The sequence below is a fragment of the Cupriavidus neocaledonicus genome (assembly GCF_000372525.1).
Lineage (GTDB): Bacteria > Pseudomonadota > Gammaproteobacteria > Burkholderiales > Burkholderiaceae > Cupriavidus > Cupriavidus neocaledonicus.
The window spans coordinates 1-450,552 of record NZ_AQUR01000107.1; the positions used below are offsets into that span (position 1 = coordinate 1).

General features: G+C 68.5%; 421 protein-coding genes, 2 tRNA genes, 1 other RNA gene and 4 pseudogenes (1 of these 428 only partly in view). 213 read left to right on the top strand and 215 right to left on the bottom strand.

Annotation, left to right across the window (positions count from 1 at the left end; genetic code table 11):
* The 6 genes from A3AG_RS33640 to A3AG_RS0128190 form a co-directional block, all read right to left on the bottom strand.
* The coding region (locus A3AG_RS33640) for a helix-turn-helix domain-containing protein (protein WP_167332283.1) at window positions 1-189 on the bottom strand (189 nt) is incomplete at its 3' end.
* A 255-nt stretch (window positions 190-444) separates the two neighbouring features.
* Window positions 445-888, bottom strand: a complete 444-nt coding sequence (locus A3AG_RS0128170) for a YbaN family protein (RefSeq protein WP_018008634.1) — start codon at window positions 886-888, stop codon at window positions 445-447.
* Between the two features lie 42 nt (window positions 889-930).
* On the bottom strand, window positions 931-1,908 hold the full coding sequence (locus A3AG_RS0128175) for an NAD(P)H-dependent flavin oxidoreductase (RefSeq protein ID WP_018008635.1): 978 nt from the start codon (window positions 1,906-1,908) through the stop codon (window positions 931-933).
* Between the two features lie 452 nt (window positions 1,909-2,360).
* The gene (locus A3AG_RS0128180) at window positions 2,361-3,686 is read right to left on the bottom strand and encodes a sigma-54-dependent transcriptional regulator (protein ID WP_026164531.1); all 1,326 of its coding nucleotides are present in this window, start codon (window positions 3,684-3,686) and stop codon (window positions 2,361-2,363) included.
* Between the two features lie 8 nt (window positions 3,687-3,694).
* The gene (locus tag A3AG_RS0128185) at window positions 3,695-5,701 is read right to left on the bottom strand and encodes a sensor histidine kinase (RefSeq protein WP_018008637.1); all 2,007 of its coding nucleotides are present in this window, start codon (window positions 5,699-5,701) and stop codon (window positions 3,695-3,697) included.
* Between the two features lie 112 nt (window positions 5,702-5,813).
* Window positions 5,814-7,118: a dicarboxylate/amino acid:cation symporter gene (locus tag A3AG_RS0128190; protein ID WP_051073576.1), complete on the bottom strand. Its 1,305-nt coding sequence runs from the start codon at window positions 7,116-7,118 to the stop codon at window positions 5,814-5,816.
* A gap of 387 nt (window positions 7,119-7,505) precedes the next feature.
* On the opposite strand from A3AG_RS0128190, the gene A3AG_RS0128195 reads away from it, so the two are divergent.
* The 5 genes from A3AG_RS0128195 (at window position 7,506) to A3AG_RS0128215 (ending at window position 11,683) form a co-directional block, all read left to right on the top strand.
* Window positions 7,506-7,826, top strand: a complete 321-nt coding sequence (locus A3AG_RS0128195; RefSeq protein ID WP_012351580.1) for a (2Fe-2S) ferredoxin domain-containing protein — start codon at window positions 7,506-7,508, stop codon at window positions 7,824-7,826.
* Between the two features lie 168 nt (window positions 7,827-7,994).
* Entirely contained in the window at window positions 7,995-8,636 is a 642-nt protein-coding gene (locus tag A3AG_RS0128200) for an alpha/beta hydrolase (protein ID WP_018008639.1), read from the top strand.
* A 63-nt stretch (window positions 8,637-8,699) separates the two neighbouring features.
* Complete coding sequence (locus A3AG_RS0128205; RefSeq protein WP_018008640.1) at window positions 8,700-9,899, top strand: D-alanyl-D-alanine carboxypeptidase family protein; 1,200 nt, start codon at window positions 8,700-8,702, stop codon at window positions 9,897-9,899.
* Between the two features lie 61 nt (window positions 9,900-9,960).
* Window positions 9,961-10,269 (top strand): HP0495 family protein, encoded by a 309-nt coding sequence (locus A3AG_RS0128210; protein ID WP_018008641.1) that lies wholly within the window; start codon window positions 9,961-9,963, stop codon window positions 10,267-10,269.
* 217 nt (window positions 10,270-10,486) lie between these two features.
* Window positions 10,487-11,683: a class I SAM-dependent rRNA methyltransferase gene (locus tag A3AG_RS0128215; RefSeq protein WP_018008642.1), complete on the top strand. Its 1,197-nt coding sequence runs from the start codon at window positions 10,487-10,489 to the stop codon at window positions 11,681-11,683.
* 213 nt (window positions 11,684-11,896) lie between these two features.
* Here the strand turns inward: A3AG_RS0128215 and A3AG_RS0128220 are convergent, their stop codons facing one another.
* The 3 genes from A3AG_RS0128220 to A3AG_RS0128230 all read right to left on the bottom strand — a co-directional run bounded on the left by A3AG_RS0128220 (window position 11,897) and on the right by A3AG_RS0128230 (window position 15,344).
* Complete coding sequence (locus A3AG_RS0128220; RefSeq protein ID WP_026164532.1) at window positions 11,897-14,005, bottom strand: ATP-dependent helicase; 2,109 nt, start codon at window positions 14,003-14,005, stop codon at window positions 11,897-11,899.
* A 164-nt stretch (window positions 14,006-14,169) separates the two neighbouring features.
* Complete coding sequence (locus A3AG_RS0128225) at window positions 14,170-14,706, bottom strand: TlpA disulfide reductase family protein (RefSeq protein WP_018008643.1); 537 nt, start codon at window positions 14,704-14,706, stop codon at window positions 14,170-14,172.
* Window positions 14,707-14,840: 134 nt separating this feature from the next.
* Window positions 14,841-15,344, bottom strand: a complete 504-nt coding sequence (locus tag A3AG_RS0128230) for a thioredoxin fold domain-containing protein (RefSeq protein ID WP_018008644.1) — start codon at window positions 15,342-15,344, stop codon at window positions 14,841-14,843.
* 131 nt (window positions 15,345-15,475) lie between these two features.
* Between A3AG_RS0128230 and A3AG_RS0128235 the strand changes: the two genes are divergently transcribed.
* The 3 genes from A3AG_RS0128235 to A3AG_RS0128245 all read left to right on the top strand — a co-directional run bounded on the left by A3AG_RS0128235 (window position 15,476) and on the right by A3AG_RS0128245 (window position 17,068).
* Window positions 15,476-16,078, top strand: coding sequence for a hypothetical protein (locus A3AG_RS0128235; RefSeq protein WP_018008645.1), 603 nt, complete (start codon window positions 15,476-15,478; stop codon window positions 16,076-16,078).
* A gap of 82 nt (window positions 16,079-16,160) precedes the next feature.
* Window positions 16,161-16,802, top strand: coding sequence for a LysE family transporter (locus A3AG_RS0128240; RefSeq protein ID WP_018008646.1), 642 nt, complete (start codon window positions 16,161-16,163; stop codon window positions 16,800-16,802).
* Window positions 16,803-16,879: 77 nt separating this feature from the next.
* Complete coding sequence (locus A3AG_RS0128245) at window positions 16,880-17,068, top strand: hypothetical protein (RefSeq protein ID WP_018008647.1); 189 nt, start codon at window positions 16,880-16,882, stop codon at window positions 17,066-17,068.
* Here A3AG_RS0128245 and A3AG_RS0128250 read toward each other — a convergent pair.
* On the bottom strand, window positions 17,050-17,772 hold the full coding sequence (locus A3AG_RS0128250; protein WP_018008648.1) for a GntR family transcriptional regulator: 723 nt from the start codon (window positions 17,770-17,772) through the stop codon (window positions 17,050-17,052). The two genes, A3AG_RS0128245 and A3AG_RS0128250, sit on opposite strands and share 19 nt — an antisense overlap.
* Window positions 17,773-18,242: 470 nt before the next feature.
* On the opposite strand from A3AG_RS0128250, the gene nagA reads away from it, so the two are divergent.
* Together nagA and zwf are read left to right on the top strand one after the other, a co-directional pair.
* Window positions 18,243-19,346, top strand: a complete 1,104-nt coding sequence (gene nagA, locus A3AG_RS0128255) for an N-acetylglucosamine-6-phosphate deacetylase (protein WP_018008649.1) — start codon at window positions 18,243-18,245, stop codon at window positions 19,344-19,346.
* 209 nt (window positions 19,347-19,555) lie between these two features.
* Entirely contained in the window at window positions 19,556-21,043 is a 1,488-nt protein-coding gene (gene zwf / locus A3AG_RS0128260) for a glucose-6-phosphate dehydrogenase (RefSeq protein WP_018008650.1), read from the top strand.
* 13 nt (window positions 21,044-21,056) lie between these two features.
* Here zwf and A3AG_RS0128265 read toward each other — a convergent pair whose 3' ends face one another.
* Window positions 21,057-22,598, bottom strand: coding sequence for a YifB family Mg chelatase-like AAA ATPase (locus A3AG_RS0128265; protein WP_026164534.1), 1,542 nt, complete (start codon window positions 22,596-22,598; stop codon window positions 21,057-21,059).
* A gap of 88 nt (window positions 22,599-22,686) precedes the next feature.
* Window positions 22,687-22,965 (bottom strand): accessory factor UbiK family protein, encoded by a 279-nt coding sequence (locus tag A3AG_RS0128270; RefSeq protein ID WP_012351595.1) that lies wholly within the window; start codon window positions 22,963-22,965, stop codon window positions 22,687-22,689.
* 388 nt (window positions 22,966-23,353) lie between these two features.
* On the opposite strand from A3AG_RS0128270, the gene A3AG_RS0128275 reads away from it, so the two are divergent.
* The 12 genes from A3AG_RS0128275 (at window position 23,354) to mnmH (ending at window position 34,985) form a co-directional block, all read left to right on the top strand.
* On the top strand, window positions 23,354-24,136 hold the full coding sequence (locus A3AG_RS0128275) for a TorF family putative porin (protein ID WP_018008652.1): 783 nt from the start codon (window positions 23,354-23,356) through the stop codon (window positions 24,134-24,136).
* Between the two features lie 52 nt (window positions 24,137-24,188).
* A complete protein-coding gene (locus A3AG_RS0128280) occupies window positions 24,189-24,527 on the top strand; it encodes a P-II family nitrogen regulator (RefSeq protein ID WP_010814843.1) in 339 nt (112 codons plus the stop codon).
* 32 nt (window positions 24,528-24,559) lie between these two features.
* On the top strand, window positions 24,560-26,107 hold the full coding sequence (locus A3AG_RS0128285; RefSeq protein WP_020384486.1) for an ammonium transporter: 1,548 nt from the start codon (window positions 24,560-24,562) through the stop codon (window positions 26,105-26,107).
* 558 nt (window positions 26,108-26,665) lie between these two features.
* Entirely contained in the window at window positions 26,666-27,961 is a 1,296-nt protein-coding gene (gshA, locus tag A3AG_RS0128290) for a glutamate--cysteine ligase (RefSeq protein ID WP_018008653.1), read from the top strand.
* Window positions 27,962-27,969: 8 nt separating this feature from the next.
* Window positions 27,970-28,935, top strand: coding sequence for a glutathione synthase (gene gshB / locus A3AG_RS0128295; protein WP_018008654.1), 966 nt, complete (start codon window positions 27,970-27,972; stop codon window positions 28,933-28,935).
* A gap of 78 nt (window positions 28,936-29,013) precedes the next feature.
* On the top strand, window positions 29,014-29,469 hold the full coding sequence (locus A3AG_RS0128300) for a PTS sugar transporter subunit IIA (protein WP_018008655.1): 456 nt from the start codon (window positions 29,014-29,016) through the stop codon (window positions 29,467-29,469).
* Window positions 29,438-29,707: an HPr family phosphocarrier protein gene (locus tag A3AG_RS0128305; protein ID WP_018008656.1), complete on the top strand. Its 270-nt coding sequence runs from the start codon at window positions 29,438-29,440 to the stop codon at window positions 29,705-29,707. Before A3AG_RS0128300 ends, A3AG_RS0128305 begins: the two co-directional genes overlap by 32 nt.
* A gap of 49 nt (window positions 29,708-29,756) precedes the next feature.
* Complete coding sequence (gene ptsP, locus A3AG_RS0128310; protein WP_018008657.1) at window positions 29,757-31,529, top strand: phosphoenolpyruvate--protein phosphotransferase; 1,773 nt, start codon at window positions 29,757-29,759, stop codon at window positions 31,527-31,529.
* 214 nt (window positions 31,530-31,743) lie between these two features.
* Window positions 31,744-32,049: a (2Fe-2S)-binding protein gene (locus A3AG_RS0128315; RefSeq protein WP_026164535.1), complete on the top strand. Its 306-nt coding sequence runs from the start codon at window positions 31,744-31,746 to the stop codon at window positions 32,047-32,049.
* Between the two features lie 122 nt (window positions 32,050-32,171).
* The gene (gene bfr, locus A3AG_RS0128320) at window positions 32,172-32,651 is read left to right on the top strand and encodes a bacterioferritin (protein ID WP_012351604.1); all 480 of its coding nucleotides are present in this window, start codon (window positions 32,172-32,174) and stop codon (window positions 32,649-32,651) included.
* Between the two features lie 184 nt (window positions 32,652-32,835).
* Entirely contained in the window at window positions 32,836-33,879 is a 1,044-nt protein-coding gene (gene selD, locus A3AG_RS0128325) for a selenide, water dikinase SelD (RefSeq protein WP_018008659.1), read from the top strand.
* The gene (gene mnmH, locus A3AG_RS0128330) at window positions 33,879-34,985 is read left to right on the top strand and encodes a tRNA 2-selenouridine(34) synthase MnmH (protein ID WP_018008660.1); all 1,107 of its coding nucleotides are present in this window, start codon (window positions 33,879-33,881) and stop codon (window positions 34,983-34,985) included. Before selD ends, mnmH begins: the two co-directional genes overlap by 1 nt.
* Before the next feature lie 7 nt (window positions 34,986-34,992).
* On the opposite strand, the gene A3AG_RS33645 is transcribed toward mnmH, so the two are convergent.
* The 6 genes and pseudogenes from A3AG_RS33645 to gpmA all read right to left on the bottom strand — a co-directional run bounded on the left by A3AG_RS33645 (window position 34,993) and on the right by gpmA (window position 44,614).
* Window positions 34,993-35,910 (bottom strand): T6SS immunity protein Tli4 family protein, encoded by a 918-nt coding sequence (locus tag A3AG_RS33645; RefSeq protein WP_240619989.1) that lies wholly within the window; start codon window positions 35,908-35,910, stop codon window positions 34,993-34,995.
* 95 nt (window positions 35,911-36,005) lie between these two features.
* Window positions 36,006-37,673 (bottom strand): esterase/lipase family protein, encoded by a 1,668-nt coding sequence (locus A3AG_RS33650; RefSeq protein WP_081610783.1) that lies wholly within the window; start codon window positions 37,671-37,673, stop codon window positions 36,006-36,008.
* A 7-nt stretch (window positions 37,674-37,680) separates the two neighbouring features.
* A pseudogene (locus A3AG_RS34725) lies at window positions 37,681-40,733 on the bottom strand (type VI secretion system Vgr family protein).
* 294 nt (window positions 40,734-41,027) lie between these two features.
* Window positions 41,028-41,792, bottom strand: a complete 765-nt coding sequence (locus A3AG_RS0128345) for a HesA/MoeB/ThiF family protein (RefSeq protein ID WP_018008662.1) — start codon at window positions 41,790-41,792, stop codon at window positions 41,028-41,030.
* A 288-nt stretch (window positions 41,793-42,080) separates the two neighbouring features.
* On the bottom strand, window positions 42,081-43,688 hold the full coding sequence (locus A3AG_RS0128350; protein WP_018008663.1) for a S41 family peptidase: 1,608 nt from the start codon (window positions 43,686-43,688) through the stop codon (window positions 42,081-42,083).
* 179 nt (window positions 43,689-43,867) lie between these two features.
* Window positions 43,868-44,614, bottom strand: coding sequence for a 2,3-diphosphoglycerate-dependent phosphoglycerate mutase (gene gpmA / locus A3AG_RS0128355; protein WP_018008664.1), 747 nt, complete (start codon window positions 44,612-44,614; stop codon window positions 43,868-43,870).
* Between the two features lie 201 nt (window positions 44,615-44,815).
* On the opposite strand from gpmA, the gene A3AG_RS0128360 reads away from it, so the two are divergent.
* The 5 genes from A3AG_RS0128360 (at window position 44,816) to A3AG_RS0128380 (ending at window position 48,434) form a co-directional block, all read left to right on the top strand.
* Window positions 44,816-45,229, top strand: a complete 414-nt coding sequence (locus A3AG_RS0128360; protein ID WP_026164537.1) for a rhodanese-like domain-containing protein — start codon at window positions 44,816-44,818, stop codon at window positions 45,227-45,229.
* Window positions 45,230-45,307: 78 nt separating this feature from the next.
* A complete protein-coding gene (gene grxC, locus A3AG_RS0128365; protein ID WP_012351615.1) occupies window positions 45,308-45,565 on the top strand; it encodes a glutaredoxin 3 in 258 nt (85 codons plus the stop codon).
* A gap of 206 nt (window positions 45,566-45,771) precedes the next feature.
* Window positions 45,772-46,290, top strand: coding sequence for a protein-export chaperone SecB (gene secB / locus A3AG_RS0128370; RefSeq protein ID WP_012351616.1), 519 nt, complete (start codon window positions 45,772-45,774; stop codon window positions 46,288-46,290).
* Between the two features lie 114 nt (window positions 46,291-46,404).
* Entirely contained in the window at window positions 46,405-47,421 is a 1,017-nt protein-coding gene (locus A3AG_RS0128375; protein WP_026164538.1) for an NAD(P)H-dependent glycerol-3-phosphate dehydrogenase, read from the top strand.
* Window positions 47,422-47,456: 35 nt separating this feature from the next.
* A complete protein-coding gene (locus A3AG_RS0128380) occupies window positions 47,457-48,434 on the top strand; it encodes a Bug family tripartite tricarboxylate transporter substrate binding protein (protein ID WP_018008666.1) in 978 nt (325 codons plus the stop codon).
* A 23-nt stretch (window positions 48,435-48,457) separates the two neighbouring features.
* Here the strand turns inward: A3AG_RS0128380 and trmL are convergent, their stop codons facing one another.
* Window positions 48,458-48,928: a tRNA (uridine(34)/cytosine(34)/5-carboxymethylaminomethyluridine(34)-2'-O)-methyltransferase TrmL gene (trmL, locus tag A3AG_RS0128385; RefSeq protein ID WP_018008667.1), complete on the bottom strand. Its 471-nt coding sequence runs from the start codon at window positions 48,926-48,928 to the stop codon at window positions 48,458-48,460.
* Window positions 48,929-49,013: 85 nt separating this feature from the next.
* Window positions 49,014-49,871 (bottom strand): ComF family protein, encoded by an 858-nt coding sequence (locus A3AG_RS0128390; protein WP_115678464.1) that lies wholly within the window; start codon window positions 49,869-49,871, stop codon window positions 49,014-49,016.
* Here A3AG_RS0128390 and A3AG_RS0128395 point away from each other — a divergent pair.
* From A3AG_RS0128395 to A3AG_RS0128430, 8 genes are all read left to right on the top strand, one after another.
* Entirely contained in the window at window positions 49,860-50,813 is a 954-nt protein-coding gene (locus A3AG_RS0128395) for a methyltransferase domain-containing protein (RefSeq protein WP_172583501.1), read from the top strand. The genes A3AG_RS0128390 and A3AG_RS0128395 overlap by 12 nt on opposite strands.
* Before the next feature lie 269 nt (window positions 50,814-51,082).
* Window positions 51,083-51,592 (top strand): DUF2244 domain-containing protein, encoded by a 510-nt coding sequence (locus A3AG_RS0128400; RefSeq protein ID WP_018008670.1) that lies wholly within the window; start codon window positions 51,083-51,085, stop codon window positions 51,590-51,592.
* 58 nt (window positions 51,593-51,650) lie between these two features.
* The gene (gene coxB / locus A3AG_RS0128405; RefSeq protein WP_018008671.1) at window positions 51,651-52,913 is read left to right on the top strand and encodes a cytochrome c oxidase subunit II; all 1,263 of its coding nucleotides are present in this window, start codon (window positions 51,651-51,653) and stop codon (window positions 52,911-52,913) included.
* A 38-nt stretch (window positions 52,914-52,951) separates the two neighbouring features.
* On the top strand, window positions 52,952-54,559 hold the full coding sequence (gene ctaD / locus A3AG_RS0128410; RefSeq protein WP_018008672.1) for a cytochrome c oxidase subunit I: 1,608 nt from the start codon (window positions 52,952-52,954) through the stop codon (window positions 54,557-54,559).
* Between the two features lie 76 nt (window positions 54,560-54,635).
* Window positions 54,636-54,767 (top strand): cytochrome oxidase small assembly protein, encoded by a 132-nt coding sequence (locus tag A3AG_RS34370; protein ID WP_018008673.1) that lies wholly within the window; start codon window positions 54,636-54,638, stop codon window positions 54,765-54,767.
* A gap of 17 nt (window positions 54,768-54,784) precedes the next feature.
* The gene (locus A3AG_RS0128420) at window positions 54,785-55,396 is read left to right on the top strand and encodes a cytochrome c oxidase assembly protein (protein ID WP_018008674.1); all 612 of its coding nucleotides are present in this window, start codon (window positions 54,785-54,787) and stop codon (window positions 55,394-55,396) included.
* Window positions 55,397-55,438: 42 nt separating this feature from the next.
* Window positions 55,439-55,663 (top strand): DUF2970 domain-containing protein, encoded by a 225-nt coding sequence (locus tag A3AG_RS0128425; RefSeq protein ID WP_012351628.1) that lies wholly within the window; start codon window positions 55,439-55,441, stop codon window positions 55,661-55,663.
* Between the two features lie 144 nt (window positions 55,664-55,807).
* Entirely contained in the window at window positions 55,808-56,668 is an 861-nt protein-coding gene (locus A3AG_RS0128430; RefSeq protein ID WP_018008675.1) for a cytochrome c oxidase subunit 3, read from the top strand.
* A gap of 145 nt (window positions 56,669-56,813) precedes the next feature.
* Here the strand turns inward: A3AG_RS0128430 and A3AG_RS0128435 are convergent, their stop codons facing one another.
* Window positions 56,814-57,023 carry a twin transmembrane helix small protein gene (locus tag A3AG_RS0128435; RefSeq protein WP_012351630.1) on the bottom strand — a complete coding sequence of 70 codons (210 nt, stop codon included), beginning with the start codon at window positions 57,021-57,023 and terminating at the stop codon, window positions 56,814-56,816.
* Window positions 57,024-57,113: 90 nt separating this feature from the next.
* Between A3AG_RS0128435 and A3AG_RS0128440 the strand changes: the two genes are divergently transcribed.
* The 5 genes from A3AG_RS0128440 to A3AG_RS0128460 all read left to right on the top strand — a co-directional run bounded on the left by A3AG_RS0128440 (window position 57,114) and on the right by A3AG_RS0128460 (window position 61,381).
* Window positions 57,114-57,869 carry an SURF1 family protein gene (locus A3AG_RS0128440; protein ID WP_018008676.1) on the top strand — a complete coding sequence of 252 codons (756 nt, stop codon included), beginning with the start codon at window positions 57,114-57,116 and terminating at the stop codon, window positions 57,867-57,869.
* A 73-nt stretch (window positions 57,870-57,942) separates the two neighbouring features.
* Window positions 57,943-58,593: an SCO family protein gene (locus tag A3AG_RS0128445; RefSeq protein ID WP_026164540.1), complete on the top strand. Its 651-nt coding sequence runs from the start codon at window positions 57,943-57,945 to the stop codon at window positions 58,591-58,593.
* 9 nt (window positions 58,594-58,602) lie between these two features.
* Window positions 58,603-59,706 carry a COX15/CtaA family protein gene (locus tag A3AG_RS0128450; protein WP_018008678.1) on the top strand — a complete coding sequence of 368 codons (1,104 nt, stop codon included), beginning with the start codon at window positions 58,603-58,605 and terminating at the stop codon, window positions 59,704-59,706.
* Complete coding sequence (gene cyoE / locus A3AG_RS0128455; RefSeq protein WP_018008679.1) at window positions 59,703-60,647, top strand: heme o synthase; 945 nt, start codon at window positions 59,703-59,705, stop codon at window positions 60,645-60,647. Before A3AG_RS0128450 ends, cyoE begins: the two co-directional genes overlap by 4 nt.
* 113 nt (window positions 60,648-60,760) lie before the next feature.
* Window positions 60,761-61,381, top strand: a complete 621-nt coding sequence (locus tag A3AG_RS0128460; RefSeq protein WP_018008680.1) for an SCO family protein — start codon at window positions 60,761-60,763, stop codon at window positions 61,379-61,381.
* Window positions 61,382-61,483: 102 nt separating this feature from the next.
* Here A3AG_RS0128460 and rpoH read toward each other — a convergent pair whose 3' ends face one another.
* Window positions 61,484-62,413, bottom strand: a complete 930-nt coding sequence (gene rpoH, locus A3AG_RS0128465) for an RNA polymerase sigma factor RpoH (RefSeq protein ID WP_018008681.1) — start codon at window positions 62,411-62,413, stop codon at window positions 61,484-61,486.
* Between the two features lie 345 nt (window positions 62,414-62,758).
* Here rpoH and A3AG_RS0128470 point away from each other — a divergent pair, with 345 nt between their 5' ends.
* On the top strand, window positions 62,759-63,634 hold the full coding sequence (locus tag A3AG_RS0128470; protein ID WP_018008682.1) for a pirin family protein: 876 nt from the start codon (window positions 62,759-62,761) through the stop codon (window positions 63,632-63,634).
* 18 nt (window positions 63,635-63,652) lie between these two features.
* Here the strand turns inward: A3AG_RS0128470 and ybiB are convergent, their stop codons facing one another.
* The 5 genes from ybiB to A3AG_RS0128495 form a co-directional block, all read right to left on the bottom strand.
* Window positions 63,653-64,645 (bottom strand): DNA-binding protein YbiB, encoded by a 993-nt coding sequence (gene ybiB / locus A3AG_RS0128475; RefSeq protein ID WP_018008683.1) that lies wholly within the window; start codon window positions 64,643-64,645, stop codon window positions 63,653-63,655.
* Between the two features lie 92 nt (window positions 64,646-64,737).
* Window positions 64,738-65,541: an ABC transporter ATP-binding protein gene (locus tag A3AG_RS0128480; RefSeq protein WP_018008684.1), complete on the bottom strand. Its 804-nt coding sequence runs from the start codon at window positions 65,539-65,541 to the stop codon at window positions 64,738-64,740.
* A gap of 19 nt (window positions 65,542-65,560) precedes the next feature.
* Window positions 65,561-66,451 carry a nitrate ABC transporter permease gene (gene ntrB / locus A3AG_RS0128485; protein WP_018008685.1) on the bottom strand — a complete coding sequence of 297 codons (891 nt, stop codon included), beginning with the start codon at window positions 66,449-66,451 and terminating at the stop codon, window positions 65,561-65,563.
* Between the two features lie 30 nt (window positions 66,452-66,481).
* Entirely contained in the window at window positions 66,482-67,816 is a 1,335-nt protein-coding gene (locus tag A3AG_RS0128490) for a CmpA/NrtA family ABC transporter substrate-binding protein (protein ID WP_018008686.1), read from the bottom strand.
* 387 nt (window positions 67,817-68,203) lie between these two features.
* A complete protein-coding gene (locus tag A3AG_RS0128495) occupies window positions 68,204-68,842 on the bottom strand; it encodes an ANTAR domain-containing response regulator (RefSeq protein ID WP_018008687.1) in 639 nt (212 codons plus the stop codon).
* A gap of 205 nt (window positions 68,843-69,047) precedes the next feature.
* On the opposite strand from A3AG_RS0128495, the gene A3AG_RS0128500 reads away from it, so the two are divergent.
* Window positions 69,048-69,749 (top strand): fumarylacetoacetate hydrolase family protein, encoded by a 702-nt coding sequence (locus tag A3AG_RS0128500; RefSeq protein ID WP_018008688.1) that lies wholly within the window; start codon window positions 69,048-69,050, stop codon window positions 69,747-69,749.
* 4 nt (window positions 69,750-69,753) lie between these two features.
* Complete coding sequence (maiA, locus tag A3AG_RS0128505; protein WP_018008689.1) at window positions 69,754-70,401, top strand: maleylacetoacetate isomerase; 648 nt, start codon at window positions 69,754-69,756, stop codon at window positions 70,399-70,401.
* A gap of 69 nt (window positions 70,402-70,470) precedes the next feature.
* On the opposite strand, the gene ftsY is transcribed toward maiA, so the two are convergent.
* Window positions 70,471-71,637, bottom strand: a complete 1,167-nt coding sequence (gene ftsY, locus A3AG_RS0128510) for a signal recognition particle-docking protein FtsY (RefSeq protein WP_018008690.1) — start codon at window positions 71,635-71,637, stop codon at window positions 70,471-70,473.
* 228 nt (window positions 71,638-71,865) lie between these two features.
* On the opposite strand from ftsY, the gene A3AG_RS0128515 reads away from it, so the two are divergent.
* The 5 genes from A3AG_RS0128515 to A3AG_RS0128535 all read left to right on the top strand — a co-directional run bounded on the left by A3AG_RS0128515 (window position 71,866) and on the right by A3AG_RS0128535 (window position 76,565).
* Entirely contained in the window at window positions 71,866-73,413 is a 1,548-nt protein-coding gene (locus A3AG_RS0128515; protein ID WP_018008691.1) for a M16 family metallopeptidase, read from the top strand.
* Between the two features lie 10 nt (window positions 73,414-73,423).
* The gene (locus A3AG_RS0128520) at window positions 73,424-74,806 is read left to right on the top strand and encodes a M16 family metallopeptidase (RefSeq protein ID WP_018008692.1); all 1,383 of its coding nucleotides are present in this window, start codon (window positions 73,424-73,426) and stop codon (window positions 74,804-74,806) included.
* A 52-nt stretch (window positions 74,807-74,858) separates the two neighbouring features.
* Window positions 74,859-75,506 (top strand): 16S rRNA (guanine(966)-N(2))-methyltransferase RsmD, encoded by a 648-nt coding sequence (rsmD, locus tag A3AG_RS0128525; protein WP_026164541.1) that lies wholly within the window; start codon window positions 74,859-74,861, stop codon window positions 75,504-75,506.
* A 245-nt stretch (window positions 75,507-75,751) separates the two neighbouring features.
* Window positions 75,752-76,237 carry a pantetheine-phosphate adenylyltransferase gene (gene coaD, locus A3AG_RS0128530; RefSeq protein ID WP_012351649.1) on the top strand — a complete coding sequence of 162 codons (486 nt, stop codon included), beginning with the start codon at window positions 75,752-75,754 and terminating at the stop codon, window positions 76,235-76,237.
* 67 nt (window positions 76,238-76,304) lie between these two features.
* On the top strand, window positions 76,305-76,565 hold the full coding sequence (locus tag A3AG_RS0128535) for a YfhL family 4Fe-4S dicluster ferredoxin (protein ID WP_012351650.1): 261 nt from the start codon (window positions 76,305-76,307) through the stop codon (window positions 76,563-76,565).
* Window positions 76,566-76,695: 130 nt separating this feature from the next.
* Here A3AG_RS0128535 and A3AG_RS0128540 read toward each other — a convergent pair whose 3' ends face one another.
* The 8 genes from A3AG_RS0128540 to A3AG_RS0128575 form a co-directional block, all read right to left on the bottom strand.
* Window positions 76,696-78,555, bottom strand: a complete 1,860-nt coding sequence (locus A3AG_RS0128540; RefSeq protein WP_018008694.1) for a PhoX family protein — start codon at window positions 78,553-78,555, stop codon at window positions 76,696-76,698.
* Between the two features lie 207 nt (window positions 78,556-78,762).
* Entirely contained in the window at window positions 78,763-79,359 is a 597-nt protein-coding gene (gene pth / locus A3AG_RS0128545) for an aminoacyl-tRNA hydrolase (protein WP_018008695.1), read from the bottom strand.
* Window positions 79,360-79,509: 150 nt separating this feature from the next.
* Window positions 79,510-80,127: a 50S ribosomal protein L25/general stress protein Ctc gene (locus A3AG_RS0128550; protein WP_012351653.1), complete on the bottom strand. Its 618-nt coding sequence runs from the start codon at window positions 80,125-80,127 to the stop codon at window positions 79,510-79,512.
* 144 nt (window positions 80,128-80,271) lie between these two features.
* Window positions 80,272-81,225, bottom strand: a complete 954-nt coding sequence (locus tag A3AG_RS0128555; RefSeq protein ID WP_018008696.1) for a ribose-phosphate pyrophosphokinase — start codon at window positions 81,223-81,225, stop codon at window positions 80,272-80,274.
* A gap of 96 nt (window positions 81,226-81,321) precedes the next feature.
* Window positions 81,322-81,398: transfer RNA gene (locus A3AG_RS0128560), tRNA-Gln, on the bottom strand.
* 59 nt (window positions 81,399-81,457) lie between these two features.
* Complete coding sequence (ispE, locus tag A3AG_RS0128565) at window positions 81,458-82,336, bottom strand: 4-(cytidine 5'-diphospho)-2-C-methyl-D-erythritol kinase (protein ID WP_018008697.1); 879 nt, start codon at window positions 82,334-82,336, stop codon at window positions 81,458-81,460.
* Window positions 82,337-82,402: 66 nt separating this feature from the next.
* On the bottom strand, window positions 82,403-83,014 hold the full coding sequence (gene lolB / locus A3AG_RS0128570) for a lipoprotein insertase outer membrane protein LolB (RefSeq protein WP_018008698.1): 612 nt from the start codon (window positions 83,012-83,014) through the stop codon (window positions 82,403-82,405).
* 91 nt (window positions 83,015-83,105) lie between these two features.
* Window positions 83,106-85,052, bottom strand: coding sequence for a tetratricopeptide repeat protein (locus A3AG_RS0128575; protein ID WP_018008699.1), 1,947 nt, complete (start codon window positions 85,050-85,052; stop codon window positions 83,106-83,108).
* A 153-nt stretch (window positions 85,053-85,205) separates the two neighbouring features.
* Between A3AG_RS0128575 and mutM the strand changes: the two genes are divergently transcribed.
* The 3 genes from mutM (at window position 85,206) to mutY (ending at window position 89,592) form a co-directional block, all read left to right on the top strand.
* Window positions 85,206-86,096 carry a bifunctional DNA-formamidopyrimidine glycosylase/DNA-(apurinic or apyrimidinic site) lyase gene (gene mutM / locus A3AG_RS0128580; protein ID WP_018008700.1) on the top strand — a complete coding sequence of 297 codons (891 nt, stop codon included), beginning with the start codon at window positions 85,206-85,208 and terminating at the stop codon, window positions 86,094-86,096.
* Between the two features lie 259 nt (window positions 86,097-86,355).
* On the top strand, window positions 86,356-88,308 hold the full coding sequence (locus A3AG_RS0128585; protein WP_018008701.1) for a dynamin family protein: 1,953 nt from the start codon (window positions 86,356-86,358) through the stop codon (window positions 88,306-88,308).
* 108 nt (window positions 88,309-88,416) lie between these two features.
* Window positions 88,417-89,592, top strand: coding sequence for an A/G-specific adenine glycosylase (gene mutY, locus A3AG_RS0128590; RefSeq protein ID WP_018008702.1), 1,176 nt, complete (start codon window positions 88,417-88,419; stop codon window positions 89,590-89,592).
* A gap of 37 nt (window positions 89,593-89,629) precedes the next feature.
* Here the strand turns inward: mutY and A3AG_RS0128595 are convergent, their stop codons facing one another.
* The 11 genes from A3AG_RS0128595 to A3AG_RS0128645 form a co-directional block, all read right to left on the bottom strand.
* Window positions 89,630-90,289, bottom strand: a complete 660-nt coding sequence (locus A3AG_RS0128595) for an LON peptidase substrate-binding domain-containing protein (protein ID WP_026164542.1) — start codon at window positions 90,287-90,289, stop codon at window positions 89,630-89,632.
* 91 nt (window positions 90,290-90,380) lie between these two features.
* Window positions 90,381-91,256, bottom strand: coding sequence for an RNase adapter RapZ (rapZ, locus tag A3AG_RS0128600; protein ID WP_018008704.1), 876 nt, complete (start codon window positions 91,254-91,256; stop codon window positions 90,381-90,383).
* A gap of 107 nt (window positions 91,257-91,363) precedes the next feature.
* The gene (locus tag A3AG_RS0128605) at window positions 91,364-91,756 is read right to left on the bottom strand and encodes a PsiF family protein (protein WP_018008705.1); all 393 of its coding nucleotides are present in this window, start codon (window positions 91,754-91,756) and stop codon (window positions 91,364-91,366) included.
* A 171-nt stretch (window positions 91,757-91,927) separates the two neighbouring features.
* Window positions 91,928-92,899, bottom strand: coding sequence for an HPr(Ser) kinase/phosphatase (hprK, locus tag A3AG_RS0128610; protein WP_012351664.1), 972 nt, complete (start codon window positions 92,897-92,899; stop codon window positions 91,928-91,930).
* 81 nt (window positions 92,900-92,980) lie between these two features.
* Window positions 92,981-93,436, bottom strand: coding sequence for a PTS sugar transporter subunit IIA (locus tag A3AG_RS0128615; protein WP_018008706.1), 456 nt, complete (start codon window positions 93,434-93,436; stop codon window positions 92,981-92,983).
* A 355-nt stretch (window positions 93,437-93,791) separates the two neighbouring features.
* Window positions 93,792-94,142: a ribosome hibernation-promoting factor, HPF/YfiA family gene (gene hpf / locus A3AG_RS0128620; protein ID WP_010814386.1), complete on the bottom strand. Its 351-nt coding sequence runs from the start codon at window positions 94,140-94,142 to the stop codon at window positions 93,792-93,794.
* Between the two features lie 48 nt (window positions 94,143-94,190).
* Window positions 94,191-95,669, bottom strand: a complete 1,479-nt coding sequence (locus A3AG_RS0128625) for an RNA polymerase factor sigma-54 (protein WP_018008707.1) — start codon at window positions 95,667-95,669, stop codon at window positions 94,191-94,193.
* A 124-nt stretch (window positions 95,670-95,793) separates the two neighbouring features.
* A complete protein-coding gene (gene lptB, locus A3AG_RS0128630) occupies window positions 95,794-96,594 on the bottom strand; it encodes an LPS export ABC transporter ATP-binding protein (RefSeq protein WP_018008708.1) in 801 nt (266 codons plus the stop codon).
* A gap of 8 nt (window positions 96,595-96,602) precedes the next feature.
* Window positions 96,603-97,247, bottom strand: a complete 645-nt coding sequence (gene lptA, locus A3AG_RS0128635; RefSeq protein WP_018008709.1) for a lipopolysaccharide transport periplasmic protein LptA — start codon at window positions 97,245-97,247, stop codon at window positions 96,603-96,605.
* A gap of 118 nt (window positions 97,248-97,365) precedes the next feature.
* On the bottom strand, window positions 97,366-97,995 hold the full coding sequence (gene lptC, locus A3AG_RS0128640; protein WP_018008710.1) for an LPS export ABC transporter periplasmic protein LptC: 630 nt from the start codon (window positions 97,993-97,995) through the stop codon (window positions 97,366-97,368).
* A gap of 46 nt (window positions 97,996-98,041) precedes the next feature.
* Window positions 98,042-99,025, bottom strand: a complete 984-nt coding sequence (locus A3AG_RS0128645) for a KpsF/GutQ family sugar-phosphate isomerase (RefSeq protein ID WP_026164543.1) — start codon at window positions 99,023-99,025, stop codon at window positions 98,042-98,044.
* Between A3AG_RS0128645 and A3AG_RS34275 the strand changes: the two genes are divergently transcribed.
* Window positions 98,912-99,169, top strand: a complete 258-nt coding sequence (locus A3AG_RS34275; RefSeq protein ID WP_167332282.1) for a hypothetical protein — start codon at window positions 98,912-98,914, stop codon at window positions 99,167-99,169. The two genes, A3AG_RS0128645 and A3AG_RS34275, sit on opposite strands and share 114 nt — an antisense overlap.
* Entirely contained in the window at window positions 99,169-101,148 is a 1,980-nt protein-coding gene (locus A3AG_RS0128650) for a monovalent cation:proton antiporter family protein (RefSeq protein WP_018008712.1), read from the top strand. The genes A3AG_RS34275 and A3AG_RS0128650 overlap by 1 nt, the downstream gene beginning before the upstream one ends.
* 26 nt (window positions 101,149-101,174) lie before the next feature.
* Here the strand turns inward: A3AG_RS0128650 and A3AG_RS0128655 are convergent, their stop codons facing one another.
* Both A3AG_RS0128655 and A3AG_RS0128660 read right to left on the bottom strand, forming a co-directional pair.
* Window positions 101,175-101,549, bottom strand: coding sequence for a ribbon-helix-helix domain-containing protein (locus tag A3AG_RS0128655; protein WP_012351671.1), 375 nt, complete (start codon window positions 101,547-101,549; stop codon window positions 101,175-101,177).
* A gap of 98 nt (window positions 101,550-101,647) precedes the next feature.
* Window positions 101,648-102,226 (bottom strand): DJ-1/PfpI family protein, encoded by a 579-nt coding sequence (locus A3AG_RS0128660; RefSeq protein ID WP_018008714.1) that lies wholly within the window; start codon window positions 102,224-102,226, stop codon window positions 101,648-101,650.
* A 243-nt stretch (window positions 102,227-102,469) separates the two neighbouring features.
* Between A3AG_RS0128660 and A3AG_RS0128665 the strand changes: the two genes are divergently transcribed.
* The 3 genes from A3AG_RS0128665 to A3AG_RS0128675 all read left to right on the top strand — a co-directional run bounded on the left by A3AG_RS0128665 (window position 102,470) and on the right by A3AG_RS0128675 (window position 105,581).
* Window positions 102,470-103,042 carry an adenine phosphoribosyltransferase gene (locus A3AG_RS0128665; RefSeq protein ID WP_018008715.1) on the top strand — a complete coding sequence of 191 codons (573 nt, stop codon included), beginning with the start codon at window positions 102,470-102,472 and terminating at the stop codon, window positions 103,040-103,042.
* Between the two features lie 40 nt (window positions 103,043-103,082).
* A complete protein-coding gene (locus A3AG_RS0128670) occupies window positions 103,083-103,694 on the top strand; it encodes a LysE family translocator (protein WP_018008716.1) in 612 nt (203 codons plus the stop codon).
* A gap of 207 nt (window positions 103,695-103,901) precedes the next feature.
* Window positions 103,902-105,581, top strand: coding sequence for a Na/Pi cotransporter family protein (locus tag A3AG_RS0128675; protein ID WP_018008717.1), 1,680 nt, complete (start codon window positions 103,902-103,904; stop codon window positions 105,579-105,581).
* 9 nt (window positions 105,582-105,590) lie between these two features.
* On the opposite strand, the gene A3AG_RS0128680 is transcribed toward A3AG_RS0128675, so the two are convergent.
* A complete protein-coding gene (locus A3AG_RS0128680) occupies window positions 105,591-106,076 on the bottom strand; it encodes an adenosine-specific kinase (RefSeq protein ID WP_018008718.1) in 486 nt (161 codons plus the stop codon).
* Between the two features lie 114 nt (window positions 106,077-106,190).
* Between A3AG_RS0128680 and A3AG_RS0128685 the strand changes: the two genes are divergently transcribed.
* Window positions 106,191-106,784: a histidine phosphatase family protein gene (locus A3AG_RS0128685; RefSeq protein ID WP_018008719.1), complete on the top strand. Its 594-nt coding sequence runs from the start codon at window positions 106,191-106,193 to the stop codon at window positions 106,782-106,784.
* A 39-nt stretch (window positions 106,785-106,823) separates the two neighbouring features.
* On the opposite strand, the gene uvrA is transcribed toward A3AG_RS0128685, so the two are convergent.
* Window positions 106,824-109,688: an excinuclease ABC subunit UvrA gene (gene uvrA / locus A3AG_RS0128690; RefSeq protein ID WP_018008720.1), complete on the bottom strand. Its 2,865-nt coding sequence runs from the start codon at window positions 109,686-109,688 to the stop codon at window positions 106,824-106,826.
* Between the two features lie 224 nt (window positions 109,689-109,912).
* On the opposite strand from uvrA, the gene A3AG_RS0128695 reads away from it, so the two are divergent.
* The 5 genes from A3AG_RS0128695 (at window position 109,913) to A3AG_RS0128715 (ending at window position 115,163) form a co-directional block, all read left to right on the top strand.
* Complete coding sequence (locus A3AG_RS0128695; RefSeq protein WP_018008721.1) at window positions 109,913-111,163, top strand: MFS transporter; 1,251 nt, start codon at window positions 109,913-109,915, stop codon at window positions 111,161-111,163.
* A 199-nt stretch (window positions 111,164-111,362) separates the two neighbouring features.
* Complete coding sequence (locus A3AG_RS0128700) at window positions 111,363-111,902, top strand: single-stranded DNA-binding protein (protein WP_018008722.1); 540 nt, start codon at window positions 111,363-111,365, stop codon at window positions 111,900-111,902.
* Between the two features lie 238 nt (window positions 111,903-112,140).
* Entirely contained in the window at window positions 112,141-113,220 is a 1,080-nt protein-coding gene (locus A3AG_RS0128705; protein ID WP_035849933.1) for a porin, read from the top strand.
* 36 nt (window positions 113,221-113,256) lie between these two features.
* A complete protein-coding gene (locus A3AG_RS0128710; RefSeq protein ID WP_018008724.1) occupies window positions 113,257-114,219 on the top strand; it encodes a Bug family tripartite tricarboxylate transporter substrate binding protein in 963 nt (320 codons plus the stop codon).
* A complete protein-coding gene (locus A3AG_RS0128715) occupies window positions 114,216-115,163 on the top strand; it encodes a BMP family ABC transporter substrate-binding protein (RefSeq protein WP_018008725.1) in 948 nt (315 codons plus the stop codon). Before A3AG_RS0128710 ends, A3AG_RS0128715 begins: the two co-directional genes overlap by 4 nt.
* 25 nt (window positions 115,164-115,188) lie before the next feature.
* Here the strand turns inward: A3AG_RS0128715 and A3AG_RS0128720 are convergent, their stop codons facing one another.
* Window positions 115,189-116,361, bottom strand: a complete 1,173-nt coding sequence (locus A3AG_RS0128720) for a GGDEF domain-containing protein (protein WP_026164545.1) — start codon at window positions 116,359-116,361, stop codon at window positions 115,189-115,191.
* A 396-nt stretch (window positions 116,362-116,757) separates the two neighbouring features.
* Here A3AG_RS0128720 and A3AG_RS0128725 point away from each other — a divergent pair, with 396 nt between their 5' ends.
* The gene (locus A3AG_RS0128725) at window positions 116,758-117,108 is read left to right on the top strand and encodes an RcnB family protein (RefSeq protein ID WP_018008727.1); all 351 of its coding nucleotides are present in this window, start codon (window positions 116,758-116,760) and stop codon (window positions 117,106-117,108) included.
* A gap of 83 nt (window positions 117,109-117,191) precedes the next feature.
* On the opposite strand, the gene A3AG_RS0128730 is transcribed toward A3AG_RS0128725, so the two are convergent.
* Window positions 117,192-117,440 (bottom strand): hypothetical protein, encoded by a 249-nt coding sequence (locus A3AG_RS0128730; protein WP_026164546.1) that lies wholly within the window; start codon window positions 117,438-117,440, stop codon window positions 117,192-117,194.
* Between the two features lie 433 nt (window positions 117,441-117,873).
* On the opposite strand from A3AG_RS0128730, the gene A3AG_RS0128735 reads away from it, so the two are divergent.
* Window positions 117,874-118,374, top strand: a complete 501-nt coding sequence (locus tag A3AG_RS0128735) for a two pore domain potassium channel family protein (protein ID WP_018008729.1) — start codon at window positions 117,874-117,876, stop codon at window positions 118,372-118,374.
* Window positions 118,375-118,500: 126 nt separating this feature from the next.
* Window positions 118,501-118,851 carry a hypothetical protein gene (locus A3AG_RS0128740; protein WP_018008730.1) on the top strand — a complete coding sequence of 117 codons (351 nt, stop codon included), beginning with the start codon at window positions 118,501-118,503 and terminating at the stop codon, window positions 118,849-118,851.
* A gap of 34 nt (window positions 118,852-118,885) precedes the next feature.
* Here A3AG_RS0128740 and A3AG_RS0128745 read toward each other — a convergent pair whose 3' ends face one another.
* On the bottom strand, window positions 118,886-119,812 hold the full coding sequence (locus A3AG_RS0128745) for a MurR/RpiR family transcriptional regulator (protein WP_018008731.1): 927 nt from the start codon (window positions 119,810-119,812) through the stop codon (window positions 118,886-118,888).
* A 401-nt stretch (window positions 119,813-120,213) separates the two neighbouring features.
* Here A3AG_RS0128745 and A3AG_RS0128750 point away from each other — a divergent pair, with 401 nt between their 5' ends.
* From A3AG_RS0128750 to A3AG_RS0128775, 6 genes are read left to right on the top strand one after another with little or no spacing between them, the layout of a single operon-like run.
* The gene (locus A3AG_RS0128750) at window positions 120,214-120,630 is read left to right on the top strand and encodes a type IV pilin protein (protein ID WP_026164548.1); all 417 of its coding nucleotides are present in this window, start codon (window positions 120,214-120,216) and stop codon (window positions 120,628-120,630) included.
* A 2-nt stretch (window positions 120,631-120,632) separates the two neighbouring features.
* Complete coding sequence (locus tag A3AG_RS0128755; RefSeq protein ID WP_018008733.1) at window positions 120,633-121,124, top strand: GspH/FimT family pseudopilin; 492 nt, start codon at window positions 120,633-120,635, stop codon at window positions 121,122-121,124.
* On the top strand, window positions 121,121-121,744 hold the full coding sequence (gene pilV / locus A3AG_RS0128760) for a type IV pilus modification protein PilV (RefSeq protein ID WP_018008734.1): 624 nt from the start codon (window positions 121,121-121,123) through the stop codon (window positions 121,742-121,744). The genes A3AG_RS0128755 and pilV overlap by 4 nt, the downstream gene beginning before the upstream one ends.
* On the top strand, window positions 121,741-122,805 hold the full coding sequence (locus tag A3AG_RS0128765; RefSeq protein WP_018008735.1) for a PilW family protein: 1,065 nt from the start codon (window positions 121,741-121,743) through the stop codon (window positions 122,803-122,805). The genes pilV and A3AG_RS0128765 overlap by 4 nt, the downstream gene beginning before the upstream one ends.
* A 32-nt stretch (window positions 122,806-122,837) precedes the next feature.
* Window positions 122,838-123,392 carry a pilus assembly PilX family protein gene (locus tag A3AG_RS0128770; RefSeq protein WP_018008736.1) on the top strand — a complete coding sequence of 185 codons (555 nt, stop codon included), beginning with the start codon at window positions 122,838-122,840 and terminating at the stop codon, window positions 123,390-123,392.
* Between the two features lie 42 nt (window positions 123,393-123,434).
* Entirely contained in the window at window positions 123,435-126,707 is a 3,273-nt protein-coding gene (locus A3AG_RS0128775; RefSeq protein ID WP_018008737.1) for a pilus assembly protein, read from the top strand.
* A gap of 18 nt (window positions 126,708-126,725) precedes the next feature.
* Here A3AG_RS0128775 and A3AG_RS0128780 read toward each other — a convergent pair whose 3' ends face one another.
* The 7 genes from A3AG_RS0128780 to ilvA all read right to left on the bottom strand — a co-directional run bounded on the left by A3AG_RS0128780 (window position 126,726) and on the right by ilvA (window position 134,762).
* Window positions 126,726-128,210, bottom strand: a complete 1,485-nt coding sequence (locus A3AG_RS0128780) for an efflux transporter outer membrane subunit (RefSeq protein WP_018008738.1) — start codon at window positions 128,208-128,210, stop codon at window positions 126,726-126,728.
* Between the two features lie 11 nt (window positions 128,211-128,221).
* On the bottom strand, window positions 128,222-129,379 hold the full coding sequence (locus A3AG_RS0128785; RefSeq protein ID WP_018008739.1) for an ABC transporter permease: 1,158 nt from the start codon (window positions 129,377-129,379) through the stop codon (window positions 128,222-128,224).
* On the bottom strand, window positions 129,376-130,347 hold the full coding sequence (locus tag A3AG_RS0128790) for an ABC transporter ATP-binding protein (RefSeq protein ID WP_018008740.1): 972 nt from the start codon (window positions 130,345-130,347) through the stop codon (window positions 129,376-129,378). The genes A3AG_RS0128785 and A3AG_RS0128790 overlap by 4 nt, the downstream gene beginning before the upstream one ends.
* Window positions 130,344-131,333, bottom strand: coding sequence for an HlyD family secretion protein (locus A3AG_RS0128795; protein WP_018008741.1), 990 nt, complete (start codon window positions 131,331-131,333; stop codon window positions 130,344-130,346). The genes A3AG_RS0128790 and A3AG_RS0128795 overlap by 4 nt, the downstream gene beginning before the upstream one ends.
* Window positions 131,330-132,085, bottom strand: coding sequence for a TetR/AcrR family transcriptional regulator (locus tag A3AG_RS0128800; RefSeq protein ID WP_018008742.1), 756 nt, complete (start codon window positions 132,083-132,085; stop codon window positions 131,330-131,332). Before A3AG_RS0128800 ends, A3AG_RS0128795 begins: the two co-directional genes overlap by 4 nt.
* A gap of 276 nt (window positions 132,086-132,361) precedes the next feature.
* A complete protein-coding gene (gene queF / locus A3AG_RS0128805) occupies window positions 132,362-133,195 on the bottom strand; it encodes an NADPH-dependent 7-cyano-7-deazaguanine reductase QueF (protein WP_018008743.1) in 834 nt (277 codons plus the stop codon).
* A gap of 28 nt (window positions 133,196-133,223) precedes the next feature.
* Window positions 133,224-134,762, bottom strand: coding sequence for a threonine ammonia-lyase, biosynthetic (gene ilvA / locus A3AG_RS0128810; protein WP_018008744.1), 1,539 nt, complete (start codon window positions 134,760-134,762; stop codon window positions 133,224-133,226).
* Window positions 134,763-135,066: 304 nt separating this feature from the next.
* Here ilvA and otsB point away from each other — a divergent pair, with 304 nt between their 5' ends.
* The 4 genes from otsB (at window position 135,067) to A3AG_RS0128830 (ending at window position 139,611) form a co-directional block, all read left to right on the top strand.
* Window positions 135,067-135,879, top strand: coding sequence for a trehalose-phosphatase (gene otsB / locus A3AG_RS0128815; protein ID WP_018008745.1), 813 nt, complete (start codon window positions 135,067-135,069; stop codon window positions 135,877-135,879).
* A gap of 13 nt (window positions 135,880-135,892) precedes the next feature.
* A complete protein-coding gene (locus A3AG_RS0128820; protein ID WP_018008746.1) occupies window positions 135,893-137,758 on the top strand; it encodes a glycoside hydrolase family 15 protein in 1,866 nt (621 codons plus the stop codon).
* 73 nt (window positions 137,759-137,831) lie between these two features.
* Window positions 137,832-139,223: an alpha,alpha-trehalose-phosphate synthase (UDP-forming) gene (gene otsA / locus A3AG_RS0128825; protein WP_018008747.1), complete on the top strand. Its 1,392-nt coding sequence runs from the start codon at window positions 137,832-137,834 to the stop codon at window positions 139,221-139,223.
* A 31-nt stretch (window positions 139,224-139,254) separates the two neighbouring features.
* Entirely contained in the window at window positions 139,255-139,611 is a 357-nt protein-coding gene (locus A3AG_RS0128830; protein ID WP_018008748.1) for a 4a-hydroxytetrahydrobiopterin dehydratase, read from the top strand.
* A gap of 234 nt (window positions 139,612-139,845) precedes the next feature.
* On the opposite strand, the gene A3AG_RS0128835 is transcribed toward A3AG_RS0128830, so the two are convergent.
* The 8 genes from A3AG_RS0128835 to A3AG_RS0128870 form a co-directional block, all read right to left on the bottom strand.
* The gene (locus A3AG_RS0128835) at window positions 139,846-140,457 is read right to left on the bottom strand and encodes a nucleotidyltransferase family protein (RefSeq protein WP_018008749.1); all 612 of its coding nucleotides are present in this window, start codon (window positions 140,455-140,457) and stop codon (window positions 139,846-139,848) included.
* A gap of 19 nt (window positions 140,458-140,476) precedes the next feature.
* On the bottom strand, window positions 140,477-141,514 hold the full coding sequence (locus A3AG_RS0128840) for an XdhC family protein (RefSeq protein WP_018008750.1): 1,038 nt from the start codon (window positions 141,512-141,514) through the stop codon (window positions 140,477-140,479).
* Entirely contained in the window at window positions 141,487-142,053 is a 567-nt protein-coding gene (locus tag A3AG_RS0128845) for an SRPBCC family protein (RefSeq protein WP_018008751.1), read from the bottom strand. Before A3AG_RS0128845 ends, A3AG_RS0128840 begins: the two co-directional genes overlap by 28 nt.
* The gene (locus A3AG_RS0128850; protein WP_018008752.1) at window positions 142,044-143,294 is read right to left on the bottom strand and encodes a vWA domain-containing protein; all 1,251 of its coding nucleotides are present in this window, start codon (window positions 143,292-143,294) and stop codon (window positions 142,044-142,046) included. Before A3AG_RS0128850 ends, A3AG_RS0128845 begins: the two co-directional genes overlap by 10 nt.
* Window positions 143,295-143,303: 9 nt before the next feature.
* On the bottom strand, window positions 143,304-144,200 hold the full coding sequence (locus A3AG_RS0128855; RefSeq protein ID WP_018008753.1) for an AAA family ATPase: 897 nt from the start codon (window positions 144,198-144,200) through the stop codon (window positions 143,304-143,306).
* Between the two features lie 191 nt (window positions 144,201-144,391).
* Window positions 144,392-145,192: an FAD binding domain-containing protein gene (locus tag A3AG_RS0128860; RefSeq protein WP_018008754.1), complete on the bottom strand. Its 801-nt coding sequence runs from the start codon at window positions 145,190-145,192 to the stop codon at window positions 144,392-144,394.
* 26 nt (window positions 145,193-145,218) lie between these two features.
* Entirely contained in the window at window positions 145,219-147,600 is a 2,382-nt protein-coding gene (locus tag A3AG_RS0128865) for a xanthine dehydrogenase family protein molybdopterin-binding subunit (RefSeq protein WP_018008755.1), read from the bottom strand.
* Window positions 147,601-147,611: 11 nt separating this feature from the next.
* Window positions 147,612-148,100 carry a (2Fe-2S)-binding protein gene (locus A3AG_RS0128870; RefSeq protein WP_018008756.1) on the bottom strand — a complete coding sequence of 163 codons (489 nt, stop codon included), beginning with the start codon at window positions 148,098-148,100 and terminating at the stop codon, window positions 147,612-147,614.
* 318 nt (window positions 148,101-148,418) lie between these two features.
* Between A3AG_RS0128870 and A3AG_RS0128875 the strand changes: the two genes are divergently transcribed.
* The 17 genes from A3AG_RS0128875 (at window position 148,419) to A3AG_RS0128955 (ending at window position 168,571) form a co-directional block, all read left to right on the top strand.
* Window positions 148,419-148,997 (top strand): YqaA family protein, encoded by a 579-nt coding sequence (locus A3AG_RS0128875; RefSeq protein ID WP_018008757.1) that lies wholly within the window; start codon window positions 148,419-148,421, stop codon window positions 148,995-148,997.
* A 181-nt stretch (window positions 148,998-149,178) separates the two neighbouring features.
* Window positions 149,179-153,153: a DUF3683 domain-containing protein gene (locus A3AG_RS0128880; RefSeq protein WP_018008758.1), complete on the top strand. Its 3,975-nt coding sequence runs from the start codon at window positions 149,179-149,181 to the stop codon at window positions 153,151-153,153.
* 211 nt (window positions 153,154-153,364) lie between these two features.
* Window positions 153,365-153,802, top strand: a complete 438-nt coding sequence (locus tag A3AG_RS0128885; RefSeq protein WP_018008759.1) for an HIT family protein — start codon at window positions 153,365-153,367, stop codon at window positions 153,800-153,802.
* A 131-nt stretch (window positions 153,803-153,933) separates the two neighbouring features.
* Entirely contained in the window at window positions 153,934-155,799 is a 1,866-nt protein-coding gene (locus tag A3AG_RS0128890; RefSeq protein ID WP_018008760.1) for an ABC transporter ATP-binding protein/permease, read from the top strand.
* 88 nt (window positions 155,800-155,887) lie between these two features.
* On the top strand, window positions 155,888-156,304 hold the full coding sequence (locus tag A3AG_RS0128895; RefSeq protein WP_012351720.1) for a gamma-butyrobetaine hydroxylase family protein: 417 nt from the start codon (window positions 155,888-155,890) through the stop codon (window positions 156,302-156,304).
* A 31-nt stretch (window positions 156,305-156,335) separates the two neighbouring features.
* A complete protein-coding gene (gene ubiE, locus A3AG_RS0128900; RefSeq protein WP_018008761.1) occupies window positions 156,336-157,067 on the top strand; it encodes a bifunctional demethylmenaquinone methyltransferase/2-methoxy-6-polyprenyl-1,4-benzoquinol methylase UbiE in 732 nt (243 codons plus the stop codon).
* Between the two features lie 73 nt (window positions 157,068-157,140).
* The gene (locus tag A3AG_RS0128905; protein ID WP_018008762.1) at window positions 157,141-158,112 is read left to right on the top strand and encodes a Tim44 domain-containing protein; all 972 of its coding nucleotides are present in this window, start codon (window positions 157,141-157,143) and stop codon (window positions 158,110-158,112) included.
* A 127-nt stretch (window positions 158,113-158,239) separates the two neighbouring features.
* The gene (locus tag A3AG_RS0128910) at window positions 158,240-158,929 is read left to right on the top strand and encodes a ubiquinone biosynthesis accessory factor UbiJ (protein WP_018008763.1); all 690 of its coding nucleotides are present in this window, start codon (window positions 158,240-158,242) and stop codon (window positions 158,927-158,929) included.
* Window positions 158,930-158,996: 67 nt separating this feature from the next.
* Window positions 158,997-160,574 carry a ubiquinone biosynthesis regulatory protein kinase UbiB gene (gene ubiB / locus A3AG_RS0128915; RefSeq protein ID WP_018008764.1) on the top strand — a complete coding sequence of 526 codons (1,578 nt, stop codon included), beginning with the start codon at window positions 158,997-158,999 and terminating at the stop codon, window positions 160,572-160,574.
* A gap of 36 nt (window positions 160,575-160,610) precedes the next feature.
* A complete protein-coding gene (locus A3AG_RS0128920; RefSeq protein ID WP_018008765.1) occupies window positions 160,611-161,231 on the top strand; it encodes a methyltransferase domain-containing protein in 621 nt (206 codons plus the stop codon).
* A 292-nt stretch (window positions 161,232-161,523) separates the two neighbouring features.
* A complete protein-coding gene (locus A3AG_RS0128925; RefSeq protein WP_018008766.1) occupies window positions 161,524-162,960 on the top strand; it encodes a high affinity choline transporter 1 in 1,437 nt (478 codons plus the stop codon).
* 164 nt (window positions 162,961-163,124) lie between these two features.
* On the top strand, window positions 163,125-163,460 hold the full coding sequence (locus A3AG_RS0128930; protein ID WP_026164551.1) for an FmdB family zinc ribbon protein: 336 nt from the start codon (window positions 163,125-163,127) through the stop codon (window positions 163,458-163,460).
* Window positions 163,461-163,474: 14 nt separating this feature from the next.
* Entirely contained in the window at window positions 163,475-164,197 is a 723-nt protein-coding gene (locus A3AG_RS0128935) for a DUF502 domain-containing protein (protein WP_018008767.1), read from the top strand.
* A gap of 65 nt (window positions 164,198-164,262) precedes the next feature.
* The gene (gene aspS, locus A3AG_RS0128940; RefSeq protein WP_012351729.1) at window positions 164,263-166,071 is read left to right on the top strand and encodes an aspartate--tRNA ligase; all 1,809 of its coding nucleotides are present in this window, start codon (window positions 164,263-164,265) and stop codon (window positions 166,069-166,071) included.
* A 208-nt stretch (window positions 166,072-166,279) separates the two neighbouring features.
* Entirely contained in the window at window positions 166,280-167,191 is a 912-nt protein-coding gene (locus A3AG_RS0128945) for a membrane protein (RefSeq protein WP_026164552.1), read from the top strand.
* 97 nt (window positions 167,192-167,288) lie between these two features.
* Window positions 167,289-167,792, top strand: a complete 504-nt coding sequence (gene nudB, locus A3AG_RS32120) for a dihydroneopterin triphosphate diphosphatase (RefSeq protein WP_018008769.1) — start codon at window positions 167,289-167,291, stop codon at window positions 167,790-167,792.
* Window positions 167,789-168,571, top strand: a complete 783-nt coding sequence (locus tag A3AG_RS0128955) for an endonuclease/exonuclease/phosphatase family protein (RefSeq protein WP_018008770.1) — start codon at window positions 167,789-167,791, stop codon at window positions 168,569-168,571. Before nudB ends, A3AG_RS0128955 begins: the two co-directional genes overlap by 4 nt.
* A 35-nt stretch (window positions 168,572-168,606) precedes the next feature.
* On the opposite strand, the gene mobB is transcribed toward A3AG_RS0128955, so the two are convergent.
* Window positions 168,607-169,143, bottom strand: a complete 537-nt coding sequence (mobB, locus tag A3AG_RS0128960) for a molybdopterin-guanine dinucleotide biosynthesis protein B (RefSeq protein ID WP_035849936.1) — start codon at window positions 169,141-169,143, stop codon at window positions 168,607-168,609.
* 92 nt (window positions 169,144-169,235) lie between these two features.
* Between mobB and clsB the strand changes: the two genes are divergently transcribed.
* From clsB to A3AG_RS0128995, 7 genes are all read left to right on the top strand, one after another.
* A complete protein-coding gene (gene clsB, locus A3AG_RS0128965) occupies window positions 169,236-170,582 on the top strand; it encodes a cardiolipin synthase ClsB (RefSeq protein ID WP_018008772.1) in 1,347 nt (448 codons plus the stop codon).
* Between the two features lie 347 nt (window positions 170,583-170,929).
* Window positions 170,930-171,520 carry a TetR/AcrR family transcriptional regulator gene (locus tag A3AG_RS0128970; protein ID WP_025583452.1) on the top strand — a complete coding sequence of 197 codons (591 nt, stop codon included), beginning with the start codon at window positions 170,930-170,932 and terminating at the stop codon, window positions 171,518-171,520.
* Window positions 171,521-171,595: 75 nt separating this feature from the next.
* On the top strand, window positions 171,596-173,383 hold the full coding sequence (locus tag A3AG_RS0128975) for an acyl-CoA dehydrogenase C-terminal domain-containing protein (RefSeq protein ID WP_026164553.1): 1,788 nt from the start codon (window positions 171,596-171,598) through the stop codon (window positions 173,381-173,383).
* Window positions 173,384-173,602: 219 nt separating this feature from the next.
* Entirely contained in the window at window positions 173,603-176,026 is a 2,424-nt protein-coding gene (locus A3AG_RS0128980) for a 3-hydroxyacyl-CoA dehydrogenase/enoyl-CoA hydratase family protein (protein ID WP_018008774.1), read from the top strand.
* Between the two features lie 21 nt (window positions 176,027-176,047).
* Complete coding sequence (locus tag A3AG_RS0128985; protein ID WP_026164554.1) at window positions 176,048-177,247, top strand: acetyl-CoA C-acyltransferase; 1,200 nt, start codon at window positions 176,048-176,050, stop codon at window positions 177,245-177,247.
* Window positions 177,248-177,358: 111 nt separating this feature from the next.
* On the top strand, window positions 177,359-178,315 hold the full coding sequence (locus A3AG_RS0128990) for a DegV family protein (RefSeq protein WP_018008776.1): 957 nt from the start codon (window positions 177,359-177,361) through the stop codon (window positions 178,313-178,315).
* A gap of 21 nt (window positions 178,316-178,336) precedes the next feature.
* A complete protein-coding gene (locus A3AG_RS0128995; RefSeq protein WP_018008777.1) occupies window positions 178,337-179,113 on the top strand; it encodes an enoyl-CoA hydratase in 777 nt (258 codons plus the stop codon).
* Window positions 179,114-179,365: 252 nt separating this feature from the next.
* Here the strand turns inward: A3AG_RS0128995 and A3AG_RS0129000 are convergent, their stop codons facing one another.
* Entirely contained in the window at window positions 179,366-179,770 is a 405-nt protein-coding gene (locus A3AG_RS0129000) for an acyl-CoA thioesterase (RefSeq protein WP_018008778.1), read from the bottom strand.
* A 110-nt stretch (window positions 179,771-179,880) separates the two neighbouring features.
* Here A3AG_RS0129000 and A3AG_RS0129005 point away from each other — a divergent pair, with 110 nt between their 5' ends.
* The 10 genes from A3AG_RS0129005 to A3AG_RS0129050 all read left to right on the top strand — a co-directional run bounded on the left by A3AG_RS0129005 (window position 179,881) and on the right by A3AG_RS0129050 (window position 190,533).
* Entirely contained in the window at window positions 179,881-181,779 is a 1,899-nt protein-coding gene (locus A3AG_RS0129005; protein ID WP_018008779.1) for an ABCB family ABC transporter ATP-binding protein/permease, read from the top strand.
* Window positions 181,780-181,961: 182 nt separating this feature from the next.
* Window positions 181,962-183,089, top strand: coding sequence for an ABC transporter substrate-binding protein (locus A3AG_RS0129010; RefSeq protein WP_018008780.1), 1,128 nt, complete (start codon window positions 181,962-181,964; stop codon window positions 183,087-183,089).
* On the top strand, window positions 183,086-183,937 hold the full coding sequence (locus A3AG_RS0129015; protein WP_018008781.1) for an ABC transporter ATP-binding protein: 852 nt from the start codon (window positions 183,086-183,088) through the stop codon (window positions 183,935-183,937). The genes A3AG_RS0129010 and A3AG_RS0129015 overlap by 4 nt, the downstream gene beginning before the upstream one ends.
* 24 nt (window positions 183,938-183,961) lie before the next feature.
* Window positions 183,962-184,735, top strand: coding sequence for an ABC transporter permease (locus A3AG_RS0129020; RefSeq protein ID WP_026164555.1), 774 nt, complete (start codon window positions 183,962-183,964; stop codon window positions 184,733-184,735).
* Between the two features lie 44 nt (window positions 184,736-184,779).
* The gene (locus tag A3AG_RS0129025) at window positions 184,780-185,724 is read left to right on the top strand and encodes a LysR family transcriptional regulator (protein WP_018008783.1); all 945 of its coding nucleotides are present in this window, start codon (window positions 184,780-184,782) and stop codon (window positions 185,722-185,724) included.
* A 117-nt stretch (window positions 185,725-185,841) separates the two neighbouring features.
* Window positions 185,842-187,149 carry a Glu/Leu/Phe/Val family dehydrogenase gene (locus A3AG_RS0129030; protein ID WP_018008784.1) on the top strand — a complete coding sequence of 436 codons (1,308 nt, stop codon included), beginning with the start codon at window positions 185,842-185,844 and terminating at the stop codon, window positions 187,147-187,149.
* 268 nt (window positions 187,150-187,417) lie between these two features.
* Complete coding sequence (locus A3AG_RS0129035) at window positions 187,418-188,317, top strand: glutamate/aspartate ABC transporter substrate-binding protein (protein WP_018008785.1); 900 nt, start codon at window positions 187,418-187,420, stop codon at window positions 188,315-188,317.
* 63 nt (window positions 188,318-188,380) lie between these two features.
* Window positions 188,381-189,109 (top strand): amino acid ABC transporter permease, encoded by a 729-nt coding sequence (locus A3AG_RS0129040; protein WP_018008786.1) that lies wholly within the window; start codon window positions 188,381-188,383, stop codon window positions 189,107-189,109.
* Window positions 189,110-189,118: 9 nt separating this feature from the next.
* Window positions 189,119-189,802 (top strand): glutamate/aspartate ABC transporter permease GltK, encoded by a 684-nt coding sequence (gene gltK / locus A3AG_RS0129045; RefSeq protein WP_018008787.1) that lies wholly within the window; start codon window positions 189,119-189,121, stop codon window positions 189,800-189,802.
* Window positions 189,799-190,533 carry an amino acid ABC transporter ATP-binding protein gene (locus tag A3AG_RS0129050; RefSeq protein WP_012351762.1) on the top strand — a complete coding sequence of 245 codons (735 nt, stop codon included), beginning with the start codon at window positions 189,799-189,801 and terminating at the stop codon, window positions 190,531-190,533. Before gltK ends, A3AG_RS0129050 begins: the two co-directional genes overlap by 4 nt.
* A gap of 78 nt (window positions 190,534-190,611) precedes the next feature.
* On the opposite strand, the gene A3AG_RS0129055 is transcribed toward A3AG_RS0129050, so the two are convergent.
* A complete protein-coding gene (locus A3AG_RS0129055; protein WP_018008788.1) occupies window positions 190,612-191,442 on the bottom strand; it encodes a class II glutamine amidotransferase in 831 nt (276 codons plus the stop codon).
* 156 nt (window positions 191,443-191,598) lie between these two features.
* Between A3AG_RS0129055 and A3AG_RS0129060 the strand changes: the two genes are divergently transcribed.
* The 5 genes from A3AG_RS0129060 to rnpB all read left to right on the top strand — a co-directional run bounded on the left by A3AG_RS0129060 (window position 191,599) and on the right by rnpB (window position 196,286).
* Window positions 191,599-192,672 (top strand): tartrate dehydrogenase, encoded by a 1,074-nt coding sequence (locus A3AG_RS0129060; protein ID WP_018008789.1) that lies wholly within the window; start codon window positions 191,599-191,601, stop codon window positions 192,670-192,672.
* Window positions 192,669-193,976 carry a glycerate kinase type-2 family protein gene (locus A3AG_RS0129065; RefSeq protein ID WP_018008790.1) on the top strand — a complete coding sequence of 436 codons (1,308 nt, stop codon included), beginning with the start codon at window positions 192,669-192,671 and terminating at the stop codon, window positions 193,974-193,976. Before A3AG_RS0129060 ends, A3AG_RS0129065 begins: the two co-directional genes overlap by 4 nt.
* Before the next feature lie 49 nt (window positions 193,977-194,025).
* Window positions 194,026-195,060, top strand: a complete 1,035-nt coding sequence (gene pyrC / locus A3AG_RS0129070; RefSeq protein ID WP_018008791.1) for a dihydroorotase — start codon at window positions 194,026-194,028, stop codon at window positions 195,058-195,060.
* Window positions 195,061-195,064: 4 nt separating this feature from the next.
* Window positions 195,065-195,901 carry a DUF3025 domain-containing protein gene (locus tag A3AG_RS0129075; RefSeq protein WP_018008792.1) on the top strand — a complete coding sequence of 279 codons (837 nt, stop codon included), beginning with the start codon at window positions 195,065-195,067 and terminating at the stop codon, window positions 195,899-195,901.
* Window positions 195,902-195,945: 44 nt separating this feature from the next.
* Window positions 195,946-196,286: RNase P RNA component class A (gene rnpB, locus A3AG_RS32280), an RNA gene on the top strand.
* Between the two features lie 55 nt (window positions 196,287-196,341).
* Here rnpB and A3AG_RS0129080 read toward each other — a convergent pair.
* Window positions 196,342-196,764 (bottom strand): OsmC family protein, encoded by a 423-nt coding sequence (locus A3AG_RS0129080; RefSeq protein WP_018008793.1) that lies wholly within the window; start codon window positions 196,762-196,764, stop codon window positions 196,342-196,344.
* Window positions 196,765-197,480: 716 nt separating this feature from the next.
* On the opposite strand from A3AG_RS0129080, the gene rplM reads away from it, so the two are divergent.
* The 4 genes from rplM (at window position 197,481) to erpA (ending at window position 199,530) form a co-directional block, all read left to right on the top strand.
* Window positions 197,481-197,909, top strand: a complete 429-nt coding sequence (gene rplM, locus A3AG_RS0129085) for a 50S ribosomal protein L13 (protein ID WP_010813907.1) — start codon at window positions 197,481-197,483, stop codon at window positions 197,907-197,909.
* A 12-nt stretch (window positions 197,910-197,921) separates the two neighbouring features.
* A complete protein-coding gene (gene rpsI, locus A3AG_RS0129090; protein WP_012351769.1) occupies window positions 197,922-198,314 on the top strand; it encodes a 30S ribosomal protein S9 in 393 nt (130 codons plus the stop codon).
* A 258-nt stretch (window positions 198,315-198,572) separates the two neighbouring features.
* A complete protein-coding gene (locus tag A3AG_RS0129095) occupies window positions 198,573-199,061 on the top strand; it encodes a bactofilin family protein (RefSeq protein WP_018008794.1) in 489 nt (162 codons plus the stop codon).
* A gap of 100 nt (window positions 199,062-199,161) precedes the next feature.
* Window positions 199,162-199,530: an iron-sulfur cluster insertion protein ErpA gene (gene erpA / locus A3AG_RS0129100; protein ID WP_010813904.1), complete on the top strand. Its 369-nt coding sequence runs from the start codon at window positions 199,162-199,164 to the stop codon at window positions 199,528-199,530.
* 60 nt (window positions 199,531-199,590) lie between these two features.
* On the opposite strand, the gene A3AG_RS0129105 is transcribed toward erpA, so the two are convergent.
* Entirely contained in the window at window positions 199,591-200,388 is a 798-nt protein-coding gene (locus A3AG_RS0129105) for a phytanoyl-CoA dioxygenase family protein (RefSeq protein ID WP_018008795.1), read from the bottom strand.
* A 90-nt stretch (window positions 200,389-200,478) separates the two neighbouring features.
* On the opposite strand from A3AG_RS0129105, the gene A3AG_RS0129110 reads away from it, so the two are divergent.
* The gene (locus A3AG_RS0129110; protein ID WP_018008796.1) at window positions 200,479-201,393 is read left to right on the top strand and encodes a LysR family transcriptional regulator; all 915 of its coding nucleotides are present in this window, start codon (window positions 200,479-200,481) and stop codon (window positions 201,391-201,393) included.
* Here A3AG_RS0129110 and A3AG_RS0129115 read toward each other — a convergent pair.
* Together A3AG_RS0129115 and A3AG_RS0129120 are read right to left on the bottom strand one after the other, a co-directional pair.
* Window positions 201,381-202,469 (bottom strand): anhydro-N-acetylmuramic acid kinase, encoded by a 1,089-nt coding sequence (locus tag A3AG_RS0129115; RefSeq protein WP_240619996.1) that lies wholly within the window; start codon window positions 202,467-202,469, stop codon window positions 201,381-201,383. The genes A3AG_RS0129110 and A3AG_RS0129115 overlap by 13 nt on opposite strands.
* Before the next feature lie 49 nt (window positions 202,470-202,518).
* Window positions 202,519-203,910 carry a M23 family metallopeptidase gene (locus A3AG_RS0129120; protein WP_018008798.1) on the bottom strand — a complete coding sequence of 464 codons (1,392 nt, stop codon included), beginning with the start codon at window positions 203,908-203,910 and terminating at the stop codon, window positions 202,519-202,521.
* Between the two features lie 250 nt (window positions 203,911-204,160).
* Between A3AG_RS0129120 and tyrS the strand changes: the two genes are divergently transcribed.
* The 4 genes from tyrS to A3AG_RS0129140 all read left to right on the top strand — a co-directional run bounded on the left by tyrS (window position 204,161) and on the right by A3AG_RS0129140 (window position 207,340).
* A complete protein-coding gene (gene tyrS / locus A3AG_RS0129125) occupies window positions 204,161-205,402 on the top strand; it encodes a tyrosine--tRNA ligase (RefSeq protein ID WP_018008799.1) in 1,242 nt (413 codons plus the stop codon).
* 7 nt (window positions 205,403-205,409) lie between these two features.
* Window positions 205,410-205,871 (top strand): D-aminoacyl-tRNA deacylase, encoded by a 462-nt coding sequence (gene dtd, locus A3AG_RS0129130; protein ID WP_018008800.1) that lies wholly within the window; start codon window positions 205,410-205,412, stop codon window positions 205,869-205,871.
* Window positions 205,872-205,923: 52 nt separating this feature from the next.
* Window positions 205,924-206,583, top strand: a complete 660-nt coding sequence (locus A3AG_RS0129135; protein WP_018008801.1) for a YbhB/YbcL family Raf kinase inhibitor-like protein — start codon at window positions 205,924-205,926, stop codon at window positions 206,581-206,583.
* 82 nt (window positions 206,584-206,665) lie between these two features.
* Window positions 206,666-207,340 (top strand): histidine phosphatase family protein, encoded by a 675-nt coding sequence (locus A3AG_RS0129140; RefSeq protein ID WP_018008802.1) that lies wholly within the window; start codon window positions 206,666-206,668, stop codon window positions 207,338-207,340.
* Window positions 207,341-207,348: 8 nt separating this feature from the next.
* Here A3AG_RS0129140 and A3AG_RS0129145 read toward each other — a convergent pair whose 3' ends face one another.
* The 17 genes from A3AG_RS0129145 to A3AG_RS0129225 form a co-directional block, all read right to left on the bottom strand.
* Window positions 207,349-208,074 carry a queuosine precursor transporter gene (locus A3AG_RS0129145; protein WP_018008803.1) on the bottom strand — a complete coding sequence of 242 codons (726 nt, stop codon included), beginning with the start codon at window positions 208,072-208,074 and terminating at the stop codon, window positions 207,349-207,351.
* A 187-nt stretch (window positions 208,075-208,261) separates the two neighbouring features.
* Window positions 208,262-208,846, bottom strand: coding sequence for a BPSL1445 family SYLF domain-containing lipoprotein (locus A3AG_RS0129150; protein ID WP_026164557.1), 585 nt, complete (start codon window positions 208,844-208,846; stop codon window positions 208,262-208,264).
* Window positions 208,847-208,890: 44 nt separating this feature from the next.
* The gene (locus tag A3AG_RS0129155; RefSeq protein ID WP_018008805.1) at window positions 208,891-209,484 is read right to left on the bottom strand and encodes a hypothetical protein; all 594 of its coding nucleotides are present in this window, start codon (window positions 209,482-209,484) and stop codon (window positions 208,891-208,893) included.
* Between the two features lie 199 nt (window positions 209,485-209,683).
* Window positions 209,684-210,748 carry a Holliday junction branch migration DNA helicase RuvB gene (ruvB, locus tag A3AG_RS0129160; protein ID WP_018008806.1) on the bottom strand — a complete coding sequence of 355 codons (1,065 nt, stop codon included), beginning with the start codon at window positions 210,746-210,748 and terminating at the stop codon, window positions 209,684-209,686.
* 58 nt (window positions 210,749-210,806) lie between these two features.
* Entirely contained in the window at window positions 210,807-211,388 is a 582-nt protein-coding gene (gene ruvA, locus A3AG_RS0129165) for a Holliday junction branch migration protein RuvA (RefSeq protein ID WP_018008807.1), read from the bottom strand.
* Window positions 211,389-211,458: 70 nt separating this feature from the next.
* Window positions 211,459-212,703, bottom strand: coding sequence for a glycerophosphodiester phosphodiesterase (locus tag A3AG_RS0129170; protein ID WP_018008808.1), 1,245 nt, complete (start codon window positions 212,701-212,703; stop codon window positions 211,459-211,461).
* Window positions 212,704-212,792: 89 nt separating this feature from the next.
* Window positions 212,793-213,338 (bottom strand): crossover junction endodeoxyribonuclease RuvC, encoded by a 546-nt coding sequence (ruvC, locus tag A3AG_RS0129175; protein WP_018008809.1) that lies wholly within the window; start codon window positions 213,336-213,338, stop codon window positions 212,793-212,795.
* Between the two features lie 264 nt (window positions 213,339-213,602).
* Entirely contained in the window at window positions 213,603-215,177 is a 1,575-nt protein-coding gene (gene purH, locus A3AG_RS0129180) for a bifunctional phosphoribosylaminoimidazolecarboxamide formyltransferase/IMP cyclohydrolase (RefSeq protein WP_018008810.1), read from the bottom strand.
* A 22-nt stretch (window positions 215,178-215,199) separates the two neighbouring features.
* Window positions 215,200-215,433, bottom strand: a complete 234-nt coding sequence (locus A3AG_RS0129185; RefSeq protein ID WP_010813887.1) for a Fis family transcriptional regulator — start codon at window positions 215,431-215,433, stop codon at window positions 215,200-215,202.
* A complete protein-coding gene (gene dusB, locus A3AG_RS0129190; protein ID WP_026164558.1) occupies window positions 215,430-216,497 on the bottom strand; it encodes a tRNA dihydrouridine synthase DusB in 1,068 nt (355 codons plus the stop codon). The genes A3AG_RS0129185 and dusB overlap by 4 nt, the downstream gene beginning before the upstream one ends.
* A gap of 322 nt (window positions 216,498-216,819) precedes the next feature.
* On the bottom strand, window positions 216,820-218,058 hold the full coding sequence (locus A3AG_RS0129195; RefSeq protein WP_018008812.1) for a UbiH/UbiF/VisC/COQ6 family ubiquinone biosynthesis hydroxylase: 1,239 nt from the start codon (window positions 218,056-218,058) through the stop codon (window positions 216,820-216,822).
* Entirely contained in the window at window positions 218,039-218,518 is a 480-nt protein-coding gene (locus A3AG_RS0129200) for a hypothetical protein (protein ID WP_018008813.1), read from the bottom strand. The genes A3AG_RS0129195 and A3AG_RS0129200 overlap by 20 nt, the downstream gene beginning before the upstream one ends.
* Window positions 218,515-219,915: an aminopeptidase P N-terminal domain-containing protein gene (locus A3AG_RS0129205; protein WP_018008814.1), complete on the bottom strand. Its 1,401-nt coding sequence runs from the start codon at window positions 219,913-219,915 to the stop codon at window positions 218,515-218,517. Before A3AG_RS0129205 ends, A3AG_RS0129200 begins: the two co-directional genes overlap by 4 nt.
* An 81-nt stretch (window positions 219,916-219,996) precedes the next feature.
* Entirely contained in the window at window positions 219,997-220,722 is a 726-nt protein-coding gene (gene murU, locus A3AG_RS0129210) for an N-acetylmuramate alpha-1-phosphate uridylyltransferase MurU (RefSeq protein WP_018008815.1), read from the bottom strand.
* Complete coding sequence (locus tag A3AG_RS0129215) at window positions 220,719-221,045, bottom strand: AzlD domain-containing protein (protein WP_012351792.1); 327 nt, start codon at window positions 221,043-221,045, stop codon at window positions 220,719-220,721. The genes murU and A3AG_RS0129215 overlap by 4 nt, the downstream gene beginning before the upstream one ends.
* Window positions 221,042-221,845, bottom strand: coding sequence for an AzlC family ABC transporter permease (locus tag A3AG_RS0129220; protein WP_018008816.1), 804 nt, complete (start codon window positions 221,843-221,845; stop codon window positions 221,042-221,044). The genes A3AG_RS0129215 and A3AG_RS0129220 overlap by 4 nt, the downstream gene beginning before the upstream one ends.
* Window positions 221,846-221,849: 4 nt before the next feature.
* Window positions 221,850-222,884 (bottom strand): aminoglycoside phosphotransferase family protein, encoded by a 1,035-nt coding sequence (locus A3AG_RS0129225; RefSeq protein ID WP_018008817.1) that lies wholly within the window; start codon window positions 222,882-222,884, stop codon window positions 221,850-221,852.
* 249 nt (window positions 222,885-223,133) lie between these two features.
* Between A3AG_RS0129225 and A3AG_RS0129230 the strand changes: the two genes are divergently transcribed.
* From A3AG_RS0129230 to trpS, 5 genes are all read left to right on the top strand, one after another.
* Window positions 223,134-225,575, top strand: coding sequence for an LPS-assembly protein LptD (locus A3AG_RS0129230; RefSeq protein WP_026164559.1), 2,442 nt, complete (start codon window positions 223,134-223,136; stop codon window positions 225,573-225,575).
* A 9-nt stretch (window positions 225,576-225,584) separates the two neighbouring features.
* Window positions 225,585-227,057 carry a peptidylprolyl isomerase gene (locus A3AG_RS0129235; protein ID WP_018008819.1) on the top strand — a complete coding sequence of 491 codons (1,473 nt, stop codon included), beginning with the start codon at window positions 225,585-225,587 and terminating at the stop codon, window positions 227,055-227,057.
* A 49-nt stretch (window positions 227,058-227,106) separates the two neighbouring features.
* Window positions 227,107-228,192, top strand: a complete 1,086-nt coding sequence (gene pdxA, locus A3AG_RS0129240; RefSeq protein WP_018008820.1) for a 4-hydroxythreonine-4-phosphate dehydrogenase PdxA — start codon at window positions 227,107-227,109, stop codon at window positions 228,190-228,192.
* Between the two features lie 17 nt (window positions 228,193-228,209).
* Window positions 228,210-229,043 (top strand): 16S rRNA (adenine(1518)-N(6)/adenine(1519)-N(6))-dimethyltransferase RsmA, encoded by an 834-nt coding sequence (rsmA, locus tag A3AG_RS0129245; RefSeq protein WP_018008821.1) that lies wholly within the window; start codon window positions 228,210-228,212, stop codon window positions 229,041-229,043.
* A gap of 70 nt (window positions 229,044-229,113) precedes the next feature.
* Window positions 229,114-230,151: a tryptophan--tRNA ligase gene (gene trpS / locus A3AG_RS0129250; protein ID WP_018008822.1), complete on the top strand. Its 1,038-nt coding sequence runs from the start codon at window positions 229,114-229,116 to the stop codon at window positions 230,149-230,151.
* A gap of 179 nt (window positions 230,152-230,330) precedes the next feature.
* Here the strand turns inward: trpS and A3AG_RS0129255 are convergent, their stop codons facing one another.
* The 15 genes from A3AG_RS0129255 to A3AG_RS0129330 form a co-directional block, all read right to left on the bottom strand.
* Window positions 230,331-231,182: a DMT family transporter gene (locus tag A3AG_RS0129255; RefSeq protein ID WP_051073580.1), complete on the bottom strand. Its 852-nt coding sequence runs from the start codon at window positions 231,180-231,182 to the stop codon at window positions 230,331-230,333.
* 65 nt (window positions 231,183-231,247) lie between these two features.
* On the bottom strand, window positions 231,248-231,655 hold the full coding sequence (gene gloA / locus A3AG_RS0129260; protein WP_018008824.1) for a lactoylglutathione lyase: 408 nt from the start codon (window positions 231,653-231,655) through the stop codon (window positions 231,248-231,250).
* Window positions 231,656-231,750: 95 nt separating this feature from the next.
* Window positions 231,751-232,620 (bottom strand): M48 family metallopeptidase, encoded by an 870-nt coding sequence (locus A3AG_RS0129265; protein ID WP_018008825.1) that lies wholly within the window; start codon window positions 232,618-232,620, stop codon window positions 231,751-231,753.
* Complete coding sequence (locus A3AG_RS0129270) at window positions 232,617-233,381, bottom strand: lysophospholipid acyltransferase family protein (protein WP_018008826.1); 765 nt, start codon at window positions 233,379-233,381, stop codon at window positions 232,617-232,619. The genes A3AG_RS0129265 and A3AG_RS0129270 overlap by 4 nt, the downstream gene beginning before the upstream one ends.
* A gap of 50 nt (window positions 233,382-233,431) precedes the next feature.
* Window positions 233,432-234,067 carry a D-glycero-beta-D-manno-heptose 1,7-bisphosphate 7-phosphatase gene (gmhB, locus tag A3AG_RS0129275; RefSeq protein ID WP_018008827.1) on the bottom strand — a complete coding sequence of 212 codons (636 nt, stop codon included), beginning with the start codon at window positions 234,065-234,067 and terminating at the stop codon, window positions 233,432-233,434.
* A gap of 38 nt (window positions 234,068-234,105) precedes the next feature.
* Complete coding sequence (gene glyS / locus A3AG_RS0129280) at window positions 234,106-236,229, bottom strand: glycine--tRNA ligase subunit beta (RefSeq protein WP_018008828.1); 2,124 nt, start codon at window positions 236,227-236,229, stop codon at window positions 234,106-234,108.
* A gap of 38 nt (window positions 236,230-236,267) precedes the next feature.
* Window positions 236,268-236,906 (bottom strand): hypothetical protein, encoded by a 639-nt coding sequence (locus A3AG_RS0129285; RefSeq protein WP_018008829.1) that lies wholly within the window; start codon window positions 236,904-236,906, stop codon window positions 236,268-236,270.
* A complete protein-coding gene (gene glyQ / locus A3AG_RS0129290; protein ID WP_026164560.1) occupies window positions 236,903-237,853 on the bottom strand; it encodes a glycine--tRNA ligase subunit alpha in 951 nt (316 codons plus the stop codon). Before glyQ ends, A3AG_RS0129285 begins: the two co-directional genes overlap by 4 nt.
* A 559-nt stretch (window positions 237,854-238,412) precedes the next feature.
* Window positions 238,413-240,020 (bottom strand): apolipoprotein N-acyltransferase, encoded by a 1,608-nt coding sequence (gene lnt, locus A3AG_RS0129300; protein WP_018008831.1) that lies wholly within the window; start codon window positions 240,018-240,020, stop codon window positions 238,413-238,415.
* On the bottom strand, window positions 240,017-240,904 hold the full coding sequence (locus tag A3AG_RS0129305) for an HlyC/CorC family transporter (RefSeq protein WP_018008832.1): 888 nt from the start codon (window positions 240,902-240,904) through the stop codon (window positions 240,017-240,019). The genes lnt and A3AG_RS0129305 overlap by 4 nt, the downstream gene beginning before the upstream one ends.
* Window positions 240,905-241,036: 132 nt before the next feature.
* A complete protein-coding gene (gene ybeY / locus A3AG_RS0129310) occupies window positions 241,037-241,792 on the bottom strand; it encodes an rRNA maturation RNase YbeY (RefSeq protein ID WP_018008833.1) in 756 nt (251 codons plus the stop codon).
* A complete protein-coding gene (locus tag A3AG_RS0129315; RefSeq protein WP_018008834.1) occupies window positions 241,793-242,800 on the bottom strand; it encodes a PhoH family protein in 1,008 nt (335 codons plus the stop codon).
* Between the two features lie 49 nt (window positions 242,801-242,849).
* Window positions 242,850-244,202: a tRNA (N6-isopentenyl adenosine(37)-C2)-methylthiotransferase MiaB gene (gene miaB / locus A3AG_RS0129320; RefSeq protein ID WP_018008835.1), complete on the bottom strand. Its 1,353-nt coding sequence runs from the start codon at window positions 244,200-244,202 to the stop codon at window positions 242,850-242,852.
* A gap of 91 nt (window positions 244,203-244,293) precedes the next feature.
* A complete protein-coding gene (locus tag A3AG_RS0129325; RefSeq protein WP_018008836.1) occupies window positions 244,294-244,689 on the bottom strand; it encodes a hypothetical protein in 396 nt (131 codons plus the stop codon).
* 116 nt (window positions 244,690-244,805) lie between these two features.
* Window positions 244,806-246,491, bottom strand: a complete 1,686-nt coding sequence (locus A3AG_RS0129330; RefSeq protein WP_018008837.1) for a ClcB-like voltage-gated chloride channel protein — start codon at window positions 246,489-246,491, stop codon at window positions 244,806-244,808.
* Window positions 246,492-246,799: 308 nt separating this feature from the next.
* Here A3AG_RS0129330 and A3AG_RS0129335 point away from each other — a divergent pair, with 308 nt between their 5' ends.
* Both A3AG_RS0129335 and A3AG_RS0129340 read left to right on the top strand, forming a co-directional pair.
* The gene (locus A3AG_RS0129335; protein ID WP_018008838.1) at window positions 246,800-248,365 is read left to right on the top strand and encodes a DEAD/DEAH box helicase; all 1,566 of its coding nucleotides are present in this window, start codon (window positions 246,800-246,802) and stop codon (window positions 248,363-248,365) included.
* Between the two features lie 19 nt (window positions 248,366-248,384).
* Window positions 248,385-249,443: a serine/threonine protein kinase gene (locus A3AG_RS0129340; protein WP_026164561.1), complete on the top strand. Its 1,059-nt coding sequence runs from the start codon at window positions 248,385-248,387 to the stop codon at window positions 249,441-249,443.
* A 48-nt stretch (window positions 249,444-249,491) separates the two neighbouring features.
* Here A3AG_RS0129340 and A3AG_RS0129345 read toward each other — a convergent pair whose 3' ends face one another.
* The gene (locus A3AG_RS0129345) at window positions 249,492-249,932 is read right to left on the bottom strand and encodes a universal stress protein (RefSeq protein WP_018008840.1); all 441 of its coding nucleotides are present in this window, start codon (window positions 249,930-249,932) and stop codon (window positions 249,492-249,494) included.
* Between the two features lie 349 nt (window positions 249,933-250,281).
* On the opposite strand from A3AG_RS0129345, the gene A3AG_RS0129350 reads away from it, so the two are divergent.
* From A3AG_RS0129350 to mepK, 4 genes are all read left to right on the top strand, one after another.
* Window positions 250,282-251,349, top strand: a complete 1,068-nt coding sequence (locus A3AG_RS0129350) for a CaiB/BaiF CoA transferase family protein (protein ID WP_018008841.1) — start codon at window positions 250,282-250,284, stop codon at window positions 251,347-251,349.
* Window positions 251,350-251,532: 183 nt separating this feature from the next.
* Entirely contained in the window at window positions 251,533-252,159 is a 627-nt protein-coding gene (locus A3AG_RS0129355; protein WP_018008842.1) for a response regulator transcription factor, read from the top strand.
* A 93-nt stretch (window positions 252,160-252,252) separates the two neighbouring features.
* A complete protein-coding gene (locus tag A3AG_RS0129360; RefSeq protein ID WP_018008843.1) occupies window positions 252,253-253,842 on the top strand; it encodes a L,D-transpeptidase family protein in 1,590 nt (529 codons plus the stop codon).
* Window positions 253,843-253,875: 33 nt separating this feature from the next.
* Window positions 253,876-254,463, top strand: coding sequence for a peptidoglycan L,D-endopeptidase MepK (mepK, locus tag A3AG_RS0129365; RefSeq protein WP_018008844.1), 588 nt, complete (start codon window positions 253,876-253,878; stop codon window positions 254,461-254,463).
* A gap of 399 nt (window positions 254,464-254,862) precedes the next feature.
* On the opposite strand, the gene A3AG_RS34135 is transcribed toward mepK, so the two are convergent.
* From A3AG_RS34135 to A3AG_RS0129390, 6 genes are all read right to left on the bottom strand, one after another.
* Entirely contained in the window at window positions 254,863-255,204 is a 342-nt protein-coding gene (locus A3AG_RS34135; RefSeq protein ID WP_145987487.1) for a hypothetical protein, read from the bottom strand.
* Window positions 255,205-255,541: 337 nt separating this feature from the next.
* Window positions 255,542-256,483 carry a hypothetical protein gene (locus A3AG_RS0129370; protein WP_018008845.1) on the bottom strand — a complete coding sequence of 314 codons (942 nt, stop codon included), beginning with the start codon at window positions 256,481-256,483 and terminating at the stop codon, window positions 255,542-255,544.
* A 43-nt stretch (window positions 256,484-256,526) separates the two neighbouring features.
* On the bottom strand, window positions 256,527-256,823 hold the full coding sequence (locus tag A3AG_RS0129375) for a hypothetical protein (protein WP_145987488.1): 297 nt from the start codon (window positions 256,821-256,823) through the stop codon (window positions 256,527-256,529).
* Window positions 256,824-257,480, bottom strand: coding sequence for a tail assembly protein (locus A3AG_RS32125; protein WP_018008847.1), 657 nt, complete (start codon window positions 257,478-257,480; stop codon window positions 256,824-256,826).
* Window positions 257,477-257,782, bottom strand: a complete 306-nt coding sequence (locus tag A3AG_RS34140) for a hypothetical protein (RefSeq protein ID WP_018008848.1) — start codon at window positions 257,780-257,782, stop codon at window positions 257,477-257,479. Before A3AG_RS34140 ends, A3AG_RS32125 begins: the two co-directional genes overlap by 4 nt.
* On the bottom strand, window positions 257,779-258,102 hold the full coding sequence (locus tag A3AG_RS0129390) for a hypothetical protein (RefSeq protein ID WP_018008849.1): 324 nt from the start codon (window positions 258,100-258,102) through the stop codon (window positions 257,779-257,781). Before A3AG_RS0129390 ends, A3AG_RS34140 begins: the two co-directional genes overlap by 4 nt.
* A 173-nt stretch (window positions 258,103-258,275) precedes the next feature.
* On the opposite strand from A3AG_RS0129390, the gene A3AG_RS0129395 reads away from it, so the two are divergent.
* The 4 genes from A3AG_RS0129395 to A3AG_RS33655 all read left to right on the top strand — a co-directional run bounded on the left by A3AG_RS0129395 (window position 258,276) and on the right by A3AG_RS33655 (window position 261,029).
* Window positions 258,276-258,938, top strand: a complete 663-nt coding sequence (locus A3AG_RS0129395; protein WP_018008850.1) for a recombinase family protein — start codon at window positions 258,276-258,278, stop codon at window positions 258,936-258,938.
* A gap of 74 nt (window positions 258,939-259,012) precedes the next feature.
* Window positions 259,013-259,297 carry a hypothetical protein gene (locus A3AG_RS0129400; protein WP_018008851.1) on the top strand — a complete coding sequence of 95 codons (285 nt, stop codon included), beginning with the start codon at window positions 259,013-259,015 and terminating at the stop codon, window positions 259,295-259,297.
* A gap of 366 nt (window positions 259,298-259,663) precedes the next feature.
* Window positions 259,664-260,491, top strand: a complete 828-nt coding sequence (locus tag A3AG_RS34145; protein WP_145987489.1) for a hypothetical protein — start codon at window positions 259,664-259,666, stop codon at window positions 260,489-260,491.
* A complete protein-coding gene (locus A3AG_RS33655) occupies window positions 260,478-261,029 on the top strand; it encodes a PIN domain-containing protein (protein ID WP_081610785.1) in 552 nt (183 codons plus the stop codon). The genes A3AG_RS34145 and A3AG_RS33655 overlap by 14 nt, the downstream gene beginning before the upstream one ends.
* Window positions 261,030-261,099: 70 nt before the next feature.
* Here A3AG_RS33655 and A3AG_RS0129405 read toward each other — a convergent pair whose 3' ends face one another.
* The 7 genes and pseudogenes from A3AG_RS0129405 to A3AG_RS0129430 all read right to left on the bottom strand — a co-directional run bounded on the left by A3AG_RS0129405 (window position 261,100) and on the right by A3AG_RS0129430 (window position 267,389).
* Complete coding sequence (locus tag A3AG_RS0129405; RefSeq protein WP_145987490.1) at window positions 261,100-262,326, bottom strand: site-specific integrase; 1,227 nt, start codon at window positions 262,324-262,326, stop codon at window positions 261,100-261,102.
* A gap of 15 nt (window positions 262,327-262,341) precedes the next feature.
* Window positions 262,342-262,521, bottom strand: a pseudogene (locus A3AG_RS34865) (DUF6538 domain-containing protein); the annotation flags it as partial.
* A 92-nt stretch (window positions 262,522-262,613) separates the two neighbouring features.
* Window positions 262,614-262,690 (bottom strand) — tRNA-Met (locus A3AG_RS0129410).
* A gap of 133 nt (window positions 262,691-262,823) precedes the next feature.
* Entirely contained in the window at window positions 262,824-264,521 is a 1,698-nt protein-coding gene (locus A3AG_RS0129415) for an MFS transporter (RefSeq protein WP_026164562.1), read from the bottom strand.
* 247 nt (window positions 264,522-264,768) lie between these two features.
* The gene (locus A3AG_RS0129420; RefSeq protein WP_018008854.1) at window positions 264,769-265,107 is read right to left on the bottom strand and encodes a DUF4212 domain-containing protein; all 339 of its coding nucleotides are present in this window, start codon (window positions 265,105-265,107) and stop codon (window positions 264,769-264,771) included.
* Window positions 265,104-266,651, bottom strand: a complete 1,548-nt coding sequence (locus A3AG_RS0129425; protein ID WP_018008855.1) for a sensor histidine kinase — start codon at window positions 266,649-266,651, stop codon at window positions 265,104-265,106. The genes A3AG_RS0129420 and A3AG_RS0129425 overlap by 4 nt, the downstream gene beginning before the upstream one ends.
* Before the next feature lie 48 nt (window positions 266,652-266,699).
* Window positions 266,700-267,389: a response regulator gene (locus tag A3AG_RS0129430; RefSeq protein ID WP_012351826.1), complete on the bottom strand. Its 690-nt coding sequence runs from the start codon at window positions 267,387-267,389 to the stop codon at window positions 266,700-266,702.
* A 235-nt stretch (window positions 267,390-267,624) separates the two neighbouring features.
* Between A3AG_RS0129430 and recA the strand changes: the two genes are divergently transcribed.
* From recA to A3AG_RS0129470, 8 genes are all read left to right on the top strand, one after another.
* On the top strand, window positions 267,625-268,689 hold the full coding sequence (gene recA, locus A3AG_RS0129435; protein WP_018008856.1) for a recombinase RecA: 1,065 nt from the start codon (window positions 267,625-267,627) through the stop codon (window positions 268,687-268,689).
* Window positions 268,690-268,799: 110 nt separating this feature from the next.
* Window positions 268,800-269,267 (top strand): recombination regulator RecX, encoded by a 468-nt coding sequence (recX, locus tag A3AG_RS0129440; RefSeq protein WP_018008857.1) that lies wholly within the window; start codon window positions 268,800-268,802, stop codon window positions 269,265-269,267.
* Between the two features lie 324 nt (window positions 269,268-269,591).
* Complete coding sequence (locus A3AG_RS0129445; RefSeq protein ID WP_018008858.1) at window positions 269,592-270,299, top strand: DUF2889 domain-containing protein; 708 nt, start codon at window positions 269,592-269,594, stop codon at window positions 270,297-270,299.
* Window positions 270,300-270,388: 89 nt separating this feature from the next.
* On the top strand, window positions 270,389-271,555 hold the full coding sequence (gene sucC, locus A3AG_RS0129450; protein ID WP_018008859.1) for an ADP-forming succinate--CoA ligase subunit beta: 1,167 nt from the start codon (window positions 270,389-270,391) through the stop codon (window positions 271,553-271,555).
* 88 nt (window positions 271,556-271,643) lie between these two features.
* Complete coding sequence (sucD, locus tag A3AG_RS0129455) at window positions 271,644-272,525, top strand: succinate--CoA ligase subunit alpha (RefSeq protein WP_018008860.1); 882 nt, start codon at window positions 271,644-271,646, stop codon at window positions 272,523-272,525.
* Window positions 272,526-272,762: 237 nt separating this feature from the next.
* Window positions 272,763-273,458: a TerC family protein gene (locus A3AG_RS0129460; RefSeq protein WP_018008861.1), complete on the top strand. Its 696-nt coding sequence runs from the start codon at window positions 272,763-272,765 to the stop codon at window positions 273,456-273,458.
* 305 nt (window positions 273,459-273,763) lie between these two features.
* The gene (locus A3AG_RS34730) at window positions 273,764-274,282 is read left to right on the top strand and encodes a pilin (protein WP_018008862.1); all 519 of its coding nucleotides are present in this window, start codon (window positions 273,764-273,766) and stop codon (window positions 274,280-274,282) included.
* 95 nt (window positions 274,283-274,377) lie between these two features.
* Entirely contained in the window at window positions 274,378-276,195 is a 1,818-nt protein-coding gene (locus A3AG_RS0129470) for a PglL family O-oligosaccharyltransferase (RefSeq protein ID WP_018008863.1), read from the top strand.
* A 1-nt stretch (window position 276,196) separates the two neighbouring features.
* Here A3AG_RS0129470 and A3AG_RS0129475 read toward each other — a convergent pair whose 3' ends face one another.
* The 3 genes from A3AG_RS0129475 to moaC all read right to left on the bottom strand — a co-directional run bounded on the left by A3AG_RS0129475 (window position 276,197) and on the right by moaC (window position 277,875).
* Window positions 276,197-276,712: a glycine zipper family protein gene (locus tag A3AG_RS0129475; protein ID WP_018008864.1), complete on the bottom strand. Its 516-nt coding sequence runs from the start codon at window positions 276,710-276,712 to the stop codon at window positions 276,197-276,199.
* A 14-nt stretch (window positions 276,713-276,726) separates the two neighbouring features.
* Window positions 276,727-277,161, bottom strand: a complete 435-nt coding sequence (locus A3AG_RS0129480; RefSeq protein WP_018008865.1) for a hypothetical protein — start codon at window positions 277,159-277,161, stop codon at window positions 276,727-276,729.
* Between the two features lie 234 nt (window positions 277,162-277,395).
* Complete coding sequence (moaC, locus tag A3AG_RS0129485) at window positions 277,396-277,875, bottom strand: cyclic pyranopterin monophosphate synthase MoaC (RefSeq protein WP_018008866.1); 480 nt, start codon at window positions 277,873-277,875, stop codon at window positions 277,396-277,398.
* A gap of 119 nt (window positions 277,876-277,994) precedes the next feature.
* Between moaC and A3AG_RS0129490 the strand changes: the two genes are divergently transcribed.
* Window positions 277,995-279,821, top strand: a complete 1,827-nt coding sequence (locus A3AG_RS0129490) for a beta-barrel assembly-enhancing protease (RefSeq protein ID WP_018008867.1) — start codon at window positions 277,995-277,997, stop codon at window positions 279,819-279,821.
* A gap of 19 nt (window positions 279,822-279,840) precedes the next feature.
* Here the strand turns inward: A3AG_RS0129490 and A3AG_RS0129495 are convergent, their stop codons facing one another.
* From A3AG_RS0129495 to A3AG_RS0129520, 6 genes are all read right to left on the bottom strand, one after another.
* Window positions 279,841-280,431 carry a DUF2946 family protein gene (locus tag A3AG_RS0129495; RefSeq protein ID WP_018008868.1) on the bottom strand — a complete coding sequence of 197 codons (591 nt, stop codon included), beginning with the start codon at window positions 280,429-280,431 and terminating at the stop codon, window positions 279,841-279,843.
* A gap of 38 nt (window positions 280,432-280,469) precedes the next feature.
* On the bottom strand, window positions 280,470-281,549 hold the full coding sequence (locus A3AG_RS0129500; protein WP_018008869.1) for a YheT family hydrolase: 1,080 nt from the start codon (window positions 281,547-281,549) through the stop codon (window positions 280,470-280,472).
* Window positions 281,550-281,589: 40 nt separating this feature from the next.
* Window positions 281,590-282,030, bottom strand: a complete 441-nt coding sequence (locus tag A3AG_RS0129505; protein ID WP_018008870.1) for a YybH family protein — start codon at window positions 282,028-282,030, stop codon at window positions 281,590-281,592.
* A 31-nt stretch (window positions 282,031-282,061) separates the two neighbouring features.
* The gene (waaF, locus tag A3AG_RS0129510; protein ID WP_018008871.1) at window positions 282,062-283,084 is read right to left on the bottom strand and encodes a lipopolysaccharide heptosyltransferase II; all 1,023 of its coding nucleotides are present in this window, start codon (window positions 283,082-283,084) and stop codon (window positions 282,062-282,064) included.
* A gap of 118 nt (window positions 283,085-283,202) precedes the next feature.
* Window positions 283,203-283,397 (bottom strand): zinc-finger domain-containing protein, encoded by a 195-nt coding sequence (locus tag A3AG_RS0129515; RefSeq protein WP_010812205.1) that lies wholly within the window; start codon window positions 283,395-283,397, stop codon window positions 283,203-283,205.
* 95 nt (window positions 283,398-283,492) lie between these two features.
* Entirely contained in the window at window positions 283,493-284,413 is a 921-nt protein-coding gene (locus A3AG_RS0129520) for a branched-chain amino acid transaminase (protein WP_018008872.1), read from the bottom strand.
* 183 nt (window positions 284,414-284,596) lie between these two features.
* Here A3AG_RS0129520 and A3AG_RS0129525 point away from each other — a divergent pair, with 183 nt between their 5' ends.
* A complete protein-coding gene (locus A3AG_RS0129525; protein WP_018008873.1) occupies window positions 284,597-287,620 on the top strand; it encodes a DEAD/DEAH box helicase in 3,024 nt (1,007 codons plus the stop codon).
* Between the two features lie 207 nt (window positions 287,621-287,827).
* Window positions 287,828-288,847 (top strand): Bug family tripartite tricarboxylate transporter substrate binding protein, encoded by a 1,020-nt coding sequence (locus tag A3AG_RS0129530; protein WP_018008874.1) that lies wholly within the window; start codon window positions 287,828-287,830, stop codon window positions 288,845-288,847.
* Window positions 288,848-288,894: 47 nt separating this feature from the next.
* On the opposite strand, the gene A3AG_RS0129535 is transcribed toward A3AG_RS0129530, so the two are convergent.
* Both A3AG_RS0129535 and A3AG_RS0129540 read right to left on the bottom strand, forming a co-directional pair.
* On the bottom strand, window positions 288,895-290,031 hold the full coding sequence (locus tag A3AG_RS0129535) for a helix-turn-helix transcriptional regulator (RefSeq protein WP_018008875.1): 1,137 nt from the start codon (window positions 290,029-290,031) through the stop codon (window positions 288,895-288,897).
* A gap of 99 nt (window positions 290,032-290,130) precedes the next feature.
* Window positions 290,131-291,234 (bottom strand): helix-turn-helix transcriptional regulator, encoded by a 1,104-nt coding sequence (locus tag A3AG_RS0129540; protein WP_018008876.1) that lies wholly within the window; start codon window positions 291,232-291,234, stop codon window positions 290,131-290,133.
* 413 nt (window positions 291,235-291,647) lie between these two features.
* On the opposite strand from A3AG_RS0129540, the gene A3AG_RS0129545 reads away from it, so the two are divergent.
* The 7 genes from A3AG_RS0129545 (at window position 291,648) to A3AG_RS0129575 (ending at window position 299,480) form a co-directional block, all read left to right on the top strand.
* A complete protein-coding gene (locus A3AG_RS0129545; RefSeq protein ID WP_018008877.1) occupies window positions 291,648-292,844 on the top strand; it encodes a phosphoglycerate kinase in 1,197 nt (398 codons plus the stop codon).
* A gap of 90 nt (window positions 292,845-292,934) precedes the next feature.
* A complete protein-coding gene (gene pyk / locus A3AG_RS0129550; RefSeq protein ID WP_018008878.1) occupies window positions 292,935-294,371 on the top strand; it encodes a pyruvate kinase in 1,437 nt (478 codons plus the stop codon).
* Between the two features lie 50 nt (window positions 294,372-294,421).
* On the top strand, window positions 294,422-295,486 hold the full coding sequence (gene fba, locus A3AG_RS0129555) for a class II fructose-bisphosphate aldolase (protein WP_018008879.1): 1,065 nt from the start codon (window positions 294,422-294,424) through the stop codon (window positions 295,484-295,486).
* A gap of 103 nt (window positions 295,487-295,589) precedes the next feature.
* The gene (locus A3AG_RS0129560) at window positions 295,590-296,498 is read left to right on the top strand and encodes a phosphoribosylaminoimidazolesuccinocarboxamide synthase (RefSeq protein ID WP_018008880.1); all 909 of its coding nucleotides are present in this window, start codon (window positions 295,590-295,592) and stop codon (window positions 296,496-296,498) included.
* A 169-nt stretch (window positions 296,499-296,667) separates the two neighbouring features.
* On the top strand, window positions 296,668-297,165 hold the full coding sequence (gene purE, locus A3AG_RS0129565) for a 5-(carboxyamino)imidazole ribonucleotide mutase (protein ID WP_018008881.1): 498 nt from the start codon (window positions 296,668-296,670) through the stop codon (window positions 297,163-297,165).
* Between the two features lie 41 nt (window positions 297,166-297,206).
* Window positions 297,207-298,451, top strand: coding sequence for a 5-(carboxyamino)imidazole ribonucleotide synthase (locus A3AG_RS0129570; RefSeq protein WP_018008882.1), 1,245 nt, complete (start codon window positions 297,207-297,209; stop codon window positions 298,449-298,451).
* Between the two features lie 39 nt (window positions 298,452-298,490).
* Window positions 298,491-299,480: an L-threonylcarbamoyladenylate synthase gene (locus A3AG_RS0129575; protein ID WP_018008883.1), complete on the top strand. Its 990-nt coding sequence runs from the start codon at window positions 298,491-298,493 to the stop codon at window positions 299,478-299,480.
* A 214-nt stretch (window positions 299,481-299,694) separates the two neighbouring features.
* Here the strand turns inward: A3AG_RS0129575 and A3AG_RS0129580 are convergent, their stop codons facing one another.
* From A3AG_RS0129580 to A3AG_RS0129610, 7 genes are all read right to left on the bottom strand, one after another.
* Window positions 299,695-300,021 (bottom strand): AzlD domain-containing protein, encoded by a 327-nt coding sequence (locus A3AG_RS0129580; RefSeq protein WP_018008884.1) that lies wholly within the window; start codon window positions 300,019-300,021, stop codon window positions 299,695-299,697.
* Complete coding sequence (locus A3AG_RS0129585; protein WP_018008885.1) at window positions 300,018-300,842, bottom strand: AzlC family ABC transporter permease; 825 nt, start codon at window positions 300,840-300,842, stop codon at window positions 300,018-300,020. The genes A3AG_RS0129580 and A3AG_RS0129585 overlap by 4 nt, the downstream gene beginning before the upstream one ends.
* A gap of 188 nt (window positions 300,843-301,030) precedes the next feature.
* A complete protein-coding gene (gene dacB, locus A3AG_RS0129590) occupies window positions 301,031-302,662 on the bottom strand; it encodes a D-alanyl-D-alanine carboxypeptidase/D-alanyl-D-alanine endopeptidase (RefSeq protein WP_018008886.1) in 1,632 nt (543 codons plus the stop codon).
* 51 nt (window positions 302,663-302,713) lie between these two features.
* The gene (locus A3AG_RS0129595) at window positions 302,714-303,301 is read right to left on the bottom strand and encodes a MarR family winged helix-turn-helix transcriptional regulator (protein WP_018008887.1); all 588 of its coding nucleotides are present in this window, start codon (window positions 303,299-303,301) and stop codon (window positions 302,714-302,716) included.
* Window positions 303,298-304,449 carry an ABC transporter substrate-binding protein gene (locus tag A3AG_RS0129600; protein WP_018008888.1) on the bottom strand — a complete coding sequence of 384 codons (1,152 nt, stop codon included), beginning with the start codon at window positions 304,447-304,449 and terminating at the stop codon, window positions 303,298-303,300. The genes A3AG_RS0129595 and A3AG_RS0129600 overlap by 4 nt, the downstream gene beginning before the upstream one ends.
* 233 nt (window positions 304,450-304,682) lie before the next feature.
* Window positions 304,683-305,936 carry a flavin-dependent oxidoreductase gene (locus tag A3AG_RS0129605; protein WP_018008889.1) on the bottom strand — a complete coding sequence of 418 codons (1,254 nt, stop codon included), beginning with the start codon at window positions 305,934-305,936 and terminating at the stop codon, window positions 304,683-304,685.
* Between the two features lie 153 nt (window positions 305,937-306,089).
* Window positions 306,090-306,554, bottom strand: coding sequence for a PACE efflux transporter (locus A3AG_RS0129610; protein WP_018008890.1), 465 nt, complete (start codon window positions 306,552-306,554; stop codon window positions 306,090-306,092).
* A gap of 108 nt (window positions 306,555-306,662) precedes the next feature.
* Between A3AG_RS0129610 and A3AG_RS0129615 the strand changes: the two genes are divergently transcribed.
* Complete coding sequence (locus A3AG_RS0129615) at window positions 306,663-307,565, top strand: LysR family transcriptional regulator (protein ID WP_018008891.1); 903 nt, start codon at window positions 306,663-306,665, stop codon at window positions 307,563-307,565.
* Here A3AG_RS0129615 and A3AG_RS0129620 read toward each other — a convergent pair.
* The 4 genes from A3AG_RS0129620 to A3AG_RS0129635 are packed head-to-tail and all read right to left on the bottom strand — an operon-like array spanning window position 307,562 to window position 316,928.
* Window positions 307,562-309,055 carry an efflux transporter outer membrane subunit gene (locus A3AG_RS0129620; protein ID WP_018008892.1) on the bottom strand — a complete coding sequence of 498 codons (1,494 nt, stop codon included), beginning with the start codon at window positions 309,053-309,055 and terminating at the stop codon, window positions 307,562-307,564. The genes A3AG_RS0129615 and A3AG_RS0129620 overlap by 4 nt on opposite strands.
* A gap of 17 nt (window positions 309,056-309,072) precedes the next feature.
* Window positions 309,073-312,369 (bottom strand): efflux RND transporter permease subunit, encoded by a 3,297-nt coding sequence (locus tag A3AG_RS0129625; RefSeq protein ID WP_018008893.1) that lies wholly within the window; start codon window positions 312,367-312,369, stop codon window positions 309,073-309,075.
* A gap of 2 nt (window positions 312,370-312,371) precedes the next feature.
* Window positions 312,372-315,494 (bottom strand): MdtB/MuxB family multidrug efflux RND transporter permease subunit, encoded by a 3,123-nt coding sequence (locus A3AG_RS0129630; RefSeq protein WP_018008894.1) that lies wholly within the window; start codon window positions 315,492-315,494, stop codon window positions 312,372-312,374.
* A gap of 9 nt (window positions 315,495-315,503) precedes the next feature.
* Window positions 315,504-316,928, bottom strand: a complete 1,425-nt coding sequence (locus A3AG_RS0129635; RefSeq protein WP_026164563.1) for an MdtA/MuxA family multidrug efflux RND transporter periplasmic adaptor subunit — start codon at window positions 316,926-316,928, stop codon at window positions 315,504-315,506.
* Between the two features lie 333 nt (window positions 316,929-317,261).
* Here A3AG_RS0129635 and A3AG_RS0129640 point away from each other — a divergent pair, with 333 nt between their 5' ends.
* Both A3AG_RS0129640 and A3AG_RS0129645 read left to right on the top strand, forming a co-directional pair.
* Complete coding sequence (locus A3AG_RS0129640) at window positions 317,262-318,005, top strand: response regulator (protein WP_018008895.1); 744 nt, start codon at window positions 317,262-317,264, stop codon at window positions 318,003-318,005.
* Between the two features lie 50 nt (window positions 318,006-318,055).
* Window positions 318,056-319,327: an ATP-binding protein gene (locus A3AG_RS0129645; protein ID WP_018008896.1), complete on the top strand. Its 1,272-nt coding sequence runs from the start codon at window positions 318,056-318,058 to the stop codon at window positions 319,325-319,327.
* Window positions 319,328-319,573: 246 nt separating this feature from the next.
* On the opposite strand, the gene plsY is transcribed toward A3AG_RS0129645, so the two are convergent.
* The 6 genes from plsY to A3AG_RS0129675 form a co-directional block, all read right to left on the bottom strand.
* Window positions 319,574-320,182 (bottom strand): glycerol-3-phosphate 1-O-acyltransferase PlsY, encoded by a 609-nt coding sequence (gene plsY / locus A3AG_RS0129650; protein WP_018008897.1) that lies wholly within the window; start codon window positions 320,180-320,182, stop codon window positions 319,574-319,576.
* Between the two features lie 121 nt (window positions 320,183-320,303).
* The gene (gene ybaK, locus A3AG_RS0129655; RefSeq protein WP_018008898.1) at window positions 320,304-320,795 is read right to left on the bottom strand and encodes a Cys-tRNA(Pro) deacylase; all 492 of its coding nucleotides are present in this window, start codon (window positions 320,793-320,795) and stop codon (window positions 320,304-320,306) included.
* Between the two features lie 23 nt (window positions 320,796-320,818).
* Entirely contained in the window at window positions 320,819-321,757 is a 939-nt protein-coding gene (xerD, locus tag A3AG_RS0129660) for a site-specific tyrosine recombinase XerD (protein ID WP_018008899.1), read from the bottom strand.
* Entirely contained in the window at window positions 321,754-322,233 is a 480-nt protein-coding gene (locus A3AG_RS0129665; RefSeq protein ID WP_018008900.1) for a methylated-DNA--[protein]-cysteine S-methyltransferase, read from the bottom strand. The genes xerD and A3AG_RS0129665 overlap by 4 nt, the downstream gene beginning before the upstream one ends.
* Window positions 322,234-322,526: 293 nt before the next feature.
* Complete coding sequence (locus A3AG_RS0129670; protein WP_018008901.1) at window positions 322,527-323,495, bottom strand: tripartite tricarboxylate transporter substrate binding protein BugE; 969 nt, start codon at window positions 323,493-323,495, stop codon at window positions 322,527-322,529.
* Window positions 323,496-323,598: 103 nt separating this feature from the next.
* Complete coding sequence (locus A3AG_RS0129675; RefSeq protein WP_018008902.1) at window positions 323,599-324,294, bottom strand: chalcone isomerase family protein; 696 nt, start codon at window positions 324,292-324,294, stop codon at window positions 323,599-323,601.
* A 157-nt stretch (window positions 324,295-324,451) separates the two neighbouring features.
* Here A3AG_RS0129675 and A3AG_RS0129680 point away from each other — a divergent pair, with 157 nt between their 5' ends.
* Window positions 324,452-325,345: an AEC family transporter gene (locus A3AG_RS0129680; protein WP_018008903.1), complete on the top strand. Its 894-nt coding sequence runs from the start codon at window positions 324,452-324,454 to the stop codon at window positions 325,343-325,345.
* Between the two features lie 16 nt (window positions 325,346-325,361).
* On the opposite strand, the gene queG is transcribed toward A3AG_RS0129680, so the two are convergent.
* Window positions 325,362-326,576 (bottom strand): tRNA epoxyqueuosine(34) reductase QueG, encoded by a 1,215-nt coding sequence (queG, locus tag A3AG_RS0129685; RefSeq protein WP_026164565.1) that lies wholly within the window; start codon window positions 326,574-326,576, stop codon window positions 325,362-325,364.
* A gap of 16 nt (window positions 326,577-326,592) precedes the next feature.
* Here queG and tsaE point away from each other — a divergent pair, with 16 nt between their 5' ends.
* Together tsaE and A3AG_RS0129695 are read left to right on the top strand one after the other, a co-directional pair.
* Complete coding sequence (gene tsaE, locus A3AG_RS0129690) at window positions 326,593-327,105, top strand: tRNA (adenosine(37)-N6)-threonylcarbamoyltransferase complex ATPase subunit type 1 TsaE (protein WP_026164566.1); 513 nt, start codon at window positions 326,593-326,595, stop codon at window positions 327,103-327,105.
* Complete coding sequence (locus tag A3AG_RS0129695) at window positions 327,099-328,613, top strand: N-acetylmuramoyl-L-alanine amidase (protein ID WP_018008906.1); 1,515 nt, start codon at window positions 327,099-327,101, stop codon at window positions 328,611-328,613. The genes tsaE and A3AG_RS0129695 overlap by 7 nt, the downstream gene beginning before the upstream one ends.
* Before the next feature lie 66 nt (window positions 328,614-328,679).
* On the opposite strand, the gene A3AG_RS0129700 is transcribed toward A3AG_RS0129695, so the two are convergent.
* Entirely contained in the window at window positions 328,680-329,705 is a 1,026-nt protein-coding gene (locus A3AG_RS0129700; RefSeq protein ID WP_018008907.1) for a bile acid:sodium symporter family protein, read from the bottom strand.
* Between the two features lie 104 nt (window positions 329,706-329,809).
* Between A3AG_RS0129700 and A3AG_RS0129705 the strand changes: the two genes are divergently transcribed.
* Window positions 329,810-330,727 carry a LysR family transcriptional regulator gene (locus tag A3AG_RS0129705; protein ID WP_018008908.1) on the top strand — a complete coding sequence of 306 codons (918 nt, stop codon included), beginning with the start codon at window positions 329,810-329,812 and terminating at the stop codon, window positions 330,725-330,727.
* Between the two features lie 60 nt (window positions 330,728-330,787).
* Here A3AG_RS0129705 and A3AG_RS0129710 read toward each other — a convergent pair whose 3' ends face one another.
* Window positions 330,788-331,567, bottom strand: coding sequence for a class I SAM-dependent methyltransferase (locus A3AG_RS0129710; RefSeq protein ID WP_018008909.1), 780 nt, complete (start codon window positions 331,565-331,567; stop codon window positions 330,788-330,790).
* Between the two features lie 157 nt (window positions 331,568-331,724).
* Here A3AG_RS0129710 and A3AG_RS0129715 point away from each other — a divergent pair, with 157 nt between their 5' ends.
* A complete protein-coding gene (locus A3AG_RS0129715) occupies window positions 331,725-332,534 on the top strand; it encodes a helix-turn-helix transcriptional regulator (RefSeq protein ID WP_018008910.1) in 810 nt (269 codons plus the stop codon).
* Between the two features lie 18 nt (window positions 332,535-332,552).
* Here A3AG_RS0129715 and A3AG_RS0129720 read toward each other — a convergent pair whose 3' ends face one another.
* Entirely contained in the window at window positions 332,553-333,311 is a 759-nt protein-coding gene (locus A3AG_RS0129720) for a 3-hydroxyacyl-CoA dehydrogenase (protein WP_018008911.1), read from the bottom strand.
* 117 nt (window positions 333,312-333,428) lie between these two features.
* Here A3AG_RS0129720 and A3AG_RS34640 point away from each other — a divergent pair.
* A pseudogene (locus tag A3AG_RS34640) lies at window positions 333,429-333,639 on the top strand (type II toxin-antitoxin system Phd/YefM family antitoxin).
* The gene (locus tag A3AG_RS0129725; protein WP_018008912.1) at window positions 333,636-334,031 is read left to right on the top strand and encodes a type II toxin-antitoxin system VapC family toxin; all 396 of its coding nucleotides are present in this window, start codon (window positions 333,636-333,638) and stop codon (window positions 334,029-334,031) included. Before A3AG_RS34640 ends, A3AG_RS0129725 begins: the two are co-directional and overlap by 4 nt.
* An 88-nt stretch (window positions 334,032-334,119) precedes the next feature.
* On the opposite strand, the gene adk is transcribed toward A3AG_RS0129725, so the two are convergent.
* The 6 genes from adk to A3AG_RS0129755 form a co-directional block, all read right to left on the bottom strand.
* Entirely contained in the window at window positions 334,120-334,785 is a 666-nt protein-coding gene (gene adk / locus A3AG_RS0129730; protein ID WP_018008913.1) for an adenylate kinase, read from the bottom strand.
* Window positions 334,786-335,169: 384 nt separating this feature from the next.
* The gene (gene kdsB, locus A3AG_RS0129735) at window positions 335,170-335,979 is read right to left on the bottom strand and encodes a 3-deoxy-manno-octulosonate cytidylyltransferase (RefSeq protein WP_018008914.1); all 810 of its coding nucleotides are present in this window, start codon (window positions 335,977-335,979) and stop codon (window positions 335,170-335,172) included.
* 10 nt (window positions 335,980-335,989) lie between these two features.
* Window positions 335,990-336,193: a Trm112 family protein gene (locus A3AG_RS0129740; protein WP_012351886.1), complete on the bottom strand. Its 204-nt coding sequence runs from the start codon at window positions 336,191-336,193 to the stop codon at window positions 335,990-335,992.
* On the bottom strand, window positions 336,174-337,277 hold the full coding sequence (gene lpxK, locus A3AG_RS0129745) for a tetraacyldisaccharide 4'-kinase (RefSeq protein ID WP_018008915.1): 1,104 nt from the start codon (window positions 337,275-337,277) through the stop codon (window positions 336,174-336,176). Before lpxK ends, A3AG_RS0129740 begins: the two co-directional genes overlap by 20 nt.
* 153 nt (window positions 337,278-337,430) lie before the next feature.
* Entirely contained in the window at window positions 337,431-337,856 is a 426-nt protein-coding gene (locus A3AG_RS0129750; protein ID WP_018008916.1) for an ExbD/TolR family protein, read from the bottom strand.
* A gap of 24 nt (window positions 337,857-337,880) precedes the next feature.
* Window positions 337,881-338,501: a MotA/TolQ/ExbB proton channel family protein gene (locus A3AG_RS0129755; protein WP_026164567.1), complete on the bottom strand. Its 621-nt coding sequence runs from the start codon at window positions 338,499-338,501 to the stop codon at window positions 337,881-337,883.
* A gap of 1,084 nt (window positions 338,502-339,585) precedes the next feature.
* On the opposite strand from A3AG_RS0129755, the gene xseA reads away from it, so the two are divergent.
* Together xseA and sodB are read left to right on the top strand one after the other, a co-directional pair.
* Window positions 339,586-340,971 (top strand): exodeoxyribonuclease VII large subunit, encoded by a 1,386-nt coding sequence (xseA, locus tag A3AG_RS0129760; RefSeq protein ID WP_026164568.1) that lies wholly within the window; start codon window positions 339,586-339,588, stop codon window positions 340,969-340,971.
* A 200-nt stretch (window positions 340,972-341,171) separates the two neighbouring features.
* Complete coding sequence (gene sodB, locus A3AG_RS0129765; RefSeq protein WP_012351891.1) at window positions 341,172-341,753, top strand: superoxide dismutase [Fe]; 582 nt, start codon at window positions 341,172-341,174, stop codon at window positions 341,751-341,753.
* Between the two features lie 222 nt (window positions 341,754-341,975).
* Here the strand turns inward: sodB and A3AG_RS0129770 are convergent, their stop codons facing one another.
* On the bottom strand, window positions 341,976-342,359 hold the full coding sequence (locus A3AG_RS0129770; protein WP_018008918.1) for a hypothetical protein: 384 nt from the start codon (window positions 342,357-342,359) through the stop codon (window positions 341,976-341,978).
* Between the two features lie 330 nt (window positions 342,360-342,689).
* On the opposite strand from A3AG_RS0129770, the gene A3AG_RS0129775 reads away from it, so the two are divergent.
* Complete coding sequence (locus A3AG_RS0129775; RefSeq protein ID WP_018008919.1) at window positions 342,690-342,971, top strand: hypothetical protein; 282 nt, start codon at window positions 342,690-342,692, stop codon at window positions 342,969-342,971.
* 4 nt (window positions 342,972-342,975) lie between these two features.
* Here the strand turns inward: A3AG_RS0129775 and A3AG_RS0129780 are convergent, their stop codons facing one another.
* Window positions 342,976-343,584, bottom strand: a complete 609-nt coding sequence (locus A3AG_RS0129780; RefSeq protein ID WP_018008920.1) for a UdgX family uracil-DNA binding protein — start codon at window positions 343,582-343,584, stop codon at window positions 342,976-342,978.
* A gap of 175 nt (window positions 343,585-343,759) precedes the next feature.
* Here A3AG_RS0129780 and A3AG_RS32130 point away from each other — a divergent pair, with 175 nt between their 5' ends.
* Window positions 343,760-346,462: an ABC transporter transmembrane domain-containing protein gene (locus A3AG_RS32130; protein ID WP_018008921.1), complete on the top strand. Its 2,703-nt coding sequence runs from the start codon at window positions 343,760-343,762 to the stop codon at window positions 346,460-346,462.
* 20 nt (window positions 346,463-346,482) lie between these two features.
* Here the strand turns inward: A3AG_RS32130 and A3AG_RS0129790 are convergent, their stop codons facing one another.
* The 4 genes from A3AG_RS0129790 to A3AG_RS0129805 form a co-directional block, all read right to left on the bottom strand.
* Entirely contained in the window at window positions 346,483-347,391 is a 909-nt protein-coding gene (locus A3AG_RS0129790; RefSeq protein WP_051073577.1) for a glycosyltransferase family 2 protein, read from the bottom strand.
* A gap of 15 nt (window positions 347,392-347,406) precedes the next feature.
* Window positions 347,407-348,174 (bottom strand): PIG-L deacetylase family protein, encoded by a 768-nt coding sequence (locus tag A3AG_RS0129795; RefSeq protein ID WP_018008923.1) that lies wholly within the window; start codon window positions 348,172-348,174, stop codon window positions 347,407-347,409.
* Window positions 348,175-348,206: 32 nt separating this feature from the next.
* On the bottom strand, window positions 348,207-349,235 hold the full coding sequence (locus tag A3AG_RS0129800; protein ID WP_018008924.1) for a UDP-glucuronic acid decarboxylase family protein: 1,029 nt from the start codon (window positions 349,233-349,235) through the stop codon (window positions 348,207-348,209).
* 67 nt (window positions 349,236-349,302) lie between these two features.
* Entirely contained in the window at window positions 349,303-350,574 is a 1,272-nt protein-coding gene (locus A3AG_RS0129805; RefSeq protein WP_018008925.1) for a glycosyltransferase family 4 protein, read from the bottom strand.
* A 400-nt stretch (window positions 350,575-350,974) separates the two neighbouring features.
* On the opposite strand from A3AG_RS0129805, the gene A3AG_RS0129810 reads away from it, so the two are divergent.
* The 8 genes from A3AG_RS0129810 (at window position 350,975) to A3AG_RS0129845 (ending at window position 359,092) form a co-directional block, all read left to right on the top strand.
* Window positions 350,975-351,487 (top strand): hypothetical protein, encoded by a 513-nt coding sequence (locus tag A3AG_RS0129810; protein ID WP_018008926.1) that lies wholly within the window; start codon window positions 350,975-350,977, stop codon window positions 351,485-351,487.
* A 228-nt stretch (window positions 351,488-351,715) separates the two neighbouring features.
* The gene (locus A3AG_RS0129815) at window positions 351,716-352,438 is read left to right on the top strand and encodes an SDR family oxidoreductase (RefSeq protein WP_018008927.1); all 723 of its coding nucleotides are present in this window, start codon (window positions 351,716-351,718) and stop codon (window positions 352,436-352,438) included.
* The gene (locus tag A3AG_RS32135) at window positions 352,435-353,076 is read left to right on the top strand and encodes a D-glycero-alpha-D-manno-heptose-1,7-bisphosphate 7-phosphatase (RefSeq protein WP_018008928.1); all 642 of its coding nucleotides are present in this window, start codon (window positions 352,435-352,437) and stop codon (window positions 353,074-353,076) included. The genes A3AG_RS0129815 and A3AG_RS32135 overlap by 4 nt, the downstream gene beginning before the upstream one ends.
* Window positions 353,073-354,311, top strand: coding sequence for a glycosyltransferase family 9 protein (locus A3AG_RS32140; RefSeq protein ID WP_018008929.1), 1,239 nt, complete (start codon window positions 353,073-353,075; stop codon window positions 354,309-354,311). Before A3AG_RS32135 ends, A3AG_RS32140 begins: the two co-directional genes overlap by 4 nt.
* The gene (locus tag A3AG_RS0129830; RefSeq protein WP_018008930.1) at window positions 354,292-356,073 is read left to right on the top strand and encodes a carbamoyltransferase family protein; all 1,782 of its coding nucleotides are present in this window, start codon (window positions 354,292-354,294) and stop codon (window positions 356,071-356,073) included. Before A3AG_RS32140 ends, A3AG_RS0129830 begins: the two co-directional genes overlap by 20 nt.
* Complete coding sequence (locus A3AG_RS0129835) at window positions 356,060-357,046, top strand: glycosyltransferase family 2 protein (RefSeq protein ID WP_026164570.1); 987 nt, start codon at window positions 356,060-356,062, stop codon at window positions 357,044-357,046. The genes A3AG_RS0129830 and A3AG_RS0129835 overlap by 14 nt, the downstream gene beginning before the upstream one ends.
* A complete protein-coding gene (locus A3AG_RS0129840; RefSeq protein ID WP_240619990.1) occupies window positions 357,043-358,152 on the top strand; it encodes a glycosyltransferase family 9 protein in 1,110 nt (369 codons plus the stop codon). Before A3AG_RS0129835 ends, A3AG_RS0129840 begins: the two co-directional genes overlap by 4 nt.
* A complete protein-coding gene (locus tag A3AG_RS0129845; RefSeq protein ID WP_018008933.1) occupies window positions 358,145-359,092 on the top strand; it encodes a glycosyltransferase family 4 protein in 948 nt (315 codons plus the stop codon). The genes A3AG_RS0129840 and A3AG_RS0129845 overlap by 8 nt, the downstream gene beginning before the upstream one ends.
* A 15-nt stretch (window positions 359,093-359,107) precedes the next feature.
* Here A3AG_RS0129845 and A3AG_RS0129850 read toward each other — a convergent pair whose 3' ends face one another.
* Both A3AG_RS0129850 and A3AG_RS0129855 read right to left on the bottom strand, forming a co-directional pair.
* Window positions 359,108-359,521, bottom strand: a complete 414-nt coding sequence (locus A3AG_RS0129850; protein WP_018008934.1) for a hypothetical protein — start codon at window positions 359,519-359,521, stop codon at window positions 359,108-359,110.
* Between the two features lie 61 nt (window positions 359,522-359,582).
* Window positions 359,583-360,230 (bottom strand): recombinase family protein, encoded by a 648-nt coding sequence (locus A3AG_RS0129855; protein ID WP_018008935.1) that lies wholly within the window; start codon window positions 360,228-360,230, stop codon window positions 359,583-359,585.
* A 361-nt stretch (window positions 360,231-360,591) separates the two neighbouring features.
* On the opposite strand from A3AG_RS0129855, the gene A3AG_RS0129860 reads away from it, so the two are divergent.
* Both A3AG_RS0129860 and fdxA read left to right on the top strand, forming a co-directional pair.
* The gene (locus A3AG_RS0129860) at window positions 360,592-361,059 is read left to right on the top strand and encodes a hemerythrin domain-containing protein (protein WP_018008936.1); all 468 of its coding nucleotides are present in this window, start codon (window positions 360,592-360,594) and stop codon (window positions 361,057-361,059) included.
* A 130-nt stretch (window positions 361,060-361,189) separates the two neighbouring features.
* Window positions 361,190-361,522, top strand: coding sequence for a ferredoxin FdxA (gene fdxA / locus A3AG_RS0129865; protein ID WP_018008937.1), 333 nt, complete (start codon window positions 361,190-361,192; stop codon window positions 361,520-361,522).
* Here the strand turns inward: fdxA and A3AG_RS0129870 are convergent.
* Window positions 361,519-362,619, bottom strand: a complete 1,101-nt coding sequence (locus A3AG_RS0129870; protein WP_018008938.1) for a substrate-binding domain-containing protein — start codon at window positions 362,617-362,619, stop codon at window positions 361,519-361,521. The genes fdxA and A3AG_RS0129870 overlap by 4 nt on opposite strands.
* A gap of 160 nt (window positions 362,620-362,779) precedes the next feature.
* Here A3AG_RS0129870 and A3AG_RS0129875 point away from each other — a divergent pair, with 160 nt between their 5' ends.
* From A3AG_RS0129875 to A3AG_RS0129895, 5 genes are read left to right on the top strand one after another with little or no spacing between them, the layout of a single operon-like run.
* A complete protein-coding gene (locus tag A3AG_RS0129875) occupies window positions 362,780-363,319 on the top strand; it encodes a formate dehydrogenase subunit gamma (protein WP_018008939.1) in 540 nt (179 codons plus the stop codon).
* Window positions 363,316-364,878 carry a formate dehydrogenase beta subunit gene (locus tag A3AG_RS0129880; protein WP_018008940.1) on the top strand — a complete coding sequence of 521 codons (1,563 nt, stop codon included), beginning with the start codon at window positions 363,316-363,318 and terminating at the stop codon, window positions 364,876-364,878. Before A3AG_RS0129875 ends, A3AG_RS0129880 begins: the two co-directional genes overlap by 4 nt.
* 35 nt (window positions 364,879-364,913) lie before the next feature.
* A complete protein-coding gene (fdhF, locus tag A3AG_RS0129885) occupies window positions 364,914-367,802 on the top strand; it encodes a formate dehydrogenase subunit alpha (protein ID WP_018008941.1) in 2,889 nt (962 codons plus the stop codon).
* A 15-nt stretch (window positions 367,803-367,817) separates the two neighbouring features.
* Complete coding sequence (fdhD, locus tag A3AG_RS0129890) at window positions 367,818-368,693, top strand: formate dehydrogenase accessory sulfurtransferase FdhD (RefSeq protein WP_018008942.1); 876 nt, start codon at window positions 367,818-367,820, stop codon at window positions 368,691-368,693.
* Window positions 368,690-368,914, top strand: coding sequence for a formate dehydrogenase subunit delta (locus A3AG_RS0129895; protein ID WP_018008943.1), 225 nt, complete (start codon window positions 368,690-368,692; stop codon window positions 368,912-368,914). The genes fdhD and A3AG_RS0129895 overlap by 4 nt, the downstream gene beginning before the upstream one ends.
* Before the next feature lie 22 nt (window positions 368,915-368,936).
* Here A3AG_RS0129895 and A3AG_RS0129900 read toward each other — a convergent pair whose 3' ends face one another.
* Together A3AG_RS0129900 and A3AG_RS0129905 are read right to left on the bottom strand one after the other, a co-directional pair.
* Window positions 368,937-369,632, bottom strand: a complete 696-nt coding sequence (locus A3AG_RS0129900; protein WP_018008944.1) for a transglycosylase domain-containing protein — start codon at window positions 369,630-369,632, stop codon at window positions 368,937-368,939.
* 44 nt (window positions 369,633-369,676) lie between these two features.
* Window positions 369,677-371,197 carry a DASS family sodium-coupled anion symporter gene (locus A3AG_RS0129905; RefSeq protein ID WP_018008945.1) on the bottom strand — a complete coding sequence of 507 codons (1,521 nt, stop codon included), beginning with the start codon at window positions 371,195-371,197 and terminating at the stop codon, window positions 369,677-369,679.
* Window positions 371,198-371,461: 264 nt separating this feature from the next.
* On the opposite strand from A3AG_RS0129905, the gene A3AG_RS0129915 reads away from it, so the two are divergent.
* The 5 genes from A3AG_RS0129915 (at window position 371,462) to A3AG_RS0129935 (ending at window position 374,706) form a co-directional block, all read left to right on the top strand.
* Window positions 371,462-371,707, top strand: a complete 246-nt coding sequence (locus tag A3AG_RS0129915; RefSeq protein ID WP_018008947.1) for an RNA recognition motif domain-containing protein — start codon at window positions 371,462-371,464, stop codon at window positions 371,705-371,707.
* Between the two features lie 48 nt (window positions 371,708-371,755).
* Entirely contained in the window at window positions 371,756-372,580 is an 825-nt protein-coding gene (locus A3AG_RS0129920; protein WP_018008948.1) for a tyrosine-protein phosphatase, read from the top strand.
* A gap of 124 nt (window positions 372,581-372,704) precedes the next feature.
* Window positions 372,705-373,499 (top strand): TOBE domain-containing protein, encoded by a 795-nt coding sequence (locus A3AG_RS0129925; protein ID WP_018008949.1) that lies wholly within the window; start codon window positions 372,705-372,707, stop codon window positions 373,497-373,499.
* Window positions 373,500-373,551: 52 nt separating this feature from the next.
* Window positions 373,552-374,151, top strand: a complete 600-nt coding sequence (locus A3AG_RS0129930; RefSeq protein WP_018008950.1) for a LysE/ArgO family amino acid transporter — start codon at window positions 373,552-373,554, stop codon at window positions 374,149-374,151.
* Between the two features lie 15 nt (window positions 374,152-374,166).
* Entirely contained in the window at window positions 374,167-374,706 is a 540-nt protein-coding gene (locus A3AG_RS0129935) for a class IV adenylate cyclase (protein ID WP_018008951.1), read from the top strand.
* Here the strand turns inward: A3AG_RS0129935 and A3AG_RS0129940 are convergent.
* The 5 genes from A3AG_RS0129940 to A3AG_RS0129960 form a co-directional block, all read right to left on the bottom strand.
* Complete coding sequence (locus tag A3AG_RS0129940) at window positions 374,676-375,398, bottom strand: ATP-binding cassette domain-containing protein (RefSeq protein ID WP_026164571.1); 723 nt, start codon at window positions 375,396-375,398, stop codon at window positions 374,676-374,678. The two genes, A3AG_RS0129935 and A3AG_RS0129940, sit on opposite strands and share 31 nt — an antisense overlap.
* Window positions 375,399-375,420: 22 nt before the next feature.
* Window positions 375,421-376,131, bottom strand: a complete 711-nt coding sequence (gene modB, locus A3AG_RS0129945) for a molybdate ABC transporter permease subunit (protein WP_018008953.1) — start codon at window positions 376,129-376,131, stop codon at window positions 375,421-375,423.
* An 18-nt stretch (window positions 376,132-376,149) separates the two neighbouring features.
* A complete protein-coding gene (gene modA / locus A3AG_RS0129950) occupies window positions 376,150-376,920 on the bottom strand; it encodes a molybdate ABC transporter substrate-binding protein (RefSeq protein WP_026164572.1) in 771 nt (256 codons plus the stop codon).
* 223 nt (window positions 376,921-377,143) lie between these two features.
* On the bottom strand, window positions 377,144-377,338 hold the full coding sequence (locus A3AG_RS0129955) for a DUF1059 domain-containing protein (protein WP_018008955.1): 195 nt from the start codon (window positions 377,336-377,338) through the stop codon (window positions 377,144-377,146).
* Between the two features lie 81 nt (window positions 377,339-377,419).
* Window positions 377,420-378,361 (bottom strand): 2-hydroxyacid dehydrogenase, encoded by a 942-nt coding sequence (locus A3AG_RS0129960; RefSeq protein ID WP_018008956.1) that lies wholly within the window; start codon window positions 378,359-378,361, stop codon window positions 377,420-377,422.
* Window positions 378,362-378,546: 185 nt separating this feature from the next.
* Here A3AG_RS0129960 and A3AG_RS0129965 point away from each other — a divergent pair, with 185 nt between their 5' ends.
* Window positions 378,547-379,077, top strand: a complete 531-nt coding sequence (locus A3AG_RS0129965) for a nucleoside 2-deoxyribosyltransferase (RefSeq protein ID WP_026164573.1) — start codon at window positions 378,547-378,549, stop codon at window positions 379,075-379,077.
* Here A3AG_RS0129965 and A3AG_RS0129970 read toward each other — a convergent pair.
* The 5 genes from A3AG_RS0129970 to A3AG_RS0129990 are packed head-to-tail and all read right to left on the bottom strand — an operon-like array spanning window position 379,074 to window position 383,970.
* A complete protein-coding gene (locus tag A3AG_RS0129970; RefSeq protein WP_018008958.1) occupies window positions 379,074-379,694 on the bottom strand; it encodes a PqiC family protein in 621 nt (206 codons plus the stop codon). The genes A3AG_RS0129965 and A3AG_RS0129970 overlap by 4 nt on opposite strands.
* On the bottom strand, window positions 379,691-381,358 hold the full coding sequence (locus A3AG_RS0129975) for a PqiB family protein (protein ID WP_018008959.1): 1,668 nt from the start codon (window positions 381,356-381,358) through the stop codon (window positions 379,691-379,693). The genes A3AG_RS0129970 and A3AG_RS0129975 overlap by 4 nt, the downstream gene beginning before the upstream one ends.
* Window positions 381,345-382,091 (bottom strand): paraquat-inducible protein A, encoded by a 747-nt coding sequence (locus A3AG_RS0129980; protein WP_018008960.1) that lies wholly within the window; start codon window positions 382,089-382,091, stop codon window positions 381,345-381,347. Before A3AG_RS0129980 ends, A3AG_RS0129975 begins: the two co-directional genes overlap by 14 nt.
* A complete protein-coding gene (locus A3AG_RS0129985) occupies window positions 382,088-382,786 on the bottom strand; it encodes a paraquat-inducible protein A (RefSeq protein ID WP_018008961.1) in 699 nt (232 codons plus the stop codon). The genes A3AG_RS0129980 and A3AG_RS0129985 overlap by 4 nt, the downstream gene beginning before the upstream one ends.
* The gene (locus A3AG_RS0129990) at window positions 382,786-383,970 is read right to left on the bottom strand and encodes an AI-2E family transporter (protein WP_018008962.1); all 1,185 of its coding nucleotides are present in this window, start codon (window positions 383,968-383,970) and stop codon (window positions 382,786-382,788) included. Before A3AG_RS0129990 ends, A3AG_RS0129985 begins: the two co-directional genes overlap by 1 nt.
* Before the next feature lie 928 nt (window positions 383,971-384,898).
* Here A3AG_RS0129990 and A3AG_RS0129995 point away from each other — a divergent pair.
* On the top strand, window positions 384,899-386,503 hold the full coding sequence (locus A3AG_RS0129995; protein WP_018008963.1) for an exonuclease domain-containing protein: 1,605 nt from the start codon (window positions 384,899-384,901) through the stop codon (window positions 386,501-386,503).
* 122 nt (window positions 386,504-386,625) lie between these two features.
* Window positions 386,626-387,078 carry a hypothetical protein gene (locus A3AG_RS0130000; RefSeq protein WP_026164574.1) on the top strand — a complete coding sequence of 151 codons (453 nt, stop codon included), beginning with the start codon at window positions 386,626-386,628 and terminating at the stop codon, window positions 387,076-387,078.
* A gap of 34 nt (window positions 387,079-387,112) precedes the next feature.
* Here A3AG_RS0130000 and A3AG_RS0130005 read toward each other — a convergent pair whose 3' ends face one another.
* Window positions 387,113-388,087, bottom strand: a complete 975-nt coding sequence (locus A3AG_RS0130005; protein ID WP_018008965.1) for a pyridoxamine 5'-phosphate oxidase family protein — start codon at window positions 388,085-388,087, stop codon at window positions 387,113-387,115.
* A gap of 50 nt (window positions 388,088-388,137) precedes the next feature.
* Window positions 388,138-388,788: a glutathione S-transferase family protein gene (locus tag A3AG_RS0130010; RefSeq protein WP_018008966.1), complete on the bottom strand. Its 651-nt coding sequence runs from the start codon at window positions 388,786-388,788 to the stop codon at window positions 388,138-388,140.
* Window positions 388,789-388,886: 98 nt separating this feature from the next.
* Between A3AG_RS0130010 and A3AG_RS0130015 the strand changes: the two genes are divergently transcribed.
* The 3 genes from A3AG_RS0130015 to A3AG_RS0130025 all read left to right on the top strand — a co-directional run bounded on the left by A3AG_RS0130015 (window position 388,887) and on the right by A3AG_RS0130025 (window position 391,499).
* Window positions 388,887-389,789, top strand: coding sequence for a LysR family transcriptional regulator (locus A3AG_RS0130015; RefSeq protein ID WP_018008967.1), 903 nt, complete (start codon window positions 388,887-388,889; stop codon window positions 389,787-389,789).
* A 201-nt stretch (window positions 389,790-389,990) separates the two neighbouring features.
* Window positions 389,991-390,677 carry a TetR/AcrR family transcriptional regulator gene (locus tag A3AG_RS0130020; protein WP_026164575.1) on the top strand — a complete coding sequence of 229 codons (687 nt, stop codon included), beginning with the start codon at window positions 389,991-389,993 and terminating at the stop codon, window positions 390,675-390,677.
* A gap of 147 nt (window positions 390,678-390,824) precedes the next feature.
* Window positions 390,825-391,499 (top strand): histidine phosphatase family protein, encoded by a 675-nt coding sequence (locus A3AG_RS0130025; RefSeq protein WP_018008969.1) that lies wholly within the window; start codon window positions 390,825-390,827, stop codon window positions 391,497-391,499.
* 157 nt (window positions 391,500-391,656) lie between these two features.
* On the opposite strand, the gene A3AG_RS0130030 is transcribed toward A3AG_RS0130025, so the two are convergent.
* From A3AG_RS0130030 to A3AG_RS0130040, 3 genes and pseudogenes are all read right to left on the bottom strand, one after another.
* Window positions 391,657-392,832 carry an acetyl-CoA C-acetyltransferase gene (locus A3AG_RS0130030; protein ID WP_018008970.1) on the bottom strand — a complete coding sequence of 392 codons (1,176 nt, stop codon included), beginning with the start codon at window positions 392,830-392,832 and terminating at the stop codon, window positions 391,657-391,659.
* Between the two features lie 144 nt (window positions 392,833-392,976).
* Window positions 392,977-393,444, bottom strand: a complete 468-nt coding sequence (locus tag A3AG_RS0130035; protein ID WP_018008971.1) for a PaaI family thioesterase — start codon at window positions 393,442-393,444, stop codon at window positions 392,977-392,979.
* A 4-nt stretch (window positions 393,445-393,448) separates the two neighbouring features.
* Window positions 393,449-394,423, bottom strand: a pseudogene (locus A3AG_RS0130040) (NAD(P)H-dependent flavin oxidoreductase); the annotation flags it as partial.
* A gap of 238 nt (window positions 394,424-394,661) precedes the next feature.
* Here A3AG_RS0130040 and A3AG_RS0130045 point away from each other — a divergent pair.
* Together A3AG_RS0130045 and A3AG_RS0130050 are read left to right on the top strand one after the other, a co-directional pair.
* The gene (locus A3AG_RS0130045; protein WP_018008973.1) at window positions 394,662-395,537 is read left to right on the top strand and encodes a crotonase/enoyl-CoA hydratase family protein; all 876 of its coding nucleotides are present in this window, start codon (window positions 394,662-394,664) and stop codon (window positions 395,535-395,537) included.
* A gap of 34 nt (window positions 395,538-395,571) precedes the next feature.
* Window positions 395,572-396,243, top strand: coding sequence for a nitroreductase (locus tag A3AG_RS0130050; RefSeq protein ID WP_018008974.1), 672 nt, complete (start codon window positions 395,572-395,574; stop codon window positions 396,241-396,243).
* 9 nt (window positions 396,244-396,252) lie between these two features.
* Here A3AG_RS0130050 and A3AG_RS0130055 read toward each other — a convergent pair whose 3' ends face one another.
* Together A3AG_RS0130055 and A3AG_RS0130060 are read right to left on the bottom strand one after the other, a co-directional pair.
* On the bottom strand, window positions 396,253-399,009 hold the full coding sequence (locus tag A3AG_RS0130055) for a winged helix-turn-helix domain-containing protein (protein ID WP_018008975.1): 2,757 nt from the start codon (window positions 399,007-399,009) through the stop codon (window positions 396,253-396,255).
* Between the two features lie 170 nt (window positions 399,010-399,179).
* A complete protein-coding gene (locus A3AG_RS0130060; RefSeq protein WP_018008976.1) occupies window positions 399,180-400,727 on the bottom strand; it encodes an AMP-binding protein in 1,548 nt (515 codons plus the stop codon).
* A gap of 260 nt (window positions 400,728-400,987) precedes the next feature.
* On the opposite strand from A3AG_RS0130060, the gene A3AG_RS0130065 reads away from it, so the two are divergent.
* The 4 genes from A3AG_RS0130065 to A3AG_RS0130080 all read left to right on the top strand — a co-directional run bounded on the left by A3AG_RS0130065 (window position 400,988) and on the right by A3AG_RS0130080 (window position 406,376).
* On the top strand, window positions 400,988-402,139 hold the full coding sequence (locus A3AG_RS0130065) for an acyl-CoA dehydrogenase family protein (RefSeq protein WP_018008977.1): 1,152 nt from the start codon (window positions 400,988-400,990) through the stop codon (window positions 402,137-402,139).
* 41 nt (window positions 402,140-402,180) lie between these two features.
* The gene (locus tag A3AG_RS0130070; protein ID WP_018008978.1) at window positions 402,181-403,416 is read left to right on the top strand and encodes an acyl-CoA dehydrogenase family protein; all 1,236 of its coding nucleotides are present in this window, start codon (window positions 402,181-402,183) and stop codon (window positions 403,414-403,416) included.
* A 904-nt stretch (window positions 403,417-404,320) separates the two neighbouring features.
* On the top strand, window positions 404,321-405,457 hold the full coding sequence (locus A3AG_RS0130075; RefSeq protein ID WP_018008979.1) for an FAD-dependent monooxygenase: 1,137 nt from the start codon (window positions 404,321-404,323) through the stop codon (window positions 405,455-405,457).
* Between the two features lie 73 nt (window positions 405,458-405,530).
* Window positions 405,531-406,376: an IclR family transcriptional regulator gene (locus A3AG_RS0130080; protein ID WP_018008980.1), complete on the top strand. Its 846-nt coding sequence runs from the start codon at window positions 405,531-405,533 to the stop codon at window positions 406,374-406,376.
* Here the strand turns inward: A3AG_RS0130080 and A3AG_RS0130085 are convergent.
* From A3AG_RS0130085 to A3AG_RS0130115, 7 genes are all read right to left on the bottom strand, one after another.
* Window positions 406,363-407,379: a tripartite tricarboxylate transporter substrate binding protein gene (locus tag A3AG_RS0130085; RefSeq protein WP_018008981.1), complete on the bottom strand. Its 1,017-nt coding sequence runs from the start codon at window positions 407,377-407,379 to the stop codon at window positions 406,363-406,365. The two genes, A3AG_RS0130080 and A3AG_RS0130085, sit on opposite strands and share 14 nt — an antisense overlap.
* Before the next feature lie 35 nt (window positions 407,380-407,414).
* Window positions 407,415-408,290, bottom strand: coding sequence for an IclR family transcriptional regulator (locus A3AG_RS0130090; RefSeq protein WP_035849910.1), 876 nt, complete (start codon window positions 408,288-408,290; stop codon window positions 407,415-407,417).
* Window positions 408,291-408,401: 111 nt separating this feature from the next.
* A complete protein-coding gene (locus A3AG_RS0130095; protein ID WP_018008983.1) occupies window positions 408,402-409,142 on the bottom strand; it encodes an SRPBCC family protein in 741 nt (246 codons plus the stop codon).
* A complete protein-coding gene (locus A3AG_RS0130100) occupies window positions 409,132-409,608 on the bottom strand; it encodes a (2Fe-2S)-binding protein (RefSeq protein WP_018008984.1) in 477 nt (158 codons plus the stop codon). The genes A3AG_RS0130095 and A3AG_RS0130100 overlap by 11 nt, the downstream gene beginning before the upstream one ends.
* An 11-nt stretch (window positions 409,609-409,619) precedes the next feature.
* Window positions 409,620-410,486: an FAD binding domain-containing protein gene (locus A3AG_RS0130105; protein WP_018008985.1), complete on the bottom strand. Its 867-nt coding sequence runs from the start codon at window positions 410,484-410,486 to the stop codon at window positions 409,620-409,622.
* Window positions 410,479-412,770, bottom strand: a complete 2,292-nt coding sequence (locus A3AG_RS0130110) for a xanthine dehydrogenase family protein molybdopterin-binding subunit (RefSeq protein ID WP_018008986.1) — start codon at window positions 412,768-412,770, stop codon at window positions 410,479-410,481. The genes A3AG_RS0130105 and A3AG_RS0130110 overlap by 8 nt, the downstream gene beginning before the upstream one ends.
* A gap of 73 nt (window positions 412,771-412,843) precedes the next feature.
* Window positions 412,844-413,851: a Bug family tripartite tricarboxylate transporter substrate binding protein gene (locus A3AG_RS0130115; RefSeq protein WP_018008987.1), complete on the bottom strand. Its 1,008-nt coding sequence runs from the start codon at window positions 413,849-413,851 to the stop codon at window positions 412,844-412,846.
* Between the two features lie 322 nt (window positions 413,852-414,173).
* On the opposite strand from A3AG_RS0130115, the gene A3AG_RS0130120 reads away from it, so the two are divergent.
* Together A3AG_RS0130120 and A3AG_RS0130125 are read left to right on the top strand one after the other, a co-directional pair.
* Window positions 414,174-414,701, top strand: coding sequence for a MarR family winged helix-turn-helix transcriptional regulator (locus tag A3AG_RS0130120; protein WP_018008988.1), 528 nt, complete (start codon window positions 414,174-414,176; stop codon window positions 414,699-414,701).
* 218 nt (window positions 414,702-414,919) lie between these two features.
* Window positions 414,920-416,161 (top strand): ABC transporter substrate-binding protein, encoded by a 1,242-nt coding sequence (locus A3AG_RS0130125; RefSeq protein WP_018008989.1) that lies wholly within the window; start codon window positions 414,920-414,922, stop codon window positions 416,159-416,161.
* Between the two features lie 71 nt (window positions 416,162-416,232).
* Here A3AG_RS0130125 and A3AG_RS0130130 read toward each other — a convergent pair whose 3' ends face one another.
* From A3AG_RS0130130 to A3AG_RS0130190, 13 genes are all read right to left on the bottom strand, one after another.
* Window positions 416,233-417,651, bottom strand: coding sequence for an MFS transporter (locus A3AG_RS0130130; RefSeq protein ID WP_026164576.1), 1,419 nt, complete (start codon window positions 417,649-417,651; stop codon window positions 416,233-416,235).
* Window positions 417,652-417,888: 237 nt separating this feature from the next.
* On the bottom strand, window positions 417,889-418,845 hold the full coding sequence (locus A3AG_RS0130135) for a PDR/VanB family oxidoreductase (protein WP_018008990.1): 957 nt from the start codon (window positions 418,843-418,845) through the stop codon (window positions 417,889-417,891).
* Window positions 418,846-418,872: 27 nt separating this feature from the next.
* Window positions 418,873-419,847, bottom strand: a complete 975-nt coding sequence (locus tag A3AG_RS0130140) for a VOC family protein (RefSeq protein ID WP_018008991.1) — start codon at window positions 419,845-419,847, stop codon at window positions 418,873-418,875.
* Window positions 419,848-419,870: 23 nt separating this feature from the next.
* Complete coding sequence (locus A3AG_RS0130145; RefSeq protein WP_018008992.1) at window positions 419,871-421,349, bottom strand: aldehyde dehydrogenase; 1,479 nt, start codon at window positions 421,347-421,349, stop codon at window positions 419,871-419,873.
* Window positions 421,350-421,489: 140 nt separating this feature from the next.
* The gene (locus A3AG_RS0130150; RefSeq protein WP_018008993.1) at window positions 421,490-422,290 is read right to left on the bottom strand and encodes an aspartate dehydrogenase; all 801 of its coding nucleotides are present in this window, start codon (window positions 422,288-422,290) and stop codon (window positions 421,490-421,492) included.
* Window positions 422,291-422,302: 12 nt separating this feature from the next.
* Window positions 422,303-424,015, bottom strand: a complete 1,713-nt coding sequence (locus A3AG_RS0130155; protein WP_018008994.1) for a thiamine pyrophosphate-binding protein — start codon at window positions 424,013-424,015, stop codon at window positions 422,303-422,305.
* The gene (locus tag A3AG_RS0130160) at window positions 424,008-424,811 is read right to left on the bottom strand and encodes an SDR family oxidoreductase (protein ID WP_018008995.1); all 804 of its coding nucleotides are present in this window, start codon (window positions 424,809-424,811) and stop codon (window positions 424,008-424,010) included. Before A3AG_RS0130160 ends, A3AG_RS0130155 begins: the two co-directional genes overlap by 8 nt.
* Window positions 424,812-424,816: 5 nt before the next feature.
* On the bottom strand, window positions 424,817-425,668 hold the full coding sequence (locus tag A3AG_RS0130165; protein WP_018008996.1) for an IclR family transcriptional regulator: 852 nt from the start codon (window positions 425,666-425,668) through the stop codon (window positions 424,817-424,819).
* A 31-nt stretch (window positions 425,669-425,699) separates the two neighbouring features.
* Window positions 425,700-426,236: a cupin domain-containing protein gene (locus tag A3AG_RS0130170; protein WP_018008997.1), complete on the bottom strand. Its 537-nt coding sequence runs from the start codon at window positions 426,234-426,236 to the stop codon at window positions 425,700-425,702.
* A 52-nt stretch (window positions 426,237-426,288) separates the two neighbouring features.
* Window positions 426,289-427,062 carry an SDR family oxidoreductase gene (locus A3AG_RS0130175; RefSeq protein ID WP_018008998.1) on the bottom strand — a complete coding sequence of 258 codons (774 nt, stop codon included), beginning with the start codon at window positions 427,060-427,062 and terminating at the stop codon, window positions 426,289-426,291.
* Window positions 427,055-428,116 carry an aromatic ring-hydroxylating dioxygenase subunit alpha gene (locus tag A3AG_RS0130180; protein WP_018008999.1) on the bottom strand — a complete coding sequence of 354 codons (1,062 nt, stop codon included), beginning with the start codon at window positions 428,114-428,116 and terminating at the stop codon, window positions 427,055-427,057. The genes A3AG_RS0130175 and A3AG_RS0130180 overlap by 8 nt, the downstream gene beginning before the upstream one ends.
* Window positions 428,117-428,155: 39 nt before the next feature.
* Complete coding sequence (locus A3AG_RS0130185) at window positions 428,156-428,461, bottom strand: recombinase-like helix-turn-helix domain-containing protein (protein WP_232344589.1); 306 nt, start codon at window positions 428,459-428,461, stop codon at window positions 428,156-428,158.
* Window positions 428,462-428,712: 251 nt separating this feature from the next.
* Window positions 428,713-429,591: an alpha/beta fold hydrolase gene (locus tag A3AG_RS0130190; protein WP_018009001.1), complete on the bottom strand. Its 879-nt coding sequence runs from the start codon at window positions 429,589-429,591 to the stop codon at window positions 428,713-428,715.
* 323 nt (window positions 429,592-429,914) lie between these two features.
* Between A3AG_RS0130190 and A3AG_RS0130195 the strand changes: the two genes are divergently transcribed.
* From A3AG_RS0130195 to A3AG_RS0130205, 3 genes are all read left to right on the top strand, one after another.
* A complete protein-coding gene (locus A3AG_RS0130195) occupies window positions 429,915-431,018 on the top strand; it encodes a porin (protein WP_018009002.1) in 1,104 nt (367 codons plus the stop codon).
* A 100-nt stretch (window positions 431,019-431,118) separates the two neighbouring features.
* Entirely contained in the window at window positions 431,119-432,117 is a 999-nt protein-coding gene (locus A3AG_RS0130200; protein ID WP_018009003.1) for a Bug family tripartite tricarboxylate transporter substrate binding protein, read from the top strand.
* A gap of 140 nt (window positions 432,118-432,257) precedes the next feature.
* Complete coding sequence (locus tag A3AG_RS0130205) at window positions 432,258-432,749, top strand: DUF421 domain-containing protein (protein ID WP_018009004.1); 492 nt, start codon at window positions 432,258-432,260, stop codon at window positions 432,747-432,749.
* Window positions 432,750-432,848: 99 nt separating this feature from the next.
* Here A3AG_RS0130205 and A3AG_RS0130210 read toward each other — a convergent pair whose 3' ends face one another.
* Window positions 432,849-434,432, bottom strand: a complete 1,584-nt coding sequence (locus A3AG_RS0130210) for a fatty acid--CoA ligase (protein WP_018009005.1) — start codon at window positions 434,430-434,432, stop codon at window positions 432,849-432,851.
* 79 nt (window positions 434,433-434,511) lie between these two features.
* Window positions 434,512-435,294, bottom strand: coding sequence for an SDR family NAD(P)-dependent oxidoreductase (locus A3AG_RS0130215; RefSeq protein WP_018009006.1), 783 nt, complete (start codon window positions 435,292-435,294; stop codon window positions 434,512-434,514).
* A 271-nt stretch (window positions 435,295-435,565) separates the two neighbouring features.
* Here A3AG_RS0130215 and A3AG_RS0130220 point away from each other — a divergent pair, with 271 nt between their 5' ends.
* Complete coding sequence (locus tag A3AG_RS0130220) at window positions 435,566-437,881, top strand: mechanosensitive ion channel family protein (protein ID WP_018009007.1); 2,316 nt, start codon at window positions 435,566-435,568, stop codon at window positions 437,879-437,881.
* A 280-nt stretch (window positions 437,882-438,161) separates the two neighbouring features.
* On the top strand, window positions 438,162-439,331 hold the full coding sequence (locus tag A3AG_RS0130225; RefSeq protein ID WP_018009008.1) for a helix-turn-helix transcriptional regulator: 1,170 nt from the start codon (window positions 438,162-438,164) through the stop codon (window positions 439,329-439,331).
* 21 nt (window positions 439,332-439,352) lie between these two features.
* Here A3AG_RS0130225 and A3AG_RS0130230 read toward each other — a convergent pair whose 3' ends face one another.
* A complete protein-coding gene (locus A3AG_RS0130230) occupies window positions 439,353-440,243 on the bottom strand; it encodes a LysR family transcriptional regulator (protein WP_018009009.1) in 891 nt (296 codons plus the stop codon).
* A 104-nt stretch (window positions 440,244-440,347) separates the two neighbouring features.
* Here A3AG_RS0130230 and A3AG_RS0130235 point away from each other — a divergent pair, with 104 nt between their 5' ends.
* The 4 genes from A3AG_RS0130235 to A3AG_RS0130250 are packed head-to-tail and all read left to right on the top strand — an operon-like array spanning window position 440,348 to window position 444,281.
* Entirely contained in the window at window positions 440,348-441,547 is a 1,200-nt protein-coding gene (locus A3AG_RS0130235; protein WP_018009010.1) for a CaiB/BaiF CoA transferase family protein, read from the top strand.
* 20 nt (window positions 441,548-441,567) lie between these two features.
* Complete coding sequence (locus A3AG_RS0130240) at window positions 441,568-442,029, top strand: MaoC family dehydratase (RefSeq protein ID WP_018009011.1); 462 nt, start codon at window positions 441,568-441,570, stop codon at window positions 442,027-442,029.
* Between the two features lie 54 nt (window positions 442,030-442,083).
* Window positions 442,084-443,244, top strand: coding sequence for an acyl-CoA dehydrogenase family protein (locus A3AG_RS0130245; protein WP_018009012.1), 1,161 nt, complete (start codon window positions 442,084-442,086; stop codon window positions 443,242-443,244).
* Between the two features lie 38 nt (window positions 443,245-443,282).
* The gene (locus tag A3AG_RS0130250) at window positions 443,283-444,281 is read left to right on the top strand and encodes an acyl-CoA dehydrogenase family protein (protein WP_018009013.1); all 999 of its coding nucleotides are present in this window, start codon (window positions 443,283-443,285) and stop codon (window positions 444,279-444,281) included.
* 30 nt (window positions 444,282-444,311) lie between these two features.
* Here the strand turns inward: A3AG_RS0130250 and A3AG_RS0130255 are convergent, their stop codons facing one another.
* The 4 genes from A3AG_RS0130255 to A3AG_RS0130270 all read right to left on the bottom strand — a co-directional run.
* Window positions 444,312-445,865, bottom strand: a complete 1,554-nt coding sequence (locus A3AG_RS0130255; protein WP_018009014.1) for a SpoVR family protein — start codon at window positions 445,863-445,865, stop codon at window positions 444,312-444,314.
* A 128-nt stretch (window positions 445,866-445,993) separates the two neighbouring features.
* Window positions 445,994-447,256, bottom strand: a complete 1,263-nt coding sequence (locus A3AG_RS0130260; RefSeq protein ID WP_018009015.1) for a YeaH/YhbH family protein — start codon at window positions 447,254-447,256, stop codon at window positions 445,994-445,996.
* Between the two features lie 37 nt (window positions 447,257-447,293).
* Window positions 447,294-449,216, bottom strand: coding sequence for a PrkA family serine protein kinase (locus A3AG_RS0130265; protein WP_012355394.1), 1,923 nt, complete (start codon window positions 449,214-449,216; stop codon window positions 447,294-447,296).
* Window positions 449,217-449,682: 466 nt separating this feature from the next.
* Window positions 449,683-450,552: the 3' portion of an acyl-CoA dehydrogenase family protein gene (locus A3AG_RS0130270; RefSeq protein WP_026164578.1), read on the bottom strand. It continues 318 nt past the right edge of the window; 870 of the gene's 1,188 nt are visible here — the last part of the coding sequence; its start codon lies beyond the right edge, outside the window — the gene reads right to left on this strand; its stop codon occupies window positions 449,683-449,685.

The window sequence follows — 450,552 nt, forward strand, 5'->3', positions numbered from 1 at the left end:
GCGCTCTTCGATGGCAGCTGGAGTTCGACCGGGAGAGCTATGTGGACGCCGAGTTCGGTCGTCCAGATCCTCTCGATTCAACCACTTATAACCGGTCTTCCGACTGATGCAGAAGCGGCGGCAAAGCTCCGCAATGTTGGCGTCCGCCTGGCGTGCCAGGCGGACGAACTCTTCTCTTTGCTGCTTCACGGTGGTTTGGCTCCAGGGCAACGTTATCCTCCCGCTGACTAAGCGGGAAAAGTGTTACCCATGTCCTGGCACACCTGTTACCTATGTCCCCGGTCTATACAGCGCGCGGGAGAGGGGTGCGATTGCATGGGGTGCTGGCCAGCTCCAGCGCTTCCGACGGACGACGGTTTGCTCCCCTCTCCCGCCTGCGGGAGAGGGGCGGGGGTGAGGGCCGGCGCCTCCACGAAGCAAAGGCCATCGATAGACCCCGACCCCTCAAGACTTCCCCCCACCCGCCGGGCGCGTCGGCAACCGCACCATCCACACACTCACCCCCACCGCGCACGCCAGCAATGCCGCCGAGGCCAGCGGCCGCCCGCGCAGCAGCCACGCCGTGGTCCCCATTGACAGCCACATCATCGACAGCGCCAGGCATTTCGCCCTGAACGGGATGCTGCGATGCCGCTGCCAGTCGCTGACCAGCGGCCCGAAGCGGGGATGCCCCAGCAGCCATTCATGGAAGCGCTGCGAGCCGCGCGCGAAGCAGGCCGCGGCCAGCAGCACGAAGGGCGTGGTCGGCAGCACCGGCAGGAAGATGCCGATGACGCCGAGCAGCAGGCACAGCCCGCCCAGCGCCACCCAGACGGCGCGCAGCACGCGCTGGCGATGGTTCGGCGCAGCTTCGGGATCGGGCGGAAGGTCGGGGTCGGAAGGCGGCAAGGGTCGGACGAAAGGCCGCCATGCGGCCCGGTAAGGGATCGGTCAGCGCGCGATGCCCAGCCGCGCCTTGGCGGCATCGTACTCCGCCTTCATGCGCGCGACGATTTCGCCGGCGCTGGGGATGTCGTGGATCTGGCCCACGCCCTGGCCGGCGCCCCAGATATCCTTCCAGGCCTTGGCCTTGGAACTGCCGCTGGAAAAGTCCATCTTGCTCTTGTCGGCCACCGGCAGGTTGTCCGGGTCCAGGCCCGCGTTGCTGATGCTTTCGCGGATGTAGTTGCCATGCACGCCGGTGAACAGGTTGGTGTAGACGATATCGGCGGCGGCCGAGCTGGTGATCGACTGCTTGTACGACTCGGCCGCGTGGGCCTCCTGCGAGGCGATGAAGCGCGTGCCCACGTAGGCAAAGTCCGCGCCCATGGCCTGCGCGGCCAGCACCGCCTCGCCGGTGGCGATCGAGCCCGACAGCGCGATCGGGCCGTCGAAGATCTTGCGCACCTCGCCCACCAGCGCGAACGGCGACAGCATGCCGGCATGGCCGCCGGCGCCCGCCGCGACCAGGATCAGGCCGTCGACACCGGATTCGATCGCCTTCTCGGCATGGCGCAGGCTGATCACGTCGTGCAGCACGATGCCGCCGTAGCTGTGCACCGCATCGATCAGCTCCTTGGGCGGCGCGCGCAGCGAGGTGATGAAGATCGGCACCTTGTGCTCGACGCAGACCTTGATGTCATGCTCCAGGCGCGCGTTGGAGCTGTGGACGATCTGGTTGACCGCGACCGGGCCCACCGGCGCGCCGGGGTTGGCGGCCTTGAACGCGGCCAGTTCCTGCTCGATCTGCGTCAGCCACTCGTCGAGCAGCTCGGCCGGACGCGCATTGAGCGCGGGGAATGAACCGACGATGCCGGCCTTGCACTGCGCCAGCACCAACTCGGGATAGCTGACGATGAACATGGGCGAGGCAATCACGGGCAGGGCCAGGTTCTGCAGGGCCTGGGGCAGTTGCTTGGCGGCGGGCATGGTGTCTCCTGAACTACGCGCGGGCACGCTGCTCGTGCCCTAAATGAACGGTCGTTCGATTATAGGGAGTTTCTGGGATGCGTCGCTAGAAGCCCCAGTCTATGCCGATCCCGCGCGCCATGGCAGGGCGGGTCAAGGGCGCAGGCGGCGCCGGCAAGGCTGGCGCCGGCGATGACGGGGTCGTGGTCGAAGGAGGGCATGGCGGTTTCCGGAGAGCGAAGGGCTCGAGTCCGGCCAGCCGGGGTGATGGCAATGTATGGCGGGTGAAGCGGCACGGCGGTGCCGAACGCCACCCAACCCCGCCAAAAAAAAAAACGCCCCGCATGCGCGGGGCCATCAATTACCACGAAGACTGATACACACGGCGGGCACCTGCCAATGCCGCAGCCGCCCACGAAGCATAGGCCGCCAATGTGACGGCGCCGTGGCAGCGCGATGAACCGCGCATGACATCACAGCCCGTAGCGCTTGATCTTGTCATAGAGCGTGGCCTTGCCCACCTGCAGCAGGTCCGCGGCCTGGCTGACCGCGCCGCCGGTGCGCGCCAGCGCGTCTGCGATCACGGCGCGCTCGAAGTGCTCCATGCGCTCGCGCAGCGGCGCGCTCTCGTCCGGGCCCGCCGCCTGCGCGCCGGCCTGGCCGCCCTCGGGCACCCCCAGCACCATGCGGTCGGCGGCATTGCGCAGCTCGCGCACGTTGCCGGGCCACGGCCGCTGGGCCAGTGCCTGGCGCTGCGCCTCGGACAGGAGCGGCGCGGGTCGCTGGTAGCGCACCGCCGACACCAGCGAGAAATGCTCGAACAGCGGCACGATGTCCTCGCGCCGCTCGCGCAGCGGCGGCAGCGCGATGGTCACGACATTGAGCCGGTAATACAGGTCTTCGCGGAAGGTGCCGTGCGCCACCAGCGCGTCCATGTCGCCCTTGGCCGCGGCGACGATGCGCACGTCGATCTTGACCGAGGCGTTCGAGCCCAGCCGCTCCAGCGAGCCTTCCTGCAGCACGCGCAGCAGCTTGACCTGCAGCGCCAGCGGCATGCTCTCGATCTCGTCGAGAAACAGCGTGCCGCCCGAGGCGTGCTCGAGCTTGCCGATGCGGCGCTTGCCGGCACCGGTGAAGGCGCCGGCCTCGTGCCCGAACATCTCGCTCTCGAAGATGGCCTCGGGCACCGCGCCGCAATTCAGCGCGATAAAGGGACCTTCGGCGCGCCCGGACAGCGCGTGCAGGCTGCGCGCCACCAGTTCCTTGCCGGTGCCGGTCTCGCCGTTGATCATCACCGGCACGTCGGTGGGCGCGACATTGGCCACCAGCGCGCGCACCTGCTCGATCGCGGGCGAACGGCCGATGATGCGCGTGCCGGCGGCGGGCCCGGCCAGTTCGCGGCGCAGCGCCTGGTTTTCCAGCTCCAGCGCGCGCCGTTCGAGCGCGCGGCGCACGGTATCGGTAAGGCGGTCGGCGCCGAACGGCTTTTCGATGAAGTCATAGGCGCCTTCGCGCATCGCCTGCACCGCCATGGTGATATCGCCGTGGCCGGTCACCAAAATCACCGGCACGCCGGGCGCGGCGTTGCGGCAGTGCTGCAACAGGTCCAGCCCGCTGGCGCCGGGCAGGCGCACGTCCGTCACCACCACGCCGGCAAAGGCGCCGTGCAGGTGCGGGATCGCGGCCTCGGCCGACGGCAGCGCCAGCACGCGGAAGCCGGCCAGCTCCAGGCTTTGCGCGGTGGCCTGCCGCACCAGCGGCTCGTCTTCGACAAACAGGACACGCAGACCGTCTTGCATGGCAGTACTCATGGTGACGCGGAAACCGATGGGGCGGCATCGATGGCGGGCGCGCGCGCCAGCACCAGCGTGAACTGCGCGCCGCCGCCGGTGACGTTGGCGACGCTGAGCTGGCCGCCGAACTCGCGCACGATCGACGACGAGATCGCCAGCCCCAGCCCCAGCCCCTGGCCGGTTTCCTTGGTGGTGAAAAAGGGTTCGAACAGGCGCGGCAGCGCTTCCGGCGCGATGCCGGTGCCGTTGTCGCGCACGACGATGGTGACGGCGTGCTCGCCGGCCTGCACTTCGAGGTCGATGCGGCCGTGTTCCGAGGCGGCCGGCGCGGCCGCGTCGATCGCATCGAGCGCATTGCCGAGCAGGTTCAGCAGCACCTGTTCCAGCTTCAGCTCGTCGGCGCGCACGGCGAGGGCCGGCACCGCGTTCAGCCCGGCGACGCTGACCGTGACCGCGCCCAGCCGCGGCGCCAGCAGCGCCAGGACGTGGTCGACCGCCGCGCGCAGCGCCACCGGCCGCTGCACCGGGCGCGCCTTGCCGGCAAACAGCTTGAGCTGGCCGGTGATCTTGCCCATGCGCTCGGTCAGGTCGGCAATCGCCGTCAGGTTGCCTTCGGCCGCGTCCAGCTGGCCGCGCGCCAGCAGCACGCGGGTGTTGTCCGAGAACGTGCGCAGCGCCGCCAGCGGCTGGTTCAGCTCATGCGTGATGCCGGCCGCCATCTGTCCCAGCGCGGCCAGCTTGCTGGCCTGCACCAGCTCATCCTGCGCCGCGCGCAGCTCGCTTTCGGCGCGGGTGCGCTCGGCCACTTCGTCTTCCAGCTTTTCGTTGATCGCCATCAGGTCGGCGGTGCGGGCCTCGACGCGGCGCTCCAGCTGGTCGTAGGCGGCCTCGAGCAAGCGGCGGCTGTACTGCATGTCGCGCGCGCGCTGGCGGCGCTGGCGCCAGTTGACCAGCAGCAAGCAGATGCAGGCATAGGCCAGCGCCGCGGCCACGGTGGCGTTGCGCGCGTTGGCCAGCACCGGGTCCAGCGGCGCCATCACCTGCATGGTCCAGCCGGCCGGGCCCACGGTGCGGTTCAGCTCCAGGTAGCGGTCGGCGCGTTCGGCGCCGTCGGGCGCGAAGGTGGTGCGGCCGGCCGCGCCCTCGTCGCGCACGCGCACCAGGCGCGCGCCGTGCGCCAGCGTGGTGTCGGCCAGCCAGCGCGTGACCGGCGACGCCAGCGGTTCCAGCGGCAGCGGCGTCACCGCACGGCCGTGGTACTGGCGGGTCCGTTCCATCTCCGCGCGCAGCGCTGGCGGCAGCGGGCGCAGCGTGCGGTACTGCCACGCCGGCACCGACGACAGGAAGATCACGCCATGGTCGTCGCTGACCATCAGCGGCTCGGCGCCGCTGCCGGCACGCTGGAACCACTCCAGGTTGAGCTTGACCACGGTCACGCCGATGACCTTGCCGCCGGCTTCGATCGGCTGGGCGAGGTAGTAGCCGGGCTCCTCGCTGGTGATGCCGATGGCGTAGAAGCGCCCCATCTTGCCGCCCGCGGCGGTCTGGAAGTAGGGGCGGAAGCGGTAGTCGGTGCCGACGAAGCTGCCGGGCTGGTTATGGTTGCTCGCGGCCAGGGCGATGCCGTTGGCCGCGATCACATAGGTGGCCGACGCATGCGCGCGCCGGTTGACCTCGGCCAGGTACTGGTTGGCGGCGGCGACGCGCTGCGCGTCGGCGGGGGCGGCGAGCAGCCCGCGCACGAACGGATGCAGCGACACCAGCGCGGGCAGGAACTCGTAGCGGTCGAGGGTGCTTTCGAGCGTGGCGGCGTAGCGGTCGGCGCGTGTCGCGGTGCCTTGCTGCAGGCTGGCCAGGCCGCGCTGGACCGAAACCAGCCAGGTCAGCGCGCACAGCAGCAGCAGCCCCGCGGCGAGGGCGACGGCAAAGCCCCACCAGCGCCCGCTGCCGGCCGCCGGCGCGTGCACCGGGCGGGTGGCGGCGGGATCATGCACGGCGAGAAAGTCGTCGGAGTGTGGCATCGGCGCGCGAGGGTGTCGCGCCGATGATAACCGCAGGCGCGCGGCCGGGTCAGCGGCGCGCGCGGGGGCGGCCGCAGGTGTGGCCGCGAGTGTGGCCGCGAGTGTGCCCGTGTCAGGCGGCGCGCTGGCCGGCTTCGCCAAGCGCGTCGGCATCGTCACCGGCACCGTGCTGCAGCACGCGCGCCAGGCGCTTGCGGTCCAGCTCGCGTTCCCACGCCGACACCACCACCGTGGCCACGCCGTTGCCGATGATGTTGGTCAGCGCGCGGCATTCGCTCATGAAGCGGTCGATGCCCAGGATCAGCACCATGCCCGCCACCGGGATGGTCGGCACCACCGCCAGCGTCGCCGCCAGCGTGATGAAGCCCGAGCCGGTCACGCCGCTGGCGCCCTTGGAGGTGATCATCGCCACCGCCAGGATGGTCAGCTGCTGCATCAGCGTCAGCTCGATGCCGGTGGCCTGGGCGATGAAGATCACCGCCATCGTCATGTAGATGTTGGTGCCATCCAGGTTGAACGAGTAGCCGGTCGGCACCACCAGGCCCACCACCGACTTGGAGCAGCCCAGCTTCTCCAGCTTTTCCATCATGTGCGGCAGCGCCGCCTCGGACGAGCTGGTGCCGAGCACGATCAGCAGCTCTTCCTTGATGTACGAGATAAAGCGCACGATGCTGAAGCCGGTCATGCGCGCGATCGCGCCCAGCACCACCAGCACGAACACGATGGCGGTGAAGTAAAAGGTGCCGATCAGCTTGAGCAGCGGCACCAGCGAGCCCAGGCCGTACTTGCCGATGGTGAATGCCATCGCGCCGAAGGCGCCGATCGGGGCCACCCTGGTGATCACGTGGACGATGTGGAAGAACACCTTCGAGACCTGCTCGATCAGCTGCACCACGATGCGGGCGCGCTCGCCCAGCACCGCCAGCGCGGCGCCGAAGAACAGCGACACCAGCAGGATCTGCAGGATATCGCCGTTGGCGAAGGCGCTGAACACGGTGTCGGGGATGATGTGCATCAGGAACTCGACCGTGCTCTGGCCGTGCGCCTTCGACACGTACTGGGCGATGGCCTTGGTGTCGAGCGTGGCGGGGTCGATGTTGAAGCCCACGCCCGGCTTGAGCAGGTGCGCGGCGCCCAGCCCGATCAGCAGCGCGAAGGTCGACACCACCTCGAAGTACAGCAGGGCCTTGCCGCCGACGCGGCCGACCTTCTTCATGTCGCTCATGCCGGCGATGCCGGTGACCACGGTACAGAAGATGATCGGGCCGATGATCATCTTGATCAGCTTGATGAAGCCATCGCCCAGCGGCTTCATGGCGACGCCGGTGTCGGGCCAGAAGTGGCCGAGCAGGATGCCGATGCAGATGGCGAACAGGACCTGCACGTACAGGATCTTGTAGAAGGGTTTCCTCATGATGTCGTCCTCGGTGTTGACCGTACCCGGGCGGGTCCGCGCGGGCGCGCGCCGTCACGCTTGCGGCGCGTTCAGGGGCGGGAATTCGCAACCGGCATGCCAGTCCAACCGGTATTGCTAACTGGTTGATTCACAAGGAAAGGCTGGCGAGCGGCGGGCGCCGGGCCTCCGGGATTCCGGAATCCCGGACGGCGCGGATCCGGCGATCCGGAATGGCGGGCGGGCACAGGGTGCGCGAGCCGCCACCTGGCAGGGGTCCGGTGCGCATGGCGGTGCGCGCAAAGCTGCCGCATATCGCGGCCCGGCGCTCGCAACGCCGTATAATTCCGAGCTTCCGTTCAATGCCGTCCGGGCCGTGCCGCCGTCCGGGGCCGTCTTCACACCGTACGCATGCGCAGCTACTACCAGCACCACGTCTTTTTCTGCCTGAACCAGCGCGAGGCCGGCGAGAACTGCTGCGCCAACTACAACGCCAAGGCCATGCAGGAATACGCCAAGAAGCGCTGCAAGGAACTGGGCATCGCCGGCGGCGAAGGCCGCGTGCGCATCAACAAGGCGGGCTGCCTGAACCGCTGTGAACTCGGCCCGGTGCTGGTGGTCTACCCCGAGGCCATCTGGTACACCTATGTCGACGAGCATGACATCGATGAAATCATCGACAGCCACCTGCTCAAGGGCAAGCCGGTCGAGCGGCTGATGGTGGACCGCTGATGGTGGACCGCTGAACGAGAACGAAGTCCGCGGCGCTGCCGATGCCGCAGCGCCGATGCCTGACCCCGCCGCCCGCACGCCGGACGGTTTTTTCATTTTTGCCCCGGGATTTCCCGCCTGAATTTCCCACCTGAGCCAGCTGGCCTCCTGATCGCTCCAGACCGCCCTATGAACGCGCATACCCAGGTACTTTCCATCGCCGGCCCCGTCGGCGCGATCGACGTGTCGGTGGACCTGCCGCAAGGCGAGCCCCGGGGACTAGCGCTGGTGGCACATCCGCATCCGCTGTTCGGCGGCACCAAGGACAACAAGGTCGCGCAAACGCTGGCGCGCGCCTTCGTGCAGCTGGGCTATGCCACCGTGCGCCCCAACTTCCGCGGCGTCGGCGCGACCGCCGGCGAGCATGACAACGGCATCGGCGAACAGGACGACCTGCTCGCCGTGGCGGCCTGGATGCGCCAGCAGACCGCGTGGTCGGCGCAGGCCGCGACGCTGCCGCTGGCGCTGGGCGGGTTCTCGTTCGGCAGCTTCGTCAGCACCCATGTGGCGCGGCGCCTGGCCGAGGCCGGCACGCCCGTGCAGCGCCTGGTGCTGGTGGGCACCGCCGCCAGCCGCTGGGAAGTCGCGCACGTGCCGGCCGACACCATCGTGATCCATGGCGAACAGGACGACACCGTGCCGCTGGCGAGCGTGTTCGACTGGGCCCGCCCGCAGGAGCTGCCGGTGATCGTGATCCCCGGCGCCGACCATTTCTTTCACCGCAAGCTGCACCTGATCAAGCAGCTCGTCGTCAATGCGTGGGACCGGTAAGGCCGGCACGCCCGCCATTCCGGAACTTCCCGCGCCACCTTCTTACCGTCGGAAAACAGAAACATGCTGAATCGAGCCACGACACGCCTTTCGTCCGCCTTTGCTCCCGCCGCCATCGCCGCCGCCATCGTGCTGGCCACCGCGCCCGCCGCCGTGCGGGCGCAGGGCGTGCCGATGCCGCAGGTCGCAGCCAAGTCGTGGATGCTGTATGACGTCACCAGCGGCCAGGCCCTGGCCTCGCAGAACGCCGACGCGCGCATCGAGCCGGCCTCGCTGACCAAGCTGATGACCGCCTACCTGGCGTTCGAGGCACTCAAGGAAAAGCGCCTGACGCTGGACCAGGCGGTGGTGCCGACCAACCTGGTGCTCAAGGTCAAAAGCGACGAGTCGCGCATGTTCATCGAGCCCAACAAGCCGGTCACCGTGCAGGACCTGCTGCTGGGCCTGATCGTGCAGTCGGGCAACGACGCCGCGCTGGCGCTGGCCGAGGCCGTCGGCGGCTCGGAAGAGGGCTTCGTCGCGATGATGAACCGCGAGGCCCAGCGCATGGGCATGAAGAACACCCACTTCACCAATACCGACGGCATCCCCGACCCCAACCACTACACCACCGCGGTCGACCTGGCGACGCTGACCACGCGCCTGATCAAGGACTTCCCCGAGTACTACAGCATGTACTCGCAGAAGGAGTTCACCTATAACAAGATCAGGCAGCCCAACCGCAACCGCCTGCTGTACATCGACTCGACCGTCGACGGCGTCAAGACCGGCCACACCAAGTCCGCGGGCTATTGCCTGATCTCGTCGGCCAAGCGGCCGCTGGCCAACGTGCCGGACGGCTCGCGCCGCCTGATCTCGATCGTGATCGGCACCACCACCGAACAGGTACGCACCCAGGAAAGCCTGAAGATCCTCAACTACGGCTTCCAGTTCTTCGACACGCTGCGCCTGTACGACAAGGGCCAGGTGCTGGCCACGCCGGACATCTACAAGGGCAAGAGCGGCACGGTCAAGATCGGCGTGCAGAACGAGACCTTCGTCACCGTGCCCAAGGGTACCGGCGGGCGCCTGAAGCCGGTGCTGGAGCGCCAGGAACTGCTGATCGCGCCGATCTCGGCGGGCCAGCAGGTGGGCATGGTCAAGCTGATGGACGGCACCAACAAGGTGGCCGAATTCCCGGTGGTGGCGCTGGAAGAGGTGCCCGAGGCCGGCTTCTTCGGCCGCCTGTGGGACACCATCCGCCTGTGGTTCAAGCGCAAGTGACCTGAATGCGCGCGAGCCGGTGCGCCCCGCGGCGCGCCGGCCTCGCGCCGGAGAATCCGAGATGACGACCGACAACCAAGGCAGCGGCAACAAGCCCGGCGCGATCCCGCCGGAACAGTCGCTGATCGAATACCCGAGCCATTTCCCGATCAAGGTGATGGGCGCGATGCAGGACGGCTTCGCCGAAGCCATCGTCGCGCTGGTGCAGCAGTTCGATCCGGACTTCCACGCCGGCAAGATGGAAATGCGCCCGTCGAGCAAGGGCAACTACCTGGGCCTGACCGTGACGGTGTGGGTCACCAGCCGCGAGCAGCTGGACGACCTGTACCGGGCGCTGACTTCGCATCCGATGGTGAAGGTGGTGCTGTAAGGCAGTAGAAGACTTTCCCTCCCGCTCTGTTTGCTTCCCTCTCCCGCCTGCGGGAGAGGGGCCGGGGGTGAGGGCAGGCCCTCGCATACCGACGACCGTCACTTCGTTCGACACTCCCGCCCTCACCCCAACCCTCTCCCGCGCGCGGGAGAGGGGAGCCACTCCCGCAGCGCTTCCAGCGCAACGGGGCGCGGCACGACTCCTTCCCCATACCAACATGAACACCATCACCCTGAAACCCGGCAAGGAAAAATCCCTGCTGCGCCGCCACCCGTGGATCTATGCCACCGGCATTGCCACCACCGAAGGCCGCTGCGAGCCGGGCGCCACCGTGATCGTGCGCGCCTCCGACGGCCGCTTCCTGGCCAAGGCCGCCTACAGCCCCGAATCGCAGATCCGCGCGCGCGTGTGGACCTTCGACGAGAACGAGCCGGTCGACCACGCATTGTTCAAGCGCCGCGTGGCCGCGGCCATCGCCTACCGGCGCCAGTGGGTGCGGGACAGCGACGCGGTGCGGCTGGTCTTCGGCGAATCGGACCGGCTGCCCGGCCTGATCGTCGACTACTACGGCAACGGCGCCGCGGGCCAGCTGGTGTGCCAGTTCAATTCCGCCGGGGTCGAACACTGGAAGGCCGCGATCGTGCAGGCGCTGGTCAAGGAAACCGGCTGCCCCAACGTCTATGAACGCTCCGACGCCGCGGTGCGCCAGCGCGAGGGGCTGGAGCTGGTGACCGGCGTGCTCGCCGGCGCCGAGCCCGACCCGGCGCTGTCGGTGACCGAGCACGGCGTGCGCTATTACGTCGACGTGCGCAACGGCCACAAGACCGGCTTCTATGTCGACCAGCGCGACAACCGCAAGCTGGTCGGCGACCTGGCCGAGGGGCGCGAGGTGCTGAACTGCTTCTGCTATACCGGCGGCTTCTCGCTGGCCGCGCTGCGCGGCGGGGCGAAAGCGGTGACGTCGATCGACTCGTCGGGCGAGGCGCTGAAGATCGCCGCGGGCAACGTGACGCTGAACGGGTTTGATCCGGAGCGCGCCACCTGGCTCGACGCCGACGTGTTCAAGACGCTGCGCGAATTCCGCGCCGAGGGCCGCCAGTTCGACCTGATCGTGCTGGACCCCCCCAAGTTCGCGCCGTCGGCGCAGCATATCGACCGCGCCGCGCGCGCCTACAAGGAGATCAACCTGGTCGGCACACAGCTGCTGCGCCCGGGCGGGCTGCTGTTCACGTACTCGTGCTCGGGGGCGATCAGCATGGAGCTGTTCCAGAAGATCGTCGCCGGCGCGGTGACCGATGCGCGCGCGGATGCGCGCATCCTGCGGCGCTTGTCCGCCGGCACGGATCACCCGATGCTGGCGGCGTTTCCGGAAGGGGAGTATTTGAAGGGTTTGCTGCTGGAGAAGGTGGCCTGACGCAAACACTGACCAGCGGCGCTGGCCTTAAACCGACCGCTTGTCTTCTCCCCTCTCCCGCGCGCGGGAGAGGGGCGGGGGTGAGGGCGAGCGCTTGCACGGAGTCAGGCCTGACTTGCTTGCCAAACGCCGGTCCTCACCCCCGGCCCCTCTCCCATTGCGTGGGAGAGGGGAGAAAAACTTCGCGCGCGCAGGCGTTCCGGGAAATTCCCGTCACCGCCACATATTCCGCATCCGACTGGCCAGGTCCACCGGCGCCAGCGCGGGTTTGACCGCGCCTTGCCCCGGCATCGGCGGCGGCGGCCACGAGCGGCTGTAGAAGTTGGGCATCACCTTGTTCGGCAAGAACCGCGTGCGCGACGCATACACATGCCGGTCGCCGAAGCCCACCTGCTGGTGCACGTAGAACCGCTGCGGCACGATCACATCGAGGTGGTCCCTGGCCCGCGTCATCGCCACATACAGCAGTCGCCGCTCTTCCTCGATCTCTTCGGTGGTGCCGGTGGCCAGGTCGCTCGGCATGCAGCCGTCGACGGCATTGAGCACATAGACCGCCTTCCACTCCTGTCCCTTGGCCGAATGGATGGTCGACAGGATCAGGTAATCCTCGTCGCGCGACGGTACGCCGGATTCATCGCTGGAGGCGCTGGGCGGGTCCAGTGTCAGCTCGGTCAGGAAGCGCTCGCGCGCGCCATAGGTGGCGGCGATGCGCTCCAGTTGCTGCAGGTCGGCCTGGCGCGCGGGGGCATCGTCGTGCAGGCGTTCGAGGTGCGGCGCGTACCAGGCCAGCACCTGCTCGAACTCGGACGGCCACGGCGAGGTCGGCGCCATCAGCGCGCGCGCCAGCGCAAGCAGGTCGGCCCACGCCGGCGCGGCGGCCGGCGGCGGCTCGAATTCCTGCAGCGAGAACAGCGGCTCGGTCGCCAGCGCCATGGCATCGAGCACGCGCGCCGCGGTCTTGGGGCCGATGCCCGGCAGCAGCTGCAGCGTGCGGAACCCTGCCATGCGGTCGCGCGGGTTTTCCAGCCAGCGCACCACCGCCAGCACGTCCTTGACGTGGGTCGATTCCAGGAACTTGAGCCCGCCGAACTTCACGAACGGGATATTGCGCCGCGCCAGCTCGATTTCCAGCTGCGCGCTGTGGTCGGCGGCGCGGAACAGCACCGCCTGCGCCATCAGCGCCAGGCCGGCCTCGCGCCGCGCCAGCACCTGCTCGACCACGTAGCGCGCCTGGTCGGCCTCGTCGTTGACTACGATCACGCCCGGTTTCTCGGCCGACTGGCGCTCGGACCACAGGTCCTTGGTATAGCGTTCGGCCGCAAGCCCGATCACCGCGTTGGCGGCTTGCAGGATCGGCTGGGTCGAGCGGTAGTTCTGCGACAGCGTGACCTGCTGCGCCGCCGGCGTGAACTGCGCGGGGAAATCCAGGATATTGCGCACGGTGGCGCCGCGGAAGGCGTAGATCGACTGCGCGTCGTCGCCGACCACGGTCAGGCCGCGGCCGTCGGGCCGCAGCGCCAGCAGGATCGACGCCTGCAGCGCGTTAGTGTCCTGGTATTCGTCGACCAGGATATGGTCGAAGCGCGCGCCCATGTCCTGCGCGATGGTGGGCTCGGCCATGGCCTGCGCCCAGTACAGCAGCAGGTCGTCGTAATCGAGCACGTGCTGCTTCTGCTTGGCCTCGACATAGCCGGCGAACAGCGTGCGCAGCGCGTCGGCCCACATCGCGTAGCGCGGGAACTGCTGCCTGAGCACCTCTTCCAGCGGCGCCTGGGTGTTGACCACGCGCGAATAGATGGACAGGCAGGTTTCCTTCTTCGGGAAGCGGCTGGCGGTCTCGGACAGGCCCAGGTCGTGGCGCACCACGTGCATCAGGTCGGCGGAATCGCCGCGGTCGCTGATGGTGAAGGCCGGCGACAGGCCCAGGGTCTCGGCATATTCGCGCAGCAGCCGCGCGCCGATGGCGTGGAAGGTGCCGGACCACTGCAGCGCCGCGCGCCCGGCGCCGGTGCTGGTGCCGAGCGCCTGGTCGACGATGCGCTCGACGCGCCGGCCCATCTCGGCGGCGGCGCGGCGCGAGAACGTCAGCAGCAGGATGCGCCGCGGGTCGGCGCCGCCCAGCACCAGGTGCGCGACCCGGTGCGCGAGCGTATTGGTCTTGCCCGAGCCGGCGCCGGCGATGATCAGCAGCGGCGCCTCGCTGCCGTGTTCGACCGCGGCGCGCTGCTCGGGGTTGAGCCGGGACAGGTAGGCGGGCAGCGCTGCGGCGTCGGGGGTGGCGGCTTCGGCAGGTTCAGCCGCGGGGGCAAGGTCCAGGGTCACGGGTTTGGGGCGGGCAGGACGCGCTATGAGAAAACTGGCGCCAACTGTATATCCATACAGCCCGCCGGCGCAACCCGCCGCGCGCGGGAGCGGGGCCTGAAAACAATAAAAGGTGCTTGATGAGCACCTTTTGTCGTCTGTTCGCAGCGCCTGACCGCGGGGCGTTATGCGGCTGACTTTGCCAGCGCGCCGTCGAGCAGCTTGTGCAGCGCGTCCCATTCGGGCTCGCCGACATAGCGCTTGAGGATGCGGCCTTCCTTGTCGATCACGAAGGTGGTCGGCGTCAGCCCCACATTGCCGAAGGCCTTGGCCGCGCTGCCGTCGCTGTCCATCGCCACCTTGAACGGCAGTCCGCGCGTCTTGGCGAAGTTCATCACGTACATGGGCGGGTCGTAGTTCATCGCTACCGCGACGAATTCAAGGCCCTTGCCCTTGAACTGCTCGTAGGTCTTGACCATGTCCGGCATTTCCTTGATGCAGGTGGCGCAGCTGGTGGCCCAGAAGTTGACCAGGTATACCTTGCCCTTGAGATCGGCGGTGCTGACCTTTTCGCCGGACAGCAGCGTGAAGGTGGCGGCCGGCGCGGTGCCGGACGGCGACAGCGCGCGGTAGCCGAACCAGCCCAGCAGCGCCAGCACCACCACGGCGGCGACGATGGGCCAGGGCTTGCGGGAGGTCTTTGAGGCGGAGGTAGTGGTCATGGGAATCCGGCTGAAGCCGCTTTATTCGTGCAGATAGGACCGGGCGGGTCCGGTCAGCAGTGGGACATTCTAATGCGGCCGGCGTTCGCGCGCTGTGCGCCGCCGCCTGGCGCTCATCCGCCGCAATGCTTCCGTCACTTCTGTGCGGCGACGGCGGCGCGCGCCTGTGCCAGCGCCTGTTCCAGGTAGGCGCCGTAGAAATCGGGCTGCATGCCGCGCAGCGGGCTGGCGGCGGCGCGGCCCTGGCGGTCCAGGAACAGCACCGTGGGCGCAACCCTGACCTGGTGCGCGCGGGCCCAGGCGCGCGCGGTGGTGTGGCTGCCGTCGGCATCGCGCAGCGGGGTGTCGGCGGTCATGTCGAGTTCGCGCACGGCGATCTCGCCGGCGGCCGCCTGCGGACCCAGGTAGTTGCGGCGCACCGCGTCGCAATAGCTGCAGCCCGGCATCGATACCAGCACCACCAGCGGCTCGCCGCGGCGCGCGGCGTCGGCGCCGTGGGCGGCGAGGTCGGTGGCCGGCGGCAGGTGCGGCGGACTGCCGGCGGACGCCCCTGCCATGACCGCCAGCAGCGCGCCCGCGGCCAGCCAGCGCAGGCAGGTGCGAGAGGTGGCAGCGCGGGCGAGGCGGGAGGCAGGCATGGCGGAGCTGGGGCGGGGGAGGCGGCGCGGCAAGCACTGGGGCGCCGCTTCCGGGATAATACCGGTTTCCGCGCGCCGGCGACTCGCGCCCGCGCGCGCCGCTTGCGCTGTCCTTCCACCCCGTTTTCCCCATGCGACACGTGCCGCCCCCGCCGAGCCTTCTTGCCGCGCCCCGCTGGTCCCTGACATGCTGTGCCGCGCTGCTCGCGCTGGCCCTGTGCGCCTGTTCGCCGCGCTATGACTGGCGCACCATCCAGTCCGGCGAAGGCGGCTACGCCGCGCTCTATCCCGGCAAGCCCACCAGCGCCGCGCGCGACGTGACCATTGCCGGGCGCAAGCTGCCGATGACGATGGAGGCCGCGCGCGTCGACGACACGCTCTTCGCCGTGGGCGTGGTGACGCTGCCCGCCGACGACGAAGCGCTGCGGCGCGAGGCGCTGGCGGCGATGCAGGCCGGCCTGCTGGCCAACCTGGGCACGCTGTCGGGCGAGCCGCGCACGCGGCCGGTCACCATCCTTAGCGCGGACCGGCCGGGCCGCCCGCTGGCCGGACTGGAGCTGCAGGCCAGCGGCGTGTCGCCGCAGGACCAGTCGCCGCGCCGGCTCAGCGCGCGGCTGGTGGCGGTGGGCACGCGCGCCTTCCAGGCGGTGGTGCTGGAATCCGGCGCGGCCGCGCGCGACGCGCGCCAGGCCGAGCAGGTGGAGCAGTTCCTGGGCGGGTTCCACCCGCTCTGAGGCGCGGCGGCGCCGCCGCGAATCACGGATGCCCGGGAGGCGATGCGCCGCCCCGCATATTGCAGTCAAAGGAGAGTTGAAAATGCGTTGGGAAGTCTGGTTGGCCTATTTCGCCGCGTGCTGGGTGATCGCCGTGTCGCCGGGATCGGGCGCGGTGCTGTCGATGAGCCATGGCCTGTCGTACGGGCTGCGCAGGACCACCACCACCATCTTCGGCCTGCAGGCCGGGCTGGTGATCGTGCTGCTGGTGGCCGGCGGCGGCCTGGGCGCGCTGCTGCTGGCCTCGGAGCAAGCCTTCATGGTGGTCAAGACCATCGGTGCGCTGTACCTGATCTATCTCGGCATCCAGCAATGGCGCGCGCGCGTGGAAGCGGATGCCGCGCAGGACGGCGGCCCGGCGCGCGTGGCCGTGATGAGCCGGCGCCGGCGCTTCGCCACGGGCTTGCTGACCAATGTGACCAATCCCAAGGGCATCATCTTCATGGTCGCGGTGCTGCCGCAGTTCATCGACCCGAACCGGCCGCTGGCGCTGCAGCTGGCGATCCTGGCGGCCACCATGTGCGCCGTCGACCTGGTGGTGATGCATGGCTACGCGCTGCTGGCGTCGCGCATGCAGGGGCTGTTCCGCAATGCCCGCGCGGTGCTGTGGCAGAACCGGTTTTTCGGCAGCGTGCTGATGGCGGTGGGCGCGGCGCTGTTCTTCGTGCGCCGCCAGCACGCCTGACCGGCGCGGCATCCGCACTGGCATGCGCGCACCGGGTTTGCTTCAATGAGGAGGAAACCCCGCCACGGAGCCTCCGCATGCCTGCCTCGCTGAACCCGATCGCCGTTGCGCGCCTGCAGCCGCGCCATACCGTGCCCCCGGTGGAAGAACCCGCGCCGCCGGGCGTGCCGCCCGACCTGCCGCTGTCGCCCGAGGACGACCCGCCGCCGCCGCCGGTGGAACCGCCGGTGGCCGGTGCCGCCGGGCGCTATTGCTTCAGTTCGTAGAAGTCGTTCAGGCAGTACGCGTCGGTCAGCTCGACCGGCTTGTCGCCATGGGTATAGCCGATGCGGCGGATATGCAGCAGCGGCTCGCCCGGCCCGATGCCGAGGCGCGCGGCCAGCTCCGCGGTGGCGACGACCGCGCGCAGCGTCTCGGTGACGCGCAGCACCGGCTTGCCGATCCGGTCCAGGTAGGCGTAGAGCGATTCGCCGATGGCGCTGGCGTCGGGCAGCACGGCCAGCGCCAGCGTGGTCACATCCATCCAGTAGATCTGCCCGTCGGCCTTGCGCAGCCGCGTCAGCCTGACGATTTCGTCGCCCTCGGGCAGGGCCAGTTCCGCGCTTTCCTGCGCGGTGGCGCGGCGGCGCTCGAACGCCACCAGCTCGCTCGCCGGCGTCATGCCGCGCCGGCGCGCCAGCTCGCTGAAATTATCCAGGCGCGGCGGCCTGGGCTCGGCGCGCGGAGCGATAAAGGTGCCTGCGCCGCGGTTGCGCGTGATGGTGCCTTCGTCGGCCAGCACCTGCAGCGCGTGACGCGCGGTGACGCGCGAAATCCCCAGCGAATCGACCAGCGAGCGCTCCGACGGCAGCGCATCGCCCACGCGCCATTGCCCCGCCTGGATGGCGGCGGTGAGCTTGCGCGCCACCTGCAGGTAGATCGGCGTGGCGTCCGCCTCGTCGGGCTTGAGGGCCTGCAGCCGTTGATCCATGCGACTCCTCGTAGCTGCCAAAGCCGATGTAGTGAATACCAATTTAGGACATTGACGACCCTGCGGGAAAATCCGGAGGAAAAGGTGATGCAGGCAGCATGCGCAGCGTGTCCGCCAATTGGTACTGCAGAGGTTGGGCTCGGCAGCGCCCGCCCCGACGCTTGCCTCGGTTGCGCAGCAGCCCGAAAACCGGGGGCTTCCGCATGGCACCGGACTCTCGTCCGCGGGCGGGATTGCGATACTGCCATCTCGCCCCGGTTCAATACCAATTGGACGCACCATTGCCGTCATGGCTGGCATTGGTATTTTTATGGTCGGGAACCGTTCGTGGTTGCCCGTCTTTCCGCCTGATGCGGGCCAACGCATGCCCAACCGGTCGCGCGTATCTGGAAGCAGAATGGATGAGATGGCGTAGCGCCGCGGGACGCGGCAATTCGCCAGGGCGACGCGTGGATCTGGAGAGCATTGCCATGAAGGGAAACATCCTGACGCCGGCAGGCTGGGTCTTCGGCGAGCTCCATGCCGGACCGGACGGTCGCATCGCGCGCATCGAGGGCGTGCCGGCCGCGCCCGCGGGCAACGATGCGCCGTTTGTGCTGCCGGGGTTTGTCGACCTGCTCAACCACGGCGGCGGCGGCCAGGACTTCATGGATGGCGCGGCGGCGGTGCCGGCGATCCTGCGCGCGCATGCGCGCTTCGGCACCACTAGCCTGCTGGCCGCCACCATGACCGCGCCACACGATGTGCTGCTGTGCGCCGTGCGCGCGCTTGGCCGCGCGTGTGCCGGGCGCCCGCCCGGTGCGGCGCGGCTGCTGGGCGTGCACCTGGAAGGGCCGTACCTCAATCCCGGCAACCTGGGCGCGCAGCCCGAGCCCCCGGCCACCGCCACGCCGGAACACCTGGCGCAGTACCTTGGCGCCGCGCCGCTGAAGGTGGTGACGCTGGCGCCAGAAATGCCCGGCCACCTCGACCTGATTCGCCAGCTCGCCGCGCGCGGCGTGCGCGTGCAGCTGGGGCACACGCTCGGCACCTATGAAGACGCGGTGGCCGCGCTCGAGGCCGGCGCCAGCGGCTTCACCCACCTGTTCAACGCGATGACGCCGCTGCGGCATCGCGCCCCCGGCATGGTCGCGGCGGCGCTGGCGCATGCCGAGTTCGCCGAGCTGATCCCGGACCTGCTGCACGTGCATCCCGGCGCCATCCGCGCGGCGCTGCGCGCGATCCCGCGGCTCTATGCGGTCACCGACGCCACCGCCGCCGCCGGCATGCCCGATGGCGTGTACCACCTCGGCAGCCAGACGGTCTACAAGGCCAAGGGCAGCGTGCGGCTGGCCGACGGCACGCTCGCCGGCAGCGTGCTGACCATGGACCAGGCGCTGCGCAACCTGGTCGCGATCGGGCTGGACCTGGCCGATGCCGCGCGGCGCGTGTCGCTGTACCCGGCGCAGTACCTGGGCATCGCCGACCGCGGCAGGCTGGCCGAAGGCTGCTGGGCCGACGTGGTGGTGCTGGACCGCGCGCTGTCGGTGCGCAGCGTGCATGTCGAAGGAGAGTGCTGTGTCGGGACTGCCTGAGCCGCCCTGGACGCGCCAACTGGCACGGATGATGCGGATGGCCCGATGGCGCGGCCGCCGGCGCCGTCCGCCCGGCCGTCCAGCTGCAATACGTGCGCAACGTGACCGCGACATGCTGGGCCGAGCGACTGCCTGAGCCCTGCAAGCAATGCCGGCTTGCCCCGCCCCGGCCAACCTCATCCGCCCCATCGGCACGCAAGGAGCCCGCCATGCCAACCCCCCGCACCGTCTCTGCCTTCGGCACTGCCGACGCCCGGCCGCTCGACCTCGTCATCTTCGGCGGCGCCGGCGACCTGTCGGCGCGCAAGCTGCTGCCCTCGCTCTACATGTGCCACCGCGACGGCAACCTGCCCGACGGCACGCGCATCATCGGCGTGGGCCGGCACCGCTGGGACCGCGAGGCCTTTGTCAATTTTGCCGACGAAAGCGCACAACCGTTTGTCGATGCGCGCTATATCGAGGCCGCCAAATGGCAGGCCTTCCTGCAGCGGCTGGACTTCGTCCATCTCGATGCCGCGCAGGCGGCTGACTACCCGGCACTGGCCGCGCAGCTGCGCAGCGAGGCGCTGCGGATCTACTACATGGCGATGCCGCCGGGGCTGTTCGCCGCCACCTGCGACAACCTCGCCAGCCATGGCCTGATTGCCGACGACACCCGGCTGGTGCTGGAGAAACCGCTGGGCGTCGACCTGGCGTCGGCGATCGACATCGGCGAGGTGGTCAGCCGCTATTTCAGCGAGGATCGCACCTACCGCATCGACCACTACCTGGGCAAGGAAACCGTGCAGAACCTGATGGCGCTGCGCTTCGGCAATTCGATCTTCGAGCCGCTGTGGCGCACGCCGTTCGTGCGCAGCGTGCAGATCACGGTGGCCGAGACCGTGGGCGTGGGCACGCGCGGCGGCTTCTACGACGAGGCCGGCGCCATGCGCGACATGGTGCAGAACCACCTGCTGCAGCTGGTCAGCATCCTGGCGATGGAACCGCCGGCGTCGCTCAACTCGGACGCGGTGCGCGATGAAAAGCTCAAGGTGCTGCGCTCGCTGCGGCCGATGTCGCCCGAGGACGTGCGCCGCAACACCGTGCGCGGCCAGTACACCGCCGGCGCCATCGCCGGCGAGCTGGTGCGCGGCTACCTGCAGGAAGAGGGCATTCCCGCCGACAGCCGCACCGAGACCTTTGTCGCGATGCGGGCCGAGCTTGGCACCTGGCGCTGGAACCAGGTGCCGTTCTACCTGCGCACCGGCAAGCGCATGCAGGAGCGCGTGACCGAGGTGGTGATCCACTTCGCCGAGGTGCCGCATTCCATCTTCGACCCCGGCAGCACGCTGCAGCCCAACCGCATGGTGATCCGGCTGCAGCCGGAAGAGTCGGTGCGGCTGACGCTGATGGTGAAGCAGCCGGGCGAGGGCATGAGACTCAAGCCGCTGAGCCTGGCGCTGAACCTCGACTCGGCCTTCACCACGCGCCGCGCCGAGGCCTACGAGCGCCTGCTGCTCGACGTGATTCGCGGCCGCCTGGCGCTGTTCGTGCGGCGCGACGAGCTGCAGGCCGCATGGACCTGGGTTGATCCGATCCTGGAAGCCTGGCGCGCGCAGGACGAGGGGCCGCGGCCCTATACCGCGGGCACGTGGGGGCCGGCGGCATCGTCGGCGTTCATGGCGCGCGAGGGCGTGCAGTGGTCGGAAGAGGCCTGAGGCGCGGATCGCCCTAGCCGGCCATGCGCAGCGCGCGCCGGTACTGGATCGCCTCGCCGACGTGCGCCGCATCCAGCAGGTCGGCCCCGGCCAGGTCGGCAATGGTGCGCGCCACCTTCAGCACGCGGAAGTACGAGCGCGCCGACCACGCCAGCCGTGTCATCGCGCCGCGCAGCAGGGCCTGCGCCTGCGGGTCCATGGCGCAGTGCTGCTCGATCTCGCGCCCGCCCAGTTCATTGTTGGGCTTGCCCTGCCGCGCCAGCTGCCGCTCACGCGCGGCCAGCACGCGCGCGCGTACCGCGGCGCTGGGTTCGCCGGGCGGGCCGTCGAGCATTTCACCCTGGTCCTGCGCGGGCACCTCGACCTGCAGGTCGATGCGGTCGAGCATGGGCCCGGAGATGCGCGACTGGTAGCGGCGCACCTGGTCGGGGGTGCAGCGGCACGGCCGGTCGGGGTGGCCGAGGTAGCCGCACGGGCAGGGGTTCATCGCCGCCACGAACTGGAAGCAGGCGGGGAAATCGGCGTGGCCGTGGGCGCGGGCGATGGTGATGCGGCCCGATTCCAGCGGCTCGCGCAGGACTTCGAGCACGCGGCGGTCGAACTCGGGCAGCTCGTCCAGGAACAGCACGCCGTGGTGCGCGAGCGAGATCTCGCCCGGACGCGGATTGCCGCCGCCGCCGACCATGGCCGGGCCCGACGCGGTGTGGTGCGGCGCGCGGCAAGGGCGCACGCCCCAGGCCTCAGGGCGGAAGCCGCCCGGGGTCAGGCTCATCACGGCGGCGGCCTCCAGCGCCTGCTGCAGCGACATCGGCGGCAACAGGCCGGGCAGGCGCTGCGCCAGCATCGACTTGCCGGTGCCGGGCGGGCCCACCAGCAGCACCGAATGCTGGCCGGCGGCCGCCACCTCCATGGCCCGGCGCGCCTGCGCCTGGCCGCGGACTTCACACATGTCGGGGCCGCACCCGGTGGCGACGGGCAGCAGCGGCGGCATGGCGCGGGGCAGCCGCGCCCCGGCCACGGGGCCGAGGTGGTCGCAGGCCTGGCGCAGCGTGGCGGCGGCGTGCACGGCCAGGTCTTCGATCAGTGCGGCTTCGGCGCCGTTGCCCGCGGCGACCAGGAAGGTGCGCGGCGCCTCGCCCGAGCCGGCGCGGGCGGCATTGTCGCGCGCCAGCCCCATTGCCATGGCGAGCGCGCCGCGCACCGGACGCAGTTCGCCGGACAGCGACAGCTCGGCGGCGAATTCATGCGCGTCGAGCGCGTCGGCCGGGATCTGGCCGCTGGCGGCCAGGATGCCCAGCGCGATGGCCAGGTCGAAGCGGCCGGATTCCTTGGGCAGGTCCGCCGGGGCCAGGTTGACGGTGATGCGGCGGTTGGGGAACTCGTAGCCGCTGTTTAGGATGGCGGCGCGCACGCGCTCGCGGCTTTCGCGCACGCCGGTGTCGGCCAGGCCGACGATGGTAAAGGCCGGCAGACCGTTGGCCAGGTGGGTCTCGACCCGCACCGGCGGCGCGGCGATGCCGGTCAGGGCCCGGCTGCGCAGGACGGCAAGGCTCATGGCATCGAACCGCACGGAACTGTTAACGAAAAAGGCCGCCAGGACTGGCGGCCTTCATGCAGGCAGGATGGCGGCGGGACCGGCGTGCTCACGCGCCCCCGGTCGAGTCCACCGAGCCGGCGCCGGGCGGGATGCCGGCGCGGCGCTCCAGCTCGGCCACGCGGCTTTCCAGTTCCTCGAGGCGGGCGCGGGTGCGCGCCAGCACCTGCGACTGGACGTCGAATTCCTCGCGCGTGACCAGGTCCAGCCGGGCAAAGCCCTGGGTCATCATGCTGCGCACGTTTTTCTCGATGTCCCTTGCCGGCGAATTGCGCAGCGCCTCGCTGACCTTGTTCTGCAGGTCGTTGAAGAGGTCGGTCGGTTTCATGGTTTCTCCTTTGCGCACCTGACTGGTGCCAATCCGGGTGGGCATCTGGCGTATGGCGCGCTTTCGCACAGGAATTGGGCGCCCTGAATGCGGGCGATTCCCGTGCAAGCGGGCCGTCCCCAGCCACCGTCAGACCTCGATTATCGCCCCAGCGGCACGCCGGCGAAAGCACCGGCGCCGCGCCGTTCACACCTTTTAACCCGATCTGGCGTCGCCGCGGGGCCGATTGCAGGCTGCCCGCGATGCTGGCCGGCGCGTGCCGTGGCGCATCGATCGCCGCTTTCCGTAGGGTGGCACGGCAGTTGCAGTAGTGAGGGCGAGCTGCCTCGAGCTTTACCGGAATCCAACGAAACGAAATCCGAGCCATCAGGAAAAGGAGAAAAACCCCATGAAGAAGTTGGCCCTTGCAGTCAGCGCGATGGTCCTGGCCAGTGCCGCCGGCGGCGCCCTGGCCCAGAGCACCGACGCCGCGGCCCCGGCTGCCGAGCCGGCCTCGCCGCATACGTTCACGGCCAACGTGTCGCTGGTCACGGACTACCGCTACCGCGGCATCAGCCAGACCAACCTGCGCCCGGCAATCCAGGGTGGTTTCGACTATGCGCACGAAAGCGGCTTCTACGTGGGCAACTGGAACTCCAGCATCAGCTGGCTGGAAGACGCCAACCCGGCGGTGTCGGCGCCGGTCGAGATGGACTTCTACGGCGGCTTCAAGAACACCTTCAAGGTCGCCGGCACCGAGTTCGCCTATGACCTGGGCGTGCTCGAGTACTACTACCCGGGCGGCTACAACAACCCGCGCCCGTACACCACCGAGCTGTATGCCGGGGTCGGCTGGGGCCCGGTGTTCCTGAAGTACTCGCACTCGGTCACCAACCTGTTCGGCTGGGCCGACAGCAAGAACAGCTACTACGTCGACCTGACCGCCAACGTGCCGCTGAACTTCTGGGACCTGACGCTGAACGCGCACGTCGGCTACCAGGGCGTGAAGCACAACAGCGATGCCTCGTACACCGACTGGAAGATCGGCCTGACCAAGGACCTGGGCAAGGGCTTTGCGCTGGCGGTCGCCTATGTCGACACCAACGCCAAGGAAGTCGCCTATACCAGCGCCAACCGCGGCCGCTACCTGGGCAAGGCCGCGGCGTGGGCCTCGATCACCAAGACTTTTTAATTCTGACGCAGCCAGGGCGGGCTGATGCCGGTCCGCTCCCAGGAGAATCCTGATGAAACTCATCATCGCAGTCATCAAGCCGTTCAAGCTCGACGAAGTGCGCGAAGCGCTGTCGGACGTGGGCGTGTCCGGCATCACCGTGACCGAAGTGAAAGGCTTCGGCCGCCAGAAGGGCCATACCGAGCTGTACCGCGGCGCCGAATACATCGTCGACTTCCTGCCCAAGGTGAAGATCGAGGTGGCGGTGCCCGACGACGTGGTCGAGCGCGCCATCGAGGCGGTCGAGAAATCGGCCCGCACCGGCAAGATCGGCGACGGCAAGATCTTCGTGGCCCCGATCGAGCAGGTCATCCGCATCCGCACCGGCGAGACCGGCGGCGATGCCCTGTGACCCAAGACAGCATAGAGACAAAGGTGAATTCCATGAAAACCTGGATCAAGCGATTCTTGGCGGCGGGCGCGGTGGCGCTGGCCGTCGGCACGGCCGGCGTCGGCATGTCGACCCCGGCTGCCGCGCAGGACAAGCCGGCAGCCGAGGCCTCGGCCGCCGCCACTTCCGCGCCGGCCGCCGTGCCGGCTGCGGCAGCCCCCGCTGCCGCCCCTGCAGCAGCGCCCGCCGCGGCCGCACCGGCGGAAGCTGCCGCCGCGCCGGCTGCGCCGGTGCCCAACAAGGGCGACACTGCCTGGCTGCTGGTCTCGACCGCGTTCGTGATCCTGATGACGCTGCCCGGCCTGGCGCTGTTCTACGGCGGCCTGGTACGCTCCAAGAACATGCTGTCGGTGCTGATGCAGTGCCTGGTGATCTTCTCGCTGGTGTCGCTGCTGTGGGCCATCTACGGCTACAGCTTCGCCTTCACCGAGGGCAATGCCTTCTTTGGCGGCACTGACCGGCTGTTCATGAAGGGGCTGACGGTCGAGGCCGTGGCCGCCACCTTCAGCAAGGGCGTGGTGCTGCCGGAACTGGGCTACTTTGCCTTCCAGTGCGCCTTCGCCTGCATTACCTGCGGCCTGATCATCGGCGCCTTCGCCGAGCGCGCGCGCTTCTCGGCGGTGCTGGTGTTCGTGGTGCTGTGGTTCACCTTCGCCTACCTGCCGATCGCCCACATGGTGTGGTTCTGGCCGGGCCCTGACGCTTACACCGACGCCGCCGCCGGCACTGCCGCAACGGCCAAGGCCGGCTGGCTGTTCCAGAAGGGCGCGCTCGACTTTGCCGGCGGCACCGTGGTGCACATCAATGCCGCGGTGGCTGGTCTGGTGGGTGCCTTCATGTTCGGCAAGCGCATCGGCTTCGGCCGCGAGGCGATTCGTCCGCACAGCCTGACCTTCACCATGGTCGGTGCCTCGCTGCTGTGGTTCGGCTGGTTCGGCTTCAACGCCGGTTCGGCGCTGGAAGCCAACGGCTCGGCCGCGCTGGCCTTCGTCAACACGCTGCTGGCGACCTGTGCCGCGGTGCTGTCGTGGACCTTCGGCGAGTGGATCGGCAAGGGCAAGCCGTCGATGCTGGGCGGCGCCTCGGGCGCGGTCGCCGGGCTGGTGGCGATCACCCCGGCCGCGGGCTTCGTCGGCCCGATGGGCTCGATCGTGATGGGCGTGGTGGCCGGCCTGCTGTGCCTGTGGGGCGTGACCGGACTCAAGCGCATGCTGGGCATGGACGACTCGCTGGACGTGTTCGGCGTGCACGGCGTGGGCGGCATCGTCGGCGCGCTGCTGACCGGCGTGTTCGCCGCGCCCAGCCTGGGCGGCACCGGCATCTACGACTACGTCGCCAACAAGGTGGCGGACGACTACTCGATCGCCGGCCAGCTGTGGATTCAGTTCGAAGGCGTGCTCACCACGGTGGTGTGGTCTGGCGTGGTGGCCTTCGTCGCCTACAAGCTGGTGGACATGCTGATCGGGCTGCGCGTGCCGGAAGACGAAGAACGCGAAGGCCTGGATATCACCTCGCACGGCGAAACCGCCTACGAAGGCTGAGCGCAAAGGTGTTGTGCTGGAGGGCTGATTGGGAATCTGCTCTCAGGAGTTTTGCCCGGCTGCGTGCCGGGCTTTTTTCTTTGTCGTGTTGACCGGGGTTGCAGACATTAGCCTGCGGCCTGCGCGCAATCCGCTGCGCGAACTGCCCATCGCGCGCCCGATGCACAGCCCCGCTGAAACCGGCCAGGCCAGTGCCGGCGCGGGCCAGCCGGCAATCCCCCGCGCTAGACGCGGGCTTTTCGCAAAGTGCTTAACTCCGATCTTAAAAAGCTTCAGTTGTCTTTAATGTGCTGCGCACATACATTGCCACTGAGGCAGTTTCCTCCACCTGCAGAACGCTCCCCGTATCTGTCAGGCCATTTAAAAGCGCGGCATCGCCGCGCTTTTTTTTTGCCCGGCCGCGCTCGGCCGGCGCGGCCTCTTTATTTCGCGCCGCCCATCCCCATATGGTTATCCCTTATGTCAGGCGCTGCATATCCTTATAAAGGGTGTGCCAGCGCCTGGTTGGCCGTTCCTCTACAATCGGGGCGAACGATTAAGACGATCTATAGGATGGATATGGTCCCGCATCTCATCACCGCGCTGAACGGTCCGCTGCTCGAACTGGAAAAGAAGATCCTGGACGCGACCCCGTCCATCGAGCGCTGGTTCAGGCTGGAATGGCAGGAGCATACGCCCCCGTTCTATTGCTCGGTGGACCTGCGCAACGCCGGCTTCAAGCTGGCGCCGGTCGACACCAACCTGTTCCCGGGCGGCTTCAACAACCTGGCCCCCGAGATGCTGCCGCTGGCGGTACAGGCGGCGATGGCGGCGATCGAGAAGATCTGCCCCGACGCCAAGAACCTGCTGCTGATCCCGGAGCGCCACACCCGCAATATGTTCTACCTGCAGAACGTCGCGCGGCTGTCGCTGATCATGCGCCAGGCGGGGCTGAACGTGCGCCTGGGCTCGCTTTCCGACGAAATCACCGAACCGACCCCGATCGAGCTGCCCGACGGCCAGACCCTGGTGGTAGAGCCGCTGGCGCGCCTGGGCACCAAGGGCCGCCGGCTGGGGCTGAAGGACTTCGACCCCTGTTCGATCCTGCTGAACAACGACCTGTCGGCCGGCATTCCGCCGATCCTGGAAAACATCAACGAGCAGTACCTGCTGCCGCCGCTGCACGCCGGCTGGTCCACGCGCCGCAAGAGCAGCCACTTTTCCGCCTATGACGAGGTGGCGAAGAAGTTCGCCAAGCTGATCGACATCGACCCGTGGATGGTCAACCCGTACTTCGCCCGCACCACCGGCGTGAATTTCCACGAGCGCGTGGGCGAGGAGGAACTGGCCGACGCGGTCGAGGGCGTGCTGAAGAAAATCGCCAAGAAGTACCGCGAGTACGGCATCAAGGAAACGCCGTATGTGGTGGTCAAGGCCGATGCCGGCACCTATGGCATGGGCATCATGACCGTGCGCGATCCGTCCGAGATCAAGGGCCTGAACCGGAAAGAGCGCAACAAGATGAGCGTGGTCAAGGAGGGCCTGGAGGTCAGCGATGTCATCATCCAGGAGGGCGTGCACACCTTCGAGAAGGTCAACGAGGCGGTGGCCGAGCCGGTGGTCTACATGATCGACCGCTATGTGGTGGGCGGCTTCTACCGCGTGCACACCGGCCGCGGCAACGACGAGAACCTGAACGCGCCGGGCATGCATTTCGTGCCGCTGGCGTTCGCGCCCAACGGCATCCCCGACAGCCATGCCAAGCCGGGCGCGGCGGTGCCGAACCGCTTCTACATGTATGGCGTGGTGGCGCGGCTGGCCTTGCTGGCGGCGTCGCTGGAGCTCGAGAAGACCGACCCCAACCCGATCATCTGAACGCCACCATGCGCATCCTCTTCATCACCGATCCGCTGGAGACCTTCAAGACCTACAAGGACTCCACCTACGCCATGATGGCCGAGGCCGCCGCGCGCGGCCATGAGCTGTACTGGTGCCTGCAGCCGCAGCTGGCGCTGTCCGGGCGCACGGTCGAGACGGTCGCCACGCGCCTGCACCTGACCGGCGAGGACGGCGCGGGACAGGGGGCCTGGTACCGCGAGGGCAACAGCGCGCTCGAGCCGCTGTCGGCCTTCGATGCGGTGCTGATGCGCAAGGACCCGCCCTTCGACATGGAATACGTGACCAGCACCTGGCTGCTGGAGCTGGCCGAGGCGCAGGGCGCGCGCGTCTTCAACAAGCCGCGCGCGATCCGCGACCACTCCGAGAAGCTGGCGATTGCCCAGTACCCGGAGTTCATCACGCCGACGCTGGTTACGCGCGACCTGGCACGCATCCGCGATTTCCACGCCGAGCATCGCGACATCATCGTCAAGCCGCTCGACGGCATGGGCGGCATGGGCGTGTTCCGGGTCGGCGCCGACGGCATGAACCTGGCCGCGATCGTCGAGACGCTGGGCCAGGACGGCGCCCGCTCGCTGATGGTGCAGCGCTATATCCCGGCGATCAAGGACGGCGACAAGCGCGTGCTGCTGATCGGCGGCGTGCCCGTGCCGTATTCGCTGGCGCGCGTGCCGATGGCCGGCGAAGTGCGCGGCAACCTCGCCGCGGGCGGCACCGGCCGCGCCCAGGAGCTGAGCCGGCGCGACCGCGAGATCGCCGAGGCGCTGGCCCCGGGGCTGTGGGAGCAGGGCCTGCTGCTGGTCGGCCTGGACGTCATCGGCGACTACCTGACCGAGGTCAATGTGACGAGCCCGACCTGTTTCCAGGAGATCACGCAACAGACCGGCTTCCATGTCGCGGCGATGTTCATCGACGCGCTGGAGCACGCCGTCGGCGCTGCCGGCAGCTAGGCGCCAGCGGCCCGGGCGGGCAGCGCGAGCGCCGGGGGGCGCCTGCTACAATCGGGGCAATCCAACGGATTCACCATCATGGCAGGCATCCTGATCATCGCGCACACCCCGCTGGCGTCAGCCCTGCGCGATTGCGCCGCCCACGTCTACTGTGGCCAGCCGCAGCGGCTGGAAGCCATCGACGTCCTTCCCGATGCCGATCCCACCACCGTGCTGGCCGAGGCCAGGCGCCGCCTGGACGCCATCTGCGACGACAACGGCGCGCTGGTCCTGACCGACATCTTCGGCGCCACCCCCGCCAATATCGCCGCGCGCCTGGCCGAGCCGGGACGCGTGCGCGTGCTGGCCGGCGTCAACCTTCCCATGCTGGTCCGCGCCATCTGCTACCGGGCCGAAAAGCTGGACCAGCTCGCCACCAAGGCGCTGGCCGGCGGCTCGCAAGGCGTGCTGCAGGTCGGCACCACTACCGTCCAGAATCAAACCGCCAATCATCCCGACAAATATGCTGCAGAGGGACACCACCATCATCAATAAACTCGGACTGCATGCACGCGCGTCCGCCAAGCTGACCCAGCTCGCCGGCAGCTTCGTCAGCCAGGTCAAGATGTCCCGCAACGGACGCCAGGTCGATGCCAAGAGCATCATGGGCGTGATGATGCTGGCCGCCGGAATCGGCTCGACCATCACGATCGAAACCGAGGGTCCCGACGAACAAGAGGCGATGGACGCGCTGCTGGCACTGATCGCCAACCGCTTTGGTGAAGGGGAATGAGGCCGGCGGCCTTGACCCGAATTGATCAACGTTCCTGACGGAGCGGTACATGCCTTTCGCCTTGCACGGCATCCCGGTCTCGCGCGGCGTCGCCATCGGCCGCGCGCACCTGCTTGCGCCCGCGGCGCTGGACGTGTCGCACTACCTGGTCGATGAAGAACAGCTCGACGCCGAGGTGGAACGGCTGCGCGCCGCGCGCGCCGCGGTGCGCGCCGAACTGGCCGCGCTCAAGCGGGACCTGCCGCGCGACGCGCCCGAAGAGATGGGCGCCTTCCTCGACGTGCATGCGATGATCCTCGACGACGAGGCGCTGGCGCGCGAGCCCGAGGCGCTGATCCGGGGGCGGCGCTACAACGCCGAGTGGGCACTGACCACGCGCCTCGAAGAGCTGATGCGCCAGTTCGACGAGATCGAGGACGAATACCTGCGCGAGCGCAAGGCCGACATCCAGCAGGTGGTGGAGCGCATTCTGAAGGCGCTGGCCGGCGCCCCGGTGCTGGTGCCGGCGCCGGTGCCCGCGCTGGCCGCCGACGGCGAGCCCGCGCCCGGCGTGATCGTCGTGGCCCACGATATCGCGCCGGCCGACATGCTGCAGTTTCGCCACACGGTGTTCCACGGTTTTGTCACCGACCTGGGCGGGCGCACCTCGCATACCGCCATCGTCGCGCGCAGCCTCGACATCCCGGCCGCGGTCGGGGTGCAGAGCGCGAGCGAGCTGATCCGCCAGGATGACTGGATCATCATCGACGGCGACGCCGGCCTGGTGATCGTCGATCCCACCGCCATCATCCTCGAGGAATACCGCCACCGGCAGAGCGAGCGCGTGCTGGAGAAGAAGCGCCTGCAGCGCCTGCGGCATACGCCGGCGGTGACGCTCGACGGGATCGAGATCGAACTGCTGGCCAACATCGAGATGGCCGAGGATGCCGGCGCCGCGCTGGCCGCCGGCGCGGTCGGCGTCGGCCTGTTCCGCTCCGAGTTCCTGTTCATGAACCGGCGCGACGAGCTGCCGGGCGAGGAAGAGCAGTTCCAGGCGTACCGTGGCGCGGTCGATGCCATGCACGGGCTGCCGGTGACCATCCGCACCATCGATATCGGCGCCGACAAGCCGCTCGACGCCCGCGGCGACGGCCGCGCCGATGACTTCGAGACCGCGCTGAACCCGGCGCTGGGCCTGCGCGCGATCCGCTGGTCGCTGTCGGAGCCCGGCATGTTCCTGACCCAGCTGCGCGCGCTGCTGCGCGCCTCGGCCTTCGGCCCGGTGCGGCTGCTGGTGCCGATGCTGGCGCATGCCAGCGAGATCGACCAGACCCTGGCGCTGATCGCCAAGGCCAAGCGCCAGCTGGACGAGCGCGGCGAACCGTACGACCCCGGCATGAAGGTCGGGGCCATGATCGAGATCCCGGCGGCGGTGCTGCTACTGCCGCTGTTCCTGCGCAAGATGGATTTTCTGTCCATCGGCACCAATGACCTGATCCAGTACACGCTGGCGATCGACCGCGCCGACAACGCCGTCGCGCACCTGTTCGACCCGCTGCATCCGGCGGTGCTGCAGCTGGTGGCGCGCACCATCCGCGAAGCCAATCGCGCCGGCGTGCCGGTGGCGGTGTGCGGCGAGATGGCCGGCGACCCGTCGATGACACGGCTGCTGCTGGGCATGGGGTTGCGCGAATTCTCCATGCACCCGGCGCAGCTGCTGCGGGTCAAGCAGGAAATCCTGCACGCCAACTGCGAACGGCTCGAACCGCTGGTCGACCAGCTGCTGCAGGCCTACGACCCCGAGGAACAGGCCGCGGTGCTGCGGCAGATCGCACGACCCTGACGGCATCAGGGTTTTCCGAACAAAAAAGGCGGCTCGCGCAGCACTTTTTCGGGCAGGAAAGTGCGGCGCCAGCCGCCTTCTTTTTACGTCCTGTGACGCCTTGCCGACCTTCGTCCATGTGGCTTAATGGGAATTGTTATCATTATTGATCTCTGATATTCTGACGTTCATTCGCAGGGACATGCCGGTGTCCCGCGCCCCAACGGAGGGACTTGTGTACGTCTGCATCTGCAACCAGATCACCGATCGTGAGATTCACGGTGCCGCGCACCTGGGCGTCGAAACCCTCGACGAACTGGCTGAAACGCTCGGCGTCGGCACGTGCTGCGGCCGCTGCCGCGAGTGCGCGCAGCAGGTGTTGCAGGAAGGCGTGGCCGCGGTACGCAATGTCACGGTGGCGACCCTCGCCAGCATCCAGGTTGTGGAGATTTCTTCCTGTTCCGCTTCGGGCCCATGTACCATAATGGACACTCGGGACCCGGCAGTCGCGAACGACCAGCGCAAGGCGCTGGTGGCCTGAACGCGCCCATGAACTGAAAGTTCAGTTCACGGCGCGTTTTTGCGCATTCTTTTTTCTGACTGCACGGCGCCATTGGCGCCGTTTCGTATTTTTGCGCGGGCCCGATGCAACAGGAGCCGCCAATGAAAGGTGACAAGAAGGTCATCCAGCATCTGAACGCCCAGCTCAAGAACGAGCTGACCGCGATCAACCAGTATTTCCTGCACGCCCGCATGTATCGCCACTGGGGCCTGAAGAAGCTCGGCGACGTGGAGTACAAGGAATCGATCGGCGAGATGAAGCACGCCGACCGCCTGATCGACCGCATCCTGATGCTGGACGGCCTGCCCAACCTGCAGGACCTGCACAAGCTGCTGCTCGGCGAAGACACGCCCGAGATGCTCAAGTGCGACCTGAAGCTGGAACAGACCGCGCACACCACCGTCAAGGAAGGCATTGCCTATTGCGAATCGGTCGGCGATTACGTCAGCCGCGAAATTCTGGTCGATATCCTTACCGATACCGAGGAACATATCGAGTACCTGGAAACGCAGCTGGACCTGATCGACAAGGTCGGGCTGCAGAATTACCTGCAGTCGCAGATGGAGCCGGGCGAGCAATAAGCCGCCGTCTTCGGCGCGGCCGCTCCGAGGGGCGGCCCGCCCCAGCGCGCGGCGCCGATCGGTGCCGCCTGGTTGCTCGCCTGCAGGCAGTAACCCTTCTCATTCCAATTCCTCTCTTCATCCAGGCGTCGCCGGCGGGGCCAAGGCTCCTGACCCGCCGGCGCGCCGCGCGGAGCCCACGCCCATGACCAGTCCCATCCGCCTGACGCAGTACAGCCACGGTGCCGGCTGCGGCTGCAAGATTTCCCCCAAGGTGCTCGACGTGATCCTGGCCGGCAGCGGCGCGCAGCACCTGGACCCGCGCCTGTGGGTCGGCAATGCTTCGCGCGATGACGCGGCGGTGTATGCGCTGGATGGCGCCGACGGCCAGCGCGGGGTGGTTTCGACCACCGATTTCTTCATGCCCATCGTCGACGATCCGTTCGACTTCGGCCGCATCGCCGCGACCAATGCGATCAGCGACATCTACGCCATGGGCGGCGACCCGCTGATGGCCATCGCCATCCTGGGCTGGCCGGTCAACGTGCTGCCGCCCGAGGTGGCGCGCGAAGTGGTGGCGGGCGGGCGCCGCGCCTGCGATGACGCCGGCATACCGCTCGCGGGCGGCCATTCGATCGACGCACCCGAGCCCATCTTCGGCCTGGCGGTCACGGGACTGGTCGAGCGTGCGCACATGAAGCGCAACGACACCGCCACGCCCGGCTGCCGGCTGTACCTGACCAAGCCGCTCGGCATCGGCGTGCTGACCACGGCCGAGAAGAAGGGTCTGCTGCGCGCCGACAACCGCCACCTGGCGCGCGACTGGATGTGCGTGCTGAACCGGCCCGGCAGCGCCTTCGGGCGCTTGCCCGGCGTGCGCGCGATGACCGACGTCACCGGTTTCGGGTTGCTGGGCCATCTGGTCGAGATGGCCGACGGCAGCGGCCTGACCGCACGCATCGACTATGCCGCGGTGCCGGTGCTGGATGACGTGGCCGACTACATCGGCCAGGGCTGCGTGCCGGGCGGCACCCAGCGCAACTTCGACAGCTACGGCCATCGCATCGCGCCGCTCAGCGAGACCCAACGCGCGCTGCTGTGCGATCCCCAGACCAGCGGCGGCCTGCTGGTCGCGGTCGAGCCCGCGGGTGAAGCCGCGTTCCTGGCTGAATGCCAGCGCCTGGGGCTGGCGCTCGCCCCGATCGGCGAGATGGTGGCCCGCGCCGCACTGGCCGTAGAGATCCGCTGATGCGTCCAGATACGGCCGACTTCCGCAAACTGTTCCTCAGTGGCGTCGCCATGCTGGACGTGCGCGCGCCGCTGGAGTTCGCGCGCGGGGCCTTTCCCGGCGCGGTCAACCTGCCGCTGATGGACGATGCCGAGCGCCACGAGGTCGGCCTGTGCTATGCGCAGAAAGGCCAGCAGGCGGCGATCGAACTCGGCCACCAGCTCGTGTCCGGCCAGCGCAAGGCGGCGCGCATCGCCGCCTGGGCAGAGTTTGCGCGCGCGCATCCGGACGGCTATCTGTATTGCTTCCGCGGCGGCTTGCGATCGCAGCTGGTGCAGCAGTGGCTGCGCGACGCGGGCGTCGACTATCCGCGCGTGACCGGCGGCTACAAGGCGATGCGCGGCTTCCTGATCGAAACCATCGACACCGCGGCGACTACGCAGCCGTGGTTCGTGGTTGGCGGGCTGACCGGCAGCGGCAAGACCGACGTGCTGGCCGACGTCCCCGCTTCGATCGACCTTGAAGGCCACGCGCGCCACCGCGGCTCCGCCTTTGGCCGCCGCGCGCTGCCGCAGCCGCCGCAGATCGACTTCGAAAACGCCCTCGCCATCGACGTGCTGCGTCATCTCGACGCCGGCTGGCGCGCGCTGGTGGTGGAAGACGAAGGCCGCTTCATCGGCAGCCGCGACGTGCCGCAGGTGCTGTCGCAGCGCATGCAGGCCAGTCCGCTGGTATGGCTGGAAGCGCCGTTCGACGCCCGCGTCGAACGCGTGCTGCGCGACTACGTGCAGGGACTGGCGGCGGAATTCATCGACACGAAGGGCAGCGCGGAAGGCTTCGACGCCTACGCCACCCGACTGCGCGAAGCCATGGCCGCGATCGCGCCGCGGCTTGGCGGCGCCCGCTACGGCAAGCTGTCGGCGCTGCTGGACCAGGCGCTCGCGCGCCAGGCCGAGTGCGGCGAGGTAGCGCTGCACCGCGGCTGGATCGAAGTGCTGCTGCGCGACTACTACGACCCCATGTATGACTTCCAGCGCGGCCAGCGCGAGGCGCGCATCGTCTTCCGCGGCGACCGCGATGCCGTGACGGACTGGCTGCTGGCGCACACCGCGCGCCAAGGGGAATAGGGCGGCGCTAGACTGCGCCCGGACGCAGCCGGATGGAGTCGATGATGGCATCCCATAGCTGCAGCGCCTCATCATCGGACTGGAAAGCCGGCTGATACGGTGTCTGCGGACTGTCCACCGGCTGCTCGAGCACGTTCAGGACAGCCGACACGTTTTGCTCGGACAAGGACTTGTTTTTTCCCTGGGATTCCCAGGCGAATACATAAACACGCTGGCCATTGCCCGTCGCGGCGGTTGCGTACTCTTCCGCGGGAATCGCACCGACATTGCGTTCGCGCTTGCGCAATACCTTCAGGCCGGCGAGAGGACCGAATACTGCCTTGGTCAGGAAGTTGTCAACGCGTTCGAGCAGACGGTCTTCCTCGGCGCCGGTGCTGGCGTCAAAGCTGATGAAGGCGTTGGGATGCTGGGGCAGCGTGATGCCCATCTGCACGCTCTCCGAACGGTAGTCGTTGCCGGCGATAAAGCCTTGGTCGATGCAGAAGCCGGGGCCGGTGGGGATTTCGTCGTCGGCGCGGGAGCGGATGTTGGCGGCTAATGTCTTGGAGTGTCGAAGGGCTATCGGCTCTCTACCAGGGGAGACACCTCCTCCATATTTAAATGCGCGCCACGGATCCGTTGAAACAAGGTACGTATTGCCGCTCAGCATGGCCTTGCTGTATGGCAATGACCAAGACAATAGGACTTCCGAGCCGTCGCCAACCATCGTCCTACTGACAAACATTGAGCCTTGCGTCTCGTGATGTGCTGCCCTCAGTTCCTGCTCTCGCTGGTTAATCATTGAGCGAAGCGTGCCGGGAGTCAGTCCTGGTATCGGCGAGACTTCGTTGCCCCAGACTTTGTAGGTTGCGCTGACTTTCGCTTGTGGGGGGAGCTCAACGAGGTAGCGCCCAAAGCAGTATGTCTTCCAGCCAGATTTATCCATCGAAGGGCTCCGTGTCATCGATTGCCCGTAGCTAATGCTGGCAAGTGCCAACGTTAGGCAAGCAGCAATTACCGTAGCGAACGAACGTGATGTCTTCATTTGTCACTCGAGTGCCAGTCGGCCAGTTGGGCAATCTTGGCAATGCCGTATAGCGTCGCCCATCGCGCCCTGGGATCGTTGTAGCTACCTTGGTGATCGTAGCCTTTGCGACCAGCGTTCTCGGGACCCGTGCCATTCGATCCGTGCCGGAAACTTGCCTCGACTCCAGCATCACGTGGTGCCTGGCCGGAAAAGGCGGGTACTGTCCCATCACCGTGGCCGCGTGTCGCAGTTAGCGCGGGGGCGTCCGTCAACGCTCTATGCCGAAAGCGGCCATTGCCATCGTCATCCGCCGGAAAGGCCGATGTTGGGAAGGCGTGTGGATTGCCACGCCAGACAATATCTTGCCAGCTATGCATTGGCCTGGAATCATCTGCACCATAGTGTACGTAAGTTACAGGATGATATTGCCCAGCGAGATCACGATGAAAGCTAGCGACTTGGTCTATTAGCTTTCCGAAGTTGCCGCGCGGGTCTACTTCTGAATCTTCGTGGTCAGACAGGTCTTCCCTCAAATTGAGGAACTTTGTGTTCGCCTCTGGCACAAGACCGTACCAGGCTGGATTCTTGTAGATTTCATCATAAGGGTCTTCAGCGCGCGGGAAGGCACAAGGTAAGCCCGCTGTATCCGTGACCACCTCGCCATGATTGCTCTGCAAAAACAACCAAGCTTGGCCGTCGCGATGATCGAACGTTGGGCATAGCTCCAAGGCGCCAGCTGAATTTGCCACGACAGCGGTAACCTCCCCAGCATTGGAGCCCAAAATCAACTGTTCAGGCCCCTCGTAGCCCGCACGCATGTGATGGTAAATCGCCGGCGCCCCTGTCGCCGGCAGCACGCCATGGACCACACCTAGCACCTTCTCATAGCCGACAAGATTCGTAAGCGCGCGCGCCACGAGCCCGCCCATGGAATGCGTAACCAGGATAACCTTGTCGGCTGGTACTGGCGGCTTCTGTTCCCGGTAATGCCTCAGCACCGTGTTTTCGATGTATTGCCTGACGTCTTCGGCGGACTTTCGGTTGGATTGAAGCCAGTTGTAGCCGGCGCACCAGACATCGAAGTCATAGCGTGCTGCTTTCATGAGTTCTGGTTCCGTCAAAGGCGGCTGTCCGGTTTCCTCACCATAGTCACCGGGCGGACGCAGGCCTTCAGTCGACCACCATCCTTGCAGCGTGCGGTTCGCAACGATGCGGCTGGTGCGCGCCTCCAGTAACCCCATGACCGGGTTATAGGAGGTGCGCAGCACGCTGCCCCAGCCACGCTTGTGCGCGGTTTCTTTTGCTAGTCCCGATTCCCCGACGTCAATAGAGCCTCCGTCGTCTACAGTCAAATCTTCCGCTTTCAGGATTTGCTGCCGTTGCTTTGGTCCTCGTATGCCCCATGTCGCCAAGGCGGCGACGACGCCGAGAATGTCGGCCAGGTTCAGGCTCATATTCGGTGGCCGCCAGGCAGCATTGCCTGTCTTTTTGTTCTTCAGGTTGGTTCCCATGATGCCTGGCAGGAACACGATCGGAATCACTGCAGGCAGCTTGGTCTCGATAACCTTGGTGCGTGTGTCCTCGGTGGGTGTCAGGTGCGTGTCAAAGACCGGTCGCCCGTCGATATCGCGCGTGCGCGATATCACGACTTCCGGATCGGACGGATTGCGCTCGTTTTGCATTGCCTCCTCAGCCCTTTTGGTCACGTGTGTGCTTTCCAAGTACGCGCAGCTGAACATGCTCCATCGAAATGCCTCGCTGCTTCGGCAAGCGCCCCTCGCTGTCTGTCACAAGTTTGATTCGTGCGCCATCGTTCCGGCGCAGTTCAACTTGCACGTTTCGCAGCGGCTCTCCGGTGATTTCGTCTCTCAACAGGTAGGCGTCATCGAACGGCGTTTGGGGCCACGTATTCATCTCGCGCGAAGCATGTGTCGGCCCCTCGAACTTTCTCTGCGCCGCCTTGTAGGTAATCGGCCCCGGACATTCGAAGGTGATATTGCCGCCCTCAATCGTGATGGCAGCCCCACCAGCCGTCGCAATGCGAATCCGCTTGGCCGCGGCAAAGTCCACATTCATGTTGGCCGAGACAATGGTCAGGTCCTCCCGCGCCGCCAGCTTCAGCAAATCATGCTGCGCCTGGAGATCGATATCGCCCTGACCTGCCGTCAGTTGCAGGCCGACGTTGCCTTCACCGGCCGAAGACAGTCCTGCGGCCACGCCAATCGCCTTTCCCGAATGGATGCGCACCTGTCCCGCGACGGCGACATTGTTGTCCTGGCCGCTGGCGAGCACGACGCTTTCCCCACTGGCGATTTGCAGGTCTTGCCCCGCCACCATAGCCACGCCAGCCCGGCCGTTGAGGTGGACCATCGGCTCGCTTTGGTGCGGCACCTTGCCCGGCGTGCTGGTATTGCCGCCAGCCGCATCGCCTGTGGCGGCATCAAGATTCTGACCATCGACCATGCCGGCCGCGGCCCTGGCTTGCCGCGCCAGCGGCGACTCGTCATCCTTTCCGGTCGACAGGGCTTGGGTCTGGTGCGTGGTGGCGCCATCGCCCAACGTCCTGACCAGATCGCCCGCCTGCCGCAGCAGTGCGATACCGGCAGCGTTGTCGCCTGTCGGCAGTACGTGGCCGGTGACGGCATCGCGATAGGTCGTCAGCAGCAGCCCGGCCCGACCGCGCACCGCGGCATAGCCATCGGTACGCAGTTCGAACCCCTGCCCTCGGAAGCTGCCACGACGGTTGTCCTGCTGGTGAATCACATGGCCGAGATTGAGCTGGGTCGCCTGTTCCGTCGTAGCGAGTTGTGTCCGCAGCTGCTCATCCGTGTCATCGAACACCAGTTGGTTGTAGCCCTTGCCGCCGTGCTCCCGGCCCTTGAAGCCGCTCAGCGCAGCGGCGTTGCGATGGCCGCCCGGGTCGGCGCCCATGCCGTGCCACGCCGGGCTGTTGCCGCCGGCCAGGTTGCCCTGTGCGCTGGGCTGACTGTCGGAGCCCATCGCATAGATGCCGCTGGCGTCATAGGGCTGGGAGAAGGTGGCGGCAGCCATCGACTTGCCGCCCGGCGTTGGGGCGATGCCGGCTTCGCCCTGGCCGTTGTACAGCGCGCCGATCACGAACGGCTGGTCGATGTCGTTGTCCGTGAACTTGACCAGCACCTCCTGGCCGATGCGCGGCAGCCATTGCCAGCCCATGCCGGCCCCGGCCTGGCGCTGCGCGACGCGGATCCAGCGGCTGCTGCGGTCGTCGGGCCGCTCGCCGCGCTGCCAGAGGAAGCGCACGCGGATTTGCCCGCGGGGGCTGGCGTGGTGTTCGGCATGGCCGTCCGGCTGCGTCTGCCCCTCGGGGCCGACCACGATCGCGGTATGGACGCCAAGCGGGGTAGATTGGCTATAGAGGCGTGGACAATCGCCCTCCAGCACGGCGGCGCGCCATGGGCGGCGCGCATCGAAGGCACGAAAGAGCGCCGCATAGCCATGTTCCCGCGCGGCCGCCCGCAGGGATTCGGTCGGTACCACCCGCTCGACGGCGTCGTCGAAAAAGCTGTTCATCAGGCCGGCGGTAGTCGCCACGGCATCTGGAGCCGCCGGCGGCGTGTCGAAGCACAATGCCGCTTCCAGCGGTCCCATCCGGTCGGCGAGCGCGGCACGCGTTTCCACCGCGAGGTTGTTGATGCCGCAGTGCTCCACCGCATCGAGCAACAGCGGATACCCCGCGGTATCGTCCGGTTGTGGCGGTAGGTGCGGGCAATCCGTGACGGTCAGGCGGTTGCCACTACGCAGTGAGCGCACCGAGGCGCTGCCGGTCAACACCAGCGCGCGGACTTCGATCGCTTCCATCACCTGTTCGGCGACGCGCTGCGCGCTGGCCGTGTCCGGCGCCAGCGACAGGCTGACCGACAAGTAGGGGTCGGGACTGACAGCACGGCCTGCAAATACGCCGAAGCGCGCCGGCGCGTGACCACGGATCGCGCGCTTGGCTTCGGTGTCCCAGGCGCTCACTGCCACGCCGCCGACCGCGGCACGCGTCTCACAGATCAACTGCTGGATGGCATCGGCCGATTCCTGGCTATGCGCGCGGTGGTAGCGGATACCGCCGCCGGCCGCAGATTCGGGATCTGCCGGCAATTGCGCGCTGTCGGCAAAGATCACCACGGCATGGCCGACGGGCGCTTCGTCGTCTTCCACCACGGTATATCCGAGACCGGCTTCGGCCAGCAGGCGCGACAGAAATTGGTAGTCGGTCTCGCGGAATTGCGCGATATGGTCGCGTTCGCCGAACGCGGCGATGCGGGCTTCGGCTCCAGCCGCATAACGCCAGTGCGCATACGGCGCAAGTCCTGCAGAACGGGTTCGATGATGCTGTCGAGTGTGCGGTTCTGGAACACCTGGCTGTGACGCTGCTGCGTGGTCAGCCACAGCCACGGCACCACGGTCAGGCGATAGCGCGCCAGGCTGCCGTCGGCGCCGAGCTTCTCGGCCTGCCGGATCAGGCCGGTGCGGCGCGACTGGCCACCGCCGGCGAGCGTGGTCAGCAGCGTGATGCGCTGGCCCATCAAACTGTCCAGTGCGATATCGGCATTGGCGCTGACCGCCACGATGCGCCATTCGAACGGCGCCGAGATGGTTTCGCGGCCGATCCAGGCTTCGACCGCCAGTTCGCGGATCGCACCGTTGCCTTTGAGTGCAAACAAGCGATGAGCCGCGCTGAAGATGTGCTGATAAAGGGTGGCTGCATCCATTCGCTTTCCGAACTCCCTGCGTCCATCGCTGTGGGCCGAGTCCCATCGGGACGCGCATCACGTCAACACATCGTGCCAGCAGAATAAGTGGCAAATATGTCAAAAATAATCCGACGTATTCTAGAGTCGCGCGTTAATGCCGGGCAGCGGAAAATTCTGCGTATGCAGCAGCCGCGCCTGCCGTAGTCATGTTGGACCATGCCGGCAGGGGGATAGGGAGAAGCGGGAGCTTGGTCGCGGCCATGCGGGCGCCTGCCGGCGCCGGCCGCATCGTTCAGTGGTGGATTGTCGGGCTCAGTGCCCGCCGCACACCGGGCAATCCGGCGTGCGCGCCAGCCGCATGGTGGTCCATTCCATCGACAGAGCATTGACCATCAGCAGCCGGCCGGCGAGGCTGTCGCCGACGTCGGCAAGCAGCTTGAGGGCCTCGGCTGCCTGCACGGTGCCGACCATTCCGACCAGTGGCGCGAACACGCCCATGGTGGCGCAGGCGACTTCCGGCGCGGGTTCGGCCGGCGGGAACAGGCAGGCGTAGCAGGGCGCGTCGGGCTGGCGGCGGTCGAATACGCTGATCTGGCCGTCGAAGCGCAGCGCGGCGCCGGATACCAGGGGCACCTTGTGGCGCACGCAGGCGCGGTTGACGGCCTGACGCGTGGCGAAGTTGTCGCAGCAGTCGAGCACCACGCTGGCCGACGCCACCAGCTGGTCCAGTTCGGCATCGCCCACGCGCGCCGGCACCGTGACGATGTCCAGGCCGGGGTTGATGCGCAGCATGCCTTCGCGGGCGGAGTCGACCTTGGGCCGGCCCACGTTGGCGGTGGTGTGGATGATCTGGCGCTGCAGGTTGGTCAGGTCGACCTCGTCGTTGTCGACCACGGTGATGCGGCCGACGCCGGCCGAGGCCAGGAAGGGCAGGGCGGCGGCGCCGAGCCCGCCGGCGCCGATCACTACGGCGTGGCCGGCCAGCAGGCGCCGCTGGCCCTCGATGCCCAGCTCGTCGAGCAGGATGTGGCGCGAATAGCGCAGCAGTTGTTCGTCGTTGAGGCCGTCGTCACTCATGATGGGATCCTTCCGCGAGTGCGAAGAGGAGGGCGGTGTTGGGTGCGCCCAAGCCGCCCGAGCTAGCCTAAGCAAGGTGTTCTCCCTCTCCCCTCATGGGAGAGGGTCGGGGTGAGGGGTGGTCTAGCTAGGTACCACATTAAGCAAGGCCTGTGGTTTTCACCCACCGGCCTCAGCCTTTGATCCTCCTGCCCTCACCCCCTGCCCCTCTCCCGCAAGCGGGAGAGGAGAGCAAACCGGCAGCGCGCGAGTCTTGTCAGCACGTGCAGGTCGCATCTGCTGTGGAATTTACGGTGCCTTGCCGGTCGGCGTGCCCAGCGGCTCGCCGATCGGCGCGCTGGCCGGCGGCTGCTTGCCGGGGGCCGGTGCCGCCGGCTTGGCGGCCGGTGCGCTGGCGCCCTTGGCGCCGCTCTTGCCCGTGGGCTTGGCGGCCTTGCCGTTGTCGGCCGGCGGGTTGGTCTCGAGCTTCGACTTGGAGCGCTTGACCGGCTGGCCGTTGAGCTGGGCGATGGCCTGCTGCAGCATGAAGTCGTCGGCCGAGCCGAATTCCACCGGCTTCTTGCGGCGTTCTTTTTCGCGCTCTTCCGGGGTTTTCTTGGCGTTCTCTTCTTCCAGGCGGCGCAGTTCCTCGACGCGGCGCTGCTCGCGCTCGGTCATCTCCGGCTCTTCCGATTCCTGCTTGTTGTGCAGGTGGCGCTCGGTGTCGATCTCGCGCGTGATCAGCGCGTCGTCCGGGTCGCCTTCGGGGTTCTGGTCGACCGGGATGTCCGGGCGGATGCCCTTGGCCTGGATCGACTTGCCGCTCGGCGTGTAGTAGTACGCAATGGTGAGCTTGATGCCGGTGTCGTTGGTGAGCGGGCGCACGGTCTGCACCGAGCCCTTGCCAAAGGTGGTCTTGCCCATGATCTGGGCGCGGTGGTGGTCCTGCAGCGCGCCGGCCACGATCTCGGACGCCGAGGCCGAATAGGCGTTGGTCAGCACCACCATCGGGATCTTCTTGAAGACCGCGGGCAGGTCCTTGAGCGGATCGTCTTCCAGCGACGAGAGGCGGTAGTTGTTGTACGAAGCCTTGTACACGCGCTTGGCGTCGGGCACCTGGCCGTTGGTCGACACCACCGTGGCGTCTTCCGGCAGGAACGCCGCAGCCACGCCGACCGCGCCCTGCAGCACGCCGCCGCCGTTGTTGCGCAGGTCCAGCACCAGGCCCTTCATGTTGGGGTTTTTCTGCGCCAGCTCGGTCAGCTTGCGCGCCAGGTCTGAAATGGTGCGTTCCTGGAAGCTGGTCAGGCGGATCCAGCCGATATTGTTGTCCAGCATCTTGGCCTTGACCGACTGCACGCGGATTTCGGCGCGCGTGATCGAGACCGGGAAGGTGCGTTCCTCGCTCTTGCGGTAGATCGTCAGCGTGACCTTGGTGCCGGGCTCGCCGCGCATGCGCTTGACTGCCTGCTCCAGCGGCAGGCCGCGCACGGGCTTGTCGTCGATACGGGTGATCAGGTCACCGGGCTGGATGCCGGCGCGGAAGGCGGGCGTGTCCTCGATCGGGTTGATCACCTTGACCAGGCCTTCTTCCTGCGAGATCTCGATGCCGAGCCCGGCAAAGCGGCCGCGCGTGCCTTCCTGCAGCTCCTTGAAATCCTTCTCGTCGAGGTAGGACGAATGCGGGTCGAGGCTGGCGACCATGCCCTTAATGGCTTCGGTCAGCAGCTTCTTGTCATCGACCGGCTCCACGTACTCGCGCTTGATCTGCCCGAAGATATCGGCCATCAGCCGCAACTGGTCCAGCGGCAGGGGCCCCGATGAATTCTGCGCGGTCGCCGAAATCTGCAGCGTGGCGAGCACGCCGGCGACGAGGCCGACAGAAACTAGGCTGATGTTCTTGAGCGTCTTGCGCATGAGGGCTGCCTGAACTTGTACGCGAAGTACGGGTGTACGGTATGGGGATTATGCCGGCTGCGGCCGCCCGGCGCCGGGCGGTTTGTCCGACAGTATAAGTGCGAGTGGAGAAATGGGCCTGTCCCGTCCCGGCTCAGGGTGGGCGGCCGCACATCTGCGCGTGGCCGCCCGGGCGGATCTCAGCGTGCCTTGCCCTGGCTGGCCACGGCCGCCAGCGACGCGGCGATGGCGTCCTGGTCACCCAGGTAGTAGTGGCGCAGGGGGCGCAGCTCGGCGTCCAGCTCGTAGACGAGGGGGGTGCCGTTGGGGATATTGAGGCCGACGATGTCGTCATCCGAAATCTGGTCCAGGTATTTCACCAGCGCGCGGATGCTGTTGCCATGGGCCGCGATGACCACGCGCTTGCCGGATTGGATGTCGGGGGCGATGGATTCGTTCCACAGCGGCATGACGCGCGCCACGGTGTCCTTCAGGCACTCGGTCAGCGGGATCTCGTTGCGCGGCACATTGGCGTAGCGCGGATCGTCGTACGAGGCGCGCGGATCGGTCGGCTCCAGCGCCGGCGGCGGCGTGTCGTAGCTGCGGCGCCATACCAGCACCTGTTCGTCGCCGAACTTGGCGGCGGTCTCGGACTTGTTCAGGCCGGCCAGGGCGCCGTAGTGGCGCTCGTTCAGGCGCCATTCGTTGCGCACCGGAATCCACATCAGGTCCATTTCATCCTGCACGTGCCACAGGGTGCGGATGGCGCGCTTGAGGACCGAGGTGTAGGCCACGTCGAAGCCCATGCCGGCTTCCTTGAGCAGCTTGCCGGCCTGGCGCGCCTGGGCGGCGCCGGTTTCGGTCAGGTCGACGTCGACCCAGCCGGTAAAGCGGTTTTCGAGGTTCCACGTGGATTCGCCGTGGCGGATGAGGACAAGCTTGTACATGCTGCTGCTTCCAGAGAGTAGGTAACCTGCATGCGTCCGCGCCGTCACCTGGAGGGGCCGTGAAAACAGACCATGACGGGATTCGGTAAACATCCCATGTCTCGGACAGGCGACAATGGCGGATGGCCGTGCAACGGCAGGGCCTGGACGCCAAACTGCGTATTTTATAATGCCGCCGACCCAACCTACCGGAAAGCCAACGTGAATTTCTTCGCCGACTACAACAACCTCGCCCTGATCGCCCTCGCCGTGGTGTCGGGCGGCCTGCTGGCCTGGCCCGCGATCTCGCGCAGCGCGGGCGGCAAGTCGGTCAATACGGCCACCGCGACCCAGCTGATCAACAAGCGCGGCGCCGTCGTGGTCGACATCCGCGAGCCCGCCGAGTACGCCAAGGGCCACCTGCCGCAGGCCAAGAGCGCGCCGCTGGCCGACCTGGCCGCGCGCGCGGCCGGGCTTGCAAAGGACAAGGCCGCCCCCATCATCGTGGTATGCCAGACCGGCCAGCGTTCGGGCAAGGCCCAGGCAGCGCTGAAGGAAGCCGGTTACAGTGAGATCTACGCGCTCGAGGGCGGCATTGCCGCCTGGCAGCAGGCGGGCCTGCCGCTGGTGAAGTAAGCGCGGCAACCCGTCGTAACCGTCACGGCGTGTCCCGGCCAGGCCCGGGCGCGCCCATTGCATTCAAGGAGACCCCACATGGCCCGCGTCGTCATGTACAGCACCGTGGTGTGCCCGTATTGCGTCATGGCTGAACGCCTGCTCAAGTCCCGCGGCGTGGAAACGATCGAGAAAATCCTGATCGACCGCGAACCGGGCAAGCGTGAAGAGATGATGAGCCGCACCGGCCGCCGCACCGTGCCGCAGATCTACATCGACGACACCCACGTGGGCGGCTTCGACGACCTCTCCGCGCTCGACCGCCAGGGCGGCCTGGTGCCGCTGCTGGCCGCCTGAGCCAATGCATTCGGGACGGCCCCTGCGCAGAATCGTCTGATTTCGCGCGGGCCGGTTCCGGCATCCCCTTTCGGCGCGGGTGAATTCGCCACTCGCGTCATGTACCATATGCGTTTTCCAGCCGGGAACCGGCCGGCCCTGTATGATGCAGGCGCTGCCGCCGCCGTCCCCGACACGCATCCAGCCCATCCTCCCGGAAGCCTTTCATGAGCGACCAGCAAAACACCCAGCAGGACGATCAACCCTTCTTCAATATCCAGCGTGTCTACCTGAAGGACATGTCGCTGGAGCAGCCCAACTCGCCGGCCATTTTCCTGGAATCGGAAGCCCCGTCGGTGGAAGTGCAGGTCAATGTCGGCGCTTCGCAGCTGCAGGAAGGCATCTTCGAAGTGGTGGTGACCGGCACCGTGACGACCAAGGTGCAGGACAAGGTCGCCTTCCTGGTTGAAGCTCACCAGGCCGGTATCTTCGATATCCGCAACGTGCCGGTCGAGCAGCTGGATCCGCTGCTGGGCATTGCCTGCCCCACCATCCTCTACCCGTACCTGCGCGGCAATATTGCCGACGTGATCACGCGCGCCGGCTTCCAGGCCATCCACCTGTCGGAAATCAACTTCCAGGCGCTGTACGAGCAGCGCCTGCAGGCCGCCATGGAAGAAGCCCAGGGTGCCGAAGGCGGCAACAGCGGCATCGTCATGCCCGACGGCAGCCAGGCTCGCCACTGATCCCGGCGTCCTGCGCCATCCACTGAAACGGGGCTGCGGCCCCGTTTTGCCTTTGGGCTAACATCGTTGGCGCAAGCGGCCAAAGCGCTTGCGCCAACCACTGTTCGAGCTGCCATGAAACTGACCTTCCTGGGTGCCGGGGCGTGGGGCACCGCCCTCGCCAGCCATGCCGCGGCCACCAATGACGTGGTGTTGTGGGGACGCGACCAGGCGCAGCTCGCGGCGCTCGCGGCCACGCGCGAGAACGCTGCCTACCTGCCTGGCGTGACCCTGTCCGAACGGCTGGCGGTGCAGGCGGATTTCGAGCAGGCGGTGGCGCACGCCGCCGACGATGCGGACGGCATCGTGGTGGTGGCGACGCCGGTGGCGGGCCTGCGCGAGATGACGCGCCGGCTGGCCGCGCGCGGCCCGAAGCCGGTGTCGATGCTGTGGCTGTGCAAGGGCTTCGAGGCCGGCACCCACCTGCTGCCGCACCAGATGGTGCGGGCCGAGCTGGACGCCGCCGGGCGCACCGAGGGCTTTGCCTATGGCGTGCTGACCGGCCCCAGCTTTGCCCGCGAGGTGGCGCTCGGGCTGCCATGCGCGCTGACCGTGGCCGGCACCGAGCCCTCGCTGGCGGACCGCGCGCAAGCGGCCTTCCACCATCACGCCATGCGCATCTACGGCAGCGATGACCTGACCGGCGTGGAAGTCGGCGGGGCGGTCAAGAACGTGCTGGCGATCGCCACCGGTGCCAGCGACGGGCTGGGGCTGGGCCTGAACGCACGCGCCGCGCTGGTGACGCGCGGGCTGGCCGAGATGACGCGCCTGGGCCTGGCGCTGGGCGGCCGGGTCGAGACCTTCATGGGCCTGGCCGGCGTCGGCGACCTGATCCTGACTGCGACGGGAGACCTGTCGCGCAACCGCAAGGTCGGCCAGCAGCTGGCGGCGGGGCAGAGCCTGGAGCAGATCCTGGCCGGCCTGGGGCACGTTGCCGAAGGCGTGCGCTGTGCGCAGGCGGTGGCCGAGCTGGCCGCCACGCATGGCATCGAGATGCCGATCGCCCGCGCCGTCTGCGCGGTGCTGTTCGACGGGCTCAGCGCCGCCGACGCGGTGGCGCAGCTGCTGCAGCGCGACGCCCGCGACGAATGAACGCCCGTGTTCCCACCTGTTACTGAGCCTACCGCATGTCAACACGACGCCAGGCGCTGATCGCGCTCGCTGCCGCCTGCGCCGCCGGGGCCGGCGGCAGCGCTTTCGCCCAACCGTGGCCGGCGCGGCCGCTGCGCATGGTGGTGCCATTCCCGCCGGGCTCGTCGCCCGACCTGATCGCGCGCATCCTGACCGAAAAGCTGGCCGCGGCGCTGGGCCAGCCGGTGGTGGTGGAAAACCGCCCGGGCGCCGGCGGCAACATCGGCACCGGCATGGTGGCGCGCGCGGCGCCGGACGGCTACACGCTGCTGTTCACCATCAACGGTCCGCTGGTGACCGCGCCCACGCTGTCGCGCAACCTCAGCTACGACCCGTTCCGCCAGCTGGCCCCGGTCACGCTGGTGGCGACCTCGCCCAACGTGCTGGTGGTGGATGCGCGCCTGCCGATACACAACCTGCGCGAGTTCGTCGCGCTGGCGCGGTCGCGGCCGGGGGAACTGAACTATGGCTCGCCCGGCAACGGCAGCGCCTCGCACCTGGCGATGGAACAGCTCAAGGCGATGGCGGGCGTCGAGCTGCAGCACGTGCCGTATCCCGGCTTTCCGCAGGTCACCACGGCGATGGTCGGCGGGCAGTTGCAGGCGGCCTTCATGGTGCCGGCGATCGCGATGCCGCAGGTCAATGCCGGCAAGCTGCGCGTGCTGGCCGTGACTACCACGGGGCGCACCGCGGTGCTGCCGTCGGTGCCTACGGTGGCAGAGTCGGGCTACCCCGGTTTCGAGGCGATTTCCTGGCAGGCCGTGCTGGCGCCCGCGGGTACGCCGCAGGCGGTGATCGACCGGCTCTACCGCGAACTGGTGGCGATCATCGGCAGCGCCGACGTGCGCGACAAGATGCGCGCGCAGTATTTCGTGCCGGCCGGCACCGCGCCGGCGTCGCTGCGCCAGACCATGGCGAGCGAGAAGGCGCGCTGGGACAAGGTGATTCGCGCCGCCGGCGTGCAGCCCGAGTAAGCCGCCCCGGCCCCGGGGCAGCTTCAGCTGCCGCCCGCGAAGCCGTTCTGCCGCCAGGCCTCGAACACCACCACGGCCACCGTGTTGGACAGGTTCAGGCTGCGGTTGTCCGGCCGCATCGGCAGCCGGATGCGCTGCGCGGGCGGGAACCACTCGCGGCGCTCCGGCGACAGTCCGCGTGTCTCCGAGCCGAACACGAACCAGTCGCCCGGCCGGAACGCCACCTGGCCGAACGGCGTCGAGCCGCGCGTGGTCAGGGCGAACATGCGCGTCGGGTCGGGCTGTTCGCTGGCCATCAGCGCATCCCAGCTGTCGTGCACGCGCATGGTGGCGTACTCGTGGTAATCCAGCCCCGCGCGGCGCATGCGCGCGTCTTCCAGCGGAAAACCCAACGGTTTGACCAGGTGCAGCTGCGCGCCGGTGTTGGCACACAGGCGGATCACATTGCCGGTATTAGGCGGGATTTCCGGTTCGACCAGGACGACGTGGAACATGATGCGGGGCGATGGCGGGCGCGGGCGCCCTTCGTCAGAACGGTGCGCAGCTTACCGCGCGCCTGTGCCCCTGTCATCCCGCCCGCTACGGCGTGCGCAACGCCACGATCACGCTGACCCGGGCCGCGCCCTGTGCCTTGAGCACGGCGGCGGCCTCGTGCAGGGTCGCGCCGGAAGTCATGACATCGTCGACCAGCGCCACGTGCAGGCCGTCCAGCCGCGTGGCGCGCGTGGGGGCAAAGGCGCCGCGCAGGTTGACCTGGCGCGCGGCCAGGTCCAGCGCGCGCTGGCTGCCGGTGTCGCGCTGGCGTTGCAGCAGCACCGGGTCGGCGCGCAGGCCCAGGCGGCGCGCCAGCGGCCGCGCGATTTCCCAGGCCTGGTTGAAGCCGCGCGCGGCCAGCCGTTGCGGCGCCAGCGGCACCGGCACGATCAGGTCGGGTGCGGCATGGCGGGCCGCGTCCCAGGCCCTGGGCAGGCCCTCGGCCAGCCTGGCGGCGAGCCAGGGCGCCAGTGACAGCGCGTGGCCGAACTTGAGCGCCAGCACCAGCTGGTCCTGTGGCGCGGCGTAGTCGCCCAGCGTATGGGCATGGTCGAAGGCGCGGGGCGAGGCGCCGCAGGCCGGGCAGTGGAAATGCCGCCCCAGCGCCAGCGCGCACACCGGGCAGCGCCGCACCGGGCGCAGCAGGTCGGCGGCGCAGGGCGCGCACACCACCTGCCGCTGCACCGCCCCGCACAGCGCGCAGCCGCTGGGCAACAGCTGCTCGCGCGCACGGGCCAGCGCGTGCCCGGCGGCGCCGGCAGCCCGCGCGGTGCACGCGTATACTTGCCGTCCGGCCGCGGCCCATCGGGCGCGGCGGCCGGGTTCGTCCGGCGCCTGGGGCAGTACCTGCCCGCGCGCCGGTTCCTGTTTTCCTTGCTGCCCTGTCTGCCCGTGTCCCTGCATGCCGCCGATTCTCCCGATGCCCACCTGCCGCCCGCGCGCCTGACCCGGCTCGCCTTCGACCGGCGCAGCCGCGGCTTCCGCCAGCTCGATTTCCTGCTGGGCGAGATCGGGCGCCGCATGCAGGAGCGCATGGAGGTGATCCGCCTGGCGCCGCAGCGCGCGCTCGATATCGGCTGCGGCCACGGCCAGGGCCTGGCCGGGCTGCGCGCGCGCTTCCCGGATGCGCAGATCGCCGGCCTGGACATCTCCGGCGCGATGCTGGCCGAAGCCGGCCAGCGCGACCCGCAGCGCCGGCCCGGCTGGCTCGGCCGCATGCTGGGCAAGCGGCCGCTGTTCGACCTGGTCCAGGGCGATCTTGCCACACTGCCTTTTGCGCCCGCGTGCTTTGACCTGCTGTGGTCCAACCTGGCCCTGCACTGGCATCCGGAGCCGCACCGCGTGTTCCCGGAGTGGCACCGGGTCACGCGCGACGAAGGGCTGGTGCTGTTCTCGCTGTTCGGCCCGGACACGCTGAAGGAGCTTCGCGCGGCCTTTGCCGAGGTCGACGACGCACCCCATACGTTGCGCTTTGTCGACATGCACGACATCGGCGACATGCTGGTTCACAGCGGCTGGTCGACGCCGGTGATGGACATGGAAACGCTGACCGTGACCTACGAGTCGCCCGCCACGCTGCTGCGCGAGGTGCAGGCCTTCGGCGGCTTGCGCGCGCCCGCCGAGGCGCCGCCGCGGGGCCTGCGCGGCCGTGGCTGGTACCAGGCGCTGACGCAGGCGCTGGAGCGGCGCCGCAACGCCGACGGGGTGATTCCGCTGAGCTTCGAAGTCGTCTACGGCCATGCCTGGAAGCTGGCGCCGCGCGGCGCGCAGGCGCGTGACGGCGAAGGCCGCGCGGTGGTGCCGCTGGACCAGATCGGGCGTGCAAAACCGCGTCGCGCAGGTTAAAACTGAGTTAACTTGCGTCGGCTCGCGATTGCCGCAAACATAGAGCCGGCGCGGCGGGCAGGGCGATGTCAGCATTTTGGCCCATGCACAGAATCAGGCGGCGCGCAAGCCTTGCGGTCAAGGCGCGCCCTTGTCCGTGTATGGGAAGCGCCCTATAATGCGCCAGTTTGTCGCAGTGGTCCCCTGGCACAAGAACGTCCTGGTTTGCACGCACTGTGCGGTCCGGACGCCATCGTCCCGGGTGTGCATCCGATGCAGAGTGGTTGGCGATGCAAGACTTGGGTATCGCATTCCAGACGGCAGGTGGTGACTCCGGCGGAAATCTCGACGGACCTTCCTCCTCGCCCCACGACTGGCTGATGAAGCGGAACTGCTCGCTGAGTCCACGCCAGGTCGGCTGGTTTTACCTCTCGATCCTCACGGTTTCGCTTGCCATCGCGTTGTTTTTCGCCTGGCAAGGGTCGTGGCTCGTGCTGCCCTTTGCCAGCATCGAGCTGATCGGGCTGGGCATCGCCCTGCTTGTGTATGCGCGCCATGCGACGGACTATGAGCGCGTCAGCATCACCGACGGCACGCTGGTCGTGGAGACAGCCAGCGCCGGACGGGTGACGCGCCAGGAATTCAATCCGTGCTGGGTGCGGATCGAACTGGGTGAATCGTTCCGCGCGCTGGTGACGCTGCGCTCGGGCAGGCGTGCGGTACAGGTGGGGTGTTACGTGGACCCGTACCGGCGACGCAAGTTCGCGCAGGAGCTCGCAGCGGCCTTGCGCCGCCTCTGAGAGGCGGTGCAAGCGGCGGCGGGGACAGATTTGAATCTGTAAATTGGGTAGATAACAAATGAAAATGTGGAAGAAGGCATCCGCAGTTTGTCTGGCCGGCGCGTCCCTGCTTGCCAGCCAGGCGGCATCCGCGGTCAGCGACATGCCGGGCGGCCCCGCCGTGCGCCAGCTCAACCTGACCGAGCCGGTTACCAAGATCGCCGAACAGATTCACTGGTTGAACTGGATGATGCTGATCATCTGCACGGTGATCTTCATCGCGGTGTTCAGCGTGATGTTCTATTCCATCTTCACGCACCGCAAGGCCAAGGGTGCCAAGCCCGCTTCCTTCCACGAGAGCATCACCGTCGAGGTGGTGTGGACCATCGTCCCGTTCCTGATCGTGATCGCGATGGCCCTGCCGGCCACCAAGACCGTGGTCGCGATGAAGGACACCACCAACTCCGACGTCACCATCAAGGCCACCGGCTACCAGTGGAAGTGGGGCTATGACTACCTGAAGGGCGAAGGCGAGGGCATCTCCTTCGTGTCGACCCTGACCACCCCGCGCGAGCAGATCAACAACGAGCAGGCCAAGTCGAACACCTACCTGATGGAGGTGGACAACGAGCTGGTGGTGCCGGTCAACAAGAAGATCCGCATCGTCACCACTGCCAACGACGTGATCCATGCCTGGATGATCCCGGCCTTCGGCGTCAAGCAGGATGCGATCCCGGGCTTCGTGCGCGACACCTGGTTCAAGGCCGAGAAGATCGGCGTGTACCGCGGCCAGTGCGCCGAGCTGTGCGGCAAGGAACACGCCTTCATGCCGATCGTGGTGCGCGTGGTCTCCGACGCCGACTACACCAAGTGGGTCGACGGCAAGAAGAAGGAGCTGGCGGCCAAGGCCGACGATCCCAACAAGACCTGGACCCTGGACGAAGCCAAGGTGCGCGGCGAGAAGATCTACGCGGCCAACTGCGCGGTCTGCCACCAGCCTAACGGCAAGGGCGGCGGCGCGTTCCCGGCGCTGGACGGCTCCAAGATCGTGAACGGCCCCAAGGCCGGCCAGATGCACATGCTGCTGGAAGGCAAGGGCGGCATGCCGTCGTGGAAGCAACTGTCGGACACCGAACTGGCCACGGTCATGACCTATACGCGCAACGCCTGGGGCAACAAGACGGGTGAAGTGATCCAGCCGAGCGAATTCGTGGGCGCCCGCGCGGGCAAGTTCCCCGAAGGCGGCGGCGCGGCCGGCGGCGAAGCGCCGAAGGCCGAGGCCAAGCCGGCCGCTCAGGCTGACAAGCAGGCCAGTCTCGCGGGCGACCGCGTCGCCGGCTGACCCGCTGAAGACAGAACAGGATTAGAGGAGCATTTGCGATGAGTACTGCTACCCCGGACGCACTCGCCCATCCGCACGATCACGCGCATGACGACCACGCGCACGATCACCCGCATGGCTGGCGCCGCTGGCTGTTCGCCACCAACCACAAGGACATCGGTACGCTGTACCTGCTGTTCTCGTTCATCATGCTGCTGTCGGGCGGCGTGCTCGCACTGCTGATCCGCCTGGAACTGTTCGAGCCGGGCCTGCAGTTCTTCCGCCCCGAGCTGTTCAACCAGTTCACCACCATGCACGGCCTGGTGATGGTGTTCGGCGCGATCATGCCGGCCTTCGTCGGCTTCGCCAACTGGATGATCCCGCTGCAGATCGGCGCCTCCGACATGGCGTTCGCGCGCATGAACAACTTCAGCTTCTGGCTGATGCCGCCGGCCGCGCTGCTGCTGGCCGGCTCGTTCTTCGTGCCGGGCGGCGCCACCGCCGCGGGCTGGACCCTGTACGCGCCGCTGTCGGTGCAGATGGGCCCGGGCATGGACATGGCCATCTTCGCCATGCACATCATGGGCGCGTCGTCGATCATGGGCTCGATCAACATCATCGTGACCATCCTCAACATGCGCGCCCCCGGCATGACGCTGATGAAGATGCCGATGTTCTGCTGGACCTGGCTGATCACCGCCTACCTGCTGATCGCCGTGATGCCGGTGCTGGCCGGCGCCATCACCATGGTGCTGACCGACCGCCACTTCGGCACCAGCTTCTTCTCGGCCGCCGGCGGCGGCGACCCGGTGATGTACCAGCATATCTTCTGGTTCTTCGGCCACCCCGAGGTCTACATCATGATCCTGCCGGCATTCGGGATCATCTCGCACGTGGTGCCGGCGTTCGCGCGCAAGCGCCTGTTCGGCTACAGCTCGATGGTGTACGCCACCGCCTCGATCGCCATCCTGTCGTTCATCGTGTGGGCGCACCACATGTTCACCACCGGCATGCCGGTGACCGGCCAGCTGTTCTTCATGTACGCGACCATGCTGATCGCGGTGCCGACGGCCGTGAAGATCTTCAACTGGATCGCCACCATGTGGCGCGGCTCGATGACCTTCGAGACCCCGATGCTGTTCGCGATCGGCTTTATCTTCGTGTTCACCATCGGCGGCTTCACCGGCCTGATGCCGGCCGTGGCGCCGATCGACATCCAGTTGCAGGACACCTACTTCATCGTGGCGCACTTCCACTATGTGCTGGTGGCCGGCTCGCTGTTCGCGCTGTTCGCTGGCTTCTACTACTGGGGTCCGAAGTGGAGCGGGTTCATGTACAACGAAGCGCGCGGCCAGATCCACTTCTGGGGTTCGCTGATCTTCTTCAACGTGACCTTCTTCCCGATGCACTTCCTGGGCCTGGCCGGCATGCCGCGCCGCTATGCCGACTACCCGACCCAGTTCGCCGACTTCAACGCGATCGCGTCGATCGGTGCGCTCGGCTTCGGCCTGATGCAGGTGTATTTCTTCTTCTTCGTGGTGCTGCCGTCGTACCGCGGCGGCCAGCAGGCCTCGGACAAGCCCTGGGATGGCGCCGAGGGCCTGGAGTGGACCGTGCCGTCGCCGGCGCCGTTCCACACCTTTGAAGTTCCGCCGCAGGTCCGCTAAGGCGGTACCCGCGTAACCAGGCCGCGAAGGGGCGGCAGCGTCCGCCCCTTCCGCGCCGGCAGGTATCAAGACCGTTATGCAGTCTCCAGACAAAAGCCCGTCACGCCCGGACCACAAGGCCGCCAACCGGCGCCTTGGCCTGATCCTGTTGTCGATCGTGGTGGTTTTCTTTCTGGGGTTCTTCGCCAAGATGAAGTTCTTTGGCTGAGGCGGCAGGGTAGCGAGATGAGCATCGAGCAGCAGTCGGGCAAGGAAGCGGACAAGCGGTTCAACCGCGGCATGATGCTGCGGCTGGTCGTGATCGTTGCCGTGATGTTCGGCTTTGGCTACGCGCTGGTGCCGCTGTACAAGAAGATCTGCGAGATCACCGGCCTCAACGTGATCACCACGCGCGAGCTGCACGGCGCGGTGAAGAACACGCAGATCGACAAGAGCCGCACCATCACCGTGGAGTTCGACTCCAACGCGCGCGGGCCCTTTGCCTTCCGGCCGGTGAAGAACAGCATGGAAGTGCATCCCGGCGAGATGGCGACGATCGTCTACGAGGTGGCCAACGGACAGCCGCGCGATATCTCGGCCCAGGCCATCCCGAGCTACGCGCCCAAGCAGGCGACCCAGTATTTCATGAAGCTGGAGTGCTTCTGCTTCAAGCAGCAGACGCTCAAGGCGAACGAGGCGCGCGAGATGCCGGTGGTGTTCGTGATCGACCCCGCGCTGCCCAAGGATGTGAAGAGCATTACGCTGTCGTACACCTTCTTCGAGGTGGGCACGCCGGTGGCGCAGGCGCCCGAGGGCCAGCTGGCGCCGCAGCCCGCGCCGGCCGGCAAGGGTATCTGAAGCGAGCGGCTGGCGAGCGGCCGGCCAGGCGGAGGACGGGCGATGGATGAGATGAAGGACGCGGTCAAGCGCAAGCTGTCGTTTGCGCAGACCATGCGCGCGGTGCTGTGGTCGTTCATCGGCCTGCGCAAGGGCGCGGAGCACGAACGCGACATGGCGCGGCTGAACCCGGTGCATGTGGTGATCGCCGGGCTGATCGCGGCGGCGGTGTTCATCGCGATCCTGGTCGTGATCGTGCGCCTGGTGGTGAGCCAGGCGGCGGCGTAGCAGGGCAGGAAGGGTAGACAACAAAAGCAGTCGCAGAACAAAGCAACCGCGGCGGCGGGGTCAACCAGAGGAGGCGGTTGGCCTGCAGTGCCAAGGCGGGGACAACGAATACTGAATCAAAGACTCTGAGCTGGAGATAAAAGAATGAGTGCGAATCGCGCAAACGCTCCGTACTACTTCGTACCGGGCCCGTCGCGCCACCCCATCACCGCAAGCTTCGGCCTGCTGATGACGGGTGCCGGCGCCGCCGGTTGGGTAAACGGGCAGCCCTGGGCGCCGTACCTGTGCGGCTTCGGCCTGCTGTGGTTCCTGTTCGTGCTCAAGAGCTGGTTTGGCGACGCCATCAGCGAGTCCGAAGGCGGCATGTACGGCAAGAACATCGACCTGTCGTTCCGCTGGTCGATGGGCTGGTTCATCTTTTCGGAGGTGATGTTCTTCGCCGCGTTCTTCGGCGCGCTGTTCTATGCCCGCGCCATCGCCATGCCGTGGCTGGGCGACCTGAACAACAAGATCCTGTGGCCCGACTTTGCCGCGGTATGGCCCAACACCGGCCCGGCCGGCGTGGTGGAAAACTTCCAGACCATGGGCCCGTGGCCGATCCCGACCATCAACACCGCGCTGCTGTTGATGTCGGGCGTGACGCTGACCTGGGCGCACCACGCGCTGCTGGCCGGCAAGCGCAGCCAGCTGATCCAGGGCCTGGCGCTGACCATCCTGCTGGGCGCGATCTTCATGGGCTTCCAGGTGTACGAGTACATGCACGCCTACTCGGACCTGAACCTGAAGCTGAGCTCGGGCATCTACGGCTCGACCTTCTTCCTGCTGACCGGCTTCCACGGCTTCCACGTGACCATGGGCGCGATCATGCTGGCGGTGGTGCTGATCCGCGTGCTGAAGGGCCACTTCACCCCCGAGCACCACTTCGCCTTCGAGGGCGCGGCCTGGTACTGGCACTTCGTTGACGTGGTGTGGCTGTTCCTCTACGTCGTGGTGTACTGGCTGTAAATCCGGCTGCCGTACCGGCCGGCGGGTCCCGCGACCGAGCGGGGCCGCCGGCGCCAACGCAAAAGAGAAACGCCGCAGGGGCCTGGCCAGCCTGCGGCGTTTGTCTTTTGCGGGCCCCGGGGGTGGGCCGTTGCGGCGCGTCGACTCAGGGCGCCATGCGGATGCCGGTGCTGTGGATCCAGCCCATCCAGCTCGAGAACAGGATAAACAGGAACAGCGCCACCGAGAACCCCACGCGCAGCATCAGCGAGCGCATCATGTTGGGCGTCTTGCCGCGGTCGCGCATCATGAAGAACAGGGCCGAGGCCAGGCTGGCAATGATCAGGATGAAGGCAATGATGATGACAAAGCGCATGGCGGGGCGAGTTGGGGGCAGGCGCGGCGCGACGTGCGGCGCACAGGCCCATTATCGCACCGGGGCGCGCTTCGCAGTGCCGCCGGGACGATGAGCTGGCGCCGCTTCGCCAGCCCCTTGCCGCTGGCCGCCGCGCTGGTCGTGATCGCGGTGACCTGTGCGCTCGGCAACTGGCAACTCGGTCGCGCGCACGAGAAGGAAGCGCGCGCCGCGCGGCTGCAGGCGCTCGGCGCGCAGCCGCCCGTCATGCTCGGCACGGCGCCGCTGTCCCAAGTTGTGACCGACCGCGCGGTGCGCGTGACCGGGCGCTTCGACGCATCGCGCACCGTATTGCTGGATAATCGCCCCCACGGCACCGGCGGACGCAGCGGCGACAGCCGCGCGGGCTTCCTGGTGGTGACGCCGCTGGTGATCGGCGTGGCGCCGGGCGAGGCCGGCGCCATGCGCGCGGTGCTGGTGCTGCGCGGCTGGCTGCCGCGCGATGCCGAGGACCGCACCCGGATCGCGCCGTTCCCGACGCCCGAGGGCGAGGTGACCATCACCGGCACGGCACTGGCCGGCGTGCCGCGGGTCTATAGCCTGGGCCAGGAGGCCGCTGGCAGCAGGATCCGCCAGAACCTCGAGATCGCGCCGTATGCCGCCGAAACCGGGCTGGCCCTGCACCCGCTGGTGATAGAGCAGCGCAGCGACAGCGGTGACGGCCTGGCGCGCGACTGGCCGCCTGCCGATCTGGGCGCCGAGCGACACTATGGCTATGCCTTCCAGTGGTTCGGGCTGGCCGCGCTGACGGTGGTGCTGGTGGTCGTGCTGGGCTGGCGCCGCGCGCGCCGGCTGGCCGCACCCTGATCGAATCGATTGACCGCCCATGCGCCGCCTGCTGCCGCATGGGCTTGCCGAAGACAAAGGACAGACGTACTCCATGGCACAGCAAGACTCCGCTCCGGCCGCCGCGGCCTCGCCGCGCGACCCCCGCATCGACGCGCGCACGCGCCGTGGCCGCCTGCAGATGCTGATGCTGCTGCTGGTGTGCGCGTCGCCGGTGATCGCCTCCTACTTCACCTACTACGTGATCAAGCCGCGCGGCGGTGCCACCAACTACGGCGCGCTGGTCGACCCGCAGCGGCCGATGCCGCCGGTGCGCGTCACCGACGAGCAGGGCCAGGCCGTGCCGCTGGAGCAGTTCCGCGGCAAGTGGTTGCTGGTCAGCGCCGATGCGTCGGCCTGTGACGAGGCCTGCGCCAGGAAGCTGTTCACCATCCGCCAGATCCGTGCCGGGCAGGGCCAGGACCGCCTGCGCATCGTGCCGGTGTGGCTGGTGACCGACGACGGCAACATCGACGAGCGCCTGGTCGCTGCCTACAACGAACCCTACGCGGGCGTGCGCTTTTTGCGCATCGACCGCCAGGCCGCGCAGCAGTGGCTGCCCGCCGAGCCGGGCAAGCGCGCCGAGGACACGCTGTTCCTGGTCGACCCGCTGGGCAACCTGATGATGCGTTTCCCGCAGGACCCGGACCCGAAGAAGATGAGCGGCGACCTGAAGAAGCTGCTCAAGGTCTCGCGCATCGGTTGAGGGGACGGCATGCTGCTGCAACTGGCCATCATCGGCGTCCTGATCGCACTGTTCCCGCTGTCCTACGTGATGGTGAAGGGCGACCGCAACAAGTATCGCAAGCTTGCCTGGATCACGGCGTTCCTGACGCTGGACCTGATCATGTTCGGCAGCTTCACGCGGCTGACCGACTCCGGGCTGGGCTGCCCGGACTGGCCCGGCTGCTACGGCCATTCCAATCCGCATGCCGCGATGGAGCCGATCCGCGCGGCCGAGACCGCCATGCCCAGCGGACCGGTGACGCTGGCCAAGGCGTGGATCGAGATGATCCACCGCTACTTCGCCATGGCCGTCGGGGTGCTGATCATCACGCTGATGGTGCTGGCATGGGTAAAGCGGCGCGAGCTGAAGCAGTCGCCGTGGTTCGCCACCGGCGTGCTGATGCTGGTGTGCGTGCAGGGGGCCTTCGGCGCCTTCACCGTGACGCTGAAGCTGCAGCCGATCATCGTCGTCACGCACCTGATGCTGGGCATGGCGCTGCTGGCGGTGCTGATCCAGCTGGGCTCGCGCAACGACCCGCCGCACCCGGTCGCGCCGCAGGCGGCGCGGCTGCGCTGGCCGGTGCGCATCGGCCTGCTGCTGCTGGTGATCCAGATCTTCCTGGGCGGCTGGGTCAGCACCAACTACGCGGTGCTGGCCTGTACCGACTTCCCGCTGTGCAACGGCCAGCTGGTGCCGGAGATGGACTTCCGCCATGGCTTCACGCTGTGGCGCCAGCTGGGCATGACCGCGGACGGCGACTACATCCCGCACGCGGCGCTGGTGGCGATCCACTGGGTCCATCGCGGCTTTGCCGTGATCGTGCTGGGCTACCTGGCATGGTTCGGCCTGCGCGCGCGCCGGCTCGAAGGGCTCAGCCGCGCCGCCGGCTGGCTGCTGGCGACGCTGGTGCTGCAACTGGCCACCGGGCTGTCGAATATCGTGTTCGACTGGCCGCTGGTGGCGGCGGTCGCGCATAACGGCGGCGCCGCGGTGCTGCTGCTGCTGCTGGTCCGTCTCCACTACAATATCGGGCTGACGACCCGGGCCGCCGGCGCCCCCGCTGCCGTGCCGACTGCCGCCCGCGCCACATGAAAGACAAGACCCCTTCCGTGGTTACCGCTACCCACCCCAATTCCCTGGGCAAGTTGAGCCGCATGCGGCACCTGGCCCGGCAATATGCCGCCCTGACCAAGCCGCGCGTGACGCAGCTGGCCGTGTTCTGCGCCATCATCGGCATGTTCCTCGCCACGCCCGGCATGGTGCCATGGCCGGTGCTGATCGGCGGCGCTGCCGGCATCTGGCTGCTGGCCGGCGCGGCCTTCGCCATCAATTGCCTGGTCGAGCAGAAGATCGATGCGCTGATGCGCCGCACAGCCTGGCGCCCGTCCGCCACCGGCGAGATCACCACGCGCCAGACGCTGGTGTTCTCCGCCATCCTCGGCGGCGCGGGCATGTGGCTGCTGCATGTCTACGCCAACGACCTGACCATGTGGCTGACCTTTGCCACGTTCCTGGGCTACGCGGTGGTCTACACCATCCTGCTCAAGCCGGCCACGCCGCAGAACATCGTCATCGGCGGCCTGTCCGGCGCGATGCCACCGGCGCTGGGCTGGGCCGCGGTGGCGGGCGAGGTGCCGGCCGAGGCTTGGTTCCTGGTGCTGATCATCTTCACCTGGACGCCGCCGCACTTCTGGGCGCTGGCGCTGTACCGCCGCGCCGACTACGCCAAGTCCGGCCTGCCGATGCTGCCGGTCACGCACGGCGAGCGCTACACGCTGCTGCATATCCTGCTGTACACGCTGATCATGATCGCCGCGACGCTGCTGCCCTTTGTCTACGGCATGAGCGGCTACATCTACCTGGCGGCCGCGCTGGCGCTCGGGGCGGGCTTCCTGGCCTACGCCTGGAAGCTGTACCGCAACTATTCGGACGAACTGGCGCAGCGCACCTTCCGCTTCTCGATCCTGTACCTGTCGCTGCTGTTCGCGGCGCTGCTGGTCGATCACTACTTCAAGTTCGTGCCGCAGGTCTGAACTGCACTTTTCGCGCGCCCCGGCTGCGGCATCTTGCCGCGCCGGCGCGAGCGCAGCAGCGTGATCGGCGATACTGCATGCTGTTTCCTTCCCATTCCCGACCCATCCCCCGCATGCCACGCCTCAGTTCCGCTTCCGGCCTGTTCGCCGCATTCCGCCGCTTTACCCTGCTGGCCGCGCTGGCCCTGGCGGTCGCCGCCTGCGGGCAGCAAAAGGCGTCGTTCCGCAATGTCGACATCACCGGCGCCGCCGACTTCGGCAAGGACTTCTCGCTGACCGACCACACCGGCAAGGTGCGCACCCTTGCCGACTACAAGGGCAAGGCGGTGGTGATGTTCTTCGGCTACACCCACTGCCCGGACGTCTGCCCCACCACCATGGCCGAACTGAAGGCGGTCGTGGAGCAGTTGGGGCCGGATGCGGACCGGGTGCAGGTGCTGTTCGTCACGGTCGACCCGGAACGCGATACGCAGGCGCTGCTGGCGCAGTACGTGCCGGCTTTCGACCCGCGCTTCGTCGGGCTGCGCCCGGCCGACGAGGCTGCGCTGCAGAAGCTGGCCAAGGATTTCAAGGTGTTCTACGCCAAGGTGCCGGGCAGTTCACCCAACAACTACACCGTGGATCACTCGGCCGGCAGCTATGTGTTCGATCCGCAGGGCAAGCTGCGGCTGTTCATCCGTCACGGCCAGGGTCCGGAGCCCATCGCGCACGACCTGAAGCAGCTGTTGTCCTGACGAAAGCGGGGCGCAAGGGTGCGGCATAACGTCGCACCAACGCTTCGCGGGCAACAAAAAAGGCCGGTCCATGGACCGGCCTTTTGCATGGTTGCGGCGGGATCAGGCAAAGGCCTGCAGTGCGCCCTTCATCTTCTTCATCGCCGCCGCCTCGATCTGGCGGATGCGCTCGGCCGACACGCCGAACTCGTCGGCCAGCTCATGCAGCGTGGCGCCGCCGGAGCCGTCGTCCTCGACGTTGAGCCAGCGCGCCTCGATGATGCGGCGGCTGCGTTCGTCGAGCTTGCCCAGCGCTTCTTCCAGCCCCTCGACCTGCATGCGGTCGTGACGCTTGGCTTCCATCACGCGGGTCGGCTCGTTATGGTTGTCGGCCAGGTAGGCGATGGGAGCGAATTCCTCTTCGCCGTCGTCGACCTGGCCTTCGAGCGCCAGGTCGCCGCCCGACAGGCGGGTTTCCATCTCCATCACTTCTTCCGGCTTGACGTTCAGCTCGCGCGCGACGGCCTCGACCTGCTCCGGCGTGAAGGTGTGGCCGCCCTGCTTGTGGCTGCGCAGGTTGAAGAACAGCTTGCGCTGGGCCTTGGTGGTGGCCACCTTGACCATGCGCCAGTTCTTCAGCACGTATTCATGGATTTCGGCCTTGATCCAGTGCATCGCGTACGACACCAGCCGCACGCCCTGGTCCGGGTCGAAACGCTTCACCGCCTTCATCAGGCCGATATTGCCTTCCTGGATCAGGTCGGCGTGGGGCAGGCCGTAGCCGAGGTACTGGCGGGCGATCGACACCACCAGGCGCAGGTGCGACATCACCAGGCGGCGCGCCGCATCGACGGAGTCGTGGTCGCGCAGCTCGCGCGCGAGGCGTTGCTCTTCCTCTGCCGTCAGCAGCGGAATGCGGTGGACAGCCTGGATGTAGCTGTCGAGGTTGCCCACGGTCGCCGGAAAGGTCAGCGCAAAGCTGCCCGAGTTCCGGGGCACCGTCGGCAGACGGTTGTTCGTCAGGGTTTGGTCGGCAGACAAGACTGCGTTCACTCAATGGCTCCTTTCGCGTCCGGCGGTTTGGTTGCCGGTGCGCCGCGGCCCCTCGGGGGAATCGGCGGCACTGCAACACATCTTAGCACTCTGGCCGGGTGAGTGCTAATTGGAGTTCCGATGACTCCGATAGTTCCCGGATATCGCCCTGCCTGTTCGGATAGCCAGGTAGATCGTAAAGAGACGACAACGATACCGCTGCCATCTCGCACTGGTTGTTAGAGCGCAGGGTGGCAACGGGGTTCTGCCAGTCGCTGCAATGCACTGTTCCACCACCGGCTACACTCGACCGGCAGGCAGCGCACTGGCATGCTTGCGAGCCTCTCTTATCGGATCGGAGGACTTATGTCTGCTATCGAACACTTGCTCAAGCCGCATGTGCGCGACCTGGGCGATTTCACCGTACGCCGGCTGTTGCCGGCTGCGGCGACCCAGACTGTCGGGCCGTTTATCTTCTTCGACCATATGGGGCCGGTGCAGCTGCCGCCGGGCCAGGGCGCCGATGTGCGTCCGCATCCCCATATCGGGCTGGCCACGGTCACCTATTTGTTCGAGGGCGAGATCATCCATCGCGACAGCCTGGGCAGCGACCAGGCGATCCGCCCGGGCGACGTCAACTGGATGACCGCCGGCCACGGCATCGTGCACTCTGAGCGTTCGCCGGAGCATGAGCGGCCAGAGGGGGCGCGCCTGCACGGCATCCAGACCTGGGTGGCGCTGCCGCAGCAGCACGAGGGCGCCGAGCCGTCGTTCTTCCACCATCCGGCCGCGACGCTGCCGCGCATCGAGCGGCCCGGGCTGCGCATGGTGGTGATTGCCGGCGATGCGTTCGGCCAGACCTCGCCGGTCAAGGTCTTCAGCCGCACGCTGTACGTGGCGATCGAGCTGGATGCGGGCGCCAGCGTGGAGATTCCCGCCGACCACGCCGAGCGCGGCATCTATCCGGTTGACGGCGCGGTCTCGCTCGACGGCGAGCCGTTGCCGGCAGAACACATGGTGGTGCTGACGCCGGGCCAGCCGGCGACGCTGACGGCCACGGCGCCGTCGCGGGTGATGCTGCTGGGCGGCGACCCGACCGACGGGCACCGCTTTATCTACTGGAATTTCGTCGCCAGCACCAAGGTGGCGATCGAGGCCGCGGCGCAGCGCTGGGAGGACGACCAGTTCCCGCACGTGCCGGGCGAGACCGAGCGCATTCCGCTGCCCCCGCGCAAGCCCTGATTGTGGTGCCGGGCCGGCTCAGACCGGGCTGGCCCAGGTCACGCGCGTGCCCTGGCGCAGGCATTCGCGGATGGCCTCGATCTGGATGGTGATGGGCGCCGGCACCGGCACCGCGCCGTCGAGCACGCGCCGGATCCAGGCCACGGTCAGGCCGGCATCGCTGCCCGGCGGCAGCTCGGGCACGTCGCCGATCGAGCCCCCGGCCTGGCCCACCAGCGTCTGCTGGTGGCCTTCATGCAGCCAGTCGATGCGGCCGGTGCGCCGGGCATCGGCCACCACCTCGCCCTCGGTGCCGCGCGCCAGCAGCACGTTGGCGGGCTCGTGCGAGAAGTAGTCGGTCAGCGTCTCGCGGTATTCGGGGTGCGTGTAGCTGTACAGCCGCAGGCCCTCGGCGGGCGTGTGCTCGCCCACGGGTTGCAGCATCTTGGCCACCGTATGCGACGAATTGCGCAGGCCGATCACGCTGCGGCGCTCCAGCAGCCGCGACAGCCCTGGCGACAGCACGTCCACCGGCAGCACCGCCAGCAGGCCATTGGCATCGCCATCGCACAGCTTTGCCGAGGCTTCGGCGGTGCTTGCGCACAGGGGCACGCCCAGCGCCTCGAACAGCGCCATGCTGGTCACGCGCCCCTCGAACTCGCGCGTGCCGTGCACCAGCACGGGGATGCCTTCGCGGGCCAGCAGCAGCGCCAGCAGCGGCACCAGGTTGGGCTGCTTGCGCGCGCCGTTGTAGCTGGGAATCACCACCACCTGCCGGTCCGGCGGTGCCGGCAGCGGCTGGCAGTGCGCATGGGCGGCCTCCAGCATGCCGGCCAGCTCGTGCGGGGCCTCGCCCTTGATGCGATAGGCCATCAGGATGGCGCCCAGTTCCAGGTCGGACACGCGGCCCGCCAGCATGGCGTCGAACAGGGCCTGCGCGTCGTCGCGCGGCAGTGCGCGCGCGCCGTTGACGCCGCGGCCGATTTCCTTGATATAGCGGGCGGCGGGAAATGGGGCGGCGGTGGTGGTCATGGCGGCGTGGGGTAGTGTGTTCTGGGTTCATGATAGCGGAGCGCGGCGGCCGCGCCCATGGCCGCCAGGCGTCCCCGTACGCCGCCTCGCCCCTACGCCGCTTCCTGCAGCGCCGGATTGCGCTGCTTGCGGTAGAGAAAGTCCAGCACCGCGGTGCGGCAGCCGTGGTAGGCCGGGTCGTCCGCCAGCGCCACGCGGTCGCGCGGGCGCGGCAGGTCCACCGCCAGGATCTCGCCGATGGTGGCGGCCGGGCCGTTGGTCATCATCACGATGCGGTCGGCCAGCAGCACGGCCTCGTCGACATCGTGCGTCACCATCACCACCGTGCTGCGCGTGCGCGCCACGATCTTGATCAGCTCGTCCTGCAGGTGCGCCCGCGTGAGCGCGTCCAGCGCGCCGAAGGGCTCGTCCATCAGCAGCACCTTGGGCGCCATCGCCAGCGCGCGGGCAATGCCCACGCGCTGCTTCATGCCGCCGGAGATCTCGTGCGGATACTTGCCCTCGGCGTGGCTCAGGCCCACCAGCGCCAGCGTGTCGTGCGTGCGCGCCCTGAGCTGCGCCTTGTCCTCGCTGGCCGCGAACACACGCTCGACGCCCAGGTAGACGTTCTCGAAGCAGGTCAGCCACGGCAGCAGCGAATGGTTCTGGAACACCACCGCGCGCTCCGGCCCGGGCCCGGCGATTTCGCGCCCGGCGCAGATCAGCGCGCCGCTGGTCGGTGTGGCCAGTCCCGCCAGCAGGTTCAGCAGCGTGGACTTGCCGCAGCCGGAGTGGCCGATCAGCGTAATGAATTCGCCCTCGGCGATGTGCAGGTCGATGTCGCGCAGCGCGACGAACGGGCCCTTGCGGGTCTTGAAGGTCTGGCCGACGTTTTCGATGCTGACGAACTTGTCCATGGCGTTTCTCCCGGTCGGATCAATGGGTGCCGTAGCTGAAGCGCCGGGCCAGCGCCAGCAGCGCATGTTCCAGCAGCAGGCCGATCAGGCCGATGACGAAGATCGCGATCACGATGTGCTCGACCTTCAGGTTGTTCCACTCGTCCCACAGCCAGAAGCCGATGCCGGTGCCGCCGGTCAGCATCTCGGCCGCGACGATCACCAGCCAGGCCGTGCCGATCGACAGACGCACGCCGGTCAGCATGTAGGGCAGCACCGCTGGCAACAGCACGCGCGTGAACACCTTCCACTCGGACAGGTCGAGCACGCGTGCCACGTTCAGGTAGTCCTGCGGCACGCGCGTGACCCCCACCGCGGTGTTGATCACCATCGGCCAGATCGAGCAGATAAAGATCGCCCAGATCGCGGCGGGATTGGCCGCCTTGAACAGCAGCAGCCCGATCGGCAGCCACGCCAGCGGCGACACCGGCCGCAGCAGGCTGATCACCGGCGCGGCCATCGCGTTCAGGAAGGCGAAGCGCCCGATCACGAAGCCGGCCGGGATGCCGACCAGCGCGGCCAGGCCGAAGCCCGCCGCCACGCGCGCGAGCGACGCCAGCACGTTCCAGCCGATGCCCTGGTCATTGGGCCCGTTGCGGTAGAAGGGATCGGCAAACAGCGGCACCGCGGCGTTCCACGTCGCGCCAGGGGTGGGGAGGGCCGGGATCATGGTGGCGATGCCGTGCCAGGCGAGCACGAACAGGGCGAAGCCCAGCAGCGGCGGCACCGCCTTGAGCACCAGCGCGGCGGCAGCGTCGCGGCGTGCCGTGCGCCGGGCTTGCGCGGCGATTTCCTGTTCGCGCCGGCGTGTCCGTTCCTTGGTGTCAGGGTCGGCGGCGGCATCGGGCGTGGTGGAGGCAATGGCATTCACGTCGGGCTCCTTTGGTCAGGGCACTGCGGATCAGGCGGCAGGCGTGCCGGCGGCCTTGATCTTGAAACCGTCGGCGTAGGCTTTCGGGTCCTTGCCGTCCCAGACCACGCCGTCGATCAGCTTCGAGCTGCGCATGTCGCTCTTGGGCAGCGGCACCTGCGCGGCAGTGGCGGCCTGCTTGTAGATGTCGATGCGGTTGACCTGCCTGGCCACGGCGAGGTAATCCGGATGGGCCTTGAGCAGGCCCCAGCGCTTGTGCTGCGTCAGGAACCACATGCCGTCGGACAGGTACGGGAAGTTCGCGTTGCCGTCCTGGTAGAACTTCATCGCGTCGGGGTCGTCCCAGGTCTTGCCCAGCCCGTTGGTGTAGCGGCCCAGCATGCGGTCCAGGATGATGTCCATGTCGGTATTGACATAGGACTTGGCGGCGATGGTCTCGGCGGTCTTGCGGCGGTTGGAGGCCGATGCATCGATGAACTTCGACGCCTCCAGCACCGCGGCCACCATCGCGCGCGCCGTGTTGGGATACTTCTGCACGAACTCGGCCGTGGTGCCCAAAGTCTTTTCCGGATGGTTCTTCCAGATCGCCTGCGTGGTCTCGGCGGTGAAGCCGATCTTGTCGGCGATAGCGCGCGCGCCCCAGGGCTCGCCCACGCAGAAGCCGTCCATATTGCCCACGCGCATGTTGGCCACCATCTGCGGCGGCGGCACCGTGATGGCCTTGGCGTCCCGCATCGGATCGATGCCGTTTGCCGCCAGCCAGTAGTACAGCCACATCGCGTGCGTACCCGTCGGGAAGGTCTGGGCGAAGGTGTAGTCGCGCTTTTCCTTCGTCATCAGCGCCTTCAGGCTGGCGCCGTCCCGCACGCCCTTCTCGGCCAGCTTGGACGACAGCGTGATGGCCTGGCCGTTGTGGTTCAGGCTCATCAGCACGGCCATGTCCTTCTTCGGTCCGCCGATGCCGAGCTGCACGCCGTAGACCAGGCCGTAGAGCACGTGGGCCGCGTCCAGTTCGCCGTTGACCAGCTTGTCGCGCACGGCCGCCCAGGAGGCCTCCTTGGTCGGCGTGATCTTGATGCCGTATTTCTTGTCGAGCCCGAGCGTGGCTGCCATCACCACCGAGGCGCAGTCCGTCAGCGGGATAAAGCCGATGCGTACCTCGGTCTTCTCCGGCGCGTCGGAGCCCGCGGCCCAGGCGCCGGCGCGCACCAGCGGATCGACCAGCGTCATCACGCTGGCACCGGCAATGGTGGCCAGCGCACGGCGCCGGCCGCTGCTGGCCGGGACCGCGTCGGCAGCGGCAGCGGCGTCGGAGTTCTGGACGGCTGCATGCAGCGGCCTGGGGTGGCTGAGGCGAGAGGGCATTGCGTGGCTCCAAGAAAAAAGCGTCCCCTCGCGCGGCCGGTTTCGCGAGAAGACCGGTGCGCTGTGGGGACGCCGTTGTCCGTGGCGCGACAAGGCCTGCGTTGGCCATGTCCGCCTGATTGGTCGATCGGCCGCCGTTGGCCGATGCCTGCATGATGCAAGCCGTATGCCAGCATCGTGCGGTGCAGCATTTCGGGGAATGTGGTGCCGGAACGGGGCGCAATCGAGGTGGGAATGGGCGAGGTCGGTGCGTAGGTGACGCGGTCCGGACACAGGCGTCGCTGTCCGGCGACCATGGAGCGGCAAGGGGGAAGGCAGGCTGGCGCCACGAGCGTGCAGCGCACCAGCGGCGTGCGGCGCTGCACCGCGGCGGCCTGAACAGGAGGTTCAGCTCATCACGTCGATCACGCGCTGCGCGGCATCGACCAGCTTCAGCCCGCGTTCCATCGCCATGCTGCGCAGGCGCTTGTAGGCGTCTTCCTCGCTGAGTCCGCGCGCCTGCATCAGCAGGCCCTTGGCGCGCTCCACCACCTTGCGCTCGGCCAGCTTCAGCCGCGTGGCGTCGAGTTCGGCACGCAGTTGCTGGTCCAGCTCGAAGCGCGCATAGGCGACGTCGAGCACGGTCTTGACGCGCTCCGCCCGCAGACCGTCGACGATATAGGCGGTAATGCCCGCACTCAGCGCGGCCTTGATGCGCTGGCTGTCGTCGTTGTCGGTGAACAGCACGATCGGGCGCGGTGCATGCTGGGTCGAGACGCACACGTGCTCGATGGTGTCGCGCGCGGCCGACTCGGAGGCGATGATCAGCATGTCGGGCTGGCTGGCAGTGATTACGTCGGGCAGCCGCAGGTCGGCGTCGACGATCTGGATCTCGGTGAAGCCCGCGTTCACCAGCCCGTTGCGGATGGTCTCGACGTTGAGGGGATTGGCGTCGAGCGGGTCGCGCACGAGCAGGATGCGCAGCACCCGGCCGGTGGGGGCTGCGGTCGCCGGCGTGGGCGTGGGGGGCGGATGGCGTCGTGTCATGGCTGGCTCTGTTGCAGTGCGCCATGCAAGATTCGCGCCGGCAGGGTGGGGTATGGCGCCCCAGTCCGGTGCAGAGGCGCCGCGAGCGTGCCTGGATTCATTGTATGCGGCCGTACGCAGGCCCGGCCCGCGGTGTATCCTGTTGCCCTGCTGCGCCCGGCACGGGCCCCGTCGCAGCACCGATCAGAACTATCTGGAGAGATGCATGACCGAATTCGTGTTCGCCCCGCCCGCGCCCGTCGGCGTGCCTGTGCGCGGCAGCCACGCCAGCTTTCCGGTCCGGCGCGTGTACTGCGTCGGCCGCAACTATGCCGCCCATGCCCGGGAAATGGGTTCGGACCCCGACCGCGAGCCGCCTTTCTTCTTCTGCAAGCCGTCCGATGCGGTCAGCTACGTCGCCGACGGCACCGAGGGTGCCTTCCCGTACCCGCCTGGCACCAGCAACTGCCACTATGAAGTGGAGCTGGTGGTGGCGATCGGCAAGGGCGGCCGCGACATTCCGGTCGAGCAGGCCGCCGGCCATGTGTTCGGCTATGCCGTGGGCCTGGACATGACCCGCCGCGACCTGCAGAACGAATCGAAGAAGACCGGCCGCCCATGGGAGACCGGCAAGGCCTTCGACCGCTCCGCGCCGATCGGCCCGATCGTGCCGGTGGCGGCCATCGGCCATCCCGAAAAAGGCGAGGTCACGCTGTCGGTCAACGGCGTGGAAAAGCAGCGCGGCGACCTGTCGGACCTGATCTGGTCGGTGCCCGAGATGGTGTCGTACCTGTCGAAGCTGTTCGAGTTGCAGCCGGGCGACCTGATTTTCAGCGGCACGCCCGAGGGCGTGGGGCCGGTGGTCAGGGGCGATGTCATGCAGTGCCACGTCGGCGGCGTGGGCGATCTCACCATCAAGGTAGTCTGAACCGATGCTCAAGCTTTACAGCTATTTCCGCAGCTCGGCCTCGTTCCGCGTCCGTATCGCGCTGGAACTGAAGGGCCTGTCCTATGACTACGTGCCGGTGCACCTGCTCAAGGAAGGCGGCCAGCAACTCAAGCCCGAGTTCCGCGCGGTGAACCCCGACGGCCTGGTGCCGGCGCTGGCCGACGGCGAGCACGTGCTGCAGCAATCGCTGGCCATCGTCGAGTACCTGGACGAGGTCCATCCGGAGCCGAAGCTGCTGCCCGGCACGGCGCTGGACCGCGCCTATGTGCGCGGCCTGGCGCAGGAGATCGCCTGCGAGATCCATCCGCTGAACAACCTGCGCGTGCTGAAGTACCTGAAGCACACCGTGGGCGTGACCGACGAGGTCAAGGATGCGTGGTACCGCCACTGGATCGAGCTGGGCTTTGCGTCGCTGCAAGCCAACCTGGAGCGCGGCGGCAAGGCCGGGCGTTTCTGCTTCGGCGACACGCCCACGCTGGCCGACCTGTGCCTGGTGCCGCAGGTGTTCAACGCACAGCGCTTTAATATCGACGTGACGCGCTATCCGGCGATCGCGAAGATCTATGAAACCTGCATGGCGCTGCCGGCGTTCCAGAAGGCAGAGCCGAAGTCGCAGCCCGACGCGGAATAGTATTGCGACCCGGCAAAATACAAACGCCCCGGCACTGCCGGGGCGTTTTGCCTTGCAGGACGTCGGAATTCAGCCCAGCAGCGCCTCGGCGAACTCCTCGGCCTTGAACGGCTGCAGGTCTTCCACCTTCTCGCCCACGCCGATGAAGTAGACCGGCACCGGGCGCTGGCGCGCGATCGCCGCCAGGATGCCGCCCTTGGCGGTGCCGTCGAGCTTGGTCACGATCAGGCCGGTAAGGCCCAGCGCGTCGTCGAAGGCGCGGGTTTGCTGCAGGGCGTTCTGGCCGGTGTTGGCGTCGATCACCAGCAGCACCTCGTGCGGCGCGCTCGGCATGGCCTTGCTGATCACGCGCTTGACCTTCTTCAGCTCTTCCATCAGGTGCAGCTGCGTCGGCAGGCGCCCGGCGGTGTCGGCCATGACGATGTCGATGCCGCGCGCCTTGGCGGCGTTGACGGCGTCGAAGATCACCGCCGCGGGGTCGCCGCTTTCCTGCGCCACCACGGTAACGTTGTTGCGTTCGCCCCAGATCGCCAGCTGCTCGCGAGCGGCGGCGCGGAAAGTGTCGCCGGCGGCCAGCAGCACCTTCTGGTCATAGCGCTGGAAGTGCTTGCACAGCTTGCCGATGCTGGTGGTCTTGCCGGCGCCGTTGACACCCGCAATCATCATCACCAGCGGCTGCTCGCGGCCGAGCGCCATGGTCTTTTCGAGCGGGCGCAGCAGCTGCGTCAACAGCTCGCGCAACGCTGCCTTGACGCCCTCGGCGGTTTCGATGCGTTCGGACCTGACCCGCTTGCGCAGTTCGCCCAGCAGGTACTCGGTGGCCTCGACGCCGGCGTCGGCCATCAGCAGCGCGGTTTCCAGTTCCTCGAACAGGTCCTCGTCGACCTTGACGCCGACGAACAGCGTGCCGAGGTTGCGGCTGGTCTTGGACAGGCCGGTGCGCAGGCGCTGCATCCAGCCCTGCCTGGCTTCCGCGCTGGGGGCGGGCGGCGGCACCAGCTCCAGCGCCTCGGCGGCCACCGGCGCCGGCGCGGGCGGGGGCACTTGCGCCGGCACGGGGGTGGGCATGGGAACGGGCTCGGCCGGGGCGGGCGTGGGCGTCGGCGTCGGCGTCGGGGATGGTGCCGGGGCGGGCGCGGGCACCTCGGGCGCGGGGGCCGGGGCTGGCGCGGGCGCCTCGATGGGGGCCTCGACGGGCGCCGGCTCGGCCTTGCGCTTCTTCCAGAAACTAAACATTGGGGAACGGGGTCAATACCGGGGCCGAAACCCTGGCGGCAGCCAATGCCAGCAGGCAACCGGTGATTAATCAATGGGTTACGCAGGCTTCGCGATGGCTGGGGAGAAACCGTTGTGGTCCCGGCCGGCGATTGCGTATAGTTCGCTACATGAGTTCACTACATGGCAGATTCGCGCGCCGCGTCGCGCACGCGAATCGATCGGCAAAATTTTAGCAGACGGGGTCGCATGAACCATTGCGCTGTCATGACCGCAACGGGCGCAGCAGGGCGCAGCGCCGCCGCCCAAACGCGCATCCAACGCCACGCACGGCCCTTGCAGGCGCCACCCGCCGGCGCCGCGCGACTGGCGCGGCGCCTCATCCCCGCGCTGCTGCTGGCATTGCTGCCGTGGTCGCTACCCGCGGCGGCGCAGGGCGTGGTGGCCTCGCCGATGCCGTCGGCGCAGACCGCGCCGGCCGGCGCCACCGCCCACGGCACTACCGAGTACCGCCTGTCCAACGGACTACGGCTGATCGTCAAGGAAGACCACCGCGCCCCGACGGTGGCACACCAGGTGTGGTACCGCGTGGGCGGCATCGACGAGGTCAGCGGCACCACCGGCGTGGCCCACATGCTGGAACACATGATGTTCAAGGGCACGCCCAAGGTCGGCGTGGGCGAATTCTCGAAGCAGGTGGCGGCGCTGGGCGGGCGCGAGAACGCCATGACCAACCGCGACTTCACCATGTACTACCAGCAGATCGGCAAGCAGTACCTGCCGAAGATGATGGAGCTGGAAGCCGACCGCATGGCCAACCTCGTCATCACCAAGGACGAGTTCGAGCGCGAGATGAAGGTGGTGATGGAAGAGCGCCGCCTGCGCACCGACGACTCCGCGCGCGGCACGGTCTATGAGCAGTTGCTGGCCACGGTGTACACCGCGGCCGCCTATCGCCACCCGGTGATCGGCTGGATGGACGACCTCGTCAACATGCGCGTCGACGACGTCAAGGACTGGTACCGCCACTGGTACGTGCCCAACAACGCCACCGTGATCGTCACCGGCGACGTCAGGGCCGACGAAGTGCGCGCGCTGGCCGAGCGCTACTACGGCAAGCTCAAGCCGCGCGCGCTGCCGGTGCGCAAGGACCAGGAAGAGCCGGCGCAGAAGGGCATCAAGCGCATCTGGGTCAAGGCGCCCGCCGAGAACCAGTACATGGTGATGGCGTACAAGGTGCCGCGCCTGCGCGACGTCGAGAAAGACGTCGACCCCTATGCGCTCGAGGTGCTGGCGGCCGTGCTCAACGGCTACGACAACGCGCGCCTGACCCGCGAACTGGTGCGCGAGCAGCGCCTGGCCGACGACGTCAATGTCGGCTACGACAGCATCAACCGCGGCGAGTCGCTGTTCGTGCTCGACGGCACGCCGGCGGCGGGCCACAACACCGACGAGATCGAGCGCGCGCTGCGTGCGGAAATCCAGCGCATCGCCCGCGAGGGCGTGTCGCCGGAAGAGCTCAAGCGCGTCAAGGCGCAGGTGGTGGCCGGGCAGATCTACAAGCGCGATTCGGTGTTCGGGCAGGGCATGGAGATCGGCGTGGCCGAGATCTCGGAGATCTCGTGGCGCCAGATCGACCGCATGCTCGACAAGATCAAGGCCGTCACGCCGGCGCAGGTGCAGGCCGTCGCCGCGAAGTATTTCAACGACGACAACCTGACCGTGGCCACGCTGGTGCCGCAGCCGATCGATCCGAACAAGCCCAAGTCCCAGGCCCCGTCGGGCCTGCGCCACTGAGAACAAGGCGATGACCCAGTCCGTCACATCCGCGCCGCGCCCGCTGCGCAAACTGGCCGGCGCCGCCCTCGGCGCCGTGGTGCTGCTGGCCGCGCAGCTGGCGCAGGCAGCGATCCCGATCGAGCACTGGACCGCGTCCACCGGCGCGCGCGTGTTTTTCGTGCACAGCCCGTCGATTCCGATGCTCGACATCAATATCGACTTCGACGCCGGCAGCCGCTATGACCCGCCGGGCAAGGCCGGGCTGGCCACGCTGACGGCGGCGCTGCTGGACAAGGGCGCCGGCGCGCAGGACGGCCAGCCGGCGCGCGACGAGGCAAAGATTGCCGATGCCTTTGCCGATACCGGTGCCGCCTTTGGCGGCGCGGCCGGCGGCGACCGCGGCGGCATCGGGCTGCGCACCCTGACCGCGCAGCCGGAGCTGGACCAGTCGGTCGCGCTGGCGGCGCAGCTGATCAAGGCGCCGACCTATCCCGATGCCGTGGTCGGGCGCGAGAAGCAGCGCCTGATCACCGCCATCCGCGAAGCCGACACCAAGCCCGGCGTGATCGCCGACAAGGCGCTGGCCCGGGCCATGTATCCCGACCATCCCTACGGCGTCGCCGCGACCCCCGAAAGCGTGGCGTCGATCACGCGCGATGACATCGCGGGCTTCTGGCGCGACAACTACGGCGCGCAGCGCGCCGTGGTGACGCTGATCGGCGCGGTCGACCGCAAGCAGGCCGAGGCCATCGCCGAGCAGCTGACGCGCGGGCTGCCGCCCGGCCGCGCCGCGCCGACGCTGCCGCAGGTGAAACTGAAGATCGCGCCCAGCGAGCAGCGCCTGCCGCACCCGGCGCAGCAGTCCAGCGTGGCGCTGGGCCAGCCGGCGATCGCGCGCGGCGACCCTGACTATTTTGCGCTGCTGGTGGGCAACTACGTTCTGGGCGGCGGCGGCTTCAGCTCGCGCCTGACCGACGAAGTGCGCGAGAAGCGCGGCCTGACCTACGGCGTGGACAGCTACTTCGCCCCGTCCAAGCAGCCGGGGCCGTTCGGCATCAGCCTGCAGACCAAGAAGGCGCAGACCGACGAGGCACTGGCGCTGGTGCGCCAGGTGCTGGCGCGCTTTGTCGCCGAAGGCCCGAGCGAGAAGGAGCTGCGCGCGGCCAAGGACAACCTGGTCAACGGCTTCCCGCTGCGCATCGACAACAACCGCAAGCTGCTGACCAACGTCGCCAATATCGGCTGGTACGGGCTGCCGCTCGATTACCTCGATACCTGGACCGCGCAGATCGGCAAGGTCACGCGCGAACAGGTCAGGGCGGCATTCCAGCGCCACGTGCACCCGGACAATATGGCCACGGTAATCGTCGGCGGGCCGGTGGGCGCCGCCCCCACGGCTTCGCGGCAGTGATGCCGGCGCCGCCGCCCGCGGCGGACCCCGCCGCAGGCTCTACAATCACGGCATGAATTCGCGTTCCCGCTTGCCCTCGCCCGCGCCTCGCGGGCGATCTCCCGTCTCTCCCGTGCCGCGCCAGGCACCCGCGCAGGTCCGCATTATCGGCGGACGCTGGAAGCGCACGCTGCTGCCGGTGCCTGATGCCCAGGGCCTGCGGCCGACGCCCGACCGCGTGCGCGAGACCCTCTTCAACTGGCTGGGCCAGGACCTGTCCGGGCTGGAATGCCTGGACCTGTTCGCCGGCTCCGGTGCGCTCGGCTTCGAGGCCGCGTCGCGCGGCGCGGCCGCGGTGACGCTGGTAGAGTCCAATGCGCGCGTGGCGAGGCAATTGCGCGACAACGTGGCCCGGCTCGATGCCGGACAGGTACGCGTGCTGCAAGGCGACGCCTTCGCCATTGCCGCGCAGCTGCCCGATGCCAGCTTCGACGTGGTGTTCCTCGACCCGCCGTTCGCCGAGGACTGGATCGGCCCGTCGCTGGCGCACGCCGCGCGGCTGTCGCGCCCGGGCGGGGCGGTCTATGTCGAGACCGACCACCCGCTGACCGGTGCCGACGCGCCGGTGCCGGCCTCGCTCGAGATCGTGCGGCACGCCCGGGCCGGGGCGGTGCATTTCCACCTGCTGCAGCAGCGCGTGCCGGGCCACGGCGCCGCCTGATGCACCAGCCCCGCGGGCCGCGCCTGGCGCCGCGGTTTTGGAAAGGGGAAGGGCCCCTTCCTGATTGCGGAACCGGTTCTTGGGTGCACTGCCGCAAAACGGTGCCCCCGGCGACTTCCAAGCGGGGCATTTAGGGTTACACTACGCCGCTGTCACAACGCTCGCGACGCAGCACCCATGCCGGCCCGGCCGGCGCAAGAGGCGGCCCCTTTCACGGCCGGCAGCGGGCAGATCAAGGAGGAAGTATGGTCAGCGCGGTCTATCCCGGCACCTTCGATCCAATGACCCGGGGACACGAGGATCTGGTCCGCCGTGCGTCGAACATCTTCGACGAACTGGTGGTCGGCGTGGCGCACAGCCCCAACAAGCGCCCGTTCTTTTCGCTCGAAGAGCGCATCAGCATTGCCCGCGAAGTGCTCGGGCACTATCCCAACGTGCGGGTCGAGGGCTTCTCCGGACTGCTCAAGGACTTCGTGCGCAAGAACAATGCGCGCGTGATCGTGCGCGGCCTGCGCGCGGTGTCCGACTTCGAGTACGAGTTCCAGATGGCGGGCATGAACCGCTACCTGCTGCCCGACGTCGAGACCATGTTCCTGACCCCGTCGGACCAGTACCAGTTCATCTCCGGCACCTTCGTGCGCGAGATCGCGGTGCTTGGCGGCGACGTCAGCAAGTTCGTGTTCCCGTCGGTGGAACGCTGGCTGCAAGAGAAAATCGCCAAACCGGAATAAAATACGGCTTCAGACACGTCAGACCGCGGCCAGTCGGGCGCGGGCGTGTCCGCAGGAAGGAAACACCATGGCGCTGATGATCACCGACGACTGCATCAACTGCGACGTTTGTGAACCCGAGTGCCCGAACGAAGCCATTTCGATGGGGCCCGAGATCTACGAAATCGACCCCAACAAGTGCACCGAGTGCGTCGGGCACTTCGACGAGCCGCAATGCCAGCAGGTCTGCCCGGTCGCGTGCATTCCCAAGGATCCGAACCGCGTTGAGACCCATGAGGTACTGATGCAGCGGTACCGGCTGCTGACCGCGGCCCGGCACGCGGCCTGACGCCGGCCACGCTTGGCCAGGCCTCGTTATCCTGGCTGCTCGCCGCACAAAAAAAGCCCCCGGCACCGCAAGGTGACGGGGGCTTAACCTTTCCCCAATTACTACGGTTACTGCCTACTGCACTGCGCGGTCAGGCGCCGATCGGCTTGCCGTCGGCGCGGTGCACCACGATGGTGGACGAGCGCGGCGGCTTGGCCGCGTCCGGCCACTTGCCGGTCGGGTGCTGGATGTTGATGAAGCAGGTGGTCAGGTCCGGCGTGTAGGCGATGCCGGTGATCTCGCAGCCGGTCGGGCCCGCCAGGAAGCGCTTCGACTGGCCCGTCGGCGAGATGTAGTACATGCTGTTGTTGCCGAAGGTGCCGGTGTAGGTGGCGCTGGTGCTCGAGTCGGTCTGCACCCACAGGCGGCCCTTGGGATCGACGCGCAGGCCATCCGGGCTGGAGAAGGTGTCGCCGTTGATGTTGCCCTTCAGGTTGTCCGTGGCCAGCGAAGGGTCGCCGGCCTGCAGCAGGATGCTCCAGGTGAAGGTCGTGGCCAGCGGCGAATTGCCGGCTTCCTTCCACTGGATGATATGGCCGTGCAGGTTGTTCTTGCGCGGGTTGGCGGCGTCGGTCTGCTGGCGCCCGCTATTGTTGGTCAGCGTGCAGTACAGCGTGTTGTCCGGCGCGGCGGTGATCCACTCGGGGCGGTCCATCAGCGTGCCGCCAGCCACGCGCGCGGCGGACTTGGTGTTGATCAGTACGTCTGCCTGCGTGGCGAAGTCGACCGTGGTCGGCGCCGGCGACACCGCCGACTGGGTCCAGTTGCCCGGGTCCGAGGCGCCGACGGTCAGGCCGTTCTTGCCTTGCGACAGCTCGATCCACTGGCCGCTGCCGTCGGCGTTGAACTTCGCCACGTACAGCGTGCCGCTGTCCAGCAGGTTGGCGTTGGCGGCGCGGTTGTTCGGATTGAAGGCCTTGCTCGGCACGAACTTGTAGATGCAGCCCGGGGTGCCGTCGTCGCCCATGTAGAAGGCTACGTTATTGCTGGCATCGGTGATGAAGGCGACGTTCTCATGGTCGAAGCGGCCCATCGCGGTGCGCTTGGCCGGCGCGCCCAGCGTGCCGTACGGATCGATTTCCACCACCCAGCCGTAGCCGTTGTCGGCCTGGGTCGGGTCGATGTAGTTGTCGGTGCTTTCCTCGCAGGTCAGGTAGGTGCCCCACGGGGTGTGGCCGCTCGAGCAGTTGTTGAGCATGCCCACCACGGTGGCGCCGATCACCGGTGCGGCCGGGCCGCCCACGCGGTACAGCGTGTTGCCGGTGTAGCGCTTGTTGTAGATCGAGTCGCGCTTGACCTGCCACTTGCCGCTGGCGGCCAGTTCCACTTCGATCACCGAAATGCCCACCGCCGACAGGGCGATGCGCTTTTGCTCCGGGCTTGCGGTGGCGGCGTCGTAGGCGGTCGGGAACAGGATGTTGTAGTCCGGCAGCTCGTGGTTGATCGCCAGCAGGCCGCCCTTCTGCGGATCGACGCCAGGCAGCGCGAAGTAGTGCATGCCGTCGTGGTTGCCGCCGGCCTGGCGCTCGGTCTCGGCCGACGACTGGAAGGCGCCGGCATAGCCGGTGGCACCGGCTTCGACCGGGTCGCCGGCGGAGAACAGCACGTCGACGCTGTAGCCGCCGGGCACCACCACGGTATCGGCGGTGGACTTGGCGATCGGCTCGAAGGTGACCTCGTAGCTCGGCGTGGCCGGCGCCGGTGCCGGGGCCGGAGCGGGTGCCGGGGCAGCGGCCGGTGCGGGCGCCGGAGCGGGATCGTCATCACCGCCGCAGGCGGCCAGCAGGCCGCTGCCGAAGGCCGACACCAGCGACAGGCCGAGGCCGCCGCGCAGCACCCGGCGGCGGGCCGGGTTGGCGGCGACGATGTCCTCGAGCATCTGGCCGGGCACGTCAACGTCGGGCTTGGCGGCGCGGCTTGCGGCGCGCGCTTCGTCGGTCAGGTACGACATGGGCTTTCCTCCTGTGGGATGTCATGCGCATCGGCAACCATGCGATACCGACGCGATTGGAAACCCCGCAATTTAGGTGGTGCCCATGGCGCTTTGATGACACTATGTCTGCAACTGCAGACCGGTGCGCCCAAACGACGACGGGCCGCGGATGCGGCCCGTTTTCATGCTGCTGTCGCAGAAATATGCTGGCTGGCGTGAGGGCGCTCAGCGCGCGGTATGCAGCTGCGCCATGGCGCGCTCGGCATCGCCGCGGGCGAGCAGGCCGAGCGGCTCGATGCAGCGGTCGATCGCGGCATCGATGGCTTCCTGCTCCTCGCGCCGCGGTGGCTTGAGCACGAAGTTGACCACGTCCTCGCGGCCCGCGCCGGCACCGCCGGGGGCATTGCGCGGATGGCCCACGCCCAGGCGCAGGCGCCAGTAGTCCTGCGTGGTCAGGTGGGCCGAGATGTCCTTCAGGCCGTTGTGGCCGCCCGCGCCGCCGCCGCGCTTGAGCTTGGCGGCGCCGGCCGGCAGGTCCATCTCGTCATGCACGACCACGATCTCGCCGGGCAGGATCTTGTAGAAGCGCGCCAGCGACACCACCGCCAGGCCGGAGCGGTTCATGAAGGTCGACGGCTTGAGCAGCCAGACGTCCTGGTCCCAGAGCCGCGCGCGCGCGGCGAGCCCGTGGAAGCGGCCCTCGACGCGCAGCGTGGCGCCGCCCATGCGGGCCAGCTGGTCGACCAGCCAGAAGCCGGCGTTGTGTCGGGTGGCCTCGTACTCCGCCCCGGGATTGCCGAGGCCGACGATAAGCTTGATCATGCGTGTGACTGTGTCGTTGGCGCGCGGGACTGCGCCACAGGCGCCAAGGATACCGAAAAACCGGCAGTCCGCTGCCGGGCGAAAAAAAACCGCCGCAAGCGCGGCGGTTTCTTCGTGGCGCGGCCCGCGGGCCGCCACCGCTGCGGCAGCTTAGGCAGCCGGGGTTTCGCCAGCGGCTTCGCCGCCTTCGGCAGCTTCCGACACGGCGCCAGCCGGTTGCGAGATGCTGGCGATGGCCGGGTTGTCGTCACCGTGGGTGATCACGGTCACGCCCTTCGGCAGCTTCAGGTCCGACAGGTGCAGGGTCTGGCCCAGCTCCATCGCGCCGACGTCCACTTCGATGAACTCAGGCAGGTCGGCCGGCAGGCACGACACTTCCAGGTCGTTGACGATGTGGTTGACCAGGCCGTGGCCCAGCTTCACGCCAGGAGCGGTTTCCTGGTTCATGAAGTGCAGCGGCACCTTGACGTGGATCTTGTCGTTGGCCGACACGCGCTGGAAATCGACGTGCAGCACCAGCGGCTTGAACGGGTGCATCTGGAATGCGCGCAGCAGCGCCTTTTCCGACTTGCCAGCGACTTCCAGGTCGAGGATCGACGAGTGGAACGCTTCCTTCTTCAGGGCGTGCCACAGGGCGTTGTGATCCAGTTCGATCATCTTCGGCTCGGCGGCGCCGCCGTAGATGATGCCGGGGGTCTTGCCCGAATTGCGCAGGCGGCGGCTCGCACCCGTACCCTGTACGCTACGCTCGAAAGCGACAACTTTCATGATGACTCCAAAAGTAAGAAGGCTGTCCGCGACCAGACAGCCTCGTTGCGGCGCAAAGGGAAAAATATGCGCCGATCCAATCACGCCGGGCGCCGCTTTGCCGTAGGACCGGCGGCGCTCAACGCAGTAAAGCCTTAAATTCTATCAGGAACCCGCGAACAGCGACATGATCGAGTCGCCCTTGATAATGCGGGTGAAGGTCTCGGCCAGCAGCGGGGCGGTCGAGAGTTGACGGATCTTGGTGCACTTGGCGGCTTCTTCCGACAGCGGGATGGTGTCGCACACCACCACTTCGTCCAGCGCCGAATCCGCGATGCGGGCCGCCGCGCCGCCCGACAGCACGGGGTGCGTGCAGTAGGCGAAGACCTTCAGCGCGCCGCGCTCCTTCAGCACCTGCGCGGCCTTGCACAGCGTGCCGCCGGTGTCGATCATGTCATCCATGATGACGCAGTTGCGGCCTTCGACTTCACCGATGATGTTCATCACCTCGGCCACGTTGGCCTTGGGACGGCGCTTGTCGATGATGGCCAGGTCGCAGTTCAGTTCCTTGGCCAGCGCGCGGGCACGGACCACGCCGCCGACGTCGGGCGAAACCACCAGCAGGTCGCCGTAGTTCTTCTCGCGCAGGTCGCCCAGCAGTACCGGCGAAGCGTAGATGTTGTCGACGGGGATATCGAAGAAGCCCTGGATCTGGTCGGCGTGCAGGTCCATCGTCAGCACGCGCTCGACGCCGGCGACTTCCAGCATGTTGGCGACCACCTTGGCCGAGATCGCCACGCGCGCCGAACGCGGGCGGCGATCCTGGCGGGCATAGCCGAAGTAGGGCATGGCGGCGGTGATGCTGCGGGCCGAGGCGCGCTTGAGCGCGTCGACCATCACCATCAGTTCCATCAGGTTGTCGTTGGTCGGCGCGCAGGTGGACTGCAGCACGATGACGTGCTTGCCGCGAACGTTTTCCTGGATTTCGACCTGCACTTCACCGTCGGAGAAACGGCCAACCTGAGCCTTGCCCAGCGGAATGCCGAGGTGCTGTACGACAGCCTCCGCGAGTTTGGGGTTGGCGTTGCCGGTAAATACCATCAAGCCTTCGCTGCTCATTCGGGGCACCTGTCTTGCTGCTGGGGGAGCTTGGTGTCACCGGCGAAGCCGGTGACTTGGAGATATCGTGTTCCGTTAGGACACTATAGGAAGTAATGGCAGGGGAAGAAGGATTCGAACCTTCGAATGCCGGAATCAAAATCCGGTGCCTTGACCAACTTGGCGACTCCCCTACACAACCGGGCCGTTCTTCGTGGTACCAACCTGCCGTACCGCGCCGAACGAAAACTTGCTATGCGAACGTCGCGAGCGGGTGATGTGCCAGACTTCTCACACACCTGCCATCCCATTCGGGCGGCAACCTTTCCAAAACCTGCTGCGCTGTTCTTGCGTCAGGAAAACGCGCAAACACGCAGGCTCCGGAACCGGTCATCCGGGCATGCTGATTGTGTTGCTTCAGCCATGCCAGGGCTCGGGCGACTTCGCCGAACTTCGCTGTTGCTATCGGTTCCAGGTCGTTGCGACCGAAATCGAATTTGTTTGTGCGAGCAGCGAAGACCGCAATTATGGAGATCGGTGTATCCCTTGTCAAGCACTCGTCCGAAAAAATTTCAGCGGTGGGCACGTGCTGCTTCGGGTGGATGATCACGAACCAGCTGTCGGGCAACTCGACCGGCGTGAGCTCCTCGCCGATGCCCTGCGCAAACGCGTTCTCGCCGAGCACGAACACCGGCACATCGGCGCCCAGCGTCAGCCCGATCCGCATCAGCTCGGCGCGCGTCAGCCCCAGGCCCCACAGGTGGTTCAGCGCCAGCAGCGTGGTGGCGGCATCGGAAGAGCCGCCGCCGATGCCGCCGCCCATCGGCAGGACCTTGTCGATGGCGATCTCGGCACCGAAGGTGGTGCCGGTGGCGGCCTGGAGCGCGCGCGCCGCGCGCACTACCAGGTCGGTCTCGGCCGGCACGCCGGGCACCTCGGTGACGCGCGCGACCACGCCGTCGTCGCGGCGGCGGAAATGCAGCGTGTCGCACCAGTCGACCAGCTGGAACACGGTCTGCAGCGTGTGGTAGCCGTTGGCGCGGCGCCCGGTCACGTGCAGGAACAGGTTGAGCTTGGCGGGCGCGGGACAGTCGCGTAGTTCTGGCGGGGGCAGGGGCTGGCTGCGTGGCATGGTGCGGGGATGGGGCCGAGGTTGCGGAGGTTATGGCGGCGGTTATGGCGACCGTTATGGCGGCCGTTATGGCGTCTGGGGATCGATCACCAGACGCACCGACAGCGGATTGCTGCCGGCGTCGCGGGCCAGGTCGATGCGACGCGGCACCTGAGTGGCTGCAGTCGCGGCGGCTGGCGTCTCCTGCCAGGCGACGTAGCGCACGGTCCAGCCGTTCTGCGCCAGCGTCGCCAGCCGGCCCTGCTCGTCGCGCGTGGCGCGCGCCGGCGTGCCCTGCGTGGGGCGCCCGTGCAGCCAGTCGCGCATGCCGGCCACCGGCAGCGCGAAGCCCAGCGCTTCCTCCATCAGGGTATCGACCTCGGGCGCGTTGCGCGGCGGCTGGTTGGGCAGGTCGAGCGTGGCGCCCGACGGCGTCGCGGTGACCACGGCCAGGGTCTGGCCAAGCGGCGAGACCAGGTCGAGCCGCACGTTGCGGCCCTGCTCCTCCCAGCGGAAGCTGCCCTGCACGCCCTCGTCGCGCCCGTAGCGCACGTAGCTGGCGGAGAAGCGGCCGGTGTACTGCTGGCTGGCGGCGTCGTGGTCGACATCGAAGCTGCGCGACGGCGCCACGCTGGCGCACGCCTGCGGCAGCAGGGGCGCGCCAAGCCAAAGCAGCGCCAGGCGTCGGGATCGGTTCATGGGCATGGTCGTGAGGGCGGCGGCGCGGCGGCCGCCGGGCTGACGGGAATCCGGCGCCGCGGACCGGCGTGGCCGGCCACGGTGCGCGGGCTTACCTGGGGGCTTGCACGTTGACCTTGTAGCGGCGCAGCGTGTCGATCAGGGTTTCGTTCTCGGGATCGATGCGCACGGCCTCGGTCCAGGTCTTGCGGGCCTCGTCGTGTTCGCCGAGCTGCCACAGCACCTCGCCCAGGTGCGCGCCGATTTCGGCCTCGGGGGCCTTGGCGTAGGCGTTGCGCAGCAGTGCCGCCGCGGGTTGCAGGTCGCCCATGCGGAATTTGACCCAGGCCAGGCTGTCCATGATGTACGGATCGTCCGGCCCCAGCTCGGAGGCTCGCTCCAGCAGCTTGAGCGCCTCGGGCAGGCGCTCGTTGCGGTCCGCCAGCGAGTAGCCGAGGGCGTTGTAGCCCTGCTTCTGCTGCGGCTGCAGAGCAATCACGCGGCGCAGGCCGGTTTCCATGCTGGCGTAGCGCTTCTGGCGTTCGTCCAGCATGGCCAGCTCATAGATCCAGTCGGCGTTGTCGGGCTCCGCCGCGATGCGGTCGTTCAACACCTTGCGGGCGCGGTCGTAGGCCTTGCTCTCCATCAGCGTGGCCACTTCGGCCTGGCGGATGGCGGTGACGCGCTGCGAGCGCTGACCGGGGTCGGGGATGTCCTCGGCGTCGCTGAGCATCTCGCCGAACAGCGCCTGGGCGTCGTCGAGCTTGCCCATGCGCGCCAGCAGCTGGGCGCGCTTGGCGGTGGCCGCCGGTGCCAGGCGGATGTCCTCGATGCGGTCGAGCCAGCGGATCGCGCCGGCGTAATCCTTGCGCTCCTCGGCGATCTGCGCCAGGTACTGGTAGGCAATATCGGGATTGGCGCTGGGCTGTTTTTCGACCAGCTGCAGGTATTCCTGCAGGTACTGCTCGGCTTCGCCGTAGTTCTTCGCCTGCAGGCTGGTCAGGCCCAGCGCCAGCGGCACGCGCGGGTCGGCGGGGGCCACCTTGCGCAGCGTCTCGAATTCCTGGCGGGCCGCCGGCATATCGTTCTTCAGCAGGTACAGCCGTGCCAGCGTGATATGGCCGTTGACCGATTCGGGCGACTTTTCCAGGAAGCGCTTGAGCACCGCCACCGCTTCGTCGGGCTGCTTCTCGGCGCGCAGTTCGGCGGACATCAGCGCGGCCGCCTCATAGCCGGGCCGCAGCCGCAGGGCCTGGTCGAGCGCGGCCAGCGCGCCCGGCTCGTCGCCGGCGACTTCGCGCGCGCGCGCCAGCGCCAGCTGGGTTTCGGGCAGCTTGATTTCGTTGCGGGTCAGGTCCTGCAGCAGCGTGGCCGCGCCGGCGGGATCGCTGGTGCGCGACAACTGCTGCTGCAGCTGCAGGATGGCATCGCCGCGCTGGCTGGCCGGCACCGCAGCCAGTTGCTGCTGCAGCAGCGGGCGGGCGTCGTCCCAGCGGCCGTTGAGCACCAGCAGGGTCGACAGCACCTGGCCGGCCGCCGGCGAGGTCGGAGAAATCTCCTTCCACAGGCGGGCGGCGTCAAGCGCCTGCTGCGGGATGCGCGCGTTGAAAGCGATCTCGGTGGCGCGCTGGGCGAAGCGCGGGTCGCGGGTCTGGCGCGCCAGTTCCAGGTAGGTGCGGTAGGCCGGGCCGATCAGGCCGCGCTGGATGGAAATCTCGGCGGCGAGCACCATATAGACGATATCGTCGGTCAGCTCCAGCGACGGCAGTGCCGGACGCGCGGGCTTGGCCGCCGGGGTGGTGTCGGCCGCGGCCAGTTGCAGCATGGGCAGCGAACCGGCGCCGACGGGGGGCGCGGCGTGGCTGGCGCCCGCCGCCGCTGCCAGCAGCGCGCCGGCGGCCAGTGCGCGCACATGGCGCCGCGGGGCCTGCCACCAGCGAGCCAGGATGCCGGCGCGGCGCGCCGTGCGCGAGCCGGCGCCCGGCGATGTGGTCAGGCCGCCGCCCGCGGTGGCTTGCAACGTGGAGTCCGGTATCAGGTCCGGCATCAGGTCCGACATGTATTGAGTGCTCCGGCGCGCGCTGGCGAAGGATGGGAGATTGCGCATTGATAAGGGCATTGTAGCCTGCCGCTACAATGCGCTGCTTGGCGCCGCAGGCCGGCGCCGCCAGGCGCTGCAGGAGTTTTGAGCGGTAACCAACGGAGAGGTTCGATGCCTGAATTGCCCGAGGTCGAGGTGACCCGGCGCGGCTTGCTGCCGCATGTGGTGGGGCGGCGCATAGCCGCGGTCACGGTGCGCCACCGCGGCCTGCGCTGGCCGGTCGAGCCAGACCTCGAGGCGCGGCTGGTCCAGCGCCTGGTGCGTCGGATCGAGCGCCGCGGCAAGTATCTGCTGCTGGAGTGCGTCAGCGCCGACGCGGCGCAGCCGCCCGGCTGGCTGCTGGTGCATCTGGGCATGACGGGCACGCTGCGGGTGCTGCCGGAGGCGCCACCGCCGGGCACGCACGATCACTTCGACCTCGTGCTCGAGGCCGGGCCCGGCGCCGCGTCTCCAGCAACATCCGGCCCGCGGCCAGGCACCATCGTGCTGCGCTTCCGCGATCCGCGCCGCTTCGGCGCCATCCTCTGGACTACGCTGCCGGAGGCGGAACTGCCGTCGCATCCGTTGCTGAGCACCCTCGGCATCGAGCCGTTCGATCCCGCCTTCGACGGCGCCTGGCTGCACCGCCATACGCGCGGTCGCAGTGCCGCGATCAAGACCGTGCTGCTGTCGGGCGCAATCGTGGTGGGCGTGGGCAATATCTACGCATCCGAAAGCCTGTTCCGCGCCGGCATCCATCCGAGCACGCCGGCCGGGCGCCTGAGCCGCGCGCGTTGCGACCGGCTGGCGCAGGCAGTGCGGGACACCCTGGCGCAGGCGATCGAGCGCGGCGGCAGCACCCTGCGCGACTTTGTCGGCAGCGACGGTGCCAGCGGCTACTTCCAGCTCGATTGCTTTGTCTACGACCGCGCCGGCCTGCCATGCAAGGTGTGCGCCAAGCCGGTGCGCCAGATCGTCCAGGGCCAGCGTTCCACCTTCTATTGCACCAACTGCCAGCACTGACCGGCGGCCGGAGTGCTTCAGGGGGCGCCCGTCGCCCCGCGTCGATGGCTCGGCGCAACACTGGCGCGGTCACCGCCATGCAAGGGGCGCGAATTCCACAAAAGCGCCGTGGAAACCTGTATCGTGTGCGCAGTCATAAAAAGTTACAAAATGGCCGGTCGCGCGTCATTGGCAGGGGTGCGGACCGGCCTTGCGCGAACACGGGCATGCCGCACAGGTGGCGGGCCCCGAGGTAAAACCAAGTCAGCCCAACAGCTCCATGACAACGCTCGCCCACCAATTCGAACAATATGGCGCCTGGAGAACCGGGGTCCTCCAGTCACTGGCCGAATTCCAGTCCTGGCTGCAGCAGCACGACCTGTACGATGCGCAGGCCGACGACCGCGTGCAGCGCATCCAGAGCGTGCTGCGCAGCGACCGCCTCAAGGTCGCCTTCATCGCCGAGTTCTCGCGCGGCAAGAGCGAGCTGATCAACGCCATCTTCTTTGCCGACTACGGGCGCCGCATCCTGCCGTCGTCGGCGGGGCGCACCACCATGTGCCCGACCGAGCTGCGCTACGACGAGGCCGAGCCGCCCAGCATCCGCCTGCTGCCGATCGAGACGCGGCTGCAGGACGCGTCCACCGCCGACTTCATCGAGGCCGGCACCTCGGCATCGCACTGGCATTCGGTGCCGCTGGACCCGTCGTCGCCCGACGGCATGCTCGAGGCGTTCCAGCACGTGGTGCAGACCATGCGCGTGCCGCCCGAACAGGCCGAGGCGCTCGGGCTGTACCACGAGAACGACCCCGATGCCGCCTATGCGGTCGATGCCGAGGGCATGGTCGAGATCTCGCGCTGGCGTCACGCCGTCATCAATTTCCCGCATCCGCTGCTGCGCCAGGGGCTGGTGATCCTCGACACGCCGGGCCTGAACGCGATCGGTACCGAACCCGAGCTGACGCTGCGGCTGATCCCGGATGCGCACGTGGTGGTGTTCGTGCTGGCCGCCGACGCGGGCGTGACCAAGAGCGACCTGGAGCTGTGGCGCAGCCATGTCGGCGCCGGGCACCGGCGCGGCTGCCTGGCGGTGCTGAACAAGATCGACGGGCTGTGGGATCCGCTGCGCCAGCCCGGCGAGATCGCGCAGGAAATCGCGCGCCAGGTGTCGACCACCGCGCAGGTGCTCGGCATCGAGCAATCACGCGTGTATCCGGTGTCGGCGCAGAAGGGGCTGGTGGCCAAGGTCACGCACGACGACACCCTGCTGGCACGCAGCGGCCTGCCGGAATTCGAGCACGTGCTGTCGGACCAGCTGATCCCGCGCCGGCGCGAGATCGTCTCGGACCAGGTCTACCGGCTGGTGCAGGACATGGCGCGCGCCGCGCAGCAGCTGCTGCAGAGCCGCCGCCGCGATATCGTCGAGCAGCTGTTCGAGCTGCGCGGCCTGCGCGGCAAGAACCATGCGATGGTCAAGCACATGCTGATGCGGGTGCAGGGCGAGAAGGACGAGTTCGAGCAGAGCATCGGCAAGTTCCAGGCGCTGCGCCTGGTCTTCGGCCGGCACAGCGCCGACATCATCAAGAGCCTGCAATTGCGCGACGTGCGCCGCACCATGCGCAGCGCGCGCGAGCAGATGAAGGAGCGCTTCTTCTCGCGCGGCCTGCGCGACGACATGGACGCGCTGTTCGCCCAGCTGAGCGGGCTGGTCAGCGATGCCGACAATAAGATCGGCCAGCTGCACCAGCTGATCGAAAGCATGTACCGGCGCTTCAATGCCGAGCACGGCTTCACGCTGCCGGCGCCGATGCAGTTCACCGCCGAGCGCTACCTGGCCGAGCTGCAGGAGACGCTGCGTCTGGTGCAGGCGCATTTCGGCACGATCAGCATGCTGACCCGCTCGCGCCCGCAGCTGGTGCAAAGCGCGTTCAACACCATGGCCAGCCGCGTGCTGGACAATTTCCGCGGCCTCAACCGCGATATCGAGGTCTGGCTCAAGTCGGTGATGACGCCGCTGGAAGCGCAGGTGCGCGAACACCAGAAGCAGCTGCGCCGGCGTGTCGATTCGATCGAGCGCATCCATGAAGCCACCGACACGCTGGAAAGCCGTATCGCCCAGCTGGAAGAAGTGCTGAACGGGCTGGACGAGCGCAGCGGGCGCATCGAAGGCTTTGCCCAGCGGTTGATGCGGCCGGCGGCCGATGCGGACGGTGCCAGCCTTGCGGTAGCGTAGCCGGGCCGCTCCCGCCGACCGGTATATCATGTGGCGCCGCGCCTTGCGGCGCCATTTTCTTTGGCGCGCCGACACTCCGTATGCGCGCGCCACGCCGTTGCCACACCGATGCCCCGCAAACCAGCCCCCCGCACCGCACCCGCCCTGCCCGACGACCTGTGCGTGCCGCCCGACTTCGGCGCGCGCGTGGTCGACTGGCAGCGCCGGCACGGCCGGCACGACCTGCCGTGGCAGAACACCCGCGACCCGTACCGCATCTGGCTGTCCGAGATCATGCTGCAGCAGACCCAGGTCAGCGCGGTGATCGATTACTTCCAGCGCTTCGTCGCGCAGCTGCCCACGGTTCAGGACCTGGCGGCCGCGCCCGCCGACCAGGTAATGGCGCTGTGGGCCGGGCTGGGCTATTACTCGCGCGCGCGCAACCTGCACCGCTGCGCCATGCAAGTGGTCGGCGAGCATGGCGGGCGCTTTCCTGGCGACCCCGCGGTGCTGGTCACGTTGCCGGGCATCGGCCGCTCCACCGCGGCGGCCATTGCGGCATTCAGCGCGGGGGTGCGTTCCCCGATCCTGGACGGCAACGTCAAGCGCGTGTTCGCGCGCTGCTTCGGCATCCATGGCCATCCGGGCGAGCGCGCGGTGGAGACGCGCATGTGGCAGCTGGCGGAACTGGCCTTGCCGGCGCCCGGTCCGCGCCAGGGCGAGGACATGGTTGCCTATACACAGGGGTTGATGGACCTTGGCGCGACCGTGTGCTCGCGTGGCAAGCCCGCCTGCCTGGCCGATGCCGAAGCGTGTCCGCTGTCCGCCGATTGCGTCGCGCGCCGCGACGGCCTGACCGCCGTGCTGCCCGCGCCCAAGCCGCGCGCCCCGATCCCCGAGCGCAGCACGGTGATGCTGCTGGTGCGGCGCGAGCGTGAAGTGCTGCTGCGCCTGCGCCCGGACAGCGGCATCTGGGGCGGCCTGTGGAGCCTGCCGGAGATGCCGGTCGACACCGTTCCCTTCGACGCGGAAGCCGCCGAGGCCCGCGCGCTCGACTACGCGCGCGCTTTCGGCACGCCCGCGCGCGCCGTGCTCGCCGGCGAGCTGACCCATGTGTTCACGCACTTCCGCCTGCTGATCCGCGCCATCCGGGTCGACCTCAGTGCGGATGCGAACCTGGTGCGGCAGGACGGCGTGGCGCCGGCCGGGCAGCGCTGGCTGTCGCTCGACGATCTCGATGCGCTGGGCACGCCCGCGCCGGTGCGCCGGCTGCTGGAGGACCAGGCGCGGGTGGGCTTGTTCTGAAGCACGGGCAGGGCCGCAGGGCGGGGCGAAAGGCCGCCTACAGCATGTGGTTCTGGCGCATGTAGCGGTGCACGATCTCGATGCGCATGCCCGCGTCGGGCAGGGCCATCAGCATCTGCTTGGCCTTCAGCGGCACCGGCAGCAGCTCGCACAGCCGGTTGGCGACCCAGCTCGGGTCGTCCCACAGGTAGGGCTCGTCGAAGGGCATGCGGTCGGGCTGCTCGGCGTGCAGCCGCGTGACGATGCGGCGCAGCGCGTCCAGGCATTCGCCCAGCAGTTCCAGCTTGCAGTCGATGATGTCGGGAGGGAGCACCTCGGCGCGCGCCACCATCAGGCCGTCGTCGCGGGTCTCGTGGCTGATGATATGGAAGCGCTCGCGGCCGCGCGTGTGGATCAGCAGCACGCCCAGTTGCTCCATGTTGCAGTCGACGATTTCGGCGAGGCAGCCGACCAGCTCGGGCACGGTGGGCTGGTTGGGCCGGGCCACCTCCTCGCCGCTGGCAATCAGGCAGACGCCGAACGGCGCGCTGTCGCGCAGGCAGTTGCGCACCATGTCGACATAGCGCGCCTCGAACACGCGCAACGGCAGCCGTCCACCGGGAAACAGCACCGTGTGCAGGGGGAACAGCGGCAGGTTTTCGAGCGTCCGTGCCGGGTCTTCGGGCCCTGCGGGACGGTAGAGGTCGGTCGAGGACATGCGTGCAGGCTTGGGGTCGCGCAGCATTGGGCCGCCAGGCCGACGCCGCGCTCAGATGCCCCGTGCAGCCCGGGGTGCCATGCCGCGTGCGTCAGCCCGCCGGTGCGAGCTCTCGGTGTCTGACCAGCACATTACCATGTGCCCGGAAATAGTTGGCGAGCCTTTCGGCAATATAGACCGAGCGATGCTGCCCGCCGGTGCAGCCGATTGCCACGGTCAGGTAGCTGCGGTTGTCGGCAATGAAGCTTGGCAGCCACTTTTCCACGTAGGCGCGGATATCCTCGGCCATCGCAAGCACCATCGGCTGCGCCTGTAGGAAGTCGATCACCGGCGTGTCGCGGCCGGTCAGCGGCCGCAGCGCCAGGTCGTAGTACGGGTTGGGCAGCGAGCGCACGTCGAACACCATGTCGGCATCGCTGGGCACGCCGTGCTTGAAGCCGAACGATTCGAACAGCAGCGTCAGGCGCTGGCTGTCGTCGCGGATCAGTTCCTTGATCCAGCTGCGCAGGGTATTGGTGCGCACATTGCTGGTGTCGATCCGGTGCGCCGCTTCGGCGAGCGGGCTCAGCAGCGCGCGCTCCATCTCGATCGCTTCCATCAGCGCCGTGTCGTTGAAGGCGCCACTGCCGGCGGCGCCGTCGGTGCGCGCCGACAGCGGATGGCGGCGCCGCGTCTCGGAATAGCGCTGCACCAGGGCATCGGTGCTGGCGGTCAGGAAAATGACCTCGACCTGGTGCTCCGCGGCCAGCGCGCGCACGGTGTCGGGCAACTGGTCGAGCGACTCGCGGCTGCGGATGTCGGTAGCCACGCCCAGGTGCGTGTAGCCCTGGCCGTCGAGGTAGCGGGTCAGTTCAGGGATGAACTGCGCCGGCAGGTTGTCCACGCAGTAATAGCCTGCATCTTCGAGGACGTTCAGTGCGACGGACTTGCCGGAACCGGATATGCCGGTGATGAGGATGATGCGCATAGCAACTGAAGCATAGCATCAGGTGCCGGCTGCGTCATGACAGCGCGTTGACACCAGCAAAAATGGCGAACCTTCCGGTTCGCCATGCTGCTTTCCAGCCCGGGTGCTCAGGCTGCCTTCGACAGGCATTCCTTCATGTGGGCCTTGTATTCGTCGCCCTTCTTGCCCTTGCCGGACTTGCTGCAGGAAGCCATCTTGTCCTGCTGGCTCTTGGATGCGCCCGACTTCGACAGGCATTCCTTCATGAATGCCTTGCGTTCGTCGCCCTTCTTGCCGGAGGCCTGCGCGTTGCAGGCCTTCATCTTGTCCTGCTGGGTGTTGGCCGCGGGCTTGTCCGGATTGGCCGGGGTAGCAGGCGTGGCCGGCACGGCAGGCGTTGCCGGAGCCGTGGCCGACGGCTTGGCCGGCGTAGCAGGGGTGGCCGGCGTGGCGGTCTGCGCGAAGGCGCTGGCCGCGAACAGGGGGGTGACCAGCGCGCACACTGCAATCAGGGTCTTCATGCTTGCTCTCCTCGGGAGTGGACAACCTTATCGCCGCGCGCCGGGGTCGGCGTCGCAGCTTCCGTAACGGGCGTGATGCCCATTACCGCACAAAACGGAGCATGCCTGAGAAACGTTGACGAGCGCGTACCACGCCGTTGTAAGCAATTGAAAACCGCGACGGACGGGCCCTTAAAGCAGGCGGCCCTGGCCGCGCGAGACGGCATCGGCCTGCATCGCGGCGCGCTGGCGGTCCATGAAGTCGCGCAGCGTGTCGATGCCGCGCAGGCGCAGGATGGTGTTGCGCACGGCGGCCTCGACCAGCACCGCAAGGTTGCGGCCCGCCGCCACCTGGATCTTGACCATGTGGATGGGCAGCCCCAGCACGTCCAGATACTGCGAATCCAGCGGCAGCCGCTCGAATTCGCCGTCGTTGCGCCGCACCAGCTGCACCACCAGCTTGATCTTCATCTTTCGCCGCACCGCGGTCTCGCCAAAGATGGTCTTGATGTCGAGCAGCCCCAGGCCGCGCACTTCGAGCAGGTTCTGCAACAGCGGCGGACAGCGGCCCTCGATGAAATCCGGCCCCAGCCGGACGAAATCGACGGCGTCGTCGGCCACCAGCCCGTGGCCGCGCGAGATCAGTTCCAGGCCCAGTTCGCTCTTGCCCAGGCCCGATTCGCCCATGATCAGCACACCCATGCCCAGGATGTCGAGAAACACGCCGTGCATGGTCACGCGCGGCGCCGAGATGCGCGACAGGTACAGGCGCAGGTGGTCGATCACGGCGGCGGAAGACACCGGCGTGGTGAACAGCGGCGTCGACGAGCGCGTGCAGCGCAGTTCCAGGTCCGGCGGCGGCTCCATGCCGTCGGCTATCACCAGGAACGGCGGCTCGAGCAGGATCAGCTCGCCCATCTGGCGCTTGCGGGTCTCGTCGTCGAGCCGCTGGTAGTACGTGATTTCGGGCTTGCCGAGGACCTGGATCCGGTTCGGGTGGATCAGGTTGAGGTGGCCCACCAGGTCTGCGGCGGAGGTCGCTTCGCGGGCGAATTCCACGTCGAAGGCGCGGTCCGCGCCCTCCAGGCCAGCGACCCACGAGAGTTTGAGGTCGGCTGCGTTGTCGTCGAAGATGGACTGGGAGGTGACGCCGGTGAGTTCCATGCGTGTTGACTGGTAAGGCGGTGTTCGAAGCGCGTGGCGCCTGCCCGGTCTGGTGCCGGCCCGCTGTGGGGAATCAGTGGATCAGGGATGCCATGCGATCAGCAGTTCATGCACGGCATCGGGCGTGGGCAGCGTCGCCAGGCCCTCGCGCATGTCGCGGTCCGACAGTAGTTGCGCGATCTCGGACAAAATTTCCAGGTGCTGCTGCGTGGCCTGTTCCGGCACCAGCAGGAAGATCAGCAGCGAAACCGGCTTGCCGTCCGGCGATTCGAACGGGATCGGCTCGGCCAGGCGCATGAAAGCGGCCAGCGGCTGCTTCAGGCCCTTGATGCGCCCATGCGGGATCGCCACGCCGGCACCGAGTCCGGTCGAGCCCAGCGACTCGCGCGCGAACAGGTTGTCGGTCACGATGGCGCGCGCCACGCCATGGTTGTTCTCGAAGAGGAGCCCGGCCTGCTCGAACACACGTTTCTTGCTGGTGACGCTGACGTCGAGGGTGATGTTGCCGGGTGGCAGCAATTTGGCCAAACGATTCATGGGCGATGCGCAGGATTTCAGTTAGCGGGCGGATCGGTCCGCCGGGCAGCGGCTGGTTTGCTGACCGCTGCGGGCGCGGCTGGGAAGACGTCCGGCCCATTATAGAGCAGCGTCTGCCCTAGCATTGTGCGGTGCAGCGCGGGCAGGCGCGGCCACGATTTCTCTCTCTTTGTATGGCGCAGCATACACCTTGGCGCTGCGCTTGCGAACACTTCGGGCCTTCATGCGCGAGCAGCGTTTGCTTGGCTGCCACAGCGGGGCCGGCGCCGGGGCGCAAAAAAGCCGCGCTTCGTCGGCGCGGCTTGCCTGTGGAATCCTGGTTCAGCAGCCCGCTGCGGGCCGCCGGGCACGGGGTTTACTGCTGCATTTGCGCTGCGGCCATCTGGTACTTGACCGCTTCGCGGTCGTGGCCTTGCACGCGATCCTTGTAGCGAATCACCTGACGGTCCAGCTTGTCGACGAGTGCGTCGATCGCCGCATACAGGTCTTCGTGATGCGCCTCGACAAAGATGTCCTTGCCCTTGAGATGCAGATTGATTTCCGCGTACTGACGCCGGTCCTTTTCCTTGTGATTGTCGACAGAGAGCAGCACGCTAACGCCAATGACTTGATCGAAATGCCTGACGATTCGCTCCAGCTTCGTTTCCACGTACTCACGCAGAGGGGGCGTGATGTCCAGGTGGTGTCCACTGATCTTGAAGTTCATAGCGCTTCTCCTTCTGAAAGAGCCTCACCAGGCAGGCGGTGGGCTCGGCTACAAAGACTTGCGGAGATTGACTGCGGGGATTTTCAAGGCTTCACGATACTTGGCGACGGTGCGGCGTGCGACAACGAAGCCCTGTTCGCCCAGCAGTTCGGCGATGCGACTGTCGGAAAGGGGATTCCTCGGGTCTTCGGCTCCTATCAGTTGCTTGATCAAGGCGCGGATGGCCGTTGATGAAGCCGCGCCACCGGTTTCGGTGGACACGTGGCTGCCGAAGAAGTACTTCAGTTCGAAAGTACCCATCGGCGTGGCCATGTATTTATTGGTCGTCACCCGGGAGATGGTTGACTCGTGTAAACCCAGTGTATCGGCAATCTCCCGCAAAACCAAGGGGCGCATGGCGATTTCACCGTGGGTGAAAAAGTTCTTTTGACGCTCGACAATGGCCTGCGAGACACGCAGGATGGTGTCGAACCTTTGCTGGATGTTCTTGATCAGCCAGCGTGCCTCCTGCAGCTTCTGCTGCAGTCCGGCGGTACCGGTTTCGCCTTTGGCGCCGCGCAGGATCTGGGCGTACATATCGTTGATGCGCAGCCTCGGCATCACATCCGGATTGAGTTGCGCGACCCAGCCGCCGCCGCTCTTGCGCACGAACACATCGGGCACGACGAAATCGGCCTCGGGCCGGCTGTAGGCATGGCCGGGGTAGGGCGCCAGCGAGCGGATCAGGTCATGCGCGGCCTTCAGCGCGACTTCATCGACCTGCAGGGCCTTCTTCAGCCGCGTGTAGTCGCGTACCGCCAGCAGTTCCAGGTGATGGTTGACGATGGTCAGCGCCAGTTCGCGCTGCGGGTGTGTCAGCCGGCGCAATTGCAGCGCCAGGCATTCGGCGGCATTGCGCGCGCCCACGCCGGCCGGGTCGAAGCTCTGCAGCAGCGTCAGGATGGCGTGGACTTCGTCGGGGTCGAACTCGAGTTCTTCGGGCAGTTCCGCGCAGATCTCCTCGAGCGAGGCACTCAGGTAGCCATCGTCGTCGAGCGACTCGATCAGGAAGATGGCGAGCCCCTTGTCGCGCGCCGAGATCTTCAGCGGCGTCAGCTGCTCCATCAGGTATTCGCGCAGCGTGGGCTCGGCGTCGCGCAGCTGCATCGGCGTCTTTTCGTCCTCGTCGCCTTGCGGGCGGCGGGCGAAGTCGTCCAGGCTCCAATCGCTGTTGCCGTAGTCGTCGCCGCTGCTGTTGTCGCCGTAGCCGTCATCGGCGGCGCCTTCGGCGCGGGCATCGCCATTGCCCTGGGGCTCGGCGGGGGCGGGCGCAGGCGCGCTCTGTACGTTGACCGAGCCATCGGCGGCCACGCGCAGCGGGCTTTCGATCCAGTCGTTCTCCCGCTCGAGCAGCGGGTTTTCCGTGAGCGCCTGTTCGACTTCCTGCTGCAGTTCCAGCGTGGAAAGCTGCAGCAGCCGGATCGACTGTTGCAGCTGCGGGGTCAGTGCCAGGTGCTGGGAGAGGCGGAGCTGTAGCGACGGTTTCATGCGACCTATTTTATGCGCATCTTTCCGATGTTGGAACGGAAATTGCTATCGCTGGTGCGCTGTGATCGTCGCTGGCTCTCTGCGCCGCGGCGCCGCGGTTGCCCGCGGGCAGCGGGCAGCCTTGTCACATGCGGAAGTTCTCGCCCAGATAGACGCGCCGCACGGCGTCATTGGCGATGATGTCTTCAGGCTGGCCCGCGGCCAGCACCGTGCCTTCGCTGATGATGTAGGCGTGGTCGCAGATGCCTAGGGTCTCGCGCACGTTGTGGTCGGTGATCAGCACGCCGATGTTGCGCGCCTTGAGGAAGCTGACGATGCGCTGGATCTCGCCGACGGCGATCGGATCCACGCCGGCGAACGGTTCATCCAGCAGGATGAAGCGCGGCGACGACGCCAGCGCGCGCGCGATTTCCACGCGACGACGCTCGCCGCCGGACAGCGACAGCGCCGGGTTGTTGCGCAGGTGCGCGATCTGCAGGTCGTCGAGCAGGGCATCGAGGCGGCGCTCGATCTCGGCCTTGGCCAGCGGCTTGCCCTTGTCGAGCTGCAACTCCAGCACCGCGCGGATGTTTTCCTCGACATTGAGCTTGCGGAACACCGAGGCTTCCTGCGGCAGGTACGACAGCCCCATGCGCGCGCGCTCGTGGATCGGCAGGCCGCTGATGTGGTCGCCGTCGAGCACGATGTCGCCTTCATCCAGCGCCACCAGGCCGACGATCATGTAGAACGACGTGGTCTTGCCCGCGCCGTTGGGGCCGAGCAACCCGACCACTTCGCCGCTCTTGACGTCGAGCGAGACATCCTTGACCACCGTGCGTGAGCCATAGCGCTTCTTCAGGTGGCGCACGACCAGCGTGCTGCCACCGGGCAGGACGGCGTTGGCTTCGACGGAAGGCTTGTCGGCGAGGGTGGCGGTATCGGTCATGGGTACGGTCAGGGTTTGTTGGCGGGCGCGGGCGCCGACTTCAGGTCCAGCGGCGAGCCGCCGGCGGTGCCGGACTTCTGGTCCTGGCGCGGCGACAGCACCGCGCGCACGCGGCCCGACGGATTGGCGGCGGCGGCATCGCCGCTGCCGCCGCCCGCCGCGGTATAGAGTTCCTTGCGGCTGTCGTAGGTCAGCACCGCGCCGCGGATCTCGTCGACCAGCTTGGCGCCCTGCAGCCGCGCCATGCGGGCATTGCCGATCAGTTTGGAGAATTCCTGCTTGCCGTCGTATTCGATGCGATCGCCCCAGCCGTCGATGTATTCGTCGACGCCTTCGCGCTTCTGGCGGATATAGGCCTGCCTGCCCGGCTTCGAGGTGGCCACGGCGAACTGGTAGCCCTCGGGGTCGGTGCGCAGCTCGGCGGCGTCGGACTTCAGGATCATGGTGCCCTTGGTCAGCACCACGTTGCCGGTCAGCGTATAGATCTGCTTGACGTCGTCATAGCTGGCGTTGTCCGCCTCGAGCACCATCGGCTTGTCGCGGTCCGCGCGCTCGGCAAGGGCAGGCTGGGCCAGCAGGCCGAGGGCCATGGCCAGCGCGAGCAGGGCCGGGGCAGTGCGTCGACGGGACGATGTCGTCAGGGAAGCGGTCATGTTGGCAGGGTTGCTTGAGGGCGTCTGGATGCGTGGTGGTGCGGTTTGCGCGGACTTCGGCGCGCGCTGCGGGGCGGTGCCGGCCGGCACCGCGGGCGCCGCCGCGCCGGACCGGGAGTCAGGACCCTGGCGCACGGCCCGGCGACGGGCCGGTAATGATGGTGCCGCGCACATTGCCGAGCAATTGTACTTCGCGGGTGACGTTGTTGAAGATCAGTCCGTTGGCGGTCATGACCGACGGTCCGCGCGTCAGCTTGACGGGCTTGTCGGTCTTGACGATGTCGTCATTGACCAGCAGCTGGAAATAGCTCGATGCCGCGGTCAGCTGCGGATCCTTGGACGGATCCTTGCCCTGCTGGCGCAGTACGTAGCCGTTGCCGTACAGGTCAATCACCGTGCCTTCGGCGTTCATGCGGCCGGTGTCGGCGCGCGCCGTCACCGGCGGGCGGTCCGGCTCATAGGCGCGCATCGCGGGGCGGGTGACCTCGTAGGTCTGGTCGTCCTCGAAATGGACCATGCGCTCGCCGGTGAAGCGGATCTTGGTGCTGCCGTCGGGCGCCAGCTCGGTGGCCGAGAAGCGGTCCATGAAGTAATCCGGCTCGTGCTTCTTGGTGATCTGCGCGGCCTGGTCTTCCCTGGGGGAGTTAATCTGGACCAGCCAGAACGTGCTGCCCGCCACGATGGCCATCAGCAGCAGCGGCAGCAGCCGCATGACGATGCCGCTGAGGGAGGCGAGGAGTGCCTGCATGGTGTCCTTGGCGTTGTGCTGCTTGTGCAGTCAGTGTCGCGCCCGCTCAGATGACCTTGGCGCGGGTCAGGTCGTGGATATGCAGCGCGCCGGTCAGGCGCCCTTCGTCGTCCACCACCAGCAGCTGGTTGATGCGGTTGGCCTCCATCACCTGCACGGCCTCCACCGCGAGCTGGTCCTGGTTGACCACGTGCGGGTTGCGGTGCATGACCTCGCCGATCGGCACGGTCTTCCAGTCGCGCGGGGTTTCCAGCAGGCGGCGCAGGTCGCCGTCGGTGAACACGCCGATGGCGCGTCCGTCGGTATCCACCACCGCGGTCATGGCCATGCCCTTGCGCGTGATTTCCATCAGCGCCTGGGCCAGCGGCGTGCTTTCGCGCACCTGGGGCACGGCATTGCCGGTGCGCATCACGTCGCGCACATGGGTCAGCAGCTTGCGCCCGAGCGCGCCGCCGGGGTGCGAGCGGGCAAAATCTTCCTCGCCGAAGCCGCGCGCGTCGAGCACCGCCACCGCGAGCGCGTCGCCCAGCGCCAGCGCGGCGGTGGTGCTGGCGGTCGGTGCCAGGTTGAGCGGGCACGCTTCCTTCTCGACCGCCGCGTCCAGGTGTACGTCGGCCAGCCTGGCGAGGTTGGAGTCGGGGTTGCCGGTGACCGAGATCAGGCGCGCGCCGATGCGCTTGACGATCGGGATGATCGACAGCAGCTCGCCGGTCTCGCCGGAATTGGAGAAGGCAATCAGCACGTCGTCGCGCGTGACCATGCCGAGGTCGCCGTGGCTGGCTTCGGCGGGGTGCACGAAGAACGCGGGGGTGCCGGTCGAGGCCAGCGTGGCCGCGACCTTGCGGCCGATATGGCCGGACTTGCCGATGCCGGAAACGACCACGCGCCCGGTGCACTGCAGGATCAGCTGCACCGCATGGGCAAAGTCGCCGTTCAGGCGGCCGGAAAGTGCGGAAACCGCATCGGCTTCGGTCTGGAGCGTGTCGCGGGCGAGCCGGAGTGCTCGATCCGCATCGAAATTAGCTATCATGGCGACGAAGTATACCAACGAATGCGAACGCACCTGGGCCGAGCCGTGGCGCGCGTCGCGTTCGCCCGTGCTCGCCGTATTTCCGCCGGCAGGGTGCCCGTGCCGGCTCGGCCGCGCGCCTTGCCGGTCACCCTGACCGCCTGATGCATTCTCCGCTGGAACTGACCCTGGTGCTGCTGGCCGCCGCCGTGTTCGGCGTGGTCGCGTTCCGCATGCTGCAGCTGCCGCCGATGCTGGGCTACCTGGCCGTCGGCATCCTGATCGGGCCGCATGCGCTCGGGCTGGCCAGCGACACCGCGCAGACCAAGTACCTTGCCGAATTCGGCGTGGTCTTCCTGATGTTCTCGATCGGGCTGGAATTCAGCCTGGCCAAGCTGCGCGCGATGAAGCGGCTGGTGTTCGGCCTGGGCGGCTCGCAGGTGGTGCTGTCGATGTTGGCGGTGGTGCCGGCCAGCTGGGCCTTCAACTGGCTGTTCCCGTTGTCGTGGCAGGCTTCGGTGGCGCTGGGCGGGGCCCTGGCCATGTCTTCCACCGCGATCGTGTCCAAGATGCTGTCCGAGCGCATGGAGCTGGAAAGCGAGCACGGGCGCAACATCATCAGCATCCTGCTGTTCCAGGACCTGGCGGTGGTGCCGCTGCTGATCGTGATTCCAGCGCTGTCGCGCGATCCGGGCGACCTGGCGATGGCGCTCGGCCTGGCCACGCTCAAGATCGTGGTGGCGCTGGGCGCGATCTTCTTCCTGGGCCAGCGCCTGATGAGCCGCTGGTTCCATGTGGTGGCGGCGCGCCGCTCGCAGGAACTGTTCATGCTGAACCTGCTGCTGGTCACGCTGGGCATGGCGGCGCTGACCGAGCGGCTCGGCCTGTCGATGGCGCTGGGCGCCTTCATGGCGGGCATGCTGATCTCCGAGACGCCCTACCGCCACCAGGTGGAGGAGGACATCAAGCCGTTCCGCGACGTGCTGCTGGGGCTGTTCTTCGTCACCATCGGCATGCTGCTCAACATCCGCGTGGTGCTTGACCATATCTGGCTGGTGCTGGCGCTGCTGGTGGTGCCGGTGCTGTTCAAGCTGGTGCTGATCGCGGCGCTGGCGCGCGTGTTCGGCTCGCGCCAGGGCGTGGCCATCCGCACGGGCCTCGGGCTGGCGCAGGCCGGCGAGTTCGGCTTCGTGCTGCTGAACCAGATCGACGGCCTGAACCTGGTCGACCCGGTGCTGATCCAGGTGATCCTGGCGTCGATGCTGCTGTCGATGCTGGCGGCACCGTTCCTGATCCAGTACAGCGACGCCATCGTGCTGCGCTTTGCCGCCAACGAATGGCTGATGCAGTCGCTGAACATGACCCGCATCGCCGCCCAGAGCCTGCAGACCGAGAAGCACGCCATCATCTGCGGCTTCGGCCGCAGCGGCCAGAACCTGGCGCACATGCTGGAGCGCGAGGGCATCAACTACGTGGCGCTCGACCTGGACCCGGACCGCGTGCGCGAAGCCGCCGCCGCGGGCGATACCGTGGTCTACGGCGACGCCGGCCGGCGCGAGGCGCTGATCGCGGCGGGCCTGCACCGCGCCGCCGCGCTGATCGTGACCTATGCCAACACGCAGTCGGCGCTGAAGGTGCTGCACCATGTGCAGGAACTGGCGCCGGGGCTGCCGGTGATCGTGCGCACGGTCGACGATTCCGAGCTCGACACGCTGCAGAAGGCCGGCGCCACCGAGGTGGTGCCCGAGATCATCGAAGGCAGCCTGATGCTGGCCTCGCACGCGCTGGTGCTGCTGGGCGTGCCGATGCGCCGGGTGGTGCGCGGCGTGCAGCAGGCGCGCGATGCGCGCTACAGCCTGCTGCGCGGCTATTTCCACGGCCGCGACGACGAAGAGGACATGGTCGAGCGCGACTCGGTGCGGCTGCATTCGGTGTCGCTCGGGCCGCAATCCACCGCGGTGGGCAGGCGCCTGGGCGTGCTCGGGCTGGAGCGCATCGGGGTCGAGGTGACCGCGGTGCGCCGGCGCGGCATCCGCGCCTTCGACCCCGAGCCGGAAACCGTGCTGGAGCCGGGGGATATCGTCGTGCTGCGCGGCCCGCCCGAGGCGCTGGAGGCCGCCGAGATGCGCATCCTGAACGGCTGAGCACCCGCACCGGCGCCGCGGCCGGCTCAGTGCGGCCGCGGCTCGACCCAGGACTCCGGCAGGTTGTCGAGCACCGCGCGCGCATCCAGCGAGCGGATCGGCACGTCGCGATCGGCCGGGATGCGGCCCTCGCCTTGCAGCATCAGGTAGCGCAGGCAGCACACCCGCAGGAAGGACGAGAAATTGCCCGCCACGGCTTCGCTGCCGCGGTGTTCGGTCAGTTCGTCGTGCAGGCGCGTGATCAGCTGGTTGACGGTCATGCCGTCGCGCTGCGCCAGTTCTTCCAGCACTTCCCAGAACAGGCTTTCCAGGCGGATGCTGGTGGCCGCGCCGTGCAGGCGCAGCGAGCGCGACTGGCTCTGGTAAGACGCCGGATTGGCGCGGATAAAGATTTCACACATCAAGGGCTCCCTGGCGGGCGGCGCGGCCGGCAGGCTGGGTTGCATGGCCGGCCTTGGCAGGCCATGCATCACGCGCGCGGCGCCGCGTGCGGAAAGCACTAATGTACGATCCGCGTGCCCAGCACCGCAAGAAACTGCGCCAGCCAGGCCGGATGCGCCGGCCAGGCCGGGGCGGTGACGAGGTTGCCGTCGGTGTGGGCCTGGTCGACCGGGATCTCGGCATAGATGCCGCCGGCCAGCTTTACTTCCGGCGCGCAGGCCGGGTAGGCGGAGCAGGTCTTGCCTTCCAGCACGCCCGCGGCCGCCAGCAGCTGGGCGCCGTGGCACACCGCGGCAATCGGCTTGCCGGCCTGGGCAAAGTGCCGCACGATCTCCAGCACGCGCGCATTCAGGCGCAGGTATTCGGGGGCGCGCCCGCCGGGGATGACCAGCGCGTCGTAGCCGGCCGGGTCGATCTCGGCAAAGCTGGCGTTGAGGGTGAAGTTGTGGCCGCGCTTCTCGCTGTAGGTCTGGTCGCCCTCGAAATCATGGATCGCGGTGGCGCAGGCCTCGCCCGCCCGCTTGTCGGGACAGACGGCATGGACGGTGTGGCCCACCATCTGCAGCGCCTGGAACGGCACCATGGTTTCGTAGTCCTCGGCGTAGTCGCCCACCAGCATCAGAATCTTTTTTGCCATCGTGGTCTCCTGTATGGTTACGGGTGTCCGGCGGGTGCCGGACGCGGCAAGCCGGCGCGGGCAGCCTGTCCTGCCGGCAGGGCCATTGTGCTGGGCGCCCCGCGGGCGCGGGTGGTAATGGGTTACCACGCGGGGGTTACCACGCGGGGTTACCACGCCGGCTTACCACGCTGGGTTAGCGCGTCGCCCACATGCCGCCGCCACCGCTTTCTGACCGGCGCGCCGTGCGCCCATCCCGATCCTATGGCAGATTCCATCATCCAGTCCCCCGACCTCGGCGACGTCACCGGCTACCTGCGCGACCGCATCCGGACCGTGCCGGACTGGCCCCAGCCAGGCGTGATGTTTCGCGACATCACGCCGTTGCTGCAGGACCCCAAGACCCTGCGCGTGCTGATCGACGTGTTCGTGCACCGCTATATGGACGCGAAACTGGACCTGGTCGCCGGCATCGATGCGCGCGGCTTTATCCTGGGCGCGATCGTCGCGTACGAGCTGAACCTGGGCTTCGTGCCGATCCGCAAGAAGGGCAAGCTGCCGTTCCAGACCGTGGCCGAGGAATACGAACTGGAATACGGCAGCGCCACGGTGGAGATCCATGCCGACGCGTGCCGGGCCGGCGACCGGGTGCTGCTGGTCGACGACCTGATCGCCACCGGCGGCACCATGATGGCCGGGCGCAGGCTGCTGGAGCGCCTGGGCGCGACCGTGGTGGAGGGCGCCGCCATCGTCGACCTGCCCGAGCTGGGCGGATCGAAGCTGCTGCATGGCGCCGGGCTGCCGCTGTTTACCGTGTGCAAATTCGAGGGGCACTGAGCGATGCGCGCGCAAGCTAAGACCCACGCAAGGAGCGTCCATGCCTGACCTGCTGCTGTTCCTGCTGACCTCGGTCGCCGTGACCGTGGCCCCGGGGCCCGACAACCTGCAGGTGCTGGCGCGCGGCATGGCGCAGGGCCGGCGCGCGGGCCTGGTGGCGGCGCTGGGCTTTTCGGTCGGCTGCCTGTTCCATACCGTGATCGCGGCGGTGGGGCTGGCCGCGGTGCTGCGTTCCTCGCCGCTGGCCTTCCAGCTGATCAAGTACGCCGGCGCCGCCTACCTGATCTGGATCGGTATCCAGGCGCTGCGTGCGAAGGGCGGGCTGGCGCAGGGTGGCGAGGTCGATGCCGTGCCGCTCGCGCGGGTGTTCCGCCAGAGCGTGCTGGGCAACATGCTGAACCCCAAGGTGACGCTGTTCTTCCTGGTGTTCCTGCCGCAGTTCGTGCGCACCGATGCCGCGCATCCCGGCCTGCAGTTCCTGCTGCTGGGCGTGGTCTTCATGCTGCAGACCGCGGTAGTGTTCTCGCTGTTCGGGCTGTGCGCGGGCTGGCTGGGCGCCTGGCTGCGCCGGCGGCCGGCCACCGGGCGCTGGCTGGACCGCGCTGCCGGGGCCATCTTCGTCGGGCTCGGCATCAAGGTCGCGCTGCCCTGAGCCAGACCCTGGCAGCGCCGCCGGCGCTGCGCTGCCGCATCGTCGCGGCGGCTGCCCCGGCGTTGCGATGTTGCCCGCGCCCCGCAGCGCGGGGCCCACGACGTTGCCGGTGCCGGGGGCCGGGCGCATAATGAGCCCTTGACAATGACACGATGACCGGGCGGAGCCTCCAGTCAGTATTCGGCACCGGTCACGCAAAGGCGCACCATGGGCGTTCTCCTTCACCTGTTATCGGGCGTTGCCCTGCTCGTCTGGGGCACCAATATCGTCAAGGTCGGCATCCTGCGCGTCTACGGCGCCAACCTGCGCCACGTGCTGTCGACCAGCGTCTCCAACCGCTTCACCGCCTTCCTCGCCGGACTGGGCGTTACCGGGCTGGTCCAGAGCAGCAACGCCACCGCCGTCATCGTCAGTTCCTTCGTCGGCCAGGGCCTGATTGCCGTGGCGCCGGCGCTGGCGATCATGCTGGGCGCCAACGTCGGCACCGCGCTGATGGTGCAGGTGTTCTCGCTCGACCTGTCGTGGCTGTCGCCGCTGCTGATCTTCGTCGGCGTGATCTGCCACCTGACCTGGAAGGGCAGCAAGCCCGGCCACGTCGGGCGCGTGCTGATCGGCCTGGGCCTGATCACGCTGGCGCTGGAACTGATCTCGATCGCGACCCGGCCGGTAGTGCAGGCCGCCGGCGTCAAGGTGCTGTTCGCCTCGCTGACCGGCGATTCGGGTCTCGACATGCTGGTCGGCGCGTTCCTGACCATCCTGTGCTATTCGAGCCTGGCGGTGGTGCTGTTCTGCGGCGCGCTGGCCTCGGCCGGGGTGGTGTCGATCCACGTGGCGCTGGCGCTGGTGCTGGGCGCCAACCTGGGCTCGGGCGTCTCGGCGCTGCTGACCACCTCGGGCAACAACCAGCCGGGCAAGCGCGTGACGCTCGGCAACCTGCTGTCGCGCCTGCTGGGCTGCCTGATCGCGCTGCCGCTGCTGGGGCAGGCCGAGGAACTGCTGGCGCTGGTCGACCACGAGCCGCAACGCCTGATCGTCAACTTCCACCTGCTGTTCAACGTCGCGCTGGCGGTGCTGCTGCTCGGCGCCACCGCGCCGCTGGCGCGCCTGTGCGAAAAGGTGCTGCCCGGGCGCAATACCGGCGACAGCCAGGTCACGCCGCGCCATCTCGATACCGCCGCGCTGTCGACGCCCACGCTGGCGCTGTCCAACGCCGCGCGCGAAGTGCTGCGCATCGGCGACCGCATCGAGCAGATGCTCGACAACATGCTGCGCGTGCTGCGCACCAACGATGCCAAGCTGGCCACCGCCACCTGCCGCATCGACAACGAGGTCGACGACCTCTACACCGCGATCAAGCTCTACCTGACCCGCATCAGCCTGGAAGCGCTGGACGAGCGCGACGGCCAGCGCTGGACCGAGATCATCTCGCTCACCATCAACCTCGAGCATGCCGGCGATATCATCGAGCGCATCCTGCTCGATACCAAGGACAAGAAGATCGCCCACAACCTGATGTTCTCCGAGGCCGGCATGCAGGAGATCGCCGAAATGCATGCGCGGCTGGTGGCCAATCTGCGCCTGGGTTTGTCGGTGTTTCTCAACGGCGACCTCAAGAGCGCGCAGGCGCTGATGGCGGAGAAGGCCAACTTCCGCGAACTGGAGCGCAAGTACGCGCGTACCCACCTGCAGCGCGTGGCGGTGCAGACGGCGGAAAGCGTCGAGACCAGTTCGCTGCATCTGGATGTGATCAGCGAGCTGAAGCGGCTCAATTCGCTGTTCTGTGCGACGGCCTATCCGGTGCTCGAGCAGGCTGGGGTGCTGAATCGCAGCCGGATGAAGGAAGACGACGTGGCGCCGGTCACCAGCGTGCAGGCGGCGCGGCCCTGAGCGGCACGGCTACAGCTTGTAGCCGAACTTGCGCAGCAACGCCTTTCGTTCCGCCACATCCGCATCGGTCTCGATCCCGAGCGGCGAGGCGCCGTCGATCACCCCTACCACGCCACGCCCCGCATCGGTCTGCGCGATGATCACCTGCGTCGGGTTCGCGGTCGCGCAGTAGATCCGGCACACCTCCGGCACGGCGCGCACCGCGCCCAGCACGTTCACCGGGAAGAAGCCGTCGCCGAGGAAGATCAGGAAGCTGTGGCCCGCGCCGATGGCGCGCGCGTTCTCGCAAGCCATGTCGATCAGGTGCTCGTCGGTGCCCGACCAGCGCACCAGCCGCTTGCCCGAGGCCTCGCAGAACGCCAGCCCGAAGCGGATGCCGGGCACCGTGCCCACCAGCGCCTCGTGCAGGTCTTCCACGGTCTTGATGAAATGCGACTGGCCGAAGATAAAGTTGGTGGCTTCCGGCTTGGCAACCGGTACGACCGTCAGTTCCATGGCGTGGCTCCTGTGCGACGGGTGTCGCCGTCCGCTTCATGGTAGGGCGCGAGGTAGCGAAAGCAAGCCGGCGCCTGCTATACCGGATGGGTTGGCCCACCAGCGGAGCCGCCCATGACCGCCTTTTGCAGATGGCTTGCCGCGCTTGCCCTCGTCCCGACGCTTGCCGCCGCCGAGGTCGCTCCGGCATCACAGCGTGAAATCGCGCTGAGCGAACTGCGGCACCCGCATGTCGTGGTGGTGTTGCGCCATGCCAGCGCGCCGGGCGTGGGCGACCCGCCCGGGTTCCGGCTGGCGGATTGCGCCACCCAGCGCAACCTCGACGCGCGCGGACGCGAGCAGGCGGCGCGGCTGGGACAGAGCTGGAAAGCGGCCGGCTTCCGGCCGACGCAGGTGTGGAGCAGCGCCTGGTGCCGCTGCCAGGACACGGCGCGGCTGCTCGCGCTGGGACCGGTGCAGGTGCAGCCGCTGCTCAATTCGTTCTTCGGCGCGGATGCGCAGCGCCGCGACGCGCAGGTCGCGCAGCTGGCGCGGCTGATCGACGGTCTAGACCCGCGCGGCGGGCCCTACCTGATGGTCACGCACCAGGTGGTGATCACCGCGCTGACCGGCCATCGCGCCGACAGTGGTGGCGGCGTGGTGATCGAGTTGCCGCAGGCTGGCGCGCCGAGGCGCACGCGGGTGTTGCCGGCTGGTGGGCTGGATTGAGCCGCAGCCCGGCCGACAGTCCGGCGGACAGTCCGCGTGTCACGCGCGCTTGAGCAGCGGCGCCAGATACTTCCCCGTAAAGCTCGCCTTGCTCTTCGCCACCGCCTCCGGCGTGCCGCGCGCGATCACCTGGCCGCCGCCGGCGCCGCCTTCGGGCCCCATGTCGATCAGCCAGTCGGCGGTCTTGATGACGTCGAGGTTGTGTTCGATGATCACCACGGTATTGCCCTGGTCGCGCAGCTTGTGGATGACCTTGAGCAGCAGCTCGATGTCATGGAAGTGCAGGCCCGTGGTAGGCTCGTCCAGGATGTAGAGCGTGCGCCCGGTATCGCGCTTGGACAACTCCAGCGACAGTTTGACGCGCTGCGCCTCGCCGCCCGACAGCGTGGTCGCCGACTGTCCCAGGCGGATATAGCCCAGGCCCACGTCGAGCAGCGTCTGCAGCTTGCGCCGCACCACCGGCACCGCGCTGAAGAACTCGTGCGCCTGCTCGACGGTCAGGTCGAGCACCTCGGAGATGTTCTTGCCCTTGTACAGCACCTCCAGCGTTTCGCGGTTGTAGCGCTTGCCGTGGCAGACGTCGCAGGGCACGTACACGTCGGGCAGGAAGTGCATCTCGACCTTGAGCACGCCGTCGCCCTGGCACGATTCGCAGCGCCCGCCCTTGACGTTGAACGAGAAGCGGCCCGGGTCGTAGCCGCGCTCCTTGGCCGAGGGCACGCCGGCGAACAGTTCGCGGATCGGCGTGAACAGGCCGGTGTAGGTGGCCGGGTTGGAACGCGGCGTGCGGCCGATCGGGCTCTGGTCGACGTTGATGACCTTGTCGAAATGCTCCAGCCCCTCGATGCGGTCGTGCGCCGCCGGCTCGGGGGTCGAGCCGTACAGATGGCGCGCCACCGCGTGGTAGAGCGTGTCGTTGATCAGCGTCGACTTGCCCGAGCCGGACACGCCGGTGATGCAGGTCAGCAGGCCCACCGGCACTTCGGCGGTGACATTGCGCAGGTTGTTGCCGCTGGCGTTGACAATGCGCAGCAGCCGCTCGTCGTCGGGCGCGGTGCGCTGTTTCGGCACTTCGATGCGGCGCTGGCCGGACAGGTACTGCCCGGTCAGCGAAGCCGGCGATGCCTCGATCTGCCGCGGCGTGCCCTCGGCCACGATCATGCCGCCGTGCACGCCGGCCCCCGGGCCGATGTCGACGACGTAGTCGCAGGCGCGGATCATGTCCTCGTCATGCTCGACCACCAGCACCGAATTGCCGATGTCGCGCAGGTGCTTGAGCGTGCCGATCAGGCGGTCGTTGTCGCGCTGGTGCAGGCCGATCGAGGGCTCGTCCAGCACGTACATCACACCGGTCAGGCCCGAGCCGATCTGCGACGCCAGCCGGATGCGCTGGGCCTCGCCGCCCGACAGCGTGTCGGCGCTGCGCTCCAGCGACAGGTAGTCCAGACCGACGTTGTTGAGGAAGTTCAGCCGCGCGGTGATTTCCTTGACGATCTTGTCGGCGATCTCGCGCTTGGCGCCGTGCATGTCCAGCGTCAGGAAATAGGTCAGCGCGTCGCGCAGCGGCCAGCCGTTGATTTCATAGATCGCGCGCGCCTGTTCGCCGTCGCCCAGCTTGACGTGGCGCGCCTCGGTGCGCAGCCGCGTACCGTGGCAGGCCGGGCAGGGCTGGTTGTTCTGGTACTTGGCCAGTTCCTCGCGCACCGCGACCGAATCGGTCTCGCGGTAGCGGCGTTCCAGGTTGGGGATGATCCCTTCGAACACGTGTTCGCGCACCGTGGTGCGGCCGCGCTCGTTGATATAGGTGAAGGGGATTTCCTGCTCGCCCGAGCCGTGCAGCACCACCTGCTGCACCGTTTCGGGCAGGTCCTCGAACGCGGTGTCGGTGTCGAAATCGTAGTACGCCGCCAGGCTTTGCAGCATCTGGAAGTAGAACTGGTTGCGACGGTCCCAGCCCTTGATCGCCCCCGACGCCAGCGACAGGTTGGGGAAGGCCACCACCCGCTTCGGGTCGAAGAACGTGATCTGCCCCAGCCCGTCGCAGCTCGGGCACGCGCCCATCGGGTTGTTGAACGAGAACAGCCGCGGCTCCAGTTCCTGCAGCGAATACGAGCAGATCGGGCAGGCAAAGCGCGAGCTGAAGGTGTGCTCCTTGCCGCTGTCCATCTCCAGCGCCAGCGCGCGGCCGTCGGCCAGGCGCAGCGCGGTCTCGAACGACTCGGCCAGGCGCTGCTTGATGTCGGCACGCACCTTGACGCGGTCGACCACCACGTCGATGCTGTGCTTTTCGGTCTTCTTCAGCCTGGGCAGCTGGTCGACTTCATAGACCCGGGCCTGCGCCTCGTGCGCGGTACCGCCGCCCGAGCGGATGCGAAAGCGCACGAAGCCCTGTGCCTGCATGCTGTCGAACAGGTCCGAGTGCTCGCCCTTGCGGTCGACCACTACCGGCGCCAGGATCATCAGCTTGGTGTCTTCCGGCAGCGCCAGCGCCGCGTCGACCATCTGCGACACGCTTTGCGCCTGCAGCGGCAGGTTGTGGTCGGGGCAGTAGGGGGTGCCGGCGCGCGCGTACAGCAGCCGCAGGTAGTCGTGGATCTCGGTGACGGTGCCGACCGTCGAGCGCGGGTTGTGGCTGGTGGCCTTCTGCTCGATCGAGATCGCCGGCGACAGCCCCTCGATCAGGTCGACATCGGGCTTCTCCATCAGCTGCAGGAACTGGCGCGCATAGGCCGAGAGCGATTCCACGTAGCGGCGCTGGCCCTCGGCATAGAGCGTGTCGAAGGCCAGCGAGGACTTGCCCGAGCCGGACAGCCCCGTAATCACGATCAGCCGGTTGCGCGGCAGGTCGAGATTGATGTTCTTCAGGTTGTGGGTACGCGCCCCACGGATCTTGATTTCTTCCATATGCCGAAAAGTCGTCGCCAGGCGGGCCGCCCCGGCCGGAATGCGCACCCGGGCGCACCTCTCGGGGCCAGCCGGCATGGCCAGGTGACCCGGGAAGCGCGAAGGAGCAAACCTGTTAATATACCCAACTTCGGTTTCCGGGGTTGTCCGGCCACCAGCGGACCCGACCCTTGCCGCCCTCCGGCAACAGCCCGGCCCCGAATCCACACGATCCCACGATCGCAATGCCGTCGATCCAGTCTTCTTCCCCGGATACGGGTGCCGCCGACGCATCCCAAGTCCCCGCGCGCGAGCGCATGACGCGCGCCGAAGTGCGTGCCGCGGTGTCGCTGGCCAGCATCTTTGCGCTGCGCATGCTGGGCCTGTTCCTGATCCTGCCGGTCTTCGCCGAATACGCCCGGGCCCTGCCCGACGGGCAGGACGCCCAGCGCGTGGGCCTGGCCATGGGCATCTATGGCCTGATGCAGGCGTTCCTGCACATCCCGCTGGGCTGGCTGTCCGATCGCGTCGGGCGCAAGCCGGTGATGGTGGGCGGCCTGCTGCTGTTCATCGCCGGCGGCCTGGTGGCCGCGTTTTCCGACACGCTGTCCGGCATCATTGCCGGGCGCGCGCTGCAGGGCATGGGTGCGATCTCCGCCGCCATCACCGCCTGCATCGCCGACCTGACCCGCGAGCGCCATCGCACCAAGGCCATGGCGATGGTGGGCGGCAGCATCGGGCTGACCTTCGCGCTGTCGCTGGTGATTGCCTCGCCGCTGCTGCACAGCATCGGCATGTCCGGCATCTTCGGGCTGATGTCGGTGCTGGGCCTGGTCGCCATCGGCGTGACCGTGTTCCTGGTGCCGACCCCGCCGCCGCCGCACCCGGTGCGGCTGCCGTTGCGCAAGGTGCTGCTCAACGGCGACCTGGCGCGGCTCAATGTCGGCGTGCTGGCGCTGCATGCGTCGCAGGTGGCGATGTTCATGGTGGTGCCGGCGATGCTGGCCGACGCCGGCATGCCGCTGGACCAGCACTGGAAGGTCTACCTGCCGGTGGTGCTGGTGTCCTTCGTGCTGATGCTGGGGCCGATGATGGCGGCCGAGCGCTACGGCCGCGTGCGCCCGGTGCTGCTGGGCGCGGTCGCGCTGATGACCGCGGTGCAGCTGCTGTTTGCCGCGGTGCACGGGCTGTGGGCGATCGTCGGGGTGTTGCTGCTGTTCTTCGTCGCCTTCAATGTGCTGGAGGCCATGCAGCCTTCGCTGGTGTCGCGCTACGCCGCCGCCGCGCGCGGGGCGGCGCTCGGCGTCTACAACACCACCCAGGCGCTGGGCCTGTTCCTGGGCGGTGCCGCCGGCGGCTGGCTGCTCAAGCACGAGGGCCGCAGTGCCGTGTTCGTCGGCTGCGCGGCGGTGCTGTTGCTGTGGCTTATAATCGCCTGGAGCATGAAGGCGCCGCCGGCGCGCGGGCAGGAAGCCGCACCGGCGACCGCGGCCTGAGCCGCCGCCCGCTTTCGCATCATTTCGTAAAGCATTCGGGCCGGAAAGAGGCCTAGCATCATCGCGCCACCCGGCATTCTGGCGGGGGCGCGATGTTCGTTTACGTCGCGGCACGATCGCGTCAAACTACAACCCGCTTTCACCGTCATCGTATTGCCACGCTTTTCAACACCGCGCGTGGCTTTTGGAGAACATTCACATGGCATCGGTCAACAAAGTCATTCTCGTCGGCAACCTCGGCGCAGACCCCGAAACGCGCTACATGCCCAGCGGCGACGCCGTCACCAACCTGCGCCTGGCGACCACCGACCGCTACAAGGACAAGCAGTCCGGCGAGATGAAGGAAGCCACCGAATGGCATCGCGTGGCGATGTTCGGCAAGCTGGCCGAGATCGCCGCCCAGTACCTGCGCAAGGGCTCGTCGGTCTATATCGAGGGCCGCATCCGCACCCGCAAGTGGCAGGACCAGTCCGGCCAGGACAAGTATTCCACCGAGATCGTTGCCGACCAGATGCAGATGCTGGGTTCGCGCCAGGGCGGTGGCGGCGGTGGCGGCGATGAAGGCGGCTACGGTGGTGGTGGTGGCGGCGGTTATAGCCGCGAATCGTCGGGCGGCGGCGGCTATGGCGGCGGCCGTGGTGCCCAGGGCGGTGGCGGCCAGCAGGGCGGCGCTGCACGCCGTCCGCAGCAGCCGGCGTCGAACGGCTTCGAGGATATGGACGACGATATTCCGTTCTGAGTATCGCGACAGAATCCGCGAGCATTGCCCTGGAACCCCCGCGCTGCGGGGGTTTTTGCTTTTCTTGGGCCGGCACATGCGGGCGGGCCGCGCGGCCAGCTGCTTGCCGCTGTCTCGCGCCGCTGCCCAGGCGAAGCCCGCACAAACCGCATGACCTCATGCGCACACATTCGTATGCGCGACATGGGGCGAGCCCTATATTTTGCGTTCTTATTTTGTATGCAAAATGGAGGTGCCCGTGAGGGTGTGGAATGCAGGACGCGGCTACGCCATGCCCGTGGCAATGGCCGGGATGGTGGCGGGCATGGCTTGCGGGGCCAGCGGTCTGGTGCGCGCACAGCCGGCCCCGTCGGTTTCGGTCTATGGCCTGATCGACACCATGGCGAGGTACTCGGACAACAACCGCGGGGACCAGCGCCTGGCCGAACTGGGCGAGGGCTACTTCAGCGGCTCGCGCTGGGGCATGCGCGGCACCGAGGCGCTGGGCGGGGGATGGGCGGCGCTGTTCACGCTGGAAAGCGGCTTCGATCTCGCCACCGGCACCTCGCTGCAGGGGACGGCGACCGCCAACTACGGGCAAGCCGGCACGCAGGGCGCGGGCCGCTTGTTCGGCCGCCAGTCGTACCTGGGCGTCGAGCACCAGACGTGGGGCCAGCTGACCTTCGGCCGGCAGTTCACCACGGCCTACGATGCCACCTTCCGCTTCCAGCCCTACGGCCATCCCAACCTGGATGCGGTCGCGATCCTCAACGGCTACACCGGTCCGCGCCAGGACAACATGGTCAAGTATGCGGGCCGGCTGGGCGCGTTGTCTGCGGCCGCGCACTACACCTTCGGCGAAGTGCCTGGTGACGCGACGGCCGGCAGCAGCCGTGGCCTGGCGCTGGCCTGGACCACGGCGCGCATCGACGTGGGAGCACTGCTGCAGCGTACCGATGCGCTGCCGACCGCCGAGGCCCGCACGATCTGGGGCCTCGGCGGCAGCAGCCAGCTCGGCCGCGTCAAGCTGGCGCTGGGCTACCTGGACCACCGCTACCGCCTCGCCCCGACCCGCAACCATGTGCTGACCGGCGGCGCCACGCTGCAGGCAACGCCCGCGCTGGCGTTCTCGCTCGCCGCGGGCTATGACCGGCAGAGCGCCGCCAGCGGCCATCGGCTGATGCTGACCGGCGTGGCCGAGTACGCGCTGTCGCGGCGCACCAGCGTCTACGCCGAAGCCGACTTCAACCGCATCAGCGGTGCCTATGCGCTGCCCGCCTTCATGGGCGTGCGCGGCAACAAGTTTGGCGGCGGCGTCGGCCTGCGCCATCGCTTGTAAGGCGAGGAACGGACCATGGTTTCCAGAAGACAATGCATGGCGCGCCTGCTGGCGCTGCCGGCCCTGGCCGGCCTCCCCGCGCGTGCGGAGCGCGGCGCGGCATGGCCGCGGCATCCGGTGCGGCTGGTGGTGACGTTTCCGCCCGGCGGCTCCAGCGACATCGTCGCGCGCCTGCTGGCGCCGCTGCTGCAGGAGCGGCTGGGGCAGCCGTTCGTGACCGACAACCGCCCCGGCGCGGGCTCCACCATCGGCGCCGCGGCCGTGGCCGCCGCGCCCAACGATGGCTACACGCTGCTGATGTCGAACTCGGCCGCGCTGAGCATCTCGCCGTTCCTGCTCAGGCGGCCCGGCTACGACCCGGTGCACAGCTTTACCCATGTGCATTACATCGGCGCGGTGCCGATGGTGTTTGCGGTGCATCCGTCGGTGCCCGCGCGCAGCCTGGCGGAACTTGCGACGTGGATCCGCGCGCAGCGCGATCCGGTGCCGTTCGGCAGCGGCGGCGCGGCGTCGGTGGCGCACATCGTCGGCGAACTGTTCGGCCAGCAGGCCGGACTGAAGCTGATCCATGTGCCGTACAAGGGCGCAGGGCCCATGCGCGCCGACCTGCTCGGGGGGCAGATCCCGTTCGCGGTGGACGCGTTGCCGCAGAACCTGCCATCCCTGCAATCCGGCGACCTGCGCCTGCTGGCCGTGACGGCGGCCCGGCGGGTGCCGCAGGCGCCGCGACTGCCAACCGTGGCGCAGGCCGGCTATCCCGGCCTGCTTGCCGAAAACTTTGTCGGCGTGTCGGCGCCGGCCAACCTTTCCGAGGACATCGTGCAACGCTTGCATCAGCCCCTGCAGGACATCCTGCAACAACCGGCCGTGCGCGGCCGCCTGGAAGCCCAGGGCTTCGTCCTGGCCGAGCGCTCGCCCGAGGCCTTCGCCGCCTATGTGCGGCAGCAGGTGCAGGCATGGGGGCCGGTGGTCGCGGCCACCGGGGCGACGCTGTCATGAGCGCGCGCATCCAGGTAGTGCTGTTCGGGCCCGAGGGACGCGGCAGCTTCAACGAGGCCGGCCATGACGGCGCCATGCGCGCGCGCGCCGCCGGCCACGATGTCGCGGTGGCATGGATTGCCGACCCGGATCCGCAGGCGCGCGCCGCCGCCGTGCTGGCGCTGTGCGAAAGCGAACCGGACCTGGTCGTCGCCCACGGCGGCCAGGGCGACTATCCCGTCGCCGTGGCCGCCGCGCGCCATCCGCTGCGCCGCTTCGTGGTCACGCAGGGCAGCGTGCTGTGCGCCAATACCGCCAGCTACACCGTGCTGCAGGAACAGTCCGCCTTCCTTGCGGGCGTGCTCGCCGCAACGGACTCGCGCACCGGGGTGGTGGCGCACCTGTCCGGCGAGAAGGTGCGCCCGGGCCTGAAGGGCCGCGCGGCGTTCCTCCATGGCGTGCGCAGCGCCGCGCCGGGCATGACGGCGCTGACCACCTTCTGCGGCAACCAGCATGACCCGGGGCTTGCCAGCCGCGCCGTCACCGCGCAGGCCCGGGCCGGCGCCGACCTCGTCTTTGCGATGCTCGACGGTGGCCGCGACGGCGCCATCGCCGCCTGCCGCGCCAGCGGCATGCGCCAGATCGGCAACGTGCTCGACTGGACGCGCCGGCATCCGGAGGTGTTCGTGGCTTCGGCGGTGGCCGACAGCGGCCTGTGCATCGAGCACGCGATCGCGGATTTTGCGCGCGACCGCATTGCGTGGGGGTCGGTGCGTGCGTTCGGGCTGGAGACGCCGTCCGCGGTGCGGCTGGCACTGGGCCGCGATGTCAGCCAGGCCGCGCGCGTGGCACTCGACCACTGGAGCCAGCGGCTGCTCGACGGCAGCGTGGCGGTGGATGAAGACTATGCCGGTCCCGAGTTCGAGACCCGCGCCACGCAAGCGGCCGCCCGCTCATCGCATTGAGGGGGAAGGCCAACACCTGCAGGTCTCAGACCAGCGCCGGCAAGCCCGCCTCGCGCTCCCACTCGACGCAATTGCGGCCGTTGTTCTTGGCCGCGTACAGCACGTTGTCCGCGCGCATCAGCAGCGCTTCCAGGTCTTCGCCGGGCCGCAGCGTGGCCACGCCAAAACTGGCGGTCACGTTGCCCATGCCCGGCAGCACGTCCATGCTGGTCTGCTCCAGCGTCTGGCGCAGCCGCTCGGCCAGCTGCAGCGCCGCGTCATGCGGAGTGTCGGGCAACAGCACGACGAATTCCTCGCCGCCCAGGCGCGCGGCGATATCGCGGCGGCGGATGCCTGCGGCGATGACGCGGCCGACCTGCGTCAGCACCGCATCCCCGGCGCTGTGGCCGTAGTTGTCGTTGATGAACTTGAAGAAGTCCAGGTCGCACAGCAGCACGCTCAGCGATTCGCCCGGGCGCGGCGGAATCAGGCGCGCGGCCAGGGTCTCGAGGCTGCGGCGCGTGTGCAGCTGGGTCAGCGCATCGGTATCGCGTTCATGGCGCAGGTCGTCGATCACGTCCTGCGCGGTCGCCGCCAGCAGTGCCAGCCCGAGCGCCAGCAGCAGCAAGGCCAGCGTGGCCTGCAGCCATAGCCAGTAGGCGGTGGGCGGCAGCACGGCGGCATCATGCACGGCGGCCGGCGCCAGCGCCAGAAGCGTGCGCGGCAGGAACTGGAGCGCGAACACCAGGTACACCCAGAACAGCACCCGGTCCACGGTGCGGCCGGTGCGCAGCCGGGCCAGCGGCGCGACCCCCGCCAGCAGGATCAGCGCGACGCCGACATTCAGGATGTAGATGCGCGCGACCAGGCTCGGGTGCACCAGGTCGAACCACGACACCATGCCGAACAGGGCGAGCGGCAGCGCCATCGCCACGCAGCGGTCGGGGCGAGCGCCGATGCGGGCCAGCATGCCGCGCAGCAGCAGCACCGCGCTGCCCAGGTAAAGCGCGCCGGTAACCGTGGCGGTCCCGCCGCCGGCGCGCGGCGGCCACAGGACCTGCAGGCCGATTGCCGCGGCGGCCAGCAGATAGCAGGCGCCCACCTGCAGCAGGTGGGGCCGCGTGCGCTCATGGTGCCACGCAAACAGGAAGCAGAGAGCAAGCAGCAAGGCAATGGCGGGATTGACCAGTGCCAGGAATAGACCGGCATCGTGCAACACGGAGCGTCCCCTGTCTTGGTGAGTTCTCTGGCAGGGAATGAAGCCCGCGTGCGATGCGTGTCAAAGCGCGCAAGCCAGGGAACATGGATAGCGGCAGGCGTCCCGCGTGCGCGGTGTGGCACCGCCGGCGGAGCCCGCAATGCGGCCCGCAGCCAAATCGACCGGCCGGCAACCGCTGGTAACAAATTGTTTCTGTGCAAGCATTCTAGACACGGGTGGCGCCGGAGGCGCCCCCCCGAATGGGGGCCGGACCGGCAAACAATTGTGAACACGCGGGGCCGGCGCCCGCACGGTGCCGCGGACGCCGGATGCCCGCTTGCCTGCATTTGTGACTAATCTGGTAGATGCTGTCGGATCCTCCGGCAGTTCGGTTTTCCCGTACGCAAGGAGATCACGATGAAGACCAAGAAAGCGATGCCAGTGTTGTTGCTGGCGGCAAGCGTGCTGGCGGCGCCTTTCGCGATGGCGCAGGGCGGTGCCAGGTCCAGGCCGATGACCGAACCCATGGCCGAACCCGGGGCCGCGTCCGCGCCGATGGCGCAAAGCTCGCCCTATATGCAGGTGCAGCAGTGGAAGAAAGGCGACCGGCTGCCGACCGAGTTCCGGGACCGCCAGTATGTGATCGACGACTACAAGCAGTACAACCTGCCCGCGCCGCGCAAGGGTACGCGCTGGGTCGGGATTGGCGCCGAGTATTACCTGGTGGCGCCCAACGGCGTGATCCAGCAGGTCGGCTCAGGCTCCTGAGGCCGCCACCGCATCCGCAGCAAACATGGCAAACCGCCACGCCTCGACGCGTGGCGGTTTTTTTGGGGGGCTGGCACCGGCTGTCAGATGCCCAGGATCTTCTTCGCCTCGAGCAGCGACTTCATCGATTCATCGTGCTTGCCGGCCTTGTGATAGGCCTCGCCGTCGGCGCGCAGCTTGGCGACCTTGGCGGCGTCCTCGGGCGAGAGCGCGGGCTTGGCCGACAGCTTGGCGTCGATGGCCTTCATCTCGTTGGGACAGTTGTGGGCGAATGCCATGCCGGTGGCGCCGCACAGCACGATTGCCGTGACCAGGGGAAGGAACTTGCGCACGGTAGCCTCCACGCAGAACGGTTGGAGTATTCAGCATAGTGCATCGCGGTCCCGTCGGCCGCCAGGCCGGCCGACGCCGCCACGGGTCTGCCGCAGGCCAGCCGCAAGCGCCGGCACGCGCCAATGGCCGCCGCATCCTGACTGCTGCCGTTGGCGCTTCATGGCTGAAACAGCCCATGCCAACGCACGATTTCGCGTCGTCGCTTCGCCTTCTAGATTGGAGCTACCCGGTAACGAACCGGGGTGCCGTCGAAACGAAACCGGACCACCTCAGACCCTCTGCCAGGGCCGCCGGCGCACCACGCGAGCGGGCCACCTGCGCGTCCTGGTTTTCCCCCACGCCTTCCGGTGTTATTTTGGAAGGCGTCATTTTTTGCCCGTCCCGATCCCTACCATCCCGCTTGCACTGACGCCATACGGGAGCGCCCCACGCATGGAAACCTCCGCCGAACATTATTCGCTGGCCCTGCTGTGCGCCGCCGTGCTGACCGTGACGGTGGTCGGCATCCACTACGAGGCGCTGCGTTTGCTGTCGGCGATGCATCCGCGGCGCTGGAGCGGGCGCATGAATATCGGCGTGCTGATCGTCTGCATCATCCTGGTCCATTGCTTCGAGTCGCTGGTGTTCGCCGCGGGCTTCTGGTTTGCCGACCAGGTGCTGGGGCTGGGCGGGCTGGCCAGCGTGGCGGTGCCCGGGGTCGAGGCCGCGCGTGCGCAGCCGGGCGCGCTGGTCTACGCCTATTTCGCGCTGGAGACCTTTACCACCCAGAGCCTGGGCGATATCGTGCCGGTGGGCGCCAGCCGCCTGATCGCAAGTATCGAGCCGCTGGTCGGCCTGATCCTGATCGGCTGGTCCACCTCGTTCACCTACGTCATGATGCGCCGCGACTGGGAACTGGAGCGCGAGGAGGGCGGCGAGCATCGTCGCGGCTAGCGCCTCACGGCATCGCTAGGGCCGGCCCCGCGCGCGTGCCGCAAATGCGGTAGTGCCAGGCCGCGCGGGAACGATTAAGCTCGCGGTATTTGCCTGAAACCATCGAGCCAGAGGAGACATCGCATCATGCCAACACGCCAGCGTATCCTGACCCGCGTTGCCGCCGTCGCCGCCCTGGCGGTGGCGTGCGGCGCGCATGCGCAGAGGCCGGACCAGGGCGGTGCCGACGCCGCCATCAATGAGGCCGTGCAGCAAGGCACCAGCCCTTACCGGCCCGACCCTTCGGCGACGCCGGCCAGCATCCAGTCGGACGAGTGCCGGGCGCTGGCCGAGCAGATCGCGCAGGCGCCGAGGCGCGAGTACCGTGCCACCGAGTCGACCATCGAGACCGCCCAGGGTCGCGTGGTGCCGGGACTGGAACGGGACCGGCCGAAGAAATCGCTGCAGCAGGCGTACCGGGAGAAGTGCACGCAGTAAGCCGTCCGGCCGCGCGGTCAGGCCGGCCGCGCCCTCAGCCGTGCCCGGGCGTGACGTAGGCGCCGGTGCGGTGCAGTTCGCCCTCGGCCTGCTCCAGCGCGCGGATGGCGCCCTTGCCCTTGCGCGCCAGCAGTTGTTCGACCAGCGCCTCGACCACGGCCACGCCGGCCGTGATCGACGGGAAGAACGACGGGCTTTCGACCGAGAACAGCAGCGTGCAGTCCGCGGCCAGCGCGATCGGCGCCACCGTGCTGTCGGTCAGCGCGATCACCTTGCAGCCGCACTCGCGCGCAGCCTCGGCGACGCGGATGCTTTCCTGCGAATATGGGGCGAAGCTGACCACCACCACCGCATCCTTGGGCGCCAGGCCGCGCAGTTCCATCTCCAGCGTGCCGGCATCGGCGCGGATCAGGTGCACGCTGCTGCGGAACAGCCGGTAGACATAGTGGAAGGTGAAGGCGATCGGGAAGCACGAGCGGAAGCCCGCCACATGCACGCAGGCCGCGTGCGAGAGCAGCTCCGCGGCTTGCGGCAGTGTCTTCTCGTTGCTGGCGGCGATCCGGTCCAGGTTGTGGTGCTGCGCCTCCAGCATCTCGCCCAGCATGCGGCTGGCGCTGCTTTCGCGCACCACCTTGCGCGCCCGGCGCGCATACGGCTGGCTGCCGCCGCGCAGCGCATCGACAAACAGCTCGCGCATGGCCTGCCAGCCCTCGAAGCCCAGATGCTGCGACAGCCGCACCAGGGTGGCGGGCTGCACCCCGGCGCTGGCCGCGATCTTGCGCATCGACAGCATCGGCACGTCCTGCGGATGGTCGAGCAGGTAGCGGGCACCGCCCTGGAACTGCGTGCTGAGGGTGGGAAAGCCGCGGCGCAGCAGTTCCAGCAATGCCTCCAGGTCCTGTGGTGGCGATGGCGGCATCGGGGTTCCCGGCCGGGATGAGGCGGGGGGATCGGACGACATGGGGGCTCCGGCTTCAGGGATGTAACGATTGTTGCACAGGTGCGGCCGCCTGCGCACCGCGACAGGTCGATGGCGATGCGGATTAACGACCACTCGCGCCGGAATCTTTATCTCCTGATGACGCGCGATCACGCCACTGTCACTTCGCTACAACGCCGGGCCGCCCGCATCGTATTTTCCTTACCCGCTTAACGGATCGTGACTTACACTCCGCGCCATAACCTCCGGCATTCGGTCGTCCGGAACATAATGAGTAGCGGAGCGCGAGCATGGGACACAGAAGCCCGGCAGTGCGACACGGTGGGAGGGTCAACCCGCCGTTTCGGGTCATATTCAGGGTCATCCCGGGGGTCGGATCCTACGCAGGAATCCGGGCTGGCGGGACTCAGGGGGCTGCCGGCATGCCATGCCGGGGCAGGCCGCCGCATGGCTTCACGCTGATCGAAGTCATGATCACCGTGGCGGTCATCGCCATTCTTGCCGCCGTCGCCATTCCCAACTACAGCCGTTATGTCGTGCGCTCCAACCGCGCCGCGATCGAGTCGTTCATGCTCGAGGTCGCGGGCGCGCAGGAGCGCTTCCTGGTCGACAACCGCGCCTATGCCGCCAGCCTCGGCGCGCTCGGCATGTCGGTGCCCGCCGGGCTGGCTACGCGCTACGACGTCACGGTGACGCCGGGCGCGGCGCCACCGCCGCGCTACAGCATCGTCGCCACGCCCAAGGGCAGCCAGCTCAGCGACACCGATTGCGGCACGCTGACGCTGACCAGCGCCGGCGCCAAGTCCGCGTCGGGCGCCGGCACCGCCTGCTGGAACTGATCATGCGGACCGTTCCTTCCCGCGCTCCCGAGCGGCAGTCCGCGCGCCGCGGCTTTACGCTGATCGAGCTGCTGTGCGCGTTGTCGGTGCTGGCGATCCTGGCGGTCGCGGCGGCGCCTTCCTTTGCCGCGCTGATTGCCAGCCAGCGGGTGCGCAGCGCCTCCCTCGACCTGGCTTCGGCGCTGGTGCTGGCGCGCAGCGAGGCGGTCAAGCGCAATGCCATGGTCTCGCTGGCACCGGCCGGCGCCGCCTGGACGGCTGGCTGGACGGTCAGCGCCGGGGCCGAGACGGTACGCTCGTTCGGGCCCTATGGCGGCCTGACCATCACGCCCAGTTCGGCCGGCGGCCTGGTGCTGGGCAACGACGGCCGGCTGACCGGCGCGGCGATGACCTTCGAATTCGCGCCCAGTGGCGAGACCGCGGCCACGACGCGCGTATGCGTACAGGTCAGCGAGACTGGCCGCATCGCCTCCACCAGCGGAGCCTGCACATGACGCGCACCACGACGAAGTCGCGCCAGCGCCTGCCGGCGCGCCGTGCGCAGGCCGGCTTCCTGCTGATCGAAGTGCTGGTGGCGGTGGTGATCCTGCTGGTCGCGCTGCTGGGCACCGCCGGACTGGTGGCGCGCTCGGGCCAGACCGAGATGGAGTCCTACCAGCGCGTGCAGGCGCTGGCGCTGCTGCAGGACATGGCCGCTCGTTTGAACGCCAATCGCCAGGTGGCAGCCTGCTATGCCAACGGCGCCGCCGGCATGCGGCTCGGCAGCGCGGCCGCGCCGCCCCCCGCATGCACGCAGGGCAGCGCCGCGCAGAACGCCACCGCCAATGCCGACCTGCTGGCCTGGAACGCGGCCTTGCTCGGCAGCGCCGAGACGCGGCCCGGCGCCAGCGCAGTCGATCCCGCGCAAGCCGTGGGGGCAATGATCGGCGCGCGCGGCTGCATCGAGACCGTCGACGCGGTCAACCAGGTCTACCGCATCACCGTGGCGTGGCAGGGCCTGGCCACCACGGCCGCGCCGGCGCTCGGCTGCGGCAAGGACCAGTACGGCAACGATGCCTATCGCCGCGCGGTCAGCACGCAGATCCGCATCGGCACCCTCGGGACCGTATCATGACCGCGACGCGTTTGCCCGTGCCTTCATCCCGGCCGCGCGCCACGCGCCTGCGCCGCCAGCGCGGCATCTCGCTGATCGAGCTGATGATCGGCATCACCATCGGCCTGGTGCTGCTGACGGCGCTGGCCAGCCTGTATTACGCCAACAGCCTGTCGCGCACCGAGTTCGCCAAAGCGGCCGAACAGGTGGAGAACGGTCGCTATGCGCTGGAGCAGATCCGGCGCGAGGTGGAGCTGGCGGGGTTCTTTGGCGTGGGCAACATCGCGCGCGGCAACAAGGCCGCGGAGCCGGCGCTGTGCGCGACCGATGCCGCCGCGCTGGGCTTCTCGTCCACCGCCGAAACCGTGCCGCTGGCGCTGACCGGCTATGCGCCCGGCGTGGTGGCCCCGTGCCTGCCGGACCTCGCCGCGACCTCCGAGGTGCTGGTGGTGCGGCGCGTGTCGACCACGCCGGTGGCGGCGCCGGCGCCGGGGTCGGCTTACCTGCAGGTCTCGGCCTGTGCGCTGGACGCGCACAGCTTTATCTTCGATGCCAGCGGCGCGGCCGCCTTCGGGCTGCGCACCAAGGCCTGCGATGCGGCACAGCCGGCCGAACTGCGCCGGGCCATGGTGCGCATCTTCTACCTGGCCGGCTGCGACCGCTGCAGCAACGGCGGCGACGGCATTCCCACGCTGAAGATGGCCGAGCTGGTCAACGGCGCGTTCCAGTCGCGCTCGGTGGCGCAGGGCGTGCAGGACCTGCATGTGCAGTATGGCGTCGACCAGGACAGCAACGGCTCGGCCGACTGCTATGTGACCGATCCGCGTGCCAACAACAGTGCGACGTGCACCGCAGTGCCGGGCTATGACTGGGGCGTGGCGATCAATAACCTGGCCAATGTCACCACCGTGCGCGTGCACCTGCTGGCGCGCACGCTGAAGCCCTCCGGCGGCCATACCGACAACCGCACCTATGAACTCGGCCGCGCCGTGGCCGCAGGTCCGTTCAACGATGGCTACAAGCGCCACGTCTACGCCCAGGTGGCGCGGCTGGTCAACGTGGCCGGCCTGCGCGAGCAATGATGCCGCACCGGCACCACACTGCGATGAGAGTCATGATCAAGTCAACGGGTGGCGCGTTGCGCCGCGGGCAAGCCGGGGTCACGCTGGTGGTGACGCTGGTATTCATGGTGATGTTCCTGCTGATCGCGGTGGCCATGGTCAACTCGGGCCTGATCAACGTCAAGGTGGCATCCAACCAGCAGCACAGCGCCGAAGCGCGCGACGTGGCGCAGCAGGCGATCGAGCAGGTGATCAGCGACGATTTCACCAAGGCGCCGGTGGCGGTGGACGTGCCGGTGGACGTGAGCGGCGACGGCCAGGCGGATTACGTGGCGCAGGTTGCCACGCCGACCTGCGTCACCAGCAAGCCGGTGGCCAAGGTGATCGATCCGGAGAAGCACCCCGAGGATGCCGAATGCACGCTCGGCAGCAGCACCGGCAACGGCAACCTGGTGGTGGGGCCAGGCGGCGCCAACGTGGTCAGCTCGCTTTGCAACGATACGCAGTGGGACATTGCCGCCACCGTCAATGACGCCAACACGGGCACGGTCGCGACCGTGCACCAGGGCGTGGCGGTGCGCACGCTGTATGGCTCCACCTGCCCCTGATCGCCACGGGTGCGCCGCAGATCTTTAAAAGGAAGAACCAGCATGTCCATGCCCGCCCGCCGGCTTCGCGCCTATGCCGCCTGTGCCACGGCCCTGTTCGGGCTGGCCGCCGCGCCCGCGGCGCTGGCCGAAGACATCGACCTGTTCACCGGCCTGCAGAGCAACTCCGGCGCGCGGCCGAACGTGCTGCTGATCCTGGACAACGCGTCGGCGTGGAATGCCAATGCGCAGGTCGATTGCGAAACCCCCGGCGTGGTAGGTCCGAACAACCTGAACAACAACGTCGGCGCCGAGCAGTGCGCGCTGTACAAGGCGGTGTCGGACCTGATCACGGACGACAATACCAACGGCAAGATCAACCTTGGCGTGATGATGTTCGGCGGCAGCAATAACTCCGGCGCCCAGTTCCGCTTCCCCAGCGTCACGCCGCCCACCGCGCCGTCAGGACTGGTGCTGCTGGACCGGGCCACGGGTGGCCCGGCGATGCTCGACTTCATCAAGAGCATCGACCGCACCAAGGACAGCTCCAACAATTCGCAGGTCGGCGGCGCCATGCAGGAAGCGTGGGCGTTCTTTTCCGGCAAGACCGGCCTGTCCGGCACCACCTACAAGTCGCCGATCAGCAATCCGTGCCAGAAGAACTTCATCATCTACATCGCCAACGCGCTCAACAACGGCAAGCCGCAGGACACCGGGCAGGATGCCTACAACAAGCTCAGGGAAGCCGGCGCCACCGCTGCGCAGCTGACGCCGATCCCGCTGTCCCGCGGCAACAACATCGACAACTGGGGCGATGAATGGGCGCGCTTCCTCAACGGCATGGACCTGAACGCGGCCAACAACGCGGGTTCGGCCACGGCGACGCGCCAGAACATCATCACCTACACCATTGGCGTCACCGACGGCAGCAAGCAGAGCCTGGACTACCTGGAGTTCGTCAACAGCATGGCCAGCAAGGGCGGGGGCGGCAACTTCACGGTGCGAGCCGGCGACGACGACGCCCTGGCCAAGGCGCTGAAGGACATCTTCAACGAGATGCAGGCGGTCAACAACGTCTTTGCCTCGGTCAGCCTGCCGGTCAGCGTGAACGGGCAGGGCTCCTACCTGAACCAGGTCTACATCGGCATGTTCCGCCCCGATGGCAAGGCGCGCCCGCGCTGGGTCGGCAACCTCAAGCAATACAAGCTGGGCTACGACACCAACGGCAACCTGGTGATGCTCGACGCCGGCGTGCCGGGCGGCACCGAGCAGACGTCAAAGAACGCGATCAGCAATGCCAGCACCGGCTTTATCTCGCCCAATGCGCGCAGTTACTGGACCGAGGATCCGCCAAAGCAGGTAGGCAGTTCCAGTATCGTCACGGACTGGCCCGCCGACGGCTTCTGGAAGAATGCCTCGGCGCAGCTGCGCAATGCCAAGGACGCGCCCGACGGCGAGATCGTCGAGAAGGGCGGCGCCGGTGAAATGCTGCGCGCCGACTACCTTACCAGCCAGGGCGGGCGCCGCCTGCTGACCTGCGCCGGTGCCAAATGCAGCAAGGACACGGCGCTGACCGGCTTCAATACCGCCAACAAGGCGCTGACCGAGGGCGATGGCCCGTCGCTGCTGAAGACCACGGCGGCGGACGTGGCCAACATGATCGAGTGGGTGCGCGGCAAGGACGTGTTTGCCGCGTTGACCGGCACCGACCCGAAGAAGGAGGCCGAGCCCGGCCCCGGCGGCAATGTCACGGTGCGCGGCTCGATCCACGGCGACGTACTGCACTCGCGTCCGGTGGTGGTCGATTACGGTGGCAGCACCGGCGTGGTGGTGTTCTACGGCGCCAATGACGGCGTGTTCCATGCCGTCAACGGCAACCGCACCGGCGCGATTTCCACCACCGCCGGCCAGGTGCGCGCCGGCGGCGAACTGTGGGGTTTTATCGCGCCAGAGTTCTACGGCAAGCTGGCGCGCCTCTACAACAACGCGCCCGAGGTGCGCCTGACGGGAAGCCCGCAGGACACCGCCGAGGTCCAGTTCACGCCGCGCGACTATTTCTTCGACGGCACCACCACGGTCTACCAGAACCTGAGCGATCCGGCCGCGCCGCAGGTGACCATCTACCTGACCGCGCGGCGCGGTGGCCGCCTGGTGTATGCGCTCGACGTCAGCGATCCGGCGCAGCCGAAATACCTGTGGAGCAAGACCAGTGCCGACATCCCGGAACTGGGCCAGACCTGGTCGCAGCCGCGCGTGATGCGCGTGCGCGGCTACAGGAAGCCGGTGCTGATCATGGGCGCCGGCTACGACCCGGACGGCGAAGACACCGACCCCGCGTTCGCAGGCGATGCCACCGCGACCAACAAGCAGGGCCGCGGCGTGCTGGTGCTCGACGCCGCCACCGGCGACGTGGTCTGGGCAGCCCTGGGCAGCTGCGCCGGCGTCACCACCGGCACCTGCGTCACCATCGACAGCCGCGCGATTCCTTCGGACGTTGCGGTGGTCGACCGCAACGGTGATGGCTACGCCGACAAGGCCTACGTCGGCGACGTGGGCGGCAATGTCTGGCGCATCGACTTCGGCGCGCTGGAAACCGACGTGCCGTCGACATGGAGCATCGGCAAGCTGGCCCAGCTGGGTGGCGCGGTGAACACCAACGACGCGCGCAAGTTTCTCTATCCGCCCGATGTGGTCGCCACCGGCAAGTACGACGCCGTGATGATCGCCTCGGGCGACCGCGAAAAGCCGCTCTATTCGCTGAGCCAGACCCCGGGCGCGGCGCAGAACGTGCGCAACCGCTTCTACATGGTCAAGGACCCCAACGTCGACGGCAAGCCGCCGACCACGTGGGCCGCGATCAAGGAGGCCGACCTGGTCGATGCGACCAGCGTGGCCTACCGCGATAGCGCGGTCGCGCGCGGCTTCTACCTGCAGCTCGAAGCCGGCGAGAAGGCGGTCAATGCGCCGCTGACCGTGGCCGGCTACACCTACTTCGGCACCAACACGCCGTCCAAGGTCCTGCCCGGCGCCTGCTACCCCGACCTGGGCGTGGCGCGCGGCTACGCGGTGTCGTTCCTGACCGGGCTTGGCATGAACAACGGGCCGCGCTACGTCACTTTCGACAATGGCGGGCTGCCGCCGTCGCCGGTATTCGGCATGGTCTCGGTCACGCAGACCGACGGCTCGACCCGGCTGGTGCCGGTGCTGATCGGCGGCGGCAAGGCGGGCGGCACCGGCGGCGACGACAAGTCCTCGCTGGGCGGCCAGGAAGTGAAGCCCGCCAGCGCCGGCAAGCGCAAGCGCACCTACTGGTACACGCAGAGCGACAAGACCTGAGCGTGGGTTCGAGCGCCGCTAGCGCGGCGCCGCCGCCAGCGCGGCGTCTTCCTGCCACCACCCACCCCCCAGCGCCTGCAGCAGCGCCGCCGAATCCGCCAGCCGGTCGGCGCGCGCCTGCGCCAGATCCAGCGCGGCCTGGCGCGACTGCCGCTCGGCGTCCAGCAGCGCCAGCTGGCTGACGCCGCCGAGCCGGTACTGCTCCGACACCACCGCCAGCGTATCGCGCGCCTGCCGCGCACTGTCGGCGCGTTCGCGCAGCGCGGCGGCGTCGGCCTCGAGCGCGCGCAGCGCGTCGGCGACATTGTGCAGGCCCTGCAGCACGGCCTGCCGGTACGCGGCCAGCGACTGCTCATACGCGGCTTCCGCGGCGCGCTTGCGCGCCTGCAGCTCGCCGCCGCGGAACACCGGCTGCACCAGTCCCGCGGCCAGGCTCCAGACGTTGAGGCTGCTGAACAGGTCGCGCGCCGCGGTGGCCTGCGTGCCGCCGCTGGCGCTCAGCGTCACCTGCGGATAGAGGTTGGCGGTGGCCACGCCGATATTGGCCGAGGCCTGGTGCAGCAACGCCTCGGCCGCGCGGATATCGGGCCGGCGCCGCGCCAGCGTCGCGGGCAGGCTCACCGGCAGCGTGTCGGGCAGGTGCAGCGCATCGAGATGGAATTCCGGCAGCGCGGCCGACGCCGGGGTCTGGCCCGTGTAGACCGCGAGCTGGTGCCGGGTGGCATCGAGCCGGCGCTGCAGCGCCGGCACCAGCGCCTGGGTTTGCGCCAGCTCCGCGCGCCGGCGCTGCACCTCGACGCGCGCGACCCCGCCCGCGCGCAGGCGCGCCTCGGTGATGCCGAGCTGGTGCTGCTGCGCCGCCACCATGGCGGCGGTGTCGGCCAGCTGCGCGCGCAGGCCGGCTTCGCGGATGGCGGCGGTGGCGACGTTGGCGGCCAGCGCCAGGCGCGCGGCCTCGAGCTCGTAGCGCTGGTAGTCGACCGCGGCCTGCAGGGCTTCCAGTTCACGCCGCTGGCCGCCGAACAGGTCCAGCGCGTACGACACCTGTACCGTCGCGCCGTACAGCGTGAACGGTCCGGGGCTGGGGATGGCGGTGATGCCCAACGACTGGAAATCGACCTGCTGGCGCGCGGTGTCGAGCCTCGCGTCGATGGCTGGCCAGCGCGTCGCGCCGGTGCGGGCGGCCAGGTTCTCCTGCGCTTCGGTCAGCCGCGCGCGCGCCTGCGCCAGCGTCGGGCTGGCGGTGAGCGCAGCGCGGATGGTGGCGTCCAGCGCCGGGCTGTGGAACAGCGTCCACCACTGCGCCGGCACATCGGCGCCGGCAGCCAGCGTCTGCGCGTGGGCCTGGCCCGACGCGTCGGCACCGTCCGCCGCAACGGTCGCCACCGGCTGCGGACCGGGCACGTAGCCGGCGTCGTCCGGCGGCGCGGGCACGCGAAAATCGGGGCCGACCGCGCAGCCGCACAGCAGCGCGGCGGCGAACAGGGGGGTCAGACGTTGCATGGCCAGCTCCTTCAGTCGAGCGTGCGCCGGTAGAAGCGCACCGCGATCGCCATCACCACCACGATAAACAATGCCATCGGCCACAGATTGGGCCACAGCTCGAACCATCCGTTGCCCTTGAGCAGGATGCCGCGCACCATGCGGTGGAAGTAGGTCATCGGCAGGATGTTGCCGATCGCCTGCGCCCAGCCCGGCATGCCGGCAAACGGGAACATGAAGCCGGACAGCAGGATGTTGGGCAGGAAGTAGAAAAAGGTCAGCTGCATCGCCTGCAGCTGGTTCTGCGCCAGCGACGACAGCGTGATGCCCACGGTCAGGTTGGCCGCGATGAACAGCAGCGCCGCCAGGTACACCGCCAGCACCGAGCCGACAAAGGGCACGCTGAAGACCCAGCGCGCGGCCAGCAGCACGATGGTGGACTGGATCAGGCCGATGAAGATGTACGGCACGATCTTGCCGGTCATCACCTCGAGCGGTCGCACCGGTGTGGCCAGCAGGTTCTCCATGGTGCCGCGCTCGCGTTCGCGCGTCATTGCCAGGCCAGTCATCATCACCATCGTCATGGTCAGGATCACGCCCATCAGGCCGGGGACGATGTTGTACTGGGTGATGCCTTCCGGGTTGTAGAGCCGCTGCACCTGCACGTCGAAAGGCGGCCTGCCACCCGCCAGTGGCGCCAGCGAGCCCTTCAGGTCATGCCTGGCCACGCTGTAGGGCAGCTGCGGCAGCGCGGCGATGGCCTGGCCGGTGGCAGAAGGATCCGTGGCGTCGGCCTCGACCAGCAGCGCGGGCCGTTCGCCGCGCAGCAGCCGGCGCGTGAAGTCGGGCGGGATGGTCAGTACGAACTGCACCTCGCCTTTCATCAGCGCTTCACGCCCGGCCTGCTCGTCGGGCAGCGTGCCGACCAGCTTGAAGTAGGTCGACTGTTCCATGCTGGCGATGAACGAGCGCGTGAACTCACTCTGGTCGGCGGCAATCACCGCGGTCGGCAGCTGGCGCGGATCGGTGTTGATGGCGAAGCCGAACAGCAGCAGCTGCATGATCGGCAGGCCGACGATCATGCCGAAGGTGATACGGTCGCGCCGCAGCTGCAGGAATTCCTTCAGCACGATGCTCCACCAGCGCTGCAGCGAGAAGCGTGACGGCGTTGAAGCAGTGGCCGGCGTCATGACGCCTCCCTGGTCTTGCGCGCCATGTTGTCCTCGGCGCCGCTCATCATGTGGATGAACACGTCCTCCAGGCTGGTCTGGGCCTGTTCGATGCGCCGGCCCGGGCCGGCCAGGCGCGCGAGGGTGTCGGCCAGCGCCTGCGCATCGCGCCCGGTCACGTGCAGCGCGGTGCCGAAGGCCACGGTCTGCTCCACGCCCGGCGCGCCCTGCAACTGCGCCGACAGCGCCGCGAGGTCGTCGCCTTCCACGCTCCAGGTCGACAGCCGCTGGCTCGCCACCACTTCATCGGCAGTGCCCTGCGCCAGCAGCCTGCCGTAGGCGATATAGGCCAGCTTGTGGCAGCGCTCGGCCTCGTCCATGTAGTGCGTGCTGACCAGCACCGAGATGCCGCGCGCGGCCAGCTGGTGCAGCTGCTCCCAGAAGTCGCGCCGCGCCTTGGGGTCGACGCCGGCGGTGGGTTCGTCGAGCAGCAGCAGCTCGGGCTCGTGCAGCAGGCACGCCGCCAGCGCCAGGCGCTGCTTCCAGCCGCCCGACAGGGCGCCGGCCAGCTGCGCCGAGCGCGTCGCCAGGCCCAGGTCCTCGAGCGCGCGCTCGACGGCCTCGCGCCGGTTGGGCATGCCGTATACGCGCGCGACAAAGTCCAGGTTCTCGCGGATCGACAGGTCGTCCCAGTACGAGAACTTCTGCGTCATGTAGCCGACGCGGCGCTTGATCTGGTCGGACTCGGTCAGGATGTCGAAGCCCAGGCAGGTGCCCGCGCCGGAGTCCGGCGTCAGCAGTCCGCACATCATGCGGATCGAGGTGGTCTTGCCGCTGCCGTTGGGGCCGAGGAAGCCGAAGATCTCGCCGCGCGCGACCTGCATGCTGAGGTCGTTGACCACATGCTTGTCGCCGAAGTGCTTGTTCAGGCCGCGCACGTCGATGGCGAGGCCGAGGTGGTTGCCGCTGGGGTTGGCGGTCGTGTTCATTGCCGCACCACTTCGACGGGCTGGCCGGGCCGCAGCTTGGGCGCATCGGCGGCAGACGGGCGCGCCTCGACCAGGAACACCAGCTTGCGCCGGGTCTCGTTGCTGTAGATCACCGGCGGCGTGTACTCGGCCTCGTTCGCGACATAGCTGATGGTGGCGGCCACCGGCGCGGCGCAGCCGTCGCAGCGCACCTGCACGGCCTGGCCGTTGCGCAGCGCGCCGACCACGGTTTCCGGCACATAGAAGCGCACCTTGACGTTGCCCGGCGGCAGCATGCGCACCACCGGGCTGCCCGGCGGCACCCATTCGCCCAGGCGGTAGGGCACATCGTAGACCAGCCCGGCCTGCGTCGCGGCCACGCTCTTGCGCGACAGCTTCCACTGCGCCTGCGTCAGTGCGGCGCGCGCGGCCGCCACCTGCGCGGCCTGCGCCGCCTGCTGCGCCTCGCGTCCCGGCAGGCGCGCCACGTCGATATCGCGTTGCAGCTCGCGCACGCGCGCGGCGTCGCTCGTGGCCTGCGCGCGCGCTTCGTCGAGCTGCGCCTGGGCGATGCCGCCGATCTCGTACTGGCGCTGGTCGCGCCGCCAGGCCGCGGCGCTGCGCTGGGCCTGGGCCTGGGCCTGCGCCAGCTGGGCCCGGCTGACCTCGACCTCGAGCGGGCGCTTGCCGGTCTTCAGGTCCTGCAGCGTGGCTTCGGCGGCGCGCAGCTGGTCCTCGGCCTGCTGGCGCGCGGCGCGCTCGTCGTCGGCTTCGAGCGCGAACAGCGCCGCGCCCTGCGCGACCTGCTGGCCGCGCTGCACCGAGAGCGCGTCGAGGCGCCCGGCGAAGGGCGAGGCGACGCTGACGAATTCGCCTTCGACGTAGCCTTGCCAGGTGTCGGTGCCGGCGTTGCCGCAAGCGGCGGCAAGCAGCGCGGCGGCGAGCAGGGCAGTGCCGCGCAGCGCCGTGCGCAGGCGCGGATGACGGATGGAAGCTGCGTGGTTCATGCGGACTCCGGAGAATGCCTGGCCGTGCGGCCCTTCCCTTTGGCGGTGCCTGCGGGCGTCTTTGGGGGCGCCGCTGCCGGCGCCGCCGACAGCCCATGGCTCAGCAGCGCCGTGACATGTCGCACCAGCGCGTCGGTATCGACCGCTTCTGCGCCAGGCAGCCGGCGCCAGATATGCGTGGTGGCGAGCGGCAGCAGCGTCAGCCCGATCAGCGACGGCACCACCAGCGCCGGTTGCAGGCCGGGATTGAGCTGCCCGCGCGCAATCGCCGCCGCCAGCGGCGCCATCAGCGCGCCGGCGCGGTCGAGCGCAAAACGCTTGAGCACGCGCTCGCGCAGCGCGCCGTCGTCGCTGGCCACTTCGCGGATCCACAGGCCCGGAAACCACGGCGCTTCGGCGACCGCGCGGATCAGCCGGGTGGCGATGCCGAGCAGCATCGCCAGCGGCTCGTCGCCGGGCTGGCTGCCGGCAAAGAAGCGCGCCACCAGCGGCTGCACTTTCTCTTCGATCACGGCGTCGAGCAGCAGGTCGCGGTCGCCGAAGTAGTAATGCACCAGCGCCGGTGTGACGCCGGCCAGCGTGGCGATGGCCTTGACCGGCGTGCCGGCCACGCCCTGCCGCGAGAACAGCTCGGTGGCGGCGTCGAGAATGCGCTCGCGCTGGCCCGGCTGGCCTGCCGCCGGGCGGCCCGGGCTGCGCCGGGTGGGCTTGGGGTGCTTGGGCGGCCTGGGAGAGGCGGGGGCGCGGGGCATGGCGGCGGGCTCGGCGGAACATGGATGTTCAATTCATATTAATTTACGCATTAATTAATTCAAGGGCGGTTACAACTTCGGCCTGCATCAGGCAGGCCGAAGGAGAAATGTGCGTTCGGGGAGACGAAAGAGAGGCTGGCAAGCAACGTTGCCGCCCAAATACCGATGCCGTTCCCTTTCCCGCAAGCGGGAGAGGGGGGCAAGCCGGCGCGGTAGAGAGTTACGCGAACTACCGGGGGGAGAAACTACGGTCGAGACCTGCCAGGAAACGCTGGCCTACTGCCGCGCATTCCTCTTGTTATCCGGCCACGCCGTATTGAAGTTGGTGCGGAACGGATTGATATCCAGCCCCCCGCGCCGCGTATAGCGTGCATACACCGCCAGCTTGACCGGCTTGCACTGGCGCATCACGTCCATGAAGATGCGCTCGACGCATTGCTCGTGGAACTCGTTGTGGTTGCGGAACGAGATCAGGTACTTGAGCAGGCCTTCCTGGTTGATCGGCGCGCCGACGTAGCGGATCTGCACGCTGCCCCAGTCCGGCTGGCCGGTCACCAGGCAGTTGGACTTGAGCAGGTGCGACACCAGCGTTTCTTCCACCGGCGTTTCTTCCTGGTCGGCGCTAAGCAGTTCGGGCGCGGGCTCGTAGCGGTCCACCTCGATGTCGAGGCGGTCCAGCAGCAGGCCGTCGAGCTCGCCCATCTTCTGCGTGCCCAGCTCCGCTTCGGTCACCAGCCGCACCTGCACGGTGCCGCCGGTGGCTTCGGACAGGTCGTGGTGCAGCAACTGCTGCAGCGCCTCGGGCGACGCGATCCGGGTCTGGTTGAACGAGTTCAGGTAGAGCTTGAACGACTTGGACTCGATGATGTTGGGCGTGTCCGACGGGATGATGAAGGTGGCCAGCGCCACCTGCGGCTTGCCCTTCAGGTTCAGCCACGACAGCTCGTACGCGTTCCAGATGTCGACGCCGAAGAACGGCACCGGCCTGCCCTCGGGCAGGCCGATCTCGGTGCGCTTGGGCTGGCGCGGAATCGGGAACAGCAGGGTGGCGTCGTACTCGGTCTTGTAGGCCGAGGGCTTGCCCAGCGGCGAGTGTTCGGGAAGGCTCATGGGGCGCTCGGCGGAAAGCGGGACAGCATCAGGACAAGAACAGCTTGTACACCGGGTTGTCGGTCTCGTCCCAGTGTACGTAACCCAGCGTCGAAAGGAAGGCGCGGAAGGCGCGCTTCTCGTTCTTCGGCACCTGGATGCCGACCAGGATGTTGGAGGTGTCGGCGCCCTGGTTGCGGTAGTGGAACAGGCTGATGTTCCAGTTCGGGCTCATGCTCGACAGGAACTTCATCAGCGCGCCCGGGCGCTCGGGGAACTCGAAGCGGTACAGCAGCTCGTCATGCGCCAGCGCCGAGCGGCCGCCCACCATGTAGCGGATATGCTGCTTGGCCAGTTCGTCGTTGGACAGGTCGAGCGTGTCGAAGCCGTGCTTGCGGAAGCTGGCGGCGATCTTGTCGTTCTCGGCGCGGCTGGCGATCTGCACGCCGACGAAGATATGCGCCATGCTGGTGTCGGCAATGCGGTAGTTGAACTCGGTCACGTTGCGCGTGCCGACCAGCTCGCAGAAGCGCTTGAAGCTGCCGCGCTCTTCCGGGATGGTCACGGCGAACACGCCTTCGCGGGCCTCGCCGACCTCGGCGCGTTCGGCGACAAAGCGCAGGCGGTCGAAGTTCATGTTGGCGCCGCAGGCGATCGCCACCAGGTGCTCGCCCTTGAGCTTCTCGCGCTCGGCGTACGCCTTCAGGCCCGCCACCGCCAGCGCGCCGGCCGGCTCGAGGATGCTGCGGGTGTCCTGGAACACGTCCTTCACGCCCGCGCAGATCGCGTCGGTATCGCACAGGATGATGTCGTCGACCAGTTCGCGCGTGATGCGGAAGGTCTCCTTGCCGACCAGCCTGACCGCGGTGCCGTCCGAGAACAGGCCCACCTCCTTCAGCTCGATGCGCTTGCCGGCATCGACCGAGCGCTTCATCGCGTCCGAATCCACCGTCTGCACGCCGATGACCTTGATCTCGGGGCGCACCGCCTTGATGTACGCGGCGACGCCGGAAATCAGCCCGCCGCCGCCGATGGCGACGAACACCGCATGGATCGGGCCGGGATGCTGGCGCAGGATCTCCATGGCGATGGTGCCCTGGCCGGCGATCACCTCGGGGTCGTCGAACGGGTGGATGAAGGTCAGCTTGTGCTTCTTCTCCAGCACCGCGGCGTGGTTGTAGGCGTCGCTGTAGGACTCGCCGTGCAGCACGATCTCGACCCACTGGCCGCCGCGCTCGCGCACGGCGTCGATCTTCACCTGCGGCGTGGTCACCGGCATGGCGATGATGGCCTTGCATTGCAGCCGGGCCGCGGCCAGCGCCACGCCCTGGGCGTGATTGCCGGCCGACGCGGCGATCACGCCGCGCTTCAGCTCTTCCGGCGACAGCGACGCCATCTTGTTGTACGCGCCGCGCAGCTTGAAGGAGAAGACCGGCTGGGTGTCCTCGCGCTTGAACCAGACCGAGTTGCCGGTGCGCGCCGACAGCTGGTGCGCATAGGTCAGTTCGGTCTCCTGCGCCACGTCATAGACCTTGGCGGTCAGGATCTTCTTCAAGTAATCGGGTCGGGCGGCGGACTGGCGGGTCATGGTCTCGGGGCTGGCCGGCGCGCGCGCGGCAGGCGCGCAAAAAAGCCGGGAAATTCTGGCGGAAACCGTCAATGATAAAGGAAGCCGGCTTGCCGCACCGGCCGGGGCGGCGCAGTCGCCGCCTGGCGGTCGTGCCGCGACGCGGGCGCCGTGGCGGCGGAGTGGACCGGCATTCACTCTGTGCATGGTGCAAACGGCCCGGCGGGCCGGTGCCGGGACTTGCATCGCGCCGAGGTTGCGCTTGCGCCATGTAGGACGGCGCCCGGTGGACGCCGGTCAAAACGACGTGTTACGGTGTGACGCGATGCCACAGCTACCGCTAATCGAACCCAATACCGCCCTGTTTCTCGACTTCGACGGCACGCTGGCCGACCTGGCCCCGCGGCCCGAACTGGTGCAGGTCGAACCAGAACTGGTCGGCACGCTGCGCACGCTGTACCAGCGGCTGGACGGCGCGCTGGCTGTCATCTCCGGGCGGCCGATCCTCGAACTCGACCACTTCCTGCAGCCGCTGCAGTTGCCCGCGGCCGGCATCCACGGCGCCGAATTCCGCACCGACGGCGGCATGGTGTCCAAGACCCAGGCCCCCGGGCTCGAACCGCTGATTCCCCACCTGGAAGCGCTGGTGCGCGCCTATCCGGCGCTGCGGCTGGAGCGCAAGTCGGTCGCGGTGGCGATCCACTACCGGCAGGCGCCCGAACTGGCCGGCATCGTCGATGCCGCGGTCACTGACGTATTGCGCCATGCCGTCGGCCTGGAAGCGCTGCCAGGCAAGATGGTGGTCGAGATCAAGCCGGCCGGCGTCGACAAGGGCGATGCCATTGCGGCCTTCATGAAGTCCGCGCCCTTTGCCGAGCGCGTGCCGCTCTTCGCCGGCGACGACATGACCGACGAACCCGGCTTCGCCGCGGTGCGCAAGCTGGGCGGGCTGGGCGTGCTGGTGGGCCAGCGCGAGACCGTCGCGGCGGTGAGCGTGCCGGGCCCGGCGGCGCTGCGCAGCTGGCTGCACCGCTCGGCGCATGCGCTGGCGTCATCCGCCGGCGCCGGCGCCGGCGCACCGCGCGTCGTGCCCCACGAGGCCGGGCCAGGCCGGGGCGGGCGCCCCACGACATCGTAAGGGAGAACCTGCCGTGACCAATCCGAGCAGCCCGGCAGAGCTGGGCAAGCCGCCGACCGAAGGCGTCAATCGAACCGTAGACGGCGGTACCCGCTTCGCCAACCCGTCGCTATCGCTTGGCATGATCGGCAACTGCGCCATTTCGGCGCTGGTCGATTGCCGCGGACGCATCGTCTGGTCCTGCCTGCCGCGCTTCGACGGCGACCCGGTGTTCAATGCGCTGCTGGATCCGAGCGAGAACGCCGGCCATTTCTCGATCGAGATCGAGGATTTCCACTCGTCGCGGCAGTGGTACGAGCCCAATACCGCGGTGCTGCGCACGCGCCTGACGGACAGCCACGGCAACTGCCTCGAGATCACCGATTTCGCGCCGCGCTTTTTCCGGCTCGGGCGCTATTTCCGGCCGACCACGCTGATCCGCCGCATCCGCCCGGTGCGCGGCGCGCCGCGTGTGCGCGTGGTGGTGGCGCCGCGCTTCGAATGGGGCCGCAAGGCGCCGCAGGTCACGCGCGGCAGCAGCCACGTGCGCTACATCGGCGACGACATGACCCTGCGCATGACCACCGACGCGCCGCTGGCCTACGTGCTGTCGCACACGCCGTTCCTGGTCACGCGCGGGCATAACTTCATCCTGGGCCCGGACGAGACCCTGGCGCACGGCGTCGAGGAAACCGCGCGCGACTTCGAGCAGGAGACCACCGCCTACTGGCGCCTGTGGAGCCGCCGGCTGGCGGTGCCGCGCGAATGGCAGGACGCGGTGATCCGCGCCGCCATCACGCTGAAGATGTCCCTGTACGAAGAGACCGGCGCCATCGTCGCGGCCATGACCACCAGCATTCCGGAGGCGCCGGGCAGCGGCCGCAACTGGGACTACCGCTTCTGCTGGCTGCGCGATGCCTTCTTCGTGGTGCGCGCGCTCAACAGCCTGTCCGAGGTCGGCACCATGGAGGACTACCTGCGCTGGCTCTCCAACGTGGTGATGCAGTCGCAGGACGGCCATATCCAGCCGCTGTACGGCATCGGCCTGGAGCGCGAATTGCCAGAAAGCATGCTCGACCACCTGCCCGGCTACCGCGGCATGGGGCCGGTGCGCGTCGGCAACCAGGCGCAGGAGCACTTCCAGCATGATGTCTATGGCAACGTAGTGCTGGGCGCGGCGCAGGCCTTCCATGACCACCGGCTGCTGCATCGCGGCGGCCCGGCCGAGTTCGGCCGCCTCGAAGCAGTGGGCGAGCAGGCGGTGCGGGTGTTCGGCACGCCCGACGCCGGCATGTGGGAGCTGCGCACGCGCGCACGGGTGCATACCTCGTCGGCGCTGATGAGCTGGGCCGCCTGCGACCGGCTCGCCAAGGTGGCCGAGAAACTGGTGCTGCCCGAGCGCGCCGCATACTGGCACGGCCACGCCAGCCGCATGAAGGAACGCATCCTGGCCGAGTCGTGGAGCGAATCGCGCCAGGCCTTCGCCGAAAGCTTCGGCGGGCGGGAACTGGACGCGAGCGTGCTGCTGATGGCCGAGGTCAACTTCATCGACCCGCGCGATCCGCGTTTCATCGCTACCGTCAAGGCGCTGGAGACCTCGCTGTGCGATGGCCCGTACATGCGCCGCTACGAGGCCCCGGACGATTTCGGCAAGCCCGAGACCGCGTTCAATATCTGCACCTTCTGGCGCATCGACGCGCTCGCGCGCATCGGCCGCCGCGACCAGGCGCGCGAAATCTTCGAGGCCATGCTGGCCGCGCGCAACCCGCTCGGGCTGCTGTCCGAGGATACCCATCCGGTGACCGGCGAGATGTGGGGCAATTTCCCGCAGACCTACTCGATGGTCGGCCTGATCAATGGCGCCATGCGGCTGTCGGCGCCGTGGGATACGGTGATCTGATCGCGCACGGCGGGGTGGCACGCGGCACGGCGGCAGGGCCGGCACAAAGAACAAGGGACTCAAGAAACCATCTATGCCAAGACTTGTAGCGGTATCCAACCGGGTCGCAGATCCCCGCAACGTGGCCGCGGGCGGCCTGGCAGTCGCGCTTTCCGAAGCCCTGCGGCAGACCGGCGGCCTGTGGTTCGGCTGGAGCGGCAAGGCGCTGGAAACCGCCCAGGGCGGCACCCCCGGCGAAGGCGACCTGCACCTGCAGCAGGCCGGCAACGTCACGCTGGCCACCGTCGACCTGAGCCGCGAGGACCACGACGCTTACTACCTGGGCTACAGCAACGGCGTGCTGTGGCCGGTGTTCCACTACCGGCTCGACCTGGCGGATTTCGATTCCAACTTTCTCAACGGCTACCGGCGCGTGAACCAGCTGTTCGCGCGCAAGCTGGCGCCGCTGCTGCAGCCCGACGACATCATCTGGATCCACGACTACCACCTGATCCCGCTGGCGTCCGAGCTGCGCGCGATCGGCTGCGGGCAGAAGATCGGCTTCTTCCTGCACGTGCCGCTGCCGCCGCCGCTGATCCTGGCCGCGATCCCGCAGCATGAATGGCTGATGCGCGCGCTGTTCGCCTACGACCTGCTCGGTTTCCAGAGCCACGCCGACGTCGAGCATTTCTCGCGCTACGTGCAGGCCGAAGCGCAGGCCGAGCCGATGGGTGAGCACCGCTACCGCGCCTTCCACCGCACGGTGCGGGCGCAGGCGTTCCCGATCGGCATCGACGTCGACGAGTTCATGGAACTGGGCCGCGGCGAGGAAGCGCAGGAAACCTACGAGATGATGTGCGCGCAGTACGCGCGCCGCCGGCTGCTGCTGGGCATCGACCGGCTCGACTATTCCAAGGGCCTGCCGCAGCGGCTCAAGGCGTTCTACCGGCTGCTGGCCGAGTACCCCGAGAACCGCTCGAGCGCGACGCTGGTGCAGATCGCCGCGCCCTCGCGCGAATCGGTCGATGCCTATGTCGACCTGCGCCGCGAGATGGAGCAGCTGAGCGGCTCGATCAACGGCGAATTCGGCGAGCTGGACTGGATGCCGGTGCGCTATATCCACCGCACCACCGCGCGCAAGCGGCTGCCCGGGCTGTGCCGCGCCAGCCGCGTGGCGCTGGTGACGCCGCTGCGCGACGGCATGAACCTGGTGGCCAAGGAATTCATCGCCGCGCAGGACCCGGAGGATCCCGGCGTGCTGGTGCTGTCGCGCTTCGCCGGCGCGGCCGAGCAGCTGCGCGAGGCGCTGCTGGTCAATCCCTACGACACCCGCGCCACCGCGCAGGCGATCCAGCAGGCGCTGCACATGCCGCTGGCCGAGCGCCAGCAGCGCCACCAGAAACTGCTGGAGCGCATCCGCGCGCAGGATGTGCACTGGTGGAGCCGTGAGTACCTGCGCGCACTGACCGAGACCGAAGGCGCATAGAGACGGCGCGTTGCGGTCGGGGAGCAAGACCATGAGCGAAGACAACCTGGCGGCGCAATCGTGCACGCCTTGCCGCGGCGGCGTGCCGCCGCTGACGCCCGACGAGGCCGAGGCCCTGCTGCAGCAGGCGCCCGGCTGGGAACTGGCCGATGGCGCGACACGGCTCGAGCGGCGTTTCAGCTTCGGCAATTTCGCGCAGGCGCTGGCCTTCGTGAGCGGCGTCGGCCAGCTGGCCGAGGCGCAGGGGCATCATCCCGAGATCAGCTTCGGCTGGGGACATGCGACGGTGTCGTGGCGCACGAAGAAGATCAAGGGCTTGCACCGCAATGATTTCATCATGGCGGTGAAGACCACGGAACTGGCCGAGGCTCAGGAGGGCAGCGGCTGAGTCGGCTTGCGGCTTGGCTCGCAGCGTTGCCGTTCGAAACACGCAGCGGCGTAGTTGCCTCGAGCCTTCCAAACTCCCGCTCGTGTACTCCCTCTTCCGCTTGCGGGAGAGGGTTGGGGTGAGGGCCGGAGCATCAACGAAGCGATGCCTGTCGCTATTGCCACCGCTCGCCCTCACCCCCGCCCCTCTCCCGCGCGCGGGAGAGGGGAGAACACAGCGGGATGTGAGGGTGCCTCAGCCTCGGCGCAAATCCGCCGGCGTATCGATATCCCGGAACGCGCCCTCGTCTTCCGTCAGGATCCGCGTCACCGGCTTGTCCTTCAGCAGCGCGCGCGCGCCTTCGTCGCCGTCCAGCGCCAGCAGGGCGTCGCGCCATGCCGCGCCAAAGCCCACCGGATGGCCGCGTTGCCCGTTGCGCCACGGCGCGGCGATGGTGTCGGGCGTGGTGATGGTCAGCGCCACCGCGCGGATCAGTTCCATCGGCAGCCACGGCATGTCGGCCAGCGCCACCACCCAGCCGCGCGCTTCCGGCGTCGCCGCGACGGCGGCGCGCAGCGCCGCGCCCATGCCGGCTTCGGCCTCGGGCGCCTCCAGCACGCGGCAGCCGCCGCGGCGCAGTTCTTCGGCCAGCGCGGGGTTGCCGGGGCGGATCACGGCGATCGACTCCGGCAGCGCCGCTGCCAGCGTGCGGGCGCTGCGCCAGGCCACGGAGCGCCCGCCGGGCAGCAGCTCGAGCAGCTTGTTGCGCTGGCCGGCGGCATCGAAGCGGCGGCCGAAGCCCGCCGCCAGCAGGACGCCGGTGGGCAGGTCGGTGCGGAGCAGGGGGGCGTTGGGGGCGGCGGTCATGGCGGCACTCGCGGGGTCGTCAGGCAGGATCGGGCGCCACGTCGCAGCTGCTGCCGGTGCTGGCAGCCATCTCGCGCGCGGCCTTGGCGCCTTCCACCTGCAGGATGTCGGGCAGCGATACGTGGTTCTTGGCCGCGATCACCTCGGCCAGGATCGAGATGGCGATCTCCGGCGGCGTGCGGCTGCCGATATAGATGCCCACCGGGCCGTGCAGGCGTGCCAGCTGCAGCTCGGTCAGGTCGAACTCCTTGAGCCGTTCGCGGCGCGCCTGGTTGTTGCGGCGCGACCCCAGCGCGCCCACATAGAAGGCGCGCGTGCGCAGCGCCTCCATCAGCGCCAGGTCGTCCAGCTTGGGGTCGTGCGTCAGCGCGATCACCGCGCAGCGCTCGTCCAGCTTCATGTCGGTGACGGTGTCGTCCGGCATGGTGCGCACCATGGTGACGCCGGGGATGTCCCAGGTCTCGGTGTATTCCTCGCGCGGGTCGCAGACGGTGACCTGGAAGCCAAGGCCGACGGCGATCTGGCACAGGTACTTGGACAGCTGCCCGGCGCCGATCACCAGCATGCGGTAGCGCGGGCCGTGGATGGTGAGCAGGGTCCTGCCGTCGAACGCCAGACCGTCGGTGGCGTTGGCCGGCCCCAGCGTGGCCACGCCGGTGTCCATGTCCAGCGTGCGCGCGACCAGCCGGCCGTTCTCCACGGCGTCGAGCAGTTCGGCAATGCCGCTGGCCGGCTTGAGCGGCTCGGCGACCAGCTCGATGGTGCCGCCGCACGGCAGGCCAAAGCGGTGCGCCTCCTCGGCGCTGATGCCGTACTTGATCGCTTCGGGGCGGTCCGAGGTGATCCCTTGCCGCCGCACGCGATCGATGATGTCGTCCTCGATGCAGCCGCCCGAGACCGAGCCCACCACCAGGCCGTCGTCGCGCACCGCCAGCATCGCGCCCTCGGGCCGGGGCGACGAGCCCCAGGTCCGCACTACCGTCACCAGCAGCACGCGATGGCCCTGCTGCTGCCACTGCACGCTGTTCTTCAGGACTTCGAGATCCACGCTGTCCATGATCGTTTCCGCTTCGCTTGTTCTGTCGGTTCGTTATCGGAGTTATCGCCGGCGGCTGCGGCGGGGGCGCCCTCGGCCGCTGGCGTGCTGTCTGTGGCGTCAGGGGTGACGGCCTCGGTGAAGCGCGCAAAGAACGTGTCAGCCATCTTGCGTGCCGCGGCGTCCACCAGCCGCGAGCCGATCTGGGCGATCTTGCCCCCCACCTGGGCGTTGACGGTATAGGTCAGGACAGTTTCATCGCCGTCTGGTTCCAGCCGGACCCGGGCGCTGCCCTTGCCGAAGCCCGCCGCGCCACCCTGGCCGTCGAAACGGATGGTGTAGCTGTCGGGCGCCTGGATGTCTTCCAGCGCCATGCGGCCCTTGAAGCGCGCCTTGACCGGGCCCACCGCGGCCGTCATGGCCAGCAGGTAGGCGTGGTCGCCGTCGGGCTCGATACTCTCACATCCGGGGATGCATTGCTTGAGCAGCTCGGTGTCGTTGAGCGCTTCCCATGCCACCTGCTGCGGGACCGGCAGGCGCTGGCTCTGGTTCATTTCCATGGCGGGGCTTCCTTGGGGGGCGTGGCGGGAGCGGCGGCCCGGGGCGGGCCGCCGTGGTCGGACAGCAGCGTCTCGAGCGCCAGCAGGCTGTCCAGGTTATGCGCCGGGCGCAGCGCGTCGACGTGCGGCAGGATGGCCTGCACGCCACGCGCCTGCGGCGCGAAGCCGGGGTAGCGCAGCAGCGGGTTGAGCCAGACGATGCGGTGGGCAAAGCGGCGCAGCCGCGCCATCTCCGCGCCGAGCAGGTCGATCTGCTCGTGGTCGAGGCCATCTGTGACCAGCAGCACGGTGGCGCGCCCGGACAGCGTGCGGCGCGCCCAGTGGCGGTTGAAGCTCGCCAGCGCGGCGCCGATGCGGGTGCCGCCGGCCCAGTCGCGCACCTGGCCGGTGATGACGGCGACGGCCTCGTCCGGGTCGCGTTCGCGCAGCGAGCGGGTGATGTTGGTCAGGCGCGTGCCGAACAGGAATACCGCCAGCCGCTCGCGCGACTGCATCAGCGCGTGGCAGAAGTACAGCACCGCGCGCGAGTACTGGCTCATCGAGCCGGAGATATCGAGCAGCAGCACCAGCGGCGGCTTGCGCTCGGCATGCTTGCGGAATTTCCAGCGCAGCCACTCGCCGTGCTGGCGCACCGCCAGGCGCGCGCTGGCACGCAGGTCGGCATGGGTGCCGCAGGTGGCGGCGCGCAGCCGGCGCGTGCGCTGCAGTGCCAGATGGGTGCGGCGGGTGCGCACCAGGTGCTGCAGCGTGCGCCATTCCTGCGCGGTCAGCGTTTCGAAATCGCGCTGCGCCAGGCGTTCCTGGTCGGAGAAGGTCAGCGGCACGTGGATGCGTTCGGCTTCGGTCTGCGCCGGGCGCGCCGGCATGTCCGGCTGGCGCGCGGCCAGCGCATCGGCCAGCCGGTTGTTGCGCTTCGGCGGCGGCGCGCCCGCTTCGACACGCGGCAGCAGCAGCGCGCGCAGCTTGCCTTCCCAGTCGGGATCGCGCCAGAACAGGTCGAAGGCGGCGTCGAACAGCGGCCGCTGGTCGGGGCCGGACAGCACCAGCGCCGCCAGCGCGGCGCGCACCTCGTCGCGCCGGCCGATATCGACCAGGCGCAGCGCGGCGAGCGCATCGACCGCATGCGCGGGCGACAGCGCAAAGCCGCCATCGCGCAGCAGCCGCATGAAGTGGGTGACGTTGCGCGCCAGCACCGGCAGTCCCGCCGGTGGACCGCCGCTGCGCGCGCCGGCGTGGAGCATCGGCACGGCTCAGCCCCCCGGCGTGGCGCCGGCCAGCAATTCCGCCACGGTGGGGCCGTCGACGCGCGCCAGGTCGTCCTGGTACTTGAGCAGCACGCCCAGCGTATCGCGCACCGACTGCGGATCGAGCTCGGTGGTGCCCAGCGCCGCCAGCGCGCGGCACCAGTCGATGGCCTCGGCGATGCCGGGCGCCTTGAACAGGTCGATGCCGCGCAGCCGGTGCACGAAGTCGATCGCCTGCACCTGCAGCGCGGCCGCGGCCTCGGGTGCGCGCGCCGCGACGATCTGCAGCTCGCGCTCGCGCTCCGGATAGCCGACCCACTGGTACAGGCAGCGGCGCTTGAGCGCGTCATGCACCTCGCGCGTACGGTTCGAGGTAATCACGATCAGCGGCGGGCGCTCGGCGCGGATCACGCCGATCTCCGGGATCGACACCTGGAACTCGGACAGCACCTCCAGCAGGAAGGCTTCGAACGGTTCGTCGGCGCGGTCGATCTCGTCGATCAGCAGCACGCGCGGCACCCCCGGCGCGGCGGGGTCGGGCAGCAGCGCCTCCAGCAAGGGGCGCTTGAGCAGGTAGTCGTCGTGGTACAGCGATTGCGCCTCGGGCCGCTCGCCGCGCGCCTCGGCCAGGCGCAGCGCCATGATCTGGCGCGGGTAGTCCCATTCGTAGAGCGCGCTGGCGGCATCGAGCCCCTCATAGCACTGCAGCCGCAGCAGCCGCGTGCCGAGCACGCTGGCCATGGCCAGCGCCAATGCCGTCTTGCCGACGCCGGGCTCGCCTTCGAGGAACAGCGGGCGCTGCATGCGCAGCGCGAGGTAGAGCACCGTGGCGGTTTCGCGGTCGGCGAAGTATTGCTGGTGGGCGAGCTGGGCGAGGGTGTCGTCGATGGAGGTGGGGAGCATGATTTCTATGCTGGGCGTCACTACGCCTGGCGCTTTGCTGCCCTCTCCCGCGTGCGGGAGAGGGGCGGGGGCGAGGGCGGGCGTTGGCAATAGCGAGGGCGCCTACTCCGTGGATGCTCCGGCCCTCACCCCCAACCCCTCTCCCGCCTTGCGGGAGAGGGGAGCACACAATGGTGAAACGGGAAACGCCACTAGCCCTTCAGCGCCGCCTCCACCGCCCTGGCCGCCAGCACCGGGATCAAATGCGCCCGGTACTGCGCCGACCCATGCAGGTCGCTGTTCAGCCGTCCCGCATCGACCTTCACCCCGCGCGCCGCCGGCGCGGTGAAGTCGCCGGACAGCGCCTGCTCCAGCGGCTGGCACCGGAACACGCTGTCCGCCGCGCCGGTGACGGCGACGCGCACCGCGTTGCCGGTGCGCGCCACCAGCACGCCCACCAGCGCGAAGCGCGACGCCGGGTTGGCAAACTTGGCGTAGGCGGCCTGGTCCGGTATCGGGAAGCGTACCGCGGTGATCAGCTCGTCGGCTTCCAGCACGGTCTCATAGAGGCCCTTGAAGAAGTCGTCGGCCGCGATGCTGCGGCGGTCGGTGACCACGGTGGCGCCCAGTCCCAGCACGCCGGCCGGGTAGTCCGCGGCAGGATCGTCATTGGCCAGCGCGCCGCCGATGGTGCCCATCGCGCGCACCTGCCGGTCGCCGATGCCGCCGGCCAGCGTCGCCAGCGCCGGGATGCGCTGGCGCACCTCGGCATTCGCTTCCACGTCGGCATGGCGTGCGGCGGCGCCGATCACGATCTCGTTGCCTTCGACGCGGATCTCGGCCATGCCGGGAATGCGCGCGACGTCGACCAGTGTCGACGGCGATGCCAGCCGCAGCTTCATCGCCGCCAGCAGGCTCTGGCCGCCGCCGAGGAACTTGGCGGCGGGATCGGCCTTGAGCCTGGCCACTGCCGTCTTGGCATCCGCGGCGCGTTCAAAGTTGAATGCGTACATGTCGGTTTCCTTTGCGCTGGGGTGGCTCAGGGTTGGGGTTGCGCGGCCTGGATCGCCTGCCACACGCGATGCGGCGTGGCGGGCATCTGCACATCCTTCACGCCGAGCGGCGCCAGTGCATCGACCAGCGCGTTGATGAACGCCGGCGGCGAGCCGATCGCGCCGGCCTCGCCGCAGCCCTTCACCCCCAGCGGGTTGTGCGTGCACGGCGTGCCGCTGGCGGTCTCGACGTTGAAGTCGGGCAGGTCGCCGGCGCGCGGCATGGCGTAGTCCATGTACGAACCGGTCAGCAGCTGTCCGCTGTCATGGTCGTAGACGCACTGCTCCAGCATGGCCTGGCCCAGCCCCTGGCCGATGCCGCCATGCACCTGGCCCTCGACGATCATCGGGTTGATGATGTTGCCGAAGTCGTCGACCGCGGTGAACTTGACCACCTGCGAGGCGCCGGTGTCGGGGTCGACCTCCACCTCGCACACATAGGCGCCCGAAGGGTAGGTGAAGTTGGTCGGGTCGTAGAAGGCGTTTTCATTCAGGCCGGGCTCGAGCTTGTCGAGCGGGTAGTTGTGCGGCACGTAGGCGCTCAGCGCGACCTCGCCGAAGGTCTTGGTGCGGTCGGTCCCGGCCACGCGGAACACGCCGTTGCTGAACTCGATGTCGCTGTCGGACGCCTCCAGCAGGTGCGCGGCGATCTTCTTGGCCTTGGCCTCGATCTTGTCGAGCGCCTTGACGATGGCCGAGCCGCCTACCGCCAGCGAGCGCGAGCCGTAGGTGCCCATGCCGAACGGCACGCGCCCGGTGTCGCCGTGCACGATCTCGACCTGGTCGAGCCCCAGCCCGAGGCGGTCCGCCACGACCTGCGCGAAGGTGGTCTCGTGCCCCTGGCCATGGCTGTGCGAGCCGGTGAAGACCGTCACCGTGCCGGTCGGGTGCACGCGGATCTCGCCCACCTCGAACAGGCCCGCGCGCGCGCCGAGCGCGCCGGCGATGTTGGATGGCGCCAGCCCGCAGGCTTCGATGTAGCAGGAATAACCGAGGCCGCGCAGCTTGCCGCGCTGCCTCGCTTCGTCGCGCCGCGCCGGGAAGCCCTTGACGTCGGCCAGCTCCTGCGCGCGCGCCAGGCAGGGCTCGTAGTCGCCGGTGTCGTAGGTCAGGCCCACCGGGGTCGCGTACGGGAACTGGCGGATGAAGTTCTTGCGGCGCAGTTCGGCCGGATCGATGTTCAGCTCGCGCGCTGCAGTTTCGACCAGGCGTTCGACCACGAAGGTCGCTTCGGGCCGCCCCGCGCCACGGTAGGCATCGACCGGCGCGGTGTTGGTGAACACCGCCTTGACCTCGGCATAGATCGCCGGGGTGGCGTACTGGCCGGCCAGCAGCGTCGCATAGAGGATGGTCGGCACGCTGCTGGCGAAGGTCGACAGGTAGGCGCCCATATTGGCGACCGTATGCACCCGCAGCGCCAGGAACTTGCCGTCGGCGTCGAGCGCCAGCTCGGCCCGGGTCACGTGGTCGCGGCCGTGCGCGTCGGTCAGGAAGGATTCGCTACGATCCGCGGTCCACTTGACCGGCCGTCCCACCTTCTTCGACGCCCAGGTCAGCGCCACGTCTTCCGGGTACAGGAAGATCTTGGAGCCGAACCCGCCGCCGACGTCGGGCGCGATGATGCGCAGCCGCGATTCCGGCAGCCCGAGCACGAAAGCGCCCATCAGCAGGCGCTCGACGTGCGGGTTCTGGCTGGCCACGTAGACGGTGTAGCTGTCGTCCTGGCGCGCATAGCTGGCGTTGACCGCGCGCGGCTCGATCGCGTTGGGTATCAGCCGGTTGTTGACGATCTCCAGCGTGGTCACGTGCGCGGCCCTGGCGAAGGCAGCGTCGGTGGCGGCCTTGTCGCCGTGGCCCCACGTGTAGCAGGTGTTGGCCGGCACCTCGTCATGCACCAGCGTCGATGCCGACGCCGCATCGGCGGCGCCGACCACGGCGGGCAGCTCTTCGTAGTCGACGTCGATCTGCTCGGCGGCGTCGCGCGCCTGCTGCAGGGTCTCGGCGATCACCAGCGCCACTTGGTCGCCGACGTGGCGCACCTTGTCGTGCGCGATCACCGGGTGCGGCGGTTCCTTCATCGGCGAGCCGTCGATGCTGTGGATCAGCCAGCCGCAGGGCAGGCCGCCGACCTTGTCGGCGGCGAGGTCGGCGCCGGTCAGCACGGCGATCACGCCGGGCGCGGCTTGCGCCGCGGTCTTGTCGATGGCGCGGATGCGCGCGTGCGCGTGCGGCGAGCGCAGGAAGTAAGCGTAGCTCTGCTGCGGCAGCACGATGTCGTCGGTGTACTGGCCGTTGCCGGTCAGGTAGCGATAGTCTTCCTTGCGCTTGACGGAGGCGCCCACCAGGCGCTGGTTATCGGGTGCGTTCATGGCGGTCTCCCTCATTCAGCGCTGGCCTGCATGCCCGCCTGGCCCTGCTGCACCGCGCGCACGATGTTGTGGTAGCCGGTGCAGCGGCACAGGTTGCCTTCCAGGTGCTTGCGGATGGTGGCGGCGTCGGCGTCGGGATGTTCCCGGACCAGTGCGGTCGCGCTCATCACCATGCCGGGCGTGCAGAAGCCGCATTGCAGCCCGTGGCATTCGCGGAAGGCCTCCTGCATCGGATGCAGGCCGTTGCCCGCCTTGTCCCCGGCCAGCCCTTCGATGGTGGTCACGGTGGCGCCGTCCGCCTGCAGCGCCAGGATGTTGCACGACTTGACCGCGCGGCCGTCCAGGTGGACCGTGCAGGCGCCGCATTGCGCGGTGTCGCAGCCGACGTGGGTGCCGGTCAGGCGCAGCTGTTCGCGCAGGAACTGGACCAGGAGGGTGTTGGGTTCTACCTGCGCGTCAACGGGCTTGCCGTTGACCGTCAGGCGGATCGGAATCGCCATGCTTGTCTCCATGTGGGGTGGACGCGCATGACCAATTCCAGGATCCCGAAAGCAAAGCGCGGGACTGGCCACGACGCGGTACTGCCGCTTAAGACGGCTATAGGACGGCTAATTCGTGATATTGGTGCTGCCGCTGCAACTGCTGTTGGTGCGCCGGCGAACCTTGCGGCCGGCGCATCGCACGGCCGGCGAACGTTTGGCCGCGACAGGCTCTAACAGTTAATCACAAATCCCGCACAGGTGCCATGTGGTTTGCCCGCGCCCCGTTCGGGGCAGGGCCGGCTAGAATGAGCCGCGCCACCGGCCCTGTCCCCTTACATGGAAGCCTTCTTCGACTGGCTGTTTGAAACCGTTGCCTTGCCCAAGGTAGGCCTGCCCGCGATCTTCGTGGTCAGCCTGGTGTCGGCCACCTTGCTGCCGCTCGGGTCCGAGCCCGCCGTGTTCGGCTACGTCAAGCTCAATCCGCAGATGTTCTGGCCGGCGATCCTGGTCGCCACCGCCGGCAACACGGTCGGCGGCGCGATCGACTGGTGGCTGGGCTACGCCGCCAAGCTGGCACTGGTGCGCTACCACAAGCGGCGCCGCGCGCGCGAGCACGAGGTCGAGCACCTGGAGCACCGCGCCCACGCGCGCAAGCCGCCCAAGCCCAAGCTCGATGCCCGCTACTTCCGCTGGATGCGCCGGCTGGGACCGCCCACGCTGCTGCTGTCGTGGCTGCCCGGTGTTGGTGATCCGTTGTGCACTTTGGCGGGCTGGCTGCGCCTGTCATTCTGGCCCAGCCTGGCCTGGATGGCGGTCGGCAAGTTCCTGCGCTACCTGGTCATGACGGCCAGCCTGATGTGGATCCCGGACACTTTCTGGCAGAACATTGCGCACACGGTAAAGGCCTGGCTCTGATTGCCGGGCGGCGCCGACGCCGTTTTTGCCGGCGGATCGGGCTCGCCTGATGGCGCTAATCCCTTGTTCCGACAAGGATTCCGTCATGTTGCGGTGCGGCGAAAGCAGGGCTTGCAGTACAATCGCCCTTTACTGAACGATTCGCGCACTGTCCCCGTGCGCAGCAGGAAGCGGTCCCCCCATGAACGCCCCACTCGTGCTCGACGCCAAGCTCGCCGCGCAGGACGCCCCGCCGCGCCTGCGTGAAATTCCCTATAACTACACGTCCTTTTCGGACCGCGAGATTGTCATCCGGCTGCTCGGCGAAGAGGCCTGGCGCATCCTGGACGAGCTGCGCAGCGAGCGCCGCACTGGCCGCTCGGCGCGCATGCTGTACGAGGTGCTGGGCGATATCTGGGTGGTACGCCGCAACCCCTACCTGCAGGACGACCTGCTGGAAAATCCCAAGCGCCGTCAGATGCTGGTCAGCGCGCTGCACCACCGCCTGAACGAGATCGAGAAGCGCCGCGCCGCCGACCGTGCCGAGCACGCCGAGCCCGCCGCCGAGGACCGCTCGCACCGCGTGGAGCAGCTGGTCGCCTTCGCCAAGCAGGCGATCGAGGACTTCAAGAACGAATTCGCCGCCGCCTACGACCTGCGCAAGCGCGCGCAGCGCGTGCTGGGCCGCGTCACGCAGAAGGACAACATCAAGTTCGATGGCCTGTCGCGCGTGTCGCACGTGACCGACGCCACCGACTGGCGCGTCGAATACCCGTTCGTGGTGCTGACGCCTGACACCGAGGAAGAGATCGCCGGCCTGGTCAAGGGCTGCTTCGAGCTCGGCCTGACCATCATCCCGCGCGGGGGCGGCACCGGCTACACCGGCGGCGCCGTGCCGCTGACGCCGATGAGCGCGGTGATCAATACCGAGAAGCTGGAGCAGCTGGGGCCGGTCGAGCAGACCGACCTGCCGGGCGTGTCGCACAAGGTCGCGACCATCTTCTCGGGCGCCGGCGTGGTGACGCGCCGGGTGGCCGATGCCGCAGACAAGGCCGGGCTGGTGTTCGCGGTGGATCCGACCTCGATCGACGCCTCGTGCATCGGCGGCAACGTCGCCATGAACGCCGGCGGCAAGAAGGCCGTGCTGTGGGGCACCGCGCTCGACAACCTGGCCTGGTGGCGCATGGTGGACCCGGAGGGCAACTGGCTGGAGATCACCCGGCTGGACCACAACCTGGGCAAGATCCACGACGTGCCGGTGGCCACTTTCGAACTGAAGTGGTCGGACGGCAACCGCGCCCCGGGCGAGAAGGTGCTGCGCACCGAGACGCTTGCCATCGAAGGCCGCAAGTTCCGCAAGGAAGGCCTGGGCAAGGACGTCACCGACAAGTTCCTGGCCGGCCTGCCCGGCGTGCAGAAGGAAGGCTGCGACGGCATCATCACCAGCGCGCGCTGGATCCTGCATCGCATGCCGAAGTTCATCCGCACCGTGTGCCTGGAATTCTTCGGCCAGGCGCGCGACGCCATCCCCAGCATCGTCGAGATCAAGGACTTCCTCGACGCGGAGACGCGCAAGCCCGGCGGCGCCATCCTGGCGGGCCTGGAGCACCTGGACGAGCGCTACCTGCGCGCGGTCGGCTACGCCACCAAGAGCAAGCGCAACGCCTTCCCGAAGATGGTGCTGATTGGCGATATCGTCGGCGACGATGAAGACGCCGTGGCGCGTGCCACCTCGGAAGTGATCCGCATGGCCAACGGCAAGAGCGGCGAAGGCTTTATCGCCGTCAGCCCCGAGGCGCGCAAGAAGTTCTGGCTGGACCGCTCGCGCACCGCCGCCATCGCCAAGCACACCAACGCCTTCAAGATCAACGAAGACGTGGTGATCCCGCTCAACCGCATGGGCGAGTACACCGACGGCATCGAGCGCATCAATATCGAGCTGTCGATCAAGAGCAAGCTGCAGCTGGTCGACACCCTCGAAGCGTTCTTCGCACGCGGCAACCTGCCGCTGGGCCGCAGCGACGACGCCAACGAGATTCCCAGCGCCGAGCTGCTGGAAGACCGCGTGCAGCACGCGCTGACGCTGCTGCGCGAGATCCGCGCGCGCTGGCGCTACCTGCAAGCCCACCTCGACACGCCGCTGGCGCAGGCCAAGGCCTCGCTGATCGGGCACGGGCTGGGGCTGCTGGGGCAGGAGTTCGAGGCGCGGCTGCAGCAGCAGCCCGACGCCACCGTGTTCCACCTGCTGCAGGACCGCACCATCCGCGTCTCGTGGAAGACCGAGATCCGCGCCGAGTTGCGCAAGATCTTCAACGGTGGCGAGTTCAAGCCTATCCTCGACGAAGCGCAGAAGATCCACAAGCAGGTGCTGCGCGGCCGCGTCTTCGTCGCGCTGCACATGCACGCCGGCGACGGCAACGTGCACACCAACATCCCGGTCAACTCCGACGACTACGACATGCTGCAGGACGCGCACCGCGCGGTGGCCCGCATCATGGGCCTGGCGCGCTCGCTGGACGGCGTGATCTCGGGCGAGCACGGCATCGGCATCACCAAGCTGGAATTCCTGACCGAGGAAGAGATCGGCGACTTCCGCGCCTACAAGCAGAAGGTCGACCCGCAGGGCCGCTTCAACAAGGGCAAGCTGCTGCCCGGCGCCGACCTGCGCAACGCCTATACGCCGTCGTTCGGGCTGATGGGGCACGAGTCGATCATCATGCAGCAGAGCGACATCGGCGCCATTGCCGAAAGCGTCAAGGACTGCCTGCGCTGCGGCAAGTGCAAGCCGGTGTGCGCCACCCACGTGCCACGCGCCAACCTGCTGTACAGCCCGCGCAACAAGATCCTGGCGACGTCGCTGCTGGTCGAGGCCTTCCTGTACGAGGAGCAGACCCGCCGGGGCATCTCGGTCAAGCACTGGGACGAGTTCTCCGACGTGGCCGACCACTGCACCGTGTGCCACAAGTGCGTGACGCCGTGCCCGGTCAAGATCGACTTCGGCGACGTGTCGATGAACATGCGCAACCTGCTGCGCAAGATGGGGCAGAAGAAGTTCAACCCCGGCACCGCGGCGTCGATGTTCTTCCTCAACGCCACCAACCCCGAGACCATCAACCTGACCCGCAAGGTCATGATCGACTGGGGCTACAAGGCGCAGCGCCTGGGCAACGACGTACTGAAGAAGATCGCGAAGAAGCAGACCGCGCATCCGCCCGCGACGGTGGGCAAGCCGCCGGTGCGCGAGCAGGTGATCCACTTCATCAACAAGAAGATGCCGGGCAACCTGCCCAAGAAGACCGCGCGCGCGCTGCTCGACATCGAAGACAACGAGATCGTGCCGATCATCCGCGACCCCAAGGCGACCACGCCGGAAACGGAAGCGGTGTTCTACTTCCCGGGCTGCGGCTCGGAGCGGCTGTTCTCGCAGGTGGGGCTGGCGACGCAGGCGATGCTGTGGCACGTCGGCGTGCAGACGGTACTGCCGCCGGGCTACCTGTGCTGCGGTTATCCGCAGCGCGGCAACGGCCAGTACGACAAGGCCGAGAAGATCGTCACCGACAACCGGGTGCTGTTCCACCGCGTCGCCAACACGCTGAACTACCTCGACATCAAGACCGTGGTGGTCAGCTGCGGCACCTGCTACGACCAGCTTGCCGGCTATGAATTCGACAAGATCTTCCCGGGCTGCCGCATCATCGACATCCACGAATACTTGCTGGAGAAGGGTGTCAAGCTGGAAGGCGTGACCGGTACGCGCTACATGTACCACGATCCCTGCCACACGCCGATCAAGACCGTCGATCCGACCAAGCTGGTCAACGACCTGATGGGCGGCAACGCCGGCCTGGGCAAGATCGAGAAGAACGAGCGCTGCTGCGGCGAGTCCGGCACGCTGGCGGTGACGCGCCCCGATATTTCGACGCAGGTCCGCTTCCGCAAGGAAGAGGAGATGACCAGGGGCGCCGACAAGCTGCGCGCCGACGGCTTCACCGGCGACGTCAAGATCCTGACCAGCTGCCCGTCGTGCCTGCAGGGGCTGTCGCGCTACAAGGAAGATGCGTCGGTGCAGGCGGATTACATCGTGATCGAGATGGCCAAGCACCTGCTGGGCGAGAACTGGATGCCCGAGTATGTGGCCAAGGCCAATGCGGGCGGGATCGAGCGGGTGCTGGTGTAAGGCCTGACGACGTTGAACTCCCTGCCGGTTGGCTCCCCTCTCCCACTTGTGGGAGAGGGGCAGGGGGTGAGGGCAGGCGCTGGCATGCCGCAGGACTTCACGATTGCAGGCGCCCGCTCTCACCCCCGCCCCTCTCCCGCTCGCGGGAGAGGAGAGCAAACATGCGGGGTCTTGGAGCGCATCAAGCATTCCAATCCGAACAAGGACCTCCATGCCTCGAACCCCCAACTGCCCCCTCTGCGAAACCGATGGCGGCGAACTGGTCTGGATGGGCGACCGCGCCCGCCTGATCCTGGTCGAGCATGACCGCTTTCCCGGCTTCTGCCGCATCGTCTGGAACGACCACGTGGCCGAGCTGAGCGACCTCGACGAAGGCGACCAGGCCTGGCTGATGCGGCTGGTGGCGCGCGTCGAGCGCGTGGTACGCGAGGTGATGACGCCCGACAAGGTCAACCTGGCCGCGTTCGGCAACATGGTGCCGCACCTGCACTGGCACATCATCCCGCGCTACCGCTGGGACACGCATTTCCCCGAGGCGATCTGGGCCGCGCCGCAGCGCGCGGCGGACCCCGTGCGCGTGCAGGAACTGGCCAGCCGGCTGCCGGCGCTGCGCACGGCACTTTCGCTGATCGAAGCCAACGACGCCTGAAGCCGGGCACGGAACCACGCCGGCCCGCCTCCGTCTGAATGCTGTTGCCGCCGCGGCCGCGCCCGCGCGCCGCGGCTCCAGAACAACAAGCCCGGCCAGGGAGCGCGCTGGCGGGCCAGAAAGCTGCCGCTATGTCCTCGACCCCGACTTCCGTCACCGTACCGGGCCCGGCCGTTCCCGCCCGGGCCCTCAAGATCCAGAGCCGGCTGCGCATGGCCGCGACCTGGGCGCTGATCAAGCCCTACTGGAAATCCGAAGACCGTCTCGCCGGACTGGGGTTGCTGGCGCTGGTGGTGGTGCTCAACCTGGGCATCGTCTATATCAACGTGCTGCTCAACGAATGGAACCGCGTGTTCTACAACGCGCTCGAGCAGCGCGACTATGCCTCGTTCAAGGTGCTGCTGCTGCGCTTCTCGTGGATCGCGGCGTTCTTCATCGTCGCGGCAATCTCGCGCCAGTACTACACCATGATGCTGCAGATGCGCTGGCGTACCTGGATGACCGGCCGCTTCATGGGGCACTGGCTCGGGCACCAGGCCTACTACCGCATCGAACAGACCCACGCTACCGACAACCCCGACCAGCGGATTGCCGACGACCTGCGCCTGTTCACCGACGGCGCGCTGACGCTGTCGCTGGGGCTGCTCAACTCGGTGGTGACGCTGCTGTCCTTCGTCGGCATCCTGTGGACTGTGTCGGGGCCGATCAGCTTTGCGCTGGGCGGCACCGAGTGGACCATCCCCGGGTACATGGTGTGGTTCGCCGCCGGCTATGCGGTGATCGGCTCGCTGGTAGCGCACGTGGTCGGCCGCCCGCTGATCGGGCTGAACTTCCAGCAGGAACAGTACGAGGCCGACTTCCGCTTCACGCTGGTGCGCCTGCGCGAGAACAGCGAGCCGGTGGCGCTGTACCGCGGCGAGCCGACCGAGCAGGCCGGCCTGCGCGCGCGCTTCGACCGCATCCGCGCCAACTGGAACCAGCTGATGCGCTATACGCGGCGGCTGACCTTCGTCAGTTCCGGCTACGCCCAGTTCGCCATCATCTTCCCGATCCTGGTGGCGGCACCGCGCTACTTCGCCGGCAAGATGACGCTCGGCGGGCTGATGCAGACCAGTTCGGCATTCGGGCAGGTGCAGGGCGCGCTGTCGTGGTTCGTCGACAGCTATGCCACGCTGGTGGGCTGGAAGGCGGCGGCCAACCGCCTGATCGACTTCCAGGAAGCCATCCGCGTGGCCGAGCGGCAGGAGGCGTCGCAGGACGGCAGCCGCGATATCGAGGTGGCGTACCACGGCAAGCCGCACGACGGCATCGACATCGACAGCCTGGCGCTGGCCCTGCCGGTGCGTGCCGGGCGCGGCGCGGCGGTGGGCCAGCGGCCGCTGGTGGCACCGTTCTCGCTGGCGGTGGCGCCGGGCGAGCGCTGGCTGGTGAGCGGCCCGTCGGGCTGCGGCAAGAGCGTGCTGTTCCGCGCGCTGGCCGGGATCTGGCCGTACGGCAGCGGCACCGTGACCATGCCGGAGGGGGCGCGCCGGCTGTTCCTGCCGCAGCGCAGCTACCTGCCGATCGGCACGCTGGCCGATGCGCTGGCCTACCCGGACGCCGGCACCGAGCACGGCAAGGACGTCCTGCAGGCGGCGCTGCGCCAGACCCGCCTGGCCGCGCTGGCGGACCAGCTCGACGTGTTCGACAACTGGTCGCTGCGGTTGTCGCCTGGCGAGCAGCAGCGCCTGGCCTTTGCGCGCGCGCTGCTGCAGAAGCCGGACTACCTGTTCCTCGACGAAGCCACCAGCGCGCTGGACGAGGACACCGAGCGCGCCATGTACCAGCTGATGGTGGAGCAGCTGCCGCAAGCGGCCATCGTCAGCATTGCGCACCGCAGCACCGTGGCGGCCTTCCACCAGCGCCGGCTGCGCTACGTGCCGCAGGACGCGGCAGCGGCCCGGGCTGCGCAAGCCGGCGAGCCTGGGGTAAGCTATCGGGTCGTATGCGAAGCGTGATGCGGGGCTGCCGTCGTGGCCCGCGCGGCCACGGCGGCATCCTGCGGCAATCATCCTCACCGGCGCCCCTCAGCGGGCCGCGATCACCATGGCAGGCCTGGAAAAAGACACCCCCCATCCCACCGCGCTGACGGTGCACACGCAATCGCGCGTGCTCGAGATCGGCTTCGACAACGGCCGCAGCTTCCGGCTGCCGTTCGAGCTGCTGCGCGTGTATTCGCCCTCCGCCGAAGTCCAGGGCCATGGCCCCGGGCAGGAGGTGCTGCAGACCGGCAAGCGCGAGGTCGGCGTCGACGCGGTCGAGCCGGTCGGCAACTACGCCATCCAGATCCGTTTTTCCGACGGCCACGACACCGGTATCTATTCGTGGGACCTGCTGTACCGCCTGGGCGATAACCAGGACGCGTTGTGGCAGGACTACCTGCAGCGCCTGGAAGCCGCCGGCGCCGATCGCGACACCCCGATGCCCGCCGCCGGCGGCGGGCACGCCTGCGGCCACCATTGAGCCGCCCCCGACTATCCTGGAGTCTTGAAAGATGAGTGAAACCCACTTCGGGTTCGAAAAGGTCGACGAAACGGAAAAGGCCGGCAAGGTTGCCGGCGTGTTCCATTCGGTGGCCAGCAAGTACGACGTGATGAACGACCTGATGTCGGGCGGCATGCACCGGCTGTGGAAGATGTTCACCATCGCGCAGGCCGGGGTGCGGCCGGGCCACAAGGTGCTGGACATTGCCGGCGGCACCGGCGACCTGGCCAAGGCGTTCGCGAAGCAGGCCGGGCCGACCGGGCAGGTCTGGCTGACCGACATCAACGAGTCGATGCTGCGCGTGGGCCGCGACCGGCTGCTGGACAAGGGCATCGTCACGCCGGTGGCGCTGTGCGACGCGGAAAAAATCCCGTTTCCCGACAACTACTTCGACCTGGTCACGGTCGCCTTCGGCCTGCGCAACATGACGCACAAGGACGCCGCGCTGGCCGAGATGCGCCGCGTGGTCAAGCCGGGGGGCAAGGTCATGGTGCTGGAATTCTCCAAGGTGTGGAAACCGCTGGAGAAGGCCTACGACGTCTATTCTTTCAAGGTGCTGCCGTGGCTGGGCCAGCGCGTGGCCGGGGATGCCCCCAGCTATCGCTATCTCGCGGAATCGATCAGAATGCATCCAGACCAGGTTTCGCTTGTACGCTTAATGGAACATGCGGGCCTGGAGAATGTCGAATACTTCAATCTGACGGCCGGAGTGGTGGCGCTCCATGTCGGACGCAAGTATTGAGAACACTTGAAAGAACACTTGAAATCGCCATGCTCGCCCGTATATGGGCGGAACTGACAGGGGATAACAGCATATGTCGTCAATTCGTGGAAAATTCCTGGTGGGGTCGCTGGTCACGGCGCTGGCCGTCGGCATGGCGTTCGACGCCGAGGCCAAGCGCATGGGCGGCTCGCGCAGCATTGGCAAGCAGTCCGAGTCGGTGACCCAGCGCCAGCAGACCCAGCCCACCTCGCCCACGCAACAGGCGCAGCAGCCTGCACAGCAGGCGGCACCGGCCACGGCCGGCGCAGCGGGCGCGGCCGCGGCCGCAGCGCCCAAGCGCAACTGGGGCGGCATCCTGGGCGGCATCGCCGCCGGCCTGGGCATTGGCTGGCTGCTGTCGCACTTCGGCCTGGGCGGGGCGGCACTGACCTTCCTGTCCAACCTGATCCTGATCGCGCTGGTGGCGTTTGCCGCGATCTGGCTGATCCGCAAGTTCCGCGGCGGCAGCAAGCGCACCGCGCAGCCGGCCTACGCCGGTGCCGGCCATGCGCCCAACCTGGGCCGCGACGCCGAGCCGATGTTCCGCGGCGAGCCGACGCCGGCTTCAGGCAATGTTTCTAGCAACCCGGTTCTGCCCGCCGCCGGTGCCGCCGCTGCCGCCGGCGCCGTGGCGCAGCAGCCGTGGGGCGTGCCCGCCGATTTCGATACCGAATCCTTCCTGCGCAACGCCAAGGTCCACTTCGTGCGGCTGCAGGCCGCATGGGATGCCGGCAACCTGGACGATATCCGCGAATTCACCACGCCGGAGATGTTCGCCGAGATCAAGATGGACCTGGCCGAGCGCGGCGCCGAGGTCAACAAGACCGATGTGGTCACGCTCGAAGCCCAGCTGCTCGGCATCGAGTCGTCGCCGGCCCAGCACCTGGCCAGCGTGCGTTTCTCGGGCATGATCCGCGAGAAGGCGGGCGAGGCCGCGCAGCCGTTCGGCGAGGTCTGGAACCTGGCCAAGCCGGTTTCCGGCAGCGGCGGCTGGCTGCTGGCCGGGATCCAGCAGGAGTCCTGATGCCGCGCCCCGCGGCGGTGATGCGCCGGGGGGAGTAGCTTAGAATGGAGGCCCACGCGAAAGCGTGGGCCTTTTTGTTTGCGACGCCGGTCCCGCGCGTCGCCGCCTGCCCGCCAACCGCGCTGTCATGAATACTCTGCCTTCCGCCCTGGCCACGCCTGCCGTCGCGGCACTGAACCACCTGCTCGAGCAGGAGCCGTGGGCCCGCAACCAGCTGGCGCCGTTTGCCGGACGCGTGATCCGTTTCGACGCCGCCGCCTTCGAGCTGTCGCTGAAGGTGACCGAACACGGCTGCACGGAACTGGCGCCCGCGGCCGAGGCGCCCGCGGTGACGCTGCGCGTGCCGGTGCAGCAGTGGCCGCTGGTGGCCGCGGACGTGGCCGAAGGCGGCCAGGCCGCCGCCATGCGCCATGTGCGCATCGAGGGCGACGCCGAACTGGCCAATACGGTGTCGACGCTGGCGCGCAACCTGCGCTGGGATGCCGCCGAAGACCTGTCGCGCGCGCTGCGCGGCATCCTCGGCGGGCCGGTCAGCGACAGCGTGGCGCAGCGCGTGGTCGACGGCGCGCGCCAGCTCCACGAGCAGGCCACGCGCGTGGGCCGGGCGCTGGTGGACAACGTCACCGACTACCTGCTCGACGAGCAGCCGACGCTGGTGCGCCATGCCGCGCTGGACGACTTCGGCGCCGGCGTGAGCCAGCTGCGCGACCGCCTGGCGCGGCTGGAGAAGCGGCTGGAGCGGCTGGAGCGGGGCGGCTCGCCGCCCGCGCCGGGCCCCTCCGGCCCGTCCGGCAAGCTGCCGTCGCCACACCGCTGAGCCGGCCCAGCCGCGCTTCCTTCCGATCATCCCCTGACTGCCTGCCCGGCCCCGTGAAGACTCCCGAATGACCCGCCTCCTGCGCCTTGGCAAGATTCTTTTCGTCATCCTCTACTACGGCCTGGACGAGCTGGTGCTCTCGGGCTTCAGCAGCCGCAGGATCCGCTTCCTGGTACGGGTCATCACCATCGGCCGCAAGCTCGACATGCCGCGCGGCGTGCGGCTGCGGCTGGCGCTGACGCGTCTGGGCCCGATCTTCGTCAAGTTCGGCCAGGTGCTGTCGACCCGGCGCGACCTGATGCCGCCCGACATTGCCGACGAGCTGGCCAAGCTGCAGGACCAGGTGCCGCCGTTCGATTCGGCGGTGGCGGTCAGGATCATCGAGCGCTCGCTGGGGCGGCCGCTGGACCAGCTGTTCGAGACCTTCGAGCACCAGCCGGTGGCCAGCGCGTCGATCGCGCAGGTGCACTTCGCCACGCTCAAGGGCGGCCCCTGCCATGGGCGCGAGGTCGCGGTGAAGGTGCTGCGCCCGGGCATGCTGCCGGTGATCGACAGCGACCTGGCGCTGATGCGCGACATGGCCACCTGGCTGGAGCGCTTCTGGGCCGACGGCAAGCGCCTGAAGCCGCGCGAGGTGGTGGCCGAGTTCGACAAATACCTGCACGACGAGCTCGACCTGATGATCGAGGCGGCCAACGCCAGCCAGCTGCGCCGCAACTTTGCCGATACCAACCTGCTGCTGGTGCCCGAGGTGTTCTGGGACTGGTGCAGCAGCACGGTGTTCGTGATGGAGCGCATGCACGGCATCCCGATCTCGCGCACCGAATCGCTCAAGGCCGCCGGCGTCGACATGCACCAGCTGGCGGAGGAGGGCGTCGAGATCTTCTTCACCCAGGTGTTCCGCGACGGCTTTTTCCATGCCGACATGCACCCGGGCAACATCCTGGTGTCGGTGCAGCCCGAGACCTTCGGCCGCTATATCGCGCTGGACTTCGGCATCGTCGGCGCGCTGTCGGAGTTCGACAAGAACTACCTGGCGCAGAACTTCATCGCCTTCTTCCGCCGCGACTACCACCGCGTGGCGCTGCTGCACGTGGAATCGGGCTGGGTCCCGCCGGAGACCCGCGTGGAAGAACTCGAAAGCGCGGTGCGCGCCTGCTGCGAGCCGTACTTCGACAAGCCGCTGAAGGAAATCTCGCTGGGCATGGTGCTGATGCGGCTGTTCCAGACCTCGCGCCGCTTCAACGTCGAGATCCAGCCGCAGCTGGTACTGCTGCAGAAGACGCTGCTCAATATCGAAGGCCTGGGCCGCCAGCTCGACCCGGACCTCGACCTGTGGAAGACCGCCAAGCCGTTCCTGGAGCGCTGGATGCACGAGCAGGTGGGCTGGCAGGGCGCGTGGGAGCGGATCAAGGTGGAGGCGCCGCAGTGGGCCAAGATGCTGCCCGACTTCCCGCGCCTGGCGCACCAGTTCCTGGAGCGGCGCGCGCTCACCAGCAACGGCGAGCAGGACAAGCTGCTGGCGATGCTGGTGCTGGAGCAGCGCCGCACCAACCGGCTGCTCGGCACCGCGGTGCTGCTGGTGGGTGGCTTCGTCGCCGGCATCGTGCTTACGCACGTGCTGGGCTGGGCCGGCTACTGGTAGGCACAGGCCAATACTACAAGGGACGCAGACAGACCCATGGGCGATACCACCAGGCCGGTGCCCGGCTTCACCACGCGCAACGCCGGCGACCCGGCGTTCTGGGACGAGCGCTTCAGGGAGGGCTTCACGCCCTGGGACCTGGGCGGCGTGCCCGAGGAATTCCGCCGCTTTGTCGAAGGGCGGGCGCCGTGTCCGACGCTGGTGCCGGGCTGCGGCAATGGCTGGGAGGCGGCGTGGCTGTTCGAGCGCGGCTGGCCGGTGACGGCGATTGACTTCTCCGCGCAGGCGGTGGCGTCGGCGCGGCGCGCGCTCGGGCCGGCCGCAGCGGTGGTGCAGCAGGGCGATTTCTTCGCCTTCACGCCGCAGCCGGCGTGCGAGCTGATCTACGAGCGCGCCTTCCTGTGCGCGCTGCCGCCGGCGCTGCGCCCGGCCTATGGCGCCCGCGTGGCCGGGCTGCTGCCGCCGGGCGGCCTGCTGGCGGGGTACTTTTACCTGGGCGAAAACCGCGGCGGGCCGCCGTTCGCGATGCCGGAGGCGGAGCTCGACGCGCTGCTCGCGCCGGCCTTCGAGCGCATCGAGGACCGGCCCTCGGCCGCGCCGCTGCCGGTGTTCCAGGGGCAGGAGCGCTGGCAGGTATGGCGCCGGCGCGGCGCCTGAAGCCGCCGCCGGCCGGCCGCCCTGTGGCGCAGGCGGTGCCCCGCGTGGCGCGTGCGCGCCAGCGGGGAATTTTTTTCGCCCGCGCCGGTCTGCGTCGCTATAATCCGCGTTTTGATTCGGCTACGACCGCGGGCCCCCGCCGCGTTGCCCGCCTCGTCGGGACAGCGCCAGGCATCCCGATATGCGGCCCCGACCGATGAATTGGACTCCGGGCCACCGCGCGTGCAGCCGCGCCCAGCCGCCCGGCATTCGGTTTTTCGCCACAAGGGCACCTTCTGCATAGGGCAGCGGCATGCTGATCTGGTTTGTCATCATCTACTGGGTAATCTCGGTCGGCATCGGCCTGTGGGCGGCGCTGCGCGTGCGCAACACCACCGATTTCGCCGTCGCCGGGCGCAGCCTGCCGTTCCATATCGTCACCGCCACCGTCTTTGCCACCTGGTTCGGCTCGGAGACGGTGCTGGGCATCCCCGCCGTGTTCCTGAAGGAAGGCCTGTCGGGCGTGGTGTCCGATCCGTTCGGGTCGTCGCTGTGCCTGATCCTGGTGGGCCTGTTCTTCGCCCGGCCGCTGTACCGGATGAACCTGCTGACCATCGGCGACTACTACCACAATCGCTACGGCCGGCTGGCCGAGGTGCTGACCACGCTGTGCATCGTGGTCTCCTACCTGGGCTGGGTCGCGGCGCAGATCAAGGCGCTGGGGCTGGTGTTCTATACCGTGTCGGACGGCGCGCTGTCGCAGGAGGCCGGCATGATGATCGGCGCCGCCAGCGTGCTGGTCTATACGCTGTTCGGCGGCATGTGGTCGGTGGCGATCACCGACTTCATCCAGATGATCATCATCGTGATCGGCATGATGTATATCGGCTACGAGGTCAGCGGCCAGGCCGGCGGCGTGACCGCGGTGGTGTCGCACGCCGCCGCGGCCGGCAAGTTCGAGTTCCTGCCGTCGCTCGATGTCGTGCAGATCATCGGCTTCGCCGCGGCGCTGTTCACCATGATGCTGGGCTCGATCCCGCAGCAGGACGTGTTCCAGCGGGTGACCTCGTCGCGCACCGAGCAGATCGCCGGGCGCGCCTCGGTGCTGGGCGGCGTGCTGTACTTCTGCTTCGCCTTTATCCCGATGTTCCTGGCGTATTCGGCCACGCTGATCGACCCGGGCATGGTGGCGAAGTACATCGACACCGACTCGCAGCTGATCCTGCCGCAGCTGATCCTGCAGCACGCGCCGATGTTCGCGCAGGTGATGTTCTTCGGCGCGCTGCTGTCGGCGATCAAGAGCTGCGCCTCGGCGACGCTGCTGGCGCCGTCGGTAACCTTTGCCGAGAACATCCTGCGGCCGTACTTCCGCCATCTCGACGACAAGCAGTTCCTGCGCGTGATGCAGACCGTGGTGCTGGTGTTCACCACGCTGGTGACGCTGTTCGCGCTGAACTCGCACCTGTCGATCTTCCATATGGTCGAAAATGCCTACAAGGTCACGCTGGTGTCGTCGTTCGTGCCGCTCGCCTTCGGCATGTTCTGGAAGCACGCCACCCGCCAGGGCGGGCTGGCCGCGATCCTGCTGGGGCTGTCGTCCTGGCTGACCTGCGAGATCGCCTTTGCCGACGCCGTGGTGCCGCCCCAGATGGTGGGCCTGCTGTTCTCGGTCAGCGGCATGGTGATCGGTTCGCTGCTGCCGCAGTGGATTGCAGATCACGCGCCGGTCAAGGAAGTCCATATCGCCTGACGGCGCGGGGCCGCCCACCCCCTTATTTCCGCCGATCAGGCAGCCCCGGAACGGTTTATAATTCAAGGCTTTGCATCGCCGCGCGGGATATTCCCGCGGCCGCCCGGCCGGCGGCGATGCCCGCCCTGGTACCGATTCCCAAGTTTTTCTCGCGAAATAACACCATGCCGATCTATGCCTACCGTTGCGACGCCTGCGGCCACGGGCGCGATGTGCTGCAGAAAATGAGCGATGCCCCGTTGACGGACTGCCCGTCGTGCGGCGCCGCCGGCGCATTCAAGAAGCAGCTGACCGCTGCCGGCTTCCAGCTCAAGGGCTCGGGCTGGTACGTGACCGACTTCCGCGGCGGCAGCGGCGGCGCCAGCGCGCCGGCTGCGGGCGGCGCGGCGGCAGGCGCGGCAGCGGCCAGCGCTCCGGCCGCCGCCGAATCGTCTGCCGCGAGCACCACCGCGGCCACGCCGGCCGCCGGCGGCTGCGGCAGCGCCTGCGCCTGCCACTGAGCCGGACCCGCCCCGTGGTAGCCAAGAAGACTTCCGCCCTGAAAACCTGGTTCCTGACCGGGCTGCTGGTGCTGGTGCCGCTGGGCATCACGCTGTGGGTGCTGAGCCTGATCATCGGCACGATGGACCAGAGCCTGGCGCTGCTGCCCGAGGCCTGGCGGCCGGACCGGCTGATGTTCGGCAAGCGCGTGACCGGCCTCGGCGCGATCCTGACGCTGCTGTTCATCCTGCTGGTCGGGCTGCTGGCGCATAACTTCATCGGCCAGCGCCTGGTGCGCTGGTGGGAAGCGCTGCTGGGCCACATCCCCGTGGTGGGCCCGATCTACACCAGCGTCAAGCAGGTTTCGGACACGCTGCTGTCGTCGTCGGGCAATGCCTTCCGCAAGGCGCTGCTGGTGCAGTACCCGCGCGAGGGCTCGTGGACCATCGCCTTCCTGACCGGCCGCCCCGGCGGTGACGTGCAGAACCACCTGCAGGGCGAGTACGTCAGCGTCTACGTGCCGACCACCCCCAATCCGACCTCGGGCTTCTTCCTGATGATGCCCAAGGCCGACACCATCGAACTCGACATGACCGTCGACGCCGCGCTCAAGTACATCGTCTCGATGGGCGTGGTGGCACCGGCGGAATTGCCGCGCAAGAACGGCAGCGCGCCCCGGCCGGCTGCCCCGTCCGGTGCGGCGAGTGTGGCCGGCAGGTCCAGCAGCGAGGAACCGGTCCAGACCACCGATCCTTGAGCCTCCAAACTGATCACGGGCTGCACGATGCAATCGGGCAGCCGCGTTTTACCGGGAATTTCCTTATGTCCTCCATGCGTACTCACTACTGCGGTCTGGTGACCGAACAATTCTCGGGCCAGGAAGTGGCCCTGACCGGCTGGGTCCAGCGCCGCCGCGACCATGGCGGCGTGATCTTCATCGACCTGCGCGACCGCGAGGGCCTGGTGCAGGTGGTGTGCGACCCGGATCGCCCCGAGATGTTCAAGGCCGCGGAAGAGATCCGCAACGAGTTCTGCATTCGCGTCACCGGCAAGGTCCGTCCGCGCCCGGCCGGCACCGAGAACGCCAACCTGACTTCGGGCAAGATCGAGGTGCTGTGCCACGAGCTGACCGTGCTGAACCCGTCGGTCACGCCCCCGTTCCAGCTCGACGACGACAACCTGTCGGAGACCACGCGCCTGACGCACCGCGTGCTCGACCTGCGCCGCCCGCAGATGCAGTACAACCTGCGCCTGCGCTACAAGGTGGCGATGGAAGTGCGCAAGTTCCTCGACGCGCAGGGCTTCATCGACATCGAGACGCCGATGCTGGGCAAGAGCACGCCCGAAGGCGCGCGCGACTACCTGGTGCCGTCGCGGGTGAACCCGGGCCACTTCTTCGCGCTGCCGCAATCGCCGCAGATCTTCAAGCAGATGCTGATGGTGTCGGGCTTCGACCGCTACTACCAGATCACCAAGTGCTTCCGCGACGAAGACCTGCGCGCCGACCGCCAGCCCGAATTCACGCAGATCGACTGCGAGACCTCGTTCCTGACCGAGCAGGAGATCCGCGACCTGTTCGAGGACATGATGCGCACGGTGTTCAAGAACGCCATCGACGTCGACCTCGACGCGAAATTCCCGGTGATGGAGTTCCGCGAGGCCATGGCCCGCTTCGGCTCGGACAAGCCTGACCTGCGCGTCAAGCTGGAATTCACCGAGCTGACCGAGGTGATGAAGGACGTCGACTTCAAGGTGTTCTCGGGTCCGGCCAACAGCGACAACGGCCGCGTGGTCGGCCTGCGCGTGCCCGGCGGCGGTGCGATCTCGCGCGGCGAGATCGACGCCTACACCCAGTTCGTCGGCATCTACGGCGCCAAGGGCCTGGCCTGGATCAAGGTCAACGAAGTCGCCAAGGGCCGCGACGGGCTGCAGTCGCCGATCGTCAAGAACCTGCACGACGCCGCCATTGCCGAGATCCTGAAGCGCACCGGCGCGCAGGACGGCGACATCATCTTCTTCGGCGCCGACAAGGCCAAGGTGGTCAACGACTCGATCGGCGCGCTGCGCCTGAAGATCGGCCATTCCGACTTCGGCAAGGCCAACGGCCTGTTCGAGGACGCCTGGAAGCCGCTGTGGGTGGTGGACTTCCCGATGTTCGAGTACGACGAGGAAGACGCGCGCTGGGTGGCGATGCACCACCCGTTCACCAGCCCCAAGGACGAGCACCTGGAATACCTCGAGACCGACCCGGGCAAGTGCCTGGCCAAGGCCTACGACATGGTGCTGAACGGCTGGGAAATGGGCGGCGGCTCGGTGCGGATCTTCCGTTCGGACATCCAGAGCAAGGTGTTCCGCGCGCTCAAGATCAACGACGAGGAAGCCCGCGCCAAGTTCGGCTACCTGCTCGACGCGCTGCAGTACGGCGCGCCTCCGCACGGCGGCCTGGCCTTCGGCCTGGACCGCATCGTCACCATGATGGCCGGTGCCGACTCGATCCGCGACGTGATCGCCTTCCCCAAGACCCAGCGTGCCCAGGACCTGCTGACGCAGGCGCCGAGCTCGGTCGACGAGAAGCAGCTGCGCGAGCTGCATATCCGCCTGCGCACCGCCGAACCGAAGCCCAACGCCTGACCGGTTCCGGGTCGCATGATCCGCAAAAAAAGCCGCGCGGTTGCGCGGCTTTTTTCTTTTTGCGCAACATCGGCGCCGGGCGCATTGGTTTCGATTTGTTACCGGTCGGAACGAAGGCGGCGGCGGGCCGGTCTTCTTCCTTTGACACGCAATTTGCCGAGGGGCCCTGTCATGAAGGTTCCCGGCACTCGGGAGGAAATTCGTGAACCTGAACCTGGATACCGAACTGATCCGCCAGTTCCTGCTGACCCACCAGGAGACCATCCTGACCTGGCTGGCGGCGGGACTGATCATGATGCTGCTGGCCCGTTTCGAGCTGCGCCGCGCCCAGCGCCGCGCGGCGCAGGCCATGTCCGAATCGGTGGCGACCACGGTGGCCGCCTGCGTGCCGGATATCGCCCACGCGGTGCAGGCGGCGTCGCCCCAGGCGGTGGCCGAGCCGGTCGAGATGCAGCGCGCCGAAGCCCTGCGCCGGCTGGCGCTGGACACCGTCGGCGTGGTGATGACGCGCGGGCGCTGGCTCGACGAGCTCGGCAACCTGCGCCTGGCCGACGATGCCCTGCTTGCCGGCCAGCGCGCCGACGGCGCCGATCCGCTGCTGGTGGTGGCGCCGCAACCGGTGGTGCAGGCCTACCTCGATGCGCAGCGCGTGTTCGAGGACGAGGCCGCGCAGGTGCAGGCGCTGCGCCGCGATGCCCAGCGCGTGCAGGAGGCGCTGCAGGCGCTGGACGCCGAGGCCGCCCATATCGAACAGGAAACCGGCAGCATCGTGCTGCGCTTCGAGCAGGTCAACGCGCAGGCAGCGCAGGGCATGGATGGCGGCGATTACCAGCGCTTCCTGATCCAGAAGTACAACACGCTGGGCCAGCGCGAGAAGGAAATCGCGCAAGAGCGCACGCGGCTGCAGGACGAAGCGCGGCAGCGCGCCGAGACCCTGGCCACGCACGCGCATGCCGCCTCCAGGCGCTACCGCCACGCGCTGGCGCCGCTGATGGAGCAGTTGCGCGCGGCCTGGGGCCATGGCGAGTCGCCGCAGGTGTTCGACACCTGGCAGCGCCACGGCGGCACCGAGCCCTACCTGGCCCCGCACGGCATGCACGGCGCGCGCAGCGCCGCCTGATCCGGCCGGAAGTCGGGGCGCCCGCGCGCGGCGCCGCTTTCCCGTGGCAAGCGCGCGCGCCTGCGCTATCCTTGGGTTTGTCCTTTGGCCCAGACCCATGTCATACAAGATCCCGGAATCCGTGCTGGTGGTGATTTACACGCCAGATCTTCAAGTCTTGCTGCTGGAACGCGCCGATCGCCCGGGCTTCTGGCAGTCCGTCACCGGCAGCCTCGACACCGTGGACGAACCCCTGGCGCTGACCGCCGCGCGTGAAGTCGCCGAGGAAACCGGCATCATCGCCGGCGAGCACCAGCTGACCGACTGGGGCCATGCCATCCAGTACGACATCTATCCGCAGTGGCGCCACCGCTACGCCGAAGGGGTGACCCGCAATACCGAACACTGGTTCGGCCTGCGCGTGACCGAGGCGCTGCCGGTGACGCTGGCGCCACGCGAACACCTGCAATACAAGTGGCTGCCTTGGCAGCAGGCGGCGCAGCAATGCTTTTCCAGCAGCAATGCCGACGCCATCCGCCAGCTGGCGTGGCGCGCGTCCGGCGTAACGGCGGCAACGGACAGAGATGCCAGCCGTCACGCCGCCGTCGGAGGGCAGCCATGAAGCTGCGCGTGGTCACCTACAACATCCACAAGGGAGTGACCGGCATCGCGCGGCGCCCGCGCATCCAGAACGTGCGTGCCGGCCTGCACGCGATGGACGCGGACATCGTCTTCCTGCAGGAAGTGCAGGACCGCAACGACCGGCTGGTGGCCGCGGCGCTGTTCGACCCGGAACACACCCAGCTCAATTACCTCGCCACCGACGCCTATCCGCATTCGGTCTACGGCCGCAACGCAGTCTATGACTACGGCCACCACGGCAACGCGATCCTGTCGCGCCATCCGATCCTGATGTCCGAAAACCTCGATATTTCCGACCACCGCTTCGAGCAGCGCGGGCTGCTGCACGCGGTGGCGGACGTGCACGGCGTCGAGACCCACCTGATCTGCGTGCATTTCGGCCTGTTCGCGCGCAGCCGTGCGCGCCAGGCCGAGGCGCTGGTGGAGCGGGTGCAGAACGTGGTGCCGGCGGGCGTGCCGCTGGTGATCGCCGGCGACTTCAACGACTGGAACCACCGGCTCGACGCGCAGATCTGCAATACGCTGGGCGCGGTCGAGGCCTCGCACGCACGCGGCGCGCGGCTGCATACCTTCCCCAGCCATATGCCGTGGTGGCAGCTCGACCGCATCTATGTGCGCGGCTACGAGATCGAGCGCGCCCACGCGCTGACCGGGCGCGACTGGGCGCAACGCTCCGACCACGTGCCGCTGGTGGCGGAACTGGGGCATCCGCTGGGCGGGATGGTGGAGCGGGACACGCCCGCGGACAAGGCCGCCTGAGGCCGCTTGATGCCGCTTGATGCCGCCCGAAGCGGTCAGCCCGCGCCGCTGCGGCTCCCGCGCACGGGAATGGGATAGTCGCGGATAAAGGCGAACACCGCCTGCGCATCGTTCAGGTCCAGCACCGGCAACGTGGTCATGGCGGCGACCGCGGCGGGATCGTCGCTCGCCACCGCCACCACGCCCGGCACTTCGTCCCACAGCGGCGCACGGCCCAGCGCGGGGCGGAACACTTCCAGCTTGGGAAAATCGCTGCGCTTGTAGCCTTCCACCAGCACCAGGTCGGTGTCGGGCGGCAGCACCGCGAGCGCATCGTCGAGTTCGGGGGACGGCACGGCTTCGGGGTAATGGCGCATCAGCGTCAGGTGGCGCGCGCCGACCAGCACGACGTTGGCACAGCCGGCCGCGCGCATGCGCCATGAATCCTTGCCGGGCGTGTCGGGATCGAAGCCGTGGTGGGTGTGCTTGACGCCGGCCACGCGCAGGCCGGCGCCGACAAAGCAGGGGATGAGCTGGTCCAGCAGCGTGGTCTTGCCGCTGCCGGACGAACCGGTAATGCCGAATACCTTCACCATGGTTTCCGTAGGGGCGTCGGGAGTCTGCCTGCACGCCGGTATCGGCGCGCAGGGCATCGGCATCGACGATAGCAGAGTTCCGCGCGCCAATGTGCAGGCGGCGCCTTGCCCGCGGCAAACTGTCCGATAATCACGGCATGTCACGGATCTCCCACTCCGCCCAGGCCGAGGACGCCCCGGTGCACGACACCGCCACCACCGGCGAGCCGACCTATCGCCACCACATGCTGCGCTGGGCCTGGCGCCGCGGCAAGCCCACCCTCGGCAACACCGTGCGGCTGCTGCACGGCGGCCAGGATTTCTTTCCGGCGCTGATCGCCGCGATCGACCAGGCCGCGTTCCAGGTCATGCTGGAAACCTACATCTATGCCGACGACGAGGTCGGCCGCGCCGTCGCCGACGCGCTGATCCGTGCCGCCGCGCGCGGGGTCGTGGTGCGCGTGACGGTGGACGGCTTCGGCGCCGGCGACATGCCCGCCGAACTGGCCGAACGCCTGCGCGCGGGCGGGGTGCGGCTGCGCGTGTATCGCGCCTTGCGCGGCTTCCGCCTGGCGCGGCGCCACCTGCGCCGGCTGCACCGCAAGGTCGCCGTGATCGACCGTCATGTCGCCTTCGTCGGCGGCATCAACATCATCGACGACCATAACCACGGGCCCTTCGAAGGCGCCAACCTGGGGCCGCGCTATGACTTCGCGGTGCAGGTCAGCGGGCCGCTGGTGGACCGCATCGCGCTGTCGTCCGAGCGGCTCTGGTGGCGGCTGTCGCTGCGCGAGACGCGCGGCAGCGAGCGCGCCGCGGCGGTCGCCGACTACCCGCTGGTGACCGACCTGCCGGCGCGCCCGGAAGCCACCGGCGGCATCCGCGCCGCGCTGCTGCTGCGCGACAACCTGCGCAACCGCCGCACCATCGAGCGCGAATACCTGCGCGCGCTGGGTGCCGCGCGTCACGACGTGATCCTGGCCAACGCCTACTTCCTGCCCGGCCACAAGATGCGGCGCGCCTTGCTGGCCTGCCGTGCGCGCGGCGTGCGCGTGCGGCTGCTGCTGCAGGGCATGGTCGAATACCGGCTGCAGCACTACGCCACCCATGCGCTCTATGCCTCGTTGCTGGAGGCCGGTGTCGAGATCTACGAGTACGCAGACAGCTTCCTGCACGCCAAGGTCGGCGTGGTCGACGAGGCCTGGGCCACGGTCGGGTCGAGCAACATGGACCCGTTCAGCCTGCTGCTCGCGCGCGAGGCCAACGTTGCGGTTTATGATGCGGCCTTCGCCGCTGAACTGCGCGAAGCGCTGGAGCGGGCCATTGCGCACCGCAGCGTGCGCGTGCTGCCCGACGTGCATGCGCGGCGCTCGCCGCTGCACCGGCTGGGCAACTGGGCGGCGTATATGCTGCTGCGCCTGGGCGTGATCATCGCCGGCGTCACGGGCCGCTACTGAACGGCGCGCGGCCCGGTGTGCGTTTGCTGCCATGCGACAACGCCTGCGCTGAAACCGGCTGCGGCATCGCGGCTGGCGGACATGCTGCAATGCAGTCCGTTTAGAAACAGCGGTCTAATTAAAAGCTTGATGGGCAGGTGCCGCGCCAGAATAATCTGAACGACCGTTCTTTTTTGGCTTAGACTGCGTGCATTCGCGGTATGCACCGGCAAATCCGCCGGCCGCCCGCAAGCAATGAATGCAACGTCAGGGTCATACGCGGGGCCGCAGCAGGCCCCGCAGAACGGAGAAAAAACATGCGACACCAGTCAGCCCGTCTCGAATCCGCCGCCTCGTCGCCCTCGCCCATGCGCAAGGGCGAGATGACGCGCGTGGCGATTCTGGATGCCGCACTGGAATTGTCGTCCCGCGACGGGCTTGAAGGTCTGACCATCGGCCTGCTCGCGGAACGCATGCAGATGAGCAAGAGCGGCGTCTTCGCGCATTTCGGTTCGCGCGAGGACCTGCAGGTCGAGGTGGTGCGGGAGTATCACCGCCGGTTCGAGCAGGAGGTGTTCTATCCCTCGCTGCAGGAGCCGCGCGGACTGCCCCGGCTGTGGTCGATGGTGCGGCGCTGGATGGAGAAGCGCATCCAGGAAGTGACGACGGGATGCATCTACATCAGCGGCGCGGTGGAGTACGACGACCGCGCCGGCAGCCTGGTGCGTGACGAGCTGGTCAAGAGCGTCACCATCTGGCGGGCAGCGCTGACCCGCGCCATCAACCAGGCCAAGGAAGAGGGGCATCTGCGCGCGGACTGCGATCCGCGCCTGATGCTGTTCGAGATGTACAGCCTTGAACTAGGCTTGCATCATGACGCCCGTTTCCTGCGCCTGCCCGACAGCGCCGAGCTTGCCATGGTCGCGCTCAACAAACTGATTCAGTCTTACCGTACCTGAGGCCGTCGGGTCGGACCGGTTCGCGCGAGCGAGGCGGGCGGCGTGGCGGCATCGCACAACTCCAAGGAGTCTCTGATGGGCCAGTACACCGCACCGTTGCGCGACATGCAGTTCGTGCTCCATGAACTGCTCGGCGCCGAAGCCGAACTCAAGGCGATGCCGCCGCACGCGGACATCGACGCGGACACCATCAACCAGGTCATCGAGGAAGCCGGCAAGTTCTGCTCGGACGTGGTGTTCCCGCTCAACCAGGTGGGCGACCGCGAAGGCTGTACCTACGTCGGCGACGGCGTGGTCAAGGCGCCCACCGGCTTCAAGGAAGCCTACCAGCAGTATGTCGAGGCCGGCTGGCCGGCACTGGCGTGCGATCCCGCCTTCGGCGGCCAGGGCCTGCCGATCGTGGTCAACAACGTGGTCTACGAGATGCTTAACTCGGCCAACCAGGCCTGGACCATGTACCCCGGCCTGTCGCACGGCGCCTATGAGGCCCTGCACGCACACGGCACCCCCGAGCTGCAGCAGACCTACCTGCCCAAGCTGGTGTCCGGCGTCTGGACCGGCACCATGTGCCTGACCGAGCCGCATTGCGGCACCGACCTGGGCATCCTGCGCAGCAAGGCCGAGCCCCAGGCCGACGGTTCCTACCGCATCACCGGCACCAAGATCTTCATCTCCGCCGGCGAGCACGACCTGGCCGAGAACATCATCCACCTGGTGCTGGCGCGCCTGCCGGACGCGCCGGGCGGAACCAAGGGCATCTCGCTGTTCGTGGTGCCGAAGTTCATCCCCGATGCCAGCGGCAACCCGGGCGAGCGCAACGGCATCCAGTGCGGCTCGATCGAGCACAAGATGGGCATCCATGGCAACGCCACCTGCGTGATGAACCTCGACGGCGCGCGCGGATGGATGGTGGGCGAGCCCAACAAGGGCCTGAACGCCATGTTCGTGATGATGAACGCCGCGCGCCTGGGCGTGGGCGCGCAAGGCCTGGGCCTGACCGAGGTGGCGTACCAGAACTCGGTCGCCTATGCCAGGGACCGCCTGCAGATGCGATCGCTGACCGGCCCGAAGGCGCCCGAGAAGGCCGCCGATCCGATCATCGTCCACCCCGACGTGCGCCGCATGCTGCTGACCCAGCGTGCCTATGCCGAAGGCGGCCGCGCCTTCAGCTACTGGACCGCGCTGCAGATCGACCGCGAACTGTCGCACCCGGACGAAGCCGTGCGCAAGCAGGCCGGCGACCTGGTCGCGCTGCTGACGCCGGTGATCAAGGCGTTCCTGACCGACAACGCCTTCACCGCCACCAACGAGGGCATGCAGGTGTTCGGCGGCCACGGCTACATCTCCGAATGGGGCATGGAGCAATACGTGCGCGACGCCCGCATCAACATGATCTACGAAGGCACCAACACCATCCAGGCGCTGGACCTGCTGGGCCGCAAGATCCTGGGCGACATGGGCGCCAGGATGAAGGCCTTCGGCAAGATCGTGCAGGAATTCGTCGAGGCCGAAGGCACCAACGAAGCCATGCAGGAATTCATCAACCCGCTGGCCGACCTGGGCGACAAGGTGCAGAAGCTGACCATGGAAATCGGCATGAAGGCGATGGGCAACGCCGACGAAGTCGGCGCCGCCGCGGTGCCGTACCTGCGCGTGGTGGGCCACCTGGTGTTCGCCTACTTCTGGGCCCGCATGGCCAAGGTCGCGCTGGAGAAGCAGGGCAGCGGCGACAAGTTCTACACCGCCAAGCTGGCCACGGCGCGCTTCTACTTTGCCAAGCTGCTGCCGGAAACGGCCGCGGAGATCCGCAAGGCGCGCGCGGGTTCGGCGTCGCTGATGGCGCTGGACGCGGATTTGTTCTGATTGATCCGCATGGACGACTCCCGCTGACGGTTTGCTCCCCTCTCCCATTGATGGGAGAGGGGCGGGGGTGAGGGCCGGCGCTTCAACGAAGTAGTTCGGCATAGCAAGCTCCCGCCCTCACCCCCGGCCCCTCTCCCGCAAGCGGGAGAGGGGAGTCAACCGGCAGCAACGGGACAGCCACACACTCTCACCTCAACGCTCACTAATCCAGGAGCGAGCATGTCCAATTTCATCGTCAAGAAAGTCGCCGTGCTGGGTGCCGGCGTCATGGGCGCGCAGATCGCCGCCCACCTGATCAACGCGCGCGTGCCCGTGGTGCTGTTCGACCTGCCGGCCAAGGAAGGCCCGAAGAACGGCATCGCGCTGCGCGCCATCGACAACCTGAAGAAGCTGTCGCCCGCGCCGCTGGGCACCAAGGACGAGGCCGGCCTGATCCGGGCGGCCAACTACGAAGACGATATCGCGCTGCTCAAGGAATGCGACCTGGTGATCGAGGCGATCGCCGAGCGCATGGACTGGAAGCACGACCTGTACAAGAAGGTCGCGCCGCACCTGGCCTCGCACGCGATCTTCGCCACCAACACTTCGGGCCTGTCGATCACTGCGCTGTCCGACGGGTTCGATGATGACCTGAAGTCGCGTTTCTGCGGCGTGCACTTCTTCAACCCGCCGCGCTACATGCACCTGGTCGAGCTGATCCCGACCGCGACCACGCGGCCGGAGATCCTCGACCAGCTGGAAGCCTTCCTGACCACCACGCTCGGCAAGGGCGTGGTGCGCGCCAAGGACACGCCCAACTTCATCGCCAACCGCGTCGGCATCTTCTCGATCCTGGCGGTGTTCGCCGAGGCCGAGAAATTCGGCATTCCGTTCGACGTGGTCGACGACCTGACCGGCTCCAAGCTGGGCCGCGCCAAGTCCGCCACCTTCCGCACCGCGGACGTGGTCGGCCTCGACACCATGGCGCACGTGATCAAGACCATGCAGGACAACCTGCACGACGACCCGTTCGCGCCGGTGTACCAGACCCCGGCCGTGCTCAAGGGCCTGGTCGATGCTGGCGCGCTGGGCCAGAAGACCGGCGCCGGCTTCTACAAGAAGGAAGGCAAGGCCATCAAGGTGCTGGACGCCAAGACCGGCCAGTATGTCGAGTCGGGCAAGAAGGCCGACGAGATCGTGGTGCGCATGCTGAAGAAGGAACCGGCCGAGCGCATCAGGCTGCTGCGCGAGTCGACCAACCCGCAGGCGCAGTTCCTGTGGGCGGTGTTCCGCGACGTGTTCCACTACATCGCCGTGTACCTGGAGCAGATCGCCGGCTCGGCCGCCGATATCGACCTGGCGATCCGCTGGGGCTTCGGCTGGAACTCCGGGCCGTTCGAGGACTGGCAGTCGGCCGGCTGGAAGCAGGTGGCCGAGTGGGTGAAGGAAGACGTGGAAGGCGGCAAGGCGCTGTCGGCCGCGCCGCTGCCGGCATGGGTCTTTGCAGGCCCCGTCGCCGAGCGCCAGGGCGTGCATGCCGCCGATGGCTCGTGGTCGCCGGCAACGCAGTCGTTCGTCGCGCGCAGCATGCTGCCGGTGTATGAGCGCCAGGTGTTCCGTGCCGCGCTGAAGGGCAGCGAAACGGTCGATCCGCGCAAGGCGGGCCGCACCGTCGAGGAAAACGACGCCGTGCGCATCTGGGTCAGCGAAGGCCAGGACGACGTGCTGGTGGTCTCGTTCAAGAGCAAGATGAACACCATCGGGCCGGACGTGATCGACGGCCTGACCCGTGCCATCGACCTGGCCGAAGCGCAGTACAAGGGCCTGGTGGTGTGGCAGCCGACCTCGCTGCAGCTCGGCGCGCCGGGCGGTCCGTTCTCCGCGGGCGCCAACCTGGAAGCGGCCATGCCCGCCTTCATGATGGGCGGCGCCAAGGGCATCGAGCCGTTCGTGAAGAAGTTCCAGGACGGCATGATGCGCGTGAAGTACGCCGCGGTGCCGGTGGTGTCGGCGGCGTCGGGCATCGCGCTGGGCGGCGGCTGCGAGCTGATGCTGCATTCGGCGGCACGCGTGGCTGCGCTGGAAACGTACGTAGGCCTGGTCGAAGTCGGCGTGGGCCTGGTGCCGGCCGGCGGCGGCCTGAAGGAAGCCGCGCTGGCGGCGGCGCGCGCGGCGCAGGCAGCGGGCAGCACCAACTACCTGCAATTCGTGACCAGCCGCTTCCAGAGCGCCGCCATGGCCAAGGTCTCCGCCTCGGCCCTGGAAGCGCGCCAGATGGGCTACCTGCAGCCGTCCGACCAGATCGTCTTCAACGTGCATGAACTGCTGTACGTGGCGCAGAACACTGTGCGCGCGCTGGCCGATGCCGGCTACCGCGCGCCGCTGCCGACGCTGGTCCCGGTTGCCGGCCGTTCCGGCGTGGCCACCATCAAGGCATCGCTGGTCAACATGCGCGACGGCGGCTTTATCTCCGCGCACGATTTCCTGATCGCCACGCGCATTGCCGAAGTGGTGTGCGGGGGCGACGTCGACGCCGGCGCGCTGGTCAGCGAGGAATGGCTGCTGGCGCTGGAGCGCAAGGCCTTCGTCGACCTGCTGGGAACCGGCAAGACGCAGGAGCGCATCATGGGCATGCTGCAGACCGGCAAGCCGGTGCGCAACTAACAAGGCAAGCGAGGAACCGACATCATGAAACAACTGCAAGACGCATACATCGTTGCGGCCACCCGTTCGCCGATCGGCAAGGCACCCAAGGGCGCGTTCAAGCACACGCGCCCCGACGACCTGCTGGCCACCATCCTGAGGGCCGCGGTGGCCCAGGTGCCTGAGCTGGACCCGAAGCTGATCGAAGACGCCATCGTCGGCTGCGCCATCCCGGAAGCCCAGCAGGGCCTGAACGTGGCCCGCATCGGCGCGCTGCTGTCGGGGCTGCCGAATACCGTCGGCGGCATCACCGTCAACCGCTTCTGTGCCTCGGGCCTGAGCGCGGTGGCGATGGCCGCCGACCGCATCCGCGTGGGCGAGTCCGACGTGATGATCGCCGCCGGCGTGGAGTCGATGAGCATGGTGCCGATGATGGGCAACTCGCCGTCGATGTCGCCGGAGATCTTCAGCCGCGACGAGAACGTCGGCATTGCCTACGGCATGGGCCTGACCGCCGAGAAGGTCGCGCAGCAGTGGCAGGTCAGCCGCGAGGACCAGGACGCGTTCTCGCTGGCGTCGCACCAGAAGGCCATCGCCGCGCAGCAGGCCGGCGAGTTCCGCGACGAGATCACCCCGGTCGAGACCGTCGAGCGCTTCCCCGACCTCGCCAGCGGCCAGGTCAGCGTGAAGACCCGCACCATCGCGCTGGACGAAGGCCCGCGCCCGGATACCTCGCTCGAGGGGCTGGGCAAGCTGCGCCCGGTGTTCGCCAGCAAGGGCAGCGTCACCGCCGGCAACAGCTCGCAGACCTCCGACGGCGCCGGCGCGCTGATCCTGGTTTCGGAAAAGATCCTGAAGCAGTTCAACCTGGTGCCGCTGGCGCGCTTCGTCTCGTTCGCGGTGCGCGGCGTGCCGCCCGAGATCATGGGCATCGGCCCCAAGGAAGCGATCCCGGCGGCGCTGAAGGCAGCCGGCCTGACCCAGGACCAGCTCGACTGGATCGAGCTGAACGAAGCCTTCGCCGCGCAATCGCTGGCGGTGATGCGCGACCTGCAGCTGGATCCCGCCCGGGTCAACCGCATGGGCGGCGCGATCGCGCTGGGCCACCCGCTGGGCGCCACCGGTGCGATCCGCTCGGCCACGGTGGTGCACGCGCTGCGCCGCCACAACCTGAAGTACGGCATGGTCACCATGTGCGTCGGCACCGGCATGGGCGCCGCAGGCATCTTCGAGCGCGTATAAACGCGCCTGCGGGATGGCCCGGGGCCATCCCGCCCTTCTGCATCAGGTGAAGAAAGCCGTACCGGGCTGCCGCCCGCGACGCGGGTCACCAGGTAGGGGAGGAGACAAAATATGCAGGAGACAGCCATCCTGGCCGATGCCGCGTGCGACTTGCCACGCGACGTCATGGCCGCGCTGAAGATCCACACCATTCCGTTCCGCATCCGTGCCGGCGAGCAGTTCGTCGCCGACACGCGCGATGAAGACGCGCTGCCGCGGCTCTACCAGCAATACCTGGTCGGCCGCCAGGACCACTATGCCGAATCGGTGCCGATGGTCGAGCGCGAGCTGGAGGAACACCTGCTGCGCAACGTGGTCGCGCAGTGCGACCGCGCCATCCTGTTCACCATCGCCAGCACGCGCAGCAAGCTGTATGCGCATGCCAGCGGCGCGGTGATCGGCACCGTGGCGCGCAGCGTGCGGCTGCGCAGGGAAGCCGGACGCTCGGGGCTGTTCGACCTGACCGTGGTTGACACCGGTGCCATCGGCCCGGGGCAGGCGCTGGTCGTGCGCGAAGCCGCGCGCATGGCGCTGGCCGGCGCCAGTCCGCAGGCCGTGCGCGAGGCCGTGGAAACACGCCTGCGCGATGCCGCCCACATGTTCCTGGTGCCGGACGAACTGCTTTACCTGTACACCCGCGCGCGCCAGAAGGGCGAGGGCAGCATCACCTGGGGCCGCTACATGATGGGCAGCGCGTTCAATCTCCGCCCTGTGGTGCATATGCACCAGGGCCAGACCGAAGCCATCGCCAGGGCGCGCGGCTCGGAAGAGGGCAGGCGCCGCGTAATGCAGCATGCCGAACAATGCGTGCGCGCCGGCGACCTGCTGGTGCCGGCGATCTCGGCGTGCTACGCGGGTCCGCTGGACGAGGTGCGCGCGATGCCGGCGTACCAGTCGCTGGCGCGTACCGCGCATAGCCACGGCGTCGAGCTGATGCTGGCGCCGATGAGCCTGACGGTGGCACTGAATGTCGGTGCGCGCGCGTTCGGGCTCAGCTACCTTGCCGAGTCGCCGACGCCTTTCGCATAACTCCCACAGACGAGGAACACCATGAGCATCCGTACCAGCATCGAGCAGGGCATCCTGACGCTCGAATTCGATCGCATCGACAAAAAGAACGCCATCACCGCGGCGATGTACCAGGCGCTGGCCGACGCGCTGCGCGCGGCCGAGACCGATCCTGCCGTGCGCGCCATCCTGTTGCGCGGCAAGCCCGAAGTCTTCACTGCCGGCAATGACCTCGAAGATTTCATGCAGCGCCCGCCCACCGCGGGCGAGGGCGCCGAAGCGGCCCCGGTGTTCCAGTTCCTGTACCAGATCAGCCATGCCAGCAAGCCGGTGGTCGCGGCGGTCAGCGGCGCAGCGGTGGGCGTGGGCACCACCATGCTGCTGCACTGCGACCTCGTCTATGCATCCGACACCGCCAAGCTGTCGCTGCCGTTCGTGCAGCTCGGGCTGTGCCCGGAGGCCGCCTCCAGCCTGCTGCTGCCGCGCCTGGTCGGCTACCAGCGCGCGGCCGAGAAGCTGATGCTGGGCGAAGCGTTCAGCGCGCAGGAAGCGCTGGAAATGGGCCTGGTGTCGCGCGTGCAGCCGGTGGCGGAACTGCACGACTTCGCGCTGCAGCAGGCGCGCAAGCTGGCGGCGCTGCCGGCTTCGTCGCTGCGCGAGACCAAGCGTTTGATGAAATCGGGCGCGGTGGCCGAAGTTGAGAAGCAGATGGCCGACGAGGGCGCGGTGTTCCGGCGCATGCTGGTGGCGCCGGAGGCGAAGGAGGCGTTCAGCGCGTTCTTCGAGAAGCGGAAGCCGGATTTTACGAAGTTTGAGTGAGACCCGCGACTGAGTGGAGGGGCGCGGTGTAGGGTGTTCCCAGGCCGCTCGATCTCGCCGAAGCAAGGTGTCCTCCCTCTCCCCTCATGGGGAGAGGCCGGGATGAGGGGTGGGCTAGCAAGGAACCGCAAAAAGCGGGGCCAACGGTTTTTTCCAGCGCGATAGCTTCAGCCAGCGCCTGCCCTCACCCCGACCCTCTCCCGCAAGCGGGAGAGGGAGCACACCGACCGATGGGCAGAAGCCCTTTAGCCCTCAAGCCGTCGGCAACACCCGCGGCTGCCGCGACTCATCCGTCGCCACATACGTCAGCGTCGCCTCGGTCACCTTGACGATCTCATTGCTATGCCGCATCCGCTGCGCATAGACCTCTACCTCGACCGTGATCGAGGTACGCCCGGTCTTGACGATATCGGCGTAGAAGCTCACCAGGTCGCCGACAAACACCGGATGCTTGAACAGGAAGGAATTGACCGCCACGGTCGCGACACGGCCTTGCGCGCGCTCCACCGCCGGGATCGATCCCGCAATATCCACCTGCGCCATGATCCAGCCGCCGAAAACGTCGCCGTGCACGTTGGCGTCGGCAGGCATCGGCACCACGCGCAGCGCGGGATTCTTGCCGGCGGGCAGGGCGGGGACGGTATGGGAAGCGTTCATGACGGTATGCGGGTGGACTTCTGAAGGGGGGCGGGCCGCGGCGAAAAACCCTTCGCCTGCCGCGCAATGCGATTCCTGCGACAATCGCGCATTGGCCCGAATTCTATCGTATGCGCCGCTATTCCACGACCGCCGAGCAGGCCCCCGACCCAGCCTCGGTCAAGCTCTTTCCCGGCCAGCGCGCCCCCCGCAGCGACTGGCAGACCGTGCGCAACCTGCTGCCCTATGTCTGGCACTACAAGTGGCGCGTGATGCTGGCGCTGGCCTGCCTGGTGGCGGCCAAGGTGGCCAACCTAGGCGTGCCGGTGCTGATGAAGCGGCTGATCGACAGCATGAACATCACGGCCGGCGACCCGCGCGCGCTGCTGGCGGTGCCGGTCGGGCTGATCGTCGCCTACGGCATGCTGCGCCTGTCCGCGACGCTGTTCACCGAGTTGCGTGAAATCCTCTTTTCCAAGGTCACGCAGAGCGCCGTGCGCGAGATCGCGCTGCAGGTGTTCCGGCACCTGCATGCGCTGTCGCTGCGCTTTCACCTGGACCGCCAGACCGGCGGCATGAGCCGCGACATCGAGCGCGGCACGCGCGGCATCCAGTCGCTGATCTCGTATTCGCTGTACAGCATCCTGCCCACGCTGGTGGAAATGGCGCTGGTGATCGGCTTCTTCGTGCTGCACTACGACATCTGGTTCGCCGCCATCACCGGCTGCGCGCTGGTGGGCTATATCGTCTTTACCATCGTGGTAACGGAATGGCGCACGCACTTCCGCCGCCGCATGAACGAGCTCGATTCGCGCGCCAACCAGAAGGCGATCGATTCGCTGCTGAACTTCGAGACCGTCAAGTACTTCGGCAACGAAGCCTACGAGGCGCAGCGCTATGACGAGAACCTGCGCAAGTACCGCACCGCCGCAATCCGCTCGCAGAACTCGCTGTCGTTCCTCAACTTCGGCCAGCAGGCCATCATCGCCATCGGCCTGATCCTGATCCTGTGGCGCGCCACGGTCGGCGTGGTCGACGGCAAGCTGACGCTGGGCGACCTGGTGCTGGTCAACACGCTGATGATCCAGCTCTATATCCCGCTGAACTTCCTCGGCGTGATCTACCGCGAGATCAAGCAGGCCACCACCGACATGGACCGCATGTTCGTGCTGCTGGGCACGCACCAGGAGGTTGCCGACGCGCCGGGCGCGCCGGCGTTGCGGGTCAGTGGCGCACAGGTGCGCTTCCGCGACGTGCGCTTCAGCTACGAGGCCGACCGCCTGATCCTGGACGGCGTCGACTTCACCATTGCGGCGGGCAGCACCACCGCGGTGGTGGGGCACAGCGGCTCGGGCAAGTCGACGCTGGCACGGCTGCTGTTCCGCTTCTACGACGTCGGCAGCGGCGCGATCGAGATCGACGGCCAGGACATCCGCGCGATCACCCAGGACAGCCTGCGTCGCGCCATCGGCATCGTGCCGCAAGACACCGTGCTGTTCAACGACAGCATCTACTACAACATCGCCTACGGCCGCCCGGACGCGACCCGCGAGGAAGTCATCGCGGCAGCGCAGGCGGCGCAGATCGACGCCTTTATCCGCGAGCTGCCGCAGGGCTACGACACGCCCGTGGGCGAGCGCGGCCTGAAGCTGTCCGGCGGCGAGAAGCAGCGCGTGGCGATCGCGCGCACGCTGCTGAAGAACCCGCCGGTGCTGGTGTTCGACGAGGCGACTTCCGCGCTGGATTCGCGCACCGAGCAGGCGATCCAGGCCGAGCTGATGCGCCTGGCGCAGAACCGCACCACGCTGCTGATCGCGCACCGGCTCTCCACCGTGGTCCATGCCGACCAGATCCTCGTGATGGACCACGGCCGCATCGTCGAGCGCGGCACCCATGCGCAGCTGATGCGCGCGGGCGGGCGCTACGCCGAGATGTGGGACATCCAGGCGCGCGCCGCCGCCAGGGGCGGCGACGGCGTCGGCGCGGACGCGCTTGCGCTCGACGTGGGCGACGCCACCCAGGACGCCTGAGGCTTGCACCAGGGTGCGGCGCGGATTGTCGGCAATCGCTGCCGACGATGCCGCTGCGGCAATCGCCGCGCCCATTTCTGGTTCGACAATCGGCGGCGGGCACGCCCTGAAACGGGGCCGGCAAGGCTGGCATGTCCCTTGCGGACGGATCCCTCCGAAATCACTATCCACGGAGAGATGCCATGCCCCAATCCCGCGCTGCGCAAGTGTCGCCCGGCGTTTTCACGGCTGTCAGCGAGAAACCCGCCGCACGTCCGCCCCGTGCCCCGGCCCGCCGCCGCCTGCTGAAGCTGGGCGCCATGCTCGGCACCAGCCTGGTGCTGTCGACACAATTCGCCGGCGCCGCCCATGCGCAGGCCACCAAGGTCAGGTTCCAGCTCGACTGGCGCTTCGAAGGGCCGGCGGCACTGTTCCTGCTCGGCGAGCAGAAGGGCTACTACAAGGCCGAGAAGCTGGAGGTCGCGTTCGATGCCGGCAACGGCTCGGGCAACGTGGTCAACCGCGTCGCCTCGGGCACCTACGACATGGGCTTCGCCGACATGTCCTCGGTGATGGAGTTCTACGGCAACAACCCCGACGCGAAGAACAAGCCGGTGGCCGTGATGATGGTCTACAACAACACGCCCGCTGCCATCCTGGCGCTGAAGAAGTCGGGCATCCGCGCGCCCAAGGACCTCGCCGGCAAGCGCATGGGCGCGCCGGTGTTCGATGCCGGCCGCCGCGCCTTCCCGCTCTTCGCCAGGGCCAACGGCCTTCAGGCCTCGTCGTTCAACTGGCAGGCGATGGACCCGACGCTGCGCGAAACCATGCTGGTGCGCGGCGATCTCGATGCCATCACCGGGTTCTCGTTCACGTCGATCCTGAACCTGAACGCGCGCGGCGTGAAGGACGAGGACATCGTGGTGCTGCCATACCCGCAGTTCGGCGTGAAGCTGTACGGCAACGCGGTGATCGCGTCGGAGGCATTCATCAAGCAGAACCCGGAGGCAGTGAAGGCGTTCCTGCGCGCCTTCAGCAAGTCGGCGCGCGACGTGATCGCGCGTCCGGAAGAGGGCATCCGCGCGCTCAAGGCGCGCGACGGCATCATCGACGAAAAGCTGGAAACGCGCCGCCTGAAGCTGGCGCTGGACAGCGTGGTCCGGTCGCCCGACGCCAGGGCCGAGGGCTTTGGCCGCGTCAGCAAGCCGCGCCTGTCGCTGATGGCCTCGCAGGTGGCCGATGCCTTCGGCACCAAGGGCCGTATCAACGCGGATGCGCTGTGGACCGACGCGTACCTGCCCAGCGCGGCCGAACTGGATGTGCTGCGATGATGGCGCGCCTGGCTGAATCCATGCCGGCCGCCGCGACTGCCGCGGCCGCCCCCGTCGAGCCTTTCGTCGATTTCAACCGGGTCTGGCTGGCCTATGACGACACGCTGGCGCGCCAGGGCGAGTTCGCGGTGGAAGACCTGTCGCTGCAGGCCGCGCCGGGCGAGTTCATCGCCATCGTCGGCCCGTCCGGCTGCGGCAAGTCCACTTTCATGAAACTGGCCACCGGGCTGAGGCCGGCCACGCGCGGCGTCGTCAGGATTGCCGGGGAGAAGGTGAGCGGCCCGCTCAAGCAGGTGGGCATGGCGTTCCAGGCGCCGACGCTGCTGCCGTGGCGCACCACGCTCGACAACGTGATGCTGCCGCTGGAGATTGTCGAGCCCTACCGCTCGACCCTGCGCGCGCGCCGCGACGAGTATGTGGACCGCGCCCGCCGGCTGCTGCATACCGTGGGCCTTGGCGGCTACGAGGACAAATACCCGTGGCAGCTCTCCGGCGGCATGCAACAGCGCGCGTCGATCTGCCGCGCACTGATCCACCAGCCGCGCATGCTGCTGCTCGACGAGCCCTTCGGCGCGCTCGACGCCTTCACCCGCGAAGAACTGTGGTGCGTGCTGCGCGACCTGTGGCAGGCGCAGCGCTTCAACGTGATCCTGGTCACGCACGACCTGCGCGAGGCCGTGTTCCTCGCCGACACGGTCTATGTCATGAGCCAGCGCCCCGGCCGCATCGTGCTGCGCAAGGAGATCGGCCTGCCGCGCCCCCGCGATCTCGAGCTGACCTATACCGAGCCCTTCGCCGAGCTGGTGCACGCGCTGCGCGAGAAGATCGGCCATGTGCGCCAACACTGAAGCAAACACCGAGGCAAGACGATGATGATGACCCTGACTTCCGCGCAGGAGCGCCGCGTGCAGCGCGTGGCGCCCTGGCTGCTGCTGGCTGCGGTGCTGCTGCTGTGGCAGGGCGCGTGCATGGCCTTTGACGTTTCCGACTTCATCCTGCCGACGCCATCCGCGATCGTGGCCGCGCTGGTGGACTACGCGGACGTGATCGCAGGCCATGCGTGGCGCACCTTCTGGACCACCATGGTGGGTTTTGGCGTGGCCATCGGCGTGGGCGTGCTGCTCGGGCTGGCGATGGGCTCGTCGCGGCTGCTCTATGCCGCCAGCTACCCGCTGATGACCGCCTTCAACGCGCTGCCCAAGGCCGCCTTCGTGCCGATCCTGGTGGTGTGGTTCGGGCTCGGCGCGGGCCCGGCCATCCTGACCGCGTTCCTGATCTCGTTCTTCCCGATCATGGTCAATATCGCCACCGGGCTGGCCACGCTCGAGCCGGAACTTGAAGACGTGCTGCGCGTGCTGGGCGCGAAGCGGCGCGACGTGCTGTTCAAGGTCGGCCTGCCGCGCGCGCTGCCGTATTTCTTCGCCTCGCTGAAGGTCGCGATCACGCTGGCCTTTGTCGGCACCACGGTGTCGGAGATGAATGCCGCCAACGAGGGCATCGGCTACCTGCTGGTGTCGGCGGGCTCGGCCATGAAGATGCCGCTGGCGTTTGCCGGGCTGGTGGTGATCGCGGTGATGGCGATGGCGATGTACGAGCTGTTCGCGGTGGTCGAGAAGCGCATGACTGGCTGGGCCCATCGGGGATAGCCGACAGGTGGCGAACCGCCGCGCGCCGGTGGATAATCCGCGTCATGGAAATCAAATGGCTTGAAGACTTCGTCAGCCTGGCCGAGACGCACAGCTTCTCGCGCTCGGCCGAACTGCGCCACGTTACGCAGCCGGCGTTCTCGCGCCGGATCCAGTCGCTGGAGGCGTGGGTCGGCACCGAGCTGATCGACCGCTCGAGCTATCCCACCAGCCTGACCCCGGCCGGCAAGGTGTTCTACGAGCAGGCGCTGGCGATGCTGGCGCAGGTCAGCGAGACCCGGGCGCTGATGCGCGGCCAGCGCTCGGCCAATGCGCAGGTGCTGGAATTCGCGGTGCCGCACACGCTGTCGCTGACCTTCTTCCCGGAGTGGCTCAAGGCGCTGGAACGCAAGCTGGGCACGCTGCCGTGCCGGCTGCGCGCGCTCAACGTCCATGACGCGGTGCTGATGCTGGTCGAGGGCGGCTGCGACCTGGTGATGGTCTACCACCATGCGCGCCAGGCCATCCAGCTCGATCCGGCGCGGTACGACATGCTGGTGCTCGGGACCGAACGGCTGTCGCCCTACAGCGTGCCGGACCCCGCCGGCAAGCCCCTGTTCCGGCTGCCGGGCACCGACAAGAAGCCGGTGCCGTTTCTCAGCTATACGCCCAACGCCTTCCTCGGCCGCATGGTCGACCTGCTGCTGGCCGATACCGCCGAGGCGCTCAAGCTCGACAAATGCTACGAGACCGACATGGCCGAGGCGCTCAAGGTGATGGCGCTGTCCGGCCACGGCATGGCCTTCCTGCCCGAAAGCGCGGTGCGCGACGACGTCGCGGCGGGGCGGCTGGTGCGGGCCGAGTCGGCGCGCGGCCTGCCGCTGTCGATCGACATGGAAATCCGCTTGTATCGGGAGAAGCCGGGCGAGAACGGCGGCGAGCGGCGCGCCGGGGCGCGGCGCAAGCGGCAGCTGGTGGACCAGGTGTGGGGGACCCTGACCTCGGCGTAGTGGCGGTTTGCACCAACGTTATGCGTGTCCTGCATAACCCGATGAGCAAACGGCATTGGATTCCGGGCGGCCGCCAAGCCTAAGCTTGCGCCCATCTTCCACCCCGGAACCCACCCGATGTCTTCCGCAGCACCGACCAACACTGCTGGCCAAAAGCACGCACTTCCGTCCTACCTCAACGCCGACAACCTCGGCCCCTGGGGCATCTACCTGCAGCAAGTCGACCGCGTCACGCCCTATCTGGGTTCGCTGGCGCGCTGGGTCGAGACCCTGAAGCGCCCCAAGCGCGCCCTGATCGTCGACGTGCCCATCGAACTCGATAACGGCACCATCGCCCATTTCGAGGGCTACCGGGTGCAGCACAACCTGTCGCGTGGCCCGGGCAAGGGCGGCGTGCGCTTCCACCAGGACGTGACGCTGTCCGAGGTGATGGCGCTGTCGGCCTGGATGTCGGTGAAGAACGCGGCGGTCAACGTGCCCTACGGCGGTGCCAAGGGCGGCATCCGCGTCGACCCGCGCACGCTGTCGCAGGCCGAGCTGGAACGCCTGACGCGCCGCTACACCAGCGAAATCAACATCATCATCGGGCCGAGCAAGGACATCCCGGCGCCCGACGTCAACACCAACGCACAGGTGATGGCGTGGATGATGGACACCTATTCGATGAACTCGGGCAGCACTTCGACCGGCGTCGTGACCGGCAAGCCGATCTCGCTGGGCGGCTCGCTGGGCCGCCACGAGGCCACCGGCCGGGGCGTGTTCGTGGTCGGCTCCGAGGCCGCGCGCAATATCGGCCTCGAGGTCAAGGGCGCGCGCGTGGCGGTGCAGGGCTTCGGCAACGTCGGCGCGGTCGCCGCCAAGCTGTTCCATGAGGCCGGCGCCAAGGTGGTGGCGGTGCAGGACCACCGCACCACGCTGTTCGATCCGGCCGGCCTGGACGTGCCGGCGATGATGGAATACGCCTCGCACAGCGGCACCATCGACGGTTTCCGCGGCGAAGTCCTGCGTAGCGAGCAATTCTGGGAAGTCGACTGCGACATCCTGATCCCGGCAGCGCTGGAAGGCCAGATTACCGCCGAAAACGCGCCGAAGATCACGGCAAAGCTGGTGATCGAGGGCGCCAACGGCCCGACCACGCCGCAGGCCGACGACATCCTGCGCGAGCGCAATATCCTGGTCTGCCCGGACGTCATCGCCAACGCCGGCGGCGTGACCGTGTCCTACTTCGAATGGGTGCAGGATTTCTCCAGCTTCTTCTGGACCGAGGAAGAGATCAACCAGCGCCTGGTACGGATCATGCAAGAAGCCTTCCGGGCAATCTGGCAAGTGGCACAGGAAAACAAGGTGACGCTGCGCACGGCGGCGTTCATCGTGGCCTGTACGCGGATCCTGCAGGCGCGCGAGATGCGCGGCCTGTACCCCTGATCGGGGCAGGCAGGCCCGGGGCGAGGCACTCGTATGGTGCAGCGCAATAATTGCCCCGGACCCACGGCTCCATGACCGTCCGACGCGGTCTCCGGCAAGCGCCGGAGACCGCGTTGTCGTATCCGGACGCGCTGCGCACGGATTGCCCCGAAGTGGGGTTCTAGGAGAAAACCCAGTTGTATTGCGGCGGATGCTGCGCAATACTGTTTCACCAGTGGGGGTTTTTATTCTCAGAATCCCGCTTTCTCTTCATGGTCAAGGAGATGTTATGAATTTCGCCAAGTTGGCTGCCCTGATGATCGCCGGGAGTGTAATGTGCGGGACGGCACAGGCAGCCGAACAACTGACGGGCACGCTGAAGAAGATCAAGGACACCGGCGTCATCACGCTCGGCGTGCGTGAGTCGTCGATTCCGTTCAACTACAACCTGGGCGGCGTGCGCCAGGTCGGCTATTCCTACGATATCAACATGAAGATCGTGGAAGCCATCAAGGACCAGCTGAAGCTGCCGACCCTGCAGGTCAAGGAAATTCCGATCACCTCGCAGAACCGCATCCCGCTGCTGCAGAACGGCACCATCGACATGGAGTGCGGTTCGACCACCAATAACCTGGAACGCCAGAAGCAGGTCGCCTTCACCAACTCCATCTTTATCATCGGCACGCGCATCATGGTGAAGAAGGATGCCGGCATCAAGGACTGGGCCGACCTGAAGGGCAAGAACGTCGTCACCACCGCCGGCACCACGTCGGAGCGCCTGCTGCGCAAGATGAACGACGACCAGAAGCTGGGCCTGAACATCATCAGCACCAAGGACCACGGCCAGTCGTTCCTGACGCTGGAATCGGGCCGCGCGGTCGCGTTCATGATGGACGACGCGCTGCTGTACGGCGAGCGCGCCAAGGCCAAGAACCCGGCTGACTGGATCGTGGTGGGCAAGCCCCAGTCGCGCGAGTCGTATGGCTGCATGATCCGCAAGGACGACCCGCAGTTCAAGAAGCTGGCCGACACGGTGATTGCAGGCATGATGAAGGACGGCTCGGTCAACACGCTGTACACCAAGTGGTTCATGCAACCGGTTCCGCCCAAGGGCCTGAACCTGGACTTCCCGCTGTCCGAAGACATGAAGGCCCTGATCAAGGCGCCCAACGACAAGGCGCTGGACTGATCTGATCGGGACAGCAGTGCGAAACGGAAGGCATGTCCTTCCGTTTCTTTTTGAGGACGCAACATGAACTACAACTGGCATTGGGGAGTTTTCCTCGAACAGGCCGCCCAGAACGAGACCTACCTGGACTGGATGATCTCCGGTCTCAAGGTCACGCTCGCGCTGGGCCTTTCGTCCTGGGTCATTGCCCTGGTCATCGGGTCGGTGCTCGGCGTGCTGCGCACCGCGCCCAACAAGTGGCTGTCGGGGTTTGCCGCCACCTACGTCGAGATCTTCCGCAACATCCCGCTGCTGGTGCAGCTGTTCATCTGGTATTTCGTCATGCCCGAGTTGCTGCCCGGCGGCGAGGCGATCAAGCAGATGAACCCCTTCGCGCAGCAGTTCCTGGCCGCGATGCTGTGCCTGGGCACCTTCACCGCCGCGCGGGTGTGCGAGCAGGTGCGCTCGGGCATCAACTCGCTGGCGCGCGGGCAGAAGAACGCGGGCCTGGCGATGGGCTTCACGCTGCCGCAGACCTACCGCCACGTGCTGCTGCCGATGGCGTTCCGCGTCATCGTGCCGCCGCTGACCTCCGAGTTCCTGAATATCTTCAAGAACTCGGCGGTGGCGTCGACCATCGGCCTGCTCGAGCTGGCCGCGCAGGGGCGCCAGCTGGTGGACTACACCGCGCGTCCGTATGAATCGTTCATCGCGGTCACGCTGATGTACGCGCTGATCAACGTCACCGTGATGCTGCTGATGCGCTGGGTCGAGGCCCGCACGCGCGTGCCCGGCTTCATCGGCGGCAAGTAAGGGGGCGCCATGGCTTATTCCTTCGATTTCACCTCGATCAACCCGGCCACGCTGCACGTGCTGGGCGAGGGCATGATGGTCTCGCTCAAGATCACCGTCACCGCGGTGGTGGTCGGCATCATCTGGGGCACCATCCTGGCGATGATGCGGCTGTCGTCGTTCCGGCTGCTGAACTGGTTCGCGCAGGGGTACGTGACCATCTTCCGCTCGATCCCGCTGGTGATGGTGCTGTTGTGGTTCTTCCTGATCATCCCGCAGGTATTGCAGGGCATCTTCAACCTGTCGCCGGCGACCGACCTGCGCATGACCTCGGCGCTGGTGGCGTTCGCGCTGTTCGAGGCGGCGTACTACTCCGAGATCATCCGGGCGGGCATCCAGAGCGTGTCGCGCGGACAGATGTTCGCCGCGCAGGCGCTGGGCATGACCTACGGGCAGTCGATGCGGCTGGTGATCCTGCCGCAGGCGTTCCGCAACATGGTGCCGCTGCTGCTGACCCAGGGCATCATCCTGTTCCAGGATACGTCGCTGGTGTACGTGAGCGCGCTGGCGGACTTCTTCGGCCAGGCCTACGGCATCGGCGAGCGTGATGGCCGCATCGTCGAGATGCTGCTGTTCGCCGGCCTGGTGTACTTCATCATTTGTTTCTCCGCTTCGCTGCTGGTCAAGCGTTATCAGAAAAAGGTGGCTGTATGATCGAAATTAATAACGTTTCCAAGTGGTACGGCTCGTTCCAGGTGCTGACCGACTGCACCACCAAGGTTGCCAAGGGGGAAGTGGTGGTGGTGTGCGGACCCTCGGGTTCGGGCAAGTCCACGCTGATCAAGACCGTCAACGCGCTCGAGCCGTTCCAGAAGGGTGACATCCTGGTCGATGGCACCTCGGTGGGCAATCCCAAGACCAACCTGCCCAAGCTGCGCTCGCGCGTCGGCATGGTGTTCCAGAACTTCGAGCTGTTCCCGCACCTGTCGATCACCGAAAACCTGACCATCGCGCAGATGAAGGTGCTGGGCCGCTCCAAGGACGAGGCCATGGCCAAGGGCCTGAAGTACCTCGAGCGCGTGGGCCTGAAGAGCCAGGCCGACAAGTACCCCGGCCAGCTGTCGGGCGGCCAGCAGCAGCGCGTGGCGATCGCGCGCGCGCTGTCGATGGACCCGATCTGCATGCTGTTCGACGAGCCTACCTCGGCGCTGGACCCCGAGATGGTCAACGAAGTGCTGGACGTGATGGTGCAGCTGGCGCAGGAGGGCATGACCATGATGTGCGTGACCCATGAAATGGGCTTCGCGCGCAAGGTCGCCAACCGCGTGATCTTCATGGACCAGGGCAAGATCGTCGAGGACGCCGACAAGGAAGAGTTCTTCGGCAATATCGACGCGCGCTCGGAACGTGCGCGCCAGTTCCTGTCGAAGATCCTGCATCACTGAGCGGATTGCCGACTCATGAAAAAGGGACGCCTCGGCGTCCCTTTTTTCCTGGTGCGGACCTGCTACGGTGCAGGCCGCTCAGGTACAGGCCGTATTGGCCGCGTTCTTGGCCTGGACCTCGGGCGGGATCGGCACGCTCAGCGTCATGGTCGGTCGTCCGTCCTCGAACATGATCAGTTCGCCCGGGGCGAACTGGGTCCAGGTCTCGTTGTCGGTCAGCGGCGCGGTGGCGATCACGGCGACGCGGTCGTCCGGCGTGGTGACCTGCGCGAAGTCGATCGACAGGTCGGCATCGATCAGATGCGCGGTCGAGAACGGCCATTGCCGCACGATGTAGTAGAGGCGGGTCGAGCAGTGCGCGAACAGCGCCTGCCCGTTGCACAGCAGGTAGTTGAACACGCCATGCAGCGTGATTTCCCGGGTGATGTCGGCCAGCGCGTGGCCGAGTTCGTTCAGCGGCGGCTGCGAGCCCGGGAAGCGCTTGCGCAGGCCCTGCATCAGCGTACAGAAGGCCAGCTCGCTGTCGGTGTCGCCCACCGGCTGGTAGACCCCGGACAGGAACGGGGTAAAGCCGTGCAGGTCGCCGTTGTGCGCGAAGATCCAGTGCCGTCCCCACAGCTCGCGCATGAAGGGGTGGCAGTTCTCCAGCAGCACGGTGCCCTGCGTGGCCTTGCGGATATGCGAGATGACGTTCTTGGACTTGATCGGGTAGCGCTTGATCAGGTCCGCCACCGGCGAGGTGCCGGCGGACTGGTTGTCGATGAACAGGCGGCAGGCCTTGTCTTCGAAGAAGGCGACACCGAAGCCGTCGGCGTGGTGGTCGGTCAGGCCTCCGCGCGCGGCAAAGCCGGTGAAGGAGAACGTCACGTCGGTCGGCGTGGCGCAGTTCATGCCTAGCAGCTGGCACATGTCGGGGCACCGGTCGGCAGGGGGCTGCCGCTTTGCAATAGAATGCAGGCATTATCCCGCGCGCCCGCGCCGCTGCCAAGCAACCGCGGACGCTCCCCTGTGGTGTCAATGACGCCAGCCATGGCGCCACCATACCTTCCAGCCATCCCGAGAACGATGAGCCAATACAAGATTGCCGTGATTCCCGGAGACGGAATCGGCACGGAAGTCATGCCCGAGGGCATCCGCGTGATGGACGCGGCGGCGCGCCGCTTCGGCATTGATTTTCAGTGGGACCACTTCGATTTTTCCAGCTGCGACTACTACGCCCGCCACGGCAAGATGCTGCCCGACGACTGGTTCGACACGCTGGTCAAGTACGACGCGATCTACTTCGGCGCGGTCGGCTGGCCGGACACGGTGCCCGACCATGTCTCGCTGTGGGGTTCGCTGCTGCAGTTCCGCCGGTCGTTCGACCAGTACGTGAACCTGCGCCCGGTGCGGCTGATGCCGGGCATCCGCAGCCCGCTGGCCGGACGCCAGCCCGGCGACATCGATTTCTACGTGGTGCGCGAGAACACCGAGGGCGAATACTCCAGCATCGGCGGGCGCATGTTCCCCGGCACCGAGCGCGAGATCGTGGTGCAGGAAACCGTGATGAGCCGCACCGGCGTCGACCGCATCCTGAAGTTCGCCTTCGATCTGGCCCAGAAGCGTCCGAAGAAGCACCTGACCTCGGCGACCAAGTCCAACGGCATCTCGATCACCATGCCGTACTGGGACGAGCGGGTCGAGGCGATGGCGGCGCATTACCCGGGCATCAAGGTCGACAAGTACCACATCGACATCCTGACCGCGCATTTCGTCCAGCATCCGGACTGGTTCGACGTGGTGGTGGCGAGCAACCTGTTCGGCGACATCCTGTCCGACCTGGGCCCGGCCTGCACCGGCACCATCGGCATCGCGCCGTCGGGCAACATCAATCCGGACCGCACCTTCCCCAGCCTGTTCGAGCCGGTGCACGGCTCGGCCCCGGACATTGCCGGACGCGGCGTGGCCAACCCGATCGGCCAGATCTGGTGCGGCGCCATGATGCTGGAGCACCTCGGCCATGACGAGGCCGGCGCCGCCGTGCTGGGCGCGATCGAGCGGGTGCTGGCGGCCGGGCCGGAGCACGCGCCGCTGACGCGCGACATCGGCGGCAAGGCCGGTACCGCCGACCTGGGCCGCGCCATCGCGGAGGCGCTGTGAGCGCCGGGTTCGCGGGGGACGCCCGCGCACTGCTGCTCGAGACCTTCCACGCCGCGGTCGCGGCGGCCGACCCGCTGCGGATCGTCGCGCAGCACCTGCCGCCGCCGCACGCCGGCGGCCGCACGCTGGTGGTGGGCGCGGGCAAGGCCGCGGCCTCGATGGCCGCGGCGGTCGAGCGCGCCTACGCCGGCAAGGCCACCTTGGAGGGTGTGGTGGTCACGCGCTACGCGCACGGCATGCCGACCGACCATATACGCGTGATCGAGGCCGGCCATCCGGTGCCCGACGAGTCGGGCGAGCAGGCCGCGGCGGAGATCCTGGCCGCGGTGCAATCGCTGACGCCGCAGGACCGGCTGCTGGTGCTGGTCTCGGGCGGCGGCTCGAGCCTGCTGTCGCTGCCGGCCGAAGGCATCGCGATGGCCGACCTGAAGGCAACCACCCGGGAATTGCTGCGCTGTGGTGCGCCGATCACCGACATGAACATCGTGCGCAAGCACATCTCGCGCATCCAGGGCGGCCGGCTGGCACAGGCCAGCCAGGCGCCGGTAACCACGCTGATCGTCTCGGACGTGGCCGGCGACGATCCCAGCGCAATCGCGTCGGGCCCGACCGTGGCCGACCCCAGCAGCTTCGATGACGCGCTGCAGATCCTGCGCCGCTATGGCGCGCAGGTGCCGGCCAGCGTGCAATTGCACCTGGAACGTGGCGCGCGCGGCGAGGTGGCGGAAACGCCCAAGCCTGGCGATCCCTTGTTCGATCGCGTCGACAACATCATGATTGCCACCGCCCACGGCAGTCTCGAGGCCGCGGCCGCGCTGTTCCGCGAACGCGGCATCACGCCGGTGGTCCTTGGCGATACCGTGACCGGCGAGGCGCGCGAAGTCGCGCGCGTCTATGCCGCGCTGGTGCGCGAGATTCGCGCGTACAATGCGCCGTTTGCCACGCCGGTGGCGCTGATTTCCGGAGGTGAGTGCACGGTCACTTTGCCGGCCGGTGGTGGCGCCAGCCAGGCGCGCGGCGGGCGCTGCTCGGAGTTCCTGCTGTCGCTGGCGGTCGAACTGGCAGGCATGCCCGACGTGTATGCGATCGCCGCCGACACCGACGGCATCGACGGCTCCGAAGACAATGCCGGCGCGCTGGCCGACCCGACCACGCTGGCGCGCGCCGAAGCCGCCGGCCTGCCGGGCCAGCGCCAGCTCGACGCGCACGACGCCTGGGGCCTGTTCGATGCCATCGGCGACCTGGTGGTCACCGGACCGACGCGCACCAACGTCAACGATTACCGCGCCATCCTGATTCTCTGATCCTGAAGACGTGCCCGCCGCCGTCCCCCGCGGCGAGCCCCAGCTAGCCATGACCCAGAAGCTCACCATCACCCGCCCGGACGACTGGCACCTGCACCTGCGCGACGGCGCGGCACTGGCCGCCGTGCTGCCCGATACCGCACGCCAGTTTGCCCGCGCCATCATCATGCCCAACCTGAAGCCGCCGGTAACCACGGTGGCGCAGGCGCAGGCCTATCGCGCCCGCATCATGGCGGCGCTGCCGGCGGGCATGCAGTTCGAGCCACTGATGACGCTGTACCTGACCGACAACACCAGCCCCGAGGAAATCGCGGCGGCCAGGGCCAGCGGCTTCGTGCACGGCGTCAAGCTGTACCCGGCGGGCGCCACCACCAACAGCGACGCCGGCGTGACCGATATCCGCCGCTGCTACCCGGCGCTGGAAGCGATGCAGCGCGAAGGCCTGCCGCTGCTGGTGCACGGCGAAGTGACCGACCCGGCCATCGACATCTTCGACCGCGAGGCTGTGTTCATCGAGCAGGTGATGACACCGCTGCGCCGCGACATGCCCGAGCTGAAGGTGGTGTTCGAGCACATCACCACCAGGGACGCGGCGCAGTACGTGCGCGACGCCAGCGGCCCGGTCGGCGCCACCATCACGGCCCACCACCTGCTCTACAACCGCAACGCCATCTTTACCGGTGGCATCCGCCCGCACTACTACTGCCTGCCGGTGCTCAAGCGTGAAACCCACCGCGAAGCACTGGTGGCGGCCGCCACATCGGGCAACGAGCGCTTCTTCCTGGGTACGGACAGCGCGCCGCACGCGCGCGGCCTGAAGGAGCACGCCTGCGGCTGCGCCGGCTGCTACACCGCGCTGCATGCGATGGAGCTGTATGCCGAAGCCTTCGACGCCGCCGGCGCGCTCGACAAGCTGGAGGCCTTCGCCAGCTTCAACGGCCCGGCTTTCTACGGCCTGCCGCGCAATACCGGCACGCTGACGCTGGAGCGCGAGGACTGGGAACTGCCGGCCGAACTGCCCTACGGCGACACCACGCTGGTGCCGCTGCGCGGCGGCGAGACGCTGCGCTGGAAGGCACGCTGAAGCCTTGCGCACGCAGCAGGCCGCGGTCGGCGAGCACTTCGCCGCCGCACTGGCCGGGATCGACTGGTCGCGGCCGTGGTTCCGGCCTTTTGCCGCACAGGGCGCCGCGCTGAGCGCGGCCGTGCAGGGCGGTGCCGACCTGCGCGGCGCGCTCGATGCCCGCGCCACGGCGCTCGGGCTGCGCAATGCGCGCGGGCTGCCGCTGCGCTTCGTCGCCCAGTACGCCTTGCCGGACGGCAGCGCCTATGAGGCGCATATCGACGCCACCGGCGCGGTCCCCACCCGCGACAATCTCCACGATTTCTTCAACGCGCTGATCTGGCTGCATTTCCCGCACGCCAAGCGCGCGCTCAACCAGATCCAGGCCGGAGTCATCGCCCGCGACGGCGTACGGACCACGCGCGGCGGCGTGCGCGACGCGGCGACGCTGTTCGACGAGAACGCGGTGCTGTTCCTCAGCTCCGACGCTGGCATGAGCACGGCGCTCAGGGGCTTTGACTGGAAGTCGCTGTTTGTCGATGCCCGCTCCGCGTGGGGAACGGGCTGCGCGGTGGTGCCGTTCGGCCACGCCTTGCTCGAAAAGCTGGTGCAGCCATACAAGTCGGTGACGGCGCACGCGTGGACACTGCCGCTCGCGCCCGGTGATCCCGCGCTCGATACGGTGCTTGCCGGGTCACTGCAGGCCGCGGCCGAGGCCGGCGCGTTGCGGGGCGGACGCAGCTTTGCGCCGCTGCCGGTGATGGGCATTCCGGGCTGGTGCGAGGACAACGCAGCCCCGGACTTCTATGCCGATGTCACGGTATTCCGTCCCGGCCGGCGCCGCGACCGGCAGGCCGGCTGAAGCGGCCGGCAAGCGGCAGCAATCGGTGTTAGACTGCGGGCCGCAAAGCAGGCTAGGCAACCGCTGCCTGCACCGCAAGGTGCAGGGGGAGGAAAGTCCGGACTCCACAGGGCAGGGTGTTGGCTAACAGCCATCCACGGCAACGTGCGGAATAGGGCCACAGAGACGAGTCTTGCCGCCGGGTTCGCCCGGCGGGAAGGGTGAAACGCGGTAACCTCCACCTGGAGCAATCCCAAATAGGCAGGCGATGAAGCGGCCCGCTGAGTCTGCGGGTAGGGAGCTGGAGCCGGCTGGTAACAGCCGGCCTAGAGGAATGGTTGTCACGCGCCGCGCGCCGCAAGGCGGGCGGGGCGCACAGAATCCGGCTTATCGGCCTGCTTTGCTTCAGTCATCGGCACGACCCGGCGCCTTCGCGGCACACCGGGCCGGCCAAATCTCCATCAGCCTTCGACGATTTCCAGCGTGTGCGTGATCTCGGCCGTCTTGGCCAGCATGATCGACGCCGAGCAGTATTTCTCATGCGACAGCTTGATCGCGCGCTCGACCGTGGCGGGGTTGAGATTCTTGCCGGTGACCACAAAATGGAAGTTGATGCGGGTGAACACCTTGGGGTCTTCGCCGGCGCGCTCGGCCTGCAGCTGCACGCTGCAGCCGGTAACGTCCTGGCGGCCGCGCTTGAGAATCAGCACGACGTCATAGGCGGTGCAGCCGCCCGTGCCCAGCAGTACCATTTCCATCGGGCGCGGGGCCAGGTTGTGGCCGCCGCCTTCGGGGGCGCCGTCCATGGCAACGATGTGGCCGCTGCCGGTCTGGGCAACGAAGCTCATGCCGTCGGCGCCCATCCATGTTACTTTGCATTCCATTTTGTTCGTTCCTGTGTTTTGTATTGTCGGTTTGCGATCACAAGCGCGTGATCACGAATCTTGCATTTCCCAGTATATGGCACCGTGAAGTTTGGGGTATCGATGCCGATAACCTTAGAAAACCTGAGGGTTTCCTCTAGTATGTCGTTGGGGTGACACCTTCGATTGTTCTGTAAGTTATTGATTTTTAAGAGGTAGTCCCGAGGCGGGCGCGGCGCGATAACGTTTCGTAATACGAAATCACATTTCGCAGTGCAAATTTCCCTTGCATCCGGGCAAACCCTAGGTATAATTCGAATCATTGAACGACGGCGCAGACAGCGCGCCAGAGTGCGAAAGCGAAGCCCACGGCCAAGCCCCCCGCACCGCCCGCATGTTCCTCCGTCGATCTCCAAGTGTCTCCTCCACCTTCCTCCTTTGGTGGATTCAAACCCAAGCTCAAACGCTTGGGTTTTTTTTCGCCTGAACAACCGCGCCGGCCCTGCAAGTGCGTTGGGCGGCGCAGAACCGCGCCGAACGGCGTCGATCTTGACGAAAACTTCAGTCTTTGCTTGTGCGCTCGCCGCGCCCGCCAGTATAATCGAAGGCTTTTCCGTCATGCCCGCGGAAGAAAACAGCAGCACCCGGCCACTCTCTTGGGGCCACAAGACTTGCAGGGGCGAGCACAAGCCTTCGCGAGTCGGATTACGGGCACGAACCAATAGTCAGGAAAAATCATGAAGACCTTTTCCGCCAAGCCTCATGAGGTAAAGCGCGACTGGTACGTGATTGACGCGACGGACAAAGTCCTCGGCCGTGTTGCCAGCGAAGTGGCACGCCGTCTGCGCGGCAAGCACAAGCCGGAATTCACTCCGCACGTCGACACCGGTGATTACATCATCATCGTCAACGCAGCCAAGCTGCGTGTCACGGGTACCAAGGAAACGGACAAGAAGTACTATCGCCATTCGGGCTACCCGGGCGGTATCTACGAAACGACGTTCGGCAAGATGCAGCAGCGTTTCCCGGGCCGTGCCCTGGAAAAGGCTGTCAAGGGCATGCTGCCGAAGGGTCCGCTGGGCTACGCGATGATCAAGAAGCTGAAGGTTTACGCCGAAGCCGAGCATCCGCACGAAGCGCAGCAGCCCAAGGCGCTGGAAATCTAAGGAGGCCAATCCATGATCGGTAACTGGAATTACGGTACTGGCCGCCGCAAGAGCGCTGTGGCACGTGTCTTCATCAAGTCGGGCAAGGGCGACATCGTCGTCAACGGCAAGCCCATCAAAGAGTATTTCGCTCGCGAAACCTCGCTGATGATCGTGCGCCAGCCGCTGGAACTGACCGCCCACGCTGAAACGTTCGACATCAAGGTCAACGTGACCGGCGGCGGCGAAACCGGCCAGGCCGGCGCAGTGCGCCACGGCATCACCCGCGCCCTGATCGACTACGATGCGACCCTGAAGTCGGCCCTGTCGAAGGCTGGCTACGTCACGCGCGATGCCCGTGAAGTCGAGCGTAAGAAGGTCGGCTTCCACAAGGCGCGTCGTCGCAAGCAGTTCTCGAAGCGCTGATGCGTTTTCGCGGATCCGGCGCTGCCGGATCCTGCGAAACCAGAAAAACCGCACGCTGGCCGTGCGGTTTTTTTTCGTCCGCGGGCTACGGAACCGGCGCGATGCTGCCGTCATAGCTGGCACGCCGCCATACTTTTGTGGGGTATCCGGCCACTCGCGGCTACAATCACGCCCTGTCGCCGAGGGCGAGTCCGGCTTGCCCGCGCGATGGCGCCACGGGCAGGCCAGCCTGGCACGAACGAGAGAGGAGCGAGAGTCATGCTGTTTTCCAAGAAGAAGGGCCTTTCGATCGACACGCTGATTGGCGAAGACAGCGCCATCGACGGCGACCTGGTGTTTGCGGGCGGCCTGCGTCTGGACGGCCGCGTGCGCGGCAACGTGACCGCGGCGCCGGGCAAGGCCAGCATGCTGGTGGTCAGCGAGAAGGGCATGGTCGAGGGCGAGATCAGCGTCGGCCACCTGGTGCTGAACGGCACCGTCAAGGGCCCCGTGCACGCCGCCGACCTGCTGGAGCTGCAGCCGCAGGCGCGGGTGCTGGGCGACGTGCGCTACGCCGCGCTCGAAATGCACCAGGGCGCGCTGGTCGAGGGCCGGCTGATGCCGCTGGTGCAGGGCGAGGTCAAGGCGTTGCCGAACCTGGTCGAGGCGGCGCCGGCGGCCGAAGTGACCGAAGCGGCCGTCGCTGACACCGCTGCTGCCGGCGAAACTCCCGCAGCCGATGCCAGTCCCACTGAAAAGGCCGCGTAGCGGCGCTGTCGAGGCCGGGAACCCCTTGAAAACACAAGGTTTCGGCACGATTTCCCAGTAGCGCTTAGAATACAGGCGTATCTAAACAGGAGAACACCCCATGAACGCAGTCGCAGAGGCACCCGTTACCGAGGACGTGCCGGCACCGTTCGTCTTTACCGACAGCGCCGCCGACAAGGTCAAGCAGTTGATCGAGGAAGAGGGCAATGCCGAGCTGAAACTGCGCGTGTTCGTGCAGGGCGGCGGCTGCTCCGGCTTCCAGTACGGCTTCACCTTCGACGAGGAAGTCAACGAAGACGACACCACCATGGTCAAGAACGGCGTCACCCTGCTGATCGACTCGATGAGCTACCAGTACCTGGTGGGCGCCGAGATCGACTACAAGGAAGACATCAACGGCGCGCAGTTCGTGATCAAGAATCCGAATGCCTCGACCACCTGCGGTTGCGGCTCGTCGTTCTCGGTCTGAGCGATCCCGGTATTACAGAAAAACGCACCTTCGGGTGCGTTTTTTGTTTGCCGCGCCGGCCTACTGCGTGGCGCGCCAGACCACCGGGAACCAGTCTTCGCGCAGGCGCTCGCCGGTCTGCTGGCCGATGCCGGGGAACGGCGGCGAGGTCCGCCCGGGCCGCTGCATGAAGCGCACGTCGTCGCCGACGAAACGGGCCGAGAACGCCCGCCGCCGCCCGCTGCCGGTATTGCCGGCGGCACCGTGCACGGTGCGGAAGTCGAATACCACCGCATCGCCCGGCTCCAGCTCAGGGGCCAGCAGGGTATGGCTGCCGTCCTCCACGTCCGGCATCTCCATGAAGGCGTCGTCGCCGCCATAGAAGTTCTCGTTGCTGGCCCAGCGCTTGGGCCGCACCAGCCGCGGCCAGCGATGCGAGCCGGCCACCACGCGCAGCGTGTTGGCCTGCGTGACCGGATCCAGCGGAATCCAGTAGCTCGCGGTCTGGCTGCCGTCGACGCAGTAGTAGGGCAGGTCCTGGTGCCATGGCGTGGGCTTGGCGGTGCCCGGCTCCTTGACCAGGATGTGCTCGTGGAACACCTGCACCGCCTGCGACTGCATGATCCGCCCGGCGATCCCGGCCGCAGCAGACTCGCGGATAAACGCGGCGAACGGGGCGATGCGCTGCCAGTTGCAATAGTCCTCGAAGAAGCGCCCGCCCTCGCCGGCGCGCACGTTCTCGATGGCGAAGGGGCCGGGCTCGGCCAGGTTCTGCGCGAAGCCTTCGCGCAGGCGTTCGACCCAGTCGGTAAAGGCGCCGCGCAAGACCAGCACGCCGTCGCGCTGATAGGTGTCGATCTGTTCCCGGGTGATGTCCATGGCGTCAGGTGTGAGGTGGGATGGGCCCAGTATCGCCATGCGCGAGGGATAGGAAAAGCATATATTTCCTATGTTGCGATATAGGAAATCATGATCCCTTTCTCCTTCCGCCAGCTCGAGTACTTCGTTGCCGCCGCCGAGCACGGCAGCATCAGCGCCGCGGCCCGGGCGCGCCATGTGTCGCAGCCGTCGGTATCGACTGCGATCGCGCAGCTGGAGGACTCGCTGGGCGAGCCGCTGTTCAGGCGGCAGGTCAGCCGCGGGCTGTCGCTGACCCCGGCCGGGCAGCGCCTGCTGGGCAAGGCCCGCGATGTGCTGGCGCTGGCCGCGGGGCTTGCGGTCGACGATGGCGCCGGCCGCGGCCTGAGCGGCCAGCTGTCGCTGACCTGCTTCCAGGACCTGGGCCCGTACTTCGTGCCGCGCCTGCTGGCGGGATTGCGCCAGCGCCATCCCGGCATCTCGGTGACGCTGTTCGAGGCCGACCTCGCCACCGTCCATCGCACCTTGCAGGCCGGCAAGGCAGAGCTGGCGGTGACCTATGAACTGGGACTCGATGCCCGCACCGGGCGCCGCACGCTGGCGGAGCTGGCGCCTTACGCGCTGCTGCCGGCCACCCATCCGCTGGCAAACAGCGCCGAGGTCAGCCTGGCCGACCTTGCCGCCGAGCGGCTGATCCTCGAGGACATCCCCCAGACCCGCGAATACTTCCTGTCCTTGTTCTGGGCCCATGGGCTGCACCCGGCGCTGCACCAGTACACGCAGACCTTCGAGATGCAGCGCGGACTGGTGGCGCATGGCTATGGCGTGGCGCTGTCATGCACGCGCCCCGCGGGCGACCGCAGCTACGATGGCGTGCCGATCGCCTGCCGGCCGCTGCGCGAGCCGGTGACGCCGCAGCGCGTGGTGCTGGCGCACTCGCCGGCCATGCGGGCATCGCCGCTGGCGCAGGCGTTCATGGATTGGGTCGATGCAGGAGAGGGCGTTGCCGCGGTTCAGCGCGGGTAGAGCGCGCCCAGCACGCGCGGCCCGGCGGCGCCGGTCACGGTGGGCACGTTGCCGGGCCGGCGCAGCAGGCACTGGCGCGCGAGCCAGGCAAAGGCGATGGCTTCGACCTGCGACACCGGCACGCCGTAATCGTCGGAGGTCTCGATCGCCACGCCAGGCAGGGCCTGCGCCAGCCGCGCCATCACGAAGGCATTGCGGGCGCCGCCGCCGCAGACGATCAGCCGCCGCGCGGCGGGCGCGCTGGTGCGCACGTCGCGCGCGATGGCCTCGGCGGTCAGCGCCGCCAGGGTGGCCTGCACGTCGGCCGGCTCCAGGTGCGGGAATGCCGCCAGCCGCGCTTCCAGCCAGCCGGGATGGAACAGGTCGCGCCCGGTGCTCTTGGGCGGCGCCGCGCTGAAATAGGGCTCGGCCAGGCACTGCGCCAGCAGCGCGGCGTCGACGCGCCCGCTGGCGGCCCAGTCGCCGTTGGCGTCGAAGGCCAGGCCGCGGTGGCGGCCGATCCAGTAGTCGAGCAGCGCATTGCCCGGCCCGCAGTCGAAGCCGCTGATGGCCCCGCCCGCTGCCGGCAGGATGCTGATGTTGGAGATGCCGCCGATATTGCAGGCCACGCGGGTCTCGGCGTCGCTGCCGAACAGCGCGTGATGGAGCGCCGGCACCAGCGGCGCACCCTGTCCGCCGGCGGCGAGGTCGCGGCTGCGGAAGTCCGCCACCACGTCGATGCCGGCCAGCTCCGCCAGCCGCGCCGGATGCTGGCTCTGGCGGGTATAGCCGATGCCGTCGTAGAGGCCGGGCCGGTGGCGGATGGTCTGGCCGTGGGCGCCGATCGCGGCCACCGAGGCGGCATCGATGCGCGCTTCGCGCAGCAGCGCGGCGACGCAGTCGGCGTACACCTGCGCCAGCGCATTGGCCGCCAGGGCCTCGCGGTGGATCTCGTCCTCGCCTGGCTGCTGCAATGCGCCGAAGGCCGCGCGCAGCGTGTCGGGGAAGGGCTGGCTGGCGGCCGCCAGCACCACCGGGCGGGCGCCGCCCAAATCCACCAGTACCGCATCGGCACCGTCCATGCTGGTGCCGGACATGATGCCGATGTAGCGTTCGCTGGCGCGCGCGGGGATCACGATGGACGCGTCAGTTGGCGGCGGTCAGCACGTTATAGGTGCGCAGCGCGTTGATGCGGCTGAGCAGCCCGCTGGTGTAGGTCAGGAATTCCTGGCGCGACTTGCCGGTCAGCGGCGGCGATTCCATCAGCGTGACGGTCAGCGGGTTCTGCGGCACGTCGTTGAAGCGGAACTCGTAGTGCAGGTGCGGGCCGGTGGCCCAGCCGGTCGCGCCGACATAGCCGATCAGCTGGCCCTGGCGCACCGTCTGCCCCTGGCGCATGCCGGCAAAGCCGGACAGGTGCGCGTAGTAGGTGGAGTAGCCGTTGGGGTGCGACAGGATGACGATGTTGCCGTAGCCGTTCTGCTGGCCGACGAACTCGACCACGCCGTCGCCGGTGGCCAGCACCTTGGTGCCGGTGGGGGCGGCGAAGTCGACGCCCTTGTGCTGGGCCCAGTCATGATGCAGCGGATGCTCGCGGCCGCCAAAGCCCGACGACACGCGCGAGAACTCCACCGGCGAGCGCAGGAACGGCCGCTTCATGCTGCGCCCGTCGAAGGTGTAATAGGCGCCGCCGTCCTTGCTGCCCTCGGGCGCGAACCACAGCGCCTGGTGCAGCTGGTTTCGGTTGATCAGCTCGAGCGCGACCACGCGGCCGTTGCGCACGAAGGTGCCGTCGCGGAAGCCCGCTTCATAAATGATGCGGAACCGGTCGCCGGCGGCGATGTCGTGGTGGAAGTCGATCACGCCGGAGAAGATCGACAGCATCTGCTGCACCACTTCGTCGGGCACGTTGGCGGCGTCCATGGCCTTGAAGAATCCGCCCGCGGAAATCGCGCCCGAGGCCATCTCGTAGTGCACGTCGTTGTCGACACGCTGCACCTTGGCCTTGTACGCGGCGGCGGTGTCGCCTCTGGCGGCGCGCACGCGCTCGATCACCAGCTCGCGCGAGGCCGCGGCGTCGCCGCCGAGGTTGGCCTGCAGCGACACCAGCGTGTTGCTCTCGTCGATTTCCGCCTGCACCGCCTGGCCCGGGTTCAGGTTGAACAGGCCGCGCGCGGTGGGGTTCTTGACGATGAACGCCTGCGCGTCGGCATCGTCCACGCCCAGGCGCTTGAGCAGGCTGGCAATGGTGTCGCCGCGCTGCATGCGCTCTTCGCGCACGTACACGGCCTGGCTGTCGGTGAGCTGTTCAAGCTGTTCGCGCACGTCGGGCATGCGCAGGGCCTGCTGGGTGCGGGGCGCGCGCGGATCATCGTAGGCGCTGCGGGGTGCGACACCCATGGCCGCGGCCATGCCGAGCGTGAAGATCGCACCGACCGAGGCCGTCAGTTGTTTGCGCCGCCGCGCATGCTGGGGGTTGGTCGGATCGACCAGCACCACCAGCTCACGCGCGAAAACTTCGCGGAGTCTGGACCACATCACGTAAAATTCAACCTTGGTCTGAGCCCGCTGCCGGGGACGATGTGTCTCGTCTGCCTTCCTCCCCCGAGGTGCGGCGCGTGCTGTTCAGTATTCAGTAATTTTGGCCGCCTGCCTTGCTGTGCAAAGTGACGGATGGCGCACCGGAAAGGCTTCCGCAGGCGCCCGGAAACGCGGATTATACCAAAATCCGGCCCTGGCGGCTGTCGGCAGATTTCCTAAAATTTCAAGTATTTCAAAGACTTACGTGATGACTGAAGTTGCCTCGGCCGCACCGGCCAAATACCCCCTGACGCCCTCGGTGATGCAGGCCCTGGAGATCTCCAAACGCGGCTGCGACGAGCTGCTGATCGAAGCGGAGTGGGCGCAGAAGCTGGCGCGCAGCGAGGCCACCGGCGTGCCGCTGCGCATCAAGCTGGGGCTGGACCCGACCGCGCCCGACATCCATATCGGCCATACCGTGGTGCTGAACAAGCTGCGCCAGCTGCAGGACCTTGGCCACCAGGTGATCTTCCTGATCGGCGACTTCACCTCGACCATCGGCGACCCGTCGGGCCGCAACAGCACGCGCCCGCCGCTCACGCGGGAGCAGATCGAGGCCAACGCCCAGACCTACTATCGCCAGGCCAGCCTGGTGCTCGACCCGGCCCGCACCGAGATCCGCTACAACAGCGAATGGTGCGATCCGCTCGGCGCGCGCGGCATGATCCAGCTGGCGGCCAAGTACACCGTGGCGCGCATGATGGAGCGTGACGACTTCACCAAGCGCTTTCGTTCCGGGATCCCGATTTCCGTGCACGAGTTCCTCTACCCGCTGATGCAGGGCTACGACTCGGTGGCGCTGAAGTCCGACCTGGAACTGGGCGGCACCGACCAGAAGTTCAACCTGCTGGTGGGGCGCGAGCTGCAGAAGGAATACGGCCAGGAGCCGCAGTGCATCCTGACCATGCCGCTGCTGGTGGGGCTGGACGGTGTCGAGAAGATGTCCAAGTCCAAGGGCAACTACGTGGGCGTGACCGAGGCCCCGAACGAGATGTTCGGCAAGCTGATGAGCATCTCGGACGACCTGATGTGGCAGTACTTCACGCTGCTGTCGTTCCGTCCGATGAGCGAGATCGACCTGATGAGGCAGGAGATCGCCGCCGGCCGCAACCCGCGCGACTGCAAGGTGCTGCTGGCGCAGGAGATCGTCGCGCGCTTCCACAGCCAGGCCGATGCCGAAAAGGCGCTGGAAGACTTCAACCACCGCGCCCGCGGCGGCGTGCCGGACGATATCCCGGCGGTGAGCCTGGCCGGCGCCCCGCTGGGCATCGCGCAGCTGCTCAAGCAGGCCAATTTGGTGCCGTCGACCTCGGAAGCCAACCGCAATATCGAGCAGGGCGGCGTCAAGATCGACGGTGCCACCGTGACCGACAAGGCCACCAAGGTGGCCGCGGGCACCTACGTCGTGCAGGTCGGCAAGCGCCGCTTCGCGCGCGTGACGCTGGCCTGAGGCGGCGATGATCGCGCTGATCCAGCGGGTGGCCCAGGCCCGCGTCACGGTCGCAGGCCGCACCACCGGCGAGATCGGCGCCGGCCTGCTGGCACTGGTCTGCGCCGAGCGCGGCGACACCGAGGCCCAGGCCGAGCGGCTGCTGGCCAAGCTGCTGTCGTACCGGGTGTTTTCCGATGCGGACGGCAAGATGAACCTGCCGGTGCAGAACATCGACGGCAACGGCAATCCGGGCGGGCTGCTGGTGGTGTCGCAGTTCACGCTGGCGGCCGATACCAACAGCGGCACGCGGCCGAGCTTCACCCCCGCGGCCGCGCCCGAGGACGGCCGGCGCCTGTACGAGCATTTCGTCGCGCGGGCACGCGCGGCGCATCCGCAGGTGCAGACCGGCGAGTTCGGCGCGATGATGCAGGTCAGCCTGGTCAACGACGGTCCGGTCACGTTCTGGCTGCGCGTGGCACCGTCCTGAACCGATTCGAAGCTGCCGCGTCCCCGGCGCGGCATCAAGACAGGAGAGACAAATGAAACTCTGGAGCAAGTCCTTCAACGACAACGCGCCGATCCCCGGCGAGTTCGCCTTCTGCGTACCCGACGCCGCCGCCCACGTAGCCCTGTCGAACAACCGCAATCCCGACCTGCACTGGGAAGACGCGCCGGCCGAGACGCGCTCGTTCGTGCTGATCTGCCACGACCGCGACGTCCCCAGCAAGGGCGACGACGTCAACCAGGAAGGGCGCGAAGTGCCGGCCTCGCTGCCGCGCGTGGACTTCTTCCACTGGGTGCTGGTCGATATCCCGCCCGGCCTGACCTCGATCGCCGCGGGCTCGCATAGCGACGGTGTGATCGCGCGCGGCAAGCCGGGCCCGGAAGCGACCGGCGGCACCGCCGCCGCGGGCGGCCTGCGCCACGGCATCAACGACTACACCGGCTGGTTTGCCGGCGATGCCGACATGAAGGGCGACTACTACGGCTATGACGGCCCGTGCCCGCCGTGGAACGACACGCTGCTGCACCACTACGTGTTCACGCTGTATGCGCTGGACATCGACCGGCTGCCGCTGGAAGGGACCTTTACCGGCACCCAGGTGCGCGACGCGATCCAGGGGCATGTGCTGGCGCAGGCCAGCCTGACCGGCACCTATACGCTCAACCCGAAACTGGCAAAGTCATCGGCGGCCTGAAGCCGGGCCGGTGCCGCGTCCCGCGCGGTGCCGGGCCCGCCCGGCCCAAGCAAGCCCCCGCAGCAACCCCGAAGGAAACGGCATGTCGCAAAGCCCCGGGCCGCATTCGCTGGCCTTTACCCACCTGATCGTGATCCGCCACGGCGAAACGGCCTGGAACCGGGAGCGCCGGCTGCAGGGCCAGCTCGATATTCCGCTGAACGAGACCGGCCATGCCCAGGCCCGCGCGCTGGCAGATGCGCTGGCGGGCGAGCCGATCGATGCGGTGTATTCCAGCGACCTGTCGCGCGCGATGGCCACGGCCGCGCCGCTGGCCCAGGCGCTGGGGTTGCAAGTGCGTGCCGATGCGCGGCTGCGCGAGCGCAGCTATGGCGCGCTGCAGGGCAAGACCTACGCCGAGGTGGCCGAGCACCTGCCGGAAGACTTCGCCCGCTGGCAGGCGCGCGTGCCCGATTACGCGCCGCCCGAGGGCGAGTCGCTGCTGGGCTTCCACGAACGCGCGGTCGACGCGGTGCTGGCGCTGTCGCGCCGGCATCCGGGCGAACGCATCGCGCTGGTCGCGCACGGCGGCGTGCTCGACTGCCTCTACCGCGAGGCTACCGGCATGACGCTGGAAGCGCCACGCCAGCACGAACTGCTCAACGCCAGCGTCAACCGCCTGCGCAGCGACAGCACCCACCTGACCCTGGCCCAGTGGGGCGACGTCAGCCACCTGGAAAACCTGGCGCTGGACGAGGTGGACCGGCGCGTGCCGTAGCGCGGGCGCTAGACCCGGATGCGGAACGGCGTGAAGTCGGTATGCCGGTCGAAGTAATCTTCGTTCTCGGCCCGTTTCAGGAAGCCCACCACCTTGTACGTGACCGGCGTCATCACCACCTCCCAGCCGGTCTTCAGCACGTACTGCGCCACCGCCACCTGGATCACCTGCTCCAGCGGCCAGATGCCGTAGAAGGCGATCACGTAGAACAGTGACGAGTCGACCAGCTCGCCGGCCAGCGTCGATCCGATGGTGCGCGTCCACAGCCAGCGGCCGCCGGTCCACAGCTTCATCTTGGCCAGCACATAGCTGTTGGCAAAGCTGCCACAGCAGAATGCCACCAGCGAGCCGAGCGCGATGCGCCAGGTATTGCCGAACACGTCCTGCAGGCTCTGCTGATAGTCCGCCATGAACGGTGCGACCGGCATGTTCAGCACCACCACGCTCATGAAGGTGGCGAAGGCCAGCGCGGCAAAACCCGCCCAGACCACGCGCCGGTCGCGCCCGTAGCCGTAGACTTCGGTCAGCACGTCGCCGAAGATGTATGAGATCGGGAAGAACAGCACGCCGGCGCCGAAGGTGACCGTGCCGATCACCGGCAGCGTTACCTGCGCCGCCTTGGCCGCGCCGATCAGGTTCGAGCACAGCAGCACGGTGACGAACGCCACCATGACGAAGTCGTAGTAGCGGTAGACGCGGCCGGCGTGGGGCGGGCTGGCGGTGGTGGCAGTCATTGGGGGCTCCCGGTCGCGTGCGCGCTGGCGCAGTGAGTTGGGCGCGATTATGCCAGCAGGCGGCGCGTTCGCGCACACAGGGTGGCCCGGCATGGCGCAGCCACGGGTGCCCGAAAAGTAAATTCCCGGCCTGGACCGGGAACCATGTCAGAGAGGGCGGCGCCGCCGGAGCGGCATCGCCGTTGCGTCAGATGTCAAGCTTGCTGATCTTGGACCCGTTCACCGAGACATCGAACATCAGGCCGGCGTTGGTTTGCACGAAGGCGATCACCGGCTGCTGGCTGGTCAGCGTGTCGAGCCTGCCGTCCGCGCCGATCTTCGCCACTGCCACGTTGGCATCCGCGCCGGCGGTCCAGCCCTTGCTGGCCACGAACTTGTTGTAAGCCTCCGGCGTCATGAACATGATGATGATCGCCTTGGACTGTCCGCCGGCGGTCAGCCCGACCGAGGCCTGCGTCGTGCTGTAGTAGCCGACCGTCGAGCCCTTGGAGCGCAACGCGCCTTCGCCGTATTCGGCGCCCACGATAAAGCCGCCGGCCAGCACGCGCGGGAACACCAGGATGCCCTGCGCGCGCTGGGCCAGCTCGCGGGATCCGTTGGCCGAGGAGTACAGCCGGTTCAGCGCGCCATCGACTCCCGCATCGATCTCTTGCTTCTTGGCGACCGGGTCCTTGGACGCGCCGGTGCCGGTGGTGGTACAGCCCGCGGCCATCGCGGTCGCAACGAGCAGGCCCGATCCGGCAACCCGGGTAACAAAGTGGCGACGATTCATAGGTAACCTCCTGATGGGAAAAGTACCGCGCCTGATTCAGTGGCTCAGTTTGCCGCGGCTGCCGCTGGCGCCCTGACCGTAATGGCCACGACTTCACGGTAGACGATCTTGGCCATCTGCCCTTGCTTGATGCCCTTCAGGTCGATGGCGGGGTCCTGTACCGTGACCGTGCGCAGTGTCTCGCGCGGGCCGCGGAAGGTGATCTGGCGCTTGGCCGGGTCGACCCTGGTGATCTGGGCGGTCACCGTGGTGGTGATCTCGCGCATGATGCCCGGCTTGCCGCCCTCGGCCGCGCGCGTGGTGCGGTCGACCGACTCGGCCAGGGCCGTCGCCTTGCTGTCGACCGGCTCGAGCGCCGCGACCAGCGCGGCGCCGCGCGCCACGGTCAGGATATCGCCCTTGCGGATCTGGCCGAAATTGCGGACCTCGTCGCCGCCCACCAGCTCGACCACGTTGCCGCGCGGGCCCTGCACCAGCACCGCCTTGGTTTCGGGATCGATATCGACGATCTTGCCGCTGATGACGGCTTCTTCCGCCACGCCGACCGGCGCCGGCGGGCGCTGGGCGTTGGCACTGCCGGCGCTGAACGCGGCCAGGGCGAGAAGTGCGGCGAGCATGCTGGAACACTGGCGGATCATGGCTTTCCTTGACAGGTTTGCGAAGGCGCCGTGCCACGGCGGACACAGCCGTCATGGCACTGGGCGGGTGCCGTGAAGCCATTGTGGACAATCGGCCACCGGCCAGCAATCCACTTCGAAAAAATTTGGGATGGGAATTTAAAACGTTTAATTGATCGCGAGGTGTGCGCCATGGCACACATCTCGCGCCGGCACCGGTTCAGGCGTCGCCGAACAGTTCGTCGGCGCCGCCGGCCAGGCCTTGCGGGCTGGCCAGGCCGAAATGCCGGTAGGCCGCGGCGGTGGCGACACGCCCGCGCGGGGTGCGCTGCAGGTAGCCCTGCTGGATCAGGTAGGGCTCGAGCACGTCCTCGATGGTGTCGCGCTCTTCGCCGATCGCGGCGGCGAGGTTGTCCACGCCGACCGGGCCGCCGCCGAACTTGTGCAGCACCGCCTCGAGCAGCTTGCGGTCCATCAGGTCGAAGCCGACGCGGTCGACATCGAGCATGGCCAGTGCGGCATCCGCCATCTCGCGCGTGATGGTGCCGTCGCCCTTGACCTCGGCATAGTCGCGCACGCGGCGCAGCAGCCGGTTGGCGATGCGGGGCGTGCCGCGCGCGCGCCGGGCGATTTCCAGCGCGCCTTGCGGATCGATGCAGGCGTGCAGCAGCTGTGCCGAGCGACTGACGATGCGGGCCAGTTCCTCGGCGGTGTAGAACTCCAGCCGCGCGACGATGCCGAAGCGGTCGCGCAGCGGGTTGGTCAGCATGCCGGCGCGCGTGGTCGCGCCCACCAGCGTGAACGGCTGCAGGTCCAGCTTGACCGAGCGCGCCGCCGGGCCTTCGCCGATCATGATGTCGATCTGGTAGTCCTCGAGCGCCGGGTACAGGATTTCCTCGACCACCGGCGAGAGCCGGTGGATCTCGTCGATGAAGAGGACGTCGTTGGCTTCCAGGTTGGTCAGCAGCGCGGCGAGGTCGCCGGGGCGCTCGAGCACCGGGCCGGAGGTCTGGCGCAGGCTGACCCCCATCTCGCGCGCGATGATGTGGGCCAGCGTGGTCTTGCCCAGCCCGGGCGGGCCGAACAGCAGCACGTGGTCGAGCGCCTCGCGGCGCTTGCGTGCCGCGTGCATGAAGATGTCCAGCTGGCCGCGCACCTTTTCCTGGCCGACGTACTCGTCCAGCAGCTTGGGCCGCAGTGCGCGCTCGAACGCCTCCTCCTGCGACGAGGCGGGGGTGGCGGCGATCACGCGGGCGGGGGCGGCAAGCTTGTCTGTTTCGATCATGGTGGTCAGGGGCCCGGACTGCGGCAACAAAGCGCCATTCTACGCGCCAATCCGAAGCTCAGCCCTTGGACAGCGCCTTCAGCGCCAGCTTGATGCCCTCCGACACCCCGGTGCCGGCCGGCACCTGCTTGATCGCTGCGGCGGCTTCCTTCTCCGAATAGCCGAGCGCCAGCAGCGCATTGAGCACGTCGACGGCACTGTCGGGCACCGCCGGCGCGCCGGGCGCATGGCCCAGCTCCGCGCCCAGCTTGCCCTTGAGCTCCAGCAGCAGGCGCTCGGCGGTCTTCTTGCCGATGCCGGGAATGCGCGTCAGGCGCCCGGCTTCCTGCAGCGTGATCGCCTGCGCCAGCTCGGGCACCGACATGCCCGACAGCACCGCCAGCGCCATGCGCGCGCCGATGCCGGTGATCTTGATCAGCTCGCGAAAGGTGTTGCGCTCGGCCGCGCTGCCGAAGCCGTACAGCAGGTGCGCATCCTCGCGCACGATCAGCTGCGTCAGCAGGGTCACCGGCTGGCCCACCGCGGGCAGGTTGTAGAAGGTGCTCATCGGCACGTCGACCTCGTAGCCGACGCCGTGGCAGTCGACCAGCAGGTGCGGGGGATTCTTCTCGATAAGGGTGCCGGCGATGCGTCCGATCATGGTGCGGGAAAAAAACTGGGGGTCAGGAAAGAGGCGGCCGCCAGTGTAGCGCGGCGGCCGCCCGGCCGGCTCAGCGCGCCGGCGTGTCGACGGCGCGCCGGCCCAGCGCGGGGTCGTCGGTGAAGAAGCCGTCGATGCCGGCCGCGACGAAGGCCTGCACCTCGCGCTCCATGCCCGCCGGGCTGCGCGTGGCCTCGTCGCCGCCGCTCTGCAGCGCCTTGGGCAGGAAGCTGTTTTCCGGGCGGAAGGTGTACGGATGCACGAACAGGCCGGCGGCATGGGCCTGCTGCACCACCGTGGTCGGTGCGCCCAGCGCGCCCTGCGCATCGCGAGGCACCACGCTGCTTTTCTCGGGGCCGATGCCGTCGGCGTAGGCCGCGACTTCGCGCAGGCCGGCCGCGCTCAGCATGTCGCCGAAGGTGCGGCCGTCGCCGGCCAGCTTCCAGTCGGCCGGGCCCTTGCGCGGGTTGCCGATCAGCTGGACCAGCTTGACGTTGGGCAGGCCGTGGCCCAGCGTGCGCCGCAGCGCGCGCAGGCTGCCGCTCTCGAAACACTGGATGAACACCGGCGCATTGCGCAGGTACGGCTGCGCCCGCACCGCCGCGGCGAGCTTGTCTTCGAGCGGCAGGCCGATGCCGCGGAAGTAGCTGGGATGCTTGAGTTCGGCGTAGATGCCGACGGGTTTGCCGGTGCGCAGCGCGGCCTGCTCGGCCAGGCGCACGATCTCGTCGAAGGATGGCACCTCGAACTGGTCGTTCAGGCGCGCATTGGCCGGGCGCAGGCGCGGAATGCGCTCGCGCGCGCGCAGCGTCTTGAGTTCGGCCAGCGTGAAGTCTTCGGTGAACCAGCCGGTCAGCCGCTCGCCGTCGATCACCTTGGTGCGCTTGCGCTCGGCGAACTGGGGCAGTTCGGCGACGTTGGTGGTGCCGGTGATGTCGTTCTCGTGGCGCGCCACCAGCACGCCGTCGCGGGTCATGACGAGGTCGGGCTCGATCGCGTCGGCGCCATCCTCGATCGCCTTGGCATAGGCCGCCAGCGTATGTTCCGGACGCAGCGCGCTGGCACCGCGATGGGCGATTACCAGCGGCCTGGGCTGCGGCTCCGCCACGGTGGCCGGAGCGCTCGCGGCGGGCGCGGGCGCGGGCGGAGCCGGCGCTGCGGCGCGCTTGGGGCGCGGCGCGGTAGCGCAGCCGGCGGCCAGCACCGCGCACGCCGCGGCGGCAACGGTCGGCAACAGCCAGCGACGGCAGGCGGCAACGACACGGGTGAGGCAGGCGCGCGGGCGCGGCGCGCGCAGTCGGGACTGGCTAGGCATGCAGCGTTCCTGTGGTGGGACCAAGCCCCGATTGTAAAAGACGCGCAAGCGTGCAGGCGGCAGTGGCGGCGCTGCGCGGCCCGGTGTGTTCAGCCGACCAGGCGACCACGCCGCACGCGCATGCCCTTGCGCACCAGCTCAGGGGCCAGTCCGGCCAGCGTGCCCAGGGTATCGCCGCCGTTGGCATGGCAGATCGCCACGCCCAGCGCATCGGCCGCGTCGCTGCCGGGCTGGCCGGGCAGCATCAGCAGCCGCGTCACCATTTCCTGCACCTGCGCCTTGTTGGCGCGGCCATAGCCGACCACCGCCACCTTGAGCTGCAGCGCGGTGTATTCGAACACCGGCAGGCCATAGCCGACCAGCCCGCAGATCGCCGCGCCGCGGGCCTGGCCGAGCAGCAGCGTGGACTGCGGGTTGACGTTGACGAAAACCTTCTCAATCGCCGCGCAGTCGGGCGCATAGGTGCGCGACACCTCGCTGATGCCGTCGTACAGCGTCTTCAGCCGCTCCGGCAGGTTGGCATTGCCGTCGCTCTTGATCGTGCCCGAGGCGATGTAGGCAAGCTTGTTGCCCTGCTTCTCGATCACGCCGAAGCCGGTGGTGCGCAGGCCGGGGTCGATGCCTAGGATTCGCATGAGGATGGGGTAGGGAGGACGCCGACTAGTGTATTGCTTTTTGCGCAGCCGGTTGCGGCGCTGGCGTCCATGAGTCGTTTGCGAGCGCCGCCAAGGTGCGGCCTGCTGCCGGTGTACTCCCTCTCCCGCTTGCGGGAGAGGGTTGGGGTGAGGGCGGGGAGAGTCCACGCAGCACAGCCGGTGGTACCCGCGCCTGCCCTCAGCCCCGGCTCCTGTCCCGCAGGCGGGAGAAGGGAGCAAACAAGCGCGAGAGACGCCGCCCGCTTAGTGGCGGAAGTGCCGCGTGCCGGTCAGCACCATGGCAATGCCGCGCTCGTCGGCGGCGGCGATCACTTCGTCATCGCGCACCGAGCCGCCCGGCTGGATCACGCAGGTCGCGCCCGCATCGACCACCACGTCGAGGCCGTCGCGGAACGGGAAGAACGCGTCCGATGCCACCGCCGAGCCGGCCAGGGTCAGGCCGGCGTTCTGCGCCTTGATGCTGGCGATGCGGGCCGAATCGACGCGGCTCATCTGGCCGGCGCCCACGCCCAGCGTCATGCCGCCGCCGCAGAACACGATGGCGTTGGACTTGACGAACTTGGCCACGCGCCAGGCGAACATCAGGTCGTCCATTTCCTTCGGCGTCGGGTGGCGACGCGTCACCACGCGCAGCTCCGACGGCTGCACGTTCTTGGCGTCGGGGCTCTGCACCAGCAGGCCGCCGCCGACGCGCTTGAAGTCATACTGGTTGATCCCCTTGCCCAGCGGAATCTCCAGCAGCCGCACGTTCTGCTTGGCCGCGAACACGGCGCGCGCGGCGGCGCTGAACGACGGCGCGATCAGCACCTCGACGAACTGCCTGGCCACCGCCTGCGCGGCGGCTTCGTCCAGTTCCACGTTGAAAGCGATGATGCCGCCGAAGGCCGAGGTCGAGTCGGTCTTGAAGGCCTTGTCGTACGCTTCCAGCGCGCTGGCGCCCAGCGCCACGCCGCACGGGTTGGCGTGCTTGATGATGACGCAGGCAGCCCCGCTGGCGGCGTCGAACGATTTCACGCACTCCCACGCGGCATCGGCGTCGGCGATGTTGTTGTACGACAGTTCCTTGCCTTGCAGCTGCACGTAGTTGGCGAGCGCGCCGTCGACCGCCTTCAGGTCGCGGTAGAACGCCGCCGACTGGTGCGGATTCTCGCCGTAGCGCATTTCCTGGACCTTGTCGAAGGCCAGGTTCAGCGTCTGCGGGTAGGCGCTGCGGGCCTGGTGCGACTTGTCGGTGCCGAGGCTGGTCAGGTAGTTGGTGATGGCGCCGTCGTACTGCGCGGTGTGCGCGAACACCTTGGTGGCCAGGCGGAAGTTGGTGTCGTAGCCGACGCTGTTGCCGTTGGCGCGCATTTCGTCGAGCACCACGGCGTAGTCGGCCGGGTCGACGATCACGGTCACGTCACGGTGGTTCTTGGCCGCCGAGCGCAGCATGGTCGGGCCGCCGATGTCGATGTTCTCGATCGCGTCCGGCAGCGTGCAGTCATCCTTGGCCACGGTCTGCTGGAACGGATACAGGTTCACCACCAGCAGGTCGATGGTGGGGATGTTGTGCTCGGCCAGCGCGGCCATGTGCTCGGGCAGGTCGCGGCGCGCCAGGATGCCGCCGTGGACCTTGGGGTGCAGCGTCTTGACGCGGCCGTCGAGCATTTCCGGGAAGCCGGTGTAGTCGGCCACCTCCGTCACGGGCAGGCCGCTGTCGGCCAGCAGCTTGGCGGTGCCGCCGGTGGAAAGCAGCGTGACGCCGAGCGCGTTCAGTTCGCGCGCGAATTCGACGATGCCGGTCTTGTCGGAAACGGAAAGTAGGGCTTGCTTGATCATGGCTGTGGGAAACGCTTCAAATTCAAAGTAAACCGTGCTGCTGCAGCTTCTTGCGCAGCGTATTGCGATTGATGCCCAGGTAGGCGGCCGCCAGCGACTGGTTGCGCTCGGCGCGCACCATCACGGCTTCCAGCAGCGGCCGTTCGACCGCCTCGAGCACCATGTTGTACATGTTCGACGGCTCTTCGCCGTCCAGGTCGCGAAAGTACGTATCCAGGCTTTCCCGGATGCACTGGTCGATAGCGTTGCGGCTCATGCGGCAAGCAACTCCCCGTTTTTGTTGTTGTTCGCTTCGTCTTTATCTTGTCTGCCCGGCTCGTCTTCCACGTACACCAGCCGGTCCGAGAACTGCGCCTGCTCGTCGAAGAAGGCGTTGACCGCCGCCAGTTGCTCGGTGGTGGATTCCAGCGTGTTCATGCGGTGCCGGAACAGGTTGGCGCCGCGCAGCCCGCGCGTGTACCAGGCAATGTGCTTGCGCGCGGTGCGCACGCCGGTGAACTCGCCGTAGAAGGCATAGTGGTCTTCCAGGTGCGCGTTCATGATGGCGCGGATCTCGGCCACTTCGGGCGACGGCAGCATCTCGCCGGTCTTCAGGAAGTGCTCGATCTCGCGGAACAGCCAGGGCCGGCCCTGCGCCGCGCGGCCGATCATGAGCGCGTCGGCGCCGGTCAGCGCCAGCACCTGCCGGGCCTTCTGCGGCGTGGTGATGTCGCCGTTGGCGACCACCGGGATCGAGAGCTCTGCCTTGACCGCGGCAATGGTCTCGTACTCGGCGTCGCCGTGGTACAGGTCGGCGCGGGTGCGGCCGTGGATGGTCAGCATGCTGATGCCCGCGTCTTCGACCATGCGCGCGATGCGCAGCGCATTGCGGTTTTCGCGGTTCCAGCCGGTGCGGATTTTCAGCGTCACCGGCACGCGCTCGCCGACCGCGGCGACCACCGCCTCGACGATGCGCACCACCAGCGGCTCGTTCTGCAGCAGCGCCGAGCCGGCGGCGACGTTGCACACCTTCTTGGCCGGGCAGCCCATGTTGATGTCGATGATCTGCGCGCCGCGGTCGACGTTGTAGCGCGCGGCCTCGGCCATCATCGACGGCTCGGCGCCGGCGATCTGCACCGCGATCGGCTCGACCTCGCCGGCGTGGTTGGCGCGGCGCATGGTCTTCTCGCTCTTCCACAGCTGGGCGTTGGACGCGACCATCTCCGACACCGCGTAGCCCGCGCCGAGCTGCTTGCACAGCTGGCGGAAGGGCCGGTCCGTCACGCCCGCCATCGGGGCGACAAACAGGTTGTTGCGGAGTTGGTGAGGTCCGATCTGCACGGCGGTGGTGGCGGTTGTGGCGGTGAAGCGGCGGTTCTGGTGACCCATCCCGATGGCCCGGTGTCGCCGCACGACATGCGCCGCGACGGATCGGGACAGTCTGCGTCGGGGCGGGAACGAAACAGAGACGAAACGGAAAAACATGGCCCTGCCGAAACTGCTGCCGGCGGTGGATCGGGACATGTGCGAGGGCAGGATTCTACCGCCAATCGGTCGCCGTTGCCCAAGATTTGAGCATCCGCAGCGCGGCGCGGCAGGGACTGTGGCGCCATGACGCCGCCGCCAGTGGCGCAAGCGCCACTGGCGGCGGCAAGCCGGCGGTTCAGCGGCGCATGCCGAACATCATGTGGCGCGCCAGCGCATGCCGCAGCGGCGGCAGGCATGCCAGCGCCGCCAGCGACGCGCCGCGGGCATGGGCCGCGAGCGGATAGGCCACGCCGAACACGCGCGGCAGCAGGTCGGTGACGCCGATGGTGACGGCGCGGTCGAGGCGATGGCGGGCGGCAAACGCCTGCAGCGCTTGGGCGGTGCAGGCGCCGCGCAGCGAGTCGGCCAGCGCAAAGGCATCGCGCAGCCCCAGGTTCAGCCCCTGTCCGGCCACCGGATGCAGCGTCTGCGCGGCATTGCCGACCGCCACCACGCGCCCGTTGACCGTGACCGGCGCGGCGTTCAGCCCCAGCGGGAAGGCATGGCGCTTGCCCGCCAGCGTGAACTCGCCCATGCGATCGCCGAAAGCGCGGCCCAGCTCGGCGGCAAACTGCGCTTCTGGCAGCGCGATGCGGCGCGCGGCCTGCTCCGGCGGGCAGCACCACACCAGCGCGTAACCGGGCGTGCCGTGTTCCTCGTGCGGCAGCAGCGCCAGCGGGCCTTCCTCGGTAAAGCGCTCCCAGGCCCAGCCGGGTTGCGGACGCGAGCAGGTCACATGGGCGATCACCGCGGTCTGGCGATAGTCGCGCGTACGCGCGCCGCGGCCCTGGTGCGCGGCCTGTTCATGGAACAGCCCGCCCTCGGCCTGCACCGCCAGGCGTGCGGCAAACCGTGCCGCCAGGCCGTCGTGGCCGGTGCCCTCCAGATGCACGAGGCCGGCGTCCGCCACGTCCGCCCCGCGCGGCAGCGGATCCTGCTCGATCCGCTCGATGCGGGTTTCGAAGACGCGGCGCAGCCGGACCGCGCCGGCGGCCTGCGCCGCTTGCGCCAGCGCGCGCTCCAGCACGTTGCACAGCTCGCCGTAGCGCACCACGTAGCCGAGCGCGGGCACGCCGTAGTCGTCATGGTGCAGGCGGACATGGCCGAAGCGGCCGCGCTGCGACACATGGATATGCTCGATCGGGCTGCCCGGCACCGGCCAGGCGCCGATCTGCTCGAGCAACTGGCGGCTGCCGTGCGACAGCGCGATCGCGCGCGGGTCGCGCGCCGCGCGCGCCGGCGTGGCGGCGTCGACCAGCGCGATGCGCCAGCCGGTGGTGCGCAACAGCTGGCACGCCAGCGCCAGCCCGACCGGGCCGCCGCCGACGATGGCGATATCGGCCGGGCCCGTGAAATCAGGCTGCGGGGCCGGCATGGTCGCTGCCTCCTGCACGGTCTGCGTCGCCTTCGGGCCGGGCTTCAGTGCCGCGCTTCCAGCAGATCGCGTCGGAGCGCGACTTGCCCGCCGCGGCGTCGCGCAGCGCGTTGTCGAGCTTTTGCTGGTTGAAGCCCGGCAGCGCGCGCAGCTGCTGCAGCAACGCGGCATGGTTGGCGGCGTCGAACGGCACCACGCAACCCTGGCCCGAGTCCGGCGCGCCGATCAGGATCAGCCAGGCCTTGCCGGCCCAGGGCGCGCGTTCGGAGACCCGCACCACCACGCGCTCGAGCACGTTCCAGGCGAGCTCCTCGCGCTGGCCGTCGGGGCGGTGCACCACCACGCGATCGTCGTACAGGTTGACGATGAACGGTTCGGACGGATCGGGCCGCCGGGCGCTGCCAGCCTGGTCACGGGCGCCGCCCTGTCCCGGCAGGATCCTGCGCAGCCAGCCGATCATCGCTGGCCTCCGGCGGTGGCGCGCTCGCGCATCAGCGCTTCGATCTCGTCGGCCAGCACCGGCACGCCGCGCGTGATCAGCTCGCAGTCGCCCTCGGTGACCACGGCGTCGTCCTCGATGCGGATGCCGATATGCCAGTAGCGCTCGGGCACGTCCTCCGCCGGGCGCACGTAGATGCCGGGCTCGATGGTCAGCACCATGCCGGGCTGCAGCGGCCGCCACGGCCGCTCGCCCTCGCCGCTGTGGCTGGCCACGCGGTATTCGCCTACGTCATGGACATCCATGCCGAGCCAGTGGCCGGTGCGGTGCATGTAGAAGCGGCGATAGCTGCCGCTGGCCAGCACGTCGTCGAGCGTGCCTTCCTTGTTGCGGTCGAGCAGGCCGGTGTCGAGCATGCCCTGGGCCAGCACGCGCACGGCGGCGTCATGCGGCACGTTGTACGGTACCCCGGCGCGGGTCTCGGCGATGGCGGCCTGCTGCGCGGCCACCACCAGGTCATACAGCTCGCGCTGCGCCGGCGAAAAGCGGCCCGAGACCGGGAAGGTGCGGGTGATGTCGGAGGCGTAGCCATCGAGTTCGCAGCCGGCGTCGATCAGGCACAGGTCGCCGTCCTTCAGCTCGGCCGGGCCGGCGCGGTAATGCAGCACGCAGGCGTTGGGGCCGGTGGCGACGATCGAGTTGTAGGCCACGCTCTGCGCGCCATGTCGGCGGAATTCATAGAGCAGCTCGGCCTCGAGGTGGTATTCGCGCAGGCCGGCGCGGGTGGCCTGCATCGCGCGCACATGGGCGCCGGCGGAAATCGCCGCGGCGCGGCGCATGATGGCCAGCTCGCCGGCGTCCTTGAACAGCCGCATTTCATCTAGCAGCGTGCGGATGTCGAGCGCCACCGACGGCGCGGCCACGCCGGCGCGGCCCTGCAAGCGCACCGCGTCGAGCCAGCGCCGCATCTGCATGTCGGTGCGGATCGAATCGGCCAGCGGGTACGCCAGCTGCGCGCGGTTGGCCAGCAGCGGCGGCAGCGTGGCGTCGATCTCTTCGACCGAATAGGCCTGGTCGAAGCCGAACGCGGCGCGCGCGCCTTCCGGGCCGAAGCGGAAGCCGTCCCAGATCTCGCGCTCTTCATGCTTGGGGCGGCAGAACAGGATGCTGCGGTCGGCCTCGGCCGGCTCGCCGGGCGCGCCGGCCACCAGCACCAGCACCGCTTCGGGCTCGGTGAAGCCGCTCAGGTAATAGAAATAGCTGTCGTGCCGGTACGGGTAGTCGCTGTCGCGGTTGCGCATCGCTTCCGGCGCCGTGGGCAGGATCGCCACGCCGCCGCCGCCGGCGCGCAAGTGCTGCAGCACACGGGCGCGGCGTTCGCGGCAGGCGGCGAGGAGGGCAGTGTCGGGTGCGGACATGGTCTGGCCTGGAGAAGAAGGATCAGGCCGATTCTACCGCCGCCGGCGGCGCCGCTGCGCCAGTGGCGCGAAAGTCGCGCGCTAGCGGCCTTGTGCGGCCGACAGCATGACGTCCAGCTCGGCGAGCTGCGCCGGTGTGCCGACGTTCTCCCAGCGCCCGTCGAAGCGCTCGCCGGTGGCGGTGCCGGCGGCGATGCCGGCATGGAAGATCGGCGTCATCGCCAGCCGCGTGCCCGGCACGATATCGGTAAACAGCCGGGTGTCGTACAGGCCGATATTGCCGAAGGTCAGGCGCGCCCCGCTGGCCGGCTCGGCGTCGAGCGAAAGCCGGCCGTGCGCGTCGAGCGTGAAATCGCCGCGCGCATGGAACGGCGGATTCGGCACCATCACCAGGTGCATGTGCGGCGCGGCCGCACCCGCCAGCGCCTGCGCGCGCGGCAGCAGCGCGCGGAAATCGTAGTCGCAGAAGATGTCGCCGGATACCGCCAGGAAGATCTCGCCGCGGACCGGGTCATGCGACAGCAGCGGCAGGGCCTTGGCGATGCCGCCCGCCGTTTCCAGCGCCTCGCCTTCGGCCGAGTAGGCGATGCGCACGCCGAAGCGGCTGCCGTCGCCCAGCGCGGCTTCGATCTGCGCGCCCAGCCAGGCGTGGTTGATGACGATGTCGCGCAGCCCGGCGCGCGCCAGCGCCTCGATCTTCCAGACGATCAGCGGCTTGCCGCCCACCGCCAGCAGCGGCTTGGGGCAGGCATCGGTCAGCGGGCGCATGCGGTCGCCGCGGCCGGCGGCAAAGATCATCACCTTCATCGGAACAGGGCCTCCAGGGCAAGCAGCGTGGCCATGCCGCCGGCAATGGTCCAGCCCACGCTGCGGGTACGTGCGGCAATCAGGATGGCGACCACGCCGGCCACCAGCCGGGCGTTGGTCGGGGTCAGGGCAAGCTCGCCCTGCTGCATCAGCAGGTCGGGCGCGATCAGCGCCGACAGCATCGCGGCCGGCACGAACTGCAGCGCGGTGCGAAACCACGACGGCAGCCGCACCCGGCCTTCGACGGCGATGAACGACAGGCGGATCAGGAAGGTGGCCAGGCCCGCGGCCAGGAACACCCACAGCAGCGTCAGCGCACTCATGCGGCCTCCTTGCCGGCGGTGCCGGCAGTGCCGGCGTCGGTGGCGTGGCTGGTGGCGCGGGGGCCGGGGCGGTTGCCGCGGCCCAGCACCAGCATGCCCACGGCGATGCCGCCGAGCGCCGCCACCATCAGGCCGAGCTTGTGCGGCAGGCTGTAGCAGGCCACCGCCAGCGCGCTGGCCGCGAGCGCCGCGGCGACATGCGAGCGGTGCCTGAGGCCCGGCACGATGATGCCGATGAAGGTCAGCGGCAGGAAGAAGTCCAGCGGCCAGTGGCGCGGCACCTGGGCGCCGACCAGCACGCCGGCCAGCGTCGACAGCTGCCAGCTGGCCCACAGCGCGAAGCCGCCGCCAAAGTAATACCAGTGGCGGTAGCGGGCGCGCGCGCCGCTGTCGCCCAGCCGGTGCGTCATCGCGGCAAAGGCCTCGTCGGTCAGCAGGTAGGCGATCAGCGCCTTCCAGCGCCGCGGCAGGTGCGCCAGCGTCGGCGCGATGGTGGCCGAGTACAGCGCGTGGCGCAGGTTGACCATGGCCACCGTCAGCGTGATCACCACCGCCGGGGTGCCGGCGGTCCACAGCTGGGTCAGGATCATCTGCGAGGCGCCGCCGAACACGATCGCACTCATGGCGCAGGCCAGCCACGCGGGCATGCCGGCGCCGACCGCCAGCACGCCGTAGATCAGCCCGAACGGCACCACGCCCAGCAGCATCGGCGCGAGCGCGCGCGCCCCCGCCAGCCATTCGCCGGCGGCGGTGATGGCGGGCGCGGTACTGTCGTCCGGACCGGAGGCGTCGGCGCGCATGGCGTCAGAACGTATAGCCGGCCGGGCTGGCCACGCCTTCGAGCGCGTCCAGCAGGCGGATCAGCTTGCGCAGTTCGGTATAGCGCCCGGCCACCTGGCGGGTGTACTTCATCACCAGCGGCAGGTTGGCCAGGTAGCCGTCCTTGCCGTCGCGGTGGTACAGGCGGGCGAAGATCCCCAGCACCTTGAGGTGGCGCTGCAGCCCCATCCACTCGAAGTCGCGGTAGAACTCGCCGAAGTCCGGGTTGACCGGCAGCGCGGCCTTGCGCGCGCGTTCCCAGTAGCGGATCAGCCAGTCGAGCTGCTGCTCTTCATCCCATTCGATATAGGCATCGCGCCACAGCGAGACCGCATCGTAGGTGATCGGGCCCGTCACCGCGTCCTGGAAGTCCAGCACGCCCGGGTTGGCGGCGCCGTCGAGCACCATCAGGTTGCGCGAGTGGAAGTCGCGGTGCACGTAGACCTGGGGCTGGGCGAGGTTGTTGGCAAGCAGCGCCTCGGTCACTTCGTGCCAGTCGGCCTGCTGGGCCTCGGTCAGGGTCGCGCCCACATGCCGGGCCACGTACCACTGCGGGAACAGGTCGAGTTCGCGCTGCAGCAGCGCGCGGTCATAGGCGGGCAGTTCGCCGGGGCGCGTGGCGGCCTGGATGCGGACCAGCGCGGCGGCGGCGTCGGTGTACAGGCCGTGCGCCGAGGAATCGTCCAGCTTCGACAGGTAGGTCTGGTTGCCAAGGTCGGCCAGCAGGAGAAAGCCCTGGTCCAGGTCCTGCGCCAGCACCGTCGGCACGGTCACGCCGGCGGCGCCGAACAGCCCGCAGACATGGATGAACGGGCGGCAGTCTTCGTGCGCCGGCGGGGCGTCCATCACGATCGCGGTCGGATGCGCGCGATGGCCGGTGCGGACGCGGAAATAGCGCCGGAAGCTGGCATCGGCGGAAGCCGGCACGCAGGAGTCGGGATCGGCGGACCATGCCGGTCCGAGTCCGGCCACCCAGGCCTTGAGCTGGTCCAGGCGCGGGTCGTGGGGAAGAGCTGCCATACAGGTACTTGTCGGAGGTACGCGTGAGGATGGGGCGCGGGGGCGTAACCAAAGTGAAAGCCCTCGATGACCGGAAATGAAACCGGAAGTAAGCGGCAAGAGCACCCCGGGTTGCCCCGTATAATACCCGACCAGACCGGGGCGCCGGTGGCCTCCGGGAGGGGCCGCGTTGCCCCGCAGCCTGCCCCGGCGGGGCCTGGCGGCCTGCAGGCGAGCCGCTGCCCGTGCCGAGACTGACAACCCGTGCGCATGACCGAACCACAACGATCACCGAACAACAGGGCCTTGCCTTCGCCTGCTTCCCCCCGCGCCCCGGCCCGAGCCAGGCGCGGCGGCAGCCTGCACGCAGGCGCGCTGCGCCCGCTGGTGCTGGCCATGGCCGGCCTGTCGGCCGGCGCCCAGGCGCAGATGACCGGCTCGGCGATCCCCGACCTCGACCAGGTCGAGCCGGTGTTCGAAGCCGCGCCGCCGGCGCCGCCGCTGCCGGTGGAGTCCGGCGAACTGGTGCCGCGCCTGGCCGAGCCGGCCGCGAAGGGCGAGTCCAATCCCGACGCCCCCACCTTTATCGAAGCCGACCGCATGACCGGCTACAGCGAGCGCGGCGTCGAGCTGGAAGGCCATGCCGAACTGCGTCGCGACGGCGGCGTGGTCAAGGGCGACAAGCTCACCTACGACCAGGACACCGACGAGGCCTTCGCGCAGGGCAACGTGCGCATGTCGCGCGGCGGCACGCTGGCGGTGGGCCCCGAAGCGCGGCTCAGGGTCGAGGCCAACGAAGGCTACATGCTGTCGCCGGACTACTATTTCCAGCAGACCGGCGGCACCGGCAAGGCCGAGCGCATCGACTTCCTCGACCAGAACCGCAGCACGGCCCGGCAGGCGTCGTACACCACCTGCTCGCCCGACAATGCCGACTGGTATTTCAGCGCGAACCGGATCGACCTGGACAGCGACCGCCAGGTGGGCGTGGCCTACGGCGGCGTGCTGAACTTCTTCGGCGTGCCGGTCGCGGCCGCGCCCGCGTTCAGCTTCCCGCTGAACGACGACCGCCGCAGCGGCTTCCTGCCGCCGCTGATGGGGTACAGCTCGAAGTCGGGTTTCGACGTGACCGCGCCGTACTACGTCAATATCGCGCCCAACCGCGACCTGACCATCTACCCGCGGCTGATGACCGAGCGCGGCCTGCAGCTCGGCGGCGAATACCGCTACCTGAGCGAGACCTACTCCGGGCGCGTGCGCGCCGAGTTCCTGCCGGACGACAAGAAGACCAACTCGAACCGCTGGGCCTATTCGCTGCAGCATACCCAGCGACTGGCGCCGGGGCTGGGGGCGTACCTGAACCTGAACCGCGTCTCGGATGACCGCTACCCGGACGACTTCAACCGCACCGTGTCGCAATCGACGCTGCGGCAGTACACGCAGGAAGGCGGCGTCACCTACAACTGGCAGGACTTCACCCTGCTGGCGCGGGTGCAGAAGTTCCAGACGCTGCGCCCCAGCGAGCCCTCGTACGAACGCGTGCCGCAGCTGAACGGCAAATACATCCGCTATGACCTGGGCGGCTTCGACGTGCAGATGGAAGCCGACTACACCCGTTTCCGCATTCCGCTGACGTCCACCGGCTTCCAGCAGCCGCAGGGCGAGCGCATGTATTTCCAGCCCAGCATCAGCTACCCGATCGTGCGCGCCGGCTGGTACGTGACGCCCAAGGTGTCGTTCAACGCCGCGCAGTACCAGATGGAAGCGGCCACCAACACGCCGACTGCGCAGAACAACCTGTCGCGCGCGATCCCGACCGTCAGCCTGGATTCGGGCATGACCTTCGAGCGCGACGCGCCCACCATCAGCCGCCTGTTCGGGGTCAACTACGTGCAGACGCTCGAGCCGCGCCTGTTCTACGTCTACACGCCGTTCCGCGACCAGAGCCAGTTCCCGCTGTTCGACACGGTGCAGTCCGACTTCGGCTACGGGCAGATCTTCAGCGAAAACCCGTTCACCGGCTACGACCGCATCGCCGACAACAACAAGCTGACCGGCGGCGTGACCACGCGCCTGATCGAGTCCGATACCGGCATCGAGCGCTTCCGCGGCACCATTGCCCAGCGCTATGACTTCACCGGGCAGCGCGTGCAGCTCAACGGCACGCTGGCCGATCCCAAGTCGGGCTCGTCGGATTTGCTGGCCGCCACCACGATCCAGCTGTTCCGCGGCTATTACCTGGATGCGGGGGTGCAGTTCAACCCGGATTCAGACCGGATCAACTACGGCAACGTGGCTTTTACCTACCGCCCCGAGTCGCGCAAGGTGATCAACGCCGGCTACCGCTATCGCCGGCCCACCTCGGTAACCGACAATACCGCGATCGACCAGTTCGAGGTGTCGAGCCAGTGGCCGATCACGCGCCGCGCCTACGGCATCGCGCGCTTCGCTTTCGACCTGACCGCCAGCCAGATGGTCGATGCGCTTGCCGGCGTCGAGTACGCCGCGGATTGCTGGGTCGGCCGGGTGGTCTACCAGCGCTTCCGCAACACCACGCAGGGCTACACCGGGCGGGTCTTCCTGCAGGTGGAGTTCCGTGGCCTTTCCAAGATCGGGTCCAACCCGTTGAACATCCTGCGCCTGAACGTGCCGGGCTACGAGCCGGTCTCGGCCAAGCCGGTGCCGACGACCCAGTTCGATCACTATGAATGACGGATTACGATGAAACGTCAAGAATTCGCCGTGTTTTCCTTTTTGCTGACGTCCTGGCACCGGCTGCTGCTACCGGCCGTGCTGGCCGCGATGGCAGTGCCCGCCGCCGCGCAACTGAAGGCGCCAGGCACGCCGCGCGCCAGCGGCATCTTCGTGCCGCAGGCATCCGACGTCAGCGCGCCGTCCAGCCAGCCCAAGCTGGGCGTGCCGCAGGCGGGCGGGCAGAAGCGCTCGCAGCTGATCGACGAAGTGGTGGCGGTGGTCAACAACAGCGTGATCACGCGGCGCGAACTGCTTGACCGCGCCGACGAGATCGAGGGCCAGCTGCGTGCCGGCGGCCGTCCGGTGCCCGCGCGCGCCGACCTGCTGGGCGAGGTGCTCGAGCGCCTGGTGATGGAGCGCGTGCAGACCCAGGCCGCGCAGGACGCCGGCATCCGCGTCACCGACCAGGAGGTCGACCGCGCCATCGAATCGGTGGCCCAGCAGAACCAGATGAACGCGGCCGAGCTGCGCCGCCGGGTCGAGGGCAGCGGCATGACCTGGACCAAGTACCGCGACGAGCTGCGCAAGCAGGTGCAGGTGATCCGCCTGCGCGAGCGCGAGGTCGATTCCAAGGTGCAGGTCTACGACGGCGAGATCGACAACTACCTGGCGGCGCGTGGCGGCCAGGGCGCGGCCGGCGGCCCGACCGAATACAACATGGCGCAGATCCTCGTGCGCGTGCCCGAGAATGCCTCGGACGAGCAGAAGCAGGCGCTGCGCGCCAAGGCCGAGGGGCTGCTCAGGCAGGCCCAGGGCGGCGCCGACTTCGCGCAGCTGGCGCAAACCAGTTCCGAAGGCCCCGAAGCGGCCCAGGGCGGTGCCATGGGCTTCCGCGAAATCGGCCGCCTGCCGGCGCTGTTCGCCAATGCCGTGGTCGACCTGCAGCCGGGCGCGGTGGCGCCGCAGGTGGTCGAGAGCGCGGCCGGCTTCCATGTGATCAAGCTGGTGGCCAAGCGCGCGGCGCCGGCTTCGGGCCCGGCCGCGGCCGGCAAGATCACGCAGACCCAGGTGCGCCACATCCTGATCCGCACCGGCCCCAACATGCCCGAGGCCGAGGCGCGCCGCCAGCTCGGCACGCTGCGCGACCGCATCACCCATGGCGGCGACTTTGCCGATGCGGCCAGGCGTTTCTCGCAGGACGGCTCGGCGCAGAACGGTGGCGACCTGGGCTGGGTGTCGCCGGGCGAGCTGGTGCCCGAGTTCGAGCAGGCCATGAGCCGGCTGCGCCCGAACGAGATCTCCGAGCCGGTGGTCACGCAGTTCGGCGTGCACCTGATCCAGGTCCTGAACCGCCGCGAGACCGAGCTGTCGCCGGAGAAGCAGCGCGACTTCGCCCGTGCCGAAGTGCGCGAACAGAAGCTGCGCGCAGCCTATGATGACTGGGTGCGCCAGCTGCGCTCGCAGGCGTACGTGGAGTACCGGGTCAACCGCCAGCGCTGACGCGCCGGTCCCGTCCGCCCGCCCGTCAGCCCCTCAGCGCCACGCCGACATGCCCGAACCGCTAGCCCTCGCCATTTCCACCGGAGAACCCGCCGGCATCGGCCCCGATATCACCATCGGGGCGCTGCTGCAGCTGGCGGGCGCCAACCATGGCGCCGAGGGCGCGGCCTACCGCTTCCATGTGCTGGGGGATGCCCGCCTGCTGGCCGAACGGGCCGAGGCGCTGGGCGTCACCCACGCCTGGGAGCGGCGCCTTGCCGACGGTGACGTGGTGATCGACGACATCGCGCTGGCGGTGGCGTGCGAGGCCGGACGGCTCGACGCGCGCAACGGCCGCTATGTGCTGAAGCTGCTCGATGCCGCCATCGACGGCTGCCGCGCGCGGGGCGGCGCCGCGCCGCGCTATGCCGCGATGGTCACGGCGCCGGTGCAGAAGAGCACCATCAACGACGCCGGGGTGTCCTTCACCGGCCATACCGAATACCTTGCCGACCGCGCCGGCGTGCCGCGCGTGGTGATGATGCTGGCCGGCCCGCAGCCGGCGCACGACCACGCCATGCTGCGCGTGGCGCTGGCCACCACCCATCTGCCGCTGCGCGCGGTGCCCGATGCGCTGTCGGTGCCGCTGCTGGTGCAGACGCTGGCCATCATCGATGCCGACCTGCGCCGCTGCTTCGGCATCGCGCGGCCGCGCATCCTGGTCACGGGCCTGAACCCGCACGCCGGCGAAAGCGGCCACATGGGCCGCGAAGAGATCGACATCATCGCGCCAGCGCTGGCGCAGGCCAAGGATGCCGGCATCGATGCGCGCGGGCCGTTCCCGGCCGACACGCTGTTCCAGCCGCGCCACCTGCGCGATGCCGACTGCGTGCTGGCGATGTACCATGACCAGGGGCTGGCGCCGCTCAAGTACGGCACCTTCGGCCACGGCGTGAACATCACGCTGGGGCTGCCCTTCATCCGCACGTCGGTGGACCATGGCACCGCGCTCGAGCTCGCCGGCACCGGCCAGGCCGAGCACGGCAGCATGATCGAGGCCATCCGCACGGCGGTTATCATGTCTGGCCACGCCAACGGCCGCCGACCCGGCAACGGCCCGGGCCATACCCCTTCCGGCACGCAGCCGCCATGCTGACGCCGGACTAATACATCATGCGTTCTAACGTGCACCAGGGCCATGTGGCCCGCAAACGATTCGGGCAGAACTTCCTGGTCGACGACACCATCATCCACGGCATCGTCAATGCCATCAGCCCGCAGGCCGGCGACGTGCTGGTCGAGATCGGGCCGGGGCTGGGCGCGCTGACCGACCCGCTGCTCGAGCGGATTGCGCAGATGCAGGTGGTCGAACTGGACCGCGACCTGGTCGAACGGCTGCGCCGCCGCTATGGCGAGCGCCTGCAGGTCCACGCCGGCGACGCGCTCGACTTCGACTTCGACAAGCTCGCCGTGCCCGGCCGACCGCTGCGCATCGTCGGCAACCTGCCGTACAACATTTCGAGCCCGCTGCTGTTCCACCTGATGGAGTTTGCCGACCACGTGCACGACCAGCACTTCATGCTGCAGAAGGAGGTGGTCGAGCGCATGGTCGCCGAGCCCGGCAGCAAGGCCTTCGGCCGGCTGTCGATCATGCTGCAGGTGCGCTACTACATGGAGCATGTGCTGGACGTGCCGCCGGGCGCCTTCAACCCGCCGCCCAAGGTCGACTCCGCCGTGGTCCGCATGATCCCGTGGCCGCGCCACGGCGACGGCCGGCTGCGTTCGCCGCATGCCGATTGCGACATTACCGTGCTCGGCGACGTGGTCACGGCGGCGTTCTCGCAGCGGCGCAAGGTGCTGCGCAACACGCTCTCGTTCCTGCGCGACCAGGTCGACTTCGAAGCCATGGGCTTCGACCTGGGCCGGCGCGCCGAGGAAGTGCCGGTCGGCGAGTATGTCGAGCTGGCCCGGCGCCTGGGCGACAAGGCTTCGGGCCAGGCCGCCTGAGCCCGCGCCGACTTCCCGCATTCCCTGGCATCCAGATTCTCCCGCGACTATTTCCGTGCAAGACCGTCCCATGACAGCCCAAACCAGCCAAACCAACCGGCGTCCCGTGATCCTGACCGGCGACCGTCCCACCGGCCCGCTGCACCTCGGCCACTTCGTCGGCTCGCTCAAGAGCCGCGTCGCGCTGCAGGATTCGCACGAGCAATACCTGCTGCTGGCCGACACCCAGGCCATGACCGACAACGCGCACGATCCCGACAAGGTGCGCCGCAACGTGCTGGAGGTGGCGCTGGACTACCTGGCGGTCGGCATCGACCCGGCCAAGACCACCATCACGGTGCAGTCGCACCTGCCCGCGCTGGCCGAGCTGACGCTGATGTACCTGAACTTCGTCACGGTGGCGCGGCTCGAGCGCAACCCGACCATCAAGGAAGAGATCCAGGCGCGCGGCTTTGGCCGCGACATCCCGGCCGGCTTCCTGTGCTATCCGGCCTCGCAGGCCGCCGACATCACCGGCTTCAAGGCCGAGGTGGTGCCGGTGGGCGAGGACCAGGCCCCGCTGATCGAGCAGACCAACGAGATCGTGCGCCGCATCAACCACCAGGTCGGCCGCGACGTGCTGCCCGAGTGCAAGGCGATGATTCCGCAGTTCGGCCGTCTGCCCGGCGTCGACGGCAAGGCCAAGATGAGCAAGTCGATGGGCAACGCGATCGCGCTGGGGGCCGCGCCCGAGCAGATCAAGGCCGCGGTGCACAGCATGTACACCGACCCCAACCACCTGCGCGTGTCCGATCCCGGCCAGGTCGAGGGCAACGTGGTGTTCACCTATCTCGATGCGTTCGATCCGAACACCGAGGAAGTCCAGGCGCTGAAGGAACACTACCAGCGCGGCGGGCTCGGCGACATGGTGCTCAAGCGCCGCATCGAGGGCGTGCTGCAAGACATGCTGGGCCCGATCCGCGAGCGCCGCGAAGCGCTGGCCAAGGATCCGGACTATGTCTTCGACATCCTGCGCCAGGGCACCGCGAAGGCGCGCGAACTGACCCAGCAGACGCTGGAAGAAGTGCGCGACGCGCTCGGCATGTTCTCGTTCGAGGCACGGCGCTGAACTTGGGACAGCGCTCAAGGGCACCACTGGTGTTTGGTGCTCCCAAGCCGCCCGAACTCGCCTGAGCAAGGTGTTCTCCCTCTCCCCTCATGGGGAGAGGGACCGGGGTGAGGGGTGGGCCAGCAAGGCGCCACACCAAGCAAGGCCAACGGTTTTCAAGCCCAACCGTGGCGCGCCACTCACGCCCGCCGGTTCACCAGCACAATCCCCGCCAGCACCAGCACCGCCGCCACCGCAAAGCGCGGGCCCACGGCGTCGTGCATCAGCACCACGCCGAAGGCGACCCCGAACAGCGGCGTCAGGAAGGAAAACACCGACAGCCGCGACGCCAGGTAGCGCTGCAGCAGCCAGAACCAGGCCAGGTAGCTGGCAAAGGCGATCAGCACCGACTGGTAGAACAGGCTCGCCAGCACCACGCCGTCGATCTGCACGGCGGCGGTCTGGCCGCCCGCCAGCGCCATGCCCAGCAGCATCACCGCGGACACCGCCAGCTGGTACAGCAGGGTCTTGCTGGCCGGTGCGCCGGCCAGCGGGCTGGCGCGCACCACCACGGTGGTGGCTGCCCACAGCGCGCCGGCGAGGATGCCGAGCGCATCGCCCAGCAGCGTGCTGCCCTGCGCCGACGGCGCGGCGATGCCATCGGCAAAGGCCAGCGCCATGCCCGCGAATGCCAGTGCCACGCCCAGCCATTGTCCGGGGCGCAGCCGTTCGCCCGGCACCACCGCATGCAGTCCCAGCGCGGTGAAGATCGGCGCGGTGTACAGGAACACCGCCATGCGCGAGGCCGTGGTGTGCCCCAGGCCGACGAAGATGCAGAAGAACTCCGCCCCGAACAGCAGCCCAGCCAGCAGGCCGGCGTTGAGCGTACCGTCGCGCCGCCACAGCGGGGTGCCGCGCCACGCCGCGAAGCCGAATACCAGCAGCCCCGCGACCGCCGAGCGCACGCCGGCCTGCAGCACCGCGCCCATCAGCGGCGCGGTCACCTTGATCACCACCTGCTGCAGTCCCCAGGCGGCGCACAGCACCACCATCAGGCCGATGGCGGTGCCGTCGAGCGGCTGGCGCGCGACGCCCTGCGTGCTCACGGCGCAGGCCTTCAGGGACGGCTCGCGTCGCGGGTGGAATGGCGCTCGATCAGCTCGATCTTGTAGCCGTCCGGGTCTTCGACGAAGGCGATCACGGTGGTGCCGCCCTTGACCGGGCCGGCTTCGCGCGTGACCTTGCCGCCGGCGGCGCGGATGCGCTCGCAGGCGGCCGCGGCATCGTCGGTCTCCAGCGCGATGTGGCCGTAGGCGGTGCCGAGGTCGTAGCTGTCGACGCCGTAGTTGTAGGTCAGCTCCAGCACCGCGGTTTCGCTCTCGGGGCCGTAGCCGACAAAGGCGAGGCGGTACTTGTACTCGGGGTTGTCGCTCTGGCGCAGCAGCTGCATGCCGAGTACGCGGGTGTAGAAGTCGATGGAGCGCTGCATGTCGCCGACGCGCAGCATGGTGTGGAGGAGTCGCATGGGAGGGCCTTCAACTGTTATCGGTATGGGAAGGCGCCATTTTAGTGCCTTTGGCCGAAACCCACCGGGCCCAGTCCCAGTACCGGTAGCGGCCCTCAGAACGTCGGCAGCAGCTCGGGCGGATGCGCGCGCAATTGCGCGCGGGCGTCGCGGAACTCGGGAAAGATCGACTCCACGGTTTCCCAGAAGCGGGGGCCGTGGTTCATTTCCTTCAGGTGCGCCAGCTCGTGCGCGGCGACATAGTCGATCATCGACAGTGGGAAATGCATCAGGCGCCAGTTCAGCCGGATCTTGCCGTCGGCGGTGCAGCTGCCCCAGCGGGTCGCGGCCGAGGTCAGCGCGAAGCCGGTGTGGCGCACGCCCAGCCTGGCGGCATAGAGATCCAGCCGTTCGGCCAGCAGGCGGCGCGCCTGCTGCTGCAGCCAGCCCTGCACGCGGTCCTTGATCTGCTGCTCGTCGGCATGGGCCGGCAGCGCCAGGTGCAGCACGCGGCGGTCGGCATCGAACAGCAGCGCGCCGATCGGGGACTCCAGCGCCAGCGTCAGCGGCTGGCCGAGGAAGGGCAGGGCCGCGCCCTCGCGCCACTGCACCGTCGGCAGTACCCGGCGCGCTTCGCGGTGGCGCCACTCGCCCAGCTTGTTGAAGATCCAGCGCTGCTTTTCCAGGATCGCCGCCTCGATATCGGCCAGCGTGACCCAGCGCGGCGCGGTGATCGACAGGCCGCGGTCGTCGATGGTGAAGCCGATGGTGCGGCGCGCCGAACGCTTGACGGTGTAGTGCAGCGGCCGCTCGCCGATCTGCAGCAGGCGCGCATTGGGCTGCGGCACCGGCCACGCCGGCGCGTGCTGCGGAAGCTCCGGCTGCGGGGCCAGCGGCGCCGCCGGCTGCGGCTCGTGGGCGGGTTCCGCCAGCGGCAGCTCCAGCTGCGCGCCGTCGGCCTCCGCCGCGGGTCGCAAGAGCTTCATGCGGCGGACTCGCTGCGCTGCGCAGCGCGGTAGCTTTCCGGGTCGATGCGGCGCATGTCGCGTTCGATCCAGTCGGCCACTTCCTGGTTGAGCTGGTCGGCGGTCTTGTTGGCCGAGGCGATCGGCGGGCCGACCGAGATCGTCACCATGCCCGGGTATTTCAGGAAGGAATTGCGCGGCCAGACCCGGCCCGAATTGACCGCCATCGGCAGTACCCAGGCCCCGGTTTCCACCGCCAGGCGCGCGCCGCCGCTCTTGTAGCGCGGCTTTTCCAGGCCCGAGGGCGTGCGCGTGCCTTCCGGAAACATGATGATCCAGGCGCCTTCGGCCAGCCGCTCGCGGCCCTGGCGCGCGGCCGACGCAAACGCGCGCGTGCCTTCCTTGCGGTTGATATGGACCATCTTCAGCATGCCCAGCGCCCAGCCGAAGAACGGCACCAGCAGCAGCTCGCGCTTGAACACGAAGCACAGCGGCTTGGGCATCAGCGCCACGTAGGCCACGGTTTCCCAGGCCGACTGGTGCTTGGACAGCAGCACCACCGGCTTGTCGAGCATGCCGTCCATGTGCTCATGGCCCTCGATGCGGTACTGGATGCCGCAGATGACGCGCGCGGCGCCGATGACCAGCCGCGGCCAGCCGCGCACGAAGCGGAAGCGCTGGTCGGCATTCATGAACGGGAACACCAGGAAGCAGGCGCAGGCGTAGGGCGGCGTCAGCACCAGCAGGTACAGCGCGAACAACAGGGAACGAAGGAACGTCATGCGGGGGCGCAAATAGGGAATGGGTGCGGACGCGTGGGCCGCAGGCTCGGTCAGCCGGCGGCGGCATGCCCGCCGTGGCCGGAGGGGCCGCTCGGGCCGCCCGGACCGCTCTGGGCCGGCTGGCGTTGGCCGCCGTCGTTGCCGGTCAGCCAGCGGGCAAAGGCGCGCAGGTCGTCGTGGACTTGCGTGCCGGGAGGCAGCCCGCCCTGGTCGAGCGTCTTCAGGCCCTTGCCGCTGCGCACCAGGTGCGGGGCGCAGCCGACCGCCACGCCGGCTTCGAGGTCGCGCAGCGAATCGCCGACGATCGGCACGCCGCGCAGCTCGATGCCGAAGCGCTCGCTGATCTGTTCCAGCATGCCCGGGCGCGGCTTGCGGCATTCGCAGGCGTCCGCGGCGGTATGGGGGCAGAAGAACACCGCCTCGACCCGCCCGCCCAGCCGTGCCAGCGCCGTATGCATCTTCTCGTGCATGGCATTGAGCGCGCTCATCTCGAACAACCCGCGGCCGATGCCGGACTGGTTGCTGGCGATGACCACGCGGTAGCCCGCCTGGTTGAGCGCGGCGATGGCTTCGAGGCTGCCGTCGATCGGCACCCATTCATCGGGGGTCTTGATGAACTGGTCGCTGTCGAGGTTGACCACCCCGTCGCGGTCGAGAATGACAAACTTGGGCGGTGTCTGCGGCATGTGCGGCTCCGGCGCTTGCTGGGATTTGCGTCAACCGCTCAGGCGGCCAGCTTGGAGATGTCGGCGACGCGGTTGGCCAGCGCATGCAGCGAGGCCAGCAGCGCCAGCCGGTTGGCGCGCAGCTGCGCGTCCTCGGCCATCACCATCACGTCGTTGAAGAACTGGTCGACGGCGTCGCGCAGCTGGGCCAGGTCGCGCAGAGCGGCGGTGAAGTCGCCGCTGGCGAAGGCAGCCTCGACGGCCGGGCGCACGCGCTCGATGGCGGTGTGCAGCGCGCCTTCGGCGCCTTCCTGGAACAGCGCCGGGTTCACCGCGCCGACCGGCTCGGTGTTCTTGCGCAGGATGTTGGTGATGCGCTTGTTGGCGGCGGCCAGGGCCTCGGCCTCGGGCAGCGCGGCGAAGGTGCGCACCGCTTCCATGCGGCCCAGGATGTCATGCAGCTGGTCCGGGCGCAGGCTGACCACGGCCTCGACTTCATTGGTGGTGTAGCCCTTGTCCTTCAGGTAGCCGCGCACGCGGTCGTACAGGAAGTCGAGGATGGCCTCGGGCGCCGGCTTGACCGCGGCGATGCCGGCAAAGGCGTGCTGCGTCTGCGCCAGCAGCGACGCCAGCGACAGCGCCAGCGGCTTTTCGATCAGCATGCGCAGGATGCCCAGCGCGTGGCGGCGCAGCGCGAACGGGTCCTTCTCGCCGGTGGGCTGCAGGCCGATGCCCCAGATCCCCACCAGGGTCTCGAGCTTGTCGGCCAGCGCCACCGCGGTGCTGACCGCGCTTGCCGGCAGTGCATCGCCGGCGAAGCGCGGGCGGTAGTGCTCCGAGCAGGCCAGCGCCACGTCCTCGGCTTCGTCGTCGTGGCGGGCGTAGTAGGTGCCCATGGTGCCTTGCAACTCGGGGAACTCGCCCACCATGTCGGTCAGCAGGTCGGCCTTGGCCAGCTCCGCGCCGCGCATCGCCGCGGCCTTGTCGGTGGCCACGCCGGCGGCGTTGAGCGCATCGGCGACATGGCCGGCGATCTGCTGCAGGCGCTGCACGCGGTCCAGCTGCGTGCCGATCTTGTTGTGGTAGACCACGCTGGCCAGTTGCGGCACGCGCGAGGCCAGGGTCTTCTTGCGGTCCTGGTCGAAGAAGAACTTGGCGTCGGCCAGGCGCGGGCGCACCACGCGCTCGTTGCCGCTGATGATCGATTGCGGCGTCTCGGTGGCCAGGTTCGACACGATCAGGAAGCGGTTGCGCAGGTGGCCGTCGGCATCGGTCAGTGCAAAGTACTTCTGGTTGGTCTGCATGGTCAGGATCAGGCATTCCTGCGGCACCGCCAGGAAGGCTTCCTCGAAATGGCAGGCGTACACCACCGGCCATTCCACCAGCGAGTTGACTTCATCGAGCAGCGCCTCGGGCATGATCACCTGGTCGGCGCCGGCTTCCTGCAGCAGCGCGCTGCGCATGCGCTCGCGGCGCTCGGCATAGCTGGCCACCACGCGGCCGGCGGACTCGAGCTGCTGCGCATAGTCGTTGGCATGGCGGATCTCGATCGCGCCATGCGAAAGGAAGCGGTGGCCCTGGGTCAGGTTGCTGGCCTGCAGCCCCAGCAGCGTCACCGGCAGGATCTCGCTGCCGAACAGCGCGATCAGGCTGTGCGCCGGGCGCACGAAATGCACCGTGCTGCCGTCGGGGCGCTGGTAGCTCATGACCTTGGGGATCGGCAGCTTCGCCACGGTGTCTTCGAGCGTGGCCTGCAGCCCCGCGGCCAGTTCGGCGCCGCGCGCGGTATAGCGGTAGAAGAAGGCCTCGGCCTTGCCGTCGGAGGCGCGCTCCAGCGACTGCCAGTCGATCTCGGCCACGCCGACCGCTTTGGCCAGCGCGGCCAGTTTCTTGGCCAGCGGGGCGGTCGGCTCGCCGTTGGCGTCCAGCGCCACCGACAGCGGCAGGACCTTCTCGCGCTGCTCGCGGTCCGGCGCGTTGCGGCGCACGCCGCTGACCAGCGCCGCCAGGCGGCGCGGGGTGGCGAACGGCGTCACGGTGGCGCCCGGCTCAAGCAGGTCGCGCTCGCCCAGGCCGGCGAACAGGCCCTGCGCGAAGGCGTCGCCCAGGCGCGCCAGCGCCTTGGGGGGCAGCTCTTCGGTGAACAGTTCGATCAGCAGCGAGTCGGTCATGGGTTGCGACATGAATCGTATCCAACAGGTTGTAGCGCGCGCAGCCTGGCTCAGCAGCGCGGCGAAAGATTAGGTTCGACTCCGGACAGCAGCCACAGGCCGTTCTGTTGCCGGAATTGCAGCGTGGTGTAGGCGCATTGCGCTGCCGCCGCGGCCGCCGCGGCGCTGGCGGCGCCATTGCTGCCGCCGCGGCTGCCCGCCGCCGGGAAGCGCGCGTCGATGCGGCGCAGGCGCTTGTCGTAGCGGATCTCGTCGATGCGCCCGCCCACCCAGAAATCGATCTTCGGCGGCAGCTGCGCCGCCGAGTAGTAGGTCTTGACCTTGCGCCGGGTGCGGCCGTTGTGGGTTTCCGTCTCGACCCACGTCAGCGGGTAGCGGATCGCGCTTTCATAGGCGCGCAGCGGCACCCGGTGCCAGCCCAGGTCGCGCTGGCCGGACAGGTCGCACGAGAACGAGCGCACCAGCTGCGTCCACTGGTCGAGCGCGTTCAGCGATGGCCGCCACTGGCGCGCCATCGCCAGCTGCAGCGCCTGCGCGTCGGCCTCGCACACGTTGCTCAGTTCGGCCGGCAGCATCAGCACCTGCGCGCTGGGAGCGGCCTGCGCGCGTGCGCCCGCGGCATTGCCAGCCGCGGCCAGCGTGGCGAGGGCCAGGGCGCAGCCCAGCGCGCTGCGCGCCGGCAGCCTCATGCCCGCGCTCCGTCGCGCTGGCCGCACATCGGGAAGCCGAGGGCCTCGCGCGAGTCGTAGTAGGCCTGCGCCACCTGGCGCGACAGGTTGCGGATACGGCCGATATAAGCCGCGCGCTCGGTGACCGAGATCGCGCCGCGCGCATCGAGCAGGTTGAAGGTGTGCGCGGCCTTGAGCACCTGTTCGTAGGCCGGCAGTGCCAGGCGCGTGCCGCCGTCCTGGCCAGGCTCGGCACCGTCGCCGTTGCCCATCAGCCGCTTGGCCTCGCCCTCGTGCTCGGCGAAATGGCGGAACAGGATTTCGGTGTTGCTGTGCTCGAAGTTGTAGGTGGATTGCTCCACCTCGTTCTGGTGGTACACGTCGCCGTAGGTCAGGCGGCGGGTCTCGCCGTTCTCGACCCACTCGGTCCAGACCAGGTCGTAGACGTTCTCGACCTTCTGCAGGTACATCGCCAGGCGTTCGATGCCGTAGGTGATTTCACCGGTGATGGGCTTGCAGTCGATGCCGCCCACCTGCTGGAAGTAGGTGAACTGGGTCACCTCCATGCCGTTGAGCCAGACTTCCCAGCCCAGGCCCCAGGCGCCCAGCGTGGGGTTTTCCCAGTCGTCCTCGACGAAGCGGATGTCGTTCTGCTTCAGGTCCAGGCCGAGCGCCTCGAGCGAGCCCAGGTACAGCTCCAGGATGTTCTCCGGCGCGGGCTTGAGCACCACCTGGTATTGGTAGTAGTGCTGCAGCCGGTTCGGGTTCTCGCCGTAGCGGCCGTCCTTGGGCCGCCGCGACGGCTGCACGTAGGCGGCACGCCAGGGCTCGGGGCCGATCGCGCGCAGGAAGGTATGTACGTGGGAAGTGCCGGCGCCGACCTCCAGATCGATGGGTTGCAACAGCGCGCAGCCCTGCCGGTCCCAGTAGGCCTGCAGGGTCAGAATCATTTGTTGGAAGGTCAGCATAGGAAGACTAGGTAGAGGCAAGCGGAGGCAAGCCGAGGCCGCGCAGCGCGTGCCGGAGCCGCCGCATACGGATTTTGCCAAACCCTGAATTCTATCGGCTTTTTGGCGCGGCGCCCCGATTGGCAGGGCCGCAAGGGGCACGCACCGGTGGCCGGTCCGGCGCGCCGATGTCGGCCCGGCGCAACGCATCGGGAAAATACTGACGCCGATTTCAGGTTGTGCCGCTGCTTGCCGATAACGTTTTTGTATACAGTATGAGTAAGCAACCCGTTTCAGAGCGTTGCGATTGACGGTCCGTGCCGATAGGCAGGCACGGCGGCTGCCGGGCCTTGCCGCGCAGCCGTATGTCAGGAATGGATTATTGATGGGGACATACGGATCATGGCACTTCTTTCTCGCAAACCTTATCTGGTCGCAATCGCGGTCATGATCGCCGCGGCCACCGTGTCCGTGGTGACCGGACTGCTGAACTGAACCTGCCCGCGCGCCGCTGACGCGCCTGCGGCACCGGGGCTGCGGCGGTGATCCGCCGCGCCCGGGGCCTGCCAGTCATGCACCTTCAGCCGCGGTTGCGCGCCTGGCGCGCGCGCCAGGCCGCCATCCCCAGCACCAGCGCAATCAGCGCCAGCACCGGCGCGTTACCCCAGCGGATATAGGGCGTCAGCCCCTGCATGCCCTGCACCTCGGCCGTCAGCGTGCCGACGGTGAAGGTCGGCAGGCGCTGCTGCACGGTGCCGTCCGGGCGCACCACCGCGGTCATGCCGGTATTGGTCGAGCGCAGCATCGGCCGGCGCGTTTCCAGCGCCCGCATGCGCGAGATCTGCAGGTGCTGGTCCAGTGCGATGGTGTCGCCGAACCACGCCAGGTTGGTCAGGTTGGCCAGCAGGTTGGCCGGCGCCGGCTGCTGGCGCAGCGTCTGCGCGATTTCTTCGCCGAACAAATCCTCGTAGCAGATGTTTGGCGCCACGCGCACGCCCCGCACCGGCAGCGAGGCCTGGTCCAGCCCGCCGCGGCGGAAGTCGCCCAGCGGCATCTTCATCATGTCGACGAACCAGCGGAAGCCCAGCGGGATGAATTCGCCGAACGGGACCAGGTGATGCTTGTTGTAGCGGTACAGCCGTTCGGTTTCCGGGCCCAGGCCGAACACGCTGTTGGTGAAGTCGACCGGGGAATCGGCGCCGGCGGCGCCGAACAGCACCGTGGTGCCGCTCGCCAGCGCGAAGTCGCGCACGGCGACGGCGACGTCGACCGGCAGTTCCTGCAGGATCACCGGGAACGCGGTTTCGGGCGTCACCACCAGGTCGGCCGGTGTCGCGGTGATCATGTCGCGGTACAGCTCGATCGAGCGCTGGATGCCGGCGGGCTCGAACTTGATGTCCTGCGCCACGTTGCCCTGCAGCAGCCGCACGGTCAGCGGCTTGCCCGCGGGCGTGGTCCAGGCCAGCGGCGCCAGCGCCGCGCCGGCGGCGGGCACCAGCAGCGCCAGCGCCAGCGCAGCCAGCGCGCGGCGCCGTTGGCCGCGGCCGAGCCCGCGCACCGCCGCCGCCAGCAGCGCCGCCACCGCGGCGGCCAGCGCGCCGATGCCGTACACGCCGAGCACCGGCGCGAAGCCCGCCAGCGGTCCGTCGGCATGGGCATAGCCGCCCGACAGCCACGGGAAGCCGGTGAACACCACGCCGCGCAGCCATTCGCTCAGGCCCCACGCCGCGCCGAACGCCAGCGGCGCGAGCAGCGTGCCCGCGCGCAGGCGCGCCGTGAGCCGGTGCCAGAGCGCGCCGGCCAGCGCGGGGTAGAGCGACAGGAAGCCCGAGAACAGCACCACCGCCAGCGCCGCCATCCACGACGGCATCTCGCCGTACACGTGCATGCTGATATAGAGCCACCAGATACCGGACAGGAACCAGCCCAGCCCGAAGGCATAGCCGATCGCGCCGGCCGCGCGCGCGCGCGGCGCGTCGGCGATCAGCGCGGCCAGACCGGCCAGCGACAGGATCTGCAGCCACCACCAGTCGTGCGGCGCGAAGGCCTGGGTATGGGCGATGCCGAGCACGCCGGCCAGCAGCAGGCGCGCCAGCGTCGCGGCGCGCGACCGCGCACGCGTGCCGGGCACGCCGGTGGCGCCGGCGTCGGCAGCGGCGCCGTCGGGGAGCGGGGCGGGGAGCTTCATGCGCTGGACGCGCTGGCGCTGTCGGCGCTGGCTTCGCGGTGCACCTGCAGCAGGTGCACCTGGCGCGCGTCGGCGCGCAACACCTCGAAGCGGATCGGCGGCAGCGTGATGACCTCGCCGCGATGGGGCACGTGGCCCACGTGGTTGGACAACAGCCCGCCGACGGTATCGACATCGTGGTCGGAGAAGGCCGTGCCAAAGGCTTCGTTGAACTGCGCGATCTCGGTCAGGCCGTGCACGCGCCAGCTGCCGTCGGGCATCGGCAGGATATTGTCCTGGTCTTCGTCGAGGTCGAACTCGTCCTCGATATCGCCCACGATCTGTTCCAGCACGTCCTCGATCGTCACCAGCCCGGCCACGCCGCCGTATTCGTCGACGACCATGGCGATATGGTTGCGGTTGATGCGGAACTCGCGCAGCAGGATGTTCAGGCGCTTGGATTCGGGGATGAACACCGCCGGGCGCAGGGTCTCGCGCAGGTCGAAGGCGGGATCGGTGTAGTAGCGCAGCAGGTCCTTGGCCAGCAGGATGCCGATGATGTTGTCGCGGCTGCCTTCGTAGACCGGGAAGCGCGAGTGCGCGGTCTGCTGCATGAAGGGGATAAAGGTCTCCGGCGCGTCGGCGATATTGACCATATCCATCTGCGCGCGCGGCACCATGATGTCCGCGGCGGTCAGTTCGGAAACCTGGAACACGCCCTCGATCATCGACAGGGAATCGGCATCGATCAGGCTGCGCTCATGCGCTTCCTGGAGCACTTCAAGCAATTCCGCGCGGGTGTCCGGCTCGGGGGAGATCAGGTCTGACAGGCGTTCGAGCAGCGATCGGGGCCGATCGGCCTGCTTCAGGTAAGCGGGCTTCGAACTGGGATAGGGGTCGTTCATTTCGCGGCGAGCGCGTGGTGGAGATCGTCTGAAGGATACACTAAAAGCCTGTCGGTCCCGTGACGGCCGGCCGCGGCCGGGCTTTGCATGTGCCGCAGGAGACGCTCGCCGGCGCCGCCTGCGGCAGCCGCATCACGCGGCCCGGTCGGCCTTTTCCGCCCGGTAAGGATCGGCATAGCCGAGCGCCTGCAGCGTCTCGGTCTCGATCGCTTCCATTTCCTCGGCCTCGGCATCGTCCTCGTGCTCGTAGCCCTGCGCGTGCAGCACGCCGTGCACGACCAGGTGGGCGTAATGGGCCTCGAGCGGCTTGCGCTGCTCGCGCGCCTCGGCTTCCACCACCGGGCAGCACAGTACGATGTCGCCGGTGACGGGATCTTCCTCGCGCTCGGCATAGGCGAAGGTCAGCACATTGGTGGCGTAGTCCTTGCCACGATAGGTGCGGTTCAGCGTGCGCCCCTCTTTCTCGCCGACGAAGCGGATGGTCAGCGCGGCGTCGGCGTACAGCGCCGACTTGACCCAGGTCTCCAGCTTGCGCCGCGCCGGCAGGCCGTTGCCCTTGCCGATGCCGTCGCCGTGCTGGACCTCCAGCTCCAGTGCCGGCGGCGTGGCCGGAGTGCCGGTGGTGGTGGTCAGCGGCGCGGCGGTCACCGCCACCGACAGCGCGTCATGGTTGTCCGGGCGCACCAGCAGGCCGGCCTGCTGGTTGGTATCGGTGTGCTCGGCCAGCAGCGCGACCACGCCGTCGGCGGCCTGCGTCAGGTCCAGCGTCAGGCTGCGGCCGTCGGGCAGCTGCACGCGCAGCGCATGCGCGGCGCTCTTGCGCGCGCGGCCTTCGCCGTCGAACAGGGTCAGGCTGACGCCGGAAGACTGGGATTTCTGCGATTTCAATTAAGCGTCCTTGTGCTGGGCGTGATATTCGTCATAGGCATCGACGATGCGCGCCACCAGCGGATGGCGCACCACGTCGATGCTGGTAAAGCGGGTGCAGGCGATGCCGCGCACGTCGCGCAGCACGTGCTGCGCTTCGACCAGGCCGCTCTTCTGGCCCTTGGGCAGGTCGATCTGCGTGGTGTCGCCGGTGATCACCGCCTTGGAGCCGAAGCCGATCCGGGTCAGGAACATCTTCATCTGCTCGGGCGTGGTGTTCTGCGCCTCGTCCAGGATGATGAAGGCATGGTTCAGCGTGCGTCCGCGCATGTACGCCAGCGGCGCGATCTCGATCATCTGGCGCTCGAACATCTTCTGCGTGCGGTCGAAGCCGAGCAGGTCGTACAGCGCGTCGTACAGCGGGCGCAGGTAGGGGTCGACCTTCTGCGCCAGGTCGCCGGGCAGGAAGCCCAGGCGCTCGCCGGCTTCCACCGCCGGGCGCGTCAGCACGATGCGCTTGACCGCGTCGCGCTCGAGCGCGTCGACCGCGCACGCCACCGCCAGGTAGGTCTTGCCGGTGCCGGCCGGGCCGATGCCCATGGTCAGGTCGTGCGACAGGATATTGCGCAGGTAGTCGCGCTGCGCCACGGTGCGGCCCTGCAGGCCGGTGCGGCGCGTATGCAGCACCGGCGATTCGTCGCCTTCCTCGCGCTCGGCCTCGTCGTCATCGCCGTTGCCGTTGCCGGGCAGGTAGCTGCCATGCGCGCTGAGCTGGCGCGTCTCGACCAGGCCCAGCTGCACGTCGTCGATCGACAGCGGCGTGCGCGCCTGGTTGTAGAAGCGCTCCAGCGCCAGCGCGGCATCCTGCGCGTGGCCGCCGCGGATGGTCATGCGATGGCCGCGGCGCTGGATGGTCACGTCCAGCGCCTGCTCGATCTGGCGCAGGTTTTCGTCGAGCGGGCCGCACAGGTTCTGCAGCCGGGTGTTGTCGTCCCGCGGGGCGACAAATTCTGCGGAAGGGATTTTCATCGTTGGGCGATGGCCTCGCTGGAAGCTGCTGGGTGGATGGTTCGGCGCGTTACTGGCGCACCACGATCTCGCCGCGCAGCGAGTGCGGGAACGCCTGCGTGATGCTGACATCGACCAGCTGGCCGACCAGCCGGTCGCGGCCCGCCTGCGGTACCCCCGGCAGGGCGAAGTTGACCACGCGGTTGTTCTCGGTGCGGCCATGCAGCTCGGTCGGGTCCTTGCGCGCCGGGCCTTCGACCAGGATGCGCTGCACCGTGCCGACCATGTTCCGGCTGATGCGCTGCACGTTTTCCTCGATCGTGGCCTGCAGCCGCTGCAGGCGCTGCAGCTTGACCTCGCGCGGGGTGTCGTCGTGCAGGTTGGCCGCGGGGGTGCCGGGGCGCGGGCTGAAGATGAACGAGAACGAGGTGTCGTAGCCGATCTCCTCGATCATCGCCATCAGCTTGTCGAAGTCGGCATCGGTCTCGCCGGGGAAGCCGACGATAAAGTCCGACGACATCGACATGTCGGGGCGCAGCGCGCGTAGCCTGCGGATGATGCTCTTGTATTCCAGCACGCTGTAGCCGCGCTTCATCGCCATCAGGATGCGGTCGGACGCATGCTGCACCGGCAGGTGCAGGTGGTTGACCAGCTTGTCGCAGCGGCCGTACAGCTCGACCAGGCGCGAGGTGAATTCCTTCGGGTGGCTGGTGGTGTAGCGGATGCGCTCGATGCCGGGGATCTCGGCCACGTACTCGATCAGCAGCGCGAAGTCGGCGATCTCCGCGGTGTCGCCCATCTTGCCGCGATAGGCATTGACGTTCTGGCCCAGCAGCGTGACTTCGCGCACGCCTTGCTCGGCCAGGCCAGCCACTTCGGCCAGCACGTCCTCGAACGGGCGCGACACTTCCTCGCCGCGCGTGTACGGCACCACGCAATAGCTGCAGTACTTGGAGCAGCCCTCCATGATCGACACGAACGCGCTCGGGCCCTCGACGCGCGCGGGCGGCAGGTGGTCGAACTTCTCGATCTCGGGGAAGGAGATGTCCACCTGCGACTGGCCGGTGCGCTGGCGGCGTGCGATCAGGTCAGGCAGCCGGTGCAGCGTCTGCGGGCCGAACACCACGTCGACATAGGGCGCGCGCGAGACGATGCTGGCGCCTTCCTGGCTGGCCACGCAGCCGCCCACGCCGATCACCAGGTCGGGCTTGGCGGCCTTGAGCGCCTTCATCCGGCCCAGCTCCGAGAACACCTTCTCCTGCGCCTTCTCGCGCACCGAGCAGGTGTTGAACAGGATCACGTCGGCGTCTTCGACGTTGTCGGTGGGTTCCAGCCCCTGGCTGGCGTTGAGGACGTCGACCATCTTGTCCGAGTCGTACTCGTTCATCTGGCAGCCGTACGTCTTGACGAAAACTTTCTTCATATGCCGATCTCAGTGGTTGACCTGGGGGCATCAGGGTGTTGCAACAACACGGCCGGCGCGTGGGGGCACGCCGGTCGCACTTCGGGGGTGGCTATTTTTTCAGCGCCTGCTGTTCGGCCTCGCTCAGTACCCATGCGGTCAGGAGCTGGCCGTACAGGTCCAGCTTGTACCGCACCGGCAGCTTCTGTCCCGCCACCGCGGCGCTGGCCAGCAACTGGTTGTCGGTGCCGAACAGGCGCAGGCCCGGCGCCACGCCGACGCGCTTGCCGTCGAGCGTGGCAGTCTGCGGCGCGCCGGCCGACGGCGCGGCGATGACCAGCCTGGCCGCCACGGCATCGTCCGGGATCACACGCACCGGCTGGGCCGCAGCGGCCGCCGCGCCCAGCAGCAGCGCCGCGCCGCACCCCAGTCCGGCCCAACGCTGGCGCAGGCGCCGAAATGGCACGGACTCCGGCGCCTCAAGGCGCGTATCACGACCTGCTGGCATGGCGAACTCCGACAATTAGGGATGCGGTGGGTGGATGGCCGGCGAGCGGGCAACCGCGCATTTTACCTCGCCGGCGCCGGTTCGGTACGGCCGGCGGTGTGGCACGCAAGCGGCCTTCAGAACAGGCAGGATGCCTCTTGCAGCACGCGCTGCTTGGAGACCGTGCCCATCAGTTCGCGGCCGGCCAGGTCGCGCACCAGCGGGATCCGGTTGATGCCGTGCCCGGCGAACACGGCCAGGGCGTCGCGCAGCCGCGAATCCGGCGTCAGCGCCGGGAAGTCGCGCTCGGCCAGCGCCAGCACGTCGTCAGGTGCGCCTTCGCGCTGGGCGCGCTGCAGCGCATGGATCGACAGCGCGCCCAGCAGGCGGCCGTCGGCCTGCACCAGGTAGAGGTAGCGCGTGCCGGTCTCGGCAAACTTGTCGGCGGCCGCGGCCAGCGTGGCGTTGGGATCCAGCACCGTGTCGGTCGGGTCGCACAGGCCCGCCAGCGTCAGCGCGCGGGCATGTTCGGCGGCGGCCGATGCCTGCGCGCGCTCGGCAATCACGCTGTACAGCGACAGCGTCTGGCAGCGCGACGCGGTGTAGTACGCCGCGACCGCGCCGATCATCGACGGCAGCAGCAGCGCCGGCGCCAGCGTCATCTCGAACACCATCAGCACCGACATCAGCGGCGCCTGGCTGGTGGCCGCGAGGAACGCGCTCATGCCCACCAGCGGCAGCAGCGGCGCCGCGCCCGCCGCCGCGCCCTGCATGCCCAGCGCCAGCAACTGGCCCAGCGCCGCACCGACGAACAGCGACGGCGTGAACACCCCGCCGACCGCGCCCGAGCCCATGCTGATCACCGTCGCCGCCAGCTTGGCCAGCAGCACGGCCGCCACCGGCACGCTCAGCGGCTGCTCCTGCAGCAGGGTCTGGATGGTGGAAAAGCCGTTGCCGACCACCTCCGGCACCGCCATCGCCAGCACGCCGACCAGCGCGCCGCCCAGCGCCAGCCGCGCCACCGGCCCGCCCGGCAGCGCCGCGAAGCGGCTGCGCGCGAAGCCGGCCGCGCGCAGGAACAGCGCGCCCGCGATGCCGGCGGCCACCCCCAGCGCCGCCGCGGCCAGCAGGATCTGCGGACGCAGGTCCGGGGCGATATCGAGGCCGGGGTAGAGCGGCTGCAGCCCGCCGTGCCACTGGCTGACCATGGCGCCGGCGACCGAGGCCAGGAACAGCGGCATCAGGCGCTGCACCGCGAGCGCGCCGAACACGACTTCGGCGACGAAGACCGCGGCGGAAAACGGGGTGTGGTAGACGGTGGCCAGGCCGGCCGCGGCGCCGCAGGCGGTCAGCATGCGGCGCATGTTGGAGCCGCCGCCGCGCTCGATCCGGGTCGAGGGGAACAGCGACCCGCACAGCGCCGCCAGCTGGATCATCGCGCCTTCCTTGCCGACCGAGCTGCCGCTGACGATCGAGAAGAACGAGGACAGCGCGCGCAGCAGGGTGATGCGCACCGGCAGCCGGCCGCTGCCGCTGGCGACCGCTTCCATATAGTCGGTGGCGCCCGGATGGGAACTGGCCAGGCGGTTGGCCAGCACCAGCAGGCCGCCCGCGAGCGCGCCGCCGATGGCCGGCACCGCCACGCGCCACGCCAGCGCCAGCGCCGCGAACACCGTGACCACATCGGCATGGCTGGCAAACAGCACGAAGCCCGCGCCGTCCAGCGCTTCCTTGAACAGCGTGGTGGCGATGGCGGCGACGATCCCGACCGGGATGGCCGCGAGCAGTGTGACTTCCTGGTCTTCGAGGAAATGCAAGCGCATGGCGGCTTTCCGGGCAGGCGGGACGACATGCCGGCGGTGGCGGCCGGGCGGCCCGAGAGCCGTCATGATAGCGCAGCGCCACCCGCGCCTATCACCATGTGCGCCGGCGCGCATGCGTTGCCGGATGCGTACCGGTGGGTGCATAACCCGCCCGCGCCGGACTGGTACACTACCGCTCTTTCCTTCGCGGGCGGGCCATGGCCTGCCAGGCCGGCTTCCCGGCGTTCGCGTTCCGATTCCGATCGATTACAAGGAGCCATCCGGCGTCTGGCGCTCTGCGCGCGCAGCGATGGCCCAAGCAGCAATTCATGTCTTTTTCTGAACTCGGCTTGTCCGAAAAGATTGTGCGTGCCGTAGCCGAACAGGGCTACACCACCCCGACTCCCATCCAGGCCCAGGCAATTCCCGCCATCCTCAAGGGCGGCGACCTGCTTGCCGGCGCCCAGACCGGCACCGGCAAGACCGCCGGCTTTACCCTGCCGATGCTGCAGTTGCTGTCCGAAACCGCGGCCCGCCATGCCGGCGGCGCCCCGCGCGGCGGCCGCGTGGCGGTGCGAGCGCTGGTGCTGACGCCCACGCGCGAACTGGCGGCGCAGGTCGAGGAGAGCGTGCGCAACTACGGCAAGTACCTGCGCCTGCGCTCGATGGTGATGTTCGGCGGGGTCGGCATCAACCCGCAGATCGAGCAGCTCAAGCGCGGCGTGGAGATCGTCGTGGCCACCCCGGGCCGCCTGCTGGACCATGTGTCTCAACGCACCATCGACCTGTCGCAGGTAGAACTGCTGGTGCTCGATGAAGCCGACCGCATGCTCGACATGGGCTTCATCCACGATATCCGCAAGATCCTCAACGTGCTGCCGGCCAAGCGCCAGAACCTGCTGTTCTCGGCGACGTTCTCGGACGATATCCGCGCGCTGGCCGACCGCCTGCTGAACAATCCCGCCTCGATCGAAGTCGCGCGGCGCAATACCACCGCCGAAACCGTGGACCAGCGCGTCTACCCAGTCGACCGCGAACGCAAGCGCGAACTGCTGGCCCACCTGGTGCGCCAGCACGACTGGCACCAGGTGCTGGTGTTCACGCGCACCAAGCATGGCGCCAACCGGCTGGCCGAGCAGCTGACCAAGGACGGCCTGTCGGCGCTGGCGATCCACGGCAACAAGAGCCAGTCGGCACGCACGCGCGCGCTGTCCGAATTCAAGGCCGGCACGCTGCGGCTGCTGGTGGCGACCGATATCGCCGCGCGCGGCATCGACATCGACCAGCTGCCGCACGTGGTCAACTTCGACCTGCCCAACGTGCCCGAGGACTACGTCCACCGCATCGGCCGCACCGGCCGCGCGGGCGCCGAGGGCGAGGCGATCTCGCTGGTGTGCGTGGACGAGCTGGGGCTGCTGCGCGATATCGAACGCCTGATCAAGCGCAAGCTCGAACAGACCGTGCTGCCGGGCTTCGAGGTCGACCCCAGCATCGCGCCCGAGCCGATCCAGAAGGGCCGCCAGCAGCGCGGCGGTGGCGGCCAGGGCCAGGGCCGCGGACGGGCCGAGGCGCGTCCGGCCGGCGACGGCGACGGCGCGCAGCGCCAGCGTCCCGCGCGCCAGGGGCAGGGCGCGCCGCGCCAGGGTCAAGGTCAAGGCCAAGGCCAAAGCCAGGGCCAGCGTGGCAACGGCGCCGCCAACGGCAACCGTGCCGCCCAGCCCGCCGGCGCGCGCAACCCGGCGCCACGACGCGACGGCCAGGAACCGGCGCGCCCGCAACGGGCCGCGGCCCAGCCCGCGCGCCAGCCGAATGACGCGGCGCCGGCACCGGCGCGCAACCGCCGTCCGGCGCCGCAGGCGGCGCTGCTGGGCGGCAACCGCAAGCCGGCGCGCTAACGCGGACCCGGCCGGCACCATGCATGCGTCCGACGCCCCCGCCGACTCCGGTTTGTCCTCCGGTATCCCATACGCCGGCCTGACGCCGGAGCTGATGCTGGACGCGCTCGAGAGCGCCGGCCTGCGCCCCGACGGGCGCCTGCTGGCGCTCAACAGCTACGAGAACCGCGTCTGGCAGGTGGGCATCGAGGACGCCGCGCCGGTCATCGCCAAGTTCTATCGCCCCGGCCGCTGGACCGACGCGGCCATCCTGGAAGAGCATGCGTTCGTGCAGCAGCTGGCCGACGCCGAGATCCCCGCCGTGCCGGCCATGGCGCTGGCGCCGGGCGAGGCCGGTACGCTGCTGCATCATGCGGGCTTCCGTTTTGCGGTCTTCCCCCGCTGCGGCGGCCGCGAGCCGGCGCTGGACCGCGCCGATACGCTGACCTGGCTGGGCCGGTTCATCGGCCGCATCCATGCCCTGGGCGCGGCCCAACCCTACCAGGCGCGCCCCGCGCTGGATGCCGACACCTTCGGCATTGCCCCGCGCGACTGGCTGCTCGCCAGCGGCTGCATTCCGGCCGATCTGCTGCCCGCGTGGCAGTCGGTGGCGCAACTGGCGCTGGACGGCGTCCAGCGCTGCTATGAGCGCGCCGGCGACGTACGGTTGCTGCGCGTCCATGGCGACTGCCATCGCGGCAATGTGCTGTGGATCGACGAGGACGACGCCCGCGGCGGCGCCCATGGCGAGCCGGGCCCGCACTTCGTCGACTTCGACGACAGCCGCATGGCCCCGGCGATCCAGGACATCTGGATGCTGCTCGAGGGCGACCGCGCGGCGATGCAAGGCCAGCTTGCCGACATCGTCGCCGGCTATGAGGATTTTGCGGAATTCCCCACGCGCGAACTGTGGCTGGTGGAAGCGCTGCGCACGCTGCGGCTGCTGCATTACAGCGCCTGGCTGGCCAGCCGCTGGACCGACCCGGCCTTTCCGGCCGCCTTCCCGTGGTTCGGCACGGCGCGTTACTGGCAGGACCGCATCCTGGAGCTGCGCGAGCAGGTCGCGCTGATGGACGAAGCGCCCCTGTGGGGCGCCTGAAGCTTGCCGCAAGGCGGCGCCGTTGCGGCACCGCCGTCAGTTGGGGGCTTAACCCTTCTTTTCCGGGGTCTTGACCAGCACCACCGGGCAGTCCGACTGGGCCAGCACCCGGCCCGCCACCGAACCGATCACGGCATCGAAGAACGAGCCGCGCCCGTGCGTGCCCATCACGATGGCCGCCGCATCCACTGACTTCGCGTAGGCGACGATGCGCTCGGGCGCGAAGCCGTGCAGCGGGTGCCGCTCGAACGGCACATTGGCCGCGGCGAGGATGTCGCAGACCGCCGCCATCGCCTTGTCGCTGGCTTCCCTGTGCCAGTCGTCGATGGTTTCCTTGCTGACAAAGGCGCGCACCTGGCCGCTGACTTCTGGCGCGACATGGACGACATGCACGGTGAAGCCGTTCTGCAGCAGCTTGCCTTCGGCGATAAAGCGCGCCGCGGCGTCGCTGAAGGCCGAGCCGTCGGTGGCGAGGACGATATTGGTCATGGCGGGATCTCCTGGATGGGGGCTGTCGGAAGCGCCGCGGCGATGTGGCCGCAACGCCATCTGGAACCATCATGCCCCCTAGTGTCCCGCCAGGATGCGATTCAGATCAAGTCGGATCGGAATTGTCCGATTTACTGGTGCGATAACCGGTTGGCCGGTCGATTGATGGATTCCGTCATTCCGGCTGAAGCATTTGGCCATTGCCCCGTCAACACGGCGCCGCGTAGCATGCTTGCGAGCCCCGCGGCAAGCATGGCCCGCCCGTGCGGCCAAGGGCAGACGATCCCGCTACCAATGCAAGCCGCCTCCCGCCACAGCGCGCGCAGGCGGCGAACCGGAGACAACCATCATGAGCGAGCGCGGCAACCTGCAGCCCCTGCGCGGTATCAAGGTCGTGGAATTCGAAGGCATCGGCCCCGGCCCGCTGTGCGGTGCCATGCTGGCCGGCCTGGGCGCCGAAGTCACGCTGGTGACCCGCCCGGTGGCCCCCGACGCGCGGCGCATCCTGCGCGGCCAGTCGGTGCCGGCCGAGATGGAACTGGAGCACGGCAAGCGCGTGGTGCAGCTGAACCTGAAAGCGCCCGCAGACGTGGCCGCCGCGCTCGACCTGGTGGCCGGCGCCGACGCGCTGATCGAGGGCCTGCGTCCCGGCGCGATGGAGCGCCTGGGGCTGGGCCCCAAGGCCTGCCATGCCCGCAATCCGCGCCTGGTCTACGGCCGCATGACCGGCTGGGGCCAGACCGGCCCGCTGTCGCAGAGCGCGGGCCATGACCTCAACTACATCGCGCTGACCGGCCTGCTGTCGATGGCCGCGCGCGAAGGCAGCCTGCCGATGGTGCCGCCGACCGTGATGGGCGATGCCACCGGCGCGCTCGGGCTGGCGTTCGGCATCACCAGCGCCATCCTCAGCGCGCGCGCCAGCGGCGAGGGCTGCGTGGTCGATGCCGCCATCACCGACATCGTCGCCATGCTCGGCTCGCTGGTGCAGGTGTCGCGCGCGGCCGGCACGCTGGGCGGCCCGCAACCGAGCCCGTTCCATGACTCGCCGTTCTATGACGTGTACCCGTGCGCGGACGGGCGCGCCATCACCCTCGGCGCGCTCGAGCCGCAGTTCTACCGTGAACTGCTCGAACGCCTGGCGCTGAGCGACATCGATCCGGCCGCGCAGTACGACCGCGAACAGTGGCCCGCGGTGAAGGCCCGCATCGCCGCCACCATTGCCAGCAAGCCCAGCACCCACTGGGAGTCGGTGCTGGGCGGCACCGACGTATGCTTCGCACGGGTGCTGACGCTGGACGAGGCCGCGCGCCATCCGCACAACCAGGCGCGCGGCACGTACCGCCTGTATCGGCAGGGCGAGCGCGAGGTGCCGCGCTCCGCGCCCGCGCCGCGCTTCCTGCCAGCCGGGACGGAATGACCGGCTTTGCAGCCACTTGACGCCATCCGCGTCATCGAAGGAAAAGCCTGACTCTCGTGCAGAATCTGCTGCGTTCGCGCAGTGAGAATTCGGCGCATCAAGGCCCCTCAGGGCCCTTAACCTTGGCATAGCCAGTCCCTGGCCAATTCCCCGCCAGTTCGCCAGTTGTTAAGGAGCCCTGAATTGCCCCCAACGCTGATCGTCGACGAACCCTCGAGGTTCCGCACCTTGTTATGCGCAGAACTCGCCGCCGAGTTTGACGCCGACGAGGTCCTGGAAACGGATGGTGTCAGGGAGGGATACCGCCTCGCCCGCGAGCACCGGCCCGGCCTGGTGCTGGTCGACGTCGAACGCTTCGGCAACCCCGGCATCGACTTCGTCCGCAGGGTGGTGGCCACGCTGCCAGGCGTGCCGCTGCTGGTCCTGTCCGGCAGCGACACCGCGCAGTCACCGGTGCGGGCACTGCGCGCCGGCGCGCACGGCTTCGTGGTCAAGCAGCGCGGCGTCGAAGAAGTCATGCAGGCCGTGCGCGGCGTGCTGAGCGGATATCTGGTGTTTCCGCTGCAGACGCTGGAGACCGTGCGCCAGCTCGGCGAGCAGCAGCAGGCCGGCCTGCCGCGGCTGAGCAACCGCGAGATCACTGTCCTCCAATACCTGGCGCGCGGGCATTCCAACAAGTCGATCGCCGCGCAGCTGCTGATCAGCAGCAAGACCGTCAGCACGCACAAGGCCAATATCATGGCCAAGCTGCACGTGGGCTCGCTGGTCGAGATGGTGGACTACGCGCGCCGGCACCAGCTGGTGTGGTGAACGTCACCCGGCGGGTTTGCCCCGCCACGCCGCGCCCATCGGCCATCGCGGGTAGACTGTGGGCATCTGTGACGAATCCGAGCTATCCGCCCGATGCCCCAGACCCTGAATGCTGCCGTGCGCCGCCTCGGCGCCGTCGCCATTGCCTGCGCCGCCTGGCTGGCCGTGCCCGCCTTCGCCAACGAGCCGATGTGGTTGGTGCAGGGCCGGCCGGTGCCGGAGGCGCGCCAGGCGGTGGACGCGCTGGCCGCGGTGGCCGCCGATGGCCTCGATCCGCGCGACTACGATGCCGAAGCCCTGCGCCAGGCGGTGACCCAGGCCGCCCACGGCCCCGCGCTGCCGCCCGATGCCGCGGCGCGGCTGGATGCGGCGCTGAGCGCCGCCATGGAGCGCATGCTGTCCGACCTGCACGGCGGCCGCATCAACCCGCGCGCGGTCCATGCCAATTTCGCGCCGCAGGCGGAACGGCCTTTCGATGCCGCCACCTGGCTGCGCGATGCCGTCACCCAGCATCGGCTGTCCGACGCCATCCGCCAGGCGGCGCCGACGTTCCCGCTGTACGGCACGCTGCGCCAGGCCCTGGCCCGCTACCGCGACATCGCGCGGCAACCGGTGTGGCAGCAGCCGCTGCCGCCGCTGCAGGCCAGCAAGCTGACGCCAGGCCAGCCGTGGGGCGGCGTCGCCGCACTGACCGCGCGCCTGGTGGCGCTGGGCGACTTGCCGGTCGGCACGGCGCCGCCGGCACGCTACGAGGGCGCGCTGGTCGATGGCGTCAAGGCCTTCCAGTCGCGCCATGGGCTGCAGCCCGACGGCGTGATCGGCGCGGCCACGCTCGCACAGCTGAACCTGCCCATCGCCGAGCGCGTGCGGCAGATCGAACTGACCATGGAGCGCCTGCGCTGGACCCCGCTGGACGGCCCGCGCATGATCGTGGTCAACGTGCCGGAGTTCATGCTGCGCGCCTATGAAATCCGCGACGGCAAGCTCGACATCAAGCTGGAGATGAAGGTGATCGTCGGCAAGGCGCTCGACACGCGCACGCCGCTGTTCGAGGAGGACATGCGCTATATCGAATTCAGCCCGTACTGGAATATCCCGCCGTCGATCGCGCGCCGCGAGACGGTGCCGCGCCTGCGCCGCGATCCGGGGTATTTCAACCGGCAGGGCCTGGAGTTCGTCGGCGGTGATGGCAAGCCCGTAACCACCTTGTCCGAGGAGAACCTGGAAGCGGTGCTGAACGGCGGTCTGCGCATCCGCCAGCGGCCCGGCCCGCTCAACGCCCTGGGCGACATCAAGTTCGTGTTCCCCAACAACGAGAACATCTACCTGCACCACACGCCGTCGCCGCAGTTGTTCAAGCGCGACCGGCGCGACTTCAGCCACGGCTGCATCCGCGTGGAAGCCCCAGTAGCGCTGGCCCAGTTCGTGTTGCACGATATGCCGGACTGGAACGAGACCCGGATCCGCGAGGCCATGGCACGGGGCAAGTCGAACACGGTGCGCCTGCAGCAGCCGTTGCCGGTGGTGCTGGCTTACGGCACGGTCATCGCGCGCGCCGATGGTCGTGTATCCTTCCTGCCTGACATCTACGGTCACGACAAATTGCTGGACAAGGCGCTGCGTCAACGCAACGGTCGCCCCCAGCCGCGCGCTGTGGCAAGCGCCTCCGGCGTCATCCATTGAGGCGCCGCACCCCGCACATTCAGAGGAAGTACCATGACTGACGCGACGCGCAAGGCACGCCGCCGCTTTCTTCATACCACCGGAACCCTGGCGCTGGCCGCCGGCCTGATGCCGCTGGCGCCGCGTCGCGCGCTGGCCAACCTGCCCGCCAACCAGGCGCTGGCCGGCCTGCCGGACGCCCGCACGCTGGCTTTCGATCACACCCACACCGGCGAGCGCGTGTCGCTGGTCTATGCCGTGGGCGACCGTTTCGTGCCCGAAGCGTTGACGACGCTCAACGGCTTCCTGCGCGACCACTATTCGGGCATGGTCGGCACCATCGATCCGCAGCTGTTCGACCTGCTGTTCCAGGTGCGTCGCGAGCTCGGCACCGACAAGCCGTTCCAGGTCATTTCCGGCTACCGCAGCCCGGCCACCAATTCGCGGCTGCGCAACTCGCGCGGCGGCGGGGTGGCCAGGCATAGCCTGCATATGGACGGCAAGGCCATCGATATCCGGCTCGCCGGCGTGTCGCTGGCCGATGTACGCGATGCCGCCAGGTCATTGCAGGGCGGCGGCGTCGGCTACTACGAGTCCGACCAGTTCGTGCATATCGACACCGGACGCGTGCGCTACTGGTAAGCGTTGCCCGCGGGGGTCGTCCGGCATGGACGGCCTCGTGCCGTTGCCCTGAACATCTGTCCGCGAGCACCAAAGCAAAAAGCCGCGAACCCTTGCGGGATCGCGGCTTTTCAAATAGATGGTGGCGAATCAGGGATACACCTGTGAGCCGCGGTGTATGTCTCTAAGTGTTTGATTTTCTTAGACATTGCTCCGCCAACAGGTAGCGAATACGCGCGGTGTGCTACACCTTGGTGCTAACTGTTAAGGTTGGTGTGAGCGTAGCACATGTCGACCGGGCGCCGCTGCCTCTAAGTGCTACGTATAAGGATTTCCGTTTTAAAAACCGGTCCCCACAACAAAAGCATGGGGTAGAGGTTTTCGTTTTATTTCTAAGGGGTCGCCCGGTGTCCATGACATTCACCGTGCTTTCTTCCTCGCAACCAGCTCCCGATAGAGCGTGCTCCCAGCGTCGGCGAGCTTCGACAGGGGGTTATTTCGGCAGTAATTATCCACCCACACGACGGCCTGATCTGAACTGATTCCGTGCAAGGGGTCGCCGTAAGAGGAGCCAATAGCAGCGTTGGCACCGCTCAAGAAGCCAAATAGCCATGCCTGATGTAACGATCCTGAAAGTGAGTCACCTCTAGTCTTTACCCACATCCCGCAATCAACTGCGCCGAGAACCGAGACGTTCTCCGCGTGTCCCGTGGTCGTCAGCATGGCAAACACAAGCGCCGAGCATCCAATGGTCTTCTTCATGCCACCTCTCCCCTATGTGGTGCTCCTGAGATTCTGCCAGCGGTATGTGACCGCAGACCAGTGTCATGTAGAACTCGCACGCCGACAGCGCTGAATGTGGGTAACTGAACCCCATTCGAATAGCTTTTTGATGGGAATCTAATGGGAATCCAATGCCGGAAGGGGTTGCAGATTGGTGGGGAAGTGCAACCCCTTCCTGAGCTTAGGGGCCGAAAATTGCTGCAACCCCTTCTTTCCTTATCTGGCGCGGGTTTCCGGGTAGTTTGGTATCAAGACCCCCATACAATGTATGGGGGTCTGAGGCACGTGATTTTGGGGTGCTATTTAGAGAATTCTCTTAGCACTTGTCCGGCTTAAGGTCGTCGGGCAGGCCGGTTAGCAATTTGACGTGGTGCAGGTGGCTCATGATCGCCTGCCGGGTCAGAGGCTTACCCTCGGGGCCGACCATGTCAACCCCGCCAACGAGTTCCGCGTAACGGGCCGTGCGGGTCCCGCTGCGCCCGGCCAGTATGTGGAGCCGTAGAAGGTTAAAACGCCGCCGCGCGACATCTTCTGGGGTGCATGCGCCTGACTTGTCCGGTGCTGCGTGGGCTGCCTTTAGAATGACCTCTTTCGCCGCCTGTCCCTTCTGCCGTAATGCCTTGCGCTCCTCCTCGGGAGATCCTGAGAGGATATAACCAAGCTCGCGCGTCTCGTCGTGGGAGAGGGCGAAATTCCAGGCCCACTTGCGGGGCTGTAGTCTGTGTGCTTTGCTCCAGAGGTCGCCAACCCTCGCATGCCATGCCAACCAGTTGCGAACTAGCCGGGCATGGGGCGTCATGGTCTCCGGCTTGCACGCTTCCAACGGTGGGCGCTCGTAGGGGCTGTCACTCTCCGCCTGTCTCAATCCCATGGTTGCCCCGCTGACGGTGAGTGGCGCAGGTAGCTTGATCGGGCTGATACCTTTGTAGAGGATCGGCCGGTCGCGGTTTGGGTGATGGCTGGCGATCCATAACAGGTCCGCCAGCCAAGACACATAGCGCATGTTATTGGCGAATGTGCCTAGCTCTTTGGACCTGTCTAGAAGCTCATCAGTGAGATCAGGGCGCAGGCATGGGGGGACGCCGCGCCGGGTCAGATTCACATGGAGTGCCCATGCGCTAACAATTGCGTCCGCGCCAAGCCCGGGGCTGTCCATGGCAGTCCGCAGGAGCATCAACAGGTCCTTGGTGGTGCGTGCCTCTATGCCCGAGACGATTGGCGGTTCTCCCTCATCGGCATATCGAAGCGCAGCGGCCATTAGCGGCCCATGCGCATGCACAGGGCGGAGGCTCCTGCTCACATCACAACCCGGTCAGGATGTAGCTGTCGCCGTCGCCGTAGCAGGTGCTGATAGCGACAGCCTGCTGACCTTGACCGCCATGTAACCTAATGCGGTGGACGACAGCAAACCCCGCATCCATAGTGCTCTCGATGGTGGAGGATTCGAGGATGTCCGCTAGTTGCGCCACGCTCACGGCTTGCATGTGCCGCATGTGCTCTTGAAATGCCTGCGCCGGTGCGGTTTGTGTTGCGAGGAACTGCCTGAAATCGAAAGTCTGCATACCTGGGAGGCGGGCCATGCCCGTAGTTTCAATCAATTAAACGCCTATGGAACCAGTGGAGGGTTGCTCAGGCGTGGTATTCCAGTCGACGGGGATCTCGTCCGTGGAGATGCCCGCGTGCACAACCTGCGAGCCAACGATCATTCGCCCGTAGCAGATGGGAACCGGGTTGCCGGGTTGGGTCGTGTTGACCGGGCCGTTGAATGCGTAGGAGGGGCGGTTGTCCGGGCGTTCCAGCGAGGTCATAGAGGGAGACTTAGTCAGCATCTGCGCCACGCCACCGAAGACTAGGCCAAGGCCCAACGACATGGTGACGGCGCTGGCCTTAACGCCAGCAATGGCGAGTGTGCCCGGGACATAAAACGAGGCGGCAATGAGCGCAGCGCCCAGCAGGATCTGCAGGCCGCCCTTGCCCCGGCCGGCGATCACCGGAACGATCTTGATCGTGCCGCGCGCCGTGGGAGTGGCGAGATCATTGGCGCCCAGGTTCGCCTCGTCTACGAAGACGTGGTAGCCGGGCTTGCTGTGCACGACCATATGCTCTTCAAAGGCGGGATAGTTGGCCTTGAGCGCAGCAATGGCCTCTGCCGGACTCTGCACGTTGAACCGGTGCGAGCGCCCGAACTTCTTGCGGAGCGCTCCGTAGAGTCGGACTTCGCGCAGCGCCGTGGATTGTGCTGTGATTGCGCTCATTCGTCTTCCAACCCTTCCGCAATGATTCCGTGAGGCTCTTGGCGGTTCTCGATGAACAGTGCGGCACCGCCGCCATAGGCTCCGGCTCGGTGTCCAAAGTGGCAAACGCTGGTGCCGAGTTCGATGGATGCGGCGATGGTGGCGGCATCTAGCTCTTGGCGGAACTCTGCTTCGGCCACAGCGCGGAAGTTGTCGATGTTGGGGTCGATAGAGCCCGCGTTGTCGGCCGCGTCTAGCTTTGGCTGAAACTCCTCTTCGGCTACCGCGAGGAATTTGTCGATGTTGAGGCCGAAGTCGATCATTCGGCGTCCCCCTTGGCATTGGACTTGTTGGGGCGGAGCTGCTCCTCCAGCGTCTTATAGGTCGGGTCGATACGCTTGATTGCGGTCACAAGGTCGTCCGGCCCGTAGTTTGAAATCAGGTGCGTGCCAAGCTCCCAATTCCGGCTCCCTGGTTCTTGCTTCTCCAGCCAAGTTCTGTATTCCCACAGCTCATGAAGGTGCGCGCCCAATAGCTTATTGATGATGACGCCCTCGGGCGTGTCGCAGGTCTTGGACAGCCATGCCAACAGGTTGCCTGTGGCGCCGTCGAGCGCAATCGTTAGTCGTCGGCGTTCAGCCATGTGTTTTCCCTTGTCAGTGGGGCGTCACCCGATGCGACGCCTACGGGAGCATTATAGTGCCCTTTGTGCTGATTGATGAAAAATGATGATACATAGTGAAAAAAAGTGACAACTGATCGCCGGGATCTTATGATGACCTCAAATTAAACGTTCGTTCGGGAGCGAGGTCGCATATGGCAAACGGCAAATTCATCGCCTACTACCGGGTCAGCACTGCGAAGCAAGGTCAGAGTGGTCTAGGGCTGGAAGCGCAAAGGGAAGGGGTGGCCCGCTATCTGAACGGCGGCCATTGGGAACTACTGGGCGAGTTCGAGGAGCATGAATCTGGCAAGGGCGCTGATGCTCTCGCCAAGCGCCCCCAGCTTCGTGCGGCAATGGACGCCTGCCGCAAGCACGGCGCGACGCTGCTCATTGCCAAGCTTGATCGGCTCGCCCGGAATGTCCACTTCGTGTCAGGCTTGATCGAGGCCGGTTGCGACTTCGTGGCTGCTGACATGCCCGAGGCCAACAAGGTAATGATTCAGATGCATGCCGTGATGTCCGAGTGGGAGCGGGATCAGATTAGCAAGCGCACGAAGGATGCCCTGGCGGCAGCGAAGGCACGGGGCGTCAGGCTGGGCAGGCCCGAGAACTTGCGCGGCAATGTCGTGGCCCGGATGGACGCTGCAGATGCGTTCGCGGCGAACCTTGCCACCACCCTGCGCGGGTATCAGGCGGCAGGGATGTCGCAACGGCGCATGGTCGAGGAATTGAACCGACTCGGGGTGAAGACTCCCAAGGGCGGAGAATGGCATCTTGGTCAATTGCAGCGGGTGCTGGCACGCCTCTCCCTCTAAAGTGGCATTTACAGCACCCTTCTAAGGGTGCCAGATTGCGGTTCTATTTCAATCATCAGACCCGGCGGTCACATATGAACTTTCGCCTCTTTGGACAGTTCCTTTGGTGGAGCGGTGTCGTTTGCAGTGTTATCGCAGGCGGATTCTGGTTATCCACACAGACGAAGGATTTCCAAGATGAGCTTGCGTATGCGCGCGGAATGCGAGCAAAGGGCAGCTATTCCATCAGCTCCGCCGACGTTAAAGAGGCGAACCGCACCCAGAACGCATACATATTCGGTGGAGTCGGGGCGGCGCTGCTCTTCATCGGCGCGGGTCTCATGATTGCTGCGAGGCCCGTGAATGATGATCGCGCGTGATCGCGGCGTGCGGACGTCAGGTGCAGGAGTGTCGCAACGCCAGACGGTCGAGGAACTGAACAGGCTCGGAGTGAAAACGCCCAAGGGTGGAGAATGTCACCTCGGGCAATTGCGGCGGGCGCTGGCACGCCTACCGGCCGAAGCGTAGGCCGCTTGATATAGACTGGTTCCAATAGAGCAATACGCTCCCTTCTCGAGGCACCTGAGAGGCGCCGCCCCAAAAGAGATGTTGTCCAATGCAAGTTGAAAGTGTATCTTCAACGACACCCCGGTGACCAAGACGTGTGATGCAGTGCCTGCGGAAGGCACCCCACCCGTCTGATGAAGGTTATCTTGTCGCCCCTCAGGAATTACTCAAATAATGAAATGAAACCCGACCAACTGTCGCCCCCGGAATCCATCACTCTGCATATGGAAGGTATGCAGTCTGACGATGGTGATCTCCGCCTGGGTATGCTCATTGACAAGCTTATTGCCTTCCGGGCGACCTTGAGTGAGGCCGACAAATATCTCTCTGGTATTGATAAACCGACTGTTGATCTACTCGTTTCTGACCTAACTCACAACAGTCCGGCAGCTATTACTATTCGGGCAACCCCCCACGCCAACGTCCTTAACCCTCAAACAGGACTATTTAGCTATCTGGCCGATTTAATCAATGACATAAACGATGGTCGATACGAAGCAGCAAGCGCTAGCCATCTTTTTCTTGAGCGTTTAGGCGATCTATGCCTTGGCGTGGGCGATAAGCTGACGCAAATGTGGCTCTCTCGCGGAAAAGAGCGAGTAGCCACTGTCACACCACAAACTCGGACTCAGTTGCAATCGCTCCTAAGCAGGACTTACTCTACCTACGGACATGTCAAAGGCAAAGTGGAGCGATATAACAGCCACGGCGACGTGAAGTATTTTTACGTCTACTCCCTTCTCGGAAGCCGCGTAAAGTGCGCGTTCCCGGATGATTTGCGGGAATTGGCTGCACAGGCTGTAGAGAAGAGCGTTGACGTATCGGGGTTGCTCAAATACAGAGAAGGCGAATATTTTCCACACGAAGTCCAAGTGCAGGCGATAGAAATTCTTCCTGCGGATAACCAGCTATCGACGCTAAGTAGCCTGTCCGGGGTCGCCCCGGATGCCACTGGTGAAAAAACGTCCATCGAATTCATAAGAGATCGCAGAAATGGCTGGCATTGAAATTGAATATTGGGATACTTGCATCTTCCTCGCATTTATTAAGGGTGAAGAGCACCGGCCAGGCGAGCTGGACTATATCAAGAGTCATGCGAGCCAGTTTGATCTCGGTCTCTGCGGCATCGTGACGTCGGCAATCACGATCACCGAAGTTCTTGAGGCCAAGCTCACTGCGGATCAAATAAATCGATTTTATAATCTTCAGCGGAAGTCAAATTTCACGTTTATCGATGCCTCACCCCAGGTCTGTAAGGTTGCGTCAGAGATTCGAAGTTACTACTTTGCAAACCCAATGAGATCCGATGGGAAGATAGTTTATCCGTCTACACCAGACGCAATTCATGTGGCTTCTGCTATTGCGGCAAAATCAGCATCAAAGCAAGGCGTTAGATTGATCACATTGGATGCCAAAGATAAGCCCAAGAAAGGGGAAATTGCATTGACAGCGATGAATGGACTGGTAGCCGACAAATATCCACTGACAATTTGTCGCCCTCCGGTAAAGGGACAGCAGGTGGAATTGACGCTTACAGCGCGTTAGGTGGGTCGTGCTAAATAGGGGTGGCTTGCAGCGCCACCCCCAAGAAAATCAAAGCTACTATAGGTCTACTTTAGAGCTTGGCAAAGCCGCACCTCGATCGGTTCCGCGCCACGCACCAGCGCGTCATAAGTCGCCGCGGGTCGGTCTTGAGTTTGGTGTAAACCTGTCCGTTCACGCCGCCGTGGCTCTGGCCCTCAATCGTGGCTCTAATCTCTTCGGTGACCCCGGCCCGTGCAAGGCAGGTTGTCAAGGTGTGCCTCATGCTGTGAAAGTAGGTGGTGTCAGAGGTGGATATGGCGCCGCTCTTGCGCAATTCCGTCTTCCGTCTGCCGCCCCACCGCGAAATGTAGTGACTCCACTTGATCAGGCTGCTGCCATCCTTGGCTTCATCTGGGGAGACGATCTCAGCGTGCGGCGTGAATCGTGCGTCAAAGGGCCGCCGAGTGGGCGACTTTGCGCGCCCCTGCAAGAACCTCACAAACCCAAGCTCAACCAGCACCGGATGCAGTGGCACTACACGCCAGCTTGCCATTCGTTTCATGGAGCGCCGGGTAATTCCGTCCGGGTCGGGGCGCCCATTGAGGTCGAGATACCAGATACCCGAGTCGTGCCGTTTCAGATCAGTCGCCGTGTCGATCTGCGCCAGCTCTTCCACCCGGCACCCCGTAAGGGCGCATCCGACCGTCACCCAGAATTCCTCTGGCGTCTTGTGCCTACTCGCGGCGACTGCCGCGAAAATTGCCGCCATGTCATCCAGCGAATGCTCGGAGCGGTCTTCGGAAGCTGGTGTCTGGCGCTTTGGCTTCAAGGTGGCCGCAGTCAGCTTAGCAACGTGCTCGCTGCGGCTGGCGTGCCAGTTCATGAACGTCCCGGCAATGGTGATGTCCGTCTGGCGCGTCTTAACCTCCCTCGACTCGTCCGCCGTGACAGCTGCGGCAAACTCAGCAAACTTGGTCTGGGTGATCTGCTCTAGAGGATGGTCATCCCCGAAGTGCTCCACGAACCGGCGTATGACGGGCTTGTAGCGTTTGAGTGTGGTGGGCTTCAGCTCGTGCTGCGTGAAATACTGCGCGGCGGCGTCTGCAAGCCGCGTAGCGGGCTTTGGTGCTGCTAGTGCAGGGTGGCCGAGGGTTGGGGCGGGCAGGCTCCCAAGCGCTGTCTGAATGGCAGTATTAACCGCCTCCTGCTCGTGCGGCTCTGCCTGGACGTTTAGCTTGCGTGGGCGCTGGAACTCGTCGAAGTCAATGGACATTGTCCAGTCGATCGTAAGTCCTTCGTCCGGCTTGGCTTTCGTCATCTCGCGTGCTGTTGCAAACAGTCGATCAGTCTCGACTGCCAGCGCCCGCGCCAGAACTCTGGCCTCACGTCTGCTTGTGGTCCCCAAGCTCTTGTAGAGCTGAGTGTGCCCGAGCACCCGGATGAGGTCGGCGGGCACTCGCCGTCTAAACAGGTAAGTGGTGTCGTGCCTAGACCGCTGTAGGTAGTTTGACATGGGTCTGTGCTGCACCCCTGTGCTACACCTCGCGCGGCAATCCTAAGCAAAAAGCCGCGAACCCTTTCGGGAACGCGGCTCTCGCTTGAAACTGGTGGCGAATCAGGGACTCGAACCCCGGACCTGCGGATTATGATTCCGTCGCTCTAACCGACTGAGCTAATTCGCCAACGAAGACTGAGATTATACCTGGGCTTTCTCGGCTGTCAACACCTTCTGGTGAAGATTTTGCGCGACGCTCCCTTGCATAAAAAAACGGCAGGCCCGCGGGCCTGCCGTTCTTCCTGGTGCCGTACGACCGCTCAGTCGTTGGCGTAGATGTTCACGTCCTTGGTCTCGCGGATAAACAGTGCGCCGACCACGAAGGTGAGCGCGGCGATGATGATCGGGTACCAGAGGCCGTAGTAGATGTTGCCGTTCTGGGCCACCAGCGCGAACGAGATGGTGGGCAGCAGGCCGCCGAACCAGCCGTTGCCGATATGGTAGGGCAGCGACATCGAGGTGTAGCGGATGCGGGTCGGGAACAGTTCCACCAGCATGGCGGCGATCGGGCCGTACACCATGGTGACGTAGATCACCAGGATGACCAGGATCACCAGCACCATGATCGTGTTCATCTGCGCCGGGTCAGCCTTGGTCGGGTAACCGGCCGCGGCCATCGAGCTGCCCACCTCCTTCTTGAACGCCGCGATCTGCTGCTTGCTGGCGTCGTCGAAGCTGTGGCCGTTCACCAGCTTGGCATCGAAGGCCTTGATCTCCTTGTCGCCGATCTTGACGCTGGCCACGGTGCCGGCCGGCGCCTCGACCACTTCATAGCTGGCCGAAGCCTGCGCCAGGGTACGCTTGACGATGTCGCACGAGCTGCGGAAATCGATCTCGCGGGCGATCGGGCTGCCCTGGAACGAGCACTGCTTCGGATCCGCGGTCACCACGATCTGGGCGCTTTGCTGGGCGCGCTCCAGCGCCGGGTTGGCGTAGTGGGTCAGGGCCTTGAACAGCGGGAAGTAGGTCAGCACGGCCAGCGCGCAGCCCGCCATGATGATCCACTTGCGGCCGATCTTGTCCGACAGCGCGCCGAAGAAGATGAAGAACGGCGTGCCGATCACCAGGGCGCCGGCAATCAGCAGGTTGGCCGTCTTGGCATCGACCTTGAGCACCTGGGTCAGGAAGAACAGCGCGTAGAACTGGCCGGTGTACCAGACCACGGCCTGGCCGGCGGTCAGGCCCAGCAGCGCCAGGATCACGATCTTCAGGTTGCGCCATTGGCCGAACGACTCGGTCAGCGGTGCCTTGGAGGTCTTGCCCTCGGCCTTCATGCGCTGGAACGCCGGCGATTCGTTCATCGACAACCGGATATACACCGACACGCCCAGCAGCAGGATCGACAGCAGGAACGGGATGCGCCAGCCCCAGGCCTCGAAGTTGGGACCTGTCGCCTCGCGGCACAGCAGGATCACGATCAGCGACAGGAACAGGCCGAGCGTGGCGGTGGTCTGGATCCACGAGGTGTAGGCACCGCGCTTGCCGTGCGGGGCATGTTCGGCCACGTAGGTCGCGGCGCCGCCGTACTCGCCGCCGAGGGCCAGGCCCTGCAGCATGCGCAGCGCGATCAGGATGATCGGCGCGGCCCAGCCGATGGTGGCATAGCCGGGCAGCAGGCCGACGACGAAGGTCGACACGCCCATGATCAGGATGGTCACCAGGAAGGTGTACTTGCGCCCGATCATGTCGCCCAGGCGGCCGAACACCAGCGCGCCGAACGGCCGCACGATAAAGCCGGCGGCGAATGCGAGCAGCGCGAAGATGAAGGCCGAGGTCGGGTCCAGCCCGGCAAAGAACTGCTTGGCGATGATCGCCGCCAGCGAGCCATACAGGTAAAAGTCGTACCACTCGAACACCGTGCCCAGCGACGAGGCAAAGATCACCTTGCGCTCTTCGGCAGTCATCGGTGCGTTCTGCGCGCCCCCTCCGGGCACCGCAACGTTTTGCACGTTTGCCATTTGTCTCCTCCGTCTGGAATGGATCCCGGGGCGGGCGTGGCGCGCGGAAAACGCCGCGCGGCTGGCCGCTATGCCCAGAGTTGCAGAGGATTGTGGGTGGCGAAACTTACTGCGTTCTGACAGATTCCGGCGCGGCGGCGGCAAAAAACGTCGGGGTATACGCTAGGCGCCGACAGGGTTTTCGATGCTGCGCTGCAGGCCCTCGACGCATGCACGCCGCACCGTTAAGCGCGTTGCGGGCGTGCGGCTATGCAGCATCCGCGCCGGCCCCGCGCGAGGCGCCTTGCGAGGGCACTGCCACCGGCGGCGCCCCGGCACGGCTGGCTTCGGCTTCGGCATCGTCATGGTTCATGCGCCAGGCGTAGAGCGCGGCCATCAGCACATAGACCACCAGCGCGCCCTGCGCGCCGACCCAGAACGAAAACGGCCAGCCGAAGAAGTTGAAGCGCAGGTCGCGCGCAAACCACGCCACCACGAAGGTGACCGTGAACCAGACCGCGAGCAGGCCGCAGATCCAGCGCAGGTTGCGGTGCCAGGCGAGGCGATCGCGTGCTTCAGCGCCGCCGGGGGTGGGGGTGTGTTTCATGCGGGCGGAAAGTTTTCGGGGCGGCGCAGCGTCACGCGGAAATGCGCGCCGGCGAGCCGGGGCGACTGCTGGTAGACGTGGTCCGAGATCTGGACGTCGCCGCCGTGCTGCTGCACGATCTCGCGCACGATCGCCAGGCCCAGGCCGCTGCCTTCGGTGTTGGTGCCGAGCACGCGGTAGAAGCGCTCCATCACGCGCTCGCGCTCGGACGGCGCAATGCCCGGGCCGGTGTCTTCCACGTCGAGGTAGGCAAACGGTTCGAACGCGTCGGCGCTGACCCGCACCGTGGCGTGGCCGCCGCGCGGCGTGTAGCGGATGGCGTTGTCGAGCAGGTTGTTCAGCATCTCGGTCAGCATCAGGCGGTTGCCCTGCACCATCACCGGATGGTCGTCGGCATCGAGGCCCAGGTCGATGTCGCGCGCCCAGGCCTGCGGCAGCCAGTCCTTGACCACTTCGCGCGCCAGCGCCGCCAGGTCGAGCGCGGCCATGCCGCCGGTGCCGGCCAGGTTTTCCATGCGCGCCAGCGACAGCAGCTGCTTGACCAGGTGCGCGGTGCGTTCCGAGCTGCCCGCGATCTGCGCCAGCGAGCGCCGCAGTTCCTCGGGCGACTGCTCGCGCTGCGCCAGCTCGGCCTGCATGCGCAGGCCCGCCAGCGGCGTCTTCATCTGGTGCGCGGCATCGGCGATAAAACGCTTCTGGGTCTGCACCGACTGGTCCAGCCGCGCCAGCAGTTCGTTGAACGAGCCCACCAGCGGCGTGATCTCCTGCGGCGCGGCGCGCTCGTCGATGGGGCTGGTATCGCCCGGGTTGCGCGCGCGGATGCGCTGCTGGATCGCGGTCAGCGGCGCCAGCCCGCGCGACAGCCCGAACCACACCAGCACCACCGCCAGCGGCAGGATCACGAACTGCGGCAGGATCACGCCCTTGATGATCTCGTTGGCCAGCCGCGCGCGCTTGTCCAGGGTTTCGGCCACCTGCACCAGTACCGGCTGGGTGCCGCTGACCTGCTTCAGCTCGATATAGGTATAGGCGACGCGCACGTCGTTGCCGGCCACGCGGTCATCGCGCAGCGACACCAGCCCGGCGTGGCCCCGGTCGTCCTCGGAGGGCAAGGGCAGGTCCTGGTCGCCGGCGATGTACTCGCCGCGCTTGCCGACCACCTGGTAGTAGATGTTGTCGGTCTCGTCGGCGCGCAGGATCTCGCGCGCCGACAGCGGCAGCTGCAGCGTGACGCGGCCGTTGACCTCGCGCACCTGCTGCGACAGCACGATGGCGCTGGCTTCGAGCGCGCGGTCAAACGGACCGTTGGCGATCGACTTGGCCACCAGGTAGGTCACCGCGATGCTCATCGGCCAGAGCAGCAGCAGCGGTGCCAGCATCCAGTCCAGGATCTCGCCGAACAGCGAGCGCGGCGCGGGATGGGCGGTGCTTTCCTCCAGGTGCGGCAGCGCGTCGGCCAGGTCCTGGTCGGTGGCGTCCGGCGTGGAGGATGGAGGTGGCGCGGCACGGGGCACGCGCCGCCAGGGCAGTCGCAGCAGGCGCATGTCGGCGAGATGGCGCTCAGGTCGGTCGCGTGGCCTGTGCTGATGGGATCAATGCGGCGCGGCCACCGCCGGCTGGAATTTTTCCAGGCAGTACCCCAGCCCGCGCACGGTGGCGATGCGGATGCCGCCGACCTCGATCTTCTTGCGCAGGCGGTGCACATAGACCTCGATGGCGTTGTTGCTGACTTCCTCGCCCCATTCGCACAGGTGGTCCACCAGCTGTTCCTTCGACACCAGGCGGCCGCTGCGCGTGAGCAGGATCTCCAGCAGGCCGATTTCGCGCGCGGACAGGTCCAGCATCTGGTCATTGAGATACGCGATGCGCCCGACCTGGTCGTAGGCCAGCGGCCCGTGCCGCATCAGCGTGGCACCGCCGCCGGCGCCGCGCCGCACCAGCGCGCGCACGCGCGCTTCCAGCTCGGACAGGGCGAAGGGCTTGGCCATGTAGTCGTCGGCGCCGAGGTCCAGGCCCTTGACGCGCTCGTCGACGCTGTCGGCGGCGGTCAGGATCAGCACCGGCAGCATCGCGCCGCGCGCGCGCAGGCGCTTGAGCACCTCCAGCCCCGACATGCGCGGCAGGCCCAGGTCGAGGATCAGCAGGTCGAAGGTCTGGGTCGACAGGGCCGAATCGGCTTCGAGGCCGTTGGCGACATGGTCGACGGCGTAGCCCGAGTGGCGTAGCGAACGGGTCAGGCCGTCGGCCAGCACGTCGTCATCTTCGGCGATCAGAATGCGCATGGTTGTCTCCACCCTGGCCGGCATAGCCGGCTCCGGTGCGCAACGGGCACGGGGGCGCGAAGGGGCTTGCCAAGCATACTGTTTTTTTATACAGTACCCGCACGTTCCGCTAGGGCCGCCCGGGGAGACCCCCTGGAGTGCGGCCGCGCAGACAGCCGGGCCGGCGCCGATGCCGGCAAATGCCGGTGCCGCGCCACATGCGGCCTATTTATACACCATTGACTCAAGGACGACCATGGACGACAAGAAGGCAGGTGCCGGCGTGAGCGCCGAGAAGCAGAAGGCGCTTGCCGCCGCGCTCTCCCAGATCGAGAAGCAGTTCGGCAAGGGCTCGATCATGCGCCTGGGCGACGGTGAGGTCGAAAAGGACATCCAGGTGGTTTCCACCGGTTCGCTCGGCCTGGACATCGCGCTTGGCGTCGGTGGCCTGCCGCGCGGCCGCGTGGTCGAGATCTACGGGCCGGAATCGTCGGGCAAGACCACGCTGACGCTGCAGGTGGTGGCCGAGATGCAGAAGCTGGGCGGCACCTGCGCCTTTATCGACGCCGAGCACGCGCTGGACGTCAACTACGCCTCCAAGCTCGGCGTCAATGTCGGCGACCTGCTGATCTCGCAGCCCGACACCGGCGAGCAGGCCCTGGAAATCACCGATGCGCTGGTGCGCTCGGGCTCGATCGACCTGATCATCATCGACTCGGTCGCGGCGCTGGTGCCCAAGGCCGAAATCGAAGGCGAAATGGGCGATTCGCTGCCCGGCCTGCAGGCCCGCCTGATGAGCCAGGCGCTGCGCAAGCTGACCGGCACCATCAAGCGCACCAACTGCCTGGTGATCTTCATCAACCAGATCCGCATGAAGATCGGCGTGATGTTCGGCTCGCCCGAAACCACCACCGGCGGCAATGCGCTGAAGTTCTACGCCTCGGTGCGCCTGGACATCCGCCGCATCGGCTCGATCAAGAAGGGCGACGACGTGATCGGCAACGAGACCAAGGTCAAGGTGGTCAAGAACAAGGTATCGCCGCCGTTCCGCGAGGCCTTCTTCGACATCCTCTACGGCCAGGGCATCTCGCGCCAGGGCGAGATCATCGACCTGGGCGTCGATGCCAAGATCGTCGAGAAGTCGGGCGCCTGGTACAGCTACAACGGCGAGAAGATCGGCCAGGGCAAGGACAACGCCCGCGAATACCTGCGCGAGAACCCCGACATTGCCGCCGAGATCGAGAACAAGGTGCGCGCGGCGCTGGGCGTGGTGGCCATGAACCCCACGGCCGCAGCCGCGGCGGCAACGGTCGAAGACTGACCGCGCCGGCGGCCGCTGCGCCATCCCGGAAGGCCGGGGCATCGCCGATGCCCCGGCCTTTTTGCTTGGCGCGCGGCGCCAGTTCTCTCAATCGCTGATCCCGGTCATCCATGGCAACCCGTCCCCCGCTGTCGCTGAAGGCCCGCGCCGTCGGCTACCTGTCGCGCCGCGAGCACAGCCGCGCCGAGCTGGCGCGCAAGCTGGCGCCGCATGCCGAGTCGCCCGAGCAACTGGAACAGCTGCTGGACGCGCTGGAACGCGAGAACTGGCTGTCGAACCAGCGCTTTGCCGACAGCCTGGTGCATCGACGCGGCGCCCGCTACGGCACCGCGCGCGTGATGCAGGAGGCCAAGACCCACAAGCTCGACAGCGAGCAGCTGGGCGAACTGCAGGAGCGCCTGCGCGCCACCGAGGTCGAGCGCGCACGCGAGGTCTGGCGCAAGCGCTTCGGCACGCCGCCCGACACGCCCGAGGCGCGCGCCAGGCAGATCCGCTTCATGGTGGCACGCGGTTTTTCGCGCGCGGTGGTCGGCAAGATCATCCAGGGCGCGGAAGAGGACTACGGCGACGCGGACTGAGCCGGGTGGCGAGGCAGCATCGGCAAGTACCTGTGCTGCCGTCATGTGTATTGCGCTGTGTTGCGTCATCGCGCCATGCCGGCCCGCGGTTCTTGTCGGGGCGGAAGCCGGTGCCTGCTGGTGCATTGCGGCAAGGCGGCCCGGCCTGCCGCGGCGCCATGGTCGGCCGACAATCCGGGCGCGACAGTCGCGGCACAAGGATGTTCCCGGCCAACGCGGCATGGCATGTTAAACTCCCCGGGTTATTCGGTGCCGCGGCACCACGGTGCCTCAGCCCCCCGGATTCTCCGTAGCTCCCGTATCTTCCGTATCCCCAGCCTGGCCATGCCTCTGTCCCAGCCCGTCAACCGCTCCCTGCGCCACCGCCGTGCCATTGCGGCCGAGGCGTACCAGAGGGAGGACGGCCTGTGGGACATCGAGGTGCGCCTGACCGACACCAAGCCCCGCGATATCGAACTGGCCGGCGACCGCATCCGCCCGCAAGGCCAGCCGCTGCATGACCTGTGGCTGCGCATCACGATCGACGAGGAGATGACGGTGCTGGATGCCGAGGCCTGCTCGGACTGGGTGCCTTACCCGGCTCATTGCGACACCATCGGCCCCGCTTACCGCAAGCTGATCGGGCTGAACCTGCGCAAGGGCTTTCGCAAGGCGGTGCGCGAGCGCCTGGGCGGGATGCACGGCTGCTCGCACCTGACCGAAGCCGCCGGCGTGCTGCCCAGCACCGCGATCCAGGCGTTTGCCGGCGAGGTCATCAGTATCCGCGACAACGGCGAGGACGATCCGAATCCGGAGCCGCCCTATCAGTTGAACGGCTGCCACGCCCTGCGTTTCGACGGCGAGGTGGTTCGTCAGTTTTACCCGCGCTGGTATGGTCACCAGCCGACGCCCAAGGCAAGGGCCGAGGCCGCGCCTGCCGTCGCATCCGCGCCTCAGGCGCACCAGCCCGCGGCCAATGGCGACCGCGGTGGTCACGCAATCGACGGCAACGACGCTGTCCCGGCCGACCGGCCGACCGGCACCTCCGGCTGATTCTCAGGATCGGCCAGCCCGACGAGAGAATTCGTCTTCTTTCAGATTCTTCCCTTCTACCTTTTACGCCTACCCGAAAGGAAACACGCATGAATATCCATGAGTATCAAGGCAAGGAAATCCTGCGCAAATACAATGTGCCGGTTCCGCGCGGCATCCCCGCGTTCTCGGTTGACGAGGCCCTGAAGGCCGCAGAACAACTCGGCGGCCCGGTGTGGGTTGTCAAGGCGCAGATCCACGCGGGTGGCCGCGGCAAGGGCGGCGGCGTCAAGGTTGCCAAGAGCATGGACGAGGTCAAGACCTACGCGTCCAACATCCTGGGCATGCAGCTGGTCACGCACCAGACCGGTCCGGAAGGCAAGAAGGTCAACCGCCTGCTGATCGAAGAAGGCGCCGACATCAAGAAGGAACTGTACGTTTCGCTGGTGGTGGACCGCGTGTCGCAGAAGATCGCCCTGATGGCATCGAGCGAAGGCGGCATGGACATCGAGGAAGTCGCTGCCCATACCCCGGAAAAGATCCACACCCTGATCGTCGAGCCGTCGACCGGCCTGACCGACGCTGACGCCGACGACATCGCCCGCAAGATCGGCGTGCCCGACGCGAGCGTGGCGCAAGCCCGCCAGGCCCTGCAAGGCCTGTACAAGGCGTTCTATGAAACCGACGCTTCGCTGGCCGAAATCAACCCGCTGATCCTGACCGGCGACGGCAAGGTGATCGCGCTCGACGCCAAGTTCAACTTCGACTCGAACGCGCTGTTCCGTCATCCGGAAATCGTCGCCTACCGCGACCTGGATGAAGAAGACGCCAACGAAATCGAAGCCTCGAAGTTCGACCTGGCCTACATCTCGCTGGACGGCAACATCGGCTGCCTGGTGAACGGCGCCGGCCTGGCCATGGCCACCATGGACACCATCAAGCTGTTCGGCGGCGAGCCGGCCAACTTCCTCGACGTGGGCGGCGGCGCCACCACCGAGAAGGTGACCGAAGCCTTCAAGCTGATGCTGAAGAACCCGAACGTGCAGGCCATCCTGGTCAACATCTTCGGCGGCATCATGCGTTGCGACGTGATCGCCGAAGGCGTGATCTCGGCCTCGAAGGCCGTGTCGCTGAACGTGCCGCTGGTCGTGCGCATGAAGGGCACCAACGAAGAACTGGGCCGCAAGATGCTGGCTGACTCGGGCCTGCCGATCATCTCGGCCGACACGATGGAAGAAGCCGCCCAGAAGGTCGTGGCTGCCGCCGCCGGCAAGTAAGCCGAGGCGCCGTTACCCAATACAAGCGAACTTCGGCAGCGCGCGTGGCCTTTGCCCGCGCTGCCCGAGTCAAGCAAAGGACGAAAGCATGTCGATTCTGATCAACAAAGACACCAAAGTCATCACCCAGGGCATCACCGGCAAGACCGGCCAGTTCCACACCCGTGGCTGCCGCGACTACGCCAACGGCAAGAACGCGTTCGTCGCCGGCGTGAACCCGAAGAAGGCCGGCGAAGACTTCGAAGGCATTCCCATCTACGCCAGCGTCAAGGACGCCAAGGCCCAGACCGGCGCCACCGTGTCGGTCATCTACGTGCCGCCCGCAGGCGCCGCCGCCGCGATCTGGGAAGCCGTTGACGCCGACCTGGACCTGGTGGTCTGCATCACCGAAGGCATCCCCGTGCGCGACATGATGGAAGTCAAGGACCGCATGCGCCGCGAGAACAAGAAGACCCTGCTGCTGGGACCGAACTGCCCGGGCCTGATCACGCCGGACGAAATCAAGATCGGCATCATGCCGGGCCACATCCACAAGAAGGGCCGCATCGGCGTGGTGTCGCGCTCGGGCACGCTGACGTACGAAGCCGTGGGCCAGCTGTCCGCGCTGGGCCTGGGCCAGTCGTCGGCTGTCGGCATCGGTGGCGACCCCATCAACGGCCTGAAGCACATCGACGTGATGAAGATGTTCAACGACGATCCGGAAACGGACGCCGTGGTCATGATCGGTGAGATCGGCGGTCCGGACGAAGCCAATGCGGCCAACTGGATCAAGGACAACATGAAGAAGCCGGTGGTTGGCTTCATCGCTGGCGTGACCGCGCCTCCGGGCAAGCGCATGGGCCACGCCGGCGCGCTGATCTCGGGCGGCGCCGATACCGCCCAGGCCAAGCTGGAGATCATGGAAGCCTGCGGTATCAAGGTGACCAAGAACCCGTCGGAAATGGGCCGCCTGCTGAAGGCCATGCTGTAAGCCCCTGGCTGCCATTCCCGCGCCAGCGGGAGCGACGGTTCCTGCAATGCCCCCGCCCCGGCGGGGGCATTGTCTTGTGCGGCGAGTGATTCAGGCGCCATGAAGGCCCTGAACATTACAAGATTGAAATCTAATCGAAAGGTTCATCGGTTAAACAGTCATGTCTGCGCCTTCAGACATCCGAAATCCCGTCACATGACGGGGCGCACCACCACATAGAACTCGAGGAGCCTCCCCGTGGAACTGCTGTCTTCCACCACTTTCTGGATTGCGTTGGGATCGATCATCCTGACCAATATCGTCCTGTCCGGCGACAACGCGGTGGTGATCGCGCTCGCCTCGCGCAACCTGCCGCCGGCCCAGCAGAAGAAAGCCATCTTCTGGGGCAGCGCCGCCGCCATCATCATGCGCGTGGTGCTGACCGTGGCCGCGGTCAAGCTGCTGAGCCTGCCGTACCTGAAGATCATCGGCGCCGTGCTGCTGGTCTACATCGGCGTGCAACTGCTGACCGGCGATGACGACGAAGACGGCCATGACGCCAAGGACAATATCTGGGCCGCGATCCGCACCATCCTGATCGCCGACCTGGTGATGTCGCTGGACAACGTGGTCGCGGTGGCCGCCGCCGCGCAGAAGGGCCCGGAAGGCAGCCAGCTGCTGCTGCTGATCGTTGGCCTGGGCCTGTCGATCCCGCTGATCGTGTTCGGCAGCACCATCCTGCTCAAGGTGATGGAGCGCTTCCCGGTCATCATCGTGCTGGGCGCCGCGCTGCTGGGCTACCTCGCCGGCGAGATGCTGGTCAGCGACCCGGTCGACGCCGCCTGGTTCGAAATCCACGTGCCGCACGCCCACCTGGTCTTCGGCGCCGCCGGCGCGATCCTGGTGGTGATCATCGGCAAGCTGCTGAGCCGCCGGTCGGCACAGGCCGCCTGACGGCAGTCAGCCTGTACAGGAAGGGCGGCCAGATGGCCGCCTTTTTCATTGGGCGCGTGTCGGTGTCCGTGCCCACTAACTCATGTGAGTGATCGCACTTTTTGTCGCGCTTGCCTGGGATAGCGGTCCCGGGTGACAATTTTTGGCGCAACCGGCAAGTCCCACCCCGACGGGTGACGAAATTTGTCGCTTTTCACCCCCTACCGATGGGGGGATGCGCCTGGCACACTTGCTGCTCAATCGTCCCCGCGTCACGAAACCGAAGACGTGCAACGCTTAACCAAAATCTCTTCGAGGGGTCAATCATGCAACGGGTACAACAACTGAAGAAGCTGGGCCGCCGCGTCCAGAAGGGCTTTACGCTGATCGAACTGATGATCGTGGTGGCGATCATTGGTATCCTGGCGGCGATTGCGATTCCGCAGTATCAGGATTATGTGACGAAGTCGAAGTGGCGGGACAACATCGCCGGGCTGGCCGCATTGAAAACCGCCGTGGGACTTTGTCTTCAAAACAATGCCGGTGCTGGCACGCAGTGCGTAACGCCCGCTCAACTCCAAATTACCGCCCTGCCGGCTCCGAAATACGGCGCAGGCACTCCGCCTGCAGCAGTCGTGCTGGTCGGTACCGACGCAGCTCCCGCCGCTGGTAACAACCCCGCCACGCTCGGTAAGGTCAATGTCAAGTTCACCGGCGACGCGGCGGTTGGCGGCTACATTTATGAGGCTGACTGGACCGTGGATGCGAGTGGTACGAAGATCGAATACAAGAAGGTTGGCACAGATTCCATTCCCGCGAACATTCTTGCTGCTGATCAACGCTAAACCCGCCGGGTCTCTGATGAAAAAGCGCCTTTGGGCGCTTTTTCTTTATTCGGCACCCAAGCTATCATGCGCCTTTTCCCAACCCAGGCGCCGCAATGCCGCCTTCCCGGCCAAACTTCTCGTCGGCTGTTCTCGTCGCAGCAATCGTCATTCCGCTGCTGGTCTCCCGGCACACACTGCCACTAGCGACGTTCTATGGCGAATGGGCCGCCGGGCTGTGCGGCATTGCCGCGGTGGCGGCCGTCGCTTTTCAAGCGGTCCGCAGGCCGGTGACATCGGTTGACGCCCCTTCTGCATCCCTACCGCTGATCTCACTGCTGTTCCTCTGGCTTGTCCTCGTCAGCCTGATCTTCGCCAGCCTGGGACACGCCGACTTTTCCGGCAGCCGCCTGATGACGATCCTGACGCTGTCACTCGGCGTCGCCGTGGTATCCGCTGCATGGTGGTACCGCAGCACGCAGTCTGGCAGCGAAGCGGAAACTGGCGACGCCCTTGCCGTTGCGCTCCTGATCGCGGGCCTGCTGGGTACCGTGTCGCAATGGGTGCAGTTGTTCCACCTAGAACCCCGCTCCTTCGGCCTGGTCTCCACCTACTTCTACGACACCAACCGCCGCCTCTGGGGCAACCTGAACCAGCCCAACCACCAGGCCACCGTACATGGCCTGGCACTGGTCGCGTCAGTGTGGCTGGCCTCGCGCGGCCGTTTGCGCTTTCCGATGTGGCTGGCGGCAGTAGCCCTGCTTGAAAGCGGCATCGTGCTGTCCGGCTCGCGTACCGGTGTGCTGCATGTTGGCCTTGCCGCGTGCTACGCGTTGATTGCAGCGTGGCTGGCGCGTGGCGAGCGCCGCGGAGCGGATCCGATGCAGCGTCCGGTTGGGCTCGTCGTCGCTGCCATTGCCATGGTGGCGATGCTTTTGATACTGCAACCCACGATCAAGGCGGCGGGGGAGGCATTCGACTGGCGCCTGTTCGACACCATTGCCCAGCTCGAAGCCGAAGACCAGATCTCCGCGCGGGGCGCGCTGTGGGGGCACGCCATCGCCATGTTCCGCGCCCATCCGTGGTTCGGTGTCGGCTGGGGAGAGTTCGGCTGGGCGCAATTCCAGCAGTTGGATCAGGTCGGCGTGAAGGTCGAGATGTCCCTGCACGCCCACAACGCGATCCTCGATCTGCTGGCGAAGACCGGGATCGTCGGCACCGCCGGCGTCGGCGTGATCCTGCTGGCGTGGCTGTGGCGGGTGGTGCGGGTGCGTTTGTGGCATGGCGACGGCGAGGAGCGCAGGCAGACGGTGTTGGTGCTGGCCTGGCTGGCGATGCTGTGCGCGCATTCGATGCTGGAATACCCGCTGCATTACCTGTATTTCTTCCTGCCGTTCTGCTTCATGCTGGGGTGGCTGGAGCCGTCGGGTGTCGGACGCTGGCGGGTGTCGCTGCCGGTGGCGCGGGGGCTGGCGCTGGCGTTTGTCGCGGTGGCCGCGGTGGTGCTGGCCACCATGTGGCAGGACTATCGCCGCGCGGAAGCGCGCGAGTACGCCAGTAATGAAAGCCGTGAGGCGTTGCCGATGCCGCGCTTCTGGTTCCGGCAGCACGCGCAGGCCGATGCGGCAGGGCAGACCACCATCACGCCGGAGAACGCCGCGGCGCTGTTGCCCGCGCATGTCGCGGCGGTGCACCTTCTGCCCACCCCGACCATGATCGCGCGTACGGCATGGCTGCTGGCGCTGACGGGCGATGCCGCGCAAGGCCGGCAGTGGATGGAGCGCTTGCGCTGGTATTACCTTGGCGACGAGGCTGCGCAGTACGCGACGATCGCGCAGGCGTGCCGCGGCGTGAAGGCGGACCAGCGCCCGCAGGCGTTCTGCGGCTGGGTCGCCGACCGCTCGCGGCGGCTTGCGGAACTGGGCCGGGACTGACCTAGTAGTACGGATACGGGCTGTAGTAGACCGGCGGCGGGGGCGGCGGATAGTAATACCGCGGCGCCGGCGCCGGGACTGCGGCCACGCGCCCCGGCACGGGCACGCGATTGCCGCTGGCGTACATGCACTGCACGTAGGCGGCATCATATTGCTGCTGCGTGCCATAGCCGGCGTATTGCGCATTGCCGGCACCGACCGCGGCACCGGTGAGCAGGCCGACGCCCGCGCCCACCGCCGCACCCGAGCCCCCGTTGAAGGCCGCGCCCGCGGCAGCGCCCAGCGCGGTACCGACCACCGCGCTGCCGAGCGCGGCATTGTTGGCTGCCTGGGCTGAAGACACGCCGCCGACGCGCCCGAAGGCGAATTGCCGGCAGTTGTAGTCGTCGGCGCGGAACTGGTCGAAGTTCTTGCCGGTGCCCGGCAGCGCCATCACGCTGGGCCCGGAGGGCAGCACCGCGCAGGCGCCGAGGGCGAAAGTGGCCACGGCCAGCGTGGCGCGGGTCAGGGCATGCATGGTGTCACCCCGTGTCAGGAATTGGCCGGCGGCTGTGCCGGTACGCGTTGCCAGCCGCCGGGGCAGGACGCCACGTAGGGGTAGTAGCCTTCAGGCTGGCTGCAGTGGTACCACCAGCCCTGCTGCGGCATGACGCCGTCCGGGCCGGGAGCGGACACCGGGCCGTTCGGGCCTTGCTCGATGTATTCTGGCGGCGCCGCGGGCACCGCGACCACGGCGGGCGGGTAGTAGTACGGCGCCGGGTAGCCGTAGGGATAGCCGCCGTAGAACGCGCCGGGCCCGAGATAGATGCCGACGCCTACGCTGGTGCGCGTCTTCACCATGCCGGCGCGCAGATCGCCGCCCCGCCAGGCGGCATCGTGGAGTTCGGCCCGCCCGGCCAGGGCGGCGCCGCTTGCGGCCGTGGCCGCGAGTGCCAGGGCGATCTGGCAGAGCATGCGCCCGTTCATGGTATTCACCTCATCCCCGCGCGCGCCGCGGACAGGGTCAGCCGGCCGCGATCCCCTGCCGGCCCGCAATCATATTGAATACCAAATTGTCGCGCGCGGATGGCGGTGACAGCGCGCGTGGAAATGCGGCGTTACCTTTATTACCTGGGAAGGAATATGGCGTAAGACGAGGCAACGTCCGTACTGCACCGGCGTACTTCAAGCGTCACGTACGCCGTGTTGCGAGGGTAGCGATCAACCCGCCGCCACCCAGTCCCCGGACTTGCCGCCGTGCTTCTCGAGCAGCTTCACATTGCCGATCACCATGCCCCGGTCCACCGCCTTGCACATGTCGTAGATCGTCAGCAGCGCGACCTGCACGCCGGTCAGTGCCTCCATCTCCACGCCGGTCTGGCCGCGGGTCTCGGTGCGCACGGTGCAGGCGACGGTGGCGCTGGCCTCGTCCAGCGCGAACTCGACCGCTACCTTGGTCAGGCCGATCGGATGGCACAGCGGGATCAGGTCGGCGGTGCGCTTGGTGGCCATGATCGCCGCCACGCGGGCGATGCCGATGACGTCCCCCTTCTTGGCGCTGCCGTCGCGAACCAGCGCGAAGGTGGCGGGCTGCATGGTGATGGTGCCGGTGGCCACCGCGACGCGATGGGTGCTGGCCTTGTCGCCGACGTCGACCATGTGGGCTTGTCCGGCGGTGTCGAAATGGGTGAGCTGGGTCATGATCGAGGGCCTGGGGCGAACTGCATGCATGGGGCCGCTGGTGCCGCCGGTGCCGTCGGGAAAAAGTCCGGCCGACGCGCCCGATGGGAACGGCCACGGGAGGCCGCTATCATAGCAACATGCCAAAACACCCATCGCTTCGCAGGTCAGCCGCCTATGGCCGTGGCGCCGAGGCGGACGCCGTTCCTGCCGGTTCCGCGTCACATCGCGAAGCCGGCAGCCACCGCCGTGCCGGCGGCGCCCCGGCGCCATGGCGGCGGCCGCTGGCGGCGCTGCTGGCGCTGACGTTCGCGGCACCGGCCTGGCCACAGGGTACGCCGCGCCCGGCAGCGGCGCCAGCGACGCCGGTGGCTGCGCCCCGCGCGCCGGCGTCGCCGGCCGCCTCGGCCGAGGCCGCCGACCAGGTCTACGACAACCTGAACCGCAGCGTTAAAGCGGGCCAGAAGTCCGAGTTCGGCCTGCGCACCAACAACGCGGTGGTGGAGGCCGGCGGCGTGCAGCTGCCAGACCTCGGCGACCCGTCGACCGCGTCGCTGTCGCCCGACATGGAAAAACGCCTGGGCGACCGCATCATGCGCGATATCCGGCGCGATCCGCTGTACGTGGCCGATCCGCTGCTGTCCGACTACCTGAACGCGCTCGGCTACCGGCTGGTGCAGGCGGCGCGGCGCCAGAACATTTCCGGCTCGACCGGCGCGGGGACCTTTGCCACCGGCTTCGACCTGTTCGCGGTGCGCGACCGCAGCATCAACGCCTTTGCGCTGCCGGGCGGCTATATCGGCGTGCACACCGGGCTGCTGGTGCAATCCGATACCGAATCCGAACTGGCCTCGGTGCTGGGACATGAAATCGGCCACGTGATGCAGCGGCATATCGCGCGCGGCATCACCCAGCAGGACCAGTCGATGTGGATTGCGCTGGCGTCGATGGTGCTGGCGGGGCTGGCCGCGACGCGCAGCCCGGATGCGGCGGCGGCGCTGGCCATGGGCGGGCAGGGCGCCGCCATCGCCAACCAGCTCTCGTTCTCGCGCGGCGCCGAGCGCGAGGCCGACCGGGTCGGCTTCCAGATCCTGACCGCGGCGGGCTTCGATCCGCAGGGCATGCCCGATTTCTTCATGCGGCTGCAGCGCGCCGCGGGCACCGCCGAGAATTCCGTGCCGTCCTATGTGCGCACCCACCCGCTCACCTCCGAGCGCATCGCCGACATGCAGGACCGCGTCAGCCATGCCAGCCAGCGCAAGGTGCCCAACACGCCCGAGTACGAGTTCGCGCGCATGCGCGCCCGCGTGATCCAGGAAGCGTCGCCGAGCGAGCTGCAGAACCTGCGCGCGGCGCTGCGCACGCAACTGGCGGGGGCGTCCGCGCTGCGCGCGCCGGCGGTGCACTACGCGCTGGCGTTCGTCGAGCAGCGCCTGCGCCGCTATCCGGCCGCCGAACAGGAACTGGCCGAAGCCCGCCGCCTGTACGGCAATATCCCCGGCGCCAGCTCGGGCAGCCCGATGCTCGACGTGATGGCGGTGGAACTGGCGCGTGCGCAGGGCCGCGTGCCCGAGGCGCTGTCGCAGGCCAGCGCTTCGATGAAGGCGTTTCCGCTGTCGCACGCGGTGGCGGTGGCCTACGCCGAGACCCTGATCGGCTCCGGCCGCCATGACGAAGCGGTGCGCTTCCTGCGCGAGCGCACGCGCCAGGAGACCGGCCGCAGTGAATGGTGGGAGATGCTGGCGCGCGCCTATGCCGGGCAGGGCAAGCGGCTGCAGCAGCACCAGGCGCTGGCCGAGAAGTATGCGATGGATGGCGCCTACCAGGCCGCCATCGAACAGCTGCAGATCGCGCGCAAGGCCGGCGACGGCGATTTCTACACGCTCTCCGAGGTCGATGCGCGCCTGCACCAGCTCGAGCGGCAGTACCGCGAGGACAAGCAGGACAACAAGGGCATGCCCAACTGAGGTTCGAGGTTCGTGCGGCTCAGCCGGCCGGCGCCGCCGGCTGGCGCACGAAGCCAAAGCGCTTGGGCACCTCGCTCTCGGCGATCGGCTCGATCGGCACGTCGCGGCCGTCGTGGTGGAACACGCCCAGGTCGGCGCCGCAGGCCTCGCCATGCCAGGTGCTGGCGCCGCTGAACTGCTCCAGGTCGTGGTCGTGCAGCAACGCCGCCTGCAGCGCCGGCGCGGTGCCCGGCGCCATGCCGGCGACGCTGCCTGCCAGCACCACGTTGCCGTGCTCGTCGGCAAGGCAGGCCTGCAGCGTGAAGGCCTGCCCCGAGGTGGTCTGGAATGCGCCCTGGTGCAGCCGCACGATCCACGGCGCATAGCCCAGCGTCACGAAGACCCGCTGCGGCCCGTTCTGGAAATACCAGCAGCCGCGCTCGTCGCACTGGTAGTTGCGCTCGATGAAGCCGATCAGCGCCTCATGGCGGATGGGGTCGCCCGAGAGCCCGTGCTGCTGCGCGTACTCGTTGCGCAGCCGCCATTGCCCGCGGCGGTCCAGCGTGAGCCAGCCATAGGCATTGGGCACGTTGGGCCAGCGTGCCATGGCCTGCCTGACGATGTCGTCCATCTCTGTCTCCCCGGCGGGCGGTCAAAACGGTGCCCGCCTTACATCATGCTGTCGAAAAATCTCAGGATCCGTGCCGGCAGCCATTCGATATGGCCGCTGAAGCGTCCGTCGGCCTGCAGCGGCAGGTAGCGGCGCCAGTCCGCGGGCGGGGTCATGAAGCCGACATGGCCGCCGTGCTCGGGCTGCTCCAGCCAGACCTGCGGGCTGGCGTCGGCCGGGCCGGGCAGGTGCCGCGCCGGCAGGAAAGGGTCGTTGCGCGCGTTGAGCACCAGCGTGGGCACGGCGATGTCGCGCAGCACGGGTTTGCTGGCGGCGCGGCGCCAGTAGTCGTCGGTATCGGCAAAGCCGTGCAGCGGCGCGGTGACGACGTTGTCGAAGGCGTACAGGTCGCGGCTGGCCAGCATGGTGTCGCGGTCGAACAGGCCCGGGAACTGTTCCAGCTTGGCCAGCGACTTGCGCTTGAGCGTCTGCAGGAACATGCGCGTGTAGACCAGGTTGAAGCCGGCCGACAGCGCCGCACCGCCGGCGGCGAGATCCAGCGGCGCGGAAATCGCCGCGGCCGCATGCACGTGGCCGGCAGTGCTGCCGTCTTCGCCCAGCATGCGCAGCAAGGCGTTGCCGCCCAGCGAGATCCCCACCACCAGCAACTGGCGCCCGCCGGCGCAGTGGTGCTGGCGCATGCGCTCGAGCACCCAGCGGATCTCGGCCGAATCGCCCGAGTGGTAGAAGCGCGGGGCCAGGTTGAGTTCGCCGGAACAGCCGCGGAAATGCGGGATCACGCCCTGCCAGCCGCGCAGCGACAGCGCATGCATCAGCGCCTGCGCGTAGTGGCTGCCGGAGTCACCCTCCAGGCCGTGGAACATCACCACCAGCGGCGTATTGCCGTGCACCGCATGGGTGGTCCAGTCGAGGTCGATGAAGTCCTGGTCGGGCGTGGTCCAGCGTTCGCGGCGAAAGCCGACGCGCGGCGGGCGGCGCGTGAAGCGCGCGGGGATGATGGTCTGCGCATGGCCGCCGCGCAGCCACCAGGGCATCGGCGTGCCCTCGCCATAGCCGTGCGCACTGGCGGGATTTGCCTGGACCGCGTAGGGCAGTCGGTGGTGCGGAAGCTGCGTCATGCCGGCTTGGTGGTGCGGCGGCCGCTGCGCGGCCGCGGGTTCAGTGCAGCGCCTGGCCCGGCGTGGCGGCCACGGCGGCAACCTGCACCGCGTTGGCCGGGCTGCAGTGGATATGGGCCAGGCGCCAGCCTTCGTGGTTCTGCATCAGCACGTAGGTGGTGTGCACGTACAGGTCGGCCTCGACGCGGTCGCTGCCGAAGCGCAGCGCCTCGGTCACGTCGAAGATCGACACGGCCATCGACGCATGGCTGCTGGTATCGATGGCATCGACCAGCACCGGCTGCTCTTCCAGCAGCTGCGAGAAGGCCTGGCGCAGCTGTTCGTGGCCGATCAGGCGCTGCCCGTCGGGCAGCACGCAGGTGATCGAGTCTTCGTCCAGCCACAGGCGCAGCGCGCCTTCGGCGTCGCGCAGCTTCAGCGCTTCACGGAAAGCGTCGACGATGTCTTCGGCGGAATCGAACAGGCGGGCAAAGCGAGGCATGGTGGCAATGGACGTGGCTAGGGCGGGGAGGTCAGGGCCGGTGCAGCAGCTTGCGCAGCTCGACGAACACCATCTCCGGTTCGATTTCTTTCAGGCAGCGCAGGTGGCCCAGCGGGCACTCACGCTTGAAGCACGGACTGCACTCCAGCTGCAGCCACATGATACTCGCTGCCTGTGACAGCGGCGGCGTGTGGCGGGGATCGCTGGAGCCGTACACCGCCACCTGGGGCCGGCCCAGCGCCGCGGTCACGTGCATCAGGCCCGAATCGTTGCAGACCGCGGCTTCGGACAGCGCCAGCAGGTCGACCGCGTCGTCGAGCGAGGTCTGTCCGCACAGGTTGCGCACGAACGGCGCCTCGCTGACGATCTCGGCGGCGATCTCGGCGTCCTTGGCCGAGCCCAGCGTGATCATCTGCGCGTACGGATACGAGCGCCGCAGCATCTGCGCCAGTCTGGCGAAATGCGCCGCGGGCCAGCGCTTGGCCGGGCCGAACTCGGCCCCCGGGCAGAACGCGATCACGCGCGTGTGCGGGGCCAGGCCGAAGCGCTCGGCGGTGGCCGCCACGCGCGCAGGGTCCACGCGCAGGCGCGGCTCGCTCAGGTTCTCGGGCAGGCGCGCGCCGGGCTTGAGCGCCAGGCGGGCGTAGTGCTCCACCATCGGCGGGCGGTGGTCGCGCGGCGGATTGGCGTGGCGCACGTTGAGCATGCCGAAGCGCGCTTCGCCGCGATAGCCGATGCGCAGCGGAATGCCGGCCAGCCACGGGATCAGCGCCGACTTGAGCGAGTTCGGCAGCACGTAGGCCAGGTCATAGCCTTCGTTCTTCAGCTGTTGCGCGAACATCAGCCGCGCCGACAGCTGCAGCTTGCCGTGCGCAAGGTCCGACGGGAACACGCGGCCGATTTCCGGCATGCGCGCGAGCACCGGCGCGACCCACTTGGGCGCGAGGGCGTCGATGACCAGGCGCGGATGACGCGCCTTGAGCAGCGCGAACAGCGGCTGCGCCATCAGGGCGTCGCCGATCCAGTTGGGGGCGATGACGAGGGCTTTCTTCATGGAAGGGGCGCAAGGAGCCGGCACGGGCGCAGCGGCGCGGGCGCCGGCAACGCCAACGCTCCGGGGCGCCTGTGGGCGGCCCGGAGCGTCAGGGGGGTGCGACGGCAGGCGGCTCGGGTCAGTGGTGGCCCTTCAGCACGGTGCCCGGCTTGAGCTTGTACACGGTGCCGCAGTAGGGGCACTTGGCTTCGCCGGTGTCGGCCACGTCGAGAAACACGCGCGGGTGGTAGTTCCAGGCCGGGGTGTTGGCGGTCGGGCAGTGCAGCGGAATGTCTTCGGCGCCGATTTCGATGATGGTCGCGGTTTGCGTCATGGTGTTGCAGGGAATAAGACTTATCGTTCGTCAAAACAAGGGGCGTGCCGCGCCCGCACGGGCGGGCGACCGGCACGCGGGCTGGCGGCCGGTGCTCAGACCAGCGTCAGCCACTGCTTGTACTTTTCCTCGGTGCCGCCGACGGCGGCAAAGAAGGCGTCCTGGATCTGCTTGGTCACCGGGCCGCGGCGACCTTCGCCGATGATGCGGTCGTCCAGCTCGCGGATCGGCGTGACTTCGGCGGCGGTGCCGGTGAAGAAGGCTTCGTCGGCGCAGTACATCTCGTCGCGCGTGATGCGCTTCTCGCGCACTTCGATGCCCAGGTCGCGCGCGATGGTCAGGGTGGCGTCGCGGGTGATGCCGTCCAGGCACGAGGCCAGGTCCGGGGTGTAGATCACGCCGTTGCGCACGATGAAGACGTTTTCGCCCGAGCCTTCGCTGACGTAGCCCTCGGTGTCGAGCAGCAGCGCTTCGTCGTAGCCCAGGCCGGTGGCCTCCTGGTTGGCCAGGATCGAGTTGATGTAGTAGCCGCTGGCCTTGGCGCGCACCAGCGACACGTTGACGTGGTGGCGGGTGAACGACGAGGTCTTCACGCGGATGCCGCGCTCCATGCCTTCCTCGCCCAGGTAGGCGCCCCACGGCCAGGCGGCGATGGCGACGTGGATGGTGTTGCCCTTGGCCGAGACGCCCAGCTTTTCCGAGCCGATCCACACGATCGGGCGGATGTAGCAGGATTCCAGGTTGTTGGCGCGCACCACTTCGCGCGTGGCGTCTTCCAGCGTGGCCTCGTCGAACGGCATCGCGATCTGGAAGATCTTGGCGGAATTGAACAGGCGGCGGGTGTGCTCTTTCAGGCGGAAGATGGCGGTGCCCGCGGGGGTCTTGTAGGCGCGCACGCCCTCGAACACGCCCATGCCGTAGTGCAGCGTATGCGTCAGCACGTGGATCTTGGCGTCGCGCCATTCGATCAGCTTGCCATCCATCCAAATCTTGCCGTCGCGATCCGCCATCGACATGTCTGTTCTCCCTGCGCCGTGAAATAGCAAAAACGATATTGTAAGCCCGGGGGGCATGGGTCACAACGCGGCGCGGGCGCCGCCGCGGTCTAGAATGCGCTTTTCCGGGCATTGTCGCCGCGTTGGCGGCGGCGGGCCGCCAACGCGGCCGTGCACCCCCTCCACCGACCTTTCCCGCAAGCCGTGCCTCCGAGCCCACATTCCAGCCCCGACCGCCAGCCTGACGCACTGCCGGACGCCCCTGGCGCGCCGGCGCCGGAAGCCGGCTGGCAGCAGGCGCTGGACGCGCTGCGCGCGCTCGCCGGCACCGTTCCGGAAGGCGCGGCTGGCGCGGCCCAGCGCACGCGGCGCGTGCTGTGGGCGCTGACGCTGGACGCCGACGGCGCCCCCGGCACGATCGAGCCGCTGGAGCAGGTGCGCGGCCCGAAGGGCTGGGGCAAGCCCCGGCCAGTGCCGCTGGCGCGCGTCGCCGAGGACGACCGGCTGGAGCCGTGGGATGCGCGCGTGGCGCGCGCCATTCGCCGCGACGCCTCGCACCACCGGCGCTACGTGCTCGACCGCGCCATGGCGTTGATGGCGCTGGCCGGGCACCCGGGCGTGGTGCTGGCCCACGCGCCCACGCAGACGCTGGAGGTGGTTGAAGACCCGCCGGCGCTGGAGGCGGTGCGCAGCGCCGGCCGCTACGTGCTGCGCCTGTTCCCGCCGCTGCGCGAGGCGCCGGCGCTGGAGGCGCTGCTGCCCGCCGCCGCGCGGCAGGAGGCCGAGGCGCTGCGCCAGCTCACGCTGGTGCGCGACGGCCCGCACCGGCTGCGGCTGATCCGCTATACCCCGGCGCAGTTCGAGGCCGCGCGGCTGATCGGCCATGGCCTGGCGATTCCCGAGGAGGGCCACGCCGTGCTCGACCAGACCCTGCGCGCACTGGCCGGCCAGTTCCAGATCCAGGCCGATGCCGCGGCCGGCACGCGCGCGGTCGAGGCCGAGGCACGCTTGCGCGCCGAAGTGGCGCCGGTGGGGCGCGGCATCTCGCTGCGGCTGGTGGTGACGCCGCTGGGCCCGCTGGGGCCGCGGCTGGCGCCGGGCGCCGGGCGCGAACGGCTGATGGCCACGGTGCGCGGCGAGACCCTGTCGACCTGGCGCGATCTCGACGCCGAACTCGCCGGCGTGGCCGAGGTCTTCGCCGCGCTGCCGCAACTGGTGGCGCTGTCGCCGCCGGGCGGCGAGTACAGCTGGTCGCTGGACGATCCCGAGGAGGCGCTTGCAGTGGTCGAGGCGCTGCCCGCGCTGGCCGCGGTGCAGGCGGTCGAATGGCCGCGCGGCAAGGCACTGCGCGTGCTGCCCGCCGACCTGCCGCAGCTGGGCGTGCAGATCGAGAGCCGCGGCGCGTGGTACAAGCTGGCGGGCGAGCTGCGCGTGGCCGAGGGGCTGGTGCTGGAACTGGGCAAGCTGATCGACTGGACCGGCAGCCATGCCGGGCGCTTCGTGCCGATGGGGCAGGGGGTCTATGTGGCGCTGACGCAGGTGCTGCGCGGCCGGCTGCGCGATCTTGCCGGCGTGGGCGAGCGCTTTGCGGATGGCACCCGTGACGGTATCCGCGTGCCGCAGATGGCCACGCCGTGGCTGGATGACGTGCTGGCCGGCGCGGGTGTCGATCCCGATGCGCATTTCCGCGCGCGCATCGCCCGGCTGCGCGCCGCGCGCGAGGCAGAGATCGCGCTGCCGGCCACGCTCGCGGCCGAGCTGCGCCCCTACCAGGAAGCGGGCTACCGCTGGGCCATGACGCTGGCCTCCGCCGGCCTGGGCGCCTGCCTGGCCGACGACATGGGCCTGGGCAAGACCCTGCAGGCGCTGGCGGTGCTGGTTGCACGCGCCGGCGGCGGCGCGGCGCTGGTGATCGCGCCGACCTCGGTGTGCGGCAACTGGGCCGCCGAGGCGCGGCGCTTCGCGCCCACTCTTGACGTTCATGTCTATGCCGAGGGCGACCGCGAGGCGCTGCTGGCGCAGGCCGGGCCGCATGACCTGGTGATCGTCTCGTACACACTGCTGCAGCAGGCCAGCGGGGACTTCTGCGCGCGCGCCTGGCATACCGTGGTGGCCGACGAGGCGCAGGCCTTCAAGAACGCGGTCACGCGGCGGGCGCAGGCGCTGTTCGCGCTACCGTCGGACTTCCGCATGGCGCTGACCGGCACCCCGGTGGAGAACCGGCTGGCCGAGCTGTGGTCGGTGATGCGGTTCTGCAATCCGGGGCTGCTGGGCTCGCTGGCCCGCTTCAACGAGCATTTTGCCAACCCGATCGAACGCGCCGGCAGCCGCGAGGCGCGCCTGCGGCTGCGCCGCATGATCGCGCCGTTCGTGCTGCGCCGGACCAAGGCGCAGGTGCTGGACGAGCTGCCGCCGCGGACCGAGCTGGTGATCCGGGTCGAGCCCGGGCCGGTCGAGGCGGCGCACTACGAGGCGCTGCGCCGCCAGGCCCAGAGCGACGCCGAGGCCGCGCTGGCACGCGTCGAGGCCGCGCGCAAGGCCACCCGCGATGCCCCCGCCGGCGCCAGGGCACGGGCGCTGGCGCAGGCCCAGCACCAGGCGCAGGCGCGCCTGCACGTGCTGGCGCAGCTGATGCGGCTGCGCCGCGCTGCCTGCGATCCGCGCCTGGTCACGCCCGAAGTGAGCGGGCAGCTGAGCGAGGGCGCCAAGGTGCGCGCCTTCGTCGAGCTGGCCAGCGGGCTGGCCGCCAGCGGCCACAAGACCCTGGTGTTCAGCCAGTTCGTCGATTTCCTGCAGTTGCTGCGCCAGGGGCTCGAGCGCGCCGGGCTGGCGCTGCAGTACCTGGACGGCGCCACCCCCGCGGCCGAGCGCACGCGCCGCGTGGCCGCATTCCAGGCGGGAGAGGGCGATGTCTTCCTGATCAGCCTGAAGGCCGGCGGCTTCGGCCTGAACCTGACCGCGGCCGACTACGTCATCATCGCCGACCCGTGGTGGAACCCCGCCGCCGAGGACCAGGCCATGGGCCGCGCGCACCGCATCGGACAGCAGCGCCCGGTCACGGTGTACCGGCTGATCCATGCGGGCACCATCGAGGAGCGCATCGTCGAGCTGCACCGCGACAAGCGCGCGCTCGCCGACGGCCTGCTGGAGGCCGACGACGAGGGCGCCGCGGGCACCGGCGCGCCGCTGCCGGATGTCGACGAACTGGTGGGACTGCTGCGGCGCTGAGGCGCGGGCCGCGCCGAGGTGGGCTGGTGTTGGCATATGCCCGCTCGGCATACCTTCAGGCAAACTCAGTCGTTTGGTTTTGGCAGGAACCTTGCTATCTTGTTGCGCTGGCCCGGGGCTCAGACCCCGGCCATCGCGCCGACCCGCCGCGCCGGGCCGCATTTTTCCTGCTGACGCTTTTTGCTGATACTCACCGACGGTGCCCCCATGCCCAATTCGTCCCGCCTGCTTCCGCGCCTGACCTTCCGTTCCGCCGTCCGTGTGGCCGCGCTGTGCGCCGCCGCCGCGGTAAGCACGGCCAGCCTGTCCGCCCACGCGCAGGGCGAATGGCCGACCCAGCCGGTGACGATCCTGATGGGCTTCACCGCGGGCTCGGGCGTCGACATCGTCGGCCGCACGCTGCAGGAATCGCTGCAGAAGTCGCTGAAGACCACCATCGTCTATGACTACCGGCCGGGCGCCGGCGGCAACGTTGCCTCCGAGGTGGTGGCCCATGCCAAGCCGGACGGCTATACGCTGCTGCTCGGCACCGCCGCCACGCACGGCATCAACCCGGCGCTCTACAAGAACCTGCCGTTCGATGCCGACGCCGATTTCACCCCGATCGCGCCGCTGGTCGAGGTCTCCAACGTGCTGACCGTCAACCCGGCGGTGCTCGACGTCAAGTCGGTCAGGGAGTTCATCGAGAAGGTCAAGGCCAATCCCGGCAAGTACAACTTTGCCTCCACCGGCAACGGTACCGGCACCCACCTGGCGTTTGCCGAGTTCAATGCGCGCGCCGGGCTGGACATGGTGCACGTGCCCTACAAGGGCGGCCCCGACGCGCTGCAGGCGGTGGTGAAGGGCGAGGTGTGCTGCATCTTCAACCAGGTGCAGAGCGTGCTGCCGCAGTTCCGCGCCGGCAAGGTGCGCCTGCTGGGCGTGACCACCAAACAGCGCGTGCCGGTGATTGCCGATGTGCCGACCATTGCCGAGAGCGGCCTGCCCGGCTTCAACAGCACCATCTGGTTCGGCCTGTTCGGGCCCAGGGGGCTGGACCCGAAGATCGCGCGCAAGGTCAATGACGCGGTCAAGGTGGCGCTGGAAACGCCGGCGATCCGCCAGAAGCTGATCGATGCCGGCAACACGCCGCGGGTCGAGACCGTCGAGCAGTTCAAGGCCACGGTGAAGGCCGACCGCCAGAAGTGGGCGGGCGTGGTCAAGACCGTGGGCGCTTCGATCGACTGAACGGTCGGCGGATCCGTCGCCAGCGCGGCCGGAGCCAGCCTGCGCCGCTAGGCGCGCACGCCCAGCCGCGTCAGCAGGTGCGCCAGCTGCGCCTGCGTGCCGGTGCCGGTCTTGGTGAAGATCGCCTTGAGCTGGGTGCGCCCAGTCTCGCGCCGGATGCCGATCAGCTCGCAGGCCTCGGGCAGGCCGATGCCCGAGGACAATTGCAGCGCCAGCCGGATCTCCGCCGGCGTCAGGCCGTAGAGGTCGCGCAATACCGTCGGCAGCGTCATCGGCCCGGCGCCTGGTTCGTGGATCGCCACCAGCACGCTGGGACGCTGCCAGTCCATCGCCAGGTGATGCGCCGGGGGCAGCGGCAGCAGGATCACCTGCGCCTGCCGGCCGGCGCCGTCGACGGCGCGCAGCGCCTGCGCCGGCTGCGCGCTGGCCGGGTTGCTCACCGCGCGCAGCGCCTCCGCGAACGGGCGCGACAGGGTCCAGCCGCCATCCTCGCGCGCGGCCGGCGGCGCCGCGGCGCTGCTCTCGATCGATACCGCCGGCAGCAGCCGGCGCACCCAGGTTTCGCCGATGCTGTTGGCCATGAGCGGCTTGCCGTCGTCGCGGAACACGATCACGCCGAACGGCAGCCGCTCCATCAGCTGCGACGACGCATGCGCCAGCGCCGACACCTGGTGGGTGCGTTCGCGCAGCGCCATGGCCTGGCGCACGTGCGGGATGGCCCAGTCGAGCGCGCGCGCATCCTCGGGCGAAAAGTGGTCATGGCCCTTCGGGCGCTGCAGCGACAGGAACACGTCGTAGTGCGGCTGGCGCTCGATCAGGCAGGCCATCACCGACGACTGTTCGATCGGCCGCAGGAACTCGCCGTAGAAGGGCGACTGCCGCATGACCTGCGGCCCCAGCTCGCGCGAATCGATATACCAGCTGCCCACCGCCATGCGCCGCGCGAACGGCAGCGCCGGGTCGATCGCGGCGAACTGTTCGCGGTAGGCGGCCACGGCCTCGGGCATCGGGTTGACCTCCTGGTGCACTAGCACGCGCTCGTGCACGGTGTCGAGCACGAGCAGGTGCGCGTGGCTGCTGCCGCTGGCCTGGCACAGCGCGCTCAGGCTGCGCTGCCAGGCATCGGCGTCGAAAATTCCCTCGTACAGCGCGCGAATGGTGTCGTGCATCTGTGTGTCGCTCATGGCTTCCCTTCTTTTTACTTCTTGTATTTTTAGCACTTTACTCGCGTGGCAGCGCGCGTGCCGCCGCAGCGGCGCCGGCGCGTTGCAGGGCTTGCGTGTTCAGCCCTGTTCCAGCGCCGCGCCAAGGCGCGAGAGCAGATGCGTAAGCTGGGCCTGGCTGTTGCAGCCGGTCTTGTGGAATACCGCCTTGAGTTGCGTGCGCGCGGTTTCGTGGCGGATGCCGAGCTGCTGGCTGGCTTCCGGCAGGCCCTGGCCGTGGGCCAGCTGCACGCTCAGCCGGGTCTCGGCCGGCGTCAGGCCGTAGAGGTCGCGCAGCACCGGGCCAAGCAACAGCGGCGCGCGGTCCTGCTCATGCACGATCACCAGCGCGGCCGGTTCCTGCCACTGCGCGGCAAAGGCGTGCGAGGGCGGCAGCGGCAGCACGATGACCTGCGCGCCGGCGTCGCCGCTGGTGGCGCTCGCCGCCTGCGCGGCCACCGCGTGGCGCGGGTCGCAGGCGGCCTGGACCATGTCGGCGAACGAGCGCGACAGGGTCCACTCCGAGACCTTGCCGGCCGGATCCAGCCGCCGCGCCCAGCGTTCGCCGGCGCGGTTGCACAACAGCACCTGGCGCTGCGGCGAAAACACCAGCAGGGCGAAATTGAGCCGCTCCACCAGCTGCGTCGACAGCCGCGCCAGCACCGTCAGACCCAGGGTGCGGTCGCGCATCGCCATGGCGCTGCGCATATGCGGGACGATCCAGTCCAGGCCGCCGGTGTCGACGCTGGAGAACAGCGGCTGCCGGCGTGCGCGCTGCATCGAGAAATAGACTTCGTAATGGGGCTGGCGCTCCACCAGGCAGGCGACGTAGGAGCGCAGGCCATAGCGGTGGAAAAAGTCGCGGTAGAACGGATGGCGCGCCATGGTGCCTTCGCCCAGTTCGCGCGCGTCGATATACCAGTCGCCCGGGCGCAGCCCCGGCGCGAACTGCTTGGCCGGGTCGATCGCCTGGTAATCCGATTCGTATTCGGTGAACAGCTCGACCACCGGGTTGACGATCTCGTTGACGCTGATTTGGTCGCGCACCGTATCCCAGACCATCATCGAGGCATGTGCCGCCCCCGCCAGCCCGGTCAGGGTGCGCAGGCTGTCCTGCCAGGCCACGGGATCCAGAATGCCCTCGTACAAGCCGCGGATGGCTCCGTGCATGTCGGCTTCATTCATCTGACTTACCCCTTGCATTCGCGACAAATAATGCGCGGCGCCGGTGGTGCGTCCGCTCGCACCCCGGCATGCTTTGTTGTTCTGGCTGCTTGCAGTGGGCCCTATCGTTAGCCTCTTGTCGGCCGCCGCTGGTCTTGGCCGTTTGTGACCGGCTCTGGCGTGATTGCGTGTCTGTTGTAGCAGACGTTGCGTACATTACCGCACTTGGGGGTCTCGCGGAAAACGCCAGCGCCCCTTCTTTGGTGGGGAGTCGGGCACGGCGGGCGCCGGTCCCCACTGGCTCGCGGGCCGGTTTGTGCCTTGCGGGGCGCATCATGGTCTGCCATGGTCCGGATTCGGCAAAGCCCCGATCGCGTTCAGGTAAAATGCCGGTTTCCCCGAGTCCGCAGCGAAATCTCGCGCCATCCACCGTCATGACCTCTGTCCTGCGTCTTTCCGATCTGATCTCCCAAGGCCAACTCTCCGGCAAGCGTGTGTTCATCCGTGCCGACCTGAACGTGCCGCAGGATGACGCCGGCCACATCACCGAAGACACCCGCATCCGCGCCTCCGTGCCCGCCATCGAAGCCTGCCTGGGCGCTGGCGCCGCGGTGATGGTCACGTCCCACCTGGGCCGCCCGACCGAGGGCGAGTTCAAGCCCGAAGACTCGCTGGCGCCGATCGCCGCGCGCCTGTCCGAACTGCTTGGCAAGCCGGTCCGGCTGGTGCAGAACTGGGTCGACGGCGTCGAAGTGGCGCCCGGCCAGGTGGTGCTGCTGGAAAACTGCCGCGTCAACAAGGGCGAGAAGAAGAACAGCGACGAGCTGGCGCAGAAGATGGCCCGCCTGTGCGATGTCTACGTCAACGACGCCTTCGGCACCGCGCACCGCGCCGAGGCCACCACGCACGGCATCGCAAAATACGCGCCGATCGCCTGCGCCGGCCCGCTGCTGGCCGCCGAGATCGACGCGCTGGGCAAGGCGCTGGGCCAGCCCGCGCGCCCGCTGGTGGCGATCGTGGCCGGCTCCAAGGTCTCGACCAAGCTGACCATCCTGAAGTCGCTGGCCGACAAGGTCGACAACCTGGTCGTCGGCGGCGGCATCGCCAACACCTTCATGCTGGCCGCCGGCCTGAAGATCGGCAAGTCGCTGGCCGAGGCCGACCTGGTCGGCGACGCCAAGGCGATCATCGACATCATGGCCCGGCGCGGCGCCTCGGTGCCCATCCCCGTCGACGTGGTCTGCGCCAAGGAATTCAGCGCGACCGCCGCGGCCACCGTCAAGGACGTCAAGGACGTCGCCGACGATGACATGATCCTCGACATCGGTCCCAAGACCGCCGCGCTGCTGGCCGAGCAGCTCAAGGCTGCCGGCACCATCGTCTGGAACGGCCCGGTGGGCGTGTTCGAATTCGACCAGTTCGGCAACGGCACGCGGGTGCTGGCCGAGGCCATCGCCGCATCGAAGGCGTTTTCGATCGCCGGCGGTGGCGACACGCTCGCCGCCATCGCCAAGTACGGCATCGCCGACCGCGTGGGCTATATCTCCACCGGCGGCGGCGCGTTCCTGGAATTCCTGGAAGGCAAGACGCTGCCCGCCTTCGAAGTGCTGGAGCAGCGCGCCGCAGGCTGACGCACCCGCCCGCGCCTGGCGGAGCCGTGGGCCCGCCGGTCGCGCCAACCGGCCGTCGGGCCATCGAGCGCTGAAACCAGGAAACCCCGCATGACCCGTTCCACCAAGATCGTCGCCACCATCGGCCCCGCCTCCAGTTCGCTGGAAATCCTGACGCGCATGATCGCGGCGGGGGTCGACGTGGTGCGGCTGAACTTTTCGCACGGCACCGCCCAGGACCATCTCGACCGCGCCCGGCTGGTGCGCGAGGCGGCGCAGGCGTGCGGGCGTGAGGTCGCCATCATGGCCGACCTGCAAGGCCCCAAGATCCGCGTGGGCAAGTTCGAGCACGGCAAGGTGCTGCTCAAGGCGGGCGCGCCCTTTATCCTCGATTCCAACTGCAAGCTCGGCAACGAGGAGCGCGCCGGCCTGGACTACCAGGACCTGCCGCGCGACGTCGGCCCGGGTGACCTGCTGCTGCTCAACGACGGCCTGATCGTGCTGGTGGTCGAGCGTGTGCTGGGCAACGAGATCTTCACCACCGTGCGCGTCGGCGGCGAGCTGTCCAACAACAAGGGCATCAACCGCCAGGGCGGCGGGCTGTCGGCGCCGGCGCTGACCGCCAAGGACATGGACGACATCAAGACCGCCATGGCCCTGGGCGCGGACTACCTCGCGGTGAGCTTCCCCAAGAACGCCACCGACATGGAAATGGCGCGCCAGCTGGCCGCCGTGGCCGGCCAGCCGCACGGCCACCGGGCCCGCATGATCGCCAAGATCGAGCGCGCCGAGGCTATCCATCCGGGCGTGCTGGAAGAAATCCTGCAGGCCTCCGACGGCATCATGGTGGCGCGCGGCGACCTCGCCGTGGAAGTCGGCAACGCCGCCGTGCCCGCGTTGCAGAAACGCATGATCAGGCTGGCGCGCGAGGCCAACAAGCTGACCATCACCGCGACGCAGATGATGGAAAGCATGATCGTCAACCCGGTGCCGACCCGCGCCGAGGTCTCGGACGTGGCCAACGCCGTGCTGGACGGCACCGACGCCGTGATGCTGTCGGCCGAGACCGCAGCGGGCCGCTATCCGGTGGAAACCGTCGAGGCCATGGCCGCGGTCTGCATCGAGGCCGAGAAGTCCGAGGTGGTCCAGCTCGACACCGATTTCCTCAACCAGACCTTCTCGCGCATCGACCAGTCGGTGGCGATGGGGGCGCTGTTCACCGCCTATCATTTGCAGGTGAAGGCGATCGCGGCGCTGACCGATTCCGGCGCGACCGCGCTGTGGATGAGCCGGCACCGCATCCATGTACCGATTTACGCGATGACGCCCAACCTGGCGTCGCAGCGCAAGATGCAGCTGTACCGCAACGTGGTGCCGCTGCCGCTGCAGTCGAGCACCGACCGCGATACCGCGCTGGAGCAGGCCGAGGAACTGCTGCTGGCGCAGGGCGTGGTGCAGCGGGGCGATTTCATCGTGCTGACCATCGGCGAGCCGATGGGGCAGCCGGGCGGTACCAACACCCTGAAGATCGTCAGGGTGGGGCATTGAGCGCCGACAGAAGAATACCGAGACATCCCATTTTCATTTAGGAGTTAGACATGCCACTCGTTTCGATGCGCCAGCTGCTGGACCACGCAGCCGAGAACAGCTACGGCCTGCCGGCCTTCAACGTGAACAACCTCGAGCAAGTGCAGGCCATCATGCAGGCGGCCGACGAGGTCAACGCTCCGGTGATCATGCAAGCCTCGGCCGGCGCCCGCAAATACGCCGGCGAGCACTTCCTGCGCCACCTGATCGAGGCCGCGGTCGAAGCCTATCCGCACATCCCGGTGGTGATGCACCAGGACCACGGCCAGTCGCCGGCGATCTGCCAGGCCGCGATCGACCTGGGCTTCTCGTCGGTGATGATGGACGGCTCGCTGCGCGAAGACGGCAAGACCCCGGCCGACTACGAATACAACGTCGACGTGACGCGCAAGGTGGTGCAGCTGTCGCATGCCATCGGCGTGACCGTCGAGGGCGAGCTGGGCTGCCTGGGCTCGCTCGAAACCGGTGAAGCCGGCGAGGAAGACGGCATCGGCGCCGAAGGCAAGCTGGACCACTCCATGCTGCTGACCGACCCCGAGCAGGCCGCCGACTTCGTCAAGGCCACCCAGCTCGACGCGCTGGCCATCGCCATCGGCACCTCGCACGGCGCCTACAAGTTCACCCGCAAGCCCACCGGCGACATCCTGGCGATCAACCGCATCAAGGAAATCCACGCCCGTATCCCCAACACCCACCTGGTGATGCACGGCTCGTCGTCGGTGCCGCAGGAACTGCTGGAAGAGATCCGCAAGTTCGGCGGCGACATGAAGGAAACCTACGGCGTGCCGGTCGAGGAAATCCAGGAAGCGATCAAGTACGGTGTGCGCAAGATCAACATCGACACCGACATCCGCCTGGCCATGACCGGCGCGATCCGCCGCTTCTTCGTCGAGAACCCGAGCAAGTTCGACCCGCGCGAATACCTGAAGCCGGCCCGCGAAGCCGCCAAGCAAGTGTGCAAGGCGCGCTACCTGGCGTTCGGCTGCGAAGGCCAGGCCGGCAAGATCAAGCCGGTGGCGCTGAGCGAGATCGCGCAGCAGTACAAGTCGGGCAAGCTGGCGCAGGTCGTGCAGTAATGTCCCGTGTCCGCCTTCCGCGCAAGGGGAAGGCGGCTTGCAGTTCCGGCCGCCGCGGCACGCTTCCAGCGCCCGGCGGCTTCGCCGTTTTATCGGAACCATCATGACCAACGCTCTCTACCAGTCCTCCATCAACTCGCTGCCGCTGCTGGGCCACGGCAAGGTGCGCGACAACTACGCCGTCGGCAACGACAAGCTGCTGATCGTCACCACCGACCGCCTGTCGGCGTTCGACGTCATCATGGGCGAGCCGATCCCCGACAAGGGCCGCGTGCTGAACCAGATGGCCAGCTTCTGGTTCCGCAAGCTCGCGCACATCGTGCCGAACCACGAGACCGGCATCGCGCCCGAGACCGTGGTGGCGGCGGATGAAGTGGAGCAGGTCAGGGGCCGCGCGGTCGTGGTTAAGCGCCTGAAGCCGATCCTGGTCGAGGCCGTGGTGCGTGGCTACCTCGCCGGCAGCGGCTGGAAGGACTACCAGGCCACCGGCAAGGTGTGCGGCATCGAGCTGCCGCCGGGCCTGCAGAACGCGCAGAAGCTGCCCGAGCCGATCTTCACGCCGGCGGCCAAGGCCGAGATGGGCGAGCACGACGAGAACATCTCGTTCGCCGAGGTCGAGGCCCGCATCGGCATCGCGCTGGCGCGCCAGATGCGCGAGATCTCGATCCGCCTGTACAAGGAAGCGGCCGAGTTCGCCGCCACGCGCGGCATCATCATCGCCGACACCAAGTTCGAGTTCGGCCTCGACGACAACGGCGTGCTGACGCTGATGGACGAAGTGCTGACCGCCGACTCGTCGCGCTTCTGGCCGGCCGATTCGTACCAGGTGGGCACCAACCCGCCGTCGTTCGACAAGCAGTTCGTGCGCGACTGGCTGGAGGCCGTGCGCATCGACGGCAAGCCGTGGCCCAAGACCGCACCGGCGCCCAGGCTGCCGGACGACGTGATCGAGAAGACCGCGGCAAAGTATCGTGAGGCGCTGACGCGCCTGACGGGCGAAGAGTTGAAGTAATTTCGTAGCCACCGGCTTTCAAGAGCCAACGGTGTTCCCCTCTCCCCTCATGGGAAGAGGGCAGGGTGAGGGGTGGTTTGGCAAGGCACCACGCGTCTAGAAGCGCCCGGTTCTCACCCCGCCCCTCTCCCGCCAGCGGGAGCGGGGAGCAAACCAGCAAGGATCAAACGTGAGCAAGCAAGAAAAGCCATTGGTCGGCGTCGTCATGGGCAGCAGCTCCGACTGGGACGTGATGCAGCACGCCGTGGCGATGCTGAAGGATTTCGGCGTGCCGTTCGAAGCCCAGGTGGTGTCCGCGCACCGCATGGCCGACGACATGTTCCGCTATGCCGAGAGCGCGCGCAGCCGCGGCATCCGCGCCATCATCGCCGGTGCCGGCGGGGCCGCGCACCTGCCGGGCATGATCGCCGCCAAGACCATCGTGCCGGTGTTCGGCGTGCCGGTGCCGTCGAAATACCTGCGCGGCGAGGACTCGCTGCTGTCGATCGTGCAGATGCCCAAGGGCGTGCCGGTGGCCACCTTTGCCATCGGCGAGGCGGGCGCCGCCAACGCCGCGCTGCATGCCATCGCCACGCTGGCGACCACCGACGACGCGCTGGCCTCGGCGCTGGAAGCCTTCCGCGCGAAGCAGACCGAAGCCGCGCGTGCCATGACGTTGCCGCTGTAATGCTGCCGCTGTAACCCTCCGGACCCTGACGGAACCGAGCAATGCCTACCGATATCCATCCCTACCTCTCCGAAGCCCACACGCCGGAATCGCGCGCCGAGTTCGGCGTCGACCGTCCCGACGCGCCCATCCTGCCCGGCGCGTGGCTGGGCATGCTGGGCGGCGGCCAGCTCGGCCGCATGTTCACGCATGCGGCGCAGGCGATGGGCTATCGCGTGTGCGTGCTCGACCCGGACCAGGACAGCCCGGCCGGCGTGGTCGCCGACAGGCACATCTGCGCGGCATACACCGACGAGGCCGCGCTGGCCGAGATGGGCAAGCTGTGCCAGGCGGTCAGCACCGAGTTCGAGAACGTGCCGTCGCTGTCGCTGGACCGGCTCGAGCAGCTGGGTGCGTTCGTCGCGCCGCGCGGCTACTGCGTGTCGATCGCGCAGAACCGCATCGGCGAGAAGAAGTTCTTCGCCGCCTGCGCCGAGCGCACCGGCGTGCCGACCGCGCCGCACTGGGTGATCCAGCACGACGCCGACGTCGACCAGCTGCCCGACCACGTGCTGCCCGGCATCCTCAAGACCGCGCGCATGGGCTATGACGGCAAGGGCCAGGCGCGCGTGAAGACGCGCGACGACGTGCGTGCCGCGTGGAAGGCGATGCAGCACGTGCCGTGCGTGCTGGAGCAGATGCTGCCGCTGGCGTACGAGGTGTCGGTGCTGGCCGCGCGCGGCGCGGACGGCGCCACCGCGACCTGGCCGCTGGCCGAGAACGTGCATCGCGACGGCATCCTGTTCTCGACCGAGATGCCGTCGACCAGCGTCTCGCCCGAGATCGCCGATCGCGCCCGCGCAGCGGCCGCCGCCATCGCCACGGAAATGGGCTATGTCGGCGTGCTGTGCATCGAGTTCTTCGTGCTCACCGACGGTTCGCTGGTCGCCAACGAAATGGCGCCGCGCCCGCACAATTCCGGCCATATCACCATGGACGCCTGCGAGACCAGCCAGTTCGAGCAGCAGGTGCGCGCCATGGCACGGCTGCCGCTGGGCAGCACGCGCCAGCATTCGGCCGGCAAGATGCTGAACCTGCTGGGCGATGTGTGGTTCGAGTTCGGGCTGGAGCGCACCCCGGCCTGGGACGAAGTAGTGGCGCAACCCGGCGCCAAGCTGCACCTGTACGGCAAGAGCGATGCGCGCCCGTCGCGCAAGATGGGACATGTCAACTGCATCGGCGAGCATGCCGAAGCCGCCGACGCCGCGTTCCGGGCGGCCGCGCAGGCGCTGCACATCCCGCTCTGAATTTCCGTCCGACCGCCACGCCACCTTTGAAGGAATACGATGTCGCCGCGCACGCCCACGGCCGCCGAACTGGATGAAGCCGTCCGCCTGCTCGAGGCGGGGCAACTGGTTGCCTTCCCGACCGAGACGGTCTACGGGCTGGGCGCCGACGCCGAGAATCCCGAGGCGGTCGGCCGCATCTTCGCGCTCAAGGGACGGCCGTCCAACCACCCGGTGATCGTGCACGTGGTCGATGGCGCGGACATCAGCTACTGGACCGACGAGGTACCCGAGGCTGCGCGGATGCTGATCGATGCGTTCTGGCCGGGACCGCTGACGCTGATCCTGAAGCGTGCTTCGCATATCGATGCCGCGGTCGCCGGCGGGCAGGACAGCATCGGCCTGCGCTGTCCGTCGCATCCGGTGGCGCAGGCGCTGCTGGCGCGCTTCAAGCGCGGCCGCGGCGGCATTGCCGCGCCTTCCGCCAACAAGTTCGGCCAGGTCAGCCCGACCACCGCGCAGCATGTGCGCGAGGAATTCGGCGACGCGGTCTATGTGCTGGAGGGCGATGGCGTCGAGGTCGGCATCGAATCGACCATCGTCGACCTGTCGCGGCTGGACCAGGGCATCGGCCCGGTGCTGCTGCGCCCGGGCGCGGTCACGGTGGGGATGCTGGCGCAGGTGCTGGGCGAAGCCCCGCTGCCGCCGGATGCCGCCGCGCCGCGCGCGTCCGGCACGCTGAAGGCACACTACGCGCCGCACACGCCGCTGCTGCTGGCCGATGCGCAGTCCGCCGCCGCGCGCCTGGAAGCGCTGCCGGCGGATGCCCGCGTGGCATGGGTCGGGCGCGCGCCGCTGGCGGACCAGCGCTGCACCTGGGTGCAGGCGCCCGCCGATGCCGCCGCCTATGCGCAGGAGCTGTACCGGCTGCTGCGCAAGCTGGACCGGCAGGGGTATACGCAGCTGGTGTTCGAGGTATTGCCCGAAGGGCAGGACTGGGCCGGGGTAAGGGACCGGCTTGAGCGGGCGGCGGCGGCGTTCGGGGGGTAGGGCGGTGGCTTGCCTGCTGCACGCCTGACTTCGTCGATACGCCAGCCCTCACCCCCGCCCCTCTCCCGCCAGCGGGAGAGGAGAGCAAACCGCTGGCATTCCAATGCAGTCAGCCAGTTCGGTTCCTTCTGATTACCGCCGGTGTGCTCCCTCTCCCGCTGGCGGGAGAGGGTCGGGGTGAGGGCCGGCGTCTGCTAGCACGCTGCCGTCAACATTACCCCCCCAACAACCGCAACGCCGTATACACCGCCATCCCCACTGCAATCATCCCCACCATCTTCCGGGTCAGCAGGTAGAACACCGTCGCCGCCACCCCGGCCATCAGCTTGTAGTTGGAAAACGCCACGGTGAAATGCCCCTGCCAGGTCATCAGGTCCGGCAGGATGATGGCGGCCAGCGCGGCTGCCGGCGCATAGCGCAGCGCGCGCTGGATGCGGTCCGGCACGGTGATGTGCTCGCCGGCCATCAGGAACAGCGCGCGCGTGATCACGGTGACGACCGCCATGCCGACCAGCGCGATCCAGACTTCGGTATGGCTCATGCGCGGTCTCCCGGGAGGTCGGCAGGCTCGGACCCCGGCTTGGCGAGCGGTGCCTGCCTGCGCCGCCGGATGCCGCGCAGCGCGGCCCGCGCCGCCAGTTCATCGCTGGCCATGCCCGCCGCGATCGCGCCGACCACCGCCACCACCAGCCCGAGCCGGTACGGCAGGTCGAAGCACAGCAGCGCCAGCACCGCCGAAATCACCACCGCCATCAGCGTCGAGCGCGAATTGATGGTGGCGATCATCACCGGGATCAGCGCCATGGTGCCGGCCAGCCCCAGCCCCCAGCTGTCCGGGAACAGGCTGGCCAGCACGATGCCGATGATCGACGACAGCTGCCACATGCAGAAGTTGGTCAGCGCCATGCCCCAGAAGTAGCCTTCCTTGCCGGGCTCATAGCCGGGCGTGCTGTACTTCTGCAGGAAGTAGACGAAATGCAGGTCGCCGTTGAAGAAGCCCAGCACCGTGCGCCGCGCCAGCGTCAGGTAGCTGAAATGCGGCTGCATGCCGGCGCTGAAGATGACGAAGCGCAGGTTGACCATGGCCGCGGTCAGCCAGATGGTCCACAGCGGCAGCCCCGCGGCGAACAGCGGCAGCACCGCCAGCTGCGCCGAGCCGGCGTAGACCAGCAGCGACATGCCGATGGCCTCGGGCACGGTCAGCACGGATTTGCTCATGGCCACGCCGGTGACCAGGCCCCAGGAAAATACCGCGGGCAGGGACGGGGCAAAGCGGCGCGCGCCGTCGATAAAGCCGGCGCGTTCGGCCGGTGCGAAGCGATGCCAGAGGCGCAACCACACCGGGGGTTGTCGGGAAGTCATGTCAGAGGAAGCGGGGGCGATGCGACCCGGGGCCGAAGGCCGGCCCGGAAGGCTGCCGCCGCAGGACGCGGCCGGCACCCTGGCATTATAGGGTGGGATGGCGGGCTGGTAAGCGAGCGCTTAAAAAAATGCCGCCCCGGCGTTGGCGGCGGGCCACGGCGCCGCGCCGCGGCCCGGCCGCGGCGGCGTCAGTGCGCCCCGCGGTACACCCACTGCAGCAGCGCGTCGTGCGCCTCCTGCGCCTGCGCGGCGTTGGCGTGGTTGATCATGCTGACCACCACGTAGCGGCCGCCCTCGGCGGCATCGACATAGCCCGCCAGCGCGCGCACATCGGCCAGCGTGCCGGTTTTCAGGTAGCCGCTGCCGGCCGCGCTGGCGCGGGTCAGGCGGTTGCGCAGCGTGCCGTCGACGCCCAGCACCGGCAGCGAATCGATCAGCACCGGCCCGACCGGGCTGGCCGCGGCCTGCTGCAGCAGGCGCGCCATGTCATAGGCGCTGATGCGTTCCGCGCGCGACAGGCCCGAGCCGTTGTCGAGCACCAGCCCCGGCATGTCCAGCCCCTGGCGTGCCAGCCAGCGCTGCACCACGCGGATCGAGCGCCCGGTGCTGGCGGGCCCGCCGCGGTCCATCTCGGCGCCGAGGGTCAGGAACAGCTGCCGCGCCATCACGTTGTTCGAGAACTTGTTGATGTCGCGCACGATGTCGGCCAGCGGCAGGCCGTAGTGGCGCGCCAGCAGCACCGCGCCGCGCGGCACCTTGCCGCTGCGCAGCGCGGGCAGGCGGGCAAAGCGCCCGCCGGCGCGCTGCCACTCGGCGACAAAGCCGCCCCAGGTGAATTCCGCGTGCGACAGCGTGGCGATATTGAGTACGTGCTCGCCGCAGTCGCTGGCATAGTCGCCGTAGAAAGAGGCCAGCACGGTGCCATCGGCTTGCGGCAGCACGGTCGGGCTGGCGCTGCTCTGCCAGTCGCCGCAGCGGCCGTTGGTGAGCGTCAGGCGGTTGTCCAGCTTGAGCTGCGCCAGCTCCGGCGTGACGCTGACCGCCACGGTCTGCGTGGCCGGGTCCGGCGTGAGCGTGAACGACAGCGTCTTGAAGGCGTACAGCAGCGCATCGGGGCCGACGTTGTAGGCGCGCTGCACCTCGCCGTCGATGGTGCCGTTGCTGTCCAGGCCATCGGCGAAGTAGCTGCGATCCAGCACCAGGTCGCCGTCGATGGTGCTGGCGCCGGCGGCACGCGCCCGCGCCACCAGCTTGGCCATTTCCTCTGGCACCAGCTTGGGATCGCCGTGGCCGCGCAGGTAGACGTTGCCGTTGACGGTGCCGTCGGCGCCGGGTTGCGCGTCGGCGTAGAGCGAGGTCTGCCAGCGGTAGTCGGGCCCCAGCAGCTGCAGGCCGGCGAAGGTGGTGACCAGCTTCATGGTCGAGGCCGGGTTCATCGGCAGCTGCGCGTTCCAGCTGGCGCGCGCGCTGCTGTCGCCCAGTCGCACCACGTAGAAGCTGGCCGCCGCGGCCGGCACGCCGGCGCGGCGCAGGGCCGCGGCCACCGGGGCGGGCACGCCGGCACTGAGCAGCGCCGGATCGGCGGCGGCCTTGGTTGCGGCTTTGGCGGCTTTGGCCGATTCCGGCGCTTTGGCGGGCCTGGTGGCCTTGGTCGCCTTGACGGCCTTGGTGGGCGGCTTGGCGTAGGCCGGTGCCAGTGCCGGGCCGCCGGCCAGCAGCACGGCGGCAACGAGGGGCGAGAGCAGCGGCGACAGGCGGCGCAGCAGCGCGCCGGGTCGCGCTGCGGTGGGCGCGGCGAGGGTTCTTGGCATGGCGGCCATGTTAACGCATGGCCGCCCGCAAGCGGATGACAGTGACGATGGCGCGGCGGTTCAGCCGGCGCGCGGCGGCGCCAGCCGTGCCAGCAGCGCTTTCAGCGTGGCCTGCTCGGTTTCGCCGAGCGCCGAGCTGACGTGGGCGTCGTGCGCTACCACTGCCTGCGTGGCGGCTTCGAGCGTGCGGCGCCCGGCCGGGGTCAGCACCAGGCTGTAGGCGCGCCGGTCGCCCGCGGCCGGGCGCCGCGCCACCAGCTTCATGGCCTCGAGCGCATCCACCAGCAGCACCGCGCCCGAGCGCGCGATGCCCAGGATCTGCGCCAGCTCGGTCAGCTTCAGGTGCGGGTTACGCGAGATGATGACCAGCGCCGAGAAGCGCGGCGGGGTGATCTGCCACTGCGCCAGCGACTGCACGAAGTCTTCGTAGATGCGGATCTGCGCGCGGCGGATGGCGTAGCCGACCAGGTTGTCGAGCACGCCGTAGTCGATGTTCGGCACATGCGGGTCGAAGCCGCCACCGCCACCGTCGCCGGCGGCCGGGTCGGGCGCCAGCGCATCGCGCGTCCTGCGCCGCGCGGGCGCTGCGCCGGTGCGGGCCCGCCGCGCGGGGGTGGCGGGCGGTGTGGCGGATGCGTCGGGAATCATTTGATCAGTTTCCAGTTGCCGTTCTCTATTGTCACCATAACCCGACCGCGCTGGTCAAAGCCATAGTGGTCTTGCGCACTGAAGTTCAGCACCCCGTGCGAGACCACGATGTCGCGCTCGGTCTCGAGCGCGTGGCGCAGCGCCTGGCGGAAGGCCGGCGTGCCGGGGCGCGCCTGCTTCAGCGCCACCGGCACGATGCGCTCCAGCACCAGCCCGGCATCGTAGGCATGGGCGCCGAACTGCGTGCGGCTCTCGGCCCCGTACTGCTTTTCATAGCGGGTGACGTAGTCCAGCCCGGGCTTGCGCACCGGGTCGCCGGCGGGCAGCTGCTCCGGCACGATCACCGGGCCGGCGGGCAGGATCGCGCCGTTGACCAGGCGCCCGCCGATGCGGATCAGGTCCTTGGTGGCCGCGCCGTGGGTCTGGTAGAGGGTGCCGCCGTAGCCGCGCTCGCGCAGCGTGGTGTGCGGCAGCGCCGCGCCGGTGCCGGCGCCGGCGATCAGGATGGCATCGGGTTTGGCGGCGATCAGCTTGAGCACCTGCGCGGTCACGCTGGTGTCGGCGCGGCCGTAGCGCTCGGTGGCGATCAGGCGGATGCCGTTGGCGGTGGCGGCGGCGGTGAAGTCCTTCAGCCAGGTCTCGCCGTAGGCATCGGCAAAGCCGATAAAGCCGATGGTCCTGACGCCCTGGTTTTTGGCGGTGGCGGCCACGGCATTGGCCATCAGCCGCACCGGCTGCGCCAGCCGGAAGGTCCAGGCGCCGCGCCCGGGCTTGAGCTCGATCGGCGAGAATGCCAGCTGCACGGTCTGGGCCTCGTCGGCCACCTCTGCAATCGCGATCGACGGTGCCACCGCGGACGAGCCCAGGATGATGTCGACCTTGTCCTCGGCGACGAAGCGGCGCGCCGCCTTGGCGCCCTGGGTCGGATCGGAGGCATCGTCCAGCACGATGTAGCGCACCGGCTCGCCGCCGATCCGCTGCGGCAGGTAGGCCAGCGTGTTTTTCTGCGGGATGCCGAGCGATGCGGACGGGCCGGTGGTGGACAGGCTGACGCCGACGGTGATGTCGGCGAGCGCGGTGGTGGCGGCGAAGGCTAGGGCGATGCCGAGTGCGAGGCGGGTGCGCCTGGCAGGGGTGTGGGACGCCATGGTTGTTCTCCTCGATGCTGAATGATCTTATGTGTTTTCCATCCCGCTGGATTGCTCCCCCTCTCCCGCTTGCGGGAGCGGGGCAGGGGGTGAGGGCAGGCGCGTCGACAGCTTGCGCCTCAGGACAAAACCGTCGGAACGGTTTGTTGTGGTCGCTTGCTAAACCGCCCCTCACCCCGGCCCTCTCCCCGTGAGGGGAGAGGAGTACCCACTCGGCCAGAAGCAAGGTTTCGCTAGCCCTTGCCCTGCATCGACTGCCGGTCGAACCCCGCCAGCTGCTTGTATCGCAGCGAAATCGCTTCCAGCTCCGCGCGCGGAATCACCTGTTCGATATCGCCGAACCCTTGCGGCGCGCGCTCCTCCGCCAGCTGCATCACCTGCTCCGGCCCGTTCATGCGGTTGCGCAGCACGATGCCGGCGGTGCGCGGCAGGCGCTCGGCCTCGTATTCGCGCAGCGCGTAGCCGGTGTCGCGGGTGCCGAGCAGGCTGTCGACCAGGTAGCGCGCGTCAAGGATGGCCTGGGCGCTGCCGTTCGAGCCGATCGGGTACATCGGGTGCGCGGCGTCGCCCAGCAGCGTGACGCGGTCGAAGGTCCAGCGCGGCAGCGGGTCCTTGTCGACCATCGGGAATTCGTAGATGGCGCCGGCGCCGTCGATCAGCGCGGGGATGTCGATCCAGTCCCAGCGCCAGTCGGCAAACGCGGCGCGGAACACGGATTTGTCGACCTGCTTGTTCCAGTCGCTGCGCGGCGGGGTGTCGGGCACGCTGTCGGGCACGCGCAGCTCGGCGATCCAGTTGACCAGCGCGCGGCCCTGGCGGCGCAGCGGTTCGGAGATGGGATAGGCGACGAATTTCTGGTCCTGGTGCCCGGCCATGAACATCGAGCGGCCGTCCAGGTAGGGCGGCGCCTCGGTGACCGCGCGCCACAGCAGCCGGCGCGAGAAGCGCGGCAGGTCGCCGTGGGGATAGAAATGGCGGCGCACCGCCGAATGGATGCCGTCGGCGCCGACCAGCACGTCGGCGCCGGACTCGACCGCGGCATTGTCGGCGCGGCGGCGCAGCACGAAGCGCGCGGGGCCCTGCGCGCCGGTATCCAGCACGGACTCGAAGCTGTGGCCGGTATGGACCGCGCCGGCCCCCAGGCGCTCGACCACGGTGCGGTGCAGCAGCATCTGGAATTCGCCGCGATGGATCGAGAACTGCGGCCAGTCATAGCCCGCGGCCAGCCCGCGCGGCTCATGCCAGATGCGCTGGCCCAGCTTGTTGTAGTACGACAGCGACGAGGTCTCGACGGCAATGGCGGCGAGCGCATCGCGCAGGCCCAGCTCGGACAGCACGCGCACGGCGTGCGGCAGCAGGTTGATGCCAACGCCGAGCGGGCGCAGCGTTTCGCTGGCTTCCCAGACCTCGGCCTCGATGCCATGGCGGTGGCACAGCAGCGCCAGTGTCAGCCCGCCGATGCCGCCCCCGGCGATTGCGATTTTCATGATGTCTCCCCGCGTACAGGTCGCGCCGGGGCCGCGCCCGCGGCGCCGCTCCCGGGCGAACCGAATTTGTTATGGAGTATAACGATTCGGCCGGTGGCGGCAAGACGGGAAAGACCCCGGCGCACGGCGTCCGGGGTCGGGAAAAACCCGCGCTCAGCCCAGCGCGGCGCCTTCCGGCTTGGCTTGGGAGGTGGCCTGGGCCTTGAGCGCCGGCACCGGGAACACGATGTCGTAGAGCCAGTTGTAGACCAGCGCGTAGACCATGTAGAAGCCGGCCACGGCGATGTCCATGATGAGCGCGTCGACCAGGCTGATATCGAGGTACCACGCCACCGACGGCAGGAACACCACCAGCAGGCCCAGCTCGAACAGCAGCGCGTGCAGCACGCGCACCGGCACCGACTTGCGCAGCTGGCCGGTGAAACGCAGCATGCCCTTGTCGAACAGCACGTTGTAGAGGTAGTTCCAGCCGGTAGCGATCAGCGAGGCGACCGCGCCGATCAGCCCCATCTGGTGAAGTTCATAGCCGAAGGCCCAGCTCGCCAGCGGGGCGAAGATCAGCAGGCCGACCACCTCGAAGCCAACGGCATGGCGGATCCGGTCCCAGGTTTTGCGCATGGTTTCTCCTTGCGGGCAAAGACGATGGGGCCTAGTCTATCTGCTGGGCAGGGATTGCCAAGTTGGATACTATCGCTTTGACAGATAGATGAGTGAGTGGGGTTACGGGTGAGTCTCTCGTTGGAGCAGTTGCAGGCCTTCGTCGCCGCGGCCGACACCGGCTCTTTCTCGGCCGCGGCGCGCCGGCTCGGCAAGGCCCAGTCGGTGGTCAGCGCGGCGGTGTCCAACCTCGAGATCGACGCCGGCAACGCGCTGTTCGACCGCAGCGGCCGCTACCCGGTGCTGACCCCGGCCGGCGAACGGCTGCTGGCCGAGGCACGCGTGATCCTGGAGCGCTGCGAGCATTTCCGTGGCGTGGCCAAGAGCCTGGGCGAGGGCGTCGAGACCCGGCTGGTGCTGGCGGTCGACGAGCTCTATCCGGAAGAGACGCTGGGGGCGCTGCTGGTGGAATTTTCCGGGCGCTTCCCGGCGGTGGAGCTGGAACTGCTGTTCCCGCTGATGGAGGACGTCAGCCGGCTGGTGCTGGAGGGCGGCGCCGACCTCGGCATCATGTGGCGCCAGGAGGTGCTGCCGCCGGAACTGGGCTTCCATGCGCTCGGCTGGATGCCGATGCAGATCCTGTGCGCGCCCGACCATCCGCTGGCGTCGCAGCGGGTGGATTGGGAAGAGCTCAAGCGCTACCGCCAGCTGATGGTCGCGACCCGCACCGACAGCGAGGAAAAAATGCGCCTGCGCGTGGCCGCCGACGTGTGGTGGGTGGAAAGCCAGTGGGTGATCGTCGAACTGGTCAAGCGCGGCCTGGGCTGGGCCTTCGTGCCGTGGCACGTGGTCGCCAATTCGCCCGCGGCGGCGCAGCTGGTGTCGCCGCCGCTGGCGTTCCAGCAGCAGGACTGGCCGGTGGCGATGGAGCTGGTGTGGCACAAGCAGCGGCCGCTGGGCAAGGCCGCCACCTGGCTGCGCGAGCGCATCTGCGCGCAGCCGCTGCCGAGCGCGCCGCAGCGCGGCGCCTAGCGCTGCCCCACGGTGGCCGGCGCGGCGCCTTGCCCGCTGTCGCTGCCACCAGCGCTCGCCGGCTGCGCGTGCCAGCCGCCGCCCAGTGCCTTGATCAGCACCACCGCCGCGGTGTACTGGCGCCCGGCAATCGACAGCGCGGTGCGCTCGGCGGTGTAGGCGCTGGTCTGCGCCGTGAGCACGTCCAGCAGGCCGGCGGTGCCGGCGCGGTAGCGGTTGTTCACCAGCGCCAGCGCCTCGCGCGCCGAGCGCAGCGCGTCGTTCTGCACCACCGCTTCCTGTTCCAGCAGCCGCTGCGCGGCGAGGTTGTCCTCGACTTCCTGGAACGCGCCCAGCACGGTCTGGCGGTAGCTGGCCACGGTCTGGTCGTAGGCTGCCACCGCCTGCGCCTTGGCCGCGCGGCGCGCGCCGCCATCGAACAGCGTGCCGGCGAGGCCGCCGCCGATCGACCAGATCCGGTCCGGCAGCGACATCCAGCGCGCCAGCGTGCTGGCGGTCAGCCCGCCGCTGGCCGACAGCGACAGGGTCGGATAGTAGGCCGCCTGCGCCACGCCGATCTGTGCATTGGCCGACGCCATGCGCCGCTCGGCCGCGCCAATGTCGGGGCGGCGCTCCAGCAGTTGCGACGGCACCGCGGCCGGCACGCGCGGCGGCGCGGCGCGGAACTCGCCGGCGGCCAGCGACAGCGCCGCCGGCGGCTTGCCCACCAGCACGGCGATGGCATGTTCCACCTGCGCGCGCGTGATCTGGATGTCGATCTGCTGCGCCTGCGCGCTCTTGAGCTGGGTCTCGGACTGCAGCACGTCGGAGCGCTGCGCGGTGCCCGCCGCGTACTGGTTCTGCACCAGCTGCAGCGACTTCTGGTAGTCGGCCACGGTGCGGTCCAGCAGCGCCTTCTGCGCATCGGCCACGCGCAGCAGGAAGTAGCTCTGCGCCAGCGTGGCCTGCGTCGACAGCAGCGTCGAGGCCAGGTCGGCCTCGCTCGCCTGCGCGCTGGCCTCGCTGCTTTCGACCTGGCGCCGCACCCGGCCCCAGACGTCGAGCTCCCAGGTCGCGCCCAGCGTGGCGCTCTGCCCGTTGAGGGTGTTGCCGCCGGCATTGCGCGCGCGCGAGGCGCCGGCCTGCGCATCGACCAGCGGGAAGAAGCCGGCGCGGGCCGCCTGCAGCGACGCCACCGCCTGGCGGTACTGGGCCTCGGCGGCCTTGATGTTCTGGTTCGAGACCTGCACTTCGGCCATCAGCGCGTCGAGCTGCGCATCGCCGAACACGGTCCACCAGTCGGGGCGCGCCAGCGCATCCTGCGGTTCGGCGGGTTTCCAGTCGCCGGTCCAGGCGGGTGTGGCGGCGTCGGCCGCGGCCTCCTTGAACGATGCCGACAGCGGCGCGTCGGGGCGCTGGTAGTCGGGGCCGACAGCGCAGCCGGCCAGCAGCAGCGCGCACGCCAGCGGCAGGGGCAGGGCAGGGGTCAGCAAGCGGGAAAAAGCGGTCATGGCGAATCTCTGCATTACTAGACGGCGGCCGGCAGGTCGGGCGTGCCGCCGCGCCGGCGCTGGCGCCAGGCCTTCACCTTGAGGCGCCAGCGGTCCAGCGTCAGGTAGACCACCGGCGTGGTGTACAGCGTCAGCAGCTGGCTTACCACCAGCCCGCCGACAATGGAAATGCCCAGCGGCGCGCGCAGCTCGGCGCCGTCGCCGCGGCCCAGCGCCAGCGGCACCGCGCCCAGCAGCGCGGCCATGGTGGTCATCAGGATCGGGCGGAAGCGCAGCAGGCAGGCGCGGTAGATGGCGTCGCGCGGCGACAGCCCCTCGCGCCGCTCGGCGTCGATGGCGAAGTCGATCATCATGATCGCGTTCTTCTTGACGATACCGATCAGCAGGATCACGCCGATCAGCGCGATGATGCTGAAGTCGGTTTTCGAGGCCAGCAGCGCCAGCAGCGCGCCCACCCCGGCCGACGGCAGCGTCGACAGGATGGTGAGCGGGTGGACATAGCTTTCATACAGCACGCCCAGCACGATGTAGATGGTGATCAGCGCTGCCAGGATCAAGATGGGCTGGCTCTTGAGCGAGTCCTGGAACGCCTTGGCGCCGCCCTGGAAGTTGGCGCGCAGGGTCTCGGGCGCGCCGATGCGCGCCATCTCGCGGTTGATGGCGTCGGTGGCCTGCGACAGCGACGTCCCTTCGGCCAGGTTGAACGAGATGGTCGAGGCCGCGAACTGGCCCTGGTGGTTGACGCCCAGCGGCGTGCTGCTCGGCGTCACGCGCGCGAACGCTGCCAGCGGCACGCGGTTGCCGTTGCCGGTGACGACGTAGATGTCCTTGAGCGCCTCGGGTCCCTGCAGGTATTCCTGGCTCAGCTCCATCACCACGCGATACTGGTTGAGCGGATGGTAGATGGTCGACACCAGCCGCTGGCCGAAGGCATCGTTGAGCACCGCATCGACCTGCTGCGCGGTCACGCCCAGGCGCGAGGCCGCGTCGCGGTCGATGATCACCGAGGTCTGCAGGCCCTTGTCGTTGGTGTCGGTGTCGATATCCTCGAGCCCCTTCAGGTTGGACAGCGCCGCGCGCACCTTGGGCTCCCACGCGCGCAGCACCTCGAGGTCGTCGGACTGCAGCGTGAACTGGTACTGCGAACTGCTCTGGCGCCCGCCCACGCGGATGTCCTGCACCGACTGCAGGAACAGGCTGGCGCCGGGCTCCTTGGCGAGCTTGCCGCGCAGCCGGGCGATGATGGTGTCGGCCGATTCCTTGCGCTCCGACAGCGGCTTGAGCGTAACGAACATCTGCCCGGTATTGCGCTGCGAGCCGCCGGTAAAGCCGGTCACGTTGACCACCGCCGGGTCGGACTGGACGATCCTGATGAAGTTGTCGAGCTTGCCGCGCATGGCCTGGAACGAGGTAGCCTGGTCGGCGCGGATAAAGCCGATCAGCCGCCCGGTGTCCTGCTGCGGGAAAAAGCCCTTGGGCACGATCACGTACAGGTACACGTTGAGCGCGATGGTGGCGATCAGCACCAGCCACACCAGCGGGCTGAAGCGCAGCGCGGTGGACAGCGAGCGCGCGTAGCCGTCGTGCAGCCACTGGAACATGCGCTCGGTGGCGCGGAAGAAGCGTCCCTGCTGCTCACGTTCCACCGGCCGCAGCATGCGCGCGCACATCATCGGCGTGGTGGTCAGCGAGACCACCAGCGACACCAGGATCGCCACCGACAGCGTGATCGCGAATTCCTGGAACAGCCGGCCGACGATGCCGCCCATCATCAGCAGCGGAATGAACACCGCGATCAGCGACAGGCTCATCGACAGTACCGTGAAGCCCACTTCGCGCGCGCCGCGCAGCGCCGCCGCGAGCGGCTTCATGCCGTCCTCGATATGGCGCGAGATATTCTCCAGCACCACGATGGCATCGTCGACGACGAAGCCGGTGGCGATGGTCAGCGCCATCAGCGACAGGTTGTTCAGCGAGAACCCGGCCAGGTACATCACCGAGAACGTGCCGATCAGCGACACCGGCACCGCCACGCTGGGGATCAGGGTGGCGCGCACGTTGCGCAGGAACACGAACACCACCATGATCACCAGCGCCACCGAGATCATCAGGGTGTGCTCGACCTCGCGCAGCGAGGCGCGGATGGTGGGGGTGCGGTCCATCATCACGTCCATCGAGATCGCCGCCGGGATCATCTTCTGCAGCTGCGGCAGCATCTCGTTGACGCGGTCGACGGTCTCGATGATGTTGGCGCCGGGCGAGCGGTTCAGCACCAGCAGCACCGACGGCTTGCCGTTGGCCGAGCCGGCGTTGCGGATGTCCTGCACCGAATCGACGACGTTGGCGACATCGCGCAGCCGCACCGGCACCGCGAACGCATTCGGGCCGCTGGTGGCGCTGGTGCCGCCGGTGGCGCCGCTGGTGATGGTGGTGGTGCCGCTGCTGGTGGTCAGCGTGGTCACGGTGACGCCGTTGACCACCTTGGTGCTGACGCCGCCGCTGGCGGTGGCGTTGGCGGTGCTGGCGATCAGCGCCCCCGCCGACGCCGACGAGTACGTGCCCGGCGTGGCGTAGCGGATGATCAGCGGCATGTAGTCTTCCGCCTTCATCGCCTGGTCGTTGGCATAGACCTGCCAGTTGTTGCTGGCGTTCTCCAGCGTGCCCAGCGGCCGGTTGGCGTTGGTCGCGCTGATGGTGTTGCGCACGTCCTCGAGCGAGATGCCGTAGTTGTTGAGCGCGGTCGGGTTCAGCTCGACCCGCACCGCCGGCAGCGAGGCGCCGCCGATGGTGACCTGGCCCACGCCTTCGACCTGCGACAGCTTCTGCGCCAGGATGGTCGAGGCCGCGTCGTACAACTGCCCGCGCGTCATGGTCGGCGAGGTCAGCGCGATGATCATGATCGGCGCGTCGGCCGGGTTGACCTTGCGGTAGGTCGGGTTGTTGGGCAGGCTGGTCGGCAGCGTCGCGCGCGAGGCGTTGATGGCGGCCTGCACGTCGCGCGCGGCGCCGTCGATATTGCGCGACAGGTCGAACTGCAGCGTCACGCGGGTCGAGCCCAGCGAGCTGCTGGAGGTGATCTCGGTCACGCCGGCGATGGCGCCGAGCGCGCGCTCCAGCGGCGTGGCCACGGTGGCGGCCATGGTTTCCGGGCTGGCGCCGGGCAGCGACGCCGATACCGAAATGGTCGGGAAGTCCACCTGCGGCAGCGGCGATACCGGCAGCAGCCGCAGCGCCGCGAGGCCCGCCAGCAGGATGCCGAGCGTCAGCAGCGCGGTCGCGACCGGGCGGTGGATGAAGGCGGCCGAAAGATTCATGCTCAGACCGGCTCCTCGCCCGTGCCGCCTTCCTCCGGATCGCCGAAGCGGCGCTTGCGCCAGCCCTTCACGCGCGTCGCCACGCGGTCGAAGGCCAGGTAGATCACCGGCGTGGTGAACAGCGTCAGCACCTGGCTCACCAGCAGGCCGCCCACCATGGTCACGCCCAGCGGCTGGCGCAGCTCGCTGCCGATGCCGGAGCCCAGCATCAGCGGGAGCGCCGCCAGCAATGCCGCCATGGTGGTCATCAGGATCGGGCGGAAGCGCAGCAGGCAGGCCTGGAAGATCGCGTCGCGCGGGGTCATGCCCTGCTCGCGCTCGGCCTCGAGCGCGAAGTCGATCATCATGATCGCGTTCTTCTTGACGATGCCGATCAGCAGGATGATGCCGATGATGGCGATGATGCCCAGGTCCTGCCCCGCCACCAGCAGCGCCAGCAGCGCGCCGACGCCGGCCGACGGCAGCGTCGACAGGATCGTGACCGGGTGGATGGTGCTTTCATACAGCACGCCCAGCACGATATACATGGTCACCACCGCGGCCAGGATCAGCCACAGCGTGTTCGACAGCGACGCGCGGAACGCCAGCGCCGCGCCCTGGAAGCTGGTCTGCATCGAGATCGGCAGGCCCAGCTCCTGCTCGACCCGGGTGATCTTGTCGACTGCCGCGCCCAGCGATTCGCCCGGCGCCAGGTTGAACGAGATCGTCGCCGCGGGAAACTGGCCCTGGTGGTTGATCACCAGCGGCCCGGTGCGCTCGGTGATGCGCGCGAACGCGCCCAGCGGCACCTGTCCGCCGGACGAGGACGGCAGGCGCAGCTCGGCCAGCGCTTGCGGGCTGGTGCGGAATTCCGGCATGGTCTCGAGCACCACGCGGTACTGGCTCGACTGCGTGAAGATGGTCGACACCAGCCGCTGGCCGAAGGCGCTGTACAGCGCGCTGTCGATCACCGCGGTGGTGATGCCGAAACGCGCCGCGGCGTCGCGGTCGATATCGACATAGGCGCGCAGGCCGTTGTTCTGCTGGTCGCTGGTGACATCGCGCAGTTCGGGCTCCTGGCGCAGGCGCTCGACCAGCTTCGGCACCCAAGTCGCCAGCGTCGCGGGATCGGGATCTTCCACCGTGAACTGGTACTGCGTGCGCGCGACCTTGTCCTCGATGGTCAGGTCCTGCACCGGCTGCGTGAACAGCGACACGCCGCCAAGGCTCTGCACCGACTGCTGCAGGCGCTGCGTGACCACGTCGATGGGATCGCGCTCGCCCTTGGGCTTGAGGTTGATCAGCATGCGCCCGGCGTTGAGCGTGGTGTTGCTGCCATCGACGCCGATGAACGACGACAGGCTGGCCACCGCCGGGTCCTGCATCACCACCTTGGCCACTGCCTCCTGCTTGCGCGCCATGGCGCTGAACGAGGTGGTCTGCGCGGCCTCGGTGATGCCCTGGATCACGCCGGTGTCCTGCACCGGGAAGAAGCCCTTGGGCACCAGCAGGTAGAGCAGCACGGTCAGCGCCAGCGTGGCCACCGCCACCACCAGTGTTGCCTTCTGGCGGTCGAGCACCCACTCCAGGCCACGGCCGTAGCGCTCGATCACGTTGTCGAAGAAGCGGCCGGTGGCGCGGTGGAAGCGTGACAGCTTTTCCTCCGGCACGTGGTGCAGCAACCGTGCGCACATCATCGGCGTAAGCGTCAGCGACACCACCGCCGAGATCAGGATCGACACCGCCAGCGTGATCGCGAACTCTCGGAACAGCCGGCCGACCACGTCGCCCATGAACAGCAGCGGGATCAGCACCGCCACCAGCGAGAAGGTCAGCGAGATGATGGTGAAGCCAATCTGCTTCGAGCCCTTGAGCGCCGCCTGCATCGGCGAGTCGCCTTTCTCGATGTAGCGCATGATGTTCTCGATCATCACGATCGCATCGTCGACGACGAAGCCGGTGGCAATGGTCAGCGCCATCAGCGTCAGGTTGTTGATCGAGAACCCGGACAGGTACATCACGCCGAAGGTGCCGACCAGCGACAGCGGTACCGCCACCCCGGGGATGATGGTGGCGGGGATATTGCGCAGGAACAGGAAGATCACCAGCACCACCAGCGCGATCGCCAGCAGCAGCTCGAACTGCACGTCTTCCACTGAAGCGCGGATGGTGGTGGTGCGGTCGGTCAGCAGCTGCACGTGCACCGACGCCGGCAGCGCGTTCTGCAGCTGCGGCAGCAGCGCCTTGATGCGGTCGACCACCTCGATCACGTTGGCGCCGGGCTGGCGCTGGATGTTCAGCACGATCGCGGGCTTGTCGTTGGCCCACGCGGCCAGCCGGCTGTTCTCGGGGCCGTCGACGATCTCGGCGACGTCGGTGATGCGGATCGGCGCGCCGTTCTTGTAGCCCAGGATGATCTGGCGGTACTCGTCGGCCGAGCGCAGCTGGTCGTTGGCGTCGATGGTCGAGGCGCGTTGCGGGCCGTCGAAGCTGCCCTTGGCACCGTTGACGTTGGATGCGCCGATGGCGGTGCGCAGGTCGTCGATCGACATGCCCAGCGACGCCAGCGCGGCCGGATTGGCCTGGATGCGCACCGCGGGACGCTGGCCGCCGCTGATGGTGACCAGGCCCACGCCCTGGATCTGCGAGATCTTCTGCGCCACGCGCGTATCGACCATGTCCTGCAGCTTGGGCAGCGGCATGGTGTCGGAGGTCATGGCGATGGTCATGATCGGCGCATCCGCCGGGTTGACCTTGCTGTAGACCGGCGGCATCGGCAGGTCGGACGGCAGCAGGTTGCTGCCGGCGTTGATGGCGGCCTGCACCTCCTGCTCGGCCACGTCCAGCGGCAGCGTCAGCTCGAACTGCAGTGTGATCACCGACGCGCCGCCGGACGAGGACGACGACATCTGCTTCAGGCCCGGCATCTGGCCGAACTGGCGCTCCAGCGGCGCGGTGACCGACGAGGTCATCACGTCCGGGCTGGCGCCGGGGTAGAGCGTGGTGACCTGGATGGTGGGATAGTCGACCTCGGGCAGCGCCGACAGCGGCAGCAGCCGGTAGGCCACCAGCCCGGACAGCAGGATGGCCAGCATCAGCAGCGCCGTCGCGACCGGGCGCTCGATGAAGAGGCGGGACGGGTTCATGCGGCGTCCTTACTGCTGCGGCGCGCGCGCGGCCGGTGCGCTGGCGCCGGCGTCGCGGCGGCGGCGTTCGCCTTGCGGTGCCGAAGCGCCTGCCGCGCCGGCATCGGCCTGCGCATTGCTGGCACCGCCTGTACCGTCGCGATGGCGCCGCCCGCGCGCGCGCGGCTGGCTGGCCGGCACCACCGCGGCGGCGCGCGCGGCCGGATCGACGGTCTCGACCGTCATGCCTTCCTTGAGCCGGTCGGCGCCGTCGACCACCACGCGCTGGCCCGGCGCCAGGCCACCGAGCACCGCGGTGCGGCTGCCGTCGCCGGGGCCCAGCGTGACCACCTGCACCTTGACCTGGCTGGCCTCGTCCACGGTATAGACGAAGGTGCCCTGCTGGCCGCGCTGGATCGCCGCCACCGGGATCACGGTGGCGTCCCGGAGCGTGTCGACGCGGGTGCGCACGTTGACGAACTGGTTGGGGAACAGCATGCCGTCGGCGTTGGGAAAGACCGCCTTGAGCTTGACCGTGCCGGTGGTGGTGTCGATCTGGTTGTCGGTGGTCAGCAGCTCGCCTTCGCCGAGCTGGTTGCGCACCTGGCGGTCCCAGGCCTGCACCGGCAGCTTCTCGCCGGCGTTGAGCTTCTTCAGCACCGATGGCAGGTTGTCCTCGGGGATGGTGTACATCACCGCGATCGGCTGGATCTGCGTGATCAGCGCGATGCCGTTGGTGTCGCTGGTGTTGACGATATTGCCGGGGTCGACCTGGCGCAGGCCGATGCGGCCCGACACCGGCGCCACGATCTTTGTATAGCCCAGCTGCAGGCGCGCGTTGGCAACGTTGCCCTGGTCGGTCTTGACCACGCCTTCATACTGGCGCACCAGCGCGTCCTGGGTATCGACCTGCTGCTTGGAGATCGAGTCCTGGCCCAGCAGGGTGCGGTAGCGCTGCTGGTCCAGCCGCGCGTTCTGCAGCAGCGCCTGGTCGCGCGCCAGCTGCCCCACGGCCTGGTCGAGCGCGGCCTGGAACGGGCGCGGGTCGATCTCGGCCAGCACGTCGCCGGCCTTGACCATCTGGCCTTCCCTGAACAGCACCTTGAGCAGCGGGCCGGACACCTGCGCGCGCACGGTCACGTTGGAGACCGGCGTTACGTTGCCGAGCCCGTTCAGGACCACGTCCATGTCGCGCTGGACCGCGGTGGCGACCACCACCGGCGAGCGCGGCATGCCGGCACGACCGCCCGGACCTCCCGCCGCGGGTCCGCTGGCGCCGCCGGGACCCGCCGCGGCGCCTTTGGTGGCGTCGCCGCGGTGCGCATACCAGTACCAGCCGCCCCCGGCCAGCAGCAGCACCAGCAGCCCGGCATAGAGCCGGCGCCGGTGCCTGCGCGGCGGGCGCGAAGACGGGGAGGGGGAGGGGTTAGGTTGGCCTTGTTCGGGGTTGGACATGTCCGCAATCCTGGGAACGGTGCGCGCGGCGCACCGTCGTGTTCTGCTGGCAAGTGACGATGCCGCAGTATGCCGCATCGCCATGGGCGCCGGCCGGCCTGGCGGGCAGCCGCGCAAGGGCCGCCGGCGTGCCGGCGCGTGCCGGGCGGCGCGCATGGGGCGGCGCTGACGGCAAGTCATGCGGCAAGGATAATGTGCGGGCGCGGACGCCCGTATTTCGGCGCCCGGCCGATTTATTACAGAGGATTACCAGGACCCCGCGTGTAACCTGCGGAAACAAAACCGTCCGGCCCCGCCGGCGCATGTGGCGCCGGCGCTGACTATCATGTGCCTATGCGAACCAACCAGCCTACCCAGATCCTCGTCGTCGACGATGATCCCGAACTGCGCGACCTGTTGCGCGAGTACCTGACCCAGCAGGGCTTCGCGGTCTCGGTGATGCATGACGGCGATGGCCTGCAGGCGCGCCTGGAGCGCGAGCGGCCGGCGCTGATCGTGCTGGACCTGATGATGCCCAAGGTCGACGGCCTGACCGCGCTGCGCAACCTGCGCGCCCGCAACGACGATATCCCGGTGATCCTGCTCACCGCCCGCAGCGACGAGATCGACCGCATCGTCGGCCTCGAGATCGGCGCCGACGACTACCTCGGCAAGCCGTTCTCGCCGCGCGAGCTGCTGGCGCGCATCAACGCCGTGCTGCGCCGCAAGCTGGCGCGCCCGGCGGCGGCGCCCGAGGACCGCGAGTCGGTCGCGTTCGGCCCGTTCCGCGTCAACTTCCGCCAGCGCACGCTGACGCGTACCGGCCAGGCGCTGTCGATCAGCGATACCGAGTTCGCGCTGCTCAAGCTGCTGCTGATGCATCCGCTCGAAGTGCTGTCGCGCGAGCGCATCGTCGAGCTGATGTACGGCAGCGCCAGCGGCATCAGCGACCGCGGCATCGACGTGCAGATCTGGCGCCTGCGCCGGCTGCTGGACGAGGACGCGCAGCGCCCGCGCTATATCCAGACCGTGCGCGGGCGCGGCTACACCTTCGTGCCCGACGAAGCGGAAGAGATTCCCGCGGGCCTCCCCGAATAACCCGGCGCCGGCGCCCCGAATGACCTGGCGCCACCAGGACCTGCTTGCCGATGAAGTTGCGACGTATCGATACCCTGTTCGGCCGCATTGCGCTGCTGATCGCCGCGGTGCTGGTGATCAGCCATTTCTCGTGGCTGGCGATCCTGCGCATGGACCGGCGCCAGCAGCAGGTCGACTATTCGGTGGAGCAGATGCTGTTCCAGCTCGACAGCATCGAGCGCGCGCTCGATGCGCGGCCGCCCGCCAGGCTGCCCAGCCTGGTGGAAACCGCCAACACCGCCGATGCCGACGAGCACGCCACCGCGCCCAAGGGCGGGCGCTCGCGCCGGCTGGTGGAGCAGTTCATCAGCCGGCTGCCGCAAGGCACCGAGATCCGGCTGGAAGACGAGACCACGCCGCGCATCTGGATCAAGCTGCCGAGCCGCGCCGACTGGATCGCGATGCCGATTCTTTGGGTCCACAATCCGCCGCCGGACAACCGGCTGGTGCCGGGGGTGATGCTGGTGGTGGGCGTGGCGATCGTGTTTGCCGTGCTGATCGCCTGGCAGATCCAGCGCCCGGTGCGCGACATGGCCAACGCGGCCGCGCTGCTGTCGCGCCAGCACGCCGTGCCACCGCTGCGCGAGCGCGGCCCGCACGAGCTGCGCCAGCTGATCGAGCGCTTCAACCGCATGGTGGCCGACCTCGCGCGCATCGACCAGGAGCGCAACACCATGCTGGCCGGCATCGCCCATGACCTGAAGACGCCGCTGGCGCGGCTGCGCCTGCGTGCCGAGATGCTGGCCGATCCCAAGGCCGCCGCGGGAGTCACGCGCGACGTCGATTCGATGGCGGCTATCGTCGAGCAGTTCCTGAGCTTCGCGCAGACCAGCGAGTCGACCGCGCGGCCGGTGCCGGTGGACCGGCGCGTCAACGAGCTGGCCGCGTCGCTGGCCGAGCAGGAGCGCCAGGTGGTGCTGTCGCTGGGCGCGGGCGAGGGCTTCCGCATGATCGCCACGCAGCTGGACCGCATCGTCGGCAACCTGGTCGACAACGCCTACGCCTATGGCAAGCCGCCGGTCTGCATCGCGACCTCGCGCACGCCGGACGGCTACATGCTGGTGGTCGAAGACCAGGGCGACGGCATTGCCGACGACGACAAGGAACGCGCCACGCTGCCGTTCGTGCGGCTGGATCCGGCGCGCGGCGGCAATGCGCATTCCGGTCTGGGGCTGGCGATCGTCGACCGGCTGGTGCGGCAGGCGGGGGGCAAGCTCAACCTGGTGAATGCCGAGGGGGGCGGGCTGCGGGTGGAGATGGTGTTTGGAGCGGCCACGGTCTGACGACCCCGCTGGTTTGCTTCCCTCTCCCGCTTGCGGGAGACGGGCGGGTGGCGAGGGCCTGCGTGTGGCAAGCATGAGGCTCTCGAGCTTCGTGGACGCTCCCGCCCTCACCCCAACCCGCTCCCGCAATGAACTGACCCCCAGAAGTCGGAGACAACTTTATGGGGTCGGTTCACAAGCGGGGGAGGGAGTACGCCGCTGGCGTGCTGATGTGGCCAGCCGCGCGTTATTCAGCGGACTGCATGCTCAAACCTTCTTCTTCTCCCCGATCCGGCTTTCCTTCCCCGCCAGCAGCTTGGCGATGTTCTGCCGGTGCCGCGCGATCAGCAGCACGCTGATGACGAAGATCGCGCCGGCCATCACGTCGACGCCGTTCATCAGCACATGGAAGAACGGCGCGAAGATCGCCGCCACCAGCGCCGCCAGCGACGAGTAGCGGAAGAAGAAGGCGATGATCAGCCAGGTGGCCAGCGTGCCCAGGCCCAGGACCGGGTCGATCGCCAGCAGGATGCCGGCCGCGGTGGCCACGCCCTTGCCGCCGGCGAAGCGGTGGAACACCGGAAACAGGTGGCCCAGGAACACCGCCAGCGCCACCATGGCCAGGCCGGTGTCGGTAAGGCCGTGCGCCGGGCCGAAACGCGCCGCCAGCCACACCGCCAGCCAGCCCTTCAGGGCATCGCCGATCAGCGTCAGGATCGCCGCCTTCTTGTTGCCGGTGCGCAGCACGTTGGTGGCGCCGGGGTTGCCCGAGCCATAGGAGTGCGGATCCGGCAGCCCCATCAGCTTGCTGACGACGACAGCGAAGGAAACGGAGCCGATCAGGTAGGCGGCAAGGGCAAAAAGCAGATTGGCCATGTGGAGTGCGATGTTTTCGGGCTGGCGCGATTGTAGCGCGCCAGGGGCCCCGCCACGACCGTGACTTCCCGGATTGGCGTGGAGCCTTCCTTCGACCTGAAGTGGGGCCAGGCGGGCGGCGTCAGTCCGGCAGCGCGCACTGCACCGGCTGGGCGTCGAGCAGCGCGGGCAGCAGCTTCGGGTCCAGGCTGACCAGGTAGCCGCGGCGCCCGCCGTTGATATAGATGCGCGCCAGCTCCAGCACGGTCGCTTCCACATACACCGGCATGCGCTTCTTCGTGCCGAACGGCGAGGTGCCGCCGACCAGGTAGCCGCTGTGCCGCTGCGCCACCTCGGGCTTGCACGGCTGCACGCTCTTGCGCCCGGTCTGGCGCGCCAGGTTCTTGGTCGAGACCGAGCAGTCGCCGTGCATCAGCACCACCAGCGGCTGCGCGCGCTCGTCTTCCATGACCAGGGTCTTGATCACCTCATGCTCTGGCACGCCCAGCTGGCGCGCCGATTCGCCGGTGCCGCCGTGCTCGACATAGTCATAGGGGTGCTCGCCGAAGGCCACGCCGTGCTTGCGCAGCGCTTGCGTGGCCGGGGTTTCCGAAACGTGCCTGGTTTTGCTCATGACAGTGGCCGCCGCCTTGGCCTTCAGCCGCGCGGATGGTGCTGCTGGTGCAGCTCGCGCAGGCGTTCGCGGGCGACGTGGGTATAGATCTGGGTGGTGGAGATGTCGGCGTGCCCCAGCAGCAGCTGCACCACGCGCAGGTCGGCGCCGTGGTTGAGCAGGTGCGTGGCAAAGGCATGGCGCAGCGTGTGCGGCGACAGCGGGGCATGCACGCCGGCGTCGCGCGCATGGCGCTTGATCAGGTGCCAGAACGCCTGCCGCGTCATGCCTTCGCCGCGCTGCGTGACGAACAGCGCGTCGCAGGCACGCCCGGCCAGCAGCAGCGGACGCGCGCCGGCCAGGTAGCGCCGCAGCCAGTCGCCGGCCTGCTGGCCGAACGGCACCAGCCGCTCCTTGTCGCCCTTGCCGCCGACCACGCGCGCCACGCCCTCGTTCAGGCCGATCTCGACGGTCTTCATCTGGGTCAGCTCCGATACGCGCAAGCCGCTCGCGTACATCAGCTCGAGCATGGTGCGGTCGCGCAGGCCCAGCGGCGTGTCGGTGTCGGGCGCCTCCAGCAGCGCCTCGACCTGGGCCTCGGTCAGGGTCTTCGGGTAGCGCGGCGGCTGCTTGGCGGGGCGCAGCAGCAGGCAGGGATCGGCCTGCACCAGGTGCTCGCGCAGCGCCCACTGGTAGAAGCGGCGGAACACCGCCAGGCGCCGGTTGGCCGACGACGCGCGCGTCTGCGTATGGCGCGCGTTGAAGTATGCCGACAGCGCGCCGTCGTCTGCGCCGAGCAGCTCGCCGCGCTGCTCCTGCTGCAGCCAGCGCGCCAGCAGCGTCAGGTCGCGCCGGTAGGCATCGATGGTGTTGCGCGAGAGCCCGTCCTCCAGCCACAGCGCATCGCAGAAGCGGCTGACCAGCGCCACGTCGGCAGCGCTGGCGACAGCGGTGGGCTCGGCTGCCGCCGGCTTGCCGCTCATATCAGCATGGCGCGCTCATGGCGCAGCAGCCAGCGTTTGACGTCGAGATAAAAGCCGTCCTCGGCATGGTGCGAGAAGCCGCCGATGCCGCGCGCCGAGACCACGCGATGGCAGGGCACCAGGATCGGGAACGGGTTCTGCCCGCACGCCTGGCCGACCGCGCGCGGCATCGCGCCGATGGCTTCGGCGATGGTGCCGTAGGTGGTGGTGGCCCCGGGCGGCACGGCGCAGATAGCCTGCCACACGCGCTGCTGGAAGGCGCTGCCGGCAGGTGCCAGCGGCACGTCGAAGGCGGTGTCGGGATCGTCGTAATAGGCCGCCAGCTGCGCCGCGAGCCGCTGCGTCAGCGCATCGGCCGGGGCGAGGCCCTCGACGTGCCCGGGAAGGTACACGATGGCCCGGATGCGAGCGCCGTCCGTGCGCACGCCGATCTTGCCGAACGGGGCGGTAAGGATGGCGTCGTAGGGTGCGGGCATGGCGGTCAGGCTGGGGCGAATGCTGGATTTTAGTGCTTTTTGGACGCGATGCTGTCGTCCCGAAGCTTGCAGCGGGCTCCCTCTCCCGCCTGCGGGAGAGGGGTGGGGGTGAGGGCGGGCGCTGGCCGGAGCCGCCGTGCGGGATAAAACCATGGGCTTCGCTTGGGGTGGCTCCCAGCTGAGCCACCCCTCACCCCGATCCCTCTCCCCGTGAGGGGAGAGGGAGAACACCTTGCTTGAGCGAGCTCGGGCGGCTTGGGAGCACCCAGAACCGCCCTTTCTGCCGAGGGCTCTTACTGCTCCAGCTTGATGTTCTGCACCTTGACCAGGTTCTTCATCTTGTCGAATTCCTTCTTGATCTCGGCCGCGTGCTGCGCCGGCGTGTTGCCCGACGGCTCGGCGCCGGCGGTGCGCAGGCGCTGCTGGAAGTCCTTGTCCTGCAGGGCCTTGACCGCGGCTTCGTTGAGCTTCTTGATGACTTCGTCAGGCGTGCCGGCCGGCGCCACCAGGCCGTACCAGGCCGGATCGTTCGGCTCCTTCAGGCCCATTTCGCCGAAGGTCGGCACATTGGGCAGCGACTCCAGGCGCTTGTTCCACGCCACTACGATCGGGCGCAGCTTGTTGGCCTTGATGTAGGGCATCGACGACGGCAGGTTGTCGACCATGATCGGCACCTGGCCGGCCAGCACGTCGTTCAGCGCCGGGCCCGCGCCGCGGTACGGGATATGGACCATGAAGGTCTTGGTCGAGACCTTGAACTGCTCGCCCAGCATGTGGCCGAAGCCGCAGGTGCCCGACGACGCGTACGAATACTTGCCGGGGTTGGCCTTCAGCACGGCCAGGAACTCCTTGTAGTCCTTGGCCGGGAAGCTCGGGTTCACCGCGATCACGTTGGCCACGTTGGCCAGGTTGGTGATGGGCTTGAAGTCCTTGATCGGGTCGTACGACAGCTTGGGGTTGCAGGCCGGGTTCACGGCCATGGTCGAGACCGTCGAGATGCCGATGGTGTAGCCGTCCGGCGCGGCCTTGGCGATGGCGTCGGCGCCGATCGAACCGCCCCCGCCGGCGCGGTTTTCCACCACCACCGGCTGGCCCAGGATGCGGCTCATCTGGTCCGCCGCGCCCCGGCCGACGATGTCGGTGGTGCCGCCGGGTGCGAACGGAATGATCAGGCGGATCGGCTTGGTGGGGTAGCTCTGGGCCTGCGCCGCGGTGGCGGCGGCCGCCAGGGCCAGGGTCAGTGCGAGTTTGCCAGCTTGCATGAGATCATGTCTCCCGTCAGAAATCCGGGCAGGGTGCCGCCCGGAAGCAAAAAAACCGTCGCAGTGCCACAGGTCGGGCGGTGCGCCGGCAGCGTAATCTGGGTCAGCCGCCCAGCAGGCCGCGCTTGACCCCGGCGTCGACCGGGCGTTCGCCCAGGAACACCCGCAGCAGGGCCTGGTAGAAGTCTTCGCCGGGGATCGGCCGGCCGCGCGGCGTGCCGTTGATGGCCACGACCGTCCCGGTTTGCGGGGAAAAATCCACGTTGATGACGTCGCCCTTGTGCGCGGTGCCGATCTCGCCCAGGACGCGCCCGAACTGTTCCAGCCGTGTCGCCAGCGCCTGCATCTGCGCCTCGCTGTGGTTGTCGCGCATGCCCTGGCGGATCGCGCGCACCACCGCCGGCGGCTCGGTCTCGCGCAGGATGCGTAACTGTAGCCGCTTGGCGCCGGGCGTGCCCAGTACCACGGCGGCGTTGCGGGCCTTTTCCTCCAGGTACAGCGCCGCCACGTAGCCCTTGGTCAGGAAGCCCGCGCGCAGTGCCGCGCCATTGAGTTGCAGTTCCTTGCCGCCCACGCGCGCCGCGTCGTCGAAGCGCACCCCGGCGATCTCGACCGCGCGCGCCGGCCCCGGCACCGCATGCACCGCGGCCACGGCGCCGAGCGCGGCCAGCATGACGGCCAGGCGCAGGCGGCGGCCCGGCCGGAGGCCAGGGCAGAAACGGGAGCGGAGGAGGGTGTCCACGCGCAGGCGCGCGGAACGGATGCGGGACAACATGGCGGCAGGCGTACAACTTGGCATGCCATGCTGCCCGAAATCTGGAAAAATACCTATCCGTATCTGCCCTAGTCTGCACATTCCGGGCTGTTTTGCCGTTATCTCTCCCCGCCGCGGTTTCCGTGCGCTGGCTGGCGGGCCAGTTGCAGCGCCATGCCACTGCCAACAACAACAACCCTAGATGCCTTCCGCCCTCCTGCTGGTCCCGGACTTCAGCCTGATCCTGATCGGCTGGCTGCTGGTGCGCTATTCCCCCTTCGACCGCGCCTTCTGGGGCGGGGTGGAGCGGCTGGTCTACTTTGTCCTGTTCCCGGCGCTGCTGCTGCAGTCGACCAATACCGCGGTGCTGGACTTCTCCTCGACCTCGGCCATGCTGGGACTGGCGCTGCTGGTGCTGGCCACCGGCGTGGCCGGCGGCTACGCCGTCAAATGGGTGCTGCGCCCCGATGCGGCCAGCTTTGCCTCGGGGCTGCAGACCGCGTTCCGCTTCAATTCCTATATCGGTCTGGCGCTGGCGGCGCGCCTGGGTGGCTCGGAAGGGCTGGCGCTGATGGCGGTGATCGTCGGCTGCACCGTGCCGCTGTGCAACGTGCTGGCGGTGTGGGCGCTGGCCCGGCATGGGCAGGCCGCGCTGTGGAAGGAACTGGCGCGCAACCCGCTGATCCTGGCCACCGCCGGCGGCCTGGCGACCAACCTGATGGGGCTGCATGCGCCCGAGGTGCTGGGCATGACGCTGAACCGGCTGGGCTCGGCGTCGACCGCGCTGGGCCTGATGACGGTGGGCGCCGGGCTGCAGATGAGCGGCGCCACCGGCACCGCCGGGCCGGTGGCGTGGTGGACCGGGGTCAAGCTGCTGGCGATGCCGTGCGTGGCCTGGCTGGTGGGGCGGCACCTGCCGCTGACCGCGCTACAGTACCAGATCGTGGTGCTGTACGCCTCGCTGCCGACCGCCTCCAGTGCCTACATCCTGGCCGTGCGCATGGGTGGCAACGGGCCGATGGTGGCGGCGACGATCTCGCTGATGACGGTGGCGGCGATCGTCACCACGCCGCTGTGGCTGGCGCTGGTGAGCTGACCGCTGAGCTCTGAGGTCAGCCGGCCCGTTGCGCCGGCGGGCCGCCCTGGGCCAGGGCCCAGTCGATATGTTCCTGCACCATGGGGGTGGCGGTCTCGCGCCGCGCCAGCAATGCGGCGCGGATGCGCGCGGCCAGCGCCGCGTCCTCCGCGCGCGTGCCGGACAGCGCCGCGCGCAGGCTGTTGCCCAGCCCGACCGCGAGGTTGCGCAGCCAGCGCTCATGGCCGATGCGACGGATCGGACTGCCTTCGAGGCGCTGGTTGAATTCCGCTTCGGTCCAGGCGAACAGCCTGACCATGTCGGGCGCGTCCAGGCCATTGCGCACGTCGAAGTCAGGTACCGTGGCCACGTGCGCGAACTTGTTCCACGGACACGCCAGCTGGCAGTCGTCGCAGCCGTAGACGCGGTTGCCCATCGGTGCGCGGAATTCCACCGGGATCGCGCCCTTGTGCTCGATGGTGAGGTAGGAAATGCAGCGGCGCGCATCGAGCCGGTAGGGTGCGACGATGGCGCGCGTGGGGCAGATGTCCAGGCAGCGGTGGCAGCTGCCGCAATGGCCGGATTCGGGCGGATCGGCCGGCAGCGGGATGTCGACCAGGATCTCGCCGAGGAAGAACATCGAGCCGCCGTCGCGGTCCAGCAGCAGCGTATGCTTGCCGCGCCAGCCGAGTCCGCCCTGGCTGGCCAGCGCCACCTCCATCACCGGGGCCGAATCGGTAAAGACGCGGTAGCCGAACTTGCCGATCTCGGCCTCGATGCGGCTGGCCAGCTGCTGCAGCCGGCTGCGCAATACCTTGTGGTAGTCGCGCCCGCGTGCGTACAGCGACACCACCGCGGTGGCCGGGTCGTCCAGCCGCGCCAGCTCGTGTCGGCGCCAGTCGGGGGCCTGCGCGTGCGCGCCGGCGGCGGCAAGGTACGGCATGCGCGCCACGATCGCGCGCACCGTGCCGGGCACCAGTTCGGCCGGACGGGCGCGCCGCAGGCCGTGGTTGGCCATATAATCCATGTCGCCGTGGTAGCCCTGCGCCAGCCAGGCCAGCAGTCCGGGCTCGGCGTGGGCGAGATCGACATCGGCGATGCGCACCGAGGCAAAGCCCAGCGCCACACCCCATGCGCGGATCGACGCGGCCAGCGCCGCAAGCTGCCCCGGGCCCGCGGCCGCATGGCCGCTGGTGTCTGGTACTGGTGTGGGCGGCGTATCCGCCTGCCCGGGGGCGAATCGGTCGATCATTCCTGAATTGTACGCAATGCCCTTGCTCGAAGAACGCACCCTGACGCTGCCCGACGAAGCCGCCACCGCGCGCTTGGGCGCCGCGCTGGCCGCCGCCGTGCAGGCCATGCCGCCGCGCACGGTGCATGTGCAGCTGTCCGGCGACCTGGGCGCCGGCAAGACCACGCTGTCGCGTGCGGTGTTGCGCGCGCTCGGCCATGCGGGCAAGGTCCGCAGCCCTACCTATACGCTGTGCGAGCCCTATGATGTCGCCCGCGCCGACGGCTCGCCGCTGACGGTCTACCACTTCGACCTGTACCGCTTTGCCGATCCCGAAGAGTGGCTCGACGCGGGTTTTCGCGACTGCTTTGCCGAACCGGCCTTCAACCTGGTCGAGTGGCCGGAAAAGGCCGGGCGCCTGCTGGGGGAACCGGACCTGCACGTGTTGCTCCAATCGGACATGGCCGGCGCCGATGACGCCGGCGAGCGGCGGATCGCGACCTTGCGCGCCTATACTCCCACTGGACTTACCTTGCTGAACGCATGCTGATCAAGCGACTTGCCACCGACCGCCCCGATGGACCCGACGGCCTGCTGCAGGCGCGCCGCAAATGGATGGCGCAGGCGCTCAAGCTGGGCGCCGGCACCGCCGTGCTGACGCTGGCCGGTCCGCAGATCGCGTTCGGCGCCGGCATCGTCGCGGTGCGCGTGTGGCCGGCCGAGGACTACACCCGCGTCACCATCGAATCCGATGCGCCGCTGGCCGCGGTGCACCAGATGATCCGCGACCCCGACCGGCTGGTGGTGGACATCGACGGCCTCGACCTGTCGCCCACGCTGCGCGAGCTGGTGGCCAAGATCACCCCGAATGACCCGTATATCCAGACCGTGCGCGTCGGCCAGAACCGCCCGCGCGTGGTCCGCATGGTGTTCGACCTGAAGGAGAACGTGGCGCCGCAGGTGTTCACGCTGGCGCCCATCGGCAGCTACCGCAACCGGCTGGTGTTCGACCTGTACCCGGTCAACCCGCCCGACCCGCTGTGGAAGCTGGTGCGCGACACCGAGGAAAAGCAGCGCCGCTTTGCCACCTCCGACCCGGCGCCGGGCGCGGAAGGCATCGCCGGCGCCCCGGCCGGCGCCGAGGAAGACGCCATCGGCGCGCTGGTGCGCCGCTTCGACGAGAAGGGCGAGGTGCCGCCCACCACCGCGCCGCCGCCGGTGGCCGTGGCACGGCCGCGGCCCCCGACGCCGTCCACGGCACCGGTGCCTCCCGTGCCGGCCCCGAACGCACCGGTGGTGCCGCCGGTCGCGCGCGACAATCCCACCGCCGAGCGTCCGTTCAAGATGCGCCGCCTGCTGACCGTGGCGATCGATCCCGGCCATGGCGGCGAAGACCCGGGCGCGATCGGCGCGGCCGGCTCGCGGGAAAAAGACGTGGTGCTGCAGATCGCGCACCGGCTGCGCGCCAAGATCGATGCCCAGCCCAATATGCGCGCGATGATGACGCGCGACGCCGATTTCTTCGTGCCGCTGAACGTGCGCGTGCAGAAGGCGCGCCGGGTGCAGGCCGACCTGTTCGTGTCGATCCATGCCGATGCCTTCCTGTCGCCCGAGGCGCGCGGCGCGTCGGTGTTCGCGCTGTCCGAGCGCGGCGCGTCCAGCACCGCGGCGCGCTGGCTGGCCAACAAGGAAAACGCCTCCGACCTGATCGGTGGCGCCAACATGGGCAACAAGGATGCGCAGGTGGCGCGCGTGCTGCTGGACCTGTCGACCACCGCGCAGATCAACGACAGCCTGCTGGTGGGCAAGGCGGTGCTGGGCGAGATCGGCGGCATCAACAAGCTGCACAAGGCCCACGTCGAGCAGGCCGGGTTTGCGGTGCTGAAGGCGCCGGACATCCCGTCGATCCTGATCGAAACCGCCTTCATCAGCAACCCGGAAGAAGAGCGCAAGCTCAACGACAACGCGCACCAGGAACAGCTCGCCAATGCCATCCTGAAGGGCATCCGCTCGTACTTCGCGCGCAATCCGCCGCTGTCGAAGAATCCCTCGGTCTGAGCCGTCGCGCCGGCGGCAGGCACAAAAAAACCGGGGCATGCCCCGGTTTTTTCATGGCCGCGCGCTTCAGGCGCGCGCCGTGGCCTGGTCTTCCAGCAGCGCGTCGCGGTTGGCATAGCGCGACGCGATCACCGAGCAGACGATCAGCTGCAGCTGGTGGTAGACCATCAGCGGCAGCACCAGCAAGCCCAGCGCCGGATGGCCGGCAAACAGGATCTTGGCCATCGGGATGCCGTTGGCCAGGCTCTTCTTCGAGCCGCAGAACACCGCGGTGATCTCGTCCTCGACCGAAAAGCCAAGGCGGCGCGCGGTCAGCGTGGTGAAGCCCAGCACCACGAACAGCAGCACCGCGGCGATGCCCATCACCGCGCCGATGGTCTGCCACTGGTACTGGTGCCACAGGCCTTCGGCGGTGGCGTCGCAGAACGACGAGTAGACGATCAGCACGATCACGCCACGGTCGATCTTGTTGGTGATGTGCTTCTTCCTGGCCAGCCAGCTGCCGATCAGCGGGCGCAGCAGCTGCCCCAGCGCGAACGGCAGCAAGAGCTGCAGCGCCACGCCGGTCAGCGCCTTGCCCAGCGGCATCGACGCGCCGCTGGCGCTGATTACCAGCCCCATCAGCAGCGGCGTCACCAGCATGCCGATCAGGCCCGAGATGGTGGCGTTGAAGATCGCGCCCGAGACATTGCCGCGCGCCATCGAGGTCATGGCCACCGACGACGACACCGTGGACGGCAACGCGCACAGGAAGAACACGCCCAGCAGCAGGTCGGCCGGCAGCGTATTGCGCAGCGACAGCATCAGCAGCGCGCCCACCACCGGGAACACCACGTAGGTGAAGACCTGCACGAACACATGCAGGCGCCAGTGCTTGGCCCCCGCCACCAGTTTGTCCCGCGACAGCGCCGCGCCGTGCAGGAAGAACACCAGCGCCACGCCCAGGCTGGTCACCACGCCGAGATGCAACGGGCCGTCGCCGGTGCCGAGTTCGGGCGCGGCCAGCGCGATCGCGATGGCGCTCAGCATGACGAGCACAAAGCCGTCGATCAGGTCATAGAGCTTCTTGAGATTGCGGACAATACGGGACATGACTGCGGGTGAAATCCTGCGATGTTAGGGTTTTGCCTAGTATTGGACGCCACCCGGGTCTAGAATGCAAATTCATTTATAGAATCTATTTATCTGCTTGTTGCATGAATTACACATTGCGCCAGTTGCGCGTGTTCCTGGCGGTGGCCAGCAGCGGCGGCTTCAGCCGGGCCGCGGATGCGGTCGGACTGACCCAGCCGGCGGTCAGCCGCGGCGTCGCCGAGCTGGAAGATGCGCTTGGCGTGCGCCTGCTGGACCGCACCACGCGTGAAGTGGTGCTGACCGAGGCAGGCCATGCGCTGGCGCCGGCGCTGGAACGACTGCTCGGCCAACTGGACGACACCCTCGAAGAAACGCGGCAGCTCGGTGAGCGCTATCGTGGCCGCGTAGTGATAGCCGGCGCCCCGACCATCTCCGCCCGGCTGATGCCGCTCTACGTGGCCGCCTGCGCCGCGCAATATCCGGAGATCCGCCTGATCGTGCGCGACAACGTCCAGGCCGACGGGCTGGAGCAGGTCCGTGCCGGCGCGGTGGATTTCGGCGTGCTGATCGATCCGCTGGTGCGCGACGGGCTGCTGGTGGAGCCGGTGGCGACCGACCCGTTCTGCTTCGTTTGCCGGCGCGACCATCCGCTGGCGCAGGCGGAATCGGTGCCGTGGTCGGCGCTGCATGGCATGCGGCTGGTGCTGCTGGACTTTGCGTCCGGCAGCCGGCCGCTGATCGACCGCGTGTTCGGCCGCCATGGCGTGGTGCCGCAGGTGGTGCAGGAACTGGGCCATTCGGCCAGCGTGTTCGGCATGGTCGAGGCCGGCATCGGCGCGTCGGTGCTGCCGTCGTTCTCGCTGCCGCTGCCGGCGGCGTCGCCGCTGGTGTGGCGCCCGCTGGTGCCGCGCGAGGAACGCAGCATCGTCATGGTGCGGCGCGAAGACCGCTCCTTGTCGCCGGCCGCCGCGGCGGTGTGGGAGCTGGTGCGGCGCCTGACCGTGCGGGCCGAGGCGCCAACGATCAGCGCCGCGGCCTGAAGCGCTGTCCTGGATCGCCTGCCTTGGATCGCCCGCGCCCAGCCAGTCCAGCCAGTCCTGTCAGCGCGCGGTGACCATCACCGCTTCCAGCTCGAAGCTGCCGTCTGCCTGCACGCGATAGTGCTCGCGCACTTCGGCGGGCGCCACCTGCCACAGGTGCCGGATCGCATCCACTGCAAGCGCCGGCGTGCGCATGCGCCGCACCCAGCTGTCGAACTCGATGCCGATACGCCAGGTTTCTGATACGGCAATCGCGTCCGCGGCAAAGCCCGCGGCTTCGAACATCGCGCGCCAGCCCGCCGGGGTGTAGTCGCGCACGTGCGAGGGGTCGCGCAGCAGCTCGACCGATTGCAGCCAGGTATCGCGCAGCGGGTCCGGCGCGCCGGCGATATCGATCAGTACCACCTTGCCGCCGGGCTTGAGCACACGGCGGATTTCCGCCAGCGCGGCCGGCACGTCGCGCCAGTGGTGCGCGCTCATGCGCGACACCACGGCGCAGAAGCTGGCATCGGCGAACGGCAGTTGCTCGGCCGCGCCCTGGCGGGTGCGCACGTTGGCGAGCCCGCGCTCGCGCGCCGCGGCCTCGACCACCGCCAGCATGTCGGCCGACAGGTCGCAGGCGGTCACCTCGCCCGCCACCGCCGCGGCGGCAAAGCTGGCGTGACCGGCGCCGCTGCCCAGGTCCAGCACGCGGCTGCGCGGGCGGTTGGCCGCGGGAATCAGCGCGGCAAGTTCGTCCTTCAGTTGCTGCAGGTCCGCCCCGCTGGCGTGGACCGCGCTGGTGAGATAGGCGCTGGCGGTGGCGCCGAACTGGGCGGCGACAAGTTCCTGTTGCTGCATGGTGCTGGGCTCCTTGCGCCGCGGCCGAGCCAGGTCGGGCGGCGTTGTTGTTGTCGGGAAGGGGCTTGCCCGCGAGGCGGGTCCGGCATACTGTAGGCGGGCCAATTTCCCGGTACAAGTCACCGCTTTATCCTGGTATAAGCGCCACCAGCCTGTCATGCCGCCACTCGTCCCCCCTGCCCATCCTTCTTCCTCGCCAGCATCGCGCGAAGCCGTGCTCGGCGCCTTCCTGCGCGCGCACCGCGAACGCCTGGCGCCCGCGGACGTGGGGCTGGCGCCCGGCCAGCGCCGCCGCACGCCCGGCTTGCGCCGCGAAGAGGTGGCACAGCTGGCAGGACTGAGCACGACCTGGGTGACATGGCTGGAGCAGGGCCGGCCGGTGGCGCTGTCGGCGCGCGCGCTGGCCAGCCTGGCCGCGGCGCTGCGGCTGTCGCGCGCCGAGCGCGCCTACCTGTTCGAGCTGGCCGGGCGACGCGACCCGCAACACGCCGCCGGCGAGCCGGTGCCGCCCGCGGTGCTGGCCAGCGTGCATGCCATCGGCGGGCCGGCGTACCTGCTCGACCGCCAGTGGACCGCCCTGGCCTGGAACGCCGCTGCCGCCGAACTGTTCACCGGCTGGCTCGACCCCGCCGGCACCGAGCGCAACCTGCTGCGCGCGATGTTCCTGTCGCCGGCGCTGCAGGCCCTGGTGCAGGACTGGCCGCATCGCGCCGCGCGCCTGGTGGCCGAATTCCGCGCGCACAGCATCCGCCACGCCGACGAGGCGCCGACGCGGGCATTGATCGAAGGATTGATGGCAGAGAGCGCGGACTTCCGCGCCGCCTGGCTGTCGCAGGACGTGGAAGACCGCGAGGGCGGGCGCCGCGGCTTTCGCCATCCGCGTCAGGGGGCGCTGCAGTTCGAGCAGCTGACGCTGGTGCCCGCGGCGGCGCCGGGGCTGATGCTGGTGATGCTGCTGCCCGGCTGAGCGGGCAGCGCGCGGCGCTTACTTGGGCTGCATCCGGATCGCCCCGTCCAGGCGGATCACCTCGCCGTTGAGCATGGGATTCTCGATGATCGAGCGCGCCAGCTTCGCGTATTCGGCGGGCCGGCCCAGCCGCGACGGGAACGGCACCATCTTGCCGAGCGCGTCCTGCACCTCCTGCGGCATGCCCAGCAGCATCGGGGTCTCGAACAGCCCCGGGGCGATGGTCATGCAGCGCACGCCGTCGCGCGCCAGGTCGCGCGCGATCGCCAGCGTCATGCCGACTACGCCGCCCTTGGACGCGGCATAGGCGGCCTGCCCGATCTGCCCGTCGAAGGCCGCCACCGAGGCGGTGTTGATGATCACGCCGCGCTCGCCCTCGCTGTCCGGGGCGTTCTGCACCATCGCCGCGGCGGCCAGGCGGATCATGTTGAAGGTGCCGATCAGGTTGATGCGGATGGTCTTGTCGAAGGCATCGAGCGGATGCGGGCCGTTCTTGCCGACCGTCTTGTTGGCGGTGGCAATGCCGGCGCAGTTGACCAGGCCGGCAAGGCGGCCGAGCGACTGCGCCGCCGCGACCACGGCCTGGCCATCGGCTTCCGAAGTGACGTCGCAGCGCACGAAGCGGCCGCCGGTCTCGGCCGCCAGCGCCTGCCCGGCGGCTTCGTTCAGGTCGGCAATGACGACCCTCGCGCCGGCTTCGGCTAGCAGCCGGGCGGTGCCGGCGCCAAGCCCGGAGGCGCCGCCGGTGATGATGAAGACGTTGTCCTTGATTTCCACGATGGTGTCTCCTCGGTTTGGTTTCCGTTTACGTAAACGTTAAGCATTGTACGGAGGCGGGGCCGATGTGCAAGGGGATGAGGTGCGGTTTCGGGTCGGCACGGCCCGCGGGCGGGGGTGACACACAAAGCGCGCGCCCTCGAATATTTTCGCCAGGTCGAAACCACCGGAGAACCGGTGATTGTGACCGACCACGGTCGACCAACGCTCGAGGTGCGGCCATATCGGTGGACTGGACCGGGACCCGCTCGAGGTGTTGCGGGGCGCCGTGGTCCGTTACGACGGGCCCTGCGACCCCGTGGACGGGGGCTGGGAGGCGCTGGAGTGATCGTCCTGGACACCCACGCGCTGCTATGGTGGACGGCCGGGAGTGCTGAATTGAGCGGTGCGGCGCGCACAGCCATCGCACGCGAGTTGGCCGAGGGGGACATTGTCGTGTCGGCCATCTCCGCCTGGGAGGTTGCCATGCTCGTCGAGCGCGGACGCCTGGTCCTGACCATGGACGTGGACGCATGGTTGGCCACGGTCGCCAAGATCGACGTCGTGCGGTTCCTCCCTGTAGACGCAGGCATCGCTGTCAAGTCGGTCAACCTGCCAGGCGATTTTCACAAAGACCCGGCGGATCGCATGATCGTGACGACCGCCCGCATGCTTGCCGCACCGTTAGTAACCCGTGACGAGAAGATCCGCGCCTACCCGCACGTCAGGACGATCTGGTAGGCGCGCCAGGTCGTAACGCTGGCATCCTGCGCAAAAAAAAGCGGCCGGGCGGCCGCTTTTTTCAGGGTTGTCTGCACCAGCGAGACAATTACTTCAGCGCCTCGAACACCCGTGCCGTGATCTCGTCGACGTTGCCGACGCCCAGGATCTTGCGGTACTTCGGCGGCGCCACCTTGGCCGCGGCGTCGCCGTTGGCAGCCCATGCCGAGTAGTAGTCGACCAGCGGACGGGTCTGCTGCGAGTAGACGTCGAGGCGCTTCTTGACGGTCTCTTCCTTGTCGTCGTCGCGCTGGATCAGCGGCTCGCCGGTCTCGTCGTCGACACCCTCGGCCTTCGGCGGGTTGTACTTGAGGTGGTAGGTGCGGCCCGATGCCACGTGCACGCGGCGCCCGCTCATGCGTTCGATGATGGCGTCGAACGGCACGTCGATCTCGAGCACGTAGTCGATCGCCACGCCTGCGTCCTTCATCGCCTCGGCTTGCGGAATCGTGCGCGGAAAGCCGTCGAACAGGTAGCCGCTCTTGCAGTCGTCCTGCTTCAGGCGGTCCTTCACCAGGCCGATGATGATGTCGTCCGACACCAGTCCGCCCGCGTCCATCACTTTCTTGGCTTCCACCCCCAGCGGCGTGCCGGCCTTTACCGCGGCGCGCAGCATGTCGCCCGTGGAGATTTGCGGAATGCCGAACTTCTCGCAGATGAACTTGGCTTGCGTGCCTTTGCCGGCGCCGGGCGCGCCCAACAGGATCAAACGCATTTACGGGTCCTCAGAGTTTTTAATCTGGTATGGCGGGAGATCAGAAGGAGGGTAACGCCGTAACTTGACGCGAGACTGACTGCGGTCCCTGTGCGCGCTGACTGCGTTCAGCGCGGGCACGGCTCAGCGTACCCACGCGTACGGCCGGCGGCGGCTGCCAGGGGGATGGCGGCGCGGCACACCGGACGGGCTCTATCTTTATCTCCCCACCGAGCCTTGGCCGGCGGCGCGATCGCTCGCGCCGGCGGGGCGGCTCTGTATCGGCAAGCATTATGCCATGAGGCAGCGGGGATTCGGCCCGAAATCGGCCCCCCGGTTCGGTTGCAGCAGAATCGACCTGAGCGGGCAGGCACCCGCGCCGGGGTTATGCCAGGGGGATGCGGGTCAGGGCCCTTCCTGCGCCATCGACTGCGCCCACAGCGCGCGCACCCGCTCGAGGTCGGCCTGGGTGTCGACGCCGGGCGCGGGCGCGGCGGCGGTCTGCATCACCGCGATGCGCTCGCCGTGCCACATGGCGCGCAGCTGCTCGAGCGCCTCGGCCTGCTCCAGCGGCGCCGCCGCCAGCGTCGGGAAGCGACGCAGGAAGCCGGCGCGGTAGGCGTACAGGCCGATATGGCGCAGCACCGGCATGTCCGGCAGCGGCACCCGGGCCGACGCGGCGGGCATGGCCGGCACGCCGGACCACGCGTCGCGCGCCCACGGAATCGGCGCGCGCGAGAAATACAGCGCGCGGCCGGCGGCGTCGCACACCACCTTGACCACGTTGGGATTGAACACCTCGGCGCTGTCGTGCAGCGGGTGGGCCGCGGTGGCGATGGCGCAGTCGGCGTGGTGCGCCAGGTGCAGCGCGACTTCGTCGATCAGCGCCGGCTCGATCAGCGGCTCGTCGCCCTGCACGTTGACGACGATGGCGTCATCGGCCAGGCCGAGTTGCGCGGCGACCTCGGACAGGCGGTCGGTGCCGGAGGGGTGGTCGGCGCGGGTCAGCACGGCTTCGATGCCGTGCGCGGCGCAGGCCTGCGCCACCGCGGGCGCGTCGGTGGCGACCACGGTGCGCTGCGCCGACGATGCATGCGCGCGCTCGGCCACGCGCACCACCATCGGACGCCCGCCGATATCGGCCAGGGGCTTGTCGGGCAGGCGGGTCGAGGCCAGCCGTGCCGGAATCACCACGGTAAAGGCGGGGAGGGTCATGGCGCGCGGCTCAGTTGCCCGCCGGCGCGTCCGGCTCGATCACGCGGCCCGGCACCGACTGGCGGGCCTCGTCGGCCAGCATCACGGGGATGCCGTCGCGGATCGGGTAGGCCAGCTTGTCGGCGTGGCAGATCAGCTCCTGCGCGGCGCGGTCGTATTCCAGCTTGCCCTTGCACAGCGGGCAGACCAGGATTTCAAGCAGCCGGTTGTCCATCTCGGTGTTCCTCGTTGCGCCCGGCGGTGCCGCTCGCGGCGGCCGGCGCGGTCGGCGCGGGTTGGATTTGCGCCTGCACGGCGCGGCGGATTTTATCGATCAGGCCCGCATCGATCACGGGCCTGGTGGGCACGACCCAGATGCGCGGGTCGTCGAAGCGCTCGCATTTTACGGCATCCTTCTCGGTGATCAGGATCACGTCGGCGTCGAGGGCATCGGGATGGTCGACGAACGGGTCGACCACGAAGTCATAGTGGTCGGGCAGCGGCAGGGTCTTCGGCGCCAGCCCGGCGCCGCGCAGGCTGGCGAAGAAGCGCTCGGGGTTGCCGATGCCGGCGGCGGCCAGCACGCGCCGTCCCGCAAAGGCGCTCAGCGGCCGCGCCATGGTGGGATCGGCAAGCTGCCAGGCGTCATCCAGCTCCAGCCGCATGCCGTATACGCCGGGGCGGTCGGGCGTGGCGCGGAAGTTGGGGTCGTTGATCAGGGTGGCGTCGCGCGGGCGCGAGAGCGGCTCGCGCAGCGGCCCGGCCGGCAGCATCAGGCCATTGCCGCCCATGCGCGCGTCGAACATCACGATCTCGAAGTCGCGCTGCAGCTTGTAGTGCTGCAGGCCGTCGTCGAGCAGCAGCACGTTGATGCCGGGGTGCGACACCAGCATGGCCTGCGCGCACAGCGCGCGGTCGGGGTAGACCCAGACCGGCACGTCGGTGGCGCGCGCGATCAGCAACGGTTCGTCGCCGACGTCGGCTGCCTGCGAGGTGGGCTTGACGCGGCGCGGGTGCTTCAGTTGCACGCCGTAGCCGCGCGAGACCACGCCGGGCCGCAGCCCGGCCTCGGTCAGCGCATGCGCCAGCGCGATCACCGCCGGGGTCTTGCCGGTGCCACCCACGGTGACGTTGCCGACCACTACCACCGGCATCGGCAGCCGCGTCGACCTGAACCAGCCGCGCTGGTAGCCATGGCGACGCACCCGCGCGACCAGGCCGAACAACAGCGAGAACGGCAGCATCAGCCACGCGAACCAGCCGCGGCGTTGCCACTGGGCGGTCACGAAGTCGGCAAGGGCATGGCGGGGAACGGGCATGGACGCGGCGGGCGAGAGTCGATGGTCGGGATGCGATTGTAGTGCGCTCGCGGCTTCGCCCCTCGGGGCGGCCCAACCATTATGGGCATTGCCGTGCGCATGGGGCAAGCCCGCCGGCGCCGGCGCACGCCGGCGCGCGGGCCGGCCCGGGTGTCAGCGCGGCTGCGCGCTCTGCGTGGCGAAGGTCAGGCGCGACAGCCCGGCCAGCCGCGCTGCCTCCATCACGTTGACCACGGCCTGGTGCGTCGCCTGCGCGTCGGCATTGACGATCACCACCGGCGCCTGGCCGCCGGCGCCCGCGACGGTGCGCAGCTGGTCGGCCAGGCTGGTGACGTCCTTCTGTTCCATCACGTGCTTGTTGACCGAATAGACCCCGCGCGCGGACACCGACACTACGATTTCCTGCGGCTGCTGGCGCGCGCGCTCGGCGTCGGCGGTGGGCAGCTGGATCTGCAGCTCGGTAAAGCGCGAGTACGTGGTCGTGATCATCAGGAAGATCAGGATCACGAGCAGCACGTCGATCAGCGGGATCAGGTTGATCTCCGGCTCTTCGCGCCGCTGGCGGGAACGGAAGTGCATGGCGTTCGGGTGGGCGTGCCGCGCTCAGGCGCGGCGCTGCGGCAGGATGGCGTCGAGGAAGGAGGTGGCGCGGAATTCCAGCTCGGCCACGTAGTCGTCGACGCGGCGGCGGAAGTAGCGCCAGAAGATCAGCGCCGGGATCGCCACGATCAGGCCGAAGGCGGTGTTGTACAGCGCCACCGAGATGCCGTGCGCCAGTTGCTCGGGGCTGGTGCCGGTGCCGCCCTGGCTGCCGAAGATTTCGATCATGCCGATCACAGTGCCCAGCAGCCCCATCAGCGGCGCCACCGAGGCGATCGTGCCGAGCGCGTTCAGGTAGCGCTCGAGCTCATGCGCGACCACGCGGCCGGCTTCCTCGACCACGTCCTTGGCGGCGTCGCGCGAGGTATGCGGCTGCAGCACCACGTGGCGCAGCCCTGCGGCCAGCACGCGCCCCAGCGGTGAATTCTGTTCCAGCGTGTTGACCACTTCCGGCGTGGCGCGACGCTGCTGCGCGGCCGCCAGCGCCTCTTCATAGAGCTTCGCCGGCAGCACCTTGCTGCGCTTGAGTGACAGGAAGCGTTCGACGATCAGCGCCAGCGCGATGACCGAGGCGAGCAACAGCGGCCAGATCGGCCAGCCGGCCGCTTGAATGATGGAAAACAATTGGACCCCCGGGATCGACAACCGAATTACGAAACCCCAAACCACCAACCGGCATGCCTTGAGGCGCGTGGGCATGATGCCTTGCTGCGCGCTCCGGCATTGCTCTGAAAAAACAGGCGCCACTCTAACCCGCGCCCTGGCGCGCGGCAAGGGACGATGCGCGCCTGTCTCCGGCACGCATCGTCCCGCGCCACCAGTGGCTGCCGCTTTCCACAGCCCGCAGGGACAGTGTTGTGGATCGATTGTGGAAAGCCGCCGGACAAGATGGCTAACGCATTGATCGCAAAGGGGAAAGCAGGTGCTGCCTAAATTTTGTGCAACAGTGCTCCGCGCCGGCTGCGGCGCATCGGGCACGTGCCGTGGCGATGGCTGCCATGCTTTCAAGGCCCGTTTCCGTGCGCAAGCGCACCTTCCGCCACGACTTTCCACAAAGCAGCGGGACAGTACTGTGGAGGGCTTGTGGAAAGGTGCCTGAGAGTTTTCATAAGCCATTGATTCCAAAGGCAGTCCACCCCCTTGCTTAAAAAACAGGCAGAGCCCTCTGTTCCCGGCGCGCCGGTACTGTGACCGGCTGGCAACGCCAGAAACCGGGTTTGTCCACAGCAACGAGGGAGAGCGCTGTGGATGGCCTGTGGACAAATCCGGGAGAAGCTAGCCAAGTCTTTGAAAATTCATTGGTTTTTTGGTCCTGCCGAGAAAATGTGCAAATGCAGCAGAAGCCTGGCGCGATGGCGCTGCATCCGGCGGTGCGTTGGCCGGGCGCAGGGCGAGGCGCTTGGGCACATCGGATAAGCCTGCTACCCGCCACCTCGCGATATAAAGTGCTTCTTGTGACGCATTTTATCCAGAGAAGCTGTGGATAACTTTGTGAACAAGCGCTTGGCCCGCCATGTAAGTGGTTGATGCAAAAGAGAAATGGTTATATTGCCTAATTTTTGTTGTGCTCATAAACCGCATAAGAATCAAAGGCTTGCACGAATCCATGCGGCTTTCGGGGAAGCGTCCGGGCATCAGTGCTACCCCCTTGACAATGCAGTTATGCTGTGGACATGTCCGAGCCCCGCCGCCCGCAGGCGGCTTCCCCATGTCTGACTTGCCGAATTTTTCGCGTGACCCTTCTGCCACCACGCCGCGCAGCGGCCGCGAGGTGATTCCCGTCGGCGAACTCAACCACGCCATCGCGCGCGTGTTGGAACGCAGTTTTCCGCTCGCCTGGGTACGGGGTGAAATCTCAAACTTCACGCGCGCCGCCAGCGGCCACTGGTATTTCTCGCTGAAGGACGCGCGCGCGCAGATCCGCTGCGTGATGTTCCGCGGGCGCAACCAGCATGTCGAGTTCCAGCCGCGCGAGGGCGAGGCGGTCGAGGTGCGCGCCGTGGTCTCGATGTACGAGGCGCGCGGCGAGCTGCAGCTGGGGGTCCAGGCCATGCGCCGCGCCGGCCTCGGTAACCTCTATGAAGCCTTCCTGCGGCTCAAGGAAAAGCTGTCGCAGGCGGGGCTGTTCGCGCCCGAGCGCAAGCGCCCGGTGCCGGCGCAGCCGCGCGCCATTGGCGTGGTCACGTCGCTGCAGGCCGCGGCGCTGCGCGATGTGCTGAGCACGCTGCGGCGGCGCGCGCCGCATGTGCCGGTGGTGGTCTATCCGGTGCCGGTGCAGGGCGCGGGCGCGGCGCAGAAGATCGCCGACATGCTCGACGCCGCCGCCGCGCGCGCCGAATGCGACGTGCTGATCCTGTGCCGCGGCGGCGGCAGCATCGAAGACCTGTGGTCGTTCAATGAAGAGGTGGTGGCGCACGCGATCGCGCGCTGCACGCTGCCCGTGGTCGCCGGCGTCGGCCACGAGACCGATTTCACCATTGCCGATTTCGTCGCCGACGTGCGCGCGCCCACCCCCACCGGCGCGGCCGAGCTGGTCAGCCCGGATCGCGCGCACCTGCTCGCGCAGACACTGCGCGCGCGCGATGCGCTCAGGCAATGCCTGCGCCGCGGGCTGGACCTGCGCGCGCAGCACCTGGACTGGCTGGCCCGGCGCGTGCGCAGCCCGCAGGCGCAGCTGCAGGAGCGCCGCGCGCAGGTCGACAATCTGGCGCGACACTTGCGATCGGCATTGCGTGACACCGTGATGTCGCAACGCCATCGCCACCAGTTGGTGGCGCTGCGCTGGCGCGCTTGCCGCCCCGACGCCGCCGCGGCCCATGCCGACGTGGCACGCCTGTGGCAACGGCTGCAGGCCGGCGCGTTGCGCCAGCACGAACGCGCCGGCCAGCGCCTGGCACGCAGCGCCGGCGCGCTCGAGCTGCTGGCGCCGCAGCGCACGCTGGAACGCGGCTATGCGGTGCTGCTCGACCAGCGCGGACGCGCGCTGCGCGCGCCCGCCGAGATCCGCCCCGGCAGCGTGGTCGAAGCGCACCTGGCCGAAGGCGTGGCCGACCTGTCGATCGCCGGCGTGCAGGCCAAGCTGCCGGAATTCTGAGCCGCCGCGCGGCGCCGGGAACGCCTCGCATGCGCGTGCGGCACAGCGCCGAAAGGCCGCGCAGAAATCTCCCGGAAAGCCGCGCGCGGACAAACTAACATCGGAGCAGGGGGCTTTGTGCCGCGGTTTGCGTGGGTCTTGCAAGTCCCCTACAATCGGCAATTCCGGACCCAACAACCCCAACCCACAGAGACAGAACAATGGAACACAAGCTCCCCCCGCTCCCGTACGCGCATGATGCCCTGGCTCCGCACATCTCCAAGGAGACGCTGGAGTTCCATCATGACAAGCACCACCAGACCTACGTCACCAACCTGAACAACCTCATCAAGGGCACCGAGTTCGAGAACGCGACCCTGGAAGAGATCGTCAAGAAATCGTCGGGCGGCATCTTCAACAACGCCGCGCAGGTGTGGAACCACACCTTCTACTGGGATTCGCTGAAGCCCAACGGCGGCGGTCAGCCGACCGGCGCGCTGGCCGATGCCATCAACGCCAAGTGGGGCTCGTTCGACAAGTTCAAGGAAGAGTTCACCAAGGTTGCCGTCGGCACCTTCGGTTCGGGCTGGGCCTGGCTGGTCAAGAAGGCCGACGGCTCGCTGGACCTGGTGTCCACCTCCAACGCCGCCACGCCGCTGACCACCGACGCCAAGCCGCTGCTGACCTGCGACGTTTGGGAGCACGCCTACTACATCGACTACCGCAATGCCCGCCCGAAGTACGTCGAGGCATTCTGGAACGTCGTGAACTGGGACTTCGCCGGCAAGAACTTCGCTGGCTGATCCACGGATCGTCCGCACCGCATAAAGCAAAAAAGGGCCGCCAGGCCCTTTTTTGTTGTGCCGCGATTCCGCAAGGCGCGCACGCTCCGCAGCAGGCCTTCGCCATCTGCGAACGCCTGTACTACCGCACCTCACCGGCGGCCTGAAGCGCGATGCGTGCTACGCCTCGCCGCCGCCCACGCGCGCCGCAACGCGATGACATGCCCGCCTGCGCGGGCCGGTTCAGCGTCCCTTGGCGTCGGGCACACGGGTCTGGTCGATCGAGGCCCCGCCGGTGCCCTTGCGCGGCTTGCCGTGCAGGCCGTCGCGGTCGGCCTTGCCGGCGCTTTCCGAGGCCGGCTTGGGCTTGTCGCGGCCGGGCAGTCCGCCCGCGGTGTGCGGCTCCTTGGGCACGTCGCCGAGATCCCTGGCCAGCCCACCCGGGTTGGTGGGCGTGGCGCCCGGCGAGCTGCCGGGTGCCACGCTGGCCCCGGGCGGCGGTATGGTCTGGCTGCCCTTGGGACCCTTGTCGGTACGCACGCCGGTTTCGGGCGGCTGCGCCAGGGTGCCGCCGGCGAGCGCGCAAAGCAGCGCGAGGGCTGCGGCGCGGGGGATCGTGGATCGCATCGGGGTGCTCCGGTTGAAAGCGGGCGTTCTCCGGTTGAACGCGGGCATGCTGGTACGGCAAAAGCATTTGCCGGGCCACCTCGCCCGCTGCCGTGCTGGCCGTGGCGGGGCACCGGCGCAACGCACTTTCTACAAGCGCCGGTGGTTGTTACAAGGACGCGGTGGTCACCGGCGATGCGGTGCCAGCAGGCGCGGGCCGCGGCCGGGGGCAGGGCCGCGGGAACGGAAGTTGCGCGCACTGCAGCGATAGCCGGCAATTGCGGCCCATCCAATTGCGGCCCTACCCGATTGCGGCCTACCCGATCGCGGCCCACCTCTAGCGGAGACGTCATGAAGCACAGCAAGCACGATACTTCGAACGACCCGGCGCTGGACCGGCGCCAGGGCCTGGATGACCGTGAGCTGAAGGAAAACGCCGCGGACAACCAGCGCGCGCGCGAGCGCGCCCGTGCCGATTGGGAGCATGCGGCATCACACCGCAAGGACGATCAGCCGGCGCGCAAGCAAGACAAGCCCGGCAAGGGCGAGATGCCGCCGGGAGTCGGCGCACGTGACCTGCACGATCCCGGCAGCCGCGACCCGGACGCGCCGCCGACCGTGAACCGCTCCTGAGCGGTCAGGGCCTGGCGCCGCGTGCCAGCCGCGCGGCCGCCTGCAGGCTGCGCACGATGCGGTCGAAGGCTGCGGCACGGGCCTCGTCGCTGCGCTGGCGCAGGGCAAAGGAGGGGTGGTAGGTAGCGATGACCAGCCGCCCCTCATGTTCGACCGGCGTGTCCATCAAGCCCGCCAGCGTCACGCTCTTGCGGCCCAGCACCGCGCGCGCCGCGGTCGCGCCGAGCGCCACCACCACCCTGGGGTGCACTTTCTCCAGCTCGCGCTCCAGCCACAGGTTGCAGGCCTCGATCTCCTGCTGCGCCGGCGATTTGTGCAGCCGGCGCTTGCCGCGCCACTCGAACTTGAAATGCTTGACCGCGTTGGTCATGAAGAGCTTGTCGCGGTCCAGGCCCGCCGCCTGCAGCGCTTCATCCAGCAAGTGCCCGGCCGGCCCGACAAAGGGCGAGCCTTGCAGGTCTTCCTGCGAGCCTGGCTGTTCGCCCACCAGCATGATGCGCGCATGGGCCGCGCCGGCGCCGGGCACGCCCTGCGTGGCGTTGCGCCACAACGGGCAGCGCCGGCATTCGTTGAGTTCGCCGCGGCTGACAGGCGGCTTGTTGCGCTCGGGCATGGCGGATGGCGGTGGCGCAGCGCGCGCTGGCGCTGCCGCCGATCCGCTGCAGGTTTCGCGCCATGGCGCCGTGTTGCGATCGGTATGGAACTTGCCTTCTCCCAAGACCGCGCGCCGGCCACGCCACCGCGCGCCATGCCTGCCGCACCGAACGCCTGACGCCTGAACCGCGCGCATGCCCCAGACCATCCGCCCCGCTTCCCGCCGCCGCATCGCCGCGGAACTGTTCCGCGCGATCTGGCGCTTCCGCGCCCGCGTGCTGATCGCGGTGTCGCTGCTGCTGCTGGCCAAGGCCTGTGCCGTGGCGGTGCCGCTGATGCTCAAGCTGGTGGTCGACGAGGTCACGCCCGCCGCGGCCGGCACCGACGCCGCGCGCCTCGGGCTGGTGGCGATGCCGGTGTTCCTGGTGCTGGCCTATGCCATCCTGCGGCTGCTCGGCAATGCCTTCAGCGAGCTGCGCGACGTGGTCTTTGCCTACGTGACGCAGAGCACGGTGGCGGGCTTCATGGAACGCGCCTTCGCGCACCTGCATGCGCTGGGCGCGCGCTTCCACGCGCAGCGCGCCACCGGCAGCGTGATCCGCGACCTGGAGAAGGGCACCGCGGCGATCGGCTTCCTGCTGGGCGTGGCGGTCTTCACCATCGTGCCGACGCTGATGGAGATCGTGTCGGTGCTGGCGATCATGATCGGTGCCTATGGCGCGGCCTTCGCCGCCATCATCCTGGGCGTGTTCGTGCTGTACGCGGGCTTTACCTATGTCTTCACGCAGCGGCGCATGCGCGTGCAGCGCCAGGTCAATGCGGTCGAGGCCACCACCAACAGCAAGGTGGTGGACAGCCTGCTCAACTACGACACCGTCAAGTTCTTCGCGCGCGAGTCCTTCGAGACCCGGCGCCTGTCCGAGATGCTGCAGCGCTGGATCGGCATCAGCGTGGAAAACCAGTATGCGCTGTCGGCCCTGCATATCGGGCAGAGCCTGTGCATCGCGGTGGGGGTCGGCGCGGTGATGCTGCTGGCCACGCAGCGGGTGATCCAGGGCTCGCTGTCGGTGGGCGACCTGGTGCTGATCAACGCCTATATCATCCAGGTGGTGCTGCCGCTCAATACGCTGGGCTTTATCTTCCGCGAGTCGAACGACGCCATGACCAACGTCGAGCGGCTGTTCGCGCTGCTCGACGCCCACGGCAAGCCCGGCGAGGACAGCGACGCGCCGGCCGCGCGCCCGCTGCGCGTGAGCCGCGGCGAGATCGTGTTCGACCGCGTCAACTTCAGCTACGACCCCAGCCACCAGACCCTGTGGGACGTCAGCTTCCGCGCCGGCGCCGGCCAGACCGTTGCCGTGGTCGGCGGCAGCGGCTCGGGCAAGTCGACGCTGGCGCGGCTGCTGTTCCGGCTGTACCAGCCCGACAGCGGCAGCATCAGCATCGACGGCCAGGACCTGCGCCTGGTGACGCAGCGCAGCCTGCGCGAACTGATCGGCATCGTGCCGCAGGACACCATCCTGTTCAACGACACCATTGCCTACAACATCGGCTACGGCCGCGAAGGCGCCACCCGCGCCGACATCGTCGCCGCGGCGCGCGCGGCGCAGCTCGACGCCTTTATCGACCGCCTGCCCGATGGCTACGAAACCCAGGTGGGCGAGCGCGGCGTGCGCCTGTCCGGCGGCGAGCGCCAGCGCGTGGCGATTGCGCGCGCGATGCTCAAGCGCCCGCCCATCGTGGTCTTCGACGAGGCCACCTCGGCGCTGGACACGCGCTCGGAGCGCGCGATCCAGCAGGAGCTGTCCGCAGTCGCGCGCGGACGCACCGCACTGATCATCGCGCACCGGCTCTCCACCATCGTCGATGCCGATCGCATCCTGGTGATGGAGCACGGCCGCATCGTCGAAGACGGCAACCATGCCACGCTGCTCGAGCGCGGCGGCATCTACACCCAGATGTGGCAACTGCAGCAGCAGCAGCGCGAGCTGGAACGCGCCGAACGGCGCCTGGCGCTGCAGCCGGTGCGACTCGAGATCCTGCTGGCCAGCGTGGTCGACGGGCTGCGCGAGCTGATCGCCGAGCGCCATGTCAACCTGTTCACGGTGCAGAGCGAGTCGGAGCTGCGCGTCACCGGCGATCCGGGCGTGCTGCAGAAGGCGATCTGGGAGCTGTGCCAGCACATGATCGCCACCATCGAGCCGGGCGGGCGGCTGGAGCTGCGGCTCGAGCGGCTGGACGGCCAGGCTGGCCTGCGGCTGTCCGCCACGCCCGGCGAATTGCCGTTGCCGGATGTGCAGGGCCTGCATGAATGGCTGGCCGAGCACGGCGTCACGCTGACTGCCGACGGGCCCGCGCATGCCTACCAGCTGCTGATGCCGATGCGCGCCGTGCAGGAGCCCGAGCCGCGCCGCGCGCCGGCCGCCACGCCGGCCGCCGAGCCCGCGCCCGAGGCGCCGGATGCGCAGGCGCTCAAGGGCCTGCGCGTGCTGCTGCTGGACGACGACGAGCCCACGCGCGAGGTGCTCAGCGCCGCGCTGGAAGACTACGGCGCCCATGCCATCGCGCAGCAGCGCGGCGACGACGTGATCACGCTGCTGGCCGGCACGCATCCGGGGCAATGGCCGCAGGTGCTGCTGTGCGACCTCGCGCTCGGCGAGGAAGACGGCTACACCGTGCTGCGCCGGGTGCGGCGGCTCGAGGCACAGATGCAGGTGCCGCTGGGCAAGCGCATGACCGCGATCGCGCTGTCCGGGCACGCCGAGCCGCAGGACCGCATGCGCGCGCTGATGGCCGGGTTCCAGCTGCACCTGTCCAAGCCGGTGCGGGTGGCCGAGCTGGTGGCGGCGATCCGTTCGCTCGCGGTGCGCGCCGCGCAGGACGCGCAGGAAGCGTAGCGCGGCACCCTGGCCGCACGTCAGGCGCGCGGCTCGCGCAGCCGGCGGCGCAGCTTCAGCACCTCGGGCGGGATCACGCGCCGCTCCTGCCACACCCACGGCATGCCGCCCAGCATCTCGGCCACGCCGCGCCATCCCTGGCAGCGCCACAGCTGCGGCAATGCCGCAGCGGTCTCGCCCAGCGCCACATGCCAGGGCAGCCGCAGCCAGGCGGACCAGATCGCATTGCGCGCCAGCAGTGACCGGCGCTGCGCGGGATTGCGCAGCGGACTGGGATGGTGGTGCACCACCAGTTGCGGCGCGTACACCAGCTGCCAGCCATGCGCGGCCAGATCCAGCGCCAGCAGCGTTTCCTCGCCGCCGAGGAAGAAGCGCGGATGGTAGCCGCCGGCCTGGCGGAAGGCAGCGGTGCGGAACGCGGTGGCGCCCGCCATCAGGCCCAGGATGGCGCGGCCCGGCAGCATCGCCGAGGGCAGCGGGCTGGCCGCCATGCGCGCGCAGGTCGGGTCTTCGCCGCGGTGTTCGCCCACCAGGATGCGCGCCGTCAGCGCGGCCACGCGCGGATGGCGCTCGAACATGGCGCAGGCCGCCGACAGCGATCCCGGCGCCCACCAGCAGTCGTCATCGCAGAAGGCGACATAGCGGGTGCGGGCCCAGTCCGCGCCCAGGTTGCGGCCGGCCGCGCCGAGGTTGCGCGCGCTGCGCAGCAGCGCCGCGTGCGGGAATTCGCTGCGCACCATGGCCGCGGTGCCGTCGTCCGAGGCGTTGTCGACCACGGCGATGGGCGGGCGTTCGGGCAGCGCGCTCAGGCGCGCCAGCGCGGTGCGCACCGAATCGCGCCGGTTGTGGGTCAGCACCACCACGCTGATGTCGCAAGGGCGGGCGCGCGGGGACGGGCAGGCAGGGGAAGCGCTGGTTGGTATCGGCATGGGGATTGGCATGGCTCAGTCGGGGCCGGCGCCGGCCGGCTGCAGCACCCAGTAGCGCTCGGGTGCGCACAGGTCGCACAGCCGGTCTTCGCTGAACAGCTGGAGCTGGCTCTGGTAGGCGTTGAGCGCGTAGCTCTTCTGCGTCAGGTACTGCGCCACCGGCAGGTTGACGGGCGTGGCGCGCAGGCCGCTGTCCCGGCATTGCACCAGCCGCTGCTGCAGCAGGCCGGGCATGCGGCGGTAGATCGCGTCCTCGTAATACAGCCACTGCACGCCTTGCGGCGGCGCGGCTGATGCGGTTGCGGCGGCGCGCGGTGGGCTCCAGGCCGCGCCGCGTGCGTGCGCGGCCAGCATCAGCAGCCGGCAGGCGTCATGCACCAGCGCATGGTCGGAATGGAACAGCCCGAGCGGGGCCACCACTACGCCCTCGGTCTGCGTCAGCAGCACGGTGTGCAGGGCGTCGGCAAGCTGTCGGGCGGTATAGCGGCGCCCATACTGGCTGTCCCAGAAGTCCAGCCATACCGCGTGCGCGCCCAGCATGGTGAGCGCGTGGTTGTCCTCGCGGCGGCGCGACAACACCGCCTGCTCGGCGCTGGCGAAGCCGGCGGCCTGGTCCCAGTCGGGGGCCGGCATGTCCGCCGGCGGCACGCCCGCGAACACCGTCACCACCCGCGCCGCGCGCGCGGCTGCGATCAGCCCGCCGCAGCTGAACACGGCATCGTCCAGGTGCGGCGAAACCACGGTCACCGCGGCGGCGAGATCGACCACCATCGCCGTGCCCATACCGCCCCCCTCGCGCGCGCTCCGGCACGCCGTCAACTGAGCGCGGCTCGCGCTTCGCGCGCGGTGGCCGACACCGGCACCACGTTGCCGGGCGCGCCTTCGGCATGCGCCTGCGCGGCGAGCCGCGCGGCAAAGTAGTCGACCGTGCGGCGCAGGCCGTCTTCCAGCGCGGTGTGCGGCTCCCAGCCCAGCAGCTGGCGCGCCAGCGTGATGTCGGGGCAGCGCTGGTGCGGGTCGTCGGCCGGCAGCGGCCGCATCTCGATGCGCGACTGCGAGCCGGTGGCGCGCAGCACCGCCTGCGCAATCTCCAGCATGGTGGATTCGCGCGGGTTGCCCAGGTTGACCGGCGTGCCGCTGGCGGGGGCTTCCATCAGTCGTATCAGCGCGTCGATCATGTCGTCGACATAGCAGAAGGCACGCGTCTGCGCGCCGTCGCCGTACACCGTCAGCGGCTGCCCGGCCAGTGCCTGGGTGATGAAGTTCGAGACCACGCGGCCGTCGGCGGGGTGCATGCGCGGCCCGTAGGTGTTGAAGATGCGCGCGATGCGCACGTCCAGCCCGTGCTGACGGTGGTAGTCCATGAACAGGGTCTCGGCGCAGCGCTTGCCTTCGTCGTAGCAGGAGCGGATGCCCACCGGATTGACGTGGCCCCAGTACCCCTCCTGCTGCGGATGGTGCTCGGGGTCGCCATAGACTTCGCTGGTGGAGGCCTGCAGGATGCGCGCGCGGAGCCGCTTGGCCAGTCCCAGCATGTTGATGGCGCCGTTGACGCTGGTCTTGGTAGTCTGCACCGGGTCGTGCTGGTAGTGCACCGGCGAGGCGGGGCACGCGAGGTTGTAGATCTCGTCGACTTCCACATACAGCGGGAAGGTGACGTCGTGCCGCAGCAGCTCGAAATTGGTCCGGCCCAGCAGGTGCGCGATGTTCTCCTTGGTGCCGGTGTAGAAGTTGTCCACGCACAGCACGTCCTGACCGGCGCGCACCAGCCGCTCGCACAGGTGCGAGCCGAGGAATCCCGCGCCGCCGGTGACCAGGATGCGCTTGCGATCGCTTTCCTTCATTTCCACTCTCCTTGCATTGCATGCTTGTGCGGGGCTGACGCCCTGGCGGCATCGGGCCATCCGGCCATCAGGCCGCGGCGCGGCGGGCCCCGGCCTGCAGCGCCGGCGCGCCGGCGCAGACGCGCGCATAGACCGCCTCCATCTGCCGCGCGACCCCGGCCCAGGTGAAATGCGCCTGGGCGCGGCGCCGGCCCGCTTCGCCCAGTTCGCGCGCCAGCGCAGGGTTGGCGGCCAGCTGCGCCAGGCGCGCCGCCAGCGCCGCCGGCGCCCTGGGCGGCACCAGGAAGCCGGTCTGCCCGTCGACCACCGTGGAGCGGATGCCGCCGACATCGGCGCCGATCACCGGCGCGCCGCACGCCATCGCCTCCACCGGCGTGATGCCGAAGGGCTCGTACCACGGCGTGGTCACGAAGACGTCGGCGGCGCTGTAGAACAGGCGCAGGGTGTCGCGTCCGCGCCGGCCGGTAAACACCACGCGCTCGGCCACACCCTCGGCGCTGGCCACGTCCTGCAGCCGGCCGATTTCCGGCGTGGCCTGCACGCTCGGCTGCTCGGCGTTGCCGCCCACCACGTACAGGGTGGCGTCGAGGCCGGTGTCGCGGCGCAGGCAGCCCAGCGCACGGATCACGTTGTCGATGCCCTTGCGCGGCACCAGCCGGCCCAGCTGCAGCACGCGGAACCCATGCTGCGGCCATCCCAGTGCGCGGCGCGCCGCGTCGCGCGGCACCGGCGTGAACTCGGCCGCGTCGAAGCCGCACGGCACGGTCTGCACGCGCGCCGGATCGGCGCTGTACAGGTTGACCAGGTCGTCCAGGTCCTGCGGGCACTCCGCCACCACGCAGTCGGCCTCGCGCACCAGCGTGTCCTCGATGGCGAAGCGGTCGTCGGGGAAGCCGTCGGTGCTGCCCTGGTGCAGGCGGCGCACCTTGCCCAGCGCATGGAAGGTCATGACCAGCGGGATGCCGAGGGCGTGGCGCGCGCGCAGCGCGGCCAGCCCGGACATGAAGAAGTTGGCATGGAGCACGTCGTAGCCGGTGGCATCGCGGCGCACGAAGTCGGCCAGGAACGCGCCGAAGTCCTCCATATAGGGCAGCAGCTGTTCCTTCGGGATCTGCACCGGCGGCCCCGCGGTGACGTGGATCACGCGCACGTTGGGCGCGAACGCCACCACCTCGGGCAACAGCGCCTTGTCGCGCCGCGTGAATACGTCGACCTGGTAGCCACGGCTGCCAAGCTGCCTTGCAAGATGCGCCACATAGATGTTCTGGCCGCCGCAGTCGGTGCTGCCGACACTGGCGAGTGGCGAGGCATGTTCGCTGATCAGCGCGATCTTGCGCATGGTGGGCTCCGGTATTTTGCGGCCGTGCCCGCAACGCGGGCAGGGGCCGGGAGGTGGTGGCCCCTGCAGCTAGCGTGCCAATGCCACAGCGCTCACCACGCGCATCGCGCCCGTGAAATGGCGAGCCGATGGGGAACCGATGGAGAAGCGATATAACGGTTCTCGCCCGGCACGCGGCACCGCATAGCGCAGAAGACGCATCGCGGGGCGCCGGCCGCGGTTTGGTCATTCTTACGCCGCCCCTTTGTAATTTGCGCTTACCGATTTTTCACTTGCGGACCCTTGTAGTGCAGCGTTGCAACCGGCCCGATGTTTGCTGTGTCGATGGCGCTCATGCAGGTCTTGCTGCACGCGCTGCCGCTGGCCTGTCATTCCACCCTCGATGGAGTTGCCCATGCCAATGACCCCCGATGCGGGCCAGCCGCCCCGCGCTTCCCAGGCCGGCGCCAGCCGCTTCTGCGATCCCGCCGCGGCGCGGCGCGCGGTCGAGCTGGCGTTGCCGATGCTGCAGGCGTCGCTGCGCGACAAGGCCGTCGGCGAAAGCGGCTGCATGCACGTGGTCGTGATGGATCCGACGCTGCAGCCGGGCGATTGCGCCTTCGAGGAAGCGATCCTCTATGAGCATTCGCTGCCGTCGCGCGAGGCCTGGGATGCCGACTACAGCCGCTATGCGCGCGCCAAGGCCAGCCTGAGCTGGCGCACCGGCATGGCCAGCGCGCAGGTGGTCCACTGCAGCCCGCACCGGCTGCGCAGCGACGACACCCTGCTCGGCGGCGCGGCGGTGGTGGATGGCATCGTGGTCGCCGTCAGCGGGGCCAACGCGTGGTACGACGAAGCCTTCGCCGGCTGCGTGGCGATGCTGCTGCGGGCGGTGGCGCAAGGGTCTTGTGCGCGCGCGCAGCCGGCCGGCTGAGGGCGGCGCATGCATGTGCGCCTGACCGTTGGCACACATTTCGCACCGGCAGCAAGCCTGCGCACCCGGAGATTCCTGTCCTCGACGCGGCATGCCAATGCCGAAAGGGTGCCAGCACCGATGTCCGATTCGTTGTCCGGATCACCGTCCACCACACACCGAACGCCAGGAACCGCCACCATGCCGACTTCGCATTCGCCACGAGCCGCCGCGCAAACCGGAACCGCCATGCCGCTGCAGGACCGCACCTATCTCGTCACCGGTGCGGGCCGGGGCCTGGGCGCCGCCATCTGCCGCACGCTGAGCGCGGCCGGCGCCGCCGTGATCGTCGCCGATATCGACGACAAGCTTGCGCACGACAGCGCCGGCGGCCTGGCCGAGGCCGGCGCGCAGGCGTGGCCGCTGCACCTGGACGTGTCCGAGCCCGCTTCCGTGCGCGCGGCCTTCGAGTCGCTGCGCGCGCGCGGCGGGCGCCTCGACGGCATCGTCAACAACGCCGCCATCGACATCACGCTGCCGGTGGACGAGGTCGATGCCGAGACCTGGCGCAAGGTGCTGATGGTCAACCTGTACGGTCCCTACCTCATGGCGCATGCCGCCGTGCCGGTGCTGAAGGCGCAGGGCGGGGGGCATATCGTCAACATCGCCTCGACCGCGTCCAAGCGCGCGTGGCCCAATGCCTCGGCCTACCACGCCACCAAGTGGGGGCTGCTGGGCTTCTCGCACGCGCTGCACGCGGAACTGCGGCCGCACGGGATCAAGGTCTCGGCAATCGTCGCGGGCGGCATGCGCACGCCGTTCCTGCTCGACCGCTTTCCCGACATCGACCAGGGCAACCTGCAGGATCCGGCCAATGTCGCCAACGCGGTGCGCTTCGTGCTGACGCAGCCGGAAGAAACCGTAATCCCCGAGGTGATGGTGCTGCCCATGAAGGAGACCTCGTGGCCATGAGCTCCGCCTCCGCGCTACGGGCGGCCGTGCTGCTGGACAAGGATGGCACGGTGTTGCACGACGTCCCCTACAACGTCGATCCGGCGTGCATGCGGCTTGCGCCAGGCGCCGCCGCCGCGCTGCGGCTCCTGGGCGGCCTGGGCCTGCCGCTGGTGGTGGTGACCAACCAGCCCGGGGTGGCCCATGGCCTGCATACCGAGGCCGAACTGGTGCCCGTGCGCGATCGGCTGGCCGCCATGTTTGCCGAGCATGGCGCGGCGCTGAGCGGCTTCCTGTACTGCCCCCATCATCCGCAAGGCCAGGTGGCCCCCTACGCGCGCGCGTGCCTGTGCCGCAAGCCCATGCCCGGGCTGCTGCTGCAGGCGGCCGCCACTATGCGGCTCGACCTGGCGCGGTCCTGGATGATCGGCGACATCCTCAATGATGTCGAAGCCGGCAACCGCGCGGGCTGCACCACCGTGCTGGTCGACTGCGGCAACGAGACCGAATGGCAGCTGTCACCCGCGCGCCAGCCCGACTACGTGGTGCCCACGCTGGACGCGGCAGCGCGCCTGGTGGTCGCGCGCACGCGGGCCGCGGGCGATGTCGGCGCGCCTGCATCGACGGCCGCGCCACCCTGCCATGCGGAGGCGCCATGAGCTGGCAATCCGCGCGCAGCGTGCTGTGCGTGCGCCTCGACAACATGGGCGACGTGCTGATGAGCACGCCGGCGATGCAGGCCCTGGCCGATGCGCTGCCGGGCCGCCGGCTGACCCTGCTGACTTCGCACAGCGCGGCGGCACTGGCGCCGCACCTGCCGATGGTCAGCCGCGTGCTGGCCTGGGACGCGCCCTGGGCCAGGCATGCCGAGGCCCGGGCGGCGCCGGCGCCGGGGCCGGAGATTGCCGCCTGCGCGCGCTGGCTGGCCCGCCTGCGTTTCGACGCGGCGGTGATCTTCACCGTCTACAGCCAGAGCCCCTTGCCCGCCGCGGTGCTGTGCGCGCTGGCGGGCATTCCGCTGCGGCTGGCCTGCTGCCGCGAGAACCCCTACACCTTGCTGAGCGACTGGGTCCCCGACACCGAGCCCGGCACGCAAGCGGGCCAGCGACCGCGCCACGAGGCGCAGCGCCAGCTCGACCTGGTGGCGCAGGTCGGCGCCATCCCGCGCGATACGCATTTGCGTTTTCGCGTGCTGGCGTCAGACCGCACCGCGGTGGCGGGGCGCCTGGCCGCGATCCGCGGCGGATGCAGCGGGCCGGTGGTGGTGGTGCATCCCGGCGCCAGCGCACCCTCGCGGCGCTGGCCGCCGGCGCGCTTTGCCCAGGTGGCGCACGCGCTGGCGGTGAAGGCCGGCGCGCACGTGCTGGTGACCGGCGATGCCGCCGAGCACGACATCGTGCGCGCGGTCTGCGCCGCGGCCGGCCACGCGCGCGTGGTGCCGCTGGCCGGCGCCTTGCGCCTGGGCGAAATGGGCGCGTTGCTGGAAGCCGCCGACCTGCTGGTGTCGAACAACACCGGGCCGGTCCACCTGGCCGCCGCGCTGGGCACGCCGGTGGTGGACCTGTACGCTTTGACCAACCCGCAGCACACGCCCTGGCAGGTGCCGCACCGCACCCTCTTTGCCGATGTGCCGTGCCGCTATTGCTACAAGAGCCTGTGCCCGCAGGGACACCATCGCTGCCTGGAAGACGTGCCGGCGGCGCACGCGGTACAGGCCGCGCTGGCACTGCTGGGCGGCAATGTGGACAGCATGCCCGCGGTCGAGCTGCCGTGGCCCGGCGCCGCCGCTGCGCCGGCGCCCGCCGAGCGCGACGCCTTGCCGCCCATGCCGGACGACAGTGCCACCCGCCACATCCCCCATGACGAGGCCGACCATGTACACCCTTGGCATTAACGCCGCCTACCACGACTCCGCCGCCTGCCTGGTGCGCGACGGCGAGGTCATCGCCGCGGCGGAGGACGAGCGCTTCACCCATATCAAGCACGGCAAGCGCCCGGTGCCGTTCACGGCGTGGGAGCTGCCGTTCCACGCCATCGACTATTGCCTGGGCGAGGCCGGCATCGCGCTGCGCGAGGTCGACCATGTCGCCTACGCCTTCGATCCCGCGCTGATGCTGGGCGCGCGCCGGCATGACGCCACCGTGACGCTGCCGCTGGAGCCATCGGCGCAAGGCGCGCCCGGCGGGCACGAGTCGCCGTGGGACCCGCTGTTCCTGTCGTACGTGGTCAATGCGCCGCGGCAACTTGCCAGCGGCGCGCCGCACCACCTGGCCGCGCGCTTTCGCGGGGTGCGCCACGACGGGCCGTTCCGCTGGCATTTCGTCGAGCACCACATGGGGCATGAGGCCAGCGCTTTCCTGGCGGCGCCGTTCGCGCGCTGCGCGGTGCTGACCATGGATGGCCGCGGCGAGCGCGCCACCACCAGCTACGGCGTGTTCGACGGCAAGGAGTACCGGCGCATCAAGCAGATCGACCTGCCGGACTCGCTCGGCCTGCTGTACGAACGCGTCACGCGCCACCTGGGCTTCCTGCATTCGTCGGACGAGTACAAGGTGATGGCGCTGGCCTCCTACGGCAAGCCCGCGCATCTGGGCGTGTTCCGCGACATGGTCCGGCGCGATGCCGAAGGCGGTTACCGCGTGGCGCAGCCCGACCTGGAAGCCTTGCTGGGGCCGCCGCGCCAGCGCGGCGACGCCTTCGACGCCGCGCATTTCGATATCGCGCGCTCGCTGCAGGAGGTGCTGGAGGAAACCGTGGTCGGCATGACCACCTGGCTGGCCGAGGCCACCGGCGAACGGCAGCTGGCCATGGCCGGCGGGGTGGCGCTGAACTGCGTGATGAACGCGCGCGTGCGCGACCAGAGCCCGTTCGACGAGGTCTGGGTGCAGCCGGCCGCCGGCGATGCCGGCACCGCGCTGGGTGCGGCGCTGTGGATCGACTTCCTGCAGCGCGGACGTCCGGCGCGGCAATGGTCGATGGAACACGCCTACCTGGGGCCGGCGTATGGCGAGGACGAGATCGCCGCCTTCCTCGACTGGGCCAGGCTGCCTTACCGCCGGCTAGACGACCTGGCCGGGCAGGCCGCCGAGCTGCTGGCGCAGAACAAGATCATCGGCTGGTTCCAGGGCCGCATGGAGTTCGGCCCGCGCGCGCTGGGCGCGCGCTCGATCCTGGCCTCGCCGATCGATCCCGGCATGCAGCAGCGGCTGAACCAGATCAAGGACCGCGAAGACTTCCGCCCGGTGGCGCCGGTGGTGATGCAGGAGCGCGCGCCGGAGTGGTTCAGCGCGGCCAAGCCCGGCCGCGGCGAAGCGCCGTTCATGCTGTTCATCTACGACGTGCGCCCCGAGCAGGCGGCGCGCATTCCCGCGGTGTGCCACGTCGACGGCACCGCGCGCGTGCAGACCGTGCGCCGCGAGCAGAACCCGGCCTACTACGACCTGCTGGCCGCGTTCGAGCGCCGCACCGGCGTGCCGATCCTGGTCAACACCTCGTTCAACACACGCGGCGAACCCATCGTATGCACGCCGCGCGATGCGGTGGAGTGCTTCTGGACCTCGCCGCTGGACGCGCTGGTGATCGGCCCGTTCCTGCTGGAAAAACCCGGCGCCGGAGGCGCCCAGGGCCAGACGGGAGGTACCCATGGACAGGCCTGAGCCAAGGGTCGCGGTGGTGGTGCCCACCTGGCGCCGTCCGGCGCTGCTGGCGCGCTGCCTGCAGGCGCTGTGCGCGCAGCGCCTGCCCCCGCAGGCGTACGAGATCATCGTTGCCGACGACGGCTGCGAGGCCCGCATCGAACGGCTGGTGGCGCTGATGGCCGCGCAGCATCCGCACCATGCGCTGCGCTATGTGCCGGTGCCGGGCACGCAGGGGCCGTCGGGCGCGCGCAATGCGGGCTGGCGCCGCGCGCGCGCGTCGGTGATTGCGTTTACCGACGACGACACCGTGCCGGATCCGGGCTGGCTCGAAGCCGGCTGCGCCGCGCTCGCGGAACAGCCGGAATGCTGCGCCGTGGCTGGCACCGTGCACGTACCGCTGCCGGCGCGCCCGACCGACCACGAGCGCGATACCGGCGGCCTCGCGCACGCCGAGTTCGTCACCGCCAACTGCTTCGTCCGGCGCGACGCGCTGCTGCGCATCGGCGGCTTCGACGAGCGCTTCACGCGCGCTTGGCGCGAGGATTCGGACCTGCAGTTCCGGCTGATCGAGCAGGTCTGTCCGGTGGGGCGCGCGCCCGCGGCGGTGGTGGCGCATCCGGTGCGGCCCGCCGCATGGGGCAGCAGTGTCGCGGCGCAGGCCAAGGTGTACTTCGACGCGCTGCTGTACAAGAAGCATCCGCGCCTGTACCGGCAGCGCATCCGCCGCGTGCCGCCCTGGCATTACTACGTGACGGTGCTGGCGCTGCTGGCCGCGCCGCTCGCGTGGCTGGCGGGCGCGCCGGCCGTGGCCACGGCGGCGGGCCTGCTGTGGCTGGCGTTTACCGCGGCATTCTGCGCGCGGCGCCTGCGCGGCGCGGCGCTGACGCCGGCCCATGTCGCCGAGATGGCGTTCACCTCCATGCTGATACCGCCGCTGTCGCTGTACTGGCGGCTGCGCGGCGCGCTGGCCTTCCGCGTGGTGTTCCTATGAGCGCATGCGTCGAGCCGCTCACGGCCTTGCCCCCCGCCCGGGATCCGCGGCATCCGGCGCGGGTGCGGCGCATCGCCGTGTTCCGCGCGCTGCAGCTCGGCGACATGCTGTGCGCGGTGCCGGCGCTGCGTGCACTGCGCGCGGGCGAGCCCGATGCCCGCATCACGCTGATCGGCCTGCCGTGGGCGCAGGAGTTCGTGTCCCGCTTCAGTGCGCTGGTGGATGACCTGATGGTGTTTCCCGGCGCTCCCGGGATGCCGGAACAACCTTGTGCCGAGGCCGCGGCGGGCCCGTTCTACGCAGCCGCGCAGGCGGCGCGTTTCGACCTCGCGATCCAGCTGCACGGCAGCGGCGCGCTGAGCAATGCCGTGGTGCAGCGGCTGGGCGCCCGGCGCATGGCCGGCTTCTGTCCGGACCCTGCGGCGGCGCGCTGCAGCCGCGCCGGCGTGCTGGTGCCGTGGCCGCAGGGCAACGAGGTGGAGCGGCTGCTGGCGCTGATGCGGGCGCTGGGCTATCCGTGCGCGGACCGCAGCCTGGCGTTTCCGCTGCGCCCGCTCGACCATGCCAGCTGGCGGCTGCTGGCCGCCGAGCACGGGCTGGTCGCCGGCGAATACGTGTGCCTGCACGCGGGTGCGCGCATGCTGTCGCGGCGCTGGCCGGTGGAGCGCTTTGCCGAGGCCGGGCGCGCGCTGCGGCGCCACTGGAAGGTGGTGCTGACCGGCAGCCGCGACGAGTCCGCGCTGGTGGCGCAGCTGGCGCGGCGCCTGGGCAAGCCGGTGGTCAACCTGTGCGGGCAGACCGCGCTGGGCACGCTTGCCGCGCTGATCCGCGACGCGCGCCTGCTGCTGTGCAATGACACCGGCGCCTCGCATATCGCCGCCGCGGTGGGCACGCCCAGCGTGGTGGTGTCGTGCGGCAGCGACAGCGCGCGCTGGGCCCCGCTCGACACCACGCTGCACCGCGTGCTGGCCGACCAGCCGCCATGCCGCCCGTGCATGCACCAGCGCTGCCCGCTCGCCGGGCACCCGTGCGCGTCGCATATCAGCGTGGCCAGCGTGGTGGAAGCCGCGCTGGCGCTGGCGGCCCAGGAGCGCGGCCATGGCTAGGCGGCTGCGCATCCTGACCTGGCACGTGCACGGGAACTACCTGTTTTACCTGTCCCAGATCCCGCATGAGCTGTACCTGGTCACGCGCGATGACGGCACGCCCGGCTATGCCGGTGCCGGCGGGGCGCTGCCGTGGGGCGCCAACGTGCACGAGGTGCCCTACGACGCGGTCCCGGCCGGCCGCTTCGACTGCGTGCTGTACCAGCACCGCCACCATTACGAGCACGACCGCGTCGCGCTGCTCAGTGCCGCGCAGCGCGCGCTGCCGGCAATCTACCTGGAACACGATCCGCCGCAGGAACACCCGACCAACACGCGCCACCCGGTGCAGGACCCGTCGATGCTGCTGGTGCACGTGACGCCGTTCAACGCGCTGATGTGGGACAGCGGCGTCACACCGTGCCGCGTGATCGAGCACGGCGTGCTGGTCGACGAGGCGGTGCGCTACAGCGGCGAACTGGCGCGCGGCATCAGCGTGGTCAACCACCTGTCGCGGCGCGGCCGCCGGCTCGGCGCGGACCTGTTCGCGCGCGTGCGCGAGCAGGTGCCGCTGGACCTGGTCGGCATGGCGGCGCAGGAGGCGGGCGGACTGGGCGAGATACCCAACCCGCAACTGGCGGCCTTTGTCGCGCGCTACCGCTTCTTCTTCAACCCGATCCGCTACACCAGCCTGGGGCTGGCGGTGGTGGAGGCGATGATGCTGGGCGTGCCGGTGGTGGGCCTGGCCACCACCGAACTGGCCACGGTGATCCAGAGCGGCAACAACGGCTATGTCGATACGCGCGTCGAGGTGCTGGTCAGCGTGATGCGCGAACTGCTGGACGATCCGGAGCTGGCGCGGGTCTGGGGCGAGCGCGGCTGCCGCGTGGCGCGCGAACGCTTCGGCATCGGCCGCTTCGTGGCGGAGTGGGACGAGACGCTGCGCGCGGCCTGCGCATGACCGCTGCAGACGGCGCTAGCCCGGCCCGCCGCTGCCGGGCAGCCGCGCGCGGCTGCCCGACGATGCCGTGCAGCACACCAGGTAATACGCGCGCTTGAACTGCAGCGCCGCTTCCAGCCTGCGCCCGCCAGCTGCTTCGGCAAACGCCGCCTGCAGGCAGCGTTCGATGCTGTCGGCGGTGCCACCTTGCTCGAACAGCCCCGGCGTGCGCTGCTCCCATAGCCGCATCAGCACGGCGCGCCGCTGCGCCAGCGTATGCGGCGGCCAGGCGTGGTCGCGGCTGAGCAATTCCAGCCGCGTTGCCAGCAGCGTTTCGAGCAGCAGGGTGGGGCGGGCGAAGCGCGCGGGCAGGGGCGCGGCCGCGGCCGAGCCGGGGGCATCGATCAGTGCCGCGGGCAGGTCCGGCGCGTTGGGCGGGTGGTCGGTCATGGCAGCCAGCCAGATGCGGCCGCGCGCGGCACAGCCGTGCCGCGCGTCGCTGCGGGGTGGTTCATTCCGTCGCCGTTTCGGTCACGGATTCTTCGGCATTGGCCAGGGCGATGGCCGCCGCACGCTGCGCCAGCGGCTCGGCGGCGCGGATGCGCAGCACGGTCTGGCGCGAAGTGCTGAAGCGCCGCGCGGTCTCGCTGACCGAATAGCCCGCGGCCAGCGCGCTCAGGATGGCATGGCGCTGCTCGGGCGTGTGCTTGGGCGGACGGCCCACCTGTCGCCCCATGGCCTTGGCCGCGGCCAGGCTCTCGCGCACGCGCACGCTGCGCGTGGCGCCTTCGAGCGCGGCCACCGCGCGCAATACCTCGACCGCTTCGGGCGGCGTCGCGCTGGCCAGGTCATCGCGCGACAGCTGCACGCAGTGCAGCGCCACGCCCAGCAGGCGGAAGCGCCTGACCGTGGCCAGCACTTCGGGCACGCTCCAGCCCAGGCTGCACAGGCGCAGCGCAACCACCGCGTCGCCCGGCTGCACCTGGTGCTGCAACGCGCGCAGGCGCGGGCGCTGCAACGCCGGCACCGAGGCGGGCGCGGCCTCCCAGAACACGTGTTGCGGGTCGATGCCATAGCCGGCGGCGCTGGCGGCCTGCAGTTCATCGTGGACCGCCGACGCTGCATCGGCGCAATTGGAGTAGAGGAAGGTGGTCGGCATGATGGTGTCGGACGGCGCGCGCGCCGCACGCAGGTGAGAGCGGTCCGGACAGAGGATTCTGTTCCGGCTGGTTGCGGGATAACGCAACGGTTGCCGTAGCTGCCGCAACTTTCATGCCGCGCGTGCCGCCCTCCAATCAAAGCGGCGCAACGATATACCGGTGAACAAAGGCGATGCGAGGACGCCATGCGCGGCCCCACGCGCCGCCGCGGGCACAATTACAAGGCTTCGCGCAGGAATTGCAATGACATGCAGGCCCGCCCGCCATGCGCGCGCCACGGCGCCCGATGCGGCGCGGGCACGGAACCTGCCTGCCTTGCGGGGCGAAGCCGGAGTGCCGGCTCCCCACCAGGAGAGAACCGTGGACAAGTCGAAGATCCCCGCAGACCAGGCCGAGGCACTCGGTGCCTTGATGGACGACCACCGCGCGGTCAAGAAGCAGTTCAAGGCGTTCAAGGACACCGAGGACCGCGACGAGAAGGAATCGATCGCGCTCGACGTGTGCCACCAGCTCACGGTGCATGCCACCATCGAGGAAGAGCTCTTCTATCCGGCATTGCGGGGCGTCAGCGACGAGATCGACGACATGCTGGACGAGGCCAAGGTCGAGCACCAGGTCGCCAAGGACCTGATCGCCGCGATCGATGAAGATCCCGCCGGCGACATGCTCGAGGCCAGCTTCACGGTGCTGTCGGAATACGTCTCCCACCACATCGAGGAAGAGGAAGGCGAGCTGTTCAAGAACGTGATCAAGGAAAAGATCAACCTGCGCGATGTGGCGCAGGCCATGGCCGCGCGCAAGGAAGAGCTGATGCGCGAGACCGCCTGAGGCGTGGTGCCCGGCGCGCGGCGCCCCGTCGCTTCAGCGGATTTGAAGGACTCGCACAAGCCGGCGCGCCCTACGCGCGCCGGCCGGCCGTTACGATTGCCCCTTACTTCCTGCCTTGCCGTAACTGCCCATGACGTTTGTCGTGACGGATGCCTGCATCCAGTGCTGCCGCCACACCGATTGCGTCGAAGTCTGCCCGATGTCGTGTTTCCACGAAGGGCCGAACTTCCTCGCCATCGATCCCGACCAATGCATCGACTGCTCGATGTGCGTGCCGTTGTGCCCGGTCGGCGCGATCTATTCCGAACATGACCTGCCCGAGGACCAGCGCCATTTCCTGGCGCTCAACGCCGAGCTGTCGCGGCGGCCGGACTGGCTGCCGCTGACGCAGGCGAAGGGACCGCTGCCGGACCACGCGCAGTGGGCCGGCCATCCTGACCGGCTGTCGTTGCTGCGGCGCTAGCGCTGCGGCGTGTCGCGGTAGTCCGGGAAAGCTTCGGCCAGGGTCAGCACGGTGCCGGTCAGGGTGCCGTCATACCCGGGCAGCGCGTTGACGCGCTGGCGGAAGGCCTCGCTGGTCAGCGCCCCGACCGCGCCGGCCAGCGCCGCGCTGCGCAGCTTGGCGCGCTCGATCGCAAAGAAGTAGCGCTCCTTGATCACCGGCACGAAGGCCAGCCCGAAGCGCCGCGCCGCGGTCTCGACGCCGAAGCCCACGTCGGCCATGCCACTGCCGATGTAGGCCGCCACCGCGGCGTGGGTGAATTCGCCATTGCTGTAGCCCTCGATGCGCGCGCCGTCGATGCCGCGCGCCGCCAGCATCAGGTCCAGCAGCAGCCGCGTGCCGGAGCCGACCTGCCGGTTGACGAAGCGCACTTCGCGCCGGGTCAGGTCCTCGAGCGTATGGATGCCGAGCGGGTTGCCCGGCCGCACGAACAGCCCCTGGCTGCGTACCGCAAGGTGCACCAGACAGTGGGTTTCGGGCTTGAGCCAGGTGGTGAAGTGGCGCCACATGCCGTGCTCGAACTCGCCCACCGGCACATGGAAGCCGGCGATGTCGCAGGCACCTTCGGCCAGCGCCGCCACGGCCTCGACGCTGCCGCAGTACTTCAGGTCGTGCCGCACCTGCTGCTCGTCGAGGAAGTCGCGCAGCGCCGCCACCGCGAAGCCGTGGCTGGCATGCAGCCGCGCCGTCGCCTCCGGCTGCGCCATCAGCTTCTTCAGCTCGATCTCCAGTTCTGACGCCAGGCTGTCCAGCGTCGGCGACAGCCGCGCCCCGATCCGCTTGCTGGCCCACACCAGCTGCTGCGCCAGCGGCGTGAGCGCGCTGCCGCGCCCGCGGGTCTTGTCGATCAGCGGGCCGCCGAACAGCGCCTCGGCATCGCGCAGGATGCCCCAGGCATAGCGGTACGACAACGACACCGCCTGGGCCGACTGGCTGATGCTGCCGGATTCGCCGATGTGGCCGAGCAGGGCCACCAGGCGCGACACGTCCAGCGGCTCGGCGCCCGGCCGGGTGTCATCCCGGATCTGCAGGTGAGGTTGGATCGAGATGCGGATCATATGTAGAAAATAGCTTATTGAAGGGCCGCTGTCACTCTCATATAGTCCGCCTAACGGGCGAAACGGTGATCCGGTAGCCCGGAAATAGGAAAAAAATAGCATATAAGCGGGATCCGGCAGGCACTTCGGCCGGTCCTGGCGAGCCCTCACAGGAGACGCCATGCCAGACATCGCCCCCCACGCACCCCGTGCCCCCGGTGCCCCGGCATCCGCCGATGCCGCGCGCATCGCGGCCATCGTCGCGGCACGCCAGCACATGCCGGGCGCCTTGCTGCCGATCCTGCACGAGATCCAGGACACCCAGGGCTTTATCCCCGACACCGCCGTGCCCGTGATCGCGCGCGCGCTGAACCTGTCGCGCGCCGAGGTGCACGGCGTGATCACCTTCTACCATCACTTCCGCCAGCAGCCCGCCGGCCGGCACGTGGTGCAGGTGTGTCGCGCCGAGGCGTGCCAGGCCGTGGGCGCCGAAGCGCTGGCCGCGCACGCGCAGCGCGCGCTCGGCTGCGGCTTCCATGAAACCAGCGCGGACGGCGAGGTGGCGCTGGAGCCGGTCTATTGCCTGGGCCAGTGCGCGTGCGGCCCGGCGGTGATGGTCGGCGAGCAACTGCACGGGTATGTCGATGCCGCGCGCTTCGACGCGCTGGTGCGCACGCTGCGCGCGCCGGCGACCGCGGCGCAAGCGGAGGCCCAGGCATGAGCACCGTCACCACTCTCTTTGTGCCGCGCGACTCGACCGCGCTGGCGCTGGGCGCCGACGAGGTCGCGCGCGCCATCGCCAGCGAAGCCGCCGCGCGCGGCGAGGCCGTGCGCATCGTGCGCAACGGTTCGCGCGGCATGTTCTGGCTCGAGCCGCTGGTCGAGGTGCAGACCGATGCCGGCCGCGTGGCCTACGGCCCGGTCAGCGCGGCCGACGTGCCGGGGCTGTTCGATGCCGGCCTGCTGCAGGGCGGCGCGCACCCGCTGGCACACGGTCCGACCGGCGAGATCCCGTTCCTGCAGCGGCAGGAGCGCCTGACCTTCGCCCGCGTCGGCATCACCGATCCGCTGTCGCTGGACGACTACCGCGCGCACGAGGGCTATGCCGGCCTGGAGCGCGCGCTCGCCATGCAGCCCGCCGAGATCGTGCAGGAGGTCACCGACTCCGGCCTGCGCGGCCGCGGCGGCGCGGCGTTCCCGACCGGCATCAAGTGGAAGACCGTGCTCGGCGCCCGCTCCGCGACCAAGTACATCGTCTGCAATGCCGACGAAGGCGATTCGGGCACGTTCTCCGACCGCATGGTGATGGAAGACGACCCCTTCATGCTGATCGAAGGCATGACCATCGCCGGCCTGGCGGTGGGCGCGGAGCAGGGCTACATCTACTGCCGCTCCGAATACCCGCACGCGATCGCCGTGCTGGAAAGCGCGATCGGCATCGCCCGCGCCGCGGGCTGGCTCGGCGACGACATCCGCGGCAGCGGCCGGCGCTTCCATCTCGAAGTGCGCAAGGGCGCCGGCGCCTATGTCTGCGGCGAGGAAACCGCGCTGCTGGAAAGCCTGGAAGGCCGGCGCGGCGTGGTGCGCGCCAAGCCGCCGCTGCCCGCGCTCAAGGGCTTGTTCGGCCAGCCCACGGTGATCAACAACGTGATCTCGCTGGCCACGGTGCCGGTGATCCTGGCGCGCGGGGCACAGTTCTACCGCGACTTCGGCATGGGCCGCTCGCGCGGCACGCTGCCGTTCCAGCTGGCCGGCAACATCCGCCATGGCGGACTGGTGGAGAAGGCGTTCGGCGTCACGCTGCGCGAGCTGCTGATCGACTACGGCGGCGGCACCCGCAGCGGCCGCGCGATCCGCGCGGTGCAGGTCGGCGGACCGCTGGGCGCCTACCTGCCCGAGTCGCGCTTCGACGTGCCGCTGGACTATGAAGCCTATGCCGCGTTCGGCGGCGTGGTCGGCCACGGCGGCATCGTGGTGTTCGACGAGACCGTCGACATGGCGAAGCAGGCGCGCTACGCGATGGCGTTCTGCGCGATCGAATCGTGCGGCAAATGCACGCCGTGCCGGATCGGCTCGACCCGCGGCGTCGAAGTGATGGACCGCATCATCGCCGGCGAGCAGCCTGTCAGGCACGTCCAGCTGGTACGCGACCTGTGCGACACCATGCTCAACGGCTCGCTGTGCGCAATGGGCGGCATGACGCCGTACCCGGTGCTGTCCGCGCTGAACGAATTCCCCGAGGACTTCGGCCTCGCATCCAATCCGGCCAGGGCCGCCTGAGCCAGGTCCGCCAGAGACACGGGAGACAAACCGCCATGAACGCCCGCAACGAGATTGATTTCGGCACGCCCGCCAGCCCCTCGACCGAGATGGTCACGCTGGAGGTCGACGGCGTCAGCGTCACCGTGCCGGCCGGCACCTCGGTGATGCGCGCCGCGATGGAGGCGCAGATCGCCGTGCCCAAGCTGTGCGCCACCGACAGCCTGGAAGCATTCGGCTCGTGCCGGCTGTGCCTGGTCGAGATCGAGGGGCGGCGCGGCTATCCGGCCTCGTGCACCACCCCGGTGGAAGCCGGCATGAAGGTGAAGACCCAGAGCGACAAGCTTGCCGACCTGCGCCGCGGCGTGATGGAGCTGTATATCTCCGACCACCCGCTCGATTGCCTGACCTGTCCCACCAACGGCAACTGCGAGCTGCAGGACATGGCCGGCGTGGTCGGCCTGCGCGAAGTGCGCTACAACGACGGCGGTCCGCAAGCCACGTCCAGCGTGCCGACCGCGACGCACACGCGCATGGAGAAGGACGAGTCCAATCCCTACTTCACCTACGACCCCTCCAAGTGCATCGTCTGCAACCGCTGCGTGCGCGCCTGCGAGGAAACTCAGGGCACTTTCGCGCTGACCATCAGCGGCCGCGGCTTCGAGTCGCGCGTCTCGCCCGGCACCAGCCAGCCGTTCATGGCGTCGGACTGCGTCTCGTGCGGCGCCTGCGTGCAGGCCTGCCCGACCGCGACGCTGACCGAGACCTCGATCATCAAGCTGGGCCAGCCCTCGCACAGCACCGTGACCACCTGCGCCTATTGCGGCGTGGGCTGTTCGTTCAAGGCCGAGATGAAGGGCAACGAAGTGGTGCGCATGGTGCCGTACAAGGATGGCAAGGCCAACGAGGGCCATGCCTGCGTCAAGGGCCGCTTTGCCTGGGGCTATGCCACGCACAAGGACCGCATCCTCAAGCCGATGATCCGGGCGAAGATCACCGACCCGTGGCGCGAGGTGTCGTGGGAAGAGGCGATCGACTATGCCGCGTCCGAGTTCAAGCGCATCCAGGCCAAGCATGGCAAGGACTCGATCGGGGGCATCGTGTCGTCGCGCTGCACCAACGAAGAGGGCTACCTGGTGCAGAAGCTGGTGCGCGCCGCGTTCGGCAACAACAACGTCGACACCTGCGCGCGCGTGTGCCATTCGCCGACCGGCTACGGCCTGAAGCAGACCCTGGGCGAATCGGCCGGCACGCAGACCTTCAAGTCGGTGGAGAAGGCCGACGTGATCATGGTGATCGGCGCCAATCCGACCGATGGCCACCCCGTGTTCGCCTCGCGCATGAAGAAGCGCCTGCGCGCCGGCGCGAAGCTGATCGTGGTCGATCCGCGCCGCATCGACCTGGTCGATTCGCCGCATATCCGCGCGGATTTCCACCTGCAGCTGCGCCCCGGCACCAACGTCGCGCTGGTGACCTCGCTGGCGCACGTGATCGTCACCGAAGGCCTGCTCAATGAGGCCTTTATCGCCGAGCGTTGCGAGGACCGCGCGTTCCAGCAGTGGCGCGACTTTGTCGCGCGGCCGGAGAATTCGCCCGAGGCGATGGAGAGCGTGACCGGCATCCCCGCCGACCAGCTGCGCGGCGCGGCGCGCCTGTACGCGACCGGCGGCAACGCCGCGATCTACTATGGCCTGGGCGTGACCGAGCACGCGCAGGGCTCCACCACCGTGATGGGCATCGCCAACCTCGCCATGGCCACCGGCAATATCGGCCGCGAGGGCGTGGGCGTGAACCCGCTGCGCGGGCAGAACAACGTGCAGGGCTCGTGCGATATCGGCTCGTTCCCGCATGAACTGCCGGGCTATCGCCATGTGTCGGACTCGACCGTGCGCGGCCTGTTCGAAGACGCCTGGAAGGTCGAGATCAGCCCCGAGCCGGGCCTGCGCATCCCCAACATGTTCGAGGCAGCGCTGGCGGGAAGCTTCAAGGGCCTGTACTGCCAGGGCGAGGACATCGTGCAGTCGGACCCTAACACGCAGCACGTGTCCGAGGCGCTGTCGTCGATGGAATGCATCGTGGTGCAGGACATCTTCCTGAACGAAACGGCCAAGTACGCGCACGTGTTCCTGCCGGGCTCGTCGTTCCTGGAAAAGGACGGCACCTTCACCAACGCCGAGCGCCGCATTTCGCGCGTGCGCAAGGTGATGCCGCCCAAGGCGCGCTATGCCGACTGGGAGGCCACCATGCTGCTGGCCAATGCGCTCGGCTACCCGATGGACTACCGGCATCCGTCCGAGATCATGGACGAGATCGCGCGCCTGACGCCGACCTTCGCCGGTGTCAGCTACCAGCGCCTGGAAGAACTCGGCAGCATCCAGTGGCCGTGCAATGCCGACGCGCCGGAAGGCACGCCGACCATGCATATCGATGCCTTCGTGCGCGGCAAGGGCAAGTTCATCATTACCAAGTACGTGCCCACCAACGAGAAGGTCACGCGCGCCTTCCCGCTGATCCTGACCACCGGGCGCATCCTGTCGCAGTACAACGTCGGCGCGCAGACGCGGCGCACCGACAACGTCCACTGGCATGCCGAAGACCGGCTCGAGATCCATCCGCACGATGCCGAAGAGCGCGGCATCAAGGACGGCGACTGGGTCGGGGTGCAGAGCCGGGCCGGCGACACCGTGCTGCGCGCCATCGTCAGCGAGCGCATGCAGCCGGGCGTGGTCTACACCACCTTCCACTTCCCCGAGTCGGGCGCCAACGTGATCACCACCGACAACTCCGACTGGGCCACCAACTGTCCCGAGTACAAGGTCACCGCGGTGCAGGTGCTGCCGGTGGCGCAGCCGTCGGCATGGCAGCGCCAGTACCAGGACTTCAACGCCACGCAGCTGCGGCTGCTGGAGGCGGCCAGCGCCGACCCGGCGCAGGCCGCGGGCTGAGCGGAGGGCCACGCGATGATGCGCTGCATGCAGTCGCCGGCACGCGATCCGGCCGCGGCGGAGGACGCCGCAACCGCGACCCACAGCACCTTCGCCGTCAACCGCTGGCGCGGCGGAGAGCTGATGCTGGGACCCGACGAGGTCGCCGAGGAGGTGCCGGTGGCGCTGGAGTACAACGGCATCTCGCATGCGGTGATGCTGGCGACGCCGGCCGACCTGGAAGACTTCGCGCTCGGCTTCAGCCTGAGCGAAGGCATCGTCGGCAGCGCGCGCGAGGTCTACGGCATCGACATCGACACGCGCGCGCACGGCATCGCCGTGCAACTGGAGATCGCCTCCGAGGCCTTCATGCGGCTCAAGCACCGGCGCCGCACGCTGGCCGGACGCACCGGCTGCGGGCTATGCGGCACCGAATCGCTGGAACAGGTGATGCGGGCCCCGGCGCCGGTGCAAAGCACGGCAAGCTTCCATACCGACGTAATCCAGGCCGCCTTCGTGCAGCTGCAGCTGCGCCAGGCCTTGCAGCGCCATACCGGCGCGACCCACGCCGCCGCGTGGCTGCGCGCCGACGGCCATGTCGCGCTGGTGCGCGAGGACGTGGGCCGCCACAACGCGCTCGACAAGCTGGCCGGCGCGCTCGCCCGCGGCGGCGAGGATATCGCCGGCGGCGCGGTGCTGGTGACCAGCCGCGCCAGCTACGAAATGGTGCTGAAGGCTGCCGCGATCGGCGCCGGCGTGCTGGCGGCGGTGTCCGCCCCCACCGCGCTGGCGGTGCGCCTGGCCGAACAGACGGGCATCACCCTGGCCGGCTTCGTGCGCGCCGGCGCGCACGTGGTCTATGCCCATCCCCAACGCCTGCAGCACGGCAGCAGCCACGAGAGCCTGGCATGAAGATCGATAACCTTGTCACCATGGCCAACCAGATCGGCAGCTTCTTCGAAGCCATGCCCGATCGCGAGGAGGCGGTCGCGGATATCGCCGGGCATATCAAGCGCTTCTGGGAGCCGCGCATGCGCCGGGCCTTGCTGGGGCATGTCGATGCCGACGCCGGCAGCGGGCTGCTTGAGATCGTGCGGGAGGCGCTGGGCCGGCACCGCGCCATGCTCGAGTAGCGCGCAGCGCCGGTCACGCGGCTCAGCGCAGCCGCAACGGTTCCAGCAGGGCGCCGTCGTAGTCGCCGCGTGAAATCCGCCCCAGCTCCAGCATGCGTTGCAGGATATACACCTGCCGCTGGCGCGCGCGCCGGGGATTGGCCACCGGGTTGTTCGCCGAGGGCGCCTTGGGCAGTCCCGCCAGCATCGCGCATTCGGCCAGCGTCAGCTGGTCCAGCCGCTTGCCGAAGTAGGTCTGCGCGGCCTCGGCAAAGCCATAGGCACCCTGTCCCAGGTAGATCTTGTTCAGGTACAGCTCGAGGATCTCGTCCTTGCTCAGGGCCTTTTCGATCCGGTAGGACAGCAGCACCTCGTACAGCTTGCGCGTGTAGGTCTTTTCCCGCGACAGGTAGAAGTTGCGCGCCACCTGCATGGTGATGGTCGACGCCCCCTGCGACAGCTCGTCGGACAGGTTGGCCACGCCCGCGCGGATCACGCCGACATAGTCGATGCCGTCATGCAGGTAGAAGCGCTCATCCTCGATCGCCACCACTGCCTCGGTCAGCGCACGCGGCATCTTGCCGATGGGCACGTAGTCCGGCGTATCGCGAAAGGCGGTGAGCGCGTCGAGCGACGGCAGTTGCCGGTCGGCGGCGAGGATGGCGATGGCGGCCAGCAGCGCGCCGCCGGTCGCGGCGAGCAGCAGCAGCTTGAGCAGGGCGGAGCAGAGGCTTTTCATGGCGCGTATTGTGCCAGCCCCCGCGCGCCCAGCGCGAGTTGCCGCTAGACCCAGCCCAGCCAGCGCCAGTAGGTCGCGGCGAACAGCAGCATCATGGCGTAGCCGATGACGGTGACCGGGATGCCGATGCGCGCGAACTGCCGCCCGTTGAAGGTCTCGGTGCCCAGGCACACCATGTTCTGCGGCGCGTTGATCGGCAGGATAAAGCCGAAGCTGACGGTAAAGCCGAGCAGCATGGTGATGCCGACGCGGTTGATGTCGCCGGGCAGGGTCTGCAGCACCGAGATCAGGATCGGCAGCAGCGCCGCCGTCAGCGCGGTGGCACTGGCGAAGCCCAGGTGGATCAGGATCAGGAACGCCGACAGGATCGCAAACACCAGCAGCGCCCCGTGCGCCGCCAGCCCCGAATGCGTGACCACGAACTGGCCCAGCCACTGCCCCGCCTGGGTGGATAGCAGCGCGGTGCCCAGGCTGATGCCGACCCCGAACACGATCAGCGTGCCCCACGGCGTGCGCTGCTGCATGGTCTTCCAGTCCATCACGCCGATGCGCGGCAGCATCAGGATCACCAGCCCGACAAAGGTCACGGTGGCGGTGTCGAAGCTGTGCAGCTTGCCTTCGGTGGCCCAGCACAGCAGCAGGCCGAGCGACACCGCGGCCAGCCGCTTCTGCGGCGCGCTCATCGGACCCAGCGCGGACAGTTCGCGCTGCACCGCTTCCTTGCCGCCCGGAATGGCCTCGGTCTCGGCAGGCAGCAGCCAGCGCACCAGGACATAGAGCACCACCGACATCGCGACCGCCCAGGGCGCGCCGGCAATCAGCCATTGCAGCCAGGTGATGCGCTCGCCCAGCAGCTTGTCCATGAAGCCCACCGTCAGCAGGTTCTGCGCGGCCGCGGTCTGGATGCCGACGTTCCAGATGCTGGTGGCCTGCGCCACCGTGATCATGATGCCGGCCGCGATATTGGACTTCCTGTCGACCCCGAACGCGGCGATCACGCCCATCATGATCGGCACCACGCAGGCGCTGCGCGCGGTCGCGCTTGGCACCACCAGGCTCAGCGCGATGGTGACCGCGATGGTGCCAATCAGTATGCGGCGCGTGCTGGTGCCGATCGCCGACAGCGTCACCAGCGCGATGCGCCGGTCCAGCCCGGTTACCGTCATCGCCGCGGAAATGAACAGCGCCGCCGCGACCAGTGCCAGTGCGGTATTGGAGAACCCGGCCAGCGCCATGCCCAGCGCCTTCGAGGTGCCGTATTGGACCGAGGGGTCGGTCACGGTCGGCGCAAAGCCGATCAGCCCGGCCATCAGCGAGGTGATCATGATGGCGCTGGCTTCGTACGACACCGCCTCGGTGATCCATACCACGATGGCGAACGCCAGGATTGCCAGCATGCGCTGGCCGGCAATGGTGAGCCCGTCGGGCTGCGGCATCGCCAGCACCGCGACCAGCGCCGCGGCGGCGGCGAACAGGCCCCAGTGCAGGGTGAGCTTCGGTGCGGGCGTGGCCGCTGCCGGAGCGGCGGGGGCAGGGGCGGGATGGGAGGCGGGAAGTTCTGGCATCGCCGACGTTCCGGTCGTTTCGACTATCTGAAATTTTCCGGCCGATGGCGGGCCATGTCGAGGTCCGGGCTGAGTTAGTTACGCCCGTCATGCGCAAGATCAAGGCGATGGCAGATCGCCGGATTCTCCGGCCGCTGTGGGCGTCATACCAGTAAAAGGCTCGCCATGGCAGGCCTTGGCGGCAGTCCGCCTGCATTGGCGGCGCTGCTGCGCCGGGCCGCCAGGTGCACGAGCCGGAGTGATCTGAAATAATTGGAGCCGACCATGAAGGTTTTGGTACGCGGACTCAAGGCCGGACTGGACCCGGCGGCGCTGCGCGAGGCACTGGCGCGGTATGCGAGGATCCGTTCGGTGGAACTGGTGCAGGAAGGCGACCCCAGGCATCCCTGGGCGTGGGTCGATATCGACGCCGGCGCGCTGACGGTATGGAAGCTGGTGGCGCGGCTGGACCGGCGCTATATCGCCGGCTGCCACCTGCGCTGGCATGTGCCGGCGTACCGCGCGCGCTGACACGCGCACCGGTAGCGGCACGGCTGGCACGACAATCTGGAACGAACAATGCTCAAGTGGCTTCAACGCGCGGCCTGTCCGCATGCCCTCGCGGCCATGCCGCCAACACCGGCGGCGACCGGCACCGTGCCGGACGTGCCAGACCTGGTGTTCGAGCGCATCAGCAATGCACGCGACCTGGGCGGACTGGTGGGCGCGCAAGGGCGCCGCGTGCGCCACGGCCGGCTATTCCGCAGCGGCAACCCGGCGCTGGCGAGCGACGCCGACCTGCAGCGGCTGCAGGCGCTCGGGCTCGACATGGTGGTGGATTTCCGCTCGCCCGGCGAGAAGTCGCCGGGCGAAGCGGCCTTCGGCCAGCGCTTCCGCTGGCAGGCGGTGCCGGTGCTGGAAGGCAGCATGGCGATGGACGTGCTGATGCCGCGCCTGCGCGCCAGCACGCCGGCGCAGATGGATGCCTTCATGCTCGAGGTGTACCGCGATTTCCCGGTGCGCTACCGCGCCGCCTTCGGCGGCTTCATGCAGACCGTGCAGGGCGGCCAGACGCTGCTGTTCCACTGCACCGCGGGCAAGGACCGCACCGGCTTTGCCGCGCTGCTGTTGCTGGCCGCGCTGGGCGTCGGCCAGGACGACATCCTGGCCAACTACCTGGAATCGAACCAGCGCAACGCGCAGTTCAACGCGGCCGCGCTGGCGCAGATGGGCGGGCTCGGCATCGATGCCGCGGTGATGATGCCGCTGCTGGAAGTCCGGGCCAGCTACCTCGACGCGTCGATGCAGGCCATCGACGCGGGCTGGGGCAGCGTCGGCAACTACCTGAGCGACGCGCTGCAGGTCGACGTGGCGCAGCTGCGCGCGCACTACCTGGACGGCTGAGTGGCTGAGTCAGGGTCTTACCGCCAGACTCGTAGCCGTCTGCGCGGGGCCTGCCGCCGAATGGGATTACCATAAGCGCGTTTCGGACTTCATTGCGGTGCCGGCCAGCGGCGCCCGACCCCCAATGCTTGAACTCCACGGCGCCATCTGGTTCCGCTCCGGCTCGCAGGACTGGGGCGGCAAGGACCGCATCGCGCTGCTTGCCGCGATCGGCGCGCATGGCTCGATCACGGCCGCCGCGCGCGCCGTCGGCATCAGCTACAAGGCGGCGTGGGACGCCATCGACGCGATGAACAACAGCGCCGGCGAGCCGCTGGTGGTGCGCGCCGCGGGCGGCAAGGGCGGCGGCGGCACGCGCCTGACGGCGCGCGGCGAACAGCTGATCCGCACCTATCGCGCGCTCGAGGACGAGCACCGGCGCTTTGTCGCGCAGCTGTCGCGTCTGGGCGAGGGCGTGGCCGACGATATCCACCTGATGAGGCGAATGATGATCAAGACCAGTGCGCGCAACAAGCTGTTCGGACGCGTGGCCAGCGTCAAGGGCGGCGCGGTCAACGACGAGGTCGAGCTGGAGCTGGCCGGCGGGCAGCGCATTGTCGCCACCATCACGCATGAGAGCGTCGAGACCCTGGAACTTGCCGAAGGCGTCGAGGCGTTTGCGCTGATCAAGGCGTCGTCGGTGCTGGTGGGGCTGCCCGAACCGGGGCTGCGGCTGTCGGCGCGCAACCAGCTGCCGGGCGTGGTGGCGCGCGTGATGCCCGGCGCGGTGAACGCCGAGGTGGTGATCGAACTCGACGGCGGCGGCACGGTGGCCGCGATCGTCACCAACGGCAGCGTCGAGGCGCTGGGGCTGCAGGCCGGCGTGGCCGCGGTGGCGATATTCAAGGCCTCGAGCGTGATCCTGGGCGTGGTGGGGTGACGGCTGCGGCGTGCAATAATAGCCGCCCCCAAAGCATGTCGTTCCCCTCGCGATGCACGCCGCGCTGGCTGGCTTTTCCCTCGGTCTTTCCCTGATTCTTGCCATCGGTTCCCAGAATGCCTTCGTGCTGCGGCAAGGCCTGCGGCGCGAGCACGTGTTCTGGGTCTGCCTGGTGTGCGCGCTGTCGGATGCGCTGCTGATCCTGCTGGGCGTGTCGGGTTTTGCCGTGATGATCCGCGCGCTGCCGTGGCTGGGCGAGGCCATGCGCTATGGCGGCGCGGCCTTCCTGCTCTGGTATGGCGCGCGCAGCTTCGTCGCGGCGTGGCGCTCGAACGCGGTGCTGGACCCGAGCGATGCCGCGCCGCGGCCGCTGGCGCCGACGCTGGCCGTGTGCCTGGCGTTCACCTGGCTCAATCCGCATGTGTATCTCGACACGGTGATGCTGATCGGTTCGGTGTCGACCCAGTTCGCGGGCCACGCGCGTGAATTCGCCGCGGGCGCCATGACGGCTTCGTTCCTGTTCTTCTTCGCGCTGGGCTATGGCGCGGCGCTGCTGCGGCCGGTGTTTGCGCGGCCACGGGCGTGGCAGGTGCTGGAGGCGGCGATCGGCGTCACCATGTGGGTGATTGCCGCGCGCTTGCTGATGGGTTGAGGCGAAGGAGTACCGATGCCAAGGAACGTCGAGATCAAGGCCCGCATCGACAGCGTCGAGGCGCTGTTGCCGCGCGCCGCAGCGCTGGCCGACCACGGGCCCGAATACATCCGCCAGGACGATACCTTCTTCCGCTGCGCCAACGGGCGGCTCAAGCTGCGCGAGTTCGCGCCGGACCGCGGCGAACTGATTTTCTACGCGCGCGCCGACCAGGCCGGCCCGAAAGAGAGCTTCTACATCCTGTCTCCGACGCCGTCGCCCGGCACGCTGCGCGCCGCGCTCGCCGCCGCGCACGGCGAGGGCGGGCGCGTGCGCAAGCTGCGCACGCTGTACCTGGCCGGACGCACGCGCGTGCACCTGGACCGGGTCGAGGCGCTCGGCGATTTCCTGGAGCTGGAAGTGGTGCTGGCTGACGAGGAAAGCGTGGCGGACGGCGTGGCCGAGGCCCACGCCCTGATGGCCCGCCTGGGCGTTCCCGCGTCGGCCCTGGTCGAAGGCGCGTACGTCGACCTGCTGCGCGCGGCTCAGGCCACGCGCGCCGACACCGGCGCGTAGACCGGCGCATGGCGGCGGCTGGTGCCGCTGCCGAAGATGCGGCCTTCGCGGATTTCGAGCACGTGGTCGCCCAGCGCCTCGACGTCGGCAGGGTCGTGCGAGATCACCAGCATCGGCACGTCGAGGCTGGCCTGCAGCGTGCGCAGCTCCGCCCGCATGCGCGCGCGCAGCGCGGGGTCCAGCGCCGAGAACGGTTCATCGAGCAGCACGATGTCGGGCTGCGCCACCAGGGCGCGCGCCAGCGCCACGCGCTGCTTCTGGCCGCCGGAGATCTCCGCCGGATAGTTGCCGGTGATATCGGCCAGGCCGAAGGCATCGATCCAGCGTTGCGCCTGCGGATGCACCGCGCCGCGGCGCGGGTTGCGCCAGCCGCGCGCCAGGCCGAAGGCGATGTTCTGGCCCACGGTCAGGTGCGGGAACAGCGCATATTCCTGGAACAGGTAGGCCACGCGGCGCTCCTGCGGCCGCACGTCGATGCCGGCGTCGGCGTCGAACAGGGTGCGGCCGTTCAGCACGATGCGGCCGCTGTCCGGCGCCAGCAGGCCGGCGATGGCGCGCAGCGTCAGGCTCTTGCCGGCGCCCGAGGGGCCGAACAGCGCAATGCGCCGGCTGGCCGAGTCGAAGTCGATGTCGAGCGCGAAGTGGCGGTCGGCCGAGACCATCTGTTTGCGGATGCTGACGTGCATGCTCATGGCGATATGCGTGGCCCTGGCGTTAGCGGACGCGCGGGCGCAGGCGCCGGCGTTCATAGAGTTCGGCGGGATGGCGCGCGGCCGCCGGCACCAGGCGTCCGGCAATCACCAGCAGCAGCACGCAGGTGACGGATGTCACCAGCACCAGCAGGTTGGCGGTGTTGTCGTCGCCGGCCTGGACTGCCTCGTAGATGGCCACCGACAGCGTCTGCGTGCGCCCGGGCAGGTTGCCGGCGATCATCAGCGTGGCGCCGAATTCGCCCAGCGCGCGTGCAAACGCCAGCAGCACGCCGGCGATGATGCCGCGCGCCGCCAGCGGCAGCGTGACGCGAAAGAAGATGCCGCCCTCGGGCACGCCCAGCACGCGCGCGGCGTTCTCCAGCTGGTGGTCCACGCCTTCGAAGGCGGCGCGCGCGGACTTCAGCACCAGCGGGAAGGCGACGATGGTCGAAGCCAGTACCGCGCCCTGCCAGGTGAAGACCAGCTCGATGCCGAGCCGCGCCAGCCACTCGCCGAACACGCCACGGCGTCCCACCAGCACCAGCAGGTAATAGCCCAGCACCGTCGGCGGCAGCACCAGCGGCAGCGTCAGCACCGCGTCGACCACGTCGCGCAGCGGCGAGCGCCAGCGCGCGAGCGCCCAGGCCGCGCCGACGCCGAGCACGGCGTTCAGTGCGGTGGCCCAGCCCGCCACCTTCAGCGACAGCAGCAGCGGTACCCAGACGGCGTCCATGGCGTGCGCGGCGCGGCGTCAGGGCTTTTGGAAGCCGAAGCGCGACAGGATCGCCTGGCCTTCCGGCGAGGCGACATAGTCGACGAACTGCGCCGCTTGCTGCGGCTGGCGCGCCTGGCTGGTGACGGCGATCGGGTAGGTCACTGGCGTGCGGCTGGGCACGCGCAGCGCTACTTTGACCTTGTCAGGCATCACGGTGGCGTCGGTGGCGAAGACGAAGCCGGCTTCGACCTCGCCGCGCGCGACGTAGTCCAGGCTCTGGCGCACGTTCTGCGCCGGCACGCCCTTGGCGGCGACCGCGTCCCACAGCCCGGCCGCTTCCAGCGCGCCGCGGGTGTAGCGGCCCACCGGCACCGAGGCCGGGTTGCCGTAGGCGATGCGCCGGACTTCCGGGCGCGTCAGGTCCTGCAGCGAGGCGATCGCCAGCTTGCTGTCGGCCGGCACGATCAGCACCACCTGGTTGGCGGCGAAGTTGCGGCGCGAGGCCGGCACGATCACCTTCTCTACCTCGGCCTTGTTCATCGCTTCCTGGTCGGCCGAGGCGAACACATCGGCCGGCGCGCCCTTGACGATCTGCTGCATCAGCACGTCGGAGGCGCCGAAGTTCAGCACCACGTGCGTGCCGGGGTGGGCGCGCTCGTAGGACTCGGCCAGTGATTTGAAGGCGTTGGTCAGGCTGGCCGCGGCGGACACCACCAGGTCGGCGGCGAAGGCAGGCGGGGCGGCCAGCGCCAGCATCGCGGCGGCGGCCAGCAGCAGGCCGCGGCGGCGGGAACGGAAGGCAGGCATCGGAATCCTCGGGAAGCGGCCGCCGGCATGCATGGGCAGGCGTGGCAAGGCCGGAGCGGGTAGACTGTCAGGCGCAATATACGTCTGTATATAGCGAGGCGTCAATGATGCGCCATGACGGGCGTCAGTGGCATTCCAACCGGCATAAGTGCTGTATCAGGGGCTGCGAATGAACCCCGGGGCGGGAACGGCTGGCGCCTGCGCGGCGCCAGCCCTGCCGGCTTCAGGCCGGCGGCGTGCCTTCCTTGAACATGGATTTCAACTGGCTGCGCAGCTCAGGCGTGTCCTGATGCTGGTGCACCGCCACCGCATGCTGGACCGCGGCTTCGAGCAGTTCGTCCTCGCTGTCGGCGCTCAGCGCGACCGTGCAGTGGGTGTCGCTCGGAACCTCGCGGCAATCGATAAACTTGCGTGCCATGATGCCTCCTGACGCCGGCCCGCAGTATCGGCTGGAGCCGGTGCTTCCAGTATAGGCACGCCGTCCCTGCCGGTTGGTGGCCTATGGCACTGGCGTCAGCACCTTGCCGCCGGCGAGGAAGGCGTCGAGGTTCTGCAGCGTCAGCGCGGTCATGGCGGCGCGCGTCTCGTGCGTGCCGCTGGCCATGTGCGGTGCCAGCACGACATGGTCCATCGCCAGCAGCGCCGGTGGCACGTTGGGCTCGTCCTGGAACACATCGAGCCCCGCGCCGCCCAGGCGGCCTTGCGCCAGCGCCGCGACCAGCGCCGCCTCGTCGACCACGCTGCCGCGCGCGACGTTGACCAGGATGCCGCGCGGGCCGAGCGCATCGAGGATCTCGCGCGAGACCAGCCCCGCGGTCGAAGGCCCGCCGACGGTGGCCACCACCAGGAAGTCAGCCCAGGTTGCCAGCGCCTTCAGGTTCGCTTCGAAGCGCCACGGCGCGCCGGCGCGCGGGCCGCGGTTGTGGTAGGCGATCTCCATGTCGAAGCCCTGCGCGCGCCGCGCGACGATCTCGCCGATGCGGCCCAGGCCGAGGATGCCCAGCTTCTTGCCGGAGACGCGAGTGGTCAGCGGGAAGCCGCCTTGCGGCCAGCGCCCGGCGCGCACGAAGCGGTCGCCGTGGGCGATGCCGCGCGCCGCGTCGAGCAGCAGCCCGAAGGCGAGGTCGGCGACGCAGTCGTTGAGCACGTCGGGCGTGTTGCTGACCTGGATCCCGCGCGCACGCGCCGCGTCCAGCGCGATCGCGTCGTAGCCGACGCCGAAGCTGACGATGGCTTCCAGGCGCGGCAGCGCATCGATCAGCGCGGCACTGCAGCCGTGGCGCGCCGAGGTCACCACCACGCGCACCTGCTGCCCCGCGCTGCGCGCCCAGGCCAGCGCATCGGCCTGCTGCCACAGCGCCGCGGCGCCGTACTGTTGCTGCAGGGTGGCATTGGTCTGCGGCGCGAGCGGGCCGACCTGGAGGATCTGGGGAGCGGGCATGGGGACGGGAGGTCGAGGCGGGACCGGCAATGTTAGCGCAAGGGCGCGGCCCGCGTCGGCGCCCGGCCGGACGTGGGCGTGCAAGCAGTGCGATGTTCGGGCGGCGGCGCGCACCACCGGCGCGGGCCGCGGGTTATGCTGCAAGCCTCGCGGCCCGACGCCGCGCCACGCTTCTGCCACCTGCCATGACCACCATCTACCTCGCCGGCTTTGACGTGTTCCGCAAGGACGCGCGCGCCTGGGGCGAGCATCTCAAGGCGCTGTGCGCGGCGCATGGCTTCACCGGCCTGTATCCGCTCGACCAGTCCGCCCCGGCAGGCCGCTCCGGTCCCGACACCGCGCGCTGGATCTATGACGCCAATATCGCGCTGCTGCGGCGCGCGGACCTGGTGATGGCCAACCTGGATGACTTTCGCGGCCCCGGCGAGCCGGATTCCGGCACGGCCTTCGAGGTCGGCTTTGCCGTCGCGCTGGGCAAGCCCGTGTGGGGCTACAGCGCCGACGCCGGCACGCTGCGCGAGCGCGTCGCGGTGGCCACCGATGCCGACGGCACGCCGCTGGATGCGCGCGGCTTTACCGTCGAGGACTTCGGGCTGGCCAGGAACCTGATGCTGGCGTGCCCGGTGCGGCTGGTGCAGGGTGGCGCGGCCGAATGCCTGGCGGCCATGGCCGCCGCCCGGCAAGACCTCGACGCGGCCGTCCGCGGCGGCGGCTAGCGCCGCAGCGCCTGCACGCCGGCCGCGATATCGTTGGCGGTGCTCGCGACGATCTCGCGATACGCCGCCACTACGCCTTCGACCGCGCCGGGCGCCGGCAGCTCGGCCTGGGTCCTGCCGCTGACCACCTTGCCGTCGGGCAGCCGGCGCACGGTCCAGTTGATGGTGGCGCCGGCACGCTGGCCCACGTCGGCGTCCAGGCGCAGCACTTCGGTGGTGATGCGGTACAGCGGCTGCACGTCGGACAACCCCTGCTGGTAGGTATCGACCGCGCCCAGCGTGGCCTGCAGGCGCTGCGACAGCGCATCGCGCAGCTCGTCGGGCAGCGGCGCGGACCAGCGCGACAGGTCCAGCAGGCGCACGCCGGCTTCGCCGCCGCTGCCGTTCTGGCCATCGCGCACTACCAGTTGCGGCCGGTTGAGGCGCTCCGGCACACGCACCGGCGCTACCTCCAGCCACAGCGTGTCGGTCGACGGCGCGGCTGCCGGCGCCGGCGCGGCAACCGCCGCCGGCCCTTGCGCCAGCGTGTAGTATCGCGGCTCGGGCGAGGCGCAACCCGCGAGCAACGCCGCGGCGAAGCTGGCGCAGGCCAGCGTGAGCAGAAGGCGCTTCATCATTCTTTCTCCGGCTTGCCGCGCAGCAGCGCTTCAGGGTGGCGTTCCAGGTAATCGGTCAGCGTGCGCAGCGACGTGGCGGTGCGCGTCAGCTCCTGCAGCATGCGGCGCGTATCCTGCTGCAGCGGCGCGTCCGACGCCAGCGTGCCGTTGGCCGCGGTCAGGGTCTTGCGCGCGTCCTGCAGCGCGGCCAGCACCTGCGGCGCGACATCGCCGTTGAGCTGCTGCACCAGCTTGTCGGCGGTGGCCAGGGTCTTGTTCAGGCTCGTCACCGTGGTGCGCAGGTCCTGGCCGATCTGGTCGAACGGCACCTTGTCGATGCGGTTGACGATGTCGCCCACCTGCGCCTGCAGCTGGTCGAACGCACCCGGCGTGGTGGCGAATTCGGGAATCGGCGCGTCCAGGTCGACCTTGACCGGCGCCGCCTTGGGGAAGAAGTCGAGCGCCACGTAGAGCTGGCCGGTGAGCAGGTTGCCGGTGCGCAGCTGGGCGCGCATGCCCCGCTGCAGCAGGCCCTCGATGATCTTGCGCGCGCGTTCGCGGTCCTGGATGTCGCGTTCGCGGAAGCCCATGCGCGACGGGTACAGCTCGACCACCACCGGCATGCGGAAGGCGCGCTTCTCGCGCTGGAACTCGATGCCGATCGAACGCACCTGGCCCACCACCACGCCGCGGAAGTCCACCGGCGCGCCCGGCGACAGCCCGCGCACGGACTGGTCGAAATTGAGCACCGCCAGCGTCGGCGCCAGCTCTTCCGGCTCCTTCATCGCCTCGGCCTGGTCGCCGGCGAGCAGGAACTGAGTGTTCTCGGCGGCGGCGTCGGTGGCGGTGGTGTGGTCGGGCGCCTGGAAGGCGACGCCGCCCAGCAGCACCGTCACCAGCGACTGCGTCGACAGCTTGAGCCCGCCGGCATCGAGCTTGAGGTCGACCCCGCTGGCATGCCAGAAGCGCGTGTCGGCGGTGACCAGCTTGTCGTAGGGCTTGTTGACGAACACGCGCAGCGTGATGTCGCGCCCGTTGGGGTCGAGCTGGTAGGCCACCACCTGGCCGACCAGCACGCGCCGGTAATAGACCGGCGAGCCGATATCGAGCGAGCCCAGCTCGGATGCGCGCAGCACGAACTGCTTGCCGGACGCGTCGGTGGTCACCACCGGCGGCACTTCCAGACCCTTGAAGTCGCGCGCGGATTCCGTCGACTTGCCCGCGTCGACGCCGATGTAGGCGCCGGACAGCAGCGTCTCCAGCCCCGACACGCCGCTCGCGGCGAAGCGCGGGCGCACCACCCAGAAGCGGGTATCGGCGACGGCGAAGTTCTCGGCGTCCTTGGTCAGGTCGATCGACGCGACCACGTGCGAGCGGTCGCGCGCCAGGCGCACCGACTTGACCAGGCCGATGTCGACGTCCTTGTAGCGCACCGCGGTCTTGCCCGGGATGAGGCCTTCGGCGGTGCGGAAGCTGACCGTGATCTCGGGCCCGCGCGAGGCCAGCGTGTGCACCAGCAGCGAGATGCCGACCACCGCGGCGACGATCGGGATCAGCCATACCAGCGAGGGCAGCCAGCGCGCGCGGCGGCGGCGTTCGGGCCGTGGCAGGCCGGACGGGAGTGGCGCGGTCGGCGGGGAGGGCGGCATGGCACCCGCCGGGGCTTGGTTGTCAGTGTCGGGCATTGTCAGGTTCCAGCGAATCCCACAGCAGGCGCGGATCGAAGCTGAGCGAGGCCAGCATGGTCAGCACCACGACCGCGCCGAAGGCGAGCGCGCCGCCGCCGGGGATGATGGTGGCCAGCGCCCCGGCCCGCACCAGCGAGGCCAGCAGCGCCACCACGAAAATATCGAGCATCGACCAGCGGCCGATCACCTCCACCAGGCCGTACAGCCGGGTCTGCTGCCGGATCCGCCAGCTCGAGCGGAAATGCACCGACAGCAGCAGGAAGGTCAGGATCACCATCTTCAGCAGCGGCACCACGATGCTGGCGATCAGCACCAGCACGGCCAGCATGTGCGAGCCGGACAGCCACAGGTAGATCACGCCCGACAGGATGGTGTCCTGCTGCGTGCCGAGGATGGACTGCGTCACCATCACCGGCAGCAGGTTGGCAGGAATATAGAGCATGTACGCGGCCAGCAGGAAGGCCCAGGTACGCGCCACGCTGTCGGGCTTGCGATGGTGCAGGGTGGCGCCGCAGCGCGGGCAGGGCGCGCCTTCCAGCGTGCGCGGGCTGACCAGGTCGCAGGCGTGGCAAGACACCAGGCCCAGCCGGCTGGCGGTGGGCACCTGCGGCAGCGGGGTGTTCTCGTCGTCGTCGGTCAGTTCCGCCACCACCTCGCGCGCGAGCTGGCGCGGACGCGCCAGGCGGCCGGCGGGGCGCGGCTGCCGCTGCGGTTGCTGCGGCTGTGTCATCGGCCCTCCCCGTGCGCCGCCGCGGCCTTGTCATCGGGCGTCTCCAGGTGGCGCCACAGGTCGCGCGGATCGAACGACAGCATCGCCGCCAGCACGATCACCAGCGCGGCGAACGACCACAGCGCAATGCCGGGCAGCACGCGCGCCATGGTCGAGAGCTTCACCAGCGTCACCAGCACGCCGATCATGAAGACCTCGATCATGCCCCACGGCCGGGTCTGGCGGATGCCGCGCACGATGCGGTCGAAGCCGGCCGGCATGCGGTGCTGCGCCATCGGCACCAGCAGGTAAGTCATCATCAGCAGTTCGGACAGCGGAAACAGGATGGTGGTGGCGAACACCAGCGCCGCCACCAGCGCCATCTGGTCCGCATATAGCGCCTGCACCGCGCCCAGCAGCGTGGTCTGGGTGCGCACCCCTTTCAGGTCCATCTCGACGATGGGGTAGGCGTTGGAGATCAGGAACAGGATCAGCGCAGTGATTACCAGCGGCAGCAGGCGATGGTAATGGCGCCGGCTCTCGCGGTAGAGCTGGCCGCCGCAGCGCAGGCACAGCGCGCGCTCGCCGGGCGCGATCGGCGTGCGCTCGTAGACGGCGTCGCAGTATTCGCAGGCCACCAGCCGGTGCAGCGCGGCCGGCGAGGTGTCGGGCAGTGCGGTCTCCGGCGGGGCCGGGGGTACGTCGTGTGCCGCCATCAGCCGGATCGCTTGCCGCTGGCTGCGGGCGGCACGTCGGGGTTGTCGACCACGGCCGGGGCTGTCGTTGGCGCCGACGCCGCGGCCGGTGCCGGCGCGGCCGCCAGCGCCGCACCTTTCTGCAGGTCGCGCTGCAGCTCGCCCTGCGAGCCGATGGTCCAGTCGCGCAGCAGGGCATAGGCCACCGCCAGCAAGGTCGGGCCGATGAAGACGCCCAGGAAGCCGAACGCCAGCGCGCCGCCGAGCACGCCCAGCATGATCCAGATCAGCGGCATGCCGGTGCCCTTGCTGATCAGCAGCGGCTTGACGATGTTGTCGGCCATGCTGACCACGCCCACGCCCCACACCACCAGGAAGATGGCCCAGCCGGTGGCGCCGGTGTGATACAGCCACAGCGCGGCCGGCAGCCACACCAGCGGCGGCCCGACCGGCACCACCGACAGGAAGAAGGTCACGAAGCCGAGGATGGCGGCGCCCGGCACGCCCGCGATCCACAGGCCGATGCCGGCCAGCACGGCCTGGATGAAGGCGGTGCCGAGCACGCCGTAAACCACGCCCTTGACGGTGCTGCCCGCCAGTTCCAGCAGGTGGTCGGCGCGCTCGCCGGCAATGCGGCGCATGCCGGCGCGCAGCCAGGCAATGGCGAACTCGCCGCCGGTATAGAAAAAGAACGCCAGGATGATCGACAGCGCCAGCTGCCCCAGCCCGGCCCCGATCGACAGCCCCGCGCCGAGCAGCACGTGCCCGACCGGCGCGATCAGCTTGCGCAGGTTCGCGACCATCTCGGAATCGGCATTGATCAGGCTGTCCCAGGAGTTTTGCAGGTAGCCGCCGACATAGGGCAGGCTGCTCAGCCACAGCGGCAGCTGCGGCAGGCCGTGCTCCATATAGCGGTCGACCAGCGCTGCGAGGTCATCCAGGTGCGCGGAGAAGCTGGCGCCGGCATAGACGAACGGACCCAGCACGATCACCGTGGCAAGCAAAACGCAGATCAGCGCGGCCAGGCCGCGGCGGTTGCCGAGCCAGCGCGACAGCACGGTGTAGGGGTGCCAGGAACTGAACGCCAGGATCGCACCCCACAGCAAGGCCGTGGTAAACGGCGCCAAAACCAGCAGCGAGCCGCCGATCAGCACGATCAGCGCGAAGACGGCGGCGATTTTTTCGATCAACTGACCGGAACTCATGGTTGGGGTCTCCGTTTTGTCCCCTGGGGGGTGGGTGTGACGGGGACGGCGTAAATATAGCTTATGGAGGGTGGGGGGTCGTTTGGGGGGCGCTATTTGGTGACATGCTGTCGGCTGTTGGACCGCATGGTTCCGCCCTGCTGGGCGGGTCACTTTTTGGCCGAGCGCCAAAAAGTAACCAAAAAGCGCGTTGACTGCCCTGCGGGCGGCATGTCTTATCGTAGTGTGTGCTGGGTTTTCGTACGGGGCTGGGCTTCCTCACATGGCTGGACTGCCTGCCGCAGGAGTGCACCACCGTGGGTGGGGCGTTGGCATGGTGTTTGAACGAGCCCAGAGCGCGGAGTGGCCCCTGCTGCTGGCGGTGTCGTAGGAACGCCTTCGGCTGCTGCGCCGGCCCTATCGCGGGGTGTGGGCTCTGGCGCGGTACGCATCGCTGCGCTCGCTTGGCGCTGTCGGCTTTTTACTCGAGTTGAATCGCACGATGCCTTTGGCTCGCTAAGCGCAAAACGCCCCACGCGCGAGAGCGCAATCGAGCCTGCGCAGCAGCCGCAGGCGTCCCCGCGATATGGCCGGCAGNAGACAGCGGCGTCCGCTACCCAGCGCCCACACTTATCGGTTGTTTGTTTGTTAAAGAACTTCGCTTCCCGGCTTTGCCGTTCAGCGCGCTGCGTTGTCTGCAGCAGAGAAACGAGATTATGCAGAGCTTTCTTCGTTTCGTCAACCGTTTGCAGCAATCTTTTTTGCTGCCGTCAGCGCTGCAAACCTTGCTGCGCCAACCTCCCGGCCGACCCCGCAACCCTTGCCACGCCTGACTTGCAGCGCCGCGTTGTGTTGCGAGGGGGCGAATCTTAAGGGACGGGATCGGGGTTGGCAAGGGGTTTTTGAAAACTTCTTCGTGCCGCCATCAGCGGCCCCTTAAAATCGGCAAATGCCTGACCTGCCTACCTATCAACCGTCGCGCCTGCCGGCAGACGGTACCCGCCTGCTCGATGCCCAGTTCCTGGCCGCGGCGCTGTCGCGCCCTATTGTCTTTGTCGACCTGGAGACCACCGGCGCGGACGCCCAGCGTGACCGCATCACCGAGATCGGCGTGGTTGAAGTGGGCCCCGACGGTATCGTCGAATGGGAGACCCTGCTCGACCCCGGCATGTCGATCCCGCCGTTCATCCAGCGCATGACCGGTATCAGCGATGACATGGTGCGCGGTCAGCCGACCTTCGAATCCCTGGCCGAGTCGCTCGCGGAGCGCCTGCAGGGCCGCCTGTTCGTGGCCCATAACGCACGCTTCGACTACGGCTTCCTGAAGAACGCGTTCCGGCGCGCCGGCATGACCTTCCGGGCCGACGTGCTGTGTACGGTCAGGCTCTCGCGCTCGCTGTTCCCGTCGGTCGAGCGCCATGGCCTGGACGCGCTGATTGCCCGCTTCGGCCTGACACCCAAGGGCCGGCACCGCGCGCTGGCCGATGCCGAGCTGCTGTGGCAATTCTGGCAGAAGATCCATGCGACGTATTCGGTCGACCTGGTGGAAGCGGCAGTGCGCACGCTGGTGCGGCGCGCCAGCCTGCCGGCCGGCCTGGAAGAGACCGCGCTCGAAGACGTGCCCGCTACCCCTGGTGTCTATATCTTCTATGGCGACCAGGACGTGCCGCTCTATGTCGGCAAGAGCGTGCACCTGCGCCAGCGCATCGGCGCGCATTTTTCCGGCGACTACCGCTACGGCAAGGATATGCGGCTGGCGCGGCTGGTGCGCCGGGTCGAATGGCGGGAAACCGGCGGCGAAATCGGCGCGCTGTTGCTGGAAGCCCGGTTGGTCAAGGCGATGCAACCGGTGCACAACCAGATGCTGCGCCGGAATACGCGCCTGTACGCCTGGGAGCTGCCGCAGCAGTTGCCGGTGCCGCGCCTGCGCTCGGATCGCAACACGGACTTCTGCCGGCATCGCGACCTGTTCGGTGTCTTCGGCAGCCGGGGCGCGGCCGAGGCACGGCTGCGCGCGCTGGCCGAGGAGCATGGCCTGTGCATGGCCACGCTATCGCTGGAAAAGACCACGCGCCGTGGCAGCCCCTGCTTTGCGCGCCAAGTCCACCGCTGCGCCGGCGCCTGCGTCGGCGTGGAATCGTCGCGCGAACACCGTGCCCGTCTGGCCGCCGCGCTGGGGCCGATCGCGCTGGTGCCATGGCCGTTCGACGGCCCGGTGGCCTGGCGCGAGCAACACGGCGCGCGCGCGTGGTGGCATGTGGTTGACGAGTGGTGCTACCTGGGCTGCGCGGACACGCTGGAAGAAGCCGGCGCACTTGCCGCCGCGCCCGCGCATTTTGACCTCGACACCTACCAGATCCTGGCGCCGCGCCGGGAGCAATGGATGCCGGACGCGGTGCCCTTGTCCGTACGGCGGGATTTCACGCTGACCGCGCCGGGGACCGTCGCTGAAGCACCGCGTCCCGTGCGCCCGGTGTCGACCCCAGCTGCGCGCAAGTCCTCTGCTACAGCAGGGCAGCAAACCCTGGGCTTGTTTGCCGAGTTTGCCGAGTAAGCCTGCCGGGGGCCCTGGCAATCTGTGCGCCAGCCCCCACAACGCGCTTGCAAACGATGTGACGGCTCCGCTAGTCTCCACAGACCGGCCCGTGCCGCCGGCCGCGCCGATGTGGAGCCTCCATGCCCGCCGATCCAGCCCCAGTTGCATATGCCGCCCCAACCGTGGTGCGCAAGCATGTGCGCGTCGCGGTCCTGTGCGCGGCGACTTTGGCGGCGGCTTTGGCGGCGGCCTGCGCCGGGATCGGGACGGGTGCGATGCAAGACGTCATCGATTCCTGGAAGAGCATTCCGGTCGATGAAGCGAAGCGCCAGTGGGGTCCGCCGCAGGCGGTGCAGGCCCTTCCCGCCGGCACCGCCTACGTCTGGACCGACTTGGTGCCGGCCGCGCGGCCGCCGGGCAGCGGCCCGCGCGATGCCGGCATGGAGCGCACCCCAGTGCCGGGACAGTGCCAGCGCAAGCTGGTGGCGGATCCCAATGGCATCGTGACCGGCGGCGAGTGGCGCGGCGATGCCTGCTGCATCACCGCGCTGGCCGGGCGCTGCGCCGCGCTCAAATACCGGGCGCGCGGCTGAACGCGGCCATCGCCCCAGACTCTTTCCGCCGCGCTCAGCGTTCCGGCCACGCGCCGGTATCGGCCAGCACTGGCGAGAACTCCCGGAAGGCGAAGCGCAATGGCAGCACGCGCTCGCGCCGCACCACGCGCTCGACATGCAGCCGCACCAGCCGCTCGGCGCCGGCGTAGGCGGTCAGTTCCTCGCCCTCCCAGATCACTTCGGCGCGCCCGCCCACATGCAGCAGCGAACCGTCGGCAAAGTCCGGCACGACGATGCCCGCACGCGGGTCGGCCATCAGGTTGCCGACCGTGTTGAAGAAGTTGTTGCCGTTGAAATCCGGGAACGTCAGGGTATGGGCGTCGTCCACCCGGATAAAGCCCGGCTTGCCGCCGCGGTGCGAGACGTCGACCCCGCCGGTGTGCTCGCCCTCGTTTTGCGGCGACGCGATATGGCTGGACGCGATGAACAGCGTATCGGCGCCGCGCAGCCAGGCGCTGGCATGCGCGTCGAGCGTGTCGCCGTGCCACGTCGCGGGCGCGGCCGCAGACTCGGCGGCGGCGACATCGCGCAACTGGATGTAGCGCGGGCAGTTGCCAAAGCTCTGCTCGACCTCCACCGTCAGCCCCGCCCGATCCCGCGCCACGATGATCCCGTTCATGCGGTTGCGCCGGCGCGTCGGCAGCTCGATGCCGAGCAGTCCGATGCGGGCGCCCTGCTCCAGCGCCGCGGCGAGCGGATCGCCGGGCAACGGCACGGCGTCGATGCGCAGGTGCGTGGCGTCCGGCGTCCGCGCAAACCCCGGCGGCCCGGCCAGCACCGTGGCCCACGGCATGCCGTCGGCATCGACGGCACCGGCCAGCAGGAACGGTAATTGCGCGAAGAACGTGCGGTGCTGTTCCGGCATCTCGCCACGGATCACGCGCGGACCCGCCGCGGCCATGCGCTCGCGCTTGCCGGCGCGCTGCTGTGCGGCGAGTTCGCCGGCGTGGAATGGCAGGCCGGCATGCGGCCAGGTGGGCAGGTCCATGGTTTGCTCCTTCGCAACGGGAATGGCTTGGCGCTCGCCGCACGCAATGGCTAGGCGGCCAGGCTGGCCTTCGATACCACCATCGGCACGAAGCCGGGCAATGCCTCCACGCGGCGCAGCCAGGCGTTGAGCGCCGGGTACGGCGCCAGCGACACGTTGCCTTCCTCGGCGCGGGCGATATAGCTGTAGGCGGCCACGTCAGCAATGGTGGCGTGATCGGCGGCCAGGAACGGCTGCGCGGCCAGCAGCGGCTCCATCAACGTGAACAGCCGCTGCGCGCGGGCGACGGCATCTTCCATCGGCACCGGCCGCCCGAACAGCACGCCCAGGCGCGCGGCGGCCGGGCCGAACGCAATTTCGCCGGCCGCCACCGACAGCCAGCGCTGCACGCGCGCGGCACCGACCGGATCGCGCGGCAGCCAGCGGCCATCGTCATACCGCGTGGCCAGGTAGACCAGGATCGCGTTGGAATCGCCCAGCACCGCGCCGTCGTCGTCCAGCACCGGCACCTGGCCGAACGGGTTCAGGCGCAGGAAGGCCTCGCTGCGCTGCTCGCCGCCGCGCAGGTCGACGTCCACCAGCCGGTAAGGCAGGCCCAGCAGCCCCAGCATCAGCTCGACGCGATGCGCGTGCCCCGACAACGGCGAACGGTACAGCACCAGCGGCCTGGCGGGCACTGGGGGGGAATTGGTCTGTTGCATGGCACTCTCCTGAGCGGTTGGTATGGACGGATTCTCGGTGCCGGCGCCACTGGAATAAATGGGGCCATTGATATTTGACTACTCCGGAAAATGGAGTAATGTTTGGCGCCATGGACAAGCTACGTGCGATGCAGACCTTTGTGCGGATCGTCGACGAAGGCAGCCTGACGGCCGCCGCGGCGTCGCTGCATACCTCGTTGCCGGCGGTGGTGCGCACGCTGGCGGCGCTCGAATCCGCGCTGCAGGTGCGGCTGCTCAACCGCACCACGCGGCGGCTGTCGCTGACCGCCGAGGGCCGCAGCTACCTGGACGGCTGCCGGCGCATCCTGGCCAATATCGACGAAGTCGAAGCGGGCCTGACCGAGAGCCATGTCGAGCCCAGCGGCCAGCTCACGCTGACCGCCTCGGTGCTGTTCGGCCAGATGTACGTGGCGCCCGCGGTGACGCGCTTCGTGCAGCGCTATCCGCGCGTGCGCTGTCGCATGGAATTCACCGACCGCGTGGTGAACCTGCTCGAGGAAGACCTCGACGTGGGCGTGCGCATCGGCCCGCTGGCCGACTCCACGCTGGTGGCGCAATCCGTCGGCCGCATCCGCCGCGTGGTGGTCGCCACGCCGGCCTACCTGCGCAAGCACGGCGTGCCGCGCCACCCCGACGCGCTGGCGAACGCCAACTGCGTGCGCTTCACCGGCAACCATGCGCACTGGTGGTCGTTCCGCGATGGCAGGCGCGAGTTCCATGTGCCGGTGTCGGGCAACCTGGAGTTCAACCAGACCGCGCCCGCCGTGGCCGCCTGCGCGGCGGGCGCCGGCTTCGGCCATTTCCTGTCGTACCAGGTCGCGCAACTGGTGGAGGAGCGCAAGCTGCGCATCGTGCTAGAGGACTTCGAGCTGCCGGCGTGGCCGCTGTCGCTGATCTATCCCCACGCGCGCCTGCTGCCGGCGCGCACCCGCGCCTTTATCGACTGGATGCGCGACGAGCTGAGCCCGCGGTTCAGCTGAAGCCTCGTCTCCCCGCGCTCGCCTTCAGAAGGTTCTGACGGATTGGCCCGGCAAGCGCAGGGCATGCGCCCCGCACCGCCGTGCGCCGCACGGCATCCGGGCGGGACATTTGCAGGGCCAAGCGACAAAACCCCTTGACGCGTTGCGGTGCGCACCGGTATTTTCAAATCCGAATCCGAATTCGAATACGGAAATATGACCATGTCAGCGACGCCTTCCAGCTTCCCCGCCAACGCTTCCTTCCCCCGTATCGACACCCCCTCTATCTTGCAGCCGCCCCGCCAGCGCCGCGCGCGCGAAACCGAACAGGCCCTGCTCGGCGCAGGCCGCGAACTGCTTGCCACGCGCGACTTTGCCGCGGTCTCGGTGGCGCAGATCGCCGCGGCGTGCCAGGTATCGGTGGGCGCCTTCTACGGGCGCTTCCGCGACAAGATGGCTTATTTCGAGGCGCTGCGCACGCTGGTGATGGAAGAGACCTCGGCCTCGATCGACCGCTACCTGGCCCAGGAACGCTGGGAAGATGTCGCCACGCCGGTGCTGCTGGAAAAGACCGCCCGCTTCATGGTGCTCGGCACGCTGGCCAACCGTGGCGTGATGCGCGCGTCGCTGCGCCATGCCTCCACGCGTCCCGAGGAGTGGCTGCCCCACCGCCAGAACGGTGAAGCCATCGTGGAACGCATGGTGCAGCTGCTGGTGCCGCGCCTGCCGCTGCCCGCCGACACCGCCGAACTGCGCGTGCGCTTTGCCATGCAGGCCGTCTTCAGCGTGCTGGTCAATGCCGTGCTCAACGAGTCGGGCCCGCTGCACCTCGACGACGAACGGCTGATCACCGAGCTGAGCCGCCTGATGGCTGGCTATCTCGACGTCAAGCCGACCGGGACCGCCTGAGCCTGTGCGGGTAATGCAGCCGGGCCATGGCTGCTATGAATTGCGCGGCGCTTGCTTGGCGGTGGCGCCGGCGCTCCCTAGAATGTGCCCACGCCCGGCGCCGCGCCGAGGCAGCCCTATCCGCCTCACTGCTCATCGGGACCGCTCATGGCCACGCTTTTCCTCGTCCGCCACGGACAAGCCTCGTTTGGCGCCGCCAACTACGACTGCCTGTCGGCCACCGGCCGGCAGCAGGCGCGCTGGCTTGGCGAATACTTCGCTGAGCGCGGCGTCGGCTTCAGCCGGGTCGTGGCCGGCACGCTGGTGCGCCAGCAAGACACCGCCACCGAAATCCTGGCCGGCATGGGGCAGCCGCAGGCCGCGGTGATCTCGCATCCCGGCCTGAACGAATACGACGGCGAGGCGCTGTACCGCTGCCACACCGGCGGCGCCGACCACCGCGCCCACCAGAACTCGGACTACAACGACTACTGGCGCACCTTCCGCGCGGCCTACGCGGCCTGGACGCAGGACGGGCTGGCCGACATGCCCGAGAGCTGGGCCGACTTCGGCGCGCGCATTGCCGGCGCGCTGGCGCAGGCCAGCGAGGGCACCACGCGCGAGGACGCGATCCTGGTAGTCAGCTCGGGCGGCGCCATCGGCCGCGCCACCGCTGACCTGCTCGGCGCGCCGGCACAGGCCGCGATCGAGATGAACCTGCAGTTCCGCAATACCGCGTTCTGCGAGATCATCGTTGGCCGCGGCGTGCAGCGTCTGCTGAGCTTCAACAACGTGCCCCACCTCGAGCGTGCCGACCGGCGCAGCGCCGTGACCTTCGCCTGACGCGGATCGCGCGTTCAGCGCCGTCCGCTCTGCCAATAACAACGGCCGCGAATTCGCGGCCGTTCCTTTTCTGCTCCGGCTGCTGGCGCGGGCACTTTGACATGCCCGCGCCGCCGGTCCTTCTCCCTTTACTGCCCTGTGCCGCCGCGTCTCTGTTTTACAGGCGCTCGACAATGGTCACGTTGGCCAGCCCGCCGCCTTCGCACATGGTCTGCAGGCCGTAGCGCTTGCCATGCGTATGCAACGCATGCACCAGCGTGGTCATCAGCTTGGCGCCGGAGCCGCCGAGCGGATGGCCCAGCGCGATCGCACCGCCATGCACGTTCAGGCGTTCCGGATCGGCGCCGGTGGCCTTGAGCCAGGCCAGCGGCACCGGCGCGAAGGCTTCGTTGACTTCGAACAGGTCGATATCGCCGATGCGCAGGCCGGCGCGCTTGAGCGCCACCTCGGTGGCCGGCAGCGGCGCTTCCAGCATCACCACCGGGTCATGGCCGATCACGGTCATGCTGTGCACGCGCGCCAGCGGCTTGACGCCCAGCTTCTTCAGGCCGGCCTCGTTGACCACCATCAGGCCCGCGGCGCCATCGCAGATCTGGCTGGCGCTGGCGGCGGTGACGCGGCCGCCTTCGGCGATCAGCTTGACGCTGCCGATGCTTTCCAGCGTGGCGTCGTAGCGGATGCCTTCGTCGGTGGTGTGCATCTCGCCATTGGCGCCGTCGGCGGTGCGCACTTCCACCGGCAGGATCTCGGCGCTGAAGCGGCCCGCCTTGGTGGCGGCGATGGCGCGCTGGTGGCTTTGCAGCGCGTAGGCGTCGAGCTGTTCGCGCGACAGCTCGTACTTGCGCGCGATCATCTCGGCGCCGGTGAACTGGCTGAACTGCACGCCGGGGTAGCGCGCTTCGACGCCCGGGCTCTTGGGCACGCCAAACCCGTTCTTGGCCGGCAGCTGCGACGACAGGCCCATCGGCACGCGCGTCATGCTTTCGACGCCGGCGGCGATGACGACGTCCATCGCGCCCGACATCACCGCCTGCGCGGCAAAGTGCAGGGCCTGCTGGGATGAGCCGCACTGGCGGTCGACCGAGGTGCCCGGCACGCTCTCCGGCAGGCGCGATGCCAGGATGGCATTGCGCGCGACGTTGCCGGCCTGCTCGCCGACCTGGCTCACGCAGCCCATGATGACGTCTTCGACCAGCGCCGGGTCGGCGCCGGTGCGTTCCACCAGTGCGTCGAGCACCTGCGCGGCCAGGTCGGCCGGATGCCAGCCCGACAGCTTGCCGCCCTTGCGACCGCCGGCGGTACGGACCGCCGCGACGATGTATGCCTCTGCCATGTGATCTCCTTGGTTCGGTGCAGGCCGCCGGGGCAGCCCTTGTGTTGTGCGGCATGCCGGCGCGGGTGCCGGCAGCGTCGGTGGCTATTGTTGCGCCGCGTGTGGTGGCGAGCGTCGTCGGAAGCGACGAAGTTGCCGCACCGCTCAGGCGCGCGGCGCCAGCACCGCGAAGATCGCCGTGGCGCGCAGCAGGCAACGCTCGCCGCTGACCAGCCGGCAGGTGCCGTAGCGCAGTCGCGAGCCGAGCTTGTCGAACTCCACGCGGGCTTCGACCCAGTCGCCCGGGCGCGCCGAATCGAGATAGTCGAGGCTCAGGTTCACCGTCACCGCGCTTTTGGCGCGGCCGGTCTCCAGCGACATCATCATGCCGATGGCGGTATCGGCCAGCGTCGCCAGCATGCCGCCGTGCGGGATGCCCAGGTTGTTCAGGTGACTTTCGTCGATGCGCACCGCCAGCGTGCGGCGGGCCGCGTGCAGATAGAGCTGGCCGAAGCCGGCCATGTAGCCGCTCATCCGGCGCAGCGGGATAAAGCCCTCCGGCACGTCGGCGCCGGCTTCGGCCGGCGCGGCGATGGCGCGGGTCAGCGCCGCCTCGATTTCCGCCTCGGCCATGGCGTCAGGCAAAGTAGCGCGAGGCCACGCTGAGGTGTTCGCGGCAATCGGCCACCATGCGCGCGATCAGTTCTTCGCAGCTGGGCACGTCGTCGATCAGGCCCACGCACTGGCCGGCGCTGATGATGCCGCCGTCGGTCTCGCCCGCCTTGAGCGCGGCCTTGCCGCGCACGCCGGCGACCAGGTGCTTGACGTCCTCGAACTGCGCGCCGCCGGGACGGCGTTCGATGCTGACCACTTCATCCGACACGGCGTTCTTGAGCACGCGCGCGGTGTTGTGCAGGGTGCGGAAGATCAGGTTGGTGTCGCGCTCGCTTGCCTGCACCAGCGCCTGCTTGACGTTGTCGTGAATCGGCGCCTCGCGCGTGGCGCAGAAGCGCGTGCCCATGTTGACGCCCTCGGCACCCAGCACCAGCGCCGCCGCCATGCCGCGCCCGTCGGCGATGCCGCCCGAGGCGATCACCGGGACCGACAGCTTGCGCACCGCCTGCGGGATCAGCACCATGCCGGGCACATCGTCCTCGCCCGGATGGCCGGCGCACTCGAAGCCGTCGATCGAGACCGCGTCCACGCCCAGCCGCTCGGCGGACAGCGCGTGGCGCACCGCCACGCACTTGTGGATCACCTTGATGCCCGCGGCCTTGGCCCGCGCGATATGTTCCCTGGGATTGTTGCCGGCGGTCTCCAGCACCTTGACGCCGCTCTCGATGATGACGTCGAGGTAGCGCGCGTACGGCGGCGGGTTGATCGACGGCAGCAGGGTCAGGTTCACGCCGAACGGCTTGTCGGTCATCTGGCGGCAGCGGCGGATTTCGGCGGCCAGGTCCTCGGGCGTGGGCTGGGTCAGCGCCGTCAGGATGCCCAGGCCGCCCGCATTGGAAACGGCGGAGGCCATTTCGGCGTAGCCAACCCATTGCATGCCGCCCTGGATGATCGGGTAGCGGATGCCAAGTAGTTCGGTGATGCGTGTCTTCATGGTGGTCCTTTTGCTGTCTGCGCAGGCAGGGCAACGGGCGCAATGTCACAATGTGCCGGCCCTGCCGCCTGATCGGCATCAGTCTACGGTGCCGCGCGCCGTCACAGCCTCGTCGGAAGCGACGATTGCGGGCGGCGCAATCTGCACTAGTGTTGGGCGAGCCCCCGCCCCCGCTGCCGGCGCTTGTTTCGCTTGCCCCGGCACCTCCGGCATCCCTTCCTACCCCCCAGCAGGAGCCCGCATGACGCCAGCCACGCCCTCGTTCGAAACCCTGCGCTATGCCGTTGAAGACGGCGTCGCCACCATCACCCTGCACCGTCCGGACCAGCTCAACGCCTTCACCGCGCAGATGATGCACGAGCTGATCGCCGCGTTCGACGCCACCGATGCCGACGACAACGTGCGCGCGGTGATCGTCACCGGCTCCGGCCGCGCGTTCTGCGCCGGCGCCGACCTGTCCGGCGGCAGTTCCACCTTCGATTTCGAGAAACGCTATGGCGCCAGCCCGGACACCGCGCATCGCGACGGCGGCGGGCGCGTGTCACTGCGCATCTTCCGCAGCCTCAAGCCGGTGATTGCGGCGGTCAACGGCGCGGCCGTCGGCGTCGGCGTGACCATGCAATTGCCGATGGACATCCGCCTGGCCTCGACCGACGCCAAATTCGGCTTTGTCTTTGCACGCCGCGGCATCACGCCGGAAGCGGCGTCGTCGTGGTTCCTGTCGCGCGTGGTCGGGATCTCGACCGCGCTGGAGTGGTGCTATACCGGCCGCGTGTTCTCGGCGCAGGAAGCGCACGAGCGCGGCCTGGTGCGCTCGCTGCACGCCCCCGCAGACCTGTTGCCGGCGGCGCAGGCGATTGCGCGCGAGATCGCCGCCAATGCCGCGCCGGTGTCGGTGGCGATCTCGCGCCAGCTGATCTGGCGCATGGCCGGCGCCAGCCACCCGATGGAAGCGCACAAGCTCGACAGCCGCGCGATCCAGTCGCGCGGACGTTCCGCCGACGTGAAGGAAGGCGTCAGCGCATTCCTGGAAAAGCGCTCCGCCGCGTTCCCGGAAACCGTGTCGCACGACATGCCGGACTTTTTTGACTGGACCAGCGAGCCACCCTTCGTCTGATGCGCACGCGTCGATCCCTGTTGCCGGAGTCCCGATGAAAGTCAGCCAAGCCGTCGCGAGCCGCAAGTCCGTCCGCGGCTTCCTGCCCCGGGCGGTTGCGCCCGACACCATCCGCCGCGTGCTCGGCGCCGCGGCGCGCGCGCCGTCCGGCGGCAACCTGCAGCCCTGGCATATCCATGTGGTCGGCGGCGAGGCGCTGCAGCGCCTGCTCGGCATCATGCGCACCCGCATCGCCGAGGCCCCGGCCGGCGAAGCGCGCGAGTACGACATCTATCCGCGCGAACTGGTCTCGCCCTACCGCGAGCGCCGCTTCCAGGTGGGGGAAGCGCTCTACCACCACCTCGGCATCCCGCGCGAGGACAAGGCCCGCCGGCTGGCGCAGTTCGCCAGCAACTTCACCTTCTTCGGCGCGCCGCTGGCGCTGTTCTGCACCGTGGACCGGCGCATGGGCCCGCCGCAATGGTCGGACCTGGGCATGTACCTGCAGACGGTGATGCTGCTGCTGCGCGAAGAAGGCCTGGACAGTTGCGCGCAGGAGTGCTGGGCGATGTATCCGCGGACCATCGCCGGATTCCTGTCGCTGCCGGCCGAACGGATGCTGTTCAGCGGCATGGCGATCGGCTACGAGGATCCCGGGGCGCCCGCGAACCAGCTGCGGGCCGAACGTGCGCCGCTGGCGGAATTCACCGAATTCATCGGTATCTGAGCCGCAGGTTCAGAGCAGGCCGAGCTGGCGCGCGATCGCCACCGCCTGGGTGCGGTTGCTGGCGTGCAGCTTGGCGCTGATATTGCGCAGGTGCGTGCGCACTGTGGTCTCGGACACGAACAGGCGCTCGGCCATGGCGACGTTCGAGTAGCCCTCGGCGAGCAGGTGCAGCACCTTCTGCTCCTTGGGCGTCAGCGGCTCGACCAGCGCGGGCGGTGCGGGACGGCCGGCACCGTGCGGCTCGGCGGCGGCCTGGCCGCAAGCCTGCAGCAGCTTTTCGACGTAAGGGGCCGGCAGGCTGGCGGCCTGGCGCGCGCAGGCGTCGGCCACCAGCCGGCGCACATCGTCGCCCTCGTCGGCAAAGATGCGCACGAAGCCTTCGGCGGCGCCGAAGCGCAAGGCCTCGCCCATCACCACCAATGCATGCGCGCCGTCGCCGCAGCGCTGCCACGCCTGCGCCAGCAGGATGCGCAGCTTGAGGGCGCGGCGCATCAGCTGGTTGCCGGCGGCGGCCGCGAGCTCGCGCTCGATGGCCTCGCGCACCGGCGTGCCGGGGCGCGCGTACAGGTCCAGCCGCAGCCGGCCCAGCGTAATGTCCTCGACATCGCTGGCAAACGAGCTGACGCCGGGGCGCGTGCGCCACAGCGCCGGATCGGCGGCGCGCTCGATCGCCTCCTGCGCGGCGTGCACGTTGCCCTGGCGCAGCGCCAGGCGGGCGCGCTCCAGCATCGCCGCCATCACCAGCCGCGTCAGGCCGCGGTGATGCCCAAGCGCTTCGAGCTGCGCCAGCCATTCGTGGGCCTGGTCGATCTCGCGGCGCTCGAAGGCGATGCGGGCCAGCACCGCGTGGCCGGTGATGATCTGGTCGGGCAGGCCAAGGTCGCGCGACAGCGGCAGGTAGACGTTGAGCAGGCGGCTGGCGCGCTCGGAATCGCCGCTCTCATAGAGGCCCTCGGCCAGCAGGATGCCGGCCATGGCGTTGCCGTTGGTGGGGCCGAAGCGGTTCGGCAGCATCGTGCTGGCGGCGATGCGGAAGCGCGCCAGGGCCTGCTGCAGCCGGCCCTGGCGCAGATCGATCAGCCCTTCGACCGACTCGGAGAATATCTTGTTGAAGTTGCTGTCGGACCCGCGCACCGCGTGCCGCGCCACCTGCAGCAGCCGGCGCGCCTCGGGATAATCGCCGGCCACCGCGGCCAGCCGCGCCATCGACGTGGCCAGGATCGCATCGGGGAAGGCATAGCCCATCGGCAACGGCGGCAGCTCGTTGCGGGCAAAGGCGCGCGCATCGTCGAAACGGTCCATCATGTTCAGCAGCATGTGGCGCAACGCGCGGATATGCGCCAGCAGGTCGCCGGCCGCGCCCTCGGTGGGGATCTGCTGCAGCAGCGCGATGGCTTCGGCCGGCCCGCGCGTGAACGACACCGCCCACACGCGCGCGATCTGCAGCTTGGGCAGCCGGGCCAGGTCTTCGGCGGGCACCGACTCCAGCCAGCGCGTCAGCAGCCGCATGCGGCCCTGCGCCAGCAGGTCGTCGGCGGCGCCGTCGAGCAACTGCAGCGCATGCGCCAGCGCACCGGCGGCGAAGGCGTGCTCGATGGCGGGCACCAGCCGCCCCTGCGATTCATACCAGCGCGACGCCGACAGGTGCAGCTGCGGCACCGAGCCGGGCATGGCCTGCGCCAGCTGCGCGCGCAGGAAACCGGAAAACAGGCTGTGATAGCGATACCACTGCACGGGCGCGGCGCCGGAGCCGCGCTCGCCATAGCGTTCGCTCTCCAGCGGTAGCAGGAACAGGTTGGCGCGTTCCAGCCAGGCCAGGATTTCCTCGCTGCTGCCGCGCGCGGGCTGGCATACCGCATCGCACAGGGGGCCGCACAGCTGGTCCAGGATCGAAGTGCGCAACAGGAAGTCGCGCACCGGTTCGGGCAGGTGCAGGAAGACGTCTTCGACCAGGTAATCGGCAATGGCCGCGTTCGAGCCCGAGAAGCCGGCGATAAAGCCCTCCGGCTGGGTGCGCCGCTCCAGCGCCACCGACGCCAGCCACAGCGCCGTGGCCCAGCCCTCGGTGCGCCGGTGCAGCGCGCTGATGGCAGACTGTTCCAGCTTCAGCCCGCGCGCCTGGCGCAGGAACGAGGCAGTCTCGTCGGCGGAAAAACGCAGCTGCGCGGGTTCGATCTCGAGCAGCTCGCCGCGCGCGCGCAAGCGGGCCAGGCCGGTTTCAGGCACCCAGCGCGTGCCGATCACCACGCGGCAGCCCGGTGGCAGGCTTTCCACCAGTTGCCAGACCAGCCCCGCCACGGTGGCGTTCTGCACCGCTTCGAAATCGTCGAGGAACAGCGTGAAGTCGCCGTGATGGCTGGCGAGGCGGTCGATCAGCGCCAGTGCCTGCTCGCCCGGGTCCTGCGCCAGCGCCTGGCGCGCGGAGCGGTCGGGCCCGCCGCTGCCCAGGCCCTGTGCGATGGCGGCCTCGATCGAACCGAGGAAGCGCGAGGCGTCATTGTCGGAGCGGTCCAGCGTCAGCCATGCGGTGCGCCCGCCCGCAGCCTCGAGCCGCGCGCGGCACTGGAGCATGGCGGTGGTCTTGCCGAAGCCGGCGGGCGCGCGCACCAGCACCAGCTTGACGAAGCCCGCCGCGCACACGGCATCGCAGATCGCCGCGCGCTGGACCTGGAACGGGGTCAGCAGCGGCGGGCGCAGCTTGGCGGCCAGCGACGCCGCGCCGGCGGGTGGCGGCGTGCGCCGCCCGGTCTCCTCGATACTTGCCATTGGCTGTCAGTGGTCTCCCGCACATCGCGGCCCTGGCCGGGCGCGCCATGCGCCCCCGGCGCTGCAGGATGCAGGCGGGTGGCCGTGGCTGTGGTGTAGCGAGGCATTATGACGTAAACCGCTGCGCTGGCGAAAACGCGGGCAGCGGCCAGGCACCGCTTGCCGGTGCCTCACACCAGCTTGCTGGCGTGCCCGGCCCAGTAGCGGTCGCGCAGCAGCCGCTTGAGCAGCTTGCCGGTGGGCAGGCGCGGCAGCTCGGGCTCGAAGTCGACCGAACGCGGGCACTTGATCGCCGACAAATTGGCGCGGCAGAACGCGATCAGCTCGGCCGCCAGTTCGGGCCCCGCGTGGCCCATGTCGGCGGGCTGGACCACGGCCTTGACCTCTTCGCCGAAGTCCTCGTTGGGCACGCCGATCACGGCGACATCCATCACCTTCGGATGCGTCATCAGCAGGTTCTCGGCCTCTTGCGGGTAGATGTTGACGCCGCCGGAGATGATCATGTTGGCCTTGCGGTCGGTCAGGTACAGATAGCCGTCCGCGTCCACGTAGCCGACATCGCCGATGGTGCTCCAGTCCGGATGCTGCGGATGGCGCGTCTCCGCGGTCTTGGCCTCGTCGTTGTGGTACGTGAACGGGCGCCCCTCGGCAAAGTAGATCGTGCCCGGCTCGCCCGGCGGCAGCAGCGCGCCGTCCGGCCCGCAGATGCGCAGCTTGCCGACCATGGCGCGCCCGACCGTGCCCTTGCGTTCCAGCCATTGCGGCGTGTCGACCACGGTCACGCCGTTGCCTTCGGTGCCGGCGTAATACTCCCAGATCACCGGCCCCCACCACGCGATCATGGCTTCCTTCACCTGCACCGGGCACGGCGCGGCCGCGTGGATCGCCACGCGCAGCGACGACACGTCACAGGCCTGCCGCTGTGCCTCTGGCAGCTTGAGCATGCGCGAAAACATGGTCGGCACCAGTTGCGTATGCGTGATGCGGTGTTGCTGCACCAGCTGCAGGAACTGCTCGGCATCGAAATGCTCCATCACCACCGCGGTGCCGCCCAGCGCCTGCACCGACATGTTGTAGCGCAGCGGCGCCGCGTGGTACAGCGGCGCGGGCGACAGGTAGCGCGTGTCGGCATCGAAGCCGTAGAGCCGCTGGCACAGCGCGGTCAGCGTCGTCGGTGCGTCGATGTCCGGGCTCGACGGCGGCGCGTACACGCCCTTGGGCCGGCCGGTGGTGCCCGATGAATACAGCATGTCGCCGCCGGTCACCTCGTCGGCGATGCGCGTGGCCGCGCAGGCGGCCAGCGCGGTCTCGCAGGCGTCATAGCCCGGCACCGTGCCATCCAGCATCAGCCGCGCCTGCAGCGCCGGCGTCTGCCCGCTCAGCGCCGCGGCGATCTCCGCCTGCGCGTGCGTGGTCACCAGCACGCGCGCGCCGCTGTCATTGACGATATACGCCGCGTCGGCCGCGTTCAGGCGCGTGCTCAGGCAGATATAGACGATGCCGCTGCGCTGCGCGCCCCAGCACAGCTCGAACAGCCGCGGATGGTTCTCCACCAGGAAGGCCACGCGGTCGCCGGGCCGCAGGCCGAGCTTGCGGAACAGGTGCGCCACCTGGTTCGAGCGCTGGTCCAGCTCGCGGTAGGTGACGACGGCGCCGCTGCCGCCCATGATGACGGCGGGCTTGTCGGGCGTGCGCTGCGCGTGGATGTGCGGATGCATGGCGTGGAGCTCCTCGACTGGGATGGTGGGTGGGCGGATGCCGATCCCGCATTCTCGGAACCCTGGCCGGTTCGACCATCGTCGGAAGCGACGAAGCGGCACGGCCACGTTTTGCCGCAGCGCCGCAAAGGAAGCCGCGTCTGGCCTGCGCCTCAGCTTCGTCCGATGCGACGATGCGCCGCCGGCCGGCTTGGCCGGAAGATGCCCGCCAGACTACCGCCCTCACGCCTTACGCCTCACCCTAATCCGAAGGAGCCAAGGTGGATTTCCAGTTCAGCGAAGAACAGTCGATGCTGCGCGACACGCTCGCGCGTTACCTCGCCGATCACTACGATTTCGAAGCCCGCCGCGCGGCGTTGCAGTCCGCCACGGGTTGGCGCCCCGACTGCTGGCGCGCCTTTGCGCGTGACCTGGGCATCCTGGGCGCCGCGTTTCCCGAGCACCTCGGCGGCCTGGGCGGCGGCGCGGTCGAGCACATGGTGGTGATGGAACAGCTGGGCAGGCATTTGGTGCTGGAGCCGTACCTGGGCACCGTGGTGCTGGGCGGCGGCGCGCTGCTGCACGGCAGCCCCGAGCTGGCCGCGCAGTGGCTTCCGGCCATCATCGGCGGCGAGGCCACCGTGGCGTGGGCCCATGCCGAGCCCGCCAGCCGCTACTGCCGGCACGACGTGCAGGCCAGCGCCACGCGCCAGGGCGACGGCTACCGGCTCAGCGGCCACAAGCACGCCGTGGCCGGCGCGCCGTTCGCCTCGCATCTGCTGGTCAGCGCGCGCAGCGGCGGCACGCGCCGGGACCAGCGCGGCATCAGCCTGTTCTGGATCGCGCGCGACACGCCGGGGGTGACGCTGCGCGAATATCCCACCTTCGACGGGCAACGCGCGGCCGAGGTGCTGCTCGACAATGTGCCGGTGCCCGCCAGCCAGCGCATCGGCGACGAAGGCGCAGCGCTGCCGCTGATCGAGCAGTTGTGCGACCACGCCATGGCCGCGCTGGCCGCCGAAGCCAATGGCGCGATGGCGCGCATGCTGGCCGACACCCTCGACTACGCGCGCCAGCGCAAGCAGTTCGGCGTGCCGATCGGCACCTTCCAGGTGCTGCAGCATCGCATGGCCGATATGTACATGCAGCTGGAGCAATCGGTGGCACTGACACAGGTGGCCGCCATGCAGGCCGCCGCCGCGCCACAGGTGCGTGCGCAAGCCGCGTGCGCGGCGAAGATCCAGGCCGGCCAGGCGGGCACCTTCGTCGGCCAGGGCGCGGTGCAGATCCACGGCGGCATGGGCGTGACCGAGGAGCTGGCCGTGGGCCACTACTTCAAGCGGGTCACGGCGATCGACCTGCAGTTCGGCTCGGCCGAGCACCACCTGCGCCGCTATGCCGACCTGCTCTATCCCGCCAGCGCTGCGGCCTGAAGCCGCCCCTATCCACGATCGAATTCCAGAGAGGCCCGCCGATGCATCTCGATTTCTCTCCCCAAGACCAGCAGTTCCGCGAAGAAGTACGCGCCTGGATTGCCCAGGCCTATGATGCCGACTTGCGCGCGATGATGGCGCAGTCCAAGAACGGCTACCTCGACAAGGCCGGACAGGTGCGCTGGCAGAAGGCGCTGCACGCGCGCGGCTGGGCCGCGCCGAACTGGCCAAGGGAATATGGCGGCCCGGGCTGGAGCGCGACCCAGCGCTTTATCTTCCAGTCCGAACTGGCCGCGGCGGGATGTCCGCCGGTGTCGCCGATGGGCCTGAAGATGGTGGCGCCGGTAATCATGAAATACGGCACGCCCGAGCAGAAGCAGCGCTTCCTGCCGCCTATCCTCAGCTCCGACGTCTGGTGGTGCCAGGGCTATTCCGAGCCCAATTCCGGCTCCGACCTGGCGTCGCTGCAGCTGCGCGCCGACCACGGCAGCGACGGCGACGGCGAGCACTACCTCCTGAACGGCTCCAAGATCTGGACCACGCATGCGCAATGGGCCGACTGGATGTTCTGCCTGGTGCGCACCAGCCGCGAATCGAAGCGCCAGGAAGGGATTTCGTTCCTGCTGCTCGACATGCGCACGCCCGGCATCACGGTGGCGCCGCTGCCGACGCTGGATGGCCCCATGCCCGGCCAGCAAGAGGTGAACCAGGTCTTCTTCGAGAACGTGCGGGTGCCGGTGGCCAACCGCATCGGCGAGGAAGGCAAGGGCTGGACCTGCGCCAAGTACCTGCTGGAATTCGAGCGCGGCGGCACGTATAGCCCGATGCTGCGCAAGCAGTTGTCCAAGATCGCGGAAATTGCCGCGGAGCAGCCTGGCGATGACGGTGGGCGGTTGCTGGACGACCCGGTGTTCCGGCGCAAGCTGGCCGCGCTGCACCTGCGGGCGGCGGCGCTGGAAGCGGTTGAGTTGCGGGTGTTCTCGGGTGTGGAATCGGGGACCTCGATCGGCGCCGCGTCGAGCATGCTCAAGCTCACGGGCACCGAGACTTTGCAGGCGGCAAGCGAACTTGCGGTGGAGGCGGCGGGGCCTGCGGCGCTGCCGTTCGTGCAGGATACCTGGGCGGAACTGCAGGGACGCGACGCGCCGACGCGGGTCGGGCCGGACTATGCGGCGGTGCTGGCGCCGCGTTATTTCAACTATCGGAAAGCGTCGATCTATGGGGGATCTAATGAGATCCAGCGGAACATTATTGCGAAGGTTGTTTTGGGGCTTTGAGGTGGGGGGCGACGTTCAGAAAAGGCGGCTTTTTGGGGGAGCGGTCTAGGTGACATGCTGTCGGCTTTTGAACCGCATGGTTCCGCCCTGCTGGGCGGGTCACTTTTTGGCCGAGCGCCAAAAAGTAACCAAAAAGCGCGTTTACTGCCCTGCGGGCGGCATGTCTTATCGTAGTGTGCCCGGGCGCTTTCGTACGGGGCTGGGCTTCCTCACATAGCTGGACTGCCTGCCGCAGGGGTGCACCACGGTGGGTGGGGCGTTGGAATGATGGTTGAACGAGCCCAGAGCGCGGAGTGGCCCCTGCTGCTGGCGGTGTCGTTGGAACGCCTTCGGCTGCGCTGCGCGCCGGCCCTATCGCGCAGTTTGGGCTTTGGCGCGGTACGCATCGCTGCGCTCGCTTGGCGCTGTCGGCTTTTTACTCGGGTGGAATCGCACAATGCCTTTGGCTCGCTAAGCGCAAAACGCCCCACGCGCGAGAGCGCAATCGAGCCTGCGCAGCAGCCGCAGGCGTCCCCGCGATATGGCCGGCAGCAGGCGGCCTACACCCTCATTGGGATTGTTCAATAGTGGGTGATCGCAGGCACTATCCCGGACTCACATGGCGTAGCAGGGTCGAACGGGCAACCACGCCCAAACGGAAAGCACCGCCGCCGAGCCACCAACACCGTGGAATGGATTGCCAGCCGCATAGGCGACGCGCTTTTTGGTTACTTTTTGGCGCTCGGCCAAAAAGTGACTCGCCGGCTACGCCGGCGAAACAGCCGCGCCTGCCAAGAACGATAAATCGTCGGCAACCCACCCCCTAGGGTTCCCCCTTAATTGACGCTCGCCGCTCTCACCCATATATTTTTATGAACACCTAGTTCATTTTTGAACACAACAACCAACACTCAGCTGGGAAAACATGCCCCTCAAAATCGGAATCAACGGCGCCGGCATCGGCGGCCTCGCCGCGGCCATCGCGCTGCGCAAGCTCGGCATGGAAGCCGTGGCCTACGAGCAGGCGCCCCGCTTTGCCCGCGTCGGCGCCGACATCAACCTGACGCCCAATGCGGTACGCGCCCTGGACGGGCTGGGCGTGGGCGAGGCCCTGCGTGAAACCGCCGCCCGTCCCACCCACCGCATCAGCCGCATGTGGGACACCGGCGCCGAAACCTCGCGCCTGCCGATGCAGGAAGAAGCCGAGCGGCGCTACGGCGCACCGCAGCTGACCATGCACCGCGCCGACCTGATGACGGCACTGGAAGCCGCCGTGCCGGCTGCCTGTGTGCGGCTCGACCACAAGGCCGTGGCGATCGAGACCCGTGCCGATGGCGCGACGCTGCGCTTCGCCAACGGCGCGCAGGAAGATGTCGACGTGCTGGTGGGTGCCGACGGCATCCACTCCACCGTGCGCACCGCGCTGTTCGGCCAGGAAAGCCCGATCTTCACCGGCGTGGTCGCGTATCGCGCCGTGGTGCCGGCCGCGCGCCTGGCCGGCGTGCCCAACCTGGGCGCCTTCACCAAATGGTGGGGCCCGGACGCGGCCACGCAGATCGTCACCTTTCCGCTCAACCGCGGCCGCGACATCTTTGTCTTCGCCACCGTCGCGCAGGACGCCTGGCGCCATGAGTCGTGGACCACGCCGGGCCGCGTGGAAGATTTGCGCAGTGCCTACGCAGGCTTCCACCCCGAGGCCCGCGCGCTGCTCGACGCCTGCGACGACGTGTTGATCTCCGCGCTGTACGTGCGCGATCCGCTGCCGGCCTGGTCGGCGGGCCCGGTCACGCTGATGGGCGACGCCTGCCATCCGATGATGCCGTTCATGGCGCAGGGCGCGGGCATGGCGATCGAGGACGGCGTGGTGCTGGCGCGCTGCCTGGCCGATGCCGCAACTGACGGCGCCGCCGGCGTGCCGGCCGCGCTGGCGCGCTACCAGGCCGCGCGCCACGCGCGCACGAGCCGCATCCAGATCGGCTCGCGCAGCAATGCCTGGCTCAAGGAAGGCGGCAATGCCGACTGGGTGTACGATTACGACGCCTGGAACGTCGCGCTCGGCTGAAAACCGCCGGCCCCGCGTTCTGCGTCAGCACGGCCGCCTGCGCGGCCGTTTTCCATGGATAGCCCACGCCAACATGCCCAAGTCCCGCCTGCCGACCGAACCTGACCTCGACGACGGCGCCGCACCGGATGATGCCCGCGAGGCGCAGCTGGTGTCCCCGGTCATCCGCGGCCTGCGCCTGCTGCGCTTTATCGCCGAAGGCGGCGCCACCGCCAACCTGAGCGAGGTCGGCCGCCGCATCGACGTGAACCGGGTCACGGTAATGCGCCTGCTCGATACGCTCGAGCATGAAGGCATGGTCGAGCGGCTGCCCCAGGGCGGCCACCAGGTCGGATTCAATTTCCTGAAGCTGGCGTCGCGCGTGCTGGCCTCCAACGACCTGACCAGCTTTGCCGGGCGCGTACTGGCGCGGCTCAGTGCGTCGCTGCAGCTGTCGGCGTACCTGGCGGTGCGCGATGGCGGCGATGCGCTCTACCTGCTGCGGCAGATGCCGGCGGCCGCGCTGGTCAGCAATATCCAGGTGGGCAGCCGCGTTGCCGCGCACCTGACCACGCCGGGCCGGATGCTGATTGCCGAACTGCCGCCCGAGACGCTGCGCGAATTGCTGGGGCCCGATCCGCTGCCGGCGGTGACCGGCCAGAGCCCGGCCACCCACGCGCGCCTGGCCGAGATCCTGGCCGCCGACCGCGAGCGCGGCTGCGCCTGGAGCTTCTCTGCCTACGAACCCGGCATCGATGCCTGCGCGGCACCGGTGCGCGGTGCCGATGGCGCGGTAATCGCCGCCATCAGCGTGGCCGGGCCGCAGCAGCGCTTCGAAGCCGACGGCACGCTGCGCGAGCGCGTGCAGAAGGAAGTCCGGCAGGCGGCGCGCGACCTGTCCGGGCTGATGGGCTACCGGGGCGACGCTACTCCGCGGTAATGCCGTATTGCCGGATCACCTTTGCCCACGTCGCGGTGTCCTCGCGGATGCGCTGAGCGAGCGCCTGCGGCGTGCTGCCCACCGGCTCCATGCCCTGGCGCTGCAGCTCGGCCCGCACCGCGGGCGTGGCCAGCAGCGCGCGCACGTCGGCGCCGAGCGCATCGGCCGCGGGCTGCGGCGTGGCTTTCGGCACCAGTAGCGCGTACCACGAACTGACGTCGATGCCGGACACGCCCTGTTCGGCCAGCGACGGTACGTCGGGCGCGGCCGGTGAACGTTTCGGCTGCGTCACCGCCAGCGCGCGCAGCGCGCCGGACCGGATGAACGGCGCCAGCGTCGGCCAGGTGCCGAACAGCAGCGGCACCTGCCCGGCCACCACATCATTGAGCGCCTGCGTGGTGCCTTTGTACGGCACGTGCAGCAGCGCAACGCCGGCCTGGTGGCGGAACAGTTCGCCGGCCAGGTGCAGGCCGCTGCCGACGCCCGGGCTGGCATAGCCCAGCGGCTTGCCGGACTGGTCGGCCTGCCGTGCCAGCCGGATCAGGTCCTGCACCGAACTGGCCTGCACCGACGGGTGCACCGCCAGCACGTTGGGCGAGCCCGCCAGCAGCGACACCGGCCGGAAATCGCGCTCGACGTTGTAGGCCAGCGCGGGCATCAGCGTCGGGTTGATGGTCAGGTTGCCGGCCGGCGCCACCAGCAGGGTGCAGCCATCGCCCGGCGCGCGCCGCACCGCGTCGATGCCGATATTGCCGTTGGCACCGGGCTTGTTGTCGACCACGAAGGGCGTGCCGCGCCGCTGCTGCAGCCCGTGGGCCAGCGTGCGCGCGAGCTGGTCCGCGGGCCCGCCCGCCGGAAACGGCACCACGATGCGCACACTGGCGCAGGCCGCCGCTTGCACCGCCTGCCAGGGCAGGCATGCCGCCAGCGCCGCGGCCACCGCCGTGCCCGTCAGCCATTGCCGGCGCCGTGGCGCCGCCTTTCGTTGCTTGCATTGCTGCATCTTGCTTTCTCCTGGTGGCGGGCGGCACCGTGCCGTCAGGCAAACGGCCTGGGCACCTCCGGCCGGTAGTCGAGCAGCCGCGACAGCTCCGCCGCGGCGCGCCGCACCTGCTCCACCATGTTGTCGAGCTGGTCCGGGTCGATGCGCGCGGCCGGGATGGTGGCGCCGAGCGCCGCCGTGACCTTGCCGCTGCGGTCGCGCACCGGCGCCGCGATGGTGGAGATGCTGGCCTCGAAGAATCCTTCGTGCAGCACGTAGCCGCGCTGGCGGTCGCGCTGGACCATCTCGTACAGCTCTTCGACCGTGCGCGGCGTGCTTTCGGAATAGACTTCCAGCCGCTCCTCCGGATAGAGCGCGCGCAGCTCGGCCAGCGACAGGTCTTCCAGCAGCACGCGTCCCAGCACCGTGGCGTGCGCCGGCAGCCGGGTGCCGACATTGACGGTGCTGGCAAACGGGCGCGACGCCACCGACTTGGCCACGTAGACGATGGAGCGGCCGTCGCGCACCACCAGGTTGCACGGATAGTGGATCTCGTCGCGCAGCCGGTCGAGCAGCGGGCGGCCGAGCTCGGTCAGCTCCAGCGAGGCCAGGTAATCGAAGCCGAGGCGCAGCACCGCCATGCCCAGCCGGAACTCGCGCCCGCCGTCGGTGCGCTCGACGAAGCCCATCATTTCCAGCGTCGCCAGCAGGCGGAACACGGTCGAGCGCGGCACCTTGAGGCGGCGCGCCAGCTCGGCGGCCGACAGGGTGCGCTCGCGGCTGCTGAATTCGCCCAGCAGGCGCAGGCCGCGCTCGAGCCCGGGCACGATGTACTTGTCCTGCGCGCTTTCCGGAGTACCCTCAGGCGCCCCCTCAGGCGCACCCTCCGGGCCGCTTTCCTGCGTGTCGTCCTGCGGCGAATCGGTCGTCATGATCTGTCTCTGCAATATTCGGTCTTGGCGCAACGCTCTCATATATCACGCCTGCACCCGATAGGGTACCCGTATTGCGAACAGCGCCCGCCGGCAAGGCCGCCGACGCCGCTACGTGCCGGGGCGCAGGTAGTCGCGCAGCCACGCAGCGCACTGCTCGCCATGCGCCGCGGGCCAGCGCACCACGATGGTCTCGTCGGCACGGCGCAGCTCGATGCAGATGTCGGCAAGCGGCCCGCGCGCGGCGTCGCCGCGCCCAAACAGCCGCGCCAGCAGTCCGGCCGGCGCTGGCGGCGGCACCGACCGCGCCGGCAGCACCGCATGGCCGTTGCTTGCCGGGGGCGGAGCGGCGGCCGGCTGCGGCACCGCGGCCGCTGGCCGCTGCTCGGGCGCAGCCTGCCCGTCCTGCGGCGACAGCCGCGCCAGCAGGTTGGCGCCGAACTCGTCCCACATGCGGTCGGCCTTGGTCTTCATCACGCTCAGGCCAAAGGTGCCGAGCCGTCCCAGCACATCGACCTGCACCTTGATGCGCAGCTGGGTGCCGCCATGGTCCAGCGGCGTCAGGAACAACTCGCTCGACTGCCGCAGCGAGCTGGCCACCGAAGCGTCCTCGCCGGTGCCCTCGGTGCGCAGGTAATGGGGCGCGCGGGTCTCGACGATCTTTGTATGCAGCCGGAAGCGCGCGTTGATGAAGGCGATCTTTACCGCCATGTGCGCGATGTACTCGACCTCGCTGAGCACTTCGATCGATGCCATGCCGGGCACGCACGCGCCCATCACGTTGGGGTCGAGCAGCAGTTCCCACACGCGCGCCGGCGGCGCCGCGGTGACCAGGGTCTTTTCAATTTCCACGCATTGCCTCCGCGGCGGACAGTACCGATTCGACGATGCCGACATAGCCGGTGCAACGGCACAGGTTGCCGTTCAGGCCATGGCGGACTTCTTCTTCGGTCGGATTGAGATTGTTGGCGAGCAGCGCGCACGCGGCCATCAGGAAACCCGGCGTGCAATAGCCGCACTGCAGGCCGCCGTGCTCCATGAAGCTTTGCTGCAGCGGATGCAGCTGGCCGTCGGCGGCCAGGCCCTCCACCGTCATCACATGGCGGCCGCGCGCCTGCACCGCGAGCATCAGGCAGGACTTGACCACCTCGCCGTCGACCAGCACGGAGCAGGCGCCGCAGATGCCGGTCTCGCAGCCGCGCTTGGTGCCGGTCAGGTTCAGGTCGTCGCGCAGCAGGTCGGCAAGCAGGCGCCGCGCCGGCACCTGCACCTGGTGTTCTTCACCGTTGACGGTGACTTCGATGCTGATTGGGTTCATGGGTAGGCTCCTTACTCCGATGCCACGCCGAACAATGCGGCAATGGTGCGGCGCGCGACCACGCGCACCATCTCGCGGCGGTAGGCTGCGGACCCGCGCGCGTCCGACACGGCGTTGATGTCCGCGGCGACGATGGCAGCGGCCTGCGCGGCCAGTTCTGTCGTCACCGCCTGGCCCGCCAGCAGCGCCTCGGCACGCCGCAGCCGGCACGGCACCGGCGTGGAGGCGCCCACCGCCAGGCGGGCCTCGATGCAGAACGCGCCATCGCGCCGAACCGCCAGCGCCACGCTGGCCAGGGGGCGGTGCTCGGCGGCCGTGCACAGGAAACGCGCATAGTGGCCGTCGGCGCCGGCACTTGGCGCGGGTACGCGGATCTGCGTGACGATCTCGTCCGGCGCCAGCGCCGTGACGTAGTAGTCGACCAGGAAGTCTTCGATGTCGATCACGCGCTCGCCGCCGCGCCCGCTGACCACGATCTGCGCGCCCAGCGCCATCAGGCAGCCGGGCGGATCGGTGGCCGGGTCGGCATAGCAGAGGTTGCCGCCCAGCGTGCCCTGGTTGCGCACCTGCGGATTGGCGACGCGCGCGGCCATGCTGGCCAGCATCGGATAGTGCGACTGCACCAGCGGCGAGCGCGCGAGCTCGGCATGCAGGGTCAGGGCGCCGATGCGCAGGCCGTCGCGCGCATCGAAGCTGATGCCGCGCAGCGCATCGAGCCGGCCCAGCGAAACCAGGTGGCTGGGCGCCAGCATGCGCTGGCGCATGCCCAGCATCAGCGCGGTGCCGCCGGCGAAGAGCCGGCAGCGCTCGCCCAGGTCGGCCAGCATATGGCTGGCCTCGGCCACCGTGGCCGGCTCCAGGTAAGCAAAATCACGCACGGGCAGCCTCCTCTTCGTTCAGCGCGCGCAGGGCCGCCAGCACCTTCTCCGGCGTGATCGGCAGCGACTGGATGCGCACGCCGACTGCGTCGAACACGGCATTGGCGATCGCCGCCGCGCCCGGCAGGATCGCGGTCTCGCTGGCGCCCTTGGCGCCGTAGGGGCCGTTGGGGTCGTTCGATTCGACCACGTCGGTGCGCAACATCGGCACCGCGTCGGCGGTGGGCATGGTGTAGTCGGCGAAGTTGCCGTTCATCAGGCGGCCGTCCTCGTATTGCAGGTGCTCGTACAGGGTCCAGCCGATTGCCTGCACGGTGGCGCCGTGGGTCTGGCCATGCACGGCGAGCGGGTTGATGGCCTTGCCGCAGTCGTCGGCGACAAAGCTGTCGATCACGGTAACCTGGCCGGTGCAGGTGTCGACCTCCACTTCCACCGCTTGCGCCGCGAACGAATGCGCCGGGGCGACGTTGCCGTAGTAGTCGGCGTCGTGCATCACCGTGGGCGCGTCGTAGCTGGCGCGCACGTGAATGCCCTCGCCGCCGTGGCGGAAGATATGCAGGCGCGCGATCTCGGCCAGCGTGGCGGACTTGTCCGGCTGCTCCGGCACGGCGATGCGGCCGTCGGCAATCACCAGTTGCCGCGCCTGCACGCCGAGCTTTTCCGCCGCCAGCGCCAGCAGCTTCTGCCGCGCCTCGCGCGCCGCGCGCAGCACCGCATTGCCCGAGATGATGGTCACGCGCGACGCCAGCGAGCCCAGGCAGAACGGCGCGGTATCGGTATCCGGCGCCATCACGGTGACGTGCGACAGCGGGATGCCCAACTCCTGCGCGCAGATCTGGCTGAGCATGGTGTTGGCGCCCTGCCCCATGTCGCACTCGCTGGTCTGCAGCATCACGCGCCCGTCCTCGTTGACCTTGAGCAGGATGGTCGAGCCGTCCCAGTTGCCCAGCGTGCGGTTGCCGCTGACGTGCATCGCCGCGGCGATGCCGACGCCGCGCCGGCGCGCGCTGGTGCCACGCGGCGCCGCGCGCTTTTGGTCCCAGCCGATGGCGCGCCGCGTCATGTCCAGGCATTCGGCCATGCCGGTGCTGCTGATCTTCCAGCCATGCACGCTGGTCTCGCCGGCGCCGATGGCATTGCGCTTGTGCACTTCGATCGGGTCGATGCCGAGCATGCCGGCCAGCACCGTCAGGTGGCAGTTCAGCGGAAACTGCATCTGCTGCCCCCCGAAGCCGCGGAAGGCGCCGCGCGGCGGGTTGTTGGTATAGGCCAGCACCGCGTGCGAGCGCACGTTGTGCAAGCGGTGCATGTTGTCGCTGCGCATGGCAGTGACGTGCATCACATCGCCGGCCAGGCCGGAATAGGCGCCGCACTCGGCCGTGATGCGCACGTCCTTGGCCAGGATCACGCCGTCGGCGTCAACGCCCAGGCGCAGCCAGACCTGCATCGGCACGCTGGCGCGCGCGCCCTGGAAGTCTTCCAGCCGGTTGTTGACCAGCCGCACCGGGCGCTCCAGCCGGCTGGCCAGGAAGGCGCAGATCAGGCTGTTGTTCTCTTCGACGATCTTGGCGCCGAAGCCGCCGCCGGTGGTGGCCTGCACCACGCGGATGGTCGAGACCGGCCGGTCCAGCGCCTCGGCCAGCCGCGCGCGCGCCAGGAACACCGACTGCGTCGACGCCCACACCGTAAGCCGTCCGTTGCCGTCCTGCGCCGCGACCGAGGCCATCGGCTCGAGGTAGCCGGGATACTGCGAATGCATCTCGTAGGTGGCTTCATACACCGCAGCGCACGCCGCGAACGCGGCCTCGACGTTGCCGCGCTCGATGCGCATTTCATGGCCGATATTGCGCGTGCCGGCGTGGATCTCCGGCGCGCCCTCGGCCAGCGCCGCGGCCGGCGTCAGCAGCGCGGGCAGCGGCTCGTACTCGACCCGGATCAGGTCCAGCGCATCGCGCGCGATCTCCTCGCTGAGCGCCACCACCGCGGCCACTTCCTCGCCAACGTGTCGCACCACGCCGCAGGCCAGGATGCGCTGCTCCTTGCGGTGCGGGCCCCAGTGGCGGGCGGGCACGTCGTACCCCGTTGCCACCAGCTTCACGCCGGGCAGCGCCCTGGCGGCGGCGGTGTCGATGCGCACGATGCGCGCGTGCGGGTGGGGGCTGCGCAGCACCTTGGCGTGGAGCATGCCAGGCAGCTTGATGTCGCCGGCATACTGGGCGCGGCCCATGACCTTTTCCCGCGCGGTCACCTGCGGCGTGGAGGTTCCCACGATGGCCCTGCTCATGCCGGCCTCCTGTCTGTCGTTGTTGTTTCCGTTGCCGATGGCGTGGTGCTGGAAGGCGATGCGCTGGCGCGGCTCATTCCGCGGTGATCGCCAGTTCGCGGATGACCTTGCCCAGGCGCTCGTAGTCGGCCGCGTTGACCTTTTCCAGCGCGGCCGGCGCGCCGCCGACGGGGGTGGCGCCGAAGGTAGCCATCTTGTCGGCCACCTCGGGCAGGCGCAGCACCTCGTTGAGCTGCTGGTTCAGCGTTCTGATCACCTCGGGCGGCGTGCCCTTGGGCGCCATCACGCCATGCCAGGCACCGACCACCACGTCCTTGTAGCCCAGCTCGGCCAGCGTCGGCACGTTGGGCAGCACCGGCGAGCGGCGGGCATCGGTGATCGCCAGCGGGATCAGCCGGCCCGTGTTGATGTATTGCGCGACCGGACCCAGCGTGACGTAGGCAAACGGCACGTGCCCCGCCACCACATCGTTGACCGCGGGCGCCACGCCCTTGTAGGGCACGTGCTGGATCTTCACGCCGGCGGCGCGGTTCAGCATCTCGCCGGCGATATGCATGGGCGAGCCGGCGCCCGGGCTGCCATAGGTCAGCGTCTTGCCGGCCCTGGCCGCGGCCACCATCTCGCCCACGCTCTTCACCCCCGCCTGCGGGTTGGCCACCAGCAGCACCGCCTGCACCGCGGTCTGGATCACCGGCGTGAAGCCGTGCAGCGGGTCATAGCTGGCCGAAGGCGCCAGCTTCAGCACCATCGGCGCCAGCGTGAACGGGTTCGGCGTGTACAGCAGCGTGTAGCCATCCGCCGGCGCGCGGCTGACGAATGCGGCCCCGACCACGCCGCCGGCGCCGGGACGGTTTTCGACGATGACCGGCTGCTTCAGGCGGGCCGACAGCTTGTCGGCGTAGAGCCGGGCCATGGCGTCGCTATCGCCGCCTGGCGGGTAGGCCACCACCATGGTCACGGTCTTGGCCGGATACGTGGCGGCGGCCTGCGCGCAGGCGGCGCTCAGCGCGAGCACGGCCATGGCGGCGGTGGCAAGGCCGGTAGCAGCGGCAGCAGCGCGTCGGGAACGTTGTTGTCTCATCTACAGCTCCTGTGGGGGCGGATTCGCGACGCGGGAGTCAGCGGTTGTGCACATCGCGAAAGCAGGGGTGGCGTGGGTACAACTTTCTTCTTTTGTTTTATTGATGAAACGCAAGTTCAAACAAGGAACACATCCATCCTAGGATGCGAATGTTGACAACTCAACTTACGTTAACCACTAATTGACTGTTGGCATTTTTTTCATGCTTATTTGCGCTTATCGGGATCGAGACATGGTGGCGGCAATGGCAAGCGCCTGTGAGACAATCTGCCCCGCCCACCGGCCACGCATCCTGGCCGGCAGACCAGACCAAGAGGAACGCATGTCCCGTGATGCCGCGCCCGCCCATGGCAAGCCCGCGCCCGTCCCTGCCCCCGCCGCCGACGCCAGCCCGTGGACCGACCTCGACGAGGCCGGCAGCGGCCTGACCGTCGACAACTTCCTGACCACGATGCTGAGCCAGCTGGTGACCGCGCTGCGCAGCACGGTCACCAAGCCCTATGCGGAGCAGTTCGGCCTGACCGTGCCGGAATGGCGCATCCTGGCGCTGCTGGCCCATGCGCGCGTGTTGCCATTTGCCGAACTGGTGACCCAGTCCACCTCGGACAAGGCGCTGGTCAGCCGCACCCTGCGGCTGCTGGAAGACCGCGGGCTGGTGCAACTGACCTCCGCCGGCAATACCCCGCGCAAGAAGCTGCTGTGCGCCATCACCGAAGCCGGCATCGCGCTGCACGACCAGGTGATGCCGCTGGCGCGGCGCGGCCAGGCCGAGGTGATCCGGCAGCTGTCGCCGCAGGAGCGCGAGGCGGTGTACCAGGGACTGCGCAAGCTGTTGCGCGCGCAGGCATAAGCAGCAAGGGCCGCGGCGAGCGCGGCCTGTTTCCCTCCCGCAAGACTTCTCCACGCCCGGGCATGACGGCAGCGGCCGGATCGCCTATAACGACTGCTACCGGTTTCCTGCAAGGAAGACCGGACCCGGGCGACCAACGGCGCGACCAGACCTGGCGGTGACGCCGATCGCCACGGCCTGACCGGAATGAGAAATCACTACACAGGGAAGGAGACACCATGACGCTTCGCCATTCGATCCGGCGCCGGGCCGCCGGCGTGCTCGCGCTTGCCACGGCGCTGGCCTGCGGCACCGCCCAAGCCCAGCCCAGGGCTGCGATTTCCGACGACGTGGTCAAGCTCGGCATGCTGCTCGACATGAGCGGCCTGTACGCCGACGTCACCGGCCGCGGCAGCGCCACCGCGGCGCAGATGGCCATCGACGATTTCGGCGGCAAGGTGCTCGGCAAGAAGATCGAACTGGTGGTGGTCGATCACCAGAACAAGGCCGATATCGCCGCCAACAAGGCGCGCGAGTGGTACGACACCGGCAACGTCGACGCCATCCTCGACGTGGCCGCCTCGGCGCCCGCGCTGGCGGTGCTGGAAGTGGCGAAGCAGAAGAACCGCATCGTGGTGTTCTCGGGGCCCGGCACCGAGCGCATTACCAACGACCTGTGCACGCCGGTATCGGTGCACTACGCCTACGACACCTACGCGCTCGCCAACACCACCGCGCGCGCGACGGTGCAGCGCGGCGGCAAGAGCTGGTTCTTCCTGACCGCCGACTACGCCTTCGGGCACACGCTGCAGGACTCCGCCACCGCGGTCATCCACGAGACCGGCGGCAAGGTGGTGGGCGCCGCGCGCCACCCGATCGGCGCCAGCGACTTCGCCTCGTACCTGCTGCAGGCGCAGGCCAGCAAGGCGCAGATCGTCGGTCTGGCCAACGCGGGCGGCGACGCTATCAACGCGATCAAGGCGGCATCGGAATTCGGCCTCACGCGCAACCACGCCCAGCGCATGGCGGGGCTGCTGCTGTACGTCAACGACATCCACGCCCTCGGGCTGAAGACCACGGCCGGCCTGCTGCTGACCGAAGGCTTCTACTGGGACATGAACGACGGCACCCGCGCCTGGTCGCGCCGCTATTTCGAGAAGCTGAAGAAGATGCCCAACATGAGCCAGGCCGGCGCCTATTCGTCGGTGATGCACTACCTGAAGGCGGTGCAGGCGGCGGGCACCGACGAGACCGCCGCGGTGATGAAGCAGATGAAGTCGATGCCGATCAACGACTTCTTCGCGAAAAACGGCCGCATCCGCGAGGACGGCCGCATGATCCACGACATGTACCTGTTCGAGGTGAAGACGCCGGCCGAATCGAAATACCCGTGGGACTACTACAAGGTGGTGGCGACGGTGCCCGGCGAGCAGGCCTTCATGCCGGCAGCGAAGTCGAAATGCCCGCTGCTGCGGCACTGACAGCGTTGATCGGGGTGCCAGAAACCTGGCTGCCCATGCGCTCCTGACGGAAGCAGCATGGGCACGTGCCCTCAGACCTCCAGTTCCTCCAGCACCCGCCCCTTGGTCTCGATGCCGAGGCAATGCACGGTGATGGCCGCCAGCGCCGGCACCACCGACAGCGCGAAGAAGGCGAAGCTCAGGTCGCCGCTGCCGATGGTGCTGGCAATCAGGCCCGGCGCGAAGATCGCCGCGAGCTTCAGCCAGGCTCCGCCGAGGCCGCAGCCCATCGCCCGCACGCTGGTCGGGTACAGCTCCGGCGTATAGACGTAGGCGGTGATGAAGCCGCTGGCAAGGAAGCCCATCGCCAGGGCGCAGAAGGTGGCAACCACGTACACGCTGGAGGCGTGGAACACGCCGGCCAGCACCAGCGACAGCGCGCACAGCAGGAACGACACGTTGATCACCGGCTTGCGCCCGACCTTGTCGACGATCATGGCGCAGACCAGCGAGCCCACCACGCCCAGCACCGACGCCGCCGCGGCCAGGTTCAGCGCCAGCTGCAGCGGCGCATGGTAGACGGTCTTGTAGACCGTGGGCAGCCAGGTCGACAGGCCGTATTGGATAAAGCCGCAGGTGGCCCACAGCATCCACACCGCCAGCGTGCGGCCGAGATAGGCCTTGCTGACCAGGTCGCGCACGCGCCGGCGCGGGTGGTGGACCATGTGTTCGTAGGCGCCGGCGTTCTGCGGCGTCGGCAGCTGCCCCCTGGCGCGCGCCTCGAACGCGCGCAGCGCGGCGTCGGCATCTTCCAGGCGGCCTTGCTCGGCCAGCCAGCGCGGCGATTCGGGAATCACGCGCTTCAGGATGAAGAACAGCACCAGCGGCACGCCGCCAATGAAGTACATCACCTCCCAGCCGTAGTGAGGCACCAGCCAGGCGCCGACGCCGTTCGATACCATCAGGCCGATCGGGAACACCACCTCGTACAGCAGCACGAAGCGCCCGCGGCCATGCGCGCGCGTGACTTCGTTGATATAGGTGGCGGCGACCGGCAGCTCGCCGCCGAGACCCAGGCCTTGCACGATGCGCAGCAGCAGGAAAATCTGGAACGACGGCGCGAAGCCGCAAGCAATGCTCATCAGGCCGATGATGCCCGCGCTCCAGCCGATCGAGCGCAGCCGGCCGAAGCGCTCGGCCAGCCCCGGGAACAGCAGCGCCCCAACCAGCTGGCCGACCGAAGGCGCCGCGATCAGGACCCCGACCTGCCCGGGCGTGAGCGACCACTGCGCGATCAGCAGCGGCAGCGTGGCGGCGATGGCGATCACGTCGAAGCCATCGAAGAAGGTGGCCAGGCCGATCAGCAGCCGGGCGCGCACATGCATGGCGTTGCCGGGCATGCGCTCGATGCGGGCGACGATATTGCCGCGCGTGAGCGGGCCGCTCCGGGCGCTGGCTGCGCTCTGGCCGGCCCTGTCGGCCGTGGTCACGATACCTGCGGTGGCGGCCACCGGTGCGCCGGGGGACGCTGCGTCTTGTCTCTGGGTTAGCACGGGAACTTCTCGGTAAATTCTGGGGCGGCCCGCTTGGGGAAGGTTTGCTCCCCTCTCCCGCCTGCGGGAGAGGGGCCGGGGGTGAGGGCCAGCGGCGCTAATGGCGGGGTGCCTTGCCAAACCGCCCCTCACCCTGCCCTCTCCCCATGCGGGGAGAGGGGAACACCGTCGGTGTTCTGGCGATGTGCGGGGGGCTTACAAATCCAGCACCAGCTTGCTGCCCTTGCACCCGGACACGCACACCATCATGGTCTTGTTGCTGGCGCGCTCGCTGTTGCTCAGCACGCTGTCGCGGTGGTCCGGGCAGCCTTCCAGCACGGCGGTCTCGCACGAGCCGCACACGCCTTCGCGGCAGCTGTATTCGACCTCGACGCCGGCATCCAGCAGCGCGTCCAGCAGCGACTTGCCCGACGGCACCTTGACCAGCGAGCCGGTGCGCGACAGCTGCACCACGTACTCGCCTTCCTGCACCGCTTCAGTCGACGGGTCGGCGGCGAAGCGCTCGATATGGACGTTGGGGTAGGCATGCGCCTCGCACGCGGCTTCGAACGCATTCAGCATCGGGCCGGGGCCGCAGCAGTAAAAGTGCGTCCGCGCCTCCTGTCCGGCCAGCATGGCTTTCAGGTCCGGCGGCGCGCCGGCTTCGTCGTCGAAGTGGAAGCGCACCGCGTCGCCGTACGCGGACAGCTGCTCGACAAAGGCAGCCTCGGCGCGCGAGCGAGCGCAGTAGATCAGCGTGAACGACCGGCCCAGTTCGGCCAGCCGGCGCGCCATGCAGACGATCGGCGTGACGCCGATGCCGCCGGCGACCAGCACGGTGTGCGCGGCGCTCTCGTCGAGCTCGAAGTTGTTGCGCGGCGCGCCCACGGTCAGCGTGGCGCCGACGCGCAGCTGCTCGTGCACGTAGCGCGAACCGCCGCGGCTGCCGCGATCCAGCAGCACGCCCACGGTGTAGCGGTTGCGCGTTTCGGGCGCGCCGCACAGCGAGTAGCTGCGCACCAGGCCGTTGCCCAGGTGCAGGTCGATATGGGCGCCCGGGCTGTACTCGGGCAGGGTCTTCCCTTCGGGATCTTGCAGTTCGATGCTGACCACGCCGCGCGCCTCGTAGCGCATGGCCTGGACCCGCAGGGTCAGGGACTGGTGGGCACTCATTGCTGCTTCCTTCTGTTGCGCTGCTGCTTACCGCTTCTCGGTCAGGAACTTGCCTGCCGGGCCGCCCGCGTTCTTCTGGCGGCGGGTGTTGCCGTCGATGCCGCCCTCGATCGCCCATTCGGCGAACATGGTCGGGCCCGGCTCGAAGGCGCGCGGCTCCCAGTGCTCGTCGAGCTGGTCTTCGTCGGCGTAGTACTCGATCAGGCCGCCGGCCGGGTTCTTGAAGTACCAGAAATAGGCCGATGAAATCGGATGCCGGCCCGGGCCGAGCTGCGTGTCCCAGCCCTTGCGCGAAACATGCATGCCACCGCCAAAGACCTCGTGGATGTCGCGCACGGTAAAGGCGACGTGGTTCAGGCCGCTCTTCGGTTCCGGCAGCTGCAGCAGGAACAGGTCGTGGTGCCCGCCGTCCGCGGTGCAGCGCAGGAACGCGCCGCGGTCCGGGTAGCGGTCGGACGGCACGAAGCCGAACTTCTCGACATAGAACCGCTCGGTGGCCTTGACGTCCTTGACGAAGAACACCACGTGGCCGACTTCGATCGGCGTGGCGTGGTCGTAGATCGGGCTGCGCTGGTTCATGCGCGGCTTGTCGTTCCACGTGTTCATCAGCGCGCATTCGACCTGCACGTCATGCTTGCGCGTGACCTGGAAACGCACCGCCAGCCCGTTCGGATCCGTGCAGCCGAGGCGCAGCGTGTCGCCTTCGCCCTGCCTGACGAAGCCCGGCGCATCGGCGATCGCTGCGGCGAGGTGGTCGAGCGATGCCTGCGATTCAACCCCCCACACCACTTCGCGCAGCGTCGGGCCGGCCTCGATCGCCGGCGGCAGCGACGGATCGTCGATACGGCGCACCAGTACGCGGCAACCGTTCAGCGTTTCGAAATCCAGGCCCTGCGCGTCGTCGCGCTTGATGGCCAGGCCCCAGTCGGTGAAGAAACCGCGGCACGCGTCGAAGTCATCCGCGCCGTACACGATCTCGTCGATTCCCAATACCTTGATCATGGCTTTCCTCCAGCGTGCCGGGTTCAGTGGCTGGCCCACGGCAGCGGTTGTTCGTTCAGGCCCCAGTACACGCTCTTCTGCTCCATGTACTGCAGGATGCCCAGCCGTCCCTTCTCGCGGCCCAGGCCGCTGTCGCGCCAGCCGCCGAACGGCGTCGAGATCGAGAACTGCTTGTAGGTGTTGATCCACACGTTGCCCGCCTGCACCGCACGGGCAACGCGCCAGGCGCGCTTGTAGTCGCGCGTCCAGATGCCGGCGGCGAGCGCGTAGACACTGTCGTTGGCCTGCGCGATCAGGTCGTCCTCGTCGTCGAACGGGATCGCCACCAGCACCGGGCCGAAGATTTCTTCCTGGCAGATGCGGGCGTGGTTATCCAGGCCTTCGATGATGGTGGGCGTGTAGAAATAGCCGTTGGGCAGCCCGGCTACCTCGGGGCGCACGCCGCCGGTGCGCAGTTGCCCGCCTTCGTTCACGCCGGCGGCGACATACGACTCGATCGAATCGCGATGGCGGTCGGTGATCAGCGGGCCCATCTGGGTGCGCTCGTCGGCGGGGTCGCCCACGCGCAGCTGCGCGGCGCCGTGCGCCAGCCGGTCGATGAAGGCCTCGTATTGCGAACGCGCCACGAACAGGCGCGAGCCGGCAATGCACGATTCGCCCGACGAGCTGAAGATGCCGTACAGCACGCCGTTGACCGCGTGGTCGAGGTCGGCGTCGTCGAACACCATGGTCGGCGACTTGCCACCCAGCTCCAGCGACACCGGCATCATCTTGTCGGCGGCGATATGCGCGATGTGCTTGCCAGTGGTGGTGCCGCCAGTGAACGACACGCGCCGTACCAGCGGATGCTTGGTGATGGCGTCACCGATCACCGAGCCCTTGCCCGGCAGCACGCTGATCAGCCCCCTGGGCACGCCCGCTTCTTCGCAGATGCGCGCCAGTTCCAGCGCCATCAGCGGCGTGACCTCGGCGGGCTTGACCACCACGGCATTGCCGGCGGCCAGCGCGGGCGCCATCTTCTGCGCCTCGCTGGCGATCGGCGAGTTCCACGGCGTGATCGCCGCGACCACGCCCATCGGCTCGTAGACGCTCATGGTCAGGCAGTCGCCGCGCTGCGGCGTGATGGTTTCTTCCAGCGTTTCGCAGGCGGCGGCAAAGAACTGGAAGGTGCCGGCGGCGCTGGCGACCAACGCGCGCGTTTCGCTGATGGGCTTGCCGTTGTCCAGGCGCTGGCGTTGTGCCAGTGCCTCGCCCTTGGCGCGGATCAGTTCGGCGACGCGGTACAGCACGGCGGCGCGCTCGTGCGGCTTGCGCCGGGCCCAGCCGCTGGTCTCGAACGCGCGCTGCGCGCCCTGCACGGCTTCTTCGACATCGGCGAGGCTGGCGGCATTGAGTTCCGCGACGACTTCGCCGGTGGCGGGATAGCGCGTGGCATAGCGGTCGCCGGTACCCGGGCGCCACTGGCCGGCGATGCAGATGGGGAGTACTTCTTTGGTGATCATGTCGTTGCCTGCTAAGTCTGTCGTTGCCTGCGGTGCCTTGCTGCCGGCCTTACTGCCTTATTTCACTGCGATGCCCTCGCCCATGCTGCGGCGGGACTCCCCTCTCCCGCTTGCGGGAGAGGGGGCAAAGCGTCGGTCCTTTAAATCGATACGGCGTGCGCGCGATTGCCCAGCGCGCGCACCACGCTGAACACCGTCAGCGCCGAGGTCTTCGGATTCGCCGCCAGCGGCTTGCCGCGCATGGTCAGCTCGAACCCGCCAAACGCCCCGCGCGCTTCCACGTGATGCACGTTTTCCACCGCATGCGGATCGGCCAGCAGCTTCACCGCGGTGCGGTCCAGCCCGAGGCCGGCCAGCGACACCGTGGCGGCGACGTTGGCGTTCTTCGGGTACAGGCGCGCCGCGTCGCGCGCGGTGCCTTCGAAGATCACCGTGGTCTCGGTCAGCGCTTGCAGGTCGAATAGTTGCTCGGCCGGCGTGCCGGTCCATGCCCGCGCGGGCTTGCGGCCGGTGTAGACGACTTCGTCCAGCCCGCCGACGCGCGCCGCGGCCAGTGCGTCGATGGCGCCGATCGCGCCGGACAGCAGCTGCACCTGCGTGCCGCCGCGGCGCGCCGCGGCTTCGAGGCGCTCCGCCATGCCGGGCTCGGACAGCGCGCCCACCGACACCACCATGCACGGGATGCCGCGCTCCAGCGCCGGCACGATGTGCTCTTCCAGCGCATGGTGGCCGGCGCACTCGACCAGCAGGTCGGGCCGCTGGTCGTCCAGGTGCGTGGCGACGCGGGCGCGCGGCGCCAGCGCGGAGACCGCGCCGCGGGCCTCGTCCATCGTGTGCTCCGGCACGATCACCACGTCGAACACCACGTCCGGATCGCTCCTGAGCAATTCCAGCACGCCGCGGCCGATCGCGCCGCAGCCAACCATGGACACATGCAGCATCGCGACTCTCCCTCAGGCGGTGACAGTGGTTTGTTCGCGCGCCGGCTCTTCGTCCTTGTTCACCGGGGGGCCGGCGAAGATGGTCTTGAAGGAGCCGATCGACAGCATGTCGATTTCCAGCAGGAACGGGCCGGACTCGGCCGTGGCCGCCGCGAGCGCGGCGCCGACCTCGGCCAGGTTGCTGACGCGCGCGTGGCGCAGCGACAGCGACTTCGCCAGCGTGGCGTAGTCCGGCGTATGCAGGTCCACATAGTGGCGGCGGCCGCCGTATTGCGCGTCCTGGATGTTCTTGATCACGCCGTAGCCCTTGTCGTTCATCAGCACGATCACCATGTCGGCGCGTTCCTGCACCGCGGTGGCCAGCTCGCCAAGGTTCAGGATGAAGCCGCCGTCGCCGGCCAGCGTGTAGGTCTTCTTGCCCGAGGCCGTGGCCGCGGCACCGATCGCAGCTCCGATGCCCATCGCCAGGCCCTGGCCGATGCCGCCGCCCAGCGCATGCACGCCGGCGCGGGAGTCGAAGATGCGCAGCTGGCGGTTGCCCCAGGTGCTGTTCGACACGGTCACGTCGCGCACCCAGTTGAAGTTGCGGCCGACCGCGTCCTGCAGCGCCTGCACCAGCGCCGAGTACGGTCCCAGGCCGTCGACGAGGCTGTTGACCGCGGTATCGTGCGCGCGGCGCAGGTCGGCGGCGAAGGCCGGGTCGATCTGCATGCGCTTTTCGAGTCGATCCGCCAGCGCATCCAGCGCCAGCGCGGCATCGCCGCTGACAAAGTAGTCGCTCATGTAGCAGCGGCCTTCGGCGGCGGGATCGGCGTCAATGCGCAGCAGCGGGCGCGGCAGCTTCAGCTCGTACTTCAGGGTTTCATTGCCGCGCAGGCGCGAGCCCACCACCAGCATCGCATCGCAGGTCTGGTAGAAGGCCTCGACCGGCTTGTGCAGGTTGAACGCGCCCAGCGAGCGCGGGTCGTCCTCCGGCACGATGCCGCGGCCCTGGGTGCTGGTGACCACGCCGAAGCCCAGGTCCAGCAGGCGCTGCACCTGCTTGCTGGCATGGCGCGCGCCGCCGCCCAGCCACAGCAGCGGGCGCCTGGCGCTGACCAGGCGCTCGGCCAGCGCGTCCAGCGCATGCGCCGACGGCACGTGCTGCGGCACCGGCAGCGGCTGCAGGTCGGCCGGCAGGTCGATCAGCGCGGCCTGGATGTCGATGGGGATCTCGACGCTGACCGGGCCGGTCGGCGCCGTCAGCGCGGTCTGCACCGCCAGCTTGATGGTGCTGAGCGCGGTGTCGGCGCTGCGGATGCGGAACGCGGCCTTCGACACCGCCTTCAGCATGGTGAGCTGGTCCGGCGCCTCGTGGATGTAGGCCAGGCTCTGGTCCAGGTACGGCGTCTCGATCTGGCCGGTGATATGCAGCATCGGCGTGCCGGCGGTCAGCGCTTCGACCATGGCGCCGGCGGCGTTGCCTGCGGCGGTGCCGGTGCTGGTCAGGCACACGCCCAGGCCGCCGGTGGTGCGGGCATAGGCGTCGGCCATGTTGGTGCCGCCCGCTTCGCCGCGCGCCGGCACGAAGCGGATCTTGCCGCGCTCGCCCATGGCGTCGAGGATCGGCATGTTGTGGATCGAGATCACGCCGAACGCGGCCTTGACCCCGCACTGCTCCAGAAACGCCGTGATGGCGCAGCCGACGGTGACCTGCTGCGGTTCGTACTGGTGTTGATTAGGCATGACGGGAGTGTCCTCCGGAGATATCGATATGGCTGCCCGTGGTGTACGAAGACAACGGCGAGGCAAGGAACAGGATGGCGCGGGCTGCCTCGACGGGCAGGCCCAGGCGGCCAAGGGGAATATGTTTCTGGCGGGCCAGGCGCGCGGTCCACGCGGCCCAGTCCAGGTGGCGGTCCTCGTCGGGACGCGCGTCGAAGCGGCGGCGCCACTGGCCCGACTCGACCAGCCCGATCAGGATGCCGTTGACGCGGACACCCCTGGGCGCGAACTCGGTGGCCATCGAGCGCACCAGGTTGAGCACGCCGGCGCGCGCGGCGGAGGTTGCCACCATGTGCGGCTCGGGCTGCTGCGCCAGCAGCGAGTTGACGCAGACGATGGCGCCCTGCCCCGACTGCTCCAGCTGCGGCAGGAACGCGCGCGTCGGGTGGATCACCGAGAAGAACTTGAGCTGCAGCTCTTCCATCCAGGCGGCGTCCTCGGTATTGGCGAAGGTAGACACACGGCCCTGGCCGGCGTTGTTGACCAGCATGTCGACGTTGCCGAGCTTGGCCTGCACGTCGGCGGCAAAGGCGGCGACCTGTTCCGGCCTGAGCACGTCGCAGGTGGCGGCGTGAAGCCGGCAGCCGGGGAATTGCTCGCGCAGCCGCGCTTCGGCGCCGCGCAGGCGGGCTTCGTCGCGGCCGCACAGGGCGACGGCGGCGCCCGCCTCGAGCAGTAGTTCGACGGTCGCCAGCCCGATGCCGGAGGACCCGCCGGTAACGACGGCAACCTTGCCGCCGAGATCAATCATGGACATAGTCCTCACTCCCGATACAGATTCACGACCTTGCCGGCGCTGTGCAGCGACGGCCGGTAGTCGAGCAGGCGCGACAGCTCGCCCGCGCTATCCCTGACTTTCTCGACCATCGCGTCCAGTTGGTCCGGATCGATATGCGCCGCAGGAATGGTCGCGCCCAGTGCCGCCACCACCTTGCCGGTGCGGTCGCGCACCGGCGCGGCGATGGTCGAGATGCTCGATTCGAAAAAGCCTTCCTGCAGCACGTAGCCGCGCTCGCGGTCGCGCTGGACGATGGCAAACAGTGCATCGGCCGTGCGCGGGGTGCTGTCGGAGAACACTTCAAGCTGCGCCTCCGGATACAGTGCGCGCAGCTCCACTAGCGACAGGTCTTCCAGCAGCACGCGTCCCAGCACGGTGGCATGCGCGGGCAGCCGCGTGCCGACGTTGACCGAGCTGGCGAAGGGCCGCGGCGACACCGCCTTGGCCACGTAGACGATCGACCGGCCGTCGCGCACCACCAGGTTGGTCGGGTAGCCGATCTCGTCGCGCAGCCGCTCCAGCAGCGGGCGGCCCAGTTCGGTCAGTTCCAGCGACGCCAGGTACTCGAAGCCGAGCCGCAGCACCGCCATGCCCAGCCGGAAATCACGGCCGCCATCGGCACGCTCGACAAAGCCCAGCATTTCCAGCGTGGCCAGCAGGCGGAACACGGTGGAACGCGGCACCTTGAGGCGGCGCGCCAGTTCCGCGGCTGACATGCTGCGGTCCTTGCTGCTGAACTCGCCGAGCAGGCGCAGGCCGCGTTCCAGCCCCGGGACGATGTACTTGTCCGGGGTCTCGCTGGCGGCGGGCGTGGTCGGGATGGCGTTGGTGCTCATGGTCGGTGCGTGCGGACGGGCCGATGGCGCCTCAGCGCTTGATCTTCGTCAGCGGGTGCTCGGGCGGGTAGGTCGGCGTGATCGGCTTCTTGGCGCCGAGCATCACGCACATCAGCGCGTCTTCCTCGCCGATATTGATTTCCTCGCGGTACACGCCCGGCGGCACCGAGACCAGGTCGCGGTCGGTCAGGATGGTCTCGAAGCGCTCGCCGTCCTTTTCCAGGATCAGCTTGATCTTGCCGCGCAGGATGAAGAACACCTCTTCCACGTCGGTGTGCAGGTGCGACGGGCCCTCATGGCCGGCCGGGATGATCATGGTGGAGAAGGTGAAGTGCTCCGACGGCACGGTGTTGGTGTCGGCGGCCACGCCGGTGCCGCCGGTGCCCAGGTAGCGCATCTGCGCACGGCGGTACTTGGGGTCGTAGTCGGCCTGGAACTTCAGCGCGTCCCAGTCGTACCTGCGCGTGGAGAAGCGCGCCACGCGGCTTTCCATCCACTGGTCGAACGAGGCGCCCTCCGGCTGGTCCCAGGAACGCTTGATGTTTTGCTGTTGGGAAAGATCGCTCATTTGGATTCCTTGTGCTTGGATGTGGCTATCGGTGGATCGGTGGATCGGTGGATCAATGCATGACAAAGCCGCCGTTGACCGCCAGGGTCTGGCCGGTCACGAAACGGGCAAGGTCGGACAGGGCGAACAGCACCGCGCCGCAGACGTCGTCGGGCAGCTGCTCGCGCGAGATCGCGCGCTGCTCGCGGTACAGGTCATGGCGATGCTGGGGCACATACTCGGTGGCTTCCACCAGGGTCAGGCCCGGCGCCACGGCGTTCACCGTGATCTGGTCCTTGCCCAGTTCACGCGCCAGCGAGCGGGTCATGCCGATGATGGCGCTCTTGCTGGCCACGTAGGCGAGCAGGTTGGGCGCGCCCCACAGCGGCGTGTCCGAGGCCAGGTTGACCACCGCGCCACGGCCGCTGGCGCGCAGCGCCGGCAGGCAGGCGGCAGTCATCAGCCAGGTGCCACGCACGTTGACATTCATCACGCGGTCCCAGGTGGCAATGTCGATGGCGCTGGCGTCGCGGCCGCCCGAGTCGGTCACGGCGGCGTTGTTGACCAGGCCGTCGAGGCCGCCCAGTGCCTTCACCGCGGCGTCGGCGCAAGCCTGCACCGAGGCGGGGTCCGACAGGTCCAGCGTCACGGGCACCACCTTCAGGCCGCGGGCGCGCAGCGCATCGGCTTCCTGCTGCAGGCGTTCGGCCAGGATGTCGGCCATCGCCACGCTGGCGCCGGCTTCGGCCAGCGAGGTGGCGAAGGCCAGGCCCAGGCCGCGCGCGGCGCCGGTGACCAGCACCTTGCGGCCGGCCAGCAGCTTGTGTTGGGTGATGGCCTCAGGCATGGCTGGCGGCTCCGGCAGGCTTGAGCATGGCCACCGGCTCGTCGGCGACTTCCTGCTCGGCGCGACGCTTGAGCAGGCGGCGCACGCGCGTGATGCCGGCATCGTGCTGGTACAGCATCTCGTGGTCGCGGGCGTTCGGGGCCATCATTTCCAGCACCACGCGGTCCTGCTCGAGCACGTCCCAGTGCAGCTGCTCCAGGCGGTTGCGATACAGGAAGCGCCATACGTCGCGCTCCCAGCCCTGTACATGGCGGGTGCGCCAGAAGAACACCATGCAATGGTCTTCATCCACCGGCGTGGCCATGCCGACGATGCCGAACGGGCCGCCGGGGCCGACCTTGGCGCGGTACGGGATCGCCAGGCGCAGCCACAGCGTGCCGGTCTCGCCGAATTCCACCCAGTCGAAGTTGACGCCGCGCTGGCCGGTCTTCTCGAACACCAGGCCGTGCTCGGTCTCGCGGATCTGCATCACCGCGGACTTCTCGCCCGAGGCCATCGAGTGCGATACCGCATGCAGGTAGGCGCCGTGCATCGGGTCCATGACGTTGTCGATGGCGTAGCGGTAGTTGCAGTCCCAGTGCGCCACGCACAGGAAGTTGCTGTGTTCCTCGCTGACCAGTTCTTCGGGCAGGCGCAGTTCGTCTGGGCTGCCTTCGCCCTGCGGGGCCTGCTCGCCGAACCACAGGAAGATCGCGCCGGCCTTTTCCTGCACCGGGTAGCTGCGCACGCAGGTGCGGCCTTCCAGCGGGCAGCTCTCGACGGCGGGCACGCTCTTGACCTGGCCATCGCCGCCGACTTCGACGCCGTGATACCAGCAGGCGACGCGGTCGCCCAGGTTCCAGCCCATCGACAGGCGCGCGCCGCGGTGCGGGCAGCGGTCTTCCAGCGCGTGAACCTGGCCGGCGCCGTCGCGCCACAGCACGATGTTCTGGCTCAGGCGGGTGATGCCGATCGGGGCATGGGTCACCGCCCACGAGGCGGCGACCGGGTACCAGTAGTTGCGCAGGCCGGTGTTGAGGCGGGCTTCGGCGCGGGCTTGCTTGTTCGATTCCATGTGGTTCTCGCTAAGACGCTGTGCTGGGGCGGCTGGGGCTCAGGCGCCCAGGCGGCGCATTTCCGACAGGAAGCGCTCTTCGGTCCAGGGCTGGCTGTCGACGGTGAGGAAGCCGGCGGCATTGAACGCGCGCACGATGTCCTGCGGGTTCTGCGCACCGCCTTCGAAGGCGGCTTCGAGGGCGTCGCCCAGCGCGTTCTCGTACGCGCTCGGTGCGGCGGCGCGGGTCTGCCAGACGATGTTGGCGACCTTGCCGGGTTGCTCGATATGGCCCTTGCCCGCCACGTTGTTCGGCGCCGGACGCTCCCAGGGCACCAGGTTCGGGTTGTACGAGAGGCTTTCCATTGCGCTTGGCTCCATGTCTTGCAGCAGGGGGACCGTGTTCCGCGTGCGCGTTTCGGCCGGTGGGCTGACCGCCGCGCTACGTTTTACTAATGAAACACTGGTTTAGATATTGAACACAGGTACGACTATAGACAACGACGGCCTAAAAATTGACTGGGGTTAACCCGCGACTGGGCAGATTGCCCGGCGGTTCGGCGCACGCGCGGCGGCGCCTGGGTTGGGACTCCGGCGGCAGGACGCCGCCGCGGGGTTCACTGGCCGTCCGGCAGCGCCGAACGGATCAGCCGCGCCGTGGCGGCGGCCTGGTCGATATAGCAGGCATGCCCCGCATCCGGGATCAGCGCGAACGGCAGGCCGAAGCGTTCGGCCAGCGCGGCGCAGGCGGGCGGCGTGGTGACGACATCGCGGCCGCCGCAGGCAATCTGCGTCGGCATGCGTTCCGGACGCCGCGCCAGGTAGGCGTCGATGTCGTCGCCGCACAGCATCGCCACCGCCTGGCGGTAGCCGTCAGGGTTGAGCCGCCGCATGTTCCAGCGCACCCAGGCCTGCGCGCCCGCATCGGCCGTTTCGCTGAGCAGCCGCGCCGGGCCGCGCTGGGCCAGCCCGTCGACGCCCAGCGACGCGAGCGCCTCCAGCCGCTGGCTTGCCACCGCGCTGGCCTGCGCTTCCTTGCCCGCCGCGCCATAGCCTTGCGCCACGCTCAGTAGCAGCAGGCGCGCCGGCAGCTGGCGTGCGGTGGCGGCATAGGCGGCCGCCATCAGCGCGCCCAGCGAATGCCCGACCACCAGCGCCGGCTGCACGCCGAGTGCCGCCAGCAGGCCCTCGAGCCGCCGCGCATAGTCCACCGCCAGCGGCCGCGCCTGCGCCAGCGGGGAAGAGTCGCCGTAGCCCGGCGCATCCCAGGCGATCACGCGCGCATGCGCGGCCAGCAGGCTGGCGCACGGCAGCCACGACGCCGCCCCCGAACTGATGCCGTGCAGCAGCACCACCACCGGCCCCGAGCCGCCGCCGCAGCGGTAGGCCACCTGCGCGCCATCGACGTGCGCCACGCGCTGGGCAAACCCGCTGTCCAGCGCCTCCAGCAAGCCACGGTCGGGGTCGGACGGTATCTGGCGCTGAATATGTTCCATATATAAAACTATAGTTGGCAAATAAAACACTTGAAGGATAGGCGCTGCGGCAGTGCCGACGGCATCAGGGTTAACGATAGGTATGCCGGCAAACGGCGTCGCTACGCCAACGCCGGGGATCCAGGCCATCGGCTTAAGGGATAACCCTCCTCACATTTTCCGGAAAGTCGCGGCTATATTTTGCTCAACGTTTCTTATGTTGTTTGACGTTTCATATATAAAACACAAAAGAGACGAAGACGACAGCCAGTACCGCCATCCGCAGTGGTACCGGAGCACCAGACCAAAACACCACAAGACGGAAAACGGAAGGAAACCGGTAGATGAAACTTGCACGAACCGCCGCGGCGCTGCTTGCGGCCTCCCCCCTGCTGGCCTCGGCGCAATCGTCGCAATCATCGGTCACGCTGTACGGCGTGATCGACAGCGGCGTCGAGTACGTGAGCAATGTCGGCGCCAACGGCGACGGCCTGGTGCGCATGCCCAACAACACCGCCACGGTGCCGTCGCGCTGGGGCATCCGCGGCACCGAAGACCTGGGCGGCGGGCTCAAGGGCCTGTTCGTGCTGGAATCGGGCTTCTCGCCCGACACCGGCAGCGCCAACCAGGGCGGCCGCCTGTTCGGGCGCCAGGCGCTGGTGGGCCTGAGCAACCCCTACGGGCAGCTGTCGTTCGGCCGCCAGTACACCATGCTGTTCTGGGCCATCCTCGACAGCGACATCCTCGGGCCCAACGTCTACGGCTCGGGCTCGCTCGACAGCTACCTGCCCAACACGCGCGCCGACAACGCGGTTGCGTACAAGGCCAACTTCAACGGCTTCGTGGTCGGCGCCACCTACAGCTTCGGGCGCGATGCCGTCAACGCCGGCCCCAGCCCCGCCGGCACCAACTGCGCCGGCGAAAACCCGGCCGACAAGAAGGCATGCCGCGAATGGTCGGCCATGATCGGCTACGACAACAAGAACTGGGGCGTGATCGCGGCCTACGACTCGCAACGCGGCGGCCCCGGCGCCTTCGGCGGCCTGACCAGCAGCAACCTGACCGACGACCGCCTGTCGCTGGGCGGCTACCTGCTGCTGAAGAACACCAAGCTCGGCGCCGGCTGGATCCGCCGCGACAACGAGGGCAGCCCGACGCCGGTCAGCGACCTGTACTACGCCGGCGTCTCGCACGACATCACGCCCGCGGTCAACCTGGCCGGGCAGGTGTACTTCCTGAACTACCACGGCAGCGACAACCAGGCCATGCTTTACGCGCTGCGCGCGACCTACAGTTTCAGCAAGCGCACCTCGGTTTATGCCACCGCGGGCTTTATCAACAACGGCGGCCAGTTGGCCATGTCGGTCAGCGGCGGCTCGCCCGGTTCGGCCCCGCGCGCGGGCGAGAACCAGTGGGGCTCGATGCTCGGCATCAAGCACATTTTCTGAGTCCGTCGATCCATCGTAGCCGCCGGCGCCGCGCGCCGGGTTCCACCCAACGCGGCACCGCCTCCGGGCCGGTGCCCGGTCTTACCGAGGTCTGAAGATCATGAAGTCCGCACGACGCCACCTCCTGGCCACGCTGGCCGCCGCCACGCTCGCTCCCGCCGCCCTGCTGGGCGCTGGCGGCGCGCTGGCCCAAGGTTCGTACCCCAGCAAACCCGTCACCATCGTCGTCGCCTACCCCGCCGGCGGCGACGTCGACGTGCTGGCACGCATGCTGGCCGAGAAACTGGCCCCGCGCCTGAAGCAGTCCGTGGTGGTGGAAAACCGCACCGGCGCGGCCGGCACCATCGGCAGCGCCTACGTGGCGCGCGCCAATCCGGACGGCCACACGCTGCTGCTCGCGCCCAATACCGTCGCCATCGCGCCGCTGGTGCTGCGCGCCGGCACCGGCGCCAGCTACGACGTGCAGCAGGACTTTACGCCGATCAGCCAGATCGGCACGCAGTCGCTGTTCGTGGTGGTCAACAAGGGCACCGGCATCACCAAGGTCAGCGACCTGGTGGCGCGCGCCAAGGCCGGCAAGGTCGAGACCTATGCCACCCCGGGCAATGGCTCGCCGATGCACATCATGGGCGAGCTGTTCAACAAGTCGGCCGGCATCAAGATCAGCCAGGTGCCGTACCGTGGCCTCGCACCCGCCATCGTCGACGTGATCGGCGGTCAGGTGCCGGTCACCTACATCACCTATGGCGCGATCTCGCAGTACGTCGGCAATGGCAGCCTGGTGCCGCTGGCGGTGGCCGACCCGAAGCGCTCGCCGTTCGCGCCCAACGTGCCGACGCTGGCCGAGCTGGGCTACAAGGATGTCGAGATCGGTGCCTGGCAGGCGCTGCTGGGGCCGAAGAACATGCCGGCCGAGGTGGTGCGCACGCTCAACGCGCACGTCAACGAGATCCTGAAGATGCCCGACGTGGTGGCGCGCATGGCCACCATCGCCGTCACCCCCTCCGGCGGCGAGCCGGCGGTGCTGTCCAAACTGATCGCCAGCGATACCTCGCGCTACACCAAGGTGGTGAAGGAGTTCGGCATCCAGGCCGACTGAGCGCGCCATGCAGGCACGGTCATGCCGCGCCGTGCCTGTAAGAATTACCATTCGATACCTGCGGTATAGCGGCGCCGGCGCCACGCTGTGGCCGCCGCCCCGTGCCTGCATGCTGGCAAGGAAGTTGCAGCGTTGCCGGCATGGACTTTTCGATCGACTGGCGCGAAGCGCTCTTCTTCACCATCTCGCCGCTCGAGATCATCGTGCGCGGCACGGTGATGTACTGGTCGCTGTTCCTGCTGTTCCGCTTCGTCGTGCGGCGCGACATCGGCTCGATGGGCATCGCCGACCTGCTGCTGATCGTGATCGTCGCCGACGCGGCGCAGAACGGCATGGCCGGCAAGGGCGAGGGCGTGGCCGACGCCGTGCTGCTGGTGGTCACGCTGATCGTCTGGAACCGGCTGATCGACTTCCTGGCCTACAAGTACCCGAGCTTTCAACGCTTCGCCGAAGCCAAGAAGGTGCTGCTGGTACGCGACGGCGTCAAGCTGCACGAGAACATGCGACGCGAGAACATCACCGACGAGGAACTCGAGGCGAAGTACCGCCAGCATGGCGTCGATTCGATCGAAGGCGTCAAGGCGCTCTACCTTGAAGCCGACGGCAAGGTCAGCGTGATCAAGAAGGAGTAGGCGTCCGGGCCTGGCGCGGCCGGCGGACTCCAGCCGCTGGCCCGTCGCAGGCAAAGGCCTGCCGGGTTGCGGCGGGCTTTTGTCTGGCTGCGGCAGGCCTCAGTTCACCTGCCGGTTCATGCCCTCCCAGAAGGGTTCGCGCAGCTTGCGGCGCAGCAGCTTGCCCGACGGGTTGCGCGGCAGCGCATCGACGAACTCGATGCTCTTCGGCACCTTGAACCCCGCCACGCGCTGGCGCGTCCAGGCGAGGATGGCATCGCGGTCGGCCGCCTGCCCCGGCTTGAGCACGATGATGGCCTTGACCGCCTCGCCCCACTTGTCGTCCGGCACGCCGATCACGGCCACGTCGGCCACCTGCGGATGGCCGTAGATGGCGCTTTCGACCTCGGCCGGATAGACGTTCTCGCCGCCGCTGATGATCATGTCCTTGACGCGGTCGTGGATGTACAGGTAGCCCTCGGCATCCATGTAGCCGGCGTCGCCGGTGCGCAGCCAGCCGCCGGCGTCGATGGTGCGCGCGGTCTCTTCGGGCTGCTTCCAGTAGCCGGCCATGTTGTGCTGCGAGCGCACCACCACCTCGCCGACCTCGTCCGGTGCCAGCCGGCGCCCTTCATAATCCACCACCTTCAGCTCGACCCCCGGCAGCGCCTTGCCCGCGGCGCGCATGCGCGGCACCTCGTCGGTGGTGTGGTCTTCGGGCGGCAGCGCGACGATGGTGCCGGTAGTCTCGGTCATGCCGTACTGCTGCACGAAGCCGCAGCCGAACACCTCGATGCCCTCGCGCAGCAGCGCCGCGGGAATCGGCGCGGCGCCGTACAGCAGGTACTTCAGGCGCGAATAGTCGACCTGGCGCGCGCGCGGGTCGCGCAGCACGATCTGCATCGCGGCCGGCACCAGGAACAGCTTGCTGACGCGCTCCTTCTCGATGAAGTCGAGCACCGCGCGCGGATCGAACTCGCGCGCGACCACGCCCTTGGCACCGGACAGCAGGTTGCGCAAACCCCAGCCGGAGCCGCCGATATGCGCCACCGGCATCGCCACCAGCGAAATATCGTCGGCGACCCAATGCGACCAGGCCAGGTGTTCGCGCTCGCTGACCTCGGTGCCGATGGTCAGGTTGCGGTGCGTCAGCATCGCGCCCTTGGGCCGCCCGGTGGTGCCCGACGTGTACAGCTGCAGCACCACGTCGTGCGCGGCCGGCTCATGCGCGGGCGGCGTGGCCGGATGCGCGTCGCGCCAGTCGGTGAAGCACGGCCAGTCGCCCTGCACGTCGCACGGCTCCATCACCACCACCTTGCGCACCAGCGGCAGCGCCGGCAGCAGGTTGCGCACCATCGCCGCGGACTCGGCACCGACGAACAGCACCACCGCATCGCAATGCCCGAGGATGAACTCGACCTCGGGCGGCGCCAGGCGCCAGCTGGCCGGCGCCATCACCGCGCCGGTCTTGGCCGCGCCCAGCAGCAGTTCGAAATAGTGGTCGCTGTTCTTGCCGATATAGCCGATGCGGTCGCCCGCGCGCACGCCTTCGGCCAGCAAGCCCTGCGCCACGCGGTCGGTGTTGCGCTCGAACCCGGCATACGTGGTCTGCCGGCCTTCGAACGAATACGCCACCGCCTCCGGCCGCAGGCGCGCGAAATGGCGCACCGCGTGCGGCAGCGTCGTCAGATAGCTGAAATCCATCCGCGTCTCCCAAAGATTTCATGCCAGGGACGGACTCGCGTGACGCGGGTCCGCCCCTGGCGACAGGCCCGTCGAGGCTTCAGCGCGGCGCCATGCGGATGGCGCCATCCAGGCGCACCGACTCGCCATTGAAATAGCCGTTGCGGCACATCTCGACCGCCAGCGAGGCAAACTCTTCCGGCTGCCCCAGGCGCTTCGGGAACGGCACCGACGCGGCCAGCGCGGCCTTGACGTTCTCGGCCGCGCCCTGCAGCAGCGGCGTATTGAAGATGCCCGGCAGGATGGTGTTGACGCGGATGCCCTCGCCCGCCAGGTCGCGCGCGATCGGCAGCGTCATGCCGACCACGCCGGCCTTCGACGCCGAGTACGCCGCCTGCCCCATCTGGCCGTCCTGCGCCGCCACCGAGGCGGTGTTGATGATCACGCCGCGCTCGCCGCCGGTGGTGTCCAGCGTCAGCATGCCGGCGGCCGAACGCGCGATGCAGCGGAAGGTGCCGATCAGGTTGATCTGGATGATGCGCTCGAAGGCATCGGACGGGAAATGCTTGATCTGGTCGGGCGCCTCCTTGGAGCGCGAGGCGGTCTTGATGGCGTTGCCGGTGCCGGCGCAGTTGACCAGGATGCGCTCCTGCCCGATGGCGGCGCGCGCCTTCGCAAAGCCGGCCTCGACCTCAGCCTCGGAGGTCACGTTGACCTGGCAGAACACGCCGCCGAGTTCACGCGCCAGCGCTTCGCCCTTGTCGGCGTTCAGGTCGAACAGCGCCACGCGCACGCCCTGTGCGGCCAGCGCCCGCGCGGTTGCCGCGCCCAGCCCCGATGCGCCACCCGTCACCACTGCCGATACCGATGCATTGAGTTCCATGCCGTCTTTCCTTTGTCCCTTGTTGCCGTGCGTCCGCGCTGCGCGGCCGCGTTCTGGTTGAAGCCGGCAGACGCGAGCAGCGCCTGTACCGGAGTGGGTTCGAGATTCGGGGATCGGCGTCGCCAATGCATCGTCTGAAGCGACGAATGCGACGAATGCGCCCGATGCGCGCCCCAGCACGCCGCCCGGCACACCACCCGACCGATGCGTTACAGTGGCGCGATCGATGGCCATTCCGGCGCCGGCGCCAGCCGGCGGACGATCACCCGCCATGCGCAAACCCGAACCTCACGCCTTCGCCCGGCGCCGCCGGCATGCCGCCCTCGCCACGGCCCTGGCCTGGCTGGCCGGCCTGCTGGCGCTGCTGTGCGCGATGCCCGCGGCCGCCGCCGGCCCGCTCGCCGCCTTGCTGGCGCCGGCGGAGAAACCCGCGGCGGCCGCCAGCGCCCCCGCCGCCAGCGTGCCGCTGGCGCAGTCGCTGGACCAGGTCATCGCCACGCTGCAGGACGACCGCGAGCGGCGCGCGCTGGTGGGCCAGCTGCAAACCCTGCGACAGGGCCTGGCGGCGTCGGCGGCGATGGCGCCGCCGGCCGCGCCGGACGCGGCCTCGGCACCCGGGCTGATCGGTGCCGTGGCGCAGGTGCTGGACGAAGTCGACTCGCACCTGCGCGAAGATCGGGGCCCGTGGCAATACTGGGGCTGGCGCACGCGCTTCGCGGCCGACGAATGGCGCGCCGCGCTGACGCAGGGCGGCACGCGCACCGGCCTGGACTCGCTGCGCGAATTCGCGCTGGTGCTGGCGGCATGGGCGGTGTGCGGCTGGCTGCTGTACGAGGCCGGCCACCGGCTGCGGCGGCGGCGCACGGCCGGCGCCGCCCCCGCGCCGCGCGGCAAGCTGCCCGAACTGCCGTCGTGGGTCGATGTCGGCCTCTACATGTTGCGCCATATCGGCCCATGGGTGGTGGCGTTCGGGCTGACGCTGCTGCTGGCGCGCCAGCTGTTCGCGCAATCGCCGGCCAGCGTCGCCGCCGTGCTGCTGGCCTACGCCATCGTCGCCGGCGCGGTCGCGGCGGCGGTGTGCCAGGTCATCTTCGCGCTGTTCCGCAGCGCGCACCGGCAACTGGCGGTGCGGCAACTGCTGGCGCGTTCCCCGTGGCTGCTGTTCTGCACCGGCGCGCTGGCGGCGCTGGGCAACGGCGCCGCCGACGGCCGCATGGTCGCGGTGCTGGGCGGCAACCTCTGCGCGCTGGTCTCGACCCTGGCCAATATCGCCGCGGCGCTGGGTATCGGCGTGTTTGCGCTGACATTCCGCCGCCAGGTCGGCCACCTGATCAGCCTGCGGCCACTGGCGTTCCGCCAGGCCCATCCTGCCGTGACCGATCTGCTGCGCCTGGCCGGCCACGCCTGGCACCTGCCGGTGCTGGCGGTGGTGGTGGCGTCGGTGATCGGCACGGTGCTGGCCACCGGCCATGCCGAAGTGTTCCTGCGCCGCACGGTAGCGTCGGTGGCGCTGTTCGTCGCCGCGCTGCTGCTGAACATGGTGCTGGGGCGCTCGCCCAAGGCCGGCGCGCGCGCGCCGCGCATCCGCGACCGCCGCCGCTCGGCCTACCTGCAGCGCTACGGGCGCTTTGCGCTGGCGCTGGCACGTGTGGTGGTGTGGGCAGGGTTCCTGGAAATGGTCATGCGCGTGTGGGGCTCTTCGCTGGTGCGGCTGGCCGAGTCGTCGGCCGCCGGGCGCCACCTGACCGAGGCCGCGCTGCGCGTCACCAGCACCGTGCTGCTGGCCTGGCTGGTCTGGCTGCTGATCGATACCGCCATCACGCAGTCCTTGTCGCCCGGGCACGCGCGCGCCGCCCAGCCGAGCCTGCGCGCCCGCACCATCCTGCCGCTGGTGCGCAATGCCTCGTTCATCGGCCTGCTGGTGCTCACCGTGATCGTGGTGCTGGCCAACCTGGGCGTCAATGTGACGCCGCTGCTGGCCGGCGCGGGCGTGGTCGGCCTGGCGATCGGCTTCGGCGCGCAAAGCCTGGTGCAGGACCTGATCACAGGCCTGTTCATCGTGGTCGAGGACTCGATCGCCATCGGCGACTCGATCGAGCTGCCCGACCACGCCGGCGTGGTCGAGGCCATGACCATCCGCACCGTCAAGCTGCGCGACGGCCGCGGCGCGCTGCACACGCTGCCGTACAGCCAGATCAAGGCGGTCAAGAACCTGTCGCGCGGCTACGGCTACGCCGTGCTCAGCATCGGCATCAGCTACCAGAGCGACCTGGACCGCGCGCTGGACCTGATCCGCACCACCGGCGCCGAGCTGGCCCGCGACCACCGCTACGGCCGCAAGCTGATATCCGGGCTCGAAATCCTGGGCCTGGACCGCTTCGATCCGAGCGGGCCCGTGGTGATGGCGCAGATCAAGACCCGGCCGCTGATGCAGGCCGAGATCACGCGCGCCTTCAATGCCCGGCTCAAGCGCAACTTCGATGCCAGCGGCATCCGCATGGCATCGCCAAGCCTGACCATCCAGGTCGACGGCGGCTCGGTGGAACTGCCCGCGGGGGAACTGGCGACAAAGGCCACGCCACAGTAAACGGGGGGGCGCCCGCCAGCGCTGGAAAAAGGCGCCGGAGGCGGGCCTGATGAGAATTTTGCGCCGCACAATCGGGGTTTCCCCCCCCAAACACGGGGTATAAAACATACAACATTGTTTGGCATGATTGCGGCACGGCAAGCGCGACCGACAAGGCGCTGCCGGCAGCAGCCGTATCGGCGCCACTACAGAACGCCAGAACGGAACCGATAACACCAAGGGATGTGGCCACTTGCCGTGGCGCAGGGCAAGAGGCGTTTGCCACCGGGGGGATCTGAACATGGGCGAACACCCGACAACGGACGAGGACTTCCATCGTCTGGTCGACTCCATCTATGAATCTGCGCTGGACGTCGCGGCCATGCCCGCCGCCCTCGACCTGTTTTCGCGGTACACCTGCACCGTCAGCCCGCGCTACCTGATCTGGGACAAGCTTGCCGGCCATGCCCGCCTCGGCGTGACCCCGCACGGCTGCTTCACCGGTGGTGCCAGCCTGCCCGAGCGCCTGCCCGGCATGCTCGACCGCGCTTGCCAAGGTGCCGGCACGGCCCTGCCTGACGCGGCGGCGCTGTGCTGCGGCGGCGCCGCGACCGCCGCGACCGATGCCGCGGCGCTGGCCTGCACCGAGCTGGAGCAAGGCATCCGGCTGGTCGAGAACGCCGAAGTCTGCGTGCTGATGAGCGGCACCAACGCCGGCAGCATCAGCGCCGGCCAGCGTGAACGGCGCCTGTCGCACGTCATGCCGCACTGGGTGCGCGCCGCGCGCATGCAGCAGCGCAACTTCGAACTGAGCGGGCTGGCCAGCCTGGGCCTGGCCGGCCTCGATACCCTGGACTTCGGCGTGATGGTGCTGCAGGCCGACCTGCGCGTGCGCTACGCCAACAGCTGGGCCGAAGCGCTGGTGCAGGCCGACAGCCACCTGTCGCTGCAGGACGGCGTGCTGCGCGCCCATAGCGACACGCTGCAGGCGGTGCTGCGCAAGCTGCTCGACGGCGCCATGCGCGGCCGCGGTGCCGACGCCGCGTCGGGCTCGTGGATGCATATCACCTCGGGCGGGCAGCCGGTGCCGATCATCGTCACGCCGCTGGTATCGCGCCAGCCGGTGGAGGGCCCGTGGCAGCTGCCCGCGGCGATGCTGCTGCTGGGCAATTCCGAATCGCGCTCGGTGCTGGATGCCGGCGTGCTGACCTCGCTGTTCGGGCTGTCGCGCAAGGAGAGCATCATCGCCATCCGGCTCGCCGCCGGTGAAACCCTCAACGAAATCGCCGAGCGCGAGTTCCTCTCGCCCCATACCGTGCGCGTGCATATCCGCGACACGCTGCGCAAGACCGGCACGCATCGGCAGTCCGAGCTGGTTCGGCTGCTGCACCTGCTGCCCGGCGTCAACCTGGAGCGCGCCGGCATGACCTCCGCGGTCCGGCCGCGCGCGCAGCGCCCGCGCGCCGCCTGACCGTCCAGCCGTTATCGCTGGCTACTGCACCGCGGCCTGCGCCGCCGCCAGGAAGCGCTGCACCTGGCGGTCGCCGTCATCGGGCCGCGCCGCCAGCGCAATGCCGATGCGGCCCGCCGGCCGCGGGCTCGACAACGGCAGGAAGCGCACGCGCCGGTTGGCGTAGCGCGCCGCCACGCTGGGCACCAGCGCCACCCCCAGCCCGCTTTCCACCAGGCTCACCTGGGTCTGCACCTGCACCGCCTCCTGCGTGACGCGCGGCACGAAGCCCGCCTGCTGGCACAGCAGCATCGCCACCGCATGCAGGTTGGGCACCTGCGCGGCCGGATACATGATGAAGGGCTGCTCGGCCAGCGCGCGCAGCGCGATCGCGTCCGCGCGCGCCAGCGGGCTGTCGGCCGGCACCGCGGCGACGAAGACATCGTTCTCCAGCGGCGTCAGCGCATAGCCGCCGCTGGAGAGGATCGGGAAGCGCACCAGCCCGGCATCGATCTGGTGCTGCTCCAGGCGGTCGAGGATCGCGGCGGTGGTCGATTCATGCAGGATCAGCTCGATGCCGGGATGCGCGGCGCGGAATGCCGGGATCAGCTTGGGCAGCAGCGCATAGGTGGCCGAGCCGATAAAGCCGATGCGCAACGCGCCGCGCTCGCCCTGCCCCGCCGCCATCGCCGCGGCGCGCGCCTGCTGCGCGTGGAACAGTGCCCGCCGCGCGTCATGCAGCGCGGCCTCGCCCGCCTGCGTCAGCCGTACCCCGCGCGAGGTGCGCACGAACAGCGCCGTGCCGAGTTGCTCCTCTAGCTTGCGGATCGAGATCGAAAGCGGCGGCTGCGCCATGTGCAGCCGTTCAGCGGCGCGGTGGAAGTTGCCGGTCTCGGCCAGGGCGACGAACTGCTGCAGTTGGCGCAGGTCCATGGTTGCCAATATCCACAGGATATCGATTGCTAAAAAACTAATATTAGACCAGCCGAAGGTCGCTGATCTACCCTGTGCCGACAGTACACAAGCACGGAGACACTATGCTGCCGCTTGCAGGCATCCGCGTAGTCGACCTGTCCACGGTGGTGATGGGGCCGTATGCCAGCCAGTGGCTGGCCGACCTCGGCGCCGAGGTGATCAAGGTCGAGCCGCCCGAAGGCGATTCCACGCGCCGCACCGGGCCCGCCGCCGAAACCGGCATGGCGGCGATCTTCCTGGGGGTCAACCGCGGCAAGCGCAGCGTGGTGCTGGACCTGAAGCAGCCCGCCGCGCAGGCCGCGCTGGAGCGCGTGCTGGACCGCGCCGACGTGCTGATGCACAGCATGCGCCCGCAGAAGCTGGCGGCGCTCGGACTGGACCCCGACGCCGTGCGGGCGCGCCATCCGGACCTGGTCTTCGTCAGCCTGCTGGGCTTTGCCGAGGACGGCCCCTATGGCGGCCGGCCGGCCTACGACGACATCATCCAGGGCCTGTCGGGCAATGCCGCGCTGATGGCGGCGCAGACCGGCGACAGCCGCTACTTCCCGACCATTGCCGCGGACAAGACCAGCGGGCTGGTGGCGGCGCTGTCGGTATGCGCGGCGCTGGCCGGCCGCGCGCGCCGCCAGGCCGATGGCAGCGCCGGCCATGGCACGCTGGTGGAAGTGCCGATGTTCGAATCGATGGTGGCGTTCAACCTGGTCGAGCACTTCTACGGCCACCACTTCGAGCCGCCGCGCGGCCCGAGCGGCTATCCGCGCGTGCTGGCGCCATTGCGCCGCCCGTACCGCAGCGCCGACGGCCATGTCTGCATGATGCCGTACACCGATGCGCACTGGCGCGACTTCTTCAACGCCGCCGGCCGCCCCGAGCTGGCTGCCGATGCGCGCTTTGCCGACATCGCCGCGCGCACCGAGCATATCGAGACCCTGTACGAACTGACCGGCGAGATCGTGCAGGCGCACGGCACCGCGCACTGGGTGGCGCTGTGCGAACGGCTGCAGATCCCGGTGGCGCGCATCAACACGCTCGACGACCTGCAGCACGATCCGCACCTGGCCGCCACCGGCTTCTTCGAGACCGCCAACGATCCGGCCATGGGCAAGCTGCGCTTTCCCGGCGCGCCGGTGCGTTTCGACGGCCAGCGCGCGCGGCTGGCGCTGCCGCCGCGGCTGGGCGAGCACACCCGCGCGGTGCTGGCCGACGCAGGCCTCGCTGATGAACAGATCGCACAACTGCAACAGAGCGGCGCCGCACGCTGAGCCGCCGGCACGGAGACACCATGACGCATGCCGAACTGCCCCGCCTGGGCCAGGGCTTCTACTGGCAAGACCTGCACCAGGGCCAGGCCTTCCGCACCTTCGCCCGCACCGTCACCGAGACCGACCTGGTCAACTTCATCTCGGTCACCGGCATGGTCGAGGCCATCTTCATCGAAGCCGGCTACGACGGCGGCGCGATCCAGGGCCGCCCGGTGCCGGCGGCGCTGACCTATGCGCTGATCGAGGGCTTCATCCTGCAGACCATGATCCAGGGCACCGGGCTGGCGATGCTGGAACTGACACAGCAGATCCACGGCCCGGTGCGGGTCGGCGACACCATCCACGCCACCGTGACCGTGACCGGCATCCGCCCGACCTCGCGCAGCGGCCGCGCCGTGGTGGACTCGCGCATCGAGGTGTTCAACCAGCGCGGCGAACAGGTGATGACCTATACCGCGCGCCGGCTGCTGGCGGGCCGGTAACGCTGCGCGGAATCCAAAGCACGCCTCTGCCATATCAAGCGACAGGACTCAAACGTGACCGCCTTGCTCTCCACCTTCACCCTCACTACCTTGCCGCCCTACGCCGCGGCATTCCGCGCCGAGGTGCGGGCCTTCCTGGACCAGCACCTGCCGGCGCTGCCGGCGGAAACACGGGCGCGCTCGTGGATGGGCTTCGATGCCGGCTTCAGCCGGGCGCTGGCCGCGCGCGGCTGGGTCGGCATCACGTTGCCGGCGCAGTACGGCGGCGCGGGGCTGGATCCGTTTTCGCGCTTCGTGCTGGTGGAGGAACTGCTGGCCTGCGGCGCGCCGGTGTCGGCGCACTGGATCGCCGACCGCCAGAGCGGTCCGCTGATCCTGCGCTACGGCAACGACGCGCAGAAGGCGCGCTACCTGCCCGCGATCAGCCGCGGCGAGGCCTTCTTCTGCATCGGCATGAGCGAGCCCGATTCCGGCTCGGACCTGGCCAGCGTGGCCACGCGCGGGGTGCGCCAGCCGGATGGCAGCTGGCGCCTGAACGGGCGCAAGATCTGGACTACCAACGCCGACCGCTGCCACTTCATGATCGCGCTGGTGCGCACCTCGGGCACGCCGCAGGACCGGCAGGCCGGGCTGTCGCAGTTCATCGTCGACCTGCATGCGCCCGGCGTCACGGTGCGGCCGATCCGCGACCTGGCCGGCGATGCGCACTTCTCGGAAGTGACCTTCGACGACGTGGCGCTGGAGCCGGAGGCGCTGGTCGGCAACGAAGGCAGCGGCTGGGAGCAGGTCAACGCCGAGCTGGCGTTCGAGCGCAGCGGCCCGGAGCGGCTGTATTCCAGCGTGGTGCTGCTCGACACCTGGCTCGACGCCCTGCGCCGGCTGCCGCCGGCGCGGCGCGACACCGTTACCGCCGGCCGCCTCGCCGGCCACCTGGCGGTGCTGCGCGCGATGTCGCTGGCAGTCACGGCGCGGCTGGCCGCGGGCGAAAGCCCGGTGGTCGAGGCCGCGCTGGTGAAGGACCTGGGCACCACCTTCGAGCAGTCGGTGCCGGCCCTGGTGGAAGCCGCGCTCGGCGACGAACCGGCACTCGCGGCCGATGGGGCGCTGTACCGCACCCTGGCCTATGTCACGCAGATCGCGCCGTCGTACTCGCTGCGCGGCGGCACCCGCGAAATCCTGCGCGGCATGATCGCGCGCGGGCTGGGCCTGCGCTGATCCGCTGCCCTCGACCGCCATCCTGAACGAGATTGCCCATGCATAACGCCTACTCCGATGCCCTCGACGCGCTGCTGCGCGACTGCTGCACGCCCGCCACGGTGCGCGCGCTGGAACAGCAGGCCGACCCGCAGCCGCTGTGGCAAGCGCTGCACGACAGCGGCTTCGCCGACTGCCTGTTGCCCGAATCCGCCGGCGGCGCCGCGCTGGCGCTGCGCGAACTGACGCCGGTGCTGTTCGTCACCGGCCGCCACGCCCTGCCGCTGCCACTGGCGCAGACCCTCTTTGCGCGCGCGCTGCTGCATGCCGGCGGCATCGCGCTGCCCGACGGCCCGATCGCGCTGGCGAGCTTCGACGATGGCGCCGCCGCCACGCTCGTGGCGGACGCCCGCCATGCGCAATGGTTCCTGCTGCAGGACGGCGAACGCTGTTTGCTGCTGCCGGCCGCGGCGGCGCACGCCGAGGCCACCGGCGCACACGGCGACCTGACGCTGCGCGTGGCGCGCCCCGACCCCGCCGCGCCCGCGGCATTCCAGTTGCCGGCCGGCACCGTGCGCACGCAGGGCGCCTGCCTGCACGCGGCACAACTGGCCGGCGCGCTGTCGCATGTGCTTGACATGACGCTGCAGTACGCCAACGACCGCCAGCAGTTCGGCCGCGCCATCGGCAAGTTCCAGGCGATCCAGCACCAGGTCAGCGAGATGGCCGAGCATGTCGCCGCGGCGCGCGTGGCGGCGCAACTGGCCTGCGACAGCGACGGCGCCACGCCCGACCCGTTGCGCGCGGCGATCGGCAAGCTGCGCGCCAGCGATGCGGTCACGCCGGTGGCCGCGATCGCCCACGCCGTGCACGGCGCGATCGGTATTACCGAGGAATATGACCTGCAGCTCTATACGCGCCGGCTGCATGCGTGGCGCGTGGCGGACGGGTCGGAACGGTGGTGGAGCCGCGTGCTGGGCGAAGCGGTCTGTGCCAGCGACGGCTGCAAGGCGGTGGAGCTGCTGCGCGACTGGTGCGAGCCGGCGCCCGCCGTCTGAAGCGGCGGGGCCGGTGGCGCCGCCTGCCGCTCAGGCGGCCAGGCTCAGCCCGCTGCCGTGCGGGCGGCGGTGGCGGCGCTCAGGCTTGCATTCGTACTTGAGCTCGGTGCGGCCGTCTTCATAGGCCACCTCCAGCCGCACGGTAAAGCCCCACAGCCGGGTCACGTGCCGCACCACCTCATCGAAGTTGTGCGCCAGCGGACGCCGGTCGTTCTGCAGGTGGCGCAGCGTCAGCGAGCGGTCGCCGCCGACATCGACGTTGGTGACCTGGATATTGGGCTCCATGCTGGACAGGTCATACTGCGCCGCCATCAGCTGGCGGATGGCGCGGTAGCCCTCGTCGTCATGGATCGCGGTGACGCGCAGCTTGCCCTCGCGGTCATCGTCCAGCACCGAGAACAGCTTGAGCTCGCGGATCACGCGCGGCGACAGGAACTGCAGCAGGAAGCTCTCGTCCTTGAAGTTGCGCATGGCGAAGTCGAGCGTCTTGCGCCAGTCGGTGCCGGCGATTTCAGGGGCCCAGCGATAGTCCTCGTCGGTCGGGTTCTCGCACATGCGGCGCAGGTCCTGGAACATCAGGAAGCCCACCGTGTAGGGGTTCATGCCGCTGTAGTAGGGGCTGTGGTACGGCGGCTGGTAGATGACGTTGGTGTGCGCCTGCAGCAGCTCCATCATGAAGGCGTCGTTGACCAGCTTTTCCTCGTACAGCTGGTTGATGATGGTGTAGTGCCAGAACGTGGCCCAGCCTTCGTTCATCACCTTGGTCTGGCGCTGCGGATAGAAGTACTGCGCGATCTTGCGCACGATGCGCACGATTTCGCGCTGCCATGGGGCCAGCTTGGGCGCGTTCTTCTCGATGAAGTACAGCAGGTTCTCCTGCGGCTCGGGCGGGAACGGCACATCGGGCTCGGGCGTGTCGTCTTCCGACGCCAGTGCGTGCGGCCGGTGCTTGGGCAGCGTGCGCCACAGGTCGTTGACCTGCATCTGCAGGTAGTTCTCGCGGTCGGCCTGGCGCGCCTTTTCCTCGGTGATCGACAGCTTCTTGGGCCGCTTGTAGCGGTCCACCCCGTAGTTCTGCAGCGCGTGGCAGGAATCGAGCAGCAGCTCCACCTCCTGCTCGCCGTAGCGCTGCTCGCACTCGGCTACATAGTTCTTGGCGAACAGCAGGTAGTCGACGATGGCGTCCGCGTTGGTCCAGGTGCGGAACAGGTAGTTGCCCTTGAAGAAGGAGTTGTGGCCGTAGCAGGCATGCGCGATCGTCAGCGCCTGCATCGGCATGGTGTTCTCCTCCATCAGGTAGGCGATGCAGGGATTGGAGTTGATGACGATCTCGTAGGCCAGCCCCATGTGCCCGCGCTGGTAGCTGCGCTCCGACGCCAGGAAGTGCTTGCCGTAGGACCAGTGGCTGTAGCCCACCGGCAGCCCCGCCGACGCGTAGGCGTCGAGCATCTGCTCCGCGGTAATGATCTCGATCTGATTGGGATAGGTATCCAGGCCGAACTCGCCGGCGATGCGGGAAATTTCGCGGTCATACCGGTTGATCAGCTCGAAGGTCCATTCCGAACCCGTGGACAGATAAGCCATCTTCGCCCCTTTCGTCCGCGCAAGACAGGCAGGCCGGTGCTTGCGGCGCGGGCGCGCCGCCGGATCCCTGTCTTGCCAATATTGCCTTCTTCACCGCGGCTTGCCGGCAATCCACCGGCCAGCACTGATTATGCCGCGCGTTTCTGGAACAGGTCGTGCAGCACCGGGTAGATCTCGTCCGCGCCGATGATGCGCTGCATCGCAAAGTGATCGAACTGGCTCTTCACCGTCAGATACTCTTCCCACAGGTTCTGCGGCTCTTCCGACGCTACCTCCACATAGGCGTAATACTGCACCAGCGGCAGGATCGACTCGCGCAGCAGCCGTCCGCACAGCTCGGAATCGCCGGCCCAGTTATCCCCGTCCGAGGCCTGCGCGCAATAGATGTTCCACTGGCTGGGCGGATAGCGGTCGTGGATGACCTCCACCATCAGCTTCAGCGCGCTCGACACGACGGTGCCGCCGGACTCGCGCGAGTGGAAGAAATCTTCCTCTTCGACTTCCTTCGCCACGGTGTGATGGCGGATAAACACCACGTCGATGCGCTCGTAGTTGCGCTTCAGGAACAGGTACAGCAGCATGAAGAAGCGCTTGGCCAGGTCCTTGCGGCTTTCGTCCATCGAGCCGGACACGTCCATCAGGCAGAACATCACCGCCTGGGCCTGCGGGCGCTTCTTGAGCACGCGGTTGTTGTAGCGCAGGTCGAGCTTCTCGATAAAGGGGACGCGGTCGATGCAGGCACGCAAGTGCCGCATCTTCTCCATCAGCTCGAGCGTGCGTTCGGCGTAGGGACCGTCCTGTTCCAGCGCCTCGGCATAGGCCAGCTCCAGCTGGCGCAGCCGCTTTTGGTAAGGGCTGGACAAGGCAATGCGCCGCCCCAGCGAGCTGCGCATGGTGCGCAGGATCGACAGGTTGGACGGCGTGCCGTCGATGGAATACCCGGCGCGCACCTTGCGCACCTCGGCAATCTTGGCGAGGTGGCGCTTGGCCAGGTCCGGCAGCGCCATGTCCTCGAAGAAGAAATTGAGGAAATCCTCGCGCGACAGCGTGAAGACGAAATCGTCCTCGCCCTCGCCGCTGTCGCTGGCCCGCGAACCAGTCCCGCCGCCGCCCTGCTGCTGGCGGTCGAAGGAATCGCCCTTGACGAACTTCTTGTTGCCAGGGTGAATCCACTCGCGCCGCCCGCCCGGGCCGTGGTGGAAGATCGGTTCGCTGATGTCCTTGACCGGAATGGACACCTGCCCGCTCTGCTCGATGTCCATGATCTTCCGGCCGGACACCGCCTTTGCCACCGCTTGCCGGATCTGCTCGCGGTAGCGCTTGATGAAGCGTTGCTGGTTGACGGCACTCTTGTTGCCGCCGTTTTCGCGCCGATCGATGACCGTAGCCATATGTTGCCCTCGTTGAGAGACCTGTTCCGCGGCGCCGTTACGATGACTTTCTTACGCGCAGATACCACTCCACCAACAGTCTCACTTGCTTGGGCGTGTACCCCTTCTCGACCATGCGGTTGACGAAGTTCTCGTGCTTGTCCTGGTCTTCGCGCGAAGACTTGGCATTGAACGAGATCACCGGCAGCAGGTCCTCCGTGGTGGAGAACATGCGCTTCTCGATCACCATCCGCAGCTTTTCATAGCTGGTCCAGACCGGGTTCTTGCCACCGTTGTTGGCCCGCGCCCGCAGCACGAAGTTGACGATCTCGTTGCGGAAATCCTTCGGGTTCGAGATCCCCGCGGGTTTTTCCACTTTCTCCAGCTCGTCGTTCAGCGCGTTGCGGTCGAGGATTTCGCCGGTGTTGGGATCGCGGTATTCCTGGTCCTGGATCCACAGGTCGGCGAACACTACATAGCGGTCGAAGATGTTCTGCCCGTACTCCGAATACGATTCAAGGTAGGCGGTCTGGATCTCCTTGCCGATGAACTCCACGAACGGCGTGGTCAGGTACTCCTTGATATACGACAGCAGCTTGGCTTCCTGCTCCGGCGGGAACTGCTCGCGCTCGATCTGCTGTTCGAGCACGTACAGCAGGTGCACCGGGTTGGCCGCCACTTCGGTGTTGTCGAAGTTGAAGACCTTGGACAGGACCTTGAACGCGAAGCGCGTCGACAGCCCGTTCATGCCCTCGTCGATGCCGGCGTAGTCGCGGTATTCCTGGTACGACTTCGCCTTCGGGTCGACGTCCTTCAGGCTCTCGCCGTCGTAGACGCGCATCTTCGAGAAGATGTTGGAGTTCTCGGGCTCCTTGATGCGGGTGAGCACCGCGAACTGCGCCATCATCTTCAGCGTGTTGGGCGCGCAAGGCGCGGCCGACAGCGAACTGCTGCGCAACAGCTTGTCATAGATCTTGACCTCGTCGGACACGCGCAGGCAGTACGGCACCTTGACGATATAGATCCGGTCGAGGAAGGCCTCGTTGTTCTTGTCCGCCTTGAAGGTCTGCCACTCGGCCTCGTTCGAGTGCGCCAGGATGACGCCGTCGAACGGGATCGCGCCGAAGCCTTCCGTGCCCTTGTAGTTGCCTTCCTGGGTCGCGGTCAGCAGCGGGTGCAGCACCTTGATCGGCGCCTTGAACATTTCGACGAACTCGAGCAGGCCGCGGTTGGCCAGGCACAGGCCGCCGGAATACGAGTACGCGTCCGGGTCGTCCTGCGGGAAGTCCTCGAGCTTGCGGATGTCGACCTTGCCCACCAGCGACGAGATGTCCTGGTTGTTCTCGTCGCCCGGCTCGGTCTTCGAGATCGCGATCTGCGACAGCACCGACGGACGCAGCTTCACCACCTTGAACTTGGTGATGTCGCCGTTGAACTCGTGCAGGCGCTTCACTGCCCATGGCGAGGCAATGGTATTGAGATAGCGCAGCGGGATGCCGTAGTCCTCTTCCAGGATCTTGCCGTCTTCTTCCGGCGAGAACAGGCCCAGGGGCGACTCGTGGATGGGCGACCCCTTCAGCGCGTAGATGGGGATCTGCTCCATCAACGCCTTCAGCTTCTCCGCGAGCGAGGACTTGCCGCCGCCGGGAGGCCCGAGCAGATACAGGATCTGCTTGCGCTCTTCCAGGCCCTGCGCCGCGTGCTTGAAGAACGAGACGATCTGCTCGATCGTGTCCTCCATGCCGTAGAAGTCGCGGAAGGCCGGATAGATGCGAATGACCTTGTTGAAGAACAGGCGGGACAGCCTGGGATCATGGTGGGTATCCACCAGCTCAGGCTGACCGATCGCGGCGAGCATGCGTTCGGCAGCGGTCGCGTAGGCAGTCGGATCCTTCTTGCAGATCTCCAGGTACTCCTGGATGCTGTATTCCTCTTCCTTGCGAGCTTCGAACCGCGTAGCGTAATGGCCAAAAATGTCCATACCTCACTCCCGTCAGAGTTCACGTCCGAGGCGTAGGTAGTGCTACCCCCAAGGCTTCGCGCAACGTTCGCGGTACACCACCCCGGCCTGGCGACCTGTCATGTTGCGAAGTCTTTACTTCATCATAGTCAAATAACGGCGATGGTGGAGTCCGAGTTGACGAATCTGCGACGATGCAACGGATGTTTCGGTACTGCCTTCCCGCTGCCATTGCCGCCGGATTCTGCTGTCAGCTTTTGGCTGATTTGTGCTCGGCTTCGCCCCCGCGCGCGACGGGCCATTGACCATGCTTGTGACACACCTTACACCTTTCCCGGGATCCGTGCACATCCGGTTTTGTAACCATAAGCACGAAAGCCGGCACAGGTGCCGGCTTTCATTTTTCGCATGGTCTCAGACGTTTTGCGTCATGCGCGCACTAGCACACGGACAGTGCTGATAGCGCTTTGCGCCCGCGCGGGCAGGGTCACAGCGTGCGCGCGACCAGCTCTTTCATGATCTCGTTGGAGCCGCCGAAGATCTTGCTCACGCGTGCGTTCGCGTACATGCGCGCGATCGGGTATTCCAGCATGTAGCCGTAGCCGCCGTGCAACTGCAGGCACTCATCGATGACCTGGCAGTTCTGTTGGGTGCACCACCATTTGGCCATCGCCGCGGTCGCCGCGTCGAGCTGGCCGTCCATCAGGCGCTGCATGCAGTCGTCGACGAAGGTCGCGGCGATAGTGGCCACGGTCTTGCATTCCGCCAGCTTGAAACGGGTGTTCTGCAGGTCGCCGAGCGGCTGGCCGAACACCTTGCGCTGGCGCACGTAGTCGGTGGTCAGCTCGATCGCGCGCTGCATGGTGGCGACCGCGCCCAGCGCAATGATCATGCGCTCCTGCGGCAGCTGCTGCATCAGCTGGTAAAAGCCCTGCCCCTCCTGCGTGCCGAGCAGGTTGTCGCACGGTACCAGCACGTCGTCGAAGAACAGCTCGGCGGTGTCCTGGCCCTTCTGCCCGATCTTTTCCAGGATGCGGCCGCGACGGAAGCCCGGCAGGTCCCGGGTTTCCACCATGACCAGCGACACGCCGCGCGAACCGGCTTCGGGATCGGTCTTGGCCACCACGCAGATCAGGTCGGCGTGGTAGCCGTTGGTGATGAAGGTCTTGGCGCCGTTGATGCGATAGCAGTCTCCGTCCGGGGTCTGTTCCCGCAGCGCGCGGGTGCGTATCGCTTTGAGGTCGGAACCGGCGCCGGGTTCCGACATCGCGATGGCCGCCACCAGTTCGCCGCTGGCCATCTGCGGCAGCCATTTCCGCTTCTGCGCCTCGGTGCCGTAGCGCAGCAGGTAGTGCGC

Coding starts and splice junctions, on each gene's coding strand:
- A3AG_RS0129370 (WP_018008845.1), bottom strand. CDS start 256,483: ATGGCCGCTGCGCTTCGATATGCCGATGAGGGAGAACCGCCAATCGTC.
- A3AG_RS0129635 (WP_026164563.1), bottom strand. CDS start 316,928: ATGTCCAACCCCGAACAAGGCCAACCTAACCCCTCCCCCTCCCCGTCT.
- A3AG_RS0128970 (WP_025583452.1), top strand. CDS start 170,930: ATGCGCAAGGGCGAGATGACGCGCGTGGCGATTCTGGATGCCGCACTG.
- A3AG_RS0129925 (WP_018008949.1), top strand. CDS start 372,705: ATGCTTGAACTCCACGGCGCCATCTGGTTCCGCTCCGGCTCGCAGGAC.
- A3AG_RS0128195 (WP_012351580.1), top strand. CDS start 7,506: ATGCGCAGCTACTACCAGCACCACGTCTTTTTCTGCCTGAACCAGCGC.
- A3AG_RS0128670 (WP_018008716.1), top strand. CDS start 103,083: ATGCCTGACCTGCTGCTGTTCCTGCTGACCTCGGTCGCCGTGACCGTG.
- A3AG_RS0128275 (WP_018008652.1), top strand. CDS start 23,354: ATGAAGAAGTTGGCCCTTGCAGTCAGCGCGATGGTCCTGGCCAGTGCC.
- A3AG_RS0130150 (WP_018008993.1), bottom strand. CDS start 422,290: ATGCTGCATGTGTCCATGGTTGGCTGCGGCGCGATCGGCCGCGGCGTG.
- A3AG_RS0128200 (WP_018008639.1), top strand. CDS start 7,995: ATGAACGCGCATACCCAGGTACTTTCCATCGCCGGCCCCGTCGGCGCG.
- A3AG_RS0130070 (WP_018008978.1), top strand. CDS start 402,181: ATGCATCTCGATTTCTCTCCCCAAGACCAGCAGTTCCGCGAAGAAGTA.
- A3AG_RS0128800 (WP_018008742.1), bottom strand. CDS start 132,085: ATGCCCCGCGCCCCCGCCTCTCCCAGGCCGCCCAAGCACCCCAAGCCC.
- A3AG_RS0130225 (WP_018009008.1), top strand. CDS start 438,162: ATGGGCGAACACCCGACAACGGACGAGGACTTCCATCGTCTGGTCGAC.
- A3AG_RS0129875 (WP_018008939.1), top strand. CDS start 362,780: ATGCCAGACATCGCCCCCCACGCACCCCGTGCCCCCGGTGCCCCGGCA.
- A3AG_RS0128555 (WP_018008696.1), bottom strand. CDS start 81,225: ATGAGCAGCGAAGGCTTGATGGTATTTACCGGCAACGCCAACCCCAAA.
- A3AG_RS0128625 (WP_018008707.1), bottom strand. CDS start 95,669: ATGAAACCGTCGCTACAGCTCCGCCTCTCCCAGCACCTGGCACTGACC.
- A3AG_RS0129935 (WP_018008951.1), top strand. CDS start 374,167: ATGCCAAGGAACGTCGAGATCAAGGCCCGCATCGACAGCGTCGAGGCG.
- A3AG_RS0129415 (WP_026164562.1), bottom strand. CDS start 264,521: ATGGCAAACGTGCAAAACGTTGCGGTGCCCGGAGGGGGCGCGCAGAAC.
- A3AG_RS0129315 (WP_018008834.1), bottom strand. CDS start 242,800: ATGAAAATCCCTTCCGCAGAATTTGTCGCCCCGCGGGACGACAACACC.
- A3AG_RS0129695 (WP_018008906.1), top strand. CDS start 327,099: ATGCTGATCAAGCGACTTGCCACCGACCGCCCCGATGGACCCGACGGC.
- A3AG_RS0129595 (WP_018008887.1), bottom strand. CDS start 303,301: ATGATTCCCGACGCATCCGCCACACCGCCCGCCACCCCCGCGCGGCGG.
- A3AG_RS0128240 (WP_018008646.1), top strand. CDS start 16,161: ATGCGTTGGGAAGTCTGGTTGGCCTATTTCGCCGCGTGCTGGGTGATC.
- A3AG_RS0129920 (WP_018008948.1), top strand. CDS start 371,756: ATGCTCAAGTGGCTTCAACGCGCGGCCTGTCCGCATGCCCTCGCGGCC.
- A3AG_RS0130240 (WP_018009011.1), top strand. CDS start 441,568: ATGACGCATGCCGAACTGCCCCGCCTGGGCCAGGGCTTCTACTGGCAA.
- A3AG_RS0128785 (WP_018008739.1), bottom strand. CDS start 129,379: ATGACGCCGGCCACTGCTTCAACGCCGTCACGCTTCTCGCTGCAGCGC.
- tsaE (WP_026164566.1), top strand. CDS start 326,593: ATGCCCTTGCTCGAAGAACGCACCCTGACGCTGCCCGACGAAGCCGCC.
- A3AG_RS0129750 (WP_018008916.1), bottom strand. CDS start 337,856: ATGCACTTCCGTTCCCGCCAGCGGCGCGAAGAGCCGGAGATCAACCTG.
- A3AG_RS0129095 (WP_018008794.1), top strand. CDS start 198,573: ATGCTGTTTTCCAAGAAGAAGGGCCTTTCGATCGACACGCTGATTGGC.
- A3AG_RS0128990 (WP_018008776.1), top strand. CDS start 177,359: ATGCAGGAGACAGCCATCCTGGCCGATGCCGCGTGCGACTTGCCACGC.
- fdhD (WP_018008942.1), top strand. CDS start 367,818: ATGATGCGCTGCATGCAGTCGCCGGCACGCGATCCGGCCGCGGCGGAG.
- A3AG_RS0130100 (WP_018008984.1), bottom strand. CDS start 409,608: ATGAACCCAATCAGCATCGAAGTCACCGTCAACGGTGAAGAACACCAG.
- lptC (WP_018008710.1), bottom strand. CDS start 97,995: ATGCAGGCACTCCTCGCCTCCCTCAGCGGCATCGTCATGCGGCTGCTG.
- A3AG_RS0129495 (WP_018008868.1), bottom strand. CDS start 280,431: ATGGACGACATCGTCAGGCAGGCCATGGCACGCTGGCCCAACGTGCCC.
- A3AG_RS0129870 (WP_018008938.1), bottom strand. CDS start 362,619: ATGATCCGCATCTCGATCCAACCTCACCTGCAGATCCGGGATGACACC.
- A3AG_RS0128855 (WP_018008753.1), bottom strand. CDS start 144,200: ATGCTCCCCACCTCCATCGACGACACCCTCGCCCAGCTCGCCCACCAG.
- A3AG_RS0128895 (WP_012351720.1), top strand. CDS start 155,888: ATGGCAGGCCTGGAAAAAGACACCCCCCATCCCACCGCGCTGACGGTG.
- A3AG_RS0128175 (WP_018008635.1), bottom strand. CDS start 1,908: ATGCCCGCCGCCAAGCAACTGCCCCAGGCCCTGCAGAACCTGGCCCTG.
- A3AG_RS0128770 (WP_018008736.1), top strand. CDS start 122,838: ATGATCAAGTCAACGGGTGGCGCGTTGCGCCGCGGGCAAGCCGGGGTC.
- A3AG_RS0129850 (WP_018008934.1), bottom strand. CDS start 359,521: ATGACCGACCACCCGCCCAACGCGCCGGACCTGCCCGCGGCACTGATC.
- A3AG_RS0128645 (WP_026164543.1), bottom strand. CDS start 99,025: ATGATAGCTAATTTCGATGCGGATCGAGCACTCCGGCTCGCCCGCGAC.
- A3AG_RS0129975 (WP_018008959.1), bottom strand. CDS start 381,358: ATGCCCGACACTGACAACCAAGCCCCGGCGGGTGCCATGCCGCCCTCC.
- A3AG_RS0129000 (WP_018008778.1), bottom strand. CDS start 179,770: ATGAACGCTTCCCATACCGTCCCCGCCCTGCCCGCCGGCAAGAATCCC.
- A3AG_RS0130115 (WP_018008987.1), bottom strand. CDS start 413,851: ATGAGACAACAACGTTCCCGACGCGCTGCTGCCGCTGCTACCGGCCTT.
- A3AG_RS0128420 (WP_018008674.1), top strand. CDS start 54,785: ATGAGCATCGAGCAGCAGTCGGGCAAGGAAGCGGACAAGCGGTTCAAC.
- A3AG_RS0129025 (WP_018008783.1), top strand. CDS start 184,780: ATGGAAATCAAATGGCTTGAAGACTTCGTCAGCCTGGCCGAGACGCAC.
- A3AG_RS0128975 (WP_026164553.1), top strand. CDS start 171,596: ATGGGCCAGTACACCGCACCGTTGCGCGACATGCAGTTCGTGCTCCAT.
- A3AG_RS0128890 (WP_018008760.1), top strand. CDS start 153,934: ATGTCCTCGACCCCGACTTCCGTCACCGTACCGGGCCCGGCCGTTCCC.
- A3AG_RS32130 (WP_018008921.1), top strand. CDS start 343,760: ATGCCCCAGACCATCCGCCCCGCTTCCCGCCGCCGCATCGCCGCGGAA.
- A3AG_RS0130205 (WP_018009004.1), top strand. CDS start 432,258: ATGGACTTTTCGATCGACTGGCGCGAAGCGCTCTTCTTCACCATCTCG.
- A3AG_RS0130175 (WP_018008998.1), bottom strand. CDS start 427,062: ATGCCTGAGGCCATCACCCAACACAAGCTGCTGGCCGGCCGCAAGGTG.
- A3AG_RS0128435 (WP_012351630.1), bottom strand. CDS start 57,023: ATGCGCTTTGTCATCATCATTGCCTTCATCCTGATCATTGCCAGCCTG.
- A3AG_RS0129790 (WP_051073577.1), bottom strand. CDS start 347,391: ATGCCGATACCAACCAGCGCTTCCCCTGCCTGCCCGTCCCCGCGCGCC.
- A3AG_RS0130125 (WP_018008989.1), top strand. CDS start 414,920: ATGACGCTTCGCCATTCGATCCGGCGCCGGGCCGCCGGCGTGCTCGCG.
- clsB (WP_018008772.1), top strand. CDS start 169,236: ATGTGCAGGCGGCGCCTTGCCCGCGGCAAACTGTCCGATAATCACGGC.
- A3AG_RS0129060 (WP_018008789.1), top strand. CDS start 191,599: ATGAGCCAATACAAGATTGCCGTGATTCCCGGAGACGGAATCGGCACG.
- A3AG_RS0129390 (WP_018008849.1), bottom strand. CDS start 258,102: ATGGCTGAACGCCGACGACTAACGATTGCGCTCGACGGCGCCACAGGC.
- A3AG_RS0129490 (WP_018008867.1), top strand. CDS start 277,995: ATGCCAAAACACCCATCGCTTCGCAGGTCAGCCGCCTATGGCCGTGGC.
- A3AG_RS0129830 (WP_018008930.1), top strand. CDS start 354,292: ATGTACACCCTTGGCATTAACGCCGCCTACCACGACTCCGCCGCCTGC.
- A3AG_RS0130000 (WP_026164574.1), top strand. CDS start 386,626: ATGCCCGCCGATCCAGCCCCAGTTGCATATGCCGCCCCAACCGTGGTG.
- A3AG_RS0129610 (WP_018008890.1), bottom strand. CDS start 306,554: ATGCGCAAAACCTGGGACCGGATCCGCCATGCCGTTGGCTTCGAGGTG.
- A3AG_RS0130195 (WP_018009002.1), top strand. CDS start 429,915: ATGAAACTTGCACGAACCGCCGCGGCGCTGCTTGCGGCCTCCCCCCTG.
- A3AG_RS0128185 (WP_018008637.1), bottom strand. CDS start 5,701: ATGCCACACTCCGACGACTTTCTCGCCGTGCATGATCCCGCCGCCACC.
- glyQ (WP_026164560.1), bottom strand. CDS start 237,853: ATGCTGACCTTCCAACAAATGATTCTGACCCTGCAGGCCTACTGGGAC.
- A3AG_RS0128885 (WP_018008759.1), top strand. CDS start 153,365: ATGCCTCGAACCCCCAACTGCCCCCTCTGCGAAACCGATGGCGGCGAA.
- miaB (WP_018008835.1), bottom strand. CDS start 244,202: ATGAAGAAAGTTTTCGTCAAGACGTACGGCTGCCAGATGAACGAGTAC.
- A3AG_RS0129980 (WP_018008960.1), bottom strand. CDS start 382,091: ATGACACAGCCGCAGCAACCGCAGCGGCAGCCGCGCCCCGCCGGCCGC.
- A3AG_RS0128775 (WP_018008737.1), top strand. CDS start 123,435: ATGTCCATGCCCGCCCGCCGGCTTCGCGCCTATGCCGCCTGTGCCACG.
- A3AG_RS0128380 (WP_018008666.1), top strand. CDS start 47,457: ATGTCAACACGACGCCAGGCGCTGATCGCGCTCGCTGCCGCCTGCGCC.
- A3AG_RS0129205 (WP_018008814.1), bottom strand. CDS start 219,915: ATGTCCGCACCCGACACTGCCCTCCTCGCCGCCTGCCGCGAACGCCGC.
- A3AG_RS0130180 (WP_018008999.1), bottom strand. CDS start 428,116: ATGGAATCGAACAAGCAAGCCCGCGCCGAAGCCCGCCTCAACACCGGC.
- A3AG_RS0128305 (WP_018008656.1), top strand. CDS start 29,438: ATGCTGCAGAGGGACACCACCATCATCAATAAACTCGGACTGCATGCA.
- A3AG_RS33655 (WP_081610785.1), top strand. CDS start 260,478: ATGGCTGGCATTGAAATTGAATATTGGGATACTTGCATCTTCCTCGCA.
- A3AG_RS0129185 (WP_010813887.1), bottom strand. CDS start 215,433: ATGAGCCGCAACGCTATCGACCAGTGCATCCGGGAAAGCCTGGATACG.
- mutM (WP_018008700.1), top strand. CDS start 85,206: ATGCCTGAATTGCCCGAGGTCGAGGTGACCCGGCGCGGCTTGCTGCCG.
- A3AG_RS0128210 (WP_018008641.1), top strand. CDS start 9,961: ATGACGACCGACAACCAAGGCAGCGGCAACAAGCCCGGCGCGATCCCG.
- A3AG_RS0129505 (WP_018008870.1), bottom strand. CDS start 282,030: ATGCCTCGCTTTGCCCGCCTGTTCGATTCCGCCGAAGACATCGTCGAC.
- A3AG_RS0129020 (WP_026164555.1), top strand. CDS start 183,962: ATGATGACCCTGACTTCCGCGCAGGAGCGCCGCGTGCAGCGCGTGGCG.
- A3AG_RS0129030 (WP_018008784.1), top strand. CDS start 185,842: ATGTCTTCCGCAGCACCGACCAACACTGCTGGCCAAAAGCACGCACTT.
- A3AG_RS0130230 (WP_018009009.1), bottom strand. CDS start 440,243: ATGGACCTGCGCCAACTGCAGCAGTTCGTCGCCCTGGCCGAGACCGGC.
- A3AG_RS0128265 (WP_026164534.1), bottom strand. CDS start 22,598: ATGAGCCTTGCCGTCCTGCGCAGCCGGGCCCTGACCGGCATCGCCGCG.
- A3AG_RS32140 (WP_018008929.1), top strand. CDS start 353,073: ATGAGCTGGCAATCCGCGCGCAGCGTGCTGTGCGTGCGCCTCGACAAC.
- A3AG_RS0128700 (WP_018008722.1), top strand. CDS start 111,363: ATGGCATCGGTCAACAAAGTCATTCTCGTCGGCAACCTCGGCGCAGAC.
- A3AG_RS0129575 (WP_018008883.1), top strand. CDS start 298,491: ATGTCGCCGCGCACGCCCACGGCCGCCGAACTGGATGAAGCCGTCCGC.
- pdxA (WP_018008820.1), top strand. CDS start 227,107: ATGCCCGAACCGCTAGCCCTCGCCATTTCCACCGGAGAACCCGCCGGC.
- A3AG_RS0129840 (WP_240619990.1), top strand. CDS start 357,043: ATGAGCGCATGCGTCGAGCCGCTCACGGCCTTGCCCCCCGCCCGGGAT.
- A3AG_RS0130080 (WP_018008980.1), top strand. CDS start 405,531: ATGCCCAAGTCCCGCCTGCCGACCGAACCTGACCTCGACGACGGCGCC.
- A3AG_RS0130140 (WP_018008991.1), bottom strand. CDS start 419,847: ATGATCAAGGTATTGGGAATCGACGAGATCGTGTACGGCGCGGATGAC.
- A3AG_RS0129520 (WP_018008872.1), bottom strand. CDS start 284,413: ATGTCGATGGCGGATCGCGACGGCAAGATTTGGATGGATGGCAAGCTG.
- A3AG_RS0129930 (WP_018008950.1), top strand. CDS start 373,552: ATGCACGCCGCGCTGGCTGGCTTTTCCCTCGGTCTTTCCCTGATTCTT.
- dacB (WP_018008886.1), bottom strand. CDS start 302,662: ATGGCCGCCATGCCAAGAACCCTCGCCGCGCCCACCGCAGCGCGACCC.
- A3AG_RS0128445 (WP_026164540.1), top strand. CDS start 57,943: ATGGCACAGCAAGACTCCGCTCCGGCCGCCGCGGCCTCGCCGCGCGAC.
- A3AG_RS0128665 (WP_018008715.1), top strand. CDS start 102,470: ATGGCAGATTCCATCATCCAGTCCCCCGACCTCGGCGACGTCACCGGC.
- A3AG_RS0129895 (WP_018008943.1), top strand. CDS start 368,690: ATGAAGATCGATAACCTTGTCACCATGGCCAACCAGATCGGCAGCTTC.
- A3AG_RS34140 (WP_018008848.1), bottom strand. CDS start 257,782: ATGATCGACTTCGGCCTCAACATCGACAAATTCCTCGCGGTAGCCGAA.
- A3AG_RS0128675 (WP_018008717.1), top strand. CDS start 103,902: ATGGGCGTTCTCCTTCACCTGTTATCGGGCGTTGCCCTGCTCGTCTGG.
- A3AG_RS0129625 (WP_018008893.1), bottom strand. CDS start 312,369: ATGAATCTTTCGGCCGCCTTCATCCACCGCCCGGTCGCGACCGCGCTG.
- A3AG_RS0129780 (WP_018008920.1), bottom strand. CDS start 343,584: ATGCCCGAGCGCAACAAGCCGCCTGTCAGCCGCGGCGAACTCAACGAA.
- A3AG_RS0129770 (WP_018008918.1), bottom strand. CDS start 342,359: ATGCGATCCACGATCCCCCGCGCCGCAGCCCTCGCGCTGCTTTGCGCG.
- A3AG_RS0130090 (WP_035849910.1), bottom strand. CDS start 408,290: ATGACGACCGATTCGCCGCAGGACGACACGCAGGAAAGCGGCCCGGAG.
- A3AG_RS0128605 (WP_018008705.1), bottom strand. CDS start 91,756: ATGAAGACCCTGATTGCAGTGTGCGCGCTGGTCACCCCCCTGTTCGCG.
- ubiB (WP_018008764.1), top strand. CDS start 158,997: ATGACCCGCCTCCTGCGCCTTGGCAAGATTCTTTTCGTCATCCTCTAC.
- A3AG_RS0129235 (WP_018008819.1), top strand. CDS start 225,585: ATGAAACGTCAAGAATTCGCCGTGTTTTCCTTTTTGCTGACGTCCTGG.
- A3AG_RS0130200 (WP_018009003.1), top strand. CDS start 431,119: ATGAAGTCCGCACGACGCCACCTCCTGGCCACGCTGGCCGCCGCCACG.
- A3AG_RS0129835 (WP_026164570.1), top strand. CDS start 356,060: ATGGACAGGCCTGAGCCAAGGGTCGCGGTGGTGGTGCCCACCTGGCGC.
- ybiB (WP_018008683.1), bottom strand. CDS start 64,645: ATGACCACCACCGCCGCCCCATTTCCCGCCGCCCGCTATATCAAGGAA.
- recA (WP_018008856.1), top strand. CDS start 267,625: ATGGACGACAAGAAGGCAGGTGCCGGCGTGAGCGCCGAGAAGCAGAAG.
- A3AG_RS0128740 (WP_018008730.1), top strand. CDS start 118,501: ATGCCAACACGCCAGCGTATCCTGACCCGCGTTGCCGCCGTCGCCGCC.
- otsB (WP_018008745.1), top strand. CDS start 135,067: ATGCCACAGCTACCGCTAATCGAACCCAATACCGCCCTGTTTCTCGAC.
- A3AG_RS0128745 (WP_018008731.1), bottom strand. CDS start 119,812: ATGTCGTCCGATCCCCCCGCCTCATCCCGGCCGGGAACCCCGATGCCG.
- A3AG_RS0128245 (WP_018008647.1), top strand. CDS start 16,880: ATGCCTGCCTCGCTGAACCCGATCGCCGTTGCGCGCCTGCAGCCGCGC.
- A3AG_RS0129305 (WP_018008832.1), bottom strand. CDS start 240,904: ATGAACGACCCCTATCCCAGTTCGAAGCCCGCTTACCTGAAGCAGGCC.
- A3AG_RS0128350 (WP_018008663.1), bottom strand. CDS start 43,688: ATGCGCAAGACGCTCAAGAACATCAGCCTAGTTTCTGTCGGCCTCGTC.
- A3AG_RS0128660 (WP_018008714.1), bottom strand. CDS start 102,226: ATGGCAAAAAAGATTCTGATGCTGGTGGGCGACTACGCCGAGGACTAC.
- dtd (WP_018008800.1), top strand. CDS start 205,410: ATGATCGCGCTGATCCAGCGGGTGGCCCAGGCCCGCGTCACGGTCGCA.
- A3AG_RS0129955 (WP_018008955.1), bottom strand. CDS start 377,338: ATGGCACGCAAGTTTATCGATTGCCGCGAGGTTCCGAGCGACACCCAC.
- ybaK (WP_018008898.1), bottom strand. CDS start 320,795: ATGAGCAAAACCAGGCACGTTTCGGAAACCCCGGCCACGCAAGCGCTG.
- A3AG_RS34370 (WP_018008673.1), top strand. CDS start 54,636: ATGCAGTCTCCAGACAAAAGCCCGTCACGCCCGGACCACAAGGCCGCC.
- gloA (WP_018008824.1), bottom strand. CDS start 231,655: ATGCGACTCCTCCACACCATGCTGCGCGTCGGCGACATGCAGCGCTCC.
- kdsB (WP_018008914.1), bottom strand. CDS start 335,979: ATGACCCTCCCCGCCTTTACCGTGGTGATTCCGGCACGGCTGGCCTCG.
- pilV (WP_018008734.1), top strand. CDS start 121,121: ATGACGCGCACCACGACGAAGTCGCGCCAGCGCCTGCCGGCGCGCCGT.
- A3AG_RS0130160 (WP_018008995.1), bottom strand. CDS start 424,811: ATGTCCATGATTGATCTCGGCGGCAAGGTTGCCGTCGTTACCGGCGGG.
- A3AG_RS0129960 (WP_018008956.1), bottom strand. CDS start 378,361: ATGCCCGCTCCCCAGATCCTCCAGGTCGGCCCGCTCGCGCCGCAGACC.
- hpf (WP_010814386.1), bottom strand. CDS start 94,142: ATGAACTTCAAGATCAGTGGACACCACCTGGACATCACGCCCCCTCTG.
- A3AG_RS0128230 (WP_018008644.1), bottom strand. CDS start 15,344: ATGCCTGCCTCCCGCCTCGCCCGCGCTGCCACCTCTCGCACCTGCCTG.
- A3AG_RS0128375 (WP_026164538.1), top strand. CDS start 46,405: ATGAAACTGACCTTCCTGGGTGCCGGGGCGTGGGGCACCGCCCTCGCC.
- xerD (WP_018008899.1), bottom strand. CDS start 321,757: ATGAGCGGCAAGCCGGCGGCAGCCGAGCCCACCGCTGTCGCCAGCGCT.
- A3AG_RS0129400 (WP_018008851.1), top strand. CDS start 259,013: ATGAACTTTCGCCTCTTTGGACAGTTCCTTTGGTGGAGCGGTGTCGTT.
- ftsY (WP_018008690.1), bottom strand. CDS start 71,637: ATGTTTAGTTTCTGGAAGAAGCGCAAGGCCGAGCCGGCGCCCGTCGAG.
- A3AG_RS33645 (WP_240619989.1), bottom strand. CDS start 35,910: ATGGATAAATCTGGCTGGAAGACATACTGCTTTGGGCGCTACCTCGTT.
- A3AG_RS0129425 (WP_018008855.1), bottom strand. CDS start 266,651: ATGCGCCTGCTGCGACTGCCCTGGCGGCGCGTGCCCCGTGCCGCGCCA.
- trpS (WP_018008822.1), top strand. CDS start 229,114: ATGACAGCCCAAACCAGCCAAACCAACCGGCGTCCCGTGATCCTGACC.
- A3AG_RS0129700 (WP_018008907.1), bottom strand. CDS start 329,705: ATGTCCCGTATTGTCCGCAATCTCAAGAAGCTCTATGACCTGATCGAC.
- gshB (WP_018008654.1), top strand. CDS start 27,970: ATGCGCATCCTCTTCATCACCGATCCGCTGGAGACCTTCAAGACCTAC.
- A3AG_RS0128710 (WP_018008724.1), top strand. CDS start 113,257: ATGGCGCGCCTGCTGGCGCTGCCGGCCCTGGCCGGCCTCCCCGCGCGT.
- A3AG_RS0129170 (WP_018008808.1), bottom strand. CDS start 212,703: ATGCCTAGCCAGTCCCGACTGCGCGCGCCGCGCCCGCGCGCCTGCCTC.
- A3AG_RS0129670 (WP_018008901.1), bottom strand. CDS start 323,495: ATGCAAGCTGGCAAACTCGCACTGACCCTGGCCCTGGCGGCCGCCGCC.
- A3AG_RS0129480 (WP_018008865.1), bottom strand. CDS start 277,161: ATGAACGGGCGCATGCTCTGCCAGATCGCCCTGGCACTCGCGGCCACG.
- A3AG_RS0128685 (WP_018008719.1), top strand. CDS start 106,191: ATGACCGCCTTTTGCAGATGGCTTGCCGCGCTTGCCCTCGTCCCGACG.
- A3AG_RS0130135 (WP_018008990.1), bottom strand. CDS start 418,845: ATGAGTGCCCACCAGTCCCTGACCCTGCGGGTCCAGGCCATGCGCTAC.
- A3AG_RS0129645 (WP_018008896.1), top strand. CDS start 318,056: ATGAAGTTGCGACGTATCGATACCCTGTTCGGCCGCATTGCGCTGCTG.
- A3AG_RS0129405 (WP_145987490.1), bottom strand. CDS start 262,326: ATGACGAAAGCCAAGCCGGACGAAGGACTTACGATCGACTGGACAATG.
- A3AG_RS0128650 (WP_018008712.1), top strand. CDS start 99,169: ATGCATTCTCCGCTGGAACTGACCCTGGTGCTGCTGGCCGCCGCCGTG.
- A3AG_RS0128550 (WP_012351653.1), bottom strand. CDS start 80,127: ATGAAAGTTGTCGCTTTCGAGCGTAGCGTACAGGGTACGGGTGCGAGC.
- A3AG_RS33650 (WP_081610783.1), bottom strand. CDS start 37,673: ATGCAAAACGAGCGCAATCCGTCCGATCCGGAAGTCGTGATATCGCGC.
- A3AG_RS0128850 (WP_018008752.1), bottom strand. CDS start 143,294: ATGCTCCACGCCGGCGCGCGCAGCGGCGGTCCACCGGCGGGACTGCCG.
- mnmH (WP_018008660.1), top strand. CDS start 33,879: ATGCGTCCAGATACGGCCGACTTCCGCAAACTGTTCCTCAGTGGCGTC.
- A3AG_RS0128490 (WP_018008686.1), bottom strand. CDS start 67,816: ATGCCCTCTCGCCTCAGCCACCCCAGGCCGCTGCATGCAGCCGTCCAG.
- A3AG_RS0128995 (WP_018008777.1), top strand. CDS start 178,337: ATGAGCATCCGTACCAGCATCGAGCAGGGCATCCTGACGCTCGAATTC.
- A3AG_RS0130120 (WP_018008988.1), top strand. CDS start 414,174: ATGTCCCGTGATGCCGCGCCCGCCCATGGCAAGCCCGCGCCCGTCCCT.
- A3AG_RS0128715 (WP_018008725.1), top strand. CDS start 114,216: ATGAGCGCGCGCATCCAGGTAGTGCTGTTCGGGCCCGAGGGACGCGGC.
- A3AG_RS0128955 (WP_018008770.1), top strand. CDS start 167,789: ATGAAGCTGCGCGTGGTCACCTACAACATCCACAAGGGAGTGACCGGC.
- A3AG_RS32125 (WP_018008847.1), bottom strand. CDS start 257,480: ATGAGCGCAATCACAGCACAATCCACGGCGCTGCGCGAAGTCCGACTC.
- fba (WP_018008879.1), top strand. CDS start 294,422: ATGCCACTCGTTTCGATGCGCCAGCTGCTGGACCACGCAGCCGAGAAC.
- fdhF (WP_018008941.1), top strand. CDS start 364,914: ATGAACGCCCGCAACGAGATTGATTTCGGCACGCCCGCCAGCCCCTCG.
- A3AG_RS0129330 (WP_018008837.1), bottom strand. CDS start 246,491: ATGCGCTTGCATTTCCTCGAAGACCAGGAAGTCACACTGCTCGCGGCC.
- murU (WP_018008815.1), bottom strand. CDS start 220,722: ATGAAGGTGATGATCTTTGCCGCCGGCCGCGGCGACCGCATGCGCCCG.
- A3AG_RS0128460 (WP_018008680.1), top strand. CDS start 60,761: ATGCCACGCCTCAGTTCCGCTTCCGGCCTGTTCGCCGCATTCCGCCGC.
- A3AG_RS0129640 (WP_018008895.1), top strand. CDS start 317,262: ATGCGAACCAACCAGCCTACCCAGATCCTCGTCGTCGACGATGATCCC.
- A3AG_RS0128765 (WP_018008735.1), top strand. CDS start 121,741: ATGACCGCGACGCGTTTGCCCGTGCCTTCATCCCGGCCGCGCGCCACG.
- A3AG_RS0128225 (WP_018008643.1), bottom strand. CDS start 14,706: ATGACCACTACCTCCGCCTCAAAGACCTCCCGCAAGCCCTGGCCCATC.
- A3AG_RS0129040 (WP_018008786.1), top strand. CDS start 188,381: ATGAACTACAACTGGCATTGGGGAGTTTTCCTCGAACAGGCCGCCCAG.
- A3AG_RS0129150 (WP_026164557.1), bottom strand. CDS start 208,846: ATGAATCGTCGCCACTTTGTTACCCGGGTTGCCGGATCGGGCCTGCTC.
- ptsP (WP_018008657.1), top strand. CDS start 29,757: ATGCCTTTCGCCTTGCACGGCATCCCGGTCTCGCGCGGCGTCGCCATC.
- A3AG_RS0129200 (WP_018008813.1), bottom strand. CDS start 218,518: ATGATCGGCTGGCTGCGCAGGATCCTGCCGGGACAGGGCGGCGCCCGT.
- zwf (WP_018008650.1), top strand. CDS start 19,556: ATGCCAACCCCCCGCACCGTCTCTGCCTTCGGCACTGCCGACGCCCGG.
- A3AG_RS0130020 (WP_026164575.1), top strand. CDS start 389,991: ATGTCAGCGACGCCTTCCAGCTTCCCCGCCAACGCTTCCTTCCCCCGT.
- A3AG_RS0130085 (WP_018008981.1), bottom strand. CDS start 407,379: ATGCAGCAATGCAAGCAACGAAAGGCGGCGCCACGGCGCCGGCAATGG.
- A3AG_RS34145 (WP_145987489.1), top strand. CDS start 259,664: ATGAAACCCGACCAACTGTCGCCCCCGGAATCCATCACTCTGCATATG.
- A3AG_RS0129050 (WP_012351762.1), top strand. CDS start 189,799: ATGATCGAAATTAATAACGTTTCCAAGTGGTACGGCTCGTTCCAGGTG.
- A3AG_RS0128780 (WP_018008738.1), bottom strand. CDS start 128,210: ATGCAACGTCTGACCCCCCTGTTCGCCGCCGCGCTGCTGTGCGGCTGC.
- A3AG_RS0129815 (WP_018008927.1), top strand. CDS start 351,716: ATGCCGCTGCAGGACCGCACCTATCTCGTCACCGGTGCGGGCCGGGGC.
- A3AG_RS0128835 (WP_018008749.1), bottom strand. CDS start 140,457: ATGACCGCCGCCCCCAACGCCCCCCTGCTCCGCACCGACCTGCCCACC.
- adk (WP_018008913.1), bottom strand. CDS start 334,785: ATGCGTTTGATCCTGTTGGGCGCGCCCGGCGCCGGCAAAGGCACGCAA.
- A3AG_RS0128880 (WP_018008758.1), top strand. CDS start 149,179: ATGAACGCCCCACTCGTGCTCGACGCCAAGCTCGCCGCGCAGGACGCC.
- A3AG_RS0128535 (WP_012351650.1), top strand. CDS start 76,305: ATGGCGCTGATGATCACCGACGACTGCATCAACTGCGACGTTTGTGAA.
- trmL (WP_018008667.1), bottom strand. CDS start 48,928: ATGTTCCACGTCGTCCTGGTCGAACCGGAAATCCCGCCTAATACCGGC.
- A3AG_RS0129035 (WP_018008785.1), top strand. CDS start 187,418: ATGAATTTCGCCAAGTTGGCTGCCCTGATGATCGCCGGGAGTGTAATG.
- A3AG_RS0129270 (WP_018008826.1), bottom strand. CDS start 233,381: ATGACGTTCCTTCGTTCCCTGTTGTTCGCGCTGTACCTGCTGGTGCTG.
- rplM (WP_010813907.1), top strand. CDS start 197,481: ATGAAGACCTTTTCCGCCAAGCCTCATGAGGTAAAGCGCGACTGGTAC.
- A3AG_RS0128440 (WP_018008676.1), top strand. CDS start 57,114: ATGAGCTGGCGCCGCTTCGCCAGCCCCTTGCCGCTGGCCGCCGCGCTG.
- A3AG_RS0128755 (WP_018008733.1), top strand. CDS start 120,633: ATGCGGACCGTTCCTTCCCGCGCTCCCGAGCGGCAGTCCGCGCGCCGC.
- A3AG_RS0129855 (WP_018008935.1), bottom strand. CDS start 360,230: ATGCCGACCACCTTCCTCTACTCCAATTGCGCCGATGCAGCGTCGGCG.
- recX (WP_018008857.1), top strand. CDS start 268,800: ATGGCAACCCGTCCCCCGCTGTCGCTGAAGGCCCGCGCCGTCGGCTAC.
- A3AG_RS0128280 (WP_010814843.1), top strand. CDS start 24,189: ATGAAACTCATCATCGCAGTCATCAAGCCGTTCAAGCTCGACGAAGTG.
- otsA (WP_018008747.1), top strand. CDS start 137,832: ATGCCAAGACTTGTAGCGGTATCCAACCGGGTCGCAGATCCCCGCAAC.
- A3AG_RS0128390 (WP_115678464.1), bottom strand. CDS start 49,871: ATGCAGGGACACGGGCAGACAGGGCAGCAAGGAAAACAGGAACCGGCG.
- A3AG_RS0129325 (WP_018008836.1), bottom strand. CDS start 244,689: ATGCCAGCAGGTCGTGATACGCGCCTTGAGGCGCCGGAGTCCGTGCCA.
- A3AG_RS0129970 (WP_018008958.1), bottom strand. CDS start 379,694: ATGATGAAGCGCCTTCTGCTCACGCTGGCCTGCGCCAGCTTCGCCGCG.
- A3AG_RS0129540 (WP_018008876.1), bottom strand. CDS start 291,234: ATGAATGAAGCCGACATGCACGGAGCCATCCGCGGCTTGTACGAGGGC.
- A3AG_RS0128430 (WP_018008675.1), top strand. CDS start 55,808: ATGAGTGCGAATCGCGCAAACGCTCCGTACTACTTCGTACCGGGCCCG.
- A3AG_RS0129230 (WP_026164559.1), top strand. CDS start 223,134: ATGACCGAACCACAACGATCACCGAACAACAGGGCCTTGCCTTCGCCT.
- A3AG_RS0129340 (WP_026164561.1), top strand. CDS start 248,385: ATGCATGCGTCCGACGCCCCCGCCGACTCCGGTTTGTCCTCCGGTATC.
- A3AG_RS0130210 (WP_018009005.1), bottom strand. CDS start 434,432: ATGGATTTCAGCTATCTGACGACGCTGCCGCACGCGGTGCGCCATTTC.
- A3AG_RS0128735 (WP_018008729.1), top strand. CDS start 117,874: ATGGAAACCTCCGCCGAACATTATTCGCTGGCCCTGCTGTGCGCCGCC.
- ctaD (WP_018008672.1), top strand. CDS start 52,952: ATGAGTACTGCTACCCCGGACGCACTCGCCCATCCGCACGATCACGCG.
- A3AG_RS0129335 (WP_018008838.1), top strand. CDS start 246,800: ATGTCTTTTTCTGAACTCGGCTTGTCCGAAAAGATTGTGCGTGCCGTA.
- A3AG_RS0129740 (WP_012351886.1), bottom strand. CDS start 336,193: ATGGACAACCGGCTGCTTGAAATCCTGGTCTGCCCGCTGTGCAAGGGC.
- A3AG_RS0129285 (WP_018008829.1), bottom strand. CDS start 236,906: ATGAGGCTGCCGGCGCGCAGCGCGCTGGGCTGCGCCCTGGCCCTCGCC.
- lptA (WP_018008709.1), bottom strand. CDS start 97,247: ATGACCGCTTCCCTGACGACATCGTCCCGTCGACGCACTGCCCCGGCC.
- glyS (WP_018008828.1), bottom strand. CDS start 236,229: ATGTCGCAACCCATGACCGACTCGCTGCTGATCGAACTGTTCACCGAA.
- aspS (WP_012351729.1), top strand. CDS start 164,263: ATGTCCTCCATGCGTACTCACTACTGCGGTCTGGTGACCGAACAATTC.
- tyrS (WP_018008799.1), top strand. CDS start 204,161: ATGACTGAAGTTGCCTCGGCCGCACCGGCCAAATACCCCCTGACGCCC.
- A3AG_RS0130015 (WP_018008967.1), top strand. CDS start 388,887: ATGTTTGGCGCCATGGACAAGCTACGTGCGATGCAGACCTTTGTGCGG.
- A3AG_RS0130190 (WP_018009001.1), bottom strand. CDS start 429,591: ATGGAACATATTCAGCGCCAGATACCGTCCGACCCCGACCGTGGCTTG.
- lptB (WP_018008708.1), bottom strand. CDS start 96,594: ATGACCGATACCGCCACCCTCGCCGACAAGCCTTCCGTCGAAGCCAAC.
- A3AG_RS0128695 (WP_018008721.1), top strand. CDS start 109,913: ATGCCGTCGATCCAGTCTTCTTCCCCGGATACGGGTGCCGCCGACGCA.
- A3AG_RS0128235 (WP_018008645.1), top strand. CDS start 15,476: ATGCGACACGTGCCGCCCCCGCCGAGCCTTCTTGCCGCGCCCCGCTGG.
- secB (WP_012351616.1), top strand. CDS start 45,772: ATGAGCGACCAGCAAAACACCCAGCAGGACGATCAACCCTTCTTCAAT.
- A3AG_RS0129105 (WP_018008795.1), bottom strand. CDS start 200,388: ATGGACATCACCCGGGAACAGATCGACACCTATCAGCGCGACGGCGTG.
- A3AG_RS34730 (WP_018008862.1), top strand. CDS start 273,764: ATGCAACGGGTACAACAACTGAAGAAGCTGGGCCGCCGCGTCCAGAAG.
- A3AG_RS0129430 (WP_012351826.1), bottom strand. CDS start 267,389: ATGCGCATTCTGATCGCCGAAGATGACGACGTGCTGGCCGACGGCCTG.
- A3AG_RS0130220 (WP_018009007.1), top strand. CDS start 435,566: ATGCGCAAACCCGAACCTCACGCCTTCGCCCGGCGCCGCCGGCATGCC.
- queG (WP_026164565.1), bottom strand. CDS start 326,576: ATGATCGACCGATTCGCCCCCGGGCAGGCGGATACGCCGCCCACACCA.
- A3AG_RS0130050 (WP_018008974.1), top strand. CDS start 395,572: ATGAAAGTCAGCCAAGCCGTCGCGAGCCGCAAGTCCGTCCGCGGCTTC.
- A3AG_RS0128910 (WP_018008763.1), top strand. CDS start 158,240: ATGAATACTCTGCCTTCCGCCCTGGCCACGCCTGCCGTCGCGGCACTG.
- A3AG_RS0129155 (WP_018008805.1), bottom strand. CDS start 209,484: ATGATCCGCCAGTGTTCCAGCATGCTCGCCGCACTTCTCGCCCTGGCC.
- A3AG_RS0129445 (WP_018008858.1), top strand. CDS start 269,592: ATGCCTCTGTCCCAGCCCGTCAACCGCTCCCTGCGCCACCGCCGTGCC.
- A3AG_RS0129990 (WP_018008962.1), bottom strand. CDS start 383,970: ATGAGTTCCGGTCAGTTGATCGAAAAAATCGCCGCCGTCTTCGCGCTG.
- lpxK (WP_018008915.1), bottom strand. CDS start 337,277: ATGCCCGTTCCCCGCCATGCCCTTGCCGACTTCGTGACCGCCCAGTGG.
- A3AG_RS0129675 (WP_018008902.1), bottom strand. CDS start 324,294: ATGCCAAGTTGTACGCCTGCCGCCATGTTGTCCCGCATCCGTTCCGCG.
- A3AG_RS0129710 (WP_018008909.1), bottom strand. CDS start 331,567: ATGCAGCAACAGGAACTTGTCGCCGCCCAGTTCGGCGCCACCGCCAGC.
- maiA (WP_018008689.1), top strand. CDS start 69,754: ATGCTCAAGCTTTACAGCTATTTCCGCAGCTCGGCCTCGTTCCGCGTC.
- A3AG_RS0128920 (WP_018008765.1), top strand. CDS start 160,611: ATGGGCGATACCACCAGGCCGGTGCCCGGCTTCACCACGCGCAACGCC.
- A3AG_RS0130155 (WP_018008994.1), bottom strand. CDS start 424,015: ATGCCTAATCAACACCAGTACGAACCGCAGCAGGTCACCGTCGGCTGC.
- ilvA (WP_018008744.1), bottom strand. CDS start 134,762: ATGACCCGCCAGTCCGCCGCCCGACCCGATTACTTGAAGAAGATCCTG.
- A3AG_RS0128345 (WP_018008662.1), bottom strand. CDS start 41,792: ATGAGTGACGACGGCCTCAACGACGAACAACTGCTGCGCTATTCGCGC.
- A3AG_RS0130110 (WP_018008986.1), bottom strand. CDS start 412,770: ATGAGCAGGGCCATCGTGGGAACCTCCACGCCGCAGGTGACCGCGCGG.
- A3AG_RS0129680 (WP_018008903.1), top strand. CDS start 324,452: ATGCCTTCCGCCCTCCTGCTGGTCCCGGACTTCAGCCTGATCCTGATC.
- ruvA (WP_018008807.1), bottom strand. CDS start 211,388: ATGATCGGACGCATCGCCGGCACCCTTATCGAGAAGAATCCCCCGCAC.
- coaD (WP_012351649.1), top strand. CDS start 75,752: ATGGTCAGCGCGGTCTATCCCGGCACCTTCGATCCAATGACCCGGGGA.
- rsmD (WP_026164541.1), top strand. CDS start 74,859: ATGAATTCGCGTTCCCGCTTGCCCTCGCCCGCGCCTCGCGGGCGATCT.
- A3AG_RS34135 (WP_145987487.1), bottom strand. CDS start 255,204: ATGAAGAAGACCATTGGATGCTCGGCGCTTGTGTTTGCCATGCTGACG.
- A3AG_RS0129580 (WP_018008884.1), bottom strand. CDS start 300,021: ATGAGCCATACCGAAGTCTGGATCGCGCTGGTCGGCATGGCGGTCGTC.
- A3AG_RS0129985 (WP_018008961.1), bottom strand. CDS start 382,786: ATGGCGGCACACGACGTACCCCCGGCCCCGCCGGAGACCGCACTGCCC.
- A3AG_RS0128480 (WP_018008684.1), bottom strand. CDS start 65,541: ATGGACAAGTTCGTCAGCATCGAAAACGTCGGCCAGACCTTCAAGACC.
- A3AG_RS0128205 (WP_018008640.1), top strand. CDS start 8,700: ATGCTGAATCGAGCCACGACACGCCTTTCGTCCGCCTTTGCTCCCGCC.
- uvrA (WP_018008720.1), bottom strand. CDS start 109,688: ATGGAAGAAATCAAGATCCGTGGGGCGCGTACCCACAACCTGAAGAAC.
- A3AG_RS0129215 (WP_012351792.1), bottom strand. CDS start 221,045: ATGAGTGCGCTGACGCTGCTGTGGGTGTTCCTGGCCGCGGGCCTGGCC.
- A3AG_RS0128270 (WP_012351595.1), bottom strand. CDS start 22,965: ATGAAACCGACCGACCTCTTCAACGACCTGCAGAACAAGGTCAGCGAG.
- A3AG_RS0129195 (WP_018008812.1), bottom strand. CDS start 218,058: ATGCCGGCCCCGCAGCCTGATTTCACGGGCCCGGCCGATATCGCCATC.
- sodB (WP_012351891.1), top strand. CDS start 341,172: ATGGAACACAAGCTCCCCCCGCTCCCGTACGCGCATGATGCCCTGGCT.
- A3AG_RS0129605 (WP_018008889.1), bottom strand. CDS start 305,936: ATGAAAATCGCAATCGCCGGGGGCGGCATCGGCGGGCTGACACTGGCG.
- sucD (WP_018008860.1), top strand. CDS start 271,644: ATGTCGATTCTGATCAACAAAGACACCAAAGTCATCACCCAGGGCATC.
- ruvB (WP_018008806.1), bottom strand. CDS start 210,748: ATGATCGAAACAGACAAGCTTGCCGCCCCCGCCCGCGTGATCGCCGCC.
- A3AG_RS0130075 (WP_018008979.1), top strand. CDS start 404,321: ATGCCCCTCAAAATCGGAATCAACGGCGCCGGCATCGGCGGCCTCGCC.
- A3AG_RS0129800 (WP_018008924.1), bottom strand. CDS start 349,235: ATGAAGGAAAGCGATCGCAAGCGCATCCTGGTCACCGGCGGCGCGGGA.
- pth (WP_018008695.1), bottom strand. CDS start 79,359: ATGATCAAGCTTATCGTCGGCCTCGGCAATCCCGGGGCGGAGTACGAG.
- sucC (WP_018008859.1), top strand. CDS start 270,389: ATGAATATCCATGAGTATCAAGGCAAGGAAATCCTGCGCAAATACAAT.
- ruvC (WP_018008809.1), bottom strand. CDS start 213,338: ATGCGAATCCTAGGCATCGACCCCGGCCTGCGCACCACCGGCTTCGGC.
- A3AG_RS0129005 (WP_018008779.1), top strand. CDS start 179,881: ATGCGCCGCTATTCCACGACCGCCGAGCAGGCCCCCGACCCAGCCTCG.
- A3AG_RS0129965 (WP_026164573.1), top strand. CDS start 378,547: ATGACCACCATCTACCTCGCCGGCTTTGACGTGTTCCGCAAGGACGCG.
- A3AG_RS0128845 (WP_018008751.1), bottom strand. CDS start 142,053: ATGGAAATGAACCAGAGCCAGCGCCTGCCGGTCCCGCAGCAGGTGGCA.
- A3AG_RS0130055 (WP_018008975.1), bottom strand. CDS start 399,009: ATGGCAAGTATCGAGGAGACCGGGCGGCGCACGCCGCCACCCGCCGGC.
- A3AG_RS0128875 (WP_018008757.1), top strand. CDS start 148,419: ATGGAAGCCTTCTTCGACTGGCTGTTTGAAACCGTTGCCTTGCCCAAG.
- A3AG_RS0129880 (WP_018008940.1), top strand. CDS start 363,316: ATGAGCACCGTCACCACTCTCTTTGTGCCGCGCGACTCGACCGCGCTG.
- A3AG_RS0129055 (WP_018008788.1), bottom strand. CDS start 191,442: ATGTGCCAGCTGCTAGGCATGAACTGCGCCACGCCGACCGACGTGACG.
- A3AG_RS0128870 (WP_018008756.1), bottom strand. CDS start 148,100: ATGGCGATTCCGATCCGCCTGACGGTCAACGGCAAGCCCGTTGACGCG.
- ubiE (WP_018008761.1), top strand. CDS start 156,336: ATGAGTGAAACCCACTTCGGGTTCGAAAAGGTCGACGAAACGGAAAAG.
- A3AG_RS0129110 (WP_018008796.1), top strand. CDS start 200,479: ATGATCCCTTTCTCCTTCCGCCAGCTCGAGTACTTCGTTGCCGCCGCC.
- A3AG_RS0129395 (WP_018008850.1), top strand. CDS start 258,276: ATGGCAAACGGCAAATTCATCGCCTACTACCGGGTCAGCACTGCGAAG.
- A3AG_RS0128515 (WP_018008691.1), top strand. CDS start 71,866: ATGAACCATTGCGCTGTCATGACCGCAACGGGCGCAGCAGGGCGCAGC.
- A3AG_RS0129265 (WP_018008825.1), bottom strand. CDS start 232,620: ATGAAGCTCTTGCGACCCGCGGCGGAGGCCGACGGCGCGCAGCTGGAG.
- A3AG_RS0128500 (WP_018008688.1), top strand. CDS start 69,048: ATGACCGAATTCGTGTTCGCCCCGCCCGCGCCCGTCGGCGTGCCTGTG.
- A3AG_RS0128905 (WP_018008762.1), top strand. CDS start 157,141: ATGTCGTCAATTCGTGGAAAATTCCTGGTGGGGTCGCTGGTCACGGCG.
- A3AG_RS0128450 (WP_018008678.1), top strand. CDS start 58,603: ATGCTGCTGCAACTGGCCATCATCGGCGTCCTGATCGCACTGTTCCCG.
- A3AG_RS0129600 (WP_018008888.1), bottom strand. CDS start 304,449: ATGGCGTCCCACACCCCTGCCAGGCGCACCCGCCTCGCACTCGGCATC.
- A3AG_RS0129900 (WP_018008944.1), bottom strand. CDS start 369,632: ATGAAAAGCCTCTGCTCCGCCCTGCTCAAGCTGCTGCTGCTCGCCGCG.
- A3AG_RS0129080 (WP_018008793.1), bottom strand. CDS start 196,764: ATGGAATGCAAAGTAACATGGATGGGCGCCGACGGCATGAGCTTCGTT.
- bfr (WP_012351604.1), top strand. CDS start 32,172: ATGAAAGGTGACAAGAAGGTCATCCAGCATCTGAACGCCCAGCTCAAG.
- A3AG_RS0130010 (WP_018008966.1), bottom strand. CDS start 388,788: ATGCAACAGACCAATTCCCCCCCAGTGCCCGCCAGGCCGCTGGTGCTG.
- A3AG_RS0129775 (WP_018008919.1), top strand. CDS start 342,690: ATGAAGCACAGCAAGCACGATACTTCGAACGACCCGGCGCTGGACCGG.
- A3AG_RS0129530 (WP_018008874.1), top strand. CDS start 287,828: ATGCCCAATTCGTCCCGCCTGCTTCCGCGCCTGACCTTCCGTTCCGCC.
- A3AG_RS0128300 (WP_018008655.1), top strand. CDS start 29,014: ATGGCAGGCATCCTGATCATCGCGCACACCCCGCTGGCGTCAGCCCTG.
- A3AG_RS0130145 (WP_018008992.1), bottom strand. CDS start 421,349: ATGATCACCAAAGAAGTACTCCCCATCTGCATCGCCGGCCAGTGGCGC.
- purH (WP_018008810.1), bottom strand. CDS start 215,177: ATGATCAAGCAAGCCCTACTTTCCGTTTCCGACAAGACCGGCATCGTC.
- mutY (WP_018008702.1), top strand. CDS start 88,417: ATGCCCCGCAAACCAGCCCCCCGCACCGCACCCGCCCTGCCCGACGAC.
- A3AG_RS0130045 (WP_018008973.1), top strand. CDS start 394,662: ATGACGCCAGCCACGCCCTCGTTCGAAACCCTGCGCTATGCCGTTGAA.
- nagA (WP_018008649.1), top strand. CDS start 18,243: ATGAAGGGAAACATCCTGACGCCGGCAGGCTGGGTCTTCGGCGAGCTC.
- A3AG_RS0128285 (WP_020384486.1), top strand. CDS start 24,560: ATGAAAACCTGGATCAAGCGATTCTTGGCGGCGGGCGCGGTGGCGCTG.
- A3AG_RS0128540 (WP_018008694.1), bottom strand. CDS start 78,555: ATGTCGTACCTGACCGACGAAGCGCGCGCCGCAAGCCGCGCCGCCAAG.
- A3AG_RS0129705 (WP_018008908.1), top strand. CDS start 329,810: ATGAATTACACATTGCGCCAGTTGCGCGTGTTCCTGGCGGTGGCCAGC.
- hprK (WP_012351664.1), bottom strand. CDS start 92,899: ATGGAACTCACCGGCGTCACCTCCCAGTCCATCTTCGACGACAACGCA.
- A3AG_RS0129500 (WP_018008869.1), bottom strand. CDS start 281,549: ATGACGCAGCTTCCGCACCACCGACTGCCCTACGCGGTCCAGGCAAAT.
- A3AG_RS0128520 (WP_018008692.1), top strand. CDS start 73,424: ATGACCCAGTCCGTCACATCCGCGCCGCGCCCGCTGCGCAAACTGGCC.
- A3AG_RS0129905 (WP_018008945.1), bottom strand. CDS start 371,197: ATGCCAGAACTTCCCGCCTCCCATCCCGCCCCTGCCCCCGCCGCTCCG.
- pyk (WP_018008878.1), top strand. CDS start 292,935: ATGACCCGTTCCACCAAGATCGTCGCCACCATCGGCCCCGCCTCCAGT.
- A3AG_RS0128830 (WP_018008748.1), top strand. CDS start 139,255: ATGAGCGAAGACAACCTGGCGGCGCAATCGTGCACGCCTTGCCGCGGC.
- A3AG_RS0129560 (WP_018008880.1), top strand. CDS start 295,590: ATGACCAACGCTCTCTACCAGTCCTCCATCAACTCGCTGCCGCTGCTG.
- selD (WP_018008659.1), top strand. CDS start 32,836: ATGACCAGTCCCATCCGCCTGACGCAGTACAGCCACGGTGCCGGCTGC.
- A3AG_RS0128615 (WP_018008706.1), bottom strand. CDS start 93,436: ATGAATCGTTTGGCCAAATTGCTGCCACCCGGCAACATCACCCTCGAC.
- A3AG_RS0128925 (WP_018008766.1), top strand. CDS start 161,524: ATGCTGATCTGGTTTGTCATCATCTACTGGGTAATCTCGGTCGGCATC.
- A3AG_RS0128425 (WP_012351628.1), top strand. CDS start 55,439: ATGGATGAGATGAAGGACGCGGTCAAGCGCAAGCTGTCGTTTGCGCAG.
- A3AG_RS0129545 (WP_018008877.1), top strand. CDS start 291,648: ATGACCTCTGTCCTGCGTCTTTCCGATCTGATCTCCCAAGGCCAACTC.
- nudB (WP_018008769.1), top strand. CDS start 167,289: ATGTCATACAAGATCCCGGAATCCGTGCTGGTGGTGATTTACACGCCA.
- A3AG_RS0129665 (WP_018008900.1), bottom strand. CDS start 322,233: ATGCCCGCACCCTACGACGCCATCCTTACCGCCCCGTTCGGCAAGATC.
- A3AG_RS0129225 (WP_018008817.1), bottom strand. CDS start 222,884: ATGGCAGCTCTTCCCCACGACCCGCGCCTGGACCAGCTCAAGGCCTGG.
- A3AG_RS0129145 (WP_018008803.1), bottom strand. CDS start 208,074: ATGACTGCCACCACCGCCAGCCCGCCCCACGCCGGCCGCGTCTACCGC.
- A3AG_RS0129630 (WP_018008894.1), bottom strand. CDS start 315,494: ATGAACCCGTCCCGCCTCTTCATCGAGCGCCCGGTCGCGACGGCGCTG.
- A3AG_RS0129795 (WP_018008923.1), bottom strand. CDS start 348,174: ATGGGCACGGCGATGGTGGTCGATCTCGCCGCCGCGGTGACCGTGGTT.
- A3AG_RS0130235 (WP_018009010.1), top strand. CDS start 440,348: ATGCTGCCGCTTGCAGGCATCCGCGTAGTCGACCTGTCCACGGTGGTG.
- A3AG_RS0129470 (WP_018008863.1), top strand. CDS start 274,378: ATGCCGCCTTCCCGGCCAAACTTCTCGTCGGCTGTTCTCGTCGCAGCA.
- A3AG_RS0129140 (WP_018008802.1), top strand. CDS start 206,666: ATGTCGCAAAGCCCCGGGCCGCATTCGCTGGCCTTTACCCACCTGATC.
- A3AG_RS0129585 (WP_018008885.1), bottom strand. CDS start 300,842: ATGACTTCCCGACAACCCCCGGTGTGGTTGCGCCTCTGGCATCGCTTC.
- grxC (WP_012351615.1), top strand. CDS start 45,308: ATGGCCCGCGTCGTCATGTACAGCACCGTGGTGTGCCCGTATTGCGTC.
- A3AG_RS0128495 (WP_018008687.1), bottom strand. CDS start 68,842: ATGACACGACGCCATCCGCCCCCCACGCCCACGCCGGCGACCGCAGCC.
- A3AG_RS0130165 (WP_018008996.1), bottom strand. CDS start 425,668: ATGAGCACCAACGCCATCCCGACCACGCCCGCCGCCAGCGAGACCCCG.
- rpsI (WP_012351769.1), top strand. CDS start 197,922: ATGATCGGTAACTGGAATTACGGTACTGGCCGCCGCAAGAGCGCTGTG.
- A3AG_RS0129255 (WP_051073580.1), bottom strand. CDS start 231,182: ATGGTGGTGCTGTGCGCCGCCTGGGGACTGCAGCAGGTGGTGATCAAG.
- A3AG_RS0128215 (WP_018008642.1), top strand. CDS start 10,487: ATGAACACCATCACCCTGAAACCCGGCAAGGAAAAATCCCTGCTGCGC.
- fdxA (WP_018008937.1), top strand. CDS start 361,190: ATGACGTTTGTCGTGACGGATGCCTGCATCCAGTGCTGCCGCCACACC.
- A3AG_RS0128725 (WP_018008727.1), top strand. CDS start 116,758: ATGAAGACCAAGAAAGCGATGCCAGTGTTGTTGCTGGCGGCAAGCGTG.
- A3AG_RS0129420 (WP_018008854.1), bottom strand. CDS start 265,107: ATGAAACACACCCCCACCCCCGGCGGCGCTGAAGCACGCGATCGCCTC.
- A3AG_RS0128680 (WP_018008718.1), bottom strand. CDS start 106,076: ATGGAACTGACGGTCGTACCGGTTGCCAAGCCGGAAGCCACCAACTTT.
- A3AG_RS0129915 (WP_018008947.1), top strand. CDS start 371,462: ATGAAGGTTTTGGTACGCGGACTCAAGGCCGGACTGGACCCGGCGGCG.
- queF (WP_018008743.1), bottom strand. CDS start 133,195: ATGAGCCTTCCCGAACACTCGCCGCTGGGCAAGCCCTCGGCCTACAAG.
- A3AG_RS0130035 (WP_018008971.1), bottom strand. CDS start 393,444: ATGGCCGAGGCGGAAATCGAGGCGGCGCTGACCCGCGCCATCGCCGCG.
- A3AG_RS0128980 (WP_018008774.1), top strand. CDS start 173,603: ATGTCCAATTTCATCGTCAAGAAAGTCGCCGTGCTGGGTGCCGGCGTC.
- A3AG_RS0129220 (WP_018008816.1), bottom strand. CDS start 221,845: ATGCGCGCCGACGCCTCCGGTCCGGACGACAGTACCGCGCCCGCCATC.
- A3AG_RS0129715 (WP_018008910.1), top strand. CDS start 331,725: ATGCCGCCACTCGTCCCCCCTGCCCATCCTTCTTCCTCGCCAGCATCG.
- A3AG_RS0129120 (WP_018008798.1), bottom strand. CDS start 203,910: ATGTGGTCCAGACTCCGCGAAGTTTTCGCGCGTGAGCTGGTGGTGCTG.
- A3AG_RS0128655 (WP_012351671.1), bottom strand. CDS start 101,549: ATGTGTGAAATCTTTATCCGCGCCAATCCGGCGTCTTACCAGAGCCAG.
- pyrC (WP_018008791.1), top strand. CDS start 194,026: ATGACCCAGAAGCTCACCATCACCCGCCCGGACGACTGGCACCTGCAC.
- modB (WP_018008953.1), bottom strand. CDS start 376,131: ATGGACGCCGTCTGGGTACCGCTGCTGCTGTCGCTGAAGGTGGCGGGC.
- A3AG_RS0130250 (WP_018009013.1), top strand. CDS start 443,283: ATGCATAACGCCTACTCCGATGCCCTCGACGCGCTGCTGCGCGACTGC.
- A3AG_RS0128930 (WP_026164551.1), top strand. CDS start 163,125: ATGCCGATCTATGCCTACCGTTGCGACGCCTGCGGCCACGGGCGCGAT.
- erpA (WP_010813904.1), top strand. CDS start 199,162: ATGAACGCAGTCGCAGAGGCACCCGTTACCGAGGACGTGCCGGCACCG.
- A3AG_RS0130260 (WP_018009015.1), bottom strand. CDS start 447,256: ATGGCTACGGTCATCGATCGGCGCGAAAACGGCGGCAACAAGAGTGCC.
- moaC (WP_018008866.1), bottom strand. CDS start 277,875: ATGACCCAGCTCACCCATTTCGACACCGCCGGACAAGCCCACATGGTC.
- A3AG_RS0129015 (WP_018008781.1), top strand. CDS start 183,086: ATGATGGCGCGCCTGGCTGAATCCATGCCGGCCGCCGCGACTGCCGCG.
- A3AG_RS0128860 (WP_018008754.1), bottom strand. CDS start 145,192: ATGTACGCATTCAACTTTGAACGCGCCGCGGATGCCAAGACGGCAGTG.
- A3AG_RS0129360 (WP_018008843.1), top strand. CDS start 252,253: ATGCCCCAGACCCTGAATGCTGCCGTGCGCCGCCTCGGCGCCGTCGCC.
- A3AG_RS0128840 (WP_018008750.1), bottom strand. CDS start 141,514: ATGGACAGCGTGGATCTCGAAGTCCTGAAGAACAGCGTGCAGTGGCAG.
- A3AG_RS0129995 (WP_018008963.1), top strand. CDS start 384,899: ATGCCTGACCTGCCTACCTATCAACCGTCGCGCCTGCCGGCAGACGGT.
- A3AG_RS0130060 (WP_018008976.1), bottom strand. CDS start 400,727: ATGCATCCGCACATCCACGCGCAGCGCACGCCCGACAAGCCCGCCGTC.
- lnt (WP_018008831.1), bottom strand. CDS start 240,020: ATGAAGCTCCCCGCCCCGCTCCCCGACGGCGCCGCTGCCGACGCCGGC.
- A3AG_RS0128575 (WP_018008699.1), bottom strand. CDS start 85,052: ATGTCGGACCTGATGCCGGACCTGATACCGGACTCCACGTTGCAAGCC.
- A3AG_RS0129620 (WP_018008892.1), bottom strand. CDS start 309,055: ATGACCGCTTTTTCCCGCTTGCTGACCCCTGCCCTGCCCCTGCCGCTG.
- A3AG_RS0128400 (WP_018008670.1), top strand. CDS start 51,083: ATGCAAGACTTGGGTATCGCATTCCAGACGGCAGGTGGTGACTCCGGC.
- A3AG_RS0130025 (WP_018008969.1), top strand. CDS start 390,825: ATGGCCACGCTTTTCCTCGTCCGCCACGGACAAGCCTCGTTTGGCGCC.
- cyoE (WP_018008679.1), top strand. CDS start 59,703: ATGAAAGACAAGACCCCTTCCGTGGTTACCGCTACCCACCCCAATTCC.
- A3AG_RS0130255 (WP_018009014.1), bottom strand. CDS start 445,865: ATGGCTTATCTGTCCACGGGTTCGGAATGGACCTTCGAGCTGATCAAC.
- A3AG_RS0129350 (WP_018008841.1), top strand. CDS start 250,282: ATGAGCGAGCGCGGCAACCTGCAGCCCCTGCGCGGTATCAAGGTCGTG.
- modA (WP_026164572.1), bottom strand. CDS start 376,920: ATGCCTGCCTTCCGTTCCCGCCGCCGCGGCCTGCTGCTGGCCGCCGCC.
- A3AG_RS0128250 (WP_018008648.1), bottom strand. CDS start 17,772: ATGGATCAACGGCTGCAGGCCCTCAAGCCCGACGAGGCGGACGCCACG.
- A3AG_RS0129810 (WP_018008926.1), top strand. CDS start 350,975: ATGACCCCCGATGCGGGCCAGCCGCCCCGCGCTTCCCAGGCCGGCGCC.
- gltK (WP_018008787.1), top strand. CDS start 189,119: ATGGCTTATTCCTTCGATTTCACCTCGATCAACCCGGCCACGCTGCAC.
- A3AG_RS0129940 (WP_026164571.1), bottom strand. CDS start 375,398: ATGAGCATGCACGTCAGCATCCGCAAACAGATGGTCTCGGCCGACCGC.
- A3AG_RS0129115 (WP_240619996.1), bottom strand. CDS start 202,469: ATGTCCGGCACCAGCATGGACGGTGCCGATGCGGTACTGGTGGATTTG.
- A3AG_RS0129845 (WP_018008933.1), top strand. CDS start 358,145: ATGGCTAGGCGGCTGCGCATCCTGACCTGGCACGTGCACGGGAACTAC.
- A3AG_RS0130030 (WP_018008970.1), bottom strand. CDS start 392,832: ATGGCAGAGGCATACATCGTCGCGGCGGTCCGTACCGCCGGCGGTCGC.
- A3AG_RS32135 (WP_018008928.1), top strand. CDS start 352,435: ATGAGCTCCGCCTCCGCGCTACGGGCGGCCGTGCTGCTGGACAAGGAT.
- A3AG_RS0128795 (WP_018008741.1), bottom strand. CDS start 131,333: ATGAACCACGCAGCTTCCATCCGTCATCCGCGCCTGCGCACGGCGCTG.
- rsmA (WP_018008821.1), top strand. CDS start 228,210: ATGCGTTCTAACGTGCACCAGGGCCATGTGGCCCGCAAACGATTCGGG.
- xseA (WP_026164568.1), top strand. CDS start 339,586: ATGTCTGACTTGCCGAATTTTTCGCGTGACCCTTCTGCCACCACGCCG.
- plsY (WP_018008897.1), bottom strand. CDS start 320,182: ATGGCCAATCTGCTTTTTGCCCTTGCCGCCTACCTGATCGGCTCCGTT.
- A3AG_RS0129570 (WP_018008882.1), top strand. CDS start 297,207: ATGCCTACCGATATCCATCCCTACCTCTCCGAAGCCCACACGCCGGAA.
- rapZ (WP_018008704.1), bottom strand. CDS start 91,256: ATGCGCATCATCCTCATCACCGGCATATCCGGTTCCGGCAAGTCCGTC.
- A3AG_RS0128585 (WP_018008701.1), top strand. CDS start 86,356: ATGACAACGCTCGCCCACCAATTCGAACAATATGGCGCCTGGAGAACC.
- ispE (WP_018008697.1), bottom strand. CDS start 82,336: ATGCCACGCAGCCAGCCCCTGCCCCCGCCAGAACTACGCGACTGTCCC.
- A3AG_RS0128470 (WP_018008682.1), top strand. CDS start 62,759: ATGTCTGCTATCGAACACTTGCTCAAGCCGCATGTGCGCGACCTGGGC.
- A3AG_RS0129535 (WP_018008875.1), bottom strand. CDS start 290,031: ATGAGCGACACACAGATGCACGACACCATTCGCGCGCTGTACGAGGGA.
- A3AG_RS0129805 (WP_018008925.1), bottom strand. CDS start 350,574: ATGCGCAAGATCGCGCTGATCAGCGAACATGCCTCGCCACTCGCCAGT.
- A3AG_RS0129010 (WP_018008780.1), top strand. CDS start 181,962: ATGCCCCAATCCCGCGCTGCGCAAGTGTCGCCCGGCGTTTTCACGGCT.
- A3AG_RS0130170 (WP_018008997.1), bottom strand. CDS start 426,236: ATGAGCGATCTTTCCCAACAGCAAAACATCAAGCGTTCCTGGGACCAG.
- A3AG_RS0129345 (WP_018008840.1), bottom strand. CDS start 249,932: ATGACCAATATCGTCCTCGCCACCGACGGCTCGGCCTTCAGCGACGCC.
- A3AG_RS0128790 (WP_018008740.1), bottom strand. CDS start 130,347: ATGAACACGACCGCCAACCCCAGCGGCAACCACCTCGGCCTCGCCATC.
- A3AG_RS0130185 (WP_232344589.1), bottom strand. CDS start 428,461: ATGGAAAGCCTCTCGTACAACCCGAACCTGGTGCCCTGGGAGCGTCCG.
- A3AG_RS0128595 (WP_026164542.1), bottom strand. CDS start 90,289: ATGTCCTCGACCGACCTCTACCGTCCCGCAGGGCCCGAAGACCCGGCA.
- gpmA (WP_018008664.1), bottom strand. CDS start 44,614: ATGTACAAGCTTGTCCTCATCCGCCACGGCGAATCCACGTGGAACCTC.
- A3AG_RS0128865 (WP_018008755.1), bottom strand. CDS start 147,600: ATGAACGCACCCGATAACCAGCGCCTGGTGGGCGCCTCCGTCAAGCGC.
- A3AG_RS0129475 (WP_018008864.1), bottom strand. CDS start 276,712: ATGCATGCCCTGACCCGCGCCACGCTGGCCGTGGCCACTTTCGCCCTC.
- A3AG_RS34275 (WP_167332282.1), top strand. CDS start 98,912: ATGGGCAAAGTCGCCGTTCAGGCGGCCGGAAAGTGCGGAAACCGCATC.
- mepK (WP_018008844.1), top strand. CDS start 253,876: ATGACTGACGCGACGCGCAAGGCACGCCGCCGCTTTCTTCATACCACC.
- coxB (WP_018008671.1), top strand. CDS start 51,651: ATGAAAATGTGGAAGAAGGCATCCGCAGTTTGTCTGGCCGGCGCGTCC.
- A3AG_RS0129515 (WP_010812205.1), bottom strand. CDS start 283,397: ATGACGCAAACCGCGACCATCATCGAAATCGGCGCCGAAGACATTCCG.
- A3AG_RS0128180 (WP_026164531.1), bottom strand. CDS start 3,686: ATGCAAGACGGTCTGCGTGTCCTGTTTGTCGAAGACGAGCCGCTGGTG.
- A3AG_RS0130265 (WP_012355394.1), bottom strand. CDS start 449,216: ATGGACATTTTTGGCCATTACGCTACGCGGTTCGAAGCTCGCAAGGAA.
- waaF (WP_018008871.1), bottom strand. CDS start 283,084: ATGAAGAAAGCCCTCGTCATCGCCCCCAACTGGATCGGCGACGCCCTG.
- A3AG_RS0128750 (WP_026164548.1), top strand. CDS start 120,214: ATGCCATGCCGGGGCAGGCCGCCGCATGGCTTCACGCTGATCGAAGTC.
- gshA (WP_018008653.1), top strand. CDS start 26,666: ATGGTCCCGCATCTCATCACCGCGCTGAACGGTCCGCTGCTCGAACTG.
- lolB (WP_018008698.1), bottom strand. CDS start 83,014: ATGAACCGATCCCGACGCCTGGCGCTGCTTTGGCTTGGCGCGCCCCTG.
- A3AG_RS0129135 (WP_018008801.1), top strand. CDS start 205,924: ATGAAACTCTGGAGCAAGTCCTTCAACGACAACGCGCCGATCCCCGGC.
- A3AG_RS0130215 (WP_018009006.1), bottom strand. CDS start 435,294: ATGGAACTCAATGCATCGGTATCGGCAGTGGTGACGGGTGGCGCATCG.
- A3AG_RS0130005 (WP_018008965.1), bottom strand. CDS start 388,087: ATGGACCTGCCCACCTGGCCGCATGCCGGCCTGCCATTCCACGCCGGC.
- gmhB (WP_018008827.1), bottom strand. CDS start 234,067: ATGCCGCAGACACCGCCCAAGTTTGTCATTCTCGACCGCGACGGGGTG.